382 protein-coding genes, 6 tRNA genes, 19 pseudogenes and 1 riboswitch (1 of these 408 running past the window's edge) are annotated in these 460076 nt (G+C 70.0%); of the genes and pseudogenes, 255 read left to right on the forward strand and 152 right to left on the reverse strand.

Annotated features, from left to right (window positions below):
* From ACZ4RZ_RS16135 to ACZ4RZ_RS16145, 3 genes and pseudogenes are all read left to right on the forward strand, one after another.
* Nucleotides 1-744: RNA-guided endonuclease InsQ/TnpB family protein (locus ACZ4RZ_RS16135; RefSeq protein ID WP_467745081.1), on the forward strand; the 744-nt coding region annotated here is incomplete at its 5' end.
* Nucleotides 745-908: 164 nt separating this feature from the next.
* Nucleotides 909-1337, forward strand: a complete 429-nt coding sequence (locus ACZ4RZ_RS16140; protein ID WP_467745083.1) for a hypothetical protein — start codon at nt 909-911, stop codon at nt 1335-1337.
* A 191-nt stretch (nt 1338-1528) separates the two neighbouring features.
* Nucleotides 1529-2504: pseudogene (locus tag ACZ4RZ_RS16145) on the forward strand (YihY/virulence factor BrkB family protein).
* Nucleotides 2505-2563: 59 nt separating this feature from the next.
* Here ACZ4RZ_RS16145 and ACZ4RZ_RS16150 read toward each other — a convergent pair.
* The 4 genes from ACZ4RZ_RS16150 to ACZ4RZ_RS16165 all read right to left on the reverse strand — a co-directional run bounded on the left by ACZ4RZ_RS16150 (nt 2564) and on the right by ACZ4RZ_RS16165 (nt 5205).
* On the reverse strand, nt 2564-3280 hold the full coding sequence (locus ACZ4RZ_RS16150) for an ANTAR domain-containing protein (protein WP_467745760.1): 717 nt from the start codon (nt 3278-3280) through the stop codon (nt 2564-2566).
* Nucleotides 3281-3359: 79 nt separating this feature from the next.
* Nucleotides 3360-4121: an ANTAR domain-containing protein gene (locus ACZ4RZ_RS16155; RefSeq protein ID WP_467745085.1), complete on the reverse strand. Its 762-nt coding sequence runs from the start codon at nt 4119-4121 to the stop codon at nt 3360-3362.
* Entirely contained in the window at nt 4118-4783 is a 666-nt protein-coding gene (locus ACZ4RZ_RS16160; protein WP_467745087.1) for a hypothetical protein, read from the reverse strand. Before ACZ4RZ_RS16160 ends, ACZ4RZ_RS16155 begins: the two co-directional genes overlap by 4 nt.
* Nucleotides 4780-5205, reverse strand: coding sequence for an STAS domain-containing protein (locus tag ACZ4RZ_RS16165; RefSeq protein WP_467745089.1), 426 nt, complete (start codon nt 5203-5205; stop codon nt 4780-4782). The genes ACZ4RZ_RS16160 and ACZ4RZ_RS16165 overlap by 4 nt, the downstream gene beginning before the upstream one ends.
* 755 nt (nt 5206-5960) lie before the next feature.
* Here ACZ4RZ_RS16165 and ACZ4RZ_RS16170 point away from each other — a divergent pair.
* Entirely contained in the window at nt 5961-6281 is a 321-nt protein-coding gene (locus ACZ4RZ_RS16170; protein WP_467745091.1) for a three-helix bundle dimerization domain-containing protein, read from the forward strand.
* 306 nt (nt 6282-6587) lie between these two features.
* Here ACZ4RZ_RS16170 and ACZ4RZ_RS16175 read toward each other — a convergent pair.
* Both ACZ4RZ_RS16175 and ACZ4RZ_RS16180 read right to left on the reverse strand, forming a co-directional pair.
* Nucleotides 6588-7328: pseudogene (locus tag ACZ4RZ_RS16175) on the reverse strand (transposase); the annotation flags it as partial.
* A 184-nt stretch (nt 7329-7512) separates the two neighbouring features.
* Nucleotides 7513-8493 (reverse strand): threonine ammonia-lyase, encoded by a 981-nt coding sequence (locus tag ACZ4RZ_RS16180; RefSeq protein WP_467745093.1) that lies wholly within the window; start codon nt 8491-8493, stop codon nt 7513-7515.
* Nucleotides 8494-9102: 609 nt separating this feature from the next.
* On the opposite strand from ACZ4RZ_RS16180, the gene ACZ4RZ_RS16185 reads away from it, so the two are divergent.
* Nucleotides 9103-9339, forward strand: a complete 237-nt coding sequence (locus tag ACZ4RZ_RS16185) for a helix-turn-helix domain-containing protein (RefSeq protein ID WP_467745094.1) — start codon at nt 9103-9105, stop codon at nt 9337-9339.
* A 51-nt stretch (nt 9340-9390) separates the two neighbouring features.
* Here ACZ4RZ_RS16185 and ACZ4RZ_RS16190 read toward each other — a convergent pair whose 3' ends face one another.
* Complete coding sequence (locus ACZ4RZ_RS16190; RefSeq protein WP_467745096.1) at nt 9391-9978, reverse strand: helix-turn-helix transcriptional regulator; 588 nt, start codon at nt 9976-9978, stop codon at nt 9391-9393.
* Nucleotides 9979-10527: 549 nt separating this feature from the next.
* Between ACZ4RZ_RS16190 and ACZ4RZ_RS16195 the strand changes: the two genes are divergently transcribed.
* From ACZ4RZ_RS16195 to ACZ4RZ_RS16210, 4 genes are all read left to right on the forward strand, one after another.
* Nucleotides 10528-12120 carry a diguanylate cyclase domain-containing protein gene (locus tag ACZ4RZ_RS16195; RefSeq protein WP_467745097.1) on the forward strand — a complete coding sequence of 531 codons (1593 nt, stop codon included), beginning with the start codon at nt 10528-10530 and terminating at the stop codon, nt 12118-12120.
* Between the two features lie 553 nt (nt 12121-12673).
* Nucleotides 12674-14161, forward strand: a complete 1488-nt coding sequence (locus ACZ4RZ_RS16200) for a cytochrome P450 (RefSeq protein ID WP_467745099.1) — start codon at nt 12674-12676, stop codon at nt 14159-14161.
* A gap of 37 nt (nt 14162-14198) precedes the next feature.
* The gene (locus ACZ4RZ_RS16205) at nt 14199-15149 is read left to right on the forward strand and encodes a (-)-alpha-amorphene synthase (RefSeq protein WP_467745101.1); all 951 of its coding nucleotides are present in this window, start codon (nt 14199-14201) and stop codon (nt 15147-15149) included.
* 191 nt (nt 15150-15340) lie between these two features.
* Nucleotides 15341-18250 (forward strand): ATP-binding protein, encoded by a 2910-nt coding sequence (locus ACZ4RZ_RS16210; RefSeq protein WP_467745762.1) that lies wholly within the window; start codon nt 15341-15343, stop codon nt 18248-18250.
* 41 nt (nt 18251-18291) lie between these two features.
* Here the strand turns inward: ACZ4RZ_RS16210 and ACZ4RZ_RS16215 are convergent.
* Nucleotides 18292-18426, reverse strand: a pseudogene (locus ACZ4RZ_RS16215) (ISAzo13-like element transposase-related protein); the annotation flags it as partial.
* A 232-nt stretch (nt 18427-18658) separates the two neighbouring features.
* Here ACZ4RZ_RS16215 and ACZ4RZ_RS16220 point away from each other — a divergent pair.
* The 7 genes and pseudogenes from ACZ4RZ_RS16220 to ACZ4RZ_RS16250 form a co-directional block, all read left to right on the forward strand.
* Nucleotides 18659-18952 carry a hypothetical protein gene (locus ACZ4RZ_RS16220; protein ID WP_467745102.1) on the forward strand — a complete coding sequence of 98 codons (294 nt, stop codon included), beginning with the start codon at nt 18659-18661 and terminating at the stop codon, nt 18950-18952.
* A gap of 256 nt (nt 18953-19208) precedes the next feature.
* On the forward strand, nt 19209-21668 hold the full coding sequence (locus tag ACZ4RZ_RS16225) for a tetratricopeptide repeat protein (protein WP_467745104.1): 2460 nt from the start codon (nt 19209-19211) through the stop codon (nt 21666-21668).
* The gene (locus ACZ4RZ_RS16230) at nt 21669-21803 is read left to right on the forward strand and encodes a hypothetical protein (RefSeq protein ID WP_467745106.1); all 135 of its coding nucleotides are present in this window, start codon (nt 21669-21671) and stop codon (nt 21801-21803) included. It begins immediately after the preceding gene.
* Nucleotides 21804-22762: 959 nt separating this feature from the next.
* The gene (locus tag ACZ4RZ_RS16235; protein WP_467745108.1) at nt 22763-25288 is read left to right on the forward strand and encodes an Ig-like domain repeat protein; all 2526 of its coding nucleotides are present in this window, start codon (nt 22763-22765) and stop codon (nt 25286-25288) included.
* A 920-nt stretch (nt 25289-26208) separates the two neighbouring features.
* Nucleotides 26209-26421, forward strand: a complete 213-nt coding sequence (locus ACZ4RZ_RS16240) for a hypothetical protein (RefSeq protein ID WP_467745109.1) — start codon at nt 26209-26211, stop codon at nt 26419-26421.
* Between the two features lie 828 nt (nt 26422-27249).
* Nucleotides 27250-27459, forward strand: a complete 210-nt coding sequence (locus ACZ4RZ_RS16245; RefSeq protein WP_467745110.1) for a hypothetical protein — start codon at nt 27250-27252, stop codon at nt 27457-27459.
* A 412-nt stretch (nt 27460-27871) separates the two neighbouring features.
* Nucleotides 27872-28003: pseudogene (locus tag ACZ4RZ_RS16250) on the forward strand (helix-turn-helix domain-containing protein); the annotation flags it as partial.
* A gap of 209 nt (nt 28004-28212) precedes the next feature.
* Here ACZ4RZ_RS16250 and ACZ4RZ_RS16255 read toward each other — a convergent pair.
* Nucleotides 28213-28632: pseudogene (locus ACZ4RZ_RS16255) on the reverse strand (transposase); the annotation flags it as partial.
* 367 nt (nt 28633-28999) lie between these two features.
* Between ACZ4RZ_RS16255 and ACZ4RZ_RS16260 the strand changes: the two are divergent.
* The 6 genes from ACZ4RZ_RS16260 to ACZ4RZ_RS16285 all read left to right on the forward strand — a co-directional run bounded on the left by ACZ4RZ_RS16260 (nt 29000) and on the right by ACZ4RZ_RS16285 (nt 35480).
* Nucleotides 29000-30718, forward strand: a complete 1719-nt coding sequence (locus tag ACZ4RZ_RS16260) for a sialidase family protein (RefSeq protein WP_467745112.1) — start codon at nt 29000-29002, stop codon at nt 30716-30718.
* A complete protein-coding gene (locus ACZ4RZ_RS16265) occupies nt 30719-31183 on the forward strand; it encodes a hypothetical protein (protein WP_467745114.1) in 465 nt (154 codons plus the stop codon).
* A 601-nt stretch (nt 31184-31784) separates the two neighbouring features.
* Complete coding sequence (locus ACZ4RZ_RS16270) at nt 31785-32753, forward strand: RNA polymerase sigma factor (protein WP_467745116.1); 969 nt, start codon at nt 31785-31787, stop codon at nt 32751-32753.
* An 87-nt stretch (nt 32754-32840) separates the two neighbouring features.
* Nucleotides 32841-33746 carry an alpha/beta fold hydrolase gene (locus ACZ4RZ_RS16275; RefSeq protein WP_467745118.1) on the forward strand — a complete coding sequence of 302 codons (906 nt, stop codon included), beginning with the start codon at nt 32841-32843 and terminating at the stop codon, nt 33744-33746.
* 115 nt (nt 33747-33861) lie between these two features.
* Complete coding sequence (locus ACZ4RZ_RS16280; RefSeq protein ID WP_467745120.1) at nt 33862-34551, forward strand: alpha/beta fold hydrolase; 690 nt, start codon at nt 33862-33864, stop codon at nt 34549-34551.
* Nucleotides 34552-34643: 92 nt separating this feature from the next.
* Nucleotides 34644-35480: an alpha/beta fold hydrolase gene (locus ACZ4RZ_RS16285; protein WP_467745121.1), complete on the forward strand. Its 837-nt coding sequence runs from the start codon at nt 34644-34646 to the stop codon at nt 35478-35480.
* 203 nt (nt 35481-35683) lie between these two features.
* Here the strand turns inward: ACZ4RZ_RS16285 and ACZ4RZ_RS16290 are convergent, their stop codons facing one another.
* Together ACZ4RZ_RS16290 and ACZ4RZ_RS16295 are read right to left on the reverse strand one after the other, a co-directional pair.
* Nucleotides 35684-38482 (reverse strand): ATP-binding protein, encoded by a 2799-nt coding sequence (locus ACZ4RZ_RS16290; RefSeq protein WP_467745122.1) that lies wholly within the window; start codon nt 38480-38482, stop codon nt 35684-35686.
* Between the two features lie 295 nt (nt 38483-38777).
* Nucleotides 38778-39686: pseudogene (locus ACZ4RZ_RS16295) on the reverse strand (amidohydrolase family protein); the annotation flags it as partial.
* Between the two features lie 386 nt (nt 39687-40072).
* Here ACZ4RZ_RS16295 and ACZ4RZ_RS16300 point away from each other — a divergent pair.
* The 3 genes from ACZ4RZ_RS16300 to ACZ4RZ_RS16310 all read left to right on the forward strand — a co-directional run bounded on the left by ACZ4RZ_RS16300 (nt 40073) and on the right by ACZ4RZ_RS16310 (nt 42129).
* Nucleotides 40073-40351: an Atu4866 domain-containing protein gene (locus tag ACZ4RZ_RS16300; RefSeq protein WP_467745124.1), complete on the forward strand. Its 279-nt coding sequence runs from the start codon at nt 40073-40075 to the stop codon at nt 40349-40351.
* Between the two features lie 115 nt (nt 40352-40466).
* On the forward strand, nt 40467-40640 hold the full coding sequence (locus ACZ4RZ_RS16305) for a hypothetical protein (protein ID WP_467745125.1): 174 nt from the start codon (nt 40467-40469) through the stop codon (nt 40638-40640).
* A 94-nt stretch (nt 40641-40734) separates the two neighbouring features.
* Nucleotides 40735-42129: an amidohydrolase family protein gene (locus ACZ4RZ_RS16310; protein WP_467745127.1), complete on the forward strand. Its 1395-nt coding sequence runs from the start codon at nt 40735-40737 to the stop codon at nt 42127-42129.
* Nucleotides 42130-42234: 105 nt separating this feature from the next.
* Here the strand turns inward: ACZ4RZ_RS16310 and ACZ4RZ_RS16315 are convergent, their stop codons facing one another.
* Together ACZ4RZ_RS16315 and ACZ4RZ_RS16320 are read right to left on the reverse strand one after the other, a co-directional pair.
* Nucleotides 42235-42990 (reverse strand): Atu4866 domain-containing protein, encoded by a 756-nt coding sequence (locus ACZ4RZ_RS16315; protein WP_467745128.1) that lies wholly within the window; start codon nt 42988-42990, stop codon nt 42235-42237.
* 192 nt (nt 42991-43182) lie between these two features.
* On the reverse strand, nt 43183-45045 hold the full coding sequence (locus ACZ4RZ_RS16320) for a glycoside hydrolase family 76 protein (protein WP_467745129.1): 1863 nt from the start codon (nt 45043-45045) through the stop codon (nt 43183-43185).
* A 357-nt stretch (nt 45046-45402) separates the two neighbouring features.
* Between ACZ4RZ_RS16320 and ACZ4RZ_RS16325 the strand changes: the two genes are divergently transcribed.
* Entirely contained in the window at nt 45403-48312 is a 2910-nt protein-coding gene (locus ACZ4RZ_RS16325) for an alpha-L-rhamnosidase-related protein (RefSeq protein WP_467745130.1), read from the forward strand.
* A 452-nt stretch (nt 48313-48764) separates the two neighbouring features.
* Here ACZ4RZ_RS16325 and ACZ4RZ_RS16330 read toward each other — a convergent pair whose 3' ends face one another.
* Nucleotides 48765-49097 carry an SDR family NAD(P)-dependent oxidoreductase gene (locus ACZ4RZ_RS16330; RefSeq protein ID WP_467745132.1) on the reverse strand — a complete coding sequence of 111 codons (333 nt, stop codon included), beginning with the start codon at nt 49095-49097 and terminating at the stop codon, nt 48765-48767.
* 433 nt (nt 49098-49530) lie between these two features.
* On the reverse strand, nt 49531-50406 hold the full coding sequence (locus tag ACZ4RZ_RS16335; protein WP_467745134.1) for a helix-turn-helix transcriptional regulator: 876 nt from the start codon (nt 50404-50406) through the stop codon (nt 49531-49533).
* A gap of 323 nt (nt 50407-50729) precedes the next feature.
* Between ACZ4RZ_RS16335 and ACZ4RZ_RS16340 the strand changes: the two genes are divergently transcribed.
* The 7 genes and pseudogenes from ACZ4RZ_RS16340 to ACZ4RZ_RS16370 all read left to right on the forward strand — a co-directional run bounded on the left by ACZ4RZ_RS16340 (nt 50730) and on the right by ACZ4RZ_RS16370 (nt 58207).
* Nucleotides 50730-51599, forward strand: a complete 870-nt coding sequence (locus tag ACZ4RZ_RS16340) for a helix-turn-helix transcriptional regulator (RefSeq protein ID WP_467745135.1) — start codon at nt 50730-50732, stop codon at nt 51597-51599.
* Between the two features lie 318 nt (nt 51600-51917).
* Nucleotides 51918-52130, forward strand: a pseudogene (locus ACZ4RZ_RS16345) (flavin reductase family protein); the annotation flags it as partial.
* Nucleotides 52131-52327: 197 nt separating this feature from the next.
* Nucleotides 52328-52744 carry a YciI family protein gene (locus ACZ4RZ_RS16350; protein ID WP_467745137.1) on the forward strand — a complete coding sequence of 139 codons (417 nt, stop codon included), beginning with the start codon at nt 52328-52330 and terminating at the stop codon, nt 52742-52744.
* Entirely contained in the window at nt 52744-53889 is a 1146-nt protein-coding gene (locus ACZ4RZ_RS16355) for an RNA polymerase sigma factor (RefSeq protein ID WP_467745139.1), read from the forward strand. The genes ACZ4RZ_RS16350 and ACZ4RZ_RS16355 overlap by 1 nt, the downstream gene beginning before the upstream one ends.
* A gap of 598 nt (nt 53890-54487) precedes the next feature.
* Nucleotides 54488-54772 (forward strand): hypothetical protein, encoded by a 285-nt coding sequence (locus tag ACZ4RZ_RS16360; RefSeq protein ID WP_467745141.1) that lies wholly within the window; start codon nt 54488-54490, stop codon nt 54770-54772.
* A 476-nt stretch (nt 54773-55248) separates the two neighbouring features.
* Nucleotides 55249-57300 (forward strand): phosphocholine-specific phospholipase C, encoded by a 2052-nt coding sequence (locus tag ACZ4RZ_RS16365; RefSeq protein ID WP_467745143.1) that lies wholly within the window; start codon nt 55249-55251, stop codon nt 57298-57300.
* 52 nt (nt 57301-57352) lie between these two features.
* Nucleotides 57353-58207, forward strand: coding sequence for an LURP-one-related family protein (locus ACZ4RZ_RS16370; RefSeq protein WP_467745145.1), 855 nt, complete (start codon nt 57353-57355; stop codon nt 58205-58207).
* Between the two features lie 92 nt (nt 58208-58299).
* Here the strand turns inward: ACZ4RZ_RS16370 and ACZ4RZ_RS16375 are convergent, their stop codons facing one another.
* Together ACZ4RZ_RS16375 and ACZ4RZ_RS16380 are read right to left on the reverse strand one after the other, a co-directional pair.
* Nucleotides 58300-59268 carry a DMT family protein gene (locus tag ACZ4RZ_RS16375; RefSeq protein WP_467745147.1) on the reverse strand — a complete coding sequence of 323 codons (969 nt, stop codon included), beginning with the start codon at nt 59266-59268 and terminating at the stop codon, nt 58300-58302.
* Nucleotides 59265-60149, reverse strand: coding sequence for a phosphatase PAP2 family protein (locus ACZ4RZ_RS16380; protein ID WP_467745149.1), 885 nt, complete (start codon nt 60147-60149; stop codon nt 59265-59267). Before ACZ4RZ_RS16380 ends, ACZ4RZ_RS16375 begins: the two co-directional genes overlap by 4 nt.
* Nucleotides 60150-60396: 247 nt before the next feature.
* On the opposite strand from ACZ4RZ_RS16380, the gene ACZ4RZ_RS16385 reads away from it, so the two are divergent.
* Nucleotides 60397-61011, forward strand: a complete 615-nt coding sequence (locus ACZ4RZ_RS16385; RefSeq protein WP_467745151.1) for a TetR/AcrR family transcriptional regulator — start codon at nt 60397-60399, stop codon at nt 61009-61011.
* Nucleotides 61012-61180: 169 nt separating this feature from the next.
* Here the strand turns inward: ACZ4RZ_RS16385 and ACZ4RZ_RS16390 are convergent, their stop codons facing one another.
* The 3 genes from ACZ4RZ_RS16390 to ACZ4RZ_RS16400 are packed head-to-tail and all read right to left on the reverse strand — an operon-like array spanning nt 61181 to nt 64686.
* Nucleotides 61181-62185 carry a DUF2510 domain-containing protein gene (locus ACZ4RZ_RS16390; protein ID WP_467745153.1) on the reverse strand — a complete coding sequence of 335 codons (1005 nt, stop codon included), beginning with the start codon at nt 62183-62185 and terminating at the stop codon, nt 61181-61183.
* A gap of 55 nt (nt 62186-62240) precedes the next feature.
* Nucleotides 62241-63395: an anhydro-N-acetylmuramic acid kinase gene (locus ACZ4RZ_RS16395; protein WP_467745763.1), complete on the reverse strand. Its 1155-nt coding sequence runs from the start codon at nt 63393-63395 to the stop codon at nt 62241-62243.
* A gap of 4 nt (nt 63396-63399) precedes the next feature.
* Complete coding sequence (locus ACZ4RZ_RS16400) at nt 63400-64686, reverse strand: MFS transporter (protein ID WP_467745154.1); 1287 nt, start codon at nt 64684-64686, stop codon at nt 63400-63402.
* Nucleotides 64687-64946: 260 nt separating this feature from the next.
* Between ACZ4RZ_RS16400 and ACZ4RZ_RS16405 the strand changes: the two genes are divergently transcribed.
* Nucleotides 64947-67616 (forward strand): ATP-binding protein, encoded by a 2670-nt coding sequence (locus ACZ4RZ_RS16405; RefSeq protein WP_467745156.1) that lies wholly within the window; start codon nt 64947-64949, stop codon nt 67614-67616.
* A gap of 34 nt (nt 67617-67650) precedes the next feature.
* Here the strand turns inward: ACZ4RZ_RS16405 and ACZ4RZ_RS16410 are convergent, their stop codons facing one another.
* The 8 genes from ACZ4RZ_RS16410 to ACZ4RZ_RS16445 all read right to left on the reverse strand — a co-directional run bounded on the left by ACZ4RZ_RS16410 (nt 67651) and on the right by ACZ4RZ_RS16445 (nt 74934).
* A complete protein-coding gene (locus tag ACZ4RZ_RS16410; RefSeq protein ID WP_467745157.1) occupies nt 67651-68445 on the reverse strand; it encodes an SDR family NAD(P)-dependent oxidoreductase in 795 nt (264 codons plus the stop codon).
* A gap of 64 nt (nt 68446-68509) precedes the next feature.
* Nucleotides 68510-69637: a bifunctional 3-oxoadipate enol-lactonase/4-carboxymuconolactone decarboxylase PcaDC gene (gene pcaDC / locus ACZ4RZ_RS16415; RefSeq protein ID WP_467745159.1), complete on the reverse strand. Its 1128-nt coding sequence runs from the start codon at nt 69635-69637 to the stop codon at nt 68510-68512.
* Entirely contained in the window at nt 69634-70965 is a 1332-nt protein-coding gene (pcaB, locus tag ACZ4RZ_RS16420) for a 3-carboxy-cis,cis-muconate cycloisomerase (protein ID WP_467745161.1), read from the reverse strand. The genes pcaDC and pcaB overlap by 4 nt, the downstream gene beginning before the upstream one ends.
* The gene (gene pcaG / locus ACZ4RZ_RS16425) at nt 70962-71525 is read right to left on the reverse strand and encodes a protocatechuate 3,4-dioxygenase subunit alpha (RefSeq protein ID WP_467745163.1); all 564 of its coding nucleotides are present in this window, start codon (nt 71523-71525) and stop codon (nt 70962-70964) included. Before pcaG ends, pcaB begins: the two co-directional genes overlap by 4 nt.
* Before the next feature lie 2 nt (nt 71526-71527).
* Nucleotides 71528-72298, reverse strand: a complete 771-nt coding sequence (pcaH, locus tag ACZ4RZ_RS16430) for a protocatechuate 3,4-dioxygenase subunit beta (RefSeq protein WP_467745165.1) — start codon at nt 72296-72298, stop codon at nt 71528-71530.
* 10 nt (nt 72299-72308) lie between these two features.
* On the reverse strand, nt 72309-73511 hold the full coding sequence (locus tag ACZ4RZ_RS16435) for a thiolase family protein (RefSeq protein WP_467745167.1): 1203 nt from the start codon (nt 73509-73511) through the stop codon (nt 72309-72311).
* Nucleotides 73508-74152: a CoA transferase subunit B gene (locus tag ACZ4RZ_RS16440; RefSeq protein WP_467745169.1), complete on the reverse strand. Its 645-nt coding sequence runs from the start codon at nt 74150-74152 to the stop codon at nt 73508-73510. The genes ACZ4RZ_RS16435 and ACZ4RZ_RS16440 overlap by 4 nt, the downstream gene beginning before the upstream one ends.
* Nucleotides 74152-74934: a CoA transferase subunit A gene (locus ACZ4RZ_RS16445; protein ID WP_467745171.1), complete on the reverse strand. Its 783-nt coding sequence runs from the start codon at nt 74932-74934 to the stop codon at nt 74152-74154. Before ACZ4RZ_RS16445 ends, ACZ4RZ_RS16440 begins: the two co-directional genes overlap by 1 nt.
* Before the next feature lie 215 nt (nt 74935-75149).
* Here ACZ4RZ_RS16445 and ACZ4RZ_RS16450 point away from each other — a divergent pair, with 215 nt between their 5' ends.
* Nucleotides 75150-75617, forward strand: coding sequence for a MarR family winged helix-turn-helix transcriptional regulator (locus ACZ4RZ_RS16450; protein ID WP_467745173.1), 468 nt, complete (start codon nt 75150-75152; stop codon nt 75615-75617).
* 45 nt (nt 75618-75662) lie between these two features.
* Here ACZ4RZ_RS16450 and ACZ4RZ_RS16455 read toward each other — a convergent pair whose 3' ends face one another.
* The 3 genes from ACZ4RZ_RS16455 to ACZ4RZ_RS16465 all read right to left on the reverse strand — a co-directional run bounded on the left by ACZ4RZ_RS16455 (nt 75663) and on the right by ACZ4RZ_RS16465 (nt 78461).
* Nucleotides 75663-76007, reverse strand: a complete 345-nt coding sequence (locus ACZ4RZ_RS16455) for a hypothetical protein (RefSeq protein ID WP_467745174.1) — start codon at nt 76005-76007, stop codon at nt 75663-75665.
* A gap of 237 nt (nt 76008-76244) precedes the next feature.
* Nucleotides 76245-77222 (reverse strand): DUF3048 domain-containing protein, encoded by a 978-nt coding sequence (locus ACZ4RZ_RS16460; protein WP_467745176.1) that lies wholly within the window; start codon nt 77220-77222, stop codon nt 76245-76247.
* A 168-nt stretch (nt 77223-77390) separates the two neighbouring features.
* Nucleotides 77391-78461, reverse strand: a complete 1071-nt coding sequence (locus ACZ4RZ_RS16465) for an ATP-dependent DNA ligase (protein WP_467745178.1) — start codon at nt 78459-78461, stop codon at nt 77391-77393.
* Between the two features lie 74 nt (nt 78462-78535).
* Between ACZ4RZ_RS16465 and ligD the strand changes: the two genes are divergently transcribed.
* Nucleotides 78536-79552: a non-homologous end-joining DNA ligase gene (gene ligD, locus ACZ4RZ_RS16470; RefSeq protein ID WP_467745179.1), complete on the forward strand. Its 1017-nt coding sequence runs from the start codon at nt 78536-78538 to the stop codon at nt 79550-79552.
* Nucleotides 79553-79910: 358 nt separating this feature from the next.
* Here the strand turns inward: ligD and ACZ4RZ_RS16475 are convergent, their stop codons facing one another.
* Both ACZ4RZ_RS16475 and ACZ4RZ_RS16480 read right to left on the reverse strand, forming a co-directional pair.
* Nucleotides 79911-82121 carry an OmpL47-type beta-barrel domain-containing protein gene (locus tag ACZ4RZ_RS16475; protein WP_467745181.1) on the reverse strand — a complete coding sequence of 737 codons (2211 nt, stop codon included), beginning with the start codon at nt 82119-82121 and terminating at the stop codon, nt 79911-79913.
* Complete coding sequence (locus tag ACZ4RZ_RS16480; RefSeq protein WP_467745183.1) at nt 82121-84640, reverse strand: ThuA domain-containing protein; 2520 nt, start codon at nt 84638-84640, stop codon at nt 82121-82123. The genes ACZ4RZ_RS16475 and ACZ4RZ_RS16480 overlap by 1 nt, the downstream gene beginning before the upstream one ends.
* Nucleotides 84641-84826: 186 nt before the next feature.
* On the opposite strand from ACZ4RZ_RS16480, the gene ACZ4RZ_RS16485 reads away from it, so the two are divergent.
* A complete protein-coding gene (locus tag ACZ4RZ_RS16485) occupies nt 84827-85780 on the forward strand; it encodes a multicopper oxidase domain-containing protein (RefSeq protein ID WP_467745184.1) in 954 nt (317 codons plus the stop codon).
* On the opposite strand, the gene ACZ4RZ_RS16490 is transcribed toward ACZ4RZ_RS16485, so the two are convergent.
* Nucleotides 85777-86664: a hypothetical protein gene (locus tag ACZ4RZ_RS16490; RefSeq protein ID WP_467745185.1), complete on the reverse strand. Its 888-nt coding sequence runs from the start codon at nt 86662-86664 to the stop codon at nt 85777-85779. The two genes, ACZ4RZ_RS16485 and ACZ4RZ_RS16490, sit on opposite strands and share 4 nt — an antisense overlap.
* Before the next feature lie 141 nt (nt 86665-86805).
* On the opposite strand from ACZ4RZ_RS16490, the gene ACZ4RZ_RS16495 reads away from it, so the two are divergent.
* On the forward strand, nt 86806-87852 hold the full coding sequence (locus ACZ4RZ_RS16495) for a LacI family DNA-binding transcriptional regulator (protein WP_467745186.1): 1047 nt from the start codon (nt 86806-86808) through the stop codon (nt 87850-87852).
* Between the two features lie 3 nt (nt 87853-87855).
* On the opposite strand, the gene ACZ4RZ_RS16500 is transcribed toward ACZ4RZ_RS16495, so the two are convergent.
* Complete coding sequence (locus ACZ4RZ_RS16500; RefSeq protein ID WP_467745188.1) at nt 87856-88521, reverse strand: TetR/AcrR family transcriptional regulator; 666 nt, start codon at nt 88519-88521, stop codon at nt 87856-87858.
* 103 nt (nt 88522-88624) lie between these two features.
* Between ACZ4RZ_RS16500 and ACZ4RZ_RS16505 the strand changes: the two genes are divergently transcribed.
* The gene (locus ACZ4RZ_RS16505; RefSeq protein WP_467745189.1) at nt 88625-89464 is read left to right on the forward strand and encodes a patatin-like phospholipase family protein; all 840 of its coding nucleotides are present in this window, start codon (nt 88625-88627) and stop codon (nt 89462-89464) included.
* Nucleotides 89465-89801: 337 nt separating this feature from the next.
* Here ACZ4RZ_RS16505 and ACZ4RZ_RS16510 read toward each other — a convergent pair whose 3' ends face one another.
* Complete coding sequence (locus tag ACZ4RZ_RS16510) at nt 89802-90593, reverse strand: VOC family protein (RefSeq protein WP_467745765.1); 792 nt, start codon at nt 90591-90593, stop codon at nt 89802-89804.
* Nucleotides 90594-90864: 271 nt separating this feature from the next.
* Between ACZ4RZ_RS16510 and ACZ4RZ_RS16515 the strand changes: the two genes are divergently transcribed.
* From ACZ4RZ_RS16515 to ACZ4RZ_RS16555, 9 genes are all read left to right on the forward strand, one after another.
* Nucleotides 90865-91113, forward strand: a complete 249-nt coding sequence (locus tag ACZ4RZ_RS16515; RefSeq protein ID WP_467745191.1) for a WhiB family transcriptional regulator — start codon at nt 90865-90867, stop codon at nt 91111-91113.
* Nucleotides 91114-91222: 109 nt separating this feature from the next.
* Nucleotides 91223-91762: a hypothetical protein gene (locus tag ACZ4RZ_RS16520; protein ID WP_467745192.1), complete on the forward strand. Its 540-nt coding sequence runs from the start codon at nt 91223-91225 to the stop codon at nt 91760-91762.
* 214 nt (nt 91763-91976) lie between these two features.
* A tRNA-Ala gene (locus tag ACZ4RZ_RS16525) sits at nt 91977-92048 on the forward strand.
* A 10-nt stretch (nt 92049-92058) separates the two neighbouring features.
* Nucleotides 92059-92130, forward strand: a tRNA-Glu gene (locus ACZ4RZ_RS16530).
* A gap of 28 nt (nt 92131-92158) precedes the next feature.
* The gene (locus ACZ4RZ_RS16535; RefSeq protein WP_467745194.1) at nt 92159-93502 is read left to right on the forward strand and encodes an SDR family NAD(P)-dependent oxidoreductase; all 1344 of its coding nucleotides are present in this window, start codon (nt 92159-92161) and stop codon (nt 93500-93502) included.
* Nucleotides 93503-93612: 110 nt separating this feature from the next.
* The gene (locus tag ACZ4RZ_RS16540; RefSeq protein ID WP_467745195.1) at nt 93613-94752 is read left to right on the forward strand and encodes a leucine-rich repeat domain-containing protein; all 1140 of its coding nucleotides are present in this window, start codon (nt 93613-93615) and stop codon (nt 94750-94752) included.
* 78 nt (nt 94753-94830) lie between these two features.
* Nucleotides 94831-94906 (forward strand) — tRNA-Trp (locus ACZ4RZ_RS16545).
* 455 nt (nt 94907-95361) lie between these two features.
* On the forward strand, nt 95362-95808 hold the full coding sequence (locus tag ACZ4RZ_RS16550) for a hypothetical protein (RefSeq protein WP_467745196.1): 447 nt from the start codon (nt 95362-95364) through the stop codon (nt 95806-95808).
* 72 nt (nt 95809-95880) lie between these two features.
* Nucleotides 95881-99279, forward strand: a complete 3399-nt coding sequence (locus tag ACZ4RZ_RS16555) for a hypothetical protein (RefSeq protein WP_467745197.1) — start codon at nt 95881-95883, stop codon at nt 99277-99279.
* A 98-nt stretch (nt 99280-99377) separates the two neighbouring features.
* Here the strand turns inward: ACZ4RZ_RS16555 and ACZ4RZ_RS16560 are convergent, their stop codons facing one another.
* The 3 genes from ACZ4RZ_RS16560 to ACZ4RZ_RS16570 all read right to left on the reverse strand — a co-directional run bounded on the left by ACZ4RZ_RS16560 (nt 99378) and on the right by ACZ4RZ_RS16570 (nt 103115).
* Nucleotides 99378-100355 (reverse strand): acyl-ACP desaturase, encoded by a 978-nt coding sequence (locus tag ACZ4RZ_RS16560; protein WP_467745199.1) that lies wholly within the window; start codon nt 100353-100355, stop codon nt 99378-99380.
* 220 nt (nt 100356-100575) lie between these two features.
* Nucleotides 100576-101352 carry a dimethylargininase gene (ddaH, locus tag ACZ4RZ_RS16565; RefSeq protein ID WP_467745201.1) on the reverse strand — a complete coding sequence of 259 codons (777 nt, stop codon included), beginning with the start codon at nt 101350-101352 and terminating at the stop codon, nt 100576-100578.
* 128 nt (nt 101353-101480) lie between these two features.
* The gene (locus ACZ4RZ_RS16570) at nt 101481-103115 is read right to left on the reverse strand and encodes an ABC-F family ATP-binding cassette domain-containing protein (RefSeq protein ID WP_467745203.1); all 1635 of its coding nucleotides are present in this window, start codon (nt 103113-103115) and stop codon (nt 101481-101483) included.
* A 314-nt stretch (nt 103116-103429) separates the two neighbouring features.
* On the opposite strand from ACZ4RZ_RS16570, the gene ACZ4RZ_RS16575 reads away from it, so the two are divergent.
* Nucleotides 103430-104110 (forward strand): GOLPH3/VPS74 family protein, encoded by a 681-nt coding sequence (locus ACZ4RZ_RS16575; RefSeq protein WP_467745205.1) that lies wholly within the window; start codon nt 103430-103432, stop codon nt 104108-104110.
* A 530-nt stretch (nt 104111-104640) separates the two neighbouring features.
* Nucleotides 104641-105504 (forward strand): isocitrate lyase/PEP mutase family protein, encoded by an 864-nt coding sequence (locus tag ACZ4RZ_RS16580; protein WP_467745206.1) that lies wholly within the window; start codon nt 104641-104643, stop codon nt 105502-105504.
* A gap of 83 nt (nt 105505-105587) precedes the next feature.
* On the opposite strand, the gene ssgD is transcribed toward ACZ4RZ_RS16580, so the two are convergent.
* The gene (ssgD, locus tag ACZ4RZ_RS16585; RefSeq protein ID WP_467745208.1) at nt 105588-106004 is read right to left on the reverse strand and encodes a spore wall synthesis regulator SsgD; all 417 of its coding nucleotides are present in this window, start codon (nt 106002-106004) and stop codon (nt 105588-105590) included.
* A gap of 288 nt (nt 106005-106292) precedes the next feature.
* Between ssgD and ACZ4RZ_RS16590 the strand changes: the two genes are divergently transcribed.
* Entirely contained in the window at nt 106293-107351 is a 1059-nt protein-coding gene (locus ACZ4RZ_RS16590) for a WD40/YVTN/BNR-like repeat-containing protein (protein WP_467745210.1), read from the forward strand.
* Between the two features lie 74 nt (nt 107352-107425).
* Nucleotides 107426-107752 (forward strand): plasmid stabilization protein, encoded by a 327-nt coding sequence (locus ACZ4RZ_RS16595; protein WP_467745211.1) that lies wholly within the window; start codon nt 107426-107428, stop codon nt 107750-107752.
* Nucleotides 107753-107768: 16 nt separating this feature from the next.
* Here the strand turns inward: ACZ4RZ_RS16595 and ACZ4RZ_RS16600 are convergent, their stop codons facing one another.
* Complete coding sequence (locus tag ACZ4RZ_RS16600; RefSeq protein WP_467745212.1) at nt 107769-108065, reverse strand: YciI family protein; 297 nt, start codon at nt 108063-108065, stop codon at nt 107769-107771.
* Between the two features lie 60 nt (nt 108066-108125).
* On the opposite strand from ACZ4RZ_RS16600, the gene ACZ4RZ_RS16605 reads away from it, so the two are divergent.
* Together ACZ4RZ_RS16605 and mmpA are read left to right on the forward strand one after the other, a co-directional pair.
* A complete protein-coding gene (locus ACZ4RZ_RS16605; RefSeq protein ID WP_467745214.1) occupies nt 108126-108827 on the forward strand; it encodes an endonuclease V in 702 nt (233 codons plus the stop codon).
* Between the two features lie 108 nt (nt 108828-108935).
* Entirely contained in the window at nt 108936-109082 is a 147-nt protein-coding gene (gene mmpA, locus ACZ4RZ_RS16610; RefSeq protein ID WP_467745216.1) for a morphogenic membrane protein MmpA, read from the forward strand.
* A 34-nt stretch (nt 109083-109116) separates the two neighbouring features.
* Here the strand turns inward: mmpA and ACZ4RZ_RS16615 are convergent, their stop codons facing one another.
* A complete protein-coding gene (locus tag ACZ4RZ_RS16615; RefSeq protein WP_467745218.1) occupies nt 109117-110289 on the reverse strand; it encodes a saccharopine dehydrogenase family protein in 1173 nt (390 codons plus the stop codon).
* A gap of 102 nt (nt 110290-110391) precedes the next feature.
* Between ACZ4RZ_RS16615 and ACZ4RZ_RS16620 the strand changes: the two genes are divergently transcribed.
* From ACZ4RZ_RS16620 to ACZ4RZ_RS16650, 7 genes are all read left to right on the forward strand, one after another.
* The gene (locus ACZ4RZ_RS16620) at nt 110392-110772 is read left to right on the forward strand and encodes an MmcQ/YjbR family DNA-binding protein (RefSeq protein WP_467745219.1); all 381 of its coding nucleotides are present in this window, start codon (nt 110392-110394) and stop codon (nt 110770-110772) included.
* A gap of 141 nt (nt 110773-110913) precedes the next feature.
* The gene (locus ACZ4RZ_RS16625) at nt 110914-112068 is read left to right on the forward strand and encodes a CaiB/BaiF CoA transferase family protein (protein ID WP_467745220.1); all 1155 of its coding nucleotides are present in this window, start codon (nt 110914-110916) and stop codon (nt 112066-112068) included.
* The gene (locus tag ACZ4RZ_RS16630) at nt 112068-113081 is read left to right on the forward strand and encodes an LLM class F420-dependent oxidoreductase (protein ID WP_467745222.1); all 1014 of its coding nucleotides are present in this window, start codon (nt 112068-112070) and stop codon (nt 113079-113081) included. The genes ACZ4RZ_RS16625 and ACZ4RZ_RS16630 overlap by 1 nt, the downstream gene beginning before the upstream one ends.
* Nucleotides 113082-113123: 42 nt before the next feature.
* Nucleotides 113124-114266 (forward strand): acyl-CoA dehydrogenase family protein, encoded by a 1143-nt coding sequence (locus tag ACZ4RZ_RS16635; protein ID WP_467745223.1) that lies wholly within the window; start codon nt 113124-113126, stop codon nt 114264-114266.
* 49 nt (nt 114267-114315) lie between these two features.
* Nucleotides 114316-115530 carry an acetyl-CoA C-acetyltransferase gene (locus ACZ4RZ_RS16640; protein ID WP_467745225.1) on the forward strand — a complete coding sequence of 405 codons (1215 nt, stop codon included), beginning with the start codon at nt 114316-114318 and terminating at the stop codon, nt 115528-115530.
* Nucleotides 115531-115568: 38 nt separating this feature from the next.
* Nucleotides 115569-117746 carry a 3-hydroxyacyl-CoA dehydrogenase NAD-binding domain-containing protein gene (locus ACZ4RZ_RS16645; RefSeq protein ID WP_467745226.1) on the forward strand — a complete coding sequence of 726 codons (2178 nt, stop codon included), beginning with the start codon at nt 115569-115571 and terminating at the stop codon, nt 117744-117746.
* 164 nt (nt 117747-117910) lie between these two features.
* Entirely contained in the window at nt 117911-118633 is a 723-nt protein-coding gene (locus ACZ4RZ_RS16650; protein WP_467745767.1) for a thiamine pyrophosphate-binding protein, read from the forward strand.
* A gap of 16 nt (nt 118634-118649) precedes the next feature.
* Here ACZ4RZ_RS16650 and ACZ4RZ_RS16655 read toward each other — a convergent pair whose 3' ends face one another.
* Nucleotides 118650-119348: a MerR family transcriptional regulator gene (locus tag ACZ4RZ_RS16655; protein WP_467745228.1), complete on the reverse strand. Its 699-nt coding sequence runs from the start codon at nt 119346-119348 to the stop codon at nt 118650-118652.
* A gap of 135 nt (nt 119349-119483) precedes the next feature.
* On the opposite strand from ACZ4RZ_RS16655, the gene ACZ4RZ_RS16660 reads away from it, so the two are divergent.
* The 4 genes from ACZ4RZ_RS16660 to ACZ4RZ_RS16675 all read left to right on the forward strand — a co-directional run bounded on the left by ACZ4RZ_RS16660 (nt 119484) and on the right by ACZ4RZ_RS16675 (nt 124598).
* Nucleotides 119484-121319, forward strand: a complete 1836-nt coding sequence (locus tag ACZ4RZ_RS16660) for an AMP-dependent synthetase/ligase (protein ID WP_467745230.1) — start codon at nt 119484-119486, stop codon at nt 121317-121319.
* Between the two features lie 209 nt (nt 121320-121528).
* The gene (locus ACZ4RZ_RS16665; protein WP_467745231.1) at nt 121529-122995 is read left to right on the forward strand and encodes an amino acid permease; all 1467 of its coding nucleotides are present in this window, start codon (nt 121529-121531) and stop codon (nt 122993-122995) included.
* A 43-nt stretch (nt 122996-123038) separates the two neighbouring features.
* Nucleotides 123039-123518: a macro domain-containing protein gene (locus ACZ4RZ_RS16670; RefSeq protein WP_467745232.1), complete on the forward strand. Its 480-nt coding sequence runs from the start codon at nt 123039-123041 to the stop codon at nt 123516-123518.
* 144 nt (nt 123519-123662) lie between these two features.
* Nucleotides 123663-124598: an adenosine kinase gene (locus tag ACZ4RZ_RS16675; RefSeq protein ID WP_467745233.1), complete on the forward strand. Its 936-nt coding sequence runs from the start codon at nt 123663-123665 to the stop codon at nt 124596-124598.
* A 44-nt stretch (nt 124599-124642) separates the two neighbouring features.
* On the opposite strand, the gene ACZ4RZ_RS16680 is transcribed toward ACZ4RZ_RS16675, so the two are convergent.
* On the reverse strand, nt 124643-126142 hold the full coding sequence (locus ACZ4RZ_RS16680) for a M1 family metallopeptidase (protein WP_467745235.1): 1500 nt from the start codon (nt 126140-126142) through the stop codon (nt 124643-124645).
* A gap of 227 nt (nt 126143-126369) precedes the next feature.
* Here ACZ4RZ_RS16680 and ACZ4RZ_RS16685 point away from each other — a divergent pair, with 227 nt between their 5' ends.
* On the forward strand, nt 126370-128331 hold the full coding sequence (locus ACZ4RZ_RS16685) for a Xaa-Pro dipeptidyl-peptidase (protein WP_467745237.1): 1962 nt from the start codon (nt 126370-126372) through the stop codon (nt 128329-128331).
* Nucleotides 128331-129611 (forward strand): M14 family metallopeptidase, encoded by a 1281-nt coding sequence (locus tag ACZ4RZ_RS16690; RefSeq protein WP_467745769.1) that lies wholly within the window; start codon nt 128331-128333, stop codon nt 129609-129611. The genes ACZ4RZ_RS16685 and ACZ4RZ_RS16690 overlap by 1 nt, the downstream gene beginning before the upstream one ends.
* A 57-nt stretch (nt 129612-129668) precedes the next feature.
* Here the strand turns inward: ACZ4RZ_RS16690 and ACZ4RZ_RS16695 are convergent, their stop codons facing one another.
* Nucleotides 129669-130673, reverse strand: coding sequence for an FAD-dependent oxidoreductase (locus ACZ4RZ_RS16695; protein WP_467745239.1), 1005 nt, complete (start codon nt 130671-130673; stop codon nt 129669-129671).
* 66 nt (nt 130674-130739) lie between these two features.
* On the opposite strand from ACZ4RZ_RS16695, the gene ACZ4RZ_RS16700 reads away from it, so the two are divergent.
* Together ACZ4RZ_RS16700 and ACZ4RZ_RS16705 are read left to right on the forward strand one after the other, a co-directional pair.
* Nucleotides 130740-131774, forward strand: coding sequence for an oxidoreductase (locus ACZ4RZ_RS16700; protein ID WP_467745241.1), 1035 nt, complete (start codon nt 130740-130742; stop codon nt 131772-131774).
* 180 nt (nt 131775-131954) lie between these two features.
* Complete coding sequence (locus tag ACZ4RZ_RS16705) at nt 131955-133595, forward strand: ABC-F family ATP-binding cassette domain-containing protein (RefSeq protein WP_467745243.1); 1641 nt, start codon at nt 131955-131957, stop codon at nt 133593-133595.
* Nucleotides 133596-133787: 192 nt separating this feature from the next.
* Here the strand turns inward: ACZ4RZ_RS16705 and ACZ4RZ_RS16710 are convergent, their stop codons facing one another.
* Both ACZ4RZ_RS16710 and ACZ4RZ_RS16715 read right to left on the reverse strand, forming a co-directional pair.
* Nucleotides 133788-136172: a Tex family protein gene (locus tag ACZ4RZ_RS16710; RefSeq protein ID WP_467745245.1), complete on the reverse strand. Its 2385-nt coding sequence runs from the start codon at nt 136170-136172 to the stop codon at nt 133788-133790.
* 88 nt (nt 136173-136260) lie between these two features.
* Nucleotides 136261-137127: an SCO6745 family protein gene (locus tag ACZ4RZ_RS16715; RefSeq protein ID WP_467745247.1), complete on the reverse strand. Its 867-nt coding sequence runs from the start codon at nt 137125-137127 to the stop codon at nt 136261-136263.
* Nucleotides 137128-137240: 113 nt separating this feature from the next.
* On the opposite strand from ACZ4RZ_RS16715, the gene ACZ4RZ_RS16720 reads away from it, so the two are divergent.
* A complete protein-coding gene (locus tag ACZ4RZ_RS16720) occupies nt 137241-138194 on the forward strand; it encodes a GlxA family transcriptional regulator (RefSeq protein ID WP_467745248.1) in 954 nt (317 codons plus the stop codon).
* A gap of 10 nt (nt 138195-138204) precedes the next feature.
* Entirely contained in the window at nt 138205-138840 is a 636-nt protein-coding gene (locus ACZ4RZ_RS16725) for a DJ-1/PfpI family protein (RefSeq protein ID WP_467745250.1), read from the forward strand.
* A gap of 13 nt (nt 138841-138853) precedes the next feature.
* Here the strand turns inward: ACZ4RZ_RS16725 and ACZ4RZ_RS16730 are convergent, their stop codons facing one another.
* Nucleotides 138854-139597: an enoyl-CoA hydratase/isomerase family protein gene (locus ACZ4RZ_RS16730; RefSeq protein WP_467745252.1), complete on the reverse strand. Its 744-nt coding sequence runs from the start codon at nt 139595-139597 to the stop codon at nt 138854-138856.
* 65 nt (nt 139598-139662) lie between these two features.
* Between ACZ4RZ_RS16730 and ACZ4RZ_RS16735 the strand changes: the two genes are divergently transcribed.
* Together ACZ4RZ_RS16735 and ACZ4RZ_RS16740 are read left to right on the forward strand one after the other, a co-directional pair.
* Nucleotides 139663-140271 (forward strand): HdeD family acid-resistance protein, encoded by a 609-nt coding sequence (locus tag ACZ4RZ_RS16735; protein WP_467745254.1) that lies wholly within the window; start codon nt 139663-139665, stop codon nt 140269-140271.
* A gap of 209 nt (nt 140272-140480) precedes the next feature.
* Nucleotides 140481-140987 (forward strand): ATP-binding protein, encoded by a 507-nt coding sequence (locus tag ACZ4RZ_RS16740; protein WP_467745771.1) that lies wholly within the window; start codon nt 140481-140483, stop codon nt 140985-140987.
* Between the two features lie 11 nt (nt 140988-140998).
* On the opposite strand, the gene idi is transcribed toward ACZ4RZ_RS16740, so the two are convergent.
* The 4 genes from idi to galE form a co-directional block, all read right to left on the reverse strand.
* Entirely contained in the window at nt 140999-141592 is a 594-nt protein-coding gene (idi, locus tag ACZ4RZ_RS16745) for an isopentenyl-diphosphate Delta-isomerase (protein ID WP_467745256.1), read from the reverse strand.
* Between the two features lie 123 nt (nt 141593-141715).
* Nucleotides 141716-142246 (reverse strand): GNAT family N-acetyltransferase, encoded by a 531-nt coding sequence (locus ACZ4RZ_RS16750; protein ID WP_467745258.1) that lies wholly within the window; start codon nt 142244-142246, stop codon nt 141716-141718.
* Nucleotides 142247-142459: 213 nt separating this feature from the next.
* The gene (locus ACZ4RZ_RS16755; RefSeq protein ID WP_467745259.1) at nt 142460-143398 is read right to left on the reverse strand and encodes a cation diffusion facilitator family transporter; all 939 of its coding nucleotides are present in this window, start codon (nt 143396-143398) and stop codon (nt 142460-142462) included.
* A 134-nt stretch (nt 143399-143532) separates the two neighbouring features.
* Nucleotides 143533-144513 (reverse strand): UDP-glucose 4-epimerase GalE, encoded by a 981-nt coding sequence (gene galE, locus ACZ4RZ_RS16760; RefSeq protein ID WP_467745261.1) that lies wholly within the window; start codon nt 144511-144513, stop codon nt 143533-143535.
* 350 nt (nt 144514-144863) lie between these two features.
* On the opposite strand from galE, the gene ACZ4RZ_RS16765 reads away from it, so the two are divergent.
* From ACZ4RZ_RS16765 to ACZ4RZ_RS16860, 20 genes are all read left to right on the forward strand, one after another.
* Nucleotides 144864-146660, forward strand: a complete 1797-nt coding sequence (locus ACZ4RZ_RS16765) for a DUF5941 domain-containing protein (protein ID WP_467745772.1) — start codon at nt 144864-144866, stop codon at nt 146658-146660.
* Entirely contained in the window at nt 146657-147409 is a 753-nt protein-coding gene (locus ACZ4RZ_RS16770; RefSeq protein ID WP_467745263.1) for a phosphocholine cytidylyltransferase family protein, read from the forward strand. The genes ACZ4RZ_RS16765 and ACZ4RZ_RS16770 overlap by 4 nt, the downstream gene beginning before the upstream one ends.
* Nucleotides 147397-148458, forward strand: a complete 1062-nt coding sequence (locus tag ACZ4RZ_RS16775) for an iron-containing alcohol dehydrogenase family protein (protein WP_467745265.1) — start codon at nt 147397-147399, stop codon at nt 148456-148458. Before ACZ4RZ_RS16770 ends, ACZ4RZ_RS16775 begins: the two co-directional genes overlap by 13 nt.
* A complete protein-coding gene (locus tag ACZ4RZ_RS16780) occupies nt 148436-149215 on the forward strand; it encodes a CDP-alcohol phosphatidyltransferase family protein (RefSeq protein WP_467745267.1) in 780 nt (259 codons plus the stop codon). The genes ACZ4RZ_RS16775 and ACZ4RZ_RS16780 overlap by 23 nt, the downstream gene beginning before the upstream one ends.
* An 8-nt stretch (nt 149216-149223) precedes the next feature.
* Nucleotides 149224-150096: a glycosyltransferase family 2 protein gene (locus ACZ4RZ_RS16785; RefSeq protein ID WP_467745774.1), complete on the forward strand. Its 873-nt coding sequence runs from the start codon at nt 149224-149226 to the stop codon at nt 150094-150096.
* 100 nt (nt 150097-150196) lie between these two features.
* Nucleotides 150197-151126 (forward strand): ABC transporter permease, encoded by a 930-nt coding sequence (locus tag ACZ4RZ_RS16790; protein ID WP_467745269.1) that lies wholly within the window; start codon nt 150197-150199, stop codon nt 151124-151126.
* A 4-nt stretch (nt 151127-151130) separates the two neighbouring features.
* A complete protein-coding gene (locus ACZ4RZ_RS16795; protein WP_467745776.1) occupies nt 151131-151892 on the forward strand; it encodes an ABC transporter ATP-binding protein in 762 nt (253 codons plus the stop codon).
* A 358-nt stretch (nt 151893-152250) separates the two neighbouring features.
* The gene (gene hpnC, locus ACZ4RZ_RS16800; RefSeq protein WP_467745270.1) at nt 152251-153153 is read left to right on the forward strand and encodes a squalene synthase HpnC; all 903 of its coding nucleotides are present in this window, start codon (nt 152251-152253) and stop codon (nt 153151-153153) included.
* Complete coding sequence (gene hpnD, locus ACZ4RZ_RS16805; RefSeq protein ID WP_467745272.1) at nt 153150-154100, forward strand: presqualene diphosphate synthase HpnD; 951 nt, start codon at nt 153150-153152, stop codon at nt 154098-154100. The genes hpnC and hpnD overlap by 4 nt, the downstream gene beginning before the upstream one ends.
* Nucleotides 154100-154240, forward strand: a complete 141-nt coding sequence (locus ACZ4RZ_RS16810; protein ID WP_467745274.1) for a DUF6380 family protein — start codon at nt 154100-154102, stop codon at nt 154238-154240. The genes hpnD and ACZ4RZ_RS16810 overlap by 1 nt, the downstream gene beginning before the upstream one ends.
* On the forward strand, nt 154237-155646 hold the full coding sequence (gene hpnE / locus ACZ4RZ_RS16815; protein ID WP_467745275.1) for a hydroxysqualene dehydroxylase HpnE: 1410 nt from the start codon (nt 154237-154239) through the stop codon (nt 155644-155646). Before ACZ4RZ_RS16810 ends, hpnE begins: the two co-directional genes overlap by 4 nt.
* Nucleotides 155643-156773 carry a polyprenyl synthetase family protein gene (locus tag ACZ4RZ_RS16820; protein WP_467745277.1) on the forward strand — a complete coding sequence of 377 codons (1131 nt, stop codon included), beginning with the start codon at nt 155643-155645 and terminating at the stop codon, nt 156771-156773. Before hpnE ends, ACZ4RZ_RS16820 begins: the two co-directional genes overlap by 4 nt.
* A 113-nt stretch (nt 156774-156886) precedes the next feature.
* Complete coding sequence (shc, locus tag ACZ4RZ_RS16825; protein ID WP_467745278.1) at nt 156887-158890, forward strand: squalene--hopene cyclase; 2004 nt, start codon at nt 156887-156889, stop codon at nt 158888-158890.
* Nucleotides 158890-159531, forward strand: a complete 642-nt coding sequence (locus ACZ4RZ_RS16830; RefSeq protein WP_467745279.1) for a phosphorylase family protein — start codon at nt 158890-158892, stop codon at nt 159529-159531. The genes shc and ACZ4RZ_RS16830 overlap by 1 nt, the downstream gene beginning before the upstream one ends.
* Nucleotides 159532-159536: 5 nt before the next feature.
* Complete coding sequence (hpnH, locus tag ACZ4RZ_RS16835) at nt 159537-160559, forward strand: adenosyl-hopene transferase HpnH (RefSeq protein ID WP_369250735.1); 1023 nt, start codon at nt 159537-159539, stop codon at nt 160557-160559.
* A 4-nt stretch (nt 160560-160563) separates the two neighbouring features.
* Complete coding sequence (ispG, locus tag ACZ4RZ_RS16840; protein WP_467745281.1) at nt 160564-161721, forward strand: flavodoxin-dependent (E)-4-hydroxy-3-methylbut-2-enyl-diphosphate synthase; 1158 nt, start codon at nt 160564-160566, stop codon at nt 161719-161721.
* A gap of 27 nt (nt 161722-161748) precedes the next feature.
* Nucleotides 161749-163683 (forward strand): 1-deoxy-D-xylulose-5-phosphate synthase, encoded by a 1935-nt coding sequence (gene dxs / locus ACZ4RZ_RS16845; RefSeq protein ID WP_467745282.1) that lies wholly within the window; start codon nt 161749-161751, stop codon nt 163681-163683.
* Nucleotides 163680-165080, forward strand: coding sequence for an aspartate aminotransferase family protein (locus tag ACZ4RZ_RS16850; protein ID WP_467745283.1), 1401 nt, complete (start codon nt 163680-163682; stop codon nt 165078-165080). The genes dxs and ACZ4RZ_RS16850 overlap by 4 nt, the downstream gene beginning before the upstream one ends.
* A 140-nt stretch (nt 165081-165220) precedes the next feature.
* Nucleotides 165221-165865, forward strand: a complete 645-nt coding sequence (locus tag ACZ4RZ_RS16855) for a helix-turn-helix domain-containing protein (RefSeq protein WP_467745284.1) — start codon at nt 165221-165223, stop codon at nt 165863-165865.
* Between the two features lie 32 nt (nt 165866-165897).
* Nucleotides 165898-166014, forward strand: a complete 117-nt coding sequence (locus ACZ4RZ_RS16860) for a DUF6126 family protein (RefSeq protein WP_388871561.1) — start codon at nt 165898-165900, stop codon at nt 166012-166014.
* Nucleotides 166015-166089: 75 nt separating this feature from the next.
* Here ACZ4RZ_RS16860 and ACZ4RZ_RS16865 read toward each other — a convergent pair whose 3' ends face one another.
* Nucleotides 166090-166887, reverse strand: a complete 798-nt coding sequence (locus ACZ4RZ_RS16865; RefSeq protein WP_467745285.1) for a tyrosine-protein phosphatase — start codon at nt 166885-166887, stop codon at nt 166090-166092.
* A gap of 196 nt (nt 166888-167083) precedes the next feature.
* On the opposite strand from ACZ4RZ_RS16865, the gene ACZ4RZ_RS16870 reads away from it, so the two are divergent.
* From ACZ4RZ_RS16870 to ACZ4RZ_RS16885, 4 genes are all read left to right on the forward strand, one after another.
* Entirely contained in the window at nt 167084-169153 is a 2070-nt protein-coding gene (locus ACZ4RZ_RS16870) for an alpha-galactosidase (protein WP_467745286.1), read from the forward strand.
* A 294-nt stretch (nt 169154-169447) separates the two neighbouring features.
* Nucleotides 169448-169614, forward strand: a riboswitch (cyclic di-AMP (ydaO/yuaA leader).
* 2 nt (nt 169615-169616) lie between these two features.
* The gene (locus tag ACZ4RZ_RS16875; protein WP_467745287.1) at nt 169617-170510 is read left to right on the forward strand and encodes a peptidoglycan DD-metalloendopeptidase family protein; all 894 of its coding nucleotides are present in this window, start codon (nt 169617-169619) and stop codon (nt 170508-170510) included.
* Nucleotides 170511-170879: 369 nt separating this feature from the next.
* Nucleotides 170880-171665: an SGNH/GDSL hydrolase family protein gene (locus ACZ4RZ_RS16880; protein WP_467745778.1), complete on the forward strand. Its 786-nt coding sequence runs from the start codon at nt 170880-170882 to the stop codon at nt 171663-171665.
* A 166-nt stretch (nt 171666-171831) separates the two neighbouring features.
* Nucleotides 171832-172578, forward strand: coding sequence for an SIMPL domain-containing protein (locus ACZ4RZ_RS16885; RefSeq protein ID WP_467745288.1), 747 nt, complete (start codon nt 171832-171834; stop codon nt 172576-172578).
* 163 nt (nt 172579-172741) lie between these two features.
* Here the strand turns inward: ACZ4RZ_RS16885 and ACZ4RZ_RS16890 are convergent, their stop codons facing one another.
* On the reverse strand, nt 172742-173362 hold the full coding sequence (locus ACZ4RZ_RS16890) for a TetR/AcrR family transcriptional regulator (RefSeq protein ID WP_467745290.1): 621 nt from the start codon (nt 173360-173362) through the stop codon (nt 172742-172744).
* A gap of 203 nt (nt 173363-173565) precedes the next feature.
* On the opposite strand from ACZ4RZ_RS16890, the gene ACZ4RZ_RS16895 reads away from it, so the two are divergent.
* Complete coding sequence (locus tag ACZ4RZ_RS16895) at nt 173566-175119, forward strand: APC family permease (protein WP_467745292.1); 1554 nt, start codon at nt 173566-173568, stop codon at nt 175117-175119.
* Nucleotides 175120-175136: 17 nt separating this feature from the next.
* On the opposite strand, the gene ACZ4RZ_RS16900 is transcribed toward ACZ4RZ_RS16895, so the two are convergent.
* From ACZ4RZ_RS16900 to ACZ4RZ_RS16920, 5 genes are all read right to left on the reverse strand, one after another.
* Nucleotides 175137-175556 carry a hypothetical protein gene (locus tag ACZ4RZ_RS16900; protein WP_467745294.1) on the reverse strand — a complete coding sequence of 140 codons (420 nt, stop codon included), beginning with the start codon at nt 175554-175556 and terminating at the stop codon, nt 175137-175139.
* Between the two features lie 140 nt (nt 175557-175696).
* Nucleotides 175697-177790, reverse strand: coding sequence for an acetate--CoA ligase family protein (locus ACZ4RZ_RS16905; protein ID WP_467745296.1), 2094 nt, complete (start codon nt 177788-177790; stop codon nt 175697-175699).
* Nucleotides 177787-178965: a glutamate dehydrogenase gene (locus tag ACZ4RZ_RS16910; RefSeq protein WP_467745298.1), complete on the reverse strand. Its 1179-nt coding sequence runs from the start codon at nt 178963-178965 to the stop codon at nt 177787-177789. Before ACZ4RZ_RS16910 ends, ACZ4RZ_RS16905 begins: the two co-directional genes overlap by 4 nt.
* Nucleotides 178962-180566 (reverse strand): 5-guanidino-2-oxopentanoate decarboxylase, encoded by a 1605-nt coding sequence (locus tag ACZ4RZ_RS16915; RefSeq protein WP_467745300.1) that lies wholly within the window; start codon nt 180564-180566, stop codon nt 178962-178964. The genes ACZ4RZ_RS16910 and ACZ4RZ_RS16915 overlap by 4 nt, the downstream gene beginning before the upstream one ends.
* Nucleotides 180566-181723, reverse strand: a complete 1158-nt coding sequence (locus ACZ4RZ_RS16920; RefSeq protein ID WP_467745301.1) for an acyl-CoA dehydrogenase family protein — start codon at nt 181721-181723, stop codon at nt 180566-180568. The genes ACZ4RZ_RS16915 and ACZ4RZ_RS16920 overlap by 1 nt, the downstream gene beginning before the upstream one ends.
* Before the next feature lie 417 nt (nt 181724-182140).
* Here ACZ4RZ_RS16920 and ACZ4RZ_RS16925 point away from each other — a divergent pair, with 417 nt between their 5' ends.
* From ACZ4RZ_RS16925 to ACZ4RZ_RS16990, 14 genes are all read left to right on the forward strand, one after another.
* A complete protein-coding gene (locus ACZ4RZ_RS16925; RefSeq protein WP_467745303.1) occupies nt 182141-183358 on the forward strand; it encodes an MBL fold metallo-hydrolase in 1218 nt (405 codons plus the stop codon).
* A 346-nt stretch (nt 183359-183704) separates the two neighbouring features.
* Nucleotides 183705-185888 carry a sensor histidine kinase gene (locus tag ACZ4RZ_RS16930; RefSeq protein WP_467745305.1) on the forward strand — a complete coding sequence of 728 codons (2184 nt, stop codon included), beginning with the start codon at nt 183705-183707 and terminating at the stop codon, nt 185886-185888.
* Nucleotides 185889-185962: 74 nt separating this feature from the next.
* Nucleotides 185963-186397 carry a roadblock/LC7 domain-containing protein gene (locus tag ACZ4RZ_RS16935; RefSeq protein WP_467745307.1) on the forward strand — a complete coding sequence of 145 codons (435 nt, stop codon included), beginning with the start codon at nt 185963-185965 and terminating at the stop codon, nt 186395-186397.
* A 2-nt stretch (nt 186398-186399) separates the two neighbouring features.
* Nucleotides 186400-186771 carry a DUF742 domain-containing protein gene (locus tag ACZ4RZ_RS16940; RefSeq protein ID WP_467745309.1) on the forward strand — a complete coding sequence of 124 codons (372 nt, stop codon included), beginning with the start codon at nt 186400-186402 and terminating at the stop codon, nt 186769-186771.
* The gene (locus tag ACZ4RZ_RS16945; RefSeq protein WP_467745311.1) at nt 186749-187348 is read left to right on the forward strand and encodes a GTP-binding protein; all 600 of its coding nucleotides are present in this window, start codon (nt 186749-186751) and stop codon (nt 187346-187348) included. The genes ACZ4RZ_RS16940 and ACZ4RZ_RS16945 overlap by 23 nt, the downstream gene beginning before the upstream one ends.
* The gene (locus ACZ4RZ_RS16950; RefSeq protein WP_467745313.1) at nt 187345-187938 is read left to right on the forward strand and encodes a GAF domain-containing protein; all 594 of its coding nucleotides are present in this window, start codon (nt 187345-187347) and stop codon (nt 187936-187938) included. Before ACZ4RZ_RS16945 ends, ACZ4RZ_RS16950 begins: the two co-directional genes overlap by 4 nt.
* Nucleotides 187939-188138: 200 nt before the next feature.
* Nucleotides 188139-189323 carry a Gfo/Idh/MocA family protein gene (locus ACZ4RZ_RS16955; RefSeq protein ID WP_467745315.1) on the forward strand — a complete coding sequence of 395 codons (1185 nt, stop codon included), beginning with the start codon at nt 188139-188141 and terminating at the stop codon, nt 189321-189323.
* A 171-nt stretch (nt 189324-189494) separates the two neighbouring features.
* Nucleotides 189495-190523, forward strand: a complete 1029-nt coding sequence (tdh, locus tag ACZ4RZ_RS16960; protein ID WP_467745317.1) for an L-threonine 3-dehydrogenase — start codon at nt 189495-189497, stop codon at nt 190521-190523.
* 110 nt (nt 190524-190633) lie between these two features.
* Nucleotides 190634-191827, forward strand: a complete 1194-nt coding sequence (locus ACZ4RZ_RS16965; protein ID WP_467745780.1) for a glycine C-acetyltransferase — start codon at nt 190634-190636, stop codon at nt 191825-191827.
* Nucleotides 191828-191910: 83 nt separating this feature from the next.
* Nucleotides 191911-192816, forward strand: a complete 906-nt coding sequence (locus tag ACZ4RZ_RS16970; protein WP_467745318.1) for a LysR family transcriptional regulator — start codon at nt 191911-191913, stop codon at nt 192814-192816.
* A gap of 38 nt (nt 192817-192854) precedes the next feature.
* A complete protein-coding gene (locus tag ACZ4RZ_RS16975) occupies nt 192855-193427 on the forward strand; it encodes a helix-turn-helix domain-containing protein (protein WP_467745320.1) in 573 nt (190 codons plus the stop codon).
* Entirely contained in the window at nt 193424-193966 is a 543-nt protein-coding gene (locus tag ACZ4RZ_RS16980; RefSeq protein ID WP_467745321.1) for a GNAT family N-acetyltransferase, read from the forward strand. Before ACZ4RZ_RS16975 ends, ACZ4RZ_RS16980 begins: the two co-directional genes overlap by 4 nt.
* 101 nt (nt 193967-194067) lie before the next feature.
* Nucleotides 194068-194427 (forward strand): MmcQ/YjbR family DNA-binding protein, encoded by a 360-nt coding sequence (locus tag ACZ4RZ_RS16985; RefSeq protein ID WP_467745323.1) that lies wholly within the window; start codon nt 194068-194070, stop codon nt 194425-194427.
* A 305-nt stretch (nt 194428-194732) separates the two neighbouring features.
* On the forward strand, nt 194733-196013 hold the full coding sequence (locus ACZ4RZ_RS16990; protein ID WP_467745781.1) for an MFS transporter: 1281 nt from the start codon (nt 194733-194735) through the stop codon (nt 196011-196013).
* Between the two features lie 37 nt (nt 196014-196050).
* On the opposite strand, the gene ACZ4RZ_RS16995 is transcribed toward ACZ4RZ_RS16990, so the two are convergent.
* Complete coding sequence (locus tag ACZ4RZ_RS16995) at nt 196051-196962, reverse strand: transketolase family protein (RefSeq protein ID WP_467745325.1); 912 nt, start codon at nt 196960-196962, stop codon at nt 196051-196053.
* Nucleotides 196963-197084: 122 nt separating this feature from the next.
* Complete coding sequence (locus ACZ4RZ_RS17000; RefSeq protein ID WP_467745326.1) at nt 197085-197786, reverse strand: transketolase; 702 nt, start codon at nt 197784-197786, stop codon at nt 197085-197087.
* Between the two features lie 153 nt (nt 197787-197939).
* Here ACZ4RZ_RS17000 and ACZ4RZ_RS17005 point away from each other — a divergent pair.
* A tRNA-Pro gene (locus tag ACZ4RZ_RS17005) sits at nt 197940-198013 on the forward strand.
* 297 nt (nt 198014-198310) lie between these two features.
* Complete coding sequence (locus ACZ4RZ_RS17010) at nt 198311-199510, forward strand: PP2C family protein-serine/threonine phosphatase (protein ID WP_467745328.1); 1200 nt, start codon at nt 198311-198313, stop codon at nt 199508-199510.
* A 162-nt stretch (nt 199511-199672) separates the two neighbouring features.
* On the opposite strand, the gene ACZ4RZ_RS17015 is transcribed toward ACZ4RZ_RS17010, so the two are convergent.
* Nucleotides 199673-200587, reverse strand: coding sequence for a DUF5996 family protein (locus tag ACZ4RZ_RS17015; protein ID WP_467745783.1), 915 nt, complete (start codon nt 200585-200587; stop codon nt 199673-199675).
* A 249-nt stretch (nt 200588-200836) separates the two neighbouring features.
* Between ACZ4RZ_RS17015 and ACZ4RZ_RS17020 the strand changes: the two genes are divergently transcribed.
* Entirely contained in the window at nt 200837-201691 is an 855-nt protein-coding gene (locus ACZ4RZ_RS17020) for an NmrA/HSCARG family protein (RefSeq protein ID WP_467745329.1), read from the forward strand.
* A 550-nt stretch (nt 201692-202241) separates the two neighbouring features.
* On the opposite strand, the gene ACZ4RZ_RS17025 is transcribed toward ACZ4RZ_RS17020, so the two are convergent.
* The gene (locus tag ACZ4RZ_RS17025) at nt 202242-202580 is read right to left on the reverse strand and encodes a hypothetical protein (protein ID WP_467745784.1); all 339 of its coding nucleotides are present in this window, start codon (nt 202578-202580) and stop codon (nt 202242-202244) included.
* A gap of 443 nt (nt 202581-203023) precedes the next feature.
* Complete coding sequence (locus ACZ4RZ_RS17030; protein WP_467745331.1) at nt 203024-203491, reverse strand: winged helix-turn-helix transcriptional regulator; 468 nt, start codon at nt 203489-203491, stop codon at nt 203024-203026.
* A 98-nt stretch (nt 203492-203589) separates the two neighbouring features.
* Here ACZ4RZ_RS17030 and ACZ4RZ_RS17035 point away from each other — a divergent pair, with 98 nt between their 5' ends.
* From ACZ4RZ_RS17035 to ACZ4RZ_RS17055, 5 genes are all read left to right on the forward strand, one after another.
* Nucleotides 203590-204135, forward strand: a complete 546-nt coding sequence (locus ACZ4RZ_RS17035; protein ID WP_467745332.1) for a PaaI family thioesterase — start codon at nt 203590-203592, stop codon at nt 204133-204135.
* Nucleotides 204125-204952, forward strand: a complete 828-nt coding sequence (locus tag ACZ4RZ_RS17040; RefSeq protein ID WP_467745333.1) for an enoyl-CoA hydratase-related protein — start codon at nt 204125-204127, stop codon at nt 204950-204952. Before ACZ4RZ_RS17035 ends, ACZ4RZ_RS17040 begins: the two co-directional genes overlap by 11 nt.
* 181 nt (nt 204953-205133) lie before the next feature.
* Nucleotides 205134-205919 (forward strand): cyclase family protein, encoded by a 786-nt coding sequence (locus ACZ4RZ_RS17045; protein ID WP_467745334.1) that lies wholly within the window; start codon nt 205134-205136, stop codon nt 205917-205919.
* The gene (locus ACZ4RZ_RS17050) at nt 205916-207562 is read left to right on the forward strand and encodes a thiamine pyrophosphate-binding protein (RefSeq protein ID WP_467745336.1); all 1647 of its coding nucleotides are present in this window, start codon (nt 205916-205918) and stop codon (nt 207560-207562) included. The genes ACZ4RZ_RS17045 and ACZ4RZ_RS17050 overlap by 4 nt, the downstream gene beginning before the upstream one ends.
* A 691-nt stretch (nt 207563-208253) precedes the next feature.
* On the forward strand, nt 208254-210068 hold the full coding sequence (locus ACZ4RZ_RS17055) for an ABC transporter ATP-binding protein (protein WP_467745338.1): 1815 nt from the start codon (nt 208254-208256) through the stop codon (nt 210066-210068).
* Nucleotides 210069-210290: 222 nt separating this feature from the next.
* Here the strand turns inward: ACZ4RZ_RS17055 and ACZ4RZ_RS17060 are convergent, their stop codons facing one another.
* A complete protein-coding gene (locus ACZ4RZ_RS17060; protein ID WP_467745339.1) occupies nt 210291-211193 on the reverse strand; it encodes a LysR family transcriptional regulator in 903 nt (300 codons plus the stop codon).
* 136 nt (nt 211194-211329) lie between these two features.
* Here ACZ4RZ_RS17060 and ACZ4RZ_RS17065 point away from each other — a divergent pair, with 136 nt between their 5' ends.
* Entirely contained in the window at nt 211330-212787 is a 1458-nt protein-coding gene (locus tag ACZ4RZ_RS17065) for an MFS transporter (RefSeq protein WP_467745340.1), read from the forward strand.
* Between the two features lie 73 nt (nt 212788-212860).
* Here the strand turns inward: ACZ4RZ_RS17065 and ACZ4RZ_RS17070 are convergent, their stop codons facing one another.
* Nucleotides 212861-213730, reverse strand: coding sequence for a LysR family transcriptional regulator (locus tag ACZ4RZ_RS17070; RefSeq protein WP_467745341.1), 870 nt, complete (start codon nt 213728-213730; stop codon nt 212861-212863).
* Between the two features lie 172 nt (nt 213731-213902).
* On the opposite strand from ACZ4RZ_RS17070, the gene ACZ4RZ_RS17075 reads away from it, so the two are divergent.
* Nucleotides 213903-215165, forward strand: a complete 1263-nt coding sequence (locus ACZ4RZ_RS17075; RefSeq protein ID WP_467745342.1) for an MFS transporter — start codon at nt 213903-213905, stop codon at nt 215163-215165.
* Between the two features lie 91 nt (nt 215166-215256).
* On the opposite strand, the gene ACZ4RZ_RS17080 is transcribed toward ACZ4RZ_RS17075, so the two are convergent.
* On the reverse strand, nt 215257-216534 hold the full coding sequence (locus ACZ4RZ_RS17080) for a hypothetical protein (RefSeq protein WP_467745344.1): 1278 nt from the start codon (nt 216532-216534) through the stop codon (nt 215257-215259).
* A gap of 185 nt (nt 216535-216719) precedes the next feature.
* Nucleotides 216720-217607, reverse strand: coding sequence for an ABC transporter substrate-binding protein (locus tag ACZ4RZ_RS17085; RefSeq protein ID WP_467745345.1), 888 nt, complete (start codon nt 217605-217607; stop codon nt 216720-216722).
* Nucleotides 217608-217983: 376 nt separating this feature from the next.
* Between ACZ4RZ_RS17085 and ACZ4RZ_RS17090 the strand changes: the two genes are divergently transcribed.
* The gene (locus ACZ4RZ_RS17090) at nt 217984-218889 is read left to right on the forward strand and encodes an NAD(P)-dependent oxidoreductase (protein WP_467745346.1); all 906 of its coding nucleotides are present in this window, start codon (nt 217984-217986) and stop codon (nt 218887-218889) included.
* Here the strand turns inward: ACZ4RZ_RS17090 and ACZ4RZ_RS17095 are convergent.
* Complete coding sequence (locus ACZ4RZ_RS17095; protein ID WP_467745348.1) at nt 218886-220226, reverse strand: S28 family serine protease; 1341 nt, start codon at nt 220224-220226, stop codon at nt 218886-218888. The genes ACZ4RZ_RS17090 and ACZ4RZ_RS17095 overlap by 4 nt on opposite strands.
* Nucleotides 220227-220537: 311 nt before the next feature.
* Nucleotides 220538-220897 carry a thioesterase family protein gene (locus ACZ4RZ_RS17100; protein WP_467745349.1) on the reverse strand — a complete coding sequence of 120 codons (360 nt, stop codon included), beginning with the start codon at nt 220895-220897 and terminating at the stop codon, nt 220538-220540.
* Nucleotides 220898-221121: 224 nt separating this feature from the next.
* On the opposite strand from ACZ4RZ_RS17100, the gene ACZ4RZ_RS17105 reads away from it, so the two are divergent.
* Nucleotides 221122-223485, forward strand: coding sequence for an FdhF/YdeP family oxidoreductase (locus ACZ4RZ_RS17105; RefSeq protein WP_467745351.1), 2364 nt, complete (start codon nt 221122-221124; stop codon nt 223483-223485).
* A gap of 77 nt (nt 223486-223562) precedes the next feature.
* On the opposite strand, the gene ACZ4RZ_RS17110 is transcribed toward ACZ4RZ_RS17105, so the two are convergent.
* Together ACZ4RZ_RS17110 and ACZ4RZ_RS17115 are read right to left on the reverse strand one after the other, a co-directional pair.
* A complete protein-coding gene (locus ACZ4RZ_RS17110) occupies nt 223563-224378 on the reverse strand; it encodes an SAM-dependent methyltransferase (RefSeq protein WP_467745353.1) in 816 nt (271 codons plus the stop codon).
* A gap of 30 nt (nt 224379-224408) precedes the next feature.
* Nucleotides 224409-224675: a WhiB family transcriptional regulator gene (locus tag ACZ4RZ_RS17115; RefSeq protein ID WP_467745355.1), complete on the reverse strand. Its 267-nt coding sequence runs from the start codon at nt 224673-224675 to the stop codon at nt 224409-224411.
* Nucleotides 224676-224920: 245 nt separating this feature from the next.
* On the opposite strand from ACZ4RZ_RS17115, the gene ACZ4RZ_RS17120 reads away from it, so the two are divergent.
* The 4 genes and pseudogenes from ACZ4RZ_RS17120 (at nt 224921) to ACZ4RZ_RS17135 (ending at nt 228802) form a co-directional block, all read left to right on the forward strand.
* The gene (locus ACZ4RZ_RS17120; RefSeq protein WP_467745356.1) at nt 224921-226108 is read left to right on the forward strand and encodes a thiolase family protein; all 1188 of its coding nucleotides are present in this window, start codon (nt 224921-224923) and stop codon (nt 226106-226108) included.
* A gap of 54 nt (nt 226109-226162) precedes the next feature.
* Nucleotides 226163-226333: an SDR family NAD(P)-dependent oxidoreductase gene (locus tag ACZ4RZ_RS17125; RefSeq protein ID WP_467745358.1), complete on the forward strand. Its 171-nt coding sequence runs from the start codon at nt 226163-226165 to the stop codon at nt 226331-226333.
* A gap of 91 nt (nt 226334-226424) precedes the next feature.
* Nucleotides 226425-227931: pseudogene (locus tag ACZ4RZ_RS17130) on the forward strand (long-chain-fatty-acid--CoA ligase).
* A gap of 97 nt (nt 227932-228028) precedes the next feature.
* Complete coding sequence (locus ACZ4RZ_RS17135; RefSeq protein ID WP_467745360.1) at nt 228029-228802, forward strand: sulfite exporter TauE/SafE family protein; 774 nt, start codon at nt 228029-228031, stop codon at nt 228800-228802.
* Between the two features lie 3 nt (nt 228803-228805).
* Here ACZ4RZ_RS17135 and ACZ4RZ_RS17140 read toward each other — a convergent pair whose 3' ends face one another.
* Nucleotides 228806-229630, reverse strand: coding sequence for an HAD-IIA family hydrolase (locus tag ACZ4RZ_RS17140; RefSeq protein ID WP_467745362.1), 825 nt, complete (start codon nt 229628-229630; stop codon nt 228806-228808).
* Nucleotides 229631-229874: 244 nt separating this feature from the next.
* Between ACZ4RZ_RS17140 and ACZ4RZ_RS17145 the strand changes: the two genes are divergently transcribed.
* Nucleotides 229875-230621 carry a cobalt-precorrin-6A reductase gene (locus tag ACZ4RZ_RS17145; RefSeq protein WP_467745364.1) on the forward strand — a complete coding sequence of 249 codons (747 nt, stop codon included), beginning with the start codon at nt 229875-229877 and terminating at the stop codon, nt 230619-230621.
* A 206-nt stretch (nt 230622-230827) separates the two neighbouring features.
* Here ACZ4RZ_RS17145 and cobF read toward each other — a convergent pair whose 3' ends face one another.
* Complete coding sequence (cobF, locus tag ACZ4RZ_RS17150) at nt 230828-231598, reverse strand: precorrin-6A synthase (deacetylating) (RefSeq protein WP_467745366.1); 771 nt, start codon at nt 231596-231598, stop codon at nt 230828-230830.
* A gap of 79 nt (nt 231599-231677) precedes the next feature.
* On the reverse strand, nt 231678-232202 hold the full coding sequence (locus ACZ4RZ_RS17155) for a DUF309 domain-containing protein (protein WP_467745368.1): 525 nt from the start codon (nt 232200-232202) through the stop codon (nt 231678-231680).
* A 101-nt stretch (nt 232203-232303) separates the two neighbouring features.
* On the opposite strand from ACZ4RZ_RS17155, the gene ACZ4RZ_RS17160 reads away from it, so the two are divergent.
* Nucleotides 232304-232377: transfer RNA gene (locus tag ACZ4RZ_RS17160), tRNA-Pro, on the forward strand.
* An 84-nt stretch (nt 232378-232461) separates the two neighbouring features.
* Here the strand turns inward: ACZ4RZ_RS17160 and ACZ4RZ_RS17165 are convergent.
* Both ACZ4RZ_RS17165 and ACZ4RZ_RS17170 read right to left on the reverse strand, forming a co-directional pair.
* Nucleotides 232462-233025 carry a tyrosine-type recombinase/integrase gene (locus ACZ4RZ_RS17165; protein WP_467745370.1) on the reverse strand — a complete coding sequence of 188 codons (564 nt, stop codon included), beginning with the start codon at nt 233023-233025 and terminating at the stop codon, nt 232462-232464.
* Between the two features lie 51 nt (nt 233026-233076).
* Nucleotides 233077-233610 (reverse strand): AAA family ATPase, encoded by a 534-nt coding sequence (locus ACZ4RZ_RS17170; protein WP_467745372.1) that lies wholly within the window; start codon nt 233608-233610, stop codon nt 233077-233079.
* Nucleotides 233611-233719: 109 nt separating this feature from the next.
* On the opposite strand from ACZ4RZ_RS17170, the gene ACZ4RZ_RS17175 reads away from it, so the two are divergent.
* The 10 genes from ACZ4RZ_RS17175 (at nt 233720) to ACZ4RZ_RS17220 (ending at nt 244920) form a co-directional block, all read left to right on the forward strand.
* The gene (locus ACZ4RZ_RS17175) at nt 233720-233866 is read left to right on the forward strand and encodes a hypothetical protein (RefSeq protein WP_467745374.1); all 147 of its coding nucleotides are present in this window, start codon (nt 233720-233722) and stop codon (nt 233864-233866) included.
* 532 nt (nt 233867-234398) lie between these two features.
* Entirely contained in the window at nt 234399-236939 is a 2541-nt protein-coding gene (locus tag ACZ4RZ_RS17180) for an ATP-grasp domain-containing protein (RefSeq protein ID WP_467745376.1), read from the forward strand.
* A gap of 167 nt (nt 236940-237106) precedes the next feature.
* Complete coding sequence (locus ACZ4RZ_RS17185; protein ID WP_467745377.1) at nt 237107-238348, forward strand: ATP-grasp domain-containing protein; 1242 nt, start codon at nt 237107-237109, stop codon at nt 238346-238348.
* Between the two features lie 60 nt (nt 238349-238408).
* Nucleotides 238409-239083: a 7-cyano-7-deazaguanine synthase gene (locus ACZ4RZ_RS17190; protein WP_467745379.1), complete on the forward strand. Its 675-nt coding sequence runs from the start codon at nt 238409-238411 to the stop codon at nt 239081-239083.
* A gap of 3 nt (nt 239084-239086) precedes the next feature.
* Nucleotides 239087-239479 carry a 6-pyruvoyl trahydropterin synthase family protein gene (locus ACZ4RZ_RS17195; RefSeq protein WP_467745380.1) on the forward strand — a complete coding sequence of 131 codons (393 nt, stop codon included), beginning with the start codon at nt 239087-239089 and terminating at the stop codon, nt 239477-239479.
* 3 nt (nt 239480-239482) lie between these two features.
* Nucleotides 239483-240193: a 7-carboxy-7-deazaguanine synthase QueE gene (locus ACZ4RZ_RS17200; RefSeq protein ID WP_467745382.1), complete on the forward strand. Its 711-nt coding sequence runs from the start codon at nt 239483-239485 to the stop codon at nt 240191-240193.
* Nucleotides 240159-240785 carry a GTP cyclohydrolase I gene (gene folE, locus ACZ4RZ_RS17205; RefSeq protein WP_467745384.1) on the forward strand — a complete coding sequence of 209 codons (627 nt, stop codon included), beginning with the start codon at nt 240159-240161 and terminating at the stop codon, nt 240783-240785. The genes ACZ4RZ_RS17200 and folE overlap by 35 nt, the downstream gene beginning before the upstream one ends.
* Nucleotides 240782-241795: a fatty acid desaturase family protein gene (locus ACZ4RZ_RS17210; RefSeq protein WP_467745386.1), complete on the forward strand. Its 1014-nt coding sequence runs from the start codon at nt 240782-240784 to the stop codon at nt 241793-241795. The genes folE and ACZ4RZ_RS17210 overlap by 4 nt, the downstream gene beginning before the upstream one ends.
* Nucleotides 241796-241797: 2 nt before the next feature.
* A complete protein-coding gene (locus ACZ4RZ_RS17215) occupies nt 241798-243000 on the forward strand; it encodes an MFS transporter (RefSeq protein WP_467745786.1) in 1203 nt (400 codons plus the stop codon).
* A 12-nt stretch (nt 243001-243012) separates the two neighbouring features.
* On the forward strand, nt 243013-244920 hold the full coding sequence (locus ACZ4RZ_RS17220; RefSeq protein ID WP_467745388.1) for a methylaspartate mutase subunit E: 1908 nt from the start codon (nt 243013-243015) through the stop codon (nt 244918-244920).
* Between the two features lie 315 nt (nt 244921-245235).
* On the opposite strand, the pseudogene ACZ4RZ_RS17225 reads toward ACZ4RZ_RS17220, so the two are convergent.
* Nucleotides 245236-246177 (reverse strand): annotated as a pseudogene (locus ACZ4RZ_RS17225) (helix-turn-helix transcriptional regulator).
* A gap of 173 nt (nt 246178-246350) precedes the next feature.
* Here ACZ4RZ_RS17225 and ACZ4RZ_RS17230 point away from each other — a divergent pair.
* On the forward strand, nt 246351-247271 hold the full coding sequence (locus ACZ4RZ_RS17230; protein WP_467745390.1) for an alpha/beta hydrolase: 921 nt from the start codon (nt 246351-246353) through the stop codon (nt 247269-247271).
* Between the two features lie 90 nt (nt 247272-247361).
* On the opposite strand, the gene ACZ4RZ_RS17235 is transcribed toward ACZ4RZ_RS17230, so the two are convergent.
* Together ACZ4RZ_RS17235 and ACZ4RZ_RS17240 are read right to left on the reverse strand one after the other, a co-directional pair.
* Nucleotides 247362-247559 carry a hypothetical protein gene (locus tag ACZ4RZ_RS17235; RefSeq protein ID WP_467745392.1) on the reverse strand — a complete coding sequence of 66 codons (198 nt, stop codon included), beginning with the start codon at nt 247557-247559 and terminating at the stop codon, nt 247362-247364.
* Between the two features lie 138 nt (nt 247560-247697).
* Nucleotides 247698-248615, reverse strand: a complete 918-nt coding sequence (locus ACZ4RZ_RS17240; protein WP_467745394.1) for an SDR family NAD(P)-dependent oxidoreductase — start codon at nt 248613-248615, stop codon at nt 247698-247700.
* Between the two features lie 136 nt (nt 248616-248751).
* On the opposite strand from ACZ4RZ_RS17240, the gene ACZ4RZ_RS17245 reads away from it, so the two are divergent.
* The 5 genes from ACZ4RZ_RS17245 (at nt 248752) to ACZ4RZ_RS17265 (ending at nt 252854) form a co-directional block, all read left to right on the forward strand.
* On the forward strand, nt 248752-249438 hold the full coding sequence (locus ACZ4RZ_RS17245) for a TetR/AcrR family transcriptional regulator (protein WP_467745396.1): 687 nt from the start codon (nt 248752-248754) through the stop codon (nt 249436-249438).
* A 371-nt stretch (nt 249439-249809) separates the two neighbouring features.
* Entirely contained in the window at nt 249810-250385 is a 576-nt protein-coding gene (locus tag ACZ4RZ_RS17250; protein ID WP_467745398.1) for an IS607 family transposase, read from the forward strand.
* Nucleotides 250382-251833 (forward strand): IS607 family element RNA-guided endonuclease TnpB, encoded by a 1452-nt coding sequence (gene tnpB / locus ACZ4RZ_RS17255; protein WP_467745400.1) that lies wholly within the window; start codon nt 250382-250384, stop codon nt 251831-251833. Before ACZ4RZ_RS17250 ends, tnpB begins: the two co-directional genes overlap by 4 nt.
* Before the next feature lie 212 nt (nt 251834-252045).
* Entirely contained in the window at nt 252046-252483 is a 438-nt protein-coding gene (locus ACZ4RZ_RS17260; protein ID WP_467745401.1) for a DUF6325 family protein, read from the forward strand.
* A gap of 83 nt (nt 252484-252566) precedes the next feature.
* Entirely contained in the window at nt 252567-252854 is a 288-nt protein-coding gene (locus ACZ4RZ_RS17265) for an SHOCT domain-containing protein (protein WP_467745787.1), read from the forward strand.
* A gap of 89 nt (nt 252855-252943) precedes the next feature.
* Here ACZ4RZ_RS17265 and ACZ4RZ_RS17270 read toward each other — a convergent pair whose 3' ends face one another.
* Nucleotides 252944-253471, reverse strand: coding sequence for an NUDIX hydrolase family protein (locus ACZ4RZ_RS17270; protein WP_467745789.1), 528 nt, complete (start codon nt 253469-253471; stop codon nt 252944-252946).
* A 24-nt stretch (nt 253472-253495) separates the two neighbouring features.
* Nucleotides 253496-254620, reverse strand: a complete 1125-nt coding sequence (locus tag ACZ4RZ_RS17275) for a DUF2235 domain-containing protein (protein WP_467745403.1) — start codon at nt 254618-254620, stop codon at nt 253496-253498.
* Nucleotides 254621-254747: 127 nt separating this feature from the next.
* On the opposite strand from ACZ4RZ_RS17275, the gene ACZ4RZ_RS17280 reads away from it, so the two are divergent.
* The 5 genes from ACZ4RZ_RS17280 to ACZ4RZ_RS17300 all read left to right on the forward strand — a co-directional run bounded on the left by ACZ4RZ_RS17280 (nt 254748) and on the right by ACZ4RZ_RS17300 (nt 260377).
* Nucleotides 254748-255920, forward strand: coding sequence for a caspase family protein (locus ACZ4RZ_RS17280; protein WP_467745405.1), 1173 nt, complete (start codon nt 254748-254750; stop codon nt 255918-255920).
* Complete coding sequence (locus tag ACZ4RZ_RS17285; RefSeq protein ID WP_467745407.1) at nt 255917-257218, forward strand: hypothetical protein; 1302 nt, start codon at nt 255917-255919, stop codon at nt 257216-257218. Before ACZ4RZ_RS17280 ends, ACZ4RZ_RS17285 begins: the two co-directional genes overlap by 4 nt.
* Before the next feature lie 109 nt (nt 257219-257327).
* A complete protein-coding gene (locus tag ACZ4RZ_RS17290) occupies nt 257328-258368 on the forward strand; it encodes a ComEC/Rec2 family competence protein (protein ID WP_467745408.1) in 1041 nt (346 codons plus the stop codon).
* 66 nt (nt 258369-258434) lie between these two features.
* Entirely contained in the window at nt 258435-259298 is an 864-nt protein-coding gene (locus tag ACZ4RZ_RS17295; RefSeq protein WP_467745410.1) for a dioxygenase family protein, read from the forward strand.
* Nucleotides 259295-260377, forward strand: coding sequence for a maleylacetate reductase (locus tag ACZ4RZ_RS17300; protein WP_467745412.1), 1083 nt, complete (start codon nt 259295-259297; stop codon nt 260375-260377). The genes ACZ4RZ_RS17295 and ACZ4RZ_RS17300 overlap by 4 nt, the downstream gene beginning before the upstream one ends.
* Before the next feature lie 178 nt (nt 260378-260555).
* Here ACZ4RZ_RS17300 and ACZ4RZ_RS17305 read toward each other — a convergent pair whose 3' ends face one another.
* Nucleotides 260556-261305: a hypothetical protein gene (locus ACZ4RZ_RS17305; RefSeq protein WP_467745414.1), complete on the reverse strand. Its 750-nt coding sequence runs from the start codon at nt 261303-261305 to the stop codon at nt 260556-260558.
* 264 nt (nt 261306-261569) lie between these two features.
* Here ACZ4RZ_RS17305 and ACZ4RZ_RS17310 point away from each other — a divergent pair, with 264 nt between their 5' ends.
* From ACZ4RZ_RS17310 to ACZ4RZ_RS17320, 3 genes are all read left to right on the forward strand, one after another.
* The gene (locus ACZ4RZ_RS17310) at nt 261570-263012 is read left to right on the forward strand and encodes a hypothetical protein (RefSeq protein ID WP_467745791.1); all 1443 of its coding nucleotides are present in this window, start codon (nt 261570-261572) and stop codon (nt 263010-263012) included.
* Between the two features lie 259 nt (nt 263013-263271).
* A complete protein-coding gene (locus ACZ4RZ_RS17315) occupies nt 263272-264039 on the forward strand; it encodes an NPP1 family protein (protein ID WP_467745415.1) in 768 nt (255 codons plus the stop codon).
* A gap of 216 nt (nt 264040-264255) precedes the next feature.
* Nucleotides 264256-264329: transfer RNA gene (locus ACZ4RZ_RS17320), tRNA-Pro, on the forward strand.
* 430 nt (nt 264330-264759) lie between these two features.
* On the opposite strand, the gene ACZ4RZ_RS17325 is transcribed toward ACZ4RZ_RS17320, so the two are convergent.
* From ACZ4RZ_RS17325 to ACZ4RZ_RS17350, 6 genes are all read right to left on the reverse strand, one after another.
* Nucleotides 264760-266607 (reverse strand): RICIN domain-containing protein, encoded by a 1848-nt coding sequence (locus ACZ4RZ_RS17325; RefSeq protein ID WP_467745417.1) that lies wholly within the window; start codon nt 266605-266607, stop codon nt 264760-264762.
* A gap of 70 nt (nt 266608-266677) precedes the next feature.
* The gene (locus tag ACZ4RZ_RS17330; protein ID WP_467745419.1) at nt 266678-268417 is read right to left on the reverse strand and encodes an amylo-alpha-1,6-glucosidase; all 1740 of its coding nucleotides are present in this window, start codon (nt 268415-268417) and stop codon (nt 266678-266680) included.
* A gap of 54 nt (nt 268418-268471) precedes the next feature.
* Nucleotides 268472-269293, reverse strand: coding sequence for a carbohydrate ABC transporter permease (locus tag ACZ4RZ_RS17335; RefSeq protein ID WP_467745420.1), 822 nt, complete (start codon nt 269291-269293; stop codon nt 268472-268474).
* Nucleotides 269290-270264 (reverse strand): carbohydrate ABC transporter permease, encoded by a 975-nt coding sequence (locus ACZ4RZ_RS17340; RefSeq protein ID WP_467745421.1) that lies wholly within the window; start codon nt 270262-270264, stop codon nt 269290-269292. The genes ACZ4RZ_RS17335 and ACZ4RZ_RS17340 overlap by 4 nt, the downstream gene beginning before the upstream one ends.
* A gap of 20 nt (nt 270265-270284) precedes the next feature.
* Nucleotides 270285-271532, reverse strand: a complete 1248-nt coding sequence (locus ACZ4RZ_RS17345; protein WP_467745423.1) for a sugar ABC transporter substrate-binding protein — start codon at nt 271530-271532, stop codon at nt 270285-270287.
* Between the two features lie 187 nt (nt 271533-271719).
* A complete protein-coding gene (locus tag ACZ4RZ_RS17350) occupies nt 271720-272757 on the reverse strand; it encodes a LacI family DNA-binding transcriptional regulator (protein ID WP_467745425.1) in 1038 nt (345 codons plus the stop codon).
* Nucleotides 272758-273574: 817 nt separating this feature from the next.
* On the opposite strand from ACZ4RZ_RS17350, the gene ACZ4RZ_RS17355 reads away from it, so the two are divergent.
* From ACZ4RZ_RS17355 to ACZ4RZ_RS17365, 3 genes are all read left to right on the forward strand, one after another.
* Nucleotides 273575-274408, forward strand: a complete 834-nt coding sequence (locus tag ACZ4RZ_RS17355) for an alpha/beta fold hydrolase (protein WP_467745426.1) — start codon at nt 273575-273577, stop codon at nt 274406-274408.
* Between the two features lie 200 nt (nt 274409-274608).
* Nucleotides 274609-275694: an S-(hydroxymethyl)mycothiol dehydrogenase gene (locus tag ACZ4RZ_RS17360; protein WP_467745428.1), complete on the forward strand. Its 1086-nt coding sequence runs from the start codon at nt 274609-274611 to the stop codon at nt 275692-275694.
* Nucleotides 275694-276326 carry an MBL fold metallo-hydrolase gene (locus ACZ4RZ_RS17365; protein WP_467745429.1) on the forward strand — a complete coding sequence of 211 codons (633 nt, stop codon included), beginning with the start codon at nt 275694-275696 and terminating at the stop codon, nt 276324-276326. Before ACZ4RZ_RS17360 ends, ACZ4RZ_RS17365 begins: the two co-directional genes overlap by 1 nt.
* 45 nt (nt 276327-276371) lie before the next feature.
* On the opposite strand, the gene ACZ4RZ_RS17370 is transcribed toward ACZ4RZ_RS17365, so the two are convergent.
* Nucleotides 276372-277748, reverse strand: coding sequence for an L-serine ammonia-lyase (locus ACZ4RZ_RS17370; protein WP_467745793.1), 1377 nt, complete (start codon nt 277746-277748; stop codon nt 276372-276374).
* A gap of 169 nt (nt 277749-277917) precedes the next feature.
* Between ACZ4RZ_RS17370 and ACZ4RZ_RS17375 the strand changes: the two genes are divergently transcribed.
* The 3 genes from ACZ4RZ_RS17375 to ACZ4RZ_RS17385 all read left to right on the forward strand — a co-directional run bounded on the left by ACZ4RZ_RS17375 (nt 277918) and on the right by ACZ4RZ_RS17385 (nt 280701).
* Nucleotides 277918-278280, forward strand: a complete 363-nt coding sequence (locus ACZ4RZ_RS17375) for a bifunctional 3-phenylpropionate/cinnamic acid dioxygenase ferredoxin subunit (protein WP_467745431.1) — start codon at nt 277918-277920, stop codon at nt 278278-278280.
* Nucleotides 278277-279440, forward strand: a complete 1164-nt coding sequence (locus tag ACZ4RZ_RS17380) for an NAD(P)/FAD-dependent oxidoreductase (RefSeq protein ID WP_467745433.1) — start codon at nt 278277-278279, stop codon at nt 279438-279440. The genes ACZ4RZ_RS17375 and ACZ4RZ_RS17380 overlap by 4 nt, the downstream gene beginning before the upstream one ends.
* Nucleotides 279441-279570: 130 nt before the next feature.
* The gene (locus ACZ4RZ_RS17385) at nt 279571-280701 is read left to right on the forward strand and encodes an aromatic ring-hydroxylating oxygenase subunit alpha (RefSeq protein ID WP_467745435.1); all 1131 of its coding nucleotides are present in this window, start codon (nt 279571-279573) and stop codon (nt 280699-280701) included.
* Between the two features lie 60 nt (nt 280702-280761).
* Here the strand turns inward: ACZ4RZ_RS17385 and ACZ4RZ_RS17390 are convergent, their stop codons facing one another.
* On the reverse strand, nt 280762-281508 hold the full coding sequence (locus tag ACZ4RZ_RS17390) for an IclR family transcriptional regulator (RefSeq protein WP_467745795.1): 747 nt from the start codon (nt 281506-281508) through the stop codon (nt 280762-280764).
* A 202-nt stretch (nt 281509-281710) separates the two neighbouring features.
* Here ACZ4RZ_RS17390 and betA point away from each other — a divergent pair, with 202 nt between their 5' ends.
* Both betA and ACZ4RZ_RS17400 read left to right on the forward strand, forming a co-directional pair.
* Entirely contained in the window at nt 281711-283378 is a 1668-nt protein-coding gene (gene betA, locus ACZ4RZ_RS17395) for a choline dehydrogenase (RefSeq protein ID WP_467745436.1), read from the forward strand.
* A 3-nt stretch (nt 283379-283381) separates the two neighbouring features.
* Nucleotides 283382-284218 carry a methylenetetrahydrofolate reductase gene (locus tag ACZ4RZ_RS17400; protein ID WP_467745437.1) on the forward strand — a complete coding sequence of 279 codons (837 nt, stop codon included), beginning with the start codon at nt 283382-283384 and terminating at the stop codon, nt 284216-284218.
* 181 nt (nt 284219-284399) lie between these two features.
* Here ACZ4RZ_RS17400 and purU read toward each other — a convergent pair whose 3' ends face one another.
* Nucleotides 284400-285272: a formyltetrahydrofolate deformylase gene (purU, locus tag ACZ4RZ_RS17405; protein WP_467745439.1), complete on the reverse strand. Its 873-nt coding sequence runs from the start codon at nt 285270-285272 to the stop codon at nt 284400-284402.
* 219 nt (nt 285273-285491) lie between these two features.
* On the opposite strand from purU, the gene ACZ4RZ_RS17410 reads away from it, so the two are divergent.
* From ACZ4RZ_RS17410 to ACZ4RZ_RS17465, 12 genes are all read left to right on the forward strand, one after another.
* Nucleotides 285492-286961 carry an aldehyde dehydrogenase family protein gene (locus tag ACZ4RZ_RS17410; protein WP_467745441.1) on the forward strand — a complete coding sequence of 490 codons (1470 nt, stop codon included), beginning with the start codon at nt 285492-285494 and terminating at the stop codon, nt 286959-286961.
* Nucleotides 286962-286981: 20 nt separating this feature from the next.
* Nucleotides 286982-288070 (forward strand): quaternary amine ABC transporter ATP-binding protein, encoded by a 1089-nt coding sequence (locus ACZ4RZ_RS17415; RefSeq protein ID WP_467745443.1) that lies wholly within the window; start codon nt 286982-286984, stop codon nt 288068-288070.
* Nucleotides 288070-290079, forward strand: coding sequence for an ABC transporter permease (locus ACZ4RZ_RS17420; RefSeq protein ID WP_467745445.1), 2010 nt, complete (start codon nt 288070-288072; stop codon nt 290077-290079). The genes ACZ4RZ_RS17415 and ACZ4RZ_RS17420 overlap by 1 nt, the downstream gene beginning before the upstream one ends.
* Before the next feature lie 12 nt (nt 290080-290091).
* The gene (locus ACZ4RZ_RS17425) at nt 290092-291060 is read left to right on the forward strand and encodes an ABC transporter substrate-binding protein (protein WP_467745446.1); all 969 of its coding nucleotides are present in this window, start codon (nt 290092-290094) and stop codon (nt 291058-291060) included.
* Nucleotides 291061-291310: 250 nt separating this feature from the next.
* Nucleotides 291311-293749, forward strand: coding sequence for a GcvT family protein (locus ACZ4RZ_RS17430; RefSeq protein ID WP_467745448.1), 2439 nt, complete (start codon nt 291311-291313; stop codon nt 293747-293749).
* A gap of 36 nt (nt 293750-293785) precedes the next feature.
* Nucleotides 293786-294646, forward strand: coding sequence for a bifunctional methylenetetrahydrofolate dehydrogenase/methenyltetrahydrofolate cyclohydrolase (locus ACZ4RZ_RS17435; protein ID WP_467745449.1), 861 nt, complete (start codon nt 293786-293788; stop codon nt 294644-294646).
* A complete protein-coding gene (gene glyA / locus ACZ4RZ_RS17440) occupies nt 294643-295947 on the forward strand; it encodes a serine hydroxymethyltransferase (protein WP_467745451.1) in 1305 nt (434 codons plus the stop codon). The genes ACZ4RZ_RS17435 and glyA overlap by 4 nt, the downstream gene beginning before the upstream one ends.
* Nucleotides 295944-297176: a sarcosine oxidase subunit beta family protein gene (locus ACZ4RZ_RS17445; RefSeq protein ID WP_467745453.1), complete on the forward strand. Its 1233-nt coding sequence runs from the start codon at nt 295944-295946 to the stop codon at nt 297174-297176. Before glyA ends, ACZ4RZ_RS17445 begins: the two co-directional genes overlap by 4 nt.
* A gap of 12 nt (nt 297177-297188) precedes the next feature.
* A complete protein-coding gene (locus ACZ4RZ_RS17450) occupies nt 297189-300440 on the forward strand; it encodes a sarcosine oxidase subunit alpha family protein (RefSeq protein WP_467745454.1) in 3252 nt (1083 codons plus the stop codon).
* Nucleotides 300433-301035, forward strand: a complete 603-nt coding sequence (locus tag ACZ4RZ_RS17455; protein ID WP_467745456.1) for a sarcosine oxidase subunit gamma — start codon at nt 300433-300435, stop codon at nt 301033-301035. Before ACZ4RZ_RS17450 ends, ACZ4RZ_RS17455 begins: the two co-directional genes overlap by 8 nt.
* A gap of 16 nt (nt 301036-301051) precedes the next feature.
* Nucleotides 301052-301480 carry a RidA family protein gene (locus ACZ4RZ_RS17460; protein WP_467745458.1) on the forward strand — a complete coding sequence of 143 codons (429 nt, stop codon included), beginning with the start codon at nt 301052-301054 and terminating at the stop codon, nt 301478-301480.
* Between the two features lie 54 nt (nt 301481-301534).
* The gene (locus tag ACZ4RZ_RS17465) at nt 301535-301750 is read left to right on the forward strand and encodes a hypothetical protein (RefSeq protein ID WP_467745460.1); all 216 of its coding nucleotides are present in this window, start codon (nt 301535-301537) and stop codon (nt 301748-301750) included.
* A 199-nt stretch (nt 301751-301949) separates the two neighbouring features.
* Here the strand turns inward: ACZ4RZ_RS17465 and ACZ4RZ_RS17470 are convergent, their stop codons facing one another.
* Entirely contained in the window at nt 301950-303692 is a 1743-nt protein-coding gene (locus ACZ4RZ_RS17470; protein WP_467745462.1) for an FAD-dependent oxidoreductase, read from the reverse strand.
* Between the two features lie 234 nt (nt 303693-303926).
* Here ACZ4RZ_RS17470 and ACZ4RZ_RS17475 point away from each other — a divergent pair, with 234 nt between their 5' ends.
* The 7 genes from ACZ4RZ_RS17475 (at nt 303927) to ACZ4RZ_RS17505 (ending at nt 309233) form a co-directional block, all read left to right on the forward strand.
* Nucleotides 303927-305051, forward strand: a complete 1125-nt coding sequence (locus ACZ4RZ_RS17475) for a SchA/CurD-like domain-containing protein (protein ID WP_467745464.1) — start codon at nt 303927-303929, stop codon at nt 305049-305051.
* Between the two features lie 71 nt (nt 305052-305122).
* Complete coding sequence (locus tag ACZ4RZ_RS17480; protein ID WP_467745466.1) at nt 305123-305605, forward strand: cupin domain-containing protein; 483 nt, start codon at nt 305123-305125, stop codon at nt 305603-305605.
* Entirely contained in the window at nt 305602-306870 is a 1269-nt protein-coding gene (locus ACZ4RZ_RS17485) for a beta-ketoacyl-[acyl-carrier-protein] synthase family protein (RefSeq protein WP_467745467.1), read from the forward strand. The genes ACZ4RZ_RS17480 and ACZ4RZ_RS17485 overlap by 4 nt, the downstream gene beginning before the upstream one ends.
* Nucleotides 306867-308114: a ketosynthase chain-length factor gene (locus ACZ4RZ_RS17490; RefSeq protein WP_467745469.1), complete on the forward strand. Its 1248-nt coding sequence runs from the start codon at nt 306867-306869 to the stop codon at nt 308112-308114. Before ACZ4RZ_RS17485 ends, ACZ4RZ_RS17490 begins: the two co-directional genes overlap by 4 nt.
* A gap of 23 nt (nt 308115-308137) precedes the next feature.
* Nucleotides 308138-308395 (forward strand): phosphopantetheine-binding protein, encoded by a 258-nt coding sequence (locus tag ACZ4RZ_RS17495; protein ID WP_467745471.1) that lies wholly within the window; start codon nt 308138-308140, stop codon nt 308393-308395.
* A 1-nt stretch (nt 308396) separates the two neighbouring features.
* Nucleotides 308397-308876, forward strand: coding sequence for an SRPBCC family protein (locus tag ACZ4RZ_RS17500; protein ID WP_467745472.1), 480 nt, complete (start codon nt 308397-308399; stop codon nt 308874-308876).
* 24 nt (nt 308877-308900) lie between these two features.
* Nucleotides 308901-309233 (forward strand): TcmI family type II polyketide cyclase, encoded by a 333-nt coding sequence (locus ACZ4RZ_RS17505; protein ID WP_369250880.1) that lies wholly within the window; start codon nt 308901-308903, stop codon nt 309231-309233.
* A 100-nt stretch (nt 309234-309333) separates the two neighbouring features.
* On the opposite strand, the gene ACZ4RZ_RS17510 is transcribed toward ACZ4RZ_RS17505, so the two are convergent.
* Complete coding sequence (locus ACZ4RZ_RS17510) at nt 309334-310362, reverse strand: methyltransferase (protein ID WP_467745474.1); 1029 nt, start codon at nt 310360-310362, stop codon at nt 309334-309336.
* Between the two features lie 52 nt (nt 310363-310414).
* Entirely contained in the window at nt 310415-311476 is a 1062-nt protein-coding gene (locus tag ACZ4RZ_RS17515) for a right-handed parallel beta-helix repeat-containing protein (protein WP_467745476.1), read from the reverse strand.
* Nucleotides 311477-311671: 195 nt separating this feature from the next.
* On the opposite strand from ACZ4RZ_RS17515, the gene ACZ4RZ_RS17520 reads away from it, so the two are divergent.
* Complete coding sequence (locus ACZ4RZ_RS17520; protein ID WP_399079458.1) at nt 311672-311875, forward strand: cold-shock protein; 204 nt, start codon at nt 311672-311674, stop codon at nt 311873-311875.
* Between the two features lie 234 nt (nt 311876-312109).
* On the opposite strand, the gene ACZ4RZ_RS17525 is transcribed toward ACZ4RZ_RS17520, so the two are convergent.
* Nucleotides 312110-314329 carry an NADP-dependent isocitrate dehydrogenase gene (locus ACZ4RZ_RS17525; protein WP_467745478.1) on the reverse strand — a complete coding sequence of 740 codons (2220 nt, stop codon included), beginning with the start codon at nt 314327-314329 and terminating at the stop codon, nt 312110-312112.
* Between the two features lie 279 nt (nt 314330-314608).
* Between ACZ4RZ_RS17525 and ACZ4RZ_RS17530 the strand changes: the two genes are divergently transcribed.
* Complete coding sequence (locus tag ACZ4RZ_RS17530; protein WP_467745480.1) at nt 314609-316159, forward strand: M1 family metallopeptidase; 1551 nt, start codon at nt 314609-314611, stop codon at nt 316157-316159.
* A 42-nt stretch (nt 316160-316201) separates the two neighbouring features.
* On the opposite strand, the gene ACZ4RZ_RS17535 is transcribed toward ACZ4RZ_RS17530, so the two are convergent.
* Nucleotides 316202-317287 (reverse strand): mechanosensitive ion channel family protein, encoded by a 1086-nt coding sequence (locus ACZ4RZ_RS17535; protein WP_467745481.1) that lies wholly within the window; start codon nt 317285-317287, stop codon nt 316202-316204.
* 239 nt (nt 317288-317526) lie between these two features.
* Between ACZ4RZ_RS17535 and ACZ4RZ_RS17540 the strand changes: the two are divergent.
* Nucleotides 317527-318090, forward strand: a pseudogene (locus ACZ4RZ_RS17540) (FGGY family carbohydrate kinase); the annotation flags it as partial.
* Between the two features lie 62 nt (nt 318091-318152).
* Nucleotides 318153-318332: a hypothetical protein gene (locus ACZ4RZ_RS17545; RefSeq protein ID WP_467745483.1), complete on the forward strand. Its 180-nt coding sequence runs from the start codon at nt 318153-318155 to the stop codon at nt 318330-318332.
* On the opposite strand, the gene ACZ4RZ_RS17550 is transcribed toward ACZ4RZ_RS17545, so the two are convergent.
* Both ACZ4RZ_RS17550 and ACZ4RZ_RS17555 read right to left on the reverse strand, forming a co-directional pair.
* Nucleotides 318319-319083 (reverse strand): crotonase/enoyl-CoA hydratase family protein, encoded by a 765-nt coding sequence (locus ACZ4RZ_RS17550; RefSeq protein WP_467745485.1) that lies wholly within the window; start codon nt 319081-319083, stop codon nt 318319-318321. The genes ACZ4RZ_RS17545 and ACZ4RZ_RS17550 overlap by 14 nt on opposite strands.
* Before the next feature lie 254 nt (nt 319084-319337).
* Entirely contained in the window at nt 319338-320312 is a 975-nt protein-coding gene (locus ACZ4RZ_RS17555; RefSeq protein WP_467745486.1) for a lysylphosphatidylglycerol synthase transmembrane domain-containing protein, read from the reverse strand.
* A 135-nt stretch (nt 320313-320447) separates the two neighbouring features.
* Between ACZ4RZ_RS17555 and ACZ4RZ_RS17560 the strand changes: the two genes are divergently transcribed.
* Nucleotides 320448-322376, forward strand: a complete 1929-nt coding sequence (locus tag ACZ4RZ_RS17560; protein WP_467745488.1) for an ABC transporter ATP-binding protein — start codon at nt 320448-320450, stop codon at nt 322374-322376.
* A gap of 689 nt (nt 322377-323065) precedes the next feature.
* Nucleotides 323066-323761 carry a type 1 glutamine amidotransferase domain-containing protein gene (locus ACZ4RZ_RS17565; protein ID WP_180292776.1) on the forward strand — a complete coding sequence of 232 codons (696 nt, stop codon included), beginning with the start codon at nt 323066-323068 and terminating at the stop codon, nt 323759-323761.
* A 325-nt stretch (nt 323762-324086) separates the two neighbouring features.
* Here the strand turns inward: ACZ4RZ_RS17565 and ACZ4RZ_RS17570 are convergent, their stop codons facing one another.
* Nucleotides 324087-324671 (reverse strand): VOC family protein, encoded by a 585-nt coding sequence (locus ACZ4RZ_RS17570; protein WP_467745797.1) that lies wholly within the window; start codon nt 324669-324671, stop codon nt 324087-324089.
* 59 nt (nt 324672-324730) lie between these two features.
* Between ACZ4RZ_RS17570 and ACZ4RZ_RS17575 the strand changes: the two are divergent.
* From ACZ4RZ_RS17575 to ACZ4RZ_RS17590, 4 genes and pseudogenes are all read left to right on the forward strand, one after another.
* Nucleotides 324731-325320 (forward strand): annotated as a pseudogene (locus ACZ4RZ_RS17575) (TetR/AcrR family transcriptional regulator).
* A gap of 525 nt (nt 325321-325845) precedes the next feature.
* Nucleotides 325846-326559 carry an SDR family NAD(P)-dependent oxidoreductase gene (locus ACZ4RZ_RS17580; RefSeq protein ID WP_467745490.1) on the forward strand — a complete coding sequence of 238 codons (714 nt, stop codon included), beginning with the start codon at nt 325846-325848 and terminating at the stop codon, nt 326557-326559.
* Nucleotides 326560-326631: 72 nt separating this feature from the next.
* Nucleotides 326632-326763 (forward strand): annotated as a pseudogene (locus ACZ4RZ_RS17585) (PAS domain S-box protein); the annotation flags it as partial.
* A gap of 170 nt (nt 326764-326933) precedes the next feature.
* A complete protein-coding gene (locus ACZ4RZ_RS17590; RefSeq protein ID WP_467745492.1) occupies nt 326934-327206 on the forward strand; it encodes a PAS domain-containing protein in 273 nt (90 codons plus the stop codon).
* An 87-nt stretch (nt 327207-327293) separates the two neighbouring features.
* Here ACZ4RZ_RS17590 and ACZ4RZ_RS17595 read toward each other — a convergent pair whose 3' ends face one another.
* The 4 genes from ACZ4RZ_RS17595 to ACZ4RZ_RS17610 form a co-directional block, all read right to left on the reverse strand.
* Complete coding sequence (locus tag ACZ4RZ_RS17595; RefSeq protein WP_467745494.1) at nt 327294-327743, reverse strand: DUF6884 domain-containing protein; 450 nt, start codon at nt 327741-327743, stop codon at nt 327294-327296.
* Between the two features lie 166 nt (nt 327744-327909).
* Complete coding sequence (locus ACZ4RZ_RS17600) at nt 327910-329481, reverse strand: MFS transporter (protein WP_467745496.1); 1572 nt, start codon at nt 329479-329481, stop codon at nt 327910-327912.
* Between the two features lie 246 nt (nt 329482-329727).
* Complete coding sequence (locus tag ACZ4RZ_RS17605) at nt 329728-330456, reverse strand: DNA-3-methyladenine glycosylase (protein WP_467745497.1); 729 nt, start codon at nt 330454-330456, stop codon at nt 329728-329730.
* A 533-nt stretch (nt 330457-330989) separates the two neighbouring features.
* A complete protein-coding gene (locus tag ACZ4RZ_RS17610) occupies nt 330990-332069 on the reverse strand; it encodes a TDT family transporter (RefSeq protein WP_467745499.1) in 1080 nt (359 codons plus the stop codon).
* Nucleotides 332070-332613: 544 nt separating this feature from the next.
* Between ACZ4RZ_RS17610 and ACZ4RZ_RS17615 the strand changes: the two genes are divergently transcribed.
* Nucleotides 332614-333618, forward strand: a complete 1005-nt coding sequence (locus tag ACZ4RZ_RS17615; protein WP_199843266.1) for a DJ-1/PfpI family protein — start codon at nt 332614-332616, stop codon at nt 333616-333618.
* A gap of 72 nt (nt 333619-333690) precedes the next feature.
* Here ACZ4RZ_RS17615 and ACZ4RZ_RS17620 read toward each other — a convergent pair whose 3' ends face one another.
* A complete protein-coding gene (locus ACZ4RZ_RS17620; RefSeq protein WP_467745501.1) occupies nt 333691-334095 on the reverse strand; it encodes a nuclear transport factor 2 family protein in 405 nt (134 codons plus the stop codon).
* Between the two features lie 416 nt (nt 334096-334511).
* On the reverse strand, nt 334512-337316 hold the full coding sequence (locus ACZ4RZ_RS17625) for a multifunctional oxoglutarate decarboxylase/oxoglutarate dehydrogenase thiamine pyrophosphate-binding subunit/dihydrolipoyllysine-residue succinyltransferase subunit (RefSeq protein WP_467745503.1): 2805 nt from the start codon (nt 337314-337316) through the stop codon (nt 334512-334514).
* A 381-nt stretch (nt 337317-337697) separates the two neighbouring features.
* Between ACZ4RZ_RS17625 and ACZ4RZ_RS17630 the strand changes: the two genes are divergently transcribed.
* A complete protein-coding gene (locus ACZ4RZ_RS17630; protein ID WP_467745504.1) occupies nt 337698-338066 on the forward strand; it encodes a MarR family transcriptional regulator in 369 nt (122 codons plus the stop codon).
* A 564-nt stretch (nt 338067-338630) separates the two neighbouring features.
* On the opposite strand, the gene ACZ4RZ_RS17635 is transcribed toward ACZ4RZ_RS17630, so the two are convergent.
* From ACZ4RZ_RS17635 to ACZ4RZ_RS17675, 9 genes and pseudogenes are all read right to left on the reverse strand, one after another.
* Nucleotides 338631-338807 carry a hypothetical protein gene (locus ACZ4RZ_RS17635; protein ID WP_467745817.1) on the reverse strand — a complete coding sequence of 59 codons (177 nt, stop codon included), beginning with the start codon at nt 338805-338807 and terminating at the stop codon, nt 338631-338633.
* A gap of 49 nt (nt 338808-338856) precedes the next feature.
* Nucleotides 338857-339144, reverse strand: a pseudogene (locus ACZ4RZ_RS17640) (SDR family NAD(P)-dependent oxidoreductase); the annotation flags it as partial.
* Nucleotides 339145-339176: 32 nt separating this feature from the next.
* Nucleotides 339177-340055, reverse strand: coding sequence for an ABC transporter substrate-binding protein (locus ACZ4RZ_RS17645; RefSeq protein ID WP_467745506.1), 879 nt, complete (start codon nt 340053-340055; stop codon nt 339177-339179).
* Between the two features lie 152 nt (nt 340056-340207).
* Nucleotides 340208-340963, reverse strand: coding sequence for an SDR family oxidoreductase (locus tag ACZ4RZ_RS17650; protein ID WP_100829528.1), 756 nt, complete (start codon nt 340961-340963; stop codon nt 340208-340210).
* Nucleotides 340960-341640: a TetR/AcrR family transcriptional regulator gene (locus ACZ4RZ_RS17655; protein ID WP_467745799.1), complete on the reverse strand. Its 681-nt coding sequence runs from the start codon at nt 341638-341640 to the stop codon at nt 340960-340962. Before ACZ4RZ_RS17655 ends, ACZ4RZ_RS17650 begins: the two co-directional genes overlap by 4 nt.
* Before the next feature lie 112 nt (nt 341641-341752).
* Nucleotides 341753-341971, reverse strand: a pseudogene (locus tag ACZ4RZ_RS17660) (3-oxoadipyl-CoA thiolase); the annotation flags it as partial.
* A gap of 104 nt (nt 341972-342075) precedes the next feature.
* The gene (locus ACZ4RZ_RS17665) at nt 342076-342981 is read right to left on the reverse strand and encodes an NAD(P)H-binding protein (RefSeq protein WP_467745508.1); all 906 of its coding nucleotides are present in this window, start codon (nt 342979-342981) and stop codon (nt 342076-342078) included.
* 232 nt (nt 342982-343213) lie between these two features.
* Nucleotides 343214-344722: a CoA-acylating methylmalonate-semialdehyde dehydrogenase gene (locus tag ACZ4RZ_RS17670; protein ID WP_467745509.1), complete on the reverse strand. Its 1509-nt coding sequence runs from the start codon at nt 344720-344722 to the stop codon at nt 343214-343216.
* A 270-nt stretch (nt 344723-344992) separates the two neighbouring features.
* On the reverse strand, nt 344993-346408 hold the full coding sequence (locus tag ACZ4RZ_RS17675) for a carboxypeptidase regulatory-like domain-containing protein (protein ID WP_467745511.1): 1416 nt from the start codon (nt 346406-346408) through the stop codon (nt 344993-344995).
* A 247-nt stretch (nt 346409-346655) separates the two neighbouring features.
* On the opposite strand from ACZ4RZ_RS17675, the gene ACZ4RZ_RS17680 reads away from it, so the two are divergent.
* The 4 genes from ACZ4RZ_RS17680 to ACZ4RZ_RS17695 all read left to right on the forward strand — a co-directional run bounded on the left by ACZ4RZ_RS17680 (nt 346656) and on the right by ACZ4RZ_RS17695 (nt 349287).
* Entirely contained in the window at nt 346656-347225 is a 570-nt protein-coding gene (locus ACZ4RZ_RS17680) for a TetR/AcrR family transcriptional regulator (RefSeq protein WP_467745512.1), read from the forward strand.
* 590 nt (nt 347226-347815) lie between these two features.
* Nucleotides 347816-348235, forward strand: a complete 420-nt coding sequence (gene panD / locus ACZ4RZ_RS17685) for an aspartate 1-decarboxylase (protein ID WP_467745514.1) — start codon at nt 347816-347818, stop codon at nt 348233-348235.
* Between the two features lie 33 nt (nt 348236-348268).
* Nucleotides 348269-348613, forward strand: coding sequence for a GNAT family N-acetyltransferase (locus ACZ4RZ_RS17690; protein ID WP_467745516.1), 345 nt, complete (start codon nt 348269-348271; stop codon nt 348611-348613).
* Nucleotides 348583-349287, forward strand: coding sequence for an arylsulfatase (locus ACZ4RZ_RS17695; RefSeq protein WP_467745518.1), 705 nt, complete (start codon nt 348583-348585; stop codon nt 349285-349287). Before ACZ4RZ_RS17690 ends, ACZ4RZ_RS17695 begins: the two co-directional genes overlap by 31 nt.
* Nucleotides 349288-349640: 353 nt before the next feature.
* Here the strand turns inward: ACZ4RZ_RS17695 and gndA are convergent, their stop codons facing one another.
* Entirely contained in the window at nt 349641-351080 is a 1440-nt protein-coding gene (gndA, locus tag ACZ4RZ_RS17700; RefSeq protein WP_467745520.1) for an NADP-dependent phosphogluconate dehydrogenase, read from the reverse strand.
* A 272-nt stretch (nt 351081-351352) separates the two neighbouring features.
* Here gndA and ACZ4RZ_RS17705 point away from each other — a divergent pair, with 272 nt between their 5' ends.
* Nucleotides 351353-352492, forward strand: a complete 1140-nt coding sequence (locus ACZ4RZ_RS17705) for a transglycosylase family protein (protein WP_467745522.1) — start codon at nt 351353-351355, stop codon at nt 352490-352492.
* On the opposite strand, the gene ACZ4RZ_RS17710 is transcribed toward ACZ4RZ_RS17705, so the two are convergent.
* Nucleotides 352482-353756: a DMT family transporter gene (locus ACZ4RZ_RS17710; protein WP_467745523.1), complete on the reverse strand. Its 1275-nt coding sequence runs from the start codon at nt 353754-353756 to the stop codon at nt 352482-352484. The two genes, ACZ4RZ_RS17705 and ACZ4RZ_RS17710, sit on opposite strands and share 11 nt — an antisense overlap.
* A gap of 210 nt (nt 353757-353966) precedes the next feature.
* On the opposite strand from ACZ4RZ_RS17710, the gene ACZ4RZ_RS17715 reads away from it, so the two are divergent.
* From ACZ4RZ_RS17715 to glgC, 3 genes are all read left to right on the forward strand, one after another.
* Nucleotides 353967-354716: a (2Fe-2S)-binding protein gene (locus tag ACZ4RZ_RS17715; protein WP_467745525.1), complete on the forward strand. Its 750-nt coding sequence runs from the start codon at nt 353967-353969 to the stop codon at nt 354714-354716.
* Nucleotides 354717-354801: 85 nt separating this feature from the next.
* Nucleotides 354802-355953, forward strand: coding sequence for a glycogen synthase (gene glgA / locus ACZ4RZ_RS17720; protein ID WP_467745801.1), 1152 nt, complete (start codon nt 354802-354804; stop codon nt 355951-355953).
* 80 nt (nt 355954-356033) lie between these two features.
* Nucleotides 356034-357254 (forward strand): glucose-1-phosphate adenylyltransferase, encoded by a 1221-nt coding sequence (gene glgC / locus ACZ4RZ_RS17725; RefSeq protein ID WP_467745527.1) that lies wholly within the window; start codon nt 356034-356036, stop codon nt 357252-357254.
* A gap of 263 nt (nt 357255-357517) precedes the next feature.
* Here the strand turns inward: glgC and ACZ4RZ_RS17730 are convergent, their stop codons facing one another.
* The 5 genes from ACZ4RZ_RS17730 to ACZ4RZ_RS17750 form a co-directional block, all read right to left on the reverse strand.
* A complete protein-coding gene (locus tag ACZ4RZ_RS17730) occupies nt 357518-358507 on the reverse strand; it encodes an ABC transporter permease (RefSeq protein WP_467745528.1) in 990 nt (329 codons plus the stop codon).
* Nucleotides 358508-358536: 29 nt separating this feature from the next.
* Entirely contained in the window at nt 358537-359499 is a 963-nt protein-coding gene (locus ACZ4RZ_RS17735; RefSeq protein ID WP_467745530.1) for an ABC transporter permease, read from the reverse strand.
* Nucleotides 359492-361024, reverse strand: coding sequence for a sugar ABC transporter ATP-binding protein (locus tag ACZ4RZ_RS17740; protein WP_467745531.1), 1533 nt, complete (start codon nt 361022-361024; stop codon nt 359492-359494). The genes ACZ4RZ_RS17735 and ACZ4RZ_RS17740 overlap by 8 nt, the downstream gene beginning before the upstream one ends.
* A 1-nt stretch (nt 361025) precedes the next feature.
* Complete coding sequence (locus tag ACZ4RZ_RS17745; protein WP_467745533.1) at nt 361026-362123, reverse strand: ABC transporter substrate-binding protein; 1098 nt, start codon at nt 362121-362123, stop codon at nt 361026-361028.
* A 142-nt stretch (nt 362124-362265) separates the two neighbouring features.
* Nucleotides 362266-363279, reverse strand: a complete 1014-nt coding sequence (locus ACZ4RZ_RS17750) for a LacI family DNA-binding transcriptional regulator (RefSeq protein ID WP_467745535.1) — start codon at nt 363277-363279, stop codon at nt 362266-362268.
* Between the two features lie 159 nt (nt 363280-363438).
* Between ACZ4RZ_RS17750 and ACZ4RZ_RS17755 the strand changes: the two genes are divergently transcribed.
* The 6 genes from ACZ4RZ_RS17755 (at nt 363439) to ACZ4RZ_RS17780 (ending at nt 374522) form a co-directional block, all read left to right on the forward strand.
* Nucleotides 363439-366042 (forward strand): PA14 domain-containing protein, encoded by a 2604-nt coding sequence (locus ACZ4RZ_RS17755; RefSeq protein WP_467745536.1) that lies wholly within the window; start codon nt 363439-363441, stop codon nt 366040-366042.
* A gap of 148 nt (nt 366043-366190) precedes the next feature.
* Nucleotides 366191-368569 carry a beta-L-arabinofuranosidase domain-containing protein gene (locus ACZ4RZ_RS17760; RefSeq protein WP_467745538.1) on the forward strand — a complete coding sequence of 793 codons (2379 nt, stop codon included), beginning with the start codon at nt 366191-366193 and terminating at the stop codon, nt 368567-368569.
* A 114-nt stretch (nt 368570-368683) separates the two neighbouring features.
* Nucleotides 368684-371023 carry a GH92 family glycosyl hydrolase gene (locus tag ACZ4RZ_RS17765; protein ID WP_467745539.1) on the forward strand — a complete coding sequence of 780 codons (2340 nt, stop codon included), beginning with the start codon at nt 368684-368686 and terminating at the stop codon, nt 371021-371023.
* 207 nt (nt 371024-371230) lie between these two features.
* Entirely contained in the window at nt 371231-372559 is a 1329-nt protein-coding gene (locus tag ACZ4RZ_RS17770; RefSeq protein ID WP_467745541.1) for a wax ester/triacylglycerol synthase family O-acyltransferase, read from the forward strand.
* A gap of 112 nt (nt 372560-372671) precedes the next feature.
* Nucleotides 372672-374213: an SDR family NAD(P)-dependent oxidoreductase gene (locus ACZ4RZ_RS17775; protein WP_467745543.1), complete on the forward strand. Its 1542-nt coding sequence runs from the start codon at nt 372672-372674 to the stop codon at nt 374211-374213.
* Between the two features lie 75 nt (nt 374214-374288).
* A complete protein-coding gene (locus ACZ4RZ_RS17780) occupies nt 374289-374522 on the forward strand; it encodes a hypothetical protein (RefSeq protein WP_467745545.1) in 234 nt (77 codons plus the stop codon).
* A 302-nt stretch (nt 374523-374824) separates the two neighbouring features.
* Here the strand turns inward: ACZ4RZ_RS17780 and ACZ4RZ_RS17785 are convergent, their stop codons facing one another.
* The 3 genes from ACZ4RZ_RS17785 to ACZ4RZ_RS17795 all read right to left on the reverse strand — a co-directional run bounded on the left by ACZ4RZ_RS17785 (nt 374825) and on the right by ACZ4RZ_RS17795 (nt 377558).
* A complete protein-coding gene (locus tag ACZ4RZ_RS17785; RefSeq protein WP_467745547.1) occupies nt 374825-375631 on the reverse strand; it encodes an SDR family oxidoreductase in 807 nt (268 codons plus the stop codon).
* A 118-nt stretch (nt 375632-375749) separates the two neighbouring features.
* Entirely contained in the window at nt 375750-376304 is a 555-nt protein-coding gene (locus ACZ4RZ_RS17790) for an inositol oxygenase family protein (RefSeq protein ID WP_467745549.1), read from the reverse strand.
* A gap of 96 nt (nt 376305-376400) precedes the next feature.
* On the reverse strand, nt 376401-377558 hold the full coding sequence (locus ACZ4RZ_RS17795) for a permease (protein WP_467745551.1): 1158 nt from the start codon (nt 377556-377558) through the stop codon (nt 376401-376403).
* A gap of 423 nt (nt 377559-377981) precedes the next feature.
* Between ACZ4RZ_RS17795 and ACZ4RZ_RS17800 the strand changes: the two genes are divergently transcribed.
* From ACZ4RZ_RS17800 to ACZ4RZ_RS17815, 4 genes and pseudogenes are all read left to right on the forward strand, one after another.
* Nucleotides 377982-378158 (forward strand): hypothetical protein, encoded by a 177-nt coding sequence (locus ACZ4RZ_RS17800; protein ID WP_189185670.1) that lies wholly within the window; start codon nt 377982-377984, stop codon nt 378156-378158.
* Between the two features lie 80 nt (nt 378159-378238).
* Entirely contained in the window at nt 378239-378721 is a 483-nt protein-coding gene (locus ACZ4RZ_RS17805; protein ID WP_467745553.1) for a GNAT family N-acetyltransferase, read from the forward strand.
* A 67-nt stretch (nt 378722-378788) separates the two neighbouring features.
* Nucleotides 378789-379049, forward strand: a pseudogene (locus ACZ4RZ_RS17810) (helix-turn-helix domain-containing protein); the annotation flags it as partial.
* A gap of 3 nt (nt 379050-379052) precedes the next feature.
* Nucleotides 379053-379226, forward strand: a complete 174-nt coding sequence (locus ACZ4RZ_RS17815; protein WP_467745555.1) for a hypothetical protein — start codon at nt 379053-379055, stop codon at nt 379224-379226.
* A 323-nt stretch (nt 379227-379549) separates the two neighbouring features.
* On the opposite strand, the gene ACZ4RZ_RS17820 is transcribed toward ACZ4RZ_RS17815, so the two are convergent.
* Nucleotides 379550-380890: an amidase gene (locus ACZ4RZ_RS17820; protein ID WP_467745557.1), complete on the reverse strand. Its 1341-nt coding sequence runs from the start codon at nt 380888-380890 to the stop codon at nt 379550-379552.
* 268 nt (nt 380891-381158) lie between these two features.
* On the opposite strand from ACZ4RZ_RS17820, the gene ACZ4RZ_RS17825 reads away from it, so the two are divergent.
* Both ACZ4RZ_RS17825 and ACZ4RZ_RS17830 read left to right on the forward strand, forming a co-directional pair.
* Nucleotides 381159-383540 carry an alpha-L-fucosidase gene (locus tag ACZ4RZ_RS17825; RefSeq protein WP_467745558.1) on the forward strand — a complete coding sequence of 794 codons (2382 nt, stop codon included), beginning with the start codon at nt 381159-381161 and terminating at the stop codon, nt 383538-383540.
* Nucleotides 383541-383641: 101 nt separating this feature from the next.
* Nucleotides 383642-383905 (forward strand): annotated as a pseudogene (locus ACZ4RZ_RS17830) (discoidin domain-containing protein); the annotation flags it as partial.
* A gap of 81 nt (nt 383906-383986) precedes the next feature.
* Here the strand turns inward: ACZ4RZ_RS17830 and ACZ4RZ_RS17835 are convergent.
* The gene (locus tag ACZ4RZ_RS17835; RefSeq protein WP_467745560.1) at nt 383987-385030 is read right to left on the reverse strand and encodes a LacI family DNA-binding transcriptional regulator; all 1044 of its coding nucleotides are present in this window, start codon (nt 385028-385030) and stop codon (nt 383987-383989) included.
* A 221-nt stretch (nt 385031-385251) separates the two neighbouring features.
* Here ACZ4RZ_RS17835 and ACZ4RZ_RS17840 point away from each other — a divergent pair, with 221 nt between their 5' ends.
* From ACZ4RZ_RS17840 to ACZ4RZ_RS17865, 6 genes are read left to right on the forward strand one after another with little or no spacing between them, the layout of a single operon-like run.
* The gene (locus tag ACZ4RZ_RS17840; RefSeq protein WP_467745562.1) at nt 385252-386541 is read left to right on the forward strand and encodes an ABC transporter substrate-binding protein; all 1290 of its coding nucleotides are present in this window, start codon (nt 385252-385254) and stop codon (nt 386539-386541) included.
* Nucleotides 386542-386547: 6 nt separating this feature from the next.
* Nucleotides 386548-387498, forward strand: coding sequence for a carbohydrate ABC transporter permease (locus ACZ4RZ_RS17845; RefSeq protein ID WP_467745563.1), 951 nt, complete (start codon nt 386548-386550; stop codon nt 387496-387498).
* The gene (locus ACZ4RZ_RS17850; protein WP_467745565.1) at nt 387495-388400 is read left to right on the forward strand and encodes a carbohydrate ABC transporter permease; all 906 of its coding nucleotides are present in this window, start codon (nt 387495-387497) and stop codon (nt 388398-388400) included. The genes ACZ4RZ_RS17845 and ACZ4RZ_RS17850 overlap by 4 nt, the downstream gene beginning before the upstream one ends.
* 34 nt (nt 388401-388434) lie before the next feature.
* Nucleotides 388435-389667, forward strand: coding sequence for a glycoside hydrolase 5 family protein (locus ACZ4RZ_RS17855; protein ID WP_467745567.1), 1233 nt, complete (start codon nt 388435-388437; stop codon nt 389665-389667).
* A gap of 55 nt (nt 389668-389722) precedes the next feature.
* Nucleotides 389723-391729: an endo-beta-N-acetylglucosaminidase gene (locus tag ACZ4RZ_RS17860; protein WP_467745569.1), complete on the forward strand. Its 2007-nt coding sequence runs from the start codon at nt 389723-389725 to the stop codon at nt 391727-391729.
* A 29-nt stretch (nt 391730-391758) separates the two neighbouring features.
* A complete protein-coding gene (locus ACZ4RZ_RS17865; protein WP_467745570.1) occupies nt 391759-394776 on the forward strand; it encodes an alpha-mannosidase in 3018 nt (1005 codons plus the stop codon).
* Nucleotides 394777-395065: 289 nt separating this feature from the next.
* Here the strand turns inward: ACZ4RZ_RS17865 and ACZ4RZ_RS17870 are convergent, their stop codons facing one another.
* The gene (locus tag ACZ4RZ_RS17870) at nt 395066-395767 is read right to left on the reverse strand and encodes a FadR/GntR family transcriptional regulator (protein ID WP_467745572.1); all 702 of its coding nucleotides are present in this window, start codon (nt 395765-395767) and stop codon (nt 395066-395068) included.
* A 194-nt stretch (nt 395768-395961) separates the two neighbouring features.
* On the opposite strand from ACZ4RZ_RS17870, the gene ACZ4RZ_RS17875 reads away from it, so the two are divergent.
* Genes ACZ4RZ_RS17875 through ACZ4RZ_RS17910 form a run of 8 tightly spaced genes read left to right on the forward strand, consistent with a single transcriptional unit; the run spans nt 395962 to nt 403870 of the window.
* Nucleotides 395962-397038, forward strand: a complete 1077-nt coding sequence (locus ACZ4RZ_RS17875; RefSeq protein WP_467745574.1) for a sugar ABC transporter substrate-binding protein — start codon at nt 395962-395964, stop codon at nt 397036-397038.
* The gene (locus ACZ4RZ_RS17880; protein ID WP_467745575.1) at nt 397035-398528 is read left to right on the forward strand and encodes a sugar ABC transporter ATP-binding protein; all 1494 of its coding nucleotides are present in this window, start codon (nt 397035-397037) and stop codon (nt 398526-398528) included. Before ACZ4RZ_RS17875 ends, ACZ4RZ_RS17880 begins: the two co-directional genes overlap by 4 nt.
* Entirely contained in the window at nt 398521-399555 is a 1035-nt protein-coding gene (locus ACZ4RZ_RS17885) for an ABC transporter permease (RefSeq protein ID WP_467745577.1), read from the forward strand. The genes ACZ4RZ_RS17880 and ACZ4RZ_RS17885 overlap by 8 nt, the downstream gene beginning before the upstream one ends.
* Nucleotides 399556-399614: 59 nt before the next feature.
* Nucleotides 399615-400970, forward strand: coding sequence for an L-fuconate dehydratase (locus ACZ4RZ_RS17890; protein WP_467745579.1), 1356 nt, complete (start codon nt 399615-399617; stop codon nt 400968-400970).
* Nucleotides 400967-401740: an SDR family NAD(P)-dependent oxidoreductase gene (locus ACZ4RZ_RS17895; RefSeq protein WP_467745581.1), complete on the forward strand. Its 774-nt coding sequence runs from the start codon at nt 400967-400969 to the stop codon at nt 401738-401740. The genes ACZ4RZ_RS17890 and ACZ4RZ_RS17895 overlap by 4 nt, the downstream gene beginning before the upstream one ends.
* Entirely contained in the window at nt 401737-402723 is a 987-nt protein-coding gene (locus tag ACZ4RZ_RS17900; protein ID WP_467745583.1) for an aldo/keto reductase, read from the forward strand. Before ACZ4RZ_RS17895 ends, ACZ4RZ_RS17900 begins: the two co-directional genes overlap by 4 nt.
* Complete coding sequence (locus ACZ4RZ_RS17905) at nt 402720-403034, forward strand: L-rhamnose mutarotase (protein ID WP_467745585.1); 315 nt, start codon at nt 402720-402722, stop codon at nt 403032-403034. The genes ACZ4RZ_RS17900 and ACZ4RZ_RS17905 overlap by 4 nt, the downstream gene beginning before the upstream one ends.
* Complete coding sequence (locus tag ACZ4RZ_RS17910) at nt 403031-403870, forward strand: amidohydrolase family protein (protein WP_467745586.1); 840 nt, start codon at nt 403031-403033, stop codon at nt 403868-403870. Before ACZ4RZ_RS17905 ends, ACZ4RZ_RS17910 begins: the two co-directional genes overlap by 4 nt.
* Before the next feature lie 115 nt (nt 403871-403985).
* Here the strand turns inward: ACZ4RZ_RS17910 and ACZ4RZ_RS17915 are convergent.
* Both ACZ4RZ_RS17915 and ACZ4RZ_RS17920 read right to left on the reverse strand, forming a co-directional pair.
* Nucleotides 403986-404372 (reverse strand): annotated as a pseudogene (locus tag ACZ4RZ_RS17915) (ankyrin repeat domain-containing protein).
* Nucleotides 404373-404399: 27 nt separating this feature from the next.
* Nucleotides 404400-405830 (reverse strand): lipase maturation factor family protein, encoded by a 1431-nt coding sequence (locus tag ACZ4RZ_RS17920; RefSeq protein WP_467745588.1) that lies wholly within the window; start codon nt 405828-405830, stop codon nt 404400-404402.
* A gap of 116 nt (nt 405831-405946) precedes the next feature.
* Here ACZ4RZ_RS17920 and ACZ4RZ_RS17925 point away from each other — a divergent pair, with 116 nt between their 5' ends.
* The 3 genes from ACZ4RZ_RS17925 to ACZ4RZ_RS17935 all read left to right on the forward strand — a co-directional run bounded on the left by ACZ4RZ_RS17925 (nt 405947) and on the right by ACZ4RZ_RS17935 (nt 410380).
* Complete coding sequence (locus ACZ4RZ_RS17925) at nt 405947-407299, forward strand: DUF6777 domain-containing protein (protein ID WP_467745590.1); 1353 nt, start codon at nt 405947-405949, stop codon at nt 407297-407299.
* Between the two features lie 76 nt (nt 407300-407375).
* Nucleotides 407376-409451, forward strand: a complete 2076-nt coding sequence (locus ACZ4RZ_RS17930) for a SpoIIE family protein phosphatase (protein WP_467745592.1) — start codon at nt 407376-407378, stop codon at nt 409449-409451.
* Nucleotides 409452-409519: 68 nt separating this feature from the next.
* Complete coding sequence (locus ACZ4RZ_RS17935; RefSeq protein WP_467745594.1) at nt 409520-410380, forward strand: Fpg/Nei family DNA glycosylase; 861 nt, start codon at nt 409520-409522, stop codon at nt 410378-410380.
* A 57-nt stretch (nt 410381-410437) separates the two neighbouring features.
* Here the strand turns inward: ACZ4RZ_RS17935 and ACZ4RZ_RS17940 are convergent, their stop codons facing one another.
* The 4 genes from ACZ4RZ_RS17940 to ACZ4RZ_RS17955 all read right to left on the reverse strand — a co-directional run bounded on the left by ACZ4RZ_RS17940 (nt 410438) and on the right by ACZ4RZ_RS17955 (nt 412641).
* Nucleotides 410438-410584 carry a hypothetical protein gene (locus tag ACZ4RZ_RS17940; RefSeq protein ID WP_467745596.1) on the reverse strand — a complete coding sequence of 49 codons (147 nt, stop codon included), beginning with the start codon at nt 410582-410584 and terminating at the stop codon, nt 410438-410440.
* A gap of 14 nt (nt 410585-410598) precedes the next feature.
* On the reverse strand, nt 410599-411249 hold the full coding sequence (locus ACZ4RZ_RS17945; RefSeq protein ID WP_467745802.1) for an anti-sigma factor family protein: 651 nt from the start codon (nt 411247-411249) through the stop codon (nt 410599-410601).
* Between the two features lie 189 nt (nt 411250-411438).
* On the reverse strand, nt 411439-411954 hold the full coding sequence (locus ACZ4RZ_RS17950) for a hypothetical protein (RefSeq protein WP_467745598.1): 516 nt from the start codon (nt 411952-411954) through the stop codon (nt 411439-411441).
* A 138-nt stretch (nt 411955-412092) separates the two neighbouring features.
* Nucleotides 412093-412641: a sigma-70 family RNA polymerase sigma factor gene (locus tag ACZ4RZ_RS17955; protein ID WP_369250947.1), complete on the reverse strand. Its 549-nt coding sequence runs from the start codon at nt 412639-412641 to the stop codon at nt 412093-412095.
* A 277-nt stretch (nt 412642-412918) separates the two neighbouring features.
* Between ACZ4RZ_RS17955 and ACZ4RZ_RS17960 the strand changes: the two genes are divergently transcribed.
* Nucleotides 412919-414088: a CapA family protein gene (locus tag ACZ4RZ_RS17960; protein ID WP_467745599.1), complete on the forward strand. Its 1170-nt coding sequence runs from the start codon at nt 412919-412921 to the stop codon at nt 414086-414088.
* On the opposite strand, the gene ACZ4RZ_RS17965 is transcribed toward ACZ4RZ_RS17960, so the two are convergent.
* Together ACZ4RZ_RS17965 and ACZ4RZ_RS17970 are read right to left on the reverse strand one after the other, a co-directional pair.
* On the reverse strand, nt 414075-415505 hold the full coding sequence (locus ACZ4RZ_RS17965) for an amino acid permease (RefSeq protein WP_467745601.1): 1431 nt from the start codon (nt 415503-415505) through the stop codon (nt 414075-414077). The genes ACZ4RZ_RS17960 and ACZ4RZ_RS17965 overlap by 14 nt on opposite strands.
* A gap of 106 nt (nt 415506-415611) precedes the next feature.
* Nucleotides 415612-416076 carry a universal stress protein gene (locus tag ACZ4RZ_RS17970; protein WP_467745602.1) on the reverse strand — a complete coding sequence of 155 codons (465 nt, stop codon included), beginning with the start codon at nt 416074-416076 and terminating at the stop codon, nt 415612-415614.
* A gap of 100 nt (nt 416077-416176) precedes the next feature.
* On the opposite strand from ACZ4RZ_RS17970, the gene lysX reads away from it, so the two are divergent.
* Entirely contained in the window at nt 416177-419455 is a 3279-nt protein-coding gene (gene lysX, locus ACZ4RZ_RS17975) for a bifunctional lysylphosphatidylglycerol synthetase/lysine--tRNA ligase LysX (protein WP_467745603.1), read from the forward strand.
* A gap of 81 nt (nt 419456-419536) precedes the next feature.
* Nucleotides 419537-420382 (forward strand): polysaccharide deacetylase family protein, encoded by an 846-nt coding sequence (locus ACZ4RZ_RS17980; RefSeq protein WP_467745605.1) that lies wholly within the window; start codon nt 419537-419539, stop codon nt 420380-420382.
* A gap of 62 nt (nt 420383-420444) precedes the next feature.
* Here ACZ4RZ_RS17980 and ACZ4RZ_RS17985 read toward each other — a convergent pair whose 3' ends face one another.
* Nucleotides 420445-421107 (reverse strand): class F sortase, encoded by a 663-nt coding sequence (locus tag ACZ4RZ_RS17985; protein ID WP_467745606.1) that lies wholly within the window; start codon nt 421105-421107, stop codon nt 420445-420447.
* A 666-nt stretch (nt 421108-421773) separates the two neighbouring features.
* Between ACZ4RZ_RS17985 and ACZ4RZ_RS17990 the strand changes: the two genes are divergently transcribed.
* Nucleotides 421774-422292, forward strand: a complete 519-nt coding sequence (locus tag ACZ4RZ_RS17990) for a hypothetical protein (RefSeq protein WP_467745804.1) — start codon at nt 421774-421776, stop codon at nt 422290-422292.
* 145 nt (nt 422293-422437) lie between these two features.
* On the opposite strand, the gene ACZ4RZ_RS17995 is transcribed toward ACZ4RZ_RS17990, so the two are convergent.
* From ACZ4RZ_RS17995 to ACZ4RZ_RS18005, 3 genes are all read right to left on the reverse strand, one after another.
* Nucleotides 422438-422977, reverse strand: coding sequence for a hypothetical protein (locus ACZ4RZ_RS17995; protein WP_467745608.1), 540 nt, complete (start codon nt 422975-422977; stop codon nt 422438-422440).
* Nucleotides 422978-423204: 227 nt separating this feature from the next.
* On the reverse strand, nt 423205-423969 hold the full coding sequence (locus ACZ4RZ_RS18000) for a bestrophin-like domain (RefSeq protein WP_467745610.1): 765 nt from the start codon (nt 423967-423969) through the stop codon (nt 423205-423207).
* A gap of 15 nt (nt 423970-423984) precedes the next feature.
* Nucleotides 423985-424566, reverse strand: coding sequence for a hypothetical protein (locus ACZ4RZ_RS18005; protein ID WP_467745611.1), 582 nt, complete (start codon nt 424564-424566; stop codon nt 423985-423987).
* 271 nt (nt 424567-424837) lie between these two features.
* Here ACZ4RZ_RS18005 and ACZ4RZ_RS18010 point away from each other — a divergent pair, with 271 nt between their 5' ends.
* The 3 genes from ACZ4RZ_RS18010 (at nt 424838) to ACZ4RZ_RS18020 (ending at nt 429228) form a co-directional block, all read left to right on the forward strand.
* Complete coding sequence (locus ACZ4RZ_RS18010; protein WP_467745613.1) at nt 424838-425782, forward strand: SCO0930 family lipoprotein; 945 nt, start codon at nt 424838-424840, stop codon at nt 425780-425782.
* A gap of 501 nt (nt 425783-426283) precedes the next feature.
* Nucleotides 426284-427096, forward strand: a complete 813-nt coding sequence (locus ACZ4RZ_RS18015) for an SAM-dependent methyltransferase (protein WP_467745614.1) — start codon at nt 426284-426286, stop codon at nt 427094-427096.
* Entirely contained in the window at nt 427093-429228 is a 2136-nt protein-coding gene (locus ACZ4RZ_RS18020; protein WP_467745616.1) for a putative bifunctional diguanylate cyclase/phosphodiesterase, read from the forward strand. The genes ACZ4RZ_RS18015 and ACZ4RZ_RS18020 overlap by 4 nt, the downstream gene beginning before the upstream one ends.
* Before the next feature lie 92 nt (nt 429229-429320).
* On the opposite strand, the gene ACZ4RZ_RS18025 is transcribed toward ACZ4RZ_RS18020, so the two are convergent.
* Nucleotides 429321-429455 (reverse strand): hypothetical protein, encoded by a 135-nt coding sequence (locus ACZ4RZ_RS18025; RefSeq protein ID WP_467745617.1) that lies wholly within the window; start codon nt 429453-429455, stop codon nt 429321-429323.
* A gap of 800 nt (nt 429456-430255) precedes the next feature.
* Between ACZ4RZ_RS18025 and ACZ4RZ_RS18030 the strand changes: the two genes are divergently transcribed.
* Together ACZ4RZ_RS18030 and ACZ4RZ_RS18035 are read left to right on the forward strand one after the other, a co-directional pair.
* A complete protein-coding gene (locus ACZ4RZ_RS18030; protein ID WP_467745618.1) occupies nt 430256-430471 on the forward strand; it encodes a hypothetical protein in 216 nt (71 codons plus the stop codon).
* Between the two features lie 60 nt (nt 430472-430531).
* Nucleotides 430532-431311 (forward strand): oxidoreductase, encoded by a 780-nt coding sequence (locus ACZ4RZ_RS18035; RefSeq protein WP_467745620.1) that lies wholly within the window; start codon nt 430532-430534, stop codon nt 431309-431311.
* A 20-nt stretch (nt 431312-431331) separates the two neighbouring features.
* Here ACZ4RZ_RS18035 and ACZ4RZ_RS18040 read toward each other — a convergent pair whose 3' ends face one another.
* Nucleotides 431332-432213: a LysR family transcriptional regulator gene (locus ACZ4RZ_RS18040; RefSeq protein ID WP_467745806.1), complete on the reverse strand. Its 882-nt coding sequence runs from the start codon at nt 432211-432213 to the stop codon at nt 431332-431334.
* 121 nt (nt 432214-432334) lie between these two features.
* On the opposite strand from ACZ4RZ_RS18040, the gene ACZ4RZ_RS18045 reads away from it, so the two are divergent.
* From ACZ4RZ_RS18045 to ACZ4RZ_RS18065, 5 genes are all read left to right on the forward strand, one after another.
* Nucleotides 432335-433006: a succinate dehydrogenase gene (locus ACZ4RZ_RS18045; RefSeq protein ID WP_467745622.1), complete on the forward strand. Its 672-nt coding sequence runs from the start codon at nt 432335-432337 to the stop codon at nt 433004-433006.
* A 1-nt stretch (nt 433007) separates the two neighbouring features.
* Nucleotides 433008-434957 (forward strand): fumarate reductase/succinate dehydrogenase flavoprotein subunit, encoded by a 1950-nt coding sequence (locus tag ACZ4RZ_RS18050; protein WP_467745623.1) that lies wholly within the window; start codon nt 433008-433010, stop codon nt 434955-434957.
* Nucleotides 434954-435703, forward strand: a complete 750-nt coding sequence (locus ACZ4RZ_RS18055; protein WP_467745625.1) for a succinate dehydrogenase/fumarate reductase iron-sulfur subunit — start codon at nt 434954-434956, stop codon at nt 435701-435703. Before ACZ4RZ_RS18050 ends, ACZ4RZ_RS18055 begins: the two co-directional genes overlap by 4 nt.
* Before the next feature lie 398 nt (nt 435704-436101).
* Nucleotides 436102-436872: a GNAT family N-acetyltransferase gene (locus ACZ4RZ_RS18060; RefSeq protein ID WP_467745626.1), complete on the forward strand. Its 771-nt coding sequence runs from the start codon at nt 436102-436104 to the stop codon at nt 436870-436872.
* Entirely contained in the window at nt 436872-437843 is a 972-nt protein-coding gene (locus ACZ4RZ_RS18065; RefSeq protein WP_467745627.1) for a lysophospholipid acyltransferase family protein, read from the forward strand. The genes ACZ4RZ_RS18060 and ACZ4RZ_RS18065 overlap by 1 nt, the downstream gene beginning before the upstream one ends.
* On the opposite strand, the gene ACZ4RZ_RS18070 is transcribed toward ACZ4RZ_RS18065, so the two are convergent.
* Nucleotides 437840-440185, reverse strand: a complete 2346-nt coding sequence (locus tag ACZ4RZ_RS18070) for an ATP-binding cassette domain-containing protein (protein WP_467745629.1) — start codon at nt 440183-440185, stop codon at nt 437840-437842. The genes ACZ4RZ_RS18065 and ACZ4RZ_RS18070 overlap by 4 nt on opposite strands.
* Before the next feature lie 66 nt (nt 440186-440251).
* On the reverse strand, nt 440252-441295 hold the full coding sequence (locus ACZ4RZ_RS18075) for an LLM class flavin-dependent oxidoreductase (RefSeq protein ID WP_467745630.1): 1044 nt from the start codon (nt 441293-441295) through the stop codon (nt 440252-440254).
* Nucleotides 441296-441667: 372 nt separating this feature from the next.
* Between ACZ4RZ_RS18075 and ACZ4RZ_RS18080 the strand changes: the two genes are divergently transcribed.
* From ACZ4RZ_RS18080 to ACZ4RZ_RS18095, 4 genes and pseudogenes are all read left to right on the forward strand, one after another.
* A complete protein-coding gene (locus tag ACZ4RZ_RS18080; RefSeq protein WP_467745632.1) occupies nt 441668-442441 on the forward strand; it encodes a nuclear transport factor 2 family protein in 774 nt (257 codons plus the stop codon).
* Between the two features lie 79 nt (nt 442442-442520).
* Nucleotides 442521-443489 (forward strand): aldo/keto reductase, encoded by a 969-nt coding sequence (locus ACZ4RZ_RS18085; protein ID WP_467745633.1) that lies wholly within the window; start codon nt 442521-442523, stop codon nt 443487-443489.
* A 158-nt stretch (nt 443490-443647) separates the two neighbouring features.
* Nucleotides 443648-444884, forward strand: a pseudogene (locus tag ACZ4RZ_RS18090) (L,D-transpeptidase).
* A 368-nt stretch (nt 444885-445252) separates the two neighbouring features.
* Nucleotides 445253-447226 (forward strand): RICIN domain-containing protein, encoded by a 1974-nt coding sequence (locus ACZ4RZ_RS18095; protein WP_467745635.1) that lies wholly within the window; start codon nt 445253-445255, stop codon nt 447224-447226.
* A gap of 4 nt (nt 447227-447230) precedes the next feature.
* Here the strand turns inward: ACZ4RZ_RS18095 and ACZ4RZ_RS18100 are convergent, their stop codons facing one another.
* The 3 genes from ACZ4RZ_RS18100 to ACZ4RZ_RS18110 form a co-directional block, all read right to left on the reverse strand.
* Entirely contained in the window at nt 447231-448478 is a 1248-nt protein-coding gene (locus ACZ4RZ_RS18100) for a polysaccharide deacetylase family protein (protein WP_467745636.1), read from the reverse strand.
* Nucleotides 448479-448741: 263 nt separating this feature from the next.
* A complete protein-coding gene (locus tag ACZ4RZ_RS18105; protein WP_467745638.1) occupies nt 448742-449488 on the reverse strand; it encodes a DUF4232 domain-containing protein in 747 nt (248 codons plus the stop codon).
* Nucleotides 449489-449611: 123 nt separating this feature from the next.
* Complete coding sequence (locus tag ACZ4RZ_RS18110) at nt 449612-450994, reverse strand: serine/threonine-protein kinase (RefSeq protein ID WP_467745639.1); 1383 nt, start codon at nt 450992-450994, stop codon at nt 449612-449614.
* A gap of 85 nt (nt 450995-451079) precedes the next feature.
* On the opposite strand from ACZ4RZ_RS18110, the pseudogene ACZ4RZ_RS18115 reads away from it, so the two are divergent.
* A pseudogene (locus ACZ4RZ_RS18115) lies at nt 451080-451304 on the forward strand (DUF2637 domain-containing protein); the annotation flags it as partial.
* A gap of 13 nt (nt 451305-451317) precedes the next feature.
* Here the strand turns inward: ACZ4RZ_RS18115 and ACZ4RZ_RS18120 are convergent.
* From ACZ4RZ_RS18120 to ACZ4RZ_RS18140, 5 genes are all read right to left on the reverse strand, one after another.
* A complete protein-coding gene (locus tag ACZ4RZ_RS18120) occupies nt 451318-451626 on the reverse strand; it encodes a hypothetical protein (protein ID WP_467745818.1) in 309 nt (102 codons plus the stop codon).
* A gap of 394 nt (nt 451627-452020) precedes the next feature.
* A complete protein-coding gene (locus ACZ4RZ_RS18125; RefSeq protein WP_467745808.1) occupies nt 452021-452104 on the reverse strand; it encodes a 50S ribosomal protein bL37 in 84 nt (27 codons plus the stop codon).
* Between the two features lie 203 nt (nt 452105-452307).
* On the reverse strand, nt 452308-453336 hold the full coding sequence (locus tag ACZ4RZ_RS18130; protein WP_467745641.1) for an alcohol dehydrogenase catalytic domain-containing protein: 1029 nt from the start codon (nt 453334-453336) through the stop codon (nt 452308-452310).
* 136 nt (nt 453337-453472) lie between these two features.
* On the reverse strand, nt 453473-454948 hold the full coding sequence (locus ACZ4RZ_RS18135) for a bifunctional aminoglycoside phosphotransferase/ATP-binding protein (protein WP_467745810.1): 1476 nt from the start codon (nt 454946-454948) through the stop codon (nt 453473-453475).
* 103 nt (nt 454949-455051) lie between these two features.
* Nucleotides 455052-455927, reverse strand: coding sequence for a universal stress protein (locus tag ACZ4RZ_RS18140; protein WP_467745643.1), 876 nt, complete (start codon nt 455925-455927; stop codon nt 455052-455054).
* Between the two features lie 191 nt (nt 455928-456118).
* On the opposite strand from ACZ4RZ_RS18140, the gene ACZ4RZ_RS18145 reads away from it, so the two are divergent.
* From ACZ4RZ_RS18145 to ACZ4RZ_RS18165, 5 genes are all read left to right on the forward strand, one after another.
* Nucleotides 456119-456940, forward strand: coding sequence for a universal stress protein (locus ACZ4RZ_RS18145; RefSeq protein ID WP_467745645.1), 822 nt, complete (start codon nt 456119-456121; stop codon nt 456938-456940).
* A gap of 136 nt (nt 456941-457076) precedes the next feature.
* Nucleotides 457077-457691: an Rv1733c family protein gene (locus tag ACZ4RZ_RS18150; RefSeq protein WP_467745647.1), complete on the forward strand. Its 615-nt coding sequence runs from the start codon at nt 457077-457079 to the stop codon at nt 457689-457691.
* 39 nt (nt 457692-457730) lie between these two features.
* Nucleotides 457731-459122, forward strand: a complete 1392-nt coding sequence (locus tag ACZ4RZ_RS18155; RefSeq protein WP_467745648.1) for a nicotinate phosphoribosyltransferase — start codon at nt 457731-457733, stop codon at nt 459120-459122.
* A gap of 11 nt (nt 459123-459133) precedes the next feature.
* Nucleotides 459134-459424, forward strand: coding sequence for a DUF1876 domain-containing protein (locus ACZ4RZ_RS18160; RefSeq protein ID WP_467745650.1), 291 nt, complete (start codon nt 459134-459136; stop codon nt 459422-459424).
* A 204-nt stretch (nt 459425-459628) separates the two neighbouring features.
* A protein-coding gene (locus ACZ4RZ_RS18165) for a pyridoxamine 5'-phosphate oxidase family protein (RefSeq protein WP_467745652.1) crosses the window boundary here: on the forward strand, nt 459629-460076 show its beginning. 476 nt of this gene lie beyond the right edge of the window; only the first 448 of its 924 coding nucleotides appear in the window; the start codon lies at nt 459629-459631; its stop codon lies beyond the right edge, outside the window.

Consider the following 460076-nt stretch of genomic DNA (forward strand, 5'->3'; position numbering starts at 1 on the left):
AAGAACGTACGCTTCGCCTGCTCCGCTGATGCGCTCAAGATGCTCCAGCAGTACCGCAAGGGCGAATCCGACCTGATCGAACGCGACGGCGTGTTCTACCTCGTCGCCGTGTGCGAGGTCCCCGAGGCCGAGCGTTACGAGCCCGACGGCTTCATCGGCGTGGATCTCGGGATCGCGAACATCGCCACCACGTCCACCGGCTACCAGGCCGCCGGGCGCGGCCTGAACCGGTACCGCAAGCGTCAGCTCGCCTTGCGGGCCAAGCTCCAAAAGAAGCGCACCAAGTCCGCCAAGCGACGTCTCAAAGAGCGCTCCCGCCGCGAAGCGCGGCACGTCAAGAACACGAACCACATCATCGCCAAGACGATCGTGACCGAGGCTGAACGCACCTCGGCCGGTATCTCCCTGGAAGAACTCAAGGGAATCCGGCAGAGGGTACGGCTCCGCAAGCCCCAACGGGTCGCGCTCCACTCCTGGGCCTTCGCTCAGCTCGGAGACTTCATCGTCTACAAGGCCCGCAGGGCCGGCGTGCCCGTGGTCTATGTCGATCCCGCCTACACCTCGCAGCAGTGCTGCGCGTGCGGCCACATCGACAAGAAGAACCGGGCAAGCCAGGCCCTCTTCACCTGCCGGATCTGCGGGGTCGTTGCCCATGCAGACCGGAACGCTTCTCACAACATCGCCCGCAAGGGCGAGGCTGTGTGGATCGCGGGGCGTGAGTCACGCGTCCCTGCCACCCCATAGGGGTGTCTGGACGGAGGAGCCCACCCAACAGCCAGCTGGGCGCTACCTCCAAGCCCGGCCGTTCACGGCCGGGTCAAGTTGACGGTAGACGCAACCCATGGCGATGGCGTGCCGGGCAGAACGGTTCTACCGTGAGGACAGGAAGCAGATCCCAGGAGCACTTCATGATCATCCTCGGACTCCTCATTCTCGTCGCCGCGGTAGTCATCGGCGTCGCCGGCGTTCTTTCCAACAGCGGCAGCGCCCACGAGCTCACTGGCGGATTCTCCGTCTTCGGAGTCGATGTCACCGGCTCCACCGGCACCCTCTTCCTGTACGGCATCGTCGTCGGGGCGGTGGCTCTGCTCGGGCTGAGCCTGCTCCTGACCGGTACACGCCGCACCGCTCGTCGCAGCCGCACCGCACGGCGCGAACTCAAGCAGTCTCGGCGCGAGACAGCCGCAGCCGAACAGGAACGGGGCGTTCTGATCAACGAACGCGACTCCGCCCGTGCGCAGACGGCGCAGACGGAGAGGGATGACGAAGACCCTGCCGGACCCGTCGGACGGCCCCGTCACAAGGACCACTGGTTCCGCCACCGGGCCGCTCACTGACGATCCCGGTCGGCCGCCTGGCGACCTGCCCGCGCCCCACAGACGGCCTTGCCGCACCGGACGGCCTCGCGCCGCAGCGGTCATCATCGACTTGCTCCGGCGCAGCCCTCGGCAAGCATCGGGCAGCGCGGCTCTCATACGCCGGAAGGCGGTGCGGGTTCCTCGCTGGAGGCAGGGAGCGGGTGTTGCTCATGGAATGGCCGGCAAGGCTGCCGGTGATCGGAAAGCTGATGCGTACGCACGCTTGGCGGGCGTTCGAGCGGCTGGATGCCGTCCACTGGGCCAGGCTCGCCGCGGCCATCACCTTCACCAGTTTCGTCGCGCTCTTTCCGCTGATCACCGTGGGCGCGGCGATCGGTGCCAAGCTGCTGAGCGAGGACCAGCTGGGGAAACTCCAGGACAAGATCGCCGCCCAGGCGCCGGGCCTCTCCGACCTGCTGGACCTGGACAGTCTCGTCGCGCATGCCGGGTCCGTCGGGCTGATCGTGGGCGCGCTGCTGCTCGTGATCGGCATCAACTGGGTCGGCGCCCTGCGCGAATGCCTGCGCGCGGTGTGGGAGAAGGAGCAGGGCCCGGGCAATCCGTTCCTGCTCACGCTCAAGGAATCCGTGGTGCTGGTCGGCCTCGGCGCGGTCGGGCTGGTCGCGATCGGCAGTTCGGTCTTCGCGAACATTGCCGTCGGCTGGGCCGCCGACAAGGCCGGTGTCGAGGGCGGGGCGCGCTCTGCTGTTCTTCGCCGGCCTGGCCATCGCCCTGGTTGTCGACTTCCTGCTGCTGGTCTACGTGCTCACCCGGCTGCCGCGGGTGCATCCCGGCCGACGTCCGGTCGTGGTCGCCGGGCTGATCGGTGCGGTGGGCTTCGAACTGCTCAAGTGGTTGCTGACCTACCTGCAGGGCGTTGCGGCGAAGAGCATGTACGGCGCCTTTGCCGTGCCGGTCGCCGTCGTGCTGTGGATCAACCTCATGGCCAGGCTGCTGCTGTACTGCGCCGCTTGGACAACAACAGCAACAGCAACAGCAACAGCAACAGCAGCGGGGACGGCGGTGCGGTCCGGCGAGACAGTCGAGGGCGAGGGCCCGGAGCCCGGGATCAGCCCCGCAGCCGGCGGAGCACCACAGCGGGCATCAGTCGGCAGCGCACCGCGCCTCCAGAAGCACGGCCCGTGATCCCAGCGTGGTTCTTCGTGCTCGGGCAGCTGCGTGCGATCACCGCCTCGGCGACAGTGTCAGGCCGCCAGCCCGGGAAGAGGTTCGGAGTCGTCGATGAAGGCGCGGGCCAGATCGGACAGGCGGCGGTTGTGCGCACGGGCGTAACTACGCAGGGTGGTGAAAGCCTGTTCCATGTCGATGTTCTGGCGTTCGGCGAGTTTGCCCTTGGCCTGTTCGATCAGTACGCGGCTGTTCAGCGCGGTCTGCAGCTGTTCGTTGAGGACGGTGCTGCGGTGTGCGGAGCGCTGTTGGAGCAGGCTGATGGTGGCGACGTCGGCCAGGGCCTGGGCGAGAAGTGTGCCGACCGGGTCGAAGGGGCCGGGGGCGGCGTGGAAGAGGTTCAGGGCGCCGACGGTCTCGTCCCGCAGGCGCATGGGCAGGGCCTGGACGGCCCCGAACCCGCTGCGGTGGGCCGCCGCGACGAAGCGCGGCCAGCGGTCGATCTCCCGGGTCAGGTCGGTGACTGCCATGGGTGTGCCGGTGCGGAAGCATTCGAGGCAGGGGCCTTCGTCGTTCTGGAGCTGGAAGAGTTCCAGCAGGCGTACCTGTTCGTCGGAGGCGGCCATGACGCGCAGTTCGCCGTTTCGGTCGGCGAGCAACACGCCTGCGGCGCTCGCGTCGAGCATGCCCACGCAGCGGTCGGTCAGCAGGCGCAGGAAGTCGATGAGGTCGAAGTCGGCGACCAGGTTGTCGGCCAGCTCGACGAAGGTCTTGGCCAGGAGCTGCTGATTCATCATGCACACCCTCGATTGAGACTAGTCCCGCCGGGAGGGGGCGGGAAGCACGGCACGTTCGTCGGATGGCACCGGTGCGTCAGGTTTCCTCGTCGGTCCGTTCGGGTTCCGTGTCCGGGGAGAAGCGGAGCCGGTGGTCCACCACGTCGGCGGCCACGTCGGCGAGCCGGCGTCCCTGCATATAGGCGTAGGCGCGCAGCCGGACGAAGGCTTCTTCGATACCGACGCCGAGCTGGACGGTGAGGATGCCGGTTGCCTGGTCGATCTCCGCCCGGTATCCGCCCAGGTCCTCGAAGCCTCGATCTTCCAGTGCTCCGTCGACCGGCGCACCCGTCTCCTCGATCCGCGCGTCGAGCAGGAGCAGCGTCGCGAGATCGGCGAACGCCAGTGCGTCGGCCAGCTCGTCCGCGTCCAGCACGGTCGGCACGTCGGCGTACAGGTCCAGAACTCCCGCGCTGATCGCCCCCATCTGCAGGGGGAGGGCGAAGACCGCGCGTGCCCCGGCCTCCAGGGCCGCATCCGCGAACACGGACCAGCGGTCCTGCAGCGCACCGGTCAGCAGATCGGGCGTCAGGACGGCGGAGCCGTGGGTGAAGGCGTCCACGCAGGGCCCCTCGCCCAGGGTGAGCTGGAGCTCCTCCAGTTGTTCGCTGATGTCGTCGGTGCTGCACAGCGGATGGCTCGCCGCAGTCCGGGACATCGCGGACAGCCCGGCCCCGCCGACCGGCAGCGCGGCCACGGCCGCGGTGCACACATCCACCACACCGACCCGGGCACCACGCAGGGCCGCCTGCTCGGCGACCAGCACCTGAATCCGCGCCGAGCGGCTGTCGGACCTCACCCGGGCCACCGGGTCCAGGCATCGTGAGCAAGACCCTCCAGCCGCGCCGCGGTTCGTTCCCCAACCGGAAGGACCAGCACCCGGAGCAGCGTGGCGCTGACCGGCCTCCAGATCTCTCCGACGTCCAGCCAGCCCCAGGACCGGAGCGCAGCGAGGGCGGGGCGATCGGCCCGATCCACCATGGTGGCGCCGAGCGACGCCTGGTGGTCGGTCAGCAGCCGTTCCTGCAACCGGCGGGCCACGTGCTCGTCCTGCGGGTGCGGGCGGACCAGGATGTCGGTGATCGCGAAGACGCCGTCCGACTCAGTGAGTTGCTCGATGCTGCGCGGCAGTGCCCCGTCGAACCCGAACCACCAGAAGCCGTCGCTGCGCACCGGGAAGCCGAAAGCGCATCCCACCAGGCCGTCCGTCTCCGCGATCACCATGGCGAAACCCGGCCGCCGGATATCGCCGGTGAGACGGTTCAGAAAGTCCTGGCGGCCGGGAGGGCGGTACGCCTCACGGGCAGACATGTCGCGGGCGTCCACGTACAGATCCGCGAGCTCCCCGCTCACGCCCTGCGCCTGCCAGCGGTTCACCCGACGTAACCGCACCGCGCCCGCGTCGGATGGCTCGCCGCCACGGGGCTTGTACGGCTGCCCCCGCTCCGACCGGGCCGTCACCGCACATCACCCGAGAGGACAGAGACAAGCGGAACGGGCCGGTGCGGCGGGGCTTGGGCGGCCGGGGCTGGGACATCCCCGAGAGGAGGTGCCAGACGCCCGAACGGAACGCCGAGGAGCAGGAACCCGGAACCGGTGAGGTCGAGTATCAGGCCCAGCATCGGTGGCGGGTGGTGCAGCCGCAAGGCTCCGCCGGCCTCCGTGATCTTCTTTGCGGCGTGCAGGAAGACGTTGAGGCCGCTGCAGTCGCAGAAGCTGACGGGGGTGAGGTCGACGTCGATGGTGCGCATGCCGTCGCGCAGACACCGCGCCAGTGCCGCGCGCACCAGCGGCGCCGATTCCAGGTCGATCTCACCGGCCAGGGTGATCAGTGCCCGGTGCCTTCGGTCATGACGGTAGACGGTGAGCTGCGGTAGGGGCATGACGCCTCGGTTCAGAAGACCATCCGGCAGCGCACGCGGTGACGCGGGGATTCCCGGCCCCCTTGGCGCGCTGCCGGCAGGGGCATACGTTCGAAGGAGGCGGAGCAACGGCCGGTCCGACAGCCTGTGCGACAGGACAGAGGACCCACCCAGTTCCTTCCAGGGATGCGCCGGGTGACGGACGAGAGATCCGCTCCCCGCAGCCATCTGTATCGAACAACGACAAGCCGCCGGGGTCTGGGACGTCCGTACAGCAGCATAGTCCCCAACCCGGAGCGGCAGACGGCCCGAAGCCGCCGATTCCCAGGATGTGGACAGTGCCAAAGGCCAGTGGCGCGCGCACTATCCAGTGCCCTGCACGGTACTTGGGCCAGCAGCACGAAGGCGGCGGCCGACAGCCGCTCAGGTATGGCAGTCCGTCGACTGCCCGAGGAGGTGGCTTCGCCGCTACCTGCTGGGTTCCCCGGACGGCGCCGATCAGTCGCGTAAATCCCGCGCCGGAGTCGGCGGCGACACCCCGTCGCGTGACCTGCTGACGCTGTGAACGAGGCAACCGGGACTGCTGCAATCGCGAACCCCCTCGACCGCCCAGCCCGCAGGTCGACCCATCCGACATGTCGAGCTCATGAACAGATCCGGTGGGCCGTTCCACGGACGCGGTCCGTGCAAGTATGGGAAGTGGACAGGCCGCCACCGAGCACCCGGATCCTGATCGGATGCCGCGGTCGGCCATCTGCGACAGTGAGGAGCGCCCCATGGGCGCGAACACGGCCGAAGCTGCGGTACCTGACACTATTCAGGAGCTGACGGACCGGCTGACGGCCTCCTACGCCAACCTGCTGACGGCTGCAATCGTGCGGGATGTGGTGCAGGACTGCTACCGGCCGCTCAGCAACGCTCGTATCCCTAACTATGTTCCGATCCTCGTCGAGCACAGCAGCCGCACCAGGCTACGACAACTCACCCGGCGCTCCGATCCCACGGTTCTTCTTCGCGAGCACTCCGACGGGATACGAGGCCACTCAATCGCGAGGGCCTATCGAAGGGTTCGAGTCGCCCTGACCCGCTCGGCATAGGCACGGCGCCCATGGAAGGCACACTTGGCACACGGGCCCGCTCGACCATCTGCTGGGCCAGTTCCCGGTCCAGGTCGGCCGCACCCGTTCCCACGTTGTTCGCGTCCCCGCCCGGCCATTGCTGTGATCCCCGGGAATCGATCTTCTAGTTGGGTGACTGGCTCAGGCGCCGGCGGGTGTGCCTTCGGCAGCGGCCACCTACGCGGCCGTGACCGTGGTCACCGCCGGTCCGCCTCTCGGCCGCCCGCGGGGATGGTCCCCAAGGCCGTCACGGTGACCGCGTCGTGCCCGGCTGCTCCCGGCGCTCACCATGCGCAGGACAGTGACGGCGGGCACTTCCCGCAGCCATGCCGGCGCCATCGGCGCGAAGACCGCTTCGAGCAGGCGGTATCCGTCCGTGGCGATCTGCCGGGCCAGCTGGCGCCGCTCCCGCTCGTCGGCCGGCAGCCGGTAGGCGTCGACCCGCGCCCCATGGCGTTCCTGCCACGCCGGGTCCATCAACGCGCGCATCCACTCCGGCGCGGCCGCGGCGAGCGCTTCCAGCGCCGCGCGTAGCGTCTCGCCGATGAACTCCAGGCGGTTGAGGCTGCGGACCGCGGCCGGGACGTGTGTCGAGTCCGTGCGCTGCCGCCCACCGGAGGCGACCAGTCCCATTCCAACCAGCCGCTCCAGGAGCAGGTCCAGGACCCTCTCCTCCAGACCATGCGCCAGCAGCCGATCCCGGAACCCGGTCAACACGGTGTGGTCGAAGCCGGGGTCGGTCAACTCCAGGCCCAATAGGTACTTCACGTCGATCCTGGCCCGAACCGCGTGCGCGGCCTGTCGATCGGTCAGGTTCTCGGCGAACTGCAGGACGTTGACCAGAGCCAGCCGACCACGTGAGATACCGGGGCGCCCGCGAACCCCGAAGGCCGCTTTGAACTCCTCGTCCAAGAACGGCGGACGGAGGCTGTCCCGAATCCTCATCGCCAGGCAGCCCTTGGGGAATGCCGCGCGAGCGACGTCCCGTGTCCTAGCGGGGACCTCCGCTCCCGAGTCCGGCCGCATGGACACCGCACCACCCCCAGTTCCGCGGCCGGACGCTCGGTTCGTGCGCTTGGACCGCCGCGCAACACACGCGCGGCTAGGGATGCCGCACGATCCGTGATCACGCTGGCTTCAGCCAATTGGGCAACAGGGTCTTTCCAGGTACTCGAAGAGTGCGGTGGACAGCGCCAGACGGGAGCAATTGTCAAGACCTGTGGATAGGAGCCGCGCCGACCCAGCGGTGATAGGCGTCTACGTCGACGTTGCTGCCGCACACGATGGTGACTACGTGTCGGCCGGCGAAGCGGTCACGGTCTTCGAGGATCGCCGCGATGCCGAGCGCGGCCGACGGTTCGACGACGAGGCCGGCGTGGTCGAGGAGCATCCGCATACCGGCGATGATCGACGCCTCCTGGACCAGGACGGCGTCGTCGGCGAGCAGGAGGAGGTCGTCCAGGACGGCCGGGATGGGACGCCGGCCGGCGACGCCGTCAGCGATGGTGTTGGTCGAGTCGGTGGTGACGACGCGCCGCGTGCGCCACGAGTGTGTCATCGCCGGTGCGCCCAGCGGCTGGACGCAGATCACCTCGACTTCGGGCGCCCGGGCCTTCACCACATGACCCACCCCGGTGGCCAGCGCCCCGCCGCCGAGAGCGATCAGGACGGTGTCGAACGACGGCGCGGTGTCCACCAGTTCCAGGCCGATGGTCGCCGCGCCCTCGCAGGTCTCGATGTCCAGGCTGTCTTCGACCAGCCGGATGCCGTCGTACCGCGCGACGGCCGCCGCACGCTCGCGAGCCATCTCGTGGTCGCCGTCCACCAGCTCCAGCCTGGCGTCCAACGCGCGGATGCGATCAAGCTTGGCCACAGTCGCAAAGCGGGATGCCACGACGGTGACGTCGAGCCCCCGGTCGCGACCGGACCAAGCGAGGGCTTGGCCAAGGTTGCCCGCGCTGGCGCACACCACGGCTCGCGAGCCATTGTCGGCGAGCAGGCTCGCGACTACCTCGGTGCCGCGGGCCTTGAAGCTGCGGACCGGGTTCGCTGTTTCGAGCTTGATGCTCACCGTGCACCCGAGGTCGGGCTCCAGCGCCTCGCAGCGGTACAGCGGAGTGTCGAGAAAAATCGGGTCGATTACCCGGCGAGCCGCCCGGATCCGAGCAGTGTCGAGGCGCGTCTCCGGCATGACACAGCAGCGTAGCGCCACCGGTGCTGTTCCATTTGGGTGAACGCCCGGCGACCGGTGCCTGTACTGGGAGGTGAGTCAGCACCGACGGAGAGGGAATGCCGTGCGATCTGTCCGACCTGTCACCGTGGTGACCGCAGCCTTACTGTGCCTTGGCCTGGCAGGCTGGAGGAATTGCCAAGACCTGTGCCGGGCGTGTCACGCGGCGTGGGTATCGCCTCCTGATTCGTCGGGCCGTTCGAGGAGTTTGCCGTTGACGAGCGTGCACCGGCAACGCCCCTGCCATCGGCAGGACGATGCAACCGGTGGAGCAACAGAGTCGTGTGGTCTTGCAAAGCACTGCCCGCAGCAGCATCTCGACGCCCAGGTTTCTGGTTGACCCCGGTGCCCCTGCTCCCGTAGCCGCCCTGCTGCGACTCCACGGTGTCCTCCGGCTGGGGCCGCCGCCGTGGGAACAAGGACCTCAAGGTGATCGGGCACTGTCCTCCTGCCCCGACCGGGCCTTGCTACGGCGGCGCCGAAAACGGGCACTGTCAGTGCCCGCCAGTAGGGTCCGGGCTGGGCCGCGCGTGACTTGTGCGCGGCTTGCGTACCGTGTTGGGAGAGCGTGTGGATCCGGTTTCACCGTCGGTGCTGGCCAAGTGGGCGGGGCCCATGGCCAGTCGGTTCGCCCTGAACGGCCTTAACAAACTCACCCGCTACCGGCGGGTGGCACGCGCTGCTGCCAAGAAGTCGGCGGCGGCCGGAGTGCCGGTCACCGCGAAGTCCCGGCTTCACGCCGCAGCAGCTGAACTGCACGTCTCCCAGTCCTCGTTGAGTCACGCCGTCGCAGAGCCGGAGCGCTGACCCGTGCCATGCCCCTATGCCGAGGTGATGCGGTCGCGGCGGTCGGCCAGTTCACGTCGGGAGTGGACGTCGATTTTCCGGAACACCTTCCGCAGGTGGTAGTCGACAGTGCACGCTGAGGCAGAGCTGGGCTGCGATCTCTCCGTTCGTGGCTCCTCCGGCGGCGAGGCGGGCGACGCGCGCCTCCTGGGGAGTTAGTTCGTCGCCACCGCTGGGTGCGTTTGCGGCGGTCGGGGGAGTGGCGCCGGCCGCGGAAAGCTCCTGTGCCGTCCTGGCGGCGTGCCCCTGAGCGCCCATCGCGTGGAAGAGTTCGTAGGCGATGCGCAGTTCGCGCCGTGCGTCCTTGGGCCTGCGTTCCCGGCGCAGCCATTCGCTGTAGAGCTGGTGGCTGCGCGCCAGGCGCAAAGGGCCCCGGGCGTCCTCGTGATGGCGGACGGCCAGCCGATGGAGAGTCTCCACCGATGACGGGTCGGGTGTGGTCAGTGCCCGGGCGCGGGCGAGGTCGCCGGGCAGGCCGGGTACGGGTGTCCGGTCCGTCAGCCGGGACAGGTCATCCAGCACGTCCAATGCCTCGTCCTGCCTGCCGGAGCGTGACGCTGCCTCGACCATGTCGACGAGAGCGACGAGGGGGTCTCCCATGCTCTGGTCGCCGCCGCCGACCGGGTCGTCCGTCCCCCTCGTTCTTTACCAGAGGCGAGGCGGCGGCGCACAACTAGCGTCGTTATTTCAGGTGATGCCCCAAGCCGCCGCGGGGGCTTGGGCGCTAGATGCTCCTAGCCTCTTATAGCACTCGAGCAGTTCCGGCAGCGTGCGTCTGCCTTTCTGGGCTCGATCACCGAATCGGGGAGCATGATGGTGGCGTTGGTCGGTCGAGACGGTTTGCTTCACGTCGCCCGCACCGGCTGGCTTTATGTGGCAGGCGTGGGCAAGGCCTTGTGCGTGGGCCTTGCGGCGGCCGCCGCCGTCGGCGGGGGTCTGACAGCGTCCGTGCTCCCGGCCGGCGTAGGAGTGCCGGCTGCGCACGGAGTAGCCGCTCTTTCCCTCCTTGCGCGTGCCCGGACAGCCGCCGAAAGGGTGCGTCTTCGCCTGAGGCTGTTCGCCGTTTCGGTCGCAGCGGGCGGCCTTCACCACTTCGCCGTAAGTCAGCGCCCTTCGGCCACAGGGCACTCTGCTGGTGTCCTCCGATTCATGGTTCAAGGCCTGGGGGTCGCCGGGATCGCCATGTGTCTGGGGCTGGGTGTCGCCGGACTGGTGATGGCAGCGGCGGACAGCGGCACGAACCTGATTTGGCTACGGCGGGTCCTGGACGGATGGATGATCGCAGGGTCGCTGCTCACTCTGTGCTGGGTGCTTCTGCTGCATCGCGCCGACCAAGGCAGTGACGTGTCGGCATCGGTGCTGGGTCTCGCACGCGTGGTGACGGACATCCTTGTCCTGGGTCTCGTCGTCGCCCTGTGCTCCTGGCTTGAACCCGGGAAGCGCACAGCGACCACTGTGGCGGCCGTGGCCCTTGTTGTCCTGGCCGTCAGCGACATGCTGCGCATCCTGTTGCCGGTGCCGGGCACCTGGCACGGGGTCCCTCTGGCAGCGACCTGTTCGATGACCGGGTTGCTCCTGGTCGCTGCCGTGCCGTGGATGCCGGGGGGTGCCAGCGTCGTGGGGGTCGGTGAGCGGGTGCTGCCTGTCGTCGGGGTGGTGGCCGGCTTTGTGCCTGTGGTCGTTTGCGTGCTCGCCATGGGGGCTCATGCGCTGGCCGGTGGCCGCAACGATGTGGTGATGGTGGCCCTGGTAGGTACGGTGCTTCTCGGGCTCGGCGCCCGGCAGGGCATCGCTCACGCCGACCACCTGCGTATCACGCGAGAGGTCGTCGCCCGTGAGGCCCATTACCGCACCCTGGTCGACGGTTCGTCCGACGTGATCACCATCGTCAGTCTGGACGGCCGTGTGCTCTACGTCAGTCCGGCCGCCCGCCACGTCTTCGGCTACCGGCCGGAGGATCTCGTAGGCGCTCCCCTGCCCCTGTACACCCACCCGGTCGACGTGACGCCGCTGATGCAAGCCGTTGAGAGGCTGCGGCAGGAAGCCGAATCGGGCGACCGCGGCCCGGGTCGCTCCGTGTCCTGCCGGGTCCTGGCCGCTGACGGGGGATGGCGCCATGTCGAGTCAACGATCAGCCACCACCCCGAGGGACTGATCTTCAGCAGCCGTGATGTAACCGAGCGGGTCGCACTGCAGGCACGACTCGAACACCTGGCCTTCCACGACGTGTTGACCGGCCTGCCCAACCGCGCGTTGTTCACCGACCGAGTCGCCCACGCACTACGGAAGCGGACCGCCGGCACGACCCCGCCTGCAGTGCTGTTCCTGGACCTGGACGACTTCAAGGACGTCAACGATTCGGCCGGACACGCCATGGGCGATGCCCTGCTCATCCAGGCTGCCCGTCGGCTCCAGGCATCGGTGCGGGCCGGCGATACCATCGCCCGCCTCGGCGGCGACGAGTTCGCCGCACTCCTGGAAGGAGAGGCAGGGGCATGCCCTCCGCGGGCCAGGGAAGTAGCTGAGCGGATCTTGTCCGCCCTGACCAAGCCCTACCGCATCGGCAGTACTGACGCGGTGGTCTCGGCTTCCATCGGCATCGCGGTCGCCATGCCAGGCATCACTCCCGACGACCTTCTGGATCACGCCGACCAGGCCATGTATGAGGCCAAATCCGCAGGCAAGGGCCGCATCCGTATGCACCCCCGCAGCCACCGGACGTCTGAACCACTGACGACGTGACTTCAAGGACTCGCAGACGCACAGCACGGTGCAGATCTCGGGGAAGTCCACAGCCGGGCTCGGTGGCTCCGCCTACACCATCACGTTGACCCACGAGCTCGCGCCACTCGATTACTGCATGCATCCGGCGGGAGGGTGAACTTCCGCGGCCCGGGAGTCCGCTTAAGCAGGAACCCGCCTGTTCCGCACATGGGGTGCCGCTGCACAGCCACGCCCAAGTGTCCTCACGTGCGAATACGTCCGCGGCCGCAAGTGTCTGGCGCGTGGAGGCCTTCCGGGGCCGAGAACCGCGCTTGGTGCACCGTCACCAAGCCTGCAGCGCGTCGCAGACGGAAGGAGCACGCAGAAGAACGCTTGAGTGGCAAAAGGCAATTGCAAGAGGTGCGTCGTGCCTCAACAGCGGTCCGCTCAATGCTTCTTCATGCACCTGTGCGCCCCCGCAGGAAGAGGACTTGGGGAGCCGATGGCGGTCTGATTGGGCAGGACATGAGTCACGTCCCAAGCCGGTGGACCATTCACCGATTCCAGCGCGTCAGATGAGCGAGGTGGTTCCATGAGCAGTGTCGTACCTCACCCGGAGCAGGCGTGGACCACAGGTACTGCACCCGGCATATTCCCATTCCTCGGGCACGCTATCACCCTGTTCCGTCAGCCGTTGGCATTTCTGACTTCTCTGCCCGCCCACGGGGATCTGGTGGAGGTACGCCTGGGTCCCCAACGCGCCTGGATGGCCTGCCGCCCGGAGCTGGTCCACGAGATACTCATGGACCCGCGCACCTACGACAAGGGCGGCCCGCTGTACGACAAACTTCGGCTGCTGATGGGTGACGGCCTTGTCACATGTGGCCAGGAGGCGCATCGACGGCAGCGCAGGTTGGTTCAGCCGAGCTTCCGTCCTTCCCGCATCGCCTATTACGCGGAGACGATGGGAGAGGAAGCCGAACTGGAATGCCGCCAGTGGCAGCCCGGGGAGTTCGACGTCAGCGGGGCGCTGATGGCACTGACGACGCAGGTGACCAGTCGCGTGCTGCTGTCCGACTCACTCGATGCCGCGACGGCCGCCGAGGTGCGGGACTGCCTCGCCGTCATCGTCCGCGGCCTGTTCGTCCGTATGGTCGCCCCGATCGACGCGCTGTTCCGCATCCCCACACCTGCGAACCGCCGCTATCGACGTGCGCTCAACCGACTTCACACGATCATCGACTCGGCCATCGAAGAACGTCGAGCGGGCGCTCCCCGCAACGATCTGCTGGGGACGCTTCTGGGTACGGGAGGCAGCAACGGAGGAGCGACAGCACTCACCGAACAGGAAGTCCACGACCAGCTCATCACGTTGCTGCTCACGGGAGTCGAGGCCCCGGCGCTGTGCCTGGCCTCCGCGTTCAGGCTGCTCGCCGCCCATCCGGAGGTGGAGCGCCGCGTGCACCGCGAAGTCGACGCTGTTCTTGCCGGTCGTCGGCGACCCCGCCCCGACGACTTACCACGTCTCGTCTACACCCGATGCGTCGTCGACGAGACGCTGCGCATGTATCCACCAGGCTGGCTCTTCACTCGCGTCACCACCACGGATACGAACCTTGCCGGGCGCCGTCTGCCCCGGGGCACCACCGTCCTGTACAGCCCGTACCTTCTGCACCACGATCCGGTGTCGTTCCCCGACCCCGACCGTTTCGTCCCCGAGCGTTGGTTGCCGGGGCAGGAGGCGACCGTGCCGAACGGCGCGATGTTGCCTTTTGCCGCAGGTAACCGCAAGTGCATGGGCGACACGTTCGCCATGGCGGAGGCCACGCTCGCCATCGCCGCCATCGCCAGTCGCTGGCGCCTGCGCTCGCTGCCCGGGTGCGCCGAGCAACCGGTCCCCGCAGTGACTCTGGGGCACAGGTCACTGGTGATGATCTGCGAACCGCGCTCGCGCACGCTGGTTGGGGAACCGTCCCGTGGATCGTCCCGTGAATGCTCTGTCGCACCACCGGTGCAGGACGCCCTGCAGGTCCCGCAGGACTCCCGAACGGCAGGTGACGAAGGTGTCTGCGACGCGTGAGGGCATCGCGGCAACATCGCAGAGTGGAGTTCCTCCGGTGGGCAGTCTGAAGGAACTGATCGAGGCCAACCTCTACATGCCCTTCCCATTTCTGAGTAACCCCCATGAATCCGCAGCTGCGGCAGGGGTCGAGAAATGGCTGTTCAGGGTTGGGCTGGCCGATGATCCAGCGGTGGTGGCGATGATTGCCCACACCCGCCCCGCTGCGCTCGCCGCCTACAGCAGCCCCACCATGAACGCCGACATCGTGCAGATCGTGGCCGACCAGATTGCCTACCAGTTTGTCTTCGACGACCGAGCCGAAGAGCTTGGTCGGTGGCGGCCGAGCCGACTGCTGCCCATGCTGTGCGAGAGCATCGGAATTTTGCGGGACGACCAATCGCCCAGTACTGCGCTCGGGGCGGCCCTGGCTGATCTCTACCGACAGGTTCAGGGACGGTGCACACCCGCACAAGCCGCACGATGGGCATGGAACAGCCGTGAGTACGTGCACGGCCTGTTGTATGAAGCGGTGGCCCAGACCGACTCTGCCCAGGCACGGATCGGGCCGTCCAGTTCGATCCGTTCACTTACCGCCGGTGTTCAGCCCTTCTACCCGCTGTGCGAGGCCGCGCAGCACCGCGAGATCGCCCCCGACGAGCTCCATCACCCTGTCATGCGGCGCCTGGAGCGCCTGTCGGCCGATGCTGCGGTGTGGATACCCGACCTCTTCTCCGCCATGAAGGAGCAACGGACAGGCGGAATGATCAATCTGGCCCTCGCCTACCAACACGAGTTCCGCTGCTCCCTGTCGGAGGCCGTCACGCTGGCCATACGGCAGATCAACAGCACGATCAGTGAGTTCGAGAAGCTCTACGCGGAGTTCAAGCCGGAGTTGAGCCCCGCCGGCGTCGGCTATGTGGAAGGCATGGTCGGCTGGATCCGCGGCTGCTACTACTGGTCTCGCACCGTGCCGCGCTACGCGGAGACAGCAGCGGCCACCGTCTAAGCAGTGAGCGTCTGGGGCCGTCGACCCGCACGGTGGGCTGAGGAGGTACCCGGAGGGCGGAGCTCAAAACCGCCTTGGCCGGTGCTTCACCCATTCTGTTTACGTTTTCGCAGCACAGCTACCGAGCGTCCACAGGAGCGTACGCTCAGCGCTGTCAATCGAGGTGTGATGACAGGAAAGTAGCAGGCAATATGGCGGATGGGCTGCTGCAATCGATCGGGAAGCACCGGACGTTGCTGGAGCGCGACCGAGAACTTCGCGCGCTCGACTCTGCGTTGTCGGACCTCTGTGATCCCGTCGACGGCGTGGTGCGAGCGCGGCGTGGCGGTCTGCTTGCCCTTGCCGGTTCGGCCGGACTCGGAAAGACCACGCTCATGGCGGAAGCGCGGGCCCGCGCGAAGGCGCTGGGATGCACGGTGCTTTCGGGCAAGGGTGGCGAGAAGGAACAAGAACTGGCGTTCCGGGTGGTTCGCCAACTCGTGCAGCCGACTCTGGCGACGATGGGTGAGACCGAACGCCGGGACCTGCTGGGCAGTTGGTACGACGTCGTCGCCACCGCTCTCGGTCTCGAAGCAGAGGACACCGGCCGTGTGCCGGACCCGATCGGGGTGCGTGACGGCCTTGATTGGGTCATGACCCGCTTGGCCGTGGCGGAGGCGCCTGTCGTCCTGCTCCTGGACGACATGCACTGGGCCGACGTCGAGTCCCTGAGTTGGCTTGCCTCCTTCGCTCCACGGGCCGAAGACCTTCCGCTGCTGATCGTTGTCGCCTACCGTCCCGACGAACTGCCGCCCGAGGCCGCCGCGTTCCACACGCTCGCCGAACGCCATGGGAGCCGTCCCTTCAATCTGGCGCCGCTCACCGCCGCCGGCGTGACGCGGATCGTACGGGACGAGCTGGGTGAGGGCGCCGAGGACCAGTTCTGTGATGAATGCTGGACGGTCACCGGCGGGAGCCCTTTCGAGGCCGTGGAACTCGCTGCCAGGCTCGGCGAACGGCACGTGAGGGGCGAGAAGGACGACTTGCCCGTGATGCGGGACCTTGCCTCGGCCGTCAAGGGCGCCGGGCTGATCGAGCGCCTGCATCGGCTTGGACCGGCCACCGTTCGCTTCGCCTGGGCCGCCGCCGTACTGGGCACGTCCATCTCCCCCGAACTCGCCGCCACCATCGCGGTGATCGGCACCGAGGAGGCCGCCGAGGCGATCGAGAGACTGCGCGCCGCCCGGTTCCTGGCCGACGGCTGCGGGCCCCAAGGCGGCCTGCAGTTCGTGCACCCGCTCATCGCCACCGCGGTCTACCGGTCCATCCCCTCAAGCCTGCGGGTCGGCATGCACAACGCGGCCGCGGAGGCCATCCGCGCGACCGGGCTCCAGCCCACGATCGCTGCCCGGCACCTGTTGGAAGTCCCCTGCGAAAACAACCACGAAGCGGTCGAATGCCTGCGGCAGGCCGCCCGTGAGTACCTTCGGGCCGGGGCGCCGGAAGCCGCCCGGCGTGTCCTGACCCGCGCGCTGCAGGAGCCGCCCCTTCCTCAAGAGCGGGCCGCGCTCTTGTATGAACTCGGGTGCTCGACCTTCCTGATTGAGCCCGCCGCCACGGTCAATCATCTGCGCTCGGCACTGGCGGAGCCCGGAGTCGACGCCGATCTGCGCGCCTCCATCGTCTACCGCCTGACCCAGGCCCTGGCTCACACCGACCGCATGGCAGAGGCCTCATCCGTGGCCGCGAACGAGGCACAGCAGGCGACCAACCCGCGCATCCGACTACGTATGCAAGCTGATCAATTTGTATGGAGCGCCTGCCGGGCCGACGAGCCCGACTCGCCCGCCCGCTCGCGCACACTGGCGCGGCTCGCCGAGCGCCTGACCGGACGCGGTCTCGAGGAGCGCTACATTCTGGGGCTGAGGGCCTGGGACGCCATGGTGCGCGGCGAATCGAAGAGGACCGCCCTCGGCTGTGCCGAGCAGGCTCTTCGCGGCGGACTCAGCTGGAGCGATGAAAACCGGGGCTTCGAGGTGCCGGTCTCGGTCGCCATGGTGTTCATGTACTGCGACCAGCCGCGGCTGGCCGAAGAACTGTTCACCAGGGGTGTCGCCGAGTGCGAGCAGAGAGGCTGGCGCGGCTCCCACCTGGCTCTGGGCCACACTCTCTTCGGCTACATCCGCTACCGCCGCGGCTGCCTGGCCGAGGCGGAGGAACTGGCCCAGGAAGGCCTGCGCATCGCCGACAAGGTGGAAGGGGCGGTGCCCGCCCAGTGGTTCGCCATCGGCATCCTCATCCAGACCCTTCTGGCCCGTGGACGGACAGACGATGCACGCCGCCTCGCCGACATCTATCACTACGGCGAGACGGTCCCGAACGCCGTCATCTACCCGGACCCCCGTACGGTGTACGCCGAACTGCTCCTGTCGGAGGGGCGACGCTCCGAGGCGGCGAGCCTGTTGTCCGGTGTCGGAGACTGGCTGGACTCACGCGCCTGGCGCAACCCCGCCTGGTGCCCGTGGCAGCTGAACCTGGCTTCCGCTGTCGCCCCCACCGAACCCGAACGAGCAGTTTCCCTCGCCCAGGACGCCGTCAAACGGGCACGAGACTTCGGCGCGGCATCCGCCATCGGCCAAGCACTCCACACCCAGGCCGAGGTGACCGGCGGACCCGAGGCGCTTGACCTGCACGCGGAGGCCGTCGGATACCTGGAATGCTCACCCGCTTCGTACGAACTGGCCCGTGCGCTGGTCAGCCACGGCGCTGCACTGTGCCGGAACGGCCAGCTGCAGGAGGCCGCCGACCAGCTGTACCGGGGCCTCGAAGGCGCCGTCCACTGCGGTGCCGAGGCCTTGGCCAACCGGGCCAGGGAAGAACTCACTGCAGCTGGCCTGCGGCCACTGCCACTGCGCTATGCACAGACAGACACGCTGACCGCTCATGAACGAAAAGCTGCCGAAATGGTGTCTCAGGGCCGCCCGATCGCGGTGGCCGCGAAAGAACTAAGCATCACCGAACAGGCCATGAAGCGGCTGCTCTCCTCCGCATACCGCAAGATCGGCACCGATGCCACAGGCCTTGCCAGAGCCCTGAAAACCTTTCCGCGCCCCTTGCCGTAACGCACGACGACGTCACCCAAGGCCGGGCGACCACGCAGGTCCTCCCTGCCGCGGCCCTTCCGCCAGCGGCGGATGGATTCGACGGCGAAGGCGGCGGTGTCGTGGTCGGTGCCGACACTGACCCAGCCGCTGTTCGCGGCCAGGTCGTAGATGCCGTAGGGCGCGGCCTTTCCGAGTCTGGCTGCCGAGGCGGGGCATCCCATCGGTGAGGCCGCGCAGCGGAAGGTCGAGGACACTATGCGCGCGGCTCTCGCGGATCCGGCCGCGGCCCGGAAATGGGCCTCTGGCCGGCTCGTCGAAGCCCTCGTCCCACCGGCCGGATTCGCCGAGGCGGCCCCTGCCGGCACACTCGCCCTCCCAGCCCCTGCACCACGCAGGGCACGCGGAAGCAAGACACCCTCGAGGCCGGTGCACCGCGACGTCACTGACGCCGAGCGGGCCGAAGCAGCACTGCACGAACTCGAGGAACGCTCAAGCGAACTGGCCCAGCAACTCCAGGCCACGACGGAACTGCGACGCCAAGTCCTCGAACGCGCGACCGAGCTGGCCCAGCAACTGCACGCCACAGCAGAACTGCGACGCCAGGTCCGAAACGACCTCGACAACGCACGCACCCGGGCCGCGGAAACAGACCTCGCCGCACAGCAGGCACGCCACGCCGCTCAGACGGCGCGAGTGCAGGCCGAACTTTTGAGGAAGTGAACCCCTCGCCTCTGGGGACGGAGGCCGCGGGCGGTGGCGTTCCCTCCCTCTCCCCCCGGCAGTGCGCGCAGCTCACCTTGCACAGCCCGAGCTCTGGACCCTCGCTGGCTATCCGGGCGGCCGGGGAGCTTGCCGCCGTTCCGCGCGGACGATTGACGGTGAACCGGGCTCAAGAGTCTTGTGGCCGCTGGACAATGCGGTCCGGGGGTGCGATATGTCGTTGACGGGCCGTACGTGGACGTTGCCGCGTCGGGTGGTGGCCGCAGTCGTGGCCGCGCTGGCGGTTGCGGTGCCTGCGGTGCTGGCCGCGGTCGGGGTCCGGCTGTGGTGGCTGCTGGGATTGCGCGTTGTCATGGCGGCGGTCGGTGGGGTGTTCGCGCCGGCGCTCGCGGACGGTTACCGGCGGGCGCAGGAACGGGGCGAGGAAAGCAGTCTCGCGCTGGCCAGACACTCCCTGATACGCAACGTCCGGGATGCCACGGACCCGTTGCGGCTGGGCGTGCACCCCGCACGGCACGCGGACCCCCGCGGCGCCGCTGTCGGCCATGCTGAGGGGACGGGCAGTGGTGACCGCGTTCCTCCGTACGTGCCGCGCGACCTCCATGAACGACTTGTCGAACTGCTGGCCGGCGGTGGGTTCGTGCTGTTGGTCGGCGAGTCGGCGGCCGGGAAGTCCCGTGCCGCGTACGAGGCGATGCGGGCCGCGCTCCCCGATCACACGCTGATCTTCCCGGACGGCAAGGCGGTTCTGCCCGACGCCGTCGAGCGGGCTGCGCTGCTGCCCCGGTGCGTGCTGTGGCTGGACAACGTCGAACGCTATCTCGGCTCCGACGGGCTGACTCGGACCGATGTCGCCCGGCTCGTCGATGGGGACGGCCATCACCGGGTCGTGCTCGCCACGCTCCGTTCGGCCGAGATGGCCCGCTACACCGACAGTGCGCACCCCGATGCCGCGGACGCGGCGGAGGCCCGGCACGTGCTGGAGCAGGCCATCCAGCTGCGGCTGCGGCGTCCGTTGAGCGCCGCGGAGCGCGAACGGGCCCTTACCCGCGCCTGGGACCAGCGCATCGCTGATGCGCTCGACCACAGCGGCCAATTCGGTCTGGCCGAGTACCTGGCTGCCGGCCCTGAACTCCTCAACGCCTGGGAGAACGCATGGGAAAACGCCCGGGAAGGAGGCAACCCGCGGGCTGCCGCCCTGATCGCGGCTGCGGTCGACTGCCGTCGCGCCGGACTGACCCGGCCGTTGCCGCGCACGCTGCTGGAGTTCCTGCACGAGCACTATCTGGCCGGCGCCGGCGGCGACCGGCTGAGCCCCGAATCCCTCGACGCGGCATGGGCCTGGGCCACCGAACCGCGCAACGCCACGGCGGCGCTTATCCAGCCGAGCGCCGACCGGGCCACGGTGGAGGTCTTCGACTACCTGGTCGATGCCACCCAGCAGGACACCGCACCAGACAATCAGGTCCCCGAGCAGACCCTCGCTGGTGCGCTCGCGGATAGTGACGCCGCTGAGGCAGGCGAGATCGGCGCCCTTGCCTATGGCTACGGGCGCTACGAGCTCGCCGCGCGGGCTTTCGGGCGCGCACAGGAGATGAACAGCGCCGACCTGGGCCCCGAACGCCCCTTCACGCTGACCAGCCGCAGCAACCGTGTGGTGATGCTCGGCGAACTCGGCCACTTCGAGGAGGCTGAGGAAGAGGCCCGTACCGTGCTAGAGATACGCACTCGGACCCTGGGGCGCGAGCACCCCGACACGCTGGCCAGCCGCATCATCCTCGCTAGCGCGCTGCGCAATCACGGTGACTACGCACAGGCCGAGGCCGAACTGCGAGCCGTGCTGGAGCAGTTAACCCGGGTCGTGGGCCCGGACCACGGCAACACCCTTTCGACCCGCAACAATCTGGCCGTCACCCTGCTGGTACAGGGCCAGTACGAGGAGGCCGAAGCCGAGGCCCGCGCCACACTTGAAGCCCGCACGCGGGTGCTGGGCCCGGACCACCCCGACACCCTCACCAGCCGCCACAATCTCGGGGCGAACCTCGAGCACATGGACCGGGATGAGGAGGCCGAGGCCGAACTACGCGTCGCACTGGAGGGCCGCGCCCGCGCCCTTGGCCCCGACCATCCCCGGACCACCGTCACGCGCAACCTGCTCGCCGATGTCCTTGTCGGCCTGGGGCGGCTCGATGAGGCGGAGCGCGAGGCGCGCGCAGTGCTTGAGGTACGGACCCGTGATCTGGGTCCCGAGCACCCTGACGTCCTTGAAAAGCGCAGCGACTTCGGCATTCTGCTGCGCAAGCTGGAGCGGTACGAGGAGGCGGAGGGCGAGCACGCCGCGGTGCTGCAAGCTCGCACGCAGTTGCTGGGCGCGGACCACCCCGACACCCTCACGAGCCGCAACAACCGGGCAGTTGCGCTGGACGGCATGGGCCGCGTCGAGGAGGCCGTCGTCGAACACCGCCACGTCCTGCAGGTTCGCACCCGGCTGCAGGGCCCTGACCATGTGGAGACGTTGCGCAGTCACGCCAACCTGGCCGCCTCCCTCGGAGAACTGGGCCGCTTTGAGGAGGCCGAGGCGGAGGCGCGCATCGCGTTGGAGGGCCGCAACCGCGTCCTGGGCCCGGACCACCCTGACACGGCCGCCAGCCGCGACACGCTGGCTGGTCTGCTCCGCGACCAGGGCCGCGAAGACCAGTCCGATCGCATGGACTGAATGCCCATGCGCCTGCGCCTGATCGGCCCGACTTCGGCACGGGAGGCCTGGCTGGGCTTGGAGATGGGCGGCGTCCCTGGGGTGACCGCGCTCGGCCGGCACACGGGGCTGGCCTGCGCGTTCGTGCGCAAGTAGGCCAAGGCGTATGGCAGTCGCCGTCTCGCCGAGGGCGCCGAGGTTGCGGGCCGCCGGGTGCTGGTCGTCGAGGACGTGGTCACCAGTGGTGGACAGCGCTGCCACAGCGCGGACGAGATCGGCGGCAGACTGGGCGATGGACTCGGGCCCAACGACCGCTACAGAGGCGCGACGCTTGCGGACTGTGACGTGCAACGTGCCGATGCGCTCGGCCATATTTATCTTGAGATGAGCAGGATCGGAGTAGGTCAAGAACCTCTTGGCCTGCATCAAGGAGATCGGCGTACGCCTTCGAGCGTGGCTCTTGCCGTTCGCGGAGGCTCTCAAAGCGGCGGAGACGAGCAGCCTCCGACTCCTGGGACCTGACCTGAAGGCGGGCCGTTCGAAGGCTGAACCAGCTCGTCCCGACCGCCGTCAGTCCCGCGAGGCCGCCACCGATAGCCGCACCAACGACGGCCGCAACTCCTGCATCCACAGGCGGATTCCCTACCAGGGAATCAAGAAGAGCGCCCCCTCCCGGCCGGACCGGGAGGGGGCGCTTCGCGTCCTGGGGGGTGAGGAACAACGGAACGAAGACCGGCGCCAGCGGCCTTGCCGCAGATAACGGGGGTGGGGCACTCGTATGCGACAACTGCTCCGGGCGGGTGGTTCGCACAGGCAGGCGAGTGGTTCGGCAGTGCCGCCGGCACCGACCGGACCGTGACCGTCGGCACCCTGACAGTCGACCCGCGTATCCGATCGCGTGTCCGATGAATCGCGTGTCCGATGAATCGCGTATCCGATGAGGAGACCCGCCTGTGCCACCCGGAAGAGCTGTGCCTGCGCTGCGGCCGGCGCCGACTGTGGCGAGACGAGCTCTCGCTGCCGCCATCTCGCTCTGTCTGACCTCAGTACCGCTGGCCCTGCTGCCTTCGCGGGCATGGGCGGACGGTGCCCCTACGACATCGGCGAGCCACTCTGTGCGGAACGCCCCGACGGACGTGCGGACTCCGGCCGGGGGACTGCCGCGGGCGACGGTGAGCGCCGCCCCGGTGACCGTCGTCGACGCGAGCGCGCTCTCCGGTTTTCCCAACGGCCGCGGCGAGCCTTCCATCGCGGTCAACCCGGCCGACACCGACGAGATCGTCATCACCCGCTTCGACAACATGAGGTGGAACAGCGGCAACGCCGACCTGCTCTACTCGACGGACGGCGGCACGACCTGGACCAACGAGACCAGCATCCCGGCACCGGGTCTCACCGGCCAGGCGAACGCTCCGGCCGACCAGACCGTCGACTACGGCCGCGACGGCACCCTCTACGGTGCCTTCCTGACGTGTGTCGGTAACCCCTGCACCCAGAACCGAGTGGTGGTCGGCTCGACCAGCGATCCCACCAGCGCGGCAGCGTGGACCTGGAACGGCACCCCCACCGCACCCGTCAGCGGCACCAGCACGACCGCCGATCAGCCCTGGCTGCTGGTGAACCGCGACCCGTCCAACGCGAGCCAGGACGACCTCTACGTCTCCTACGAGGACACCGCCGCCCCGCCGACGGCGCAGGTCGCGGTCTCGTCCCCCGCCAACCCCTTCAACTTCACCGCGCCCGCCTCGCCGGGCTCGGTCGTCACGAACGCCGCTACCAGCGGTGGTGTCCGCCTGGCGACCGACCCGCGGAACGGCTGGGTCTACACCCTCTTCCAGACCGGTGCCGGGACCGGCGACCCGCAGAACATCACCTTCCGGCTGAACCGGTGGAAGGGCGACGGGACGGGCTGGACACTGGGGAACAACCCGGGTGAGGGCCCGAACGGCATCGCCGTCGCCACGGCCAACACCCACCAGGGCAGAACGTACAAGTTCGGCGGGGTCAACGCGCTGCTCGGCGGCGTCGACCACGCCGCCGTCGACCCGTCCACCGGCGACGTGTACGTGGCCTACGGCGCGGACGTCTCGGGCAACAACCAGATCAGGATCCGGCGGCTCACCGACGACGGCGCGGGAAGTCTCACCGTCGGGGCGGAGCACAACGTCTCCGCCTCGACCAACGCGGCGCTCCCCTCGGTCGCGGTGCTCGCCGACGGGACCGTCGGCGTCCTCTACACCACCTTCGACGGCCCCAACACCGCGGGCTTCCCCATCTTCTCCGCGCACCTCGCCCGGAGCACCGACCACGGCGTCACGTTCACCGACACCGTCCTGCAGTCGTTCTCCTCACCGGAGAGGTCCGACACCATGAACAACCAGCGTGTCCTCGGCGACTTCCAGCAGATGAAGGCCGTCGGCAATGTCTTCTACGGCTCCTTCTCCGGCAACGCTGGCGGGCCGAACCCGGCCACCACACCGCCGGGGGTCGACGCGATTTTCTTCAAGACCGTCCCGCAGGACTCCCAGACCTCGCTGACGTCCTCCGCCAACCCGTCCGTATACGGCCAGCCGGTGAACGTCACCGCGACGGTCACCCCCGTACCCGACGGCGGCACGGTGAGCTTCAAGGTGGACGGGAACCCGCTCGGCGGCCCGGTGCCGGTGGACACCACGACCGGGCGGGCGACGTCGGGCAGCATCGCGACGCTGAGCCCGGGCCCCCACAACGTCGACGCCGTCTACAGCGGCAACGGCGACCTCGAGCCCAGCACCGCCACGACCCTGGTCCAGACGGTCGACAAGGCGCCCGTCACCACAACCCTGGCGTCCGCCGGCCCGGCGGCGTTCGGTCAGGCCGTCACCTTTGCCGACACGGTGTGCCCTGCCACCCCGAGCACCAACCCGCCCTCGCCGCCGAGCGGGACGGTGGTGTTCCGCGACGGCGGCACGCTCGTGGGCACCGGCACGCTGTCGCCGGGCGGCGGCACCAACTGCAGCCGGACGCAGGTCAGCACGTCGGACCTGCTGCCCGGAACACACACCATCACCGCCCAGTACAGCGGTGACGGCAACTACCTGGCGGGTGGCCTGGAGTCCACCACCCAGACGGTGACCTGCACCAGGACCATCACCGGATCGGTCCCGAACGCGGTGTTCGCGGGCAGCGGCAGCACCTGCATCGTCAACGCCACGGTCGGCGGCGCCGTGCACGGCGCTGCTGGTGGCGCCCTGTTCATCAGCAACTCCACGATCCGGGGCAGTGTCCTGTCCTCGGGCGGCACCCGTTTCGGCGTCTGCGGCAGCACGGTCACCGGATCGGTGAACGCCGCCAGGGCCGGCGGTTTCGTGGTGATCGGGGACCCGGGTGACGACGGCTGCGCCGGAAACAGGATCACCGGCCAGGTGACGCTGTCCGACAACCGCAGCGGTGCGGAGGTCATCGCGAACCACGTCGGAGGCTCGGTACAGGTGCAGGGCACGACCGGTACCGGCCCCTTCCCCGAGGACTCCCGGGCCGAGATCGAGGGCAACACCATCGGCGGCTCCCTGATCTGCTCCGGCAACGTCCCGCCACCCACCAATGACGGGCATCCCAACTCCGTGACCGGTGCACGGCTGGGCCAGTGCGAGACCCTGTGATCACGAACTGAAACGATCACGCCTTCTGACGGGGTGCCTCGGAAGAACCTGGGGCACCCCGCTGGTGTGTCAGGCGACCAGCTCGATCTCGGGAGACGGGTCGGTATCCCCCTCAAGCGTCCGCCCGCGCCAGCACGCCCCAGGTGGCCAGCGGGGCGAGCAGCAGGGTCAGGATGCCGGAGAGGACCAGGCTGGGGCATGACCCAGATACGCACACTCACGACGCAGAAGACGGGTCGGTCTTAAGGCTCAGGCCGATGAACTGGTCACGGCGGTGCTGGCGGTGCGCGTGGCAGGAAATGTCCACGACCACTTGTGGGGTGGGTGGAAGGCCAAGGCCATGGCCGGCCTGCGTGCGGCAGTTCAGGGTGGCGCGGCCTACGCCCGGTCCGGCCAGAGGGGAGTCCCAGCGTTCTTGGTCGGCTATGGCGACGCTGCCAGTGTCATCGGGCGCAGGGGTCAAGAGAGTGCGATGTCCGCCGCAGGTCTCACGGCACCCCTCGGTCGGCTCGGGGCGGCCGTTTCACCACTGCTCAGGTGCCCGGAGCCAGGACTTTCGACGGCGGTGGAAGCACTGTTCACCGCGGTGGTAGACCACTACGAAGACGCCGACCGGACCATCCGAGCCCTGGAGTCCTTTCAGCAGGCACTACAGGCCGTGCTGGAACCGCCGGCGCTTCCCCGCCGCAGCGGGATCTTGCGTCGACGCAACAACGGAGGCCCGCAGGCTGACTAGCCCTCATCTCCCGCCATTCTGCACCCTCCCGAGGCCTTTGTAGGCGCCCACAGCGACGGATAGCGCAAGCCCGCGAATCCGGCCGATCTGTACGCGCATTGTTGCCATCTACCTACGTCTGAGCTGCCCACCTCTGTCTGCGCTCGCTACATCTGTACGAGGTGCGTTCACAGGAGGGGGGCTTGTGGTGCTGACGATCAATGTGGCGGTGCTCCTGGCGGTCATCATCGTCTTCCGACTTGGCCGCCGGACCGAGGCACGAAGCCGGAACGATGAGAAGCTGACCGTGCTCATCGTCTTGGTGTTCGGCGTGCTCGTCGCTCCGACAGCGTTCGGGCAGGGAATTCTGGACGCGGTGGGGCAGCTGGCGTCTGGGATTTCCGAGTCGGGCCGCTGAGTTCTCGCAGTTCCGGCGCACCCTCCCGCTACAGGTGTCCCTAGCCCCGCCTTCCGCGCCAGGCGACGCGGCCTCCCGTGACCGACTGGAACTGAGACGCTGTGTCAGCCGGAGCGCGCTGCATTCCACTGCGCTGGTTACGGTGCTGGTTCCGCGCCCGGAGGGCTCGACGCGGCGAGGACACAGGTCGTCCACATCCGTACCGTGCCGACGTTGGCGTCCTTGCTGGCGGTGGCGGGGAGGGTGCTGTCGGGGGAGAACCCGATCGTGGAGACTCACCCGGACCGAGGCGGACGACGATGGCAAATCGACTATCGTCCACGCCACCGCCGCAGGCGGCTTCACTGAGCTCGTCGCACACCGCCCTGAGCTGAGTTCTACGCCATGTTACCGGGTGGCAACGGTCGGTGTCCGAAACGGGGCGACGTTCCAGCTTCGGCGAATCTGCACATCGAATGCGCAACCGCTCCACGGTGCGCAATGGATCTACGCAGGGGCCTGCCGGATAGTGCTCTGTTGGTGCGGTCTGTCCCGTTCGGGAATCCTGATGACCACGTCAGTCGCATCCCGGTGCTGCGCGGCATGTAGAGAAGACGCCCTCAAATCGTGTGCGCGCCTGCACGGATGCGTAGCCCGATCGTTCAACTTCCTGGATGCGTTTGCTGGTTGATTGGATGCCCGGCGTGCTCCGTGCTTTGATCCGTTGCGCCGCGGGGGCCACGCGAATGTCTCCGGAAACGGGTGTCGCGCACCTGCGGCTGAGCCCCGCTATCAGTCCCCAGCGGGGCCGCCCCCCTTGTGGATCACCATACGAAGGGAAGTTTCATCATGAACTCCGCTCCCCAGGTTGAGACCGTTGACATCTCCGACGCCGAGCTCGACCTCGTCTCCGGCGGCCTGAACCCGCACGCCAGCCTCGTCGTCGGCCCCACGGCGGTCAGCGACGCGGGTGCCCTGGCCCAGATCGACACCGTCAAGAACGAGGTCCTGGGCGCCGCCGGCCAGTACAACCACGCCGGCGTCAGCGCCTCCCTCTGATCCACAGCTCGAACGTCAGTCGGCGAGCCCTTTCCAACCCGACGGTGTGGTTGGGGCGTTGGCGGCTGCAGGCAGTCGGATCGGCGAAGCTCCTGGCATCAACGGGTTCTTGACCAAGGTCTCCCATTTCTGTCAGGGGCTTCGCCTGCTTATGCGGCCGACGGGATCGCACACCGTCCAGGAACGGCCACGCCTTCTGGGGCGCCCGCACCAGCGGCCAAGTCCCCACGGCACAGGTCACGGCTCCACCGGCCACCGGCGCCGCTGTTCTTGAGGCCTGCCGCGGGCCGGCAGGATGCGCAAGTCGAGAGGGCATGGTGGCCAGGCCGCAGCCGACCGCGACGAGGTGGAGTTGGCCTGCCAGTCGCGGGCGATGTGAGCGATCTCGGGCCTCTCGTCCAGGCCGGACCATATCCCCGTCAGCCGGTCCCTCCCCGAGGAGGGGCGGGCGCCCAGCGCTGTGGCCGAACAGGGAACCTTCACCGCGGCCGCGCCGTCGCCGGGCTACACCCAGTCGGCGGCCTCCCAGCAGGTCGCATCGATCCGGGAGTTCGACTGCGGCAGAGGTCACTGTCACCCGTGCCGCTGAACCAGGCCGACGAGGCGTACCAAAAGATGCTGTCCGGCGCCGCCCGCTTCCGGATGGTGCTCATCACCCGCTGACGTGCTCGCGCCCTATGGCCCTCCTCGCGGTACGGCGACGATCACTGGCGGCGAACGGGAAGGCACTGCGAAGAAATCGGGGCACGCGCCGCCGAGGAACCACTCCTGCGCCGGAACGAAGTCGCCGGAGGACAGACCACGTAGATAGAGCAGGTGCAGCACCTCGCTGATCTTTTGGGACTTGCGGCACCACGGCGGCAGGATTGCGGAGCAGAACCGCCTGCGCTCGCCCGGCTCCACATCGACGCGCTTGTCGTTCACGCGCGGGGACTTCACCTCGACCACCCCGGCCGCGGTGGTGACAATCCGGGGCTGGTGGTAGCCGTTGCGCACCACGGGCCGCCGAACGTTCTCGTTCCCGATGGTCGGCCAACTCGGCTATGCAGGCGTTGACTTCGGCCTCCAGAGCCGCTGTGACATCCGCCGGGCGCCCTCCCGGACGATCTCGTCGATCAGGGAGCCGTTCGACGTGGTGCCGTTGTCGTTGACTACTCCCTGAGTTCGACACAGGTCCTGGGCATGGCTCTCGTGCACGCCAAGCCGTGTCTGCGACCTTACAGTCGCTGTCGACAGCCAGTAGTGCGATCCAGCTGCAAGACGACCGTCTTGGCTCAGCCACGGCCGGCCGGCGGACGGGGCGCACTGTCGAGCCCGCTTCGAAAAGAGTTCGGTTTCTCGCGACGGACACCGTCTGCCTCCCCGTAGAGCAGACGAAGGCACCACCCGTACCGCCACGCACCACGACCCTTCGTCCGACTCGCGAACCCACGAGGTACCTGTGGCCCTCTTCTCCACACTCCGTCTTCCCCGCCACCCGCGGTCGCGGGGGCGTGTCGCCGTCGGGTTGCTGGCGCTCGTCGCCGGCACCCTGCCGAGTGTGTCGGCCGACGCCGCCACTCCGCCCTCCGGATCGGTCAGCGACACCGCGCCCACGACCACATGGAGCGCCGGTCCCTTCGCCGTCCCGAACGTCACCGGCACCACCGGGACGGTGAGCTGCGGAAGTCCGCAACTCTGCGACGACTACGCCCTGAAGGTGTCGGTGCCGATGGGCTACGACGCCGGTCACAGCCTGAGCATCGACGTCAAGTGGCCCGATACCGCAGCCGACTTCGACCTGTACGTCCTCGACGCGGACGGCCGCGAGGTGGCCGCCTCCGCCTCCACCAGCGACCCCGAGACCGTACTGCTCCCGGCGGTGACGGCGTCGTACACCGTGCGCGTGGTGCCCTACGCACCGCTCGGCGACAGCTTCACCGCAACCGCAAGCCTGGTCGCCAACCCGGTCAATCCGCCACCGAGCACGGCCCTCCCGCCGACGTACGCGAACTCCTCGGCACCCGACGGCATCGCGGACGCGCACAATGCCGGTGAACCCTCGATCGGCGTCGACCGCGCGAGTGGCGCCGCGATGTTCCAGGCGTACACATCGACGCTCAAGGTCACCTACGACAGCGCCGGCGCCGCCACCTGGCAGGACAAGAGCGCGAAGGCGGTCAACGGCTGTCCCCAGGGCAGCACCACCAGCCTCGACCCGATCCTGTTCACCGACCCGGCCACCCACCGCACCTTCGAGTCGCAGCTCGCCGGCAAGACCGCCCTGACCTGCTACACCGACGACGACGGCGAGACGTGGACGCCGACGGGCGGCTCAGGCATCAACTCCGGGGTGGACCACCAGACCATCGGCGGCGGCCCCTTCGCCCCGGGCGGGCCGGGCGCCCTCACGTCGTACCCCCACGCCGTCTACTACTGCTCCCAGGACATCGCCGACGCCTCCTGCGCGGTCAGCCGGGACGGCGGTCTGACGTACGGGCCCGCGGTTCCGATGTACTCGCTGCTGGACTGCGGCGGCCTGCACGGGCACGTGAAGGTCGCCCCGGACGGCACGGTGTACGTGCCCAACAAGGGCTGCGGCAGCCATCAGGCCGTGGCCGTCTCCGAGGACAACGGGCTGACCTGGACCGTCCGCCCCGACCCGTCCAGCACCCCCGGTGACTCCGACCCGAGCGTGGGGATCGGGGCCGGCGGGACCGTCTACATGGGCTACCAGAACAGCGACGACACCGCGCGTATCGCCGTCAGCCACGACAAGGGCAGGACGTGGCTGTACGACCAGAACGTCGGCGCGGCCCTTGGCATCAAGAACATCGTCTTCCCGGCCGTGACCGCGGGCGACGACAACCGCGCCGCCTTCGCCTTCCTCGGCACCACCACGGGCGGCAACTACCAGGACACGGCCAACTTCAAGGGCGTCTGGCACCTGTACGTGGCCACCACCTACGACGGCGGCCAGTCCTGGGTCACCGTCGACGCCACCCCCACCGACCCGGTCCAGAAGGGGTCGATCTGCACGGGCGGCACCACCTGCGGCAACGACCGCAATCTCCTGGACTTCAATGACGTCACCCTCGACGCCCAGGGCCGCGTGCTCGCCGCCTACGCCGACGGCTGCACCGGCGCCTGCGCCACCGGCGGCGCGCAGAACTACGACGCACTGGCCTCGATCGCCCGCCAGTCCTCCGGCAACACACTGTACGGCGCATACGACGCCGTGGTCGGCGGCAAGCACAAGAAGCCCAGAAGGGGCCAGTAGATGAAGCCTTTGCCCCCGGCTGCCGTACTGATCGGCGCCGCCCTCAGCCTGGCGGCCGTCACCGGATGCTCGGCGGAGCCCTCGGTGGCGCCGCCGTACGCGGCCGGGAAAACGGCCGGCACCGCGCCCGGCGGCTGTCCCACCGACGCCTCACTGCCGCTTCCCAAGGACTTCCCGGCAAACCTTCCCGTGCCCGACGGTGCGGTGGTGACCTCGGTGCAGCACCGCACCGGCGACCGGCTCGTCGTCACCACAGTCGTACGGGGCCGCTTCGACGCCGCCCTGGCGTTCCTGCAGAAGAAGCTCCCCAAGGCCGGCTACGCCCTGAGGGAGGGCGAGGTGGAGGAGGACGACGCCGAGTCGAACTTTTCGTCCGCGACCGTCGAAGGCCGCTGGACCCTGCGGAAGATGCCCGACTGCGAGGGAGGGATATACCTGACATACCTGACGTCTGCCGTCTCCTGAACTCGGCCCGGCGGAGGCCTCTTCCCGGCCAGTAGTGCTACGAGTGACCACCTGACGCGCCAATCCTGGTCGCTTGGCCGGTCCCTGGTAGTCCACCACCTCCACGGCGCCCAGCGCGTGGAGGTGCACGTGGTCGGTTGACCTTGACAGCGGAACGATCACCTTTGCTGATCAGGCACGCGAGGGGCGGGGCCGCGTCGACCCCAAAGACGCTGTTGCGGGCGGAGACCGCGTACAGGTTGCCGTTGATCACCATGGCCGGGCTCAGCGAGACCCATCGGCGTTCGAGGAAGGTACGCGGATGGGTCCGCCAGAGCTCCTCGCCTGTTCGAGTGTCCACGGCGAACAACTCCCCGTAGCGCGTGGGGTACACGGGACGCCGGCGGAGCGAACGTGGCCGCGGCCGATATCGGGTTGACGGCCGACGAGGTCGCCGCGCTCGACGGGCCGGCCGCGCAGGCGGTGGGCGGGCGTTACCGAGCGATGCGGGGGCCGTGGCGCTGCGGCGTGGCACGACGGTCCCCGCACCGGTCGGCCGAGAGAGACATGGCGATCACGTAGTACGGTCACGCACGACGGCGGACGCTGGAAGTGGGACCCCATGAACCGGAACTCGGACGAAGCCGCGCGCATCGAGGACGCGGCGCTCACCCGAGCCGCGCAGGCGGGTGAGGCCACTGCCCTGGGCCTGCTGCTGGAACGGCACCGGGCAGGTATGCGCGCGGTGGCGCTGAGCATTCTGGGGCCGGGGCCCGACGCCGACGACGTGGTCCAGGACGCGGCCGTCACCGCGCTCCGCCGCGTGGGCGACGTCCGCGACCCGGCGGCCGTGGGCGCATGGCTGCGGATGATCGTCCGCAACGCCAGCCGTTCCCTGTTGCGGGACTCTGTCCCCGTCCAGCCGATCGACGGTCTGCACCTGCCCGCCACGGACGCCGGTCCGGAGCGGTGGCTGGAGCAGCACGCGATGCGGGACTGGATCTGGGAGGCCGTCGAAGAGCTGTCCCCGGCATTGCGCCTGCCCCTGGTGCTGCGTCACTTCAGCACCGGCGTCACGTCCTACGAACGGATAGCCGACGCCTGCGGGGTCCCGGTCGGCACGGTCCGCAGCCGGCTCAACCAGGGACGCGCCAAGCTCGCGACAGCCCTCGCCGCCACGGCGGACGCCCCGCACGGCGACACCGCGCAGCGCCTCCGCGCCAGCCGTGTGGAGGCGCGCGAGACACTGGCCGCCGCCGAGAGCGGACGCTTCGGCGCGCTGATGACGGAGCGCTGGTCGCCCGAGATCGCCCTGCTCAGGGGGAACGAACCAGTGGGCGGCAGGAGCGTCCTCGTACGCGGCATGGACGGCGACCTCGAGGCCGGTGTACGGCAACGCCTGGTCCATGCCGTGGCCGGCCGGTCCCTTGTCGTCTGGGAGATGGACCTCCTCGGCCCCGCCGACAACCCCGACCACTGCCCGCCCTCGGTGGCCTGGCTGATGACCCTGGACGGCGCCGGTCGTCCGCATCGGCTGCGTCTCCTGCACCCCAGGCCGGTGCCGGCCATCCAGCAACTCACCCCGCTGTGACGGGCGTCACGTAGTCCGGGTCGAACTTCGTCCTCTCTCCGGCGTCCTGCCGGTGTCATCGACACCTGCCGGATACGGAGACCCCCCATGACCACCTCTGCGACCGATCCTCTGGCCGCCGGAACGCACACCGTCGAGATCGACGGAGTCGTGCAGCGCTATCACGTCCATGGCACGGGGCCGGTGTGCGTCGCGCATTCCGGCGGACCGGGCATCGTCTGGGAGTACCTGCGCATGCCCGCGCTGGAGCGGCACCTGACGATCGTGTACCCGGAGCCGATCGGCAGTGGCGCCTCCGGCCTGCTGCGTTCCCACCCCCACGGCTACACCCGGCCCCGCTACAGTCGGTTCCTCGGGGCGCTGATCGAGCACCTCGCCGTCCCCGAGGTGCACCTTCTGGGCCACTCGCACGGCGGCTTCGTCGCCCAGTACCACGCCCTGCATCACCCCGAGCGCGTCGCCGGGGTGATCCTCTACGAGAGCGCGCCGCTGACCGGTCCCGAACACGCCGCCGAGGCCATGCGCCTGGTGCAGTTGTTCGCGGAGCGGCACGCCGGCCATCCCGAACTCCCCGAGGTCCTGGCGGCTTTCCGGGCCCTCCCCGCCATCTCCGACGACGCACAGATGACAGCCGTCGCCAGGGGGCTGCTCCCCGCGTACTTCGCCGACTACTGGGGCAGGGAGGAGGAGTTCGCTCCCTTGCGTGCCTCCGTGCGAGCCACGCACATCTCCGGGCTGGACGAAAACCTTTCCCCGCACGTCATCGACGACCGTGCGGACCTCGGCTCACTCACCGTACCGACCCTCGTCGTTGTCGGCCGCCACGACGTCATCTGCGGGGTGCGGTGGGCCGAGGAACTGCACCGGCTGATCCCCGGATCGGAACTGCTGATCCTGGAGAACAGCGGGCACTTCGGTCACCTCGAGGAGCCGGAGGCCTTCTCGCGGGCGGTGACGCGTTTTGTGACGGCCGCGGCGCGAAGCACGGCATGACCTTCCCGTCGGCCTCGCTCGTCGCGCAACTAGGTCATTTGGTCGAAGCCGGAACGGACAGTCCGGCCTAGCTTGTAGCTGCCCGGAAGGTTTCCGGCAAACAAGGAGCAATCACATGAGTGCCGTGAAGAACATCGTTCTCGTGCATGGCGGATTCGTCGACGGTTCCGGCTGGCAGCCGGTCTACCGCCTCCTCACCCGCGACGGCTTCAACGTCAGCGTCGTGCAGAACCCGACCCACTCCCTCGAAGGTGACGTGGCGGTCACCCGGCAGGTCCTCGACGCCCAGGACGGGCCGGCCGTGCTCGTCGGCCACTCCTACGGCGGGGCTGTGATCACCGAGGCCGGCCGACACGAGGGTGTGGCCGCGCTCGTCTACATCGCGGCCTTCGCGCCGGACAAGGGCGAGTCGGTCGGCACCCTGATCGCCGACCCGGCTCCCGGTGCGCCCGTTCCGCCGATCCTGCCGCCCCAGGACGGCTTCCTGTTCCTGGACCGTGAGAAGTTCGCCGCGTCGTTCGCGGGCGATGTGGCGCCCGAGGAGGCGCGGTTCATGGCCGACTCGCAGGTTCCCTGGGGTGTGGCGGCGCTCAACGGGACGGTCGCGGAGGCCGCCTGGCGTGCCAAGCCGAGCTGGTATCTCGTCGCCACCGACGACCGCATGATCCCGCCGCCGGCACAGCGCACGATGGCCGAGCGAGCCGGAGCCACCGTGAGCGAGGCCGCCGGAAGCCACGCCATCTACGTCTCCCGGCCGGAAGCCGTGGCGGAGCTGATCAAGCAGGCCGCCGCCCACCAGGCGTGACCCGGCACGGGCCGGTCGGTGCCGACCCGGGAAGCCGCACGACTCGAATCACACCCCGCCCCGCCCACCAGGAAAAGAAGAAAGCGGAGACCATGCGCAAAAAGGTCGTACGTCACGGAATAGTCGCCGCAGCCGCCGCGGGCGCCGCAGCGGCTGCCCTTCTGGCGTCGACGGCGTCAGCGACGCCGACGTCCACCCAAACGGACGCTGCCAAGCCGACGGTGGTGCTCGTGCACGGTGGCTTCGCCGATGCGTCCGCGAGCTGGAACGGCGTGATCAAGCAGCTCCAGAGGGACGGCTATCCGGTCGTCGCGCCCGCCAACCCGCTGCGTGGACTGCCGACCGACGCGCCCTACCTGGCGAGCGTCCTCAAGTCCATCAAGGGTCCGATCATCCTGGCCGGGCACTCCTACGGCGGTGCGGTGATCACCAACGCCGCGGCCGACAACCCCAACGTCAAGGCCCTCGTCTACATTGCCGCGTTCGTGCCCGACAAGGGCGAGCAGCTCGGCGAGCTCATCAACAAGTACCCGGGCACCGAGATCCCCGACGCGGTCAACGCCGTGCCGTACCCGAATCCGGACGGCAGCACCGGTTCGGACCTCTACCTCAAGGCCGACAAGTTCCGCAGCGCCTTCGCCGCGGACCTCCCGGTGTCGGTCACCAACGTCATGCAGGCGGCTCAGAGGCCCTTCAGCGCATCTTCCTTCACGGACGTCACTCAGGCCGCCGCCTGGCACACCATTCCCTCCTGGGGCCTGGTCGCGACGGAGGACAAGGCCATTCCGCCGGCCCTGGAGCGCTTCGAGTACCAGCGTGCTCACGCTCGTGGCACGGTCGAGGTCTCGGGTGCCTCCCACTCCGTCATGATCAGCCACCCCGACGCGGTCACCAACCTCATCAAGAGAGCCGACCGCGGCACGCGCTGATCGCAGTCACTCCTCCGCGACAGCCCGCCTGTTCCCAGGCGGGCTGTCCGCTTCGATTTCTGTGCCGGCGGCCGGTTCGTGCACACCTCACGCGCCGAGGAGGCGCTGCTCCGCCAGGCCCGCCGAGCCGCCGCACACAACGCGCGCGGCAAGGCGGCCGTAGAGGATCGAGACGGGTGAGCCGAACGGCCGCCTCGACGGAATCACGCCGTCGTGCCGGTCAGCGCGTCGCGCAACCCGGCACGCGAGGTGACGTTCAACTTCCGGAACACCCCCCGCAGGTGGGCGGCCACGGTTCGGGGAGACAGGAAGAGCTGCGCGGCTATCTGCTTGTTGGTCAGCCCCGTGGCGGCGAGCTGCGCCACCTGCCGTTCCTGCGGAGTCAGCGGTGAGGGGAGGCCTTCGCCACGTACGACCGTCTTGAGGGGGATCCCGCTGGCCCGCAGCTCGTTCGCCGCTCGCGCACTCCACGGCGCGGCTCCCAGGCGGTCGAATGTGCTGAGCGCGGCGTCCAGGTGTACGCGGGCCTCCACGCCTGCTTTGGCTCTGCGCAGTCTTTCGCCATAGGCCAGGCAGATCCGGGCCCAGTCGAACGGCCATCGCTCGGCGTCGGGCGTGGCGATGGCCGCTTCGAACAGTTCATGGTCGATGAAGTCCTGGATGGCCATGGCCCCGGCGGCATCGGTCAGCATGGCCAGCCGCGGCGAGATCGACGGGATGTCGGTCTTTCTGACCGCCGCGACGTGCGCGGCTGCTTCGGAGTGGCGGCCGGAGCGAACGGCGGCTTCGGTGAAATCCAGAAAGAGCCACAGAGCGTGCGGCATGTGTGAGGGCAGTTGGCCGGGCGTGCCCAGTCCTTCGAGAAGGCGGTAGGCGGCGTCGAAGTCCGCGCTGCCGAGCGCCGACAGGGCCCGGATGTGGGAGGCGTAGACGCGGAGCGCACCCAGCCCTCGGGGGTTCCCCCAGGAGATGAGGCGGTCCGCGACTCTCCGCGCGGTGGTGTTGTCTCCCTGTGCGGCGGCCAGCAGCCCCTGAAGGAACTGGCCTGAGCATGCCAGCAGGCGGTAGTTGTATGTCGCGCACCACCCGAGACCCTCGTCCGTGGTCTCCCGGAGGTCGTCCCACTGTCCACTCGTGTAGGCGTCGTTCCCCAGGAGGAAGAGCGCCTCGATCGCCGAGGTGATGGCGCCGCCGTTTCGGCCGTCGTCGATGACGCGCAACAACGCGCTGCGGCAGCCCGGCAGGCGGTCGACATAGGCGGCGGAGAGGGCGGTCCGCATGATGCGTGTGGGGTCTGCCTCCTGGTGGAGACCGGAGATGAGCTCGTCAAGACCCACCAGCACGGACAGTGCCGCGTGGGCCGGATCGCCGAAGGCGCCCCGGATCACCGGCAGCAGGGGCTCCGAGGAGCGCAGGCGTCGCGTCATGGCACTGTCGAAGGAGTGCCACAGGTCCGGCCTTCCGCCGAAGAAACACACCAGGGCCAGGGTGTGCAGTGCTTCGCGGAGGATGTGGTCGTCCGCGCCGTCGGGCAGGTCGTGGTTGTCGATGGCACCGACGAGAAGCCGGTGAGCGGTGTCCACGTCGCCTTCGCCGTTGAGGAGATGGCTGGCCGCCGCGGCGGCGGCAGCCAGGGAATCGGTGCCGACCGGATCGGCGTGGCCGGCATGGTCCAGCAGAGCGCGCACGTTGCGGAGATCACCGGTGATGGTGGCGCCCAGACAGGCCGCCTCGGCCAGCCTTCGTCCCTTGGCCGTCCCCGTGCTGCTCAGCTCCGAGGCGCGCAGCAGGGTGGTGATGGCGCCTACGGCGTCACCGCGGCGCAGGGTGCTGTAGGCCACCTCGCGCAGGAGGGCGGCCACTTGGTCGTCGGGGCCCACGGCGGCGTCGGCGAGGTGCCGGGCCCGGTGTTCGGAGCCTTCCGGCAGTTCCCCGGCGAGTGCCAGATGACCCCACCGGCACTCGGCACTGGTCGACAGTTCCATGACCGCGGAACGGGTGAGAGGGTGCCGGAAGACCAGACGGCCTGTGAGGGTGTCGACTTGTACGAGTCCGACCCTCTCGGCAGGAGACAGCCCGGTCAGGCCGTCAGGGCCGCCCATGGCCTGCTGAAGGATGTGCAGATCGCCCGAGCCGTCCAGGACGGCGAGCAGGAGCAGTTTCCGTGTCGCGTCCGGGAGCGCGCCGATCCGAGCGGAGAAGATCCTTTTGAGACGCTCGGTCAACGGCAGCACGGTCGGCAGCGTTCCTCGCTCTGTCCGCTGTGCGTTATTGAGCGTGACGGGCAGCTCCAGCAGCGCGAGGGGGTTTCCCCGGGCTTCTGCGACAAGACGCCGGCGGACCCTGGCGGCCATGGCGGGGAATCGCTCGGTCACCAGCTCGTTCGCCGATTCGTCATCCAGAGGCTGAACCTCGTGCGTCGGTATCCCGGTGCTGCTCAGGAAGGACTCGTCACCGGTCCGGGACGCGGCCAGCAGGGCGATGGAACCGGCGCGTATGTAGCGGACGACGGTTCCCAGAACCGCGGCGCTTGGCCGGTCCAGCCACGCCACGTCATCGATGATCAGAGCGAGAGGACTGCTCTCGGTGGCGGCCCGGGTGAGCAGGATGTGCACAGCGTTCGCGATGACGAGCAGCTCGGTCGGCTCCCCTTCGGACAGCCCTCGGACCGCCTGGAGCGTTTCCGCCTGTCGTGCGGGCAAAGCGGGAATCTCTCCGGCCAGCGGGTGCAATATCTGGTTCAGCGCCGAGAAACTGACACTTTCCTCGAACTGCGAGCCGACGACACGCAGAACCTGGAAGCCGGTCTCGGACGCGCGCAGGGCCGCAGCGTCCAGCAGCGCGCTTTTGCCCACCCCGGCCTCTCCGGTCAGCATCAGCGCGGTACCCCGCGTGACGGCTGAGCCGAAGAGGGCGTCGATGATCGCCAGCTCCGCCGACCGTCCGATGAGGCCGGCGCGGTTCTGGTCGCCTGCCGGGGCCGACGATGCAAAAGATGCCATGAAGCCCTCCGTAGTAGTGGGGCGGGATCAGCGACATGACGGGAAGAGCCACGGAAAGTTCGACGCCGAAAGAGTGACCTGCATCACATTTCCTGCAAAGAGCGGACGCTCTCGTGAACGCGGGCCACAAGGTCGGCGTCGTGCAGAACCCGACCCGGACGGTGCCGTTCAGCGCTTCGACTCCCCACGGGACGGTCCGCCTGTTCATACGAGGTTCCGCCGCGTCAGTCGCAGCACGCTGGGCAGCGATGCCGTCGACACGGACCGTCTCACCGTTCACGACCACGGGCTCACCCGCGACCCAGACGTCTCTGACCCCGCGAGAGCCGGCCGCCCACACGAGATTGGCGAGCAGGCGAGCGTCCTCGACGTCCAGACCCTCGGCGAAATGCGGCCCGTCCACGGAGATATGAACCATGTCCGCCCAGTTTCCCGGGCGAAGGGCTCCGATATCCGTCCTGCCCAATGCCGCGGCTCCGGCCGAGGTCGCCATCAGAAAGGCATCCGCGGCGGTGAGGGCCAAGGGGTCGGCGGTGGAAAGACGGCAGAACGTCATCGCGAGACGCGCCTCCTCCCACAGGTCGAGATCGTCGTTGCTCGCGGGCCCTTCGGTACCGAGACCGACCTTGAGGGTCGCGGAGCGGAGTGCGTGGAGGGAAGCCGTTCCCGAGGCGAGTTTGGCGTTCGAGCCCGGGCAGTGCGCGACACCGGCTCCCGACTCCGCGAGCAGCCGGATGTCGCCGTCGGAGAGGTGCACGGCATGGGCCACGAGCAGCCGCCCGTTCAGGAGCCCGCTCTTCCGCAGCAGTTGGGGAACCGATCCGTGCCGCTCCCGCTGTGCGACGTCCTCGGCGAGAGTCTCCGCGACATGGATGTGCACCAGGGCCCCTCGTCGGGCGGACTCCTCCGCCGTCGCGTGCAGGGCTTCGGGAGGCAAGGTGTAGGCGGAGTGCGGCCCGTAGCAGAGTTCGATGCGCTCACCCGGCCCGAAGCGCAGACCGTCCGCGTCGATCCACTTGCCTATGGCCTTGAGATCACCGCGCCAGCCGTCTCCGGGCCGGTCGAAGTAGGCGGGTGCGATGAGGACACGGTTCCCGGCTCGCAGTGCCGCGTCGGCAGCCGTCGACGCCGGGACGACTGCCGTCACACATTCGCTCGGCAGGCGGTCCGGAGTCCGACGTGGAGACGACTCTCCCAAGGCCATGGCGATGCCGTCTTTCGCCCCGGCGCGCAGTCCTTTCGCGTAGACGCGATGTCCGGTCAGGGCCGCCGGGACGGCACCTCGTCCCGGCCGGCGGGGTGTTCACGGCCCGTACGCGGCGTCGGCGCCGGCGTTGGCCTCCCCTGACGCTGATCCCCTGCAAGGGCTCGGTCGTCTTGAGGGATCGGCCGCGTGCCGCTATGTCTATGTGGGCCTTCGCCCCCTTGCGGTCTGACGTCGACGCCCCCGCCGATCCCCTTCAGCCGCCCGCTGACACCCCTGCTCACGGGGGCGCGAACCCCAGAAGGTGGGTGCCGGACTCCCAGGAACGCCGCTCCTGAGAAAGTCGTGGCCTGGTTGGCCGTGCGTCGGGGCGTGACCGTAGAGCCATGAACGCGAACGCAACGCCTCATCCCTTCGTCGGCATGTGGGTGACGGCAGATGGCCACATCCGCCAGGAACTTCTCCCGAACGGCCGTTACGACGAAGCCCGGGGGAACCGGCAGAGCGCCTACACCGGCAGCTACACCGTCACCGGCAACCACATCGACTACGTCGACGACACCGGCTTCACCGCCACCGGTGACGTCCGGGACGGCGTGCTCTTCCACGAGCACCTTGTCCTGTATCGGGAGGACGCCGGCCGGCCGAACACCTCGCAGAAGTGAGCGCCGGGGCCCGTCAGGCCCGGGCGCGCCCCCGCCGGTGCGGAGGCCGTCGCCAAGGCCATACCCCGCCGCATTCTGACCGTGCTGCGCGCCGAAGGCCTGCGCGCCGGCGGCAGTGGCCGACTTCAACGGCGACGGGTGGAGCGATCGGGTCGTCGTGGCCACCGCGCAGTGGCAGGCGGACGGCCCGATCGAGCCGACCGTGGCCGAGCTGAGGCCGGGACCCTCTCGGCCTCCGGCCGGGGACAGCCCCTGCCACCGCGAGCTGTCCTGGGTGCGCCGCACCTAGGGAAACGGCGGCCTGGTTCCCGCGCGGGCACGGATCGAGTCTTGGACCAGAAGCCACTCGGCCCAGACCCACCTCCTCCCGAAAGGGGCCCACCATGAACAACAACGACACCACCAGCGCCGGCCTTCTCGACCAGCTGCGACGCCAGTCCACCGATCCGCGTCGGCGCGTTCTGTTCACCGGTGCCACCATCGTCACGATGGACCCGGAACTGGGCATCCTGCACAACAGCGACCTGCTCGTCGAGGGCGACGCCATCGCCGCGATCGGGCCGAACCTGACCGCGGACGGTGCGGTGGTCGTCGACGCCTCCGGCACGATCCTGGCCCCCGGCCTCGTCGATACCCACCGGCACGCCTGGGAAGCCCAGCTGCGCCGGATCATGCCCGACGTCGACGACCTCGGCGCCTACGTGATGTCCACGCTCGCCGGCTACGCCACCGTCTACCGGCCGGAGGACATGTACATCGGCACCAAACTGGCGGCGCTGACCGCGATCGACAGCGGCATCACCACCATGCTCGACTTCTCCCACAACTCCCGTACCCGCGAGCACTCCGACGCGGCGATCGAAGCCCTGCGGGACACCGGCATCCGAGGCGTCCACGCCTCCATGGGGCCGCACTTCGGAGAGTGGGACCGCCAGTGGCCGGCCGACCTGACCCGCCTCAAGGGCGAGTACTTCAGCAGTGACGACCAGCTGATCACGCTCCGCATGGCGACGCTGGCCACCGACGAGATCGCCGGCCCCGCCCTCGCCTATGGCCCCGAACTCGCCCGCACCGCAGCCGACTTGGGCATCGGCGTCAGCGTCGACGCGGTCTTCGGCGCCTCCTCGTCGGAGGCCGTGCTGTCCTGGGCCAAGCACGGCATCCTCGGCCCCGATGTCACCCTGATCCACGCCACCGGCCTGACCTCCGAAGCCTGGAAGGCCATGGGGGAGTTCGGTACGACGGTCGCCCTGGCGCCCACGTCCGACGCACAGATCGGCCTGGAGACGGCGATCCCCGCAGTGGACGAGGCGCTCGCCGTCGGCATCCGCCCCGGCCTGAGCATCGACGTCGAAGTCGCCCTCGCCAGCGACATGTTCACGCAGATGCGGGCCCTGCTCGTGATCCAGCGGATGCGTGCGGTCAACGCCGCCTACGGAACGGACGGCGATCTCTCCCGCATCACCACGCACGACGTCCTGGACTTCGCCACCCTCCAGGGCGCGCGGACCAACGGCCTGGGCGACGTCACCGGCTCCCTCACCCCCGGCAAGAAGGCCGACCTGCTGGTCGTCCAGGCCGAGGACCTCAACAACATGCCCCTCAACGACCCCATCGGCACCCTCGTGCTGGGCTCCGACGCCCGGAACATCACCGCCGTCCTCGTCAACGGCCGACCCCGCAAGTGGAACGGCCAGGTCCTCGACGTGAACCTGCCCGCACTGCGCAGCGAGGTCAACGGCTCGCGCACGTACGTGCTCAACACACCGGCCGGCTGACCGGAGTCGGGGGGAAGCGGACAGGCGAAGGCTCCAGCCCTCCACCTGATTGCGGGTGAGGGGCTGGAGCTCATTGCGTCCATCAAGGCCGGTACGGCCGCGGGGTCAGCCAAGCCGCATGGCGTAACCCGCGTGGTGCAGTTCCTCGCTCTGGAACTCCCCGAAGGCCCAGAATCCGAGGTCGTCCAGGTAGTCGATCCGGTTGCCGTCGATCCAGTAGCGGCCCTGGTAGGCGTGCGGGCGGCCGCCCCGGGTTTCGTCGTAGCGGCCGTCGGCGGTGAGCTCCTGGTTCAGGAAGTCGTTCTTGTCGATCCAGACGCCGACCCGCGGGCTGCCGGTCATGTCCTGAGCGGACGGGATTCCCGCCTGCGGCGCGGTGGGGCGGCCGGGGGCGTCGGTGCCGGCCCAGAGTACGGGTCTGCCTGCCGCGACCAGGGCGCGGACCTGCTCCGGGCGGGACAGGAGTGTGGCCTGTGCGCTCGCCACGTCGGCGGCGAGTTCGTCGGGCACGACGAGCAGGTCGCCGGAATTCCCCGGCGTCAGCGTCGCGACGTACTCCGAGCGGTGGCCACGTCCGCCGACCAGGGCGACCGTGTCCACGACGGCCGGCACGACGGTCATGCCCGTGCAGTCGACGACGATGGCGTTGTCGTCCTGTGCCGCGGTGACGATACCGGGGCCGACGCCCACGATCAGGGCGCCCACGAGCAGGACATCGGCGCCGGGCATGGTCCCGATCAGCGGGTCCATCGTCAGGACCCGGGCGTTGGTGAACAGGACGGGACGTCCCGCGTCGTTCGAGACGATCTCGTCGAAGGCCTTGCTGTTCCAGCTCACGGTGTCCGTGTGGGTGACGCTCATCGCCTGCTCCTCAGCTGAGTGGGTCCACCGGCCTGTGGAATGCGTCGAGCGCATTCGCGCCGGCCGAGGCGGGGTCGGCAGCTCTTTGCGGCTGCTCCAACGCCAGCCTGGTCGCGCACGGGGAACGGAACCAGGCCGCCGTATGCCCAGGAGTTCGGCACCCACCTTGCCGTGTCTCGGTCAGTGCGGTCGTCAGCCCGCGGCGCCGGTGAGCGCTCCGAGGGCACTGGCCTGGGTACGCCAGTCGGTCTGGTTGGGGCTGGTGCCGGCCCAGCGTTCACCGAGGGCGTTGAGGGAGCTGCGGTCCTGCGCCCACAGCGTGTCCGCCTGTTTCTGGACGTAACTCTGATAGATGCTGGAGCCGGTGGCCTTCGCGAGGTCGGCGAAGTTCCGCATGAAGATGCCCTTGAACTGCTTCTGGTTGTCGTCGCAGGACGCCGAGCCGATGTCGCAGGACTCGGTGAGCACTCCGTCCCGGGTCAGTGCCGGGCTGCTGATGGCGGCGTCGGCCAGGGTCCGCGCGGTGGCCAGCAGCGAACTGTCCCCGGTCGTCTTCCACAGTTCGGTGAAGCCACCGATGGCGAGTCCTTGGTTGTAACTCCACACGGTGCTGGCGTTGTTGGCGCAGGCCGAGGTCAGCCCGTCGTTCACCAGCCCCGAGGAGTTGATCATTCCGCTGGACCTGTACCAGGCGGCGGACGCCTCGGCCCGCTGGAGCCATACCGTGTCGCCCGGGATGCGCTGGTGCAGCGCGGTGGTCAGCCAGAGGTACTGTCCGTTCGTCACGGCGTTCTTGTAGGTGCGTTCCCGGTCCCACCACACGCCACCCCCGCAGGTGCCGCTGTCCCAGTACTGCTGGACGTAGTTGGCGATGGTGACGGCCTCGTCGAGGTAGCGGGAGTCGCCGGTGTAGTCGTACGCGTCGATCCAGGCGATGGCCCACCAGCCCGAGTCGTCGATGGAACGGCTGATGAAGTCGCCCTCAATCGCGTCCGAGCTGCGCACACCGGCGGCGAAGGCGCCCTTGTTCTGCTCGAAGGTGCGCGCGACGACCCAGTCGTAGTCGTGCGTGCCGGTGGTCCTGGCGAAGTCGACGAGGGAGGTGAGGGTGGCGGCGGAGTTCCACCAACTGCTGGGCCACCAGCCGTTGTACGGGTCGTACGAGGACATGAGCGCGTCTGCCGCGGCGCGCGCCCTGGTCGGCGCGGGCCTGACCCACGCGGTGCAGCTGCCCTCTTGGTGGTCGGCCTCCCGGCCGCAGGCGCGGACCGCGCCGCCGTAGAGGAGGCCGCGCGGATCGCGGGTGGCGTACATGGCGGTACGGGTGCCGGTGGCTCCGGACGGGATGCTGGTGCGGCCGAGGGAGGAGCCGTCCGGCCAGGTCGAGCCGCCGTCCCAGGAGCGGTCGAGCCAGATTTCGTCGCCGCCACCGCCGGTGTCGATGCTCGCCCAGGCCATGGAGTTCTTCTGGTCGACGTGCAATCGGATCGTGCGGCCGTAGAGGGTGGTGGACGGCACCGGCTGGTCGTCGCCGGCCGCCTGGCCGGCGTCGGTGCGGTCGCAGAGCGTGTCGCAGACGGTGGGGTAGGCCCAGTTCGTACAGCCGACGGCGGCGGCGTCGCCGCAGGCCCGGACCAGTCCGCGTCGGTGGTTGCGGGGATCGGTGATGTTGTACATCAGCGTCCTGGTGCCGGTCCAGGTTCCTGGGACGGCGGCCTTGCCGAGCAGTCCTTCCCAGGTGGCGCCGCCGTCCCAGGAGCGGTCCAGCCACACCGAGTCGCCGGTCACGCCGTCGTCGATGCTGGCCCACGCCATGTCGTCCGCGTCGGAAACGTGCAGTTCGAGGCGACGACCGTTGAGGTTCTTGGCCGGTACCGGAAAGCTCTCCTGCCGGGCCAGCGAGGGGTCCAGCGTGTCACAGGCCAGTACGCACACAGGGGTGGCGGCGGCCGCGGGCGTCGCGGCGGGGACCAGTGCCACACACGCGAGAACAGCCGTCAGCAGGAAGCTGAGGAGCCGCGATCTGACAACGATGTCGGCACCGTGCAAGGACACCGGAACTCGCCTCGATTTCACGATGGGGGATGCCGGTTGGCGTGCGTGGCCAGGGCCTATGGCTCTCACCGGGCCGTGCGGGAATCAAGCACTGGTCCATACCTGTTTCGGAGGCAGTGAACCGGCTTGGCGCGGCCCTGTCAATGCCCCCAACAGGGTTCCGTTCGAAGGCAGTTGGTGCTGGCCGCGACGGGTTGACACGCTGTTTTCGGGCGCACATCATCGGTGGAACTTCGATGAGGCTTCTCGTTCATCCAACTGCCCGATCAGTCACCGGGCCTCGCGGGCCGCAGTTTTGAATCGTTTCAGACGGTTGCATTCGTTTCCGTGTTCCCGAACGCGACACCGGAGGTTTCCATGCGTCGTCGTCCCCCGCTCAGCAGATCGCCAGGCCGGCACCACTTGCTCGCCCTCGCCCTCGCCATGGTCGTCGTCGCCGTGCTGGCCGCAGCCCCCGCGCCGTCCGCTGATGCCGCTCCTTCCCCATCCGCAGCGGCCTCGACGACCCCAACGGGTGTCAGCAAGGCGGCTCTTGACGACCTGAACTACTCGCCGACCTCCCGCACCCTCAAGCCGACCGGCGTGTACTCCACGTCCGGCAGCGTCGCGAACCCGCAGAACGTCCTCAGCGGACAGCCGACGCGGATCTCCGGCTCGCAGTCGGCCATCACCCTCGACTTCGGCAAGGAGATCGGCGGCCTGACAACGTTGTCCTTCGGTGCCGCCAGCAGCAGCGGCCAAAGGGTCGGCCTGGCTTTCAGCGAGTCGTCCCGGTACGCGGGCACCAACAGCGACCGGAGCAGCGGTCGCGACGGCGAGGACGGAGCGCTGTACGCCACGGCCTCCGCCAACGGCACCTACACGATGCCCACCGCGCGACTGCGCGGCGGCTTCCGCTACCTCACCGTCTTCCTCGACACCTCCGGCTGGGTGGACCTCAAGGGCGTCCGCCTCGACTTCACCGCGGCTCCGGGGAAGACCAACCCGGCCGACTACGCCAACTACTTCCACTCCAGCGACGACCTGCTCAACCGCATCTGGTACGCCGGGGCGTACACCGTGCAGCTCAACACGATCGCCTCCGACCAGGGCCGCGCCTGGCCCCCACCGGCCACGGAGTGGGACAACGGCGCCACCGTCGGTGTGGGCGACTCGGTCCTGGTCGACGGGGCCAAGCGCGACCGTACGGTGTGGCCCGGTGACCTGGGCATCGCCGTACCCACGCAGTACGCCTACTCGAGCGACCTCACCTCGACGCGCAACGCGCTCACCACGATGTACGACGCCCAGTCCGACGAGGGCGAAATCCCCTGGTCGGGACCGCCGTTCAACCTCACCGGCTCGGACACGTACCACATCTGGACACTTCTGGGCACAGCGACGTACTACACGTACTCGGCCGACCGGGCGTGGCTGGACTCCGAATGGGCGGACTACAAGCGGGGGATGGCCTTCATCACCGGCAAGATCGACGGAAACGACCTCCTCAATGTGACCCGCACTCAGGACTGGGCCCGAGTCGGCCAGGGCGGCGAGAACATCTCCGCCAACGCGCTGCTGTACGCCGCGCTCAAGAGCGGCGCCACCCTGGCCTCGGTCGAGGGCGACAGCGCGCTCGCCGCGAGCTGGGCCGGCAGGGCGGCCGCCGTCAAGACCGCGGCCAACTCCCGGCTGTGGGACGCGTCGAAGGGCATGTACAAGGACAACCCGACCAGCGGCCTGTACCCGCAGGACGGCAACTCGCTCGCGGTCTGGTACGGGCTCACCGACTCCGCCGCGAAGTCGCGGAGCATCGTCAGCCAACTCGCGACCCGATGGGGCGCCTACGGCCCCACCACGCCCGAATGGGGCGGCAACGTCTCGCCTTTCGCCGGCGGAATGGAGCTGAACGCCCACTTCACCGCCAACGACGACTACACCGCGCTGGCGCAGATCCGCCGAACCTGGGGCCACATGCTCAGCAGCGACATCGGCACCAGGAGCACTTTCTGGGAGGGCATCAAGGCCGACGGCGGCCTTGCCTACGGCGGTTCGTTCATGAGCCTGGCCCATGGCTGGTCCACCGCGCCCACCTCCACGCTCACCTTCGACGTGCTCGGTACCGCACCCGAGTCGGCGACCGGCGCGTACCGCTTCGTCCCGCACCCCGGCGACCTGACCAGCGCCGAGGGCCGCATCACCATGCCTCAAGGCGCCGTCAACGCCTCTTGGTCCCGCGTCCCCGCCGCCGGCACGTACGCGGCGCACCTCACCAGCCCGGCCGGCACCACCGGCCGCATCGGCGTCCCGAAGTTCGGCGGCGGCAACATCTCGGTTTCCGTGAACGGCAACGTCGTCTGGAGCAACGGAACCTTCACACCCACCCCAGGAATCACCGGCGCGAGCCAGGACGACACCTACGTCCACCTCACCGGCGTCGCTCCGGGCAGCTACACCGTGACCGCCACCGGACTGGGCAATCCGCCGGCACCCGCCGATCCCGCTACCGGCACGCTGCGGGCGGGCTTCGCCCGGTGCGCGGGAGAGGGCGGCACCTGCTCCTTCAGCGGCACCCGCGCGGTGGCCTACGGGGCAGGGACCTACACGTACAAAACAGTGACCGGCAGCACGGCCTGCGCCAGCACCGCGTTCGGAGGCGACCCCGCGCCAAATCTCCTCAAGTCGTGCTACGTCGCCGACGCGGGCGGCCCGCCCGGATACACCGCCTGCGCGGCCGAGGGTGGTAACTGCGCCGTGCCCGGCTACAACCGTGACGTCGTCTACGGCGCCAACGGCGATTTCTCGCACCAGGTCACCAACGGCTCCGTCGCCTGCACCAACGCTCACTTCGGCGATCCCATCGACGGAGTCGCCAAATCCTGCTACCTGGCGCCAGACGGAGGGCCGCCCGGTGGCTGGACCAAGTGTGCGGACCAGAACGGCACCTGCCCGGCCGTCGCGGGGCAGCCGGTGACGTACGGCGCCTTCGGCGCGTTCACTTCGATCTCGGCCGCCGGCGACACTCCGTGCACCGACGCAACGTTCGGCGACCCGATCCCCGGCGAGTCGAAGACCTGCTACACCGCCACCGGCGGCCCGGTCGGCTACACCGCGGCCTGCTCGGACGAAGCCGGGACGTGCACCTTCAGCGGACAGCGGACCGTCGCCTACGGCGCACGGGGCAGCTTCGTGTACAAGTCGTTCACCGGCGGCACCGGCTGCACGACAGCAGCATTCGGCACTGATCCGCTGCCAGGCGTACGGAAGGGCTGCTACCTCACTCCCTGAGGAGCGTCAGGACAGGACCGGGACGGCGAAGTCCACCGCCGGATTCCCCACCTGAACCGCCGGCAAGGGCCGGATCACTGAACCGGGGTACGGACTCCTCAAGGTCGGCCGGTCACGCATCGGGCCGGCCGACGCGAAGGGGCGCGACAGCCCCGGTCCCTGACCGCCACGCCCCGACAACACCCTTGCCGGCCGTTGCCGGACCATCACGCGAGGGCCTGGCAGGCAGCCGGGACAACAGCCATGCCGGACTGGTGTGGGCCTCGGAGAAGCTCCGGCAGCCGCCTCCAGTCGCACGTCTCCGCCGACGCGACATGGCGGGGGAGGGACAGCCGGGCGCTGTTCCTGGCCGAAGGCAACGGTCCAAACGTGGGCTCGGGCAAGCTCGTGCACATCGGTTCCTTCCTCACCGCCGAGCTGGGCGTGGTTCGCCCCGTCGATCCAGTCCAGCGTCACGTGGGCGGGGGTACGTTGAGGTCGAACAGCGACCGGGCCTCCGCGTCGGTGATCTCCTCCAACGCGCCGAGCAAGCCGCGGCCGGCGTTGTTGACCAGGACGTCGATGCCGCCGAACCGCTCCACGGCGCCCTCGACCGCCTGCGGGATGCTGCCGTTGTCCGTGACGTCCAGGGCGACCGCGAAGACCTGGTCGGAGTTCTTCAGATCGGCCGGCACACGCTCCGGATTTCGTACGGCGACCACGACATTGTTACCGCCTGCCAGGGCGGCGCGGGCGATTTCAGCACCGATTCCGCGGGAGGCGCCGGTGACAAACCACGTAGCCATGAGAAAAACCTCTTTCGTCGCTTCCCCTTTTCGGGGATTTCCTGTTGACGTATTTGAGTGTGCCCGTCGGCTACGGCGCTATGAAGGCTGTGCTTTTCCCGGGAGTCTCACACCTAGGAAGACGAGGCGTATGTCTGGGCGAAGTACCGAAGGTTGCGCAGCGAGCTCCGGTGGGCCCAGGACCAGCAGTTGCAGCAGGATTCGGGCCGTTCGGGGGAGCCGGATAGCGATCGATGCTGCCGCACCCAGACATGCGGCAGCTCGTTTTCCATCCGCTGACACCCGACGAGGCGCATCTTTTCGGTGAGTTTTTGGGTAGAATTCTGGGTGCCGGCGAGGGGAATACGCGATAACGGCTCGGGTTTTCCGCCCGTGAGTCCTACCGGGGCGCAGATGTGTCCGGACGGAGGCGGTTTTCCGGTGGCCGTCTGGCTCAGGCGTCGTGTGCAGGATTCTGCTGGTGAGGTACTTCAGGTGCGCTGATGGTGCCCAGCAGGGCCAGACCGTCCGCGGAGGGGGAGCCCGGTTCGGCCTGCAGGATGACCAGCTGCTGTCCCGGAGTGCTGCGGATGTTGAGGGCCTCATGCCGCAACTCCAGGTCTCCTACGCCGGAGTGGTACATCTGCTTGACGTCGTAGGGCGGGACCCGGGTGTACTCGCGTGCCCACAGGGAGCGGAACTCGCCGCTGCGCACCGACAGTTCGCCGACGAGTTCCAGGATGCGGGGATCCTCGGGGGCGTTCGCGGCCGTCTGCTGAAGGTCGGCGACCGCGCGATGCTTGGCCCGCTCCGCGTTCCTGTAGAAGGTCTTCGCCGCGGGGTCCAGGAAGAGCATGCGCAGCACGTTGTCGTGCTGTGCGAAGTCACGGTAGAGGGCGTCGGCCAATGTGTTGGTGGCCAGCAGGTCCTGGGCGTGCCCGATGATGAAGGCCGGCGTCCTGGTCCAGCTTTCGATCAGTTGCCGCAGGTGCGGGCGGACACGCTCGACCCGGAAGGGGGACTTCATGCGGCGGGTTGCCGGCTGGGCCAGCCGGAAGAGTTCCCGCTTGTCCTCTTCCTCAAGTTGCAGCACGCGGGCCATGGCCTCCAGCACCCGGAGTGAGGGGCTGAGTTCACGGCCCTGCTCGAGTCGGCTGTAGTAGCTCGGGCTGACACCTGCGAGCGCCGCGACCTCGTCGCGCCGCAAGCCGGGCACCCTTCGGCGTCCAGCGCTGGGCAGTCCTGCATCCCCGGGGCTGATGCGTTCCCTGTGGGAGCGGAGGAACTGACCCAGCCCTTCAACCGATTCAGGGCCCGCGTCGTTGTACATGCGGCCGAGGCTAGGCGGAAAACGCCCGGAAATGGTCTGCCGACGGTGGGTGCATTACACCCAGGATTGCGGGTCCACGGGTGGCGCAAGGACTTGACGGACGGGGAGAAGTCTCCCGGGTGTGCCTCGTGGTCGCGACGTGCGGGTCGCCCACGCTCCCAACCGCTCTCCTGGCAACAGCTCAGCCACCGCAGCGAGCCACGCAGGCCGGGGAAATCCCACTAATTGAGACAGTGAACTACTTTGTGTATAGGTCATGCGACCTGATGTCATATTGCGCGACCGACACTTCTCGCCGGCTGGAAACCATCTAGTCTTGCCGCATGAGCAATGGGACACCTTTGGGTGATTTCCTCAGAGCCCGCCGCGAGGCCCTCAAGCCCCAGGATGTCGGTCTGCCCGAATACGGGCGACGTCGGGTGCCGGGACTGCGCAGAGAGGAAGTCGCGCTGCTCGCCGGAGTCAGTTCCGACTACTACATCAGGCTGGAACAGGGGCGCGAAAACAGCCCGTCCCCGCAGGTACTCGAGGCTGTGGCGCAGGCGCTGAAACTGGATGCGGAGGCTGCTGACCATCTCAACCGCCTCTGCCTCACCGCCTCGCAGCGCCCGCGCGACTGGGGCGCGGCGGACGTCAGCCAGCAGTTGTTGCAGCTGATGGACGGATGGGAGCACACTCCGGCCTTCGTGGTCGGCCCGGCCCTCGACATCTTGGCGGCCAACTCCCTTGCCAGGGCCCTCCACAGTGGGTTCGACCAGTTCGACAATCTCGCCCGTATGGTGTTTGTCGACCCGGCAGGGCGCGAGTTCTACCAGGAATGGGAGCGAGCCGCGCACTCCTGTGTTGCCGAAATCAGGGCCGCCTACGGCCGCGATCCCGAATCGGCTCGCATCGCCGACGTTGTGGCGGAACTGTCCGCCCGGAGCGAGGAGTTCGCCGGGATGTGGCAGATGCACGAGGTCAAGAGCAAATCCCAGGAAGGGAAGCATCTCAAGCACCCTCAAGTCGGAGACTTGCACATCAAGTTCGCGGCTTTCACGGTCAATGGGGCTCCGCATCAGCAACTGGTGGTTTATCAGGCCGAACCGGCCAGTCCGACGGCGGCCGCCTTCGAGACGCTGAGGGCGATGGCCGCCGAACCGAAGCAGGCCCAGGCAGCTGTGCCCGTGGCCGACCTCGCCGTCAAGGAGTAGGAGCGGCGAGCATGTGAGACCGGGTGGAGGCTGGTCCTGCCCCACCCGGGAACGATGCGGCCTTCATAGCGGTGTGTCCGTCTGCCGACACTCGAGTCGACAGGCAGCGCGCCGGCTCGGACGCCGACGCGCGGATCGCACGGCGCCAGGAGCAGACATGATCACCGTGAAGGGCCTTCAGCCCCACCCCCTGGACCAGGTTCACCGTCTGATCGAACCTGGCCCCGTCATCCTGGTCACCACCCGACACCGCGGAATCCCGAACGTGATGACCAACGGGTTCAACATGATGGTGCGTCATGACCCGCCTCTGATTGCGTGCACCATCGGCCCTGGGACTACAGCTACCAGGCCCTGGTCGAAACCGGCGAGTGCGTCATCTCGATCCCGACGGGGGACATGGCAGCCACCGTGGTCGACATCGGCAACTGCCCGGGCGCAGATGTGGACAAGTTCGAGGAGTTCGACCTGACCGCCGTAGCCGGTGAGGAGGTCCAGGCACCGCTCGTGGCCGACTGCTTCGCCAACATCGAGTGCAGGGTGGCCGGCAGCAGACTCGTGGCCCCCTACAGCCTCTTCCGCGGGACGCCGACATCGCGAGACGGCTCACCCAGGCTCCTCTACGAGAGCCAAAAAATTCGGACGGCGATGTCGAGAACCCGTGACTGGCTCCGTCCCTGCAGTGAACGCGACCACAATGGGTCGCACCAGCACCGAGGAGAAACACGATGGCCAAGTACTTGCTGCTCAAGCACTACCGCGGCGCCCCGGCCTCGGTCAACGACGTGCCCATGGACCAGTGGACGCCGGAGGAGATCTCGGCCCACGTGCAGTACATGCGCGACTTCGCGGACCGGCTCGAGGGGACCGGCGAGTTCGTCGACGGTCAGGCGCTCGCCCCCGAGGGGACGTTCGTCCGGTACGACGGCGAGGGTCGCCCGCCCGTCACCGACGGCCCGTTCGCCGAGACCAAGGACCTCATCGCCGGCTGGATGGTGATCGACGTCGACAGCTACGAGCGCGCCGTCGAGCTGGCCGGGGAGCTGTCGGCCGCCCCCGGGGCGGGCGGCAAGCCGATCCACGAGTGGCTGGAGCTGCGCCCGTTCCTGACCGCGACGCCCACCATCACGGAGTGCCCTCATTGATGAACGAGGCCCTGCTGAGGAGCCTTTCGCCGAGCGTGCTCGCCATCCTCGTCCGCCGCGGAGCCGACTTCGCGGCGGCCGAGGACGCCGTTCAGGACGCGCTCATCGAAGCGGTGCGCGTCTGGCCGGCCGACCCGCCGCGGGATGCGAAGGGCTGGCTGGTTACCGTGGCCTGGCGCAAGTTCCTCGACGCGACCCGGGCGGATGCCGCCCGCCGTCGGCGTGAGGACCTCGTCGACGAGGAGCCGGCGCCCGGGATCGCGCCCGCGGTGGACGACACGCTCCAGCTCTACTTCCTGTGCGCTCACCCGTCGCTGACGCCGTCGTCCGCGGTCGCGCTCACGCTGCGCGCCGTCGGCGGGCTGACCACGCGCCAGATCGCCCAGGCCTACCTGGTGCCCGAGGCGACCATGGCGCAGCGCATCAGCCGCGCCAAGCGCACCGTCTCCGGCGTGCGGTTCGACCAGCCCGGCGACGTCGCCACCGTGCTGCGTGTCCTCTACTTGGTCTTCAACGAGGGCTACTCCGGCGACGTCGACCTCGCCGCCGAGGCCATCCGGCTCACCCGGCAGCTCGCGGCCGCGATCGACCACCCCGAGGTGGCGGGGCTGCTCGCCCTCATGCTGCTCCACCACGCCCGGCGGGCCGCCCGGACCGCGCCCGACGGCAGTCTGGTACCGCTCGCCGAACAGGACCGCGGCCAGTGGGACACCCCCTCGATCGCCGAGGGCGTCGAGATCCTGCAGGCGGCCCTCGCCCGCGACCGGCTGGGCGAGTTCCAGGCCCAGGCCGCCATCGCCGCCCTCCACGCCGACGCGCCCACCGCCGAGGAGACCGACTGGGTGCAGATCGTCGAGTGGTACGACGAGCTCGCGCGCCTGACCGACAGCCCGGTCGTCCGGCTCAACCGCGCGGTGGCCGTCGGCGAGGCCGACGGACCGCGCGCCGGCCTGGCGGCGCTCGTGGCGCTGGACGACTCACTGCCCCGCCACGCCGCGGTGGCGGCGTACCTCCACGAGCGCGACGGCGACCTGGCGACGGCGGCACGGCTGTACGTCGAGGCGGCCCAAAAGGCACCCAACCTCGCCGAGCGCGACCACCTGACGCGCCAGGCCGCCCGGCTCAACGCCCGTCGGAGTCGCTGACCGGTCGCGTTCGGATTTTCCCCCGGCACTTGGCGCGGCCCCGTGGCCAGAGTGGTCGCCTCACAGTGAGTAGGCGGGTCGAGACCTTCTGCTCGACGCGTTGCCGGCGGGGAAGCCCAGCGGCGACGACATACGCGCTGGAGGCGTGGTGTCTCCATGGACCCGCCCGCTGAAGTGTCCGGTAAAGGTGACCCATCTGCGACGGTTCGGCGGCCTGACAAGCGGCTCACCCAGGCGCATCTACGAAGAGCCGCTACGAGCGCAAGGCCGAACACCGCCTCCCGCCGCCGAACTACTGGCCCCTCTGCCGTGACCGTACGTCTGTCCGTCGGGCCGCTCCCGCCGAGCAACTGTCGTGGGCGCTCCACCGGCTGGATCGCAAGGAATACGGACTTGACCTGTCGAGCGACAGCTCTCTCTGCACACGCCCGCATCGCGCCTTGGGAGAGCTGTCCGGCCCGGGTCATCAGCACTGGCCGCCATTCAGAGCACCGGCTGAACCCTTCCGGTGATTTCCGGACGACTCGCGAGCCGAGCACCCGTCGCAGGGGTACGGCGTCTCCGCAGCAGATGCCCCGGACTCGTGAGGAGATCAGCCGTGTACGCAGCCGTCAGACGATATGAAGGGGTGGCCGATCCGGCCGAGGCAGGGCGTCGGGTGAACGAGGGATTCGTGCCGCTCATCCGTCAGATCCCCGGTCTCCTGGCCTACTACTGGGTCGACGCCGGGAACGGAGTCATGGTCTCGACCAGCGTCTTCGAAAGCGAGACGGGGGCCGAGGAATCGATCAAGAAGGCGGCGGTCTTCGTGCGGGACAACCTCGCTTCGCTGCTCCCCAACCCTCCCCAGGTCATGTCCGGCCAGGTCGTGGCTTCCGCATAGGGAAGCCGCTCAGGCCAGGCCGCTGCATTCGCCGCCTGCCACTGGTTCCTGGCAAAGGAGGTCATGTGGGGCATGGCGCTCCCGTCCTCGAAGGCGGGGCCTCGTCGCCCCGCTGGGCAACAGATTCGTGACGGCGGCCGGGGCCGGGCAAGGCGGCTTCCGTCAGACAGAAGCCCACGTCGCAGGAGGATCCGCGTTCCTTGCACCGGCCGTCGGCCGACGCTCCGTACCCTTCGAATCGGCCGTCGGCCGACGCTCCGAATCCCTCGAATCGGCCGTCGGCCGAGGTGCCGAACGCCTCGACACGGCCGTCGGCTGACGATCCGTCCGAAACCGTTCGCCTCGCGTACCGCCGACTTTCACATGGGGTCCACAGGACCCTTCCCTGACGTTTGGTGCTCTTGGAACACTCCAACCGCGCACGTTCCATCAGCATCCGGCCGACCGGGCCCGTCAGGACAAGAGGTCACTCACTCATGCCTCAAGTGAATCGGCGCCGTTTCCTTCAACTCGCCGGCGGTACCGCGGCGTTCACCGCGCTGTCCAGCAGCATTCAGCGGGCCGCGGCGCTGCCCGCGCACCATCGTTCCGGCACGATCGACGACGTCGAGCACATCGTCGTTCTCATGCAGGAAAACCGTTCTTTCGACCACTACTTCGGCTCGCTGAGAGGCGTCCGGGGCTTCGGTGACCCGCGTCCGGCCACGACGTCGGGCAGCAAGTCGGTCTGGTACCAGTCGGACGGCACCAAGGACGTGCTTCCGTTCCGGCCCGAGGCGGACAATCTGGGTCTGCAGTTCATCCAGGACCTCCCGCACGGCTGGAGCGACGGACACACCGCCTTCAACAAGGGCAAGTACGACAAGTGGGTGCCCGCCAAGTCGTCGACGACGATGGCGTACCTGACCCGCGAGGACATCCCGTTCCACTACGCGCTCGCCGACACGTTCACCATCTGCGACGCGTACCACTGCTCGTTCATCGGCTCCACCGACCCGAACCGCTACTACATGTGGACGGGGTATACGGGGAACGACGGCAAGGGCGGCGGGCCGGTCCTCGGCAACGACGAGGTGGGGTACGACTGGACGACGTACCCTGAGCGCCTCGAAGCGGCCGGGGTCTCCTGGAAGATCTACCAGGACGTCGGCGACGGCCTGGACGCGAACGGCTCCTGGGGCTGGATCTCCGACGCGTACCGCGGCAACTACGGCGACAACTCGCTGCTGTACTTCAACCAGTACCGCAACGCCAAGCCCGGCGACCCGCTCTACGACAAGGCCCGCACCGGCACCGACGCCCGCAAGGGCGAGGGCTTCTTCGACCAGCTGAAGGCCGACGTCCAGGGCAAGAAGCTGCCCAAGATCTCCTGGATCGTCGCACCCGAGGCGTTCACCGAGCACCCCAACTGGCCTGCCAACTACGGCGCTTGGTACATCTCCCAGGTCCTCGACGCGCTCACCTCCGACCCCGAGGTGTGGAGCAAGACGGCCCTGTTCATCACGTACGACGAGAACGACGGCTTCTTCGACCACCTCGTGCCGCCGTACCCGCCGCAGTCCGCCGCGCAGGGCAAGTCCACGGTCGATGTCGGCCCGGACCTCTACAAGGGTGACGCGAGCCGCACGGCCGGCCCCTACGGCCTCGGCCAGCGCGTGCCGATGCTCGTCGTCTCGCCGTGGAGCAAGGGCGGGTTCGTCTGCTCCGAGACGTTGGACCACACCTCGATCATCCGGTTCATGGAGCGCCGCTTCGGCGTCCACGAGCCGAACATCTCGCCCTGGCGGCGCGCGATCAGCGGTGACCTCACCGCCGCGTTCGACTTCGCGCGCAAGGACACGAAGCCGGCCGCGCTGCCGGACACCGACGGCTACCAGCCGCCGGACCACGACCGTCACCCCGACTTCGTGCCCACCCCGCCCGCGAACCCGGTCCTGCCCAAGCAGGAGCGCGGCTCGCGCCCGGCCCGCCCGCTGAAGTACGCGCCCCTCGTGGACGGTTCGGCCGACCCGGCGGCCGGCAAGTTCACGCTCACCTTCGGCTCGGGCGCCAAGGCCGGCGCCGCCTTCCTCGTCACCTCCCAGAACCGCACCGACGGCCCCTGGACGTACACCACCGAGGCGGGCAAGACGGTCTCGGACACCTGGAACTCGGTGTACTCGAACGGCTCGTACGACCTCACCGTGCACGGACCGAACGGCTTCCTGCGCACCTTCAAGGGCCCGGGCAAGGTCGCCGGACCCGAGGTCACCGCGCGGCATGTCGGGAGCGATGTGGAGCTGACCTTCACCAACAAGGGCTCCGGCACGGTCGTCCTCAAGCTCACCAACGGCTATGGCGGAAAGTCGCTGTCGTTCAAGGTGCGTGCGGGCGCGACCGTTCGGCACACGGTCGATCTGCGGGCGAGCAGGCGCTGGTACGACCTGACCGTCGTGTCCGACGCGGACGCCGGCTTCTTGCGCCGGTTCGCCGGACATGTCGAGAACGGTCGGCCCGGTGTGAGCGACCCGGCGATCGTCACCGCCTGATGATTACCCAAGTGCCGGTTGCTTTCCGGCCATCTCGCGGTAGTGTGCCCCGGTGACCACGCATTCGAACACTCCTGCAGGTTGGTACCCGGATCCGCACGGGGCGCCCCAGACGTTGCGTTACTGGGACGGCTCGCAATGGACCGAGCACACGAATGCGGACCAGCAGGCCCAGGCGGCACAGCAGGTACCGCAGCAGGCCCAGCAGCCCCAGCAGGCGTACGCCCAGCCCGCTCCGGGTCCCGACCCGCGCGTGCAGAAGCAGGTGCAGCAGCAGGCCGGGGTCGCGCCCAGCGGCGCCGGCGGCGGCAGCCTGTTCACCGAGCCGGTCCTGGTGGTGAACCAGAAGGCCAAGCTGATCGAGGTGACCAACGAGTACAAGGTCATGGATCAGAACGGCAACCAGATCGGCTCGGTCACCGAGGTCGGTCAGAACGCGTTCAAGAAGGTCCTGCGCTTCGTCTCCAGCCTCGACCAGTTCATGACCCACAAGTTGGAGATCCGTGACGCGTACGGCCAGCCGCAGTTGCTGCTGACGCGCCCGGCCAAGTTCCTCAAGTCGCGGGTGATCGTGTCGCGTCCGGACGGCTCGCCGGTCGGCGAGATCGTGCAGCAGAACATGATCGGCAAGATCAACTTCGCGATGAACGTCAACGGCCAGCAGGTCGGTGCGATCAAGGCGGAGAACTGGCGCGCCTGGAACTTCGCGATCGTCGACCACGCCGACAACGAGGTCGCCCGGATCACCAAGACCTGGGAAGGCCTCGCCAAGACGATGTTCACCACTGCGGACAACTACGTTCTGCAGATCCACTTCCAGCTCCCCGAGCCCCTGCTGAGCCTCGTCGTGGCGACGGCGCTGACCGTCGACACGGCGCTCAAGCAGGACTCCCGAGGACTGGGCTGACATCGCCTTCGCCATTCGGCACTCGGCATGAGGAAGGGCGGTTGCGGATCTCCGCAACCGCCCTTCTTGCCGTCGGCGTCAGAGAGCCGACGCTAGAGAGCCGTCAGGTGGCCCGAATTGGGCTGCTTGGGCACCAACGAGGGCTCGTACGCCGCCGATCCGGGCTCCAGGGCCAGCACCGCGGCGACGGGGTGATCGTCGTCCACCAAGCCGTCCACCGAGTCAGCCGTCAAGGGCACGGGCTCCGGGGCCGACCGTGACAGTGTCACCACACCCCACGCCGCTACTCCCGCTCCCGCGAGCGCCAGCAGTACGCCTGCCGCGCCGCCCTGAAGGCGTTCGCCGAGCAGGGACAGGCCGATCACCACGGCGGCCACCGGGTTGGCGAGTGTCACGACGGCGAGCGGTGCGCCGAGACCGCCCTGGTACGCGGTCTGCGACAGGAGGAGTCCGCCCGCCGCGAAGGCCGCCACGAGCAGCGCCACCACGACCACTTGGGCGCTCAGCAGCGAGTCCGAACGGTCCGTCGCGGCCACCGTCACGGTCTGTGTGAGCGCCGAGGCGACACCCGAGGCGAACCCGGACGCGGTCGCGTGCCGCAGCCCCGGCCGTGCTCCCGGTCGTGACAGACCGCCGATCAGCACGGCGGTCGTACCGGCGACAGCCAGCGCCTGCGGCACGCTCAGCACGTCGTCGGGCGCGGGCCCGGACGCCGTGACGAGCAGCGCGGCGAGGCCGAGCAGCGTAAGTGCCGTACCGCGCCACTCGACCGCGCTGACCCGTCGTCCGGCCACCCGAGCCCCCAGCGGCACCGCGGCCACCAGGGTGAGCGCTCCGAGCGGCTGCACCAGCGTGAGCGTGCCGTACTTGAGCGCGGCGACATGCAGCAGCGCGGCGGACGCGTTGAGCACGACCGACCACCACCAGGCTCCGCTGGCCAGCAGCCGCAGCGTGCCCGAGCCGGCGGACCGGGAGGCGAGCCGCTCCTGGGCGACGGCCGCGGCGGCGTACGCGACGGCCGAGAACAGGGACAGGACGACGGCGGCGAGAGTCGCGCTCATCGCCCCGCCCCCACGAGCTCCGGCACTTCCTGCACGGGAGCGTCGGCGCGCTCCTGGAGCCGTCCGGCGGTCGTCGCCGTCCGGTGCGGCAGGTGGATCACGGCGAGCGCGATGCCGAGCAGCGCGGCCGCGACGACGGCGTCGAACCAGTAGTGGTTCGCCGTGCCGACGATCACCAGCAGGGTGAGCAGCGGATGCAGCAGCCACAGCCAGCGCCACCGGGACCGAGTGGCCGCGATCAGGCCGATCGCCACCATCAGCGCCCAGCCGAAGTGCAGTGACGGCATCGCCGCGAACTGGTTCGCCATCGAATCGGTCGCCGGGTGCGCCCCGTACACCGTGGGCCCGTACACCTGCCCGGTGTCCACGAGCCCTGCCTCGCCGAGCAGCCGCGGCGGCGCGAGCGGGAAGGTGAGGTGCCCCACCAGGGCGGCAGCGGTGACCACGGCGAGCACTCGGCGGGCCCAGACGTAGTGGGCCGGGCGCCGCAGATACAGCCAGACCAGGAAGGCCGCGGTGGCCGGGAAGTGCACCGTCGCGTAGTAGGTGTTCGCGATGTGCACGAGGGTGTCGCTGTGCAGCAGTGCGGTCTGCACGGCGCCCTCGCCCGGCAGGTGCACGGCCCGCTCCAGGTCCCACACGCGGTGCGCGTTGCCGAACGCCTCGCCGGTGTGGCCGGTGGCCAGCTGCCGGCCGACCTTGTAGACGACGAAGAGCCCCACGACGAGCAGGAGCTCGCGAAGGAGCGGCGGGCGCGCCGAGGTGTCGTGCGCGTGCGATGCGGAGGCGTCGCCCGGGGGCGACGCCCGCCGTATGGCCGCGTCGGGCGGCTCCGGTTCTGAGGCGGACTCGGATTCTGCAGGCTCGGTTCGGGAATCCATCCCCCGGCCCCCTTGCTGACGGTCTTGCGTGGGGTGGTGCGCGGTGAGCCCAGGACAGGATCCACTCGACAGAAGAGTGGATCCTGTCCAAGGCTCATCGATACGGCAGTGTACCGATACGAGCGTGTACCGATACGCTAGTGTACCGATACGCAGCCGTACCGGTACACTGACGTATCGATTAGACTGTGTGAAGCAGAACACCGTGGATCACCGAAACGAGCCCGAGTCAGCGAGGAGAAGAGCCATGACGTCGCAGGCCGCGGACGGACCGGAGACGGTCGTCGCCTCGCGCCGCTCCAAGATCACGCCGGAGCGTGAGCAGGAGTTCTACGACGCCGTGCTCGACCAGATCCGCGCATGCGGCTATGAGGCGCTCACCATGGAGGGCGTGGCCGCGAGCACCCGCTGCAGCAAGTCCACGCTCTACCGCCAGTGGAAGACGAAGCCCCAGTTCGTGGCCGCCGCGCTGCGCGCCAACCGCTGTCCGCGGTTCACGGGGATCGACACCGGCTCGCTCGCCGAGGACCTGCGCGAGGCCGCGCGGGCCGCGGGCGACTGGTCGGGCCGCGACACCCAGCTGCTCCAGGCGCTCGGTCATGCCGTGATGCAGGACAGGGAGCTGCAGGAGGCGTTGCGCGACGCGCTCGTCGAGCCCGAGATCGCCGCGGTCAGGCAGATGATCGCCCGCGCGGTCGACCGGGGGGAGATCGCCGCCGACCACCCGGCGCTCGAGTTCATCCCGGCACAGCTGTTCGGCGTCGTGCGCGTACGCCCCGTTCTGGAGGGCAAGTACGCGGATTCCGACTATCTCTCACAATTCGTGGAGGCGGTCGTGCTGCCGGCCCTCGGCCTGACCTGAGACTCAGGTCGCCGTCCGCGGGATGACCGGACGTCGGCCTGTAACGCGCCGCACCGTGGGGACGGGGGCGGCGCGCACCCCCGGCCGGGTGGGGTTCCCCTTGAGCGGAGGGGCGCCCCACCCGGCCGAACTCTTTCCGTCCAAGCGACCCCGGCCTTGCCGGGGTCGCTCAGACGTTCTGCCCGTTGCCGCCGGCCCCGGGCGCCGCCTTGATCCCCTTGGTGATCGTGTCGATCACCGACTGCTTGGGCGCCTTGGAACTGACGTCGACACCGAAGCGGACGACGACGAGCGACTTGGAGTCGGCGGGGGAGGGGAAGACGAGCGACTGGACGTAGCCGTCGTCACCCTTGCTCGTCACGACCTTCCAGCGGACCAGATAGCCCTTCTCACCGGCCACCGTGACCGCCTTCGAGGCGAGCTCCGTGTGCGAGCTGATCGTGCCGTAGCCCTTGCCGTACGACTCCTTGGCGTTCTTGGCGATGTCCTCCTTGGCCGCCGCCTCCGCCGTGGTGGACTTGAGGCCCTGTGCCAGCGCGGGAGCCGAGTACGCTCCGCCCCGCTGGCACTTTTCCGAGGTGGCTCCCGGGCACGTGTACGTGTCCTTGGTGGAGATCGCGGCGCCGACCGTGACGGTCTGGCCGGTCCAGCCGTCGGGCACCGGGATGCTGATGCCGCTGACCGGGTCGGTGGCGTAGCCGTCCTCGGTCTGCGGCTGCCCTGACTGGCCGGGCGCCGGGGTCTGGCCGCCCGAACCGCCGGGAGCGCCGCCGGGTCCCCCCGACTCGCCGCCCTGTCCGCCCCAGGGTGCGCCCGAGCCACCCTGTCCGCCCCCGGGGCCGCCCTGCCCGCCGGGACGCTGGGAATTGGCGCTGTTGCCGCTGTTGCCGTCGTCCTTGGTCAGCGCGTACACACCGCCGCCGATGCCCGCGAGGACCGCGATCGCCGCGGCGACCGCTATGCCCATGCGCAGTCCGCGCCGCGGCGAACCCGGGGCGAGAGCCGGATACGGTCCAGCGGCCGGCGGGTGCGCCGGGGGACCCCATGCGGCGGCCGACCCGACGGGGCGGGTCTGGTCCGTCCATGCCTTACCGTCCCACCAGCGCTCGGTGGCGGGAGCGTCATCTGTCTGCCCGGGGTCGGGATACCAGCCGGGAGGAGTCACCTGCGTCATGGTGCCCACCGTATGAGCCTTGGGTGAAAGGCGGATGAGAGGGCCCCGCCAGGAGTCACTTCAGGTTCAGCCGTACGGGCGTCCGGTCTCCCCGCGGCGGCAGCCGCAGCCCGTCCCTGCCCGGGGTGATCGACCCGAGCACGCTGGGATGCCGGGCCCCGGTGCTCGCCGGATCGGTGCCCGCGAGCCCGTGCAGCGTCAGAAACCCCAGTACGGCGAAGGCGTACGCCTCCTTGGCGGCCGATGGCAGCCCCAACTCGTCGGAGGTGCGCAGCACCACCCCGGGGAGTTCCTCGCCCAGCATCGCCATGAGTACGGGATTGCGGGTGCCGCCGCCGGAGGCGATCACCTCTGTGGCCCGCACCGCGCGCACGGCGTCGGCGACCGTCCGTGCGGTGAGCCGGGTGAGGGTCGCGATGACGTCCTCGGCGGTGAGCGTCCCGGAACCCGCCAATGCGTCCCGCAGATAGCCGAGATGAAACAGCTCCTTGCCGGTCGTCTTGGGTGCGGGCAGGGCGTAGTACGGCTCGGCGAGCAGGCGCCGGAGCAGCGGCTCGTGTTCAGTGCCGCGGGCGGCGAGTGCGCCGTCCACGTCGTAGTCGAGGCGTCCTCCGCTCAGGCCCCGTGCCGCCGCGTCGACGAGCGCACACGCGGGCCCGGTGTCGAAGGCGGTGCCGTCCGGCGCGGTGAGGTTGGCGATGCCGCCGAGGTTCAGTGCCACCGGCGTCCCCGGCCGGCCGCGCAGCCACAGCAGGTCGACCAGGCTCACCAGCGGCGCGCCCTGGCCGCCCGCGGCGATGTCACGCGGGCGGAAGTCGGCGACCACGGGCAGCCCGGTCGCCTCGGCGATCCAGGCGGGCTGCCCGAGCTGGAGGGTGCCGTGCACCTGCCCGTCCGCCGCCCAGTGGTAGACGGTCTGGCCGTGCGAGGCGACCAACTCGCCCTCCCCGTCGCACAGTTCACGGTTTGCCCGGACAGCTGCCGCCGCGAAGGCCTGCCCGATGAGGGTGTCCAGGCGGCACACCTCGGCCAGGCTGGTGGGGGCCGGAGGCAGCGCCGCCGCGAGCGCGTCGCGCAGTCCGGCGTCGTACGCCTCGCTGACAAGCCCGAGCGGCCGCAGTACGAGGCTGTCCCCGTCGAGGGTCAGCTCGGCGGCCGCCGCGTCGATCGCGTCGTACGACGTGCCGGACATCAGGCCGATCACCTGCACCTGCTCAACTCCCTTCACCCTTACGGAGCGTGGCGAGCGCGAGCGCGCTCACCGCGCAGGTCGCCGCCGCGTAGTACGCGGGGATGTCCACGCTTCCCGTCCGTTTGATCGTCTCCGTGATGATGAGCCCCGCGCAGCCCGAGAACACCGCATTGGACAGGGCGTAGGCGAGTCCCAGACCGGTGTAGCGCACGCTCGTCGGGAACATCTCGGAGAGCATCGCGGGACCGGGCCCCGCCATCAGCCCGACGACGGCACCCGCCAGGAAGACGGCGACAGCCTTCACGCCGTTCGAAGTCCCGGTGTTCTGGAGGAGGTTGAGCAACGGGATCGCCAGCACGGTGACCAGGACGGCCCCTGTGAGCATGACCGGGCGCCGCCCGATCCGGTCGCTGAGCCATCCCGCCGGGACGATCGTGGCCGCGAAGCCGAGGTTGGCGAGCAACGTGGCGAGCAGCGCCTGCTGGAAGGTCGCGTTCAGGGTGCTCTGCAGGTACGAGGGGAGCACGACCAGGAAGGTGTAACCGGCCGCCGCCCAGCCCATGACGCGCCCGGCACCGAGCGCGATCGCCCTGGCCACCTCGCGGCCGGGCGGGCGTTCCCGTTGCCGCTCCCGCTCGAAGGACGGCGTCTCGTCCAGTCTCAGCCGCAGCCACAGCGCGCCGAGGCCGAGCGGCAGCGTCAGCAGGAACGGCAGCCGCCAGCCCCAGCCTTCGAGCTCGCCGGCGCTGAGCACCGTGGCCAGCAGCGCCGCGACGCCCGCACCGGCAAGGAGCCCGAGCGCGACAGTGAAGGATTGCCACGACCCGTACAGTCCGCGTCTGCCCGGCGGCGCGAACTCCGTCATCACCGAGACCGCGCCCCCGAACTCCCCGCCCGCGGACAGTCCTTGGAGCACCCGAAGGAAGGTGAGCAGCCACGGGGCGAGGGCGCCGACCGTGGCGTAGGTGGGCAGCATGCCGATCAGGGTCGTGGCGGCCGTCATCAGGGTGATCACCAGGATCAGCACCGGGCGTCGCCCGATCCGGTCGCCGAGCCGTCCGAACAGCGCGGCGCCGACGGGTCGGAAGAAGAACGCCAGTGCGAAGGATGCGTATGTCTTCACCAGGGCCTCGACCTCACTGCCGCCCTCCGGCGTGAAGAAGCGCGCCGCGATGATCGTCGCGAAATAGCCGTAGACCCCGAACTCGTACCACTCGATGAAGTTGCCCACGGAGCCCGCGAACAGGGCTCTGCGGGAGTGCTCGGACCGGGCGGCGCGCAGGTCCGAGTCGTGCGCGGGGGCGCTCATTGGGGGACCTCCCGGGGCGTGCCCGGGGCCGGGAGGAGCCGGCCCCGACGGAGACTGATGTTGGAAAATTAACTTCAGTTCGTGAGATGTTGACTGTCAATAACTTTCACACGGGCTGGTCGACGGCCCCTCGCGTCGCCTCCGGGACACTGCTGTCACTCGTCTCGGCAACACCTGCCCGGACCCGCCTCCACCGGGGCTTCCAGGCCGCTAGGCTCGTTACCAGTACGTCGTTTTGGCGACTCTGGGGAGGTAGCGGGATGACGGAGGCACGGCCCGGAGTGGTCGCCTCGGCTTCCCTGTGGGAGCGCGACGAGGAAGTCGCCACACTCGAAGAGGCGATCGCCGCGCTGCGCGCGGACTCCGCCTCCTCGGGAAGCCTGCTGGTGTTCAGCGGCGAGGCGGGCCTCGGCAAGACCGCGCTCCTGGCCGAGGCGCGCCGGATCGCGGAGAGCAGCGGCTGTGCGGTGTGGTCGGCACGCGGCGGCGAGACCGTCACGTCCGTCCCCTTCAATGTCGTACGGCAGTTGCTTCAGCCGGCCCTCGTCTCGCTGATGCCGGAGGAAGCGCGCGAATATCTGGGCGACTGGTACGACATCGCAGGACCTGCCCTCGGCATAGCGGATCCGGGCGAGCGTCAGCCCGATCCGCAAGGTGTGTGCGACGGCCTGGTCGCGGCGGTGCGGCGGCTCGCCAAGCGCGAGTGGCCGCTCGTGCTGCTCATCGACGACGCCCACTGGACCGACCAGGAGACGCTGCGCTGGCTGGCCGCGTTCGCCGAGCGGCTCGAGGACCTGTCCGTCCTCGTCGTAGTGGCCCGCCGCCCCGGCGAGGTCAGCGGGGAGAGCGCCCGGCTCCTCGACGTGGTCGCCGCCGCGGCCCGGCCGGTCGCCACCTTGAGCGCGCTGACCCCGGCCGCGGCTGAAGGGCTGACCCGCGCCACGCTCGGGGAGCACGCCGACGCGCCGTTCTGCCGCGAGGTGTGGGCGGTCACCGGCGGCAATCCGTACGAGACGGTCGAACTGCTCGCCAAGGTGCAGGACAGCGGGATGGAGCCGGCCGAGGGATCGGCCGCCGAGCTGCGCGACCTGAACCGCTCGGCCCGCGGGCGCGGACTCGTCGCCCGCCTCGAAGGACTCGGCATCGACGCCACGCGCTTCGCCTGGGCGGCCGCGATCCTCGGCACCGGGATCTCCGTCGACCTCGCCGCCCAACTCGCCGGAATGCAGAGCGACGAGGCCCTGCGCTGTGCCGAACTCCTCGGCGTCGCCCGCATCCTGACCGGGTCCGAGCCGACGAACGGTCAAGTGGCCGAGAACGAGCTGGAGTTCGTGCATCCGCTCATCGCGACCGCGGTCTACCGCTCGATCCCGGACGCCCTGCGCACCGCGATGCACGGCCAGGCCGCCTGGGCGGTCACCGAGTCCGGGCGCGGCGCGGCCGCGGCGTCCCGCCATCTTCTCGAAGTCCACCCGGACAACGACCCCGAACTCGTCGAGCAGATGCGCGAGGCCGCCCGGGAACATCTCGCCGTCGGCGCGCCCGACGCGGCCAGGCGCTGTCTGGAGCGCGCGCTGGCCGAGCCCCCGCTTCCCGACGTGCACGCCCGCGTGCTCTACGAACTGGGCTGCGCCACGCTCCTGACCGCGCCCTCCACGACCATCGGCCATCTGCGCGCCGCGCTGGAAAGGCCCGGCCTCGAGGACGCCATGCGCGTGGACGCCGTGTTCCGGCTCTCCCAGGCGCTGCTCCACAACGACCAGCTGGACGAGGCCGTCCGTACGGTCGACGAGGAGGCCGCCCGGCTCGAACCGGGCCCCGCCCGGATGCGGCTGCAGGCCGTGCACTACATGTGGGAGGGCATCCACGCGGGCGAGGAGCGCGCCTCGGGACACTCCCTCGGCCTCGCCGAACTCGTCAGGACCTGCACCGGGCGGGACAACTCCGAGCGCGCGCTGCTCATACTGCGCGGCTTCGACGCGATGACGCGCGGCGAGAACGCCGAAGAGGTCGTGGAACTGTGCGACCGCGCCCTCGTCAACGGCCGCCTCGCACCCGGACTCGGCTGGACCGACACCGAGTGGGGCGTCGAACTGCTCCTGATGCTCGGCAGCGCGTACGCCTACGCCGACCGGCTCGACCGGGCAGAAAGCCTGTTCAGCGAGGCTCTGCACGCCTATGTGAAGGCCGGCTGGAGCGGCGGCCACCTCTCCCTGGCCAACGCCTACCTCGGCCTCGCGCACCGCAGACGGGGCCGCCTCGCCGACGCGGAGCACTTCCAGCGCGAATCGCTCCGCCTTGCCGAACGGGTCGGCCGCGGGCTGCCCCTGTACTGGTCCGCGACCTGCGGCCTCATCGACACACTGCTCGCCCGCGGCCATGTCCAGGAGGCCGCGGAGATCGCCGAACGCTACGGCTTCGCACCTCCGTACCCGTCCACGATCGTGCTCCCGGACACCCGCTCCGTACGCGGCCGTCTGCTGCTCGCCGCCGGCCGCACCAAGGACGGCATCAACGAACTGGAGGCAGCCGAGAAGGCCGCCACCGCGCGCGGTCACCACAACACGGTGCTCGCTCCCTGGGCGGTCGACCTCGCCCGAGCCCTCGCCACCGAGGACCCGGCGCGTGCCGCCGCCCTGGCCGCCGACGCCCGCCGCCAGGCCGAGCGCTTCGGCACCGACACGGCCATCGGTGAGGCCCTCCGCTGCGCCGCGGCCCTCGAATCGGGCCAGCGCGCGGTACGGCTGGCCGCCCAGGCGGTCACCTACCTGGAAGCCTCGCCCTGCCAGTACGAACACGCGGCGGCTCGCGTCGAGTACGGCATCGCCACCCGCTCGGTGGTTGAGCTCAACAAGGGGCTGACGCTGGCGCGTTCGTGCGGGGCGGACGGGTTGGTGGCGAAGGCGGGGGAGGCGCTGGCGAGCCTTTAGTCCGGCAGCAGGGTTTCACCCCGGCAGCCGGGCCTCAGGTGCCGAGCAGCTGGTCCGTGGTCGCCTCCAGCCGCTTCCACACCTCTCGGTCGTACGCCTGCAGATGCGCCCGCGACGGGCTCGTGCCATCGAAGTACCCGCCGGTGCCCGACTCCCTTGTGGCCAGCGCGAGTACACCCGCCGCACCGTCGGCGACGGTGGACCAGGGGACCACTCCGGCCTCGCGGACCATCGCCGTGTCCATGTAGGTCGCGGGGTGCAGGACGTTCACCGAGACGCCGCTGCCGGTCACTTCCTCGCTCAGCGCGAACGTGTGCGCCGCCAGTGCGAACTTGCTGCGGCAGTACGCCGATACGCCGCTGTAGCCCCGGGTGAGTTCCGGGTCTTCGAAGTCCAGCGGCTCCTGGCCGACCGAGCCGACGTTGACGACGCGGGACGGGGCGCTCGCGCGGAGCGTGGCCAGCAGCGCGCGGGTGAGGGCGACCGGCGCGAGATAGTTCACCGCGAGTCGCAGCTCGTGACCGTCGGCGCTCACCTCACGGCCCGCACCGCGCGGGCCGGCGCCGACCCCCGCATTGTTGATCAGCACGTCGAGACGGGGGTGCGCGGCGGCGACCTGCTCGCCCAGCCGCCGCACCTGCGCGAGCGAGGCCAGATCGGCGACGTACCCATAGGCCTCGCCACCCTCGGCCCGCAGCTCCGTGACGAGCGCCTCGGTCCGCCCGCGGTCGCGCCCGTGCGCGAGGACGACGTATCCGGAGCGGACCAGCTCGAAGGCGACGTACCGGCCGAGACCGGAGGTGGCACCGGTGATCAGAACAGTGGACATGCCTCCACCCTAGGCACGGTGTGGAGGCATGCACGAGGTGCCGTTGAAGCTACGACCAGCAGGGTCACCCACCGCTCTTGTCTTCCTCCGCCAGCACCCGTTGCGCCACCGCGAACGCCGAGTTCGCCGCCGGAACACCGCAGTACACGGCCGTCTGGAGCAGCACCGCGCCGATCTCCTCGGGCGTGAGGCCGTTGCGCCGCGCCGCGCGGACGTGCATGGCCAGCTCGTCGTAGTGGCCGTGCGCCACCAGCGCCGTCAGCGTGATCATGCTGCGCTCACGGCGTGCCAGCGTCGGATCCGTCCAGATCTCGCCCCACGCATAGCGCGAGATGAAGTCCTGGAAACGGGCGGTGAAGGGCGTCTGTCGTGCCTGCGCGCGGTCCACGTGCTCATCCCCGAGGACCTGACGGCGCACCTCCATGCCCCGCAGCGCATACCCGTCGAAGTGCCCGCGCAGCGCGGCGAGCACAGCCTCCGGGCGCTCCGCGGGCGCCAGATGCGAGGCGCCCGCGATCTCGGTGAGCGAGGCGCCGGGCACCGCGTCCGCGATCTCCCGCAGATGCGCGGGCGGCGTCGCCGGATCCTCGCGGCCCGCGATGAGCAAGGTCGGCACGGTGATGGATGCCAGCCGCTCCCGGATGTCGAAGGCGGCAAGCGCGTCACAGCAGGCGGCGTACGCTCCGGGATCCGCTGTGCGGTGGTCCTCCACCAGTTCGGGCACGGTGAAGCCGGGCGTGAACCAGCGGGCGTTCGCGGTTTCGGCGAGCGCGGCGAGACCCGCGCGGCGCACGGTCTCCGCGCGCTCCTGCCACGGCTTGGAGCCGTTGAAATGGGCGGACGAGCAGATGACGGCGAGGCTCTCCAGACGCTCCGGGTGGTGCACGGCCAGCTGCAGACCGACCGCGCCACCGAGCGAGACACCCGCGTACGCGAACCGGTCGATGCCGAGCGAGTCGGCGAGGGCGAGCACCAGCCCGGCGAGGTCGGCGACGGTCGCGCCGGGCACGATCAGGTCCGCGGCCGAACCACCGTGACCCGGCAGATCCCAGCGGACCACGCGGTGGGTGACGGACAGCTCGGGCGCGACCTTGTCCCACAGGGCGTACGACGTGCCGAGCGAGGGCCCGAGGAGCAGTGGGGGAGCGGTGGTGGGACCCTCGGTGCGGTGGTTGAGCAGTGTGTCGGTCAACGTCGCTCCAGAGCGCGGTCGGTGAGGGCTCCCGCGGAGCCCGTGTAGCGGGCGGGGTCGGTGAGGTCGGCGAGGTCGAGCTCCTTGAGCTCCGGCTCCTCGCCGAGCACGTCCACGAGGGGCCGGTTCTCGGTGACGGCGCGCTGCGCGGCCCGCGTCAGCAGCTCCTTGGCGCGGGCCCGCCCGAGCACGGGAGCGAGCTCGGCGGCCAGCCGCTCGGAGACAATCAACCCGTGGGTGAGACCGAGGTGTTCACGCATGGCGTCCGCGTTCACCCGGAGCCCCTCCGCCAGGTCGGCGGCATCGCGCGCTGCCCCGCCGACCAGTCGGAGCAGATCCCGCAGTGGCTCCCACTCGGCGTGCCAGGCCCCGGCCGGACGCTCGTCCTCGGCCGCCATCGCCCCGTAGAGCGTCGCCGCGAGCTGTGGCGCCCGGCGGGCCGCGGCGGCGACGAGGGTGGCCCGCACGGGGTTGGCCTTGTGCGGCATCGCGGACGATCCGCCGCCGGAGCCCTCGGCGACCTCGGCGATCTCGGTACGGGACAGGGTGAGCACGTCGACGGCGGTCTTGCCCAGGGCTCCGGCGGTGAACGCCAGCGCTCCGGCCAGATCTGCGATCGGCGTGCGGAGGGTGTGCCAGGGCAGCACGGGCTCGGCGAGGCCCAGTTCACGGGCGTACGCCGCCACAAGGACCCGGGTGTCCTCGGCACCGAACGCCGTGAAGGCGGCCAACGTCCCGGCGGCGCCGCCCAGTTGGGCGGGAAGCCGGACGCCCGCGAGGCGGTCCCGTGCGTCCAGCACCAGCGATCGCCACCCTGCCGCCTTCAGCCCGAAGGTGGTCGGCACGGCGTGCTGGGTCAGGGTCCGGCCAGGCATCGCGGTGTCGCGGTGGGCGGCGGCCAGTCGGCCCAGCGCCCGCGCCGTACGCTCCAGGTCCTCAAGGACCGGGTCCAGCGTGCGGCGGGCGACCAGCATCGTCGCCGTATCCATGATGTCCTGGCTCGTCGCGCCCCGGTGGACGTACGGGCCGAACTCCGAGCCGACCGCCTTCGTCAGATCCGCGACCAGCGGGATGACCGGATTGCCGCCACTTCGCGCGCGCGACGCGATCCCCGCGACGTCGAAGCCCGAGACGTCGGCCGCCCCGTCCACCGCGGCTGCCGCCCCCGCCGGGGCCAGCCCCAGCGATGCCTGGGCGCGGGTCAGAGCGGCCTCCGCGTCGAGGAGTGCCCGCAGATAGGCGGTGTCGCTCGTCGCGGACGCGGCCGGGCAGCCCGCCCACCCGGGGGCGAGCAGGGCGTCGGAATCGACAGGGTCGACAGCTGTCACTGGAACTCCAGGAAGACCGTTTCGCCTTCGCCCTGAAGGCGGATGTCGAAACGGTACGTGCGGTTCGCCCCCTCGGCCGCGATCAGCGTGGCGCGCCGGTCGGCCGGGAGCGAGTCGAGCAGCGGGTCGGCGCCTTCGGCGAGGTACGCGCGGGTGAAGAGGTGGTGCGTCAGACCGCGCGCGAAGACACAGACGCTGATGTACGGCAGCCCGGCGTTCCCCGGCGGCAGCGTGCGCAGCGCGTAGTGGCCGTCGGCGTCCGTGGCGACCCGCCCGAAGCCCGTGAAGTCGATGCCGTTGCGGCCCAGGAATCCGCCCGTCGACGGGTCGCGGCGCATCGAGCCCGGAGCGCCCTTCAGAGAGCCGTCGGGTGCCGCCTGCCAGAAGTCCAGCAGGGCGTCGGGGATCGGCGTGCCCGCGCCGTCGAACACGTACCCGTGCAGGGTGATGGTGTCGGGGTGGCCCTGGGGCGCGACGTCGCCGCCGCCGGGAAAGGGGAGCGCGTGGCCGTAGAAGGGGCCGATGGTGTGGGACGGGGTGGGGAGCAACTGCTCGGTCATGTTCAGCGGCCTTCTTCGATCCAGGTGGCGGAGGGACCGTCGAGGACGATGTCCCACTCGTAGCCCATCGAGAACTCGGGCTGGGAGAGGTCGTGGTGGTAGGCGGCGATCAGCCGGTTGCGGGCCGCCTCGTCCGTCACGGACTGCAGGATCGGGTCGTAACGGAACAGCGGGTCGTTCGGGAAGTACATCTGCGTCACGAGCCGCTGGGTGAACGCCGTACCGAAGACCGAGAAATGGATGTGCGCGGGCCGCCACGCGTTGGTGTGGTTGCCCCACGGGTACGGGCCCGGCTTGATGGTGGTGAACGTGTACCTGCCCTGATCGTCCGTCAGGGTGCGCCCCACACCGGTGAAGTTGGGGTCGAGCGGCGCGGGGTGCTGCTCGCGCAGATGGGCGTAGCGGCCGGCGGCGTTGGCCTGCCAGATCTCGACGAGCTGGCCGCGTACGGGACGGCCGTCGCGGTCGAGCAGGCGGCCCGAGACGGTCATGCGCTCGCCGATCGGTTCGCCGCGGTGCCGGCGGGTCAGATCGTTGTCGATCTCGGTGATGTCGGTGACGCCGAAGACCGGACCCGACAGCTCGACCGTCTCCGGGTCGCCGCCGTTCACGGCGACCAGTGGCTGCTTGGGGTGGCGCAGGATGGAGCTGCGGTACGGGGCGTAGTCGCGCGAGGGGTGGTGCTGGACCGGGGCGCCGCCGGCGATCGCCTTGTCGTACGCGTCCTGGAGATCCTTGATCTCGGCGTCGATGTCCGACTGAGTGAGAGCCATGGTCGACTTCCTATCGTTCGAGGACGAGGGCGAGGCCCTGGCCCACGCCGATGCAGAGGGTGGCGACACCAACTCCGGTGCCTTTGCGGGCGAGTTGGTGGGCGACGGTTCCGGCGAGCCGGGCGCCGGACGCGCCGAGGGGGTGGCCCAGGGCGATGGCTCCGCCCTGCGGGTTGAGGATGTGCGGGTCGAACTCGGGCCATTCGGCGAGGCACCCGAGGACCTGCGCGGCGAAGGCCTCGTTCAGCTCCAGCGTCGACAGGTCGTCAAATGTCTTGCCCGCCTTGGCGAGCGCGCGATGGACGGCCTCGACGGGGGCGAGTCCGAAGTACTGCGGGTCGATCGCCGAGACGCCGCTCGCACTGACGCGCGCCAGGGGCTCACGCCCGGTGGCCCTCAGGCCCTCGGCGTCGACCAGCAGCAGGGCGGCCGCACCGTCGTTGAGCGGGGAGGCGTTGCCCGCCGTCACCGTGCCGTTCTCGGTGCGGAAGGAGGGCTTCAGCCGGGCCATCGCGGCCAGGGACGCCTCGGCGCGTACGCACTCGTCGGCGTCGAAGACGACCGCATCGCCCTTGCGCTGCGGAAGGGAGAGGGGGGCGATCTCGCCGTCGAACAGGCCGTCCGCCTGCGCGGCGGCCGCCTTGCGGTGGCTGGTCAGGGCGAACTCGTCCTGCTGCTCACGGGTGATCTTGTGCTTGTCGGCGATGAGTTCGGCCGACTCGCCCAGCGGGATGGTCCACTGCGGGTCCATCTTCGGGTTGACCATGCGCCAGCCCAGCGTCGTGGAGTACAGCTCGGCGTGTTGGGCGGGGAAGGGCCGCTGGCTCTTGGGCAGCACGTAGGGGGCGCGGGTCATCGACTCGACGCCGCCGGCCAGGGCGATGTGGGCGTCGCCGAGCGCGATGGCCCGTGCGGCCTGGATGACCGCCTCCAGACCGGAGGCGCACAGCCGGTTGACACTCACACCCGGCACCGAGGTGGGCAGTCCGGCGAGCAGCGCGGCCATCCGGGCGACATTGCGGTTCTCCTCGCCTGCGCCGTTGGCGTTACCGAAGTACACGTCCTCGATCTGGGACGGGTCCAGGTCCGGGGTACGGGCGAGGAGTTCACGGATGGCGTGCGCGGCGAGGTCGTCCGGACGCACCGACGCGAGCGAGCCGTTGTACTTGCCGATGGGGGTGCGGACCGCATCGACGATGTAGACGTCCTTCATGAGGTCTCCTCAAGAACGCGGATCGTCGCGGCGGTCTTCGCCGCGATCTCCTCGACGGTGACGCCCGGCGCGCTCTCCACGAGCACCAGCCCGTCTTCGGTGACGTCCAGGACACCCAGGTCGGTGATGATCCGGTTCACACACGCCCTGCCCGTGAGCGGCAGCGCGCATTCCTTGAGGATCTTCGGGGAGCCGTCCTTGGCGGTGTGCGTCATCACCACGATGACGGTGCGGGCGCCGTGCACCAGATCCATCGCCCCGCCGATCCCGGTGATCATCTTCCCGGGGATCGCCCAGTTCGCGAGGTCACCGCCCGCCGACACCTGCATCGCGCCGAGCACCGCGACGTCGATGTGCCCGCCGCGGATCATCCCGAAGGACAGCGACGAGTCGAAGTAGGAGGCGCCGGGCAGGACGGTGACGGTCTCCTTGCCGGCGTTGATGAGGTCCGCATCGACCTGGTCCTCGGTCGGGTAGGGGCCGGTGCCCAGGATGCCGTTCTCGGACTCCAGGACCACCTCGACGCCGTCGGGGAGGTAGTTGGGGATCAGCGTCGGCAGGCCGATGCCGAGATTCACATACTGGCCGTCCTTAAGCTCGCGCGCGGCGCGGGCGGCCATCTCCTGCCTGCTCCAGGCCATCAGCTGCTCACCGTTCCATTGGCAGCGGGCGCCGACACCGTCCGCTGCTCGATCATCTTGGCGCTCGCCTGCTCCGCCGTCAGCGCGACGACGCGCTGCACGAAGATGCCCGGCAGATGCACCGCGTCCGGATCGATGACGCCCGGCTCCACCAGCTCCTCCACCTCGGCGATGGTCACCCGGCCGGCCATCGCGGCCAGCGGATTGAAGTTGCGGGTGGACTTGTTGAAGACCAGGTTGCCGTGCCGGTCGCCCCGGGCGGCGCGCACGAGGGCGAAGTCGGTACGGATACCGTGCTCCAGCACATACTCCGTGCCGTCGAACTCGCGCACCTCCTTCGGCGGCGAGGCCAGCGCGACACCGCCCCGGCCGTCGTAGCGCCACGGCAGTCCGCCGTCCGCGACCTGCGTCCCCACCCCGGCAGGGGTGTAGAACGCGGGGATCCCGGAGCCACCCGCGCGCAGCCGCTCCGCCAGCGTGCCCTGCGGGATCATCTCCACCTCCAGCTCACCGGCCAGGTACTGCCGCGCGAACTCCTTGTTCGCCCCGATGTACGAGCCGGTGACACGGGCGATCCGCCCGGCCGCGAGCAGGACCGCCAGACCCGACTCCATGGCCCCGCAGTTGTTGGAGACCACACCGAGGCCGGAAACGCCACGCTCGTACAACGCCTCGATCAGCACATTCGGCACACCACTCAGACCGAATCCACCGACCGCCAGTGTCGCGCCGTCCGGCACATCGGCCACCGCCGCCAAGGCCGTGGCCACCACCTTGTCCATCCGTGAAGCCCCATCTCTCCCGAGCGTCCAACGCCTCAATTAATCAGGGCACTGATTATTTATTCGAGGTGTCAAACACGCTGCCATCCGATCCGTGCCCCGTCAAGACCCTCAATGAATACGCAGGTGAGAGTCTCGGCATACGGCGAGACAGGTCACGCAGCGCCCGGGTATTGTTCAGTACACCAACGAATAGTTGAGGTTGAGGAGCGCATATGGCCGCGGTGGATCTCTCCACCCACCCCGGGCACCTGGCCCGGCGACTGCAGCAGGCCCACTACCTGCTGTGGAACACCATGGTCTCCGAGGAGATCACCTCTCCGCAGTTCGCGGTGCTCAACGCGCTCGTCGCGGAGCCGGGCCTGGATCAGCGCACGGTGGGGGAGCGGGTGGGGCTCGACCGTTCCACCATCGCCGAGGTCATCAGCCGGCTTGGCCGTCGGGGTCTGCTCGACAAGGTGCGCGACCCGCAGGACGGCCGTCGCTTCCTGCTGCGCCTCACGGACGAGGGGGTGCGCACGCACCGCAAGCTGACCGTGCGCACCGCGCGGATGAACCAGGTCTTCCTGGCCCCGCTCTCCGCCGAGGAGCAGACCATGTTCTTCGATCTCATCCAGCGGGTCTCGGACGCCGCGGAGGGGCTCCGCAATCCGGTGGAGCCCGTGGCCTCCTCGAAGGCGTAGGGCCTCCCGCCGTCCGTCCGGCAGGCGGGAATGTGACGACGGGCCCTACGCCTCCAGGCGCTCGACCCTGTCTGTGAGGAAGGCGTACGCCAGGATTCCGGCCACCGAGAGGGCGGCGACGTAGACCAGCCCGCCCGCCATCGAGCCGGTACGGTCGGTGATCACGCCGATGACGATCGGGGCGAGCGCGCCGCCCAGATTGGCCGCGAAGCTGAACGTGACGCCCGCGAGGCCCATCAGGCGGACCGGCGCGATGTCGGACAGCGCCGCCCAGCCGAGCTGCATGAAGCCCTGTGCGAAGAACGCCGCCGACATGAAGAAGATGACCAGCGGTACGGAGTCGGTGAAATTGGCGGCGACGATGATCGGCGCCAGGCACAGCCCCGTCATCACGGGCAGCTTGCGCGCCCGCGGGTGCCCGGTGGGAGGACATGGCGGCCGCAGTCGGACTTGACTCGGCCGACGAGGCACGGCGCGCGCTCGCCGCCGCGCGCCAGGAGGCGGAAGCGGCGATCGAGCGGCGCTTGGGGCGCCACTCCTGGCCCCCGTCGGGTCGACTCTTCTGGAGGGCGGGCACGCCTTCGCGCTTCCGGGGAGGGGCACGCCCCTTCGTGCTTTCGGGGACGGTCAGGCCTTCGCGAAGACCACCCACACCTGGCCCTGCGCGAAGTTCATCGGCGCACCGCCCGTCGTCGTGAACGCCGTGCCGTCCGTCGCGCTCGGGCGCGCCCAGTTCGCGTCGAAGACGCGGCCGTCGCGCAGCACCTTCGCCTCTCCCGAGCCCACCGTCTCCGTGTACGGCGTGTTGTTGCCCAGGACGTCGTGGAACCGCGACGCGCGCACCTTCACGTACTGCACGACGACCGTGGCCGGAGCCACCGTCTTGCCGTCGGTCGTCACGGTGGGCGTCCCGTCCATGTCCACCAGCCAGCGCTGCCGGCTGTCGGACCAGGTGAAGGTGAAGCGGGCCGCCGGGAAGCGCACGGTGCGTGAGGTCTCCGGGCTGCCGCCCGCGGGCGCCTTGCCGAAGTGGAACCCGGTGGTGAGGGCGGCGCTGCCGGGCGCGGATCCCATCAACCGCTGCGGACGCAGATAGAGATTGTGCGGCGCGGGCTTGCCCGTACCCCGGTAGTAGGCGCCGGAGACATTTTCCGGCGGCTGCGCGTGCAGCGGGGCCTTGTCGATCAGCGGCAGCAACTTGTGCTGCGCGCCCGAGAAGGCGAGCGTCGGCTCGTCGAACTGGCGCAACAGCTCCAGGTCCGACTCGCGGGCACTGCGCACGGGCCCGATGACCTTCGGGAACCGGCTCGCGTAGACCGCCATCAGCCGGCTGAGACCGCCCTCGACCTGCTCCGCATACACGACGTCGGCCGCGTCCAGGCCCGTCTGCGGGCGGGCCGCGCGCACATTGTCGATCTTCACGGCGAGCACCGAACCGCTTTTCGCCGTGCCGTCGTTGCCTTCGGTGGGTTCTTGTGTCCCGCCGCGCCCGTCGTTGGTCGCGCCGCCGCCCACGGTGCAGCCCGTCAACAGGGAGCCTGTCACCGCGGCGGCCAGCAGAGCCGCCGTCATCGCGCCGCGCCGCATCCGCGCCAACTGTCGCATGCCCACCGTGCGCCCCGTCCTGTGCCATCGATTGTGCGCTTATAGGTTCATCGGTGGCCATACCCGTTCGATTCTGATTACGTGCACCGCCGAGCCGATCATCTGCCGGTCGCGCCTCCGCACGTGAGCCTCCGGGCGTGGGGTGAAGGGCGGGCCGACCGGCGGCGGTCAGTCCTGCGGTCCGAAGATCTCCGCGAGGTCGTACCCCACCGGTTCCTCCAACTGGCCGTACGTGCAGCTCTCGGCGGTGCGGTCGGGGCGCCAGCGGCGGAAGCGGGCCGTGTGGCGGAACCGCACGCCGTTCTCCATGTGGTCGTACGCCACCTCGGCCACCCGCTCGGGCCGCACCGGCACCCAGGAGAGGTCCTTCTTCGACGACCATCTGCTGGGCGCACCCGGCAACCGCGCCGTCTCGTGCGCCGCCTCGTCCGCCCAGGCCGCCCACGGGTGTTGCCCGACATCCTCCATCCGCAGCGGCTCCAACTCCTCCACCAGCTCCGCGCGCCGCTTCATCGGGAACGCGGCGCTCACGCCGACGTGCTGGAGGGTGCCCCGGTCGTCGTACAGACCCAGCAGCAACGAGCCGACGATCGGCCCGCTCTTGTGGAAGCGGTAACCGGCGACGACGACGTCCGCCGTCCGTTCATGCTTGATCTTGAACATGGCGCGCTCGTCCTGCAGATAGGGCAGCGCGAGCGGTTTGGCGATCACCCCGTCGAGACCCGCGCCCTCGTACTGCTCGAACCACTGTTGCGCCACCTCCCGGTCGGTGGTCGCCGGCGCAACATGGACCGGCGCCGTCACTCCGGACAGCGCCATCACCAGCAACGCGCGCCGGTCGCCCAGCGGGACGTCGAGCAGCGACTCGTCGGCGAGCGCCAGCAGATCGAAGGCCACGAAGGAGGCGGGAGTCTTCTCGGCCAGCATCCGCACCCGCGAGTCCGCCGGGTGGATCCGCTCCGTGAGCGCGTCGAAGTCGAGCCGTCCCTCCCGCGCGATCACGATCTCGCCGTCCATCACGCAACGCTCCGGCAGCCGCTCCCGCAGCGCGTCGACGAGCTCGGGAAAGTACCTGGTCAGCGGTTTCCCCGTGCGACTGCCGATCTCGACCTCGGCACCGTCGCGGAACACGATCGCCCGGAAACCGTCCCACTTCGCCTCGTAGTGCATGTCAGGCGGGATCCTGGCCACGGACTTGGCGAGCATCGGCTTCACGGGTGGCATCACCGGCAGGTCCATGCTCCGATTCTGCGCGGTGAAACGGCCGTCCGCCCGGTGTGCGAGGTGTGCGCGCTGCGCCTACCGTGGCTCGCATGGGCGATGCGGTGGAACTCGAGGCAGCCGGGAGGGCTGTACGTCTGTCCAGCCCGGACAAGATCTTCTTCCCGGAGCGCGGCTTCACGAAGCTGGACCTCGCCCAGTACTACCTCGCCGTCGGCGAGGGAATCCTGCGAGCCCTCCGCAACCGCCCCACCACCCTGGAGCGGTACCCGGACGGAGTGACGGGCGAGTCCTTCTTCCAGAAGCGGGCCCCCAAGAACATGCCCGACTGGATCCCGACCGCCCACATCACCTTCCCCAGCGGCCGCAGCGCGGACGAGATGTGCCCGACCGAGCCCGCCGCCGTCCTGTGGGCCGCCCAGTTCGGCACGCTCACCTTCCACCCGTGGCCGGTCCGCCGTGACGACGTCGACCACCCCGACGAACTCCGGATCGACCTCGACCCACAGCCCGGCACGGACTACGCCGACGCCGTGCGCGCCGCGCACGAACTGCGCGAGGTGCTGCACGAGTACGGCGATCTGCGTGGCTGGCCCAAGACCTCCGGCGGCCGGGGCCTGCATGTCTTCGTGCCGATCCAGCCGCGCTGGACCTTCACACAGGTACGCCGGGCCGCCATCGCCGTCGGACGCGAACTCGAGCGCCGTATGCCCGACCAGGTCACCACCGCCTGGTGGAAGGAGGAAAGAGGCGAAAAGATCTTCGTGGACTACAACCAGACCGCCCGCGACCGCACCATCGCCTCCGCCTACTCGGTACGCCCCCGCCCGCACGCCCCCGTCTCCGCGCCCCTGCGCTGGGACGAGGTGGACGACGCCCAGCCGGGCGACTTCGATCTGGCGACCATGCCGCGGCGCTTCGCCGAACTCGGCGATGTGCACGCGGACATGGACGACCACGCCTTCTCCCTGGAGGCTCTGCTGGAACTCGCCAGCCGCGACGAGCACGACCACGGCCTGGGCGATCTGCCGTACCCGCCCGAGTACCCGAAGATGCCGGGGGAGCCGAAGCGGGTGCAGCCGAGCCGCGCCAAGCACGAGGACGGCTGACCGCAGAGCGCGGCAGCTCCGCAGGACAGCCGCCCGTCTCGAGCCCGGCCCGGCCCGGAGGCGGCCGTCAGTCGCCGAGCGCGGCCACGATCGTCCGGCAGTCGCTCAGCGGCGCCTCGTCCGAGGCCACGTCGTAGCGCATGTTCCCTGTTGAGTTGTCGTTGTTGTGGCGGCGGACCGACGCCAACTCCTCGCGTATGAGGGGGAGGGCGGGGGCGGCTTCCCCGTGAACACACAGACCTCCCCGTCGTCAGTGGCGTACGGCGGCCACTGATCACAGCATGCCGCACGCCACTGACAACGGCTCGGACGGGACGGACGTCCCCCGACCCCCTACCACTCCTTTCCTTCCAGCTCCTTACAACTCCTTGATCCGGATGTCCCGGTACGAGATCACGTCCGTCGTGCTGTGCACCTGGAGCCCGACGTAACCGGAGGCGAACCGCCGTCCGTCCGTGCCCGGGTCGTCCGAGCGCGGCGGATAGAAGTCCTGGCCGCCGATGTTGTCGAACTCGTTGATCAGCACGCCGTTGCGGTACACCGAGTAGTGCTGGTCGACCACACGGATCTCGTAGTCGTTCCAGGTGCCCTTCTGCGTGACGCCGGCCCCGGCGAGCCCGACCCGGTCGAAACCGTAGATCGAGCCCGTCTTGTACATGTCGCCGTCGGGCCGGTCGAGCACCTGCACCTCGTGCCCGTACTTGATGGCGACCCACTCCGGCCGCGACTCCTCCGGGTGGTCGTGGACCCACGGGAACCGCACGAACACACCGGAGTTGGCGTTCCCGGTGCCGGGAGCGTCGTCACGCCACTGGAGCTTCAGTGAGAAGTCGCCGTACTTGCGCTCGGGGAACCACAGCATGCCGAGCCCGCCCTGCGTGGTGCCGGACGTGATCGACCCGTCGGTGTTCAGCCCGAACGAACCGCCACCCACGTGCTCCCACCGCGCGAAGGACGCCTGCGAGCCGTCGAAGATCTTGCGATAGCCGTCGGTCTGGCCCGGCTTGCCGATGCCGGACTGCTTGGCCGCCTTGGTGATCCTGTTGTACTCGCGCTGGTCGACGACACCTTCCTTGAGGAGTCTGTCCAGGACGGTCTTGACGTGCTTGAGGAACAGCGCCTGAGAGGTCCACTCCTTCTCGTCCTCGATCAACTCATTGATACGGCACCGGTTGTTGGTGACCCGGTTGGGTACGCCCGAGTCGACCGTTCCCACGATCACCGTCAAGCGTTCGTCGAACTCGGGGCAGTTGGGCGCGGGCACGCCGCCGCCCGATGCGACGGTGAAGCTCACGGTGCGCGGCTCCGACGTGTTGCCCGCCTTGTCGCTCGCCCGGTACGCCACCGTGTGTGCGCCGACCCGGTCGACCAACACCGGGGTGGAGTACGCCAGATAGGGTCCGCCGTCGAGGGAGTACTCGATCGCGGCGACCCCCGAACCACCCTCGTCCGTCGCGCTCACGGTCACCTTGGCACTGTTCACATACGCGCCGTCGGAGTTCTTCGTCCCGTCGACGCTCACCCCGGTCACCGGCGGCGTCGTGTCGGAGGCGGGCGGCGCGATCACCGTGAAGTCGACGCTCTTCTCGGCGGCCGTGTTGCCCGCCTTGTCCGTCGCGCGGTAGCGCACCTGGTGGGCGCCGAGCGCGTGCACCATCACGGGCGCTGTGTACGGCTGCCAGCCGCCGGAGTCGACCGCGTACTCGATCGTGTTGACTCCGGAACCGGTGTCGGAGGCGGAGACGGTGACGGTCGCCATGTCGATGTACGCGCCGTCGGGATTCCGCTCGCCGCTCACCGTCGCCGAGGTCTCGGGCGCGGTCGTGTCGTCCGTCGGCGGCGCGACCACCGTGAAGCCGACGCTCTTCTCGGCGGCGGTGTTGCCCGCCTTGTCGATCGCGCGATAGCGGACCTTGTGGGAGCCGACCTGGTCGATCACGACGGGCGTGGTGTACGGCTGCCAGGCACCCGTGTCCTCGAGGGCGTACTCGATCCGGTCGACGCCGGAACCCGCGTCGGTCGCGGCGACCGTGACCGTCGCCGAACCGACGTACGCGCCCTGCGAGTTCTGTGCGCCGCTCACAGAGGCCGATGTCTCCGGCGCCGTCGTGTCCGAGCCACCGCCCTCCGTCACCACGAGGATGCCCTGCATCCGCTCATGGCCCGGCATCGTGCAGTAGAAGCGGTAGCGGCCGGGGGTCAGCGTGACTTCGGCCGTGTGCCTGCCGCCCTGGTCGTCGTTCGGGTTGGCCAGGATGTTCAGCGGAACGTCGTTGTTGTACTCCGGGTCGGAGACGTCGAACGTCAACGTGTGCGGCATTCCGGTGGTGTTGCCGGTCGCCGCGCTGTTCTCGAAGACGATCGTCGTCGGGCCCGCGACCGCGGTCTGCGGCACGGAGGCGTACTGGGTGATGTCGTCCCCGGCGGTCCAGGTGAGCACCTGAGCGGCCGTGTCCTTCGAGGACCCGGCGTTCGGAGACTCGGTCCGCCCGAACGCGGAGGTCGACGTCAGCCCCAGCACCATCAGCAGGGACGCCAGCAAAGCCGTCCACCAACGTCTTTGGGACATCACTCCACCCTCCTGGCCAGTTGATCGGTGGCCGGCGTTGGACCGCCACCCGTGTAAGTGACCCTCCACAGCGCCGACTTGGAGTCCGAGGTGAAGAAACCGCGGCCGTAGTCGAGGACGTACAGCGCGCCGTCCGGTCCGAACTTCCAGTCCATGAGGTTCTTGATGCCGTCGTTGCCGATGGGCACGATCTTCTTCAGCGACTCGGAGTGGATCGGCAGGCCGCCGTCACCGGCCGTCTTCGGGTCGGTCAGGACGGCGTTGCGTGGCTGGTCGGAGTCGTAGAAGTCGCCGACGAACCACTTGCCGTCCCAATAGGAGGGCCACTTCGTGGCGTTGGGGATCGACGCGTCGTACCGGTAGACAGGCCCGTTCATCGCCGCCTGGCCGCCGCCCTTCAGCCACGGCAGCAGATAGGTGGCCTCCTCCTGCTTGTACGACGGGATGCCGTTCGCGTCGCGTGGATAGTCCGGGGCGCCGCCCTGGGGCGAGTACCAGATGTTGTTGCCGGTGACCGGCGGAAGGTTGACGAGACCGTCGTTGTTCGGGGACTCGTTCTTGGGGTGATCGCAGTCGTACCAGCCGAGCGGCTTGGTCGGGTCGGGCAGATTGCGGTCCCGGTAGGGCTGCTTGTTGCCCATGCAGTACGGCCAACCCCGGTTGCTCGCCTTGGTGATGACGGCGAAGGTGTCGTACTTGGCAGGGCCCCACGTGGTCGACGGCGCGCTCGCGTCCGGGCCGACCCACCCGGCATAGAGGGTGTCGGTCTTCTTGTCGACCGAGATCCGCGCCGGGTTTCTGACCCCCATCACATAGATCTCGCCGCGTGTCTTGCCGCCGCCCTCGGCGGTCTCCTTGCCGGTGAAGAGATTGCCTTCCGGCAGCGTGTACGTGCCGTCGGGCTCCGGGTGGATGCGCAGGATCTTGCCGTTGAGGTTGTTGGTGTTGCCCGCGGTGCGTCGCGCGTCCGCGAACGACACGCCCTTGTAGCTGGGTTCGGGGTTGTTGCCCGAGTAACCGTCGCTGAAGCGGCTGGAGTTGTTGTCACCGGTCGCGATGTAGAGATTGCCCTTGGAGTCCCAGGCCATCCCGCCGCCCGCGTGGCAGCAACTGTGGATCTGCACCGGCCACTTGAGGAGCACCTTCTCGCTGCTCAGGTCCAGCTTGTTGGTGGCGAGATCGAGTGTGAAGCGGGAGACGCGGCGCTCGGCCATCTGCGTGTCGCGGTTGATCTGCGAGTGTGGTGTGTAGTGCAGATACACCCAGCCGTTCTGCTCGAACTTCGGATCGATCTCGATGCCGAGCAGGCCCTCCTCGACCTTGATCAGCTCGTCGCCGCCGCCCTTGTTGCCGAACACGGTGAGCGCGCCGGCCTGGGTGACCTTGCCGGTCTTGGGGTCGTAGACGTGGATCTCGCCCTTGCCCTTGCCGACGTCCGGGTTGTTCCAGTCGGTGATCACGGGCTGGGAGGAGTCCGCGCCGCCGCGGCCGATGTAGAGCACCCGTCCGTCGGGTGCGGTCACCAGCCCGTGCGGCTCGCCGATCTGGTCGTTCTGGCCCGGCTGATTGGGCTGAGTCAGACGCTCCGCCTTGTAGTTGGCGTTGATCGTCGCCTTGCAGTCGGCCTGCACGAGCCGGGTCGTCCAGAGCAGGGCGCCGCGCAGATGCGTACGGAAGTCGGTCTCGTCGTACGACGACGCGGTGCCGCCCATTCCGGTGTAGAAGGAGCGGCCGCCGTCGTAGTCACGGCACCAACTCACCGGATGGTCCCAGCCGTTCTTGCTCGCACCCGGCTGATACGTCGACTCGCGCACCCGGGCCACGGTGTGCACCTCGCCCGACGGGTTCTTCACCCAGGTGAGCCACTGGTCGGGCCGCTTCCACTGGACCGGGAGGTCCTTGGTGGCGGGGTGCTGCCGGTCGCCGACCTCAACGGTCGCTCGCTGTACGTTCGTCGGGCTCGCGCTCGCCGGACGGGCGCCGATGAGTCCGGTGAACCAGTCCGAGTACGGCTCGGCGCGAGCCGCGTCATGGATGCCGACGAAACCGCCGCCCGCCTCCATGTACGCCTCCAGGCCGGCCTCCTGCTCCGGATCGAGCACGTCCCCGCCACCCGTGAGGAACACGATGGCGTTGAACCGGCCCAGCTTCGTCTCGTTGGTGAAGACCGAGGCGTCGTCCGTCGCCTCGACCTTGAAGCGGTGCGCGGCCGGACCGGACACTCCGATCCTCTCGATGGCCTCGATCCCGGCGTTCACGACCGGCGACTCGTCCCCGGCCGCCGCCGAGCCGTAGAAGATCAGCACCCGTACATTGGCGCCGCCCGGTGGCGACTTGACGGACATCGTTGTCAACGCCGGATCCGGAGCCGGGCGCGCACTCGCGGACGGTGCTGAGAGTGCCCCGGCGGTGACGGCTCCGGCGGCCAGGGCGGCGGCCCAGGCGCGGCGCCGGCTTCTGCGTCTTCTCGCGCTCAACCCTCGTAATTCTGACGGTGTTTGATGCGATGTGAACCGCATGTGGTCATCCACTCCTCGTCGGTCACAGCAACAGCGCCAAGGAAGCTAGACCTCTTTTCGCGGCTCGCCAATAGGTATGACCGCGATGGAACAAACTTTGTCCTGAGTGTGGATAAACGAGGACGGGGCCGCTACCGTCTCACGGGTTCATCTCCGTAAATTCCGTACCAGGGTGGGGAGTTCGGCATGGACAGACGCGGCTTCAATCGGCGGATGCTGCTGGGCGGGGCGGCGGTCGCGACGGGCGCGACATCGTTGTCGGCGGCTCCGCCGTCCCTGGGCGCCGACGACCCGGTACGGACCGCTCCCGCCGGCGGCGAGGTCCGGCACATCAAGCTCTACGCCGAGAAGCTCGCCGACGGGCAGATGGGCTACGGGTTGGAGAAGGGCAAGGTGTCGATTCCGGGTCCGCTGATCGAGCTCAACGAGGGCGACACGCTGCACATCGAGTTCGAGAACACGATGGACGTGGCGGCGAGCCTGCACGTCCACGGGCTCGACTACGAAATCTCCAGCGACGGAACGAAGTTGAACAAGAGCGACGTCGAGCCGGGCGGCACCCGCACCTACACCTGGCGCACCCACGCGCCCGGCCGCCGCAAGGACGGCACCTGGCGTGCGGGCAGTGCGGGCTACTGGCACTACCACGACCACGTCGTCGGCACCGAACACGGAACCGGCGGCATCCGCAAGGGCCTCTACGGCCCGGTGATCGTCCGCCGCAAAGGTGACATCCTCCCCGACCGAACCTTCACGATCGTCTTCAACGACATGACGATCAACAACAAGCCCGCGCACTCGGGCCCCGACTTCGAGGCCACGGTGGGCGATCGCGTCGAGATCGCGATGATCACGCACGGCGAGTACTACCACACCTTCCACCTGCACGGTCACCGCTGGGCCGACAACCGCACGGGGATGCTGACCGGCCCCGACGACCCGAGCCAGGTCATCGACAACAAGATCGTCGGCCCCGCGGACTCCTTCGGCTTCCAGGTGATCGCGGGGGAGGGCGTCGGGGCGGGGGCGTGGATGTACCACTGCCACGTGCAGAGCCATTCCGACATGGGGATGGTGGGGCTGTTCCTGGTGAAGAAGACGGACGGGACGATTCCGGGGTATGAGCCGCATGAGCACTAGCACGTGCGGATGTCGAACATGGTCCAGTGCGTGAAGGGCTTTTCCTGGATGTAGATGCGGGGGCCACGGCACACGAGACGGCGGCGGCCAAGGGCGGTGCCGTCGGGGCGGACGAGTCTCCGCTCGGCGACAGGGGTGACGCCCGCGTCCGTCAGCTCGCCGATGACGAGCCGGTCGTGTGCGTCCTCGTAGCCGCCGAAGAAGGCCACTCGGCCGTCGTGGACTGCCAGCCCCTTGGCACCCCGGACCTGGTTCGGGCGGGGATTCACACCCCAGTCCGGACCAATCTCCAGCAGGGCGAAGCTGGTGTAGGCGCAGGCCCACGCCGAGTGCTCGTTGACGTTGAGGGCGTAACAGTCGCTGATCGCGCCGCCGCCGTCCACTCGGTGGTACGTCCACAGCGGGTCGCCGGTGTGGCTCCAACGCCGCAGCCCGGGCCAGCTGAGCTCGTCGTCGCCGTACACGCCTTCGTCGAAGTAGCCCACCCACAGTGCACCGGCTTCATCGGCGAGGAGATGCGCGATTCCGTCTCCCACGCGAAACGTCCATGAGGAGCGGCCGAGGGCGTCGAAGACCTGTACGTGCTCCTCCTGCACACGGCTGCGGGCGTCCGCGACGACGAATCCGCCGTCCGGCAGGGCGTCGAAGAGAGGGAAGCGTGGTTGCACCGCGCCGAGATGCGTCTCGTACGGGTGGCCGTTCTCGACCGTGACGACCACGGCGTCGTATGGCTTGTCACCGTGTCGCTGGGGCGGACTCTCGGTCAGCAGCCAATGCGCGCGCCCGAAGGCGTCGACCGTGCTGTGCACGATGTGCAGCTGCCGATAGGTGCGCGGGAGGCGGGCGAACGCGGCCAGCCGCGTGGTGGGGCGGTCAGGCCGCATGGGCCTTTCTCATGGTCATGCGGTGATCATCACCCCTCCGGCATGCCCGCGCAAGGGGATTTCGCGGATCAGGGAGCGCTCTCACGGAGTGCGCGGCGGCGCGGCTATCCTGATCCGCAACCGCCGAGGAGGTGCCCAGAGGTGACCGGGACAGCGTCGCGCCCCACGTTGGAGGCCGTGGCCGCGCGGGCCGGGGTCTCCCGGGCCACCGTGTCGCGCGTGGTGAACGGCGGTGACGGGGTGCGCGAACCGCTTGTCGAGCGGGTGCGGCGGGCCGTCGACGAGCTCGGGTACGTGCCGAACCAGGCCGCGCGCAGCCTCGTCACCCGGCGCCACGACGCGGTGGCAGTCGTGATCGCCGAACCGGAGACCAGAGTCTTCGCGGACCCCTTCTTCGCTCTTCAACTCCGGGGCATCAGCAAGGAGTTGACGGCACACGACTCGCAGCTCGTGCTGCTGCTCACGGAGGGCCGGGACGACCACGTACGCGTCGGCCGCTATCTCGCCGGCGGCCATGTCGACGGCGCGCTCGTGTTCTCGCTGCACCTCGACGACCCGCTGCCCGGACTGATCCACGGCGCGGGCGTGCCGACCGTGTTCGGCGGCCGGCCGGGCTGGGGCGACGGGCCCCGCAACGCCGTCCCCACCGTGTACGTCGACTGCGACAACCGGGGTGGCGCCCGCGAGGCCGTACGTCACCTCGTCGGACTCGGCCGCACGCGCATCGCCCACATCACCGGTGCCCTCGACCAGACGTCCGCGGTCGACCGGCTCGACGGGTTCCGGGACGTCATGGTCGACGTCGACCCCGCGCTCATCGCCGAGGGGGACTTCACGCCCGCGGGCGGGGAGCGAGCGATGCGGGAGCTGCTGGAGCGCCGCCCCGGCGTGGACGCGGTGTTCGCCGCGAACGATCTGTCGGCCGCGGGAGCCCTGCGTGTTCTGCGTGAGCGGGGACGACGGGTGCCCGACGACGTCGCCGTGATCGGCTTCGACGACATGCTGCCGGTCGCCGAGCAGACGGACCCGCCATTGACAACGGTCCGTCAGGACATAGAGGAAATGGGCCGGTTGATGGCTCGACTGCTGCTGCGCCGCCTCGACCGCGCGGCCGACGAGGACAGCCCGGTGGGCGCGCCCTCCGGTGTGGTGTTGCCGACGACGCTCGTGCGCCGGGCTTCCGCGTAGCTCTCAGCGGTGTGGGCCCAAGTACCCCAGGACGTCACCGAGTTGGGCCGAGGTCAGCGACGGCTCGGGCAGCGGCGCGGCAGCCGGGGAGGCGCGCAGACCGTCGAGGAGGAGTGCCAGGGCGCGGCGCCAGGCGTCCGGGGCCGCAGTCGTCAGCGCCGGGACGGCACGGGAGAGCGCGGCGAGGGCGAACAGGAGGTCCTCGGTGGTGAGATCACCGCGCACCGTGCCCTGTTCGCGGCCGCGGCGCAGGAGTACATCCACCGTCTCCCGGTTGTGCGCGTGCACGGCCTCCAGCGTGGCGACGTTCTCCAGGCGTGTGGTCATCAGGTCGATCGCACCGCGGTCGGCGGCCAGCCCCGTGAAGACCGCGTCCATGTAGTCCAGCAGGCCCGTCCAGGCGTCCTTCGCGGTCCGGGCTCGCTCCCCGGCCGCCATCGTCCCCGTCAGGGTGTCCCGGAAGACCTCGTCGACGAGCGCGGCCCGGCTCGGGAAGTGCCGGTACAGCGTGGCGTTTCCCACCCCGGCCCGGCGGGCGATCACGTCGAGCGGCGCGTCGAGTCCCTGTTCGGCGAACACCTCGCGCGCCGCCTCGACCAGGAGCTCGCGGTTGCGCCGGGCGTCGCGCCGCCGGCGTACCGGATCCGGCCCGTCCACGCCGACCGTCATGCCCTCACCCTTCGGTAGTACCGGGGACCACTCCCCGGTACTGATGTTATCGTCGGATCAAGAAGCGGGGAGTGCTCCCCATTTGAGTGGGAGGGGTGGACCGATGGCGGACACGGCGCTGGTGCTGGGCGGCGGCGGGGCGGTCGGCGGGGCGTGGATGAGCGGGGTGCTCGCGGGACTCGCCGAGGCCGGCGTCGAGGTGTCCGGGGCCGATGTCGTCATCGGCACCTCCGCGGGCGCGATCTTCGGCTCCCGGCTCGCCTCCGGCGTCGGCACCGCCGAGTTGTACGAGGACCAGCTAGCCCGAGCGGACCCCGTCGACCTGACCGTCACCCTGGGGCAGACGGCGCGCTTCCTGTGGGCGGCGCTCGGCTCCCGGAACCCGAGACGTTCCGTCCAACGGCTCGGCCGAGCCGCACTCGCCGCCCGTACCGGCCCTCAGTCGGAAGTCCTCCACACGGTCGGCACCCTGTTGGGCGACGTACGGACCTGGCCCGAGCGGGAGTTGCGGATCACCGCGGTCGACGCGCGGACCGGGACCCTCGAAGCGTTCGACCGGACGTCCGGTGTCACCCTCCTCGAAGCGGTGGCGGCGAGCTGCGCGGTGCCCCTGGTCTGGCCTCCCGTCACCGCCGGGGGCCGCCGTTGGATGGATGGCGGCAGCCGCTCGACCAGCAACATTCAGCTCGCCCGCGGCCACCGCCGTATCGTCGCGATCTCACCGATTCCCCAAGCGGTCGGCCCGCACCCGAGTGCCCCGCGGCAGGCCGCCGAACTGGCGGCGGAAGGGGCCCGCATCAGCCTGCTGACCCCGGATCACGCCGCCCGCCGCGCGATGGGCCGCAACATGATCGACGACTCTCGCCGTCCGGCCGCCGCCCGGGCGGGCCACGCCCAGGCCGTTGCTCTCGCGGAGTCCGTGGCCGAGGTGTGGTACGGCTGATGCCCGCATGAGCCCGCGGGGCTTGCGTCCGTGTACGCGAAGAGGCCTACGGAATCGGGGAGTTGGCGCACGCGACGGGTCCTCTTGGCGGGGGCGGACGCGGGCCTCGTGACCTGGGCGTCCGCGCGGCCCGTGGCGGTGGCCTGCACGCGGCCCGTGGCGGTGGCGTACGCGTACCTCGTGGGGCCTATGCACGTCCTTGTGGTGGGGCGCGGCGCGCGGCCTCCGTGACGGGCGCCCCCGGAGGAGTCGGCCCACGCCGACACGTTGTCGTGCGCAGGAGCTGACAGCGCATCGGTGGGGCCCGGCCGCGTGCGGGACCCCACCGATCCGGGCCTCAGCTCTGCTGCGGGGCGCTCTTGATCACCGCGAAGCGTGCCCCGTACGGGTCGGCGAGCTTCGCCATGCGGCCCACGCCCTCCATGTCCGTCGCGGGCATGCGGACCTGGCCGCCCAACTCCTGGGCCTTGCTGACCACCGCGTCCGTGTCGGTGACCTCGAAGTACGGCAGCCAGTACGCGCCGGAGTCGGCCTCGGTCGGGTCGTCGGCCAGCGGGACGACGCCGCCGAACATGGCGTCCTCCTCGGTCCCCGCCGGGTTGATACAGGTGTAGGTGCCGCCCGGGAAGGGCATGGCCGAGGTCTCCCAGCCGAACACGGAGTTGTAGAAGGCGGCGGCCGCGGCAATGTCCTGGGTGTACAGCTCCACCCAGCACAGCGAGCCCGGGTCACCGGCCACGTCCAGGCCCTTGGTGCGGCCCGGCTGCCAGATGCCGAAGGGCACGCCCGCCTCGTCGGCGAGGATCGCCATGTGGCCCTCGCCCATCACGTCCATGGGCTGCATGAGCACAGCGCCCTTGGCCTGTTCGGCCGCCTTGGCGGTGGCCTCGGCGCCAGGGGTTTGGAAGTACACGGTCCAGGAGGGCGGGCCCTGTTCCGGGGTGGTCTGCATGCCGCCGGCCACGGTCTTTCCGTCGAGCTGGAAGAAGCCGTAGCCGCCGGCGTCGGGCCCCGCGGACTGGAACTGCCAGCCGAAGAGGCCTCCGTAGAAGGAGATGGCGCCGTCGATGTCGGATGTGCCGACATCCAGCCAGTTCGGGGCGCCGGTGACAAAGCGGGTGGTGAGCATCATTGCCCTCCTTTGAGGGGTCCCGTTGCCTGCACTGCCGAGTCTTGCACCGCCCACTGACAATCGCTGCCGGAGCGCGCGGGCCGGCCAGGGTGATGGCAGCGTTCACCCTGGGTCAACGGGTGAGTTTTCTTTGTTGTCGCGCTCCCCGCGCGCCGCCGTGTGCTTCCCCGTCCAGCGGGGCCATCATCAGACGCTGCCAGAGGCCTCGGAACGTGCCGTTGATCGCGCGTTGATCGAACGTTTTTCGCCGCGAGGCACGATCATGCCCATGCACTTGGAAACGATCACTGCGGCCGACATCGCCTGGCAGGGGCAGGCGTTGTGCGCGCAGACGGGGGCCGACTTCTTCTTTCCCGAGCCGGGCAGTTCGGTGCGGGAAGCGAAGCGCATCTGCGGTATGTGCGAGATGCGCTCCGCGTGCCTGGAGTACGCGCTGAACAACGACGAACGCTTCGGGGTCTGGGGTGGCCTCTCCGAGAAGGAGCGCCTCGGCCTTCGGCGCATGGAACAGAACTGACCGGGTAGCTCCTCCGGCACGGATCGCAGGTGGACAGACCCACTCCGTGACACCTGCATGGCACCTCCTCAAGCCGACCGGATTCGGCCACGGCGATGGAGGAGTACTGGTGGGCAGGGGTTCAGGCGGTGTGGTGTGCGCCGCGCTCGGAGCGAACGTAGCCCTCGCCGTGGCGCATCTGGTGGCACAGGTGCGTTTGTACAACGTGCTGGGACGCATGCGGTACGGCGAGCCCGTCCTGCGTGCCGAGATGTGGGTGGGCAACCTCTCGGGCATTCAGGCGGCCGCCTGCGCGGGGGCGGGGCTTCTCTTCGTGGGGTGGTTCGTCGAGGCGCGGAATCACATCGCTCTCGAATTGCGCGGGTCGGGCCGCCCGCAGGAGACCGCTCGCCAGCGCTCCCGACTGTGGGCCATCGCATGGGTTGTCTGCTTCGTGGCGTGGACAGTCGTCGGCCGCTGGGCCCAGAACCTCCACCGGCGGGCCAAGCAGGTGGAGGCCGCGACGCACGCACTCCGCGCAGGCATGTTCGCGGACGTTCTCGGCGTTCTCGCTGCCCTCGCCGCCATCGCCTTCGTCTGGCGGCTGTGCCGGTCGCAGTTCCCGAGGGGGCGCGCGGACTCTCCCGCCCGTCCCGTCCTGCCCGTCTGACGTCGGGGCGCGGACTCTCCCGCCGGTCCCGTCCTGCCCGTCTGACGTCGGGGCGCGGACTCTCCCGCCGGTCCCGTCCTGCCCGTCTGACGTCGGGGCTCGGACTCTCCCGCCGGTCCCGTCGTGCGCGTCTGACGTCGGGGCGGCCACCGGGCGGGGGTCGTAAATCGATGCGGACGCCTGGCGGTTGTGCCGTTAGGATCCGGGGGCGCATCCGGGCGTAGCGCAGAGGCAGGCGCACCTGCATGGCATGCAGGAGACGCCGGTTCGAATCCGGCCGCCCGGACCGGCGCATCGGTCCTGTAGAGCAGAGGCAGACTCGCCGCCCTCTCAAGGCGGATACGCCGGTTCGAATCCGGCCGGGACCACGGCAGCGCATACGTGGGGCGGGGACACATGGGTGACGGTGGGGGGATCACGGAGGACGAGCTGGCGGCTTTCCACCGTACGGTCGGAATGCTGCGGGCTCTGCCCGTCGACGACCCGGTGCGGCTGCGTGCCGAGCAGGTAGCCGCTTCCTTCGCACGCGACGGGCGGTTGCGCAGGCGGAAGGCGCGCGGAGCCGAGCTGTCCGCCGCCGACGCGGCCGCGATGGCGGCGACCGTGACCGGGGCGCTCGACCGGCGGGAGGACGCGCCGCTGGCCCACCCCGGTGCGGCCGGTGCGGGGGGCGCTTTCGTCAAGCCGCGCACCTGCTATGTCTGCAAGACGTCCTATCGACAGGTCGACTCCTTCTACCACCGGCTGTGCCCGGACTGCGCCGCCGACAACACCGCACGGCGCGGGCTCAGCACCGACCTGAGCGGCCGCCGCGCGCTGCTCACCGGGGGCAGGGTCAAGATCGGCTTCCAGCTGGCCCTGATGATGCTCCGCGACGGCGCCGAACTCCTGGTCACCAGCCGTTTTCCGCACGACACCGTGCGCCGCTTCCGCGCCGAACCGGGGAGCGAGAAGTGGCTGGACCGGCTGTCGGTGCTCGCCGTGGACCTGCGCGATCCACGGCAGGTCCTCGGGCTGTGCGAACAGTTGCGGCAGGACGGCGAGCCGCTCGACATCCTGGTGAACAACGCGGCGCAGACGGTGCGGAGGCCCCCGGAGTCGTACGCGGTGCTCGCCGCGGGGGAGTACGCCGAACTGCCCGAGGGAGCCCGGCAGGCGCCGGGGTTCACGCCGATGCGGGCACTGGAGGCGGGCCCCTCGGCGCTGCCCATGGTGCTGCGCGAGGCCGACGAGGCCGGGCTGCTGCCCGACCCCTCCCCGGACAACTCCTGGTCGGCACGGCTCGGCGAACTCGACCCGGCAGAGGTGCTGGAGACACAGTTGGTCAACGCTCTCGCTCCCGCGCTCCTCTGCGACCGGCTGCTGCCGCTGCTGCTCGCCTCACCGCAGCTGCGCCGCTATGTCGTCAACGTGACCGCGGTCGAGGGCCGCTTCGCGGTCCGCAACAAGATGGCCGGCCATCCGCATACGAACATGGCCAAGGCCGCCCTCAACATGCTCACACGCACCAGTGCCGCCGAACTGGCGGAGCGGGGCGTGCACATGTGCGCCGTCGACACGGGTTGGATCACCGACGAGAACCCCGCTCCGAAGAAGGAACGGATGGCGGGCGCCGGGTTCCGCACGCCGCTCGACATCGTGGACGGGGCGGCCCGGGTGTACGACCCGATCGTGCGGGGTGAGGCGGGCGAGCCCCTGTCCGGGGTGTTCCTCAAGGACTACCGGGAGGCGGAGTGGTGAGCGAGTCCGAGACTGAGCCCGAGTCCTGTTCCGATTCTGATTCTGCGTCCGAGTCCGAGTCCGAGTCCGCGCCGGAGTTCGCGGGCGTGCCATCCGTCGTGCCTCGTCCAGTGGCCGAACTGGCGCCGCTGCTCGACTGGCTGCGCGGTGGCCGTCCGGCAGGGGAGCGGCTGGACTTCACGGCGGGTACGGCGCTGCCCGACGGCCGGCTCGACCTGTGCAAGCAGGGGATCGGGGCGGAAGGTGCCGCGCTGGTCGCCGAGGCGCTGTCCGAAAGGTCCGAAGGGCTGTCTCCCGTACGTCACTTGCTGCTCGGCACCGACGGGCTCGGCGACGACGGCGCAGCCGCCGTGGCAGCGGGCGCGAACGTAGAGACGCTCTACCTCGGCTGCAACGGCATCACCGCGGGTGGCGCCTGCCGCATCGCCGACAACTTGCGCGCCTCGCCGCGCGTCGTCACCGGCGTATGGCTCAAGCGCAACCCGCTCGGCAGCGGGGGAGGGCAGGCCGCCGCCGAACTCATCGAGGCCGCACGGTCGCTGCGTACGCTCGACCTCGTGCAGACCGGGCTCGACGGGGCGGGCACGGCCGTCCTGGCCGACGCCCTCCTCGCCGCGGCGGACAACGGTCGCCGCATCGAGCGGCTGTTCATCGGCGGAAACCCCCTGGGCGCGGACGGCGCGGTGCCCCTGGCCGCCCTGATCGTCGCGGGCGCGATCGACGAACTCTACGTGTCGGCGGCGCAGTTGGGCGACGAGGGCGCGCTCCGTCTCGCCGGCGCCCTGGAACGGGCGTCGTACGGGCGGCTCGCCCGGCTCTCCGTCGCAAGCAACGGCATCGGGCCGACAGCCGCCGCCCGACTGGTGGCGGCCGCGACCTCGGCCGGAGTCACCCTCCTCGACCTGGGGAGGGTGCGCGCGGCCGCCGCCCTCGGCGCGGCCGACAACCGGGTCGACCTCACCGCCGCCCAGGCCATCGCGGACACCCTCGCCGGCGCCGAGCACCGCCTGACCCATCTCGTCCTCACCCACACCGGCATGCGCAGCCGCGAGGCCCACCGTCTCCTCGACACCGCGCCACGCGCCGTCACGGCCACCCGCCTCGTTCTCGGCCAGGGCATCGCGTCCAGCGTCAAGCGCCGCCTGGAAGCGCTGAGCGCGCACGTCCCCATGCCGTCGGTCCCGGCCGACGTCGCCGCCGTACGCAGCGTGCACCGCACGGCGCCCCCGGACGGCGACGACGACCGGTGATCAGCGCCGCATGCCCATTGCCTCTTTGGTACCAGGCCGCACTGACATCGGGCCAAGGCATTACGCTCGGCGCCAAGGGCGGGGCCGTAGCGCAGAGGCAGGCGCACCGGTCTCCAAAACCAGAACACGCTGGTTCGAATCCAGCCGCCCCGCCCCCCTTCCCCTTGCGGGAGGAGCCTCTCAGGCTTACGGGAGGAGCCTCTCAGGCGATCGCTCCCGCGGTGGTCACCAGCTCCGGAACGGTCCCGTGGTACGTTCCGATCAGCTGGGCGAGCACCGCCCAGGCGTCCTCGCGGTCGCCCAAGTGGTCCCGTACGAGAGGCCGCAGCGCGTCCTCGGCCTCCGGATACGAGTCGGGAACAGGGCCCGTCCCAGGCCAGCACCTGCAGCACTCTGCTCGCGGGGCTCCACGCCGTCGCGTACTGGGCGGGCCCCTCGATGACGCCCGCCTGCCGCACCCGATGGGCGAACTTCGCGTGCGAGCCGAACTGGGCGCGCAGCGATGGCGGGCAGTCGGGGCGCACGGACAGCGCCCAACGCACATGACCGGGCAGCGGACGCTCCCGGTCCGCATCGGCGACCGCCTGCCGGCCGGGACGACCGAGAACCATGGACGCCGCCATCCTGGCCGGCCCCATGCACGTGGACGCCCGCAGCGCGCCGATGAGTCCGTACCGGGTGAAGTGCTCGGGCACCGGGGACTCCTGGTCCCGGGCCAGCGGTTTCGCCACCCCTACGGCACGGGTGCGTCCGGGACCGTGCGGCACACCTCTCGCGATGGCGCGGCGCATCGCGTCGTCCGCCGACACGTTCCGCCACACGACGGCGTTCAGCTCCGGATCGTCCTCCTCCAGAACCCACAGCAGCACGGAGCACGGCACGGCCGTCTGCGTCCACCAGGAGAACAGCTTGCGCCGCGTGTCCAACGACTCGGCGTCCGGGGGCGTTTGCAGCCCGATCCGCTGCCGCACCCGCTCGGCGTCGTCGGCACCGATCAGGCCCAGCAGGAACTCGATCGCTTATCGCGACGTGCTGTTGTCATACATGGGCGCATGATGCCCCGGCAGGCCGGCGGCCCGCACCGGGAAATCGGTACGCCGCGCGGCTTCCAGCAGGCACAATCCCCGCATGACCCGCACCCCGCAGCAGGACGCCGACAGTCTGCTGAACGCCCTCGACCCGCTTCCGTACCCGCAGCGCATGCGCGGACTCGCCCTGCGGGTCCCGGAGCTGGTCCCGCTGCGTCCGGTGCTGGAGGAGCTCGAAGCCCGTGGCTCCTACGAAGGAGGGATCGCCGTCGTGGCCGCGTGCGTCGGCCGTGACGTCGAGTGGATAGCGGACCGCCTCGCCGATCCGGACGCCTTCGTGCGCGGACACGCCCTGCGCGTCGCCCAAAGTCTTCATGTACCCGACTCCGCCTACGAGTCGGCGCTCGACGACGCCCCGGAGGCGATCCGCAGGGAACTGCTGCGCGCGATCGTCGCCGGACGGCGCACCGCGCTCGCCGACCGGCTGGTGGACGGACTGCGGCGGGACTGGGGCGACGCGGAGGCGGCGCGGCTGCTGCCCGGGTGCACGGCGAAGACGGTGGACAGGCTGCTTCCCGAACTCTTCCACGCCGTCACCGGCTGGAAGGCCCTTGCCAAGAGGCACCCCCGCCCCCTTCTCGATGTCGCCGAACAAGAGTTGACGGCGCTGCCCGAGGCGTTGCGCGCCACCTGGTGGGCCCGGTACACGCCGGGCGTTGCCGCCACGGTCCCAGTGGAGCCACTGCGCGTGCTCGACCTGCTGGAGCGCTTCGGGCCCGCCACTCTTCCGTACCAACTGCACGATCGCCTCGGAGAGTTCGCGGCGGCCGACGCGAGCCGGCTGCTGCGGCTGCTGCTCACGCCCAACGGGTTCACCGCGCACCGCAGTCGGGCCCTGGGACCCGCCGTGCTGCGCAGGCTGGCCCGCTCCGGTGCGCCCGAACTCACGCAGTACGGCAGGGTCCTGGCCGACTGGGGCGATCTCGCGCCGCTCGTGAAGGCCATGCCGCCCGCGCGACGCCACGCCTTCTACCGGGCCGCGCAGGAAGGTCGCGGAGCCGGGCGCGTCACCATCGACGCGGTCATCCTCGAAGTGCTGCCCCGCAGTTGCGTCGCCGAGGAGGCCCGGCGGATGGCCGGCGTCGCGCGCGAACGCGGCGCCCTGCCGAGCTCCCTGCTGCTCGCCGACTCCTTCCTGCCCGTCGCCGAAGTACGTGAACGGCTCGTCGAGGCCACCCGCCGTCCGGCCGCCGAAGACCGGGCGGAGGCCTGGCGGCTGCTCATTCGTAACGCCGCCCGCTCCGGCGACTGCGCGGCCGTCACCTCCGTACTGGAGGAGTTGGGACGGCTGCGCAACGAACAGGATCCGGTGCGCTCGGCGGCGCTGCACGCCCTGTCCGGGCTTGGGCCCGCGCTGTTCACCGAGGACGCCGAGCCGCACCTCGACCGGATCGCCGTGGACGCCGTCGAGGCCCGCGACTCCTCGCCCGCCACCCGGCAGCACCTCAGCCGGCTCGCCGTCTCCGTGCTGCGCGAGCACGCGGCAGGCGGGGGACGGGAGTTGGTGAACTGGGCGCTGCGCACCCTGGTCCGGATCTCCGGCAACACCGGCGGCGCGGACCTCGGCCGGCTCGACGCGAGGCTGCGCCGCGGTCAGGAGCACCAGGTGTACGAGGCCCTGCGCCCGTGGATCGAGGCGGGCGCCGAGAAGGCCGACTACAGCCTCGCCTTCGCGCTCGCCCGCGCGGTGGGGCGCCGCGCGGCCGGGATGCCCGAGCTGCAGGAACTGCTGTGGCAGGCCATCCGTTACGGCAATGACGTGACCGTGCGCTCCGCCGTCGAGCTGTGGCTGGAGCCGCCCGCGACACGGGACGAGCGGGTGGCACGCATCCTCGCGCTGGAACCGTCCGCGGGCGCGCTGTGGCCCGTCTGCCAGGTTGTCACTCGGCGCCGCACCGATCTGCTCGACCTGCTGCTCGCCGAGGCCCCTCCGTACGGACGCTTTCTGACCAAGGGCACCCCTTGGACCGTGCCGGTGGACCGTGACGTACGGCGTTGGGTGCCACGTCAGCAGCTCGCGGTGGCACGACAGTTGGCGACGCAGGCCGAGGATGCCGGACTGCCGCTGTACCAGCGGGCCGCCGCCGTCGCACAGAGTGCGCGCGTCCCGGGCAGGGGCGCCGATCTCGTACGCCGCTGGACGGATTCCCCGGACGTGGTGCTCGCCGAGGCGGCCCTCGCCGCGCTCGCCCGCACCGACCGGCCGGCCGACGCGCTGCCCGAGCTGCTGGCGCACGCGGGCGGCGAGCGGGCGCGGGTCGCGGTGTACGCGGCCACGCAGGCCTCTCGGTACGCGGCGCCGTCACGTCTCGCCGAGCAGCTGCGCGCGGTGCTGTTCGCGCCGCGCGCCAAGGTGACCAGCCGCAAGGAGGCCGCACGGCTGGCCGCCGTACGGCTCCCGATGCCACAGGCGGCCGCGCTGCTGACCGAGGCGTACGCGGTGCCGGGTACCCACCTCGACGTCCGCGCCGCCTGTGTGGCCTTCGCGGGCAGTCTGCTCGCCCAGGAACCGGTCTGGGAGCTGCTGCGTGACGCCGCCGGTGGCGAGCCCGTGCTGCGCACCGCGGTCCTCAGGGTGTCCCCGCTGGACCTGCCCGAGCCCCACCGCGAGCGATACGCCCAGCTGATACGTGACGTGTCCGCCACCGATGACCCGGAGACCGCCGCGCTCGCCTTCGACGCCCTGGCCCGCTGGGCGCCCTGGTCACCGCAGGCCCCGACGGTCCTCGCCGAAGCCGTCACCGATCTGACGGTACGCACGAGCTGGCGCGCCGCCGCCAACGGTCTGGTGACCGCGGCGGCGGGCTCGCCACGCGGTGGTCGGGGGCTTGGGCAGGCGCTGAGGGCGTTGGCGGAGGCGGAAACCACCGCCGGGGCGGACGATGTCAGCCATGCCGATGCCGATGCCGATGCCGATGCCGATGCCAATGCCGACGAGCGGCGCGACCGGCCTGCCCGGCAGCGCGTCGACTACCTCGTCGCACGTCTCGCCCAGCAGGCCAGGACGGCCCCGGCACCCATCCGTCCCGCGGCCCTCGCCGCCGGCGAACTGCTCGCCGGGTACGACGCCTTCGTCCCGCAGGCGGCCGCCGTCACGGCGTTCCACCTGGACCTGGACGAGGAGCCGGTGCGGCTGGAGCCGTTGGCCGCCCTCACCGACGGCCGCCCGGCGCTCGCCGCCCGGACGGCCGGGGAACTCGGCGAGCGGCTGCGGCGACAGGCGCACGAGGGGGATCCCGAGGTACTGCTCGACGCGGTACGGCGCCTCACCGCGCACGGCGGGCACGGCGAGGGGCTGCTCGCGGCGGCAGTCACCGGGGCGATCGGCAGCCGTACGGGCTGGGCCGCGCCCTGGCGGGAGCGGCTGAGAGCACTGCGCCGCCACCCGGTGGCCGACGTGCGGGACGCGGCGCTGGACCAGGTGACGGCGTACGAATAGCGGGCCCCCTGCGAGGGCCCGGGTGGCGGCGTGCGGGCAGGGCCCTGCGAGGGCCCCGGTCAGCGGCGCAGCAGCGCCGTGACCTCGACCGGAGGTCGTCAGCCGGCGGCGCGTGCCGCCATGCGGGCCTTGCGGGCCGCGAGCTTCTCGTCGAACTTCGAGGCCTCCGCGTCCAGGCCGCGCATGAAGAGGCCGAGCTCCTCCTGCGCCTGCAGGCCCACGGGGCCGAGGCCGTCGATCTCCAGGACCTTGAGGTGGCGCAGCACCGGCTGGAGCACGTCGTCGTGGTGGATGCGCATGTTGTAGACCTCGCCGATGGCCATCTGCGCGGCGGCGCGCTCGAAGCCGGGCATGCCGTGACCGGGCATCCGGAAGTTGACGACGACGTCGCGCACGGCCTGCATGGTCAGGTCGGGGGCCAGCTCGAACGCGGCCTTCAGGAGGTTGCGGTAGAAGACCATGTGCAGGTTCTCGTCGGTCGCGATGCGCGCCAGCATGCGGTCGCAGACCGGGTCGCCCGACTGATGACCGGTGTTGCGGTGCGAGATGCGGGTCGCGAGCTCCTGGAAGGCGACGTACGCGACCGAGTGCAGCATCGAGTGACGGTTGTCCGACTCGAAGCCCTCGCTCATGTGCGCCATGCGGAACGCCTCGAGCTTGTCGGGGTCGACGGCGCGGGAGGCGAGCAGGTAGTCGCGCATCACGATGCCGTGCCGGCCCTCCTCCGCGGTCCAGCGGTGCACCCAGGTGCCCCAGGCGCCGTCACGGCCGAAGAGCGTGGCGATCTCGTGGTGGTAGCTCGGCAGGTTGTCCTCGGTGAGGAGGTTGACGACCAGTGCGATCCGGCCGATCTCGGTGACCTTGGACTGCTCCTTGTCCCAGGCCTCGCCGTCCTCGAAGATGCCGGGGAAGTTACGTGCGTCGCTGAACGGCACGTACTCGTGCGGCATCCAGTCCTTGGCCACCTTCAGGTGGCGGTTGAGCTCGGTCTCGACCACTTCTTCCAGCGCATACAGCAGGCGAGCGTCGGTCCAGGCGGCGGACGGGCTGCCGAGGTGGGGAGAAGTGATCGTCACGGGTGCTCCAGAGGGGGACGGGGACGTGTAAAACCAGCGGGGACGAAACTTACGGCATCGTAGGCTACGTATCCGTAGGTTACGACACCGTAGGTTAAGTTCGCTGTAAAGACTGCTGATCAGCGGGGGTCCACGGGGGAGATCGCACGCCCCCGGGTGCACGCCGGAAGCGCCCCGGATCCCCAGGTCCCAGAGCCGAACGAGCACCGCGATCACCCGATCAGACGTACAACTCCCGGAGTCGGACCGAGAGACATGTCACACAGCCCTCGAGTTTCTCGAACTCGCTGATGTCCACGAGGACCGGTTCGTGGCCGAGGTCCGCGAGCAACTCCGCCGTCTTCGGGGCGCTCGCGGCCATCAGCAGCTTTCCGCCGCCCAGAAGCACGACGTGCGCCCCGGACTCCTCCGGTACCGGCAGGAAGCGCGGGAACAGCGACGGCGTGTCCACCAGCGGCTCGTGCCCGATGACCGTGCCGTCGGGAAGCGCGGTCACCGCGGACTTCAGGTGCAGCACCTTGCTCACCGGTATGGCGACGACCCGCGCTCCGAGCGGCTCGAAGGCCGCACGCAGCTGCTGGACCCCGGCCGCGTTGGTGCGCCCGCCGCGGCCCACGTACACCGTGTCGCCGACCTTGAGGATGTCACCGCCGTCCAGGGTGCCCGGCTCCCAGATCCAGTTCACCGAGCAGCCCAGGCGGGCCACGGCCTCCTCGACCCCGGCGGTCTCTCCGCGCCGGGACTCCGCGCCGGGGCGGGAGATCAGCGCGACATTGCGGAAGACGACCACCGTGTCCTCGACGAACACCGAGTCCGGGCAGTCGTCGGCCGGGTCCACCTCGACGGTCTCCCAGCCGTGCGTGCGCAGTGCCTCCGCGTACGCCTCCCACTGCTCGACCGCCAACTCGACGTCCACCTTCGCGCGCTCGATGTGCGTCACCAGCCCCTCGGCGAGACGGGGGCTGGGCCGGCGGATGAGGGCTTTCTGGCTGGGCACGGGTGGATCTCCGAATCGGCAGAGGGTGTCGGCGCACATCATGCAGCGCAGGTCGCGCGCGCAAAAGCCCCCAGCCTGACGTCGGGTAACACCTGAGCCCTGACGCTAGGCGGCTCCCGGGCCCGGCACTAGGCGGAATACCCGACAGTTTCCGGAGCGATTTCTTTCAGTTCTCCTCCTTCCAGGATGAGCCAACGCGTGATTCCCAGGGACTCCAGGAACGGGATGTCGTGGCTGGCGACGATCAGCGCTCCCTCGTACGACTCCAGGGCCGTCGTGAGCTGCCGGACGCTCGCCATGTCGAGGTTGTTCGTCGGCTCGTCGAGCATCAGGAGCTGCGGCGCGGGCTCGGCCAGCATCAGCGCGGCGAGTGCCGCCCGGAAGCGTTCGCCGCCGGAGAGGGTCGCCGCGTGCTGGTCGGCCTTCGCGCCCTTGAACAGGAAGCGGGCCAGCCGCGCCCGGATCCGGTTGTTCGTGGCGGCCGGCGCGTACCGGGCCACGTTCTCGGCGACGGTCAGCTCGTCGTCGAGGACATCGAGCCGCTGCGGCAGGAAACGCAGCGGCACATGGGTCCGCGCGTCGCCGGACACCGCGTCCAGCTCCCCGGCGATCGTGCGCAGCAGCGTGGTCTTGCCCGCGCCATTGCGCCCGATCAGCGCGATCCGTTCGGGGCCGCGCAGGTCGAACACGCCGTCCACGCGGGCGCCGTAGCGCAGCTCCAGGTTGTCCAGGGTGAGGACGGTGCGGCCCGGCGGCACGGCCGTGTACGGCAGGTCGACGCGGATCTCGTCGTCGTCCCGCACGGCCTCCACCGCGCCGTCGAGACGCTCCTTCGCCTCGGCGAGCTTTTCCTCGTGCATGATGCGGTGCTTGCCCGCGGACTCCTGTGCCGAGCGCTTGCGCGCCCCCATGACGATCTTCGGTTCGCGCTTCTGCTCGAACATCTTCTGGCCGTACCGCTTGCGGCGGGCCAACTTGACCTGAGCGTCGACCAGTTCGCGCTTCTGCTTCTTCAGGTCGGCCTCGGCGACGCGCACCATGCGCTCCGCCGCCTCCTGCTCGCCGGCGAGCGCCTCCTCGTACGCGGAGAAGTTGCCGCCGTACCAGGTCACCTCTCCGGAACGCAGGTCCGCGATCTGGTCGACCAGGTCCAGGAGTTCGCGGTCGTGGCTGACCACGACCATGACACCGGACCAGGCCTCGACGGCCGCGTACAGGCGCCGCCGCGCGTACAGGTCGAGGTTGTTGGTGGGCTCGTCCAGCAGGAGTACGTCGGGTCGGCGCAGCAGGAGCGCGGCCAGGCGCAGCAGCACCGACTCACCGCCCGAGACCTCACCGATGGTGCGGTCCAACTCGATGTGTCCGAGCCCGAGTTCGCCGAGCGTCGCAAGTGCCCGCTCCTCGACATCCCAGTCGTCGCCCACGACGTCGAAGTGCTCCTCGGCCACGTCGCCCGCCTCGATGGCGTGCAGCGCGCGGCGGGTGGCGGCGATGCCGAGCGCCTCGTCGACCCGTAGACCGGTGTCGAGCGTGACGTTCTGCGGCAGATAGCCGACCTCGCCCGCGACCCGGACCGTGCCGTCGGCCGGCGTGAGCTCTTCGGCGATCAGCTTCAACAGGGTTGATTTCCCTGATCCGTTGACGCCGACGAGGCCTGTCCTGCCGGGGCCGAAGGCGACCTGGAGGTCGTCGAAGACGGCGGTGCCGTCGGGCCAGGCGAAGGAGAGGGCGGTACAGGTGATGGAGGTCGGGAAGGTAGACATGAGGGCCTCGCGGTTGCTGGATGCGGTCGGGGGTACGCGTTCGGGACACCGCGAGGCGACGACGATCAGTGCGGAGGGCAGCCGGCCGATAGGACAGCAAAAAGGCCCTGCACCGGAGGACGGCTCGTACGCCGAGGTCGCACGCTGCGCACACGGAGGCCAGGAAGACCTGGCTGTGTGTGACGCGGTGTCTCAGACCTCAGACGAGCAACGTCCTTCTCCAATCGACGGCAACAGGACCGCTATACACCGTAGGGGCGGCTCTGGAGGCTGTCAAAGGATTAACGTGGCCCCGACGACCCGAAGGAGATCCCGTGCCGAACGGCTCGCTCTCGCTGCCCGCCCGGCTCTACCTCCTGGCCTGGGACACCAGCAGGCTCAAGGTCACCGGCGCGACCCATCTCCACCACCTGGTCCGCGCCGGCGCCCTCACCGAGCTGGCCCAGCGCGGGCTGCTGATCGACGAGGGCGGCATCGTCACCCCTGTCGACGCCGACTCCCGCACCGGCGACGTCGTCCTCGACGGGCTCCTGGAACTCGTCGCGGAGTCCCGGCCGCGGAAGTGGAAGGCATGGGTGACGCTGCGGGCGCGCGTCACCCTGGAGGCCGTACGCGCGCAGCTGGCGGCCGAGGGATACCTCCGGGCGGAGAAGAAGCGCGTCCTTGGCCTCTTCCCCTCCGTGGAGTACGAGCTGGAGCGGGTGCCCGCAGTGGACGCACTGCATGCCGAGGCCCGGCAGGTACTCGAAGGCCCGCTCCCCGTCGCCGAGATCTCCGACCGCGACGCGGCCCTCGTCGCCCTCGCCGCCGCGGCCGAACTCCGCACCCTCGCACCCGCCAAGGACCGCAAGCTGCACAAGACCCGCCTCGAAGACCTGACCGACCGCAGCGGCGCGGCGGCTCCGGCCCTGAAGAAGGTCATCCAGGAGCTGCGCACGGCGGTGATCGTGGCGACGACGACTGCGTCGGCCACGGGGGCGGCCGCGGGGGGTTGAGGGGGCACGGCAAGCGGTCGCGTGCCGACGCCGTCGGGGCGACTGCGGCGTGTGTGCGCCCCGGCGCAGGTGTTGGCACGACAGCGGGCACTTGCGCTTCGGAGCCGGCCCGCCGCACGGCCAGGACCATTGTCGGCACTTGCGCTCCCGGGCCCGCCCTACGGGCCAGGGCCATCGCCGGCACTCGCGCTCCCGGGCCCGCCCTACGGGCCATGGCCACCGTGTGCGCTCGCGCCCGCAGCCCGGCGCGCGTGCTGACGTGACGCGACCGGGGGCGCCCTTGGTGCGCGAGTTTCCCGCCTCACGGACCACCGCCCACGCTTGCACGCTGAGCCCCCGGTCCGGCTCGCGTGGCAGTGCCGACGCAGGCGCTCGCACCACCACCGCGGGCGCTCGTGCCCGCACGACCTCCCGGCGCACCTCCCCGCACTCCAGTCTGGCCGGATCTCGCCCATCCCCCTGTCCGCCTACCCACGTACACGTCGTTTTCCTGCCAGCCCTCGGCCCCGCCCCATGCTTGGCTCGTCCCCATGAAGAACCCCAATTCCCGCCGCACGGACCCGAGTTCCCTGCGTGAAACCGCGCTCGCCTTCCGTGCCCTGCACGTGCCCGGTCGGCCTCTCGTCCTGCCGAACGTGTGGGACGCGGTGAGTGCCCGGATCGTCGAGGAGGCGGGAGCGGGGGCGGTGGCGACGACCAGCGCGGGGCTCGCGTGGGTGTTGGGTGCGGCGGACGGGGACCGGCTCGACAGGGACGGGGCCCTCGGCGTGGTCGGGCGGATCGCCGCGGTGGTCCGGGTGCCGGTCAGCGCGGACATCGAGAGTGGCTACGCGCAGGACGCCCCGGGTGTCGCGGACACGATCCGCGCGGTGCTCGCGGCGGGTGCCGTAGGCGTCAACATCGAGGACGCGCTCTATGACGACGCGGACGGCGGCGCGCCGCTACGCCCGATCGCCGAGCAGGCGGAGCGCATCGCGGCGGCCCGCGCGGCCGCCGACGCGGCTGGGGTACCGCTGTACGTCAACGCCCGCATCGACACCTATTTGCGGGGCGCCGGCAAGATCGAGGAAACCCTGGAGCGGGCCGCCGCCTTCCTCGCCGCCGGAGCCGACGGTGTCTTCGTGCCCGGAGCCATCGATCCCGTGACCGTCAAGACACTCGTCGGGGGCATCGAGGGTCCGCTGAACGTCATGGTGGGCCCCGGCGCCCCGTCCGTCGCCGAGCTGGCCGCCCTCGGGGTCGCCCGGATCAGCGCGGGTTCGGGCATCGCGCAGGCCGCGCACGCCGTGGTCCGCCGTGCCGCGCGGGAGCTGCTGGACGCGGGGACCTACGACTCGCTGACCGACGGACTCGACTACGCCGAGCTCAACGCCCTGATGGGCAGGAGCGGCTGAGGGCGGGAACCCCGCCCAACAGGTACCCGGTCTCAGCAGGCGCCCGGCCTCAACAGGTACCCGGCCTCAGCAGGCGCCCGGCCTCAACAGGTGCCCCGCATGAGCTCCGCCAGGTCGTGGTCCAGGTCCACCTGGAGGTGTTCGAGGCCCACGGGCACCAGCTCCACCGTGCGCTGCAGGAACCGCCGTATCTCGCCCGAGCGCACATGCACCACGGCGGTTCCCTCGGGGGCGTGGAACTCCAGAACGGTGCGGTCGTAGCCGTACGGCCGCACCCGTACGTCGCCCCAGCCCACCGAGCCCTCGAGTCCCGACGTGAGGAGCTCGCGCGCGAAGGCCCAGCAGACCTCCACGCCCTCCAGCGTGGCCGGCGCGGGGAAGGTCATACGGACCGCGAAGGGATCGCTCCGGTCGTAGTGGAGCGTTGCGGGAATGCTCGGCATCCGCGGCGCGGCGGCGACGAGGCGGGCCTCTACGGGCTGCTCGATGACGGTGGACAACGCCTTGCTCCCTTGTGACGGCTGAACGAACTCCGGGCGGATGAGGCCGGTCAATTGAAGAGACGAAGAAATGAGCCACTGCGTGCACCTGAAACCGGAGTGACCTCTGTCACCGAGTTCATGCACGGTGGTGATCCACGCGGCGCTCCCTTTCCCGTTCCGTCGTCTTCGGACATCCGAGAGGACACTCGGTCGGGGCCCCCGGGTTCCCGGGGAAGGCCATCTGGACGGCACCGGGGGAGTGGGCTAGCTTCGCCCGCGATGAGGGGCTTGGGGGAGACGAGACGTATGAGTCGGATGGTCACCGTGGGACTGTGCGCGGCCGCGCTCGCCGCCGCACTGACGGCACCCGCGCAGGCGCACGAGCCGGCCAAGACGCCGCACTGGGAGCTCAAGGACAGCGGCACGGACGTAAGGTTCCGCGGCCTGTCGGCCGTCAGCCGGGACACGGCCTGGGTGGCCGGCTCCAAGGGCACCGTGCTGCGCACCACCGACGGCGGCGCGAACTGGCGGAACGTATCCCCGCCCGGCGGCGCGGACCTGGAGTTCCGCGACATCGAGGCATTCGACGCTCGGCGCGCCGTGGTCCTGGCCATCGGGGAGGGCGAGGCCTCCCGTGTCTTCCGCACGGACGACGGCGGCGCGACCTGGACGGAGTCCTTCCGCAACACCGACGCGAAGGCCTTCTACGACTGCCTCACCTTCTTCGACCGGCGCCACGGCCTGGCGATGAGCGACCCGGTGGACGGCAGGTTCCGCATCCTGTCGACCAGTGACGGCGGCCGCTCCTGGAAGGTGCTGCCCAGCGACGGGATGCCCGCGGCGCAGGACGGCGAGGCGGGCTTCGCGGCGAGTGGGCAGTGTCTGGTGACCTCGGGGCCGCGTGATGTGTGGCTGGCCACCGGCGGGGGCGCACGCGCACGCGTGCTGCATTCCGCGGACCGGGGACTGACCTGGACCGCCAGCGACACGCCGATCCCGGCCGGCGACCCGGCGCGCGGCGTCTTCGCCCTCGCCTTCCGCGACCGCACCCACGGCCTCGCGGTCGGCGGCGACTACCGCGCCGACCAGGCCTCACCCCAGGCCGCCGCACTCACCCCGGACGGCGGCCGCACCTGGACGCCCGCCACCCAGCCCCCGCCCGCCTACCGCTCGGGCGTGACCTGGCTCCCGCACAGCCGCACCGCCGCGCTCGCGGTGGGCCCTACGGGCACCGACCTGACGTCGGACGGCGGCCGCACCTGGCGCACCGTGGACACCGGCTCGTACGACACCGTGAACTGCACCCCCGACCTGGGCTGCTGGGCCTCAGGCGAGAAGGGACGGGTGGCCCGCCTGGAGCGCTGACCCGTGTGGTGTACGCCCCGATGCGGGGTACTCGGGTCGCGCAAGGCAGTGACCGCGAAAGGAAGTGATCAACGGTGCCACGCGGTTCGAGCTCCAAACGGGAACGTCAGTACGAGCACATCCGGGAGAGCGCACTCGACCGTGGAGAGAGCGAGCGGCGAGCCGAGGAGATCGCCGCGCGGACGGTGAACAAGGAGCGCGCCCGGTCCGGTGAGTCGAAGACCGCCAGCCGTACGTCCCTCCAGGACATGTCGTCAGGCAAGCGCGGCGGTCAGCGCTCGCACCAGGGCGCCCGGGGGCCCACCTACGACCAGCTGTACGAGGAGGCCAAGCGGCGCAACATCCACGGCCGTTCGGACATGAACAAGAGCGAGCTGAAGCGCGCCCTCGGCGGAGAGTGAACCGCGCAGGTCCCGTTCAGTCGAGCGTCTCCCGGTACCGCTCCAGGGAGGGCGCTGTCTTGGTCGCCACGAACTCGGTGACCCGGTAGGCGCACACGCCCGCCGTGACGAACGGGTCGCCGGCGGTGATCTCCTCGATCCGCGCCCGGTCCTCCGCGACGGCGAGAATCACACCGCCGTCGCGGGGGTTCTTGCGCCCCGACGCCAGAAAGACCCCCGCGCCGTACTGCTCGTCGAGCCACGCGACATGCGCTTCCAGAACGGCGTCGACCGCGTCGAGCGGCGCGGTGTAGGTCAGTTCCAGTACGAACATGATCGCGAGCCTACCCCTGTCCGACCGGCCCGTTCCGTGGCGCCTAGGCTCGTCCCCACCATGACGACCGTAAGGATCCCCGCGGGCTGGCCCGCCACCGAAGAGCAAGCCCGTGCCGTGCAGGACGAGTTGCGGGAGCGGGTGGTGCTCGACGCGCCGGGGCCGCCGCCCGGCACCGGCCGGGTGACGGGGGTCGACGTCGCCTACGACGACGAGCGGGACGTCGTCGTCGCCGCGGCCGTCGTGCTCGACGCGGCCACCCTCGACGTCGTCGCCGAGGCCACCGCCGTCGGCCGGGTGTCCTTCCCGTACGTTCCCGGGCTGCTCGCCTTCCGTGAGATCCCGACCGTCCTGGCCGCGCTCGACGCGCTGCCCTGCGGGCCCGGCCTCGTCGTCTGCGACGGCTATGGCCTGGCCCACCCGCGCCGTTTCGGCCTCGCCAGCCACCTCGGTGTCCTCACCGGACTTCCCACGATCGGCGTCGCCAAGAACCCCTTCACCTTCGCGTACGAGGAGCCCGGCGCCCGGCGCGGCAGCGCGTCCCCGCTCCTCGCGGACGGACCCACGGGCACCGAGGAGGTCGGCCGCGCCTTGCGCACGCGGGACGGCATCAAGCCCGTCTTCGTGTCGGTCGGCCACCGGGTGAACCTCGACAACGCGTGCGCGCACACGCTCGCGCTCACCCCGAAGTACCGCCTCCCGGAGACCACCCGACGTGCGGACTCCCTCTGCAGGCGGGCCCTCCGGGAGGCAACACCCTGACGGGCCCCACCCGTCGACCGAGTGCGCCGTCTGAGTACCCGTTCTGAGTACGCCTTCTGAGTACTCGTACGGATGTGACGGCACCTCATGATCGGCAGGCTGTGCCGCATGACGACGCACCGTGCCCCGAAGACCGCCGCCAACCCCACCCAGCCCGTCGAACGCGCGGTGACGGCCGCGCTGGTCCTCGCCGTGATCGCCGGGCTCGCCTGGATAGCCGGGATGATCTACACGGTCTCGGGCTGGTCGTCCTGAAGCCCGGCCAGCCCGAGGACCCGGACCACTTCGACTACCGCGTGGCCGCGACGCGGAAGACGATCCCGGCCTTGCGCAGGCGTTCCATCAGCGCGTCCCCCATCGCCACCGCCGTCGTGACCTGGCCGGACGTCTTCGGCAGGTCGTCGAAGGCGAGGGACAGCGCCGACTCCGCGAACATCTTGGCGGTCTCGTCGTAGCCCGGGTCACCACCCGCGACCTCGGTGAAGACGCGCCGGCCGCCGCCCTCTCCGACGAACCGCACCGAGAACCAGCTCTTCGCACGCCGCGAGGCACTCGGCCCGTCCCCGGGCTTGAACCGGTCGGACAACCAGCGGCGCGCGGGTGGCAGTTGGGCCGCCGCGAAGACCGCGCCCACCGTCGCGACCCCGCCCACCGCGATCGGCAGCCGTTCGACGGCCGCGTAGTGGCGGTAGCGGAAGTCGGGCCCGTACCGCTCCAGCGCCCGCGCGGACCGCTGCACCACCTGAGCGTCGATCGTGGGCAGCGGCAGTGCCCACGCCCCGACCTCCTTGGCGAACCGTGGCGCGCTCAGCGGCGCCTCCGCCCGCCGCGCCATCAGCCGCGGCTCATGGCGCTTGCGGTCCCGCGCCGCGGCGAGCATGTGCCGCCCGCGCGCGAACTGGTTGAGCGCCGAGGCGAAGGTGCCGCCCGAGAACATCGCCTGGGTGCGGACGAATCCGTCGACCCTGAGCGGTACGCCCTCGGGCAGCTGCTGCACCGTGAAGTACGCGCCCAGGTCGTGCGGAATCGAGTCGAAACCGCAGGCGTGCACCAGCCGCGCCCCGGTCTCCCGCGCGCGGGCGTCGTGCCGGACATACATCAGGTCCACGAACTCGGGCTCGCCGGTGAGGTCCACGTAGTCGGTCCCGGCATCCGCGCAGGCGGCGACCAGCTCCTCGCCGTACGTCGTGTACGGCCCCACCGTCGTGGCCACCACGCGCGCGTGGCGGGCGAGTTCGCGCAGCGACTCCGGATCGGCCACGTCGGCCAGAAGCACACCCGGGGCGCCGGCCAGCCGCTCCCGCAGCCGCTCCAGCTTCTCCGCGCTGCGCCCCGCGATCGCCCAGCGCAGCCCCTCGGGCCCGTGCGCCGCGAGGTACTCCGCGGTGAGTTCCCCGACGAACCCCGTGGCTCCGAAGAGCACGATGTCGTACGCGCGATCCGTCCCGTTCAGCCTGCTCATGACACCCCTAAGCCGTGCGCGAAGCGCCGTTGTCGGTGGCTGAGGCTAGCGTGAGGTACGAGCAGCCGAACGACGAGGTCGGACGAAGAGGTCGGAGGAGCCGTGGCCGTGCCGAAGAACGCCCTGAAAAAGTGGGAGAAGGCGCGCGAGTTCGCCCTCGGCCTGCCCGGCGCCGCGGAGGAGTTCCCCTGGGGCGAGTCCGTCGCGAAGGTCAACAAGAAGGTGTTCGTCTTCCTCGGCGTCGACGACGGCAGCTATCCGCTGGGTGTCACCCTGAAGCTCAAGGACGAGGCCGCGCACGCCCATGCCCTCGCCTCACCCGGCGCCGAGCCCGCCGGATACGGCCTCGGCAGGTCCGGCTGGGTGCGCATACCCCTGGAGGAGCAGGACGCTCCGGCCGCGGAGCTGCTGTGCGACTGGATCGAGGAGAGCTACCGGACGATCGCGCCGAAGAAGCTGATCGCCGAGCTGGATGAGCGCTGACACGCGCCGTTTCCCCCTCTTCATCCCGATTCGCACCGGGGAATTTAACTAAGCGCTTGCTCGTCAAGGGCTTGCCCGATGTGGAACACGTTCTTAACATCGCTGATGTCACATCAGTAGTGTCACAGTGCTGGGGGCTTGATGGCAGTGGCAGGGACGCCAGGGCACGGCCCGCTCGTCGGGGTGCGCGTCGTCGAGCTGGCGGGCATCGGCCCCGGCCCGTTCGCCGCCATGCTCCTCGCCGACATGGGCGCGGACGTCGTCCGCGTGGACCGGCCCGGCGGCGCCGGGCTCGCGATCAACCCGGAGTACGACATCACCAACCGCAACAAGCGGTCCGTGATCATCGACCTCAAGACCCAGGACGGCCAGGACCGCGTCCTCGACCTGGTCGAACGCGCAGACATCCTCATCGAGGGCTACCGCCCCGGCGTCGCCGAGCGCCTCGGTGTGGGCCCGCAGACCTGCCACGCCCGCAATCCGAAACTCGTCTACGGGCGGATGACCGGCTGGGGCCAGGAGGGTCCGCTCGCCCAGCGCGCCGGGCACGACATCGCGTACATCGCCCTCACCGGCACCCTCGGCATGATCGGCAGGCCGGACGAGCCGCCCACGGTCCCCGCGAACCTCGTCGGCGACTACGCGGGCGGCTCGCTCTACCTCGTCGTCGGGATCCTCGCCGCGCTCCATCACGCGCGCGCGACCGGCGCGGGACAGGTCGTCGACGCGGCCATCGTCGACGGCGCCGCGCATCTCGCCGCGATGATCCACGGCATGCTCGCCGCCGGCGGCTGGCAGGACCGGCGCGGCGCCAACCTCCTGGACGGCGGCTGCCCGTACTACGGGACGTACGAGACGGCCGACGGCCAGTACATGGCGGTGGGCGCCCTGGAGCAGCAGTTCTACGACGAGTTCGTGGAACTGCTCGGCATCGAGGACATGGCCTCCGCCCGCAAGGACCTGGCCCGCTGGGGCGAACTGCGCGAGACGGTCGCCGCCCGCTTCAAGACCCGTACGAGAGACGAGTGGACCGCGGTCTTCGAGGGCTCCGACGCGTGCGTTGCACCGGTCCTGTCGCTGCGCGAGGCACCCGCCCACCCGCATCTCGCCGCCCGCGGCACTTTCGTCGACCACGGCGGCATCACCCAGCCGGCCCCCGCGCCCCGCTTCTCCCTCTCCCACACCGCCGTCCGCAGTGGTCCCGCCCAACCGGGCGCCGACACCGCGGACGTGGCCCGCGACTGGGGCGTACCCGACCTGATGAAAGACGGCGATCCGATGAAGGACGGCGATTGATGGAGCTCTCCCTCCCGCTCGACTACGCGGGCAACCCCCGGCAGGCCGCCGACGAGGTCGCCGCGCTGGAGACCGCGGGCCTGGACGCGGTCTGGGTCGCCGAGGCGTACGGCTTCGACTCGCCCACGATCATGGGCTATCTGGCCGCCCGCACCGAGCGCATGAAGATCGGCGCCGCGATCCTCAACGTCTACTCGCGCACCCCCGCGCTGATCGCCCAGACGGCCGCCGGGCTCGACGCGATCTCCGGAGGGCGCGCCATCATCGGGCTCGGCGCCTCCGGCCCGCAGGTCGTCGAGGGCTGGCACGGAAAGGCGTACGACAAGCCGCTCGGCCGCACCCGCGAAGCCATCGAGCTGACCCGCCGCATCCTGCGCCGCGAGGTCATCGACCACCACGGCATCACCGACATGCCCCGCCCCGGCGGCCTCGGCAAGCCCCTGAAGATCCTCACCAAGCCCGTACGCCCCGAAGTACCCCTGTACGTCGCCTCGCTGGGCCCCGCCAACGTCCGTATGACCGCTGAGGTCGCCGACGGCTGGCTGCCCACCCTGTTCCTCCCGGAGAAGGCCCACCAGGTGTGGGGCACCGCGCTGGCGGAGGGCGCCGCACACAGGGACCCCGCCCTTGGCCCACTGCGGACCGTCGCGGGCGGACTGCTCGCCATCGGCGAGGACGCGGCGGCCGTACGGGACCTCGCGCGGCCCAAGATCGCCCTCTACGTAGGGGGCATGGGCGCGCCCGGCAAGAACTTCTACAACGACCTCGCGGTGGCGTACGGCTACGAGAAGGAAGCCCGGCTCATCCAGGAGCTGTACCTCTCCGGGCGGAAGAAGGAGGCCGAGGCCGCCGTGCCGGACGAGTTCTGCGAGCTGATGTCGCTGTGTGGACCCGAGAGCTACGTCCGCGAGCGTGTCGAGGCCTTCCGGGAGGCCGGAGTGACGATGCTCAACGTCATCCCCGTCGGGCCGGAACCGGCCAGGCTCGTCGAAACCGTCAAGAGCTGGCTCTAGGAAGGCGTTTCCCAGCATGAACTCCAGGAGGGCGTTTCCCGCATGAAGCGGCAGATCTTCACCGCCGAGCACGACGCGTTCCGCGAGACCGTGCGCACCTTCCTCGCCAAGGAGGTGCTGCCCCACTACGAGCAGTGGGAGAAGGACGGCATCGTCTCGCGCGACGCCTGGCGGGCGGCAGGGAAGCAGGGGCTGCTCGGGCTCGCCGTTCCCGAGGAGTACGGAGGCGGCGGCAACCCCGACTTCCGTTACAGCGCCGTCCTCGCCGAGGAGTTCACGCGCGCGGGGGCCTCAGGGCTCGCCCTCGGACTGCACAACGACATCATCGGGCCGTATCTGACGGACCTGGCCACCGAGGAACAGAAGCGGCGCTGGCTGCCCGGCTTCTGCGACGGATCGCTGATCACGGCGATCGCCATGACCGAGCCCGGCGCCGGATCCGACCTCCAGGGCATCAAGACGCATGCCGAGGACAAGGGCGACCACTGGCTGCTCAACGGTTCCAAGACCTTCATCTCCAACGGCATCCTGGCCGACCTCGTGATCGTGGTCGCGAAGACGACGCCCGAAGGCGGCGCTCACGGGCTCTCGCTGCTCGTCGTCGAGCGTGGCACGGAGGGCTTCGAGCGCGGCCGCAACCTGGACAAGATCGGCCAGAAGTCCCAGGACACGGCCGAGCTGTTCTTCAACGACGTACGCGTCCCCAAGGAGAACCTGCTCGGGGAGCGGAACGGCGCCTTCGTCCATCTGATGACGAACCTCGCGCAGGAGCGCATGGGCATCGCCGTCGCCGGCATCGCGGCCGCCGAGTATCTGCTGGAGATCACCACCGCATACGTCAAGGAGCGCGAGGCCTTCGGGCGGCCGCTCTCCAGGCTCCAGCACATCCGCTTCGAGATAGCCGAGATGGCCACCGAGTGCGCCGTCACCCGGACATTCCTCGACCGCTGCATCGTCGATCACTCGAACGGGGAACTCGACGCGGTGCACGCCTCGATGGCCAAGTGGTGGGCCACCGAACTGCAGAAGCGGGTCGCGGACCGCTGCCTCCAACTGCACGGCGGCTACGGCTACATGACGGAGTACCGCGTCGCCAGGGCCTTCACCGACGGACGTATCCAGACCATTTACGGCGGGACCACCGAGATCATGAAGGAGATCATCGGCCGTTCCCTGCTCGGCTGACCCTCACAGCCCAGCTCAGCCCTCCCGGCTTCTCTTGAAAGGCTTACCAGTGAGCACCGAAGCGTACGTGTACGACGCGATCCGCACCCCGCGCGGCCGCGGCAAGGCGAACGGCGCCCTGCACGGCACCAAGCCCATCGACCTGGTCGTCGGGCTCATCCACGAGGTCCAGCGCCGCTTCCCGGGGCTCGACCCGGCCGCGATCGACGACATCGTCCTCGGCGTCGTGGGCCCGGTCGGCGACCAGGGCTCCGACATCGCCCGCATCGCCGCGGTCGCCGCCGGACTGCCCGATTCGGTCGCCGGTGTCCAGGAGAACCGCTTCTGTGCCTCCGGTCTGGAAGCGGTCAACATGGCGGCGATGAAGGTCCGTTCGGGCTGGGAGGACCTCGTCCTCGCGGGCGGCGTCGAGTCGATGTCGCGCGTGCCGATGGCCTCGGACGGCGGCGCCTGGTTCGCCGACCCGATGACCAACATGGCCACCAACTTCGTGCCGCAGGGCATCGGCGCCGACCTCATCGCCACCATCGAGGGCTTCTCGCGGCGGGATGTCGACGAGTACGCGGCCCTGTCCCAGGAGCGCGCCGCCGCCGCCTGGAAGGACGGGCGCTTCGAGAAGTCCGTCGTCCCCGTCAGGGACCGCAGCGGGCTCGTCGTCCTCGACCACGACGAGCACCTGCGCCCCGGCACCACCGCCGACTCGCTCGCCAAGCTGAAGCCGTCGTTCGCCGACATCGGCGAGCTGGGCGGATTCGACGCCGTGGCGCTGCAGAAGTACCACTGGGTCGAGGAGATCGACCACGTCCACCACGCGGGCAACTCCTCCGGCATCGTCGACGGTGCCTCCCTCGTCGCCATCGGCTCGAAGGAGGTCGGCGAGCGCCACGGACTCACCCCGCGCGCGCGGATCGTCTCCGCGGCCGTCTCCGGCTCCGAGCCCACCATCATGCTCACCGGGCCCGCGCCCGCGACCCGCAAGGCGCTCGCCAAGGCCGGACTGACCATCGACGACATCGACCTCGTCGAGATCAACGAGGCCTTCGCCGCGGTCGTCCTGCGGTTCGTGAAGGACATGGGCCTGTCCCTGGACAAGGTCAACGTCAACGGCGGGGCGATCGCGCTCGGCCACCCGCTCGGCGCGACCGGCGCGATGATCCTCGGCACCCTCGTCGACGAGCTGGAGCGCCAGGACAAGCGCTACGGCCTCGCCACGCTGTGCGTGGGCGGCGGCATGGGCATCGCCACGATCGTCGAGCGCGTCTGACCTTCCCAACGGATACACGGATCAACGGAGCACCCCTGATGAGCACTGAGTCCACCACCATCCGCTGGGAACAGGACGAGACAGGCGTCGTCACCCTCGTCCTCGACGACCCCAACCAGTCCGCGAACACCATGAACCAGGCCTTCAAGGACTCGATCGCGGCGATCGCCGAGCGCGCCGAGGCCGAGAAGGACTCCATCCGCGGCATCATCTACACCTCCGCGAAGAAGACCTTCTTCGCAGGCGGTGACCTCAAGGACATGATCCAGGCCGGGCCGGAGGACGCCCAGCAGGCCTTCGACACCGGCACGGCCATCAAGTCCTCTCTGCGCCGCATCGAGACCCTGGGCAAGCCGGTCGTCGCCGCCATCAACGGCGCGGCCCTCGGCGGTGGCTACGAGATCGCCCTCGCCTCCCACCACCGCATCGCCCTCGACGCGCCCGGCTCCAAGATCGGCCTGCCCGAGGTCACCCTCGGCCTGCTGCCCGCCGGCGGCGGCGTCACCCGCACCGTCCGTCTGATGGGCATCACGGACGCCCTCCTGAAGGTGCTGCTCCAGGGCACCCAGTACACCCCGAAGCGGGCTCTGGAGAGCGGCCTCGTGCACGACTTGGCGGCGACCCCCGAGGAGATGCTCGCCAAGGCGCGCGCCTTCATCGACGCCAACCCTGATTCTCAGCAGCCCTGGGACAAGCCGGGCTACAAGATCCCGGGCGGTACGCCGTCGAACCCGAAGTTCGCCGCCAACCTGCCCGCCTTCCCGGCCAACCTGAGGAAGCAGCTGAACGGCGCCCCCTACCCGGCCCCGCGCAACATCATGGCGGCCGCTGTCGAGGGCTCCCAGGTCGACTTCGAGACCGCGCTGACCATCGAGGCGCGCTACTTCACCGAGCTGGTCACCGGGCAGACCTCGAAGAACATGATCCAGGCGTTCTTCTTCGACCTCCAGGCGGTCAACTCCGGCGCCAATCGGCCCAAGGGCATCGAGCCGCGCCAGGTCCGCAAGGTCGCCGTCCTCGGCGCCGGGATGATGGGCGCGGGCATCGCCTACTCGTGCGCCCGCGCCGGCATCGACGTCGTCCTCAAGGACGTGTCGGCCGAAGCGGCGGCCAAGGGCAAGGCCTACTCCGAGAAGCTCTGCGCCAAGGCGGTCTCCAGGGGGCGTACCAGCCAGGACAAGGCCGACGCCCTCCTCGCCCGCATCACGCCCACCGCCGACCCGAACGACCTGGCCGGCTGCGACGCCGTGATCGAGGCCGTCTTCGAGGACACCGCACTCAAGCACAAGGTGTTCCAGGAGATCCAGAACATCGTCGAGCCGGACGCCCTGCTCTGCTCCAACACCTCGACCCTGCCGATCACCGCGCTCGCCGAGGGCGTGGACCGGCAGGACGACTTCATCGGGCTGCACTTCTTCTCGCCCGTCGACAAGATGCCGCTCGTCGAGATCATCAAGGGCGAGCGCACCGGCGACGAGGCACTGGCGCGCGCCTTCGACCTGGTACGGCAGATCAAGAAGACCCCGATCGTCGTCAACGACTCGCGCGGCTTCTTCACCTCCCGCGTCATCGGCCACTTCATCAACGAAGGCGTCGCGATGGTCGGCGAGGGCATCGAGCCCGCGTCCGTCGAGCAGGCCGCCGCCCAGGCCGGCTACCCGGCCAAGGTCCTCTCCCTCATGGACGAGCTCACGCTCACCCTGCCGCGCAAGATCCGCAAGGAGTCGAAGCAGGCCGTCGAGGAGGCGGGCGGCACCTGGCAGACGCACCCGGCCGAGGAGATCATCGACCGCATGGTCGACGAGTTCGGCCGCACCGGGCGCAGCGGCGGCGCGGGCTTCTACGAGTACGGGGAGGACGGCAAGCGCGGCAAGCTGTGGCCGGGGCTGCGCGAGCAGTTCACCAAGCCGGGCCACGAGATCCCGTTCGAGGACATGCAGGAGCGCATGCTCTTCTCCGAGTCGCTGGACACCGTCCGGCTCCTGGAGGAAGGCGTGCTGACCTCCGTCGCCGACGCCAACATCGGATCCATCTTCGGGATCGGGTTCCCCGGCTGGACCGGCGGAGTGCTCCAGTACATCAACGGGTACGAAGGCGGGCTGCCTGGTTTCGTGGCACGGGCGCGCGAACTCGCCGAGCGCTACGGGGAGCGGTTCACGCCGCCCGCGCTGCTCGTCGAGAAGGCGGAGAAGGGCGAGCGGTTCAGCGACAAGTAGCGACAGGACCGGCAGAACCTCGGCGGCGCGTGCCGTATCGCTGAGTGGTATGAGGGACTTGCTCCTCGGGGGCGGGGACCGGACGCTGACCCGCGAACCGGTACTCGCCCCCACCGAGGAGCTCCCATGGGCCGCCGCCCCGCCCCGCCCTCGCCCTGCTGGACATCCTGCGCGGCGAGGGCGTGGACCGCGTCTTCGGCAACCCCGGCACCACCGAACCGCCCTTCCTGGCCGCCCTCGCGGAAACCGAGGACGCGCCCGAGTACGTCCTCGGCATCCACGAGGGCGCCGTCGTCTCCATGGCCGACGGATACGCCCGCGCCACCGGGCGGCCCGCCTTCGTCAGCCTGCACATCGCGGCCGGGCTCGCGAACGGACTCATCGGCCTGCTCAACGCCCGCCGCTCACGCACCCCGCTGGTGGTGATGGCGGGCCAGCAGGACCGGCGCCACCTCCAGCAGGACCCCATGCTGTCTGGCGACCTCATTGGGCTGGCCCGCCCGGCGGTCAAGGCGGCCGTCGACGTTCAGCACGCTGCCCGTGACCTGCCGCTCGCCGTGCGCCGCGCCTTCGCCCTCGCGGTACGGCCGCCCGCGGGGCCGGTGTTCCTCGCCGTGCCCATGGACCTGCTCGCCGAAGACACCGAGGTCGAGGTCCCCGCCCGTACGCCAACCCCCCGTGCAGGTGCTGCCGTTGGCCTGGATCGCGCCGCCGTCCTGCTCGGCGGCGCCGCCCGCCCCGTGATCGTCGCCGGGGACGGAGTCGGCCGCGAGGACGCCGTCCCGGCGCTCGTGCGCGCGGCCGAGACGTACGGCGCCGAGCGGCTGCGGCAGCTCGCGGCCGGTGACACACCGACCGCCTCGGCGGCGGGGCTGAAGGTCTCGTAGAGCAGGGGGGAGTGGCTCAGGACTCCTTGAGCCACTCCCGCACTTCCTCCTTGAGGGAGCGCTGGAACGCGGTCAGCAGCGCCTGCACCACCAGCGGCTGCATGTGCGCCGACAGCGACTTCACCGCCGCCACGGACTCCCGCTCGCCCACCGCCTCCCGCAGCAGCGTGGACAGTTCGTGGGCCGCCGCGCGCGAGTGCTCCAGGAGGACCGTGCGCGCCGCGAGGATCGACTCCTGCGCGAGCGGTACGTCGAGCAGCTGTACGCCGAGCCGCAGCAGCCCGGGGTCCACACGGAAGGAGTCCGCGGTCCGCTCGATGACGCTCATCGCGGCGAGCCTGTCCAGGTCCCCGTCGTCCAGGGACCGCCCGGCCCGCCGCTCCAGTTCCTCGCGTGTCACGTCCTCCGCCGCGTCGGGCGCCCAGGAGGCCACCACGGCCCGGTGGATGGCGAGGTCATGAGCGCTCAGGCCGGGCGGCAGCTGCGTCAGATAGCGCTCGATCGCCGCGAGCGTCATGCCCTGGTGCTGCAACTCCTCGATGAGCGCGAGCCGGGCCACGTGCTCCTGGCTGTAGTGGCCCACGCGCCGGGGACCGATCACGGGCGGCGGCAACAGGCCCTTGGTGCTGTAGAAGCGGACCGTACGGACCGTCACGCCCGCCCGCGCGGCCAGCTCGTCGACCGTGAGCGTCGGCTCTTCGGTGTCCGTCGTCATGGCAGGTCCTGTCTCTCCGGGCTGCGCAGCGATCAGGTGCAGCGGTCGATCCGGTGCAACAGTATTGCTGTCTCACCAGTGTTGTGAAAGCGTCCGGAGCGCTGCGCACGGAGCCGACGGCGCCAGGAGGCGGTCATGACCACGATCCTGCGACTCCCCGGAGAACCCGCCGAACTCACGCTCCCCGCCCTGCTGCTGCGCAATGCCGAGGACCATGGAGATCTGCCGGCGCTGTCCTGGCGCACGGAGGACGGCTGGGCCACGCTCACCTGGAGCGAGGTGCGCCGTGAGGCCGCCGTCCTCGCCGCGGGATACGCGGCCCTCGGTGTCGAGCGCGGTGACCACGTCCTCATGATGATGAGCAACCGTCCCGAGCACTGGCTGAGCGACCTGGCGCTGACACATCTGGGTGCCGTCCCGGTGACCGTCTACGGCACCGCGGCCCCCGAACAGGTCGCGCACATCGCCCGGCACAGCCGCGCCCGCCTCGCGGTCATCGAGGGGACGCGTGAACTGGCGAGCTGGGAGCCGTTGTTGGAGGACGCCGGCACACCACTGGAGCGGCTGGTCGTCGCCGAGGCGGCGGAGGCGGGGCCCCATCGGACGTACGACTCACTCAGGGGTCGGGAGGGCGCCGACAATGGGCGGGAGGGCGCCGACAATGGGCGGGAGGGCGCCGACGAAGGGCGGGAGGGCGTCGACGAGGGCCAGGAGACCGAAGGCAAGGGCTGGTCGGAGACGCGCTCCACCGACCCCCTGACCGTCGTCTACACCTCGGGCACCACCGGCGACCCCAAGGGCGTACGCATCACCCATCGCAAGGTCGTCCTCAACGCGCTGGCGCTCGACCGCCTCGTCGAGCTCCCCGACCATGTCGAGCACCTCTGCTACCTCCCTTTCGCGCACATCGCCGAGCGCATGCTCGGGATCTATCTGCCGGTGTTCCGCGCCTCGCACGTGTACCTGTGCGCGGACCCCACTCAGGTGGCCGCCGTCGCGCGGGAGCTGCACCCCGCGCAGTTCTTCGGGGTCCCGCGCGTGTGGGAGAAGCTCGCCTCCGCCGTACGGGCCGCGCTGGCCGGGCTTCCGGAGGAGCGGCGCCGGGCCGTGGAGGCCGCTCGGGAGACGGCACGCGCGCGCGTGGCCCGTCTCGAACGGGGCGAGGAGCCGTCCGCCGAGCTGGAGCAGGCGTACCGCGCGGCGAAGGAACAGGTACTCGACCCGATCCTCGCCCTGGCCGGATTCGACCGACTGGAGTGGACGGCGAGCGCCTCGGCTCCGATGCCGCCGGACATCGTGGACTTCTGGGCGGGCTTCGGCTTCGCGATCATGGACGCCTGGGGGCTGACCGAGACGATCGGGGTCGCCACCACCAACAGTCCCGCCGCCTTCCGGCTCGGCTCGGTGGGCAAGCCCCTGGACGGCCTGGAACTCCGCGTCGCCGAGGACGGCGAGATCTTCGTACGGGGCGCGACCGTCTTCGACGGCTATCTGCGCGCGGACGGCTCGGTCGAGGACGCCCGGGACGCCGACGGCTGGTTCGCCACCGGCGACATCGGGCGGATCGACGAGGACGGCTTCCTCTGGCTCACCGACCGCAAGAAGGAAATGATCGTGACCTCGACGGGCAAGAACGTCTCGCCCGCGCTCGTCGAGAACGCGCTCAAGGAACATCCCTTCGTCGACCAGGCCTATGTGCACGGTGACGGGCGCTCGTACCTGGTGGCCCTGCTCGTCCCGGACCCGTCGGCGGGGACTGATCCGGCAGTGCTTCGGGACGGCATCGCCCACGCCGTGGAGCGGGCGAACGCGCGCCTCAGCCGCACCGAGCAGATCAAGCGCTACCGGGTGCTCGATCACGAGTGGAGCCCGGAGACGGGCGAGCTCACGCCCTCGCTCAAGCTGCGTCGCAGGGCGATCCGGGAGCGCTATGGGCACATGATCGAGGAGCTATACACCCCCTTGAATTGAGGAGCTGTACAGCTCCCGATCAGCCCGTGTACACCCCCTGGTCACCATGTGAGATGTGCCGCTATGTGACGCGCGCCACCGCATATGGGGTGATCTCTGGGGGAAGGTGGCGCCTTGGTCTGTGCCGCGTCAGGGGCGGCTCGGTCCGAGACACATCCGGAACACCCGCGTACGCAGTGCGTCGGGCGCACCAGAGAGTAGATCCACCCGTGAGCAAGGACGCCGTAGACACGGCCAAGGCCGCATCCCGCATCGATGCGACCCAGACGCCCGCGGACGCGGGCGACGCCGGTTACAGCAAGGACCTCAAGGCCCGCCACGTCAACATGATCGCGATCGGCGGCGCGATAGGCACCGGACTCTTCCTCGGAGCCGGCGGCCGCCTCCACAACGCGGGCCCCGCACTGGCGATCGCCTACCTCGTCTGCGGAATCTTCGCCTTCTTCGTCGTACGGGCCCTTGGCGAGCTGGTCCTCTACCGGCCCTCCTCCGGGTCCTTTGTGTCGTACGCGCGCGAGTTCCTCGGCGAGAAGGGCGCGTACGTCGCCGGGTGGATGTACTTCCTCAACTGGTCGACGACCGGAATCGCGGACATCACCGCGATCGCGCTCTACACGCACTACTGGAGCCTCTTCACCGACATCCCGCAGTGGACGCTGGCCCTGATCGCCCTCGCGGTGGTCCTGGCCGTGAACCTGATCTCGGTGAAGATCTTCGGCGAGATGGAGTTCTGGTTCGCGATCATCAAGGTCGCCACCCTGGTCGCCTTCATGCTGATCGGCATCTTCCTGCTGGCCACGCAGCACGAGGTCGGCGGGACCACGCCCGGCCTGAGCGTCATCACGGACAACGGCGGGATCTTCCCGCACGGCATGATGCCTGTCGTCCTGGTCATGCAGGGTGTGATCTTCGCGTACGCCGCCCTGGAGCTGGTCGGTGTCGCCGCGGGCGAGACCGCCGAGCCGGAGAAGGTCGTCCCGCGCGCGGTGAACTCGATCATGTGGCGCGTGGGTCTGTTCTACGTCGGTTCGGTCGTCCTGCTGGCCCTGCTGCTGCCCGGCTCGGTCTACTCAGCCGACCAGAGCCCCTTCGTCACCGTCCTCTCCAAGATCGGCGTCCCGGCGGCCGGTGACGTCATGAACCTGGTCGTGCTGACGGCCGCCATGTCGTCGCTGAACTCCGGCCTGTACTCCACCGGCCGCATCCTGCGCTCCATGGCCATGGCGGGCTCGGCCCCCAAGTTCACCGCGAGGATGAACCGCAGCCAGGTCCCGTACGGCGGCATCCTGCTCACCTGCGCGGTGTGCGTGCTCGGCGTCGGCCTCAACTACCTCATGCCGGGCCAGGCCTTCGAGATCGTCCTGAACGTGGCGTCCCTCGGCATCATCAGCACCTGGGTGATCATCATGATCTGCCACCTGGTGTTCGTCCGCCGCGCCAAGGAAGGGCTGGTGACGCGTCCGTCGTTCCGCCTCCCGGGCAGCCCGGTCACCGAGATCGTCACCATCGCCTTCCTGCTCGCCGTGCTCGGCCTGATGTGGAACGACCCCGAGGTCGGCCGGAAGACGCTGCTCCTCATCCCGGTGATCGCGGCCCTGCTGGTCGGCGGCTGGTTCGCGCTGCGCCGCCGGATCTCGAAGGCGGAGGACCAGGAGCTGGGAGAGCTCACGAAGTAGCGGGTCACGGGCCACTGTCAGTGGCAGCGCCTACGGTGGCGTCATGTCGGAGATCACGTATGTCCGGGGTGACGCCACCGTTCCGTCGGGCAAGGGCGTCAAAGTGATCGCTCATGTCTGCAACGACATCGGGGGATGGGGGAAGGGCTTCGTACTCGCCGTCTCGCGCCGCTGGCCGGAGCCCGAGAAGGCCTACCGCGCCTGGCACCGGGACCGCGCGCACAACGACTTCGGCCTGGGTGCGGCGCAGTTCGTCCAGGTCGAGCGGTACGTGTGGGTGGCGAACCTGGTGGGGCAGCGGGGCATACGGACGGGCAGCAAGGGCGTCCCCGTGCGCTACGACGCGATCGACACGGCCCTCGGCCGCCTGGCGGACAAGGCCGCCGAGCTCGGCGCATCCGTCCACATGCCGCGCATCGGCTGCGGCCTGGCGGGCGGCAGGTGGTCACGCGTCGAGCCGCTCATCACCGAGCAGTTGGTGAAACGGGGGACAGCCGTGACGGTCTACGACCACGGGGACTGACCCGAGGCTGAAGCATCCGCACCGCGTGCAACGTCCAGGCAGCAACGCGCAGGCACCTGAAAGAAGTTGCGGAAGGTCCTGCAAGTTCTTGCCGTGGTCGGCGGAGACTGCTTGACTCACTGCTCGCATCCGAGAGGAAGAGCCATGAGCCGCGACATCGATGTCCTCGTCCTCGGCGGCGCGGGCGTGGACACCATCGTGTACGTCCCCGAACTGCCGCTCCCGTTCGCCGACAGTTACATGATCCAGCCCGGGATCGAAACCCGCGCGGGCCAGAGCGGGGACTTCGTCGCGCTGGGCGTGCACTCGCTGGGCCTGCGCACACACCATTTCGACATGATCGGCGACGACCACGAGGGCGAGCTGATCCGCGCACTGCACCGCGACCGGGGCATTGCGTTCACCGACGCCCTTCAGACTGGCGGCACCAAGCGGGCGGTCAACCTCGTCGGCCCCGACGGACGTCGGTTGTCCCTGTACGACGTGAGCCGCTCGGCGGAATCGGACCGGCTGCCCGACGAGACACTGCGGGCGCTGGCCGGGGCGAGCCGCCACGTCCATGTCTCCATCACCCACCCGTGCGCCTTCGCGCTGCCGGTGCTGCGGGAGAGCGGGCCGACCCTCTCGACCGACCTGCACAACTGGGACGGCGTCAATCCGTACCATGAGCCGTTCGCCTACGCCGCCGACGTCGTGTTCGTGTCCACCACCTCTCTCGCCGACCCGGAGCGGACGATGCGTCGGATCGTCGAGCGGGGCCGGGCCGAGGTGGTCGTCGCCACGGCCGGCGCCGACGGCGCGTACATGCTGGCCGACGACGAGGTGACCCACATCCCGGCGGTCGCGCCGCTCGCGCCGGTGGTGGACTCCAACGGCGCGGGCGACGCCTTCGCCGCCGGCTTCCTCTTCGGTCGGCTCGCCGGGGAACCGGTGTGGCGGTGCGGCCTGTACGGAGCCGTGGCCGGCGCGCACGCCTGCACCGTGCCCTCGACGCGGGCCGATGCCATCAGCCGTGAGGAACTCCTCGCCCGTGTCGAGGAGTTGGAATCCGACGACGTGCCCGCGATCCGAGGGCGTTAGGGGCGGACGGGAAAAGCCCCGGCCTCCGGCCGGGGCTTCCCACCTCAGCGCCCGTGAACGGAATCGGTCGCAGCGATCTTCTTCCACGACTTCGGCTGAGCAACGGCCCCCTTCGTCGCCGCGCCCAGAGCGATCGACGCGCCCTGCGCCGCGGGCGCCCCCGGCTTGGACGGCTGGAACAGCCACGTGTCGAAGAGCGCCGCGAGCGGCTTGCCGTACACCTGCTCGGCGTACTTCTGGAAGTCGCCGACCGACGCGTTCCCGTACGCGTGATCCTTCGGCCAGCCCTTCAGGATGGCGAAGAACGCGTCGTCTCCGACCTCGTTGCGCAGCGCCTGGACCGCCAGCGCGCCCCGGTCGTAGACCGCGATGTCGAACTGGTTGTCGGGACCGGGGTCACCGGGCTCGACCGTCCAGAAGGCGTCGTCGGCCGGATGCGAGGCGTACACGTAGTCCGCGAGCTCCTGCGTCGTGCCCTCGCCCTCGTGCTCCGACCACAGCCACTGTGCGTAGCGGGCGAAGCCTTCGTTGATCCAGATGTCCTTCCAGCCCTTCAACGACACGTCGTCTCCGTACCACTGATGCGCCAACTCGTGGACGACGACAGAGGTGTTGGAGCCGTTCGCGAACTGCTTGGGGCTGTAGTACACGCGGGTCTGCGTCTCCAGCGCGTACCCGGTGGTGGTGTTCGGGACGTAGCCGCCGACCGAGTTGAAGGGGTACGGGCCGAAGTACCCGGTCAGCCAGTCGACGATCTCTCCGGTCCGCTCGACGCTCGCCCGCGCGGCGCCGTCGTTGTCGCCGAGGTCCTTGCTGTACGCGTTGATGATCGGGACGCCGTCGGAGGTCTTCCCGGTCGTGAGGTCGAACTTGCCGATCGCGAGCGTGGTGAGATAGGTGGCCTGCGGCTTGTTGGACCGCCAGTTGTAGCGGGTCCAGCCGAGTCGTGAACTCGTCGACTGGAGCGTGCCGTTGGAGATCGCCTGTGTCCCGTCGGGGACGGCCACCGACACGTCGTACGTGGCCTTGTCGAGCGGGTGGTCGTTGCTGGGGAACCACCACCACGCGGCCTCGGGCTCGTCCGCCGCGACCGCTCCGTCCGGAGTGCGGTGCCAGGTCGAGAAGCCGTACGCGCTCTTCGTGGACGGCACTCCGCTGTAGCGGACGACGACTGTGAGCGGTGTGCCCTTGGGCAGCGGGTTCGCCGGGGTGATCTCCAGCTCGTGCTGGCCCGAGGTCGCGAAGGACGCCTTCGCGCCGTTGACCCGTACCTCGCTCACATCGAGCAGGAAGTCCAGATCGAACCGTGACAGATCCTGCGTGGTGGTGGCCAGGAGGGTCGCCGTGCCCTCCAACTCGTCCGTCCGCGGCTGGTACTTGAGCCGCAGATCGTAGTGCGAGACGTCGTATCCGCCGTTGCCGTAGGCCGGGTAGTAGGGGTCGCCGATGCCCGGCGCCCCGGGGGAGTAACTGGCCGCCGATGCCGGGATCGCCAGCAGGAGGGAGGCCACGAGCGCGCCCGGGGCGATGAGTCTGCGGTGCACGTCAAGCTCCAAGTCGTAGGGGCATGAAGTCTGTTCGGAGCCTATTCAGTCCCTGTGGCCCCGGTCATGTCCATGGCCGCTCCTGTCACACGATCGCCATTCGGCCGACATGAGCGATCGCGCCCCACGGACCTTTCACATCCGACCGCGGCCCTTGCGCCCCGCGTGCCTTTCGGACCGTCACTGGCCCCCTTTTGCACAGGAGTTGGCCGAGGTACGTTCCGCGCATGCCGATACCAGCGCGCCGCATGCGCTTCACGACCTGGAGATCGCTCGCGACGGCGGCCACGGCCGCCCTGATGGCCGCCTTCCTCGCTCCCACCACTGCACACAGCGCCCCACGGGAGAGCACCCCGGTCTATTCGTACGAGAACGCGATCCGTGAATCCGTCTGGGTGGACACCGGCCTCGACGGCGACAGCGACGGAAAGACCGACCGCGTCGCCGTCGACATCGTCCGGCCCCGCGAACTCGCCCAGCAGGGCCGCAAGATACCCGTGATCATGGACGCCAGCCCGTACTACTCCTGCTGTGGACGCGGCAACGAGAGCCAGAAGAAGACGTACGACGCGAACGGCAACGTCGTCCAGATGCCGCTGTTCTACGACAACTACTTCGTGCCGCGCGGCTACGCCTTCGTCGGCGTCGACCTGGCCGGCACCAACCGCTCCGACGGCTGTGTGGACGTCGGCGGCCGCTCAGACATCCAGTCTGCGAAGGCCGTGATCGACTGGCTCAACGGACGCGCTCGCGGATACACCACCCGCACCGGCACCGCCACGGCCAAGGCCACCTGGACCAACGGCAGGACCGGCATGATCGGCAAGAGCTGGGACGGCACCATCGCCAACGGCGTGGCCGCCACCGGCGTCAAGGGCCTCAAGACCATCGTGCCCATCAGCGCCATCTCCTCCTGGTACGACTACTACTTCGCCAAGGGCGCGCCGCTCTACGACTCGGGCCCCGACTGGCTCTCCGACTACGTCGACAGCCCCGACGCCCGCACCAAGTGCGCCGCCGTCCAGCAGAAGCTCGTCGACGAGGCGCCGCGCACCGGAGACTGGACCGGCCTGTGGACCGAGCGTGACTACGTGAAGGACGCGAGCAAGGTCAAGGCGAGTGTCTTCCTGATCCACGGCATGCAGGACCTCAACGTCCGCACCAAGCACTTCGGCCAGTGGTGGAGCGCCCTCGCCAAGAACGGCGTCGAGCGCAAGATCTGGCTCTCCCAGACCGGCCACGTCGACCCCTTCGACTTCCGCCGCGCCGCCTGGGTCGACACCCTGCACCGCTGGTTCGACCACGAACTCCTCGGCTACGACAACGGCATCGACCGCGAACCCATGGCCGACATCGAGCGCCACCCCGACCAGTGGGTCACCTCCAGCGTCTGGCCGCCCCGCGCCACCGAGACGACGACCCTCCGGCCGGGCACGGGCAGCCAGGCGGGCGTCGGCACCCTCGGCCTGCGGACGAACTCCGGAACCGAGACCTTCACCGACAACCCGGCGCTGAGCGAGACCGACTGGGCCGCGCACATCGATCAGTCGACCCCCGACAAGGCGGGCTTCGTCAGCAAGCCGCTCACGCACGACCTCCGCCTGTCCGGCTCGTCCAAGGTGACCGTCAGCGCCACCCCGACGACCTCGACGGCCCATCTCTCCGCCGTACTCGTCGACCTCGGCCCGGACACCATCCGCGACTACAACGCGGCCGGCGAGGGCATCACCACGCTCACCGACCGCACCTGCTGGGGAGCGAGCACGACCGGCGACAGCCCCTGCTTCAAGGTGACGCAGGCGAACAAGGCCGACGTCGACTACACGGTCTTCAGCCGCGGCTGGGCCGACCTCGGCAACTACGCCTCTGACCTCAAGGGCGTCCCGCTCACCCCGGGCAAGGCGTACACCATCACGCTCGACCTGGCGGCCACCGACCATGTCGTTCCCAAGGGCCACCGGCTCGCCCTGATCGTCGCGGGCACCGACAAGGACCTCATCGACCCGCCGTCCAGCACGCCGACCCTGACGCTCGACCTGTCCCGTACGTCGGCCCGGGTCCCGCTGGTCGGCGGCGCCGACGCCTTCACCAGGGCGACGGCAGGTCCCGCCGCGACGCCGAGCGCGGCCGTCCTCGACGGCGTACAGGAGCCGCGCGCCGCCCACCGTGTCCCGGGGGAGACCCGTTGATCCGCTTACGTATCCGCGCCCTGGCCGTGGCGGTCACCGCCACGGCCCTGGCCGCGCCCCTGCTGACGGCACCCGCGTACGCGACGGAAACCCCGCCGCGTACCGGATTCGAGCAGACCGACGGCGCACGCTGGACCAGCCAACCGGAGGAGCAGGACTTCCTGGCCGCCGTCGACAAGGCGAGCGACCGGGTGTCCGTGTCCCGGATCGGCACCACGAAGCAGGGCCGCCCGCTCCAACTCGTCCGGATCGGCGCCCGTCGCACGGCCACCACCGTGCTCCTCGTGTGCAGCCAGCACGGCGACGAGCCGTCCGGGCGCGAGGCCTGCCTCACGACGATCCGCGACCTGGCGTACGCCAAGGACCGGAGCACCCGGCGATTCCTGCGGAGCACCAGCGTGCTCGTCGTCCTCACCGCCAACCCCGACGGCCGCGCCGCCGACACCCGCGAGAACAGCGACGGTGTCGACATCAACCGCGACCACCTCGCCCTCAAGACGGCCGAGGCCCGCGCGATGGCGGCCGTCCTGCGCGACCGCAGGCCCGATGTCGTCTACGACCTGCACGAGTACGGGGCCACGCCCAAGTACTACGACAAGGACCTCTTCGACCTCTGGCCGCGCAACCTCAACACGGACGCGGCCGTGCACGACGAGGCGGAGACCCTGTCGCGGGACTACGTACGACCCGCCGCCCGGGCGGGCGGGTACTCGACGGGCACGTACGGCATCTGGACCGACCCCGTGACCGGCGACCCGATCAAACAGACCGCCGGTGACGGGCAGGAGCGCATCCTGCGGAACATGTCGGGCGTGAAACACTCCGTCGGCCTGCTCATCGAGAGCCGAGTCGACCCCGTCACGGACGCTGAGCGGGCCGACGCCTCCCTGAACAACAGGCGTCGGGTCCACTCCCAACTGGCCGCGCTCGGCGGCCTGTTCGGCTTCGCAGGCGAGCGCGGGGCACGCGTCGCCGCGGCCACCGGCGCGGCCCGGCTCGCGGGTTACCGGGACACCGGCCCGGTCTACCTCGGCGGCGCCGACAACGACCCGGCCGAGCCCGCCGAGGTGATCCAGGACCCGCCCTGCGGCTACCGGATCACGGCGGACCAGTACGCGGACGTGCGCGACGAACTCGCCCTGCACGGCGTGCGCGTACGACCGGACGGGGACGGCGTCCTCGTACCGCTGCGGCAGTCCCTGCGCGCCCTCGTCCCGTTGCTCCTCGACGAGCGTGCGCCGTACCACCTCACGGCCGGAGAGCCGGAGACGGCCTGCTGAGAACGGTCCTCAGGTCCCCAGGTCCCCAGGTCCTCGGGTCCTCTAGTCCTCAGGTCCTCACGCGGAGGCGGTCGGGTGTGCGAGCCCGGCCGCCTCTCGCGCGCACCCCCACGCCACCGTGACGCCCGCACCGCCATGACCGTAGTTGTGCACCACCACGCGCCCGTCCGGCAGCACCTCGCGCTCCAACCGGACCGAGTCGCGCACCGGCCGCAGGCCCACCCGGTGGTCGAGCACCCGCGCCCCGGCGATCTCGGGACACAACGCGGCGCACCGCTCGACGATCTCCCGCGCCACCATCGGGTCGGGCGTCAGCGACCAGTCGTCCTCGTCGGTGGTGCCGCCCAGAACCAGCCGATCCCGCTGCGGGAAGACGTAGGTCGTCGTCCCGGCGTCCTGGTCCGTCGAGACGAGCCAGGTGCGGATACCGGGGTTCTCAACGATCACCAGCTGCCCGCGCACGGGCCGCACGGCCGGATCGGGTACGAGCTCGCGGGCGCCGAGGCCCGTGCAGTTGACGACGACCGGTGCCTCGGCCTCCGTGAGATCCGCCACCGTGCGTACCTCGATCGTCCCTCCCCCGGACTCCGTCCGGAGGGACCCCCATCTCGCCTTGCTCGCCCGCAGGAACCGCTCGCGCAGCCACCGCAGATGCGCCGGCATGTCGAGCAGCGGCAGCCGCGCCCACAGCGCCGTCCCCGCGTACTCCTCGGCCGTCGCCGCCCGCAGTCCCGGCACCCGGGCGGCGACCCACGAGGCCTGCTCGTCCAGCCTCGACTCGCCCAGTACGCCCTCGACCATGCGTACGCCCGTCTCCTCGGCCCGCGCAGCCAACTCCTCGTACACGGAGAGTGATTCGAGGGCCCACGCGCGGGCGAGCGTCTTCGGCTCGATGCGATACGGCCACCACAGCGCGCCCGCAACCGCCGAGGTGGTCCGCTCGGCGGGCTCCCGCGCCCACACTCGTACCCGCGCGCCGCCCTCGGCCAGGACAACGGCCGTCGTCAGGCCGATGACACCGCTGCCGATCACGATCACTTCACCGCTGCGAGTGTTCTTCACGCGGGGACGTTAACGGAATCTGTCATGCCGTGCTCACATCACTCTCAGTCTGGGGATACTCACAGCATGTCTGCCGAGTACGCGACCTTCGGCCTGGCACCGGCGATGCGTGCCGGTGGAGTCCTCGCCAACGGTGACTACCAAGTGCACCGGGATTTCGTGGACTTCATCGTCGACGGTCGCCCGCTGCTGTTCCAGCTCTCCGACCTCGACGCGGTGTCCCCGCTCGCCTCCGACGTGCCGCCCGCGATCTTCACCGCTCAGGTGCGGGGCCTCCTCCTGGAGGCCGAGGCCCCGCTCGACGGCGGCCGGTACGTCATCTACGGCTGCCCGGAGTGCGCGAGTCTCGAATGCGGTGCCGTCACCGCCGTCATCGAGAAGGCCGGCGACGACTACGTGTGGCGCGACTTCGCCTGGCAGACCGACGAACGGGCCGACCTGGAGCTCAACGGCTACCACGGGATAGGGCCCTTCCGCTTCCACGGCGCCGAGTACCGCAGCGCGCTGAACTCCCTGCTCGACGGCGAATCGGGACCACGCCGCCGCGTCCTCCTGATCGGCGCCCGCGTCGCGCTGCTCGCCAAGCTCGCCGCCGCCCTGCGCACCATCGGCATCGGCGCCGACATCACCCGCGACGCCGCGGACGTCCCGGCCGACGAACTCCGGGCGTACGGCGCGGTGGTCTTCGGCCGGGCTGTCGGCGAGGACGAACGTACCGCCGTGCGCCAGTCCTTCCAGCGGGCCGGCGTCGAGGTCGCGTACGTCGAGGGACTCGCCCCGATCATTCCGCTCCTGGTCGCGCAGATCGAGCACGCCCTGGACCGTAGCCCGCAGGAACTGCGCCGTCTCACCCGGCTCGTCGCCGCCGACGGCGAGGCGGGCATCGAGGTCACCTCCACATGTCGCGTCCAGTTGACCGCGTACCGCCTCGACCGCCTCTCCCGCACCCATGCGCACGAGGTCTTCGACGGGATCCTGGAGACGGGGCGGCACCGGGTCGCGCTGGACGCCAGGGCGGTGAAGGGGGAGTCGTTCATCGTGGCGCGGACGTCGGGCAGTGTGCTGGTGGAGGCGATGGCCCACGGGCAGGCGGGCCGCTGAGAGCGGACACGCGGGCCGCTGAGTACGGGCAGGCGGGCCGCTGAGTACGGACAGGCGGGCCGCTGAGTACGGACAGGCGGGCACCTGAGAACGGACAGGCGAGCCGTTGGGAGCGGACGGGGGAGCCGTGGAAAACCCTGGCGCGGGTCGCGAGGCCGGGCCGTTAGGATCGGCCTCCTGATGACTGCCACTCTCGTCGCCAAGAACCTCGCCGCCGGACACGGCGACCGCTCGCTCTTCTCCGGGCTCGACCTCGTCGTCGCGCCCGGCGATGTGATCGGGCTCGTCGGTGCCAATGGCGCGGGCAAGTCCACGCTGCTGCGGTTGCTCGCCGGTCTCCTCACGCCGGAGCAGGGGGAGCTGAGGCTGTCCCCGCCGTCCGCGACCGTCGGTCATCTGCCGCAGGAGCCGGAGCGGCGGGCGGGCGAGACCGTTCGGGAGTTCCTCGCACGTCGCACGGGCGTCGCCGAGGCCCAGCGGGTGATGGACGAGGCGACACAGGCACTGGTCGACGGAGCGCCCGGCGCGGACGACGCGTACGCCACCAGCCTGGAGCGGTGGCTCGACCTCGGTGGCGCCGACCTCGACGAGCGCGCCGAGGAGGTCGCCGACTCCCTGGGACTCCGCGTCGACCTGGACCAGCCGATGACGTCCCTGTCCGGCGGCCAGGCGGCTCGCGCGGGACTGGCTTCCCTCCTCCTCTCCCGCTACGACGTGTTCCTGCTCGACGAGCCGACGAACGACCTGGACCTGGACGGCCTGGAGCGCCTCGAGCGCTTCGTGAGCGGCCTGCGCGCCGGGACCGTCGTCGTCAGCCACGACCGCGAGTTCCTGACCCGCACGGTCACCAAGGTGCTCGAACTGGACCTCGCGCAGCAGCAGATCACGCTGTACGGCGGTGGATACGAGGCCTATCTGGAAGAGCGGGACGTGGCCCGCCGGCACGCCCGCGAGGACTACGAGGAGTACGCCGACAAGCGGTCCGCGCTCGAAGGCCGGGCCCAGATGCAGCGCTCCTGGATGGACAAGGGCGTCAAGAACGCCCGGCGCAAGGCGGGCAACGACAACGACAAGATCGGCCGCAAGTTCCGCAGCGAGGCCAGCGAGAAGCAGGCCTCGAAGGCCCGGCAGACCCAGCGCATGATCGAGCGCCTCGACGTCGTCGAAGAGCCGCGCAAGGAGTGGGAGCTGCGCATGGAGATCGCGGCGGCCCCGCGGTCCGGCGCGGTCGTCGCCACGCTGCGTGACGCGGAGGTGCGGCGCGGCGAGTACACCTTCGGCCCGGCGACCCTGCAGATCGACTGGGCGGACCGCGTGGCGGTCACCGGAGCGAACGGCGCGGGCAAGTCGACGCTGCTCGCCGCCCTGCTGGGCCGGGTCCCCCTGGACGCGGGCCACGCCACGCTCGGCTCCGGTGTGATCGTCGGCGAGGTCGACCAGGCCCGCAAGCTGTTCCTCGGCTCGGAGTCCCTGCTGGACGCGTTCTGCGCGGCGGTCCCGGACACGGAACCGGCCGAAGTCCGCACCCTGCTGGCCAAGTTCGGCCTGAAGGCGGACCACGTCCTGCGCCCCGCAGCGACCCTCTCCCCGGGCGAACGCACCCGCTCGGCACTGGCCCTGCTGCAAGGCCGAGGCGTCAACCTCCTCGTCCTCGACGAGCCGACCAACCACCTCGATCTCCCCGCCATCGAGCAACTGGAATCGGCCCTGGACTCCTACGAAGGAACCCTCCTCCTCGTCACCCACGACCGCCGCATGCTCGACGCGGTCCACACGACCCGCCGCCTGGAGGTGGCGGACGGCAAGGTGACGGAGCCCTAGTCACAACCGCGGGCAATCGTGCCGCTGGGGGGCTCGAGCCCACCCGTCCGAGCTGTGGGCAATCGTGCCGCTGGGGCGGCACCCGTCCCACAGAGAGCGGCACCCTGTCAGCGCCGGTGAGCACACCCGCCCCGAGCTCAGCCCGGTGCCGGGCGCCCTGTCACCAAGGCCCCGGCACCGAACGCCAAAGGGTCAGCCCCGACCCCGCTTGGGGTCCACCAACCCCGCCCGCCGCAACGCATCCGCCATCGCACTGTTGGCAGGCGGCGGCGCCTGCCGAGACCCACCGCCTCCGCCCCCGCCCCCGCGTCCCTGCCGCTGCTGCCCCCGCTGCTGCGGCGGCCGCCCCCCGCGCTGGGGCCGCCCGCCCCCCTCCTGGGCCGGAGCCGCCGCCTCGTCGTCCAACCGCAGCGTCAGCGAAATCCGCTTCCGCGGAATGTCGATGTCCAGCACCTTGACCTTGACGATGTCCCCGGGCTTCACGACGTCCCGCGGATCCTTGACGAAGGTCTTGGACATCGCGGAGACATGCACAAGCCCGTCCTGGTGGACGCCGACATCGACAAAGGCTCCGAAGGCGGCGACATTCGTGACGACCCCCTCCAGCACCATCCCGGAGGCCAGGTCGGAGATCTTCTCGACGCCCTCCTTGAAGGTGGCCGTCTTGAAGGCGGGCCGCGGGTCGCGACCGGGCTTCTCCAGCTCCTTCAGGATGTCCGTGACGGTCGGCAGACCGAATGTCTCGTCGACGAAGTCGTCCGGCCGCAGCGAGCGCAGCACACCCGTGTTGCCGATCAGCGACGCGACCTCATTCCCCGCCGTCTTCACCATCCGCCGCACCACGGGGTACGCCTCGGGGTGCACGCTGGACGCGTCCAGCGGATCATCGCCGCCCCGGATCCGCAGGAAGCCCGCGCATTGCTCGTACGCCTTCGGGCCGAGCCGGGCCACGCTCTTGAGTGCCGTACGCGAATGGAAGGGTCCGTTCGCATCCCGGTGCGCCACGATGTTCTCCGCGAGCCCGGAGGTGATCCCGGAGACCCGCGCCAGCAGCGGCGCCGACGCCGTGTTCACGTCCACGCCCACGCCGTTCACACAGTCCTCGACCACCGCGTCCAGCGACCGGGACAGTTTCACCTCGGACAGGTCGTGCTGGTACTGCCCGACGCCGATGGACTTCGGGTCGATCTTCACCAGCTCGGCGAGCGGGTCCTGGAGCCGGCGCGCGATGGACACGGCGCCGCGCAGCGACACGTCCATGTCGGGCAGCTCCTGCGAGGCGAACGCGGACGCGGAGTACACCGACGCCCCCGCCTCGGAGACCATCACCTTGGTGAGCTTCAGCTCGGGGTGCTTGGTGATGAGTTCACCCGCGAGCTTGTCCGTCTCGCGCGACGCCGTGCCGTTGCCGATCGCGATCAGCTCGACCGCGTGCTCCTTGGCGAGCCGCGCGAGCTTGGCGATCGCCTCGTCCCACTTGTTGGCCGGGACGTGCGGGTAGATCACGTCCGTCGCGACGACCTTGCCGGTCGCGTCGACCACGGCGACCTTCACACCGGTACGGAATCCGGGGTCCAGGCCCAGCGTCGCGCGCGTGCCCGCCGGAGCGGCCAGCAGCAGGTCGCGCAGGTTGGCCGCGAAGACGTTCACCGCCTCGTCCTCGGCCGCCGTCCGCAGGCGCAGCCGCAGGTCGATGCCGAGGTGCACGAGAATCCGGGTCCGCCAGGCCCAACGGACGGTGTCGGTGAGCCACTTGTCGCCGGGGCGGCCGCGGTCGGCGATGGCGAAGCGGTGGGCGACGATCCCCTCGTACGAGGACGGACCGGGCTGCTCGGAGGGCTCCTCGGGCTCCAGGACGAGGTCGAGGACCTCTTCCTTCTCGCCGCGCAGCATGGCGAGGATGCGGTGCGAGGGCAGCTCCTTGAAGGGCTCGGCGAAGTCGAAGTAGTCGGCGAACTTGGCGCCCGCTTCCTCCTTGCCGTCCCGCACCTTGGCTGCGAGCCGCCCCCGTACCCACATGCGCTCGCGCAGCTCGCCGATCAGGTCGGCGTCCTCCGAGAACCGCTCGGTGAGGATCGACCGGGCGCCGTCGAGGGCGGCCTGCGGATCGGCCACGCCCTTGTCGGCGTCGACGAAGGCCGCCGCCGCGGCGAGCGGGTCGACCGACGGGTCGCCGAGCAGGCCCTCGGCCAGCGGCTCCAGGCCCGCCTCGCGCGCGATCTGCGCCTTGGTGCGCCGCTTCGGCTTGAACGGCAGATAGATGTCCTCAAGACGCGCCTTCGTCTCGGCGCCCCTGATCTGCGCCTCGACCTCGGCGGTGAGCTTGCCCTGCTCGCGCACCGAGTCGAGGATCGCGGCGCGCCGCTCCTCCAGCTCCCGCAGATAGCGCAGCCGCTCCTCGATGGTGCGCAGCTGCGCATCGTCGAGCATCTCGGTCGCTTCCTTGCGGTAGCGGGCGATGAAGGGCACCGTCGAACCGCTGTCGAGCAAGTCGACGGCGGCCTTGACCTGCCGCTCCCGTACGCCGAGCTCCTCGGCGATCCTGCCTTCGATGGACCCTACGAGGGGTGTCGTCACGATCCCGTACCGCCTTCTCCACTGAGGTTGCGCGGCAATTGTGGCAGGTGACACCGACAATGGGGGATCAGGGCGCCGATCGGCGGTGTCAGCCCTTGCCGGTCATGCCTTCGGGGAACGCGCCGGCCGCGAGCGCGGTCATGAGGATGCCCTTGGCCAGCTCGGTGAGTCGTTCGACGCCGGCGGCGCCCAGATGCTCGTACGGGGCGCGGTCCAGCCGGTCCGTCCGCGCCTCGATCTCGCCGCGCAGGGCCACGCCCGCCTGCGTCAACTCGCCCTCGGTGTCGAGCAGTCCACGATCCCGCAGCCGCGCGGCCGCCGCCTCCCAGTCCGCCCGGGACCAGCCGCGCGTGCCCAGCGCCCACTTCGGGGCCATGCCCTTGCCGGTCGCGGTGTGGCTCACCAGGGCCTCCACCGGATCGAGTTCCGCGTCGAGCAGCACCGCGAGGTGGCCGTCGCCGCGGTGCTCGCGCAGCAGGGTGGCCGCGTGCCAGAGCGCGAGGTGCGGCGCGTCGGGCACTGGCAGGTCCGCGTGGGCGGCGTACAGCGGGCGCGCGGTCCTGGTGCAGGCCTCGGCCGCGCGCAGCGCGAGTTCCGCCGCCTCGGCCACCTCCTTGGAGGCGATGAGGTCCTCGCCGAGCAGCCGGCGCAGCGTCGCGTCGACGGCACGCGCGCGTGCCGCGAGCACGGTCTCCGGAGAGGCCGCCCGCCACACCTCGGGTACGTGCTTCGCCACCAGCTCGTGGCGGAAGTTGTAGAACGTCGCGGTCACCGTGCCCGGGCCCACCGCGCCCATGGCCGCGGCCCGGACGGCGAAGTACGCGGCCCTGCTGTCCTCGATCCCGACCGCGGCGAGCTCCCGCCCCAGATCGGGCGAGAAGTAGTGCGTCGAGTGCAGCGGGTTGAGGACGTTGTGGCAGCGCCGCCCGGCGCGCTCCGGCAGTGGAGTGGTCATGCCCGGCACATTACCGACTGGTCGGTACGCAGGGAACCGCGGAGTCGGGGATGGCAGGAAAGGAGGGGTGCTCGTCATTGCGGCCATGGCTCCGGCCGCCAAGAATCAGGGTCATGCGAACCGTCCTGGTCGTCCTCTTCGACGCTGTACAGAGCCTCGACGTCACGGGCCCCGTGGAGGTCTTCGCCGGCGCCGAGAACTACCGAGACGGCTCGTACCGCATCCGCACCGCCTCCCTGGACGGCACACCCGTGCGCACCTCCAGCGGCCTCACCCTCGTCCCGGACCACTCGCTCGCCGACGCGCCCGCCCCGCACACCCTGCTCGTCCCGGGCGGCGCCGGCACCCGCCGCCCCGACCCCCGCCTGACCGACTGGCTGCGCGAGCACGGCCCGCGCGCCGAACGCCTGGTCTCCGTCTGCACCGGTGCCCTCCTGCTCGCCGGAACCGGCCTCCTGGACGGCCGTCGCGTCACGACCCACTGGGCGTACTGCGACAAGCTCGCCCGCGACCACCCGGCGATCCAGGTCGACCCGGACCCCATCTACGTCCGCGACGGCCAGGTGTCCACCTCGGCCGGCGTCACCGCAGGAATCGACCTGGCCCTGGCGCTCGTCGAGGAGGACCTGGGGCGCGAGGCAGCCCTCGTCATCGCCCGTCACCTGGTCGTCTTCCTCCGGCGCCCGGGCAACCAGGCCCAGTTCAGCGCCCAGCTGGCCGCTCAGACCGCGCAGCGCGAACCGCTGCGCGAGGTCCAGCGATGGATCACCGAGCACCCCGACGACGACCTGGGCGTCGAGTCGCTCGCCGCCCGTGCCCGTCTCTCGCCCCGCCACTTCGCCCGCGCCTTCCGGACCGAGACCGGCATGACGCCCGGCCGGTACGTCGAGCGGGTCCGCCTCGAACACGCCCGGCGGCTCCTGGAGGACACCGCCGATGGCATCGAGGAGATCTCCCGCGCCTGCGGCTACGGCACGCCGGAGGCGATGCGCCGCGCCTTCGCGAAGACCCTCGGCTCGGCACCGGCCGAGTACCGCCGGCGTTTCCGTCCGGCGCCCACCCACTGAAGGGAACCCTATGCAGATCGCCATCGTCCTCTACGACCGCTTCACCGCCCTGGACGCGGTGGGCCCATACGAGACACTCGGCCGTGTGCCCGACGCGGAGACCGTCTTCGTCGCCGAGCGCTCCGGCCCCGTCCGTGCCGACACCGGCAACCTGGCACTGATGGCCGACAAGACCCTCGCCGAGGTGCCGCAGCCGGACGTCGTGGTGGTCCCGGGCGGCCCGGGACAGTTCGCGCTGATGGAGGACGAGGTCCTCCTCGACTGGCTGCGGGCCGCCGACGAGACCAGCACCTGGACGACCTCGGTGTGCACCGGCTCGCTGCTGCTCGCCGCCGCGGGGCTCCTCGACGGCCGCCGGGCCACCTCCCACTGGCTGGCCCTCGACTTCCTCAGGGAATACGGCGCCGAGCCGACGCGGGAGCGAGTCGTGTTCGACGGAAAGTACGTGACCGCGGCCGGCGTCTCGTCCGGAATCGACATGGGGCTCGCCCTGCTCGGGCGGATCGCGGGCGACGAACACGCCCAGGCCGTACAACTGCTGACCGAGTACGACCCGCAGCCGCCCTACGACGCCGGCTCACCGGAGAAGGCGCCCGCGCACCTCGTCGAGGAGTTCCGGACGAAGAGCCGTTTCATCCTGACGTAGTCCTGCGGCACGCTCATGGCATCCATGTGAAGCGCGGCTGCCGGCGCTCCAGGAAGGCGGCGACCCCCTCCGCGGTGTCGCCGCCGCCCCGCGCCTGCGCCGCCCAGTGCGCGTCCCGGTCCGTGCGTCCGTTCGCGAACTCCTTGGCCGCCGCCTGGGTCAGCAACGAGCGTGAGGTCAGTACGCGCGCGAACTCCGCGACGCGCTTGTCGAGCCCGCCCTCGGGCAGCACCTCGTCGACCAGACCCGTGCGCAGCGCCCGCTCCGCGTCGATCAACTCGCCCGAGAACAGCAGGTACTTGGCGGTGGCGGGGCCCACCAGCGACACCAACCGCCGTGTGGAGGAGGCCGCGTAGACGATCCCCAGCTTCGCCGGCGTCACCCCGAACAGCGCCCCCTGCTCCGCGAACCGCAGATCGCAGGCCGCCGCCAGCTGGGACCCGCCGCCCACGCAGTACCCGCGAATCGCTGCCAGAGTCGGCTTCGGGAACGCGGCGAGCGCTTCCTCGGCGAGCGTGGCGAGGCCCTGCGCCTCGTCCGGGGAGCCACGCAGCGACGAGATGTCGGCCCCGGCGCAGAATGTCTCACCCTCGCCGGTGAGCACCAGCGCGTGTACATCGGCGTCCGCGGTCAACTCGTCGAGCAGGGGCGGCAGCGCCCGCCACATGTCCGCCGTCATGGCGTTGCGCTTGGCCGGGTAGCGGATGACGAGGGTGGCGACCCCGTCGCCGACACGGTGCGACAGCTGCGGTTCCATAGGCCGGATGCTAGCGGCACCCGCCGAACGTACGATCAAGGAGGGGCAGGCGCGAGGAGGCGCTGATGGCCACGTCGCGGAAGGCCCGGTCCAGGGGCGAAACCGCCAAGCTCACCCGTAGTTTCGGCTGGCTCGCGGCGCTCGGCGTGATCCTCGTGCTCGCGGGGCTCGTCGGGCTCGTCTACACCGCGGCCGCCACCCTGACGTCGATGATCCTCTTCGGCTGGCTTCTGCTGATCGGCGGCGCGGTCGGCCTGGTGCACGCGATCCAGGCGCGCGGCACCACCTTCTTCTGGCTCGGCCTCGCGGTCGCCGCCCTGAACCTCGCGGCGGGCGTGGTCGTCATCCGCCTACCGGACGCGGCCGCCGAGGCACTGACCATGTTCGCCGCGCTGCTGTTCCTGACCGGCGGGGTGTTCCGCCTGGCCGGCAGCATCGTCGTGCGCGGCCCCCAGTTCGGCTGGACGCTCGTTCAGGGCGCCTTCGACCTGCTGCTCGGCATCCTGGTCCTCGCTTCCTGGCCGAGCAGCAGCAAGTACGTCATCGGCGCCTTCTTCTCGCTCGCGCTGCTCTTCGACGGCCTGGGCCTGATCGCCGCGGGATACGGCGGGCGGCGCGTCGTGGGCATGGTCTCGGAGCGCCTCTCCGACGGCGGAAGGACGGGGAACGAATAGGGCGAGCCCGGCCCCCAACCCGTACAACCCGAATAGTTCCGAAGTCCGCACAACAGGGGCAGGAGCAGTCCCACAACTGACCGTGTCATACGCCAACGATCAGAAGCTGTCGATAACCGCTGACTTCTGTTCAGTCATCCGGTACGGACCAGCGCATTACCAACACTCACTGTGTGGTGACAATCGAGCGCAAGGGTGGCGACCGGACGATGGCGAACCTCGGGCGGGGGTCCGACCCGAGCCCTGAAGTCGGCGGACAGGCGGCTCCCGACCGGAGACCGCCGGGCCCGCTGCCGTACGAGGGGGTGTGGCGGTTCACCGCTCCCGCCATCGACGCCTCGGTGCCGCAGGCGCGGCACGCGGTCCGTGATCTGCTGGTCCGCCAGGGGGTGCCCGTCTCGGACGACCTGGTCCAGGGACTTCTGCTGATCGTCTCCGAACTGGTCACGAACGCGGTCCGGCACGCGGCGCTGCTGTCCCCCATGCTCGCGGTGGAGGTCGCCGTCGGCGCCGAGTGGGTGCGCGTCTCCGTGGAGGACAACCACCCCTACCGGCCGACCGCCCTGGAGGCCGACCACGGACAGACCGGCGGACGTGGGCTGCTGCTCGTGCGGGAGGTCACCAGGGAGTCGGGCGGAGTGTGCGACGTCGAGCACACCGCGAGCGGCGGCAAGGTGATCTGGGCCGCCCTGCCACTCACTCCGAGTGTCGTGTAGCGGGACGGCCGTCACCAGCCCGCGGACGGGCCCGTCAGCTCCCTGATCGCCGGACGGGCCGCGTCCAGCACCGTCATGAACCACGACGAGAAGGTGTCCTTCGCGTGCCGCTCCGCCAGCTCGGCGGCGGTGACGAAGGCCGTCGAGCCGACCTCCTCGGAGTCGGGGCGCAGCGGCGACTGCACCATCCCGACGAAGAGGTGGTTGTACTCCTGCTCCACCAGGCCCGAGTCCGGGTCCGGGTGGTTGTAGCGGACCGTGCCCGCCTCGGCGAGCAGCGAGGGAGAGACCCCGAGCTCCTCGTAGGTCCGCCGGGCCGCCGCCGCGAAGGGCGCCTCGCCCGGGTAGGGGTGACCGCAGCAGGTGTTCGACCAGACGCCGGGGGAGTGGTACTTGCCGAGCGCGCGCTGCTGCAGCAGCAGCCGGCCGAGCTCGTCGAAGAGGAACACGGAGAACGCGCGGTGCAACTGCCCGGGCGCCTGATGGGCGGCGAGCTTCTCCGCCGTGCCGATCGTGTTGCCGTCCTCGTCGACCAGCTCCAGCAAGATCGCTTCAACGGTGCCGTTCGACGAACTGTGCGTCGCGGTGGCAGGTGTGATCGGCATACCCATCCTTCGCATCGGTCTTCGAGCCCCAAGTCTGCCGTACGAATCCGGCACTCCCGGCACTTCGCGGCTCCCGCATGTCCCGCCCCGAGAGCCCGGGGCGGGACATGCGGCCGACGTGCGTCAGACCCCGAAAGCGGCCGGATACCTGATCGTGCCCGGTGCCACCGACGAGGAATCGTCCAGGACAAGGGCCATCAGGTGTTCGGGCGGCACGTCGAATCCGGGCCGGATGCCGTACTCCGAAGCGGGCAGGAAACCGAACCTCGGGTAGTACCCGGGATGCCCGAGTACGAGGACGAGCCGCTCCCCACGCGCGCGTGCCGCCTCCAGCACCGCGCGTACGACGGCCGATCCGGCGCCCCGGCGCTGATGCTCCGGCCGTACGGCGACGGGGGCCAGCGCGGCGGCGCGGGCGCCGTCGACATGGCAGCGGGTGATCAGCGCGTACGCCGCGATCGTGCCGTCCGGCGCCTCGGCGACGTACGACAGGCCCGGCAGCCACGCGTCCGGGTCGGCGCGCAGCGCGTCCACCAGATCGGCCTCCTCGGCCCTCTGGAAGGCGGTGGCGTTCACGGTGTGCACCTCCGCGTGGTCGGCGGAGGTTTCCCGGCGGGTGTGCCAGGCAGCGGTGTGTTCAGCGTTGTCGGTCAACGTGGAAACCTTTGGGTGAAGGGCCCGGCCGACACGTCGGATCAGCCGCGGGCCCGGAGGACGGGGACGATCGTGTCGCTGCGCACAGCAGCGCCGAACGCGACAGTCATCAACCCACCTCCTCGAATCGCCGGCCACGCTAACAGGGGTGCGACGGTCTCGCCTTCGAATTCAATGGCAGAGCTCGCGTCTTTGACGGCAGAGCTTCGCCTCTCAATGGCAGAGCTTCGCCTCGTGCTCCGCGTGCCCGCTCGGCTCCAACTGGAAGGTGCAGTGCTCGACATCGAAGTGGACGCCGAGGCAGCCCTGGAGCTCGTGGAGCATCTTCTCGTGACCGATCGCGTTCAGGACGTCGGAGCTGACGACCACGTGGACGGAGAGCACCGGCATGCCGGAGGTGATCGTCCAGGCGTGCAGGTCGTGGATGTCCTCGACGCCCGGCAGCGCCAGGATGTGCGCCCGCACCTCGGCCATGTCCACGTTCTTGGGGGCGGCCTCCAGGAGCACGTTGAGCGTCTCCTGGAGCAACTTCCAGGTGCGCGGGACGATCATGAGGCTGATCAGGATCGAAGCGATCGGGTCGGCGGCCTGCCAGCCCGTGGTCATGATCACCGTCGCGGCGATGATGACCGCCACCGAACCCAGCGCGTCCGCCACCACCTCCAGGAAGGCGCCGCGCACGTTCAGGCTGTCCTTCTGGCCGCGCATGAGCAGTGTGAGCGAGATCGTGTTGGCGACCAGACCGATGAGGCCGAACACGATGGTCTGGCCGCCATGGGTGTCGACCGGGGTCACAAAGCGCTGGATCGCCTCGTAGAACACGTAGCCGCCGACGCCGAGCAGCAGCAGACAGTTGGCCAGCGCGGCGAGGATCTCGGCCCGCGCGTACCCGAAGGTGCGGGTCTCGCTCGGCGGGCGGGCCGCGAAGTGGATCGCGAGCAACGCCATGCCCAGGCCCAGCGCATCCGTCGCCATATGCGCCGCGTCCGCGATGAGCGCGAGCGAATCGGCGACGAGACCGCCGACGATCTCGACCACCATGACGGTGAGCGTGATCGACAGCGCGACGCGCAGCCTCCCGCGGTACGCCGCTGTCGCCGTACCGGTGGCCGGCGCGCCGTGCGCATGCCCGTGGTCGTGCCCAGCCCCCATGGAAGCCGCCTCCTGTGTTCTGCCCGGGACCACAGTGAACTACGGGCGTGGGGTATCCGGCAACGCGGCATTGAACACCGTTGTCATATGCTCTGACCTGCGGAAACGATGCGCAGGTCAGAGCGTCGACAAGATCATTCGGCGTGCGTCCCGGGATGGCGCAGCAGCCAGCCCTCCCACGCCGACTCGACCATCTCGCGCACGCCGCGCCGCGCACTCCAGCCCAGCTCCTTCGCGGCCAGCGCGGCCGAGGCGACCGCCCGCGGGGCGTCACCGGGGCGGCGCGGCTCGACGACCGGCTCCCGGGTGTCCCCGCTGACCTCGCCGATGAGCGTGAGGAGTTCGCGGACCGAAACGCCTTCGCCGCGGCCGATGTTCACGGTCAGATCGCCTGTCGCGCCGTCGGCCAGCCGCCGGGCCGCCGTGAGGTGCACCTCGGCGAGGTCGGCGACGTGGATGTAGTCACGCACGCAGGTGCCGTCCGGCGTCGGATAGTCGTCCCCGAAGATTCGCGGGGCCTCGTCGCGTGTCAGGCGGTCGAAGACCATCGGGATCACGTTGAACACCCCGGTGTCGGAGAGCTCCGGCGCGGCGGCGCCCGCCACGTTGAAGTAGCGCAGGCACACGGTCGCGATGCCGTGCGCCCGGCCGGCCGCCCGCACCAGCCACTCGCCGGCGAGCTTTGTCTCGCCGTACGGGTTCATCGGGGCGCAGGGGGTGTCCTCCGTGATGAGGTCCACATCGGGGTTGCCGTAGACAGCGGCCGACGAGGAGAAGAGGAACCGTTCGACGCCCGCCCCGGCGGCCGCCTCCAGGAGCGTCGCGAGACCGCCCACGTTCTCCCGGTAGTAGCGCGTCGGCTCGGCCACGGACTCGCCGACCTGCTTGCGCGCCGCGAGATGCACCACACCCGTCACCGCGTGCTCCGCGAAGACCCGCTTGAGCAGATCCCCGTCCAGCGACGAGCCCCGTACCAGCGGAATGCTCTCCGGAAGCCGGTTCGGCACCCCCGACGAGAGGTCGTCCAGGGCCACGACGCGTTCCCCGGCCTCCGCCATCGCCCGCGCCACGTGGGCCCCGATGTATCCGGCTCCGCCTGTGATCAGCCATGTCATGGACGCCCACCCTATGCCGGTCCTCTGCGGTGTCCGTCCTGCCCTGCTCCGGGCCGCCCTCCCGGTGCCCGCCGTGCCCCGCTCCGGGCAGGTGCGCCGGGTGCCGTGTGCCATGCCGAGAATGCGCCGGTCTGGGAGCGCGGTTTGTGGCGGGGGCCCCGGATCCCTGATGATGATCGCGGCGGAGGCCATGCAAAACCGGGTGGATCGGGCCATGAACAGGTGGTGAACGCCCGCTTCCATTCATCCGATAACCTCTGCCGACATGCCACCCGGCCGCCGTAGGCGCGGGGCCATCCCATCACGCACTTGACCGGCGCGGACGCGCCGGCACCCAGGGAGTGAGTTCGCTGTCGACCGCCATCCTCACCGGCCAGCCGGTCCCCGGATCGTCGCTTGAGGGCGATCTGCGGTCGCTCGGCTTCGACGTGCGGCTCGCCTCCGACGCGGGCGAGGCCGAGACCCTGCTGGCCGCCGTCCCGGCGGACCGGCGGGTCGCCGTCGTCGACGCCCGCTTCGTGGGCCACACACACGCGCTGCGCCTCGGCCTCACCGACCCCCGGTTCGCGGCCTCCGCCCTGCCCGGCGCCATATCCGTGCAGCCCGAGGCCCGCCGGGCGCTGACCCGGGCCGTGGCCCGCGAGAGCTCCGCCTCCGGGGGCCTCGCCGTCGCCACGGACAACCTCGCCGGGCGCCTCACGGCTGCCCTCGACGCGGACGGCGTCGCCGTGCACCACCCCGAGCTCGGCACACTCGTCGCCGCTGTCCCCAGCGACCCGCAGGAGCGCAACGAGGCCCGCCAGGCCGTCTCGGCCGTGGACGACGAGGCCGTACGCCTGCGCAGCGCCGTGAAGGCCCGCGACGGCTTCTTCACCACCTACTGCATCAGCCCGTACTCGCGCTACATCGCCCGCTGGTGCGCGCGCCGGGGTCTCACCCCGAACCAGGTGACGACCGCCTCACTCCTCACCGCGCTCATCGCCGCGGGCTGCGCCGCCACCGGCACCCGCGTCGGCTTCGTCGCGGCCGGCCTGCTGCTCCTGTTCTCCTTCGTCCTCGACTGCACGGACGGCCAGCTCGCCCGCTACTCCCTGCAGTACTCGACACTCGGCGCCTGGCTCGACGCGACCTTCGACCGCGCCAAGGAGTACGCCTACTACGCGGGCCTCGCCCTGGGGGCGGCCCGCGGCGGCGACGACGTCTGGGCGCTCGCCCTCGGCGCGATGATCCTGCAGACCTGCCGGCATGTCGTCGACTTCTCCTTCAACGAGGCGAACCACGACGCCACCGCCAACACCAGCCCCACCGCGGCCCTCTCGGACAAGCTCGACAGCGTCGGCTGGACGGTCTGGGTGCGCCGGATGATAGTGCTGCCCATCGGCGAGCGCTGGGCGATGATCGCCGTGCTCACGGCACTGACCACTCCCCGCGTCACCTTCTACGCGTTGCTCATCGGCTGCGCCTTCGCGGCGACGTACACGACGGCGGGCCGCGTACTGCGCTCGCTGACCCGCAAGGCCCGCCGTACCGACCGCGCCGCCACCGCCCTCGCCGATCTCACCGACTCCGGCCCGCTCGCCGAGCTCCTGACCCGCGTCACGCGCGGCTTCGTGAGCCGCGGCCCGGCGTACGTCGCCTTCGTCGCCGGAGCCCTCGTCGTGCTCGGCGCGGCGCTCGCCCCGTACGGCAGCTGGTGGCCCGTTCTGGGTGCCGTGATCTACGTACTCCTGTCGCCGGTGGCCCTCGCGCGGCCCCTCAAGGGCGCCCTCGACTGGCTCGTCCCGCCGTTCTTCCGCGCCGCCGAATACGGGACCGTTCTGGTACTGGCCGCCAAAGCCGACGTGAACGGAGCGCTTCCTGCGGCTTTCGGTCTGGTGGCCGCTGTCGCCTACCATCACTACGACACGGTGTACCGCATCCGCGGCAACGCCGGAGCCCCCCCGCACTGGCTGGTGCGGGCGATCGGCGGGCACGAAGGCAGGACGCTGCTGGTCACCGTCCTGGCCGCGCTGCTCACCGCCCCACAGTTCACGGTCGCGCTCACGGTGCTCGCCGTGGCCGTGGCCCTGTTGGTGCTCGTCGAGAGCATCCGCTTCTGGGTGTCCTCCGGGGCACCCGCCGTACACGATGAAGGAGAACCCGCATGATCGGCCTTGTGCTGGCGGCCGGCGCCGGACGGCGTCTGCGCCCCTACACCGACAGCCTCCCCAAGGCTCTCGTGCCGGTTGGTCCCGCGGGCATAGAGGACAGCATCACGGTCCTCGACCTCACCCTCGGCAACTTCGCCGAGATCGGCCTGACCGAGGTCGGCATCATCGTCGGCTACCGCAAGGAAGCCGTGTACGAGCGACAGACGGCCCTCGAGGAGAAGTACGGCCTCAAGCTCACCCTCATCGACAACGACAAGGCCGAGGAGTGGAACAACGCCTACTCCCTGTGGTGCGGTCGTGACGCCCTCAAGGACGGTGTGATCCTCGCCAACGGCGACACCGTGCACCCGGTCTCCGTCGAGAAGACGCTGCTCGCCGCCCGGGGTGACGGCAAGAGGATCATCCTCGCCCTCGACACGGTGAAGAAGCTCGCCGACGAGGAGATGAAGGTCGTCGTGGACCCCGACAAGGGCGTCCAGAAGATCACCAAGCTCATGGAGCCGTCCGAGGCCACCGGCGAGTACATCGGTGTCACCCTCATCGAGGGCGCGGCCGCCGCAGAGCTGGCCGACGCCCTGAAGACGGTGTGGGAGACGGACCCGCAGCAGTTCTACGAGCACGGCTACCAGGAGCTCGTCAACCGCGGCTTCAAGATCGATGTCGCGCCGATCGGTGACGTCAAGTGGGTCGAGATCGACAACCACGACGACCTTGCCAAGGGACGTGAGATCGCGTGCCAGTACTGACGAGGCTCATTCCCTCGCCGGTCGTCGTCGACATCCGTCCGGGTGCCCTGGACGACCTGGCGAGCGTGCTCTCCGACCAGCGGATCTCGCACTCGGGCAAGCTCGCAGTCGCGGTGAGCAACGGCTCCGGCGCCAAGCTGCGCGACCGGATCGCCCCGGCCCTGCCCGGCGCCACCTGGTACGAGGTCGGCGGCGGCACCCTCGACGACGCGATCCGGCTGGCCGGCGCCATCAAGGCAGGCCACTACGACGCGGTCGTGGGCCTGGGCGGCGGCAAGATCATCGACTGCGCGAAGTTCGCCGCGGCGCGCGTCGGCCTCCCGCTGGTCGCGGTGCCCACGAACCTCGCGCACGACGGCCTGTGCTCGCCCGTCGCGACCCTCGACAACGACGCGGGCCGTGGCTCGTACGGTGTGCCGAACCCGATCGCGGTCGTCATCGATCTCGATGTGATTCGCGAGGCCCCCGTACGTTTCGTGCGCTCCGGCATCGGTGACGCCGTCTCCAACATCTCCGCGATCGCGGACTGGGAGCTGGCCAACCGCGTCAACGGCGAGAAGATCGACGGACTCGCGGCCGCCATGGCGCGTCAGGCCGGTGAGGCCGTGCTGCGGCACCCGGGCGGTATCGGCGACAACGACTTCCTTCAGGTGCTCGCCGAGGCGCTGGTCCTCAGCGGTATCGCGATGTCGGTGTCGGGCGACTCGCGCCCCTCGTCGGGCGCCTGCCACGAGATCAACCACGCCTTCGACCTCCTCTTCCCCAAGCGCGCGGCGAGCCACGGCGAGCAGTGCGGGCTGGGCGCGGCCTTCGCGATGTATCTGCGGGGGGCGCACGAGGAGTCGGCGTACATGGCCGAGGTGCTGCACCGGCACGGGCTGCCGGTGCTGCCGGAGGAGATCGGCTTCACCGTGGACGAGTTCGTGCAGGTCGTGGAGTTCGCTCCGCAGACCCGGCCCGGCCGCTACACGATCCTCGAACACCTCGACCTGAACACCAACCAGATCAAGGACATCTACTCCGACTATGCCAAGGCCATCGGTAGCTGAACTCCGCCCCGTCGTTCACCCCGCAGGGGTGAAGGACCGGCGCAGCGGTGAGCACTGGGCGGGACGCCTGTACATGCGAGAGATCTCGCTGCGCTGCGACCGCTACCTGGTGAACACCAGGATCACGCCCAACCAGCTCACGTACCTGATGACCGTCTGCGGTGTGCTCGCGGCCCCGGCTCTGCTGGTGCCGGGGATCGCGGGCGCCGTACTCGGTGTGGTGATGGTCCAGCTCTATCTGCTGCTCGACTGCGTCGACGGCGAGATCGCGCGCTGGAAGCAGCAGTTCTCGCTCAGCGGGGTCTACCTGGACCGGGTCGGCGCCTATCTGACCGATGCCGCGGTGCTCGTCGGCTTCGGCCTGCGCGCCGCCGATCTGTGGGGCTCCGGGCGGATCGACTGGCTCTGGGCCTTCCTCGGCACCCTGGCCGCCCTCGGCGCGATCCTGATCAAGGCCGAGACCGATCTCGTCGGCGTCGCCCGCCACCAGGGCGGGCTGCCGCCGGTCAAGGAGGCGGCGTCCGAGCCGCGCTCGTCCGGTGTGGCGCTGGCCCGCAGGGCCGCCGCGGCGCTGAAGTTCCACCGGCTGGTGCTCGGCATCGAGGCATCCCTGCTGATCCTGGTCCTGGCGGTCCTGGACCAGGTGCGCGGCGACCTGTTCTTCTCCCGGCTCGGCGTCGCGGTGCTGGCCGGCATCGCGCTCCTGCAGACCGTGCTGCACCTCGTGTCCATCCTCGCCTCAAGCAGGCTCAAGTGAGTACGGCGATGAAGGTCGGCGCGGTCATCATCACCATGGGCAACCGCCCCGACGAGCTCCGAGCCCTGCTCGACTCCGTCGCCAAGCAGGACGGCGACCGGGTCGAGGTGGTCGTGGTCGGCAACGGCTCGCCCGTCCCGGACGTCCCCGAAGGCATACGCAGCGTCGAGCTGCCCGAGAACCTCGGCATACCCGGCGGCCGCAACGTCGGCATCGAGGCCTTCGGCCCCGGCGGCACGGACGTCGACATCCTCCTCTTCCTGGACGACGACGGGCTCCTCGCGGCCCATGACACCGCTGAGCTGTGCCGCGCGGCCTTCGCCGCCGACCCCGAGCTCGGCATCATCAGCTTCCGCATCGCCGACCCCGAGACCGGCGAGACCCAGCGTCGCCACGTCCCCCGGCTGCGCGCCTCCGACCCGATGCGCAACTCACGCGTCACCACCTTCCTCGGCGGCGCCAACGCGGTCCGTACGAAGGTCTTCGCCGAAGTCGGCGGGCTTCCGGACGAATTCTTCTACGCGCACGAGGAAACCGACCTGGCATGGCGGGCCCTCGACGCGGGCTGGATGATCGACTACCGGTCCGACATGGTGCTGTACCACCCGACGACCGCGCCCTCGCGGCACGCGGTCTACCACCGCATGGTGGCCCGCAACCGGGTCTGGCTCGCGCGTCGAAACCTGCCGGCGCCGCTCGTCCCGGTCTATCTCGGCGTCTGGATGCTCCTGACGCTGCTGCGCCGCCCCTCGGGACCGGCCCTCAAGGCGTGGTTCGGCGGCTTCAAGGAAGGCTGGACCAGTCCGTGCGGTCCCCGGCGCCCCATGAAGTGGCGTACGGTGTGGCGGCTGACTCGACTGGGCCGACCTCCTGTCATCTGACAAGCTCATTTCTGAGAGCATTCGTGGCCGTACCCCGGTCCCTGGCTCATGCCTACGCCCGACCAGGCTGTGCGCATCTTGAAGACGAAAGTTTCCACTTGTGAGTGAGACAACGCATGACGGCGGAGTCGTGGTGAGCGACCGACCGTCGCCCGATGACGGGCTCTCCGCGACCGACCTGGCCGCCAAGTACGGGCTCGCGGTCAGCGGTGCCCGGCCCGGACTCGTCGAGTACGTGCGTCAGCTCTGGGGGCGGCGCCACTTCATCCTCGCCTTCTCGCAGGCGAAGCTCACCGCCCAGTACAGCCAGGCCAAGCTGGGCCAGCTGTGGCAGGTGGCGACCCCGCTGCTGAACGCGGGCGTCTACTACCTGATCTTCGGCCTCATCCTGAAGGCCAACCGCGGTATGTCGCACGACGTGTACATCCCGTTCCTGGTGACGGGCGTCTTCGTCTTCACGTTCACGCAGAGCTCGATCATGGCCGGCGTCCGCGCGATCTCCGGCAACCTGGGACTGGTCCGCGCGCTGCACTTCCCGCGCGCCTCGCTGCCCATCTCCTTCGCGCTCCAGCAGCTCCAGCAGCTGCTCTTCTCGATGATCGTGCTGTTCATCGTGGCGATCGCCTTCGGCAGCTACCCCGGCCTGTCCTGGCTGCTGATCGTCCCGGTGCTCATCCTGCAGTTCCTCTTCAACACGGGCCTCGCGCTGATCGTGGCCCGGATGGGCGCCAAGACGCCGGACCTGGCCCAGCTGATGCCGTTCATCCTGCGGACGTGGATGTACGCGTCCGGTGTCATGTTCTCCATCAGCGCCATGCTGGCCGGTCGGCCGGAGTGGATCGCCCGCGCGCTGCAGGCGAACCCGGCCGCTGTCTACATGGACCTGATGCGCTACGCGCTCATCGACGGGTACGGCTCCTCCAACCTGCCGCCGCATGTCTGGGCCATCGCTGTCTTCTGGGCCGTGGTCGCCGCCGTCGGCGGGTTCGTGTACTTCTGGAAGGCTGAAGAGAGGTACGGCCGTGGCTGAGCAGATGTCCCACGTCCCCACCGTCATCGCGGACGAGCTGCACATCGTCTACCGCGTCAACGGCGCCAAGACCGGCAAGGGCAGCGCCACTGCCGCCCTCAGCCGCATCCTCAAGCGCGGCGAGGAGCGCGGGGTCCGCAAGGTGCACGCCGTCCGGGGCGTCTCCTTCACCGCCTACCGCGGCGAGGCCATCGGCCTGATCGGTTCGAACGGCTCCGGCAAGTCCACGCTCCTGCGTGCCATCGCCGGCCTGCTCCCCGCCGAGAAGGGCAAGGTCTACACGGACGGCCAGCCCTCGCTGCTCGGTGTGAACGCGGCCCTGATGAACGATCTGACGGGCGAGCGGAACGTCATATTGGGCGGGCTCGCGATGGGCATGTCCCGCGAGCAGATCAAGGAGCGCTACCAGGAGATCGTCGACTTCTCGGGCATCAACGAGAAGGGCGACTTCATCACCCTCCCGATGCGCACCTACTCGTCCGGCATGGCGGCCCGCCTCCGCTTCTCCATCGCGGCGGCCAAGGACCACGACGTCCTGATGATCGACGAGGCCCTCGCCACCGGCGACCGCAAGTTCCAGAAGCGCTCCGAGGAACGCATCCGCGAGCTGCGCAAGTCGGCCGGCACGGTGTTTCTGGTCAGCCACAACAACAAGTCGATCCGCGACACCTGCGACCGCGTGCTCTGGCTGGAGCGCGGTGAGCTGCGCATGGACGGCCCGACCGAAGAGGTCCTCAAGGAGTACGAGAAGTTCACGGGCAAGTAGCCCATTTCGCCCAGGGCCCCGCCGGAACTCTTCGGCGGGGCCCTGCGTCTGCAAAGGAAACGCCAACTCCTGCTGGCCTTAGGAATCTTGACGCCAATCGGTGTGTTGTTGTGATGTGCAGGACACCCCGACGGAGCGTACTGCGTTGTACAACGTAAGCTGTACCGGTGCTGATTCGCGGCAAGTAGGGCGATAATGCGCGACACCCGGCACCGGCGCGCTGCGCGGACCTCCGGGCGGCGTGTCCGAAATGGGCACTATTGGGTCGGCAGTGTAGAACGGGAGATGTGACGGCAATGGCTACGGAAACTCTCCAGCTCCGCGATGCGTGTGCCGTCCTCGCGCGGGGCGGCGAGCGGTGACCGAAGCCGGGACGGCGCGCACCGGCGATCCGGAGCGCGACACCCTCGACAAGGCTGCGGACGAGAACTTCCCCGTGGCGCCCTTCTTCCTGCCCAAGGCCTGGCGCGACGACCTGATGGCCGTCTATGGCTTCGCCCGTCTCGTCGACGACATCGGTGACGGCGACCTCGCCCCGGGCGGCGCGGACGCCCGCCTTCTCGGCGTGTCGCCCGAGGAGGCCGAGGATCGCCTCCTCCTGCTGGACGCCTTCGAAGCCGATCTTCACCGCGTGTTCGACTCGACGCCGCGCCACCCCTTGCTGCGCCGGCTTCAGCTGACCGTCCGTCGCGCGGGCCTCACCCCCGAGCCCTTCCTCGGCCTGATCGCGGCCAATCGCCAGGACCAACTCGTCAAGCGGTACGAGACCTACGACGACCTCGTCGCCTACTGCGAACTGTCCGCCAACCCCGTCGGCCGCCTGGTCCTCTCCGTCACCCGTACCTCCACGCCCGAGCGCGTCCGCCGCTCCGACGCGGTGTGCACGGCGCTGCAGATCGTCGAACACCTCCAGGACGTCGCCGAGGATCTCGGCCGCGACCGTATCTACTTGCCTGCCGAGGACATGAAGCGCTTCCACGTCCAGGAGGCGGACCTCGCCGCCGCCACGGCAGGCGCATCGCTGCGAGCACTGGTTGCATACGAAGCAGAACGCGCCTTGAACCTCCTGAATGAAGGCACCCCCCTCGTGGGTAGCGTCCACGGCAGGCTGAAGCTGCTGCTCGCGGGGTTCATTGCGGGGGGAAGGGCGGCAATCCGTGCGATTGCCGCCGCCGAATACGACGTACTTCCCGGCCCGCCCAAGCCCGGCAAGCTCCAGCTGCTGCGCGAGGTGGGAGTGACTCTGCGAGGAGAGGGGTGATCCGGATCGTGGAGTCGGAACAACACGTGTCCGCACCGGTACTCGCCGCTTACAGCTACTGCGAGGCAGTGACCGGTCAGCAGGCCCGTAATTTCGCGTACGGCATCAGACTTCTGCCGACGCCCAAGCGGCGTGCGATGTCGGCGCTCTACGCGTTCTCGCGGCGCGTCGACGACATCGGAGACGGCGCGCTCGCGCCGGACGTCAAGGCGGCCCGCCTCGAGGACACCCGGGTACTGCTCGCCCGGGTGCGCCACGGCTCCGTCGACGAGGACGACACCGACCCGGTCGCGGTCGCCCTCAGCCACACCGCCGAGCATTTCCCGGTGCCTCTCGACGGCCTCGACGAACTCATCGACGGCGTCCTCATGGACGTACGCGGTGAGACGTACGAGACCTGGGACGACCTGAAGGTCTACTGCCGCTGTGTGGCCGGCGCGATCGGGCGGCTCTCGCTCGGCGTGTTCGGTACGGAACCGGGGGCGCGCGGCGCCGAGCGCGCGCCGGAGTACGCCGACACGCTCGGGCTCGCGCTCCAACTCACCAACATCCTGCGGGACGTACGGGAGGACGCCGAAGGGGGGCGTACCTATCTGCCCGCCGACGACCTCGCCAAGTTCGGCTGCTCGGCCGGGTTCAACGGGCCGACTCCACCGGAGGGCTCCGACTTCGCGGGCCTCGTGCACTTCGAAGTGCGTCGGGCCCGCGCTCTTTTCGCCGAGGGGTACCGGCTGCTGCCCATGCTGGACCGGCGCAGCGGCGCCTGTGTCGCGGCGATGGCCGGCATCTACCGCCGCCTGCTCGACCGCATCGAGCGCGAGCCGGAGGCCGTGCTGCGCGGCCGGGTCTCGCTGCCCGGACGCGAGAAGGCGTATGTCGCCGTGCGCGGCCTCTCCGGCCTCGACGCCCGGCATGTGTCCCGCCGCACCGTCAGGAGGCGCACCTGATGGACAATTTGGGCCAAGGTGATTCCATTGACGAAAAGCGGCAGGCAACCCTCCGGGTCCGGGTGGCGTCCCTGACTGCAACGGCCTGCCGTGCACGGTTCAATCATCACGGCGGGTTCCTGGGGGAGGGTGCACGATGAGCGAGGTCACGCAGCCCGCGGGCGGCTCCGGCGGGGCGTCCGCGGTGGTCGTGGGCGGCGGGCTCGCCGGGATCACAGCCGCGCTCGCGCTGGCCGACGCCGGGGTGCGCGTGACGCTGCTCGAAGGACGTCCGCGGCTCGGCGGTCTCGCGTTCTCCTTCCAGCGCGGCGATCTCACCGTGGACAACGGACAGCACGTGTATCTGCGCTGCTGCACCGCCTACCGCTGGTTCCTCGACCGCGTCGACGGAGCCTCGCTGGCGCCGCTGCAGGATCGTCTCGACGTGCCCGTTCTCGACGCCGAGGGCAAACCCGGGCGACGGCTCGGCAGAATCGGCCGCACCGCGCTGCCCGTACCGCTGCATCTGGCGCGCAGCCTCGCGACGTATCAGCATCTGTCGCTCTCCGAGCGCGCCAAGGTCGGCCGTGCCGCGCTGGCGCTCAAGGGCCTGGATCTCGCCGATCCGGCGCTCGATGCGCAGAACTTCGGCAGCTGGCTCGCCGAGCACGGTCAGTCGCAGCGTGCCGTCGAAGCACTGTGGGACCTTGTGGGGGTCGCCACCCTCAACGCGGTGGCCTCGGATGCTTCGCTCGGGCTCGCCGCGATGGTGTTCAAGACCGGTCTGCTGTCCGACCCGGGCGCGGCCGACATCGGCTGGGCACGCGTCCCGCTGGGCGAACTGCACGACACCCTGGCCCGCAAGGCGCTCGACTCCGCGGGCGTCCGTACCGAGGTCCGTACACGCGTCACCTCCATCTCCCCCAACGAGAACGGGTGTTGGAGCGTTCAGGTTCCCGGCGAGAGCATCGAGACCGACGCGGTCGTCCTCGCCGTACCCCAGCGCGAGACCCACGATCTGCTGCCCCAGGGCGCGCTCGACGCCCCTGAGCGGCTCCTCGAGATCGGCACCGCGCCGATCCTCAACATCCATGTCGTCTACGACCGGAAGGTGCTCAGCCGGCCGTTCTTCGCGGCGCTGGGCTCCCCGGTGCAGTGGGTCTTCGACCGGACCGAGGCGTCCGGGCTGCGCGAGGGGCAGTACCTGGCCCTCTCGCAGTCGGCCGCGCAGGACGAGATCGACGAGCCCGTCTCCGTACTGCGCGAGCGCTATCTGCCGGAGCTGGAGCGGCTGCTGCCCGCCGCACGCGGCGCGGAAGTGAAGGACTTCTTCGTGACCCGGGAGCGCACGGCGACGTTCGCCCCCACCCCCGGCGTCGGGCGGCTGCGGCCCGGCGCCCGCACCAAGGCCCCCGGCCTGTACCTGGCCGGATCGTGGACCGCCACCGGGTGGCCCGCGACCATGGAGAGTGCGGTCCGCAGTGGCGTCAGTGCGGCGGGCGCCGCGCTGGGCGCCCTGGGCCGGCCCCGCGATCACCTCTTCGAGCTCTTCGAGGAGGCGGCATGACGCTCGATCAGAGCACGGCAGGCCCCCGCACCCCCGGTATCGCAACAAGAGGAGAGACTGTGCCCACTGTGCCCCCGGCCGAAACGGCTGCCGACGCGGTGGACGTGACCGCGCTCCTCGAGCGCGGCCGGACCCTGGCCACACCGGTGCTGAAGGCGGCCGTCGACCGCCTGGCGGCGCCCATGGACACCGTCGCCGCGTACCACTTCGGCTGGATCGACGCCGAGGGCAACCCCGCGGACGGCGACGGCGGCAAGGCCGTACGCCCCGCGCTCGCCGTCCTGTCCGCACAGGCCGCCGGTGCCGCCCCCGAGGTGGGCGTGCCGGGTGCGGTCGCCGTTGAACTGGTGCACAACTTCTCACTGCTGCACGACGACCTGATGGACGGTGACGAACAGCGCCGCCATCGCGACACCGTCTGGAAGGTGCACGGGCCGGCCCAGGCCATCCTCGTCGGCGACGCCCTGTTCGCGCTGGCCAACGAGATCCTCCTGGAGCTCGGCACCGCCGAGGCGGGCCGCGCCACGCGTCGTCTGACGACCGCCACCCGCGCCCTGATCGACGGTCAGGCCCAGGACATCTCCTACGAGCACCGCGACCGGGTCACCGTCGAGGAGTGCCTGGAGATGGAGGGCAACAAGACGGGCGCCCTGCTCGCCTGTGCCTGCTCCATCGGCGCGGTGCTCGGCGGCGCCGACGACTTCACCGCCGACACGCTGGAGAGGTACGGCTACCACCTCGGCCTGGCCTTCCAGGCCATCGACGACCTCCTCGGCATCTGGGGCGACCCGGAGGCCACCGGAAAGCAGACCTGGAGCGATCTGCGCCAGCGCAAGAAGTCCCTGCCGGTGGTGGCCGCGCTCGCCGCGGGCGGGCCCGCCTCCGAGCGCCTCGGTGAACTGCTCGCCGAGGACGCCAAGGCGAGCGACTTCGAGAACTTCTCCGAGGAGGAGTTCGCCGCGCGCGCCGCGCTCATCGAGGAGGCGGGCGGCCGCGAGTGGACCGCCCAGGAGGCTCGTCGCCAGCACACCATCGCCATCGAGGCACTGGACGCCGTCCGGATGCCCGACCAGGTGCGGGCGCAGTTCGTGGCGCTCGCCGACTTCGTCGTCGTACGGAAGAGATGATCACTATCGGTCGAATGAACCTCGCGTAGTCGCCGGCCGGTGCCGCGGGAGAGCGAAGCACCGGCCGACGGCGGACCCACAGCAGAGACGTACCACTGCACGAAGGGGAAGCCATGACAGCGACGACCGACGGAAGCACCGGGGCACTGCCGCCCCGCGCTGCCTCGGCCAGCGAAACACCACTTCAGACGACTCCCGCGGCGGCCGGGACAGTCGAGACCCGAGACACCGCCGCGCGCGCGATACAGCGCGCCACCGACTTCCTGCTCTCGCGGCAGGACGCCCAGGGCTGGTGGAAGGGCGACCTCGAGACAAACGTCACGATGGACGCCGAGGACCTGCTCCTCCGGCAGTTCCTGGGCATCCGTGACGAGTCGACCACCCGCGCCGCCGGGCTGTTCATTCGTGGGGAACAGCGCGACGACGGCACTTGGGCGACCTTCTACGGCGGCCCGGGCGAACTCTCCACCACCATCGAGGCGTACGTCGCCCTGCGGCTGGCCGGGGACGCCCCGGACGAGCCGCACATGGCGAAGGCGTCCGCCTGGATCCGCGAGCGGGGCGGCATCGCCTCGGCCCGTGTCTTCACCCGGATCTGGCTCGCCCTGTTCGGCTGGTGGAAGTGGGACGACCTTCCCGAACTCCCGCCGGAGCTCATCTACTTCCCGAAGTGGATGCCGCTCAACATCTACGACTTCGGATGCTGGGCGCGGCAGACGATCGTGCCGCTCACCATCGTCTCGGCGAAGCGTCCGGTGCGGCCCGCGCCGTTCCCGCTCGACGAGCTGCACACCGACGCCGGTAACCCCAATCCGGTCAAGCCCATTGCTCCCGTGGCGAGTTGGGACGGTGCCTTCCAGCGCCTCGACAAGGCGCTGCACCAGTACCGCAAGGTCGCGCCGCGCCGGCTGCGCAGGGCCGCGATGAACTCGGCGGCGCGCTGGATCATCGAGCGACAGGAGAACGACGGCTGCTGGGGAGGCATCCAGCCGCCCGCCGTGTACTCGGTCATCGCCCTCCATCTGCTCGGATACGACCTCGAACACCCGGTGATGCGCGAGGGGCTGGCCTCGCTGGACCGGTTCGCCGTTTGGCGCGAGGACGGCGCCCGGATGATCGAGGCCTGCCAGTCGCCGGTGTGGGACACATGTCTGGCGGCCATCGCGCTCGCCGACGCGGGCGTGCCCGCCGACCACCCGCAGCTCGTGAAGGCCGCGGACTGGATGCTCGGCGAGGAGATCGTCCGGCCCGGTGACTGGGCGGTCAAGCGGCCCGGACTGCCGCCGGGCGGCTGGGCCTTCGAGTTCCACAACGACAACTACCCCGACATCGACGACACAGCCGAGGTGGTCCTCGCGCTGCGCCGGGTCAAGCACCACGACCCGGAGCGCGTCGAGAAGGCCATCGGGCGTGGGGTGCGCTGGAACCTCGGGATGCAGTCGAAGAACGGCGCGTGGGGCGCCTTCGACGTCGACAACACCAGCGCCTTCCCCAACCGGCTGCCGTTCTGCGACTTCGGGGAGGTCATCGACCCGCCGTCCGCGGACGTCACCGCGCACGTGGTGGAGATGCTCGCCGTCGAGGGGCTCTCGCACGACCCCCGTACGCGGCGCGGGATCGAGTGGCTGCTGGCCGAACAGGAACCGAACGGCTCCTGGTTCGGGCGCTGGGGCGTCAACTACGTATACGGCACGGGGTCGGTGGTCCCGGCGCTCGTGGCAGCGGGACTGCCCGGCTCGCACCCGGCGATCCGCCGGGCGGTGGCCTGGCTGGAGGCCGTGCAGAACGACGACGGCGGCTGGGGCGAGGACCTGCGCTCCTACCATGACGTCGCCGAGTGGAGCGGACGGGGCGCCTCGACCGCCTCCCAGACCGGCTGGGCCCTGCTCGCCCTGCTGGCCGCGGGGGAGCGGGACTCCAAGGCCGTGGAGCGTGGGGTCGAGTGGCTCGCGGAGACGCAGTTGGCGGACGGATCCTGGGACGAGCCGTACTTCACGGGAACCGGCTTCCCGTGGGACTTCTCGATCAACTACCACCTCTACCGGCAGGTCTTCCCGCTCACCGCGCTCGGGCGATACGTCCACGGCGAGCCCTTCGCCGAGGCCAAGGGGGGTTGATGAGCACGAAGCCCGCCCCGGCCCCGTTGCTGATCGCCTGCGCGCTCGGCATCGAGCACCTCGCCCTGCGCAGCGGCGACCGCACCGGGGCCGACGGGCCCGTCACCGTGCTGCGTACGGGCATGGGACCCAAGGCGGCCGAACGCTCGGTCACCCGGGTGCTCGCCGACCCGGCGCTGCGCGAGGCCGCGGTCCTGGCCACGGGCTTCTGCGCGGGGCTCGCCCCGGGCATGCACCCCGGTGACCTGGTCGTCGCCGAGGAGACCCGGGACCCGCGCGGGACCACCCCCTGCGTAGGCATCGATCTGCTCGTCAAGGAACTCGTCCGCACCGTGCCCGGGCGCACGGTCCACACAGGACCCCTCACTGGCTCCGATCACGTCGTCCGCGGTCACGAACGGTCGGATCTGCTCGTGACCGGCGCCATCGCGGTCGACATGGAGTCCGCGGCGACGCTCCACAGCGCCGTGCGCACGGGCGCGCGCCCGGTTGCGGCCGTCCGGGTGGTCGTGGACGCTCCGGAACATGAACTCGTCCGTATCGGCACGGTGCGCGGTGGAATATCAGCTTTCCGTGTTCTTCGTGCCGTGCTTCCCGCTTTTTTTGAATGGCACCGTTCTTTGTTGCTCCCTCGGAGGTGAGCCAGATGGCCATGCCGCTTCGGCAGTCCATGAAGGTCGCTGCGTACCTGTTTGAACAGAAGCTCAAGAAGCGGGACAAGTTCGCGCTGCTGGTCGAGTTGGAGCCGCTCTTCGCGTGCAACCTCAAGTGCGAGGGCTGCGGCAAGATCCAGCACCCGGCGGGGGTGCTCAAGCAGCGCATGCCCGTGGCCCAGGCCGTGGGAGCCGTCTTGGAGTCCGGTGCCCCGATGGTGTCGATCGCCGGCGGCGAGCCGCTGATGCACCCGCAGATCGACGAGATCGTGCGGCAGCTGGTGGCCAAGAAGAAGTTCGTCTTCCTGTGCACCAACGCGCTGCTGATGCGCAAGAAGATGGACAAGTTCAAGCCCTCGCCGTACTTCGCGTGGGCCGTGCACATCGACGGGCTGCGTGAGCGGCACGACGAGTCCGTGGCCAAGGAGGGCACCTTCGACGAGGCGGTCGAGGCCATCAAGGAGGCCAAGCGGCGCGGCTTCCGCGTCACCACCAACTCGACCTTCTTCAACACCGACACCCCGCAGACCATCATCGAGGTCCTCAACTTCCTCAACGACGACCTGAAGGTGGACGAGATGATGCTCTCGCCTGCCTACGCCTACGAGAAGGCCCCCGATCAGGAGCACTTCCTCGGCGTACAGCAGACCCGGGAGCTGTTCAAGAAGGCCTTCGCGGGCGGCAACCGGCGCCGCTGGCGGCTCAATCAGAGCCCGCTCTTCCTGGACTTCCTGGAGGGCAAGGTCGACTTCCCGTGCACCGCGTGGGCGATTCCCAGCTACTCGCTCTTCGGCTGGCAGAAGCCCTGCTATCTGATGAGCGACGGATACGTGCAGACGTACAAGCAGCTCCTGGAAGAGACCGACTGGGACGCGTACGGCCGCGGCAAGGACGACCGGTGCGCCAACTGCATGGCCCACTGCGGTTACGAGCCGACCGCCGTCCTCGCCACCATGGGCTCCCTCAAGGAGTCGCTGCGCGCCGCCCGCGAGACCTTCACGGAAAGCCGCGGGTGACGTCATGACCGCCGTTTCCTTGGGCCTCCCCGAGGTGCCGGTCCGACCGATCGCGGAGCGCCGTGTCTCGCGGCAGATCCAGGTCGGACCGGTGGCGGTCGGGGGCGGAGCACCCGTGTCGGTGCAGTCGATGACGACGACGCGTACGTCGGACATCGGCGCCACCTTGCAGCAGATCGCGGAACTCACCGCGTCCGGCTGCCAGATCGTCCGGGTTGCCTGCCCCACGCAGGACGACGCGGACGCGCTCGCGACGATCGCCCGCAAGTCGCAGATCCCGGTGATCGCGGACATCCACTTCCAGCCGAAGTACGTGTTCGCCGCGATCGAGGCGGGCTGTGCGGCGGTGCGGGTGAACCCCGGCAACATCAAGCAGTTCGACGACAAGGTGAAGGAGATCGCGCGGGCCGCGAAGGATCACGGCACGCCGATCCGGATCGGCGTCAACGCGGGCTCCCTCGACCGGCGGCTGCTGCAGAAGTACGGCAAGGCGACGCCCGAGGCGCTGGTCGAGTCGGCGCTGTGGGAGGCGTCGCTCTTCGAGGAGCACGACTTCCGGGACATCAAGATCTCGGTGAAGCACAACGACCCGGTGGTGATGGTCAACGCCTACCGGCAGCTGGCGGCGCAGTGCGCCTACCCGCTGCACCTCGGCGTGACGGAAGCCGGTCCGGCGTTCCAGGGGACCATCAAGTCGGCCGTCGCCTTCGGGGCGTTGCTCAGCGAGGGGGTCGGGGACACCATCCGGGTGTCCTTGAGCGCGCCGCCGGCCGAGGAGGTCAAGGTCGGTATCCAGATCCTGGAGTCGCTCGGGCTGCGTCAGCGACGTCTGGAGATCGTCTCGTGCCCGTCCTGCGGGCGCGCCCAGGTCGATGTGTACAAGCTGGCCGACGAGGTCACGGCCGGTCTGGAGGGGATGGAGGTCCCGTTGCGCGTCGCGGTCATGGGCTGCGTCGTCAACGGCCCCGGAGAGGCGCGGGAGGCGGACCTGGGGGTCGCCTCCGGCAACGGCAAGGGGCAGATCTTCGTCAAGGGCGAGGTCATCAAGACCGTGCCCGAGTCGAAGATCGTCGAGACCCTCATCGACGAGGCGATGAAGATCGCCGAGCAGATGGAGAACGACGGCGTCGCGTCCGGAGAACCGGCCGTCACCGTGAGTTGATCAGCACGGACCGAGAGGGGGCCCGACGTGACGATTCTGGAGAACATCCGGGGACCACGTGACCTGAAGGCGCTGTCCGAGGCGGAACTGGGTGAACTGGCGGACGAGATACGGGAGTTCCTGGTGCATGCGGTCGCCAGGACCGGCGGTCACCTCGGGCCCAACCTGGGAGTGGTGGAACTCTCCATCGCGCTCCACCGGGTCTTCGAGTCACCCGTCGACCGCATCCTGTGGGACACCGGCCACCAGAGCTACGTACACAAGCTGCTGACGGGACGTCAGGACTTCTCCAAGCTGCGCAGCAAGGGCGGCCTGTCCGGCTACCCCTCGCGCGAGGAGTCCGAGCACGACATCATCGAGAACAGCCACGCCTCCACGGCGCTCGGCTGGGCGGACGGGCTCGCCAAGGCCCGCCAGGTACAGGGGGAGAAGGGGCATGTCGTCGCGGTCATCGGCGACGGCGCGCTCACCGGCGGCATGGCGTGGGAGGCACTGAACAACATCGCGGCCGCCAAGAACCGCCCGCTGATCATCGTCGTCAACGACAACGAACGCTCCTACGCGCCGACCATCGGCGGTCTCGCCAACCACCTCGCGACCCTGCGTACGACGGACAGTTACGAGAAGGTCCTCGCCTGGGGCAAGGACGTACTGCTGCGCACGCCCGTCGTCGGAAACACCATCTACGAGTCGCTGCACGGCGCGAAGAAGGGCTTCAAGGACGCGTTCGCCCCGCAGGGCATGTTCGAGGACCTCGGGCTGAAGTACGTCGGGCCGATCGACGGGCACGACGTGGGTGCCGTCGAGTCGGCGCTGCGGCGCGCCAAACGCTTCCACGGGCCCGTGCTCATTCACTGTCTGACGGAGAAGGGCCGGGGCTACGAGCCCGCTCTCGCGCACGAGGAGGACCACTTCCACACGGTCGGTGTGATGGACCCGCTCACCTGTGAGCCCCTCGCGCCCTCCAACGGACCTTCCTGGACCTCGGTGTTCGGGGACGAGATCGTGCGGATCGGCGAGGAGCGGGACGACGTGGTGGCGATCACGGCGGCCATGCTGCATCCGGTGGGCCTGGGGAAGTTCGCGGACAGGTTCCCCGACCGGGTGTGGGACGTCGGGATCGCCGAGCAGCACGCCACGGTGTCCGCGGCCGGGCTCGCCACGGGCGGGCTCCATCCCGTCGTCGCCGTCTACGCCACCTTCCTCAACCGTGCTTTCGACCAGCTCCTCATGGACGTCGCGCTGCACCGCTGCGGCGTCACCTTCGTCCTCGACCGGGCCGGGGTGACAGGAGTCGACGGGGCATCGCACAACGGCATGTGGGACATGTCGGTCCTCCAGGTCGTGCCGGGCCTCAGGATCGCCGCGCCGCGCGACGCCGACCAGCTGCGGGCCCAGCTGCGGGAGGCCGTCGCCGTGGACGACGCGCCGACGCTGATCCGCTTCCCGAAGGAGTCGGTGGGACCGGTGATTCCGGCGGTGGACCATGTGGGCGGGCTGGATGTCCTGCATCGCAGCTCGGAGATCCCGCAGGTCCTCCTGGTGGCCGTCGGCGTCATGGCACCGGTCTGTCTGCAGGCGGCCGAGCTGCTCGAAGCCCGCGGCATCGGCTGCACCGTGGTCGACCCGCGCTGGGTCAAGCCCGTCGACCCGTCGCTGCCCGGCCTCGCCGCCGAGCACCGGCTCGTCGCCGTCGTCGAGGACAACAGCCGGGCGGCGGGCGTCGGCGCGGCGGTCGCGCTTGCGCTCGGAGACGCCGAAGTCGACGTCCCCGTACGGAGGTTCGGCATCCCGGAGCAGTTCCTCGCACACGCCAAGCGCGGTGAGGTGCTGGCCGACATAGGTCTTACGCCCGTCGAGATAGCCGGGCGGATCAGTGCCGGCCTGGCCGTCAAGGATGAGCTGTCCAAGGTCGAGGACGAGCTGTCCACGGATGAGTTGTCCAAGGAGAAACAGGAATGAACGACCCTGCTCAGAAGCGGGAGTTCGACCTCGGCGCGCTGCTGGCCGAGCGCGGAGCCGAGCGCTACGAGCTGCACACCAAGTATCTGAACCACCAGCTCCCGCGCATGCTGCACACCATCGGCTTCGACAAGGTGTACGAGCGGGCCGAGGGCGCCCACTTCTGGGACGCGGACGGCAACGACTACCTGGACATGCTCGCCGGGTTCGGGGTGATGGGCCTGGGCCGCCATCATCCCGTCGTCCGCCAGGCGCTGCACGACGTCCTGGACGCCTCGCTCGCCGACCTCACCCGCTTCGACTGCCAGCCGCTGCCCGGACTCCTCGCGGAAAAGCTGCTCGCCCACAGCCCGCACCTGGACCGGGTCTTCTTCGGCAACAGCGGTACCGAGGCCGTCGAGACCGCGCTGAAGTTCGCCCGGTACGCCACCGGGAAGCCGCGGATCCTCTACTGCTCCCACGCCTTCCACGGCCTGACCACCGGCTCGCTGTCGGTCAACGGCGAGGACGGCTTCCGCGACGGCTTCGCCCCGCTGCTGCCCGACACCCCCGTCCCGCTCGGGGATCTCGACGTCCTGGCACGGGAGCTGAAGAAGGGCGACGTCGCCGCGCTCATCGTCGAACCCATTCAGGGCAAGGGCGTGCACGAGGCCCCGCCCGGATATCTGCGCGCCGCCCAGGAGCTGCTGCACAAGCACAAGGCGCTGCTCATCGCGGACGAGGTGCAGACCGGGCTGGGACGGACCGGGGACTTCTACGCCTACCAGCACGAGGAGGGCGTCGAGCCGGACCTGGTGTGCGTGGCGAAGGCGCTCTCCGGCGGATATGTGCCGGTCGGCGCGACCCTCGGCAAGGACTGGATCTTCAAGAAGGTCTATTCGTCGATGGACCGGGTCCTCGTGCACTCGGCGAGCTTCGGCTCGAACGCGCAGGCCATGGCGGCGGGGCTCGCCGTGCTCTCCGTGATGGAGAACGAGCAGATCGTGGCGGGCGTACGGGCCACGGGAGAGCGGCTGAAGTCCCGGCTCGCGGCGCTCGTGGACAAGTACGAGCTGCTGAGTGACGTACGCGGCCGGGGCCTGATGATCGGCATCGAGTTCGGGAGGCCCAAGTCGCTGAAGCTGCGCAGCCGATGGACGATGCTGCAGGCCGCGCGCAAGGGCCTGTTCGCGCAGATGGTGGTCGTCCCGCTGCTGCAACGGCACCGCATTCTCACCCAGGTCTCCGGTGACCATCTGGAGGTGATCAAACTGATCCCGCCGCTGATCATCGGAGAGCAGGACGTCGACCGCTTCGTCGAGGCCTTCACCGCTGTGATGGACGACGCGCACAGCGGGGGTGGGCTGATGTGGGACTTCGGAAAGACACTGGTGAAGCAGGCGGTGGCGAACCGCTAGCCGGGGTGGCGCCAGGGGCGGGCTCGCGCATCGGGCCCGCCCTCTTCTCTGCCGTGAGCGCTGTCGGAGCCCGACCCTCGTTCTTTTGCCTCAGAGGCAAGAAATTTGCCTACAAGGCAAGACTGCGGCTCAATGGAGGCATGAACCCTGCCGAGGGTACGAGCCCTTCCGAGCCGGGGGCGGTCGGCGACATTCCCGCCGTCGCACCCCAACTGCGTGAGCTGCGCCGCCGTGCCTCCCTGACCCTGGAGGCCGCGTCCCACGCCGCCGGGCTCTCGCCCGCCCACCTCTCGCGCCTGGAGACCGGGCAACGTCAGCCCTCGCTGCCGATGCTGCTCGCGCTCGCCCGTATCTACGGTACGACCGTCTCGGAACTGCTCGGCGAGACGGTCGCCGAACGTGACGCGATCGTGCGCGCCGCCGACATGGAGCCGACCGGGGCGGGCGGCTGGACGTACTGGCAGGCCGGTGCCCCCGGCCGGGGCATGCAGGCCCTGCGGGTGCACGTGCCGTACGGCTCGCAGGGCGACATCGTGCGTGTCCATCCGGGCGAGGAGTGGCTGCACGTCCTCCAGGGGCGGCTGCGGCTGCGCCTCGGGGACACCGCGCACCTGCTCGCGCCGGGCGACAGCGCGCACTTCGACTCGCTCACCCCGCACCGCATCGCCGCAGCAGATCGCGGCGGAGCCGAGCTCCTCTTCGTACACACCCTGCTGCAGAGCCCCACCGCCGCGCTGTGCCTCGGCCCGGCGTCGGGGCACCCGACCTCGGGAGAGACGTCATGACCGAACCCACGGAACCCGGCACGCGACGGTCCATGGAGGAGCGGTTCCCGCGCTCCCTGTGGATACGGCTGATCATCTACATCGCCGTCGGCCACGTCTTCGCGGCCTTCATCTACCTGCTGTTCACACTGGGCGCGCAGAGCCACTAGACGGGGCCTGTCCGGCGGATCAGGCCCGCGTCTCCGACATGATCCGCCGGTCAGGCCCCGGGCACCCTCCGGGGCTCAGTCCAGCAGGCGCTCGCGCAGTCGCTCCCGCAGTTCGGGGGTGATCCGCAGCGCCTGCTCCAGGTAGGGGTCGACGCCGCCCCAGGTCTCCTCGATCGTCTCGAAGGCCGTGGTCAGGTATTCGGCGCGCGCGTCGAACAGCGGGCTGAGCAGCTCCATGACCTCCGGGGAGTACGCGGCGGCGGAGCTGCTGCTGCGGTGCACCTTGTAGCGGCGGTGGGCGGCGTTCGACTCCAGGTAGTCGGCCACGATCGCGTCGCGCTCGACCCCGAGGGCGAGGAGCGTCACGGCTATCGACAGGCCCGCGCGGTCCTTGCCGGCCGCGCAGTGCATCAGCGCGGGCACGCTGTCCTCGGCCAGCGCGTGCAGCACCTGGGAGTGCTCGGCCGTGCGCTGCTTGATGATCGTGCGGTACGAGTTGATCATGCGGTTGGCGGCCTTGCCGTCCCCGAGGATCGAGCGGAGCTGGTCGATCTCGCCGTCGCGGACCATCTTCCAGAACTCGGCGCCGTCGGCCGGGTCGGTCAGCGGAAGATTCACGTTCCGCACACCCGGCAGCTCGACGTCCGGGCCCTCCAGCTTCTGGTCCGAGGCATTGCGGAAGTCGAAGATCGTGTGCAGGCCCAGGGAGGCGAGGAACGCGGCGTCCTCCTCGGTGGCGTGCGCCAGGTGGCCGCTGCGGAACAGCTGCCCCTGCTTCACGCGCCTGCCGTCCATCGTGGGCAGGCCGCCCACGTCCCGGAAATTGCGCACGCCTGCCAGCTCGGGCTCGGTCGACGGGACCTGCTGCGTCACTGGGGTTCCTCCCATTCGGCCGTCGGCGCTGCTCGGCTTCGCTCGGCGGCGCTTGGCGCTTGTGTGCGGGTTGCGCTCTCGACGATACGACATGGGTTCCTGGGGCAATGAGTTGTCCACAGGCGTTGCCTCCGAGACGCCGTGCCCATGATGATGTCGGCATCTGATCGCACCTGTTCGAATCTGTGGGGGACTGATGATCGAAGTCGGCGCGGACGCTCGTACCTGGCTTCTTTCGGGGCCGACGAGCAGCTACGCACTGCGGCTCACCGAACGCGACGAGCTGCTGCACCTGCACTGGGGCCCACGGATCGCGCTCGCCGACGCCGAGGCGCTCGCCACGCTGCCCGCGCCGCAGTACTGGCCCTTCGAGTCCCCGCTCGACGGGCGCGAGGAGTACCCCGTCGAGGGCGGCCCGCGCTTCGTACGGCCCGCCCTCTCCGTGCGCACGGACGAGCGCCGCGGTACCGAGTGGTGCTTCGAGACGTACGAGACGGAGGGCGACGAGCTGCGCCTGCGTTTCTCGGACTCCGGGCTCGGTATCACGCTGCACTACCGGATGCGCGGAGATGTCGTCGAGCGCTGGGTGACGCTCGCCAACGAGGGTCCCGCCCTGGAGCTGCTGCGCGCCGACTCCGCGACCTGGACGCTGCCCGAGCGCGACGGCTGGCGGCTGTCCCAGCTGCACGGGCGATGGGCGGCCGAGTCCCGGCTCGTGCGCACCCCCCTCACCTACGGTGAGAAGGTCATCGGCAGCCGGCGCGGACACACCGGGCACCAGCATCTGCCCTGGGTCGCGCTCGACGGCGAGGCGACCGAGGAGAGCGGCGAGGTGTACGGGTGCGCGCTCGGCTGGTCGGGCTCGTGGCGGATCTGCGTGGCCCAACTTCCCGATGCGCGCGTGCAGATCTCCGGCGGCGCGGGGTACGACGACTCCGGGCTGCTGCGCCTGGAGCCGGGGCAGTCGTTCACGACCCCCGTCTTCGCCGGACTGTGGAGCGACGGCGGCTTCGGCGGGGCGAGCCGGGCCTGGCACGCCTATCAGCGCGCGTACGTCATCCCGGACGCGGACCAGGACCGGCCGGTGCTCTTCAACTCCTGGGAGGCCACCACCTTCGACATCTCCGAGGAGCAGCAGGGGGTGCTCGCGCGCCGGGCCGCGGCGATGGGCGTCGAGCTGTTCGTGGTCGACGACGGCTGGTTCGGGGCGCGCACCAGCGACCGGGCCGGGCTCGGCGACTGGACCCCCAACCCGGACCGCTTCCCGGCAGGGCTCAAGCCGCTCGGTGACTACGTGCACGCGCTGGGCATGCGATTCGGGATCTGGGTCGAGCCGGAAATGGTCAATCCGGACAGTGAGCTCTATCGCGCGCACCCTGACTGGGTGCAGTTCCATCCAGGGCGAACCAGGACGGAATACCGCAATCAGCTCGTACTGAACCTCGCTCGCCCGGACGTTCAGGAGTACCTCTGGGAGCAGCTCGACGGCCTGCTCTCCAGTGCCCCTATCGACTACGTGAAGTGGGATTTCAACCGCTGCTTCACGGACGCGGGTTGGCCCGGCGAGCGCTATCCGCAGAAGCTGTGGGTCGAGCACGTGGAGGCCCTGTACGCCCTTCTCGACCGGCTGCGGGCCGCGCACCCCGGGGTCGCCTTCGAGTCCTGCTCGGGCGGTGGCGGCCGTATCGACCTCGGCATCATGGCGCGTACGGACCAGGTGTGGACCTCCGACAACACCGACCCGCTCGACCGGCTCGCCATCCAGCACGGCTTCAGTCAGGTCCACCCGGCCCGGATCATGGCCGCCTGGGTCACGGACAGCCCGAACACGCAGCTCAATGGCAGGATCAGCTCGCTGCGCTTCCGCTTCGTGAGCGCCATGGCCGGGGTGCTCGGCGTCGGCGGCGACCTGAGCGAGTGGGGCGAGCCGGAGCTCGCCGAGGCTCGGAGGTGGGTGGACCTCTACAAGGAGATCAGGCCCGTCGTGCAGCGCGGCGACCTCTACCGGCTGCGGCCCCCGGAGGGCGGGCTGAGCGCGGTGCAGTACGTCCATGGTGATGAGACCGTCGTCCTCGCCTGGCTCCAGGCCCAGCGTCACGGCGAGCCGCTCGCCCCGCTCAGGCTGCGCGGACTTGACCCGACAGAAGCGTATGAGTGCCGCGAAACGGGCGAAGTGCACCGAGGTGCGGTGCTGCTGCATCACGGACTGCGGACGGGGCTGCGGGGAGACCTTGACGCGACGGTTATCCGACTGCGTCGCATGTGACTGTTCTGTCCGAATTAGTGCCTTCATTCCAAGTAGCCCTGGAATAATGCATCGTGGGTCGAGGTGCGTGAGGAGCGTCATATTCGTGACGATGTGTTGCGGCCGCCTTTTCGCAATCCGCCCCAATTTCCGGGAGGGTTGAGGGCTCGGAAAGATCGCCGATTCACGGAGGGTGACCGGAATTTCGCGATGGATCAAGAAGGGCGTGCGCACATAAAAGCCACATGGTTGTGGATGCGCTCTCATCTCGCTTACGTTCAGCCTCAATCCGGACGGACGCCCAATCCTGCCGCCGCCCGGAATCCGCACACTCACCCGCATACGGCAGGAGCGGGGGACCCACAGGTTCCATGCCTGTTCCGGTCTCCGGAACGGCTAGGGGTATAGCCGTGCAATTGCACGGCCGGGCATCTCCAGCCCGCACCCGACAGCTCACCTCGCAGGCGCCGGAGAGGAATTCGTCATGCCCGCGAAGGGTAAGCACCGCCGTCCCAAGTCTCAGCGTTTCACCCGCTCGATCGCCGTGGCCGGAACCGGCGGCGCCGTGCTCGCGCTGCCTCTGATGGGAGCCACCGGCGCCCACGCCGCGACCCCGACGGTCTCCGTCGCGCAGAGCGTCGAGAAGCCCGCGAAGAAGACCGCCACCGCCGCTCCCACCGCGGCGAAGAAGGCGGCCAAAATCAAGACGTACGCGGTGAAGGCCGGCGACTACCTCGCCAAGATCGCCGACGAGCAGAACGTCAGCGGCGGCTGGAAGAAGCTCTACTCCGACAACCGCTCGGCCGTCGGCAGTGACCCGTCGCTGATCCACCCGGGGCTGAAGCTGACGATCGGCAAGAAGGCCGCCTCCGGCAGCGCCACCCGGTCGTCGGCCGGGACGGCGCCGTCGGCCGCGAAGAGCACCAAGGCCGACGCGACCACCAACGCCGCCTCCGCCAGCAGCAGTTCCGGCTACACCCTGCCCGTCGAGGGCGCCACCGTCGGCACCGCCTACAAGGTGGCGGGCAGCATGTGGTCCAGCGGCTACCACACCGGTGTGGACTTCGTGGTCCCGACCGGCACCACGATCAAGGCGATCGCCGCGGGCACCGTCGTCTCGGCCGGCTGGGGCGGCGCCTACGGCAACCAGGTCGTCATCCGGCACGCCGACGGCCAGTACTCCCAGTACGCCCACATGTCGTCGCTCTCCGTCTCGGCGGGCCAGACCGTGACCGAGGGCCAGCAGATCGGCCTCTCCGGCGCGACGGGCAACGTCACCGGACCGCACCTGCACTTCGAGATCCGCACCACGCCGAACTACGGCTCGGACGTGGACCCCGTCGCGTACCTGCGCTCGCACGGTGTCGCCGTCGGCTGACGCGTCTCCCTCGCCCCCAAGGGCCGGACCCCATGATCCCCGGGGTTCGGCCCTTGGTGTCTCATGAGCGGCGCGGCAACGGCTCGGCACGGAGTGCGCGCCGTCGTCAACGGGCGGCCGCAGAAGCCGGGTTCTGCGGCGCCGGCGCCCCGGCGCCGGCGACGTCCATGTGGGGCGGCTGCCTCAACGGCGTCCGTGCGGGGCGGCTCCCTCAACGCCCCTGATCAGGGGCTTATTCCGGAACTGGACAATACTTTAGGCGTGGCTTATCTCACCATCCGTCAACCCTTCCTTACGGTCGCGTAGCTCACATCCGAAGGTGAATCATGGGCCGACGTGGCAGACGATTCGAAGAGTGACAACAGATCAGTGATCGGGTCGTACGTGGCGGTGGGGGACAGCTTCACCGAGGGCGTCGGCGACCCCGGCCCTGACGGGGCCTTCGTCGGTTGGGCCGACCGGTTCGCGGTACTTCTCGCGGACCGCCGGCCAGAAGGCGACTTCAACTACACCAATCTCGCCGTACGCGGCAAACTGCTCGACCAGATCGTCGAGGACCAGCTCCAGGACGCGAAGCAACTCGCGCCGGACCTGGTCTCGTTCTCCGCGGGCGGCAACGACATCATCCGGCCCGGCACCGACCCCGACGAGGTCGCGGAGCGCTTCGAGCGCGCGATCGCCGAACTCACCTCCGCCGTCGGCACCGTCATGGTGACCACCGGCTTCGACACCCGTGGCGTGCCCGTGCTGAAGCATCTGCGCGGCAAGATCGCCACGTACAACGGACATGTGCGGGCCATCGCGGACCGCTACGGCTGTCCCGTACTCGACCTGTGGTCGCTCAAGACGATCCAGGACCGCCGCGCCTGGGACGGCGACCGGCTGCATCTGTCGCCCGAGGGGCACACCCGGGTCGCGCTCCGCGCCGGCCAGGTCCTCGGCCTCGAGGTACCCGCCGACCCGGACCAGCCCTGGCCGCCGCTGCCGCCGCGCGGCACGCTCGAAGTGCGGCGCGACGACATCCACTGGGCGCGTGAGTACCTGGTCCCGTGGATCGGGCGGCGGTTGCGTGGGGAGTCGTCGGGGGATCACGTGGCGGCCAAGGGTGCCCTTTCGCCCGACGACATCAAGATGCGGATCGAGTCGGTGGCTTGAGCCCGGCCTCCGTGCACGGCGGCACGGGCCCGAGCGGGTCCGGCGTCCGGCTCGACCGGTGAGGTGACAGCGCGGGAGTGGCGGGGGGCGGGGAGCGGTCGGCGGTGCTGGGATGACCGCGAACCGCCCCGACGTCCCGGAGGGCGGTGCCCGAAGGAGACTCCGCATGCCCGCCCTCCGCGCGTCCACCGCACTCGCCGTGACCCTCCTCGCCCTCACCCTTCCGCAGGCCACGACGGCACCGGCTTTCGCGCTGCCCGCACGCCCAGGCCTCAGCGCCGAGCCCAGCCCCTCGACCGTCACCGTCACCGGCGAGGGCAGCGCCACCGCCGCGCCGGATCTCGCGCTCATCAGCGCGGGCGTCGACGTCACCGCGAAGACCTCGAAGGAGGCGCTCGCCGCACAGAACACGGCGTCGAACGCCCTGTTGGACGCCGTACGCGCGCAGGGCGTCGAGGAACGTGACATCCGTACCGAGAGCCTTTCACTCTCCCCGGTCTACGAGGACCAGAAAGGGACCTCCATGCTGACGGGTTACGAGGCCGCGCAGTCGTTCTCGGTGAAGGTCCGCGACATCGGTACGACCGGTGCGGTGCTGCAGGCCATCACCGACGCGACCGGCAACGCGGGCCGTATCCACTCCGTCGCCTTCGACATCGCCGACCCCGCCCCGCTGCACGCCCGCGCCCGCGAGGCCGCGCACGACGACGCCCACACGAAGGCATCCCAGTACGCCCGCCTCAGCGGTCATCGCCTCGGTCGGCTCGTCTCGCTCACCGAGGTCGGCGGCGGCGACTCCCGCCCGGCGCGGGTGTCGGCGGCCGCCTTCGACCAGACCGGGACGGGCGTCCCGGTCGCCACCGGCGAGATCCGGGACACGATCACGGTCACGGCGGTGTATGAACTGAACTGAGCCGACTTCCCGGGCTGCCGGGCCGAACTCCCCTGGCAGCGGAGGCGAACCCCCAAGCGGTGGCAGTAGAGGCGAACCCCCAAGCGGTGCCAGCAGAGGCGAACCCCCAAGCGGTGCCAGCGGAGGCGGGCGCCTCGAGTTGGTGGCAGCGGAGGCGGGCGCCTCAGCGCACCGCCGCCACCAACGCCTCCCGCTCAAGTCCCAGTTCGCGTGCGAGCGCCTCGTCCACCCACTCGTGGGTCCGCGTCCGCGACACCGCTCCCGCATACGCCGTCAGCTGGACGGCCAGGCCGTCCAGCAGCGCCGTGAGCCGCAGGGCCGCCCCCGTGGGATCCGGACAGTGGAACTCGCCCGCGGCCACTCCCTCCGCGATCACCTCGGTGATCGCGGCCTTCCACTGCTTGTCGAGATCGCGTGTGACCTCGCGCAGCGCGGGCTCGCGCAGCGCGGCCGCCCAGCCCTCGATCCACAGCCGCCAGCCCTTGGCCTGCCCGGTCGGCGCGTACCACCGCACGGCGGCCCGCAGCCGGCGCAGCGCCGTTGTACGGCGGCCGAGCAGTTTGCGCAGATGGGCGAGGTCGTCCTCGGCCGCGTACGTGAACGCGGCGGCGACCAGCTTCTCCTTCGTCGAGAAGTGGTACAGCACCAGCGCGTTGCTCACCCCGAGCGCCGAAGCCACGTCGGCGATCCGCACCGCCGCCACACCCCGCGCCTCGATCTGCTCGACGGCAGACCGCAGCAACTCCTCACGCCGCTCCGCCACGCTCAACCGCACTCTCGCCACGCGGCAACCCTACACAGCGGCCCGACGCGGGCACGACAGGCGGTCGCGACCCCTTGACACTGCCGCGCGACGGAGACCAAAGTACGGCCACTACTGACTGCTCATTCAGTCAGTAGCCGTGAAGTTCAGGCGATGTCTGCCCCGTCCGTACGCCCGATGTGTGCCCCGTCCGTACGTCCCCGTACCGCCGCAGGAGTCCGCCCGTGACCCAAGCACCGAGCACCCCGAAGCCCCGGCCCGAGCCCGATGCCCCCGACCTCTCCGAGGGCTGGGGCGAGCAGCGTTCCCGGCTGCGCAGGGATCTGCGCCGGCTCGATGTGCTGTTCTTCCTGATCTGCACCCTCGTCGGCCTCGACACGATCGGCTCGGTCGCGGCCCAAGGTCCGCAGGGGCTGACCTGGATGGCGATCCTCGCCCTGGTCTTCTTCCTGCCGTACGGCCTGCTGGTCGCCGAACTCGGCTCCGCCTTCCCGGTCCAGGGCGGCCCGTACGTCTGGACGCGGCTGGCTTTCGGACGGCTGACGGCCGGTGTGAACCAGCTCCTGTACTGGATCTCCAACCCCGTCTGGGTCGGCGGCAGTCTGTGCATCATCGCGCTGACGACCTGGGAGGAGTTCTTCACCCCGCTGCCGGGGGCGTGGAAGTACGCGGCCGGGCTGGCGTTCATCTGGGGCGGGGCGCTCGCGGTAGTCCAGTCGGTGCGGATCGGCAAGTGGGTGCCGACCGCCGGAGCCGTGGCCAGGATCGTGCTGCTCGGCTTCTTCCTCGTCTCGGTCGTCGTGTACGCGGCCGGGCACGGCGTCCACGCGCTGCCCGCCGGCGACTTCGCGCCCACGTACGCGGGCTTCGTCGCGCTCGTCCCCGTCCTGATCTTCAACTACGTCGGCTTCGAACTGCCCAGCTCGGCGGCGGAGGAGATGAAGAACCCGCGGCGTGACATACCGCTGTCCATTCTGCGTTCGGGACTCGCCGCACTCGTGCTCTACGGCGGACCCATCCTTGGCATCCTCTTCGTGCTGCCGGGCGAGCGGATCGGCAGCCTCGGCGGATTCATCGACGCCTGCAAGGCCGTGTTCACCGTCTACGGGGGATCGATCGCCGCGGACGGCACCGTCACGCTCACCGGGGCCGGAGCCGTCTTCGGCGGCATCGCGGCGGCCGGGCTCATCATCGGTCTGCTCACCTCGGGCGTCACCTGGGCCATGGGTGCCCACCGCGCCCAGGCGGTGGCGTGCGCGGACGGGGCGGGACCGGCCTGGCTCGGGCACATCTCGGAGAAGCACGGCACCCCGGTCCGGGTGAACCTGCTCTCCGCCGTCCTCGCCTCCTTGCTCTTCGTGGTTGCCCTCAACCTCACCGGCGGCGACGGCGAGAAGTACTTCGCGGCGGGCCTCGGCCTGACCATCTGCACCACCTTCATCTCGTACGTCATCACCTTCCCGAGCCTCGCGGTGCTGCGCCGGAAGTACCCCTCCGTGCCCCGGCCCTACTCCGTGCCCGGCGGTCGCTTCGGAGTACGGCTCGTGAGCGGGCTGGCCACCGTGTTCGTCGCCTTCACCGTGGTGGTGCTGATCTGGCCCGGCTTCGGCGTCGGCTGGTTCGGCACGGCGGGCAGCGCCGCGGACTCGCTGCCGGAGTCCTTCGCGGGACAGCGGCTGCAGTACACGCTCAGCCAAGTACTCCCGCTGGCGCTGTTCGTGGGGATCGGGCTCGCCTTCTACGCGGCGGGTGGGCGAAGCCGCCGCGAGAAGGGCTGACCGGGACTGCGCGGGGGTCAGTCGACAAACTGGTAGTCGACCTTGATGCGACCGTCCTCGTCGAGGACGAGGAACTCCAGGCCGCCGCCCGTCACCTGTCCTTCCCCGGTGTGGAAGGACTCCCAGCGGAACGTGATCACGTCACGCAACTGACGGGCGGCCTCCTGGATCCTGAAGACATACGTCCCCGGGGCCACGAACTCGTCGTATGCGCGCGTCACGCGCGCGTGCAGCTCGTCGTGGCCGCGGGCTTCCAGGACTGCGGTGGGGAGACCGAGGCCCACCGCCCGCTCGTGCATCTCCTGGGGCGGTTGCAGTACGTGCAGACCGTCGTCCGCCCACAGGTCCTGGACGGTCTTGCGGCGGATCTCGGGATCGGGCTCGTTCCAGACGCCTATGTAGCGCTCGATCAGGTCCTGTGCGTCGATGGCGGGCATGGTGCTCCTCGTGCGGGTCGGTACGCGAGCGGTGACGTCGGCTCGGTATGAGTTTCTGACGTCACCGACTCTGCTTCCGCCCGGGCCGGGCCTCAATTCCCAGCAGGGAATGGCCGAGGAACGGCCGTGGAATGGCTGTCCTACGCCAGGACTCCGTGGGCATCCAGGGCCACCGCACCCCCAGGGTGCACAAGCAGCGGATTGATCTCCAGCTCGGCGAGTTCGGGGTGCTCGGCGGCGGCTCGGGCCACCGCGCACAGGGCGGCCGCCGCGGCCTCCAGATGGACCGGCGGCGCGCCGCGCCAGCCGGTCAGCAGCTGCGCGTGCCGCAGCTCCGTGAGCAGGGCACGCGCGCGTGCCGCGGTCAACGGCGCCAGGGCGAGCGCCGTGTCGGCCAGCAGCTCCGCGGTGACGCCGCCGAGCCCCACCATCGCGACGGGGCCGAAGGCGGGGTCCCGGCGTACGCCGACGATCAGCTCATGGGCGTACGGAGGCGTCGCCATGGCCTCCACGGCGAAGCGCTCCGCACCGGTGCCCGCCCGCATCCGCCGGAACGCGGCGCGCAGCGAGTCCGCGTCGGCGAGGCCGAGGGCCACCCCGCCCGCCTCGGTCTTGTGGGCCAGACCCATCGCCTTGAGGACCAGCGGGTATCCGACGAGGTGCGCGGCGTCCACGGCCTCGTCGGCCGTCGTGACGAACCGGGCGGCGGGGAAGGTGAGTCCGTAGGTGGAGAGGAGATCGCGGACGGTCTCGTACGAGCCGTCGGGTACGGAGGAAGAGGCTCTCCTCGTCGGCGCCGGGTCCGTCGAGGGGCGGGCGAGGCGCGCGATCCCGGACAGTGCCGTCGCCGCCTGCTCGATGCGCTCGTAGACGGGGATGCCGCGGCGGCGCAGTACGGCGAGAGCGGGTGTGTCGCGGGCCATGGTGTGCACGACGAGGGCGCGTCCCGACTCGGCCGCGGCGTCCGCGAGTTCGGCCGCGACCTGGCACTCACGCGCGGACTGGGCCGGGTTGGCGCTCGCGTAGTCCCCGAAGTACCCGGTCAGAACGACGGCGTCGGCGTCCCCTCCCACCAGCAGAGCGCGGGCCACGCGCGCGTAGCTGCCGAGATCGGCCTCGCCGGCGCCCGCGAGGTCCACCGGGTTGCGGCATCCGGCTCCGGGCGGCAGCATCGCCGCGACCTCCTGCGTCGTACGCGCGGACAGCTCCGGCACCTGGAGGCCCCGCACGGCGAACGCGTCGGCGGCGAGGGCCCCTTGGCCGCCGCTGTCGCCGACGACGGCGACGCGGAACGATTCCACGCCCCGGCGCGAGGCGGCACCCGACGGCCGATGTGAACCGGTAGCCGACACCGGATGTGAGGCGGCCGTGGACAACAGACACACCGCCGTGTCCACCAGCTGACCCGCCGACTCCAGCAACAACGCGCCCGCCTCCCGGCAGACGGCGGCGACCGTGGCGTACGGACTGACCAGGGCGCCGGTGTGGGAGGCGGCGGCACCGGTGGAGGCAGGGCTGCGGCCGACCGTCAGCAGCAGCACGGGCTTTCCGGCCGCGTGGGCCGCGGCGAGCGCGCGGGCGAGGCGGCGGCCGTCGCGGAAATCCTCGACGTACGCGGCGATGACACGCGTCGGCTCATGGGCGACCAGGGACTCCAGGGCGTCGGCCGCGTCGATGTCGCGCTGGTTCCCCAGGGAGACGAAGCGCGAAAATCCCTGTCCCGCGCGCGCGAGGAGTCGGCCGATCTCCAGGGCGAGGTTCCCGCTCTGCGAGACCAGACCGACGGCGCCCACCGGGAACTCGCCCCAGCTGAGCCGGAGCTGCGTGGTCGTGTCGACGAGCCCCATGCAGTTGGGGCCGAGCAGCCGTGCCCCGCCGCCGGTCACCAGCTCGGCGAGCGCGTGCTCGTCGGCCGCGCCGCTGCCCGAGGTGATCACCGTGAAACAGCGGGCGCCCGCCGCGAGCCCTTCGGCGACGACAGGGCGTACGAACGGGGCAGGCACCGCGACCACCACGTGCTCGGGTGCCTCGGGCAGGCCGCTCAGACCCGGCCGGAAGGACACGCCGTCGAGCGCCCCGGCGCGCCGGTTCACCAGATGCACCGCTCGGCGGTCGCGCCCGGAAAGAGCGCCCTTCGCCAGCCAGTAGCCCCACTTCGCGGGGTTGTCGGAGGCACCGACCACGGCCACCGCGCGTGGGTCGAAAAGGGCGTCCAGCGGCGATTCGTCCGTCATCTGTACCACCCGAACCGCTCCGCGATCACCGGCAGCCGGTCGTTGACGATGGCATGCGCTGCGGCCCGCGCGGTCGTCCCGTCGGCCTCCGCGCGAGCCAGCATCTGGTCGATCAGGGCGCGCATGGAGCGCCGCGTGTACGCGAACGCCTCCTCGGCGTCGGCGCCGATGTCGCCGAACAGCGTCCACCACCACCAGGCGTTCGTCCCGGAGTTGACCACCACGTCCGGCAGCACGGTGACCCCGCGCCCGGCGAGCAGCTCCTCCGCCTCCGCCAGGACGGGCATGTTGGCCGCCTCGACGATCCAGCGGGCGGTGATCCGCCGCTGGTTCACGGCGTCGATCGCGTACGAGACCGCCGCGGGCACCAGCACCTCCGCGTCGGCGGCCAGCCAGGCGTCGCCGGGGAGTTCACGGTCGTCGGGGCGCAGCGCCGAGCGGTCGACCGTCCCGTACGCGTCGCGGGCGGCTAGCAGCGCGTCGATGTCGAGGCCCTCCGGGTTCGCGATCGTGCCCTTGATGTCGGCGACGGCCACGACCTTGAGCCCCGCGCGCGCGAGGAATCGAGCCGTGGCCCCGCCCATGGTGCCGAGGCCCTGCACGGCAACGCGCGTCCCTGTGTACGCCACGCCGGCCCGGTCCAGGGCGGCGAGCACCGACTCGGCGACTCCGCAGCCGCCGACCAGTTCGTCGAGGCCGATGCCGTCGACCTCGACCGCGAAGGCGTCCGCGAGCCGCCGCCGTGCCGCCGCCTCGTCGTCGAGCAGCGGGTACACGGCCTGGATGGACGAGACGAGCCCGGCCTCCTCGGCGGCCCGGTCGACCAGGTCCTGGGTGAGTCCGAGGTCCTCACCCGTGGTCCAGAAGCTCTCGATGTACGGGCGCATGGCGCGCAGATAGCGGACCAGAAGGCCGTACGCCGCCGGGTCCTGGGGATCGCAGTCGATACCGCCCTTGGCGCCGCCCAGCGGGATGTAGCGGCCCTCGGGGTTGTAGTGGAGGGCCTCCTTCATGGTCATGCCGCGGGCGAGCCCCGCGACCTCCTCCAGCGTGCAGCCGGGCCGCATCCGCAGACCGCCGCTGGAGACGCCTCGCACGAGCCGGTCGACGACGAGGAAGCCCTGCCGGCCAGTGACATGGTCCGTCCAGGCGAGCGTCATCAGGGGGGCGGTCATGGGGTCTCCTCGGGGATGGCGATCAGAGTGGGGCCGGGCGTGTGCAGTGCCTCGGTGAGCGCGGCGGCCAGCTCGTCCGGTCCGCACGCGCGCGTGCCCTGCCCTCCGTAGGCGCGGGCCAGGGCGGGCAGATCGACGGGCGCGAGGTCGACCGCCGTGGGGCCCTCGCCCCGGGCGATCATCTCGTCGCGGATCTCGCCGTAGCCGCCGTTGTCGAACACCACGACGGGCAGCGGGAGTTGGAGCTGTGCCGCGGTCGCCAGCTCCTGAACCGTGAACTGGAGGCCACCGTCCCCGCCGAGCGCCACTACCTGACGATCCGGCTGCGCCACTTTGGCGCCGATCGCCGCGGGCAGCGCGTAGCCGAGCGTGCCGAAGCCGGTCGGGTGAAGATAGCGGCCCTCGGGGCCGAGTGGGAGATGCGGGAGCGCTCCGTAGTAGCAGCACTGGGAGCTGTCCGAGGTGATGACGGCGTCGTCGGCGAGAACGGAACGGATCGTCCGGAGGTAAGGGATCCAGCGGGCGTCGCGTTCGGCGGTCTCGGCGTCACGGGCGGCCCGCAGGGCGCTCACTTCTCCGGCGGCGTCCTCGCCGGCCTTCACGCGCGCGTGCCTGCGTACTCCGGAAAGGAGCGCCTTCGAGGAGACGCCCGCGTCGCCGACGACAGCGACGTCCGCGGGCAGGCCGGCGTACATCTGGTCCGGGTCCAGGTCGACGCGGATCAGGGTGCCGTTCAGGGCGGGGGGCGGGGACCACAGATCGGACTCCGCGAGTTCGGTGCCGACCGCGAGTACGGCGTCGCGCTCGCTCAGCCACCTCTGGACGGTCGGGCTGTGCAGCGAGACCCCGAGCGACAGCGGGTGCGTCTCGGGGACGATCCCCTTGCCGTTGGCCGTGGTGACGACGGGAGCGCCCAGTTCCTCCGCGAGAGCGAGGCACGAGGCGGCTGCCCCGCGCGCCCCGCCTCCGAGCACGAGCGCCGGACGGTGCGCGCGGCTGAGGACGTCGGACGCCTTCCGCACGGCTTCGGTGTCGGGTGCCAGGGGCGCGACGCGCGGGGTGACGCGAACGGGACCGGTCTCCTCCACGGCCGCCAGCAGGTCGAGCGGCACCTCGATGTGCGCCGGCCGTGGTCGCCGCGTACGGAACAGCGTGAAGGCCCGGGCGACCGCGGCATCGATCTCCGCGACCGAGGACACCCGGTGACTGAACGCGGCCACCCCGCGCAGCGCCTCGGTCTGGCTGCGCATCTCGTGCAGCAGACCGGTCGCGAGCCGCGGGTGGCGCAGCGGCATCCCCGGCGAGACGATCAGGAGCGGCACGCTGTCCGAGTACGCCTGCCCGATGGCGGCCGCCGCGTTGAGCAGCGCGGGCCCGGTCGTCGTGATCACGACCCCCGGGCGATGCGTCACGCGCGCGTAGCCGTCGGCGGCGTATCCCGCACCCTGCTCGTGGCGTGGCAGAACGTGCCGGATGCCGTACGCGGACAGGTGACGGTAGATCTCCAGGTTGTGGGTGCCGGGGATGCCGAAGACCTGGGTCACGGCGTGTCCGCACAAGGCGCGGACGAGGGCCTCACCACCGGTGACCGCGTCGCCCATCACAGGCTCCGCGAGATGACGAGCCGCATGATGTCCGAGGTGCCCTCTTCGATCTCCTCCAGCTTGGCGTCGCGCATCCACTGCTCGACCGGGAACTCCCGCGAGTAGCCCCAGCCACCGAGCGTCTGAACGGCCGCCCAGGTGCAGTACGCGGCGGTCTCGGACGCCGTCAGCTTGGCCATCGCCGCCTCGGCCGTCGCGTTCAGACCGGCATCCAGGCGCTTCGCGGCCCGCCAGGTCATCAGCCGGGCCTGCTCCACGCGCGTACGCATGTCGGCCAGGCGGAACGCAACCGCCTGGTGCTCGATGATCGGCTTGCCGAACTGCCGCCGCTCGCGGGCGTAGTCGCGCGCGTACTCGTACGCGGCCCGCGCCACGCCCGTCGCGGCGGCGCCCAGTACCGCGCGCGAGATGTCGAAGGTCCGCATCAGCCCGTGGAACCCCTCGCCCTCCGCTCCGAGCCGGTGTTCCTCGGGGACGAGTGCGTTGTCGAAGAAGATCTCCCGGCAGACGATCGCGCGCTGCCCCATCTTGCGCATCGGCTCTCCGAAGGAGACGCCTTCGGTGTCCTTGCGCAACAGGAACGCGCTGACCCCGCCGGAGCGCCGGGTGGGGTCGGTCTTGGCGAACACGACGTACTGTTCGGCCTCGCCCGCGTTCGAGATCCACGCCTTCTGCCCGTTCAGGCGATAGCCGCCAGGGGTGTGGTGCGCCGTGGTGACGATCGACGCGGCGTCCGAGCCCGCACCCGGCTCGGTGGTTGCCAGGGACGTCATCGGGGTGTCGGGGCCCGTGAGCGGGGTCAGCCACTCCCGCTTCTGCTCCTCGCTGCCGAGCTCCAGCACCGGATCGGCGAAGAAGCCGTTGGAGCAGAGCAGGTTGCCGATGCCGAGGTCACCCACGCACAGCTCCTCCTGCACCAGGACCTGGGTGAACACGTCGGTGAAGCCGCCCCCGCCGAACTCCTCGGGCAGCATGAAGCCCGTGATGCCCACCTTGGCCGCCTTGCGCCACAGGTCCCACGGCGTCTCGACATCCGCCTCGTCGACGGCACGCGCGCGTGGACGGATCTCCTCCCGCGCGAACGCACGCGTCAGCTCCACGATGTCCTGCTGTTCCGCGCTGAGCGGGACCAGCTCGGTGGGGAGGTCGGACATGGTGCCTCCAGATGCGGATGGAGCGGCGTGGCCGACTGGGCCACCGGGCAGTTACTGAATCATCAGTCAGTATCGGAAGCGACGCGGTTCTCTGTCAACGTACTGAACGGATCATCAGTAGCAAGTCCTCGGCGGCCCCGCCTGTCCGACCCGTCGGACGCACTCCGCTCGCGCTGGGGATGCGGTGGAGGACGCGGCCGCACCGTCGGCGAGCACCTCCACGCCCGGTCGTTCGTGCACCACTCCACGCCGGGTCGTTCGCGTATCACTCCGCGACGCGGAAGAAGAACGTGCGCCGCGGAGTTGGAGGAGTAAAGACCATGGAGTCGCGGACATTGGGCTGTGACAGAGCCGACCCGGCACTGTCAGAGACGGCGACCATAATGGAAAACCTGACCGACTCCACCTGGAGGTACCGTGACCGGATTCCGTACCCTGAGCTCCGGGCTCCGCTCGTTGCGGCCCGCCGCCTTCGGCGCGGATCCTGATGGTGAGCGCCTGGAGCGCATCCGCAGATCGCCGAACTTCGCGGACGGTGTCTTCAAGAATCCGGAGAGTGCCCGGATCCGCCCCGACGGCTCCATGGTCGAGTTCGCGAAGGTCTACTTCCGCAAGGAGGAGCGCGTCCACCGCGCCCCCGCCGGCACGGTGCCGGTGCACGCGACGACGCTCGCCGACCTGGCCAGGCCCGCGGCGAGCGGGCTGCGGCTCACCTGGATGGGACACTCCAGCGTCCTGGCGGAGATCGACGGGCACCGGGTGCTCTTCGACCCGGTCTGGGGCGAGCGCTGCTCCCCGTTCAACTTCGCCGGGCCCAAGCGGCTGCACCCGGTGCCCCTGCCGCTGGCCGAGCTCGGCCCGGTCGACGTCGTCGTCATCTCGCACGACCACTACGACCACCTCGACCTGCCCACCATCAAGGCCCTGGCCGACACGGACACGGTGTTCGCGGTGCCGCTCGGCGTCGGCGCCCACCTGGAGCACTGGGGTGTCTCGGCCGACCGGCTGCGCGAGCTGGACTGGAACGAGTCGACGAAGATCGGCGGGATCTCCCTGACCGCCACACCGGCGCGGCACTTCTGCGGCCGCGGTCTGCGCAACACGCAGCACACGCTCTGGGCCTCCTGGGCCGTCGCGGGTGACGAGCACCGGATCTACCACAGCGGTGACACCGGCTATTTCGAGGGGTTCAAGGACATCGGCGCCGAGCACGGCCCGTTCGACGCGACGATGATCCAGATCGGCGCGTACAGCGAGTTCTGGCCCGACATCCACATGACGCCCGAGGAGGGCATGCGCGCCCACCTGGACCTTCAGGGCGGGCAGCCCTCCGGGGTGATGCTCCCGATCCACTGGGCCACGTTCAACCTGGCGACCCACCCCTGGGCGGAGCCCGGCGAGGGGACGATGGCCGCCGGGCACGCGGCCGGTGCGCGCGTCGCGGTGCCCCGCCCCGGCGAGCCCTTCGAGCCCACGGCCGAGACCATCCCGTCCGAGCCCTGGTGGCGGGGCGTGGCCCTCCCGCCGGCGGGAGGCTGGCCCACCCTCGAGAAGACCGTCGCCGACACACCGGGTGACATAGCGGACGGCTCGACGGAGGACACCGGAGAGCCGGAGACCGTGCCCGCGGGCTGATTTTCCGATCGACGGCGAGGGCCGGGGAGCGCACCGCTCCCCGGCCCTCGCCGTTTGTTTGCGACCACTTCTGACCAGCTTCGATCGGGTCGATGTTCGGTTGGAACGCCTGCCCGATGGAGTTATCGGTCTGTCGTACGACGCCTCATACCAGAGCGGGACGCTGTCCGTGGGAGTTTGTCAACTGCCCACCGCACATGATGGGTTGGCGACTACTGTCAGTTGCCGTCGGGCGACGCAGGGCCGAATTTTCGGCTCTCTCGACCGGCACCGCGATGGCGCACGCCCGAGTCGCGCAGACCCGCGGGAGCCCCCGAGCTCCCGACGCCACAGTACGAGGACGCAGATGTCTCACCTTCGCGCACCGGCCGCACGCGCAGACCGCCGTGAGGGCGGGCGGCACGGGCGACCGGTCGCCCACACCGCCCCGTCGCTGCCGGAGAGCCACCTGCGGCCCCAGCTGCTGCGCCTGGCGGTCCTGCCGCCGATCGCGGTGGCCCTCAGCGGGTGCGCGGCCGTACTGTTCACCGTCCGCTCCACGGGTGCCCGCCCCGGCCCCATCCTGTGGGCCGTTCTCGCGGGAGCCGTGGGAGTGGCCCTGGTCGGAATCCTGATCGCCGCCGTGGCCGCCGACCGCGCCGCCAAGTCCGTACGGGAGCGCCTGGGCGCCCTGCGCCGCACCAGCGCGCGGACGGAGGCCGATCTGCGCGCCCTCGTCGCAGGGCTGCGCCGGGGCGAGAGTCCGCCCGGGCGCAAGGCACGTCGCCAACCCCCGGCGGACGCCGACGACTTCGAGCTGCTCGCCGCCGACCTCTCCCGCGCTCACGACGGCGCCGTCGCGGCCGTCGTGCAGGCCGCGCAGCTCTCCAGCCAGGCGGGCAGCGAACAGAAGGTCGAGGTCTTCGTCAACCTGGCCCGGCGGCTGCAGTCCCTCGTGCACCGCGAGATCTCGATCCTCGACGAGCTGGAGAACGAGATCGAGGACCCGGACCTGCTCAAGGGCCTCTTCCACGTCGACCACCTCGCCACCCGCATCCGCCGCCACGCCGAGAACCTCGCCGTCCTCGGCGGCGCCGTCTCGCGCCGCCAGTGGAGCAACCCCGTCTCCATGACAGAGGTGCTGCGGTCCGCGATCGCCGAGGTCGAGCAGTATTCGCGGGTCAAGCTGGTGCCCCCGATCGACGGCACCCTGCGCGGGCACGCGGTCGCCGACGTCATCCACCTGCTGGCCGAACTCGTCGAGAACGCCACGGTGTTCTCGGCCCCGCACACCCAAGTGCTGCTGCGCGCCAACCTCGTCACCTCCGGGCTCGCCGTCGAGGTGGAGGACCGGGGCCTCGGCATGCCCCTGGGCGAGCAGAACAAGATGAACGCCCTGCTCGCCGACCCCGACCAGGTGAACGTCGCCAGCCTCCTCCAGGACGGGCGCATCGGCCTGTTCGTGGTCTCGCAGCTCGCCCGGCGGCACGGCATCCACGTCCGGCTGCAGGCCAACATCTACGGCGGTGTCCAGGCCGTACTCGTCGTGCCGCAGGGGCTGTTGGGCACGACGCCGGGCGCTCTCGGGGACGTGGCCCAGGGCCGGCCTCAGGAGACGCCCGGGGGGCGCCGCCCGCCCGTGAGACCGCAGGCCACGCAGGCGGCTTCCGCGCCCGCGTCGCCCGGAAGCCGGGCGAGGCCCTCCGTGCCACGTCAGGCCCAGCGTGAGCAGGCACCCCAGCGTGCCGTGCCGGTCGCGGGCGGTGGCGGTCCCGCGCCACTCCCGGTGCGCGGTACCCACGCAGAGCGGCCCAACCCGGCGGAGGCGCTGCCCGGCATCCGCCCCGAAGACCGGCGCATCGCCGCGGAGAACGCGGCAGTGCCGCCCACGCCGCGAGGCGGCGCCGTCCGCGGCACCATGGGCAAGCCCCAACTGCCCAGGCGGCGCGCCCAGGAGCACATCGCGCCCCAATTGCGCGACGGGCCGGCACCTCGCCAGGACACGGAGTACGTCGTCGGCCACGACCCGGGTCTCATGGCGGCGTTCCAGCGCGGCATCGGCCTTGCGGAGGCGGCCCACGCGGAGACGGAGCGCACGCAGGCGTCGCCCATGCAGACGTCGTCTCCCAGGGACCGGGCGCACCTGGACCTGGTGCACACGGATGCACTGCCGCCCCTGGAAGTGGTCAGGGTGGATGGGCCGCCTGTGGGCGCCGCCCACGCCGACGGTGTGCACATGGACAACGCTCACATGGACAACGCGCACATGGAGCGACCGCACATGGAGCGGCACATGGAGCGACCGCACCTGGACGTAGTGCGCATGGACGGCGTGGCCCAGGCCGACGGGTCGTCGTCCGCCGGCTCCACCTCCCGTGGCGCGGACCCCATGGACGTACTGCCGACGGACGGAGCGACCACGGCGCACATAGCCGAAGCGCACACGGCGCACGCGCCGGCGCCCCACGAGGCGCAGGGGACGCGGGACACCGCGCCCGCACCCGGACACGACCTCACTGCCCGGCACGACGGGAGCACACCGGCCGGATGACCACCCCCCTCACCACCCCCACCCCCACCCCCTCCGCTCCCGCAGACCTTCGTACCTCAAGGAGTCGATCCATCATGGCGAGCGATGCGCCGACCGGCCATGTATCCGATCTCGACTGGCTGATGAGCGGCCTCGTACAGCGCGTGCCGCACACCACAAGCGCGGTACTTCTGTCCTGTGACGGGCTCGTGAAATCGGTTCACGGCCTCGACCCGGACAGCGCCGACCACATGGCGGCGCTGGCCTCCGGCCTCTACTCTCTCGGTCGCAGCGCGGGCGTCCGCTTCGGGGACGGCGGCGACGTACGGCAGGTCGTCGTCGAACTCGACTCGATGCTGTTGTTCGTGTCCACCGCGGGCTCCGGCACCTGTCTCGCCGTGCTCGCCGGACGCGAGGCCGACGCAGCGGTGCTCGGCTACGAGATGGCCATGCTGGTCAAGAGCGTCCGGCCGTACCTGATGACCGCGCCCCGGCAGTCCGCCGTCGAACCCTCGGCGATGAGGCCTTGAGCGTGGCCGCGGCCGGCGACGGGCCTTGGCTCGACGACGCTGCCGGGCGCCTGGTACGCCCCTACACGGTCAGCAACGGCCGGACCAGGCCCACGGCCGCGCTCGACCTCCTGTCGCAGGTCATGGCCACCGGAGCCACGCCCCTCGGCTATCTCGGCCCCGAGCACACCCAGGCACTCGAACGGTGCCGGGCGCCCGTCTCGGTCGCGGAGATCGCCGCCCATCTGAAGCTCCCCGCGGCGGTCACCAAGGTGCTGCTCTCCGATCTCGTCGACTGCGGGGTGCTCACCACCAAGCCACCGTCCTTCCACCACAACCCCACTGACCGGTCTCTTCTGGAGGCAGTGCTCGATGGACTACGACGACAGCTCTGACCCCTTCCCCACCGCGTTGAAGATCTTGGTGGCGGGAGGGTTCGGGGTCGGCAAGACAACCTTCGTCGGCGCGGTGAGCGAGATCGCGCCGCTCAGCACGGAGGAGCTGCTCACCACGGTCAGCGCCGCGACCGACAGTCTCGACGGCATCGAGAACAAGGTCGAAACCACGGTGGCCATGGACTTCGGCCGCATCACGCTCGATCCGGAACACGTGCTCTATCTGTTCGGTACGCCCGGGCAGGAGCGGTTCTGGTTCATGTGGGACGAGCTTTCCGAGGGTGCGTTGGGCGCGGTGATCCTCGCCGACACCCGCCGCCTGGAGGACTGCTTCGCGGCCGTCGACTTCTTCGAGCAGCGGGGCCTCGGATTCATCGTCGCGGTCAACGAGTTCGACGGCTCTTACCGCTACGACCCGAAGGAGGTGCGGGCGGCCATCGACCTCGACCCCGAGATCCCCGTCGTGCGCTGCGACGCCCGGATCTCCAGCTCGGGCGTGCAGACCCTGCTCACCCTGGTCCGCCATCTCATCGCCCATGCGCCCGCGCACAGCCCAAGTCACGGAGCCCGTACATGAGTTACGATCCGCCGCGTCCGGCCGGTCGTCTGCTGCTGACCCCGGAGGACAAGGACGCGCCGGCCCGGGTGCGGCGGTTGCGCCGACTGGGGCTGGGGGAGCGCGCGGAACCGGCCTTCGACGCCTTCGCGGACCGGCTCGCCGAGGTCGCCGCGGTGCCGTACTCGATGGTCAACTTCATCGACGAGAACCGGCAGTTCTTCGCGGGCCTGCACACCCCGGACGGAGGCGGCCCGGGCGTCCTGCCGCCCGAGGCTGACACCGGGGACAGCACCGTCCCCGAGGTGGGCCGCTACATGACGCGCGACTACGGCTTCTGCCCCTATGTGGTGGTCCGGCGCAGGGCGCTGGTCCTGGAGGACGTCTGCGACTACCCGCGCTTCGCGGGGAACCCGGTCGTCGACGAGATCGGCATCCGTTCCTACCTCGGCGCCCCGCTGATCGACCGTACGGGCATCGCCCTCGGCACGGTCTGCGTCGTGGACGTCGAGCCGCGCCCGTGGGGAAAGGCGGGCCTGGAGACCATCAAGTCGCTGGCGGCGGAGCTGGTCGAGCAGATCGAACTGCGGGAGGGAGTCCGGGGGTTCTGAGGACGTGCCGGGCAGTCGGCGTCCGGCCTTGGTGAGTGTGATGCGCCCACATGGGATGTAGGTAAAGCATGTCCCCGTAGTCGTACTCCGATGTCCACGAGAGGTTGACCCAGGCCCTGCGGAGGAACGCTGCGCCCGAACCTCCTCGACACTGCATGGAGACACCCACGGAGTGGAGACACCGCATGGAACGGCACGCCATGACCGACCTCCGTCTCGGCGCCCTCGGCTTCGGACTGCGCGGTTCCCTCGCGCGCGTCGCCCACCGTCCCGGTCGGGGCTCCCGCGTGACGGTCGTCGCCGAGCACGACCCGGTGCTGCGCGATCGCGCGGCCGATCGCATACCCGGGGTCCGGACCGTCGACGACCACCACAAGGTCATCGACGACCCGCACGTCGATGCCGTGCTGGTCCTCACCCCGGACCACACCCACGCCGACATCGCGTGCGAGGCGCTGCGCGCGGGCAAACCCGTCTTCGTCGAGAAGCCCCTCGACATCACCATCGAGCGCTGCGACCGGATCCTGCGCACCGCCTTCGAGACGGGCACCCGGCTGTATGTGGGCCACAACATGCGCCACATGCCGGTGATCCGGCTGATGCGCGACATCATCGAACGCGGCGACATAGGCACGGTCAAAACGGTGTGGGTGCGCCATTTCGTCGGCTACGGCGGGGACTGGTACTTCAAGGACTGGCATGCCGAACGCCGGTACACCACCGGCCTGTTGCTGCAGAAGGGCGCCCACGACATCGACGTAGTGCACTGGTTGGCCGGCGGCTACACCCAGCGGGTGCAGGCTCTCGGGGACCTCATGGTGTACGGGGACGTCCCGCACCGGAGGGCGCCGGGAGAGCCCAAGACGGACGACTGGTACACGGAGAACGGCCACTGGCCCCCGCACACCCAGCGGGCACTGAACCCGGTCATCGACGTCGAGGACGTGTCTCTGGTCAACATGCGCCTGGACAATGGGGTGTTGGCGTCGTACCAGCAGTGTCACTTCACCCCGGACTACTGGCGCAACTACACCGTCATCGGTGACGCCGGCCGCTTGGAGAACGTCGGGGACGGGCCCGGGGGAGTGGTGAAGATCTGGAACAGCCGCCGCTCGGGGCAGCGGGATCGGGCCGACGCCGAGCACCCGGTGCCGGACGTCGACGAGGACACCGAGCACGGGGGCGCCGACCCGCTGCTGATCGACGAGTTCCTGCGGTTCGTACGCGAGGGCGGGCGCACCGACACCTCCCCGGTCGCCGCGCGCATGGCGGTGGCCGCCGGATTCCGGGCCACCGAGTCGCTGCGGGACGGCGGCACTCCGCGCGACGTGCCGCCGCTCGCCCCGGAAGTGGTGGCCTACTTCGAGCGGGGTCAGACCCCCTGAGCGCGCGGACACCGGGGCAGGCGTGAAGGAAAGCTGCGGCCGCGCTTAAGAAAACCTCGATGGACCCGGAGCGCCGCCGTACGGCAGATTCCTATGGGAATTCACCCCTCTCCCCGGTACGGGCTCCTTCGGTATGCCCTGCCCCGGGACCTCACCCACAGGAGCCGTCGCGTGAAGGCGCTGGTCAAGGAGAAGGCGGAGCCCGGGCTCTGGCTCACGGACGTTCCGGAGCCGCAGGCCGGCCCCGGCGACGTACTGATCAAGGTCCTCAGGACCGGGATCTGCGGCACCGACCTGCACATCCGCAACTGGGACGGCTGGGCGCAGCAGGCCATCGACACGCCGCTCGTGCTCGGGCACGAGTTCGTCGGCGAGGTCGTCGAGACCGGCCGCGACGTCGCCGACATCACGGTCGGCGACCGCGTCAGCGGCGAGGGCCACCTGGTCTGCGGCAAGTGCCGCAACTGTCTGGCTGGGCGCCGCCATCTCTGCCGTGCCACGGTCGGGCTGGGCGTGGGCCGCGACGGCGCGTTCGCCGAGTACGTGGTCCTTCCCGCCGCCAACGTGTGGGTGCACCGGGTCCCCGTCGACCTCGATGTCGCCGCGATCTTCGACCCGTTCGGCAACGCCGTGCACACGGCGCTGTCCTTCCCGCTGGTCGGCGAGGACGTACTCATCACCGGGGCCGGACCGATCGGCCTGATGGCGGCGGCCGTGGCCCGTCACGCGGGCGCCCGCAACGTCGTCATCACGGATGTCAGCGAGGAGCGCCTGGAGCTGGCCCGCAAGATCGGCGTGAGCCTCGCCCTCAATGTCGCGGGCGCGACGATCGCCGACGGTCAGCGCGAGCTGGGTCTGCGCGAGGGCTTCGACATCGGCCTGGAGATGTCTGGCCGCCCGGAGGCGATGCGCGACATGATCGCCAACATGACGCACGGCGGCCGGATCGCGATGCTCGGCCTGCCGTCCCAGGAGTTCCCGGTCGACTGGTCCAGGATCGTCACCTCCATGATCACGATCAAGGGCATCTACGGCCGCGAGATGTTCGAGACTTGGTACGCCATGTCGGTTCTCCTCGAAGGCGGTCTCGACCTCGCCCCCGTCATCACCGGCCGGTACGGCTTCCGCGACTACGAGGCGGCCTTCGACGACGCGGCCGCCGGCCGGGGCGGCAAGGTCATCCTCGACTGGACCGCCTGAGACACCCCGGATCGCCTGAGACACCCCGGACCGTCCGGGACGTCCGGGACCATCCGGGCTCCTGGACTGCCTGAGCCCCCGGACTGCTTGAGAATTCTAAGGAACTGATGATGTTCGATTCCGTACGCGACGATCTGCGCACCACCCTCGACGAGATCCGCGCCGCCGGCCTGCACAAGCCCGAGCGCGTCATCGGCACCCCGCAGTCCGCGACCGTGAACGTCACCGCGGGCGGCCGCCCCGGCGAGGTCCTCAACTTCTGCGCGAACAACTACCTCGGCCTCGCCGACCACCCCGAGGTCGTCGCCGCCGCCCACGCGGCACTCGACCGCTGGGGCTACGGCATGGCTTCCGTGCGCTTCATCTGCGGTACGCAGGAGGTGCACAAGGAGCTGGAGGCGCGCCTGTCCGCGTTCCTCGGCCAGGAGGACACGATCCTCTACTCCTCCTGCTTCGACGCCAACGGCGGTGTCTTCGAGACCCTCCTCGGCGCCGAGGACGCCGTCATCTCCGACGCCCTCAACCACGCCTCGATCATCGACGGCATCCGGCTGTCCAAGGCCCGCCGCTTCCGGTACGCGAACCGCGACATGGCCGACCTGGAGGCCCAGCTCAAGGAGGCGTCCGGCGCCCGGCGCCGTCTGATCGTCACCGACGGCGTGTTCTCGATGGACGGCTATCTCGCACCCCTGAAGGAGATCTGCGACCTCGCCGACCGCTACGACGCGATGGTCATGGTCGACGACTCGCACGCCGTCGGTTTCGTCGGTCCCGGCGGCCGCGGTACCCCCGAGCTGCACGGCGTCATGGACCGCGTCGACATCATCACGGGCACGCTCGGCAAGGCGCTCGGCGGCGCGTCCGGCGGTTACGTCGCCGCCCGTGCCGAGATCGTCGCCCTGCTCCGTCAGCGGTCGCGCCCGTATCTCTTCTCGAACACGCTCGCCCCGGTGATCGCGGCGGCCTCCCTGAAGGTCCTCGACCTGCTGGAGTCGGCCGACGACCTGCGCGTCCGGCTCGCCGAGAACACCGCGCTCTTCCGCTCCCGGATGACCGCGGAGGGCTTCGACGTCCTTCCCGGCGACCACGCGATCGCTCCCGTCATGATCGGCGACGCGGCCGTCGCCGGGCGCATGGCGGAGCTGCTCCTGGAGCGCGGTGTGTACGTGATCGGCTTCTCGTACCCCGTTGTTCCGCAGGGGCAGGCCCGTATTCGGGTCCAGTTGTCGGCGGGGCACTCGACGCAGGACGTGAACCGGGCGGTGGACGCGTTCGTGGCCGCCCGCGCGGAACTCGAGGGCTGAAGGAGCGGGCGGAACGCCAGGGCTGATGGAGCGGTCGGAACACGAGGGCTTCAAGACGCGTGTGACCTGAGAGAATCGGTCGCATGATCGAAGCGCGGCGGCTCCACATCCTCCGTGCGGTGGCCGACCACCGCACGGTCACGGCGGCTGCCGCCGCGCTCTATCTCACGCCGTCGGCCGTCTCCCAGCAGCTCGCCGCCCTGGAGCAGGAGACGGGGCACCGGCTCGTCGAGCGCAGCGCCAAGGGCGTCCGGCTGACGCCCGCCGGCGAGATCCTGCTCGGCCACACGAACGCCGTTCTCGCCCAACTGGAGCGCGCCGAGGCCGAGTTGGCCGCGTACAGCTCGGGTTCCGCGGGCACGGTCACCGTCGCCTCGTTCGCGACCGGCATCGGCCTGGTGGTGGCCCCCGCGCTGGCCCGTCTCGCCTCCACGGCGCCCGGCATCCATATCCGCGTCCAGGACGCCGAGGGTGACGCCAGCCTGCCGATGGTGCTCGACCGACAGGTCGACATCGCGGTCGCGGTCGAATACCGGGGCGCCCCCGACGCGGACGACCCGCGCCTCACCCACGTGCCCTTGTACGCCGAGCCCTTCGACGCGGTCGTCCCGGTCACCCACCGTCTGGCCGACGCCGATGAAGTCCCGCTCGCCGAACTCGCCAAGGACCCGTGGATCGGCCCGTACCCGGGCAACCCCTGCCATGACGTGGTCGTCCTGGCCTGCGAGAACGCCGGATTCCAGCCCCGCCTCGAACACTCCTCGGACGACTTCCGCGCAGTCGTCGCCCTCGCCTCGGCCGACGCGGGCGTGGCGCTGGTGCCCCGCTCGGCGCTGCGCGGCATGGACCTCACCGGGGTTCTCGTTCGCCCGGTCGACGGCGTCGCGCCCACCCGCCGGGTCTTCGCGGCCGTACGCCGCGGCGCGGAGGGCCATCCGCTGATCCGGCCGGTGCTGGACGCGTTGGCGGAGGCCGCGACCGTCGATTGAGGAAGTCCTTGTCTCGCATCTGGGATAGCATCCCGAATATGGGAAACGAAGTCGAGGATGCCGTCGATGTCCGGCTCGGTGCCCGGCTGGCCGAGCTGCGGGCCGAACGCGGCTGGTCCCTGGGAGAGCTGGCGGAGCGCAGTGGGATCAGCCGCTCGACCCTGTCCCGCGCCGAGCGCGCGGAGATCAGCCCCACCGCCTCGCTCCTGAACCGCCTGTGCGGCGTGTACGGGCGGACCATGTCGCAACTGCTCAGCGAGGTCGAGGGAGAGCCCGCGCTGCTGGTGCGCGCGGCCGACCAGGCGATCTGGGAGGACAGGGCCTCCGGTTTCGTACGACGGTCGGTGTCGCCGCCGCACACGGGGATGCGCGGCGAGCTGGTCGAGGGGCGGCTCGCGGCCGGCGCCGACATCGCGTACGACCGCCCCCCGGTGCCCGGCCTGGAACAGCACATCTGGGTCCTCGACGGGACGCTCGCCGTCACGGCGCAGGACGTCGAGCACCGCCTCGAAGCCGGCGACTGCCTCCGGCTGCGGGTGTGGGGGCCGACGCGTTTCCGATGCCCCGGCCCCGAGGACGTGCGGTACGCGCTGGTGGTGGTGCGGCCGTGACAACCCTCTCCCGGCTGGACGAAGTCGAACTTCGCGCTTCGGTGGACGAGTTGGCGGATCTGCTGATCGACACCGTGCAGAGTGGTGCGTCGATCGGCTTCCTCGCACCGCTCGACCGTAGGGCGGCCATCGCCTGGTGGGAGGGGTGCGCGGCCGCGGTGTCGGCCGGCCGTCTCGCCGTGTGGGTGGCCCGGTGCGGGGGCCGGCTGCTCGGCACCGTCAGCCTCGCGTTCCCGGACAAGCCCAACAGTCGCCACCGCGCCGAACTCGTGAAGCTGATGGTGCACCGGGACGGCCGCGGACAAGGTCTCGGCCGTACGCTCCTGACGACCGCCGAGGCCGAGGCGGTCGCGGCGGGGGTGACCCTCCTGCACCTGGACACCGAGACCGACAGCCCCGCCGAGTCCCTCTACCGCTCCGCCGGGTGGACCCGGCTCGGGGCGATACCGGACTATGCCGCGAGCCCGTCTGGCGAATTGCGTCCGACAACGATCTTCTACAAACACGTGGGCGCGGAAGCGGTCGTTCTCGGTACGTGACGGGCGGCGTCCGTACGGACTCCCGGCCGGGCGCGATGGCCTGCGCCTTTGATCCGGTCCTGGACGAGTCGATGTCAGTGCCATTGGCTACGGTGCGTCTCATGCCGGATGCCGAAGACGTACGCCGTATCGCCCTCTCCCTGCCGGACACGACGGAGAAGATCGCCTGGAGCATGCCCACGTTCCGGGTCGCGGGAAAGATGTTCGCCACGCTGCCCGAGGAGGAGACCTCCATCGCCGTGCGCTGCCCGAAGGAGGAGCGCGACGAACTCGTCCTCGCCGAGCCGGGGAAGTTCTGGATCGCCGACCACGAGGCGAGCTTCGCCTGGGTCCGGGTGCGCCTCGTGGCCCTGGAGGACGACGACGAACTCCGCGACATCCTCGCCGACTCCTGGCGCCAGGCGGCCTCGCCCCGACTGCTCGACTCCTACCCGGAGTTGGGTCTCCCGTCCGCCGACTGAAATCCTTCAGGCGTTGTCAGTGCCCCGTGGCATGATCCGGCGACAGGAGTGGAGAGCGGGACGCTCGGCTCCGTGGGGGAGTTGTGGGGCATCGGCAGAGCGGGGCAGGGGAGGGGTGCGAGCGGATGGCCGGGACGTCATCGGGCGAGAAGCCGCCGTGTGCGTCGGAGACACCGCACGGAGCTTCGGGGACGCGGCGGGGGGCTTCTGAGCGGCGACTCGCAGCTTCCGAGGAGTTGCCCGAAGCCTTTGTGGCGTTGCCCGAAGCCTCTGAGGCGCCGCGTGAACGGGCCGGCCGTCGTGACATCGTTGCCGCGGACGGGCCCCGGCGGCCCGTCTGGTCACGGGACTTCGCGCTGTTCTTCGTGGCGCGGGCCCTCGCCCGGCTCGGCGACACCATCCTGCCGGTGGCGCTCGCCGCCGGACTGCTGCAGTACGGGTACGGGGTGGGCGCGGTCGGCCTGGCGATGGCCGCGTCGGCCGCCTCCTTCGCGGGGCTGGTGATCTTCGGCGGGGTCATCGCCGACCGGTTCAGCACGCGCAAGCTGATGATCGGCGCCGACCTGGTGCGGCTGGCCACCCAGTCCCTCTGCGCCGTGCTCTTCTTCACCGATCATGTGGTGCTCTGGCAGATCTGCGCCATCGGCGCCGTCAACGGCGTGGCGGGTGCGGTCTTCCAGCCCGGCGTGGCCAGCACGGTGCCCCGCTTGGCCGCCGACGTACAGGGAGCCAACGGAGCCATACGGATCGCCGAGTCCGCCGCCCAGCTCGCGGGCCCCGCGCTGGCAGGCCTGCTGGTCGCGTTCGCCTCGGCCGGAGGGGTCTTCGCGGCCCACGCGGCGACCTACGCGCTCAGCGCCCTGTGCCTGCTGCTGCTCCGGCTGCCGTCGGCCGCACCCGGAACCCACACGCATGGCGGCAGCTTCAAGGCCGATCTTGCCGAGGGCTGGCGGGAGTTCAGGTCTCGGACCTGGCTGTGGGGCGTCATCGTGATCTGGTGCGTGTACATGATCTCCATCTGGGGCCCGACCGTCCCCCTGGTGGCGACGGAGGTCATTCAGCAGCACGGTCCGCGCGCCTACGGCCTGGTCAACTCCGCTCTCGGCGCCGGCACCGTCATCGGCGGACTGATCGCGCTGCGGCTCCGCCCCCGCCGTATGCTGCGCGCCGGCTCGTTCGCCCTCTTCGCCTTCGCCTGCTTCCCGGCGTCCGTCGGCGCGGGGCTCGGCGTGGTGGCCATGTCGGCCGGAGCGGTGATAGCGGGCGCGGGCATGTCGCTCTGGGGCGTGATGTGGGCGACCAGCGTGCAGACGCAGGTCGCGCCCGACGTCCTCAACCGCATCCACGCGTACGACGTCGCCGGCTCCCTCGCGATGATGCCCGTCGGCCAGGCGCTGGCCGGCCCGGCCGCTTCGGCCCTCGGCGCGGACCATGTTCTCCTCATCGCGGGCGTCATGACCCTCGTCGTCTCGACGGCCCTGCTCCTGGTGCCCGCGATACGCAACCTGGTGCGCGTCGACGTCCCCGCGCCCCGGCCGCGTACGACCGGGGCGAGACCCGAACCGGCGCGGGGGGAGAACCGCTGAGACGGTTCCGGGGCCCCCGCTTCCAGAGCTCCGACGGTCACACCCGGACCCGCGCTCCCAGGAATCCGCCGATGCGCTCCCGCAGCGACCGCGCGTCGAGGCCGTGTGCGGCCACGTGCTCGTCGATGTTTCCGTAGCGGCGCAGCTCACGGCGGCCCACGCCGAGGCCGAGGACGCGGTGGGGCACGTCGGCGAGCGCGTCGTTCGCGGCGGCAGTGGAGGTGCCGGCCAGGTACGGCTCGACGAGGACGACGTCGGTGCCGGCGGTCTCCGTGGCCCGGCGCAGCGCCGCCGTGTCGAAGGGGCGCACCGTGGTCGCGTACAGCACGGTCACGTCGAGCCCCTCCGTGGCGGCCAGCACGGCGTCGAGCATCGGCCCGACGGCGACGACCACTCCGGCGCGCCCTTCGCGGACGGTGAGGAAGCGTGTTCCGTCGACCGTGAGCCCCTGCGCGTTGGACTGGACGGACAGCCGCACGTACACCTTGTCGTCACCGGCGGCGACGGCGTGCCGCAGCAGCGTCTCGGCCTCGTCCGGGTGGCCCGGGACGTGCGTGGTCCAGCCGTCCAGCGTGTCGAGCAGGGCCACATCGCCGGGAGCCATGTGCGTGAAGCCCCCCGCGGGCCAGTCGAAGGACGCGGCGGCGCTGACGAGCACCGCGCCCGCGTCCTGGTGCCCGAGGTCCAGCTTGACCTGCTCGAAGGGCCGCTCGAGGAGAAAGCTGGCGAAGGTGTGCACCACGGGTCGCAGCCCGGTCAGCGCGAGGCCCGCGCCGGCGCCGATCAGCAGTTGTTCGCGAATACCGACGTTGATCACGCGATCCGGATGCTTGCGCCGGGCGTCCGCGAAGCCGTCCTTGCCGATCTCGGCGAGCACGACCGCGACCCGCGGGTCCTCGTCGAGCAGTCGAGAGACAACTGGGGCGAATCGATCACGCATGGTGTCCATGGGGTGTCGTCCTTCCAGGGCGTACGTGCGAGGGCTGTCGCGTCCGACGAGTTGGGGTGATGCGCGGTGCCGCACGGATGACGCGCGGTACCGGGGAAGGGGAGGGCGGTGCCGGCGCGGGTTCAGGTGTACTTCGGCTCGACCTGGGCGACGACCACGCGCGGGCGGCCCGGGTGAGGGGCGGTGAAGGCGGCGTAGAGGGCCTCGTGGTCACGGCCGTCCACGGTCGCGGCGGACCAGCCGGCCGCCTCGAACCGGGCGGCGATCCCGCCGGGCCGGGCATGGCTGGCGGAGGAGTTGTCGATCACGACGGTGTGCAGCCGTTCCAGACCCGCAGGCCCTGCGTATGCGATCGCCTCGTGGTTGCTGCCTTCGTCCAGCTCGGCGTCGCCGATCAGCACCCAGACGCGAGGCTCGTCGAGCCCCTGCGCCCGCAGCCCGAGCGCGGTGCCGGCGGCGATCGGCAGTCCATGCCCGAGCGACCCGCTGCCGATCTCGGCGCCCGGCACCAGCACCCGGTCCGGATGGTGTCCCAGCGGCGAGTCGTACGACCCGAAGCCGGGCAGCCACTCGACAGGGATGAATCCCTTGGCCGCGAGCACGGCGTAGTACGCCATCGGCCCGTGCCCCTTCGACAGCAGGAACCGGTCCCGCTCCGGATCGCCCATCCGCTCAGGCCCGACCCGCAGCACCCGGTCGTACAGCACCCACAGCGCGTCCAGGGTGGACGTCGCCGCCGGCCCATGCTTCTCATCACCGGTCATCAGCCTCATCAGCCGGGGCAGGTCCGCAAACTCGTAGCTCTGCTTCGCCGTGATCGTCATGCCGACGATCGTGCAACCTCAACCAAACTTCAGGTCAACCCCGCTCCCGTGCCGCCCGTCGGCCCCGCATAAACGAGTGCGCGACCACCGGCACGAGTGCGGTATTGTTTCCGTGCACGTTCGGCCAGGGGAAAGCCCAGGTCAGGCGGGCACCGGGACGTGGCGCAGCTTGGTAGCGCACTTGACTGGGGGTCAAGGGGTCGCAGGTTCAAATCCTGTCGTCCCGACGGTGCGAAGGGTCTTCGCAGGCGAGAGCCTGCGGGGGCCCTTTGCGTGTGGGGCGTATTCGGGCTTCGAGATGGAGCAGGCCGCTGCTCGGCATCGCTGTGCCGGTCCATGCCTGCGGGCGTCCGCACTTCCTCGGAGTTGATCTCGTGGAGCGGTCGTGAAAAAACCTGAGCATTACCTGCGTCGATTGCGATGCTCTTAGGGTGGTGGGTGTGGCGCGATGGTTCGAGTCGTTTCAAAAACCTCCGACAGTTGAACCGACCGGGTCCGGCGGCGCACCCGCACAGGGTGTGGACGTGCCGTCCCCGCTGGGTGTGCTGCGCGCGGCGGCGGCCCGGATCGGTACCACGCTGGACGAGGACACCACCTGCGCGGAGCTGACGCGGGAGGCCGCCGGACAGGTGGGAGCTGCGGTGGCGGTGCTGCTCGGCCGCGGTGCGGCCGGCCCCGAGTATGAGGCCGTCACCGGGAACCCGGCGGTGCTGCCCGACGCCCGGTGGGCCGCGACGGTGGCGCGGGAGGCGGAGGACTGGGGGGAGAGCGAGGCCGTGCACGCGGCTTTCGACGGATCCCGGCCCGCGCTCTGCGTGCCGGTCGCCGTCAACGGACACCGCTACGGCGTGCTGGTGTGCGCCCGGGAGGGGGCACCGTTCACCGGCGCGGAGGCGGAGCTCGTGATGTTTCTCGCCGAACGGGCCGCCTCGAACATCCGGCACGCCCGGGAGTACGACGCGGTGAGCGGCATCGTCGGCAAGTTCCAGCGGGCGCTGCTCGCCGAACCCGGCCGGCCGCACCCCAATCTGGACGTCGCCAGCCGCTACCTGCCCGTCGGACAGCGCGCCCTGGTCGGCGGCGACTGGTGCGAGACCGTGCGGCTGCACTTCGGCCGTACGCTGCTCGTCGTCGGCGACGTCATGGGGCACGGCCTGGAAGCCGCCGTCGACATGTCGGTATACCGCTCGTCCCTGCGCTACATCGCCTCCGCAGACCTGCCCCCGCACCGCGTGCTGCGCCAGCTCGACGACACGGCATCCCGGGAGCCGGAACGCCGCCCGGCCACCTGCCTCATCGCACGGGTGGACCCCGTCCGCGGGATGGTGACCCTGGCCAGCGCCGGCCATCTCCCTCCGGCCCTGATCGACGGGCAGGGCCAGGTCTCACTGCTCCCGGTGCCGGTCGGCCCGCCTCTGGGCACTGGCCTCGGTGGCTACGAACCGGCAACCTACCGGCTGGACCCCTCTCAGACACTGGTGCTGTTCACCGACGGGCTCGTGGAGCGCCGGGGAGAGGACATCGACCAGTCCCTGGACCGGCTGGCCGCTCTCGGCTTCCCCGCCGCCGCTGGTGTCGAGGACGTCCTCGACACGGTGCTCGCCCGCCTCGACGCCCGCTGCGCCGAGGACGATGTCGCGGTACTGGCCGCCAGGCTGCAGCAGCGCTGCGCACAGCCATACGACAGTGAGCACCGAACCGCCGACTCCGGCGGCGGAATCTGACCTGCGGTTTCCTGCGCGCGCCGTACTGCCCGACGTAAAGGCGCCGGGTGTCGAGGAAGAGAACCACAAGCAGGCCCCGTGTCTGTAGCTTCTGACGTCGCGAGCGCCTGGCCCTGGCCCGTGGAACGTGGGCCGCACTCGGGGCGCCCTCACCGCGAGGGTCTACCTGTGCTCCTGCCACCGGTTCGGGTCCGCTTCCAGGGCGGCGCGGTCCCAGTCGCCGTGTTCCGCGGCAGCCTCGTAGGTCGTGTGCAGGAATTCAGCCACTGCCCTGTCCGGGTCGGCCGCAGTGCGCACCGCCTCGTAGGGCAGGAGGAACTGGCCGTGGTCGGGGCTGTAGAACGCGTCGGCCGGGAGGACCGGATGGTCGGCGAAGCCCTCCGGCTCGGGATAGGCGTAAGAGTAAAAGGCCCCTTCTTCACCGCCGCCGGGCCAGAAGCCGCAGCTGCTCAGCTCGCGGGAGTAGCCCTCCACCATCACCCAGTCACCGCAGTTCGGGGCGCCGCCGGGATGCGGCGGCGCCGCCCGTCCCGAGAACCTCGTGCAGGCCAGGTCCATGGCGCCCCAGAAGAAGTGCACTGGGCTGACCTTGCCCACGAAGTACGAGCGGAACTCCCCCAGCACCCGGTCGGCCTGCAGCAATTGCCGCCAGAACAGCTGCGCGGCGCTTGGGTCGTAGGAAGCGTGCTGGTGGTCTTCATCGAAGGGGATCGCTGGGTCCACCTCGTTCGGATGTGCCTGGATCTTTGTCTCAATTCCCAGCTCGCCCAGGGCGTGCATGGTCTCGCGGTAGAAGTCGGCCACCGGTCTGGGCTCCAGCGCCACGCTGCGGTTGGTGCCGTCGCTGCTGCGGATACGCAGCAGATGGTCGAGGAAGTCGAACTCGATGTCGAAGACCCCGGAGCGGTAGGGGATCGCCGACGTGGTCAGGCCGCGCGGGCTGACATATAAGGTGACCTGCCACCAGTGGTTGACCAGCGGCGCGTGGGCCAGCCGGATCTTGCCGACGATCTGGGTCCACATGTGCAGGGTTTCCCGGGTCTCGGTCCAATCGGCGACCCGCAGCTGCGGCCACATCGTCCGCGACACCTGGTTGGAAGCCCCGTCCACAGCGAGCTCCTTCCGGGACAATCTGACAGATACCGAGCACGCTGCCCTCGGCCAGAGAATCAGGCAACCCGGCGCGCCTCACCGGCCACCGGACGGGGGCGCTTGCATGCTCCAGGAGCAGTCGGTGCGCCGGCATCGCGAGAACACCGAGCCGGCGGCCCGGTCTCACTGGTGGCGGCGAGGTCCTGTGGAGTCGATTCGGAAGGACTTTTCATCATGAGCCTTGACCAGCCGACCCTGGTACTCGGGGCAGCCGGGCGGCAGGGCGGCGCCGTCGTAAGCGCGTTGCTGTCCCGCGGTGCCGCCGTCCGCGGCCTGGTCCGCAACCCTCAATCCCCTTCGGCCCGGCGCCTGGCCGCCCAAGACGTCGAGGTCGTGGGCGGAGATCTCGAGGACCGCGAGTCCCTGGCCTCGGCCATGCGGGGAGTAGCCGGTGTGTTTGCGATGACCACGCCCTTCGAAGCAGGACCAGCCGCCGAGATCGCACAGGGCCGAGCCATTCTCGCCGCTGCGCATCAGGCCGGTGTGCCACACCTGGTCTTCAGTTCCGTCGCCGGGGCCGATCAGAACACTGGCGTGCCGCACTTCGAGACCAAGGCGGTCATCGAGCGGGAACTGGCCGCAGGCGAGGTGCCCTATACGATCCTGGGACCCACCTACTTCTTCGACAACGCCCTCGGCGACGAGGAGCGGATCCGCCAGGGGGTACTCGATCTCCCGCTGCCACCGGACCGCCCTCTGCAGCAACTGGCACGCCCTGACCTGGGTGAGTTCGCCGCCGCTGTCCTCGCCGCACCTGACGCGTTCATCGGACAGCGCATCGAGCTCGCCGGTGACGCCCCCACGCCCGGTGACATGGCCGCCGCGTTGAGCACGGCACTCGGTGTGACTGTTCGGCCCAACGAAGTGCAGCTCAACGAGATCGGCAACGACGACATGCGAGCGATGTGGGCGTTCCTGCGTAGCGTCGGCTACAGCGTCGACCTGTCGGCGCTGCACGCCGCCCACCCCGAACTGCGCTGGACGTCGTTCGCGGGCTGGGCCCGAAGCGCCTTCTCAACGGCACCATGACAGGTTGCCTTGCCTGCGGGCCCCGGGATGCGTGAGCACGTGCGGGAGATTGCGCCCCGACAAGAACGGAGCGCGCCTCTGGCCTGGCGAAGCGGTCCTCCGTCTCCGGCACGCCGGAATCCCGTTCTGGCTGTATTCGGCCACGGTGAGGTTCTCACCCCTGTCCGCTGCAGCCGGCATCCGGTGGGCGTGCTCAAGTCGCAGAGCGCGCACGAACCGCGGCACCGTCGCACACGCCCCGGGGACCGCTCGCCGGAGCCCGGGGCGTTGTGCTGGTCCTCTCGGTGGTGGGACCGATCCCAAGGCGTCGACCGGGGCCGTTTCGGTCGTACGTCTGGCTCGCCCGACCGGACACCGAAATCCTTGTCGACAGCAAGGGCGATCGTGGTTCACCGGCGTGAGTCGTCCGGCCGATGGGAATCACGCGCTGCTCTCGCCGTGGAAGAAGCAGATCCCGGCCGCGGGCCTCGGGCAACGGTTATCCGAACCCGGACGAATCGGCGGTCCGGATACGGTCACTCGTCCGCCCAGGACTGAGATCCGAATGCGGTCATGCGCGACTGAGCCGCGCAGAGATCCCGTGACCGACCAGCAGATAAATCACAGCCGGCAGGCCGTAATTGAGGAGAACGCGAAGGCTTTCGGTGTCCATGGTGAAAACATCCTGTGACCACCAGGCCAGCCAGTCGGCCGTTCCGTGCACGAACTCGACGAAGACATTGCCTTCGTTGGCTCCGAGCAGGTAGAGCAGGATCCACAGCCCCAGGAAAACGGCGGCGATGTCAGCGATCGTGTGGACGGCCAGGGCCGTCCGCCGCGCAGCGGACGGGCTCCGTTCGTAGCGGCGTGGGCCACCCGGGGGCGGGTCGTAGGCATGGGATCCGGGCATCGGGTCGGTATTGCTCACTGGAATCCAATCTGACGCGTCACTTTGCGAGCCGAGGCAGAGACAAACACGCTCTGGGCTGTCTCTCAGGAGAATCTCCTGCCGCGTCACGCACACAGGTCGTCGCGCGGACCCGTGTAGGTCTGCGTCATGCAACCGCCGTCGCGTTACACGTCGATCGCGATATCCCAAATATGAGTACGTATTCTGCAACCTGCCCAAATGTGCGAGCGGGGTTTCTTTTACCGACGGATAACCGACCCCCTGTGTGCGTATTCCGTGTGCCACTGATGGCACCCCGAGGCAGAACACATCACGACCCGTTCACTTTCCGGTGGGCGGCCGTGACACAACTCCCCGGGCAGCGATGAGGCCGCGGATGCGACGACTGACGCCTGTTTCCAAGGCGTCGAGGCGTCGAGGCGCCCGCGGGTGCCGCCGTGGTGTCAGGACCGGGGTCGGGCCGCGGGCCCCGGCAGGACCGTGACCTCGGTGGGGGAGAGGGCGGCGTGTTCGTCGGAGCACTCGACCACGACCCGTACCGGGGCGCCGCAGTCGCTGTGCTGGATGGCCAGGACCGGGCCTTCGGGATCCCCGACGTATGTCTCGCCCCACTGCCGGAGCGCCACGAGGACAGGCCACAGATCCCGGCCCTTGCGGGTCAGGCGGTACTCGTGCCGGGTCCGGCTGCCCTGCTCCTGGTACGGCACGGTCGTCAGGATCCCGGCCTCGACCAGCTTGCGGAGCCGCCCGGCGAGGACCGCCTCCGAGAGCCCCACATGGCGGCGGAAGTCGTCGAAGCGGCGGACCCCGTTGAAGGCGTCGCGCAGGATCAGCAGCGTCCACTTCTCGCCGATCAGGTCGAGGGTGCGCTGGACCGTGCAGTTCTCTGTGCTGATCTCCAGCCACTTCATGCCGTCATCGTAGGCAGGCCGCCTGGCTTTGTCATTGACAGTCAGCATTCTCCATGGCTAGCTTCACTTATTAAAGTCAGAGGAGGTAGCACAACCGCATGGAACGGTCTCGTACATACGACTGGGAGGACCCCACGATCTCGGCGGCCGCCGTCGGGCAGGGCTCGGGGCTGGAGTTCCTCCGGGAGCTCCTCGCCGGACGTGTGCCCTCGCCGCCGATCGGCGCGACACTGGGCATCGCCCTGGAAGAGGTGGAGCACGGACGCGCGGTGTTCTCCCTGGTGCCCGGCGAGGAGCACTACAACCCCATCGGCAGCGTGCACGGCGGGGTCTACGCGACAATGCTCGACTCGGCGGCCGGCTGCGCGGTCCAGTCCACCCTGCCGCAGGGCATGGCCTACACGTCACTCGACCTCACGGTGAAGTTCCTCCGCCCGATCACGGTCGACACGGGCAAGGTCCGCGCCGTCGGCAGCGTCCTCAGCAGCGGCCGGCGTACCGCACTTGCCGAGGCCCAACTGCTGGACGGATCGGAACGCCTTCTCGCGCACGCCACCAGCACCTGCATGGTGTTCCCGCTGCCGACCGCCTGCCCCCCACTCCCCACGCGCACAGACCGAACACGGAGGCGACGTGACCCTTGACAGCACCGTTCGGCTCGAGAGGCCGTCCGCCTCCGACCCCGCCGGGAAGATCCGCGTAGACCGCGCGGGAGCGCTGGTCACCCTCACCATCAACAGGCCCGACAAGGGCAACGCCCTGACCCTGGCCATGTACCGGGCTCTGGCCGACGCCGTCGCGACGGCGGATGCCGACCCGGGCGTACGGGTCATCGCGCTCACCGGTGCCGGCCAGGACTTCTGCTCCGGGAACGACCTCGACGACTTCCTGGCTCACCCCGGAACGGCCCTGACCCTCAGCTCCCCTGTCCTCGAGTTCCAGAAGGCCGTACGGCGCGCCAACAGCATTTTGGTCGCGGCCGTGGACGGGCCCGCCGTCGGAAGCGGCGCCACCGCGCTGCTGCACTTCGACCTCGTCTATGCGACCCGCCGCAGCCATCTGCAGTACGCGTTCGTCGACCTGGGTGTCGTACCGGACGGCGCCGCCAGCCTCCTGCTCCCGCGGCGCCTCGGGCCGCAGCGTGCCGCCCAGCTCCTGCTGCTGGGCGAACGCCTCTCCGCCGCGCAGGCCGCACAGCTCGGCCTGGTCACCGAGGTGTTCGAGAGCCGGGAGCACCTCGATACCCGCGTGGCCGAGCAGGTCGCGGCCTTGCTGGCCGCGCCCGAGGCGGCGCTGAAGGCCACGCGCGCACTGTTGAGGCCGACCGGGGCCGATCCTGTGCTGCGTATGTCGGCCGAAGCGGCGACCTCCGCCCGACTGCTGGGTACGGCGGACACGGCCGCGCGCATCGCTTCCCGCGCGGGCGGCCTGCTGTCCGCTCCCGACGGGAGCGGGTCCTAAGTGTATTGACCCGCAGGTGGTCGAGCGGCGACGCTCGGCGAACGGATGGTGCGGCAGCCCTCAGTGGTGAGACCGTGGCGAACCTCGCGCGCCCTGGGCATCGGCTGACACTCTTGGGAGTCCAGCGGTCGTCGACGCGTCCTGCGTTGCCGCCGGTTCAGCCATGTCTCAGGAGGTCGTCATGCCCCAGCCCTCCATCCTCGCCGCCCTGGCAGCCGGACTGCGGAGTGGTGCGATCGAAGTCGTCGACCTCACTTCCCCGTTGTCGTCGTCCACTCCGGTGATCCAACTGCCGGCCGAGTTCGGTCAGACGGCGGTGTTCGAACTGGAGGAGATCAGCAGGTACGACGACCGGGGTCCGGCCTGGTACTGGAACAACTTCCGCAGCGGTGAGCACACCGGCACGCACTTCGACGCGCCGGTGCACTGGGTCACCGGGAAGGACCGTGCCGACGTGGCGTCAGTGCCGGCGCGTCGGCTGATCGCACCCGCGGCGGTGCTGGACTTCTCCGCCGCGGCTGCCAAGGACCCAGATTTCCTCGTCGAGGTGGACCACATCAAGGCCTGGGAGGCGGACAACGGACCATTGCCCGAGGGCGGTTGGCTGTTGCTCCGCACCGGTTGGGACGCCCGTTCGCACTCTCAGGAGGCGTTCGTCAACGCCGACGAGAACGGCCCGCACACCCCTGGTCTGTCGCCGGAGTGTGCCCGATGGGTGGCGGAGGAGTCGCCGGTGATCGGTCTCGGTGTCGAGACGGTGGGTACCGACGCCGGACGTGCGCACTCCTTCGACCCGGCCTTCCCCTGTCACTCGTATCTCATGGGCAGTGACAAGTACGGGCTGACCCAGCTGCAGAACCTGGCGGAGCTGCCCCCGACCGGCGCCGTCGTCATCGCGGGCCCCTTGCCCATCGTCAGCGGCTCCGGAGCTCCCGCACGGGTGCTCGCCCTGGTGGAGCGTTCATGAAGGTCGCGGAGGCCGTCGGCCGGGCGGTGGCCGCGGCCGGGGTCGACCATGTGTTCGGCGTGGTCGGTTCGGGCAACTTCCACCTGACCAATGCCATGGTCGCGGCGGGCGCGCGGTTCGTCGCCGCACGCCATGAGTGCGGTGCGGCGACCATGGCCGACGCCTACGCGCGGACGAGCGGCACGGTGGCCGCGCTGAGCGTGCACCAGGGCCCTGGCCTGACGAACGCCATGACCGGCATCGCCGAGGCGGCCAAGAGCCGCACACCGCTCCTGGTGCTGGCCGCCGAGGTGACCGAACCGAGGTCCAACTTCTACGTCGACCAAGCGGCGTTGGCGCAGGCGGTGGGCGCCGTCACGGCGCGCGTGACATCGGCGCAGGACGCGGTCGTGCAGGCCGGCGACGCGGTACGACGAGCCGTGCACGAGCGGCGCACCGTAGTGCTCAACCTTCCGTTGGCGGTGCAGGCCCTGGAAGTACCCGACGGCGCACCGGCCTTGATCGCCCCGCCCTCCGAACGGACCGCGGTCGAACCGACGGCGGCCGACGTGGCCGCGCTGGTGCAGGCGCTCGAACAGGCCCGGCAGCCCGTCTTCGTAGCCGGCCGGGGCTCCCGCACGCCCGGCTGCCGGGACGCCCTCGCGGCGCTCGCCGAGCGTTACGGCGCGCTGCTGGCGACCTCGGCCGTCGCCCGCGGACTGTTCCACGGCAACCCGTGGTCGCTCGACGTGTCCGGAGGCTTCTCGTCGCCTCTGGCGGCCGAGCTGATCGGCGCGGCGGACCTGATCGTGGGCTGGGGCTGTGCGCTGAACATGTGGACGATGCGGCACGGTCGGCTGATCGGCCCCGACGCCACCGTCGTGCAGGTCGACGACGACGCGGCCGCGCTCGGCGCGCACCGGAACGTGCAGCTCGGCATCGTCGGCGATGCCGAGCTCACGGCGCGGCACGCGCTCGGCCGCACGGCGGGCGGCGCGTCACGACAGGGCTACCGGACCGCCGGCATCGAGGCGGCCATCGCCGCACGGATCCGGTGGCGGGACGTGCCGTACGACGACGAAGGCGGCCGCGAGCGGATCGACCCACGGACCCTGAGCATCGCGCTCGACGACATCCTCCCCGCGGAGCGGGTGATCGGCGTGGACTCCGGCAACTTCATGGGCTACCCGAGCATGTACCTCTCGGTGCCCGACCACAACGGCCTGTGCTTCACCCAGGCGTTCCAGTCGATCGGTCTGGGTCTTGCGACCGCGATCGGAGCCGCCCTGGCACAGCCGGAACGGCTGCCCGTGGCCGCACTCGGCGACGGAGGTGCGCTGATGAGCGCCGTGGAACTCGACACCGTACGCCGGCTCGGGCTGCCCATGGTGGTCGTGGTGTACAACGACGACGCGTACGGAGCGGAGGTGCACCACTTCGGGCCGGACGGGCATCCGCTCGACACAGTCAGATTCCCGCCGACGGACATCGCCGCCGTGGCGCGAGGGTACGGCTTCGAGGCGGTGACCGTGCGCACACCCGCGGACCTGAAGGCCGTCGAGGACTGGGTCGGCGGCCCACGGTCCGCACCTCTGCTCATCGACGCCAAGGTGGTCAATGATCGCGGGGCCTGGTGGCTGGAGGAGGCGTTCCGTGGACACTGACCTCGGCCGGGGTGGTGGGGGGGGGGGGTAGGAGAGCCCACCACCCCGGTTGCGGTGGGGGAGTCCCTAAGGACGGGGGGAGAGGGAAGGTTAAAATTCTGGTTGAGCGGGACCGCATCCGGGGGGGGGGGGGTGGGTTGCGGGGGGACACCCCCCCCACCACCCCGGCCGAGGTCGGGCAGCCTCGACGGACGGCGCGAGAGGGATGGCCGGCGCGCTGTTGGCGCGGCGTCCGGCCGACCCCGTTACGCTCCCCGCGTCCCGCCCGGAGCAGGGGTGCGGGCGCTTTCCGCCACGGCCCCGTCCTCGTGCTCGCCGTCCAAGGCTCCGGCGTGCGTGCCGTCGCCGCCGGAGACGTGAAGGGCGGGGTCGAGGAGTATCCGGCGAAGTGGTGTTGACGGGCCGCACACGATTTTTGCGGCCGGGGGTGCACATGTGCACGGCACGCCGTTGGCCGAGAAAAACGCTTGGACTGCGCGGGCGCCGCCGCGGGAAACTGCGACTCCTGACCTGCCCGTACTCGCATGGTGGCGTCGCCGCGAGGCCCGCGGAGGCTCCGTCGTCGTGCCCCGCCTGTCGGAGGACGACCCGAGTAAGGGCACTCACTCCAAAGCTCCGCACGGACATTGAGGCCACGGCATCTCCCCACAGCAGCACGTGGCGGGCCGCCGCACGACAACTCGGGGTTGGGATGGAATCGCCTGAATCGCGCGAGGCTCGGCCGGGCAAGGGCTCGGTGCTCCTCGCACTTCGTTATTACGGACGGGAGTTAGCCCGCCTCCGGCGGCTGACGGTGCCCGCGATGCTGTTGCCGGCGCTGGGCAACATCTGCATCAACTACGTCGCGCCGCTGGTCGTCGCGAAGCTCATCGGCCGAATCGCCGGCGACGCCGACATCGCCATGGGCTCGACGCTGCCCTACGTCCTCGGCTTCGCCGGCGTCCTGCTGCTCGCGGAGACGCTGTGGCGGCTCGGCCTGCACTGCCTGAACCGCCTTGACGCCCTCGGCATCGAGCAGCTGTACGTGATCGGCATGGACGAGCTGTTCGCCAAGGACGCCGCGTTCTTCCACGACAACTTCGCCGGGTCGCTGACCAAGCGGGTCCTGAGCTTCGCCTCCCGCTTCGAGGAGTTCGTCGACACGCTGACGTTCTCGGTCGTGGCCAGCTTCGTGCCGCTGCTGTTCGGATCGGTGGTGCTGTGGCGCTACGAACCGCTGCTCGTGGTCGGGCTACTGGCGATGATCGCGCTGACAGCGCTGTGCGTGACGCCCCTCATCCGTCGCCGCCAGGCACTCGTCGACCGGCGCGAGGAGGCGATCGCCCGGGTGTCGGGCCACGTCGCCGACAGCCTGATGAACATGGACACGGTCCGTGCGTTCGCCGCCGAGGAACGCGAGGCCGCCGAGCACCGTTCCCGCGTCGCCGAGTCGCGGCGGCTCTCGCTGAGGTCGTGGGACTACGGCAACCTGCGCATCGACACGCTGGTCGCACCGATGTCCGTGCTGACCAACGCGCTGGGCCTGCTGCTTGCCGTCGCGCTCGGCGGGGGCACGCACGGCGTGGAGGCGGTCGTGGTCGCCTTCACGTACTACAGCAACGCGACGCGGATCATGTTCGAGTTCAACCAGATCTACCGCCGCTTGGAGAGCTCGATGACGGAGGCAGCGCAGTTCACCGAACTGCTGCTGAAGCCGCCGACCGTGCTCGACCCGGTGTCGCCGGAACCGCTGCTGTCCCGGGCCGCCGACGTCCGCTTCGATCGGGTGACGTTCGCCCACGCGGGAGCGGAGCCGCTCTTCGAGGGACTGGACCTGGCTGTGCCCAGCGGGACGAAGATCGGTCTCGTCGGCCGGTCCGGCGGCGGCAAGACCACGCTCTCCCGGCTGCTGCTGCGCATGACCGACATCGACGCCGGGCGGATCCTGATCGGGGGGCAGGACATCAGCAGGCTGCGCCAGGCCGACCTGCGCGGCCTGATCGCCTACGTGCCGCAGGACCCGGCGATGTTCCACCGCACGCTGCGGGACAACATCGCGTTCGCCCGGCCGGACGCCACCGACGCCGAGATCCGGCGCGCGGCCGAGGCGGCGCACGTCACGGAGTTCGCCGACGCGCTGCCGGACGGCTTCGACACCATGGTGGGCGAGCGTGGCGTCAAGCTGTCCGGCGGACAGCGCCAGCGGGTCGCCCTCGCCAGGGCGATCCTGCGCGACGCGCCGATCCTGCTGCTCGACGAGGCGACCAGCGCGCTGGACTCCGAGAGCGAGATCCTCGTCCAGGAGGCGCTGTGGCGGCTCATGGAGGGGCGGACGGCGCTCGTGGTGGCACACCGGTTGAGCACGGTCGCCACCATGGACCAACTCGTCGTCCTCGACCGTGGACGGATCATCGAGCAGGGCACGCACCAGGAGCTGCTCGCGTCGGACGGCGCCTACGCGAAGCTGTGGCAGCACCAGTCGGGCGGCTTCCTCGACGACAGCCCCGCCAGGGCCGACCTGCACTGAACACCGCGGCCCGGCGCCCCGGACAGTCGCCGTCCGGGGCGCCACCCCCCGTCCGTCCATGCGCCAAGGGTCCGCCGATGGATCTCGTCGTCCATCAAGGTCAGGTAGTGGCGGTGCCCGTCGTCGGGCCGCTGCCGGTGGAGCCGCTCGCCGGTGTCTTCGCGTACGACATCGACTCCACCGGACGCCTTCAGCTCTCGTGCAGGTGGCCTCGCCGAGCCGTCAATCCTGCCCGTCGACGTGACACACACCGTGTACGCAGTCGCGCAGCCAGCGGTGAGCCGGGTCCGCGTCGAGTCGGACGTGCCACAGCAGCGACACCGTCACCTCGGGAGCGAGGAAGGGCAGTTCGAAGGAGCACATCCCTCGCCGCAGGTCCGCGGTGTGCCGCTCCGGAACCGTGGCGACCAGGTCCGAAGCCTTGGCCAGGGCCAACGCGGCACTGAAGCCGTCGACGACCGTCACGACATTCCGTCGGCGGCCCGTAGGGGCGAGAGCCTCGTCCACCAGACCCTCCGTCAGACCGCGCCGCGAGACGTGCACGTGTCGCGAGGAGGCATACCGGGCCGTCGTCACGTTCGCGGTACTCAGCGGATGCTCGCTCCGCACCACCCCGACGAACCGGTCGGTGAACAGAGGCTTGCTCAACACGTCGGGGGGCAGCGGGTGTTCGACGACGCCCGTCTCCAGGTCGACCATGCCGTCGCGCAAGGGACCGATGTCCTTCTTGGTCTTCTGCAGGAACCGCATGCGCACGCCGGGTGCCTCGCTGCCGACCTTGGCGACCAACGCGGGTCCGAATCTCTCCACGAACCCATCGCTGCTGCGCAACGCGAACGCCCTCTCCAGCGTCGCCAGGTCCAGCTTCTCGGCCGGCCGCAGTACCTCTTCGGCCTCCCGGACCAAGCCACGCACACGGTCGCGCAGTTCCAAGGCGCGCGGCGTGGGCACCAACCCTCGCCCGGCCCGCACCAGCAGCGGATCACCCGTGGCCCGCCGAAGTCGCGCGAGCGCGCGACTCATCGCGGACGGGCTGAGGGCAAGCCGTTCTCCTGCCCGCGTGACGCTGCCCTCCTCGAGCAGGACGTCCAGCGTGACCAGCAAATTCAAATCGGGCCTGGACATGCGCACACGATCTCACGGATCGATCGGAGTATGGCGTCGCGTGCACAAATGGCTTTCCATCTTTGCGTCTTCCGCCAAGTCGAAGTGGGACCTACGTTCATTGCGATCCCGTCGACTCCAGAAAGAGGCCACCGTCGTGAGACCGGTAACCCCTCCGTGCACCGAGACCGAGCAGACGTCGCCCGGGCGCCGTCCACCACTGGCCTGGGCGCTCAGCGCACTGTCGCTGTCCATGCTGCTGCCCTCACTGAGCATCAGCATCGCCAACGTCGGCCTGCCGAACATGGCCGTTGCCTTCGGCGCGGGCTTCAACGAGGTCCAGTGGGTCGTGATCGCCTATCTCTTGGCGATCACGACACTGATCGTCGGAGCCGGCCGTCTCGGCGACCTCGTCGGCCGACGTCGCCTCCTGCAGAGCGGCATCGCCGTGTTCACCCTCGCGACGCTGCTGTGCGGTCTCGCCCCGAACCTTCCCCTCCTGGTCGCCGCCCGGGCACTCCAAGGGGCCGGCGCCGCGTGCATGATGGCGCTCACCATGGCTTTTGTCGGTGAGACGGTGCCCAAGGACCGCACCGGCAGCGTCATGGGACTGCTCGGCACCATGTCGGCCGTCGGTACGGCGCTGGGACCCACCCTCGGTGGAGCCCTGATCACGCTCTTCGGCTGGCGTGCGATCTTCCTCGCCGGTGTGCCGCTCGGTCTCGTCGCGCTCGCGCTCACCTTCCGGGTGCTGCCCGATGCCGTACCGGCAACGAGCTCTTCACGCCGTCGGTTCGACACCGTGGGCGCGGCCCTGCTGGCGATCACTCTCGGCGCCTATGCGCTGGCGATGACGATCGAAGGGAACTCGTTCGGCCCGCTCGCCATCGGACTGCTCGTCGTCTCGGGGGCAGGCCTCGCCCTGTTCGTCTTCACCGAGAGCCGGGTCTCGTCCCCGCTGCTCACCCTCTCAATGCTCCGCGATCCCGTCCTCGCCGCAGGTCTGACGACGAGCGCCCTGGTCTCGACCGTCATGATGACCACCCTCGTCGTGGGACCCTTCCACCTGGCCCGGGCACTCGACCTCGACCCGGCGCTCATCGGTCTGGTGATGTCGGCAGGCCCCGCCGTGTCCGCCCTCACCGGCGTACCGGCCGGCCGCGCCACCGATCGCTTCGGAGCCGGGGCCATGGTGGTCGTAGGACTCAGTGGCATCTTCGGCGGCGCCGTGACCCTCTCCCTGATGCCCCCGGCGGCCGGTGTCATCGGATATGTCCTGCCCCTGGTCGCCGTCACGGCGAGCTACGCGCTGTTTCAGGCAGCCAACAACACCGCGGTCATGAAGGATGTCTCCCCGAGTCGGCGTGGCCTGGTGTCGGGCATGCTGAACCTCGCCCGAAACCTGGGACTCATGACCGGCGCATCGGTCATGGGAACGGTCTTCGCCTTCGCCGCCGGCACGAGCGAGGTGACCACAGCCGCGCCCGCGGCGATAGTTCGCGGCACGCACTGGACGTTCGCCGTCGCCGCCCTCCTTGTGGCCTTCGGACTGGCCGTGGTCCTGGGACTTCGGCTCCGCTCCCGGCTCTCCCCCGGAGACCCCGTCGGCGCCTAGAGGCTCGGTCTCGGTCCTGGCCCGGTCCACGACCCCGAGGACGGCGCTGAGTTACGTGAGCAGTTCCGCGCGGTCACGTGATGTGCCGCAGCAGCGCGGCGACCGCCGGGGGCGCCTCGCCCCGGGGCCGCACGACCATGACATTCCAGTGCGGCGCATGGCGTTCGAGCCGGCGGACGGCCAGGTCGGGGAAGCGTGCGGCGATCGACTCGGGCATGATGCAGGCGCCCAGATCGTGGCGGACGAGTTCGGCCGCCGCGACGATGTCGTTGACCTCGAAGGTCGTGTCGCGCTCGACGAGAGCGGCACGGAAGGCACGGTCCACCGCGACCCGGATCGCCCAGCCGGGGGCGAAGTCCACCAGGGGAAGCCGGGCCACCTCGTCGAGCGCGACCTTTCCGTCGGCTCCCGTACCGGTGAGTTCCCGCTCGGGAGAAATCACCAGCACCATCTCCTCCCGGGCGAGCAGGCGGGTGACCAGCGCCCGCTGCTGCGGACGGTCGAGGGCGACCACAGCCAGGTCCACCGTCCCGTCGCGCAGCGCCTGACGGATGTCGACCACGGCTGCCTGCCGGAGCCGGACCACCACGCCGGGATGTTCGGCTCGCAATGCGGCCAGAGCGTGGTGGAGGCCGGCCCAGACACCCTGCATCGTGCCGACCGTCACCGTCCCCCGCAGCTGGCCCTGCACGGCGTCCACCGCCGACCGCGCCTGTTCAGCGGCGCTCAGGGCCGTGCGTGCGGCCGGTACGAACGCCTCGCCGGCCGGTGTCAGCGCCACCCGGTGAGTGGTGCGGTCGAACAACCGCGTACCCAGTTCTCGCTCCAACGCGCGCACCGTGCCCGACACGGCGGACTGGACGACGTGGAGCCGCTGCGCCGCCGCCGTGAAGCCGCCCTCTTCGGCGACGGCGATCACGACCTCCATCTGCCTCAGGTCCATGAACACCGCTCCCGACGGCTGGGGTCATCCCATGGAAATCTCCCCGTGGACATCTCTCATGGAGATAACAGTCTTCGTTCATTATCGCGCGAACTGCGGAAGGCGGGCTTCTCGGCACGCGTTGTCCCGGTCACGAAGCCGAATGCGGGATTCGCCGAAGGAGAGGTCGCTCATGACCGTGTTCACCAGCACGACAGACCGGGCGCCGGGCATGCGGGCCCGGACGACCGGGAGCCGCGGAGGCGTCCCACGTCGTCACTCGCCCGCCCGTCACCACGCGGGTTTCTGGCTGGTCGCCGCGACCTTCACCCTGACCATGGCCTTCTCCACCGTGCCCACCCCGCTCTACCCGCTGTACCAGCGTGCCGACGGGTTCGGACCCTTCGTCGTCACGATCGTCTTCGCGACCTATGCCGTCGGTGTGCTGGCGGCACTCTTCCTGGCCGGACATCTGTCGGACTGGTTCGGGCGCAGAACGGTGCTGCTCCCGGCGATCGCGCTCAGCATCGCCTCGGCCCTGGTCTTCGCGAGCTGGTCCTCCGTGCCTGTCCTGCTCGTGGCCCGTCTGCTGTCGGGACTGAGCGTGGGACTCCTGACGGCGACGGCCACCGCGTACCTGGACGACCTCCACCGGCAGGCCCGGCCAAGTGCCTCGCCCGTCCGCGCCAATGTGGTGGCCACGGGTGCCAACCTCGGCGGGCTGGGGCTCGGGCCACTGGTCTCCGGGCTCCTCGCCGAGCACACCTCGGCCCCCCTGAAAACCCCCTACCTGCTCTTCCTCGGCCTGTTCGTCGTCGGAGCGGTGGCCGTGGTCCTGACTCCGGAAACCGTGCAGGGGCCCGAGCCGCGGCCGCGTTACCGCCCGCAGCGCATCAGCGTTCCCGACCGGGCCCGTCCCGCCTTCTTCGCCGCGGCCGGCGCGGCTCTGATCGCCTTCGCGGTGTTCGGGCTGTTCACCTCGCTGACTCCGGTCGTCCTCAGGGACCTGCACGTCGCCTCCCCCACGGTCACCGGACTCGCGGCCTTCCTCGTCTTCGGCTCGGCCGCGCTGGCACAGATCCTGCTGGCTCGCCTGAGCACCCGTACCCAACTGCTCCTGGGGCTGGGGCTGCTCGCGGTCGGCATGGCCGCGCTGACCGCCGCCGTCTGGACGGCGGACCTCCCGCTGTTCCTCGTCGGAGGCGCGGTCTCCGGGGCGGCCGCCGGTACGGCCTTCAAGGGCAGTGTCAGTACGGTGTTGTCGCTGGCCGTGCCCGAGCGGCGCGGTGAGACGCTCACCGGACTGTTCCTCGCCGCCTATCTGGGGCTGTCGCTCCCGGTGCTGGGGCTGGGCCTGGCCGTCCAGACGGTGCCGGTGCGCGACGCCGTGCTGGTCTTCGCCTTCCTGGTCGCCGTCCCGGCGGCCCTCCTGGCGCGCCGGTTCGCCCGTCGATGAGCAGGTCAGGACTTCGCGCGAGAGGACGTCGAACCGTGAGTCGCGAAGCAGGCGGCGGAATGGTCCGCCGCCTGCCGGACCGGCTCGGTCGTCACCGCCGGGTCGCGCGGCGGCGTACCACCAGGACGGCGCCCGTGCCGGCGACGACGGCCGCGGCCGCCGCGCCCGCGATGGGCAGGGCGGAACCGGAACCGGTGTTCGCCAGGTCGCCACCGGTCGAGGCCGAGCCGGAGGAACCGGTCGCGCTCGAGGAGCCGCCCGTGGAACCGGAACCGCCGGTGGACCCGGTGCTGGAACCTCCGGTGGACGAGGTGCCGGAGCCCCCGGTGGAGGACGTCGAGCCGCCACCGGTCGAGCCGCTACCACCCGTCGACCCGCCACCGGTGACGTCGAGCAGGATGTCGGCCGTGTCGTTCGCCTTGTTCTTGTCGAACGGCCGGGGCTCTCCGGCGAGCGCCACCGAGCCCTTGGCCCCCGCCGCCACCTTGTCGATCTTCAGCGTGAAGGTGTAGGTCTCACCGCCCTGTTCGTCGACCCAGGACTGGCTGGTGCCGCAGTCGTAGCTGCCGGACCCCACGCTTTCGCAGAACCCGTGAGCCTTGGTGACCGTCGTACCGGCGGGCATCTTGACCAGAACCCGGGTCGCCGGGGTGCCCATGTCCCTGCGCACCCAGCCCGGCCCGGCGTTGGTGAACTTCACCGCCAGGGTGACCGTGTCCCCGACGCGTCCCTTGACCCGGGCTCCGGACACCTGGAAGTCGGCCGTGTTCGCCGTGGTCACCGCCACATCGGCCGCGTCCCAGTCGGGGTGCGCGGTGGAGCCGGTGCCGGTCGGGGTGGTGTCGGGCCGTGCGACCAGCTTCACCGCGGGTCCGGTCCCGCGCACGGGCTGCGAGGCGCCGTCCCCGGGGGCGGTGTCGGTGGTGGCGACCGTCACCCGGAGCCTGTCGTACAGCGCTCGGTCGAGAACGTTCAGCGTCAGCGACTTCTCGGGCGCGTAGACGACGCCGGGTTCCACCGTCTGATCGAATTCGCAGACGGCGTCGGAGAAACTCGGGGCCTCGTCGAAGGAAGAGACCTCGTAGCGAAGGCAGTTGGAGGGCAGTTCCGCCTGGCTCAGCCCGCGGGTGACGGAGTACGACAGCCAGATCTTGTCGACTGCCTTGGTGCCCTTGTTCGTGAAGGTGACCGGGACGTCGACGCTGCTGCCCGGCTTCAGGCCGTCGATCGGGGCGATCTCTCCCAGGGCCAGTCCGGGGCCGGGGTCGTCGGCGACGGCGGGCGCGGCACCCAGTGCGATCAGGGCGACGGCGCCGACCGCGCCGGCGGTCTTGCGGAGCACGGGGAAACCGGGAGCGGTCTGCAGCATGGAGGTCCCTCTGGGTGAAGCATCGGCGACGGATGGACGAACTGCGGGGGAACGTGAGTTCCCGTCCATCAGACGCACGCCGCGACTGAAGAGTTGTACCGCGGTGGATCACCGGATCCGATCCACCCGCCGAGGCCTCCGGCCTGGACCGGGCCGAATCCGGGCCGGAGACCTCTGGTCGTTCCTCAGAAGGCGCCCGGGGTGCGGCCGAGGGTGCCCGTGGGATCGGCGGGGTCGGCGCCCTTGACCTGGCCGACGTAGAGCTCGAGTTGGGAGCGGAAGCGCTCGACGGCGCTTCGGTTGGACATGAACTTCACGAACGCGTCGGGGTCGGTGTTCTTGTACGACGCCAGGGGCTTGAGGCCGGTCGGGGGAGCGACGTCCTCGCGGACGGACCAGGTCCAGGTGGCGATGGCGTTCTTCTGAGTGGCCTGGGAGTTGAGCCAGCTCATGAAGAGCTTGGCGCCCGCCTTGTGCGGGGCCCTCTTGAAGACGGCGCCGCGCTGGGCCCAGGAGTTGAAGCGCTCCGTGTTCGAGAAGACCTGGGTGCCATGGGGGCGGGAGTCGCCGCCGACGGCGATGGAGGCGAGGTAGTCGCCGCTCGCCACGCCGGCCGACGAGCCGGGGACGCCGCGGATCAGCTTCGGGTTCTGCTGGACGAGCTTGGCCAGGTAGTTCCAGCCGTACTTGTCGACGATCTGCTGGTAGCCGAAGAGCACGGCGTCGTCGTCGTTCGGGTAGGTCAGGATGAGCTTGTTCCTGTAGGCGGGCTCGAGCAGGTCGGTGCCCTTGAAGTCGCCCTGGTTCGCCGGGAGTTGCTCGGTGTTGACGAGGTAGGAGAAGGCGCCGTAGAAGACGCCGGTGTAATAGCCGTCCTTGTCCTTGGCGTTGGCGTACACGTTGTTCCAGCCGACCGGCTTGTACTTGAGCAGGTCGCCGTGCTTCTTCCAGCGGTCGAAGTCCTGGGCGGTCTGCAGGATCGCGGCGTCTGCGGTCAGGTGGCCGGTGGCGAGCTGGTTGTCGATACGGGCGTCGTGGTACTTGCTCAGGTCGGTGACCAGGTGGAGCTTCACGTCCGGGAACTGCTTCGTGAAGGCGTCGGCCAGCGAGTCCCACTGGCCGGGCGCGTCGCCGCCGATGTAGACGGTGACTTTGCCGCCCTCCGCCTTGGCCGCCTGGTAGAGCGCCTGCAGCTGGTCCTGCTCGCTCGCGGCGGCCGGCTGGGCGGCCTGTGCGAGGGCGGTCGCGGAGACCGCGGTGAGGGCCAGGCCGGTGGCGACGCCCGTTCTGGTCGGCCAAGCCCGACGAGGTGCTCGCGGGTCTGCGCGCGCGGACCCCGACGGGTCGACTCGCCACCATGCGCGACGTGGTGGACGCCGTGGACTTCCTGCTTCGCAACCGCTCGGTCAACGGGGTCGATCTCGCCGTCGACGGAGGATGGCTGCTCCGATGACGAAGACGATGCGGCTCGCGGTGATCGGGACCGGGCGCATGGGCGGTGCGATGGTGCGGCGGCTGCGGCGCGCGGGATTCGAGGTGACGGCCCACAACCGCTCGCGCGAGAAGGCCGAGGCGGTGGCCGCCGGTGCGGGAGCCAGCGTCGCGGCCACCGCCCGCGAGGCCGCCGCGTCCGCGGACGTCGTGCTGGTCTCGCTCGCCGACGACGCGGCCGTGAGCGCGGCGTACGGCGGAGGGGACGGCATCGCGGCCGGACTCCGCCCGGGCAGCGTGGTGCTGGAGACGAGCACCATCGCGCCGGAGACAGTCTCGGTCCTGCACAGCCTCGTCGACAAGCAGGGTGCGGCACTGCTCGACACGCCCGTGTCCGGGAGCGTGAGCTTCGCCGAACAAGGCAGGCTGACCGTGCTGGCGGGTGGCTCCGGCGAGACGCTGGAGCGAGTGCGCCCCGTACTCGACGCGCTGGCCGAGCGGGTCGTCCATGTGGGCGACAGCGGCAGGGGAGCGGCGATGAAGCTGGCGGTCAACTCCGTTGTCCACGGGCTCAATCAGGCGCTGTCCGAGGCGCTGGTGCTCGCCGAGCGGGCGGGGATTCCCAGGGAGTCCGCGTACGAGGTGTTCGCCGCGAGCGCCGTGGCCGCCCCCTTCGTGCGGTACAAGCGGGACGCGTATCTGCATCCGGACGAGGCGCCCGTGGCCTTCACCCTCGAACTCGTCGCCAAGGACCTGGACTTGGTCCTGGACCTCGCCGAGCGTGTCGGCGCATCGATGCAACAGGCGCGGCTCAACCGCCGGTTGGTCCGTACAGCCGCCGAAGGAGGCTTCGGCGGCCGGGACCTGAGCGCGATGGCGGAGTTCCTCAGGTCGGGCGGGCCCGAGGTTCCGGAGCCCTGCTAGGCACACCACCGGCCGTCGGCCCAGTGGGTGAGTGTGGCGACGGCTTCGGCGCGGTCGGTGGACGAGAGGGCGGCGATGGTGGCGTGGTGGTTCGTGCCGGGAGCCCACAGGACGCGGGAGTCCGGGGAGTCCGAGTGGAACGGTTCGGCAACTGCGGGGTCCTGGGCGCCGTTGACGAACAGCAGACGGCTGCCGCGACGGCGGACCCAGCGGTCGATGTCGGGCATGGCGGCGGAGTCGAAGCGCATCGGGATGTCGCGGGGGACGAAGGTACGGGGCTGGATGGCGTCCGGGTAGCGCAGGAGGCCGCCCAGGTGGGCGGTGGGGACATCGAAGTAGCCCAGCTGTGTGCCGAGTTGGTAGAAGTACGGGATGTAGTTCCGCGCGACGGAGTCGGCGTAGACGGGCAGCGCGGCGGTGTCGTCCAGCCATGCGTACAACGCGTCGGTGGTGGCATCCGGGCCAGGAATGGCGGCGCAGTCCGCGGCGGTGCCGTACTGCCAGAACATGAGCGGTGCGCGCAGCACGGCAATCTCGAGCGCCTTGTCGGCGCTGCCGATGATGCCGAAGGCGGTGCCGGTGGAGGCTGCCCAGGCTTCGTAGCGGCCGGCCATGTCGGCGCGGCGGAGCAGGATCTGCCGCTGCGCCGCTCTAAGGGCGTCGCGGCAGGCTGCGGTGCCCACGGTGTCCAGGAAGCGGAGGTAGGCGGAGTCCTCCCGGTCGTCGACGTTGTTCGGAGCGGAGTAGGCCACGGTGCCGTCCACGTCGTGCGGGTGGAAACGGCGGTGGTAGACGCTGGCCATGCCGCCCTTGCTGCCGCCGGTGGAGATCCACGCGCCGGGATACAGCCCGCGGAAGAGGCGTACGACGCGGTGGTGGTCGTCGGCGGCCTGGCGGATGGTGAGGTGTGTGTAGTCGAGCGTCGCTGGGCGCGAGGTGCCGAAGAAGCGGTGCTCGACCTGAATCTGGTTGCCGCCCAGCAGCACGGTGGGTTCGGCACGCCGGGGCGTGAGCGCCGCCTCGTAACCGGTCGTGAACAGGACGGTGGGACGGTCGGCAGAGGTGTGGAGCAGGGTCAGGCGCTGCTCGAAGGTGCCGGCCGCCCGGTTCCTGTGGTCGACCGGCTGGCGCAGCCCGAGCACGAAGAAGCGGTACCCCGGCTCGGCACCCGGCCGTTCCTCGACGATCCTCAGCCCCGGCAGACCACGCAGGCGCTCCAAGACATCGTCACGCCCGGGCCGGGCTGGGCCGGCCTTCGCGGGTGCGGCCGCCGTGGCGGCGAGGCCGGCCGTCGAGGCTGCCGAAAGCAACAGACGTCGTCTCGTCCAGGTACGCATGTGAATCCTCCCCTGTCACAGCCGCACCGGTGACGTCGTGCGCCGTCTCGGCGGTGCCTGCCGTGCATCGCTGACCGTTTCAGTACAGCTGCCGGGCGGCACGGGAAGATCCCGCGCGCGGGGGGACCGTCTCCCCCGACCGGGGGAGACACGAACAGGTCCGGGGGTCGTCCTCGACCTGTCCTTCGGCGCTCAGCGGGCACTGGACGAGGGGCAGTGGGAGGCAGACTTCTGACGCGACGAGTGGATCCAACCCCTGTCCGCCATCGCGAGCCGGCCTTCCCCACCGCACGTCGCGGAGCCGGCGAGGTTCAGCGGGCCGTATCGGGGCCCAGTGCCACCGCGAGGAACCGCTGCCGATCGACGATCGCCCGGTCGATCTCTCCCGCCGCGACAAGCTCTCCGGAGTCGTCGAGTGCTCGCACGAGGAAAGTGAGCCGCCGACCTGCCGCGGCGCCAGGCGGCTCGGCGATGACCTCCACCCGACCGCCCACGCGGATCGCCCGGAGATGCTCGATGCGCACCGCGGTCCCGACCGTGGTCTGGCCCGTTGCGGTGAACGGTGCGGCGGCGTGCACGGTTGCCGCCTCCATCCACGCGACAAGCCTCGCGGTGGACAGCACAGGTACATCACCGCTGCCCACTGCCTCGGCGGTATCGGCATCGGTCACCTCATGAAGCATGCCACCACGCTACTGAACCGGAACTCGAGCACTGGTCCCTGAGGGGCCGCATGGCGGCCGTGGGGTCCGGTTGAGCAAGCCACAGGATGGTCGTAGCGTTTCAGGCGTGATGTGGATCATCTGACCCGATCGCCGCGGCCCCCGAAGCCTTGTAGAGGCGCACAACGCAAGGTGAGGCACCCCTCGGCGGCAGATACGAAGGGTTGATCAGCATGGCTACCTCGGATGCCGACAAGGCTGTCGCGGGAAACGAACCTCTGCGCGACGCCGGGGCACCTGCTGGAGGCGAGGGTCCCACCGCGGAGAAGCGGCCGTCGCAACGGGCCTACCATCATCCGGCGGCCGGCTGGGGGGCCGCCAAGAGTGTCACGCGCGTCCTCCTGCGGGAGCGCGCGCTGATCGACGGGCCACGCGCCATCTTCAAGATGAACCACGAGAGCGGGGGCTTCGACTGCCCGGGCTGCGCCTGGCCCGACGACACCAAGGGCCTCAGGCTCGACATCTGTGAGAACGGCATCAAGCACGTCACCTGGGAGATGACGCCCAAACGGGCGGGACGTGAGCTGTTCGCCGCACACTCCGTCTCGGAGCTGGCGGCATGGACCGATTTCGAGCTGGAGGACCAGGGCAGGCTGACGGAGCCGATGGTCTACAACCAGGAGACGGACCACTACGAGCCCATCACCTGGAAGGCCGCGTTCGAACTCATCGGAAGCGAGCTGCGGGCCCTCGACGATCCGAACGAAGCCGCCTTCTACACCTCGGGACGCCTCGGCAACGAGGCGACGTTCCTGTACCAGTTGATGGCCCGCGAGTACGGCACCAACAATCTGCCCGACTGCTCCAACATGTGTCACGAGGCGTCCGGACGCGGCCTGCAGGCGTCGCTCGGCACCGGAAAGGGCACGGCCGACCTGGCGGACTGGGAGAGTGCCGACGCCCTGTTCATCATGGGCGTCAACGCGGCCTCCAACGCTCCGCGCATGCTGACCGCGCTCGCCGAGGCATACCGGCGGGGTGCGCAGATCGTGCACGTGAATCCGCTGGTCGAGGCGGCCGCCACCCGGACCATCGTCCCGCACGAGTTCGTCGACATGGCCCTGTTCAAGTCGACGCCCACGAGCACGCTCAACCTCCAGGTCCGTTCAGGCGGCGACATGGCGCTCCTGCGCGGTATCGCCAAGGCGGTGATCGAGGAGTCGGCCTCGAACCCGAAGGCACTCGACCGCGAGTTCATCGACCGCCACACGCAGGGGTTCGAGGAGTACCGTGCCCTGTGCGAGGCGACGCCGTGGGAAGAGCTGGAGCGTCAGTCCGGGCTGACGCGCGCGGACATCCTGAAGGCCGCCGAGGTGTATTCGCGGGCCGACCGGACCCTGATCAGCTGGTGTCTGGGCGTGTCCCAGCACGAACACGGTGTGGACACCGTTCGGGAGATCATCAATCTACTGCTGCTGCGCGGGAACCTGGGGCGCGAGGGCGCCGGGCCGTCGCCCGTCCGTGGGCACAGCAACGTGCAGGGGAACCGCACCTGCGGCATCGACCACCGGCCCACGCCCGAGTTCCTCGACCGGCTCGCCGACGTCTGCGGCATCGACCCTCCCCGTGAGCACGGCCTGGACACGGTCGGCGTGATCGAGGGGATGCATCGGGGCACGGTCAAGGTGTTCGTCGGGATGGGCGGCAACTTCGCCATGGCCGCACCCGACACCGCATACACCGCGCAAGGACTTCAGCGCTGCCAACTCACGGTGCACGTCAGCACGAAGCTCAACCGCAGCCATGTGATCCACGGGAGGAAGGCACTCATCCTGCCGTGCCTCGGACGGACGGAGAAGGACCACCAGCGCCGTGGCATGCAGGCCACCTCCGTCGAGGACTCCATGAGCATGGTGCACCTGTCGCTCGGCATGAAGCGTCCGGCGTCGCCGCATCTGCTGTCCGAACCCGCCATCATCGCCGGTATGGCGCGGGCGACTCTGCCCGACAGCGCCGTCCCGTGGGAGCACTACATCGAGGACTACGACCGCATCCGGGACACCATGGCCCAGGCCCTGGACGGCTTCGAGGACTTCAATCGCCGGGTCCGCCTGCCCCTTGGGTTCCGTATCCGGCAGCCGGCCCGCGAACTCGTCTTCCTCACCCCGTCCGGGCGTGCCGAGTTCTCCGCCGCCGTGCTGCCGGACGTCGTTCCCCACGACGACGTGCTGATTCTGCAGACGATGCGCTCCCATGACCAGTGGAACACGACCATCTACTCCGACGACGACCGCTACCGGGGCATCAAGAATCTGCGCGCACTCGTCCTCATGAACGCCGCCGACATGCGGTCACGCGGCATCGCTCCCGGCAGCCTGGTCGATGTCACGGCCACCTCCAAGGACGGCAGCAAGCGCTCCCTCACCGGGTACCGGGCATTGAGCTACAACATGCCCCGCGGCTGCGCGGCCGGGTACATGCCCGAAATGAACGCCCTCATCGGCGCGGCCGACTACAGCACGCAGAGCGATCAGCCCCTCATGAAGAACATCAGGGTCCGTGTCGCCCCCAGTGACGCCGGCGCCGACAGTGCCTGAGGAGCATCCTTGAGCAGCGCCGGCGGCCTCGGCGGCGATGAGGGCGGTCAGGCAGGATCGGCACAACCGACAAAGTTCTACCAGGCCTTGAAGCCGACCCCGCCGTACAGCGAGACCGGCCCGTCGCCGATCGGGGTCTCGCCCTCCGCGAGGTCCGGATGCCAGTCCTTCACGGAGACAATCCCCGGCTCGATCAGCTCAAGTCCCTTGAAGAAGCGGCTCACTTCGTCGTGCGAGCGGCCCACGAGGGTCACGCCGCCCTTCGCGTAGGTCTCGATGCCCCGCCGCACGTTCTCCGGCTCGAAGTCGGCGGTCATCGCGGACAGGACCAGGCAGCTGCCCGGCGCGAGCGCGTCGACCAGGGTGTCCACCAGCTCATAGGCGCCGGCCTCGTCGGCGATGAAGTGCATCAGGGCGATGAGCGACAGGGCTGTGGGCCGGTCGAAGTCGAGGACGCGCCCCGCCTCTTCGAGGATCTTCCGCGGCTCGCGGGCATCGGCCTGGATGTACTCCGTCACGCCTTCCGGGGTCCCGCGCAACAGGGCCTCGGCATGGGCGAGGACGATCGGGTCGTTGTCGACATAGACGACCCGCGCGTCCGGAGCGGTGATCTGCGCGATCTGGTGGAGGTTCGGTTCCGTGGGAATACCGGTGCCGATGTCGAGGTACTGGCGGATTCCCGCCGCACGCACGAGGTGCCGCGTGGCCCGCTGCATGAACCAGCGGTTGCTGCGCGCCGCCCGCCGGGCGCCGGGATCGATCGACATGATGTGCTGCCCGAGCTGCTCGTCGACCGGGTAGTTGTCCTTGCCACCCAGGTACCAGTCGTACACCCGCGCCGGATGCGGCTTGCTGGTGTCGATCCGGTCTCGGGCGGACTCGGTCCCGGTCATCCGACAACTCCTCTGCTCGACAAGGCCTGTTCACCCCGTCGGCCTGCTTTCGACGAGGTGTGCGAGCAGTCTGTCATCCCGGATCAGCGCGGCGCGTTCCTCCTCGCAGGTTCCGCCCCACACCCCCGACGTCTGCCCGCTGCTCAGCGCCCAGGCCAGGCACTCGCTGGTCACCGGGCAGCGGGAACAGATGCGCTTGGCGGCGGCGATGTCCTCGAGCGCCGGCCCTCTCGTGCCCACGGGGAAGAACAGATCCGGGTCCGCTTCCGCGCAGGCCGCACTCCACAACCACTCCATGCGGGCGCGGGTGCCCAGGACGGATGGGTGGAAACCGACCGTAGAGGATCTTCCCAAGGGGCCGGTGGGCGGTCTATAGTCCAAAACTAGCAGTGCTAATTAATTGTTCGGTGATCAACCCTTCGGTGATCAACCCTTCGGTGATCAACCCTTCGGTGATCAATCGTTCGGTTCCCGTGATCCGGTGACCCCGCGATCGCGTGACCCGGTGATCCTGTGATCCGGTGTCCCTCAGGAGTCCTGCCGTGCGTCCCGTCCACTTCGCGGCCGCCCGCCGCACCCCCATCGGCAAGCTGCGTGGAGCCCTGTCCTCCGTGCGGCCCGACGACCTCGCCGCGACCGTCGTCCGCGGTCTGGTCGCCGAGGTGCCCGAACTCGACCCGGCCCGTATCGACGACGTCTACTGGGGCGCCGCCAACCAGGCGGGCGAGGACAACCGCAATGTGGCCCGCATGGCCGCGCTGCTCGCCGGGCTGCCCGAGTCCGTACCCGGCGCCACGGTCAACCGGCTCTGCGCCTCCGGCCTCGAGGCGGTCACCACGGCGGCCCGCGCCATCGCCTCCGGCGAGGCCGACATCGTGCTCGCCGGCGGTTCCGAGTCGATGAGCCGCGCCCCCTTCGTCCTGCCCCGCCCCGACGAAGCCCTGCCGCACCGCATCGAGACCGTTGACACCCGGCTCGGCTGGCGTCTGGTCAACCCCGCGATGAAGGAGCTGCACGGGCTCCTGTCGATGGGGGAGACCGCCGAGGAGGTCGCCGAGCGGTACGGCGTCTCGCGCGAACGTCAGGACGCGTTCGCGCTGCGCAGCCACCAGCGCGCCGCGGACGCGCGCAAGAACGGGCACTTCGACGCCGAACTGCTTCCCGTGGAGCGCCCCGACGGTGTCGTCGTCGACAGTGACGAATGCGTACGGGAGGACACCTCGCTCGACAAGCTGTCCCGCCTCAAGCCGGCGTTCCGCGAGGGTGGCACGGTCACCGCCGGTAATGCCTCGCCGATGAACGACGGCGCGGCCGGAGTGCTGCTGGTCAGCGAGGAGGCCCTGAACGAACTGGGGCTGGAGTCCCTCGGGCGGTATGTCGCCGGCGCCTCGGCCGGCGTCCACCCGGACGTCATGGGCATCGGCCCCGTACCCGCCACGCAGAAGGCGCTTGGGCGCGTCGGCTGGAACATCGGTGACATCGAGGAGGCCGAGTTCAACGAGGCGTTCGCGGCGCAGGCCCTCGCCAGCGTGGACCGCCTGGGCATCGACCCGGACCTCGTCAACCCGACCGGCGGCGCCATCGCCCTCGGCCATCCGCTCGGCTGCTCGGGCGCCCGCATCCTCACCACCCTGCTGCACCGCATGCGCCGCACGGGCGCCGCGCGCGGCCTGGCCACGATGTGCGTCGGCGTCGGACAGGGGAGCGCCGTCCTGGTCGAGCGCGGCTGAAGTCCCGTACTCCGTCCAGTCGAAGACCGTAGTCCACCTCGTGAAAGGGAGAGGATGACCAGCAGGTTCACCGGCCGCGCGGCCGTCGTCACCGGAGCGGCGCAGGGCATCGGCGCCGCGACGGCCCGCCGCTTCGCCGAGGACGGCGCGGCCGTCGCCGTCGTCGACCTCACCGAGGAGCGCGCCGAGCGGACGGCCGAGGGGGCGCTCGTCAGGCGTCCGTGAGTACGTGACCGGGGCTGTCGCCATGTCGCCAAATCCCGCAGCCCCCCATCCGGTCCAGAGCCGCACCAGCAAGGAAACGGAGCATCTCTCCATGGCAACCCTGTCCCTCGCCGCGATCCTCGCCGAGAACGCCCGCCGCCGTCCGGACCGGACGGCGCTCGTCGAGGGCGAGCTGCGCCTCACCTTCGCCGAGGTGTGGCAGCGCGCCCGGGCCCAGGCCGGTGCCCTCGTCGGCTTGGGCGTGCGGCCGGGGGACAGGGTGGCGCTGATGGCGCCCAACACGGCGGAGTTCCCGCACGCCTACTACGCGATCGCGGCGGCGGGCGGCGTGGTCGTCCCCGTCCATCTGCTGCTGTCGCAGGCCGAGGTCGAACACGTACTGAAGGACAGCGGTGCGACCCTGCTGCTCTGCCACCCGGCGCAGGCCGATACCGGCGCCGCCGCCGCACGGGCTCTCGGCGTCCAGGTCGTCACGCTGGGCGCCGAATTCGACAAGCTCGCGGCCGACGCCGAACCGCTGCCGTCGTACGTCACCCGCGAGGCGGACGACCCGGCCGTCGTCTTCTACACCAGCGGGACGACCGGTGTCCCCAAGGGCGCCGTACTCAGCCACTTCAACCTTGATGAACGCGACCGTCAACGCCTTCGACGCCAATGACATCCGCCCCGACGACATCGCGCTGGGCGCGCTGCCGTTGTTCCATGCTTTCGGGCAGACGGTGTCCATGAACTCGACCTGGCGGGCGGGGGCGACGCTCGTGCTGCTGCCGCGCTTCGACGCGGCGCGGGCCATCGAGTTGATGGTCGAAGAGCGTGTGAACACCTTTCACGGGGTGCCGACGATGTTCGTGGGTCTCGCGGCCGCGGCCGGCGCGGCGAAGGTGCTGCCCGAGCTGCGTGTGTGCATCTCCGGCGGCGCCTCGCTGCCGGTCGCCGTGCTGGAACGCTTCGAGAAGGCGTTCGGGGCGAAGATCTACGAGGGGTACGGACTGTCGGAGACCTCGCCGACCGCGTCCGTCAACCAGCCCCTGTTCGGCACGAAGGCGGGCACCATCGGCCACCCGCTCTGGGGCGTGGACGTGGAGATCGCGGGGGCCGAGGTCGAGGGGCGCATCGAGCTGCTGCCGCCGGGGGAGCTGGGCGAGGTCGTCATCCGCGGCCACAACGTCTTCTCCGGCTATCTGGGCCGGCCCGAGGCGACCGCGGAGGCCCTGGTCGACGGCTGGTTCCGCACCGGCGACCTGGGCACCAAGGACGACGAGGGCTTCCTCAGGATCGTCGACCGCAAGAAGGACGTCATCATCCGCGGCGGCTACAACGTCTACCCGCGCGAGGTCGAGGAGGTGCTGATGCGCCACCCCGGCATCGCCCAGGTCGCGGTGATCGGCCTGCCGGACGAGCTGCACGGCGAGGAGGTCTGCGCGGTCGTCGTGCGCGCCCCGGGGACCGCGTCGGACGCGGCGGAGATCACCGACTGGTCCAAGGAACACCTGGGCCGCCACAAGTACCCGCGCCGTGTGGAGTTCACCGACGCGCTGCCGCTGGGCCCGAGCATGAAGGTCCTCAAGCGGGAGCTGCGGGCGCGCTACACGAGCTGACGCGGCGGGTCACTTCGCGCGAGGGCCCGGATGAAGTAGTCACCTGGCGAGACGGTCCTTACGCGAGGAGATACGTGGGCCTAGCATCGGTTTCCGCATGAACACGATGACGCTCTGGCACATATCCATCTGGGAGTTCGCCGCTCTCGCCGCCGCGGCTCTGCTCGTCGGCTTCTCGAAGACCGCCGTGAGCGGGGCCAACACGGTCAGTCTGGCGATCTTCGCCGCCGTGCTGCCCGCCCGCGCCTCGACCGGGGTCCTCCTGCCCATCCTGATCGTCGGGGACGTGCTCGCCGTGCTCACCTATCGGCGGCACGCCCACTGGCCCACGCTGTGGCGGCTGTTCCCGGCGGTTGCCGCGGGCGTCGTCTTCGGCACGCTGTTCCTGGTGTGGGCCGACGACGGGGTCGTACGGACCTCGATCGGCGCGATCCTGCTGCTGATGGCGGCGGTCACGGTGTGGCGCCGCCGGGCCGCCGCCCAGGACGACGAACCCGACTCGGTGGCGACGCAGACGGGCCGGATCAAGGCCCGTTCGTACGGTGTGCTCGGTGGCTTCACGACGATGGTCGCCAACGCGGGCGGCCCGGTGATGTCGATGTATCTCCTGTCGGCGGGCTTCAGGAAGCTGGGCTTCCTCGGCACGTCGGCCTTCTTCTTCCTGATCGTCAATGTGTCGAAGGTGCCGTTCAGCGTGGGACTCGGCCTGATCGACGGCCACTCGCTGCTGCTGGACGCGGCGTTGGCGGTCTTCGTCGTGCCGGGGGCGTTCCTCGGCAAATGGGCCGTGCATCGAATCAATCAGCTGCTCTTCGAGCGGCTGGTCATCGCGGCGACGGTGGTGGGCGGCGTGCAGCTGTTGGTGCGCTGACCGCTACCGAGGCGCGGCGGAGTGCAGCAGGGCGGGGAGATCCGCGAAGGAGTCCAGGACGTGGTCGGGCTCGCCGCTCGCCGCCCGATGGCTCTCGGGCAGGTATTTGCCGGTCCTGACGAGGACACCGGTGATTCCCGTGCGCTGCGCGGCGAGCACGTCCGACTCGATGTCGTCGCCGACCATCAGCGCCTCACCGGGACCGACCCCGAGACGCGCCAGTGCCGTCTCGAAGAACGCGGGCGCCGGCTTGCCGGTGATCTCCGCCTCGGTGCGGGCCGCCCGCTCCAGGCCGAGCAGAAACGCACCACTGTCGAGCTGCAGTCCTTGGTCGGTGCGCCAGTACAGGTTGCGGTGCATGGCGATCAGCCGGGCGCCGCGCTGCAGGTGACCGAAGGCCCGGTTGAGCGCGGCGTAGCCGAACTCGGGTCCGGCGCCACCCACCACGACGACATCCGGCACGGTGTCCGTGTGGCTGTCGCGGTCATCGTGGCTCTCGCTGTCGTCGAGCAGCGTGATTCCGGCGAGGTCCTCGGCGATGTCGCCGCTGTTCAGCAGGGAGCACCGGGCGCCCGGATGACGGTCGGCGAGATACGCGGCGGTGACGGCGGGTGCGGTGAGGATGTCCTCGGCGTCCACGGGGAAACCGGCTTCGCGCAGGGTCGCGGCGATCGACGCGCGCGTCCGGGACGTCGTGTTGGTGACCAGGGCGACCCCGAGCCCGGACGCACGGATCTGCCGCAGTGCCTCGACCGCGCCGGGCAGCGGTTGCCACGAGACCGTGAGCACACCGTCGATGTCGATCAGGACCGCGCGTACCGACTCCATGCCCGGACGATACCGAGCGGCGCCCGCGCCGCGCATGCGTGCAGGGCTGCTGCGCCGACGGCTCACCCTGCCGGACCCGGAGTACGCCCGACGCCTCCGTCCAGGGCGCCGACCAGGTCATATGACCTGGTCGCCGAGTGGCGAGACCCGCAGGATGCGCGTCCCGGCCGGCCTGCCGACCTGCTGCCCCCGGGTTGGGACCCGAAGCCCCACGCCCCCACCCCGCCCCCGTAGTCTCGACCTCATGTCCCCCCACGTCCTGGTCCTCGGCGGCACCACCGAGGCGCGCGAACTCGCCGCAGAGCTGGCGGCGCGTGACGGCGTGCGGGTGACGACGTCCCTTGCGGGGCGCGTGTCCCGGCCGGGGGCGCTCGCGGGAGACGTACGGATCGGGGGATTCGGCGGAGCGGAGGGGCTGGCGGAGTGGCTGCGCGAGCACGGCGTGGACGCCGTGGTGGACGCGACGCACCCCTTCGCCTCAGGCATCACGGAGAACGCCGCGCGGGCCGCGGCGGCGACCGGAGTCCGCGCCGTGGTGCTGCGCCGCCCGGGCTGGCGCCCCGGCCCCGGCGACCTGTGGCACTCGGCAGCCTCCCTCACCGAGTCCGCCGCGCTGCTCCCGGCGTTGGGCCGCCGCGTCTTCCTCACCACGGGGCGCCTGGGCCTCGCCGCCTTCGCGGACCTCGCCGAACTTCACTTCCTCGTACGTTCGGTGGAGGCGCCCGAGCCCCCGCTGCCCCCCGACACCGAAGTACTGCTGGCACGCGGCCCGTTCACGGTGGACGGCGAGAAAGCGCTCCTGCGCGAGCACCACATCGACGTCCTGGTGACCAAGGACAGCGGAGGAGACGCAACGGCGGCCAAACTCACGGCCGCCCGCGATCTGAGCCTTCCCGTCGTCGTCGTACGCCGCCCCCACCTCCCCGAAGGCGTGACCGCGGTACCGGACGTGACGACGGCCCTGACCCGGCTGGACCTCGGCCCGCATTAGGGCCTGTCTTTCGGATCACGCCTGAGCCGCGTTGTAAGGCGCCGTAGCCAGAAGTCGGCGTGATCCGAAGGACGGGCCTTGGCTGCTCATCGGGCTGGACGCCGGCTCCGCTCCCTCGACGGTGGTCACCTTCGCCCCCTCACACCGGCGGGCGCCCCATGCCTGCGGGGTCATCCGCGCGGCGTACCGTCGCAGGGGCGTGCGCGCTACCCCCGCGGATGCCTGCGCAGCAGATACGTGTCCATGATCCATCCCTTGCGCTCCCGGGCCTCGGCCCGCAGGCGCTCGATACGGGGAGCCGCCTCGGCGAGGGGACCGGAGGCGAGGATCTCGTCGGGCGTTCCTATGTAGGCGCCCCAGTAGATGTCGATGTCCTCGTCGGCGTACTGCCGGAACGTCTGGTGGGCGTCGAGCATGACCACCACGTCGTCGACACCCTCGGGGAAGCCCTCCGCGAGACGGCGGCCCGTAGTGATCTGTACGGGGCGGGCGACCCGGTTCAGCCCCGTGCGGTGCCGGGCGACGAGCGCGGAGACGCTGCTGATACCGGGCACGACGTCGTACGTGAACGCCACCGCGCCCCGCTGCAGGATCTCCTCCAGGATGCCGAGCGTGCTGTCGTACAGCGCGGGGTCGCCCCACACCAGGAACGCGCCGCTCTCGTCCTCGCCCAGCTCCTCGGCGATCAGCCGCTCGTAGATGTCCGCGCGGGCACTGCGCCAGTCCCCGACGGCCGGCGAGTACGCCGTGCCCCCCGCGGACCGGTCGCGGTCCGGGTCACGGGCCTCGACCAGCCGGTATGCCCCCTGCGGTAGGTGCGCGTCGAGGATGTCACGGCGCAGCTGGACGAGGTCCGACTTCACCTCGCCCTTGTCCAGGATGAAGAACACGTCGGTGCTCCTCAGCGCCTTGACCGCCTGCAACGTGAGCTGATCGGGGTCGCCCGCCCCGATCCCGACGACATGAATCTTTCGCACACCGAGAGTCTGCCGTACGCCACTGACAGTGGACGCACCGCACCCAGGTTCGGCCCTGGCCCGCCGCGGCGGTGCCCGGTCAGTCGACCCGCCCGCGCAGCCGGGGTGCGCACACCGCAGCGCTGATCGCCTTGCCCTCCCCCTCCACGGCCCCCGCCAATTCCCGTGCCCAGCCGCTCAGTTCCGCGAGGTCCATCCCGTACGGCCGCCCCCGGCCGGTCTCCGACGCCCACTCCTCGACCGCGCCGGCCCCGCGCCGCAGCAGCCGGGCGCCGCCCGTCGCGTTCCCGCGGGCCGCGTGGGTGAGTCCCACCGAGAGCTGGGCGAGACCCCGCCAGAGCGCGCGCTCGTTCTCGGGCCCGGATTTCCAGGCGTCCTCGAAGACCTCATGCGCGTGGAACGGCTTCCCCGCCTCCAGTAGCGCCTGCGCCTCGGCGACGGTCTCCTCGGGGCCGCGTACGACGCCTTCAGGCTGCCGTTCCACGCCGTCCGCGCCGTACGGCAGGGGTCGCCCCAGCCCGTCGCGCGGCCGCGCGTTCCGCGCCCGCCCCGCCGTGTCCCGATCACGCCCGCCGCCCCGCCGAGCCTCAGATGTCCCGCTCATACGCCGATTGTCGCGCGCTCCGCGCCCCCGTCGGAGCAGCCCACGACGTGGGGTAAAGTTCTGTTCGCACGATCACCGCGGGTCACCGCGGGTCGGAGCATCGGGACGTGGCGCAGCTTGGTAGCGCACTTGACTGGGGGTCAAGGGGTCGCAGGTTCAAATCCTGTCGTCCCGACGGTGTTCACCAGCGGGTTTGCCGACTATGGCAGACCCGCTGGATGCGTTTGTGTGACACGTGATGGCGGCCCCGCGGCCGGTGTCAGGCTGCTCGATCCCTGGAGGTCGGGGCGCCGTGGTTGTCGTGTTTGCCGTCGGCGCGCTTGAGGGCCTTGTCGATGGCGGTGACGGCGTCGCGGGCGGCGTGGGGCAGCAGGTGGCCGTAGAGGTTGACGGTGGTGGACAGCGCCGAGTGGCGCAGGGTCTTGGAGAGCACGGCCAGCGGGACCCGGGAACTGATCATGATGGTGGCCGCGGTGTGCCGCAGATCGTGGACCGCGATCCGGGGCAGATCGGCCTCTTCAGAGCGCCGGCGCAACTCGGTCAGGACACCTTGCGGGCGCCGCGGGCAGCCGCCCGGCCGGCAGAACACCAATCCTTCCAGACGTGTCGTGGGGGCTGGCCGGCGCGGGCGGAGGCGGCCTGGCGGTCCAGCGCGGCCGCGACGCGCGAGGAAAGTCTCCCAGTTCCGGCTCGCTCTGGTTTTGGGGCGGCAGAGGTAGAGCCGGCTGTTGTTGACGGCCGTCAGGTTCCAGCGCACCAGCAGCGTCTTCTCCGGCAGGCGGACGTCGGTCCAGTGCAGACCGAGGGCCGCGCCGCGGCGCAAACAGCTCGGCGCGCAGCCGGGTGCTGGTGGCGCGCCGGCCGGTGTCGTTGGTCATGACGACCAGAGAGCTCGCGTTCCGGAGCCGGGGGGAGGATCGAGGACAGGCAGCGCAGGGAGGGCGGGTCGACGTCGTGGAGGTTGTCGGTCCCGAGCACGAGCCGGTGTTGTTCGGCCAGGTCGACGAGGGCCAGGACGATCCCGCGAAGGGCGGTCACGATCTCGCCCGGGAGGTTCTCGGTGGCTGGGTCGGCGCTCTCCTTGTGGGCTGTCATCGCGGTGAACAGGCGTCCATTTCGTCGCGTACGGGCTGTGGAACCTGGGGGTCTGGACGAGCTGGGACAGCGCTCCGAAAGGGACCGCGCGCTCGGAAGCGGACGCGGTCGCGCTGAGCACGAGCGCCCGGGAGGGGGCGCCTGTTTCGAGGAAACCGTGCAGGAGCTTGCTCTTGCCACCGCCCCGTGGGGCGTGGACGAGGGCGATCCGGCCTCTGGCGGAGGCGGATTCCGCGAGCAGCCGGTCGAGGGCCGCCAGGGCCTCTTCGCGTTCCACCAGGTCGGGTAAGCGGTTCTCGGGTGCTGAGTTCACGGCGTTCCTCAGGCCCTGGAATCGATGGGCGCCACGGCCCCACGCACGGGAGGGGGCTGGGTTTCAGCGGCCGCTTCAGGCCGGCCGCGGTGATCCGGGATGGCACCGGATGGCCGAGCTCTCGACGGGCTTGAAGGGGTGGCGGTCCGTGCCGCCGCATACCGGCATGGAGCTCCTCGGCGGTGTGCACGGCCGCAGCGGCTGGCGCTTCGTCAACTCCCCCGAAGAAAGGTGTATCCGTGACGGGGAGCAGTGATATCGCGGAGACGATATATCCCGCTCCAGGTGAACATCCGGCGGCGCCGCATGCCCGAGAGAAAGCACTGTACCCACGGCCGGGCCGACCTCACTGACGGAGTCGAGTTATTTGAGCTTGACTTGAGGTTGGCGGAGCTTATCTCCAGTCAATATCGGGCGGCGACGCCGAAATTTGGAAATCTGGGACTCACCGAGGGACTGGCAAACACCCTTGCGCGACGCGGCCCTGACGCTTCTTCCCGACACATCGCCGCCGAACTGGACTGCATCAGGGTTCAGTTAATGGCCGTTGACCGCCTAACCGGTCGTGTGTACTGTGAAGTTGTCGGGGCGCTGCGGCACGTATCCGCATAGTGCTCTTACGGAACGGATGGATTGACCCCCATCGTTTCGATTGAGTTTTGCTAGTTTTTTAGATTTTTATGTAGCGCGCTTCACCTGCTGTTGATTCCTCCTCGCCGAGTGACCCGCAGGGGTCATCTCTTCGACGAGGGGTCTCGGTATGCGCTGCGACGGGGGAGAGGGAAGAGTTGACCGCTCGCGAATTCTTACGCGAACAACCGGTACAACGGCTGCTGCTGCTGGGTGGCCGCCGTCCGGAGCCCATAGAGGCCGCTCGGCAGGCTGGGATCGCAGTCACTTATGTCGGTCCGAAGGGATCGGCCGGCAGCCGCCACATCGAAGTGGCCGACTGGGTCGTGCTGTTCGAGGACGAACCGGAGGACCTGGTCGATTTAGCGGCCAAGCTGCACCAGGTGGCGCCCATCGGTGTAGCGGTCTCCATGACCGACCGCTACATGACGACGGCGGCCCGGATCAACGAGCGGCTGGGGCTGGTCTCGAACCGCCTGGAAGCGGTGTGCGCGACGCAGGACAAGGCCCGGATGCGGCAGCTCCTGGAACGTGCAGCTGTGCGCCAAGTGCGTTCCTCGCGGGTGCGTACAAGACAGGACATCGACGATTTCATCCGGAGCACTGGATTTCCGGTCATCGTCAAGCCCGTTGCCGGCACGGCCAGCCAGAACATCTGCCGAGTCGATGATCCCGGCGATGTCGCGAAAGTCGCCGCGCTCCTGGAGGCCGGCGAGGCGGACCACTGGCTCGCCGAGGAGTTCCTGGACGGCCAGGAATTCAGTGTTGAAACATTCAGCATGGCAGGTGAGCACCACGTACTGGCGGTCACCGAGAAGTTCAAGACTTCTCACTTTGTTGAGATCGGACACCTCGTCCCTGCCCGGGTATCACGCGAGGACTGGCAGGCGATCGCCGACGAGGCTTGCGCGGCCCTGAGCGGTCTGGGCATCACCGAAGGCCCCGCGCACACCGAGATCATCCTTACGGGCAACGGCCCGTGCGTTGTCGAGACCCATGCGCGGCCCGGCGGCGACGCCATCGTGGAACTGGTCCGGCTCGCCTGCGGCGTGGACATCCAGAAACTGACCTTCGACTGGCTGGCCGGTCTGCCGGTCCGTGCCCCGATCGGGGAACCGCCCTTCGGGGCCGCGGCGATCTGGTTCCTCACCTCGCCGCCGGGAACGGTGACTTCGGTCACCGGCCTCCAGGAGGCGCAGGCCTCCGAAGGCGTCTACGAAGCGGTCCTCATGGTCGAGGCCGGCGATGCCGTGACGCCGCTGAGGAGTTCCGCCGACCGCCAGGGCTTCGTCATCGCGACAGCCGTGGACGCCGAGAGCGCCCTTGCCAGGGCCCGTGGCGCCGTGGACTGCTTTGGCGTCGAGGTAGCCCCGCAGCAGACCCTCCCCCCACCGAACGACCGAACTCGGAGCTCGCTCATCAATACTTCACTGCAGGGGACCAAGGCAGTTCTACTGCTGGACCCGGTGCGGAACGGCGCCAACTACAAGCCGGAAGCGCGACGACGCGGCTTCGCCGTCGTCTCGGCGTACACGGTGGCCCGGGACCTGATCGAGGAGCGCTGGCCCGACCACGCGACGGGCGACGACGCGAGTATCTACGCGTCGGACAGCGACGCGATTCTCGAGGAGCTCAAGAAACTGGGGGCCGAAGTGGTGGCAGTCGTCGCCGCAATGGACTCGGCCGTCCACGTGGCCGACGTACTGGCTGACGAACTGAACCTGACCGGCAACGACGTGTCACTCGCGCCGGCGCGGCGCAATAAGGCGGCAATGCGCAGGGCCGCGTCCGAAGGCGGCCTGCAGATACCCGAGTTCGCTCTCGTCAAGGACGCTCGGGAGATCGCCGCTGCGGCAGCGCGGATCGGTTTTCCGGCCATCGTCAAGCACACCAACGGTGGCGGGTCGCACGGTACGAGGCTGCTCAATTCGGCGGAGGAAGCGGCGGAGCTCTCCAATCTGCAACTGCTCGACCACTTCGGGTGGCGGGTGGAAGAGTGGCTCGTCGAGCAGTACATCCGTGGCCGGGAGTTCGCCGTGAACTGCTTCAGCCACGACGGCCGGCACCAGGTCATCGACGTCTGGGAGTACCGGCAGCCCGATGACCGCGACTATGACTTCCCCTACTGGGAATCCGCGCAGTTGCCCAAGGACGACCCCGACTGGCAACGAGCCGTCGACTATGTGAGCGAGGCACTCACCGTACTCGGTGTGCGTTTGGGGCCCAGCCATACCGAGGTGAAGGTCGGTCCTGACGGGGTGTACCTCATTGAGGTGGGCGCACGTCTGCCCGGCGGTCCGATGACGGACCAGTGGCTGGCCAACAGCGACCTCGATCCGTTCGAGCAGGGCCTGGACTGCTATCTGGGCAACCGGCCCGCCTGCCTGGACACCCCTCCGCGCTTCGAGCGTTTCTGCGGCGCCAGCGCCATCAGGAACGAGGGACCGGCCGGTACTCTCACCGAGATTCGCGGACTGGACGAACTCCCACGCATTCCCGGAGTCGACAAGGTGCTCTCGACCTATGAGCCCGGCGACCATGTCCCGGTCACCGACAGCACCAAGAACATTCCTGTCGGGGTCTGGGTGTCGGCCCCCGACTACCCCGCACTCATCGCGCTGTTGGCCCGGGTCCGGGAGACGGTCGAGCTGGTCATCGAACCGGACGGCGAAAGCAACAGCTCATTCTCCGGTGTGTGAACGCCCCATGCCGGATAGACCGCGGGGCTTTACTCAGCTGCCGTAGAAATTCTTAACTCTCACCTCTCGCGTGCCGCAAGGGCGGTTCACGCTGCGCTGAGTGATGTTTCGGCACGCCCGAAAACGCCTTCGAGGCCACATCACCGTGCCGGATGAAGGGATCTTCCATGACGTCGCCCAACCGTGTAATACTCGTGGTGGGGAGTGGATCGCAGATTTTTCGCGAGTACATTCTCCGCTCGGTATCGGAGAAATATCAGCTGTGGCTGCTCTCTTCGCACGAAGCCTCCTGGGAAAAGCCGTATATTTCCGGAAGCAGCGTGGTGGACACGCTGGATGTCGATGCCACCGTGGCCTGCGCACGGTCGGTAGCCGACGCGGTCACCGTCAGCGGCGTCCTGTGCTACGACGAGCTGAGTCTCCTGGCGGCGGCGCGCGCCGCTGAGGCGCTGTCACTTCCGGCCAGTCCGGCCGAGGCCATCACCGCCTGCCGAGACAAGCACGTCGGACGCCGCCTGCTGGCGGAGGCCGGGATTCCGCAGCCTGTCTCCCTCGCTGTCTCCTCTCTCGCCGAAGCGGAAGAGGCCGCGTCCCGCATCGGCTACCCGGTTGTCATCAAGCCGCGTGCACTGGCCGGCAGCAACGGTGTCGTCCGGGTCGACAAGCCGGATGAACTGCACTCGCACTACGCCGTCACGGCCCAGGCCAATTTCGGCGAGACGACCCGCTATGCGGAGCGGGGAGTACTCATCGAGGAGTATCTGACAGGCCCCGAGATCAGTATCGACGCGGCATACCAGGACGGTGTCGTCACACCGCTGGCCGTAGCCCGGAAACAACTGGGTTTCCCGCCGAACTTCGAGGAGACCGGCCACACCGTCGACGCCGAGGACCCCCTGCTGAGGGATGCCACACTGCTCTCCCTGCTGTCGGAGGCACACCGCGCGCTCGGCTTGAACCACTTGGTCACGCATACCGAGATCCGCCTGACTCCCAACGGCCCGCGGATCGTTGAGATCAACGCGCGTCTCGGCGGTGACCTCATTCCTTATCTGGCGCGCCTCGCCTCCGGCGTCGACGCCGCGTCCGTGGCCGCCGACCTATGTACCGGTACGCCCGTGACACGGGGATCGGTAACGCCGGGTCACGCGGCCATCCGGATGCTCTATCCCGAGCAGGACATCGAGGTCGCCGATGTGACCTTCGACGAAGCCCGGTTGCCCGCGGAGATCCACACCGTGCGGAGCACGGTGAACCGTGGCGCCCGCTTGCAGTTGCCGCCGCGCGCGCACGCCTCACGCAGCAGGTACGGCTATGCCATCGCCGTCGGCACCGACGAAGGCGCGTGTCTGAAGGCCCTGGACGCCGCTGAACAAGCGGCCGACGTCACCGGCACCCCGCTGCGGTAACCACCGCCGGCGGAACCAGCCACACCAGACCAGACACAGCATGTCAAAGGAGGAACGACCGTGGCCCGTGTTGTTGCCGTCGTCTCGGGGGGCCTGGACTCCGTTGTCCTGGCCCACCATCTGCACCAGGAAGGTCATGAACTGCAGCTGCTGTCCATCGACTACGGCCAGCGCCATCGCAAGGAACACGACTACGCGGCCCTGGCCGCCCGCAAGATCGGTGCCACCCACGATGTGCTCGATCTGGGCAACGTGGCCAAGGCGTTGCCCGGATACTCGCTCACCGACCCGTCCGTGGACGTGCCCGACCAGCACTACACGGCACCGGGCAGCGTCAACGTGGTCCCCAACCGCAACGTGATCCTCTTTTCCGTGGCATTCGGTCGCGGTGCCGCCGTCAAGGCCGATCAGGTCGCCGTCGGCACGATCGCCGGAGACGACGCCACCGCGCCGGACTGCTCGGCGGAATTCATCGCGTCATTCAATGCGATGGAGAAGATCGCCACCGCCGGCTATGCGCCGGCCCACCTGCAGGTGGTGGCCCCCTTCATCGAAATGACCAAGGGTGAGGTAATCCTCCGGGGGCAGCAGCTGGGCGTTGATTTCACCGACACCTGGAGCTGTTTCAAGGGGCAGGACATCCATTGCGGTGTCTGTGCCGCCTGCGAAGACCGTCACCTCGCCTTCGCCGCCGCTGAAATAGTCGATCCCACCCCTTACCAGAAGGAGCAGTAGATCATGCTCAATATCTCCAAAGAATTCCACTTCTCGGCGAGCCATCGTCTGGCGCATCTGCCGCAGGACCATCAGTGCGCTCGTTTGCACGGCCATAACTACATCATCGTGATCGAGCTCTCCGCCAATCCCGACGAGTTGACCGAGGCCGGCTTCGTGCGCGACTACGGGGATCTGAGCGAATTCAAGAAGTGGATCGACGTCACCCTCGACCACCGTCATCTCAACGAGATCATGACCGACGCGAACCCATCGGCCGAGAACATGGCGATGTGGGTCTACGAAACCTGGTCGGACCGGATTCCCGAACTGACCGCGGTGCGTGTCTCCGAAACCCCCAAAACCTGGGCCGAGTACCGGCCGCGCCCGCGCCTGCAGGCCACGCAAGGGGCGTAGCAGATGCCGAAACTCGTCGTAAACGAGATCTTCGGCCCGACGGTCCAGGGTGAAGGCCCGTCATCCGGGCGCCGCTGCGGGTTCCTTCGCCTGGGTGGCTGCAACCTGTCCTGCCGCTGGTGCGACACGCCGTACACCTGGGACTGGAAGGGTGTCAGTGACGCCGGCAAGGCGTTCGACCCGCGCGTGGAACTGATTTCCAAGGACACCGATGAGGTGGCCGACGAACTGCTTGCCATGGGCGTCGATCTCTTCGTTGTCTCGGGCGGTGAACCGCTCAATCAGCAGACACGATTGCTTCCTGTGCTGGAGAAACTGCGCGACACGGGAATCTCGGTGGAGATCGAGACCAATGGGACCATCGTTCCCCACGATGATGTGATTTCCACGGGTGTGCGATTCAACGTTTCTCCGAAACTGGCGCACGCGGCCGACCCCCACAGTCGGCGCATCGTCCCAGAGGCCCTGCAGAAGCTGAACCAGACAGATGCTGTGGCATTCAAATTCGTCTGCCGTACGGCGGACGATTTGGACGAGGTGAACGGGCTGGCGGAATCGCTCGGTCTGCGATCCATCTGGATCATGCCGGAGGGGAAAACGGTCGCCGATATCAATCGACATCTGGCGGACCTTGCCGACGAAATAGTCCAGCGCGGGTGGAATATGTCCACACGTCTCCATGTGCTGGCTTGGGAAGATAAACGAGGGGTTTGACGCAGTGATTGAAGAGATCAACGAAAAGCCGGTCGAGACCGTCCTCCAGGACCCTCTCGAGAACGTCGCCAGGCAGCTTCTGATCGAGATCGGCGAGAATCCCGACCGTGAGGGTCTGATAGACACTCCCCGTCGCTACGCTCGCTGGTGGAGGGAGTTCACCGGTTACGATCCGGGAACCATCGACACCGTCTTCGAGAGCGTTTCGAGCAACCAGACCGTCATGGTGTCCGACATGAACGTCTGGAGCCTTTGCGAGCACCACCTGCTGCCGTTCAACTGCTCGGTGACCGTTGCCTACCGTGCCCGCAGTAGCATCCTCGGCCTCTCGAAGTTCGCCAGGATCGCGCACAAGCACGCGCACAAGCTCCAGCTCCAGGAGCGCCTGATCGCCGATATCGCGGACGAGGTCGAGAAGGTCACCGGTTCGCCCGACGTCGCGGTCACCGGGCGGGGAGAGCACCTGTGCATGACCATGCGCGGCATCCGGACAAGCTCGCTCATGACCTCGGCCGTCTTTCGCGGTGTGTTCGAGAAGGAAGGACCGGAGCGCGGTGAGCTGCTGTCTCTCCTTCAGGGAGCCCGGAAGTGACCGGTGCGGACGTCGCAGCGGCAGATCAATCGCCCGCCGGCCAGGCGGTCACCCAACGGGATGAGGGGGCCGGCGGGCCGTACAGAAAGGGCTACACGGCCCCCAAGCGGCTGCGTGACCAACTGGCCGCGGCGCACCGCACCAAACCCTGGCGCACGGTGTGGGCGGCTGCGGCCGACCACACCGTGGCTGGTGGCCTTTCACTGTTCATCGCCTGGCTCTGGGTACGTGTTTCGCCGCTTTCGGGGCTGGCCCTGGCGGTTCCGGTGTCCTTAGTGATCGCGAGGCACCTGCGTGGCCTGGAGAACCTGGTCCACGAGGGATCCCATTCCAACTGGATCCGCCGCAACCGGCGGGCCAACGACATCCTCGCCTACAGCATGGCGGCTTTCCCCACGGGACAGCGGTTGCGTTTCTACCGCGAGTCTCATCTCCTCCACCACGGCCGGTTCGGAACGGATATCGACCCCGACCTCAGGCGGTACCGGGAACTGGGCATCGAGGGGATCAGCAGGGAGTCGCTGCGCGGATTCACCAGGCAAGTGGCCGTCCGTCTGGTGCGTTACCAGGTCGGATGGCTGCGGGAACTGCGGACGGACATCGGTGCGATGCTGACGCCCGTCGTGTGGTCGATCGTCGCTGTAGGGGGACCCGCCGGCCTGTTCCTGGGATCCGCGGGGGGTGTCGTGGCCGCCGGAGCGTGGCTTGCCTGCATGCTGGTCGTGCTTCCGGTGATCCGGTTCATCGCCGAAGCGGACGAGCACAGTTACTCCGACTCCTCGACCGTCTTCGACGCGACGATCACCAATGCCGGGCGGGTCCAGCGCTTGCTCTTCCACCCGCACGCGGACGGCTATCACACGGTCCACCACATGTGGCCCGGCATACCGCACCATGCCCTGGCCGATGTTCATCACCTGCTCATGGCCGAGGACCCGCAGTTCGCCGCCCGCATACGTACCCGCTCACGTGTGCTCTCCAGCCCGACACCCGTGCAGAGGGCGTCGTGAGGATGTTCTCGGCCTATCAACGCCTGTTCACGCTGCCCGGCTTCGGCGGCTCACTGATCGCCGCGATCTCGGGGAAGCTTCAGCCCGGGATCTTCTCCCTCGCTCTCCTGCTGGCAGTCACGCACTACCGTTCCCTGCACGCCGCGGCCATCGTCGTCGCGCTCTCCTCCCTCGGCGGGATCACGACGCCGCTGCGTGGGCGGCTGCTGGACCGGTACGGCTACGCACGGGTGATGTGGCCGACCCTGGTCCTTCATCTCGCCATGCTGGGCACCCTGGTGGCGAACGAGCTTGCGGGGGGTACGTTGGCCGTGACGGGGGCATGCGCGCTGGGCGCTACCGTCACGGCCCCTCCCGTGGGCATCGTGACCCGGCTGATGTGGCGTTCCCTGGCGGGCGGGGATCTGCGCACCACCGTCCTGTCGCTGGACGCGGTCCTGACCGATGTCGGCTTCATCGCCGGACCTTCCCTGGCCGTCTTCCTGGTCCAGTGGGTGGCGCCGTGGGCCGGCCTGGCCGCCTCCGCGACGCTGACGACGAGCGCGACAGTACTGCTGCTGCTCTCCGGCCGACTGCCGGAACAGCAGCCTGCGCCCGCCGTACGTGACTGGCTGGGGCCGCTGAGGATCGGACAGCTGCGGAAGGTGCTGGCATCGGCCCTGCTGTTCTTCCTCGCCCTGCAGACGATCGAACTTGCCTTCCCTGCCTGGGCCGAGGAACGCCAGGTGCCCCTGATGAGCGGGATCCTGCTGAGCGCCATGGCGATAGGCAGCGTCACCGGCGGCCTGATCCTGGGCGCGTTGCCGCCCAAGTGGTCGAAGAGGACCGGGCTTCCGGTGACGCTGACTGCCCTGGCGGTGGGAACAGGCATCGTGGCCGCTGCCAGTGAGACGTACTTGGCGGCCCTTGTCGCGGCGGCGGCCCTGCTCGGACTGGCCATCGGCCCGACCTTTGTCGCCCTGTACGGCACCGTCGGCGACCTGGCCCCTGCCGACAGGGCAGCCGAAACCCAGTCATGGATCAGCTCCTTCATGTACGTGGGAGGGGCCGCCGGCTCCGCGCTGGGCGGCGTGGTGTCCCAGAGATTCGGCGCGGGGGCGGCGCTGGTCGCTGCCGCGATCTGCTTCGCCGCCGCCGCGGCCTTGGCACGTACCCCGAACACTCGACGATGTGCGTCCCACCTCAATCGCACAGCAATCGAATAGGTATTTCACGTGATGGACAGAAGTAAGAAACGCATTGCTTTGGGCGGTGTAGGCGGGGACTCTCATTCGGTCGGTCTCATTGTGCTGCGCAGAGCGCTGGAACGCGCGGGATTCACCGTTGTGTTCCTGTCCACGCAGAACTCCCCGGCCGAACTCTGCGAGCGGGTCCGCGGCGCCGACGCGGTTCTCGTCTCCAACATGGATGGCCACGCGGCGTACTACCTGCGCGATCTCCTCGCTCTCCGGGAGCTGCACGGCGTCGATGGCGGAGTGTGGTACATCGGCGGGAATCCCTCCCTCACCGGCGATGAACAGGCCGTCTCCGAGCTCCGCGGACTCGGGTTCGACCGCGTATTCCTTGGTTACATCGAACCCGGCCAGGTCATCTCCTGCCTGGATGAGGACCTGGGCGCGTCACAACAGGCCGATCGCCCCGCCGTTGTGGACACGGCCACCGAGAGCCGGCACCGCCCCGCCGTTCCACCGTCGGTGGTGCCGGAACGGTTCGAGGTCCAGCGTCAGCAGGTGCTCGCTCAGTGGTCGACGGGCCATCAGGCCCACCGGCTGGAGGAGAACGCCGAGGCCTGCGCGGCTCGTGCCTCGCTCTCCGCCGCGCAGGCACGAGCCGAGAGCGAGGGACGGATTCTCATCCACCCCCGCACCGGGGTCGCCGGAGTCGAGGACCAGGTGGCGCTGTTCAGCGCCCTGAGCGGGGCGGGCGCGGATGTGCTGTCGTTCCAGATCGACTCGCTCACCCGCAACAACTCCCACGAACAGGTGGAACTCCTGCTCAAGGAGTCGACAGCGCGACTGGACAGTTTTCACGGGCTCAACGGCTTCCCCTTGGTGAACCACGGCGTAGGTACGGGTCGGGCCATCACCGCCAATTTCGCAGAGACGCCTTTTCAGGTACGCCACTCGACGCGAGACCCCCGACTGCTGGCCGAAATTACCTACGCCGCCGGGATCACCGCCTTCGAAGGAGGTGCGCTCACCTACAACCTTCCCTATTACCGGGACTATTCACCGCGCGACTCGGTTCCCCGGTGGCAGTACGTCGACCGTCTCACAGGTATGTATCACGAGCGATTCGGTATCACGATCGACCGTGAGTTCTTCGGTGTCCTGACCGCGGCGATGGTGCCTGCTTGCATAGCGGTCACCGCCTGTGTACTCGAAGCGCTTCTGGCGGCCGAGTCCGGGGTGAGGTCAGTGTCCCTCGGCTATGCCGAGCAGGGAAACCGTGCCCAGGACATCGGCGCGATCCATGCGCTGCGCCGTGTGGGGCGCCGGTACCTGGACATGTTCGGCCACGATGACGTAGCTGTCTTCACCGTCTTCCATCAGTACATGGCGGCCTTTCCGAACGACACCGCCAAGGCGGAGTCGCTGTTGCGCGGTTCAGCCGTCACGGCACGCCTGAGCGGTGCCACGAGGCTGATGCTCAAGACCATGGTCGAGTCCGCACAGATCCCATCGGCGGTGAACAACGCGGACAGCCTCAGGCTCGTCCGGTCCGCGCTGGAGGAGACCGGCCTCCCGGCCGCCCCGGAACAGACGGAGGTGGAAGAGGAACTGATCGTCCGCGAGGCGACGGCGATTCTCGACGCCGTGCTCGCACTGGACGCGGGGAGCCTGGGCGAGCAGGTGGCGCTGGCCGTGGAACGCGGACTTTTCGACGTTCCCTTCTCGCCGAACCTGTGGAATGCGGGCAAGGCCATGTCCGTCCGTGACTCGTCGGGCGCCGTCCGCTTCGCCGAAGTCGGTGATATCCCTCTGCCCACGGATCTGCGCCGGTTCCACGATGGCGCTGTACAGAACCGTCTGCGGCGAGAGGGCGTCAGCCTGGACACCCTCATCGAGAGCGATGTCCTACGCATCGCACGCGGCGACTTCGATGAGTGGCCGCTGAACACGTGAGGCAGGCTCCCTGCCGCTGCCTTCTCGCTGTCAACGCCCTGGTGCCCGGGTTCACCGCGGTTGTCGTCGAGGCGCGATCCGTCGTCAACGGACCGAGTGACGAGGCCAGTTCCGCGTTGCTGGACGACGCGACCCGTCGGCCGGGAACCGTCGGCGGCGACGACCGCTCGTGCGGTGGCTGCGGCGTTGTTCGATGCGGCAGTGAGGGATGAGGAGCCGGTCGGCGCCGAGTAGGAAGCCCGGGGCGCACATCCGCTGCGGATCGTCCGCCACGCCACCACAGTCCACGCCGACGGGAGGCCGACGGGGCGTCGTCTAGGACAGGCTGTCGGGGTCTGCGACGCGGTCGTCCTCGTGGCCGGCGCCGGTCGCGGACCACTGCAGGAGGAAGCGCAACGCCTCCTCGGACGGCGAGCCGGATTCCGCGGTGTAGGCGACCAGATGCTGGTCCGGGTGGGTGTCGACGGAGAACTGCTGGACATCGAGGGTGAGGTCGCCGGCGACGGGGTGGTGGTAGGTCTTGGTGAGCTGCCTGGGCCCGCGTACCTGGTGGCTGGCCCACCAGATGCGGAAGTCCGGGTCGCGGACGCTGAGTTCGCCGACCAGCGCGCCCAGGACGGGGTCGTGGGGGGTGCGGCCCGCCTCCATGCGCAGGACGGCAACGCATTCGCGGGCGGCACGTGGCCAGTCCGCGTACAGGGCCCGGAAGGGCTCGTCGAGGAAGGTCAGCCGGATCAGGTTGCGCTCGGCCGGGGACAGGGCGCCGAAGTCGGTCAGCAGGGCGGCAGCCCCTCGGTTTCAGGCCAGCACGTCCATACGGCGGTTCAGGACCATCGCGGGGATGTCGGGCATCGTGTCCAGCAGCTGCCGCAGCCGCGGGGCCACCTCGGGCCGACCGGGCGGCCGCGCGGGAGCGGCGGGCGTGACGTCGGCCACGGTGAAGAGGTACTCCCGTTCGTCCGGGGCGAGTTGGAGCGCATCGGCGAGTGCGTCGAGGACCGGGCGCGAGACCCGACGCGTGCGCCCCTGCTCCAGGCGTACGACGTAGTCGACGCTGACGTGCGCGAGCTGGGCCAGCTCCTCCCGGCGCAGGCCCGGCACCCGGCGCAGCCGGCTGTCGTCGGGGAACCCGGCCTGGTGCGGGTCGATGGCGGCGCGGCGGGAGCGCAGGAACGCGCCCAGCTCGTTGCCGCCGGAGGCCGTTTTTCTGCCGCCGGTCTCGTTGCCGCCGGAGTCCGGGGCGCCACGGTGTTCCATGACTCCAGTGTCCGCGCGGTCGCGTTCGTGTGCCTGGTACTGGTCTGCATAGGCAGGGCCCTCCCTGGCAGCGGGTGTCGAGCGGCGCGACGGTGGGGACGTGGCCGGCGGACCCCGGCGGCCACCGGGCTCGCCCCGAGCCCGCCCCTCCGCGCAGTTGGAGTGCATTACCCATGAGGACGGACGTCACCTTTCTCAGCGCCGGCCTGAAGCTCGCCGGCCACCTCTACACCCCCGACGGCGAAGCGGCCGGTCCGCGCCCGGCGGTCGTCGTCGGACACCCCGGCAGCGGCGTGAAGGAGCAGGCTTCGGGCCTGTATGCGCGGCGCCTGGCCGAGCAGGGATTCATCACGCTGGCGTTCGACGCCGCTTACCAGGGGGAGAGCGAGGGTGAGCCGCGCGGCCTGGAGGATCCGGCACACCGGGTCGAGGATCTCAAGGCCGCGGTCTCCTTCCTCACCACGCACCCCGACGTCGACCCCGACCGCATCGGGACCCTGGGGATCTGCGCCTCCGGCGGGTACGCCCTGACCGCCGCCGGGACCGACCACCGCATCAAGGCCGTGGGCACCGTCAGCGCCGTCGACATCGCCCGCCAGTTCCGCCAGGGCGCCGACGGCACCCAGGACCCCTCCGTCATCCAGGGCATGCTGGCCGCGGCCGCGGCGGCGCGTACCGCCGAGGCCCGCGGTGAGGGCGTCCAGAGCTTCAAACTCTTCCCCGACACCGAGGAGGAGGCGCGCCGAGGCGGCCCGCACGTCTTCGAAGGCTGGGAGTACTACTGCACCCCTCGCGCCCGGCATCCACGGTCGGCCAAGTCGCTGACCTGGACCAGCGTCGACCACATCGTCACCTTCGACGCCTTCCGCTCCCTCGGCCTGCTCACCTCGCGCCCGCTGCTCCTGATCGTCGGACGCGAAGCGGTCACCTCGTGGATGAGCGTGGAGGCGTTCCAGAAGGCACCCGGCCCGAAGGAACTGCACTGGATCGACGGCGCGGTGCACAACGACCTGTATGACAAGGACGAGTACGTCACGCCCGCGGTCGCGAGGCTGACGGACTTCTTCGGCACCCACCTGGCCCCGACCAGGTAGCTGCCGATCGGGCAGGCTCGGCCCGCGAGCCACGAAGCCCCCGCCGAGGACGATCTCAGCCGGGGCGAAGCCCGGTGACCCGAGGCGAGGTCATCGGGCTGTTCCACGGTCCACGCCCGCGTGGGTGATGGTGGGGCCGAACTGGCGCACCTGGGGAATGGTCGTCACCATGTGTGCCGTCACCCGGTCGCTGAGGCAGATGTGGCTGTGGGGGACGTCGCCCGGGAAGCGCACACTGCTGCTGCCGGAGGCGGACAGCACGCTGCGGGCGCCGGCACCGCCGAGCACGGCGATCAGTACCAGCAGCCCCAGGTCCGCGGCGACGATGTTTCCCCGCCTGCCGGCGGTGCCGCCGTTGCCGTGCCCTGTCAGGCCAGGTGTCGGGGCACTCCGGGTTCTCTCGCCCGTCCGGGCGGCGTCAGGCGGTCAGACCGAGAACGACACTCCGGTCAGCTCCTCCGACACCGCCCACAGGCGGCGCTGGACGGCCGCGTCGTGGGACTGCTCGCTGGACGCCACCCGTACCGGGTGGCCCTTGGCCTCGCGGAACCCGTCCGGGCCGTAGTACTCGCCGCCCCGCACGCCCGGGTCGGTCGCCGCGCGCAGCGTGGGCAGCGCGCCGCGGTCCGCGCTCTGCGAGATCAGCGGATTGATCGCCGCGACGACGGTGCGCGCGACCACGGTTGAGTTGCGCATCAGATCGGTGGTCGCGATGCCCGGGTGGGCCGCGACGGCGACGGTCGAGCCCTGGTCGATCAGCCGTCGCTGGAGTTCGTAGGTGAACAGCAGGTTCGCCAGCTTCGACTGGCCGTAGGCGCCCACCCGGCTGTAGGTCCGCCGTTCCCACCGCAGGTCGTCCAGGTCGATCGTGGCCCGGATACGGTGGGCGATGCTGCTGACCGTCACCACCCGGGAGCCCGCGACCGGCAGCATCCGCTCCAGCAGCAGCCCGGTGAGCGCGAAGTGGCCGAGGTGGTTGGTGCCCAGTTGCAGCTCGAACCCGTCGCGGGTGGTGCTCTCGGGCGTGTACATCACCCCGGCGTTGTTGATCAGCAGGTCGATCCTGGGGTGCTTTGCCCGCAGCTCGTCCGCCGCGGCGCGGACGGAGTCGAGCGACGTCAGGTCGAGGTGCTGCACCGTGACATCCACGCCGGGCTCGGCGGCGGCGATCCGGGCGGCGGCCTGCTTGCCCTTGTCCGTGTCCCGTACCGCCAGCACCACCGTCGCACCGCGCTCGGCAAGGATCTTGGCGGTCTCGAATCCGATTCCGGTGTTGGCGCCGGTGACCACGGCGACGCGGCCGTGCTGGCGGGGCACGTCGGCGGCGGTCCACTTGTCGTTCACGATTCCTCCAGGGTGCGGGCCGGGCTGTGGCCGCGGGCGCCCGCCAAGGTGATTAAAGACCTGCGGTCTCTTGCCTCAGAACGTAAGGGACCGCTGGTCTGATGTCAAGAGACTGCCAGTCTGTAACATGTCGGACATGACGTTCCAGCGCGCGCGCAGTGCAGAGCAGCGGGAGATCCGGCGGCAGGCGATTCTCGACACCGCGGCCGCGATGCTCGTCGAGATGTCGGTCGCCGAGGTCAGCCTCAACGAGCTGAGCCGTCGCGTGGGGCTGGCCAAGTCCAACGTGTTGCGCTACTTCGAGTCCCGCGAGGCGATCCTGCTGGAGCTGCTGGACCGGGCCTTGAAGCAGTGGCTGGACGAACTGCCCGGCGAGCTGGACGCCGCCGTCCGGCCCGGCGCGTCCGCCCGGGAGCGCGGCGACCGGCTCGCCGCCGTCGTCGCCGGCTCCCTGGCACGGAACCACGTCCTGTGCGACCTGCTCAGCGCCCAGGTCAGCGTCCTGGAACACAACATCTCCGTGGCGGTCGCCGCCCGCTACAAGCGCGCGACGCTCGACAACATCACCGCCATGGCAGAACTGGTCCGCCGTCATCTGCCGGAAGTGGGCGACGAGGCGTTCATGTTGTGCGGCGGGATTTTCGTGCTGACCGGCGCGGTGTGGCCGCACAGCCGGCCGTCGCCCAGCATGCTCGCAGCCTTCGAGGCCGACCCCGCCCTGACCGTGCTCCGCATGGACTTCACCACGTCCCTGGAATACGCGCTGGCCACCTTCGTCACCGGAACCGTTGCCCGCGCGGCCTCCGGCGAGGAGGCCGGCTGAGCCGGGCCCGGCCCGGGGAGCGCCTTGGGGATGCGCTGGTAGTCCACCGACAGCGCAGACCAGGCCGGCCCGTCAGCCCACAGCGGCACCTGCGACGCCGGTTTCGCCGCATCCCGGGGCCCTGACTGCGCCTTTGCAACGCGGATCCGCGGCGACCTCCGGGTCGGCGGTGCCGCCGTTGTCCGGAGCGGGCACCGTGTCCACCCGCCTGCGGGCGATCGCCCACTCCTGCCATTCCAGCTCGGCCACGGCCAACTCGGCCGGGGATCATGCGCTCACGTTCGCGCCGACCCCCTCGGCCGGAGGGGGCTAATAGCTGCTGCGGGATTCATCAGTGAATCTCAGTCTTTCTCATCTGTTATCTTGATCGCGTGAAGCTTTCCGAGTGGGCTGCGCGCAATGGCGTGCACTACCAGACCGCGTGGGTGTGGGCGAAGGAGGGCCGTATGCCGGTCCCCGTGAGGCAGACCCCGTCCGGCACGTGGCTGGTTGAGGAGCCCACTGCGGAGACGTCCGGGCGGGTGGTGGCGTACTGCCGTGTCTCGTCGGCCGAACAGAAGCCGGATCTTGACCGGCAGGTCGCTCGTGTCGTGCAGGGCGCCAATGCGTTGGGCCTCGCGGTTGCCGAAGTCGTGACGGAAGTCGGTTCGGGGCTGAACGGGCGGCGCCGCAAGCTGCACCGGGTCCTGTCCGACTCCGGCGCGGGTGTGATCGTGGTCGAGCACCGCGACCGGCTGGCCCGCTTCGGCGTCGAACACCTCGAAGCCGCTCTCTCAGCGTCCGGGCGCCGCCTGGTCGTCCTCGATCCGCAGGAGAGCCCCGACGACCTGGTGCGGGACATCACCGAGGTACTGACCTCGATGTGCGCCCGCCTGTATGGGCGCCGGGGGGCGAAGATGCGCGCTGCCCGTGCCGTGGCAGTGGTGACCGGTGAGGGTGGCGAGTGAAGAAGTTCAAGCCGCAGGCTGGTTTCGTGGTGCAGGCGTACCGGTTCGCGCTGGACCCGAACGCCGCCCAGGAGCAGGCCTTGCGATCGCACTGCGGTGCGGCGCGGGCGGCGTACAACTGGGCGGTGGGCTGGGTGACCGCGTCCTGGTGGCAGCGGAAGGCTGAGGAGTCCTACGGGATTGACGAGCCGGAACTGACGCAGTGGCGGCCGTGGTCGCTGCCCGCGCTGCGTAAAGAGTTCAACCGGGCCAAGGTCACCGACCCCCGGTTTGCAGGTTGGTGGGAGGAGAACTCCAAGGAGGCGTACTCCACCGGCCTGGCGAACGCGGCGGCGGCGTTCGACAACTACAGCAAGTCGAAGCAGGGGCGCCGCAAGGGCAAGCGGGCCCAGATGCCCCGTTTCCAGTCGAAGCGCAAGGCGCGTTGGTCGTGCCGATTCACCACCGGGACGATCCGCCTCGAGCCGGATGCCCGTCATGTGGCGCTGCCCCGGCTGGGCACGATCCGGCTGCACGAGCGGGCCGAGGGCCTGCGCGACCGCTGTGAGGCCGGGAGGGCGCGGATCCTCTCGGCGACCGTCCGGTACGAGCGGGGACGCTGGTTCGTCTCCTTCCAGACCGAGGTCAAACGGGACCTGGTCCGTGTGGCCCGGCCCGGTGTGGCGGTCGGGATCGACCTTGGGGTCAAGCATCTGGCGGTCATGGCCGACAGCCACGGCGAAATCCGCTACGAGCGCAACCCCGCCCGCTACGACCAGGCGCTGAAGCTGCTGCGTCTGCTCTCCCGCCGCGTCTCGCGCCGCCGGGGCCCCGACCGCCGCACCGGACAGACATCATCGAGGCGGTGGGAGAAGGCCAACGCCGAACGCAACCGCGTGCACCACCGCGTCGCGAACCTCCGTACCGAGGCCCTGCACAAGCTCACCACCCGCGTGCGCACCGAGTACGGCACCGTGGTGATCGAGGACCTCAACGTCGCCGGGATGCTCCGCAACCGGCGCCTCGCCCGCAAGATCGCCGACGCCGGGTTCGGCGAAATCCGCCGCCAGCTAACCTATAAAGGCCAGCGCAACGCCTGCCCCACCCTCGTCGCGAACCGCTGGTACCCCTCTTCTAAGACCTGCTCGGACTGCGGCGCGGTGAAAGCCAAACTGCCGCTGCACGTCCGCGTCTTCGACTGCGACGAATGCCCGCTCGTCATCGACCGGGACGAGAACGCAGCACGCAATCTCGCCGCCCTCGCGGCAGCCGTGACAACTGGTACCGGAGTGGCCGGAGACCAGGACACCGTCAAGGTGTCGAAGCCTCGTGGAGCCGACCAGAAGACCCGCACCACCCGGCCCAGCCGCAAGGCCGGGCCGGGGCGGGCAGGTGGCGCAACCCTGCCGCAACCACGGCAGAAGGAAACGAGAGACCGTACTCAAGCCGAAGCCCTCACGCTTTGGTGATGTGGCGGACCATCCGGGCCGAAATGCCCGGATTGCTGAAAGCCGCTGAGGCTTTCGGTAACGGCCTGTCCGGACATGCGAAGCCTTCCGCAGGATGCTGCAATGGTGACAAGGACCGTTTCGTCGCCGTCTCTCGCGGCGAGCGCCGCCGAAGCATGGGCGGTGGGCGAGGCCCCGACTCCCCGAACCCGAGCCCCTCGTGAGGAGTGGCCATGAGCGACGACGTGGAACAGATGGGCCCCGTCGACTACTTGGTCGTCGAATTTCCCGGCAACCGCATGACGGGCGAGGCCTTCCCGCTGCTCGTCGATCTGGTCGACCGCGGCATCATCCGCATCCTCGACCTGGTCTTCATCCGGAAGGACAGCGACGGCTCGGTTGCCGCACTGGAGCTGACGGATCTCGGTGACGAGGTGGACTTGACCGTCTTCGAGGGCGCCTCGTCCGGGCTGCTGGACCAGGACGACATCGACGAGGCCGGGAACGCGCTGGAGCCGAACAGCTCCGCCGGAATCCTGGTGTACGAGAACGTGTGGGCGGCACCCTTCGCCCGGGCCATGCGGCGCAGCGGTGGGCAGTTGGTGGCGAGCGGGCGTATTCCTGTCCAGGCCCTGCTGGCCTCGTTGGACGCGGCCGAAGCGACCGCGTGACGGACCGGTCGCCGACTGAAGCGGCGGCTTCCGGACCCTGTCCGCGACGGTCCGCCCGCACGCATCGTGGGAGATGAGTGAACATGCCAGGACTTCTTCGTGGTGTTGCCCGAACTGCGGTCGTTGCCGGAACCGCCACTGCGGTATCCAACCGTGTGTCGCGTCGACAGGCAGGCCGATGGGCGGAGCAGGAGGCTCAGCAGGCCCCGCCCCCCGCACAGCAGGCCCCGCCCCCCGCACCGCCGCCGGTTCCCGGCGACGACATGACCGTCAAGATGGATCAGCTCAAGCAACTGGGCGATCTGAAGGCCCAAGGAGTACTGACCGAAGAGGAATTCGCGGCGCAGAAGCGCAAGATCCTCGCGGGTTGAACAGCTTTTGGGCAGGTCGGAGGCCGTTTTCTCGGCGATGGGAAGACGGCCTTCTTCGTGCCTCAGTTCAGGATTCTTCGTGCCTCAGTTCAGGACAGGCAGCCGACATGCGCCAGGGCCTGCTTGAGCAGAACCCCGTGTCCGCCCGGCATCTCGTCGAGGACCAGCGGTGACGAGGCCTCCTCCGGGCTGACCCACACTAGATCGAGCGCGTTCTGCTGCGGGCGGCAGTCGCCGGTCACCGGGACGATGTAGGCGAGGGACACGGCGTGCTGGCGGGGGTCGTGGAAGGGCGTGACCCCCAGCGTCGGGAAGTACTCGGCGACGGTGAAGGGCTGCAGGGACGCCGGGACCCGGGGGAGTGCCACCGGGCCGAGGTCCTTCTCCAGGTGGCGCAGGAGCGCGTCCCGGACCCGTTCGTGATGCAGCACCCGGCCGGAGACGAGAGTACGGTTGACCGTCCCGTCCGGACCGATGCGCAGCAGGAGTCCGATGTGGGTGACTTCGCCGTTGTCGTCGACGCGCACCGGTACGGCCTCGACGTACAGGATCGGCATCCGTGCGCGGGCCAGTTCCAACTCGTCGGGAGTCAGCCAGCCAGGCGTGGTTTCGGTCATGTCAGACATTGGTTGATCATACTTTCAGTGTCGGCTGTCGCGCGCGTGTCGCATCGGGTCGACCATGGTCGCCTGGTCCGTCGATGGCGGTACCTGCGGCCGTCGAGGGGTGAGCCATTCGGTGTCGGACCAGGCCACCTCGGGTGGGATCCGGTCCGCGTACTCCGGATCCTTCTCCAGCCGCGCCCGAACACTCGCGTGCACCTGCGCGCCCCGCGGAAGTCTCCGGCGCCGGTAGGTGAGCAGGGCCCATATCCAGCCCATCCGGTGCACCTTCCCCAAGGCGTCCTCGGGCACGAGGCTCACCTCGCGCGGGTACGCCCGGGGCTTCAGCAGGAGGCCTTCGTCGAGGGCGCCGTCCACGATCCACTTGAGGGCGATGGTGGGGAGCCGGGGATCGTCGTCGAAGGTCCCGCCGACGTCGGAGTGCACCCCGGCGAACCACACCTGCTCGACCGAGCCGGGGGCGGCATGCTGCTTGTCGGGCGTGACCAGGTACTCGCGATAGGGCCTGCGCTTCTCGTCGATGGACACGGCGTGGCGGACACGGCGGACGTTCGGGAGCTGCCGGGTGTACGGCCATCGCAGGTTCCAGCGCAGCACACCGGACGCCTTCACGGAGTCCCAGATGCCCAGGTAGGCGACGGAGATGCCGACGCGCCCCTCGACCGCGTTGCTGAAGGCGCCCGCGAAGTGGTGGAGTTGGTCCCAGTCCTGCCGGGTCCAGTCCTTGTTCTTGGCGTACACGGACACGGCGTACGGAACGAGGTTCTCCGTGCCGGGCCGCATCAGGCCGACCGCCTTCAGCATGCCCACGAGCGCGCGTGCCGTGTACGCGCCGCGGCTGAAGCCGAACAGGTAGATCCGGTCGCCCGGTTGGTAATGCTCCATCAGATACGTATACGCCTCGGCGAGGTTGGTCTTCATTCCGGAGCCGAAGGCGAGACCGAGGAGTTTCGACAGGCGCCGGGCGACGGGTGTCCAGGCGCCCGCGGCGGAGAAGGTACCGACGCCGGGGTCGTAGTAGGCGATCTGCCGGGCAGGATCGGAGAGGTCCAGCGTTTCGTAGAGCCGGACGACGTTGGTGTTCCCTTTCGCCTTCAACTGATTGCCCGTGCCATCCAGGCAGATAACCAGGTTCTTGGGCATGCCGGGCCTCGCGTTCGCTGACACACCATGACATATCGGGCTGGCAGAAATATAATAAAGGAAATGCTGCTCGCGGGTGGTCTCCGTTCGTGGGCAGTCTCCGGCGCAGTCGGGTTCCGGAGGATCCATGGCCGGTTCCGTCATTCACCGCGAAGAGGACACCGGCCTCCCGCGCACCCACGCGCTGGTCATCGGCGTCGGAAAGTACCCGCATCTCGCGGGCGGCGAGGCACCGGTGGCCGATTCCGACGGAATGCGGCAGCTCAGCTCACCCCCCGTCTCGGCCCGCGCCCTCGCGACCTGGCTCCTGTCCGAGTACAACGATCCGCAGCGACCACTCGGCAGTCTGGCCCTGCTGCTGAGCCAGGAGCAGCCGGCCCCGTTCGTGAACCCCCGCACCGGGACGGCCCACGACGTCGACGTCGCCACCATCGACAACATCCTCATCGCGATCACGCAGTGGTACGACCGCGGTGACAGCCACGTCGACAACCGGCTCGTGTTCTACTTCTGCGGACACGGCGTCTCGCAAGGTGACGACATGGCGCTCCTCGCCGCCGACATCTTCGCCGACGAGCACAACCCCCTCAACGGCGCGCTGGACTTCGCGGGGCTGATGAACGGGCTCAAGCGGTGCAAGGCCTCCCAGCAGGTGTTCTTCGTCGACGCCTGCCGGTCCAACTCCGATGTGCTGATCGAGAGTTCGGGTACCAGGTTCGCCGGGCGGACGCCGCTCGGGGCCGGGACGCGTCCGCTCGATCTGCCCCGACGCTTCCACATTCCGTACTACGCCACGCTGGCCGGGGACCGCTCGCACGCCCGGCCAGGGCAGGTGAGCCTGTTCACCGAGGCGCTGCTCAAGAGCCTCGCCGGTGCGGCGAGCGACGATCCCGAGGGCGACTGGCGGGTCAACACCTCCCATCTCCTCGAAGCGATCGACCACTTCATGCACCAGCGGCAGTTCGCCGGTGCGGTCGCGGGCGTCCAGGTCCCCTCGGTCGGTGAACTGCCCGTGTTCGTGCTGCACGAACTGGCCGATCCGCCCGTCGTCCCGGTCTACGTGGGCTGTGAGCACGCGGAGGACAACGCCGAAGCGGTATTCGTCTGCCGCGAGGACGGCCAGGAGCGGCTGCGGCGGGCGCCCGGCGACGTCGACGAGGAGGATCCGCAGAGTGAGTGGGCCATCGAACTCAGCTTCGGCAACTACGACTTCGAAGCGAGACTCGGGGACCACGACGTGCTGACCAAGTCCGTCACCGTACGTCCGGTCTTCCGTCGCGTGCAGCTGGTGAAGCCATGAGCGCCGTCCTGAGCGTGCGGGTCGCGCTGAGTCTCAACGAGACCGACGTCGCCGCCGGGGCGAAGGTCGTCGGCAGCATCTACCCGGCCGACGGCGGCGGTGGCGAGTCGCTCCGCAACGTCCTCTTCCCCTGCGGGGCCTCGGCTCCGCCGGCGCGCTTCGAGGTCGAAGCCGGCCGCTACATCGTGTCCGCCACACTGCCCTCCGGTGTCCTGCTCTCCAAGGACGCCGAGGCGCGGGAAGCCACCGACACGCCCGTGACGCTGTGCACGGCACCGTCGCCGTACGAGTCGCACTCCTGGCAGTACCTGATGGGCAACATCGAGTCCTACGGGGCCTATCACGACGGCGAGGAGACGCCGGTGCCCCGCTCCCGGGGATCGAGCTCCGGGGTCCGGGAGTGGTCCTCGGTCGTCGAACCCGGCCACGCCGCCTGGGTCGGCGACCCCAAGGCGGCGAGTCGGCAGTTCGCGTCCCTGCTCAAGCTCGCCGAGGAGCCCCCGCAGGGACCGGTCGTGCTGGAGATCGCCCACTCGGTGCCCCGCTCCGTCCCCAGTCTCCGTCTGGGCGACGCGGCGGCGCGGCTCTACCGCTTCGGCCCGCACGGCCCGGTCGACGAGCACGGCGAGCCCAGGCTCCGTGGGCCCGCACGCGGCGGACCCATGGGCCCACGGCAGTTCCTGGTCGTCGCGCTGGCAGGCAGCGAATACGTCGTCACTCTCCCGGCGCCCTGGGGTTCCGCGCAGATCGAGGTTCTCGTCAACGAGCGCCAGAGCCCGACCGGCAGCGCCGTCTCGGTGACCGTGCGCGACAGCCGGGTGGGACCAGCGCTCGGCTACATGGTCCGGGGCGCCTTCGACTCGGCCGCGGCCCTCGTCAAGGACGCGGAGAGCATGCTCTACGGCGAGATGACGAACCCGCTCGCGGCGGTGGCCGGTGCGTACGTCCTGGTCGGCAGCGAACTGGCCGAGCGGCCGCGCCGCTGGGACCCGTGGCTCTCCCGGCTGCGGCACGAGTTCGACTGGATGAGCGACGGATCCGTGCTGTGGGCCATGCGCCATCTGCGCCGGGCACACACCGAAGAGGAGCGGCAGGCGGCGCGCGACGCGCTGGTCGAGGCCTTCGACCGCGGAGTGCCGGTCTTCACCCTGGGCCTGAGCCGCCTCATCCACGGGCTCTCCGAGTTCCCCGACGACCCGGAGTGCGTGTCCCGGCTCGATCAGGCCCGCCGCCTGTCCTGGCGCGTCGACACGCGCGAGCCGTTCGTGATCGTCGCGCTGTACAGAACGTCGCCATGACGCGCGGCACCGAAGACCACCATGACCGCTGCGGACCGAAGGTCGCACAGGGTCGCCATGACAGCTCGGCACCGGAGAACGCCATGACCAGTCAGCCTGGGAGGCCGCAATGATCAGGTTCACCATGATGCCCGGCGAGGACGGCGACTGCCTGCTCCTGGAGTACGGCGACGACAGCTTCGTACGCCGGATCCTCGTCGACGGCGGTCGCTCGGGCACGTATCCGCTCATCAAGCCGACGCTGGCCGGGCTCGACGGCCAGGTCGACCTCCTTGTCGTCACCCATGTCGACCAGGACCACATCCTCGGCGTACTCGCCCTGATGGACGACCCCGACCGGTCGGTGGAGTTCGGGGACGTCTGGTTCAACGGCTTCGACCAGCTCCTCGACGCCGAGGGGTTCGGCGCGGTGGACGGCGAGAAGCTCACCAGTGCGCTGCTGGCGCAGAAGGTGCCGTGGAACGACGCGTTCGGCGGGCGCAGCGTCGAAGTCGGGCGGGATCTCGCCTGGTTCGACGACGGCTCCACGATGGACGTACTCTCGCCCGACCGCGGGCAACTGGAGCGGCTGGCACCGGTCTGGAGCGCGGAGTGTGCCAAGAACGGCCTGATCCCGGGCCGGGACCCCGACGAACTCCCTCCGGTGGCGGGCTTCGAGCACTTCGGTGCCCCGAACGTGGAACAGCTCGCCGCGTCGCCCTTCAAGCCGGACACCTCGAAGACGAACCTCACCAGCATCGGGCTGCTCTTCGAGTTCGAGGACAAGCGCGTGGTCCTCACCGGTGATGCCGACGACCGCAGGCTCGTGGCGTCGATACGGCCCCGCGCCGAGGAGGAAGGCGGCCGCTTCCACGTCGACGTCCTCAAGGTCGCCCACCACGGCAGCGATCACAACCTCTCGAACGAGCTGCTCGACCTGATCGACTGCGACCGCTATCTGATATCCACCAGCGGTGCCCGGCACGACCATCCCAACGAGATCGCCGTCGCCCGCATCCTCGAGCACGGGGGCGACGAGAAGGAGATCGTCTTCAACTACCGTGACCGCGCGGCGATGTGGGACGTCGCCGCCCTCAGGAACCGCTTCGGCTACACCGTCACGGCGCCGGAGCGGGACGCCGAGGACGGGTTCGTCAGCTTCGAACTGTGAGTTCCGACGGCCTCGTGGCTCGAGGCGCATGCCTGGCAGGATGACCAGCGTGACCAGGGGAGCGGCATGACCACGGAATTCACGACGGACATCACCGGCGCAGTCGTCGACAGCCTCAAGGACACGGCCGATCCGCGGCTGCGCGAGCTGCTGAGCTCGCTCACCCGTCACCTCCACGACTTCGTACGCGAGACGGAGCCGACGATGCAGGAGTGGGAGCGCGCCATCGGCTTCCTCACGGCGACCGGGCGGACGTGCACCGACTCCCGCCAGGAGTTCATCCTGCTGTCGGACGTGCTGGGCGTCTCGATGCTCGTGGAGACCCTGGGCGGCCACCGCGCTCCCGGCGCCACCGAGTCGACCGTGCTCGGCCCCTTCCACCTGACCGAGTCTCCGGTACGCGAACTCGGTGCTGACATCAACCTGGCGGGCAGCGGCCAGCCGTGCGTGGTCAGCGGCCGGGTGCTGTCCCACGACGGCACCCCGCTGCCCGGCGCGGTCCTCGATGTGTGGCAGGCCGACGCCGAGGGCTACTACGACGTCCAGCGGCCGGACGCCCAGCCACCCGGCAACGGACGCGGGCTCTTCACGGCGGACGCCGAGGGCCGTTTCTGGTTCCGCACCTGCGTGCCGAGCCCGTACCCGATCCCCACGGACGGACCGGTCGGTGACCTCCTCCGGGCCACCGGTCGCCACCCCTTTCGCCCCGCCCACATCCACTTCATCGCCTCGGCGCAGGGCCACACCCCCGTCACCACCCACATCTTCGTGGCCGGCAGCCCCTACCTCGACTCCGACGCGGTGTTCGCCGTGAAGGCGAGCCTGGTGCACGACTTCGCCGAGACCGACGACCCGTCCCTGGCACGGGAGTTCGGCATCCCCAACCCGTTCCGGCACGCACGCTTCGACCTCGTACTGGAGCCCCGATGAGCACCCCGCTCGACTTCTCGTACGAGACCCGGCCCGCCCGAGTCGTCTTCCGCCCCGGCGCCTCGGTGTCCGCGACTCCGGGCGAGGCCGCGCGACTCGGTCTGCGCAGGGTCCTGGTGGTCTGCGGCAGCCGGGGCGAGGCCACCGCGCGGACGGTCGCGGACGCGCTCGGGGACGCGTGCGCGGGGCTGCACGCCGAGGCCCGTATGCATGTGCCCGTGGAGGTCGCCGACCGGGCCGTCGAAGTGGCGCGCGAGGTGGGCGCCGACGGATGCGTCGCGGTCGGCGGCGGCTCCGCGATCGGCCTCGGCAAGGCGATCGCGCTGCGCACCGGCCTGCCGCTGATCGCCGTACCGTCCACCTACTCCGGCTCCGAGATGACCTCCGTCTGGGGCCTCACCGAGCAGGGCGCCAAGCGCACCGGGCGCGACCCCGCCGCCCAGCCCCGCAGCGTCGTCTACGACCCCGGGCTCACCCTCGCGCTCCCCGTCCCCCTCTCCGTCACCAGCGGCATCAACGCCCTCGCGCACGCCGCCGAGGCTCTCTACGCGCCCGATGCCTCGCCCCTCGTCTCCCTCATGGCCGAGGAAGGCGTCCGGGCGATGAGCGGGGCCCTGCCCCGGGTGGCTGCCGCCCCCGGCGACCTCGACGCCCGCAGCCGCGCCCTGTACGGCGCCTGGCTGTGCGGTGCCTGCCTGGGCGCCACCACCATGGGCCTGCACCACAAGCTCTGCCATGTGCTCGGCGGCACCTTCGGCCTGCCGCACGCGGAGACCCACACGGTGGTCCTCCCGTACGTCCTCGCCTACAACGCGTCCGCCGCACCCCAGGCGATCACCGCCCTGTCCCGGGCCCTGAACACCGACGACGTCCCCCGCGCCCTCCGTGAGCTGGCGGGAAGCCTCGGCGCTCCCCGCACGCTCGCCGAACTCGGTCTGAAGGAACCCGACTTGCCGGTCGCAGCCGCGCGGACCGCCGAGGAGTCGTACCCCAACCCCCGCGAGATCACGGCGAATGGCGTACTGGGCCTGCTGACCGCCGCGTACGAGGGCTGGGAGCCCCGGAGGGACGCGGCCTAGATCTCGGGTTTCCCGGATGGCGGCGGCCACAACGGGCCTCGGATCGTCGAGCTCCGGAGGCAGCCTGGCCAGGAGCCGGCGTCCGACCGTGCGCTCCGGATCGGCCACGCGCACATCGCTCACGGTGACGCGGCCGTGAAAGGCGCGGCAGCCCCAGGAGGGCGCCGTGCAGCGTGGGTTACAGCTCGGCTTGGTCCGGGAGGTTCAGGAGCTCTTCGGAGCGTTCCTTGGTTCGCCTGAGGGCGCCCATTTCGAGGGCCGCGGTCAGCCAGGCGATACCGAACGCCCACACGGCCAGCGTTTCGCAGACGTATACGGACGTGAACGTCCAGTGGGTGCCCAACTTGGTCAATTCCGCGATTCCGGCGACGGCCGTGAAGATGATGATGGATGCACCCGCGATCAGATAGAGGCGATTCACGTAGCGCTTGTCCGTCGGTGCCGGGTCCCAGAAGGACAGGACGCAGAACGTCGCCAGCATGAGGAGCAGCAGCGCCGCGCATGCCAGATGAATGATGCCGATCGTCTCTTGGCGTGGGGTCGGATGGTCCGGTGACGTCGGCAGGAACGCGACGGCCAGGGCGAAAACGCCGGCCGCCGAACTGAACCAGTCCTCGCGCTTGTTGTAGCGATAGCAGATGAGGAAGACGCCCAGCGCGCAGAGGCTGCCGACGAAGACATTCCGTGTGCCCGTGTAGTACGAGCCGCTGATGGAACCGGGCATGATCAGGGTCTTGGACCCCCACGCACGGAGGATCTCGTTTCCCAGCGGCACTGCCGGCGGCAGCATGATGCCGATGACGCCGACGCCGAGGCGCAGGCGGCCAATGGTTCTGTCGTCCTGGGTGCGCTCGGGATCACGCTGTTGCCGTGAGGAGTTCTCCGCGATCCAGTCGAGGACTCCGGGGCCCTTCCGGTCTTCGCTCATGAGGCCGAACCTCCGCCTGTCGCAGCCCGGGAGCCCGGGCTCGTTCGGTCTCCCGTGGCACTCCGATAGTCCATCAGTTGTGTTGTTTCCCGGGGGAGTTGGGCGAGAACCTCGAATCGCTCGCTGCTCGAGCGCGTGGCGCACATCACGCCCGGCGTGTGCGAAATGTGGAGCGGGACTTCACAGGTTCATGACAGGCTCACCCCTGGTTACCCGCTGGTAATCCCTTGCCACCCCCCACCCCCCTCAGGACTGACCTTGCGTATCCGCAAGCGGCCCTTGCGTGCCGTCATGCCCGCGCTCGCCGCATCCGCCCTCTTCCTCGCCGCCGGTTGCTCCGCAGAGCCCGGGGCGCACTCTTCCTCCTCCGCCGCACGGGCTCAGGAAGCCGAGGCCTCCTCGGGCAGCACCGCCGACGCCGGCCAACCGCTCGCCGTCGCCGCCGCCCCCGAGGCGGCAGCCACCTCGACCGCCGTCGCACGGCCGGGCGCGGCGGGCGGCAAGGCCCGGAAGACCGCGCTGAAGGTGAAGTCGTACGACAGCCACACCCGACGTGCCGTCATATCCCCTGCTGGTAAAGCGGCGTCCGGAGATCAGGGGACTACGTCACCGTCCCCGACCGCCGGGAACGCCGCGAAGCCGCACGGCACCGCCGTGGGTGACGTCATCGCCAGCGCCCCCGCGCCCGGCGCCCCGGACGGACTTCTCGCCAGGGTCACCAAGGTGATCGGCCAGAGGGGAGACGGCACCGAGGTCCAGACGGCGCCGACGACCCTGGACACGCTGCTCGGCGACGACGACGCGAAGGGCTCCGTCCCCGTCGATCCCGCCTCCTTCGACGTCGAGCGGCTGTTGCCCGACGTGAAGATCTCCTGGGCGAAGACGGGAGACATCCACTCCGGACCCGAGGGCACGAAGGTCCCGCTCGGCAGCCTGCGGCTCGATGTCGGGGCGAAGGTCGGCACTGCGGCGGGAGCACCGGCCTCCGCGACGGCGTCCGTCTCCGGTTTCGTCCAGGTCGCGCCCGAAGTCGACTTCTCCTACGGCGGCGACTCGGCCGGCTCCGGACCGGGGGCCGCGTACCTCGGTGTCTCCGGCGACTGGACCTCGCGGTGGGCGGTCAAGGGCCGCGCCGCGGCCTCGGCCCAGCCCGTGCGGGTGCCGTTCGCGAAGCTGCACGCCGACCCCGTGCTTCAGGTCGGCCCGATTCCCGTCGTGGTGAACCTCGATCTGACCTGCTACTTCCAGATCGGCGCGGACGGAAGCGTCACCGTCGACATCGAGCAGGACCTCAAGGGTGACTTCAAGGCCGGTGGCACCTTCGGACCGGCCAAGGGCTGGACACCGGTCAACGAGTCGCACATGACGAGCTCCCCGGTGCGCACCGCCGTCACCGCGGCCGGAAGCGTGAAGGCGTCCCTCGGCGCGGAGGCCACCGTCGGGCTGTACGGCACCGTCGGCGTCACCGCGGACCTGGCCCCGTATCTCCGCGGTGAGGCGGCGGGCTCGCTCGACGCCACGTCTGCGACGGGTGCCACGGCGAAGACCGGTGTCGGCGCGTCAGGTGCCTGGGCCGTCTATGGCGGCGTCGACCTGACCGGCACCCTGCGCATCCAGTTGTCCATCTTCGGTACACCCGTTCTCCAACACAGCATCCCGCTGGGCACGTTGCACCGCGAGTGGAAGCTCGCCGACGGCAAGGTGTAGCCGCCCGAGCTGCGGGCCCCGCCGGCCCTCACCCTTCCGGGCTCGGTGGCAACCAGCCCACCGTGCCCGGGAGTCGGGCGGCGAGCGGGTCCTTGACGCCCAACGGGCAACCCCGCTCCGCCAATTGGTTGATCCTTCATCGCTCTGACACCTCCAGACGCTGGCGTTCTCCACGACGGCCCGGAAAGCTGAGCTGGGCATGCCAACGCGACCGCCTGGCCTGCCCCGCCCCCACGCCGCGGTCGATCAGGAGGACGCAGTGAAGAAAAGCTCGCGGATCCGCAGGGTCTCGCTCATCCTCGGCAGCGCCGTCGCGCTGGTCGTCGCCTTCCCCGGCAGCGCGCTCGCCGACCCGCCGAAGGCCCTGCCCGCGAACGCGGACGGACTGGAGCAGACGTTCCAGCCCGCCTACGACTACGACACGGACGGCTGCTACCCGACTCCCGCCATCGGCCCCGACGGCACCATCAACGGCGGCCTCAAGCCGTCCGGTGCTCTCAACGGCCAGTGCCACGACTCCTGGGACCTGGACAACACCAACGGCTACTCCCGCGAGAAGTGCAACAACGGCTGGTGCGCCATCATGTACGGCCTCTACTTCGAGAAGGACCAGGCCGTCGCCGGCAGCGGCCTGGGCGGACACCGCAACGACTGGGAACACGTCGTGGTGTGGGTGCAGGACAACCAGGCCAAGTACGTGTCCACTTCGGCCCACGGCAACTTCAACATCTACGGCCGTGACCAGATCCGCTGGGACGGCACGCACCCCAAGGTCGTCTACCACAAGGACGGCATCAGCACGCACTGCTTCCGCCCGGCCAACTCCAACGACGAACCGCCGGAGAACCACTACCACACGTGGCAGTTCCCCAGCCTGGTCGGCTGGAACGGCTACCCGGCGGGTCTGCGCGACAAGCTGAGCGCGTACGACTTCGGCAGTGCCGTCTTCGGTCTCAAGGACGGCAATTTCAACTACCACCTGGAGAAGGCCAAGCCGGCCGGTATCTCCTTCGACCCCAACGCCTGATCGGCGGGCCGGGGTGGGTGGCCCGTGGGTCTCCACCCACCCACGGTCGGCCGGTGAGCGGCTGTACCGGGCCAGGAGCCCTTCGTGGTCGCGTGACGTCCCCGAGGAACGGAGTCGCTCGTACGCCGGGACGATGACTGCCTGTGCACGGCCATCCGTCCGCGTGGGGTAGGGTTTACCTGCACGATCACGCGGGGCACCGCGGGTCGGACACATCGGGACGTGGCGCAGCTTGGTAGCGCACTTGACTGGGGGTCAAGGGGTCGCAGGTTCAAATCCTGTCGTCCCGACGGTGCGAAGGGTCTTCGCAGGCGAGAGCCTGTGGGGGCCCTTTTCGCGTAGATCGTTTCCAACTTCGAGGTTGAGCACGCCGCTCATCGGCGCGTTTACTCGGAGGTCGGCGACCATGCCGCTCTTGGACCTGGACGCTACGACTATCTGCTGGCGGCCGCCCCAGCCGGGGCGGTATTTGGGGGAGTAACCGCCGGATCCGGAGGCGGATGACACCGCTGAGGTTCCGACAGGCGTCAGCCGGGCGCACATCGAGGCGTTCCAGGAGTGGATGATCGAGACATGCTCGGCGTCCACCGCGCTGAACCGGCACAGGCGGGTGCAGGAGTTCCCCGTTTTGGTTGAGTCGCTGGGCAAGGAATTCTGCATGGCGCGGGGTGCGGGGGCTCCCCGGTCGTGTTCGGAAGACCCCACACCATGCGTTGCCTGTCAGGCCTTGCCGAGCAGGCGCCAGATCTGGTTCTTCTTGGTGCCGAGCACGCTCGCCGCATCGCAGGTCCACTGGTGGATCTGCGCGCCGGCCGTGGTCGAGACGTTGCTGACGTCGACACACTTGCCGCTGTGGACCGCGACCAGCTGGTAGTCCTGGCTGTTGCCGAGCGCGGCGACCGGGTTGAGGGTGAACTGCTGGTTGGCGGCGCCGCTGCAGGTGTACTGGATGACGGCGGCGCCGTCGGCGGCGGAGGCACCGGACACGTCCAGGCACTTTCCACTCAGCTCGTTGACCACCGTATACGTGTTGGTCTTGCCGCTCACCGGCTTGAAGTCGAGCATCTGCTGGTAGCCGCCCTCGCAGTAGTACTGCTGGTACTGCGTGCCGTTGGCCGTGCTGACGTTGGTGTCGTCCAGGCACTGGCCGCTGTTCTGGCTCACGGCCACCGTGGAGACCGTGGTGTTGGACGGCGGCAGCAGGGTGACGGTGTAGCCGTCCTTCGCGCTCGTCCACGGGATGCTCACCGAGGCGGCGTTGCCGCTCACCGTCAACGTGGTGTCGGAGACGGTCTCCGGGCCGGTGACAGCGCCTCCGCTGTTGTAGGGGATGCGCTGGACGACGGCCCGGACCTGGCTGCTCTCCACCACCGACGTGGTGTTCAGGCCGGTGAGGTTGACGGTGACGGTCCCGGTGTTGCCGCTGCTGCCGAGCAGCACCTTGGCGTTCCCCGCGGTGTTGTCCTTGGTGGCCAGGCCGTCGGTGCCGGTGCCCGGGGTGAGCTTGACGATGTTGCCGGTCTGCGAGCCGTAGAAGCGGTACATGAACCACTCGCCGAGCGGCAGATACTGGCCGGCGCTGTTCTTGGTGAGCAGGTTGGCCTCGTCGTCGTGCAGGGCGGTGCCGGAGGCCCAGTTGCCGCGCAGGCCGTCGGCGCCTGCCCGTTCCAGGCGGCCGATGAACCAGGCGCCGCCGCCCGGGGACTGCATGGACAGCGTGGCGTACTCGTTGATCTGGTATGGGCGGCTGTTGGTCAGACCGTGGGAGGAGAGCAGCGAGTTGGCCCGGCCGGCGTCGGTCACCGGGTCACCGGGCTCGTCGTGCCAGCTCCAGATGTCGGGGGCGACGTTGTTGGCCTTGACGTACGTCAGGTAGTTGGCCCACCAGGTGTTCGACGAGGAGGGCTGGCCTGCGGTGCTCGGCCCCACGATGAGCTGGTCGGGGAAGGCCGCCCGGACGCGGGCGTAGAAGCGCGACCACATCTGCAGGTACTGCGTCTGCGAGGCGCCCCAGAAGCCGCTGCCGTCGGGCTCGTTCCACAGGTCCCACTGGACGGTCATGTTGTTGGCCTTGACGTCGCTGATGAGCTGGGTGACGAAGGCGTCGAACTGCGTCCAGTCACCGTTGTCGCCGGGCCAGCCCTGGCTGGTGGTGCCGTCCGCGCCCCACAGGTCGTGCGGCAGGAGGACGAAGGTGCCGCCGAGGGCCGCGGTGCGCTTGTACTGGCCCAGCGTGGAGGCCCATCGGGTCTGATAGTCGGCCAGGCTGGTGGCGTAGCCGCCGCTGTTGAGCTGGGCGCCTCCCGCCCGCATGAAGTGCCACTTGATGTCTTTGAAGAAGTGGTCCTGGGGCAGCGAGCCGTCCGGGGTCATCCCGTAGATCATGCCCGAGGCGTGGTAGGTCGGGGCGCCTCCGGCGGTGGAGAAGTCGACGGTGACACTGGTGTCGGCGGCCTGCGACGGGGTGGCGGGTAGGAGGGTCCCGGCCAGTGCGGCCAGCAGGGCGGCGACGACCGAGGCCGCTCGCCGTCCTGCGCGGGATCTGCGCTGTGTGCGGGGCGAGTGCATGGCGGCTCCTGGTTGGGAACGGGGTCGGACCCGGGTTCCGACGACCCCGGGCTGGGGGACACGCGGTCGGTCAGTCGTCGTCACCGCCGCGTACGTGCGCTTCGGCCAGCAGCAGGTAGCTGCTGGCGGTCCAGGTGTAGGCGCGGTCGCGCAGGCCCCTGCCGGTCAGGGCGTCGAAGTTCTCGGCGAAGCCGTGGGTCTCGCACAGGGCACGGAAGCGGGCACCGATCTCGTCCGCCAGCCGGTGGTGCCCTGAGCGGCGCAGGCCGTCTTCGATGAGGACGGTGGCGGGGGCCCAGATCGGGCCGCGCCAGTAGCCGTCGGCGAGGTAGTGCGGCGAGGTGGGCAGCTCGGTGGCGAGGCCGTACGGGGTCAGGTGGGCCTCGATGCGGTCGGCCAGCACGCTGCTGACGTCCTCCGGCAGGTGCTCGCCCAGCGCGATGGGCATCAGATCGAGCAGGCTGGAGCTGCTCCAGGTGTCCGCGCCGACGGCTGAACGGGTGACGAACCGGTCGCCGGTCCAGAGCCGGTCGAGCAGGGTGGCCTGGGTTGCGTCGGCCGTGTGTGTCCATCGGAGGGCGTCGTCCGTACGTCCCAACTCGGCTGCCAGGTCGGCGAGTTCCCGTAGCTGGAGGATGAGGAAGGAAGCCAGGTCGGCGGTGACGACCACTCGCTCGGGGTCGAAGGTCGTGGCGTTGTCCCAGCCGCTGTCGTTGCCGTGCTGGTAGTGGGGCAGGGCGGCACCGGGCGCGCGTCGCGCGGTGAGCCAGAAGTCCGTCCAGCGCTCCAACCTGTCGTACGCCACAGCCAGTTCTGCCTGACTGAGAGGCTCGGGCAGGTGCTGGCGCAGGCGGCGCAGGGCCCAGCCGTGGATGGGTGGTTTGACGAAGTTGTGCAGGACCTCGGAGTGGGTGACCGAGTCGGGCAGCGCCCCGCTCCCGTCCTGGTGGTCGAAGGGCAGCGCGAACTGGTCCCAGGCCAGCTCGGGGCAACCGGCCGCGAGAGCAAGGGCGTTGAAGCAGTGGTCCCAGCTCCAGACCTTGTCCATCCAGTGCTTGGACATCAGCACCGCGGGCCGGGTCACCAGGCCGGCCGGGCGTACGGTCGCGGACCACACCACATACGCGGCGAGTTCGGCGGCCGGAGTGGCGGACGAGCGCCAGGGCGCGACCGCGTCGACGAAGTCCGCGAAGGAGTTCCGCGCGGCCTCCGCGATCTTGCCGAACGCCGTGGACGAGACGTAGGGGCGGCGTCCGGTCTCGTACTCCTCGACGGCGATCTCCCAGACTCCGCCGTCTTCGGCGGTGACCGTGACACCGCGATCCCCGCTGCCCAGCGCTTGGGCACCGGACACGTCGGACACGGTCCCGGACAGCACGGTGATCCCGTAACGGCGCCCGGTCTCGTACGAGGTGAACACGTACCTGCCACTTACGGGCTCGCGGAAGAAATAGGTGCCGCTGAACGGTGTCAGAGCCTGTGCCGCGGCGGCCACGCGCAGGCCGGTCCCGGTACCGCGCAGGCGTACGGTGTCCGGCGACTCGTAGGCGAGGTCAATGCGTCCGCCCGGGTGGATCCAGCTGAGCAGGCCGGGGGTGGCCTCCACGCGGGCGGCGGCCCGGTCGCCCGTCGCGGCGTCCAGCGGGACCAGACGCAGCACGGCGTGCATGCCGTTCTGGTGGGAGACCAGATGGAGATCCTCCGCGTACGTCTGCTCCGCCACCACGGGGGAGATGCAGAACCAGGATCCGTGCGTGCTGAACGGGATGTCGTGGACGGAGAAGGCCGGGCCGGGTGAGGCGGCGGTCATGAAGTGTGACTCGTTTCTTCAACGGGGGGCGTACCGCAGGAGGGTGACGGAATGTCAGTCCTTCACGGCGCCGGCGGTCACGCCGGCGGCGACATAGCGCTGGGCGAGGACGAGGATGACCGCGGCCGGGAGGGAGGCCACGACGGCGGTGGCCATGATGGCGTTCCACTGCTGGTTGTTGTTGCCGATGTAGTGGTAGATGCCGAGGGTGATCGGCTCGTGTGCACCGCCGTTGACGAGGGTGCTCGCGAAGACGAAGTCGGACCAGGACCACAGGAACGCGAACAGGGACACGGTGACGACGGCGTTGCGGCTCATCGGCAGGACGATCGACCAGAAGGTGCGCAGCGCGCCGGCACCGTCCGTCTTCGCGGCCTGGAGCAGTTCGCCGGGGATGCCGGACATGAACGCGGTGAAGATGAGCACACCGAAGGGGACGGCGAGCGTGGAGTCGGCGACGATCAGGCCGGGCACGGACTGGAGCAGGCCGAGGCTCAGGTAGATGGCGTAGAAGCCCATCGCCATGATGATTCCGGGGATCATCTGGGCGGCCAGAAGGACGAAGTTCAGGATGCCCGCGCCGCGTGGGCGCAGCTTGGCCAGCGCGTATCCGGCCGGTGCGGACAGGGCCACGGTCAGGGCGACCGTGCCCAGGCCGATGACGAGGCTGGTGCCGAGATACGGCAACTGCTGGTCCACGACGGCCCGGTAGCCCTCCAGGGTGCCGTGGACCGGGAACAGGTCCGGGGGCGACTTGCGCAGATCCTGGTCGCGGGTGAAGGACGCGTTCAGCATCCAGTAGACCGGGAAGAGCATGATCGCGGTCAGCAGGACGCCGAGGGCCGTCTTCCATCCCGTGCGGCTGCGGCTGTTCATGAGGACGCCTGCTTTCTCTGGGTCCGCACATAGACCAGGCCGAACACCAGGGCGGCGACGACGAGCAGGTTTCCGACGGCCGCGCCGGGGCCGAAGGCGGGCAGCAGGTTGCCGAAGCCGAGTTGGTAGGACCAGGTGGCGAAGGTGGTGGACGAGTCCGCCGGGCCGCCCCTGGTCATGATCCAGATGATGTCGAAGACCTTGAGCGTGTAGACCAGCCCGAGGAGGAGGGTGATCGCGGAGACCGGGCGCAGCAGCGGGAAGGTGATGCGCCAGAAGCGCTGCCACGCGTTCGCGCCGTCCAGGGCCGCCGCCTCGTAGAGGCTGGTGGGGATCGACTGCAGACCGCTGTAGAGCACGACCAGGTTGAACGGGACGCCGATCCAGATGTTCGCGATGACCACCGAGGCCAGCGACCAGGACGGTGAGGTCAGCCAGTTCACCGGGCCGATGCCGACGGCGTGCAGGGCGGCGTTGATGACACCGGAGTCACTGTTGAGCATCCATGACCAGGTGGAGGCCGACACGATGAGCGGCAGCAGCCACGGCACCAGGAACAGGGCACGCAGGGTTGCCGACAGCCGGAAGTGCTGGTTGAAGAAGACCGCGAGGGCCAGGCCGATGGCGTACTGGAAGACCAGGCACACGGCGGTGAACACCACCGTGTGGAGCAGCGCCGGGGCGAACGTGGGGTCGTCGAAGACGGTCAGGTAGTTCTTGAGGCCCGTGAACGGTGCGTTGCCCTGGACGAAGGAGCGCACCGTGTAGTTCCGCAGGCTCAGATCGATGTTGCGGTAGAGCGGATAGGCGTAGAAGAGGGCGAGGTAGAGGGTCACCGGGGTGAGGAACGCCCAGGCGGCCCACTGCTGGGAGGTGGGGCGGCGCCGTTGCCGGGGCGGCGGTGCCGCGCCGGCCGCACCGCCGGACCGGGGCACGGTCCGGCGGATCGGCGTGGGCGTCGTGCGGTTCATCAACGAGCCTCGAATACCGGTCACTTGACTGCGGACTGGGCTGCGGAGAGCGCGTCCTTGGGCGACTTGGAGCCGCTGAGCGCGGACTGCATCGCCTTCCACAACTGCTCGGAGATCTTGGGGTACTTGGTGCCCAGGTCGTCACTGGTGCGCCCCTTGGCCGCCTTGACCGCGTCGACCCACGGCTTCAACTGGGCGTTCGCCGCCACCTGCTTGTCCTGGACCTCGCTGGTGGGCGCGACGTAGGAGAGGGTGGTGTCGGTGTCGTACAGGTTCTTGGTGCTGGTCAGGCAGGTCGCCAGCGTCTGCGAGGTGGCGTAACGGCCGGTGGAGCCCTGGACCGGGAGGGTGACGAACTCGCCGCCTGTCGGGGCCGCGGCGTTGCCTCCCGAGGCGCCGGGGACGGGGATGACGCCGTAGTCGAAGCCCGCCTTGGCGGCGTTCGCGAGCTGCCAGGTGCCGTTCTCGCTGAACGCGTAGTCGCCGGTCGTGAACTCCTGCCAGCTGGTCGTCTGGGTGTTGTTGAGCACGGAGTTCGGGGCGTAGCCCTTGGCCAGCCAGCCCTTCCACAGCGACAGTGCGGAGACGGCCTGGTCCGAGTCGAGAGCGGTGAGCTTCGCGCCCGAGCCCCAGAACCACGGCAGGAACTGGAAGCTGCCCTCCTCCGTTCCGATCGCGGAGAACGTGATGCCCTTCTTGCCGGCCTTCTTGACCTTCGCCAGCGCCGCGGTGAGTGACGTCCAGTCCTTGACCGAGGCGACGTCCACCCCGGCCGCCTTCAGCACCTTCTTGTTGTAGTAGAGGGCGAGCGTGTTGGCGCCGATCGGCGTGCCGTATGTCTTGCCGCCCGACTGGCCGGCCGCGAGCAGGTTGGGGTCCACGGCCGAGGTGTCCAGCTTGTTGTCGTCGGTCGTGGTGAGCACTCCGGCCTCGGCCAGGGTCGACACCACCGGGTTGTCGACGATGAGGAGGTCCGGGGAGTTGTCCTGTTGCGCCGCGAGCAGCGCCTTGTTCGGCAGGTCGCTGGTGTCGAAGGCGGTCCGCTTGATCTTCACGCCTGCCTGGGTGCCGCAGGTGTCCAGCAGCTTCGCCCAGGCCGAGCTCTTGTCGAACTGGGGGTACGGGTCCCAGATCGTGTAAGTGCCGCTGTTCGCAGATGAGTTGGAGGTGCTGCCCGAGCCGGAGGAGCAGGCGGTCGCGGTGGTGGCGACGGCGACGACGGCCACGGCCGCGGCGATGAGACGGCGTCGTCTTGAGGAGCTGTTCATGGCGGGTCCCTCTTGGTTCTGGGCACGGCTGTGCCGTAGGAGAGGCGATGGGGGTGATCCGGGCATGCCGAGGGCGCCGATGAGCGGTTCAGCGGCCGGTGTTGGGGAGGGGCGGGGACGGGGTGTCCGTCTTTCGTGGTCGGGCCGTCGTCTCGGGGAAGGGCAGGTGAGGGTCGGGGGAGGGGCGTCAGACGGTCGTGTCGGCGACCGGCGGCGCGACGCCGGCGGGCCCGGTGCTGGCCCGCAAAGAGATCGGTGGCGCGAGAAGGTGGTGCCGACCGGGCGCGTCAGGATGGTCGAGTCGCTCGACCAGCAGGTCGACGGCGCGGCGACCCATCTCCGCGGCCGGTACGTCCGCCGCCGTGAGCTGCGGGGTCACCGTCTCCGCCCACCGGCTGGCCACCACGCCGGTCACGGAGAAGTCGCGCGGCACATGGCGGCCGGCCTGGGCCAGTCCTCGGTAGAGGCCGCCGAGCGCGGCCTCGTTCAGTGTGACCAGGGCTGTGGTGGCCGGATCGTCGTACAGGATCCGCTCCACACAGGCTTGGCCCGAAGCGGCGTCGTCCCCGCAGCAGTACGTACGGACGGTCAGCCCGCGCTCGGCAGCGGCCTTGGTGAATCCGTCCAGACCCCGATGGGCCGACTCGTAGCCGGCACGCAGCAGTTGCTCGGGCCGGTTGACGAAGGCGACCCGGCGATGGCCCAGGTCCGCGAGGTGGTGGACGCATGCCTCCACCAGCGCGGTGTGGTCCAGGCCGACCCACCACCCGTCCTCCGGATGCGCGGTGCGGCCGATGGTGACGGAGGGGAAGCCCAGCGCGGTGAGGTGGTCCACCCGGTCGTCCTCCAGCCGGATCTCCATCAGGATCGCGCCGTCGACCCGGCGTTCTCCCAGCAGCCGCTGGAACGAGCGGTCGCTGTCCACGCCGCTGGGCGAGAGCAGCACGTCGTAGTCGTAGGCCGCGGCGGCCTCCACGACACTGCCGATGAAGTCGAGCTGCATGCCGGTGTAGTGGTTCCCGGCAGGCGGGAAGACGAGACCGATGGTGCTGGTTCGGCCGTTGGCCAGGGCACGCGCGCTGGCGTTTGGCCGGTAGCCCAGTTCGTCGATGACCTGCTGGATCTTCCGGCGGGTTTCTTCCGACACGGGGCGCTTGCCGCTCAGCGCATAGGACACGGTGCTCCGCGAGACACCGGCCCGCTGGGCGATCTCTCCGATGTTCACGGGGGCTCCTAGCTCGCACCGGTTCGATGAGCCCGGGGGAGGGCGTCATCACCGGTCGCAGGATACGGGGGACGGGGGTCGTGCAACGATGGCGACCGTTGTCGAACCGGTTCGCGTGAAGAGAAGGTAGGAGCAACTCGAATGGGGTGTCAACGCCTCGCGCAGTACTTTCCGCAATGGCCTGGAAACCTTGCAGGTAAGGCCGCTGTGCGGAGCCGGGAGACCCGCGTCGGAGGTATTGCTGGCCGGTTTCCTCGGTACTGGCCTCATCGAACCGATTCGATCGGTTCGATGAAGCGAGTGACGGTGCGTCACTGATCCATGCGTCAGTGTTCGCGCGGGTGGACGAGGCAATCCTCCACCCGCGGGTAAAGGGCGGTTTCGGAGGTGTCGTGCTCGGGGTCGGGGGACGTCTCGTCGGCGAACCGGATCCGAGGCCGCCCGGGAGCGCGCATGGGGGACAGGCGGCTGCGGGTGCCGCTCTGGCGTACCTACCCCCTGGAGGAGGCGGCGACCGCGCTGCAGGTGAGCCAGTCGGGGCACCTGGGCGGCAAACTTCGTACTGCTCCCGGCGTAGGGGCACGGCCTCCAGCGACGAACGGACGGCAGCGCCCGCCGGCCCGCGTGCCGGCCGCCGTCACGGCGAGGAGGGATCATCCCTGGGGAGGCAGACCGCTCGCGCCCGCCGTCGTGTGCCAGGACACCAGGAGCATTCAGTGGCCGGGCGCGGCGCTGCCGGCCTTTCGACTGTCGCCCGGACCGACCCTGGCTCGATCACCCCGTCGAGCCGGAAGCACGACCGAGAGGAACAACGCCCGTGAGTGAATGGCAGCTGACCCGGACATTCCGCAGTACCTCCGGCGACGTCCACTGGGACAGCCTCGGACACCCCCGTGAGGATCCGGTTGTCCTCCTCCACGGCACACCCTTCTCTTCCTACGTCTGGCGCGCCATCGCCCGCTCACTCGCCCGCCGTCACCAGGTGTTCGTGTGGGACATGCCCGGTTACGGAGCATCGGAGAAGTACGCCGGACAGGACGTCTCGCTGGCCGCCCAGGGCAAGGTCTTCACCGAACTCCTGGCCCACTGGGGCCTGGAAGAACCGCTGGTGGTCGCCCACGACTTCGGCGGTGCCGTCTCCTTGCGGGCGCATCTGCTGCACGGCGCTCACTACCGCGCACTCGCTCTGGTCGACCCCGTCGCGCTGGCGCCATGGGGGTCCGCGTTCTTCCGGCTCGTCGGCGAGCACTCCGAGGTGTTCGAGCAGTTGCCACCCGCGCTGCACCACGCCCTGGTACGCGAATACATCAGCTCGGCCAGCAGTCCGGGCCTGCACCCGGCAGTGCTCGAAAGGCTCGTCCGGCCCTGGCTCGGCGACCTCGGCCAGGCGGCCTTCTACCGGCAGATCGCTCAGGCCGACCAGCTCTACACGGATGAGGTTCAGGACCGGTACGGCGAGATCGGCATCCCCACGCTGGTGTGCTGGGGGCAGGACGACACCTGGATTCCCGTGGCGAAAGGACAGGAGCTCGCCGCCCGCATCCCGGGCGCGCGACTTGAGCCGATCACCGGCGCGGGCCACCTCGTCCAAGAAGACGCGCCCGCCGAACTCACCGCCGTTCTCATCGCCTTCCTCCAGCACTCCCTCTGAAGGGTTCTGTTGCGGCGCTTGGCCGTACGACGGCATAACCGCATGCCCGCGGTGAGGAGATCCGCTCTGTGCAGGCGGCGATCTGTGTGCCGAATCCTTGACCCCCGCTCGCCCCTCCACGATGCTGTGTTGCGGCACATGAGATGAGTGCCGTAATGAGCAACATTCGACCCAGGTCTCGTACCAGCCGAGGAGTGGCCATGACTCACCAGGTCCGTGCTGTCGTCGCGCGGGGGAAGGGCGCCCCCGTCAGCCTGGAAACGATCATCGTCCCCGACCCCGGCCCGGGCGAGGCGCTGGTGAAGATCGAGGCCTGCGGGGTCTGCCACACCGATCTGCACTATCGCGAGGGCGGCATCAACAACGACTTCCCGTTCCTGCTCGGGCACGAGGCCGCGGGTGTCGTGGAGTCGGTGGGGGAGGGCGTCACCGACGTCGCCCCCGGTGACTTCGTCATCCTGAACTGGCGCGCCGTCTGCGGGCAGTGCCGGGCCTGTCAGCGCGGGCGACCGCAGTACTGCTTCAACACCCACAACGCGAAGCAGAAGATGACCTTGACCGACGGCACCGAGCTGTCTCCGGCCCTGGGCATCGGTGCGTTCGCGGAGAAGACGCTGGTGGCGGCGGGGCAGTGCACCAAGGTCGACCGGGCGGCATCGGCGGCCGCCGCCGGGCTGCTGGGCTGCGGAGTGATGGCGGGCATCGGCGCGGCCATCAACACCGGCAACGTCGGACGCGGTGACAGCGTGGCGGTCATCGGCTGCGGCGGGGTGGGGAACGCGGCGATCGCCGGTGCCCGGCTCGCCGGGGCGGCCAAGATCATCGCTGTCGACATCGACGAGCGGAAGCTCGAAACCGCGAAGAGGATCGGCGCGACCCACACCGTCAACTCCAAGCAGGGCGATCCGGTCGAGGCCGTACGCGAGCTGACCGGCGGCTTCGGCGCCGATGTGGTGATCGAGGCGGTCGGCCGTCCGGAGACGTACCAGCAGGCCTTCTACGCGCGCGACCTTGCGGGCACGGTCGTCCTCGTCGGCGTACCGACCCCGGAGATGAAGCTCGAACTGCCGCTGCTGGACGTCTTCGGCCGGGGCGGCGCGCTGAAGTCCTCCTGGTACGGCGACTGCCTGCCCTCCCGTGACTTCCCGATGCTCATCGATCTCTACCTGCAAGGCCGACTGGATCTGGACGCCTTCGTCACGGAGACCATCGCACTGGACGAGGTCGAGAAGGCCTTCGAGCGGATGCACGGCGGCGATGTGCTGCGCTCGGTGGTGGTCTTCTGATGGCCGGTGCCCGCATCGAACAGCTCGTGACCTCGGGGACGTTCTCCCTGGACGGCGGAACCTGGGACGTCGACAACAACGTCTGGATCGTCGGTGACGACATCGAGGCCGTCGTCATCGATGCCGCCCATGACGCCGAGGCGATCGCCGAGGCCCTCGGCGGACGCACGCTGCGGGCCATCGTGTGCACCCACGCCCACAACGACCACATCGACGCGGCCCCCGAACTCGCCGACCGCACCGGTGCTCCGATCCTGCTCCACGGGGACGACCTGCCGCTGTGGAAGCAGACCCACCCCGAGCGGACACCCGACGGTGAACTCGCCGACGGACAGGTCGTCACGGTGGCCGGTGTCGAGCTGACCGTGCTGCACACCCCCGGTCACGCCCCCGGCGCGGTGTGCCTGTACGCGCCGGGCCTGAAGGCACTCTTCAGCGGTGACACGCTCTTCGCGGGTGGACCAGGTGCGACGGGACGGTCGTACAGCCACTTCGGCACCATCGTCGACTCGATCCGGGACCGGCTGCTGACCCTGCCGGGCGACACCGTCGTGTACACCGGCCACGGGGAGACGACCACCATCGCCGCCGAGGCCCCGCACCTTCAGGAGTGGATCGACCGCGGATTCTGACCACTTACGACCGCGCGGCGGCCGCGTCTCCACGTCGTTGACGTCTCAGCACTCGATGACGTTGACCGCGAGGCCGCCGCGCGAGGTCTCCTTGTACTTCACCTTCATGTCGGCACCGGTCTCGCGCATCGTCTTGATGACCTTGTCGAGCGAGACCACATGCGTGCCGTCGCCGCGCAGCGCCATCCGCGCCGCGTTGATCGCCTTGACGGAGGCCAGGGCGTTCCGCTCGATGCAGGGGATCTGGACCAGTCCTCCGACCGGGTCGCAGGTCAGCCCGAGATTGTGCTCCATGCCGATCTCCGCGGCGTTCTCGACCTGCTCCGGCGTGCCGCCGAGCGCCTCGGCGAGACCAGCGGCGGCCATGGAGCAGGCCGACCCGACCTCGCCCTGGCAGCCCACCTCGGCGCCGGAGATCGACGCGTTCTCCTTGAACAGCGCTCCCACCGCGCCGGCGGCGAGCAGAAAGCGGACGACTCCGTCCTCGTCGGCCCCGGGAACGAAGCGTGTGTAGTAGTGCAGCACCGCGGGCACGATCCCGGCCGCGCCGTTGGTGGGCGCGGTGACCACGCGACCGCCCGAGGCGTTCTCCTCGTTGACGGCCAGCGCGAAGAGGTTGACCCAGTCCATGATGTGCAGCGGATCCACATCCTGGGAGTCCTCGACGAGGCTGCGCAGCAGCTGCGGGGCACGGCGGGGCACCTGCAGCCGCCCGGGCAGGGTGGTCTCGGTCCGTGAACAGCCGCGCTCCACGCACTCCTGCATCACCCTCCAGATCCGCAGCAGGTCGGCGCGCACCTCACTCTCGCTCCGCCGGGACAGCTCGTTGGCGAGCATCACCCCGCTGACCGGCAGGCTGGTCTCGTAGGCGCGCAGCAGCAGTTCGGATGCCGAGCCGAAGGGGAGCGGTACCGGAGTGTCGTCGGGCTTGATGCGGTCGGCACCCGTCGCGCTCCCGTCCACGACGAAGCCCCCGCCCACCGAGTAGTACGTACGGGTCCTCAGCTCGCCGCCTTCGCGCTCTGTGGCGGTGAACTGCATCCCGTTGGGGTGGAACGGCAACGTGCGGCGACGGTGCAGCACCAGGTGGTCGCGCTCGCGGAACTCCACCTCCCGGCGGCCCAGCAGCCGCAACCGGCCGGCCTCGTGGATCCGATGCACCCTGTCGTCCACGGTGTCGGTGTCGACGGTTTCCGGATCCTCGCCTTCCAGGCCGAGGAGTACCGCCTTGCCGCTGCCGTGGCCGTGACCCGTGGCGCCGAGCGAACCGAAGAGTTCTGCCCGGACCGAGCCGGTGCGGGGGAGCAGGCCGTCTTCGTGCAGCCCCGTGACGAAGAGACGGGCGGCCTTCATGGGCCCGACGGTGTGGGAGCTCGATGGTCCGATACCGACCTTGAACAGGTCGAAGACGCTGATCGCCACCCCGGGCTCCTTCATGTGATGTGTTGTCTATAGCGCAAAGAGTTGCGCAAAATGCAACGCAGAACAAGGGGGCCGCCTGTCCTCTGGATGCCTTGACAAGGGTTTGGGGCCGCCCTCAAACTGGCGTTGCGCTTACCGCAATCCGTTTCGCTATACGCACCGAGGTGTCATGATGATTCCCGCGTGCCTTCTCGTGGATCTGCCGCGAGGCGAGGCCTACCGGCTCGACATCGATCCGCCGGTTTCGGTGTTCCATACCGACGACGGCGAGGTCTTCGCCATCGACGACACGTGCACCCACCAGGACGCCTCGCTCGCCGACGGCTGGCTGGAGGGCTGCGAGGTGGAATGCCCGCTGCATGCTTCGAAGTTCGACCTCCGGACCGGAGTCGTCGACGCTCCGCCGGCCAAGCGTCCGGTGCGCACTCATCAGGTCTTCATCGAGGACGGCATGATCTACGTCCAGCCGTCCACCGATGCCCCCAACCTGCCACCTTGTGTCGCGTCCCGGCTCGCCGGAGGCGCCGCGTGAGGACAGTGGCCGTGGTGGGTGCCTCGCTGGCCGGTCTGTCGGCGGCGCGCTCGCTGCGGAAACAGGGGTACGACGGTCGGCTGGTCGTCATCGGCGACGAACCGCACCGCCCGTACGACAGGCCGCCGCTGTCCAAGGAGTTCCTGGCCGGTGACATCGGCGAAGCCGATCTCGCGCTGGAGTCGGACGGCGAGGACCTGCAGGCCGAGTGGCTGCTCGGCGCCCGCGCCACCGGACTCGACAGCGCGGATCGAGCCGTGCGGCTCGCCGACGGCCGCGAGGTCCGAGCCGACGGATTCGTCATCGCGACCGGCGCGGCAGCGCGGACGCTGCCCGGCACCGACGGCCTGGCCGGGGTCCACACCCTGCGCACCCTGGACGACGCCCGCGCCCTGCGGGACGAACTGGCCCTGGGTGGGCGGCTGGTCGTGATCGGCGGCGGATTCATCGGCGCCGAGGTCGCCTCCACCGCATACGCTCTCGGACTCGACGTGACGGTGGTCGAGGCGGCGCCGACGCCGCTCGCCGGACCGCTCGGCGAGACCATGGGCGGCATCGTCTCCGCCCTCCATGCGGACCACGGCGTACGGCTGTTGTGCGGCGTGGGGGTCAAGGGGCTGAGCGGGGCGACCCGGGTCGACGCCGTCCTGCTCGAGGACGGCCGCAGTATCCCCGCCGACACCGTCGTCGTCGGTGTCGGCGCGCGTCCGTGCGTCGAGTGGCTGAAGGGATCCGGCGTCGCGCTCGACAACGGCGTCAAGTGCGGCGCGGACGGCCGCACCAGCCTCGCCGGTGTGGTCGCCGTCGGTGACTGCGCCTCCTGGTACGACCCCCACGCGGGGATCCACCGCCGCGTCGAGCACTGGACCGGTGCGCGCGAGCGGCCCGACGCGGCCGTGGCCACGCTGCTGTCGTGGGGTGCGGCGGAACCGGGTGCGCCCCGGCCGCCTTACTTCTGGTCGGACCAGTACGGCGTGAAGATCCAGTTCGCCGGTCATTCGGCCGGTGCCGACAGCGTGACGGTCGAGGAAGGCGTCCCGGGCGACCGCAGTTTCCTGGCCGTCTACCGGCGTGCCGGGCATCCGGTCGCCGTGCTCGCGATGAACCAGCCGCGGCTTTTCATGCGTTGGCGCAAACAGCTCGCCGCCGCGACATCTTGACATCACCGATGCGGCATTTCATGCTGCTGTTGCGTATAGCACGCAGCGTTGCTCCATACAAAACGCCGTCCGGAGTCGCCCTTCCCGGCGCGTGAATGACCGATCCACGACGTTCTCCGAGGAGTGCACTGTGACCTCGACCAGCCTGCCGGACAGCCTGATCGCCACCCTGCCCGGCTCCTCCTACACGGATCCGGGGATCTTCGCCCAGGAGCAGGAGCGCATCTTCGAAACGATGTGGTTCTGCGCCGTGCGCTCCTCCGATCTGGCCAAGCCCGGCGCCTTCCGGACCGTCGAGGTGGGCCGCGAGAGCATCCTGATCACGCGCGCACGGGACAACTCCATACGCGCCTTCTTCAACGTCTGCCGCCACCGTGGGGCCAAGCTCTGCACCGAGGAGACCGGCGAGGTCAAGCGCGCCTTCCAGTGCCCCTACCACGCCTGGACGTACGACCTGACGGGCAAACTCGTCGCCGCGCCCAACCTCACCAAGATGCCCGACGTCAGCCGCACGGAGTACGGCCTGGCGAGTGTGGCGACCCGTGAATGGCTCGGCTATGTGTGGGTGTGCCTCGCGGAGAACCCGCCTCCCTTCGCGGAGGTCGTGCAGGACGTCGTCGCACGCCTCGGCGACACCGAGTCGATCGAGCACTACGACATGGAGAACCTCGAGGTCGGCAAGCGGATCGTCTATGACGTCAAGGCGAACTGGAAGCTGATCGTCGAGAACTTCATGGAGTGCTACCACTGCGCCACGATCCACCCCGAACTCACCGAGGTACTCCCGGAGTTCGCCGACGGGTACGCCGCCCAGTACTACGTGGGTCACGGCGCGGAGTTCGGCGCCGATGTCAAGGGCTTCACCATTGACGGCTCCGAGGGACTGGACCGCATTCCGGGGGTCTCCGAGGAGCAGGACCGCCGCTACTACGCGATCACCGTCAGGCCGCAGGTGTTCATCAACCTCGTCCCCGACCATGTGATCTTCCACCGGATGTACCCGGTCGCCGCGGACCGCACGATCGTCGAGTGCGACTGGCTCTACCTCAAGCACGTCGTCGAAAGCGGCAAGGACGTCAGCCGGTCGGTGGAGCTCTTCGACCGCGTCAACCGGCAGGACTTCGACGCGTGCGAGCGCTGTCAGCCCGCGATGAGCTCCCGGCTGTACGCCAAGGGCGGCGTGCTGGTGCCCAGCGAGCACCATATCGGCGAGTTCCACGACTGGGTCCAGGAGCGTCTCGGGACAGGGCAGTCGCAGTAGCGGCGGTTCTTGGCAGGTCGGCGGCGGCTGAAGGTGCCGTCGGCGGCGGCACCTGGGCGTTCAGCCCAGGTAGCCCATCCGATGGCTGATCTCCTCCGCGCCCTTGACCAGCACCGGAGCGAGCTCGTGCATGCGCTCCTCGGTGAACCGGTACGAGGGTCCGGAGGCGCTGAGCGCCGCGATGACCTCTCCGTCCCGGTCGCGGACCGGCGCGGCCATGGCGTGGAGCCCGACCTCCAGCTCCTCCACGGTCCAGGCGTAGCCACGCTCCCGAGCGTCGGCGAGATTCTTCTCGAGCTTCGTCTTCGAGGTCAGGGTGTGCGGGGTCACCTTCTTCAGGCCGGCCTCGGACAGCAGCGCGGCGCGCTGCTTGGCGGGCATGTGGGCCAGCAGGATCTTGCCGCTGGACGTGGCGTGCAACGGGGTCAGCTGGCCGACCCAGTTGTGCGCGGTGACGGCCCCCGGGCCGCGCACCTGGTAGAGGTTGATCGCGTAGTGCTCCTGCATCACGGCGATGTTGACGGTCTCGCCGATCTCCTCGGCGAGGTGCTCGCAGACCGGGCGGCCCTGCTGGGTGATGTCGATGCGTCCCGTGACTCCGCCGGCCAGGCGTACGATGCCGAAGCCGAGGCGGTACTTGCCGCGCTCGCCCGCCTGCTCCACCAGACCGCGCGCCTCCAGGGCGCCGAGCAGCCGGAATGCGGTCGACTTGTGAACATCGATCTCGCCGGCCACCTCGCTGACGCCGGCCTCGCCGCGCTGGGCCAGGATCTCCAGCACGCTGATGGCGCGGTCGACGGACTGCACCCCGCCGGACTGCGAACCTGTCGTTTCAGTATCTGGACTGTAGTTGCTCACAGCGAAACTATACGCGCAGTAAACAACGCCAGCGCAAGTAACGGCGTGGAAACCTAGACCTTGCAAGTTGCGTTGCTCGCAACCTGGTGCGTATAGAGATACTCGTACTAGCATGCCTCGCGTATCTACGGCGCGAGCGAGACGAGGCACCATGGCTCCCCTGCAATACGACTTCGTCATCGTCGGCGGTGGATCGGCCGGCAGCGCACTGGCGAACCGGCTCTCCGCCGACCCGGGCAACCAGGTGCTGGTCCTGGAGGCCGGCCGGCCCGACTACCCGTGGGATGTCTTCATCCACATGCCCGCGGCGCTGACCTACCCGATCGGCAGCCGGTTCTACGACTGGAAGTACGAGTCCGAACCCGAGCCCCACATGGGCGACCGGCGCATCTACCACGCGCGCGGCAAGGTGCTGGGCGGTTCCAGCAGCATCAACGGCATGATCTTCCAGCGCGGCAACCCCATGGACTACGAGCGCTGGGCCACCGATGCCGGCATGCAGACCTGGGACTACGCGCACTGTCTGCCGTACTTCAAGCGCATGGAGAACTGTCTCGCGGCCGACCCCGACGACGAGTTCCGCGGCCACGACGGCCCCCTCGTCCTCGAACGCGGCCCCGCCTCCAACCCGCTGTTCACCGCCTTCCTCAAGGCCGTCCAGGAGGCGGGTTACCCCCGCACCGACGACGTCAACGGCTATCAGCAGGAGGGCTTCGCCCCCTTCGACCGCAACGTCCACCGGGGACGCCGTCTGTCGGCCTCGAAGGCGTACCTCAAGCCCGCGAAGAAGCGGCCCAACCTCACCATCACCACCCGAGCCCTGGTCACCCGTGTCCTCTTCGAGGGCAAGCGTGCCGTCGGAGTCGAGTACCGGCACCGCGGCAAGGTCCAGCAGGTGCGCGCCCGCGAGGTCATCCTCTGCGGCGGCGCGATCAACTCCCCGCAGCTGCTCCAGCTCTCCGGCGTCGGCAACGCCGAGGAACTGAGCGCGCTCGGCATCGACGTCGTCCACGACCTCCCGGGCGTCGGCGAGAACATGCAGGACCACTTGGAGGTGTACATCCAGTACGCCTGCAAGCAGCCTGTCTCCATGCAGCCGTACATGGCGAAGTGGCGCGCCCCCTTCATCGGCCTGCAGTGGCTGTTCCGCAAGGGCCCCGCCTCGACCAACCACTTCGAGGCCGGCGGCTTCGCCCGCAGCAACGAGGACGTGGACTACCCCAACCTGATGTTCCACTTCCTGCCGATCGCGGTCCGCTACGACGGCTCCTCGCCCGCCGGCGGGCACGGCTACCAGGTGCACGTCGGGCCCATGTACTCCGACGCCATCGGCTCGGTGAAGATCAAGAGCAAGGACCCGAACGAGCACCCGGCGCTGCGCTTCAACTATCTGTCCACCGAACAGGACCGCCGCGAGTGGGTCGAGTCGATACGGGTCGCCCGCAAGCTCCTCAATCAGCCCGCCCTGGCCCCGTACAACGACGGGGAGATCTCGCCCGGACCGTCCGTGGAGTCCGACGAGGAGATCCTCGCCTGGGTCGCCAAGGAGGGCGAAACCGCCCTGCACCCTTCCTGCACCTGCAAGATGGGCACCGACGAGATGTCCGTCGTCGACCCCACCAGCATGCGCGTGCACGGCGTGGAGGGACTGCGCGTCGTCGACGCGTCGGTCATGCCCTATGTCACCAACGGCAACATCTACGCGCCGGTGATGATGATCGCGGAGAAGGCGGCCGACCTCATCCTGGGCAAGGAGCCGTTGGCCCCTTCCAAGGCCGCGTACTACCGGTACCGCGACGCCCAGAAGCAGGCCGGGTAACCCTTGGACGGCGAACACTTCAGGGCGCTGCTGTCGAGCGTCCGCTACGAGGTGCTGCCCGCGAAGGCGACCGAGGGCAAGGTCCTCGCCCATGTCCCGCGCGACGTCGTCGTCAGCGTGACGGCGTCGCCGGTCAAGGGCCTGGAACCGACGCTCGACCTCGCCACCCGGCTCACGGCGCACGGCTATCACGTCGTCCCGCACGTGCCCGCGCGGCTGCTGCGGGACGACGCCCACCTGAAGGATGTCGTCGACCGGCTCCGGGAGGCGGGCGTCGACGACGTCTTCGTCCCGGCGGGCGACGCCGATCCGCCGGCCGGGGCCTACGACGGGGCACTACCGGTGCTGCGCAGGCTGAGCGAGCTGGGCAGCCCCTTCGCTCAGGTCGGCATCACCGGTTATCCCGAGAGCCACCCGCTCATCCCCGACGACCTCACCATCCAGGCGATGTGGGACAAGCGCGCGCACGCCACGTACATCGTGAGCAACCTCTGCTTCGACCCGGGCGTGCTGGGTGACTGGGTCGGCCGGATACGCCGCCGCGACATCACCCTGCCCGTCCACGTGGGCGTCGCGGGGCCGGTGCAGCGGGCGAAGCTGCTGTCCATGGCGGCGAAGATCGGGGTGGGGGAGTCGACGCGCTTTCTGACCAAGCACGCCTCGTGGTTCCTGCGCTTCGCGGCACCCGGCGGTTACTCGCCCGAGCGGCTGCTCGCCCGTTCCGCGGGCGCGCTCTCTTCCCCCTCGGCGGGGGTGGCCGGCCTGCACCTCTTCACCTTCAACCAGATCGCCGAGACCGAGCGGTGGCGCTGCGCTCTGCTTGACCGGTTGAGCAGCTGAGCGGAGCCTCCTCAGTAGTACCCGGGGCTGGAGCGGGCCTCTGGGGCTGTGCCCCCAGATCCCCCTGATCGGCCTGGATGGCCTTGTCATCAAACGTCGGACGGGCTGATTGCCCTTCCGGAGCCCGTATACAACGCGGGGCGGGGCTGGAATCCAGCCCCGCCCCGCGATCGAGCGTCGCTCAGCGGAAGACCACTGTGCGGTTGCCGTCCACCATGACGCGGCTCTCGCTGTGCCACTTCACCGCGTGCGCCAGCACCTGCGCCTCCACGTCCCGGCCGACCGTGACCAGCTCGTCCGGGTCGAGGGAGTGGTCCACGCGGACCACGTCCTGGTCGATGATCTGGCCCTCGTCCAGGTCCGGCGTCACATAGTGCGCCGTCGCGCCGACGAGCTTCACCCCGCGGTCGTACGCCTGCTGGTAGGGGCGGGCGCCCTTGAAGCTGGGGAGGAAGGAGTGGTGGATGTTGATGGCGTGACCCTCCAGTTGTTTGCACAGGTCGTCGGAGAGGATCTGCATGTAGCGGGCCAGCACCACCAGGTCGATGTCCAGCTCGTGCACGAGCTCCAGCAGGCGCGCCTCGGCATCGGCCTTGGTGTCCTTGGTCACCGGGATGTGGTGGAAGGGGACGCCGTAGGTCTCCGCCAGTCCCTCGAAGTCCCGGTGATTGGAGACGATCGCGGGGATCTCGATGTTGAGAGCCCCGGTGCGCCGGCGGAAGAGCAGATCGTTGAGGCAGTGGCCGAACTTGGACACCATGATCAGCGTCCTGGTCGGGGTCGAGGCGTCCCGGAGGGTCCAGGAGATCCGGTAGGCCTCGGCGACGGGACCGAATCGGTAACGCAGATTTTTCAAATCGGCGTTTGGATCGGAAACGTCGAAGTGGACCCTCATGAAGAAACGGCCCTTGAGTCGATCATCGAACTGCTGGCTCTCCAGGATGTTGCCGGAGTTCCTGACGAGAAAGCCGCTCACGGCGTGGACCAGTCCGGCGCTGTCCGGACACGAGAGAGTGAGGACGTACTCACGGCCAGGATGCGGTCGAGGGGACATGTGCAGCCTCCGTCGGTGCGTATTGCACAACATGGTGAGCGATACGCAACATGGTTGGGCTATGCGCGGCTTGTGGTCAAGAGCGGCCGCGCAACTGCCCGCATGGTGAAATCGTCATCTGCCAACCCCTTGACGTATGTCCGCACATTCGCCAGGGTGTTCCACCACAAGCAATACGGTGCACGATGCGCAACGGAATTCGCTCGAAGGGCTCCACACGTGGCAGACCTGTATGTGGACGGAGAATGGCGCGATGCGGTGGCCGGAGGTCACCGGGAAATCCGCTGTCCCGCTGACGGCACACTCGCCGCGACCGTGTCCGAGGGGACGCGTCCCGACACCGAGGCCGCGATCGCCGCGGCCCGCCGTGCCTTCGACGAAGGCCCCTGGCCACACACCCCCGAGCGGGAGCGCGGTGCGCTGCTGCTGCGCACCGCCGACCTCATCGAGCGCGACGCCAAGGAGTTCGCCCGCGCCGAATCACTGGACACCGGCAAGCGACTGGTGGAGAGCGAGTACGACATCGCGGATGTTGTCTCCTGCTTCCGCTACTACGGCGGGATCGGGGGCACCGATGCCGGCCGGGTGATCGACACCGGCCGCGACGATGCCGTCAGCCGAGTCGTCCACGAACCGGTCGGCGTGTGCGGGCTCATCACCCCCTGGAACTACCCGCTGCTCCAGGCGTCCTGGAAGGTCGCGCCCGCCCTGCTCGCGGGCAACACGATCGTCCTCAAACCCAGTGAGCTCACCCCCTCCACCTCGATCCTGCTGATGCGGGCACTCGAGGAGGCCGGGCTCCCGGCCGGCGCCGCGAATCTCGTCCTGGGCACCGGGCCCGAGGTGGGCGCACCGCTCTCCGAGGACCCGGCCGTCGACATGGTCTCCTTCACCGGGGGTCTGGAGACCGGCAAGCGCATCATGGCCACCGCCGCCTCGACAGTGAAGAAGGTGGCGCTGGAGCTCGGCGGCAAGAACCCCAACGTCGTCTTCGCCGACGCCGATTTCGAGACGGCCGTGGACTTCGCCCTCACGGCCGTCTTTCTGCACTCGGGACAGGTCTGCTCGGCCGGCGCCCGTCTGATCGTCGAGGACTCCCTCCATGACGCCTTCGTCGACGAGGTCGTCCGCCGCGCCCGGCAGATCCGCCTCGGCGGACCCTTCGACCCCGAGGCCGAGACCGGAGCGCTGATCTCCGCACAGCACCTGGAGAAGGTCGAGGCGTACGTCGCGGCGGGCCTCGCCGAAGGCGCCGTACTGCGCTGCGGCGGCGAACGCCCCGGTGACCCCGCACTGGCGAACGGCCACTACTACCCGCCCACCGTGCTCGACGAGTGTCGGCAGGACATGCGTGTGGTGCACGAGGAGTCCTTCGGACCCGTGCTCACCGTGGAGCGCTTCCGCGACGAGGACGACGCCGTACGCATCGCCAACGACACCGAGTACGGACTCGCCGGAGCCGTCTGGACGCAGGACGCCGGAAAGGCCCAGCGGGTCGCCCGGCGGCTGCGCCACGGCACGGTGTGGATCAACGACTACCACCCCTATGTGCCGCAGGCGGAATGGGGTGGCTTCGGGCACTCGGGCGTGGGCCGGGAGCTGGGACCGACCGGCCTGGACGAGTACCGAGAGCCCAAGCACATCTGGCAGAACATCCAACCCCGGCCGCAGCACTGGTTCCGCGGCTGAACGCCGAAAAGAGGTCGATCGTGACCCCAGCACAGACCGAGGTGCCGCAGCGGCGCGGCACGCCACAGGACTCGGCCCCCACCCCGGTCATATCCGTGCGCAAGCTGTGGAAGGTGTTCGGGCCGAAGGCAGACCAGGTACCGGACTCCGAGGAGCTGTGCGGGCTCACCCGCCGCGAGCTGATGGACCGCACCGGATGCACCGCCGCCGTGCGCGACGTGAACTTCGAGGTCTCGCCCGGCGAGGTCTTCGTCGTCATGGGCCTGTCCGGCTCCGGCAAGTCCACCCTGGTGCGATGTCTGACCCGACTGATCGAACCCACCGCCGGTGAGATCGTCTTCGAGGGCGAGGACATCCGCGACGCGGACGACAAGCGGCTGCGCGAACTGCGGCGCAGCAAGTTCTCCATGGTCTTCCAGCACTTCGGGCTGCTGCCCCACCGCCGGGTCGTCGACAACGTGTCCTTCGGCCTGGAGATCCGCGGCATGAGCAAGGCCGAGCGCACCAAGCGGGCCCTGGAGGTCGTCGAACTGGTCGGCCTCTCCGGCTACGAGAACTCCTACCCGGACCAGCTCTCCGGCGGCATGCAGCAGCGCGTCGGTCTGGCCCGTGCGCTGGCCGGCGATCCGGACGTGCTCCTCTTCGACGAACCGTTCTCGGCGCTCGACCCGCTGATCCGCCGTGACATGCAGAACGAGGTCATCCGTCTGCACCACGAGGTCGGCAAGACGATGGTGTTCATCACCCACGACCTCTCCGAGGCGCTCAAGCTGGGCGACCGCATCCTCATCATGCGCGACGGCAAGATGGTCCAGTGCGGCACCGGCGACGAACTGGTGGGTGCCCCCGCCGACGACTACGTACGCGACTTCGTCAAGGACGTGCCGCGCGGTGACGTACTCACGCTGCGGTGGATCATGCGTCCCGCGGAGCCGGACGACCCCCTGGACGGCCCCGAGCTGGGCCCGGACGTCGTGGTGCGGGAAGCCACCCGGGCGGTGCTGGCGGCCGAGAAGCCGGTCAAGGTCGTCGAGAACGGCAAGCTGCTCGGCATCGTCGGTGACGAGGAGATCCTCGCTGTCGTCGCCGGGCAGGAAGGCGACATGTGATGACCGTCGCCCTGGAGAAGCCGGAGAACGCCGACAAGGCGGAGCAAGCGGAGAAGACCGCGCCCGTCGCGGGCGTGCGCAGGATCAGCCGCCGCATGATGGTGGCCGCGATCCTGGTCGCCTGGCTGGTGCTCTTCGCCGTGCTGCGCGGAAAGCAGACCCTGACGCTGGCGGCGGCGGACCTCACCGATCTGCACCGCTGGTTCAACGACGTCAACGACACGATCGGCGCCGACCGCAACTCCAACCCGCTCTTCCTGTACTTCTTCAACGAGATCCGTCTGGTCATCGACAACCTGGTGACCTTCATCCAGTCGCTGATCTCCCAGCCCTCCGACGGTCGACCGCTGCCACAGATCGGCTGGCTCGGCGTCGTCGGCATCGCCGGCTATATCTCCTGGGCCGTGGGCAACTGGCGGGTCGCCCTCCTGGCCGTGGCCGGCTTCACCTTCTTCGGGCTGCAGGGCCTGTGGCTGGAGAGCATGGACACGCTGGCGCTGACCCTCTCCGCGGTCTTCGTGGCGCTGCTGTTCGGGATCCCGCTGGGTGTGTGGGCGGGGCTGTCCGACCGGTTCAACCGGATCATGACGCCCTTCCTGGACTTCATGCAGACGATGCCGACCTTCGTCTACCTGGCCCCCCTGACGCTGTTCTTCCTCATCGGTCCTGCCTCCGCCACGATCGCCACCCTGATCTACGCGGCGCCACCGGCGATCCGCATCACCGCACACGCCATCCGCTCCGTACCGGAGACCACGGTCGAAGCCGCCGACTCACTGGGATCGACGCGGCGGCAGACGCTGCTGAAGGTCCTGCTGCCGATGTCCAAGCGGACCGTGGTGATGGGCGTCAACCAGACCATCATGGCTGCCCTGGCCATGGTGACCATCGCGGCCCTGATCGACGCACCCGGCCTCGGAAAGACCGTCGTGCAGGCCCTGCAGTCGCTCGACGTCGGCACGGCCTTCAACGCGGGCCTGGCCATCGTCGTCATGGCGATCGTGCTTGACCGGGTCACGACGGCGGCGAGCGGAAGGGCGGAGGCGGCCCGGCGCTCGGGGAACCGCTTCCTCAGGTGGCGGCGACCGCTGCTGGTGGGCGGAGGAGTGGCGGCGGCGGTGCTGGTGTATCTGTCGCACACGTACGTATGGGCGGCCGAGTTCCCCGGAGAGGGCAGCACGGGCAGCAGCATCGCGAGCGCGGCGGACAACGTGACCACCTGGGCGCAGGACAACCTGTCGGGCGTCACGAACGCCTTCCGCGACGCCATCACCAACGGACTGCTCAATCCGTTCCAGACGCTGCTCACCGACTCCCCGTGGTGGCTCGTCGGCGCGGCCCTGGTCGGACTCGGCGCGGTGCTCGGCGGATGGCGCGCCGGGGTCACCACGGCCGTGTGCGTGGGACTGCTGGTCGGCACGGGGGTGTGGTCGGACAGCATGACGACGCTGGCGTCGACCGTGGTGGCGACGGTCCTGGTGATGGTGCTCGGTGTCAGCTTCGGGGTGTGGATGGGGCGCAGCCTGCTCGTGGACCGGCTGCTGCGGCCCACCCTGGACGCTGCGCAGGTCATGCCGCCGTTCGTCTATCTCGTGCCGTTCCTCGCGCTGTTCGGCGCGACACGCTTCACGGCGATCGTCGCTGCCGTCGTCTACGCGGTTCCGGTCGCCATAAAGATCATCGCGGACGGAGTGCGGGCCGTTCCCGAGACCACCGTCGAGGCGGCCACGGCTGCCGGGTGCAACACCTGGCAGATCATCACCAAGGTTCAACTGCCGATGTCACGCAGTGCCCTGACGCTCGCGACCAACCAGGGCCTGATCTACGTGCTGTCGATGGTTGTTGTGGGCGGCCTGGTAGGAGCGGGCGCCCTCGGCTACGACGTCGTAGCCGGATTCTCGCAGGGAGAGCTGTACGGCAAGGGGCTGGCGGCGGGGCTCGCCATCGTACTGCTCGGTGTCATGTTCGACCGGATCACTCAGGCAGCGGCGCGACGTACGAGCGCATAAGGAGCACTGACCATGGCAAGGCAAGCAAGACAGTGGAGAGTCGGCGCGGCCGGCATTGCGGTCCTCGGCCTCACCCTCACCGCCTGCGGCGGTGCGAAGGTCGGTGACAGCTCCGCCGGCTCGGACAGTTCGGGCAAGTGCGGCACCTTCAACCTCGCGGTCAACCCGTGGGTGGGCTACGAGGCCGATGCGGCGGTCGTCGCCTATGTCGCGGAGCACAAGCTCGGCTGCAAGGTCACCAAGAAGGACCTGAAGGAAGAGATCGCCTGGCAGGGCTTCGGAACGGGCGAGGTCGACGCGGTCCTGGAGAACTGGGGTCACGACGACCTGAAGAAGAAGTACATCACCGGGCAGAAGACCGCCGTCGAGGCAGGTCAGACCGGCAACAAAGGCATCATCGGCTGGTACGTGCCGCCGTGGCTGGCGAAGGCGCACCCGGACATCACCGACTGGAAGAACCTGGACAAGTACGCGTCCCAGTTCAAGACCTCGGAGTCGGGCGGCAAGGGCCAGCTGCTCGACGGTGACCCGTCGTACGTCACCAACGACGAGGCGCTGGTGAAGAACCTGAAGCTGGACTTCAAGGTGGTGTACGCGGGAAGCGAGACCGCGCTCATCCAGGCCTACCGAAAGGCCGAGAAGAACAAGGAATGGGTGATCGGCTACTTCTATGAGCCGCAGTGGTTCCTGTCCGAGGTGCCGCTGGTCAAGGTCAATCTGCCCACGTACAAGACGGGCTGTGACGCCGATGCGGCGAAGGTCGCCTGCGACTATCCCGTGTACAACCTCGACAAGATCGTCAGCGCCAAGTTCGCCAAGTCGGGCAGCCCGGCCTATGACCTGGTGAAGAAGTTCAACTGGACGAACGACGATCAGAACGCCGTGGCCAAGTACATCGCGGTGGACAAGATGTCGGCCGACGCGGCGGCGAAGAAGTGGGTCGAGGCCAACCCCGACAAGGTCGACGCCTGGATCAAGTAGGGCGCGACGCGGCTCCGTCTCCGGCACCGCTCCGGAGCTGGAGCGTTGAGGCACGAGCGACCCGGAAACCCCGCCGGACGGGCCCGGCAGGCTGCGCTGGCAGCCTGCCGGGCCTCGTCGCGTTTCGGGCTGTTTTCCGACGTCACGGACCCCTTGACACCCACTCCTCGCGACGGGCACATTGAGTTGCGCAACCTGAAGCATGTTGCGCAGACAGCAACTGGATTGCTTTCTAGCCGGAGGTGCGGCGATGGCGGGACCCCGAGTGGTCATCATCGGAGCGGGCGTCGTGGGAGCGGCGCTCGCCGACGAGATTTCCGCGCGAGGCTGGACCGAAGTGACCGTGGTCGACCAGGGCCCGCTCCCTGCCACCGGGGGATCGTCGTCGCACGCCCCGGGCCTGGTCTTCCAGACGAACTCCTCCAAGACCATGACCGAGTTGGCCCGCTACACGGTCGAGAAGTTCTGTTCCCTCGACGTCGACGGTCAGCCCTGCTTCCTGCAGGTCGGCGGCCTCGAAGTGGCGACCACCCCCGAGCGCGTCGCGGAACTGCACCGCCGCCACGGCTGGATCACCGCCTGGGGCATCGAGGCCCGGCTGCTGAGCGCCGAGGAGTGCGTCGAACAGCACCCGCTCGTCAACGCGGACAAGGTCCTCGGCGGCCTCCTGGTACCGACCGACGGCCTCGCGAAGGCCGTCCTCGCCGTCGAGGCGCAGATCCGCCGGGCCACCGAGCGTGGCGTGCGCTTCCTCGCCCGCCACGAAGTCCTCGACGTACAGCAGAGCGGGGGCCGGGTGACCGGCGTCCTCACCGACCAGGGCGAGGTGCCCGCCGACATCGTCGTGTGCTGCGCCGGCATCTGGGGCCCGAAGATCGCCCGCATGGCCGGCATGAACCTTCCGCTCACCCCGCTCGGCCACCAACTGGCCTGGACCGGCCCGGTACCGGCGCTGGCGGGCCAGACCGAGGAGGCGGTGCGCCCGATCCTGCGCCACCAGGATGCCGACCTCTACTACCGCGACCGCTTCGACACCCTGGGCATCGGCTACTACGGCCACCGCCCGATGCCGGTCTCCGCCGACGACATCCTGTCCGTGGACGAGGCCGACGCGATGCCGTCGGTGCTGAAGTTCACCGAGGACGACTTCGAGGACGCCTGGACCGAGACCCAGTCCCTGCTTCCGGCGACGAAGGAGGCCAAGGTCGAGGAGGGCATCAACGGCCTGTTCTCCTTCACCACCGACGGCCTGCCCCTCCTCGGCGAGTCCCCGGACGTCAAGGGCTTCTGGGTCGCCGAGGCCGTCTGGGTCACCCACTCCGCCGGCGTCGGCCGGGCAGTGGCCGAATGGCTGGTCGACGGCTACTGCTCGTCCTTCGACCTGCATGAGTGCGACGTCAACCGCTTCGAGCCGCACCAGCTCGCCCCCGAGTACGTCCTGGCCCGCGACTGCCAGAACTTCGTCGAGGTCTACGACATCCTGCACCCGCTCCAGCCGTCGGGGGACCCGCGCCCGATCCGCACGAGCCCCTTCCACGCCCGCCAGCAGGAGCTGGGCGCCTTCTTCCTGGAGGCGAACGGCTGGGAGCGTCCCCAGTGGTACGAGGCCAACGCAGGCCTGGTCGAAGGCCGTTCCATCCCGACCCCGAACGACTGGGCCGCGCGCTACTGGTCACCCATCGTCGGCGCCGAGGCGCAGGCCACCCGCGAGACCGTCGCGATGTACGACATGACGGCCCTCAAGCGCCTTGAGGTCGCCGGTCCCGGTGCCGCCGCCTTCCTGGAGCGGCTGTCCACCGGCAAGGTCGACAAGTCCGTCGGCTCCGTCACGTACACGCTTCTGCTGGACGAGGACGGCGGCATCCGCAGCGACATCACCGTCGCCCGGCTGGCCCGCGACCTCTTCCAGGTCGGCGCCAACGGCAACCTGGACCTCGACTGGTTCACCCGCCACCTCCCCGTCGACGGATCGGTCCACGTACGCGACATCACCCCTGGCACGTGCTGCATCGGCCTGTGGGGACCGCTCGCCCGCAAGGTCCTCGGGCCCCTCACAGACGCGGACTTCTCGAACGACGGCCTGAAGTACTTCCGCGCCAAGCGCGCCCACATCGGCTCCGTCCCCGTCACGGCCATGCGCCTCTCGTACGTCGGTGAGCTCGGCTGGGAGCTGTACACCACCGCCGACCTGGGCCAGAAGCTGTGGGACACCCTGTGGCAGGCGGCCAAGCCGCTGGGCGGCATCATCGCAGGGCGTGGCGCCTTCAACAGCCTCCGCCTGGAGAAGGGCTACCGCTCCTTCGGCACCGACATGACCTACGAGCACGACCCCTACGAGGCCGGAGTCGGGTTCGCCGTCAAGCTCGACAAGGATGACTTCATCGGCAAGGCCGCGCTGGAGCGGCGCAAGGCCGACGTACGGCGGCGGCTGACCTGCCTCACCATCGACGACCCGCAGTCCGTCGTCATGGGCAAGGAGCCGGTGTACGACGGTGATCGCCCCGTCGGCTATGTCACCAGCGCCGCCTACGGCTACACGATCGGCAAGGGCATCGCCTACGCCTGGCTCCCGGCGGAACTCGCCACCCCCGGCACCGCCGTGCACATCGGCTACTTCGACCAGCGCGTCGAGGCGGTCGTCGCCGAGGAGCCCCTGTTCGACCCGACCATGTCCCGCCTCCGTGGCTAGTACCCAGCGTCGACTTCGAGAGAAGGAGTACCGCCGGTGACCGCACAGCTGCTCGACGGCAAGGCGACCGCCGCTGCGATCCGCCGCGAACTCGCCGAGCGCGTGGCCAAGTTGACCGCCACGGGCGGCCGTCCGCCGGGGCTCGGCACGGTCCTGGTCGGCGACGACCCCGGCAGCCGCGCCTACGTCGGCGGCAAGCACCGGGACTGCGCGCAGATCGGCGTCGCCTCCATCCGCCGTGAACTGCCCGTCGACGCCACGCAGGCGCAGGTCGAGGGCGTGATCGACGAGCTCAACGCCGACCCGGCCTGCACCGGTTACATCGTCCAACTCCCGCTGCCGCGCCACCTGGACGCCAACGCCGTACTGGAACGCATGGACCCGGCCAAGGACGCGGACGGCCTGCATCCCGTCAGCCTCGGCCGGCTCGCCCTCGGCGTCGAGGCCCCGCTGCCGTGCACCCCGCGCGGCATCGTCGAGCTGCTCCGCCGGTACGACGTACCGATCGCCGGAGCACGGGTGTGCGTGATCGGACGGGGCATCACCGTCGGACGGCCCCTCGGGCTGCTGCTCACCCGCAGGTCCGAGAACGCCACCGTGACGCTGTGCCACACCGGCACCAAGGGCCTGGCCTGGCACGTACGCGAGGCGGACATCGTCATCGCGGCCGCCGGCTCGCCCGGGCTGATCACCAAGGACATGCTGCGCCCCGGCGCGGCGGTCCTGGACGTCGGCATCACCCGCACCGACCACGGGCTGGTCGGCGATGTGCACCCGGACGCCGCCCAGGTCGCCGGTTGGCTCGCGCCGATGCCCGGGGGCGTAGGACCCATGACGCGGGCGATGCTGCTCGCCAATGTCGTCGAGGCCGCCGAGAGGAACGCGAACGCCGTATGAACGCGCTGAACACCCCCCTGGCGGAATTGGACCCCGAGGTCCACGCCGCACTCCGCGCCGAGCTGCACCGCCAGCAGTCCACCCTCGAAATGATCGCCTCCGAGAACTTCGCGCCCTCCGCCGTGCTGGAGGCCCAGGGCTCGGTCCTCACCAACAAGTACGCCGAGGGCTACCCCGGCCGCCGCTACTACGGCGGCTGCGAACACGTCGACGTGACCGAGCGCCTCGCCATCGAGCGCGTCAAGTCCCTCTTCGGCGCCGGATTCGCCAACGTCCAGCCGCACTCGGGCGCCCAGGCGAACACCGCCGTGTTCTTCGCCCTGCTCCAGCCCGGCGACACCATTCTCGGCCTCGACCTCGCGCACGGCGGGCACCTCACCCACGGCATGCGGATCAACTACAGCGGCAAGATGCTCAACGTGGTGCCGTATCACGTGGCCGAGGCGGACAACCTCATCGACCTGGACGAGGTGGAACGGCTCGCCAAGGAACACCGCCCCAAGATGATCATCGCGGGCTGGTCGGCGTACCCGAGGCAGCTGGACTTCGCGGCCTTCCGCCGGATCGCCGACGAGGTGGGCGCCCTGCTGATGGTCGACATGGCGCACTTCGCGGGCCTGGTCGCCGCCGGGCTGCACCCCAATCCCGTACCGCACGCCCACGTCACCACCACCACGACGCACAAGACGCTCGGCGGTCCGCGCGGCGGAGTCATCCTCACCAATGAGGCCGACCTCGCCAAGAAGATCAACTCGGCGGTGTTCCCCGGCATGCAGGGCGGGCCCCTGGAGCACGTCATCGCCGCGAAGGCGGTGTCCTTCAAGGTCGCCGCGTCACCCGAGTTCGCCGAACGCCAGGCCCGCACGCTCGCCGGCTCCCGCATCCTCGCCGAACGCCTCACCCGCGCCGACGCGTCGGCCGCCGGGGTGAAGGTCCTCACCGGCGGCACGGACGTGCACCTCGTCCTGGTCGACCTGCGGGACTCCGAACTGGACGGCAGGCAGGCCGAAGACCTGCTCCACGAGATCGGTATCACCGTCAACCGCAACGCCGTGCCCTTCGACCCGCGCCCGCCCATGGTCACCTCGGGACTGCGGATCGGCACCCCGGCGCTGGCCACCCGCGGCTTCACCGAAGAGGACTTCGCCGAGGTGGCCGACGTGATCGCGCTGGCGCTTCAGCCCGAGCCCGACATCGCCGTCCTGCGGGCCCGCACGGAGGCGCTGGCGGCCAAGCATCCGCTCTACCCGCACCTGTCAGAAACAGAAGCAGCAGGAACAGAAGCCGGAGAAGTCCGATGAGCCCCCGCACCCCCGGCGCCGAACTCCCCGAGCACCCCGACTGGCTGTGGCGCACGCCCGAGCCCAAGCGGTCGTACGACGTGGTGATCGTGGGCGGCGGCGGCCACGGCCTCGCCACCGCCCACTACCTGGCGAAGAACCACGGCATCACCAACGTCGCCGTGCTGGAGAAGGGCTGGCTGGCGGGCGGCAACATGGCCCGCAACACCACCATCATCCGTTCCAACTACCTGTGGGACGAGAGTGCGGGCATCTACGAGCACGCGCTCAAGCTGTGGGAGGGACTGGAGGAGGAGCTCGACTACCCGATCCTCTTCTCCCAGCGCGGTGTGCTGAACCTCGCCCACAGCCTTCAGGACGTCCGCGACAGCGTGCGCCGCGTCGAGGCGAACCGGCTCAACGGCGTTGACGCCGAGTGGCTCGACGCCGAGCAGGTCAAAGAGGTCTGCCCGATCGTCAACATCTCGCCCGATGTGCGCTATCCGGTCATGGGCGGCACCTACCAGCCGCGCGCCGGCATCGCCAAACACGACCACGTCGCCTGGGGCCTGGCCCGCTCCGCAGACGCAGCCGGGATCGACATCATCCAGAACTGCGAGGTCACCGGCCTCGATATCGTCGGCGGCCAGGTAGTCGGCGTACAGACCTCCCTCGGTCCGATCGCCGCGGGCAAGGTCGCGCTCTGCTCGGCCGGCCACTCCTCGGTCCTCGCCGCCATGGCAGGCATCGAACTCCCGCTGCAGAGCCACCCGTTGCAAGCACTCGTCTCCGAGTTGCTGGAGCCCGTGCACCCGACGGTCGTCATGTCCAACGCGGTCCATGTGTACGTCAGCCAGGCGCACAAGGGTGAGCTGGTGATGGGCGCGGGCATCGACTCCTACAACTCCTACACCCAGCGCGGCGCCTTCCACATCATCGAAGAGCAGATGTCCGCGGCCCTGGAGCTCTTCCCGGTCTTCGCCCGCGCCCATGTGCTGCGCACCTGGGGTGGCATTGTCGACGTCAGCCCCGACGCCTCACCCATCGTCGGACTCACTCCGGTCGACAACCTCTATCTGAACTGCGGCTGGGGCACGGGCGGATTCAAGGCCACTCCCGGCGTCGGCTGGGTCTACGCCCACACCATCGCCCACGACACCCCTCACCACCTCAACGCCCCCTTCTCGCTCGACCGTTTCACCACCGGCGCGCTCGTCGACGAGCACGGCGCGGCCGCCGTGGCCCACTAGGGAGCCGAACCCATGCTGCTGATCCCCTGCCCCTGGTGCGGGCCCCGTGACGAAGCCGAGTTCCACTACGGCGGCCAGGCCCATGTGCCGTATCCGGAGAACTCCGCTGATCTGACCGACGAGGAGTGGGCGCGCTACCTCTTCTTCCGCGACAACCCCAAGGGGCCATTTGCCGAGCGCTGGAGCCATGCGGCGGGCTGTCGCCGTTGGTTCAACGCGGTGCGGGACACGGGGACGAACGAGATCCTGGCCGTGTACCGGTCGGGGGAGTCGCGCCCGACCACGGTTGATTCGGGTCCGGCCACTACTCAGGCGAGTCCGCCACCATCAGCCCGTCCGGCGCTTGAGGACGAGCCCGTTGAGGGCGACGGGGGTCTGGGGGCGCAGCCCCCAGCGGGGGCCCAGGGGCCGGACCCCCTGGTTACGGGAAGGGGCGGGGTGGGGGAGAGCCAACCGTTCCGGCTCCTTACCGGCGGCCGAGTCCACCGCGACGAACGGCTCCGCTTCGTCTTCGACGGCACGGAGTACGAAGGCGTCCGCGGCGACACCCTCGCCTCCGCCCTCCTGGCCAACGGCGTCATCCAGGCCGGTACGAGCATCAAGCTCGGCCGCCCGCGCGGCATCTTCTCGGCGGGCGTAGAGGAGCCCAACGCCGTCGTCCAGATCGAGGCACCCTTCCCCGAGCCGATGCTGCCCGCGACGACCGTGGAGCTGTACGACGGCCTTGTGGCGACCAGCCTGCCCGGCCAGGGACGCCTCGCGACCGAACCGGACCCCGCCCGCTACGACGCCGTGCACGCACACTGCGACCTGCTCGTCGTAGGCGCCGGCCCGGCCGGCCTCGCCGCCGCGGCAGCCGCAGCCCGCAGCGGAGCACGCGTCATCCTCGCCGACGACCAGCCCGAGCTGGGCGGCAGCCTGCTGAGCACGGCTCAACTGCTCGACTGGGTACGGGAGTTGGGCGAGCAGCTCGACACGGCACCCGAGGTGCGCGTACTCCGCCGTACCACGGTCTTCGGCCACTACGACGACAACCACCTCCTCGCCGTCGAGCACCGCACCAACCACCTCGGCTCCGAGGCCCCCGAGCACGTCTCCCGCGAGCGCGTCTGGCGCATCCGAGCCCGTCGCGTCGTCCTGGCGACCGGCGCCCACGAGCGCTCGCTGGCCTTCGCGGACAACGACCGCCCCGGTGTGATGCTCGCCGCCTCGGCCCGCGCGTACGTCAACCGCCACGGTGTCCTGCCCGGCCGCCACGCCGTCGTCTTCACCACCAACGACAGCGCCTACGCAGCCGCGCTGGATCTCGCGGCAGCGGGTGTGGAGGTCGCGGCGATCGTCGACACCCGGTCCGAGCCGGGGGAGTGGGCGCGCCGTGCGCGGGAGGCCGGGATCGAGGTGCTGACCGGACATGCCGTCACCGGCACAGAAGGCGGCGCGCGTCTCACCGCGGTGACGGTCGCCCCGTACGGGGAGTCCACAGGGCGCCGGGAGTTCGCCGTCGACCTCCTGCTGGTCTCCGGCGGCTGGAACCCCGTCGCCCACCTGTTCAGCCAGGCGGGCGGAAAGCTGCGCTACGACGACACCCTCGGCTCCTTCGTCCCCGACACCTGCCGGCAGGCGGTCGAGGTCGCGGGCAGCGCGAACGGCGTCCTCGACCTGGCCGCGGTCCTCGCGCAGGGCGCGGCTGCCGGTGCCCGAGCGATCGAGGCCGAGGGCTACACCTTCGAGGCGCCCCGCCTCCCAGAAGTGGCCGCCGAGCCGCAGTCTCCGGCCATGCAGGTCTTCCTCGTCCCCGGCGCCGCCGACGCACCCCGTTTCGTCGACCTCCAACGTGATGTCACCATCGACGACCTGACCCGCGCCACCGGCGCAGGTCTGCGCTCGGTCGAGCACACCAAGCGCTACACCACGGCCGGCACGGCCAACGACCAGGGCAAGACGTCCGGAGTGCTCGCCAGCGGCATCGTCGCCGAACTCCTCGGGGTGGACATCTCGGCCCTCGGCACGACGACGTTCCGGCCGCCCTACACCCCCGTCTCCTTCGCCACCCTGGCGGGCCGCGACCGTGGCGCGCTCCACGACCCGGTGCGCGTGACCGCCCTGCACGACTGGCACGTCATGCACGGCGCCCTGTTCGAGAACGTCGGCCAGTGGAAGAGGCCCTGGTACTACCCGCAGGACGGCGAAGACATGGACGCCGCCGTGCTGCGCGAGTGCGCCGCCGCCCGCGAGACCGTCGCCTTCATGGATGCCTCCACCCTCGGCAAGATCGACGTACAGGGCCCGGACGCCGCCGTCTTCCTCGACCGGCTCTACACCAACATGATGAGCAACCTGAAGGTCGGCATGATCCGCTACGGCGTCATGTGCCGCCTGGACGGCATGGTCTTCGACGACGGCACCGTCATCCGTCTCGCACCGGACCGCTTCCTGGTCACCACCACGACGGGCAACGCGGCCGCCGTCCTGGACTGGATGGAGGAATGGCTGCAGACCGAGTGGCCCGAACTGCTCGTCCACTGCACCTCCGTCACCGAGCAGTGGGCCACCGTCGCCCTTGTCGGCCCCCGCTCCCGCGACGTCCTGGGCGCGCTCGCGCCGGAGCTGGCGGTGGACAACGACAGCTTCCCGTTCATGGCATGGCGGGAGACGACCGTCGCGGGCATCGAGGCCAGGGTGTGCCGGATCAGCTTCTCCGGTGAACTCGCCTACGAGATCAACGTGTCACCGTGGGAAGCCCTCGCCCTCTGGGAGGCGCTGTACGAGGCCGGTGCCCCGTTCGGCATCACCCCGTACGGCACCGAGACCATGCACGTCCTGCGCGCGGAGAAGGGCTACCCGATCATCGGCCAGGACACCGACGGCACCGTCACCCCGCACGACCTCGGCATGAGCTGGGCGGTGTCGAAGAAGAAGCCCGACTTCATCGGCAAGCGCTCCTACGCCCGCGCCGACGCCGTCCGCCCCGACCGCAAGCACCTGGTCGGCCTGCTCCCCGAGGACCCCGGCACCTTCCTTCCCGAGGGCACGCAACTGGTCGCGGACAGCGTGCTGCCGGCCCCGCCCGTCCCGATGCTCGGCCATGTCACCTCCAGTTACCGCAGCGCGGCGCTCGGCCGGACCTTCGCCCTCGCCCTGATCAAGGGCGGCCGGGACCGCATCGGCGAGCGGCTCTACGCCCCCGTGGGCGACCGGCTGGTCCCGGTGACCGTCGCAAGCCCCGTCCTCTACGACCCCGAGGGAGCCCGCCGAGATGGCTGACACCGCCCTTTCCGTCCAGCGCCGCAGCCCCCTGACGGGTGCCGCCGACCGCCTGGCCGCCGCGACCCGCGCCTCCGGGGGCGCGGTCCGGCTGGCCGAACTCCCCTTCCTGGCCCAGGTCAACGTCCGGCTCGACGCCAAGGGAGCGGCAGCGGACGCCGTCGGGCTCGCGCTGGGTCTCGCACTGCCCCTCGAACCCAACACCGTCGTACGCGCCGGGGAGTTGACCGCTCTGTGGCTCGGCCCCGACGAGTGGCTGGTGGTCGGTCCGGCGGGCACTCAGCAGGACCTGGAGAGCCGGATCCGGGCGGCGACCGGCGACGAGTCCGTGTCCGTCACCGATGTCTCCGCCCAGCGCACCACCCTCCTCGTCGCGGGTCCCCACGCCCGCGACCTGCTGGCACACGGCTGCCCGCTGGATCTGCACCCGCGTGCCTTCGGCGTCGGACGCTGCGCCCAGACCACCCTGGCCCGCGCACAGATCGTGCTGGTTGCCCGGGACGAATCCAGGGCCGGATTCTGGGTGCTGGTCCGTTCGTCCTTCGCCGGCTACCTGACGGACTGGCTGCTGGACGCGGCTGCGGAATACGTCTGAACGAGCTCCACAGGGCGTGATCTCCACAGGAGTTGGGCGGCGGCTGCCTGGCCGCATCCTGGGGCCGGTTGGGTCGATCGCGACCGGGGCGAAGCTGGTCTTCATCGCCGGGCAGGTCGCCTGGGATGCCGAGGGGGTCACGGTCGGCGAAGGCGACCTCGCCGCTCAGGTCGAGCAGTGCTATCTCAACATCGGCACCGCCCTGGCCGAGGTGGGCGGTTCCTTCGACGACGTGGCGAAACTGACCGTCTACGTCGTCGACTGGACCCCCGACAAGATGTCCCTGCTCGTGGAGGGGATCACCCGGGCGGCCGCGAAGCTGGGGATCACCCCGGTACCGCCGGACACACTGCCGGGCGTTGTGGCACTGGACGTACCCGACCACCTGGTCGAGGTCGAAGCGACCGCGATCATCGACTGGACAACTGTCCTTCGACGTCAATAGGAACGTCGTGGCGGCATCGATGAGTCTTCCCTCGCCCTCGTCGTCCTATCTGCGATGAGCGGTGCGTTGCTGCGCCGCCGGATGGCGGAGGGCACCGTGACCCCGCAGGAGATCAGCTCGCTCGAAAAGCCGGTCTCCGAGGCCCGCGAGGAGGAACTGGGCGCGGGGTTCGGCCCGGCTCGTCCGGCCTCGGCGGTCGAGTCCGCTCGGTTCGGGCCGGCGACTCGGAGCGACACCGGATGCCGGTGCGAGCTTCCGTGCGCCGGGTGACCACGGCTTTCACGCTCTCACCGCACCAACAGACACTGTGGCCTGAAGGCATGGCAGGACAGCGGGCAGCCCTTTCGGGTCGTGCGCGCGTAGGGGAAATTCGCGGGCGCGGGTGAGCCTGGCCGGTGATCGGACCCGGCGCCCGCGTGATCGACACGGGGCGCCGGAAGTCCGTACCTTCATCGCCGGGCTCGTGTGGTCAGCCCCGGTCCAGGACCGCCATGAGGGCCTGTTCCAACGCTGTCTTCGGGTCCGCCGACGGGCCTTCCGACCGCCATGCGACGAACCCGTCGGGGCGGACCAGCACCGCACCGTCCGCGGTGACGCCGTGGACCTCCGCCCAGTCCATGTCGCTCGCGGGGGACAGTTCCGCGTCGGGCCCGCTGCCGATCCGGTACGAGTCGAGGGGCACGGACAGCTGATGCGCGACGCCCTTCGCCGCGGAGTGCCATCCGCCGGCGCCGTCCGCGGAACTCAGGAGCACCATGGACCGCTCGTACAGGTCGAGGGTGGAGACCCGGGTGCCGGAGCGGTTCAGCCACATGTGGGGCGCCCGGCTCCCGGGCTCGCCGGTCAGTCGCATGCCGTCCGGTACAACGGGCATCGCCTGGTCGGCACCCAGGACCGCGCCCCGCGGGTAGCGGTAGCACAGCGCCACGTTGAGGATTCCGCCGGGGCCAGGACCGCCCTTCCCGCCAGGACCGCCCTTCCCGCCAGGACCGCCAGGACCGCCGGGGCCCCCAGGACCTCCAGAGCCCACAGGACCGCCGGGCCCACCGACGCCGGGGCCGGGGGTGAATCCGGGGTGGCTGTGCTCGACCGAACGCGAGGAAGCGCGTGCGCTGGTCGCCGCCGCGACCGGCCGGCGCTCCGCGTCGTAGGACCGCAGCAGCCCGGGACCGGCCCAGCCGCCCAGCACGGCGGCCAGCTTCCAGGCGAGGTTGTGCGCGTCCTGGATACCGGTGTTGGAGCCGAACGCCCCGGTGGGGGACATCTCATGGGCCGAGTCCCCGGCGAGGAACACCCGGCCGTCCCCGTACCGTTCGGCCACCCGCTCGGCCGCGTGCCAGGCGGCTCTGCCGGTGATCTCCACATCGAGATCCGGCACTCCGACGGCCCGCCGGATGTGCTCCACGCACCGCTCGTCGGTGAACTCCTCCAGGGTCTCGCCGTGTTCGGGGTGCCAGGGGGCGTGGAACACCCAGTGCTCCTTGTTGTCGACCGGCAGAAGGGCACCGTCGGCCTCCGGATTGGTCAGGTAGCAGCAGATGAAGCGCCGGTCACCGACGACGTCCGCGAGGCCGCGGGAGGTGAACGTGAGGCTCACGTTGTGGAACAGGTCGCCCGGTCCGGTCTGCCCGATGCCGAGCCGCTCGCGGATGGGGCTGCGCGGACCGTCCGCGGCGACGAGGTAGTCCGCGCGGATGGTGCTGTGCTCGCCGGTGTCGCGGCTCTTGACCTGCGCGGTCACCCCGTCGGCGTCCTGGTCGAACGACATCAGCTCCGTGGAGAAGCGCAGATCGCCGCTCAGCTCCCGCGCGCACTCCAGCAGCACCGGCTCGAGGTCGTTCTGGCTGCACAGACACCACGCGCTCGGGCTGAAGCGCGCGAGCCCGCCGCCGGGGTCGATCTCCTTGAACAGCCACTCGCCGGCCTCGCCCACCAGGGTCGGCGTCTGCATGATGCCGTGGTTGTCCGCCAGGATCGAAGCGGCCTCCCGGATGCGCTGCTGAGCCCCGGCCACCCGGAACAACTCCATGGTGCGCACGTTGTTTCCACGTCCGCGCGGATGGATCGACGTGCCCGAGTGGCGCTCGACGAGCATGTGCGGCACGCCGAGGCGCCCCAGGAACAGAGAGGTGGACAGGCCCACCAGAGAGCCGCCGACGATGAGGACGGGCGTGTGGTGACCGACCTCGCCGGCCTCTTCCAATCGGTTCATTGAATGCCTCCAGCGTCACCTGCGAGGTGAGTCAGGGATGGGATGCAGTTTCCATGCCCTGTGCTGACGGGTTCGCTCGCTCGGGGCACCCGGATGGCACGCGGTTCACTCGTCCGCACCGTGGGGCTCGCGCACTTGGGAGGTCCCGTCAACGATCGGCTCATGGCGACCCCGGCCTTTCGGGACACGGCGGTCGTTCCTGACCTTCCGTAATGAAGAGGAGAGGTGTGCCGGATGACCACCACGGGACGTATATCGCAGTCGGCGTTCGACGGCTCCAGGCTGCGGGTGATCCTGCTGCTCGATCTGTACGAAGGAGCCCAGCAGCAGTTCCTCGACGCGTATGAGCACATGCGCAATCAGGTCGCGTCGGTTCCCGGTCACCTCAGTGACCAGCTCTGCCAGTCGATCGAAAACCCTTCGCAGTGGCTCATCACCAGCGAGTGGGAGAGCGCTCCGCCCTTCCTGGCCTGGGTGAACAGCGAGGAGCATGTCGAAACGGTCCGGCCGATGCACGACTGTGTCCGGGACACCCGGTCGATGCGCTACAGCATCCTGCGGGAGACCAGCCCGGCTCAGCCGCTCACGCCGGAGTCGGCCAAGGCGAGCAGGCAGGTGCAGGCCCGCGTGGGCGACGGTGTGGCACGCCACGCCCTCACCTTCACGGTCAAGCCGGGCTCCGAATCGAAGGTGGCCGAGATCCTGGCCGGGTACCAGTCACCCCAGGCCCAGGTCGACGACACCACGCGGCTGCGCCGTACCTCGCTGTTCATGCACGGCAACCGCGTTGTGCGGGCGGTGGAAGTGGAGGGCGACCTCCTCGTGGCCCTGCGCCACGTCGCGCGTCAGCCCGAGGTGCGGGCGGTCGAAGAGGCCATCAACCCGTACCTGGAGCAGGAGCGGGACCTGACCGACGACGGCTCCGCGCGGGTCTTCTTCACTCGGGCGGCGCTTCCGGCCGTGCACCACGTGGTGGCCGGTCGCACGGAACCCGCCGGCCTGCGGCGGCACGCGCTGTACTACCCGGCCAAGCGGGGCTGCGGGATGGAACTGGCCCGGTTGCTCGCCCACCAGGACGAGGCCGCGGCGGACGACCCGAAGAGCCCGGTGTACGGAAGCACCGTCTTCCAGCGCGACGACACCGTGGTGCGCCTCATCGACATGGTGGGCGACCTCGACAAGGACCCCGTCGCCTCACTGGGTCTCAAGGGTGCCAAGAAGGCGGCGGAGTTGGAGCGCCTCCTCGACGGTGCGGCGATCGGTGTCGAGGGCTCCCTGGAGACGGAACGCAACATCAACCGCCTCCTGTCGCACGCCGACATGATGCCCATCACCGACCGCAGCTCGGCGGGTTCCTGACGGAACGGCCGCGGGCTCCTGCCCGCGGCCGCTCCACCCGGACGTCACTGCCACACCCGGAGGTATCAACCATGATCAAGCAGCATCCACGCATCGTGGACCTGAGCGAGACGGAACCCAACCGCAGGCGCGGAGGTGACATCCGGGCCATGCTCACGCCCGCCACTGCGGGTTCCACCAGCGGTTTCATGGGCCTGGCCATCATCCAGCCCGGCGAGCGCATCGGCGAGCACTACCACCCGTACTCCGAGGAGTTCGTATACGTCGTCGCGGGCGCGCTCGAGGTGGACCTGGACGACGACACGCACGCGATCAAGCCCGATCAGGGCCTCTTGATCCCGATCAACATGCGGCACCGTTTCCGCAATGTCGGCGACACGGAAGCCCGCATGGTCTTCCACCTGGGCCCGCTCGCCCCTCGTCCGAGCCTCGGCCATGTGGACACGGAGGGGACCGACATCACCGCACCCAGCCGCGAGTTCGCCACCGCGGGGCCGGACCTGTCCGCGCCGGACCACGGACAGCCGTCCGAGCGAAGTGGGGCCATAAAGTGACCCGGCGGGTGGCCGTCACCGGTATCGGTGTGGTCGCTCCGGGCGGCACCGGGGCGACGGCGTTCTGGGACCTGCTCTCCAATGGCCGCACCGCGACCCGCGGCATCTCGCTGTTCGATCCGGCGGGCCTGCGCTCGCGGATAGCCGCCGAATGCGATTTCGACCCGCTCGCGCACGGTTTGGACCCGGAGCTGCGCGACCACGCCGACCGGTACATACAGTTCGCCGCGGTCGCCGCCGGGGAAGCCGTACGCGACTCCGGCCTCGATTCCAGCCGGGAAGACCCCTGGCGCGTCGGAGTCTCGCTGGGCAGCGCGGTCGGCGGCACCACCCGCCTGGAACACGATTACGTCCAGGTCAGTGAGCGTGGCCGACGGTGGGACGTGGACCACCGCGCGGCCGACCCGAAGCTGCACCTGGCGTTCTCGCCCAGCACGCTCGCCTCCGTGGTCGCCGAGCAGTTCGGCGCTCAAGGCCCGGTGCAGACCGTCTCCACCGGCTGCACCTCCGGACTCGACGCGGTCGGCTATGCCTTCCACACCATCGAAGAGGGCCGGGCCGATGTCTGCATAGCCGGGGCGTCGGACTCGCCGATATCGCCGATCACCATGGCCTGCTTCGACGCCATCAAGGCGACGTCGCCCAACAACGACGACCCCGAGCACGCCTCCCGGCCCTTCGACGCGCACCGCAACGGCTTCGTCATGGGCGAGGGCGCCGCGGTGCTGGTCCTGGAGGAGTACGAGCACGCCCGGGCCCGCGGCGCGCACGTGTACTGCGAGATAAGCGGCTACGCCACCTACGGCAACGCCTACCACATGACCGGTCTGACCGGTGAGGGGCTGGAGATGGCCCGGGCGATCGACACCACCCTCGACCAGGCCCGCCTCGACCCCACGCTGATCGACTACGTCAACGCGCACGGCTCGGGCACCCGGCAGAACGACCGGCACGAGACCGCCGCGGTCAAGCGGTCCCTGGGCGCACACGCCTACGACACGCCCATGAGTTCCATCAAATCCATGGTGGGGCACTCGCTGGGCGCGATCGGGGCGATCGAGGTCGTCGCCTGCGTCCTCGCCCTGAAGCACCAGGTGGTGCCGCCGACGGCGAACTACGAGACTCCCGACCCCGAGTGCGACCTGGACTACGTGCCGCGCACCGCACGCCCGCGGAAGCTGAAGAACGTGCTCTCCGTCGGCAGCGGATTCGGCGGCTTCCAGTCCGCGGTGCTCCTGACCGGGCCGGGTGGGAGGACACCATGAGCACTCAGCGCCCACGGGGCGCGGCCATCACCGGTATCGGTGTGATCGCGCCCAACGGCTTGCGCGTCGACGCGTACTGGAAGTCCGTCAAGGAAGGCCTCGGCGTTCTGGACCGGATCACCCGCGAGGGATGCGAGCACCTGCCGCTCCGCGTCGCGGGCGAGGTCCGGGCCTTCGACGCCGCGGCCCTCATCGAGGAGCGATTCCTCGTCCAGACCGACCGGTTCAGCCACTTCGCCATGGCCGCGGCCGCCCTCTCCCTCGACGACGCCGGGCTCGGCAGCGGTGACCCCGCGGAGCCCTACGAGATAGGCGTGGTCACCGCCGCCGGATCCGGCGGCGGCGAGTTCGGGCAGCGGGAACTGCAGAAGCTGTGGGGACAGGGATCCCGGTTCGTCGGCCCGTACCAGTCCATCGCCTGGTTCTACGCCGCCAGCACCGGCCAGATCTCCATCCGGGGCGGCTTCAAGGGGCCGTGCGGAGTGGTCGCGAGCGACGAGGCGGGTGGGCTGGACTCCATCGCGCACGCGGCCCGAGTGGTACGGCGCGGAACCGGCGCGGTGGTCGTCGGAGCCGCGGAGGCGCCGCTGGCGCCGTACTCGATGGTCTGTCAGCTCGGCTACCCCGAGCTCAGCACCGTCGAGGACCCCGAGCGCGCCTACCGGCCCTTCACCGCGGGAGCCTGTGGCTTCGCTCCGGCGGAGGGCGGCGCCATGCTCGTCGTGGAGGACGAGAGCCGGGCCCGCGACCGCGGTGCGGCCGTCCGGGCCACCGTGGCCGGCCATGCCGCCACGTTCACCGGCGCCTCCCAATGGGAGCGGTCCAGAGAGGGGCTCGCCCACGCGATCCGGGGCGCCCTCGACGAGGCCGACTGCGCCCCGGAGGAGATCGACGTCGTGTTCGCCGACGCCCTGGGCGTACCGGAGGCGGACCGCGCCGAAGCGCTGGCCATCGCCGACGCGCTGGGGGCGCACGGTACCCGCGTGCCCGTCACCGCACCCAAGACCGGCATGGGGCGGAGCTACTGCGCGGCACCCGTGCTGGACACCGCGGCCGCGGTGCTCGCCATGGAACACGGCCAAGTACCCCCCACTCCGAACGTGTTCGACATCTGCCACGACCTCGACCTGGTGATGTCTCGCGCTCGCCCCGCCGAACTGCACACGGCCCTGGTCCTCAGCAGGGGACTGATGGGCTCCAACGCGGCGCTGGTCGTGCGCCGTGGCGGCGACTCCGCCCGGTAGGACCGGGCGGGAAGGAGAACAGCATGATCATCGAAGTGACTGTCGACGAACTGGCCAAGCTGATGAAGAAGGCGGCCGGCGTCACCGTCGATCCCAAGGACCTCGCGCACTCGTCGGACTCGCCCTTCGGCACCCTCGGCCTCGACTCGCTCGGCCTGCTCGGCATCGTCGGCGAGCTGGAGAACCGGTACAGCAAGCCGCTGCCCCCCGACGCGGAGCGCTGCAAGACCCCCCGTGAATTCCTCGACCTCGTCAACACGACCCTCAAGGCTGGAGCCTGAAGTGGTAGGACACACCGAGAACAGCATCACCGTCGACGCCCCTCTCGACCTCGTCTGGGACATGACCAACGACATCGAGAACTGGCCCCAGCTCTTCAGCGAATACGCGTCCCTGGAGGTGCTCTCCCGCGACGGCGACACGACGACCTTCCGCCTGACCATGCACCCGGACGAGAACGGGAAGGTCTGGAGCTGGGTCTCGGAACGGACCATGGACCACGCCAAGCGCACCGTCCGGGCCCGCCGCGTCGAAACCGGCCCCTTCGCCCACATGAACATCCTGTGGGAGTACAAGGAGACCCCGCAGGGCACCCACATGCGCTGGGTGCAGGACTTCGCGATGAAGCCCGAGGCCCCGGTCGACGACGCCTGGATGACGGACAACATCAACCGCAACTCGCGCGTCCAGATGGCCCTCATCCGGGACCGGATCGAGCAGGCCGCCCGCGACCGTCAGGCCGCTCCGGTTCTTCCCAACTGATCCCCGGCCCAGAAAGGACACTCGATGCACCACGCCCTGATCGTCGCCCGGATGGCGCCGGATTCGGCGCCGGCGATCGCCGACGTCTTCGCCGCATCCGACCGCGGCGAACTCCCGCACCTGATCGGCGTCAACCGGCGCAGCCTCTTCCAGTTCGGCGATGTGTACATGCACCTGATCGAAGCCGACCAGGACCCCGCGCCCGCCATCGCGAAGGTGGCCGGACACCCCGAGTTCCGGAGCATCAGCGAGCAACTGTCGGCGTACGTCAGCGCGTACGACCCGCAGACGTGGCGCAGCCCCAAGGACGCCATGGCGCACTGCTTCTACCGCTGGGAGCGGGACGCCGCTTCCTGAGCGGACGTCCGAGAGAAGAACCCGAGGCCGCCGGCTCCGCGACAGACGCGGAACCGGCGGCCTCGGGTTTCCTGGGTTTTCGCCGGGGGGAGAGCGAAGCTCAGCTGGGGATGGTGCACTCGAAGGCGTGGAGGTACGCGTTGACCGGGCGGATCTCGCCGATGACCAGCCCGGCGTCCGTCAGCCGCTCGACCATGCTCTTCTGCGTGTGCTTCGCGCCGCCGACGTTGAGGAGCAGCAGCAGATCCATGGACGTCGTGAACTTCATCGACGGGGTGTCGTCCACGAGGTTCTCGATGACGATGACGCGGGCACCGGGCCGCGCCGCCTTCCGGACGTTCGCCAGCGCCCTGCGGGTGCTCTCGTCGTCCCACTCCAGGATGTTCTTGATGATGTACACATCCGCCTGGACCGGGATGTCCTCGCGGCAGTCCCCGGCCACGATGCGCACGCGATCGGCCAGCGAACCGCCGCTCCGCAGCCGCGGATCGGCGTTCTCCACCACACCCGGCAGGTCGAGCAACGTGCCGTGCATCGTGGGGTGCTTCTCCAGCAGACTGGCGACGACCTGCCCCTGACCGCCGCCGATGTCCGCGACCGAGGACACGTTGCGCAGGTCGAGCAGGTTGGCGACGTCCCGCGCCGACTGCTCGCTGGACGTCGTCATGGCCCGGTTGAAGACGTACGCCGACTCGGGTGCCTCTTCGTTGAGATACTCGAAGAACTCCCTGTCGTACACGTCCTCGAAGACGTTCCGGCCGGAGCGCACCGCCTCGTCGAGCTTGGGCCAGACGTTCCACGTCCACGGCTCGGTGCACCACAGCGCGATGTACCGCAGGCTGTGCGGATCGTCCTCGCGCAGCAGCCGGGACATCTCCGTGTGCGCGAAGGTGCCGTCGGGGTGCTCCATGAAGACGCCCTGGCAGGACAGCGCGCGCAGCAGCCGACGCAGTGTCCGCGGCTGGGCCTTCACCGCTGCCGCCAGGTCCTCCACGCTCATGGGCGTTTCTTCCAGGGCGTCGGCCACACCCAGGCGGGCGGCCGCGCGTACGGCGGCGGCGCACGCCGCCCCGAAAACGAGCTCGCGCAGCCGCATGGGCGGCGGGGGAGCCGGATCAACCGTCGTCATCTGTTGCCTCGCTTCTGCTGTCGTGCTGTAAGTGGGGTGGGAAGCGGACCGGTCAGCACATTCCGGCGGGCTCGGAGACCGCGCATGTGTTGCCGTGGAAGGTGTTGCCGTCGCCGGTGTCCCTGTTGGCCAGATCGGCCGTGCCGTTGCGCATCACCACGTTGTCGCGGATCTCGTTGCGCTGGTTGTGGGCGCCCACGAAGCTCTTGAACAGCACGATGCCGCCCGACAGCGGGGAGGTGCCCACGTTGTCCTCGACCCGGTTGTCCGTCACCCGCGTGTCCTCGGCGCCGGTAAGGACGATCCCCGAGCCCTGCAGGAAGGGCAGCCGGGCGGTCTTGGGACAGTTCTTGTTATTGGCGTGGATGTAGTTGTGGTGCACGTTCAGGGCCCCGACGGCCGGCTTGTTCTCGTCGCCCACGACGAACACCGCGGTGCAGTTGCCGGTCGCTTCGTTGTGATCGACGGTCAGGTTCCGCAGCCGCCGCACCGTGACGCCGATCCGGTTGCCGACCAGATGGTTGTGACTGACCACCGCTCCCTTGGTGTCGCGGGCGCCCTCCTCGGTGTTGACCGTGTTGGACAGGAACAGGCCCGCGTCGCCGTTGTTCTGGGCGGTGTTGTAGCGGAACACGCCGCGGACCGACTTCTCCTGGGCGATGCCCCACTGACCGTTCTTCTCGGAGGTCACGTTCCGCACGGTCAGCCGATCGGTCCCCGATGCCCACAGGCCCTGCTTGGCAAAGCCTCTGAGGGTCAGTGAGCGTACGGTGACGCCCGCGACGCGCTTGCTGTCGGTCCCGGTCACGCAGATGCCGTTGCCGGCCTTGGCACATGCGCTGTCGGCGGAGGCGGGGCCGGGCACGATGACGGTGGACTGGGCGTCGGAGCCCCGCAGCGTCAGGTTCGACACGGTGATGCTGACGCTCTCGTGGTAGGTGCCGGGGGACAGGACGATGGTGTCCCCCGGTCTGGCGGCGTTCACAGCCTTCTGGATCGATTCGCCGGCGCTGACCCGGTGCACCGTCAGGCTGTGGGCCGGCGGGGCGCAACCCAGTCCCGACGCCACGACAGCCGCGATGCAAGCGAGGTAGGCCATCTGTCGTTTGGTCATAGGCCGAAGCTATGAGCGGGAGTTCCGGCTCGCCACCGCTGATCACCCAGGTGGGCAGCCCCCGTCACAGAGCCAGAGCCAGGGCGGTGACGCGGTGAGAAAACGGGCCGCCGAGTGGTATGCATCGCGTGAGCACCCCCGGAGCGGCCACAGGCCGAGTCGTCGGCACCGCTTCGAGTGAAAAGAGAGACGATCATGGCTACAGGCACCGTGAAGTGGTTCAACGCCGAGAAGGGATTCGGATTCATCGCCCAGGACGAGGGCGGCCCTGACGTATTCGCCCACTACTCCAACATCAGCGCATCGGGCTTCAGGGAGCTTCAGGAGGGCCAGAAGGTCGAGTTCGACGTCGTCCAGGGCCAGAAGGGTCTGCAGGCAGAGAACATCCGCCCGATCTGACGGACCTCGTCCTCGGTCTGCAACCGACCGTGCAAGAAGGTCGGTTCGTACGAGCGCAGGGCTTGCGTCGGACTCCGGGCCCGCATGCCGGACGGGTGTGACTCCCGTGTCATGCGGCGCACACGGTTGGAGACATGAGGCCGACCGAGTACCCGTCATACGCAACCGCCCCGACCGGAGGATCCGGCCGGGGCGGCACCGTCACGGACCGGGGTCCGCGGGGTGGTGCGTATGTCAGGCGAGGGTCGCCAGCGCCTGGTTCCAGGTCGTCGACGGGCGCATGACCGCCGCGGCCTTGGCCGGGTCGGGCTGGTAGTAGCCGCCGATGTCGGCCGGGGAGCCCTGGACGGCGATGAGCTCGCCGACGATCGTCTGCTCCTGCGCGGCGAGCGTCTCGGCGAGCGGAGCGAACGTCTTGGCGAGGTCCGCGTCGTCGCTCTGCCCCGCCAGCTCCTGCGCCCAGTACAGGGACAGGTAGAAGTGGCTGCCGCGGTTGTCGATGCCGCCGACGCGGCGTGTCGGCGACTTGTCCTCGTTGAGGAAGGTCGCCGTCGCGCGGTCGAGGGTGTCGGCGAGGACCTGGGCGCGCGCGTTGCCCGTGGTCGTCGCGAGGTGCTCGAAGCTGGACGCCAGCGCGAGGAACTCGCCCAGGCTGTCCCAGCGCAGGTAGTTCTCCTTGACCAGCTGCTGCACGTGCTTCGGCGCGGAGCCGCCGGCGCCCGTCTCGAAGAGGCCGCCGCCCGCCATCAGCGGGACGACCGACAGCATCTTGGCGCTGGTCCCCAGCTCCAGGATCGGGAACAGGTCGGTCAGGTAGTCGCGCAGCACGTTGCCGGTGACGGAGATGGTGTTCTCGCCGCGGCGGATGCGCTCCACGGAGAGCTTGGTCGCCTCGACCGGGGACAGGATGCGGATGTCCAGGCCCTCGGTGTCGTGCTCCGGCAGGTACTGCTTGACCTTCTCGATGAGGACGGCGTCGTGCGCGCGGTCCTCGTCCAGCCAGAACACGGCCGGGTCGCCGGTCGCGCGGGCGCGGCTGACGGCCAGCTTCACCCAGTCCTTGATCGGGGCGTCCTTGGTCTGACAGGCGCGGAAGATGTCGCCGGCGGAGACGACCTGCTCCAGGACGACATTGCCGGCCTCGTCGACGAGGCGGACCGTACCGGTGGTCGGGATCTCGAAGGTCTTGTCGTGGCTGCCGTACTCCTCGGCCTTCTGCGCCATCAGACCGACGTTCGGGACCGAGCCCATCGTCGCCGGGTCGAAGGCGCCGTTGGCGCGGCAGTCGTCGATGGCGACCTGGTAGACACCGGAGTAGCTGCTGTCCGGCAGGACGGCGAGGGTGTCGGCCTCCTGGCCGTCCGGGCCCCACATGTGGCCGGAGGTGCGGATCATCGCCGGCATGGAGGCGTCGACGATGACGTCGGACGGGACGTGCAGGTTGGTGATGCCCTTGTCGGAGTCGACCATGGCCAGCTCCGGGCCCTCGGCCAGCTCGGCGTCGAAGGACGCCTTGATCTCGGCGCCCTCGGGCAGCGCCTCCAGGCCCTTGAAGATGCCGCCGAGACCGTCGTTCGGGGTCAGACCGGCACCGGCGAGCACCTCGCCGTACTTCGCGAACGTCTTCGGGAAGAAGGCGCGCACGACGTGGCCGAAGATGATCGGGTCGGAGACCTTCATCATCGTGGCCTTGAGGTGCACCGAGAACAGCACGCCCTCGGCCTTGGCGCGGGCGATCTGCGCCGTGAGGAACTCGCGCAGCGGCGCGACGTGCATGACGGACGCGTCCACGACCTCGCCCGCGAGGACGGGTACGGACTCGCGCAGCACGGTGGTGGAACCGTCGTCGCCGGTCAGCTCGATACGGAGCGAGCCCGCCTCGGCGATCACCGCGGACTTCTCGGTGGAGCGGAAGTCGTCGACGCCCATGGTGGCGACGTTCGTCTTCGACTCGGACGACCACTTGCCCATGCGGTGCGGGTGGGTCTTGGCGTAGTTCTTGACCGACGCGGGGGCGCGGCGGTCGGAGTTGCCCTCACGCAGCACCGGGTTCACGGCGGAGCCCTTGACCTTGTCGTACCGGGCGCGGATGTCGCGCTCCTCGTCCGACTTCGGCTCGTCCGGGTAGTCCGGAAGCGCGTAGCCCTGCCCCTGCAGCTCGGTGATCGCGGCCTTCAGCTGCGGGACCGAGGCCGAGACGTTCGGCAGCTTGATGATGTTCGCCTCGGGCGTCTTCGCCAGCTCTCCGAGCTCGTGAAGGGCGTCCGCGATGCGCTGGCCCTCCTGGAGGAACTCGGGGAAGAGGGCGATGATGCGCCCGGCCAGCGAGATGTCACGGGTCTCCACAGTGACACCCGCCTGCGAGGCGTACGCCTGGACCACCGGCAGGAACGAATAGGTCGCCAGGGCCGGGGCCTCGTCAGTGTGCGTGTAAATGATGGTCGAGTCAGTCACCGGGTGCTCCGCTCCACGTCTGCAACATTGCTCGACATCAAGATATCTCGTGAGCGACCCCGACTCGACAGGGGTCCGCGCCGGGTCGAGCGGGCGGCACCCTCAGGCCGCGGCCGATCAGGGCGGCCGAGGCGCCAGTGAAAAGCGGAAGCCCATGTGAAAGCGGGAAGTGGTGCGCCGCGGGCAACCGCACCGCTCGCTCTTGCGTACCTCAAGTAGATCACCCACCCGATCCGACGGCAGGGCCGCCGGCCCCGGCCGTCCGAACGAAAGCGAACCATGAGATATCGCACCAGAGTGACGGCCCCCGCGGCCGCCTTGATCGGCACGGCCGCCGCGCTCGCCGCGGCACCCGCGGCGTATGCGCAGACCCGGGCCTTACGAGGCGAGGGCGCCCCGGGCGCGGAGACCCTCGGAGACCCCGTCTTCCCCGCCCTCGGCAACGACGGCTACCGGGTGGCCGCCTACCACCTCGATTTCTCGTACGACGCGACGACCCGCCTGGTCGACGCCACCGCGACCCTGACGCTGTGCGCGACCCAGGACCTCTCCCGCTTCTCGCTCGACGCACTCGGCCTGGACATCCGAGCCGTGCGTGTCGGCGGACGCCCGGCCACCTTCGACCAGGTGGACGAAAAGCTGCGCGTCACGCCCGACCGCATCCTGCCCGACCGGGCCCGGGTCACGGTCTGCGTCGACTACGCCGCCGACCCGAGCAAGGCGCTCGCCCACACCGCATGGGTCCCCACCCCCGACGGATTCGCGGTGTGCCCGCAGCCGAACTCCGCACACACCGTCTTCCCGTGCAACGACCATCCCACGGACAAGGCGGCCTTCAGCTTCCGCATCACCGTCCCCAACGGCCTGCGCGGTGTCGCGAGCGGCACCCTGGTCCGCACGGAGAGCCGGGACGGCGACCGGACCGCGTACACCTACCGTTCCCGATTCCCGATAGCCACCGAGTTGGTGCAGATAACAGTCGGCGACTACACGGTCAAGGAACGTCAGGGGCCGAACGGACTGGGGCTGCGCGACGTCGTCCCCAGCGCGCGGGCCGGCGCCCTCGAACCCGCGCTCGCCCTGACCCCCGGGCTGCTGGAGTGGCTGGAGCAGCGGCTCGGCGCCTTCCCCTTCGAGACGTACGGCCTGCTGCCGTGCAACTCCGACGCCCCGAACGCCTTCGACTTCACGGGCCTGGAGACGCAGACCCTGACGCTCTACAAGCCGAACTTCCTGCTCCAGGAGGAGAAGAAGATCGGCTCGCACATGATGCACGAGCTGGTCCACTCCTGGTTCGGCAACAGCGTCAGCCCCGGCACCTGGGCCGACCTGTGGCTGAACGAGGGTCACGCGGACTTCTACGGACTGCTCTACCGCTACGAGCGGGGCTGGGCCGACTCGCTCGGCCTCACCAGCATGGAAGCCCGCATGAAGGACACCTACGCCAAGGGCGACCTGTGGCGGCAGTCCTCCGGCCCGGTCGCCGCGCCGAACGCCGCCAACCTCTTCGACAGCCAGAGGTACCTGGGCGGCGTCCTGGTCCTTTACGCGCTGCGCGAGGTGGTCGGCGAGGACGTCTTCAACCTCATCGAGCGCACCTTCCTGGAGCGCCACCGCAACTCCGCGGCGACCACCGAGGACTACATCGCGGTCGCCTCCGAGATCTCCGGCCAGGACCAGTCCGGCTTCCTGAAGGACTGGCTGTACGGCACGAAGACACCGCGCATGCCGAACCACCCCGACTGGACGGTCACCCCGGTGACCCCGGGCCTGGTAACGCCCCGCCACCGCGAGCCCGGCCACTACCCCGACTCGACCGCCACCCTCTGACGATATGGAGCAGGGAGCCGGGCGGACTCGCTTCGCCCGGCTCTACGCCCGTGTCGTGGCGTCGCGCTGTTGGGGGATGCCCGACTCCAGGAGCTCCGCTCCACCCGGCTGCAGGGCCACCGTCCGCGCAGGTGACGGAATCCGGATGCCCTCCTCCCGGTAGCGCTTGTGCAGGCGCTTGATGAACTCGTGCTTGATCCGGTACTGGTCGCTGAACTCGCCCACGCCGAGGATCACGGTGAAACCGATACGGGAGTCCCCGAAGGTGTGGAAGCGGATGGCGGGCTCGTGGTCCGGGAGGGCGCCGGTGATGTCGTGCATCACTTCCGCGATGACCTCGGTCGTCACCCGCTCGACGTGCTCCAGGTCGCTGTCGTAGGCGACGCCCACCTGGACCAGGATGGTCAGCTCCTGCTCCGGGCGGTTGTAGTTGGTCATGTTCGTCCCTGCCAGCTGGCCGTTGGGGATGATGACCAGGTTGTTGGAGAGCTGACGGACGGTCGTCTGGCGCCAGTTGATGTCGACGACGTAGCCCTCCTCGCCGCTGCTCAGCCGGATGTAGTCGCCGGGCTGGACGGTCTTCGAGGCGAGGATGTGGATGCCCGCGAAGAGGTTGGCGAGGGTGTCCTGGAGGGCGAGCGCGACGGCGAGACCGCCGACGCCCAGGGCGGTGAGCAGCGGGGCTATGGAGATGCCCAGCGTCTGCAGTACCACCAGGCCGCCGATCGCCAGGACCACGACCCGGGTGATGTTGACGAAGATCGTGGCAGAGCCGGCGACCCCGGAGCGGGACTGGGTGACCGTCCGCACCAGGCCGGCGACCAGCCGGGCCGCCGTCACCGTCACGACGAGGATGAGCAGTACGGTCAGGCTCTGGTTGACGTGGCGTTGGACCGTCTTTGTGAGGGGCAGCGCCGCTCCCGCGGTAGCCGCGCCGCCCACGATCGCCGCCCACGGCACCACGGTCCGTAGGGCGTCCACGATGACGTCGTCGCCGCTCCAACGGGTGCGGTCCGCGTGCTTGCCCAGCCAGCGCAGCAGTATGCGCAGCAGGAACGCCGCCAGAAGGCCGGCGGCGACGGCGATTCCGGCGACCATCAGGTCGTCCAGGGTGAGGGAGCGCTTCACTGGTGACCTCCCATCTGACCGGTGAGAAGGCCCGTGGGCCGAAAGTGCTGTGTCGTCACTTGCCACCTGCTCGAATCCGGGAATGCGCGATCACGCCCGGACGGGTGTTCGCAGTCCGGGGCGACCGCTCATCCTGCCGCATACGGCTGCCCGCCCGTCACCAGGCCTGCGGAGACCTGCCATTGACGGCCGGGCACGCCCTGAAGCAGGCTGGCACGCGGTGATCACAGGGGAGGGCCATGACGGGTTCGGTGCTGGCGATCGACCAGGGGACGTCCGGCACCAAGGCCCTGGTGATCTGTCCCGAGCGGGGCGTGATCGGTGCCGCCCACGCTCCCGTACGCCCCCGCCATCTGCCGGGCGGACTGGTCGAGGTCGATCCGGTCGAGTTGTACGAGTCCGTCGTCGCCGCCGGGCGCCGGGCGCTCGCGGAGGCGGCGGAGCCCGTCGCGGCCGTCGGGCTCGCCAACCAGGGTGAGACGGTTCTCGCCTGGGACCGGTCGACGGGCGAGCCGCTGACCGACGCGCTCGTGTGGCAGGACCGGCGGGCGGAGAGCGTGTGTGCCGAACTCGCCCCGCATGCCGAGGAGTTGCGGCATCTGACCGGCCTGCCCCTGGACCCCTACTTCGCCGCACCCAAGATGGCCTGGATACGCCGGCACCTCACCCGCGACGGAGTCGTCACCAACTCCGACGCCTGGCTCGTGCACCGGCTCACCGGCGCGTATGTCACCGACGCCGCCACGGCAGGGCGCACTCAACTCCTCGACCTGGAACTGGTGGAGTGGTCGCCCCGCGCGCTCCTCGGCCTTTGCGCCGGGTCGCCCCGAAGCGGCTCGCGCCCGCGATGACGTACGGCCCATTCGTGCTCCGCACAGCGGAGTTCCTCGCCCGGCCGGTGCTGACCGTCACGCAGGACGACCGGGTCCTGCACCGACAACGCCTCCTCACCACTGCCGTACCGAATCGACCCGTGTGCCTCGACGGACGCTGGGCCGGTTCCATCGATCCGGCCGCAGGTCCCGTCCGCGTCACAGCTCGCTGAACGAACCGTGCCGACCGGCACCCGACGCGAAGCGGGCGGCGCCTTCCAGGCTCTCGGCCAGCACGTCCATGCCGTACCGGAGTTCGGTGCGCATGGCCACCTTCTCGACCAGGCCCTCCTGGTCGAGGACGGAGGCACGGTCGCTGCGCAGACAGGACTGGGGGAACTCGGCGATCTCGGCGGCCAGGCGCTCCGCCTCCGCGCGGGCGCGGCCGACGGGGACGAGGCGGTTGGCGAGCCCCATCTCGTACGCCTCGGGAGCGGGGACCGGGCGGCCGGTGAGGATCATGTCCATCGCACGGCTGGTGCCGATGAGACGGGGGAGCCGGACCGTGCCGCCGTCGATGAGCGGCACACCCCAGCGGCGACAGAAGACCCCGAAGACGGCGTCCTCTTCGGCGACCCGCAGATCGCACCAGAGGGCCAGTTCCAGGCCGCCGGCCACGGCGTGCCCCGCGACCGCCGCGATGACCGGCTTGGTCAGGCGCAGCCGGGTGGGGCCCATCGGTCCGTCGCCGCCCTCGGTGACCTGGTTGCCGCGTTCGGTGCCGATCGCCTTGAGGTCCGCGCCCGCGCAGAACGTGCCGCCCTCGCCCCACAGCACCGCGACCCGCGCGGCATCGTCCGCCTCGAACTCCCTGAAGGCGTCGGCGAGTTCGGCGGCCGTCGGCCCGTCCACCGCGTTACGGGCCTCGGGGCGGGAGAGGACGACCGTGGTGACGTAACCCTGGCGTTCGATCCGGACCGGCATCGTGCTGTCCCTTCTCCGACGGTGTACGCCGAGGTTACCCCTCGGTATCGCAGCCGCCGGTGGCATGGACGGTCCACGCCGGGAACGGGTCGTCGGACACCGCCATCGAGGAGATGCCTCGTCGCTGAGCGTGCAGCAGATGCGGCCGTGCAGCCGTTGGTCGTCTCCACCAGGCGCTCCTCGGTACGGGAGAGGGCGCCCCGGGATGCGACAGCCGGGGTCGCCCGGGGTGGGCCGCGCATCCGGAGTCGGCCTCAGATGACCTTCCAGCGGACCAGCGCCCCGAGCGTCAGGGCCCCCGGCAGCAGCGGCACCCACACCGTGATGATCCGGTACGCCAGCACCACCCCCGTCGCCACGGCCACCGGACCGCCCGCCGCGACCAGTGCGACGACCAGCGCGGCCTCCACCGAACCGATCCCGCCCGGCGTCGGCACCAGCGCGACCGCGACCGTCGCTGCCAGGTACGCGACCATCATGTGGGCGGGCGACACCGGCAGCCCCAGCGCCTGCCCCACCGCGGCCAGTCCGGCCGCCTGGAGCAGAGGGAAGGCGAGCGATCCGCCCCACAGGGCGAGGGCCCGGGTCGGCCGGGTGTGCACCGAGCGCGCCTCGCCGAGCGCGGTGGAGAGGAAGGAGAAGACGGCCGCACGCAGCCGTCGTACAAGGAGAAGAACCGTCACCGCCGCGACCAGCGCCACGCCGAGGCCGAGCAGGAGAGGGCCGATCGCCCCGTCCGGCAGGAGCGTGCCGATCCGCAGTGCCCCCGGGAACGCGATCAGCAGGCCGAACAGCAGACCCACCCGCGTGATCGATTCCGCCAGCAGGTACAGCGCGAGCGCGGCCGACGAGCGGGAGAGCGGCACGCCGCACACGGTCATGAACCGCAGATTGACCGCGCCGGCGCCCAGTCCCGTGGGCAGCAGATGGTTGGCGGCGCCTGCCGCGAACTGGGTGGCGAGCAGCCGATGCGGGGGCAGCCGCTCCATGACCGCGCCCTGTCGGGTGAAGGCCGCCGCGACCCAGGTCAGACAGGTCGCGCCGGCCGCAACCAGCAGCCAGGGCCACTCCGCCGATCTCAGATGGCCGAAGCCCTCGATGAGCACGGACCGGTGGCGCACCGCGACCACGAGGACCAGAGCGAGCGGGAGCAGGCACAGGACCGGCCGGACGGCAGACCGGAGAGGCAGGCGTCGGGGGAGTCCCTGGGGGAGGCGTACCGCTGTCACATCGGGAGAGGCTTTCCACACCGCACCAACGTGGGGTTGCGGGCGTGGAGACGGCGGCTGACACGCCGGGTAAGGGGAGGGAGGTGTCGCCGGACGGTTGACCCCAACTTTGCTTGAGGTCCTAGTGTCTCCTTCATGAGCATGGAGACCACAGCCTGGACACAGCTGCACAGCGTCATGACCGCGCAGCAGGAGCGCCGACCCTTCGCCCGCGCGACCCTGCGCCGCATCGCCGCCTTCGCCCGCCCGCACCGCCGCCGCATCGGGCAGTTCGTGGTGCTCAGCGTGGTGACCGCGCTGCTGGCCGTCGCGACGCCGGTGCTCGCGGGGCGCGTCGTGGACGCGATCGTGTCCGGCGGCGACGAGAGCACCGTCATCCGCCTTGCCGTGCTCATCGCCGTCATCGCGCTCGCCGAGGCGGCGCTCGGGATACTCGGCCGCTGGCTTTCGTCGACGCTCGGCGAGGGACTCATCCTCGATCTGCGGACGGCTGTGTTCGATCATGTGCAGCGCATGCCGGTCGCGTTCTTCACACGTACACGTACGGGCGCGCTCGTCAGCCGACTCAACAACGACGTCATCGGCGCCCAACGCGCCTTCAGCAACACGCTGTCCGGAGTCGTCAGCAACGTGGTGACGCTGCTGCTCACCCTCGCCGTGATGCTCACCCTGTCCTGGCAGATCACGCTGCTCGCGCTGGTGCTGCTGCCGGTGTTCGTGATCCCCGCCCGGCGGATGGGCAGCCGGATGGCCAAGCTCCAGCGGGAGGCGGCCAACCTCAACGCCTCGATGGGCACCCGGATGACCGAGCGCTTCTCGGCACCCGGCGCCACCTTGGTGAAGCTCTTCGGGCGGCCCGAGGACGAGTCCGCCGAGTTCGCGGAGCGCGCTCGGCGGGTGCGGGACATCGGTGTCCGCACCGCGATGGCGCAGTCGGCGTTTATCACGGCCCTGACGCTGGTGTCGGCCCTGGCGCTCGCCCTCGTGTACGGGCTCGGTGGCTGGTTCGCGCTGCGCGGCACCCTGGAGCCGGGCGCCGTCGTCTCACTGGCCCTGCTGCTGACCCGCCTGTACGCGCCGCTCACGTCGCTCGCCGGGGCGCGAGTCGAGGTCATGAGCGCCCTCGTGAGCTTCGAGCGCGTCTTCGAGGTGCTGGACCTGAAGCCGCTCATCGAGGAGAAACCGGACGCGAGGAAGGTGCCGGAGGGACCGGCGGCCGTGGAGTTCGAGGATGTCCGCTTCGCCTACCCCTCCGCCGACAAGGTCTCCCTGGCCTCCCTGGAGGAGGTTGCCGCCCTGGACACCCGTGGTGGCTCGGAAGTCCTGCGCGGTGTCTCCTTCCGCGCCGAACCCGGCCAGACCGTCGCGCTCGTCGGCTCCTCCGGTGCCGGCAAGTCGACCATCGCGCAGCTGCTGCCGCGGCTGTACGACACCGACGAGGGCGCCGTACGCATCGGCGGTGTCGACGTCCGTGAACTGAGCGCCGATTCGATGCGCGAGACCCTCGGCATGGTCACCCAGGACGGGCACCTGTTCCACGACTCGGTACGGGCGAACCTGCTCCTTGCCCGTCCGTCCGCGACCGAGGACGAGCTGTGGGACGTACTGCGCCGCGCCCGCCTCGAAGACCTCGTACGCTCCCTGCCCGACGGCCTCGACACCGTGGTCGGCGAGCGCGGCTACCGGCTCTCCGGCGGTGAGCGCCAGCGCATGACCATCGCCCGGCTGCTGCTCGCCCGTCAGCGCGTCGTCATCCTCGACGAGGCCACCGCCCACCTCGACAACACCTCGGAGGCGGCCGTCCAGGAGGCGCTCACCGAAGCGCTGGAGGGCCGCACGGCCGTGGTGATCGCGCACCGCCTGTCGACCGTGCGGGCCGCCGACGTGATCCTCGTCGTCGAGGCGGGGCTGATCGTGGAGCGGGGTACGCACGAGGAACTGCTGGCGGCCGACGGGCGGTACGCGGAGCTCCACCGGACGCAGTTCAGCAAGCCCGGGACGGGCGACGCGGTACCCGCCGCCGAGGTGACGGACATCGCCACGGCGGGCGAGGCGGTGGCTTGACGGACATCGCCGCCGCGGGCGAGGACCTGGCTTGACCGAGGCCGCGGCTGCCGCAAGGGGCCTGCTGTGCCGCCCGGCGCCCGCTCGGAAGGCTTGGTGCATGGCTCGACAGCTCGCTCGTGGGATGGGGTCGTTCTTCAAGGAGTGCGGTTGCTCCAGGCCGACGCGTTGCCCGCACCCGTACACGAACGGGTGGGCGGCCGCGGCCGGCTCCCCAAGCATGCATCGCCTCTGGGGCGCGGCAGACGGCGCGTCGAGGCGGGCGGGATCCGGTCGTGCCTGGCTGCGCTCATCGTATTGAGGGCTGTCAGGATCCGTCTGGAAGGTGTGCGGGCCGGTCAGCCGGGCATCGGTGAAGTCCCGGTCTGGTCTGCCGCGGGCTCGGGTTCTGCTTCCCGATTCCCAAATGTGCCGAAGGGCATGGACTTTGGAGCGCTCGACTCCACGGCCGATTTCGGAGGTCATGGGTGTACTCGGGATGCCGGTTCTTCGAATTCGGGCCGAATAATCCAGAGTTGAGGCCAACCCGCCTGGTGGTTCTCGGAGACACGCTGCTCGGAGTTCGGGCTGGGGTGCTGGAGATGGGCCGTGGAGAAGCTGTTCGCATGCGTCTGGACATGTGCTCGCCTAGGCTGGGAAACAGTCGAATTCCGCAACGGGCCGGCCGGGGGGTGAGGAGGTGGAGTGTGATGGCGAAAGTCCTCTTCATAGTGAGTGGGGCGACGTACTGGGTTCTCAAGGACGGCACCAGATATGCGACCGGCTATTGGGCTGAGGAGTTCGCTGTGCCGTACAAGAAGATCACGGAAGCCGGTCATGAGGTCGTGGTGGCGACACCCGGCGGCGTGACCCCGACCGTCGACATGATGAGCTTGCGTCCGTCGATGGCGGGTGGTGAGGAGGGGGCCCTCGAACTGGAGGCCATCATCCGCTCTGCGGAGGTGATGCGGCGGCCCCTGAAGCTGTCGGACGTCCGTCTTGAGGACTACGACGCGGTGTACCTGCCTGGCGGCCACGGCCCGATGTCGGACTTGGCGTTCGACGCCGACGTCGGCCGGCTGCTGACGGCGCAACTCGCCTCGGGCAGGCCACTCGCGATCGTGTGCCATGCCCCCTCTGCGATCCTCGCCACCAGGATCCACGGTGAGTCGCCGTTCAAGGGGTACAGGGTCACGTGTTTCACCGATGAGGAGGAGGAAGGTGTCGGGCTCGCCTCCAGGGCACCGTGGCTGCTGGAGACGGAGTTGAAGGAAAAGGTCGGCGTCGACTTCAGCCGTGGTCCGATCTGGGAGCCGTACATGGTGGAGGACCGCAACCTCATCACCGGCCAGAACCCTCATTCGGCTGCGGTTCTGGCAGATCGGCTGCTTGAGCTCCTCAAGTGAGTGCGCCGTGCTCTCGCTGACTGGCGTGGCCTGCTCAGTGCCTCGGCTTGGCGGCCCACAACTCCCAGGCGATGCCGTCCGGGTCGGCCGCGGAGATACGGCGTCCCGTATAGGCGAATGTGGAACCCCGAGGTCGTCCAGGCGTCGAGCCCAGCTGTCCAGCGCGGGTCGGTCGGGAACGGCGAGGGAGAAATGGTCGAGCCCGATGCGGGACGGGTCGAACTGTCGCCGCTGCGTCGCACCGGCTCGTGGACGGCCAGGACGAGCCCGCTGTCGGCGTGACGCATGATCTGCCGGGGATGCCCCACGTCGACCGGCCCGGGACTCACCCCGCCGACGGCTCGAATCCGAGCGCGCGCCGGTACCAGTCGGTGCTGGCGGTCATGTCCCGTACCACGATGGCGATGTGGGTGATCCCGGTGAAGGTGCTCATGGTGCGTTTGCCGTCCTCTCTTGTCGTCGGCCACCGGTCATCGGGCGGTCGGAGCAGGTCGGTGGAGCAGCGCGGCTCGGACGAACCGGCGCGAGCGGGGCGAACGGGTGTGGGGCTCGCTCGTGCGAGCAGCGCCGTCAACTCGGCCACGGGGTGCGTGTCGAGTTCCTCGACGAGGCTGACGATGTCCTGTCGTAGTGCCTGGTCCGCGTAGGGCTCACTGAGCCAGTGGAACTTCTCGACCTCCCGCCGCCAGGACAGGGGCCGGGTGCGGGCGCCCTCGAAGTCGGACTGTTCGCGGGACAGTCGAGCACCACTGCGCAGATCGACGTGCACCCGCACCGGAGTGGTGTCGGGATAGCCGGCGGTCAGCACGTCATCGGCACGGACCTCGACCCGTGCCAGCAGGTCCTGCACGTCCTCGCTGCGGATGCGGTCCTCCCTCAGCTGCTGCGGTCCCACCTCGCCGTCGATCAGCGCGGCAGCGGTGAGGTACTTGAGGTTGTAGTCCGCCTGCTCCTGATGCGAGGGAGGAGATCCTCACCGCCGCGCAGTCGCTCATCGAGCTGCGTGGCTACTCGGCGCTGGGCGTCGCCGAGATCTGCAAGGCCGCCGGTGTGCCCAAGGGCAGCTTCTACTACTTCTTCGAGTTGAAGGAGGCCCTTGCCCTGGCCGTCCTCGACGAGCACTGGGAGGTCCAGTGGGTGACTGGGCCCGAGTTCTGCAGGATGGCGCGGAACCGTTGTCGCGGCTGCGCCGACTGTTCGAGGAGACCGAGGCCGGCCTGCGCGCGGGTCAGCAGAGCTGCGGGACGGTCTCCGGCTGCATGTTCGGCAACCTCACCCTGGAGCTGAGCAACCAGACCGAGCCCATCCGCGAAGGCCTGCAGCAGATCTTCGACGCTCAGGTGGAGATGGTCGAGAAGGTCATCATCGAAGCCCGAGAGGGCGGAGAGGTCACCGTCGGCGACACCCGACAGGCCGCCCGGTCGATCGTTGCCCAGCGCGAGGGTCAGGTGCTGTTCGCCAAGCTCTACAACGACACCCGGCACCTCAAGGCCCTGTGGGAGGACTGCCTCTCGCTGCTTTCCGCGCACCGAACGGACACGGCGGCCGTCAGCTCCTGACCGGTTCTGGCCCCGGGTCGGACATCTCTTCGGCGGTCGGGCGGGTGCCCAGCGCCCTGAGCGCCTTACTCAGGGCGCGCCCGGGAAATCCCTCGCGATGGCCCATCGAGGCCGATCTTCTCGACCACGGCCTTCTCGGCGGCCTCGGCGGCGCCGTGCAGGGGGTATCGTCCCGGATCCGGCCCACGGCGGACGCTCAGGGCCGAGCTGATCGCCGTTGTCCCGGCGCTGATGTCTGCAAGGGCCGGCTCACGGTGTTTCCCCGCACCGGCGGCCTCCCGGGGGCTGTCTGGCATGAGTCATACAGTGCGCCACGTGGAGCGAGATGCTCGTTCCAGGCGCCCTCTCGGCGATTCTCGGACACTATGTCCATGGTGGTGCGTTTTGGGTGCGCTTTCTCCTCAGGAAGGCATGCGCCGCAACGACGCCTCGGAGCTAGGTACCACCTTGGAATTTTCGACCGTTTGCCCGGCGGGTGATTGGTCGACGCCGACGTGGTGGCCGGTCCTGACCGAGAGGAAAGTCATGGGTATTTCCGGCCAGAAGGTCGCTGTTGTCACCGGTGCGTCGCAGGGCATCGGTGCGGGGCTGGTGGACGCCTACAGCAAGCTCGGTTACGCCGTTGTCGCGACCTCCCGTGGCATTGCGGCCTCGGAGGATCCGAACGTTCTCGCCGTTCGGGGTGACATCGCCGACCCTGCCACGGCCGAGCGTGTCATCGCGGCCGGGCTCGAGCGTTTCGGACGTGTCGACACGCTGGTCAACAACGCCGGTGTCTTCGTCGCCAAGCCGTTCACCGAGTACACGCAGGAGGACTACGACGCGGTCACGGGCGTCAATCTGAGCGGGTTCTTCCGTATCACGCAGCTCGCGGTCGAGCAGATGCTCCGCGTGGGTGGCGGGCATGTCGTCCAGATCACCACCAGTCTGGTGGACCACGCCAATTCCGCGGTTCCCTCGGTGCTGGCCTCCCTGACCAAGGGCGGCCTGCAGTCCGCCACCAAGGCCCTGGCCATCGAATACGCCAAACGAGGCGTCCGCAGCAACGCCGTCGCCCTCGGCATCGTCAAGACGCCGATGCACTCGGACGACTCCTACGAGGCGCTTGCCGACCTTCACCCCCTCGGCCGGATGGGCGAGGTCGGTGACATCGTGGATGCGGTCGTCTACCTGGAGAACGCGCCCTTCGTCACCGGAGAGATCCTCCATGTCGACGGCGGCCAGAGCGCCGGCCACTGAACAGGGCGACAGAGGCGCCGGTACTGCCAAAACCGACACTCTTGGGCAAGCTGGGTGGCGGAGGTGGTCGCCGTGGCAAGCGATGCTCCGCTGATGGTCATCGATGGCGGGGGTGTCGTGGTGGAGTGGAGCTGCCACGCGGAGGAACTGCTGGGGCATTCCGCGGGCGAAGTTGTGGGACGGCCCGCAACAAGCCTGGTCAGAGCCCCCCGGCGGCTTCTGGCCACGTTGTGGGACAGGGCCTGGCAGCGTTGTGTCACCGAAGTGGTCGCGCGGTCGCCGCCGATCTGCGGGTGCGGCCATTGCTCCGCAGGGACGGCTCTGTCGCATGGGCCGTGTTCCAGGCCGCGGCGGACGAGGACACGGTGCCCGGCATGGGCACCGCAGTGCTCGAAGCACTCTTCAGGCAGGCACCCATCGCCTTGTGCGTCCTGGATCCGGCGCTTCGGATCGTGGCATGCAACCCAGCCGCGCAAGCGATGTCCCACGAGGACGCGGAGCAGATCGTCGGGCGCCGCCTCAGTGATGTGTACGACTTCCCCGCATCGGACGACGTGCAGAGCGTCTTGAGTGGCGTACTGGAGAGCGGCACGCCGTCATCAGAGCGTGCCAGGAGTCCGTGCCGTGGCGCAGGGCGGCGAGGTTGATCCTCGTGCCGCCTTGGCCCATGTTGGTGCGGCCTGAAGGCCGCTGCCAGGCCGACCCGCCGTGCGGCCGCCGCACGTGGCGTTGTGTCAGATGTAGTCCCGTCCTTCGCGCAATGCTGCAAGCCGGGCCATTTGCTCACCCATGCCGCGTGCTCCGGCCAACGGCGTGTGGATGTGCGGCCAGACTGAGCGCACGAGGCTGATGTGTCGTGCGCCGCCGAGGGCCACCACGGGGTCGAGGCCCAGGATGTCCCCCACGGTTGCCTGCTCCAGAAGGACCTGGCTCGTTACTGCCTCGGCTGCGCCATGGGGCGTGTCGTACGGCTCGATGACGTCGTCGAGGTCGAGGAACCCGTGGCGTGCCGAGAGGATGAGCAGCCGGTCAGGTTGCAGTGCATCGGCCGCCTTGCGGCATGCTCGGTGGTAGGAGCCGACGTAGATGTCTGCCGAGCGTGCGGGCGAGCCCAGTTTGCGGCTGCCACACGGGATGACGACGAGTTGTGGTTTGAAGTAGTCGAGATGGTCGTTTGCGGTCATGCCTGTCGTCCTGCCTGTGCGTGTGATGTGAGCAGTACTGGTCGTGCGCGCCCGGTGCGTCCTGGTGGAGACCCGCCTGCCGGGCGGCCGGGCGGGGGATGGCGATGCGGAGCGGCAGTTCGAGAAGAGTGGGGCCATGAGTACCGCCGCCGCACGAACACGTGGTTCACACTCGGCCTCTTCGAGCGTGGCCCCACTGTGTCCCCTGACACGCGGCGGCAGCGCCATTCCGCCAGGCCCGTCGCGGCCCCGGACTCGCGCTTTGGCCGCTGGCGGCACAGACCACGCGCTGCCTGGCGTCGGTCCTCACCGTCGGAGTCTCGCTCGGCGTCGGGTGGATCCCGACGAAGCCGAGGAACGCGCCGAAGGCCGTAGTGCCGGCGGCGATGGTGAAGCTGAAGCCGTAACCGTGCGCGGCAGCGGTCACCGGGTCGGCGCCCGCACGCTGCAGTACGGCGGCGTGGCCGGTGCCCAGTGAGACCAGGGCAGCCAGACCGATGGCACTGCCGATCTGCATGGACGCATTGTTCATGCTGGTGGCGATGCCCGCGTCCTCACCGGTGGCGCCGTCCACTCCGGCGACAGTGGATCCGACGAGGACGAGGCCGCCTCCCAGCGGCACGAGGATCAGTCCGGGCAGCACGTCGGCCACATAGGTGCCGTGGCTGCTCAGCCCGGCAAGGAGAAGGTAGCCGACCGTGGTGACCGCAAGCCCACCTCCGTTCAGGGCCCGCAGACCGAACCGGGGAAGGATGCGCGGTGCCATCACGGTGGCGCTGAAAAGAATGACCAACCCGAACGGTACAAAGGCGAATCCGGTCGCGAGCGCGGAAAAGTGCAGTATGCGCTGGACATACAGGCTCAGCGAGAAGAAGAGGGTGGCGAAGCCGACGTAGTAGCAGATACGAACGAGGTTGGCGATGCTCCGGTTACGTGAGCGCAGGAATGCGAGGGGCATCAGGGGCTGGGCGACGTGGGCCTCCACCAGCACGAACCCGATCAAGCAGAGCACACCGATTCCGACGCAGCCCAGGACGGAGAACGAGAGCCATGCGTGGCTGTCCTTCTCCAGGAGGCCGAACACGACCAGGAGCAGACCGAGGGTGACCGTCATGGCGCCGAGCACGTCAGGCCGACCGCGCTTGGTGGCCCGGCTTTCGGAGACGAGCTTGAAGGTGGCGAAAAACGCGAAGGCGGCGATGGGCAGATTGACGAAGAATATCCAACGCCAGGAGGCGATGGTGGTCAGGACGCCCGAGAGCACGACTCCCAGGGCCACACCAGCTCCGGCCAGGCCGCTCCAGATGGCCATGGCCCGTGCCCTTTCCTGCCGCTGTGTGAACAGCAGCGTCACCAGGGACAGGGCCGCCGGGCTGACGAGTGCCGCACCGACGCCCTGTACGAAGCGGCTGGCGATCAGTACACCGGCTTGCTGGGCCACTCCGGCGCTCGCCGACGACAGCGCGAAGATCGCCAAGCCGGTCAGGAAGAGGCGTCTGCGGCCGAGCAGATCACCGAGGCGCCCGCCAAGCATCAGCAACCCACCGTAGGTGACGGTGTAGCCGTTGACGACCCATGCCAGGCCCGTGGTCGTGAAGCCGAGATCGCGCTGGATGGGGGGCAGCGCGACGTTGACCACGGTCACATCAAGGAGCAGCATCACCTGCACCAGGCAGATGATCCCGAGCGCGCGCCACCTGCGCGGATCCGGTTCGGGAGTGGGACTGATCGGAGTCATCACTGATCGCTTTCTGTTCGGTCGGGCCGCCGCCGTGTCGCCAGACGCCGTCTTGGGAGGCGCGGGGGCAAGCCGGCCCGGCCTACGGACTTTCCTGAGGTGTTCAACTCGCAGGGGCCGGGTGTGCGTGGCCGCAGATAAGGACAGCGAAGGCGCACGTTCGGTCTTCGCCTGAAACCCCTTCGGGTGCCGCCGCCTCCGAAGAGCGGCCCCGGCACCCGAGGGTGTTCCAGGAGGGCGGAGGGGTCAGCCCTCCGCCCTCATCCGTTGGCGGTGCCCCGGGTGCGCCCGATAGGGGCTGACGCTCAACTCGCCCAGCATCCAGAAGCGCCAGGGGTACGAAGCAGCAGGGCCGCCCACCCCGGTCCGCGGCCCTCGGCCGACCCCCGCGGACGAGACGCCCCCGACGGGCTCGGCGAGGAACAACTCCGCCGCCGCGTCGCATGCTGACTGCCCGTCATGACGCAGATCGGCGATGCCCAGCGCCCGGGCGAGGTTGGCCGGGCCACGCGCCAGGTCGCGCGCCCGCACCCCAGGCCCCCGTCGCTCTTGCGCCGCGTCTGCTCCCTCCACGACGGTGCCGGCCCGGAGCAGCACCGAAGCGGGACGCCGCCCTGGTCCGCAGACGGCGTTCAGGCACCGATGCACCGCGTGCGTCCGGTACACATAGAAGGTCCCCGGGGCCCCGAACTCCGCTCGATTGGTCCGGTTCGGGCCCCGGAACGCGTGCGAGGCCGGATCGTCCGGCCCCTCGTACGCCTCCACCTCGGTGATACGCACCGCCGTCACGCCGCGCTGCGAGCGCGAGACCACCAGAGCACCCAGGAGTTCGGGAGCCACCTCGAGGGCGGGCCGGTCGAAGAAGTGCTCGCGCAAGGCGGGCCGCCCTGCCGATGCCGTCTCCGGCTCATCGAACGCCCGCAACTGCTCGTGATCGGCCCCGGCCGAGCCCGGGACCGCCCAGTTCTCTGTCAAGTCGCTGCCTCCTGTCGAGGTTCCGGGACGCCGGATGCGGCGCCCCACCGTCCCAGCGCTCTCCTTGCGCCGCCCCATGGCCCGAGAAGCTGCCGTAGGGCGCTCGGATAAGGACCTCGGAGCCCGACACCGCTGGCGCAGTCAGATGAGGACGCCCTGTGCGATGAGATCCACCGGTTCGACGAGACCGGCCCGGCCTTACCGGACCTCCAGTCGGCGGGAGGCCGTCCCCGACTGCTCAAGCCCGACGATGTGGACCTCGTACCGGCCGTGAAGCCTTCCCGCGCCTGCTGTTGCGACGCGGCATCACGATCGTGGGCCGTCTGGCACTCTCTCGACCCCGAGGCAGCTCAAGTGGCGGCAGGTGTCACGCGCGGGTCCTGGTGGCGGGGTGTCAGTACCGGGCGCCTAGGGGGCCGGGATGGCGTCGAGGTCGGCCAGGTCGGCTGCGGGCAGCTGGATGTACGGCCTCGACGGCGCCCGGGGCGCTGCCGTAGGCACGGATGCCGGTGCTGAGCGGCGCAGGGGCCCTGTCATCGGCGGGCGCGCTCACGCTGTCGGACAGCATGGCGCAGGGAGTGCCACGCGACTACCGCCCAGGCGGCGACGAGCAGGGCGTACAGGACGACAGCGATCCAGACGAACAGCCGCGAGCCGGTACGTGCGGCGAGCGCGCTGGTGCCGGTGACGCAGGCGCCGAGGGGGAAGATGAAGGACCACCAGGTGGGTGCGAAGGGCAGGCCTCTGCGGATTTCCCGTACGGTCAGCGCCGTGGCCAGCACCAGCCACAGCAGGGCGAAGCCCCAGATCCCGAGCCCACCGAGGAGCGCTGCGACCGCACTCCCGCGCGCGTACGGGGCGGGTAGCGCGCTCGGCGCCGCCGTGGCCAGCGTCCCCAGCGCCGTCACCGCCTGATCCAGCGCCCCCACACCGATCCACACCGTGGGCACCACCGCACCGACGGGCGCGTCATGATGCACCAGGCGGCTGTAGACCATGGCCAGCACAAGCAGGACCGCGATCAGCCCGAGGCCGAGCATCGAGTAGCAGCCCAGGAGCAGAGCCAGCCGCATCTGCCCGGCCGGCGCCCGCGGGACGAGCAGCGCGCCCGTCGCGGCGGAGACCATCGGCGGCACCACCGGCAGCAGCCAGCCGCCGAACGCCGCGTCCGGCGTGAAACGGTGCCGCGTGACCATCAGATACGGAATCGTGCAGGTGGTGGCAAGACCCAGCACCGTACCGGCCGACCACAGCACCCAGTCCGCATCCACCGCCGCACGCTCCCCGATCAGCCGCCGGCCGAGCAGCAGCGTCCCGGCCCCGACGGTGAGCAGCGCCATCGGCGGCGCCCCGAAGAACTGGGCCACTACTGGATCACCGGCATGCGCCCGCAGCGTCCGCTGCCCGGCGTAGCTGCCGCCGAGCACGATCAGCAGCAGCGCGGTCCCCGCCCAGACCACGGTGGCGGCCTCGCCGAGCCCGGGCAAGCTGCGCGGCAGGGTGGCGGCCGCTGCGGCGACGATCCCGCTGCCCATGACGGCCGCGAACCAGCCGGGACCGAGCCGGCCCCGCTCCCTGCCGTTCGCCTCGTCCGGCTGGTCTCGGACATGCACGGACGGTCTCGGGGCCGGGCCGACCTGGGACGGGACCGCTCGGCTGGTACTGGGGTGGGGTGTCACGGCGCGGAGTGTCTTTTCTTCTCGTGTCGGATTCGTCACCGTCCGCGATCAGCGACGGTGACCGGCCGACCGGCCGGACCGCACCCAGCAGCTCACGGGACGCGCCCGAGACCGTAGGCCCGTTGGCGCCCTCGACGCTATGGCGAAGCACCGATCCCCCTGTAGACCAGCACGCGCCATGACGCCCTCAGACCAAGACATCGAGCACCGTCCAGGCCCGTTGCCAAGTGCCGGCCGGATGCCCCGATGTCCTTATCTGAGCGTGTTGTGGCCGCATATGCGGCCATGACGAGACGGCAGTCGACCGCTGAAAGCGGGTGAGGCACCGAAACCCGAGGCCTCGATCCACACAAGGGAACGCGGCATCATGCCTCAGGGACGCGGACGACACTCAGCACGGGCACAGGCGCGGCGGGGCGTCGCCGGGCGGATGATGGTGTCTTCCGCTATGGGGCCCAGTCCGTCCGGGAGGCGCACGATGAAGGACAGGCCGTCAGGCAGGAAGCCGCTCCTGGTGACCGTGCTGGTCTTCCCCGGCGTACGGCTGCTCGACGTGACCGGCCCGATCGAGGTGTTCACGACGGCCAACGAATTCGGCGGCCGTTACCGCGTACGCACGGTCTCGCCGGACGGCGCCGACGTGGTTACCGCAGCCGGCACCGGACTGCGCGTCGACCTGGCTGCCGCGCAGGTGCAGGAGGCCAGCGATGTGGTCGTCATTCCCGGCGGCCCGGAGTGGCCCTCCCTCATCAAGGACGACGCCCTGCTGGACGCCATAGGGGTGCTCGACGCGCGCAGCTGCCGCACAGCGTCCATCTGCACTGGAGCCTTCCTCCTCGCCGCGGCCGGACTGCTCGACGGACGCAAGGCGACGACGCACTGGCGCTTCGCCGACCAGCTCGCTCTGCGCTATCCGCAGGTGACCGTAGAGGCAGACGCCCTGTTCGTGCGCGACGGTCACATCATGACCTCCGCGGGCGTCAGCTCGGGCATCGATCTCTCGCTCGCCCTGGTCGAGGAGCACCTCGGCGCCGATGTCGCCCGCGCTGTGGCCAAGGACATGGTCGTGTTCATGCAGAGGCCGGGCGGCCAGTCGCAGTTCAGTGTCCGTACCCACACCCCGCGCGCGAGACAGGAGATGCTGCGCCGGGTCCTGGACGCGGTCGCCGAGGACCCGTCCGCCCCGCACACCCTTACCGCCATGGCGCGCCGGGCGGGTGTGAGTGCCCGCCACATGACACGCCTGTTCCACGACGAGATGACCACGACCCCGGCCCGCTACGTCGAGCAGGTCCGCATGGAAGCTGCCCAGGCGATGCTGGAAGACAGCGACGACCCCATGGCCACGGTGGCCCGGCGCACCGGCTTCGGGTCACCGGAGTCGCTGCGCCGGGCCTTCACGCGCAACCTCGGCATCACGCCGGGGGCCTACCGGGCTCGCTTCCGTACCACGCACACCGCAGGCGACGGCAAGCGCGCCTGATGCCCTTGAGGTATGCGGCGAGCTCAGGCAATCGACGAACTCCGACAGGCCGGCCGCGCCGGACGAGGCCAATCAGGCTTCCTCGATGGTCCGCCCCGGCATCGGCTCTGCGAGCGCGACCCGCCACGCGGGCGTGCCGAAGGGACCGGCGAAGTACTGTGTCTCGTGCACGACTTGCTGGTCGGCGAATTCCATGACGCTCACCGAGTACGAAGGCGCGCCGTCGTAGGTGATGACGCACTCGCTCACCCATACATTCGCGTGGCCTGTGATGCGCAGGATGGTGAAGTGTCGGTCGGCCGGGTGCCCGCCGCGTTGCGCCGCGATCGTCTCGCGCCCTTGGAAACGTTCGCCCGACTGCGGATAGTCCAGCATCGCGTCCGCAGCGTAGATCGCATGCTCGGCCTCGAAGTCTCCTCGTTCCGAAGCCCGCCAATGCTCCTCGATCGCAGCCCTGATCTGGGACTCCGCATCCATGGCACCGCCCCTTCCGTAGTAGTGACAGCCTAGATATCTCCGACCGCAGCCGCCCGGGCGCCTCCGCGGACCACCTACCGCTGCCGTTCACAGAACCGAGCGAGCCATCCCCCCGAATTGATCTTGATGACGACAACTGTGCCCAAGTGACACCTGTCGCCTCCAGGCACAGCTGGGGCGACCGGTGACTGCTCGCGGGGCAGGCCGAGGTGGAGGAACTCAATCAGCAGGTCGTGCGGCCGCAGTCCGCCCAGGGGTGGCCGCTGTGTTGGCCACGAAGGCCGTGGGGGCGTCGAAGAGGTCATCGGCGAGAGTTGATGTGTGCCAGCAGGCTCATGCCGCCGCTCCTCCTCGATGCTGCCGTGGTGTCGACCGATACGCGGTGGGCAGCCGATGCGCACCGCGCGAGCCGCTGGTCACTGGAAGGCCGACGCCACGAGGGCCTTCTGCTCCACACCGTGCCGGCGGGCCGAGCCGACCGCGGGCGCGGGCGCCTCGGGTCGGCTCACACACTCCACAGCGCGCCGCGCCAGCCGGTGCAGACGCGCCGCGACGAACGACCATGCACCCTGGTTCTCCGGCTCCTCCTGCACCCACCGCACGTCCGCGCCCGAAGGGAAGCGGGCGAGTTCCGCCGCCAGCTCCTCGTCGGGGAACGGGTAGAGACGCTCCACGCGCACGATCGCGGTGTCGGTCGAGCCCGTGGTGTGCCGGTGGGCGTCGAGGTCGTAGTAGACCTTGCCCGAGCACAGCAGCACGCGCGTGACCCGGGCCGGGTCCGCGGTGTCGTCCGGCAGGACCGGGCGGAAGCCGCCCTGGGTGAACTCGGCCGGGGCGGAGGTGGCCGCCTTCGACCGCAGCATCGACTTCGGGGTGAGGACCACCAGCGGCCTGCGGCCGTCCAGTGCCTGCTGCCGGAGCAGATGGAAGTAGTTGCCCGGCAGGGAGGGCATGGCCACGGTCATGTTGTCCTGCGCGCACAGCTGAAGGAAGCGCTCGATCCGGGCGGAGGAGTGGTCCGGGCCCTGGCCCTCCAGACCATGGGGCAGCAGCAGCGTCACTGCGGAGCGCTGGCCCCACTTCTGCTCGGACGAGGCAATGTACTCGTCGACGACCGTCTGCGCGCCGTTGGCGAAGTCCCCGAACTGGGCCTCCCACAGCACCAGGGCTTCGGGGCGGGCCAGCGCGTAGCCGTACTCGAAGGCCAGCGCCGCCAGTTCGGACAACATCGAGTCATACGGCGCGAAACCTGCGGCCCGCGGGCCGAGGGAGTGCAACGGCGTGTGCTCGGCACCCGTATGCCGGTCGGTCAGGACGGCGTGGCGCTGGCCGAAGGTGCCGCGCCGGGAGTCCTGCCCGGCCAGCCGCACCGGGACGCCCTCCAGCAGCAGCGAACCGATCGCCAGCATCTCCGCGGTGGCCCAGTCGACCGCGCCGGTGTCGAGTGTCCGCGTACGCCGGTGGAGCTGCGGCAGGACGCGTGGGTGCACGGCGAAGCCCTGCGGCAGGTCGGTCTGCGAGGCGATCACCTGTCGCATCGTCGCCTCGCCGATCGCGGTCACCGCCCGGCGCGGTGCGCGCGGCGCGGTGCCCTGTCCGGCACCGGTGCCGGAGCCGGGAACGTCCTGGGCGGGGTGGGCAGCGGGCAGCATACGAGTCTCGGCGAAGGCCCTCTCAAGGTGGTCCTGGTAGTCGCGGCGGGCACCCTCCACCTGCCGCTCGCTGATGTCGCCGCGTGCCACCAAGGCCTCGGCGTACAGAGTGCGCACCGACGCCCTGGCATCGATGCGGTCGTACATCACCGGCTGTGTGATGGACGGGTCGTCGACCTCGCTGTGACCGTGGCGCCGGTAGCAGACCAGATCGACCACGACGTCCTTGTGGAAGGTCTGGCGGTACTCGAAAGCCAGCCGCGCGACGCGGTCGACGGCCTCCGGGTCGTCGCCGTTGACGTGGAAGATCGGGGCCTCCACCATCCGTGCCACATCGGTGGCGTAATTGCTGGAGCGGCCGCTGGCAGGCGAAGTCGTGAAGCCCACCTGGTTGTTGACCACGACGTGAACCGTCCCGCCCGTGCGGTAGCCGGGCAGTTGCGACATGTTCAGCGTCTCGGCGACCACCCCCTGGCCGGCGAACGCCGCATCTCCATGGACGACGACCGGCAGGACGCGCGCGGCCCCGCTGTGTTCTGCCGCCAGATCCTGCTTGGCGCGCACCACTCCCTGCGTGACCGGCCCCACGATCTCCAAATGGGAGGGGTTCGCCACGACCGAGACGGCGATCGTTCCGCCCTGCAGAGCGCGGTAGGTGCCCTCCGCGCCAAGGTGGTACTTAACGTCCCCCGAACCCTGCACGGACTCGAGGTCCACCGCGTCCTCGAACTCGCCGAAGATCTGGGCGTAGGACTTGCCGATGATGTTGGCCAGGACGTTCAGCCGGCCGCGGTGCGCCATGCCGATGACGGCCTCTGCGACACCGTCCTCGATGGCACTGTGCAGCAGGGCGTCCAGCAGCACGACGGCCGACTCGCCCCCTTCCAGCGAGTACCGCTTGTGGCCCACGTACTTGGTCTGCAGGAACGTCTCGAAGGCCTCCGCTGCCCCCAGCCGGTAAAGGATCCGCAGCTGCCGGGCACGGTCCGGCCGCTGCTGCGGGCTCTCGACGCGCTGCTGGATCCAGCGGCGTTCGCGGGAGTCCTGGATGTGCATGTACTCGAACCCGACACTGCCGCAGTAGAACTCCCGCAGAGCGCCCAGCACTTCATCGAGCGTTGTCGCGGCACGCCCGGCGAACCCGTCCACGACGACGTCCTGTGCCGGGTCCACGCCGTGCAGTCCGAACGCGGCGGGGTCCAGTTCCGGATGGGCGGCGGGCTGCGCCGCGAGCGGGTCCGTGTCGGCTGTCAAATGTCCGCGCACGCGATAGGCGTGAATGAGCGCCGCGACCCGGACGGCCCTGAGCGCCGCCTCGTCGGTGTCCTCATGGTCCGGGGCGAAGACGGCGCCCACCGGCCGGGTCGGCGATGTGTCCTGCGCAGCCGCAATGGGCGAGGACACCGCGGCGGCCGGGACTCCCGGGGTCGCGAAGAAGTCCCTCCACGTCTCCTCGACCGAGCCCGGGTCGCGTAGGAAACGTTGCCGCTGCTCCTCCACGACCCATGCGTTGAGTCCGAAATCCAGTCCGTGAAGCACGGTTCGAGCGGTGTCTGATTGCGAGGCCATGGCGTAGAACGCCTTCTTCCCTGTGTGAAGCGCTACGATCGCGACGCAGCCCCGACATCCGTCTGCCCCGCGTGTTCCGTACCCCCGGATCCGGCATCCCGCTTCACAGACCAACCTCTGCGAGCACGTCGCATTGACGACGGTAGATCCCTGAGAGAACGGGGACGGACGGTCCTCCGGGCCACATCAGCCTCATATCGGGACATCGGCCAGACGGCCGGCCGCGGGTGCCGGCGCCGAATGGCGGAGCGGGCGCGGACGACGCGGTGTCCTGATCCGAGGGCTTCACGTCCCACCGGCCCGCAATCGGCCACGCGGGGAACCTGGTTGCGACCATGTGGCCGCGAGCCCGCGGCCGGTAAACTCACCCGGGGAACAAACATGATCGACTGCGATCCGGCGGACACCGCACGGCAGCCTCCACCGATCCTGTGGAGCCTTGGCCTCCTGCACGGCGAGCTGCGGGCACGGCACGGTCTGTCGCTCCACGACTACCTCGTTCTCGGTGCCCTCGCCGGAGCCGAGTGCCGGCCTGTGCCCGTGACCCACCTGACGGCCTTCCTCAAGGAATCAGCGACCCGGATGTCCTACCTCCTGAAGAACCTGCAGGCCGCCGGACTGATCGAACGCAACCGCCGATGCAGAGACCGCAGAACGGTCGAGGTCACACTGACCGAGGCAGGACGTGCCAGGTTCGCCGACGCCGAGAGGACCGCGCACATGCGGCTGCGCCGGCACGTCGTCCTGTGACTGATTCACCCTCGACGGTCGTCAGCCAGAAGCCGGTCGTCGTCGGTGTCCGAGGGCTCGGTGGTTCCACTCCTTCGCCGCACTCTGGCTCTTCCTGCTCGGACGCCGTCCCCCGGACACGAGTCTCCGCCGGTGATGCCATCGGCCCGCCACTGGTGACCCTGAGGGGCGGTGCGCCGCGTCGATCGGCAGCCCCGCCCCGGCGGATGGCCTGCCGTGCAGGCATGCTGCGTGCGAGCGCCGGGATGTACGGTCGGTATACGGCGTAGGTGCGGCTCTCGACCGGCGAACAAGCAGACCGCCCAGACGATCGTCACCGAAGGCATCTCGAAGCGGCACCGAGTCCTTCCGTGTCTCCGTCAGCTACGGCGTCGGCGCGGAGGCCGGGGTGAGCCGCGGGCATCGGAGCCAAGGTCACGGCCACCATGTCTGCGACGGGCCCCTGCCCTCCGTGCGGGCCACGGATGTCGCCGGCCCGCCGGCCTGCCCGACATAGGGCAGCGCTGACGGGCTCCACGGCGACGGCATGGGGCCCGTCGGGTGCGCAGCGGGCCCTGGGAGGATTCAGTACCGCATCAGCTCGTGCTGCCATGCGCTCGGGGGCTGGTTGTGCACGTCGAGGTATGCCTCGGCGAGCACTGCCGGGTCGAAGCGCGCTTCGCCGCCGCCGATGTCCCTCGTGATCGTGACGCTCGTCGCGTGCACACCCGTTCCCGTCAGCTGGTCGTGGAGTGCGTGCACATGCGCGCAGCGCGGCCTTGCCGACGGACAGGGAGGCGTGTTGCTTGGAGGGCGACAGCGCGTAGCCGCCGCCCGTGAACAGCAGGCTCCCGCGGTCGTCACGCAGCTCGGGCAGCACGGCGTCGGCCGCGACCCTGGCGCCCAGGACGTTGACGGCCGTGACATCGGCCCAGTCCTGGTCGTCACCGTCGACGGGCGCGTCCCTGCGCCGCACACCGGCGTTGTACACGAGCGCGTCGGGAGCGCCCAGCTCGGTGATCGCGCGGTGGATCGCGGCGCGCAGGTCGTTGGGCTCGCCGGCGTGCGCGGCGTAGCCGCGGACCTCCTGGCGGGCCACAGATCCATGGACGCCATGTCAGGAACCCACCTCTAGGACGTGGTGGTCGCCGTGCGGTAGAACTCGGCCGCGGTGACGGAGGCGGGGACGCCGAGTTCGGCGGCGACCGCGGTGATCGCCCTGTCGCCGACGTCCAGATCGGCCTGGCCGTCGATGGTGAAATGCGGTGCGATGAACGTCTTGTAGTGAGCTCGGGCCTCGTCCGCGGTGTGCCCGCCGAGGAACGTCCGGATGTGCCGCACCGTGGTGTCGGGGTCGTTGCGGATCACCTGCAGGGCGCGCCGGTGTGCTCGAAGGACGGCCTGGACCGCGGGGCCGCGCGGGTCGGTGTAGGTGGGGTCGACGGCCAGGCCCACGGTGGGGATCCGGAAGTGGTCTCCCACCCAGGCCAGTACCTCCCAGCCGTGCTCGGCGGCCACCGCCTCCGGCGCCATGGTGCTGCCGACCAGCGCGGCGTCGATCTCGCCCTCGCGCAGCTGGCGCAGGTCCATGCCGTAGTCGCCGGGCGGGCGGACGACGGTCTTGATGTCACGGTCCGGGTCGAGGCCTGCCCTGCGCAGCACGATCCTGGTGAAGCACCCCGGCGCGGTGTGCGGAGCATGCACCGCCAGCTGTCGGCCGGCCAGGTCGGACAGGGAGGTCAGGCCGGAGCGGGCGAGGAACCAGAACAGCGGCCGGTGGGTGTTGACGCTGAGCCCGACCCAGGGAGTGCCGTCGGTCAGCCGGGACAGCAGGGCCCGGCCGAGCCCGATGGTGGCGCAGCGGCGCAGCCGCTCCTCGTCCCACGTGCAGCCGTCGCGCAGTGCGACGTGGACGCCCTCGTCGGCGTAGAAGTCCTCCTGGTCGGCGATGTAGGCGGCCAGTTCCTCGTGCAGGCCCCGCCCGACGTAGGCAAGATCGATCGTGTGCATGAGTGCTTGTCCTTGATCGTGTCACCGTCGTGCGGCCGGGCCCGGTACGGGCGCCGCGGTAGCCGGGCTCGGGTGACGGTGTACCGGATGCGGTCCGGCCGTGGGCCGGACCGGGACCGAGCGGCCCCGTGTGCCGGGGCGTCGGCGACGCGTCAGTACATGGCCATTCCGCCGTTGACCGCGGCCGTGGTGCCCGTCATGAACGGGTTGTCCTCGCCGGCGTAGAAGGCGACCGCCTGGGCGACATCGGCCGGGTGTGCCAGGCGGCCCAGGGGAGTGGCCGCCACCTGCCGCTGCCTTGTCGCGTCGTCCAACAGGTCATCGGTGGTACGGGTCTCCACCGGCCCAGGTGCGACGACGTTGACCGTGATGCCCTGTGGGCCCAGTTCCTGGGCGAGATACCGCGCGAACTGCTCCAGGGCGGCCTTGGACGTGCCCAGGGCGATCATGCCCTCCCGGGGCCGGCGGCTGAGGCCGGTACCGATGTAGATGAGGCGTCCCCAGCCCTGTTCGGTCATGGCGGGCAGGACGGCTTTGGTGACCGCGAAGGCCGCGTGCATCTCGGCGTCGAGCTTGCCGCCCAGCTCCTCCCACGTCATGTCCTGGAACGACTTGACCGCGTACGGGATCAGCGCGTTGTGCACGAGCACGTCGATGCCGCCCCATGCCGCCCCGACCCGCTCCACCATGCTCTCGACCGCCGCCACCTCGCGTACGTCGGCCTGCACGGCCATGGCCTGGCCGCCGGCGGTCTCGATGTCGGCCACCACTTCCTCGGCCGCCTTGGCGCTGCTGCGGTAGTTGACCACCACGCGCATCCCACGCGCGGCCAGAAGACGTGCTGTGGCCGCACCGATTCCGCTGCTGGCCCCCGTCACGAGTGCCACCCTGCCGGTTGTCCCGGTCATGGGCTCACCTCCTTTTCGTCGTCACGGGCCGTCGGATTGACCGCCCCGAGTCGTTTGTCGTCGATCGCGGGGCCGGTGGAGCGGATCGCCCCGTACAGCACGGTGTCGACGGTCGCCCGCAGCAGATCCGCCGCGGTCCATTCCAGTGCGTACGGCAGCCGGGAGGTGAACAGCCGCTCCAGAGCGCCGCGGGTGATCTCACTGAGCAGCTCGGGCGGTGCCGACAGCAGTCCCCGCCGGTGACCGTCCCGGAACAACTCGTCGACACGCCGGTAGATCACCGCGTCCACACGTTGTTCCACATACTGGCGCAACACCGCGTCACCGCCGCGCCCCGTGGCGAGCTGCGCCGCGCCGATCCTCCCGAGCTCGGTGCCCGCCGCGACCAGGAACCGCTGCACCCGCACATCAAACGGCTGCCCCGCCGCATCCTCGGCGGCCACCAGCGTGCGCTCAACCGCCGCGAACTGCCGGTCCAGCACTGCGGTCAGCAGGCTGCGCCTGTCCGGGAAGTGCCGGTAGATCGTCTTCTTGCTCATCCCGAGCTCACGAGCGAGATCGTCCATGCTCACCCGCGAGGAACCCGGCGCGAGGAACAACCGGCCAGCTGCCTCCACGATCGCCTCGGCACGCTGCCTGTCGTCTGCGGAAACTTTCGAAACTGGATTAGTTTTCACCCTGGGCGCCGCCCTGCGTACTGTCAAGGCATGTCGTCCGAGCGGGGCTGTCGCAGCCGGAATCGGCGGCGATACGGGCGGCTCGTGGTCAGAGTTCGAGGACCAGGCCGTGTCAGCGTTCGAGGACCAGAGCGAGGCATTGGACGACGCCGACGCAGAGGGTTGCGACGCCGGTGCCGGAGCCGCGGCGGGCGAGTTGGTGAGCGACGGTGCCGGCGAGGCGGGCTCCGGAGGCCCCGAGGGGGTGTCCGAGGGCGATGGCGCCGCCCTGCGGATTGAGGATCGCCGGGTCGAACTCTGGCCATTCGGCCACACACCCCAGAACTTCTGCGGGGCCGCGGGAAGTTGCTGATCGAGCCGCTGGAGTCCTGGGCGGCGAACTGGAGAGCGCCCGACCCCGACCGATTCGCCGCCCGACAGCGATGGCGCTCAGCTTCAGCCCCGCCTGGGCGCGTCGGTGCCGCGCGCGGTGTTCGGTGCGGGCCACCAGGCTGCGTCCGAGATCGGGGTCGCCGGTGAGCCGGTGAGCCGCGGGACGATGTCGGTGACTGTGGAGACCTCGCCCTTCTCGATCGCCTGGTACCACGAGATCCAGGTTTCGATCTGGGTCCCGCTCATGCCCCGTCGCCATCGTCGTGCGAAGGCTTGCTCGGGGGTCTCGGGTTCGTAGCGGTAGGGCCGGCCGGTGGCTGCGGCGATCCGGGTGACCGCTTCGTCGAGGGTCAGGGCCTCGGGCCCGGTGATCTCAAGGGTCGCGCCGTCGTGCTCGGAGCGGGGACCCTCGTCGAGGGCGACGGCCGTGATCACGTCGGCGATGTCCTCGTGGGTGACGAAGGCGGCCCGGCCGGTCGGTGCGGGGCCGCTGACGACGAATTCCTCGTCGGCGAGGGCGGCCGGTGTCGACGTGTAGAAGCCGGCCCGGAGCACCGTGTGGCGGATCCCGGCCTCTGCCAGGAACTGTTCGGTCAGCCACTGGTCGCGGGCGTTGAGGTACGTGGCGGTGGGCGCCGCGCCGACGAGGGACACATACAGGACCCGGTCCACGCCGACCGCGATCGCGGCCTCGACCGCAGTGGCGTGCTCCTCCAGCCGGCGGCCCGTGCGGTGTGCTGAGACCAGGATGAGGGTCGACGCGCCCTCGAGCGCCTCGCGCATGGCGTAGGCGTCGGCGTAGGCGGCCGGACCGCGTCGCTGGGCGCCAGGCAGTTCGGGCATGCGGTCGGGGTTGCGCCCGACGAGGAGTTGCGGGACGCCGCGGTCGGCGAGGCGGGCCGCGATCCGGCTGCCCAGCGCCCCGGTCACCCCGGTGACCGCCACCGTGGCGTGGTTCTTCTCGGACATACGTCTGCCTCCATCCGGGCCCGCGTCGATCGCGTACCCCTTTCCCATTGCGTCTGGCGAAAGAGATCTTGCCTCCGGCTGCCTTCCCCGGTTGGGCGATGGCGTGGTGCCTCGCCGCCACGCGAGCGTCACTGTTCCCGGTAATCCGACCGCCCGGCCGCCGGGTCGCCCCGGGGCCAGGCTTGTGGCCGCACCGGCAACCTGGGGGGCCGAGCAACTGCTTGAGCGGGCGTCAGCGGGACGCGGGGAAGCCCAGGTCCGGACCGGAGGCCGTCTCGGCAGCATCAGGCCAGCGACTCGTGATGACCTTGCCGCGCGTGTAGAAGTGCACGGCTTCGCTGCCGTACATGCGGTGGTCGCCGAAGGCCGAATCCTTCCAGCCACCGAAGGAGTGGTAGCCCACCGGCACCGGCATCGGCACGTTCACGCCGACCATGCCGGCCTCGACCTCCAGCTGGAAACGGCGGGCCGCGCCGCCGTCACGGGTGAAGATCGAGCTGGCGTTGCCGTACGGGGAGCCGTTGATGATGGTCATGGCCTCCTCGTAGGTCTCCGCGCGGAGCACGCACAGGACCGGACCGAAGATCTCGTTCCGGTAGGCGTCCGAGTCCGTGCTGACCTTGTCGAGGAGCGAGACACCCATCCAGTGCCCGTTCTCCAGGCCCTCGACGGTGAAGCCTCTGCCGTCGAGCACCACGTCGGCTCCCTGGGCGGCCGCGCCCGCGACGTAGTCCGCGACCTGGTCGCGGTGCGCCTTGGTGATGAGCGGGCCCATCTCGGATGTCGGGTCGTCGCCGGGTCCGATCTTGACCTTCTTGGCCCGCTCGGCGATCCGGGACACCAGCGCGTCGCCCGCCGAGCCGACCGCGACCACCACGGAGACCGCCATGCAGCGCTGGCCCGCGGAGCCGTAGGCGGCGGTCACGGCGGCTTCGGCGGCCGCGTCGAGGTCGGCGTCGGGCAGCACCAGCATGTGGTTCTTCGCTTCGCCGAGGGCCTGGACACGCTTGCCGCCGGCGGACGCCCTGGTGTAGACGTGGCGGGCGACCGGCGTGGAGCCCACGAACGACACGGCCGCCACGTCCGGGTGGTCGAGCAGTGCGTTCACCGCGACCTCGTCGCCCTGCACGATGTTGAGCACGCCGTCAGGCACGCCGGCCTCGGCCGCGAGCTCCGCGAGGAGTATGGACGCGGACGGAGCCTTGCTGCTCGGCTTGTGCACGAAGGTGTTCCCGCAGGCGATCGCCATGGGGAACATCCACATGCTGATCATCGCGGGGAAGTTGAACGGTGAGATGCCGACGATGACACCGAGCGGCTGGCGGACCGACGCCATGTCGATCCGGCTCGACACTTCCGTGGACATGTCGCCCTTGAGTGCCATGCCGAGCCCGCAGGCCAGTTCGACGATCTCCAGGCCGCGGGCCACCTCGCCCAGCGCGTCCGTGTGGGTCTTGCCCTGCTCGGCGGTGATCAGCGTGGCGAGGTCGTCGCGGCGCGCGTTCAGCAGCTCGCGGTAGCGGAAGAGGATCGCGATCCGCTGCGCGAGCGAGGACGTACGCCAGCCGGCGTAGGCCTCCTTCGCCGCGGCGACCGCGGCGTCGACCTCGTCGGCGCCGGCCATGGCCACCCGCGTGGTGACCTCTCCGGTCGCGGGGTCGGTCACGGGGCCCCAGGTGGCTGAGGCACCCGAGACGTCTCCGTAGGGTTTGCCTGCGATCCAATGGGTGACGGTCTTCATCGGCGGAACTCCTTCGAGGATGACGGCGCCGGCCGCGAGGTTCCTGTCGCTGCACCTCAGGGGCCTTGGCTGTGTCCGGACCGGGCCGCGTTCTCGGTCAGTGGCACGTGCCACTGCGGCCACGCGGGCGGGACTGCTGCTGATATGGAATCTATTGCTCAGCGTGCCGTGTTGCGGTGGATCCGAGGGCCGGGGCGCGAAGTGCCTCCCTCGTGTCCCGCGCTGTGGTGGCCCGGGTCACCAGATGCCGAGCGGCAGTCGGTCAGCTCTTCAGGATCCGCGTCCCGTGGGTTCGAGATCGAGGGGTTGAGCCGCCGCGCGAGTCGTTCCGTCGCGCCGGTCGTGCAGGGTGAAGTCGGCCCGGACGGCCACACCGGACTGCAGGAGCTTCTGGTGCACCAGCGGGCTGCGGCCGGGGTACGAGACCACCACATTGATGTATCCCTCGGGCAGACCGGTCACGGCGTACTCGCCCCGCGCGTTCGTCGCGGTTCGCACGACCTGCCGGCCGCTGGTGTCCATGACGGTCACTGCGGCATGGCGGACGGGCTGCTGTTCGCCGTCGTGGACGGTGCCCTCCAGCATCGGCAGCAGCTCGCCGAAGTGATGGGGGCGGACCGGAAGCGCCGTGGGCACCGGCGCCTCCATGGAGGGGTCCTCCACCGGCGGTTCCGGAATGTCCTCCTGCTCGTCCTCGGCTCCCTGTCGTGCGGCCGTGCGGTGGTGCCGCCACGCGTCAAGAACCAGCAGGGTCATACCTGCCGTGATCCATGCGCACAGCACGAGGACCGGCTGGAGCACGCCCGCATCGTCGAAGTACAGGACCCCTCTCAGGCCGTCGACCGCGTTACCGAGGGGCATGACGGTGTGCAGGCCCTGGAAGAACCGCGGCAGCAGCTGGACGGGGACCAGGCCGCTGGAGGGAACGCTCAGCACGATGTACATGCCCAGGCCCGCGAGCGGGAAGAAGTGCTTGACGAAAGGCGCCATGCCGAGGGAGAACGTGCCCACCGCCATGGTGAGCAAGAAGGCGATCGCCAGGGCGGCGGGGGAGTCGGGCAGGTATCCCAGCCCCACGCCGACGAAGAAGCCCACGGCGCTGAAGACCGCGGCGAAGCACGCGACCGTCAGCAGTTTCTTGCGCCGGTTGAGGGTCACCGCCCGCAGCAGGGACGTCGCGAGGATGTAGCCGGGTATGTTCCAGGCGATCGCGAAGTACACCGGGGTCGTGCCGAGTCCGTCCTTGCTCACGGTGGGCGCCACGTCGGTGATCGTCAGCTTCTGGTGGTTGTGCGCCGCAAGCTGGGTGAAGCCCTTGGTCAGGGCCTGCTCGAGGCTCACCCCGTTGGCCCCGGCCACGTAGAGCACGGCGTGTTTGCCCTGCGCGGCGAAGCCGGCCACGGCGTCCCGGTCCAGTACCGCCCGGCGGGCTTCCCGGGCGTCTGTCACGGCGGTGACGTCGAACCCGCCGGGATGCTGCCGCTGCAGAGCGGTGTCGACCTTGCGCGTCACCGGGGCACCGGCGATCACGAGCTTCGCGTGGTCGGGCTGAGGCTGGTGGAAGGCCATGGGGAAGCAGAACAGCAGGCCGAGGAAGAGCAGGGCCGGGATCATCAGGGTCTCGGCCAGGACTTTGACCAAGGTGACACCGGGGGGACGCTCGCTCCGGTGCTTCACATGCTTCACAGAACCACCTCCCGGGCGCCCGGGCGAGCCATGTCGCTGAGCACCCGGCCGGCCGGATGCCCGGCGATCCGACGGCCGCTTCTTCGGTGCCGGTGGTCCTGTACCACCCGCGGTCCCACCAGTTTCACGGCGTTCCTCTCGGTCGCCCGCGCCCGACCATCGCCATGGCGCGCCCTTCGATAGATGTACCGATCGGCACATCTACATCGGTTGGACCATACGCGTACCGATCGGTACAGTCAAAGCCGTGCCTCGTCCCGTCAATGCCGAAAAGCGTGCCGAGCTGCTGAAACAGGTGGTGCACCACCTCCAGCACCACGGCGTCGCGCAGATGTCGCTGAGTCCGCTCGCCGAGTCGATCGGCACCACCAAGCGCATGCTTCTGTACTACTTCGGCAGCCGCGAGAACCTGCTGGCCCAGGCCCTGGCCGCCAGTCGCCCCGACGTCCACGCGATGTTCGACGACGTCAGCGACACCGCGGGACTGCGCAAGGCGGCCCATGCCCTGTGGGAAGCGATGACCGTCGGTGAGCAGTCCGGGCCGATCCGCATGCTGCTGCAGCTGCTCAGCCTGGCCGCCACCGATCCCGAGCAGTACGGCAGCATCGCGGCCGAGACCGTCGAGGTCATGGCCGGCCCCATCGCCGCGGCGTACGTCCGGCTGGGGCACTCGCCGCAGCAGGCGCGAACCGGGGCCACGCTCCTCGTCTCCGGCCTGCGCGGTTTGTGCCAGGACCGCCTGGTGACCCATGACGTCGCCCGTACCGACATGGCCGCTCGCCGCCTCATCAGGGACGCGGTCGCGGTGGCCGACTGAGCTTGTGCCCCCGTCCGGGCACTGATCGCGGAACTCACCCCGAAGGCGGTGTCCGGTCCGGGTTTCCGGCGCATCGCATCAAGGGCCGAGTGAGCATGCGGCCGTACTCGTCTTCGAGGGCGCCGACGTCGAGGCGACCGTCGACGGCCCTGAGTGCGACGGTCACCGCCGGCCCGGCTCCGGGGGTCCTGGTCGAGGTCGACGTACCGGCCGTACGCCCGTTGTCGGCTTCGCGGCCGGGAGGCACGGTGTCGTCCCGGATGATACGGACAAGGCGCGGCGTCCACGCTCGACTTAATGGGAAGCTGAGGGCGAAGACGCTGGCCAGGTGGCAGTGGGCCGAGGAGTCGTGAGTTCTGTCCCATCGCGACGTGACCAGGGTCTCGATGCGGCTTCTCGGCTCCGGTCCATACCCTGACTGCCGAAAGTCTGCGAAATCCTGACTGACGACCTGTCAGAAAACTCGGCAAGCGGTCAGTGCAAGTCCACCCTCGGCGGCGGCCGTCCGGTGGAGAACGGCCCGTTATAAGCTGAGTGAACAGCCCTTGACCTGTACAAAGCAGGCAGGGAGCGAATTCCGGGAGTTCTGAATGCTTCGTACTCTGTTCAAGTCCAAGATCCACCGTGCCACGGTCACCCAAGCCGACCTGCACTACGTCGGGTCCGTCACCATCGACGCCGACCTGCTCGACGCCGCCGATCTGCTGCCGGGCGAGCTCGTCCACATCGTCGACATCACCAACGGTGCCCGCCTGGAGACGTACGTCATCGAGGGCGAGCGCGGCTCCGGAGTCATCGGCATCAACGGAGCGGCGGCCCATCTCGTCCATCCCGGAGATCTGGTGATCATCATCAGTTACGCTCAGGTCTCCGACGCCGAGGCGCGGGCGCTGCGGCCGCGGGTCGTGCACGTGGACCGCGACAACCGGATCATGGCCCTCGGCGCCGATCCGTCCGAGCCGGTGCCGGGCTCGGACCAGGAGCGCAGCCCGCAGTCCGTCGCCGTCTGAAGTCCGGCGGACCCGAGGACCCGAGGAGTGCCCATGAGTGACATCGAGATCCGCGACGACCGGGCGGGCGGCCGCCTGGAGGCGTTCGCCGGGGATGAAGTGGTCGGCCACATCGAGTACTTCGTGCTCGAAGCGCCCGCGCGGGCGCTCGTCCCCGTGCACACCATCGTGGAACCCGAGCACGAGGGCAAGGGCATCGCCGGCTCCCTCGCCCGAGAGCTGTACTCCATCGCCGCGCGCGAGGGCGTTGTGGTCGCACCGCTGTGCCCGTACGTCGTGAAGTGGGCGGCGCGTCACCCCGAGGAGGCTCCGGCGGCCGATCCTCAGCTGCTGGAAGCGGCGGTGGAATGGCTCAAGGCGCACCCCGGGCGCTTCTGAGGACAGTGCCCCTGAGGCCCCGGTCCGGCCCGCTCGCCCTCCTGCACACCTCGCCCGTGCACGTCTTCGACGCGTCGCGCGACGAGGCCCACCAGGGGCTGGAACTGCGGCACTTGGCGGCCGAGGAGCTGCTCGCCCGCGCCCGGAACGAGGGCCCCGACGCGGTGGCCGACGAGGTGCGATCGCTGCTCGACCAGGCCGTCGCTCAGGGCGCGCGGGCGGTGCTCTGCACCTGCTCGCCCATCGAGGCCGTCGCCGAACGGGCCGGCGCCGGGGTGCCCGTGCTCCGCGTGGACCGCCCGATGGCCGCCGCCACGGTGGCCGCGGGCCCGCGTGTCGTCGTCCTCGCGGCGCCGGAGAGCACCCTGGAGCCGACACGCCCTCGCCGAGGAGGGGGCCGCGGCGCATGGCGCCCTGTCCACGTTCGCACGGTGCTCCGCTCCGGCGTCCAGCCCCGGACGGGGCTGGACAGCACCGGGGTCGAGGTCGCGGTCAGGTGCTGGGCCGGGGCCATGGACGGCGGCGTGGGGCGGCCGCCCGCCCGCGGCGGCGCACGCCGAGTAGGACCACCTGGTCGCCATCCCGCGCGCGACGGGGTGAGTGGGTGCGCGGGGGCCGGGTACGCGTGGGACAAGTCCAGGGCCGACGTACCGACTGGCTGGAGGACACCATGACGCATCCGTTCCCCGACCCGGTGAAGCCGGGCCCCACCCCGGGCCCGGGCCCCGACCGCCCGGAGCCCTTCCCTGAGCCGACCCCGGACCCGGGCCCCCACCCCTCCCCGGAGCCCGTCCCGTCTCCGTCCCCGATCCCGAAGCCACCGGGCCCCGACCCGGTACCGGAGCCGGAGCCCCAGCCGGGGCCGATCTCCTGAGCGGGCATCCGAACAGTCACCCAACGGCATGGCGGCCGCCGCGTACGAGGCGCCGGCCGCCCCCACCACCACGAAGAAGCCGCCACGCCCCCATCACGACGAAGCCGTCACGCCCCGGCTCCAGGGACGTGACGGCTTCGGCAGTGCAGGCGCCTACGCCTCGACCTCCGACCGGTCGCCGCCCCACAGCGTGTGGAACGACCCCTCCCGGTCCGTACGGCGATACGTGTGCGCCCCGAAGAAGTCCCGCTGCCCCTGTGTGAGGGCGGCGGGCAGACGCTCGGCGCGCAGGGCGTCGTAGTAGGCGAGGGCCGCGGAGAAGCCGGGCGTGGGCACGCCCTGGCGGGTGGCGGCGACGAGCACCTCGCGCCAGTCGTCCTGGGCCGCCGCGATCTCCTGCGCGAACGTCTCGTCCGAGAGCAGGCTCGGCAGGTCGGGCCGGGCGTCGTAGGCGGCGCGGATGCGGTCGAGGAAGGCGGCGCGAATGATGCACCCGCCGCGCCAGATGGAGGCGACGGCACCGGGGTCGATGTTCCAGTCGTACTCGTCGCTGCCCGCGGTGATCTCGTGGAAGCCCTGGGTGTACGAGACGATCTTCGACGCGTACAGCGCCTGCTCCACCCGGTCGGCGAAGGCCGCCGCCTCGGCCTCCCCGAGCTGCGTGGCCTTGGGTCCGGCGAGTCCGCGCGAGGCGGCCCGCAGATCGGCGTGCCCGGACAGTGAGCGCGCGAAGACCGCCTCGGCGATACCGGACACCGGAACACCGAGGTCGAGCGCGATCTGGACCGTCCAGCGGCCCGTGCCCTTCTGCTCGGCCCGGTCCTCGACGATGTCCACGAACGGCTTGCCCGTCGCCGCGTCCACGTGCGACAGCACCTCGGCGGTGATCTCGATCAGATACGAGTCGAGCCGGCCCGTGTTCCAGGTGCGGAAGATGTCCGCGATCTGCGCGGGGGAGTAGCCCGCCACATCGCGCAACAGCTGGTAAGCCTCGCCGATCAGCTGCATATCGGCATACTCGATGCCGTTGTGGACCATCTTCACGAAGTGGCCCGCGCCGTCGGGACCGACATGCGTCACGCACGGCGCGCCGTCGGCCGCCTTCGCGGAGATCTTCTCCAGCATCGGACCGAGGGACCCATACGACTCCTTCGAGCCGCCCGGCATGATGCTGGGCCCGTGCAGCGCGCCCTCCTCGCCGCCGGAGACGCCCGTGCCGACGAAGTGGATGCCCTGCTCGCGCAGTGCCCGCTCGCGGCGCCGGGTGTCCGCGAAGTGCGCGTTGCCACCGTCGATGATCATGTCGCCGGGCTCCAGGAGAGGAGCGAACTCCTGGATCACCGTGTCGGTCGGCTCACCCGCCTTCACCATGATCATCAGGCGCCGCGGCCGCTCCAGCGCCGCCACGAACTCCTTGGCCGTCTCGGCCGCGACGAACTCGCCTTCGTGACCGAACTCCTCCATCAGCGCGTTCGTCCGTGCCACGGTGCGGTTGTGCACGGCGACCGTATAGCCGTTGCGTGCGAAATTGCGGGCGAGATTGCGCCCCATGACCGCGAGACCCGTGACGCCGATCTGGGCTGAAGTGCTCATACGGTTGGCTCCCAAAGCTCCTGGAATCGGTAATGCCGGTCTGCCCGCCAGTATTGCGCCACCGCGACCCCGACTCACCGATTCGCCGTGCACGGATCCTGACGTGCCGACGTTGTGTACGCAGAAGGTGCCCCACCCGCCTCAGTGACCCGAGGAACGCGTGGTGATTCCCGGTCACTTGGGGTGCGTGGACGGCCGATTGCCCTCTTGTCATGGCCTGTTCGCAGCGCATACTTTTGCCGCTCCTGACGCATGTCGAGGGGGGCTCGCTCATGGCCGTACGCGGCCGGCACCGCCGGTACCAGCCCAACAGGATCAACCGCGCCTCACTCACTGTCACGGCCGGCGGCGCGGGTATCGCGCTCCCGCTCGTCGGAACCAGTGTTGCCCACGCGGCCGATGTGGGCACCTGGAACAAGGTCGCCGCCTGCGAGTCCAGCGGCAACTGGAGCATCAACACGGGCAACGGCTACTACGGCGGCCTGCAGTTCACCCAGTCCACCTGGGAGGCGTACGGCGGCAAGGTGTACGCGCAGCACGCGGATCAGGCCACCAAGGACCAGCAGATCGCCGTCGCCGAGAAGGTGCTGAGGGGCCAGGGGCCCGGCGCCTGGCCGGTGTGCTCGGTCCGTGCCGGGCTGACCAGAGGCGGCGACACCCCCGACATCAGCCCGTCCGGCACCACGCCCCAGCCGACGCAGCGCTCCGTACGTGACGTGCAGCCGCAGACCACGCCCCAGTCGCAGGCGGGCACCGCCGAGATGTACACCGTTGTGCACGGCGACACCCTCTCCGGCATCGCCGACTCCCGGCATGTCCAGGGCGGCTGGCAGCGGCTGTACGCCGCCAACCGCAAGACCGTGGGCTCCGACCCGGATCTGATCCTGCCGGGCCAGCGGCTGAACCTGCGCGGCAAGGCCCAGGCGCCCGCGCACACGGAGACCGCGCCGGCGCCGACGAAGAAGCCCTCGGCCGACAGGACCACCTCGGACACGGCCAAGAAGGCGCCCTCCTTCGTCGCCCCCGTGAACGCGGCGACCGGCACGCCCTACCATGCCGCCGGTTCCTCCTGGTCGAAGGGCTACCACACGGGCGTCGACTTCCCCGTGCCCACCGGGACCTCCGTGCAGGCGGTCGCGGCCGGTCAGGTCGTCAGCGCGGGCTGGGGCGGCTCCTTCGGCTACCAGGTGGTGATCCGGCACGCCGACGGCCGCTACACGCAGTACGCCCACCTGTCCGCGATCTCCGTGAAGGCGGGGCAGAGCGTGGTGAGCGGCCGGCGCATCGGCCGCTCGGGGTCCACGGGCAACAGCACGGGCCCGCATCTGCACTTCGAAGTGCGGACGGGGCCCGGCTTCGGATCCGACGTCGACCCGGTGGCCTACCTGAGGGCGGGCGGGGTCAGGATTTGACCCTCGTGCGGTGGTGGTTGACGAAGGGCATCGGCACGTACGGCCCGCCGCACAGGACGGCGTAGTACGGCAGTTCGTCCACCGGTGCGCTCTCCTGCGAGGTGTTCTCCGCGGCAGGCACCGGCATGGGCCCGGGTACGAAGGCCTGCCCGTCCGGCGCGAAGACGTCCCCGTCCGGCGCGATGACGTCCTCGCCCGGTACGAGGATGTCGTCGGCGGATCCGAAGAGCTCCCCGCGGACCCCGGCGACCGGCTGGTCGGGAAGGCCTACGAGCAGCCCCTCCACCTCCGATTCGGCGCTCGTGAGAGCGGCGAGGTCCGGCCCGGCCCCGACGGGGACCGGGACCGCCTCGATCTCGAACGGGACCGTGTCGGGCGTGCCGGCGGCGAACGCCGACTCGACCGCGGGCTCGGCCGGTTCGGTCGTCGGCCGCGTGCCGCCGATCCGCTCCGTCGTGAGCAGGATCAGACCGCCGGCGGCTACGACTCCGCAGCCCAGCGCGAGGGCGGTGCCCGTCGAGCCGTAACGGAAGGTCTCGCCGAACATCGTGATGCCCACGGCGGCCGCCACGACGGGGTTCACGACCGTCAGCGTGGCCAGCGGCGCCGCCAGGCCGCCGCCCCGGTAGGAGGCCTGCGACAGCAGCATGCCGGCCGTCGCGAAGACACCGATCACGGCGAGGCTGGACAGGTCGGAGAGTGAGACCTGCTGCGACCAGTCCACGGCGACCGTCTTGGTGAACACCGAGGACATGCTGAAGGCGATGCCCGCGGCGACCGCCAGCAGCACACTGCGCACCGCCGGGTGCCGGTGTGCGGCGCGGCCCGCCACCATGAGGGCCGCCACCGAGCCGCCCGCCACCACGGCCAGCGCCGCCCGCTGGGTGCCGCCGAGCGACTGCGCCTCGGAGGCGCCGACCAGCGACAGCAGGCCCGCGAGGCCCACCGTTGCCATGATCGCGCCGCGCCAGGCGGTCGCGCCGGCCTTGCGGCCGACGAAGAGAGCCGCCATGGGAAGGGCGAAGACTATGGTCAGCGCGCCGAGCGGCTGTACGAGGCTCAGCGGGCCGTAGGCGAGGGCCACCACGTGCAGCAGCCCGCCAAGGCCGTTCAACGCCACGGCGGCCCACCAGATCGGCCTGCGCAGCGGTGCGTAGGTCTGGCCGGGGGAGGTCAGGGCGACCTGCTCCTGGACGATCGCGCCGCCTGCGTACGCGACGGCGGAGACGAACGAGAGCAGCACGGACAAAGCGAGGGCGCTCATGAGTCCCTCCTCTGCGTACGGCGGGCGCGTTCTGCCCGGTGCGACGAACGGTCGGCTTGCATGAAAACAACGATGCCTCGCGAATTAGTTCACGTCGTCGTACTTGAGCAGGCATTGAGTCCTACTACCGATGGAGTACGAATCGCCCGCTGTCCTCCCCAGGGTGGGTTACACGGACGGCCGACCCGCTGGTGGAATCCCCTAGGGGGCTTGGTACTACTGCTCTTCGTGGACCTCGATCCGGAACTCGCGGCGCTCGGCCCGCTCGGCGGCTTCTTCGTACTACGCACCGGCGTACCGCCGCGCGGCCCGCTGCCGACCCTCGCGCAGGCCTACGCGGCGCCACGACTTGAGGGCCAGGACGATGTTTACGCGGATCCGATAACTTTTCGTGTCCGGAAAGTCACGCAGGGTCTTCACGCGCCGGAACCGCGGATCGCGGTCTCGATCGCCCACCAGGCCCTTGCCGCCCGGCTGTGGTCGATCGCGCTCGGCGCCGCCGCACTGTACGGGCAGGTGCCCGACCTCGATCCGGAGCTGCTGCGCTGGGATCCGGACGGCAGCGCTCCGGAAGACCTGTGGCTGTCCGAGGTGCGCGCCCTGCCCGCCACGGCCGTCGACGAGGTCGTACGAGCCGCCCACCTCGCCCCGCTGGCGGCCGTCCTGCACTTCCGGTACCGCGTCTCACCACGCCTGTTGTGGGGCAACGCGGGCTCCGCCCTGGCCGGCGCGGTACGCCAGCTCGACCGCTGGGCGCGTGCCAACGGTCGTACGGACGTGGCCGATCGGGCCCACGCACTCGCCTCCCGTCTCTTCGCGCACCCCGACCTCTCCGGCACCCTCGACCCCCGCACGCTCCGCCGCCGCAGCTGCTGCCTCTACTACCGCCTTCCCGGCGGTGGACTGTGCGGCGACTGCTGCTTCGACCACCCGCCGCGGCCGGAGGCCGGCCGTTCCTGACAGCCGTGGTGTTCGCGTGGTCTTCCCCAACTGCCCCATCTGAGTGACCATGAGGGGCACCAGCCGCGATGACGGGGGGTTCCGTGTGCGCGTGGGACTGCTGACCCGGGAGTACCCGCCGGACGTGTACGGCGGCGCGGGCGTCCATGTCGAGTTCCTCGCCCGGGAGTTGCGCGGCCTCACGGAGCTGGACGTGCACTGCTGGGGCGAGGGCGCCGCGGGCGGCGTCGTACGTCACCGGCCCTGGCCCTCGCTCGACGGCGCCAACGACGCGCTGCGCACCTTCTCCGTGGACCTCTCCATCGCCGCCGCCCTCGAAGGCCGCGAACTCGTCCACTCGCACACCTGGTATGCCAATCTCGCGGGCCACTTCGGCAAGCTGCTGTACGGCATCCCGCACGTCATGACCGCCCACTCGCTGGAACCGCTGCGCCCCTGGAAGGCAGAGCAGCTCGGCGGCGGCTATGCCCTCTCCAGCTGGGCGGAACGCACCGCCATCGAGGCCGCGGACGCGGTGATCGCGGTCTCCGGCGCGATGCGCGAGGACATCCTCGCCTGCTATCCGGCCCTGGACCCGGCCAAGGTGCGCGTCGTGCACAACGGCATCGACACCGCCCTCTACCGGCCCGACCACGGCACGGACGTCCTCGACCGCATCGGCCTGGACACCGGCCGCCCGTACGTCCTGTTCGTCGGCCGTATCACCCGCCAGAAGGGTGTGCCCCAACTCCTGCGCGCGGTACGAAACATCGATCCGGCGGTCCAGGTGGTGCTGTGCGCGGGCGCCCCCGACACCTCGGAGATCGACCGGGAGTTCCGCGACCTCTTCCAGGAGCTGAGCGGCGTACGCGGGGGAGTGCACTGGATCCCGCAGATGCTGCCGCGCCCGGACGTCATCCAACTCCTCACGCACGCCGCCGTGTTCGTCTGCCCCTCGGTGTACGAGCCGCTCGGCATCGTCAACCTGGAGGCGATGGCCTGCGGAACGGCCGTGGTGGCGTCCCGGGTCGGCGGGATTCCCGAGGTGGTCGAGGACGGGGTGACGGGTGTCCTCGTGCCGCTGCAGGAGAACTTCGAGGCGAGTCTGGCGATCGCCCTCGACTCCGTGCTCGCCGACCCCGGGACCGCCCGGCGGATGGGCGAGGCCGGACGGGAGCGCGCGGTGCGGGAGTTCGGGTGGGACGCCGTGGCCCGGCGGACTGTCCAGTTGTACGAGGAAGTGCTCAAAGCGGGGTAACCATCGGACAGGCGTAGTTCAGCAACGGGGCCGCCCCGGCACAGCGGGCGCGGCTCGACCGGGCGTAGAGGGGCGGCGGCATGCGGCGCGGTGGACCTTCGGTGCTGGGAATCGTACTTGCGGGTGGAGAGGGCAAGCGTCTGATGCCCCTCACCGCGGACCGCGCGAAACCCGCGGTCACCTTCGGCGGCACGTACCGCCTCGTCGACTTCGTACTCTCCAATCTCGTCAACGCCGACATCCTGCGCATCTGCGTCCTGACGCAGTACAAGTCGCACTCGTTGGACCGGCATGTGACCACGACCTGGCGGATGTCGAGCCTGCTCGGCAACTACGTCACTCCCGTCCCGGCCCAGCAGCGGCTCGGCCCGCGCTGGTACCTGGGCAGCGCCGACGCGATCCTGCAGTCGCTGAACCTCGTGTACGACGAACGGCCCGACTACATCGCGGTGTTCGGCGCCGACCACGTCTACCGGATGGACCCGCGGCAGATGCTCGCCCAGCACATCGAGGGCGGCGCGGGCGTGACGGTGGCCGGGATACGCGTGCCGCGCGCCGAGTCCTCCTCCTTCGGGGTCATCAGCCCCGGATCGGACGGCCAGACCGTGCAGGGCTTCCTGGAGAAGCCCGCCGATCCGCCCGGCCTGCCCGACGACCCCGAGTGTGTCTTCGCCTCCATGGGCAACTACATCTTCACCACCAAGGCCCTGGTGGAGGCGCTCCAGCGGGACGCCGAGGACGAGCGCTCCGTGCACGACATGGGCGGTTCGATCCTGCCCATGCTCACCGACCGGGGCGAGGCGCAGCTCTACGACTTCAGCGACAACCACGTACCCGGCGAGACCACCCGCGACCAGGGCTACTGGCGCGATGTCGGAACCCTCGACGCGTACTACGACGCCCACATGGATCTGATCGCCGAGCGCCCCGCCTTCAACCTCTACAACCGCAGCTGGCCCATCTACACCCACTCCGGGCAGTTGTCGCCGGCGAGATTCAACGCCGGTGGCATCGCGAGTGAGTCCATCATCAGCGCGGGCTCCCTGATTCGCGGGCAGGTCACGAGGTCCGTGCTCTCACCGGGCGTTGTCGTCGACCCGGGAGCCGTCGTCCAGGGCTCGGTCCTGCACGACAACGTCCACATAGGGCGGGGCGCGGTCGTGCGCGGCGCGGTCCTCGACAAGAACGTCGAGGTGCCGCCGGGCGCGACGATCGGCGTCAACCCCTCGCGGGACGCGGAGCTCTACACGGTCTCCAAGGGCGGGGTGATCGCATTGGGCAAGGGACAGCACGTCCCCTGATGGGCGGGCTGCGCGAGGTGGCGGCATCCTTCGTAGTACCCGGTCCGTCGGGGGTCGCCGTCCGGGATCGGCAGGGGGTGACGCATGTGGACGCGGCGGTGCAGGCCAAGGTGGGATCGTTTCTCGGGTCGCCGGCCGCTGGTGATCACGTGGTCCGGTCCCGGCAGGGGCCGGGTGACCAGCGTGCCCAACACCGTTCGGGACACGCGGCTCAGCAGGGTTCCGGCACGAGGACTCACTCCCAGCTCAGTCCAAAGGAACCGTCACAGCACCCGGCGCCTCCGTCCCAGCCATGTCTGCGCGATGACCACGACGGCCAGGAAGGCGCCGCTGACGACCTGCTGGTACGCCGAGTCCAGTGAACCGATCTGGTTGATGACGTTCTGGATGACCTTCAGCAGGAGCACTCCGACCAACGAGCCGCTCAGGAAGCCGAATCCGCCGGTGAGCAGCGTCCCGCCGATGACCGCGGCGGAGATGGCGTCCAGCTCCATGCCGGAGCCGAGGATCGTCACGCCCGACGCCAGCCAGGCCGCGTTGAGCGCCCCGGCGAGCCCGGCACACAGCCCGGACAGCGTGTACACGCACATCTTCGTACGGGCCACGGGGGCGCCCATCAGCGCCGCCGCGTCCTCGTTGCCTCCGACCGCGTACACGTACTGCCCGAACCGGGTGCGCCGCAGCACCAGTGCGCCCAGCACGAACAGTGCGACGGTGATCCAGACGGGCACACCGACACCCAGGAGTGTGCCCTGTCCGAGGGTGGCGAAGAAGGAGTCCTTGTCCACGAGATACGTGGTGGAACCCTCGTCCGTCAGGGAGAGCAGGATGCCCCGGGCGCCCAGCATCGAGGCGAGCGTGACGATGAACGGGGCCAGCCGCGAGCGGGCGATCAGGAGGCCGTTGACCAGACCGATCAGCCCGCACACGGCCAGCGGGAGCAGCAGGGCGACCACCGTGCCGTACCGCGATCCCCAGGCGGCCAGCACCCCGCCGAGGGCGAACAGGGATCCGACCGACAGGTCGATGCCGCCCGTGACGATCACGAAGGTCATGCCGAGCGCGATCACCGCGAGGAACGCCGAGGACAGCGCCATGTTCTCCAGGTTGTCGCCGGTCAGGAACGTGTCGAAACTCAGGGACGCCGCGACGACGGCGACCACGAGGGTGATCAGGGCGCCGTGCTGCTGGGCGAGAGCGCTGAGCCGCTCGGAGCGGCGGGCGCCCAGGGGTTCTTGCCCGGGTGTGCTCATCGCGTGTACCGGACTGTCCACACCTGCCGTCATCGCTTCCCCCGTTCCCGTGCCGCGTAGACGGCGAGGACGATCACCACGGCCTGGGCGATCTGGGTCCACGACGGCGGCAGATCGTGCTTGATGAGCGTGGTGGTGAGCAACTGGATCAGCACCGCGCCGGCGACCGTACCGCCGATGCGGACCCGGCCGCCGCTCAGCGGAGTGCCGCCGACCACGACGGCGGTGATCGCGGACAGTTCCATCAGGGTGCCCAGCGAGGTCGGGTCGCTCGCGGTCAGCCGCGCGGTGGCCAGGACGCCCGCGATCGCGGCGAGGACGCCGGAGCAGACGTACACCACGATCAGTACGCGACGCACGGGCAGCCCGGCGAGACGGGCGGCCGGCCGGCTGTCGCCCAGGGCCAGGAGCTGTCGGCCGAATGTCGTGCGGCGCACGACGAAGGCGATGAGCAGCGCGAGCGCGACGGCGATGAGCACCAGGTACGGCACGCCGAGCACATCGCCCGAGCCGAGTTCCGCCATGCCCGGGTTGTGCACGTCCTTGAGCTGGGGGAGCAGGACCAGGGCCAGTCCGCGTCCGGCGACCATCAGGGCGAGCGTCGCGACGATCGGCTGGACGCCGACGAAGGCGATCAGCGCACCGTTCGCGACGCCGACCACGATTCCGCCCGCCACCGCGGCCAGTACGGCGATCCACACTCCGTATCCGAGGTAGAGCGAGAGGAGCGAGGTCGACAGGGCCATCACCGAGCCCACCGACAGGTCCACGCCCTCGCTGCCGATCGCCAGCGCCATGCCGAGGGCCACGATCAGCACGGGCGAGACCTGGACCGCCTGGGTGCGGAAGTTCTCGGCGGACAGGAAGTGCGGGGTGAAGACGGTGTTCACCAGGAGCAGCACCACGACGCCCAGATAGACGCCGTATTCCTGGAGCAGGCGCAGCAGCCGGTCGCGGTCCGCGGTCACCCGGCCCAGCGTCAGATCAGTCATCGTGGTCTCCGGCGGCGGTGGATGCGGTGGGCGCGGTGGCGATGGCGCGCATCAGCCGGTCCTCCGTGACGGCGTCGCCGGTCAGCTCCGCCACGACGGCGCCGTCCTTGAGGACGACCACCCGGTCGCTGCCCTCGATCAGCTCCTCGGTGTCCGAGGAGATCAGCAGAACGCCCAGGCCGTCGTCCGCGAGTTCGTCGATGAGTTTCTGCACCTCCGCCTTGGCGCCGACGTCGATGCCCCGGGTCGGTTCGTCCAGCAGGAGGACCTTGGGGTGCATGGCCAGCCAGCGGGCCAGCAGGACCTTCTGCTGATTGCCGCCGGAGAGCTCGCCCACCTTCTGGTGGGGGTCCGCCGCCTTGATGCGCAGCCGTTTCATGAAGGTGTCGACGATCCGGTCGATGCGCGCCTCGTCGACCAGGCCGAACCGGGAGAGGCCGGGCAGCGCGGCGAGCGCGATGTTCTCCCGTACCGAGAGTCCGGGAAGCACGCCCTCCGCCTTGCGGTCCTCGGGCAGCAGGCTGATGCCCGCGCGGATCGCGGCCGGCGTCGAGCCGGTGCGCACCGCCGCGCCCGCCACCACGATCCGGCCGGAGTCGGTGCGCAGGGCGCCCGCGATGGCCTTCGCGGTCTCGGTGCGGCCCGAGCCGAGCAGCCCGCCCAGCCCCACCACTTCACCGGGGCGTACGGTCACGGACACGCCGTCGAGTAGATGACGGACCGTCAATTCCTCGGCTCGCAGGACCGGTTCGACCGCGGTGTCGTGGCTCCCCGTGAACTTGGTCAGCCCCTCGTCCTGTACGACGCCGATCTCCCGGCCCAGCATCAGCGACACGAGCCGCAGCCGGTCCAGGTCGGCGATCCGCCCGGCGTGCACCACCTTGCCGTCGCGCAGGACGGTGACCGTGTCGCAGATTTCGTACAGCTCGTCGAGGCGGTGGCTGACGTAGATCACCGCGATGCCGCGCTCACGCAGCGTGCGGATCACTTCGAACAGGGTCTGCACCTCGCGGGGTTCGAGCGAGGAGGTCGGTTCGTCCATGATGACGACCCGCGCGTCCACCGAAACGGCGCGGGCGAGCGCGACCATCTGCTGGGCGCCTACGCCCAGTTCGCGCAGCTGTCGGCGCACGTCGACGCGGATGCCGAGCCCGCGCAGCGCCTCGTCGGCCGCCCGGTGCATGCGCCGGAAGTCGATCAGGCCGAGCCGGTTGCGGGGCTCCCGGCCCAGCAGGAGGTTGCGCGCCACACTCATCAGCGGGACGAGGTTGACCTCCTGGTAGATGGTGGAGATGCCCGCGTGCTGGGCTTGCAGGGGAGTGGCGAAGCGGAGGGGGGAGCCGTCGTACGTCACCTCGCCCTCGTCGGGCTGGTACACGCCCGTGAGTACCTTGATGAGGGTGGACTTGCCCGCGCCGTTCTCGCCGATGAGCGCATGCACCTCCCCGGCGCGGGCCGTGAAGTCCACCGAGGACAGAGCCTTCACGCCGGGGAAGGTCTTGGACAGACCGGTCACTGACAGCACGTCAGTACGCCTTGGCGATGTCGGACTTGGCATTGTCCGTCGTGTACGCGCTGTCCTGGATAACGATGTCCTGGGCCACCTTGTCACCCTGGGTGAACGAGTCGAGGGTCTGGAAGGCGAGCGGTCCGAAGCGCGGGTTGGACTCGATCACGCCGTCGATCCAACCGTCAACGATCCCCTGCACGGCGTTGCGGGTGCCGTCGATCGTCACGATCTTCACGGCGCCCGGCTTCTTGCCTGCCCCCTTCAGGGCGTTGACCGCGCCGAGGCCCATCTCGTCGTTCTCGGCGTAGATCCCGGTGATGCCGGGCTTGGACTGGATGAGGTTCTCGGTGACGGACTGGCCCTTCTCGCGGGCGAACTCACCGGTCTGCTTGAAGACGATCTTGAGGCCGGGCGCCTTCTCCTTGACGCGGTCCTCGAAGCCCTTGGTGCGCTCGGTCGTCACGTTGTTGCCCGCGGCGCCCAGCAGGATGGCGATCTCACCCTTGCCGCCCGTCGCCTCGATCATCCGGTCGGCGGCCCGCTTGCCCTGCTCCACGAAGTCGGAGCCGATGAAGCTCACATAGTCCTTGCAGGCAGTCGCGTTGATCTTGCGGTCGACGGTGACGATCGGAATGTGCTTGGCCGACGCGGAGCGCAGCACCGGCTCCCAGCCGTCCGAGTTGAGCGGCGCGATCACCAGGAGGTCGGCACCCTTGGCGATGAGGTCCTGGACGTCGCTGATCTGCTTGGAGAACTGCGACTGGGCGTTGGCGGTCAGGAGCTTCACGCCCCGCTTCTGCGCTTCGGCCTTGATCGACGCGGTCTCCGCGATCCGGAAGGGGTTGGCCTCCTTCTCGGACTGGGAGAAGCCCACGGTCGCGGACTTGAGGTCGATCTTCTTGCCGCCGTAGGCGTCGATGGTGCAGGTGGGCCCGGAGCCCGTGCTCGGCGACGCGACGACCTGTCCCGAGTCGCCCTGACTGGTGGAGCTGTTGTCCTTGCCGGCGTCGTCCTCCGACTTGGCGCATCCGGAGACGAGCGCGAGGCTCGTGACGAGGCCGGTGGCGAGGAGGGTCCGGACAGAGGTTCGGCGAAGGATGGCGGTCGGCTTCATGGAGTCCCCAAACGGCACGCCCCGGCGCTGAGAGCGCTCCCGGGGAAGTTCGGCTCTTGCGGTCAACTCGCTGTGCACGTCGTTCAGGGGAGGGTTTTACATCGTTGGAAGGAGGCTGTAAACCCTTCCGTCCGAAATCTCGTCAGCGTCGGCCCAAGGTGCTCTCGCGCTCCACGAGCCGGAAATCCGCGGTCAGTTCACGCCCGCCGGGCTCCGCGCGACCCGACAGACTGCGCAGCAGCGAGGCCATCGCCATTCGCGCGATGACCTGCTTGTCCGGGGAGATCGTGGTCAGCGTGACAGCCCCGAACCTGCCCTCCTCGATGTCGTCGAACCCGACCACCGCGACGTCCCACGGCACGCGCAGTCCCCGCTCGTGCAGCACCCGCATCGCTCCGATCGCGACCAGGTCGTTGTAGGCGAAGACCGCGTCCGGGCGGACCCCCGAGTCCAGCAACCGGGCCATCGCCCGTGCGCCCTCGTCGCGGCTCCAGCCGCCGACCGGCACCACCAGGCTGTCGGGTGCGGGCACCCCCGCGGCCGTCAACTCCTCGCGCCAGCCCGCGAGTCGCAGATGGGCGGGTCGGTTGGCCGAGTCGGTGCGGGCCCCCAGGTAGGCGATCCGTGAGCGGCCGCGGCCCAGCAGGTGGCGTACCGCGGTCCGCGCGGCCGCCACGTTGTCGATCGCGATGTGGTCGTAGGGCGCGTCGTACTCGCGCTCGCCGAGGAGCACCAGGGGTACGTCGTCCGCGCGTCCCCGCAGGTCGTCGGCCTCCAGCTCCAGCGGGCTGAGGATCAGACCGTCGATCACATTGGCCCGGAAGCCCTGACTGACCAGAACCTCCTGCTCGCGATCGCCCCGCGTGTGGTCCAGCAGCACGGTGAACTCGTGCTCGGCGGCCGCGTCGATGACGGCACCGGCCAGTTCCGCGAAGTAGGGGTTGCCGAGCTCCGGCACGGCGAGGGCGATGATCCCGGTGCGTCCTTTTCGCAGATGACGTGCCGTGAGATTTGGTCGGTAGCCCAGTTCGTCGATGGCCTCCTGGACCTTGGCCCGCATGGCCGGCGTGACGTGCGGATAGTTGTTCACGACGTTCGAGACGGTCTTGATCGAGACGCCGGCGCGCTCTGCGACGTCCTTCAGGCTGACCCGCAAGGGATCTCCTCTTCATCGATGTGCGCCCCTTCCGCCAGGGCTTTTGTCATGACCCTGGACAGAGGCTGGGAGCCGTGCTGTTATGCCAACTGCCGTTCCTTCCAACGTTGTACAGACTGAAGCAGCGAGCCGCCACCCTTCCTCAGCCAAGGAGGATTCGTGCGCATCAGACGATTCAGAGAACGACTGGCCCTTCTCCTCGCCGTGGCACTCGGCATCGCGGGACTCACCGCAGGACCCGCCGCGAGCGCTGCCGACGACCCCGTCGAGGTCCACGGGCTGAAGGGCGACTACTACACCCAGTCCGCCCCCGGAGCCTTCGACTTCCACGAGCTCAAGGCCACCGGATTCGACCCCGGGCTCGACTTCGACAACCTGGAGCCGCGCCTGAACTTCGCCACCGGACAGTCCGACGACGTCAGCGTCCGCTGGACCGGCAGGATCGTGCCGGAGAAGACCGGCGCCCACACCTTTTCGATCACCGGCGACAACGGCTTCCGGCTGTGGGTCGACGGGCAACTCGTCATCGACCACTGGGTCGACGACTGGGACCGGGAACAGACGTCCGGCCCCGTCGACCTGACCGCGGGCCACGCCTACGACATCAAGGTCGAGTACTTCGAGCACTACGGCGGCTCCAACCTCCATCTGCGCTGGACACCGCCCGGCGGCAGCAAGACAGCCGTCCCGCAGTCGGCGCTCCGGCTGCCCGACGGATACGCCTACGACGGCGCCATCGCCACCACGGTCGCCCGCGACGGCCGCACGCTGCGGCTCGACTTCGCGCAGGCGCTGACCGCGCCCCCGGCCGGATTCACCGACCACGTCGAGGCCGTGATCGGCGGCGCCAAGTGGCCCCTGAACGGCGCCAAGCTGGACCCGTCCGACCCCAAGGCCCTGCTCGTCGGGCTCAAGGAACCCGTCGTCGGCAACAAGACCGGCACGGCCAAGGGCACCGCGGACCTGCGCTACGACGGCAAGGGCGGTCTCTCCGGCACGAACGGCAACGTTGTCAGCGCCTTCTGGAGCAGCGGACCCAACCACTCCACGTACGAACTGCGCACGAAGTGGGCGGACGACGTCGGACCGGCCAACGCCCACCCCGAGTACCCACGGCCCCAGCTGACCCGGGACAACTGGCGCAACCTCAACGGCTCGTGGCAGTTCGCTGCCGCCCGGGCCGGCGAGCAGCCCCCGGTCGGCAGGACCCTCGGCGAGAAGATCCTCGTCCCGTACCCCGTGGAGTCCCAGCTCTCCGGCATCGAACGGCACGAGGATCGCATGTGGTACCGCCGCACCTTCACCGTGCCGGCCGACTGGAAGGTCGGCTCCGGCAAGCGGCTGCGGCTCAACTTCGGCGCCGTCGACTGGCAGTCCGAGGTGTACGTCAACGGCACCGAGGTCGCCGAACACAAGGGCGGCTACGACAAGTTCAGTGCCGACATCACCGACGCGCTGAAGCCCGGCCGCACCCAGGAGCTGATCGTCGGCGTCTACGACCCGACCGACGCGCAGGGCGGCGAGAACCCGCCGCTCGGCAAGCAGCGCCTGGACCCCAGCGGCATCTGGTACACACCGTCCTCGGGCATCTGGCAGACGGTGTGGATGGAGCCGGTCGCGCCCGACCACGTCGACTCGCTCAAGCTCACACCCGACGTCAAGAGCGGCCAACTCATCATCGAGCCCAGGGGTGTTCGTGACGGCGTGGCCGTCTCGGCCACCGCGTACGCGGGGAAGCGCCCGGTCGGCACCGTGACCGGGCGCACCGGACAGCCGCTGGTCCTGAAGATCGACAACCCGCGGCTGTGGTCGCCCGACGACCCGTTCCTCTACGACCTCAAGGTGAGCGTCGGCGCCGACCGCGTCGGCAGTTACTTCGGCATGCGGTCCATCGCCGTGGAGCAGGTGAACGGAACCCCGCGCACCGTCCTCAACGGCAAGCCCGTCTTCATGATGGCCACCCTCGACCAGGGCTTCTGGCCCGATGGACTGCACACGGCGCCGACCGACGAGGCCCTCGCGTACGACCTGAAGCTGCACAAGCAGCTGGGCTTCAACGCGGTTCGCAAGCACATCAAGGTAGAGCCCGACCGCTGGTTCTACTGGGCGGACAGGCTGGGTCTGATGGTGTGGCAGGACATGCCCGCGATGACCGCCGGGGTCAATCCGGACGCCGCGTCCCGTGCCGAGTACGAGCACGAGATGCAGCAGATGATCGACCAGCACATCAGCAGCCCGTCGATCGTCATGTGGGTGACGTTCAACGAGGGCTGGGGCCAGTACGACGTGGGCCGCATCGCCGCCCAGGCCAAGGCCTGGGATCCGACGCGGCTGGTCAACAACATGTCGGGCCTGAACCTGGGAGCCGACGGAGGCACCGGCGACATCATGGACGAGCACGGCTATCCGAGCCCCGCGCTGCCCCCCGCCCCCGACGGGAAACGAGCCCTGGTCAGCGGCGAGTACGGCGGCCTCGGCCTCGCGGTGCCCGGCCACGCCTGGTCGGTTCAGCAGTCGTACGTGGACGTGGACCCCTCGACGTACACCGACGACTATCTCGCCCGGCTGGACGAGGTGCGCAAGCTCGTCTGCAAGGGGAGCAACGGCGCCGTCTACACCCAGATCTCGGATGTGGAGGGCGAGTTGAACGGGCTGGTGACCTACGACCGCAAGGTGGTCAAACCGGATGTCAAGCGCATGAAGGCGGCCCACGACGCGCTGATCCATGACGCGTCGCAGGCGGCCCCGGCGGGCTGCTCCTGACGGCGGGGCGCACCCGGACGACGCCTCCCCGCTGATGCCCGCGCGCCCCGTCCTGACCCGCTGACGGGTCGTCGTACGGCCCGCCCCCTCCCGCGGGAGCGGGCGGGCCGTACCGCCTCATCTCTCCCTAGGCCCCAGGAGCACCCGTATGCCCCTCGACCGACGACTCTTCCTGCAGACCGGCTCCCTGGCCCTGGGGGCCCTCACGCTCGGCACGGCCCAGCCGGCCGCCGCCGCGTCCGGCCCCCTCGCGGACGCCTTCACCCGCCTGCCGCCCGGCAGCATCACCCCGCGCGGCTGGCTCGACGGGCAACTGCGGCAGCAGCTCGCGGGCCTGTGCGGCCGCTACGCCGAGCGCTCCCACTTCCTCGACTTCGCCACCAGCGGTTGGGCCCACCCGGAGAACGGCGGCTGGGAGGAACTGCCCTACTGGCTGCGCGGATACATTCCCCTGTCCATCGCCACCCGCGACGCCACGGCGCTCGAACAGTCCCGCCGCTGGATCGACGCCATCCTCGCCACCCAGCAGAGCGACGGGTTCTTCGGCCCACGAGCCCTGCGCACCTCGCTCAACGGGGGTCCCGACTTCTGGCCCTTCCTGCCGCTGCTCCAGGCCCTGCGCAGCCACGAGGAGTACGCGCGCGACGAGCGCATCGTGCCCTTCCTGACCCGCTTCCTGCGCTTCATGAACGCCCAGGGCCGGGGAGCCTTCGACACCAGCTGGGTCTCGCTGCGCTGGGGCGACGGCATGGACGTGGCACTGTGGCTCCACCGCCGCACCGGCGACGGCTTCCTGCTCGACCTCGTCGACAAGATGCACACCTACGGCGCCGACTGGACGGGCGCCCTGCCGAGCGCGCACAACGTCAACATCGCGCAGGGGTTCCGCGAACCGGCCCAGTACGCACAGCGTTCGGGAGACGCCGACCTCAGACAGGCCACCTACCGTACCTACGAACAAGTACTGGGCGGATATGGCCAGTTCCCCGGTGGCGGCCTCGCGGGTGACGAGAACATCCGCCCCGGCTTCGGCGACCCCCGGCAGGGCTTCGAGACCTGTGGCGTCGTCGAGTTCATGGCCAGCCACGAACTGCTCACCCGCGTCACCGGCGACCCGGTGTGGGCGGACCGCTGCGAGGACCTCGCCTTCAACATGCTGCCCGCCGCGCTCGACCCCGAGGGCAAGGCAGTCCACTACATCACCAGCGCCAACAGCGTCGATCTGGACAACTCCCGCAAGACGCAGGGCCAGTTCCAGAACGGCTTCGCCATGCAGGCGTACCAGCCGGGTGTCGACCAGTACCGCTGCTGCCCGCACAACTACGGCATGGGCTGGCCCTACTTCAGCGAGGAGCTGTGGCTGGCCACGCCCGACCGCGGCCTGGCCGCCGCCCTGTACGCCCCGTGCCGCGTCACCGCACAGGTCGCGGGCGGTACGCCGGTGACCGTCACCGAGGACACCGACTACCCGTTCGGCGAGACGATCACGCTCACGGTGCGTGCCTCGCGCCCCGTCGCCTTCCCGCTGTACCTGCGGATACCGGGCTGGTGCACGGCGCCACAACTCCGCGTCAATGAAAGGACGGTGCCGGCCGCGAAGGGGCCTGCCTTCGTCCGCGTCGAGCGCACCTGGTCGAACGGCGACCGGGTGGTCCTGCGCCTGCCGCAGCACACCACCGTGCGCACCTGGCACGGCAACCACGACTCCGTGAGTGTCACCCGCGGCCCCCTCGCCTACGGGCTGAGGATCGGCGAGAAGTACGTCCGTTACGCGGGCACCGACACCTTTCCCGAGTACGAGGTGCATGCCACCACGGCATGGAACTACGCTCTCCTGTCCGGCACTTCGCCGGTCTTCCGGCGCGAGGACGGCCCGCTCGCCGACGATCCGTTCACCCAGGGCGGCAGTCCGGTGCGGATCATGGCCGAAGCGCGCCGCCTCCCCGAATGGATCGCCGACGACGAGCACGTCGTCGCACCCCTCCAGCAGAGCCCGGCGCACAGCGCGGAGCCCGTCGAGACCGTCACGCTGATCCCGCTGGGAGCGGCCCGCCTGCGGATCGCGTCGTTCCCGACCGTCGCACCGGACGGCACCCCGTGGACTCCGGAGCCCCCGTTCCGTCGCATCCTCAACAAGCACAGCGGCAAGGTCCTGGCCGTCGACAACATGTCCACCGCCAACAGCGCCCGGGTCGTGCAGTTCGAGAACTCCGGGACCGGCGACCACGCCTGGCAGCTGATCGACAAGTCGGACGGCTGGTTCCTCGTCCGCAACGGCCAGAGCGGCAAGGTGCTCGGCGTGGACGGCATGTCCACCGAGAACAGCGCCCACGTGGTGCAGTACGAGGACAACGGCACCGACGACCACCTGTGGACCTTCGTCGACCGGGGCGACGGCTGGTTCCTGGTCCGCAACCGGCACAGCGGCAAGGTGCTCGGTGTCGACGGGATGTCGACGTCGAACAGCGCACAGGTGGTGCAGTTCGACGACAACGGCACCGAGGATCACCTGTGGCGGTTCGCGTAACACGCCGAACTGCCCTACCGGCCACGACTCTTGACGAGTACACGCTCACGACGAAGAATGATCGCGCTGTGCGCCTGACAACGTTGTCCAAGGCCAGAGGAGGCGTTCCCGCCCATGAGATGGACCCAACGGCTACGCGGTGCGGGGACGGCGGTCGCAGCGGCCGTCCTTCTCGGCGCCACGCTCGGCGGCCCGGTGGCCCAGGCCGCCGAGCCGCGCGACGGCCAACTCACCGATCTGGTCAACCCGTTCATCGGAACGGAGAACGAAGGCAACACCTATCCCGGCGCCGCCGTGCCCTTCGGCATGGTGCAGTTCTCGCCGGACACCGGCCACAACACCGGCTACGACTACTCCCAGAACCACATCCGCGGCTTCTCCCTCGTGCATCTCTCGGGCGTCGGCTGCGGCCTCGGCGGCGACCTGCCCGTGCTGCCGACGACCGGTGACGTCACGCAGACGGACTACGCCCAGTACCAGGCCGAGTTCAGCCACGACAGCGAGAAGGCGAGCCCCGGCTACTACAAGGTCGGCCTCAAGACCGGCATCGACGCCGAGCTGACGGCCACCGCGCGCACCGGCGTGCAGCGCTACACCTTCCCGGCCACGGACAAGGCCAATGCGCTGCTCAACGCCGGGCAGTCGCTGCACGGCACGGTCTCCACCAAGGTCGAGATCCTCGACAGCCGGACCGTGCGCACGGCGATCACCGGCAGCGGTTTCTGCCAGGCCACGAAGCCGTACACGGTGTACACGATCACGCGCTTCGACCGTCCATTCACGACCTCGGGCACCTGGAACGGCGACAGCGTCACCGAGGGCTCCAAGGAGTCGGTGAGCACGGGGCGCAACGGCGCCTTCGTCCGCTTCGACACCACCAAGGACCGTACGGTCGAGGCGACCACCGCCCTGTCGTACGTGGATGCCGGCGGCGCGGCCGTCAACCTCCGTTCGGAGGGCGGCCGTTCGTTCGAGTCCGTCCGCGCCGCGGCCCGCCGCTCGTGGGAGGACCGGCTCGACGACGTACGCGCTCAAGGCGGCAGCGACACCCTGCGCCGCACGTTCTACTCGTCGCTCTACCGGTCCTTCCTCGCCCCCAACATCGGCAGTGACGCCGACGGCCGCTACACCGGCTGGGACCAGAAGATCCACCGTGCCCAGGGCTTCACGTACTACCAGAACTGGTCGCTGTGGGACACCTACCGCACCCAGTCCCAGCTCCTGGCCCTGCTCGCGCCGCGCGAGGCACGGGACATGGCGATCTCCGTCATCAAGATCGACGAGGAGAGCGGCTGGCTGCCCAAATGGGGCTACGGCACGGTCGAGACGAACATCATGACCGGCGACCCGGTCACCCCGTTCCTCACCAACGCCTACCAGCAGGGCCTGCTCAAGGGGTATGAGGAGCGGGCCTACCGCGCCCTGAAGAAGAACGCAGACGGGGTGCCGCCCGCCGACTCCCCGGCGGTGGGCCGCGAGGCCAACAAGGAGTACATCGCGGACGGCTTCGCGCCCTACGTCAAGGGCCGCCCGCACGCGAAGCCCGGCGACTCGGACTACGACCACGGAGCGTCCGCGACACTGGAGTACGCCCTGTCGGACGCGATGCTCGGCGCGATGGCGCGGGATCTGGGCCATGACGCGGACGCCGCGCGCTATGCCGCACGGGCCCAGAACTACCGCAAGATCTACGACAGTTCGACCGGGTTCTTCCGTGCGCGGGACGAGGCCGGCGCCTTCACGGGACCGGCGGACCCGGCCCGGAGCGAGGGCTTCCACGAGGGCACGTCCTGGCAGTACCAATGGCTCGTGCCGCAGGACCTGCCGGGCATGGTCGCCCTGATCGGCGGCAAGCAGACGGCCAACGACCGGCTCGACTCGTTCTTCGCGTACGAGCAGTTGCTCAAGGACCCTGCGAAGACCGCCCGTGAGGTGTGGGTCAACGGCCCGTACGACTACTACAACGCGGACAAGTACAACCCGCAGAACGAGCCCGACCTGATCGCCCCGTACACCTACCTCTCGACCGGTCAGCCGTGGAAGACGACCGATGTGGTGCATGCCGCGTTGACGCTGTTCACGGACGCGCCGACCGGAATGACCGGCAACGACGACCTGGGCACGATGTCCGCCTGGAACGTGCTCTCGTCCATCGGGATCTTCCCGGTGCAGCCCGGTTATGACACGTGGGGTCTGTCCACGCCGGTCTTCGAGCGGGTCGACCTGACGCTCGACCGGCGCTACTACCCGCGCGGCGCTCTGACGGTGACGGCGCCGGGCACTTCGGACGGCGACCGGTACATCCAGTCCGCCCGGGTGGATGGGACTTCGTACGGTCGTACGTATCTGACGACCGAAGCGCTGAGAGGTCTGCGCTCGCTCTCCTTCACCGTCGGCGCCGAGCCGTCCGAATGGGGGACTTCCGCCGAGGCCGCGCCGCCTGTCCTGAGCTGACCGCGGACGGCCCGGACATACTCGGACGCACCTCGGACGCACATCAGCCGCACCTCAGACACCCCTTGAGGCCCATGAGTCCCGCCCCTCACACGAGGGGCGGGACTTAATCTGCTGTTAACTGTGCGTAGCTTGATCGTACTTGACCGTAATCGCTTATCGGAGGTTGACTGCTTGCCCACCCACCGTCGACGCGAGAGCAAGCCTTTGACTTCTGATCTGCTCGCACCACTCGACCTGGCGTTCTGGAACATCGAGTCCCCCCAGCACCCCATGCACCTGGGCGCCCTCGGTGTCTTCGTGGCTCACTCGCCCACGGCGGGCGCGCACGCCGCCGATCTGCTCGCGGCCCGCGCGGCCGCGGTGCCGGGGCTGCGCATGCGGATCCGTGACGTGTGGGAGCCGCTGGCCCCCCTCGCCTTCGGGAGCGCGACCCGGGAGCCCGCGCCCGACTTCGAGCCGCTCGACCATGTCCGGCTGCACGCGCCGACCGCGGACTTCCACGCGGTGGCGGGCCGGCTGATGGAACGCCCGCTGGAGCGCGGCCGGCCGCCCTGGGAGGCGCATGTACTGCCCGGCGAGGACGGTGTGTCCTTCGCCGTGCTCTTCAAGTTCCACCACGCGCTGGCCGACGGACTGAGGGCGCTGATGCTCGCGGCCGCCATCATGGACCCGATGGACATGCCGGAGCCCCGACCGCGCCCGGCGGAGCCGCCCCGGGGGCTCTTCCCGGACGTGCGCAAGCTGCCGGGCCTGGTCCGCGGCACCCTTTCCGACGTGGGCCGCGCGCTCGACATCGGCACGTCCGTCGCCCGCGCGACCCTGGGCGTACGGTCCTCGCCCGCCCTCACCTCGCAGCCCACCGGCACCCGGCGCACCGCGGGCGTGATCCTGGACCTCGATGAGGTGCACCGCGTCCGCAAGTCCGTGGGCGGCACCGTCAACGACGTCCTGATCGCCGTCGTCGCGGGCGCTCTGCGCCGCTGGCTCGACGAACGCGGTGACGGCAGCCACGGGGTCGCGCCGCGCGCCCTGATCCCCGTCTCCAGGCGCCGCCCGCGCACCGCCCACCCGCAGGGCAACCGGCTCTCCGGGTACCTGATACGGCTTCCCGTCGACGACCCCGACCCCCTCGGACGGCTGCGTACGGTGCGTACGGCGATGGACCGCAACAAGGACGCGGGGCCCAACAGGGGAGCGGGCGCCGTGGCGCTGCTCGCCGACCATGTGCCGCCGCTCGGGCACCGGCTCGGCGGGCCCGTCGTCGGCCAGGCGGCCCGGCTGCTGTTCGACATCCTCGTCACCAGCGTGCCGCTGCCCAGCCTCGGCCTGAAACTCGGTGGCTGCCCGCTCGCCGAGGTGTATCCGTTCGCCCCGCTGGCCCGTGGGCAGGCGCTGGCGGTGGCCGTCTCGACGTACCGGGGGCGCGTCCACTACGGGCTCGTCGCCGACGCGGAGGCCGTGCCGGACCTCGATCTGCTGGCCCGTGCGCTGTCCGAGGAGGTGGAGACACTGACCGCCGCCTGCGGTTCCTGACGGCCGTTGATCATCTCGGGTTTGGTGCCGCGCACCATTGCTCCGTAAAATTCCGCCTTCGAAAGCGAGCGCGGTTCGAACGCGGCGCACAACCCGAGGAACGGCAACGGCGATGACGGTGACAGAGGACGGCCAGGCGGCTCTCGCCGTGGACACGGCAGAGGACGACCGGGCGGCTTTCGCCGTCGACACGGCAGAGGTCTCCTACGGGCCCGGCATCGACCCCGAGCGGCTGGCCGTCTGCCTCAGCGTGCTCGACGAGCTCGAGAAGATCGAGGTCGACCACCCCGACGCCATCGCGGTGCGCCGCGCCACCGCGAGCATCTACCGCACGGTCAAGCAGCGCCGCCGCCAGGAGCGCCGGGCCGCGAAGACCGCCCACGACAAGACGGTCACGGAGGCCACCGCGACCGGCTCCGCGCAGCGCATCGACGATGAGACGGAGGGCATCCTGCCCTCCTCCGTGACTGAGACGGGCGAGATCGCGGGGATACTCCAGCGCCCGCGCTCCTGCTACATCTGCAAGACGCGGTACGTCGAGGTCGACTACTTCTACCACCAGCTCTGCCAGAACTGCGCCGCCGAGAACCGCGCCCGCCGCGACGCCCGCGCCGACCTCACCGGCAAGCGCGCGCTGCTCACCGGCGGCCGCGCCAAGATCGGCATGTACATCGCGCTGCGGCTGCTGCGCGACGGCGCGCACACCACCATCACTACGCGCTTCCCCAAGGACGCCATCCGCCGCTTCAAGGCCATGGACGACTCGGCGGACTGGATCCACCGTCTCGAGGTCGTCGGCATCGACCTGCGCGACCCGGCCCAGGCCGTGGCTCTCGCCGACCAGGTCGCCGAGGCGGGACCGCTCGACATCCTCGTCAACAACGCGACGCAGACCGTACGCCGTCTGCCCTCCGCCTACGCCGCCCTGGTCGAGGGCGAAAGCGCCCCGCTGCCCGCCGGGGAGCTGCCCGCCCACCATGTCATCGGCGCCTTCAACTCCGGGGCGGTCGACGGCCTGGCCGCGCTGCCCGTCGGCATCAGCGGTCTCGATGCCCAGCAGGTCGCCGACCTTGCCTTGGTCGCGGGCAACGCCAGCGTCGCCCGGCACCTCGACGGCACCGCCATCGACGCGGGCGGCCTGGTCCCGGACGTCGTCGACACCAACACCTGGGTGCAGACCATCGAGCAGATCTCCCCGGTGGAGCTCCTCGAGACCCAGCTGTGCAACTACACGGCGCCGTTCATCCTGATCAGCAAATTGCGGCCGGCCATGGCCGAGGCCGCCAGGAAGGCGACGAGTGGACGCGCGTACGTCGTGAACGTCTCCGCGATGGAGGGCGTCTTCGGCCGCGGCTACAAGGGCGCGGGCCACCCGAACACCAACGCCGCCAAGGCCGCGATGAACATGGTCACCCGGACCAGCGGCCAGGAGATGTTCCAGACCGACGGCATCCTCATGACCTCGGTCGACACCGGCTGGATCACCGACGAGCGCCCCCACTACGACAAGCTGCGCCTGGCCGAGGAGGGCTTCCACGCACCACTTGACCTGGTCGACGGGGCCGCACGGGTTTACGATCCGATTGTGCGCGGAGAGCAGGGCGAGGACCTCTATGGCGTCTTCCTGAAGGACTACGCGCCCGGCAAGTGGTGATCCGCCGGCCGTGACGTGTGTCCCGGGCGCCCGTGGGGTGCCCGAACCCTGGTGAGTACCGCGCCGGGAGTTCCCATGGGCAGTCCACACGACATAGATCCGCGGGCCTTCGAAGATCCGCGCAACCACTACCCGACCGACGAAGAGTTCTACGCGAGCGGCCGCCCGGCCCATCCCACGTTGCCCGAGGACCGGCCCCGCGGAGGCGGGGGCACGGCTCCGATCAAGCACCGGGGGACATGGGCCACGGTCGCACTCGTCGTCGGCATCGTCCTGCTGGTCCTGGTAGGGATCGCTCTGTTCCCGTGAGGGGTACCGGGCCACCGTCATGAGTGAGGTGGTGCGTATGACCGCAGACGGTCGCGGACGGCGTACCCGCCCGAGTACGCCGTCCTGATGTGCGTGCCGCGGTTTCGGCTGCCCTCAGCGGTCGCTGTGGTGGTGTGCCCGCCGCCGGACACTCATGGTGACCATTCGAGCCCCCGAGGTAGCGGTTTTTGCCCCGCGGAGCCGGTGCTCCCGCTGGCGTCGTGCGGGGCCGGCGGTTCCCGCACGTGGTTCTCCGGGGCGGGCGGGCCCCCAAGCGGCGTCCAGCGGAGCCGGCGGGGCCTCTAGGCGTCCGGAGCCCGTGTCCGTAGACGCTCGTGCACGGCGTGGCCGCGAGTGGCGGTGTGCGCGGCCCTGACCCGGGTACCCCCGTCGACCAGCAGATCGGCGCCAGTGATCCACTCGGCCGCGTCCGAGGCCAGCCATGTCACGGCCCGGGCGATGTCCTCGGGCTGCCCGATGCGGCCCAGGGGCAGTCCGGCGCCCAGTTCGTCCTCGGAGTGCTCCCATACGAAGCGGGCCATCTCGGTGCGGACGAGGCCGGGGGAGACGGAGTTGACCCGCACCTTCGGGGCGAGCTCACCCGCGAGCTGCTGGGTCAGGTGCAGCAGGGCGGCCTTGCTGGTGCCGTACGCGCCCACCTGTGGCCCGACGTGTCCGGCGCCTTCCGTGCAGACGTTCACCACCGCGCCGCCGTGCCGGCTCATCCACGCCCGCCACGCGCACTGCACCAGCCGCAGCGGTGCCTCGACATTGACCGTGAACGCCTCGCGCCAGCGGTCCGGGTCGGCGTCCATCAGCGGGCCGTACGGCTGGTTGGTCGCCGCGTTGTTCACCACGACGTCGATGCGCCCGAACTCCCGCAGCGCCAGCTCGGTCAGCTCGCCCAGATGCGCGGGGTCGGCGACCGAACCCGCGAGCCCGACGCCGCCGAGCCGCTCGGCGGCCCGGGCCACCCCGTCGGGATCCCGAGCTGTCACGCACACGCGCGCTCCGGCCTCGGTGAGGGCGGCGGCGACGGCGAGGCCGATCCCGCGCGAGGCCCCGGTGACGATGGCGGCCCTGCCTTCGAGCCCGTACGGCGACGTCATCCGCGTACGGTCTCATGACGGACCGTCAGCCGACAGCCTTCGGCCGTGAAAGCCGACAGCCCCCGCTGTGAAAGCCGGCGTCCCCGGCGCCATGAAAGCCGTCGGTGAAAGCCGTCGGTCAAGCACCCAGTCGCGAGTGCTGCGCCGCCACCAGCTCCAGCACCGTGCGCCAGTCCTCCATGACCCCGGCGTCGAGACCGACGACCTTGCCCGCGTCGTCGGCCTGCCGCAGGGTCACCGCGTCCTCCGCGAGCGGATCGTGCTCGAACGCGGCCGCCTCCCGCGGTGTCATGGCGCCGCCCTGCACGGTCAGGGTCAGTGCGCTCTGCGGGGACAGCCCGCGGCCCGGCGACGTGGTCGCCAGATAGCGCTTCGCCGCCACGTGCAGCCGTACGAGGCGGGAGACCCGTTCGCCGAGCAGAGGACGTACCGCATCGGCCGCGTGGTCGGCGTGTCCCGCGTCGTCGCCCGGCCTGAGCAGATGTCCTATGTCGTGCACCAGGCCCGCCACCTGGAGTTCCTTGTCGCTGGGATGACCGCGGCGCAGTAGCGCGGCGGTCTGCAGTGCGTGATCGTGCAGATCGACCGGGTCGCCCGAGCGGTCCGGGGTGTCCCAGGCCCCCCGGCAAGCGTGCAGCAGATCCATCAGCTCCTCGACGCTGCGCAGCTCCATGCGTCAGTCCTCCCGCGAGAAAAGCCGTTGCCGGGCGTCAGCAGATCATGGCCGCCTTGCGAATCGGCCAACGGGACCTGAACTGCACACCCGGGTTCAGTGCCGGGGGTGCTGGTCCGCCGGTTCCGGTGCCCCGCCCATCATCCGCAGCATGGCCGGCCCTCCCGTACGCAGGAATCGCCACACCAGAGCGGCCGCCACCAGCAGGAAGGCGATGTTCAGCCAGGTCGTGTAGTTCCAGGAGACGCCTTCCATGGGGATCTTCGCGTCGGCCTGGTCGGGGACGAGCCCGAGGCCGCCGAAGACGACCTCCACGAGGTATCCGGCCAGCACGATGGCCGTGTAGAAGGTGACCAGCAGGAAGGCGGTCATGCGCGGTCCGTAGTACTTCCGGTAGATGTTCAGGATCGGCACGATCAGCAGGTCCGCGAAGATGAACGCGACCACGCCGCCGAAGCTGATGCCGCCCTTCCAGAGGACCACGGCCAGCGGCACGTTTCCGATGGAGCAGACGAACGAGGCGATCGCCACCAGCGGTCCGACGAGCGGGCCGATCAGCTTCGCGGCGAGCGGATGCCCGTCCAGGAACAGCGAGCTCCAGAACGCGTCGGGCACCCAGGCCGCGATCGCGCCCGCGATCAGCAGGCCGATCACCAGGTCCCGCAGGATCGCCGCCCACTCCATGACGAAGACGTGCGAGACCGAGGTGAAGCCGTCGCCGGACAGCAGCCGCCGCAGGAACGAACCTTTCTTCTGGATCGACATGTCCATGGCGGCATGCCCCTCCATGGACCCGGCGATCCCGCGCTCCGCCTGCTCCCGGGCCTGCCGCAGCAGCCGCTCGCGCAGAAAGAGCCGGAACAGCACGGCCAGCAGCACGATCATGACCGGTCCGCCGACGAACTCCGCGAGCGTGAACTGCCAGCCCATCAACAGGGCGAGGATCACGCCGAGTTCAACCACCAGGTTGGTCGAGGCGATCTCGAACGCCATCGCCGCCGTGAAGTCCGCGCCCTTGCGGAACAGCGAGCGCGCGAGCGCGACGGCCGCGTACGAGCAGGACGAGGACGCCGCTCCGAGCCCGGCGGCGAGCGCGAGCGTCCGGGGACGGTCGTCGCCGAGCAGCCGCACCACCGTCGCCCGCCTTACCACCGCCCGGACCACGGCGGACAGGCCGAAGCCGAGGATCAGCGCCCAGGTGATCTCCCAGGTCATCGATCCCGTGAGGGACAGCGCGTGCAGGATCGCGTTCATCGGTTCGACTCTCTCCCGGTCAGTGGGATCAGGCATGACCCGTGGGGAGCTCAGTGACCCTGCCCACAGTCGGTATTGAGCCGAATGGGTGGCATCGAAGGGGGCATCATGCTTCAAATCGCCGCAGATCGGGGTCTGATGGGTGCTGAGCGACTCGCGACAGTAACCTCTTGTTTTCAGCCCCATCGAGCGGGCACCCGCTCATTTGGTTACCCTGTATCCGACGGACAGCATTTCTGGGTTCCACCCACACCCACGGTCCGTCCCGGGACAAGCCGGTCACCACGGCCTGCTCTCATACGAGTTACCGGCGCCACCGCGTCCCTAACTGCCTTCGACTCAGACCCGAGCGGGGCGTCAGGCGACCGGAGCAGACTGGACCTGTACGCCCCCGAGGGTGACCCGACACATAAGGAGTGCGCGGTGACACCGGAGAAGACGAATCGCGATCAGCGCCCCAAGGAACGCACGGAGCGCGCGGGCCGTGGGCCCGAGAAGGAACTCGGCAGCCTGGACGTGTGGGCCAGGTCCGCCCCGATCCGTCTCGCGGGCTACGAGGACGACCTCGCCGAGCCCCACATCCTGCCCAGCGTCGACTGACCGAGCAGGAACCATCGCGATCGACCCCCGGTAGGACCCATCGCGATCGCTGACGGCATGGGCGTGTCAGACTCACGTCCATGCTGATCAGAGAAGCCGCGGCCGACGACTGGCCGCGGATCTGGCCTTTCTGGCACCGGATCGTCGCCTCCCGCGAGACCTACGCCTGGGACCCGGACACCTCCGAGGAGGCCGCCCGCGCCCTGTGGATGGGCCCGGGCAAGCGGGTGTATGCCGCCGAGGACGGCACCGGAGCGATCGTCGGCTCCGCCTACGTCACCCCGAACTACGGCGGTCCCGCCGCCCGGATTGCCAACGCCGGATTCATGGTCGACCCGGACCGGTCCGGACAGGGCATCGGCCGTGCGCTCGCCGAACACATCCTGGCCGTGGCGAAGGCCGACGGCTATCGGGGCATGGTGTTCAACGCCGTCGTGGAGACCAACCCGGCCGTGACGCTGTGGACTTCGCTCGGCTTCACGATCCTGGGCACCGTGCCAGAAGCGTACGAGCACCCGCGGCACGGGCTGGTCGGCCTGCACATCATGTACCGGGCGCTCTGACCGGGACGAGCAAGGCTCCCCGTCCGGCTCTCTCTTCGATGCGAGCCGAGCCAGCAGAGAACGGTCCCGCTGGATGCAGATCAGCGAGGACTACGTCCGCGACGTGATCCACGCCTTCAACGAGCGGGGGTTCGACGCACTGGATCCGAAATGGAGAGGGGGACGCCCGATGGCGATCAGGCGGGTGCGCGAGCACATCCGCCTGATCGCCCGGACGTCCCCGCCGACTGGGGCATCACCGGCTTGGCCACCTGGAGCCTGGCCAAGCTCGCCCCCTGCCAGGAGACCTTGCCCTCGCGCAGGATGCGCCGCAGCGTCTCACGGCTGATGCGTGGGACCACGTGCCGGTCGACCAGGTGGTCGCGACCACCGCACCCACGACGAGCAGGACGCTGCCATCGCCGCCTGCATCCGCCGGCGCAACGCCCGCGCCGAGCCGAAGACCCGCTTCGCGCCCGAGTCACCGATCCGGCGGCGGACCGATTACCCGGCCAAGGCCGCGTGACAGGCGGCTAGTTGGTGCAGCCGAGTGACGGACGGCTCCACCGGGTGAGGTGACGGCCGCGTTCACCGTGCGGTGAAGGATGAGCCCGCGTACCGACCCGGGATGAGAAGCTGTGCCCCGTCCGGCGTACACCGGGATGAGAAGCTGTGCCCCGACCGGCGTACAGGGGTGGCAACGGGCCCCCGAAGCCCCTGGCCCTCCATCCCGGACGTACACACACTCGGTCGACGTCCCACGACCACCTCCAAGATCAGGTCCTGGGAAAAGACTGCTGACTGCCATACGCCACGTCGATTACCCGGCCAACGATGCGAGCCGGGCCACTAGTCGAGCGGTGCCGTACGTCGCCAGGGGCGCAGTTCCTCCAGCTGACCCGCCACCTCCAGGAGGGTCGATTCGGACCCCGGGCGACCGACGAGCTGTACGGCGCACGGGGCGCCGCTCGGCAGCGTCCCGAACGGCACCGACATCGCGGGCCAACCGGTCAGGTTCCACGGCGGAGTCATCGGCGAGTAGTTCGTATTGGCCACCAGATTGCGCAGCCAGCCCCGCTCGTGCCAGGCCGCGGCGGCGGGTCCGCGCCGGGCGAGCGCCGGGGTGAGCAGCACGTCGTGCTCCTCGAAGAACGGCTCCAGACGCCCGCGCAGCTGCTCGCGGCGCCCGCCCTTGCGGACGCCGGCCAGGAAACGGCGACCGACGGCGGCGTGCACGCGGGTGCGCCGGGTGAGCCGGCGCGGGTCGAGGTCCGCGGCGTCCACCGCAGTGCCGGCCGTCCAGTGCGCGAGCGAGGTCGTGCTCAGCCAGAGCGGGTACGGCGGCTCGGCGGGCCGCACCCGATGGCCCGCCCCGGCCAGCAGCTCGGCCGCTGCCCGGGCGGCAGCCGTATACGGACGGCTGACGCTCACGCCGGCCAGCGGGCTGCGCACGGAGAGGGCGACCTTTCGGGTGACGGTCTCCGCGGGGCGTATCACCTCGGTGTCCGCGAGGATCGAGAACATCAGCCGGGCGTCCTCGACCGTGGTCGCCAGCGGACCGTTCTCCGACATGCCGAACCAGTCGCCGTGACCGATCCCGGCGGGCACCACGCCGTGGCCCGGCTTCAGGGTGACGAGACCGCAGTTCGCGGCCGGGATGCGCAGTGAGCCCATCCCGTCGTTGCCGAGCGCGACCGGCACCATTCCGGCGGCGACCGCGGCCGCGCTGCCGCCCGACGAACCGCCCGCGGTGCGGGTCAGGTCCCACGGGTTGCGGGCGGTGCCGTGCACGCCGTCCGTGGTGCCGAAGACACAGAGCTCGGGCACGTTGGTGAGGCCCACGACCACGGCGCCCGCCGCACGCAGCCTGGCCACGGTCACGTGGTCGTGGTCGGCGGGCGTGTCCGGGGTCGCGGCGGACCCGTTGCGGTTCGACTCGCCGCGCACCGGCAGGTTGTCCTTGACCGCCACGGGCACGCCCGCGAGGGGGAGTTCGCCGAGATCCTTCGTGGCGAGCTCGTCGGCCTCGGCGAGGGCCGCCTCCGTCCGCAGGGTGCGGAAGGCGCCGACGCGGCTGTCGAGCCGCTCGATCCGCGCGAGGTGTTCGGCCACCACTTCGCGGGGCGTGGCACGCTTCTCGCGTACGGCTGCGGCGATCTCGGCGGCGGTCCGGCCGACCCAGGTGGTCACGGGCGCTCCTTGTCGTACTCGGTTGTCCTCGCGGTCGTACTCGTGAGTAGTACGGGAAGCACTCTGCCCGGGGGTGGGGTGCCGCGTCGAGAGCTGTCCGCCTTGGACATTCGGTGCGGTCCTCCTGGACTTTCGTGCGGGGGCTGCCCGGTATCTCCCCAGAGCGGGAGATCATCCGATCACTTGCTCAACTTCCTTGGCTGCAGGCCCCATTGACAGCGTTTCGCGGCGGCTCAATCATCAGACCTCCGATGAATGGGAGCCGCTCATGAGTATGCATCCAAGACGTCAGGTACTGGGAGCCGCGGCCGGAGCCGCCGTCGCGGCCACTCTTCCCCTCGCCGCCCCGGCCGAAGCGCGGGCCGGAGAGCCAGCAGAAACCGCGGCTGGAGTGCGGGCCGGCGCGGCCGAAGAGCCGCAGGGTCCGTGGGTCCCCGTCCCTGACCCGATAGCCGTGCCGCTCGACGCTTACCTCGACAACGACGGCATCGACACCGCGGCGGCGCGCGGCGGGAACTTCGACGGCTCGGGCTACACGTTCCCGGGCGAGGAACTGCCCGCCGGACGAGTGGAGGTCGACGGGATCTCCTTCCTCTTCCCGTCGTCCGCCGCGGGCGCCAAGAACAATGTGGTGGCCATGGGGCAGCGCATCGACCTGCCCAAGGGCCGTTACCTGTCGGCCCTGTTCCTCACGGCGGGCAGCTACGGCAACGCCTCCGGCAAGGCCACCGTCCACTACGCCGACGGCTCGACGACCAGTGCCGGGCTGGGCGGCGCGGACTGGTACTCGGCGGGCGGCTCGCTCTCGGCCGCGTACCGCTACAAGCCGGACGGCACCAAGGACGAGCACAGTGTCGGCATCGGCACGGCGGAGGTCTGGATCGACCCGCAGCGTGACGCGGTCGCCCTGACCCTGCCGGTCACCAACCCGGCCGAGGAGAACAAGACGTCCCTGCACGTCTTCGCCCTGTCTCTCCAGCCGGCCGCCCAGGGGCGGGCGCTGGCCCTGCGGGACGCGCACTCGACCTTCTCGCTGCTGGAGTCGAGCGGCGCCCAGAGCGTCGAGGCCACCGTGGTCAACGCGGGCACGGTCGCCGTCCTCGCCGGTGACCGTGTCTCGATCGGCGTCGACGTGCCGGGCGCCCGCACCGTCGAGCCCGCGCCGGTGACCCGCCTCGACCCGGGCGAGCAGGCCCGTGTTCGTATCGGCATCCGCAACCGCGTCGGCACGGCACCCGGCACCACGCAGGACGGCAAGGTGGTCGTCAGCGGACACGGCGGGCAAGTCACCTCCAGCAGCCGTAAGTTGACCCTGGGGATCCCCGACTACCGGCCGACCGAGGCGTCCCTCTCCGGCCATCAGGCGCCCTACTGGTTCCACCGCGCCAAGTTCGGCATCTTCATCCACTGGGGCGTCTACTCCGTGCCCGCCTGGTCGCCGGTCGGCAAGCAGTACGCCGAGTGGTACTGGAACCACATGCAGAGCCCGGACAACGCGGTGTACGCGTACCACCGGGAGAAGTACGGGGAGAACTTCGCCTACGACGACTTCATCCCGATGTTCACGGCGAAGAAGTTCGACCCGCGGGCGTGGGTGGAGCTGTTCCGGGACGCGGGAGCCCAGTACCACGTCCTGACCTCGAAACACCACGAGGGTTTCGCCCTCTGGGACACCAAGGTCGCCGATCGCAACGCCGTGAAGATGGGCCCGAAACGGGACCTGATCCGTGAACTCTTCGACGCGTCGAAGCGGTTCACGCCCGAGCTGCACCGCGGGCTGTACTTCTCCATGCCCGAGTGGTTCAACCCCGACAACCCGTGGATGGGCCACGCACCGCGCAATCCGTACACCCTGGAGCCGGTTCCGTACACCGGATACACCGCGGGCAAGGACTACGTGAAGGACTACCAGGCTCCGCAGATGCTGGAGCTGATCCACGGCTACGACCCGTCCGTCCTGTGGTGTGACATCGGCGGGGCGAACGACAGCGTTCATGTGCTCGCCGAGTACTTCAACCACGGCAAGAACCGTCCGAAGCCGTACGAGGTGACCGTCAACAACCGCGCCGGTATCGGCTTCCACGACTTCACGACCCCCGAGTACACGACGTACGAGAACACCGTCGTCGCGAAGTGGGAGTCCAGCCGGGGCCTCGACCCGTTCAGCTACGGCTACAACCAGGCGACGCCGGACGCCGCGTACATGACCGCCGAGGAGGTGGTCCGCAGCCTGGTCGACATCGTGTCGAAGAACGGCAACTTCCTGCTGGACATCGGTCCGCGCGCGGACGGCACCATTCCGCAGATCATGCAGACCCGGCTGCGGGAGACCGGCCGGTGGCTGAAGACCAACGGCGAGGCGATCTACGACTCCACGTACTGGTCGCGTATGGCCCAGCTCGGCGAGGACCTGCGGTTCACGGTCCGGCAGAACAAGGCCTTCTACATCCACTCGCTGACCACGCCCGGCAGCAAGCTGACCGTCGAGGCACCGGTGCCGATCCGCGGCGGCGACAAGGTCACGATGCTGGGCCATGACCGCCCGCTGACCTGGACGGTGAGCAACGGCTCGTTGGTGATCGACGTACCGGAGGCGGCCCGCAAGTCCGGTCAGTACGTGTGGGTGTTCAAAGTGGAGTGGAACGCCTGATACGCGTGGCGGATGGTCCCGGCTCATCGGTGTCACTGCGGCTCTGCTGCTGTTCGCCGCGCCCCTCCCGGCAGCTGGTCAGGGCCTCCTCGTCCGTCTTCACCGTCGACCTCGGCACGGAACGGGAGGTGGACCGGATTCGGCTCGCGGAGGACATCCGGCACGGACAGCAGATCGAGGGCTTCGTCGTCGAGGCCTACAGCCGCGGCGCCTGGACACGGGTGTCCGAGGCCGGCACGGTCGGGGCGAGCCGAATCCTGCTGCTGCCGGCGCCCGTGCGGGCGAGGCGGTGGCGGCTTCGGGTGACGCAGACCCGAAGTGAGGCACGGATCGCGGAGTTCGGGCTCTACCGCTCGCGGGTCTGACGCCCAGGAGGAAATACCGGGACGGGCGGCGCCGGGGCGCCGTCGGGGTGGACGTCGGGCGCGACGTCCACCCCTCCCTCGTCAAGCCCCGCAGGGCCCCGTACTGTCCCGCTCGATCAACCGCGGCACCGGCACCTGCACCGTCCGCGCCGGGCCGCCGTCCAGTAGCGCGATCAGCTCCCGTGCCGCCGTGCGGCCGAACTCCACGGTGTCGCGGGAGAGTGCGGACAGCCAGGGCTTGACCATGCGGCACAGAGCGGAGTCCTCCCAGGCCACGACGGACACATCGCCCGGTACGGAGAAGCCCAGTTCCGTCGCGGCGGCGACCCCGGCGACGGCCATCACGTCGTTGTCGTAGACCAGCGCGGTGGGCGGTGTGTCGCTCTCCAGGACGCGGCGCGTGACGGCCGCGCCCTCCGCGTCCGAGTAATCGGTCGGCACCGAGCGCACCTCGGTCAGACCCCGCCGCTCGGCCTCCGCGCGCAGGGTGCGGATCCGGCGCTCGGTGTGGGCGAGGCCCGGCAGGCCCGCGATGTGCACGATCCGGCGGTGGCCGAGCGCGTGGAGCTCGTCCACGACCGCGGCCATCGCGCCCGCGTCGTCCGCCCAGACGACGGACAGTCCGGGATGCCGGGCGTCCGGCGCACCGCCGGTGACCACGGCGGGCAGGCCCAGCTCGTCGAGGAGATCCGGACGCGGATCGTCGACGCGCGGGTCCACGACCATCACGCCGTCCACGCGGTGCTCGGCCCACCAGCGCCGGTAGACCGCGCACTCCGCGTCCACGTCCTCGACCACCTGGAAGAGCAGGCCGAGGTGACGCTCCGCCAGCACCTCCTGAATGCCGGAGATCAGCTGGAGGAAGAACGAGTCCACGCCCAGCGTGTCGGCGGGGCGTGCGACGACCAGACCGACTGTGGCCGCACCCTCGCCGGACAGCTGGCGGGCCGCCGTACTGGGCCGCCAGCCCAGCTGCTCGGCGACCCGGCGGACCCGGTCGCGGGTGACCTCGGAGACTCCGGGCCGGTCGTTGAGCGCGAAGGAGACCGCGCTCTCGGAGACCCCGGCGCGCCGCGCGATGTCCTTCATCGTCGGCCGGCGTGCGGGAGACCGCTTGGCTGGCACGTTGGCTCCCCATTTCTCCGAGCTGAGCACTAATGCGCTTGAGTGATAGAACCCTAAAGCGCATTAGTCATGATCTGCAAGTTCCCTTGGATCTGGCCTTGACCTGCACTAATGCTGTGCGGATTCAATTAGCTGGAACGAATCCATTGACTTTCCGCGAGTGTGGCGGGCAAGGTCGCTGGCGCCATCACTCGCCGACACCGCAAGGGAGCCGTGTCACCGTGCCCATACCCCGCAGAGCACTTGTCGCCGCCGCCGTCGCCCTCGTCCTGCCGCTGAGCGCCTGCGGCTCGGGTGACGACAGCGGCGGCTCGACGGACGCCTCCGGCAAGGTCGAGGGCGACATCACCTTCCAGACCTGGAACCTGAGGGCCAACTTCAAGCCGTACTTCGAGGGCGTGATCGCCGACTTCGAGAAGAAGTACCCGGGCACCCATGTGAAGTGGATCGACCAGCCCGCCGAGGGCTACGCCGACAAGATCAGCGCGGACGCGGCGGGCGGCACCCTGCCGGATGTCGTCAACGTCTCCCCGGACCTGGTCGCGCCACTGGCCAAGGCGGGCCTCGCGCTCGACCTCGACAAGTCGGCCGCGCAGTACAAGAAGGAGTATCTGGACGGCGCCTGGGCCAGCCACCAGATCCCGGGCATGACGGGAACGTACGCCTTCCCCTGGTACCTCAACACCGGCCCGCTCTTCTACAACAAGTCGCTCTTCAAGGAAGCCGGGCTCGACGCCGCCAAGCCGCCGACGACGTACGACGAACTCTTCGCCGACGCCCTGCAGTTGGCGAAGAAGAGCGACGGCAAGGTCGCCACGCTCGCCAACGTGCCCACCATCGAGGACTTCGGCCGCTACGGCGTCGAGCTGATGAACAAGGAAGGCACCGGCTTCGCCTTCAACGACGCCAAGGGGGTCGAACTCCTCACCAAGTACAAGGAGTTGTACGACGCCAAGGCGCTCGACCCGCAGGCGCTGACCGCGACCCCGGAGTCGTCCGGCAAGAAGTTCCTCACCGAGGCCGTCGCCATGAACCCGGGCAGCGCCCTGGACCTCGGCAACTTCAAGAAGCAGGCGCCGAACCTGTACAAGAACATCGGCATCACGGACCAGATCACCAGCACCGGCAAGGTCAACATGTATGTGATGGGCGTGATGGTCAACTCGCGCACCAAGCACACGCCGGCCGCGGTCGCCTTCGCGCACTACGTCACCGACGCCCAGAACCAGATGTCGTTCGCCAAGAAGGTGGCGATCTTCCCGAGCACCGCCGGATCGCTCGACGACCCGTACTTCACCAAGGAGGACGGGACGGATGAGACGCGGGTGCGGATCGCGGCCGCCAAGTCCCTGAAGAACGCGGTCAATTACACGCCGGTCCTGTTCAGCGAGCAGATGAAGACGGCGCTGCGCAACGAGGTCGCCAAGGCGCTGCAGGGCAAGCAAAGCCCCAAGGCGGCTCTTGACAACGCTGTCAAGGCCTGCGACCGGCTCCTCCAGCAGCAGGGCTGATCCGACATGGCGAGTTCCTCCACCGCTGTCGGGGTGAAGCCTCCGTCGGGGGTGCGGCGTCCGTCACGGGCGCCGCAGGCCCTGCGGGTGCGGCGCCATCTGCCCACCAGCCCCTGGCTGTTCGCCGCTCCCGGGCTGGCGATCACCGGCGTCTTCATCCTGTACCCGTTCGTCTCCACGCTGGTCAACGCCTTCACCGACCGCCGGACGCTGATCCCGGGCAAGTTCGTGGGCCTCGCCAACTTCCGCGAGCTGCTGCACGACGACATGTTCTGGATCGGGCTGCGCAACAGCACGCTGTACGTCCTCGGGGTCGTCCCCGCGCTCGTGCTGCTGCCGCTGCTGCTCGCTCTGCTGGTCCAGAAGAACATCCCCGGCATCACCTTCTTCCGGTCGGCCTTCTACACCCCGGTCGTCGCGTCGATCGTCGTGGTCGGGCTCATCTGGGTGTGGCTGCTGGACGAGCGCGGCCTGGTGAACTCGCTGCTGGAGACGATCGGCGTCGGCAGGGTCGGCTTCCTCAGCGACCAGTGGCTGCTCCTGCTGAGCGCCATGGCCGTCACGGTGTGGCGGGGCCTCGGCTACTACATGATCATTTATCTGGCGGCGCTGGCGAACGTGCCGCGCGAGCTGCACGAGGCCGCGATGGTGGATGGCGCGGGCGCGGTGCGCCGCTTCTTCACGGTCACCGTGCCCGCCGTCCGCTCCACGATGGTCCTGGTCGGGGCGCTCTCCTCGGTCTCCGCCTTCAAGGTGTTCTCCGAGGTCTATCTGATGGCGGGCCCGGACGGCGGTCCGGCGGGAGAGGACACCACCCTCGTGATGCTCGTCCAGCGCACCGGCACCGGCCTGACCGGCCGTGTCGGCTACGCCTCCGCCATCTCGGTGGTGGTCTTCGTCGTCACCGTCGTCCTGATGCTGCTGGTGCTGCGCGCCGACCGGAAGGAGGAGGCGTGAGCGTCGCCGAGAAGACACGGCCGGTGGAGCGTCCGGTGGCCGCGCGGGAGCCCCGCATCGCCGACGAGCACGGCCGCCGCATCCGCGCCTGGGAACTCGCCCTGCGCTACCTGCTGTTGCTCGCCGTCCTCGCACTGACGGTCGGACCGTTCCTGTGGCAGCTGTCGACGTCCCTGAAGGGGCCGCACGAGGACATCTTCAGCTCCCCGCCCAAGTTCCTGCCGAGCGAGCCAACTCTGCACAATTACAAGCGAGTTGCGGACACCATTCCGGTGTGGGACTACGCCCTCAACTCGTTGAAGGTCGCCACCGCCAACGTCGTGACGAACTGTCTCGGTTCGGCGCTCGCGGGCTATGCCCTGGCCCGGCTGCGCTACCGCGGCCGACGCGTCGCGACACTCGTCTTCATCCTGGCGATGCTCGTGCCCGCCGAGAGCATCATCATCGCCCAGTTCACGACCATGCGGGAACTCGGTCTGAACAACACGCTGATCGGCGTCGTGCTGCCCGCCTGCATCAGCGCCATGAACGTGCTGCTGATGCGCAACGCCTTCCTCAACCTCCCGTACGAGATCGAAGAGGCCGCCTTCGTGGACGGGGCGAACGCCTGGCAGCGGTTCGTGCGGATCGCGCTGCCGTCGGTGAGGGGCACGCTCGCCGTGGTCGCGATCTTCGCCTTCATGGGCGCCTGGGACGACTTCCTGTGGCCCCTGATCGTGCTCAGCGACCCGTCGAAGTTCACTCTCACCATCGGACTCAACTATCTGCACGGCACCTTCGCCAACGACGAACGGCTCGTCGCCGCGGGCACGATCATCGCCGTGGCTCCGCTGATCGCCCTCTTCGCCTGCCTCCAGCGGTACTTCTTCCGCGGCGTGGGCGAGGGCGCCGTCAAGGGCTGACCCCTCCCGTACTTCTGATTCGCAAGGATCCCGCATGCCCCCTGCCGTGCGCTTCGGCGTCAACTACACCCCCAGCGAAGGGTGGTTCCATCACTGGCTCGACTTCGACCTCGACGCCGTGCGCGCCGATCTCGACTCGATCGCCGCGCTCGGCCTCGACCACGTCCGGGTCTTCCCGCTGTGGCCCTACTTCCAGCCCAACCGCACCCTGATCCGCCCGCGAGCCGTCGAGCAACTCGTCGCACTCGCCGACGCGGCCGCCGAACGCGGGCTCGACGTCAACGTGGACGGACTGCAAGGGCACTTGTCGAGCTTCGACTTCCTGCCCGCGTGGACGCAGACCTGGCACCGGCGGAACATCTTCACCGATCCGGAGGCGGTCGAGGGGGAGGCCGCGTACCTGCGCACCCTCGCCGCGGCGCTCGCCGACCGGCCGAACTTCATCGGCATGACCCTCGGGAACGAGGTCAATCAATTCGCCGCCGGGCCGCACCCCGACCCGGACCGCATCACTCCGGAGCAGGCGGGGGCGTGGCTTCGGCGTCTGCTCGCCGCCTGCGAGGAGGGCGCCCCCGGCAAGCTGCATCTGCATGCCTCGTACGACGCCGCCTGGTACCAGGACGACCAGCCGTTCACGCCCGAGCACTCGGCCCGGCTCGGCGCGGTCACCGCCGTGCACTCGTGGGTGTTCAACGGGACGGCGCAGCGGCACGGCCGTACGGGCGTCGCCACCGAGCACCACGCCGCGTATCTCATCGAGCTGTCCAAGGCCTGGGCGGACGACCCGCACCGTCCGGTCTGGCTCCAGGAGGTCGGCGCCCCCGCCCCCCTGATCCCGGCCGAGCACGCGGCCGCCTTCACGGAGGCGACCGTGGCGAGCGCCCTCGACTGCCCAAACGTGTGGGGCGTCACCTGGTGGTGCTCGCACGACGTCAGCCGGGACCTCGCGGACTTCCCCGAACTCGAGTACAGCCTCGGCCTGTTGACCAGCGACCGGCAGACCAAGCCCGCCGGGGAGGCGATCGCCCGGATCGTCAAGGAGAGCCGGCCCCACGCGCCCGCCGCGCGCACCACCGCGCTGGTCGTCGACACCGAGCCGGGCCGCTCCGTCTGTGCGCCCGGCGGTCCGGTCTTCGAGGCCTTCGCCCGGCTGACCGCCGACGGGGCCCGTCCCACCACCGTTCTCGCGAGCCGCGCCGACGACAAGGAGCACCTAGCGGCCCGGGGCATCACCGAGGTCGTCACCCCTGATCAGGTCACCCAGTGACCGCAGGCACCACCGAAAGCACCGTAGTCCGTCCCCCAACGATACGGAGCACACAGTGAACCTCAGCAGACGCACCGTCCTGCTCACCGGAGCCGGCGTCGCCGCGGGACTCGTCCCCGGCCTGTCGGGTACGGCGGCCGCGGCCACCCGCGACCTGCGGCCGTACGCCTCCTACTGGTACCCCGACTCGCTGCCCTCGGGCACCCCGGGCACCGGCATCACCTGGCGCAGCCTGAAGTCCTGGCGCGCCGAGAGCGACACGGACCTGGCGTTCAACGCGGCGTCCGTGCCGCTCGCCGCGCGCTTCACGCCGACCCCCGCGAACACTACGGCCCGCTCCGGGCAGGCCCGCATCCAGTCCCTGGTCTCCTTCGGCCCCACGTCGAGCAACCCCTCCCAGGGCGCGGCCACGGCCGACTACTACGCCCTCACCCACTGGGCGTACGTCGACGAACTCGTCTTCTGGGGCGGCTCGTCCGGCGAGGGCCTGATCCTCGCGCCGAACGCGCCGATCGTTGACGCGGCCCACCGGCACGGCGTACCCGTCCTCGGCAATGTCTTCCTGCCGCCCGTCGCCTACGGCGGTCAGCTCCAGTGGACCCGCGACCTGGTCCAGCAGGACTCCACCGGGCACTACCCGCTCGCCGCGCAGCTCGTCGCCGTCGCGGCCGCGTACGGCTTCGACGGCTGGTTCATCAACGCCGAGACCGGTGGCGGGAACACCGCGCTCGCCACCGACATGCTCGGCTTCCTCCGCGCATTGAAGTCACTGGGCGCGGCCAAAGGGCAGCGCGTCACCTGGTACGACTCGATGACCGTGAACGGATCGGTGAGCTGGCAGGGAGCGCTGAACAACCAGAACAAGACCTTCTTCCAGGCAGCCGACTCCATGTTCATCGACTTCCGCTGGTCCCAGAGCAGTCTGGCCTCCTCCGGGACGACGGCCCAGCAACTCGGGCGCAGCCGCTACGAGTTGTGGGCGGGCGTCGACGTGGAGGCCAATGGCACGAACGCGTCGGTCAATTGGGACGCCATCGTGCCGACCACCAGGGCCCACGTCACGTCCATCGGCTTCTACCGGCCCGAGTGGACCCGCAACCACCTCCCCTCGAACCGCACGCCCGGCGACTTCCATGCCGCCGACGACAAGTTCTGGACCGGCGCCTCACTCGACCCCGCCAAGCCGGACACATCGGCCAGTTGGCGCGCGCCCGCCGTCTCCGTCGCCGACCGTTCGACGGTCACCTCCGTGCCCTTCGCCAGCTCCTTCAACACGGGCCACGGACTGAAGTGGTACGACAACGGCAGGGTCACCTCTGACACCGCCTGGAACCACCTGGGCCTCCAGGACCGGCTGCCGTCCCGCCGCTGGGTCGTACGGACCACCGGCGGGCGCCCCTCTGTCGGCTTCGACTTCGCCGACGCCTGGCGCGGCGGCAGCAGCCTCCTGGTCGACGGCGCCCTCGACGCGCCGACCACGCTGGACCTGTACGCGACGCGGCTGCCGCTCGGCGCGGACACGGTGGTCGAGCTGACCCACCGTACCGATGCGGGCAAGGCGTTCCTGGAGCTGGCCGTCGCCACTGCCGAGCCGAGCACCGCGGGTGGCGCGCCGCCGTACACGTACTTCCCCGTGACCGCGACCTCCGGCAACGGCTGGCAGACGTCCACCGTCCGGCTCACGGGTCTGTCGGGGAGCGTGCGCGCGATCGGCGTCCGGCTGACCGGCACCACCGGGCCCGTGCGCTGGCGCCTCGGCGGGCTCGCCGTCCGGGACGCGGTGGTGAAGCCCGCCGCACCCACGGACCTGCGCATCACCGACGCCGACGGAGGCAACCTGCGCTTCGCGTGGCAGGGCGCCCCCGGCCCCGTACGCCACTACGAGCTGTACCGGACGCTCCCCGACGGCACCCGCCGCTTCCTCGGCGGCACCTGCCAGCGCGCGTTCTACGTCGGTGGTCTCGCCCCCGAGCAGGGTGAGCCGGTGGCGCGGTTCGAACTGCGCGCGGTGGGGGAGCTGTTCACCGTCTCGACTCCCGCCACGACCACCCACACCTGGTAGCCCGCACCCTCACCCCACGGAGCACTCTCATGCATGACGACCGCACATTGGTCGAAGCCCGCCTCAAGCGCGTCCTCGACGAGCGCATACGCCCCGCCGTGTACCCCGAGTCCGTACCGCTGGACGTGGCGGTGTGGCACGCGCCCGGCGAGCCCGTGCCGGTCGCCGAAGGGCTCGCGGCCGCACCGGAGCCGATCGAGGTGGGCGCGCGCTGGGGTGCTCCGTGGGGGACGAGCTGGTTCCGCGTGACGGGGACCGTGCCGGAGGCCTGGGCGGGCAGGACCGTCGAGGCGCTGCTGGACCTCGGCTTCGACGAGAACATGCCGGGGTTCCAGTGCGAGGGGCTGGTCTACCGGCCCGACGGCACTCCGGTGAAGGGCCTCAACCCGCGCAACCAGTGGGTGCGGATCGGCGCCCCGGTGGAGGGCGGCGAGGAGGTCAGGCTGCACATCGAGGCGGCCTCCAACCCGGTCATCCTGGACTACCACCCCTTCCTGCCCACGCAGTTGGGCGACAAGGAGACGGCGGGCAGTGAGCCGCAGTACCGGTTGGAGCGCATGGACCTCGCGGTCTTCGACGCGACCGTGTGGCAGCTCGTCATCGATCTGGAGGTCCTCGGCGAGCTGATGGCCGAGCTGCCGGTGGAGTCGGCACGGCGCTGGGACATCCTGCGGGCCGTGGAGCGGGCCCTGGACGCGGTGGACCTCCAGGACGTGGGCGGCACGGCGGCCGCGGCCCGCGCGCGGCTGACGGAGGTACTGTCCGTGCCCGCCGTCCCCTCCGCCCACCGCATCAGCGCCGTCGGACACTCGCACATCGACTCGGCGTGGCTGTGGCCGCTGCGCGAGACCGTGCGCAAGGTGGCGCGCACGACCTCCAACATGACCGCCCTGATCGAGGACGAGCCCGACTTCGTCTTCGCCATGTCCCAGGCCCAGCAGTGGGCCTGGGTGAAGGAGCACCGGCCCGAGGTGTGGGCACGGGTGAAGAAGGCGGTGGCCGACGGGCGGTTCGTGCCCGCCGGTGGCATGTGGGTCGAGTCGGACACGAACATGCCGGGCTCGGAAGCGATGGCCCGTCAGTTCGTGCACGGCAAGCGGTTCTTCCTCGACGAGTTCGGCATCGAGAACGACGAGGCCTGGCTGCCCGACACCTTCGGCTTCGCCGCCGGGCTGCCCCAGATCATCAAGGCGGCCGGCTCCAAGTGGCTGCTGACGCAGAAGATCTCGTGGTCGCAGACCAACAAGTTCCCGCACCACACCTTCCAGTGGGAGGGCATCGACGGCACCCGTATCTTCACGCACTTCCCGCCCGTCGACACCTACAACTGCTCCATGAAGGGCAGCGAAATCGCCCACGCGGCGAACAACTTCAAGGACAAGGGCGTCGCCCGGCACTCCCTCGCGCCGACCGGCTGGGGCGACGGAGGCGGCGGCACCACGCGCGAGATGGTCGCCAAGGCGGGCCGGCTCCGCGACCTCGAAGGCTCCGCGACCGTGGTGTGGGAGACCCCCGAGAGGTTCTTCGAGAAGGCGGAGGCCGAATACCCCAACGCGCCCGTGTGGGTCGGCGAGTTGTACCTGGAGCTGCACCGCGCCACGCTCACCAGCCAGGCCAAGACCAAGCAGGGCAACCGGCGCAGCGAACACCTCCTGCGCGAGGCCGAACTGTGGGCGGCGACCGCGACCGTACGGACCGGATTCGCCTATCCGTACGAGGAGTTGGACCGCATCTGGAAGACGGTGCTGCTCCACCAGTTCCACGACATCCTGCCCGGGTCGTCCATCGCCTGGGTGCACCGGGAGGCGCGCAGGACGTACGAGAAGGTCGCCGAGGAACTGGGCGGCATCATTGACGCGGCCCAGCGTGCGCTGGCCGGCGAGGGATCGGCGGCACTGCTGTTCAACTCCGCGCCGCACAGCCGGGAGGGCGTGCCCGCCGGCGGCGCCGGTACGCCCCTGGTCGAGGGCGAGGTCGCGCTCGACCCCCGCGCGAACGGCGGCTACGTCCTCGACAACGGTCTGCTGCGCGTCGAGATCGACACCCGGGGGCTGGTCGTCTCGGCGTACGACCTCGGCGCCGGCCGCGAGACCATCGCACCCGGACAGGCCGCCAACCTGCTGCAGATCCATCCCGACTTCCCGAACATGTGGGACGCCTGGGACGTCGACGAGTTCTACCGCAATACGGTCACCGACCTGGTCGGCGCGGATGAGGTCGTGCCTGGTGAGGACGGCGTGTCGGTCCGGATCGTACGGTCCTTCGGCGCGTCGCGGGTCACCCAGGTGCTGTCGCTCGCGCCGGGCGAGCGACGGCTCGACATCGACACCGAGGTGGACTGGCACGAGACCGAGAAGTTCCTGAAGCTCGCCTTCCCGCTCGACGTGCACGCCGACCGGTACGCGTCCGAGACCCAGTTCGGGCACTTCTACCGGCCGACGCACACCAACACGTCGTGGGAGTCGGCCAAGTTCGAGGCGTGCAACCATCGGTTCGTGCACATCGAGGAGCCCGGCTGGGGTGTCGCCCTGGTCAACGACTCGACGTACGGCCATGACGTCACCCGGAACGTACGCCCCGCTGACTCCGGTACGACCACCACCGTGCGTGTCTCGCTACTGCGCGCCCCGCGCTTTCCCGACCCCGAGACCGACCAGGGCGTCCACCGCTTCCGGCACGCCCTGGTGCCGGGTGCGGCGATCGGCGACGCGGTGCGCGAGGGGTGGCGGATCAATCTGCCGGAACGGCGGGTGACCGGCTCCCGGGAGGTCACCCCGCTGGTGACCGCCGACCAGGACGCGGTCGTCGTGACAGCGGTCAAACTCGCCGACGACGGCAGCGGTGACGTGGTCGTCCGCTTCCACGAGTCCCACGGCGGCCGTACGCGGGCCACGCTCACCGCGGGCTTCGAGATCGCGGCCGTCACGGTGACCGACCTGCTGGAGCGGCCGCTCGCCGGGGCGGCGGCGCCCGGGCGTGACGGCGACCGGGTCACGGTGCCGCTGCGCCCGTTCGAGCTGGTGACGCTCAGGCTGAAGCGCGCCTGAGACACGGCATGCCGCCGCGGGCCCGCGGCGGCATGCCCCCGCCGCGGGCCCGCGGCGGGGGCAACTGCGAGCCCCGAGCCGTCAGCGGTTGCGGGCCCCCTCCGGCGGGCGTAACCGCGAGCCCCGAGCCGTCAGCGGCTGTGATCCCACTACGGCCGGAGCGGCCGTGGGCCTCGGCTTGTGCGGCTGTGGACCCCAAGGCCGGATCGGCTGCGAGCCCAGCACGGCCGGAGCGGCTGCGGCCCCAAGGCCTGAGCGGCTGTGGGCCTGCCCGCCGTGGCGGGAGCACCTACGCCTTGAGCTGGGTCCGCAGCCACTCCTCCACCTCACCCACATGCGCGGCCGCCGCCGCGCGCGCCGCCTCCGGGTCGTGGGCGACCAGCGCCCGGTGGATCGCCGCGTGCTCGCGCCGTGTGCGCTCGAAGGCGCCCTCCTCCTGGTATCCGCGCCAGACGCGGGCCCGGAAGGTGCGTGAGGAGAGGCCCTCCAGGATGGCCGCCATCGTGTCGTTGCCCGCGGCGGCCGCGATCTCTCGGTGGAAGGCCAGGTCGTGCGCGAGGATCTGCTCCGGATCGTCCGTCGCGTTCATCGCCGTCAGATGCTTCTCCACCTCGGCGAGCTGGTCGGGCGTGATCCGCGCGGCGGCCAGCGCGGTCGCCGTCGACTCCAGGATCCGGCGCAGCTCCAGCAGCTCGACCAGGCGTTGGCCGCGCGAGAGATCGGCCACGACACCGAAGGTCTCGAGGAGGTCGCCGGCCTCCAGCTGCGTGACGTAGATGCCCGATCCGTGCCGCGCCTCCAGTACGCCGAGGACCGTGAGCGCACGGATCGCCTCGCGCATCGAACTGCGCGAGATGCCCAGCTGGGCGGCGAGATCACGTTCGGTCGGCAGCCGCTGCCCCGGCTCCAGTCGGCCCTCGCGGATCATCGCCTTGATCCGCTCGATGGCGCGCTGCGTCACGGTGCCCTTCTGCGGGGCCGGCTCGTCCACGCCATTTCCTCCTGTTGTCCGGTGCGCCGCAGTCTAACCACCGGAGTGGTCGGACCACTATGGCTTGGAAGTAGGAAAATTTGGCGTCGGAGGGTGTTGTGTGGGGGAAGTGGTCTGATAAATATTCGTCCCGGTCGGGAGAGAGACCTCCGGCCACGCGTCCTGCTCGATCACGCTCAATGAGGAGCCGTCAGATGGCCGGCAGAACAGTGCGGAACAGGCGAATCTCGTCGCGGGCGGTGCGTGCGGCGGCTGCGGCCGCCTGCGCGACCCTCGTGCTCACGGCATGCGGCAGCACCAAGGACACCGTCGCCTCGGGCGGCGGGGGAGGCGGCGGTACCGGCAAGGTCGGGGTGATCCTGCCCCTGTTGACCTCGCCGTTCTGGCAGTCGTACAACGACTACGTCCCGAAGATGGCGAAGTCCGAGGGTGTGGACGCGCTCAAGACCGTCAACTCCAACAGTGACCCGTCGCAGCAGATCACCGACATCAACAACCAGCTCAACCAGGGCGTGAAGGGCCTCGTCGTGGCCCCCCTGGACAGCGCCGCGATCGCGGCGGGCCTGGACCAGGCCGAGCGCAAGGGCGTGCCCGTGGTCGCCGTCGACGTGGCTCCCGACAAGGGCAAGGTCGCCATGGTCGTACGGGCCAACAACGTCGCGTACGGCGAGAAGGCCTGCGAGTACCTCGGCAAGCAGATCAGCTCCGGCAAGGTCGTGCAGATCATGGGCGACCTGGCGTCCGTCAACGGCCGTGAGCGCTCGGAGGCCTTCCGCTCCTGCGTGAAGAAGAACTACCCGAAGCTGAAGGTCCTGGAGATCCCCGCCAAGTGGGAGTCCGACACCGCGGCCTCCAAGCTGGACACCCTCCTGAACGCCAACCCCGACATCAAGGGCATCTACATGCAGGCGGGCGGCGTCTACCTCGCGCCCACCCTGCAGACCCTCAAGTCCAAGGGCATGCTGAAGAAGACCGGCCAGGCGGGCCACATCACGATCGTCTCGAACGACGGCATCCCGCAGGAGTTCGACGCCATCCGCAAGGGCGAGATCGACGCCACCGTCTCGCAGCCCGCCGACGCCTACGCCAAGTACGGCATGTACTACATCAAGGCCGCGATGCAGGGGAAGACGTTCAAGCCCGGCCCGACCGACCACGACTCCGAGATCGTCAAGCTGCCCAGCGGCATCCTGGAGGACCAGCTGCCCGCGCCGCTGGTGACCAAGGACAACGTGGACGACTCCAAGCTCTGGGGCAACACGGTCAAATGAGTACACCACTGGTGGAGGCGCGGGGGGTGGCCAAGCGATACGGCCCCACCGTCGCCCTCCAAGACGGCCGACTCACCGTCCTGCCGGGCGAGTCGCACGCCCTCGTCGGCCGCAACGGCGCGGGCAAGTCCACCCTCGTCACCATCCTCACCGGCCTCCAGGCCCCCGACGAGGGCACGGTCCGCTTCGACGGCGAGCCCGCGCCCGCGCTCACCGACCGCGACGCCTGGCGCCGCAAGGTGGCCTGCGTCTACCAGAAGCCCACCGTCGTGCCGGAGTTGACGGTCGCCGAAAACCTCTTCATCAACCGGCAGCCGGTGGGCCGGGGCGGCTTCATCAGCTGGCGCCGGCTGAAGTCCGGGGCGGCCGAGGTCCTGGAGACCTGGGACGTGCGGGTCGACCCGGACGCGCGGACCGCCGACCTCAAGGTCGAGGACCGTCAAATGGTCGAGATCGCCCGGGCGTTGAGTTTCGGCGCCCGGTTCATCGTCCTCGACGAGCCGACCGCGCAGCTCGACAACCGTGAGATCGAGCGGCTCTTCACCCGTATGCGCGCACTCCAGGAATCCGGCGTCACCTTCCTGTTCATCTCGCACCACCTCCAGGAGGTGTACGAGGTGTGCCAGACGGTGACAGTGCTGCGCGACGCCCGCTGGATCACCACCGCGCCGGTCGCCGATCTTCCGCGCCCGGCGCTGGTGGAGGCCATGGCGGGGGAGTCGATCGCCGAGCACACGGCCACGCGCGCGTCCGTGGCCGCGGACGCGCCGGTGCTGCTCGACGTCGACGGACTGACCTCGGACGCGTACGACGGCATCGACCTCACCGTCCGCCGCGGCGAGGTCGTCGGTCTCGCCGGCTCCAGCGGCAGCGGCAAGATCGAGCTGGCCGAGTCGTTCGCCGGACTGCACACGCCGACCGGCGGTACCGCCCGGCTCGACGGCGAGCGGCTCCCGTTCGGCGATGTGCAGGCCGCGCTCAAGGCGGGCGTCGGCTGTGTTCCGCGCGACCGGCACGACCAGGGTCTCGTCTCCGCGATGAGCATCGGCGACAACGCCACCATGAGCGTCCTGAACCGGCTCGGCAGCTACGGGTTCATCGGCACCGACCGCAAACGCGGCTTCGCCACCGACCTGATCGAGCGCCTCGACATCCACACCGAGGGCCCCGAGCAGCCGGTCTCCGACCTGTCCGGAGGCAATGCGCAGAAGGTCGTCATGGCGCGCGCCCTCGCCTCGGATCCCCGCCTTCTCGTCCTCATCAACCCCACCGCGGGCGTCGACGTGAAGTCCAAGGAATCCCTGCTCTCCCGCATGGACAGCGCCCGCGAGGACGGCACAGCCGTGCTGGTCGTCTCCGACGAACTCGACGACCTGCGCCGCTGCGACCGGGTCCTCGTCCTCTTCCACGGCCGCGTCGTCGCCGAGCACCCGGCGGGCTGGCACGACCACGAGCTGATCGCCTCCATCGAAGGAGTGGACCATGGCTGACACGAAGGCCCCGTCGGCCTCGACACCCACCTCCGTGCGCGCGCCCGACGCGCGTGCCGCCAAGACCGTGCTGCTCCGCCGGGCCCGCGAACTCGCCCTCGTACCAGCCCTGTTGGTGCTCCTGGTGCTGGGCGCGATCGTCAACGACTCGTTCCTCACCGAGCGGAACCTGATCTCCATCCTGGGCGCCTCGGCGGCACTTGCCATGGTGGTCCTCGCCGAGGCGCTGGTGCTGATCACCGGCAAGATCGATCTGTCGCTGGAGTCGGTGGTCGGCATTGCGCCCGCCGTCGGCGCGCTGCTGGTCCTGCCCGCCGCGCAGTCCGGCTGGGGCACGGAATGGCCGGCCGCGCTCGCTCTCCTCGCGATCCTCGTCGTGGGCGGTGTCATCGGTGCCTTCAACGGCATCCTCGTGGTGAAGTTCAAGCTCAACGCCTTCATCGTCACCCTCGCCATGCTGATCGTGCTGCGCGGGCTGCTGGTCGGCGCCACCAAGGGCAAGACTCTGTTCGGCATGCCCGACGCGTTCTTCTCGCTGGCCACCACCACCTTCCTGCGCGTCCCGCTGTCGGTGTGGCTGGCCGCGGTCGCCTTCGGTGTCGCCGGGCTGATCCTCAAGTACCACCGGATCGGCCGCGCCCTGTACGCGATCGGCGGCAACGCGGAGGCCGCCCGCGCGGCAGGTATCCGTGTCGACCGTGTGGTGCTCGGGGTGTCCGTCGTCGCGGGCGTCCTCGCCTCCGTCGGCGGGATCATGCAGACCGGCTACGTCGGCGCCATCAGCGCCAACCAGGGCAACAACATGATCTTCACGGTGATGGCGGCGGCGGTCATCGGCGGCATCAGCCTCGACGGCGGCAAGGGCACCATGTTCGGCGCCCTCACCGGTGTGCTGCTGCTCGGCGTCGTACAGAACCTGCTCACGCTGGCCCAGGTGCCGTCCTTCTGGATCCAGGCCATCTACGGCGGAATCATCCTGGTCGCCCTGATGATCGCCCGTGTGACCACCGGCCGCGCCCAGGACTGACCTTCCTTCGACCTCGTACGGACGCTTCCGTACCCCTGTCCCGGACCGAAAGGCCTCCCGTGTCCCCAACCGCCGCCCGCATCACCGCGGTCGACACCTACGACATCCGCTTCCCCACCTCGCGCGAGCTCGACGGCTCCGACGCGATGAACCCGGACCCCGACTACTCGGCGGCCTACGTCGTGCTGCGCACCGACGCCGCCGACTTCCCCGAGGGGCACGGCTTCACCTTCACCATCGGGCGGGGCAATGATGTCCAGGTGGCCGCGATCGACGCGCTGCGGGGGCACGTGCTCGGACGGTCCGTCGACGAGCTGTGCGCCGACCCGGGCTCCCTCGGCCGTGACCTGATCGGCGACAGCCAGCTGCGCTGGCTCGGACCCGAGAAGGGCGTGATGCACATGGCGATCGGCGCGGTCGTCAACGCCGTGTGGGATCTGGCCGCCAAACGCGCGCACAAGCCGCTGTGGCAGTTGCTCGCCGACGCCGAGCCGGAATGGCTGGTGCGCCAGGTCGACTTCCGCTACATCACGGACGCGCTCACGCCGGACGAGGCGCTGGACCTGCTGCGGCGGGGCAAGGAGGGGGCCACCGAACGCGCCGCGACCCTGAGGACCAAGGGCTTCCCGGCGTACACCACCTCGCCCGGCTGGCTCGGCTACAGCGACGAGAAACTCACCCGTCTCGCCGCCGAGGCCGTCGCCGACGGCTTCAGACAGATCAAGCTGAAGGTGGGCGCGGACCTGGCGGACGACGTACGCCGCTGCCGTGTCGCCCGCTCCGTGGTCGGCCCGGAGATCCGCATCGCCATCGACGCCAACCAGCGCTGGAACGTCGACGAAGCGATCACCTGGACGAAGGCGCTCGCCGAGTTCCGGCCCTACTGGATCGAGGAGCCGACGAGCCCGGACGACGTCCTCGGCCACGCCACCGTCCGCAAAGCCGTCGCCCCGGTCAAGGTCGCCACCGGCGAGCACGTGCAGAACCGCATCATCTTCAAGCAGCTGCTCCAGGCCGGCGCGATCGACGTCCTGCAGATCGACGCGGCCCGTGTCGGCGGCGTCAACGAGAACCTCGCCATCCTGCTGCTCGCGGCCAAGTTCGGCGTGCCCGTCTGCCCGCACGCCGGCGGCGTCGGGCTGTGCGAACTCGTCCAGCACCTCTCGATGTTCGACTTCGTGGCGCTGTCCGGCACCACCGAAGACCGGGTCATCGAATACGTCGATCATCTGCACGACCACTTCCGCGACCCGGTGGTGATCCGCGAGGGTCACTACATGGCACCCTCCACACCGGGCTTCTCGTCGACCATGCGGCCCGAGTCCATCGCGGAGTTCACCTACCCCGGCGGCACCTTCTGGGCCGCCGACCTCGCCCAGCAGGCACTCACCGACCAGAAGGGGGAAGCGGCATGACGGACGCTCAGGGCGCTCAGGACTTCGAGGGACTCAAGGCGCTGGTGACCGGCGGCGCCTCCGGTATCGGCCGGGCCACCGCCGACCTCCTCGCCGCGCGCGGCGCGCAGGTCGCCGTCCTCGACCTCGACCCTTCGTCGGTCGAGAAGCCGCTGCTCGGCTATCGCGCCGACGTCACCGACGACGCGTCCGTGCGCTCGGCGGTGGCCGCGGCGGTGGCTGACCTCGGCGGTCTCGACGTACTGATCAACAACGCGGGCATCGGCGCCCAGGGCACCGTGGAGGACAACGACGACGAGCAGTGGCACCGGGTCCTGGACGTCAATGTCCTCGGCATGGTCCGTACGGCTCGCGCGGCCCTGCCGCATCTGCGCGATTCCGCGCACGCGGCCATGGTGAACACCTGCTCCATCGCCGCCACGGCGGGCCTGCCCCAGCGTGCCCTGTACTCGGCTTCCAAGGGCGCCGTCCTCTCCCTGACCCTCGCCATGGCCGCCGACCACGTCCGCGAGGGCATCCGCGTGAACTGCGTCAACCCCGGCACGGTCGACACGCCCTGGGTCGGCCGCCTGCTCGACGCGGCCCCGGACCCGGCCGCCGAACGCGCCGCGCTGGAGGCCCGCCAGCCCACCGGCCGCCTGGTCTCGGCAGCCGAAGTCGCGGGCGCCATCGCCTACTTGGCGAGCCCGCTGTCCGGCGCGACCACGGGCACGGCGCTCGCCGTCGACGGCGGCATGCAGGGACTGCGACTGCGCCCGGTGGGCCAGTGAGCACGCTCGGCAGAAGTGGCGTCGAGGTCAGCGAGCTGTCCTTCGGCGGCGCGGGCATCGGAAACCTGTTCACCGCGATCACCGACGAGCAGGCGTACGAGGCGGTCGATGCGGCCTGGGCCGGCGGCATCCGCTACTTCGACACCGCGCCGCACTACGGCATCGGCCTCTCCGAGCGGCGCCTCGGCGAGGCCCTGCGTGCGCGGCCCCGCGCCGAGTACACCGTCTCCACCAAGGTGGGCCGCCTCCTGGAGCCCACGGACGCGGGCGGCGACGACCTGGCCGACGGCTTCGCGGTGCCCGCCACGCACCGCCGTGTCTGGGACTTCAGCGCGGACGGCGTACGACGAAGCCTGGACGCCAGCCTCGAACGGCTCGGCCTCGACCGGGTGGACGTCGTCTACCTGCACGACCCGGACGACCACGCCGAGCAGGCCTTCCGGGAGGGCTACCCCGCCCTGGAGAAGCTGCGCGCGGAAGGGGTGATCGGCGCGATCGGCGCGGGCATGAACCAGGCCGAGATGCTCACCCGCTTCGTCCGCGAGACGGACGTCGACGCGGTGCTGTGCGCGGGGCGCTACACACTGCTCGACCACCGGGCGCTGACCGAGCTGCTGCCCGACGCCCAGGAGCGCGGCACCTCCGTCGTGATCGGCGGCGCCTTCAACTCCGGGCTGCTGGCCGACCCAAGGCCCGGAGCGACGTACAACTACACCGCCGCGCCGACCGATTTGCTCGATCGGGCCCTGCGTCTGAAGACCGTCGCCGAGCGGCACGGCACCACGCTGCGCGCCGCCGCCCTGACCTTCCCGGCCGCCCATCCGGCCGTCGCGAGCGTGCTGGTCGGCGCCCGCTCGGCGGACGAAGTCCGCGACTGCGTACGGCAGTTCGCGACGCCGGTGCCCGTGGAGTTCTGGGTGGAACTGCTCGCGGAAGGACTGCTGCCCGCCACTGCCCCCGTACCCGTACAGGAGCCGTCATGAGAGTCGCGCTGCACACCAAGCTCCGCGCGGACCGCGTCGCCGAGTACGAGGCCGCGCACCGCGAGGTCCCGGCCGAGCTGACCGCCGCGATCCGCGCGGCCGGCGCCACCTCCTGGACGATCTGGCGCAGCGGGACCGATCTCTTCCACGTCCTGGAGTGCGAGGACTACGGGCGGATGCTCGCCGAACTGGAGAAACTGCCGGTCAACATCGCCTGGCAGGCCCGCATGGCCGAACTCCTCGACGTCGTCCACGACTACTCCGACGAGGGCGCGGACGCCGGTCTGCCGGTCGTGTGGGAGCTGCCGTGAGCGTGGACGCGCACCACCATGTGTGGGACCTCTCCGTCCGCGACCAGGACTGGATCACCGGGCCCGAACTCCGGCCCCTGCGGCGGAACTTCACCCTCGCGGATCTGGAACCGCGGGCCCGGGAAGCAGGGTTCGACCGCACGGTCCTGGTGCAGACGATCACCGTCCCGGAGGAGACCCCCGAGTTCCTCGCCCTCGCGGCGGAGAGCGAGCTGGTGGCGGCAGTGGTGGGGTGGACCGACCTGACCCGCCCGGACGTGGCCGACGAGCTGGCACGGCTGCGGGAGCTGCCGGGCGGCGCGTACCTCAAGGGCATCCGCCACCAGGTCCAGGGCGAGCCCGACCCCGAGTGGCTGCTGCGCCCGGACGTACGCCGGGGGCTTGCCGCCGTGGCCGAGGCAGGGCTCGTCTACGACTTGGTCGTCGTGCCGCGCCAGCTCCCGGCCTGCGCCAAGGCCGCCGCCGCCCTGCCCGAACTCACCTTCGTCCTCGACCACTTGGGCAAGCCGCCGATTGCCTCGGGCGAAATCGAACCGTGGGCGTCGGACGTCCGGGCGCTCGCCGCACTCCCCAACACCGTGTGCAAACTCTCGGGCCTGGTCACCGAGGCCGACCCCGTCGCCTGGACGACCGACACACTGCGCCCGTACGCCGACACGGCCCTGGAGGCCTTCGGCCCCGGCCGTCTGATGTTCGGCTCGGACTGGCCGGTGTGCACGCTGGCGGCGACGTACGGCCAAGTTGTCGGCACGGCCGAGGAGTTGACGGCCGGTCTCGGTGGCACCGAGAGGGATGCCGTTTTCTCCGGCACCGCCACCCGCGTCTACGGCCTCTGACACACTCGGCTCCCTGCTACGGCTTCTGTGCCTCGGGGACCCGACTGGAGCCTGTTGTGAAGGTGGCTCTTGAGGTCCATTGTGCCCATGGGTTCCGTGATGGCGAACGGTGGTGCTACGTGGTTTCCCCGCGGGGCGTCGCGCCCGCGCTGATGAGGAGATCGGCAGTTTCAGGATGAGGGCCGTTGAGTGCCCAGTCCAGTGGGGACCAGCCTGTGCCGTGATCCTCGCGGATTTTCGGTTCGGCGCCGTGCGCCAACAGTTCGCGCACTGTCTCGGTGTGCCCTCAGCATGCGGCTGCGCACAGGGGTGTGCCGTCCGTGCCGAGTCCGCTGCTCTCGGTGTCAGGGGAGGCTCCGGCCGCCAGGAGCAGGCGGGCGATCTCGGCTTCCCCGTTCACGGATGCCTCAAAGAGAGGGGTGGTGCGCTCGCTGTCGGCTCGTTCTGGGTCGGCCCCAGCCCTCAGAACCGCCTTGACGCGGGCGGTGTCACCCACCGGAATTGATTCGAAGAGATGATGGGAGAGCTTCTAGTACGGAATGCGACGCTCGTCGGCCGTCTCCAGTCGTGTCGGCGGCAGGAAGTCGCGTACGTACGTCCGGTGCCAGCACGCGCCCGTCTCCCGCAGTTCGCGCCAGGTCGTGTACCGGTAGTGGAAGAGACGCGCGCGGACGTAGTGCGGTGGGGTGTCGGCGGGGAACGGGGAGCGGCGCAGCAGTCGCAGCGTGTCGCGGTCGTTCTCCAGGAGCCGTTCCACCAGACCCGTGAACCACGAACCGGCGTAGGCCGGGGAGAGTGCCACGAACCACATCAGCCAGTCGAGTCGCAGGTGGTACGGCGCGAACTGGCGCGGCCAGTACCGTGGATCGCCCGGCTTGCCCTTGAACTCGTACTCCCGCCACTCCGATTCCTCGTACGGCATGGCGTCCGCCGTGCCCTCGAGGATCACCTCGTAGCGCACTCGGCTGACGCTGCCGAACGCCCCGTAGGTGTTCACCAGGTGGAGCGGGTCGAAGGAGCGGTTCATGACCTGGCGCCGGGAGAGCAGATTGCGCGCCGGGCGGTAGCTGAGGGCCAGCAGGCCCGTGGCCACGGCGAGGACCAGGACCGCGTACCAGAGCGGTGGGCCGGCCACGTGCGGGGGAGCGGTGGGGATCTCGACCGCCGACAGGGCCACCACGATGGTGATCCAGTTCAGCCAGGAGAAGTTGCCGGACAGGACCAGCCACAGCTGGGTGAGGATCATCAGCGAGGCGGCGGCCGTCGCGATCGGCTGCGGGGTGAACAGCATGATCGGCACAACGAGTTGGGTGACGTGGTTGGCGGCCACCTCCACCCGGTGGAACGGCTTGGGGAGACGGTGGAAGAACCAGCTCAGCGGGCCCGGCATCGGCTGTGTCTCGTGGTGGTAGTACAGGCAGGTCAGCTTCCGCCAGCACGCGTCGCCCCGCATCTTGATCATCCCGGCGCCGAACTCGACGCGGAACAGGACCCAGCGCAACAGGAAGAGGACGACGATCGGCGGGGCCACCTCGTCGTTGCCGAGGAAGACCGCGAGGAAGCCCACCTCCAGGAGCAGGGACTCCCAGCCGAACGAGTACCAGGTCTGGCCGACGTTGACGATCGACAGATACAGCGCCCACGGAACGAGCCACAGCAACATCCCGCCCCAGAGCGGCAGTTGCGAGTCCAGGCCCGCGATCAGCGCCACCGACACCGCACAGCCCGTCCATGCCCAGGCCGCGAAGAAGCGGTCCGAGTAGCGCAGATGGAACACGCTCGGCGCGTAACGGAACGGCACGCGCTCCACGAAGCGGGGGACCGGCAGCATCCCGCGCTCCCCCATCAACGCGCGGAACTGCAGCGCCGCGCCCAGGAACGCGACGAGGTACACGACGGCCAGCGCCCGTTGGAAGACCAACCGGCTCAGCCAGTACTCGGGGGCGGTGAACCACTCCACGGCAGTGCTCCTCTCCCTCCCATTGTGACGCAGGGTGACCACCTCCGCTTGCGTAAGCCAACTGGGCGACGCAGACAATAGTGGACGAATTACCCGGGATGAACGGGAGAACAGTGGTGCGCATACCCGCCAGAACAGTGGTGCACATACCCGCCAGAACCCTCGTCACGGCCTGCGTGCTCTCGGCGGCGCTCCTCGTCGCCGGGTGCGGCGGCGACAACAACAAGGGCCAGGTGGCGTCCGGCGGATCGGGCGGCGAGGTCTTCCTCCAGCCCGTCGCGGCGAAGGGGCCCGACCCCTTCACCGACTCCACGACGACCGCGCCGCCCGTCACCCGAATGCCGCAGCCGAAGTCCACAGGGAACGGCTCCGCCGCGCAGGGACTGCGCTCCATCTCGGGCTCCACGCCGGGCCTCTACGGCGGCACCCAGAACGTCGGCAGCTGCGACGTGGACAAGCAGATCCGGTTTCTCGCCGCGGACCGGGGCAAGGCCCGCGCCTTCGCCCAGGTCTCGGGCATCTCCCAGGCCTCCATCCCGGACTACCTGCACGGTCTGACCTCGGTCGTGCTGCGCGCCGACACGCGGGTCACGAACCACGGGTTCAGCAACGGACGGGCGACCAGCTATCAGTCCGTGCTCCAGGCGGGCACCGCGGTCCTCGTCGACAACCGGGGCCTGCCCCGCGTCCGCTGCGCCTGCGGCAACCCGCTGAACCGGCCCGCCGCGCTCCAGGGAAACCCGGGTACTCAGGGCCGGCCCTGGTCCGGATATCAGTCCACCCAGGTCGTCGTGGTGACCCCGGCGCCCACCGATATCACCAACATCACGATCATCAACATCGCCGACAACACCTGGATCGAGCGCAGGATCGGCGACGACGGCCACCACGACCACGCCGTACCGCCGTCCGACGACTGGACACGGCCCCAGAAGCCGGACGACCCGCGGCCCAGCGCCTCGCCGACCGGGAAGAGCCCCCGGCTCCACGAATCGGATCCTGACTGCGTCACGCCCACGGAGACGGTGACCCTCACGCCGGGAGCGACCGAGACCGCCCCGGGCGCGACCGACGACTCCGAGGCCCCGCTGTTCGACGCGGCGAGGCTCAGGCCGTCGGCCGACGCTTCGGGAGACCCGGCGGCACAGCACTCGGACTGCCCCACGGACACCGCCACGGCCCCGCCGACGACGGCGCCCGAGAGCACACCGGCCCCCTCGGGCCGGACTCCGTCGGGCGAGAGCACCGTTCCGGAGACGCGCACGGCCGCACCTGACCCGTCCGCGTCCGAGGAGCCCGCGTCGCCGTCCGCCCCGTCGAGCGAGTCGAGCGGCACGGGGAGCGAGGACATCGGCCCCGACACCGTCCCGGACAGCCCCGACGTACCCGATGGCGGCGGTCTGATCCCCGACGAGTCGTCGGCCCCGGACAGCATCTTCGACGCCCCGACCGACGTCTTCGACAGTTGAGCCCCGGAATGGCGGGGGGAGCCCGGATACGGGCTCCCCAGTCGAATAATCAGGCGATTCCTGGCAAGGTGGCCCCATGGTTGATCGGGGAGCGAGTGCCCTGTCACTCCCGGACGACTGGCCCGCCCACCCGGATCCGATCCTGGCGCTCAACCGCATGGGCAGCTTCGACTGGGACCTGGACACCGGTCTCTTCCACATGGATGCCCAGGCCCACGAGATCTTCGACCTGCGCCCCGAGGAGTACGACGGCTACCCCGAGAGCCTGACCGTACGGGTACCCCGGGTGGAGGGCTACCGGCTCGACGCCGTGGTCTCCCAGGCCATGAAGGACGGCAGCGAGAACTACGGCGCGTACTTCCGCGTCCGCCGCCGCGACGGCTCCATGCGCTGGACCCACACCCAGGGCTATATCCGGCGCGACGAGACCGGCAAGCCACGCCGGATCATCGGCATAGTCCGCGACGCCACGGACGAGTTGAGCGAGAGCGCGGCGCGCCGCGAGCAGGCCGCCCTGGACGAGGCCCGGCGCCAGCAGACGAACGTCGTCCAGATCACCACGGCGGCGCTCGCGCACGCCCGCACCGTCCAGGACGTCATCGACGTCCTGGAGGACACCCACGGCCTCACCCACCTCGGGGCGACGAGCCTGGTCATGGGCCTGGTGGAGGCCGGCCGCATCCGCCTGGTCGCCACCGGCCCCGCGGACAGCTACGTACCCGGCACGCGGGTCACCCGCCTCGACGCGAAGTACCCGATGAACGAGGTCGTACGGACCCTCGCGCCGCACTTCATCGAGTCGCCGGAGGAGTTCGCCGCGTCGTACCCCCTGCTGTGGCCGAACATCACCGACCTGAACATCACCTCGGCCGCGTATCTGCCGCTCATCGTGCAGGCCAGACCCATCGGCGCGATAGGCCTGCTCTACAACGACCGGCGGGGCTTCTCGGCGGAGGAGCGCAATGTCCTCGTGGCGCTCGGCAGCAGCATCGCGCAGAGCCTCCAGCGGGCCATGTTCTACGAGCAGGAGAAGGATCTCGCCCAGGGCCTCCAGCAGGCCATGCTGCCGCGCTCCATCCCCAGCGTCCCCGGCGCCGACATCGCCGTCCGCTATCGCTCCGCCTCCCTCGGCCGGGACATCGGCGGCGACTGGTACGACGTGATCCCGCTGCCCGGCGGCCGGGTCGGCGCCGTCATCGGTGACGTCCAGGGCCACGACACGCACGCTGCGGCCGTCATGGGCCAGCTGCGCATCGTGCTGCCCGCCTACGCCGCCGAGGGCCACACCCCGGCCACCGTGATGGCCCGCGCCTCGGTGTTCCTCGACGAACTCGACACCGACCGCTTCGCGACCTGCCTGTACGTGGAGGCCGACCTGTCCACCGGAGTGGTCCAGCTGGTCCGCGCCGGCCATATCGACCCGCTGATCCGGCAGACCGACGGAACCTCCCGTCGACTCGCCGTCGAGGGAGGTCTGCCGCTCGGGCTGTCCGCCGAGTTCGGCCGCCTCGAATACCCGGTCGACACCGTCGAGCTGGACCCGGGCCAGACCCTGCTGCTGTGCACCGACGGGCTCGTCGAACAGCCCGGCATCGACCTCGACGAGGGCATGCACACCCTCAAGGGGCTCATCAGCTCGGGGCCCGAGGACGTTCGCGATCTCGCCGACCGGCTCATCGACTTGGCCGAGGAGCGCGGTGGCGACGACGACGTGGCGCTGCTGCTCCTGCGCCGCGAGGGCCCCGCCACGCAGCAGGCCGGCGGACGACTCCAGCAGCACGTCGCCCCCGGCGACCCCGAGGCGCTCACCGAGGCCCGCCACATGATCCGCGCCGCGGTCCGTGCCTGGGGCGCCCGCGAGCGCGCCGACGAGATCGAGCTCGTCGCCGACGAACTGATCACCAATGCCCTGATGCACACCGAGGGCTCCGCCATCGTCACCCTGCGCGTCCTCGCCGGCTCCGATCGCAGGCTGCGCGCCGAGGTCGAGGACTCCTCCAGCGCCCTGCCGCGCCGCCGCGAGGCGGGCGAGTCCGGTGTGTCGGGCCGAGGCCTCCTCCTCGTCGACCGGCTGACCGACGTCTGGGGCGTGGAGGCCCGCGGCGGCGGCAAGTGCGTGTGGTGCGAGTTCATCGTCCCGGAACGGGACTGACCAGCGGTGCGTCGGAGACTGCCGGGGTTCCGGATGGTGTTGTCGGTGCCGGGTGGCACCCTGGACCCATGCCGGAACTGCCCGAGGTCGAAGCACTCAAGGACTTCCTGGCCGACCATCTCGTCGGACGCGAGGTCGTGCGCGTGCTGCCCGTCGCCATCAGTGTCCTGAAGACCTACGACCCGCCCGTCACCGCCTTCGAGGGGCGCGAGATCACGGCCGTGCACCGGCACGGCAAGTTCCTCGACATCGAGGCGGACGGCCTGCACTTCGTGACGCACCTGGCCCGCGCGGGCTGGCTGCACTGGAAGGACACCCTGCCCGACGGGCCGCCCCGCCCCGGCAAGGGCCCGCTCGCGCTGCGTGTCGCGCTGGAGACCGGGGAGGGCTTCGACCTCACCGAGGCGGGCACCCAGAAGCGGCTCGCCGTGTACGTGGTACGGGACCCGGCGGAGATCCCCGGCGTGGCCCGCCTCGGCCCCGACCCGCTCGCCGATGACTTCGACGAGGTGCGGTTCGCCAAGCTGCTGGCGGGCGAGCGGCGCCAACTGAAGGGCGCCCTGCGCGACCAGAGCTTGATCGCGGGCGTGGGGAACGCGTACAGCGACGAGATCCTGCACGCCGCCAAGATGTCCCCATTCAAGCTCGCCTCCTCGCTGACCCCCGAGGAGACACGACGTCTGTACGAGGCGCTGCGCGCCACGCTGACCGAGGCCGTCGAGCGCTCCCACGGGCTGGCCGCCGGACGCCTGAAGGCGGAGAAGAAGAGCGGCCTGCGGGTGCACGGCAGGACGGGCGAGCCCTGCCCGGTCTGCGGAGACACCATCCGCGAGGTCTCCTTCAGCGACTCCGCGCTGCAGTACTGCCCGACCTGCCAGACGGGCGGCAAGCCACTGGCGGACCGCCGGATGTCCCGGCTGCTCAAATAGGCTGCTGAAACAGACGGTGCTCACCGAGCCGTGCTCACGGAGCGAAAGAGCGGTTGATCAGCGGGACTTGAGCGCTCGGCGGGCGTTGACGGCGAGCGGGCCTTGACCGCTCGGGGGGACCACGGTGCTCAGCAGGACCATGGTGCTCACCGAGGCCTCCGTGCTCACCGAGACCACGGTGCTCACCGAGACCATGGTGCTCACTGAGACCATGGTGCTCACCGGGACTTGAGCGTCACCAGATGCTTGCCATCCATCGTGCGCACCTCGTATTGGCTGATCTCCTCGGGCTGGAGCGCGGCGCCGCCCTGCATGCTGGTGGTCTTGCCGTTGTGCGGCGGCACCATCCAGCTCGTCACGGTCTGCTCCGAGCCGTCCTTGCCGATGGCCACGAGCTGACAGGGCCGAGGGCCCCCGGCGTCCTTGACCTGGACCTCGACCTGACTGCCCCAGACCCGGTCCTCGGACGTGACCTGGGCCCACACCCCGGTCTCGGCGTCCGTCGCGGCGACCTGAGTCGACTGCGGATCGTGCGCGGTGACGATCGCGATCGCGGGCCCGCCCGCGGCGAACACCACGGAGGCCGCCACCGCGTACAGCCAGCGCCTGCGCCCGGCCCGGTGCTGCGAGGCCACCTCACTGAGCAGTCGGTCGAGGAACCGGGGCCCGGGGGCCGCGAACGGGTGTACGGAGCGCGGTGTGGCCCGTCGGTACAGCATCAACTGCCGCGCGGCGGGCCGGAACTCACTCACGTGCGCCGTGCAGCTGGGGCACTCCATGAGGTGATCCTCGAAGCGGAAGGCCTCCGCCTCGTCCAGCACGCCGAGCGCGTAGGCGCCGACGTCACGATGCCGTTCCAGGGACCTCATACCGAATACCGAATCCTCGTGGCGATGGTGCGGGGTGGGGGTGGTGTTGCTGTTGCCCACCGGTACGCACCAGACCGTCGAATCACTCAAGACTCATCCGGAATAACGGCCAAGACATTCGGAGCGCGAGGGCCCGCGGATTGGTGCGAGCGTAAAAAAGTTGCCCGCAAGCGTGGTCGGACCTGGCGGTCAGAACAGGTGGATCGCCAGATGCCCCAGTGGCAGCCCCAGCCGCCAGGCAGGCGTCCACACCTTCGGACCGTCGTCCTCGCCCGGAACCGGGCCACCACCGGGCACCGCGTCCAGGTCGGGTGCGAGCAGTTCGGTCTCCTCCAGCCAGCGCCAGGCCGCCGAGGCCAGCTCCAAGTCCGGAGCAGGGGCGCAGGATGCCGCCGCTTCGGCCGCGAGCCGCGCCATGTGCTCGCGCACCCAGTCCTGCCACGGCTGGTCGTACGCCGTCAGCGAGAGCCAGGTCTCCAGCTGAGTGACGACCCGGATCCCGGAGAGCTCACCACCGCTGTCGGAGAGGAAGATGGTCAGCGCCAGCGCGTCGCGCCCGGCGCGGAACTCGAAGGACGTGGGCGGCATCAGGTCGCCGGTCCGCAGCAGTTCGTCGGCGATGTATTCGGCGTACAACCACGCCATGGGGACGGTGAGTTCGCCACCGCCGGTGCCGTCCGTGCTCTCTTGACCTCTGTGCAGCATCCCTTCCTGCCTTCCTCCGGTTCGCGTGCGCGTCGCCCGACCCCGGGCCCCCAGTCCGGAACACGGATGAGGCAAGCTGATTGCTCAACCATGGTCCTCAGCAAGGCGCTTTACGGAGGTTTGACTCGGCCCTCGGTTTCACCGCAGGTCGGCCGCATATCCCGGAAGAACCCGGCGCAGGGCGCGCAGCGCGTAGTACGCGCGAGACTTCACCGTACCGGGCGGAATTCCGAGCGCTGCGGCGGCCTCCGCCACACTCGCCCCCTGGAAGTACACCTGCACCAGGACTTCACGGTGCTCGGGAGTGAGTGTCTTCACAGCCTCCCGCACATCGAGCATCGCCGCGGACCGTTCGGCGTGATCGGCACAGACACGGGCACTCTCCAGCACCGCGTCGCCGACCTCCGCCGGACGCGCCTGACGGGCCCGCCGTGCGTCGATCGCGAGCCGTCGTCCGACGGTGAGGAGCCAGGGGCGTACGGAGTCGAAGTCGTCGGCGCGCAGCGCCTCGGGGTGCTGCCAGGCGCGTACGAACGTCTCCTGCACCAGATCCTCGGCGCGCTGCCGATCGCCGTCGGACAGCCGCAGCAGCAGCGCGAAAAGTGGCCGGCCGTGCTCGCGCTGCAGCGCGGCCAGCTCGTGCTCGGCGGTCGTCCCGTGTGTGATGGTGGTGGTTCCGGCCGTCATGGCGTGTATGCCAGCGGGTGGCGCTCCGCGGGGACAGGGGCGGGGCGCGGGTCTGCGGTGGGCGGTCGAAGCCGTCGGTGAACGGTGCGATGAACGGTCCACCGGGGTGGGGTCCTGCGTCGCCTGGGGCTCCACCTCCAGACTCCCATTCGCCCCGACGGGCTCGTCCTCAAACGCCGGACGGGCTAAAGGTGTCGTTGCTCCTTGACTCTTGGCGCCCCTTGTATGTGGATTCCTACTCATTAATGGGAAAATCAGACCACATTGAGGCCCGCCGATGACCACACGCAGGCGACAGACCACCATGGCCCTCGCGGCCGTACTCATCGCGGCCGCAGGCTGCCAGGCCCAGGACCCGCCGACGGCGCGGCCCAGCGGAACCGGCGGACAGCCCGCCGCCCCCGCCCCTTCCTCCGCACCCGGCTTCACCCTCGTGGCCTCGGGCGCCGTGCTGCCGCACGGCGCGATCATCGAGCAGGCGAAGTCCTACGCGAGGGGCAGCGGGTACGACTTCCGGCCGATGCTCGCGGCGGTCGAACCCGTCGTGGCCGGCGCTGACCTGGCGATCTGTCACATGGAGACCGTGTACGGCGCGGACGGCGACTACACCGGATCCCCGGCCTTCAACTCGCCGCCCCAGGTGGCCGAGGGACTCGCGGCGACGGGCTACGACGCCTGCTCCACCGCCTCGAACCACACCCTGGACGACGGCGCCGATGGCATTCGGCGCACCCTGGACGCGCTCGACCGCGCGGGCGTACGGCACGCGGGATCGGCACGCACGGCGGATGAGGCGAACAGCGTCACCATCATGCGCGCGGGCGCCGCCAAGGTCGTGCATCTCGCGTACACCAACGGCACGGGCGGGTTTCCGCTGCCGCAGGGGCAGCCCTGGGCCGTCAATCCGATCGACCCCGACAGGATCGTCGCCGACTCCCGCGCTGCCCGGGCGGCGGGCGCCGACGTGGTCGTCGTATCCCTGCACTGGGGCACCGAATGGCAGGACGCGCCGGACGAGCAGCAGATGTGGCTGAGCAGGCAGCTGACCGCCTCCGCGACCAACGGGCGGCCCGACGTCGACCTCATCCTCGGCACCCACGCGCACGTCCCGCAGGCGTACGAGAAGGTCAACGGCACCTGGGTCGTCTACGGCCTGGGCGACCAGATCGCCGACGGAATGGTCGACCAGCGGGGCGTCCGGGACCCACGCGGCAACGAGAGCACCATCGGGCGGTTCGCCTTCGCCCCTCCCACTCAGCCGGGCGGGCGCTGGGAGGTGACGAAGGCCGAGTTCATCCCGCAGTCGTTCGACGTCGACTCAGGTCGTCTGGTCAACCTCGGCGCCGCCCCCGACCGGGGAGCCGCGGCCGGCGGCGTGCGCGACCGGATCCGGGGCGTCGTCCTGAGCCGGGGTGCGGCCCAGGACGGGCTCCTCATGGGGAAGTAGCCGTGGTGTCCCTGGCCAGCTCCGAGCGCTTGTACGAGTACCCGAAGTAGATGACGCAACCGATCACGAACCACACCGCGAACCGCACCCAGGTCTGCCACTGCAGGAACGTGATCAGCCAGATGGAGAAGATCACGCCCAGGGCGGGTACGAACGGCATCCACGGGGTGCGGAAGGTACGCGGCAGGTCCGGCTGCCGGTAGCGCAGCACGATCACCGCCACGCACACCACGGCGAACGCCAACAGGATCCCGATGTTGGTGAGTTCGGCCGCCTCGCCGATCGGCAGGAACCCGGCGACGGCGGCCGACGCGAACCCCACGATCCACGTCACGCGCGTCGGTACATGGCGGGTCGGGTGCGTCTTGGCGAACCACTTGGGGAGGAGCCCGTCCCGGCTCATGCTGAACCAGACACGGGTGACGCCCAGCATGAACGTGAACATGACCGTGAGGATGCCGATGATCGCTCCCACCGCGATGACATCCGCGAGACCGCTCAGACCCACCGACTTGAACGCCGTCGAGAAGCCGCTCTCCTTGTCGATGTCCTTGTAGTTCTGCATGCCCGTCAGGACCAGACAGGCGGCTACGTACAGCACCATCGAGATGGCCAGGGAGTAGAGGATCGCCTTCGGCATGTGGCGCTGGGCGTCCTTCGACTCCTCGGCCGCCGTCGACATGGCGTCGTAGCCGAAGACCGCGAAGAAGACGGTCGCCGCGCCCGTGAACGCCCCACTGATCCCGTAGGGGAAGAAGGGGGTGTAGTTACCGGTGTTGATGTGGAAGACACCGACACCGATGACGAGCAGTACGACCAGCACCTTCAGGACGACGACGACCGTTTCGAAGCGGGCCGCGTTCTTGATGCCCAGGTTCAGCAGCCAGGCGATGAGCAGGCACAGCACCGCGGCGAACAGGTCGACCCGGTGTCCGTCGCCGGTGCCCGGCGCGCCCAGCATCCAGTTCGGCAGGTCGGCGCCCATCTCGCCGATCAGGAAGCCGAAGTACCCGGAGATGCCGATCGCGACCACCGCCACGATCGCCGTGTATTCCAGGAGCAGGTCCCAGCCGATGAACCAGCCCGCGAACTCGCCGAGCACCGCGTAGCCGTACGTGTAGGCCGAGCCGGCCTTCGGGATGAGGCCCGCGAACTCCGCGTACGACAGCGCGGCCGCGGCGCTCGCGACGCCCGCGATGAGGAACGACACGACGACCGCGGGCCCGGCCGTGCCGTTCGCGACTGTGCCGGCGAGCGTGAAGATGCCCGCACCGATGATGCCGCCGACGCCGATGGCGGTCAGCTGCCACAGACCGAGGGTCCGGTCGAGTTTCGGGCCCACCCCGATTTCGGTGTCCTCGATGTGTTCGATGGGTTTGCGGCGGAGAATGCCTTCACCCATTCGGAGCCCGGCCATGAGCCTCACCTCTTCGCAGACGGCAATCGACTGACGGCGGATCATGATGGCCCACCGGCGGCTGCGGCGAAAGATGCCACGTGAGCCGCGGACTGCCCAAAGAGATCTACGGCACGACCGTGACCGGCCAGCGCCCGGCCTTCACCAGCCGGATCGCCACCGACCCGATGATCCGGTGTCCCGCCTGCTCGGAGGCGCCGACCACCACGGCGTCCGCCTTGAGTTCGTCCGCGGCCTTCACCAGGCCGTTGTAGGGGTCGCCGCGGAAGGTGTGGAACTCCCAGCGCACCTCGAATATCCCCTTGACCCGCTCGGCCGCGTCCCGGATCTGCGCGACGAGGTCCTCGGCGATCTCGTCGGTCGTCTCGGCGACCGGCACCCCGAGCGCCGCCCCCGCCGCCATCACCGGCTGGACGTACACGACGGCGAGCAGCGCGTGCTGCCGTCGGGCCAGACCGCCGGCATATGCCGCGGCGCGCAGCGAGGAGTCGGAGCCGTCCACTCCGACGACGATGACCTTGGGACCGTCCGTGCCCCGCTCGAACCGTTGCGAGTGCTGCTGTTCCGTCACGGCTGTCAGGCTATCGGAAACCGCAGGTCCCGCCCTCTTGGGGGAGACGGGGACCTCGCTCGACGGGCGGGCACGCGCCGCGCTTCCTACAGTCGAAGCCATGAGTGCCACCGTGGAGGCCCGCGCGCAGAAGGACGCCGCAGGCCCGATACGGCCGTCCCGGAGCGGCTTCCTCAGCAGGGTGCCCGAGGGCTTCGCGGCGTTCTTCGGCGCGCTCGGCGTGCTCTGCGTCCTGCTGGCCTTCATCGAGCCCCTGCGGCGGCTGCTGCTCCCCGTCGTGCGCTTCCTGGACCTGCTGACCGTCCCGGTCAGCGCCAACCTCGCGTACGCCGTGTTCCTCTTCCTGCTCGCCGGCGCGACCGCCGCCCGCAAGAAGGTCGCCTGGTGGCTGGTTGTCGTCTACCTCGGTCTCCTCGTCCTCGGTGACGTGCTGGGCGTCGCGCTGGGGCTGTACGCCGAGTCGATCCCCTCCCTCGTCGTCTGCGCGCTCGCGCTGGTGCTGTTGATCGTGGCCCGCAAGGAGTTCTACGCGGCCCACCGGCGCGGCGCCGTGTGGCGGGCCCTGGCCGTGCTCCTCGCCGGGCTGGGCGTGGCGATCCTGGTCGGCTGGGGGCTGGTCGCGCTGTTCCCCGGCACGCTCCCGGAGGGCCAGCGGCTGCTGTGGGCGGCCAACCGGGTCTGTGGTGGCCTGGTCTCCGGGCGTTCCTTCGGCGGGCGCCCGCCGCGCGCCCTGTCCTTCGTCCTTGGCCTGTTCGGTGCCCTCGCCCTGCTCAACGCGGCCGCCACGCTCTTCCGCTCCCAGCGCCTGGAGTCGGCCCTGCACGGCGACGAGGAGCCGCGCATCCGTGCCCTGCTCCAGGTGTACGGCGCCGAGGACTCCCTCGGCTACTTCGCCACCCGCCGCGACAAGGCCGTCGTTTTCTCGCCCAGCGGCAAGGCCGCCGTCACCTACCGTGTCGAGGCCGGTGTCTGCCTGGCCAGCGGCGACCCCGTCGGCGACCGCGAGGCCTGGCCGCACGCCATCGCCGCCTGGCTGGACGTGGCGCGCCACCACGCCTGGGCGCCCGCCGTGATGGGCGCCTCCGAGGACGGTGCGAAGGCGTTCGCGCGCGCCGGGCTCGGCGCGCTCCAGCTCGGTGACGAGGCGATCCTGTACGTCGCCGACTTCGACCTGGGCGGCCGCGACATGCGCGTCACACGCCAGGCCGTCAACCGCGTGAGACGCACCGGAGCCACCTGTCGCGTACGCCGCCACTCCACCCTCACCGACGAGGAGATGGAGGAGATCGTCGACCGGGCGGACGCCTGGCGCGACACCGAGACCGAGCGCGGCTTCTCGATGGCCCTCGACCGGCTCGGCGACCCGGAGGACGGCGACTGCCTCCTCGTCGAGGCGATGGGAAGCGACGGCAAGCTGCTCGCGCTGCTCTCCTTCGTGCCGTGGGGCCGCGACGGCATCTCGCTGGACCTGATGCGCCGCGACCGCAGCGCCCCCAACGGGGTCATGGAGTTCATGGTCGCGGAGCTGTGCGCGGTCGCCGGGAAGTTCGGCGTGCGGCGCATCTCGCTCAACTTCGCGGCGTTCCGCTCGGTCTTCGAGGAGGGCGCCCGCATCGGCGCCGGGCCGGTGCTCAGGCTCTGGCGCCGGCTGCTGCTGTTCTTCTCCCGGTGGTGGCAGCTGGAGGCGCTGTACCGGTCCAACGCCAAGTACCACCCCGAGTGGTACCCGCGCTTCATCTGCTACGGCGAGACCGGCTCCCTCGCCCGCATCGGCCTCGCGTCGGGGATCGCCGAGGGCTTCGTCTCCGTGCCCTCGCTGCGCAAGCTCTGGGGCAAGGGGCACGCGAAGAGCGGACCCAAGCCCGCCGGCACCGAGGGCCGGCCGTCGCTGTCGGCCCTCGGCCTCGACGGAGGGGCCGCGGCCGAGGCCGAGGATCCGACCGCCGGGCTGCCCGAACAGGTCCGCATCCGGCACCGCACACTCGACCGGCTCCGCGCCGAGGGCACCGACCCCTACCCGGTGGGCATCCCCCCGCGCACCCACGCCCTCGCCGAGGTCCGCGAGGGCGCTCATGTGACCGTCGCGGGGCGCGTCATCCTTATGCGCGACTTCGGCGGCATCCTCTTCGCCGTGCTGCGCGACTGGTCCGGCGACCTCCAACTCGCCCTCACCCGCGCGGAGTCCCGGGCCGCGCTCGACCGGTTCCGGCAGGACGTGGACATCGGCGACCACATCACCGCCGACGGTCTCGCAGGCGTCAGCGACAAGGGCGAGCGCACCGTCTTCGTCACCTCCTGGCAGCTCACCGGCAAGTGCCTGCGCCCGCTGCCCGACAAACGCCGGGGCCTCGCCGACCCCGAGGCGAAGGTGCGCCGCCGCTATCTCGACCTGGTGTCCAGCCCCGACGCCCGCCAGGTCGTACGCGCCCGCTCCACGGCCGTACAGGCGCTGCGCCAAGGCCTCCTGGACCGCGGCTATCTGGAGGTCGAGACCCCGATGCTCCAGCAGATCCACGGCGGCGCCAACGCCCGGCCCTTCACGACCCACATCAACGCCTACGACCTGAACCTCTATCTGCGCATCGCCCCCGAGCTCTACCTCAAGCGGCTGTGCGTCGGCGGCCTGGAGAAGGTCTTCGAGATGGGCCGCACCTTCCGCAACGAGGGCGTCTCCTACAAGCACAACCCCGAGTTCACGATGCTGGAGGCCTACCAGGCCTTCGCCGACTACGACGTGATGCTCGACCTCACCCGCGAACTGATCCAGGGCGCCGCGACCGCCGCCTTCGGAGCGGCGATCGCTCGCAAGGACGGCACCGACTACGACATCTCCGGGCCCTGGCCCGTCAGAACGGTGCACGAAGCGATCTCGGAGGCCCTGGGGGAGGAGGTCGACGCCGACACGCCGCTGGAGACGCTGCTGCGGCTGTGCGACCGCGCGGGTGTGCCGTACACGGCGGACGACGGTCGCGGCGATGTGGTACTGGAAATGTACGAACGACTGGTCGAGGAGAAGACACGGCTGCCCACGTTCTACAAGGACTTCCCGACGGACGTCTCCCCGCTGACCCGGCAGCACCGCACCGACCCGCGGCTGGCCGAGCGCTGGGACCTCGTCGCCTTCGGCATTGAACTGGGCACCGCCTACTCGGAGTTGACCGACCCGGTCGAGCAGCGCCGTCGGCTGACCGCGCAGTCGCTGCTCGCCGCCGGAGGAGACCCCGAGGCGATGGAACTCGACGAGGACTTCCTCGACGCCCTGGAGTACGCGATGCCGCCCACCGGAGGCCTCGGTATCGGCGTCGACCGGCTGGTCATGTTCCTCACCGGGCTGACGATCCGTGAGTCGCTGCCGTTCCCTCTGGTGCGCCGCCGCTGAAATGGTCCGAGCGGGTGCTCTCGTTGGTGCGCACCGGTGTTACTCAGTTGCGCCGCCGTTCCACCGGGTGACTGATAAGTCATGAAAAAGGATCAGCTGCTTACTCGGCGCCGGGCGTTGATCGCCGGCTCCGCCGTCCTCGGCGCGGCCGGGGCGGCGGGCATGGCCCGCCTCCTGACGGCGGAACCGGCCGCCAAGCCGGTGCGGAGTCTCCCTCCGGTCTCGGGCCCACAGGCGCGGCGCGCACTCAAGCCCTCCGCCTACCGGCTCCAGCCGATGGCCGGATACGGCGCCCCGCGCCACACGCCCGTACGGACCCTGGTCCGCCACGAGCCGTTTCTGCGCATCTCCGGGCGCGGCCGCAGCATGGTGCTGACCTTCGACGACGGCCCCGACCCGCACTACACCCCGGGCATCCTGCGCACCCTGCGCAAGTACGAAGTGCGGGCCATGTTCTTCGTGTGCGGGGAGATGGCCGTCGACAACAAGGGCCTGCTCGGCGAGATGGCCGACGACGGACACATCGTCGGCAACCACACCTGGACCCACCCACTGCTGACCCAGCTCTCGCGCTCCGCGATCCACTCCGAGATCGAGCGCACCTGCGAGGTCATCGACGACGCCTACGGCGAGCCGCCCGTCTGGTTCCGCGCGCCGTACGGGGCCTGGAACCGGGCTACCTTCCAGATCGGCGCCGAACTGGGCATGGAACCGCTGGCCTGGACGGTCGACTCGCTCGACTGGACGACCCCGGGCACCGGCACCATCGTCGACCGGGTCGAGAGCGGTGCCGCCCCGGGTGTCGTGATCCTCTCGCACGACGCGGGCGGCGACCGCTCGCAGAGCGTCCGGGCGCTGCGCGACTATCTGCCGCAACTGCTGGATTCCGGCTATCACATCACCGTGCCGCGCCGGAAATTCACATAGGTCCGTGGGCGGAACTTCGAAAGTTCCGCCCACGGGCTTTCGCCCGCCCGGTCGGGGAACGCTCAGCGAACCTCGGCCAGGCGGGCGAATACGACGACGTTTCCGTCGTAGCCGTGCTGCTTGGAGAAACCGCCCCCGCAGGTGAGGACCCGCAATTCGGGAGCGCCCTTGCTGCCGTACACGCGATCTCCGGGGAAGTTGTTCTTCGCGAACACCTCGATGCCGTAGACCTCGAACGACGCGGTCTTCCCGTCCTTGCGCAGGACGTCGATCCGGCTGCCCTTCTTGAGCGCTCCGAGTCCGTAGAAGACGGCCGGGCCCTGCAAGTTGTCCACATGGCCCACGATCACGGCCGTGCCCCTTTCGCCGGGCGAGACCGCGCCGGTGAACCAGCCCGCGAGATTCGGGTTGTCCGGGGGCGGCGCGGCGACCCAGCCGTCGTTGTCCAGGCCCACAGGCATGACCGGGGCATCGACCTGGATTCCCGGGATCCTGACCCGGTCCACCCCGGAGAACGGCAGCGCGACCGGCGCGTGCGAGAAGGTGCCGCCGGGGGTGCGGCTGTCCGCTGCCGCTGCCGAAGCTGGCTGCGGAGGGCCCACGTCGAACTCACCGGAACCATTCCGAATGAGTGCGAGGCCGGTCAGCAGAACAAGCGCTATCACGCCCCACGGGGCGCGCCTCCTCTGCCGCTCCTCCTCTTCGGCCAGCTCGGACGCAAACATTCGCATACCCCTCTCGACGCGGCCGTCGCCGCGTCACTCGCGCATATGAGAACGCTAAGTGCAGCATGCCCGAAGGGCGACGGGTGGCGGGCGAACGGGTGGCGGGGTACATCCGTCGTGAGCCATCCGAGTTGCCACAGGCCAGGAATTTTCTGACGGTCCGTGACCTGCGGCAATATCCGATTGTGTGGAATTCTCTCGGCGTGTCCTCTCACCAGGACGGACCATTCTCGAAATGCGGCCCTGTGCACGGCATCTGAGGGTCGGTCTGGGAGGCGCTTTCTCGCCGATCGACCGGGGACGGTTCCCGGGGCGTCTTCCGCGGAGGATCACATGCGAAACTCACGTGCCCTGGCGGCCGCGGCCACTGTGGTCGCCGTCCTCGGGCCCGCCGCCCCCGCGGCCGTCGCGGACGGTATGGGCGGCGGCGGTCAGAGCGACACCATTGTGGGTGGCAACAACGGGATCGGGTCCGGCAACATCGGGATCGGGGGGATCGGGGGGATCGGGGGGATCGGGGGCAACGTCGGGATCGGGGGCAACATCGGTATCGGTCCGGGCAACATCGGGATCGGGGGCAACAACGGGTTCGTGCCGGGCAACAACAACGGGTTCGTGCCGGGCAAGGGCAACGAGTTCGGTCCGGGCAACAACAACGGATTCGGTCTGGGCAACAACAACGGGTTCGGTCCGGGCAACAACAACGGGTTCGGTCCAGGCAACGACAACGGGTTCGGTCCCGGCAACGACAACGGGTTCAGGCCGGGCAACAACAACCGGGGTTCGAGGAACATCATCGCGACGCCCAACGTCATCGTTGCCGGAGGCCGGCTGACGGTGTCGGTCGACGGGTGCCGCAACGGCGGCACGATGACGTCGCCCGTGTTCCGGCGCGAGACCCTCTCGCGGATCTCGGGCACCAACGACACGGCGAGCGGAACGGCGATCGTCGACCGTGACGCGCGCCCCGGCTCGTACGACATCACGGTCAACTGCGTCGGGGTGGGCGCCCTGACCCGCCCCAATGCCTTCACTGTCATCGGCGGTGTCCGCGGTGGTCTCGGCGGCAGCAGTTCCACGGGCGCCACGCCCACCGACATGGCGATCGGCGGCGGTCTGGTGGCCGCGGGCATCATCGGCGGCGGTGTGTTCTGGATGCGCCGCAGGTCTGAGAAGAGGATCTGACCGCCCCCTTGGGAGACCGGCCCTCCCCTTCACGGACCGGAGCTTTCCCACGGAAACCGCACGGGACAACCCTTCGCCCCGGACCCTCCCGAAAGGCTCGGGGCGGAGGAGTGTGTCGCTCCGTCAGGAATCATCGGCCGTGCCGTCAGGAATCGTCGGCCGCGGCGCGGCGGCGCGACATGTACCACGCCGTACCGACGGAGCCTGCGATGAGCGCGGTTCCCAGGCCGATCTCCTTGAGGTCGAAGCCGCCGGCGCTGCCGCCGGCACCGGCCCGCACACCCCGTTCCGCGGGGACCGTGACAGGCGTCGGGTCGTCGCCTGGACGACCGGTGGCGATGGTGAGCTGCGTGTGACCGCTCACTCCGTCGCACCTGAAGGTCACCTCGTACACGGCACCCGGTTTCGCGTCCCGGTCGACAGTGGCCGTGGCCGAGGACTGACCAGGCTGAATGATGACGGTGTCGAAGACGCCGGAGGAGACCGTGGTGCTGCCCTTGCACCCCCCGTCCTTGTTCAGATGCAGCGCGACTGGGCCGCCCGCGGAGATGGTCGACGGCTGGACGCTGAAACCGAACGGGGTGATGTTGTGGTCGTCCCCGTCATCGGCGACGGCGGCGGGTGCGGAGAAGGTCAGGGCGGTCACGCTCAGCAGTGCGGCCGAAGCGACGCGTATCGCGTGCATGGTGAGCCTCCGGGTCCCCGAGGAGCCTTGCCGCGGACCTTTTCCGCTGTGCGTCGGGAATGCGCCTCGGTGATCGAAACGCTAGGAAAGGGCGCGCGCGGGCGCGATCGCAGTCGCGCGAATGGGGCAACCACGTAGGCCGTACAGGGGACGGTGTGCGTCCAGCCGGGGGACGGGCGCGGCGTGGCGCCCGTCCCCCGGCTGCCGGGCCGTCCGAGGAGGGTCCGTCACCCGGGGAGGTGCGGGAACAGCGCGGTGAACGGTTCCGCCGAGGCGGTGATCCCCCGGCTGTAGGGCGCGTCGAAGTCCCAGATCAGGAAGAGCAGGAAGGCGATCAGGGCGGAGAACAGCCCGGCGAGGATCAGCTCGCGGGTGGTGCGCCGGATCTGCAGCGCGAAGACCATCCCGACGGTGACCACGGCACCGGTGATCAGCCCGAACCACACCACGCCCGGCATGGTCGCCCCCGTCGAGTCGGCGCGGGCGCTGCGCGCGGTGTCCGCCGCCGTCACCTGGTCGAGAAGCGGCTGGTATGCCTGCGCCTCGAAGTCCGTCTTCGGCTGGTAGTCCGTGACGTCCTGGCGGACGCGGTCGAGGAGCCGACCGCCCTGGGCGGTCACATGGCCGTCCTCCGCCATGGCCTTCCATTCCTTCCTGACGACGTGGCCGACATACGCGTTGACGTCGCCGCGGATGCGGTCGCGTACATCGGGCGGGTAGACGCGGACCCGCTCGGAGATCTCGTGCAGGGCCTGGGCCTCCGCCTGCACATGGTCCTGGGCGCCGCCGCGGGCCTCCCAGACACCGGCGATGGCCAGGCCCAGAACGATGGCGTACACGACGCCGATCATCATGGTCATGTACTCGATCACGTCCGGGGTCTCGGACGGATCCTCGTCCTCTCGGGCCCTGCGATGGCGTACGAGGGCCACGATGAGGACGACGACACACGCCGCCGCCATCGCGAGGGCGAGAACAAGCCAATCCGACAAGGATGCCTCCATGGGTCAGCGCGGGCGCAGCGCCGCGACGGCAAGCACCGCGGGCGCGGTGATGAGCAGGGCGAACGAGACCAGCGACGGCCCGCCGCGGGGCGGGTGCTTGTGCGGCGGGGTTCGGTACGCCGGATAACTCACCGGGGTCGGCGACGGCATGGGGCGCTTCTTCGGGTGCTCGGGTTGCGCACTCGGTGTCGGCGTGGGGGTGAGCCGTGGCGCCACCGGCCGTGATGTCGGCGCCGGAGGGGGCGGGGGAGGCGGTGGTTCGGGCTTCGGCGCGTGCGTGGGCGTCGGGGTCGGCGTGGGCTTCGGCTTCGGGGTGGGTGTCGGCGTAGGGGGCGGTGTGGGCGTAGGCGTCGGACAGGTCGGTGGTGGTGTGGGGCACCAGGTGGTGTCACCGGCGACCGCCGCCGCGCCGCTTCCCGCGACGGCCACCGCCGTGATTCCGTCGCCGTCCGGGCCGGTGGAGGCGTATGCGCACGCGTCGGCCGCGGCCGTACCGCTCGGCGCGCCGACGAGAATCCAGGTGAGCGCGAGCAGCGCCAACAGCCGTATGACGAGGGCGGATCGGATCCGTTTTGGTCCATGCACGACGAAGATCATGGTTCGCGCGGCGCCTGCGTACGCCGGAGTGCCGGGGGATTGCCCCCGAAGGGGGGACGTGCACCTTCCGGCGGTTTGACGGACCGCGCGGGATGCGCTCGTGGGTGCGCACACATGCGCGAACCTCGAAGCTCGCGTCACAGGGTTCGGAAAGAAATTTGTGAGCCGATTGAACACTCCCGCCACTCCCGCCCGTACCTAGGGCCATGCGCGGCGCAGCAGGGCGCTGCAACACCAATGCGAACAGCGGGAGTTACCAATGAAGACCTCCTGGCGGAGCGCCTCACTCGTAGCGACAGCTGCGGCCGTGCTGGCGCTCACGACGGCGTGCGGTCAGGAACAGGGCGCCCAGTCGACAGGGAGCCAGAACGTGGGAGCCACCGCGGCCGCCGGTGATTACGGATCGAGCACCAGCCCCGGCAATGGCTACGGCGCCGATTCCGGGACCCAGCAGAGCGCCGCGGCCCAGGCGGAATCCGCGGGTCAGCTCGCTGTTACCGAAAGCACGAAGCTCGGCAAGACGCTGACCGACAGTGCCGGATTCACCCTCTACCGCTTCGACAAGGACACGGCCGAACCGCCCAAGTCGAGCTGTGACGGCGACTGTGCGAAGGCCTGGCCGCCCGTGCCCGCCGAAGGCGCCGAGGCCGCCACCGGCGTGGACAAGACGCTTCTTGGCGAGGTCACCAGGTCGGACGGCACGAAGCAGCTGACCATTGGCGGCTGGCCGATGTACCGGTACGCGAAGGACACGAAGGCCGGGGACACCAACGGCCAGGGTGTGGGCGGTACTTGGTTCGCCTCGGCCCCCAATGGCAAGAAGGCGACGCTGGCCGACCTGCCCGGCCTGTCGGTCCGCAAGGACCCGAAGCTCGGCGACATCGTCGTCGACAAGAACGGCATGACCGTCTACCGCTTCATGAAGGACCAGGCCTGGCCCGTCTCGAAGTCGGCCTGCACCGGCGCCTGCCTGGAGAAGTGGCCCGCGGTCGCGCCGGTATCCGCGGACGACACCAAGGGTGTCAAGAAGAAGGGCCTCATGGGCTTCACCCGCCCGGACGGCGTCAAGCAGATGACGGTCAACTGCTGGCCGATCTACACCTTCTCCGGTGACACGGCTCCCGGGGACACCAACGGTCAGGGCGTGGGCGGCACGTGGTACGCCGTTTCGCCCGACGGAAAGCCGGTCGGCGCGTCGGAGTAGAGGATCACCTCCCCAGGGTTGATTCGCCTCGTCGGACAGCAACGGAACGCGGAAGGGAGGGGACGCAGACAGGCAAGTGTGCCGGACGCACGGAACAACGCGCGCGACCTCGGGTCCGCCCCCTCCGCACCGCACGGAGGGGGCGGGCCGTTTGGCGTGCCCGGACGTGAAAGGCCTGGACTGCTACGACTGCCGGGCAGTGAAAGATCTTGGCGCGTTCCGCGACAGTTGAGCTGTGAATGACCTTGGCGACTCTGCGGATACCGTGGCCACTCTTCGTAACTCCCCGGAGCTTTTTGGAATGCTTCGGAGCGATTTCGCAGGGGCGGTGAACGGCGTGTTCGGGTGGCGTTCGCGGGGCGCCAATTCGGCACTTGCCGGAGGCAGTGACCGGGAACGGACGGTCAATTTCCGTTTTGGCTCGCTCCATTGCCGGGCGATCAGTAGCCTCAGCTCGAACACCGGATCGCCTACGCCGTCGACTACGCCTTGGAGAGATAGATGGAGCGTCCCGCCTGGGCCCCCCGGAGCATTGACATCTCGGTGCCGAGCGTGTCCCGCATGTATGACTACTACCTGGGCGGTTCGCACAACTTCGAGGTCGACCGGGAAGCGGCACGCAAGGCGATGGAGTTCATGCCGGGACTTCCCAAGATCATGCAGGCGAACCGGGCGTTCATGCGCCGCGCCGTGCGCTTCGCGGCCGACGAGGGCATCTCCCAGTTCCTGGACATCGGTTCAGGCATCCCGACCTTCGGAAACGTCCACGAGGCCGCCCAGACGGCCAGGCCCGGAGCGCACGTTGTGTACGTCGACCACGACCCGGTGGCCGTCGCGCACAGTCAGGCCGTCCTGCGGGACAACGAGGACGCGGATGTCGTGGCCGCCGATCTCCTCAAGCCCCAGGAGATCCTGGCGAGCCCTCAGGTTCAGCGCCTGATCGACCTGAACCGGCCGATTGCCCTCCTTCTCGTTGCCATACTTCACTTCGTGGAGGACGCGGACGACCCGTACGGAGCGGTGGCGGAACTGCGCGACGCGCTCGCGCCGGGCAGCCTGCTCATCGTCACGCATGCCTCGTACGAGGGAATCCCGCTCCCTCAGGAGCGGGTCGAGGGCACGGTCGACGTGTACAAGAACATCCGCAACCCGCTGATCATGCGCTCGCGCGAGGAGATCGCGCGGTTCTTCGAGGGGTACGACATGGTGGAACCCGGACTGGTGCCGATGCCGAACTGGCGGCCCGACACGGCACTCGAGGACGAGGATCCTTATTCCTTCTCCGGGTTCGCCGGCGTGGGGCGCACGGCGTGACCGCCGAGCCGGACGGGCCGGAGGACAGACTGCGCCGGTTCGCGACGATCTGGAGCCGGGCCGTCTTCCCGGTCACCTCGACGTCGTTGACCCGGCCCGAGTTCGAGCAACAACTGGTGCCGCTCGCCCGGCGGTTGAGCGACGCGCTGCGGTCCAGGACCTTCGACGCGTCCGAGGGCCAGGCGGTCGGCGCCGCGCTCATCGCCGCGCACTGCACCGACCCGGAGGCGCTCAGCCGCGCCCTCGACTGCGTGGACGCGTATCTGGTGCTCTACTGCGGCGAGGACGGGCCCCAGGAGGCGCTGCGGACCCGGTCGGCGCGGCTGCAGCACGCGATGGCCGCCGGATTCGCGCGGGCGCTGCGCGAGCGGACGCTCGCCGAGCAAGAGGCCATCTCCCAGGCGGCGTTGAACGCGCGCAGCGCGGTGGCCGAGGCGCTGCACGCCAGTGAGGCCCGCTTCCGCGCGGTGTTCGAGGGGGCGGCCATAGGGATCGGCATCGCCGACCTCGAAGGCAACATCCTGCAGGTCAACGGAGCGCTGCTGCGGATGTTCGGCGGCTCCGAGCAGTCGATGCGGGGCCGCAAGGTCCCCGAGTGGACGCACCCCGAGGACGCTCCTCAAGTGTGGCGTCTGTACGAGGAGTTGGTACGCGGCGAGCGTGAGCACTACCACGTCGAAAAAGCCTTCTACCGTCCCGACGGAACTGCCCTGTGGACCAATCTGACGGTCTCGCTGCTGCGTGACGCGGACGGTGAACCCCAGTACCAGCTCGCGCTGATGGAGGACACCACCGAGCGGCGGCTGCTCAATCTGCGGCTGCGCTACGAGGCCACGCACGACGCGCTCACCGGACTGCCCAACAGGACCCTGTTCTTCGAGCGCCTGGAGAAGGCGCTGTCCGCGGGTGAGGGCCAGCGCTTCGGCCTGTGCTACCTCGACCTCGACGGCTTCAAGACCATCAACGACAGCCTCGGGCACGCCGCCGGCGACCGACTGCTCGTCGAGGTCGCCGACCGGCTGCAGTCCTGCGCGACGGCCCCCGGCGAGATGGTCGCCCGGCTCGGCGGCGACGAGTTCGTGGCGCTCACGACGGGCCACGACACCGAGCGCGAGGTCGACGCGCTCGCCGACCGCATCATGAACGCCCTCATCACCCCCGTCCGTATCGACGGCCGCGAACTGACCGTGCGCGGCAGCATCGGCATCGTCGAGGGACCGGCCGGTGAGCGGGGCCCCGCCGAGGTACTGCGCAGCGCCGACATCACGATGTACCGGGCCAAGTCCGCGGGCGGCAACCGCTTCGAGCTCGCCGACCCCGAGGCCGACGCCCGCGCCATCACGAGGCACGGACTCACCACCGCGCTGCCCGCCGCCCTGGACCGGGGCGAGTTCTTCATCGAGTACCAGCCGCTCGTGCACCTCGGCGACGGCAGCGTGCGCGGCGCCGAGGCGCTGGTGCGCTGGCTGCACCCGCAGCACGGAGTCCTCGGCCCCGACCGCTTCATCCCGCTCGCCGAGCACACGGGACTGATCGTTCCGCTCGGCCGCTGGGTCCTGGAGCAGTCCGTGCGTCAGGCCCGGGCGTGGCAGGAACGACACGCCGACGCCGGCCCGCTGCGTATCAACGTCAACCTCTCGCCGTGCCAGCTCACCCATCCCGGCCTCGTCCAGGACACGGTCGACATCCTGGAGCGCGAGGGACTCGACGCCGACGCGCTGTGCCTGGAGGTCACCGAGTCCGCGCTGATCGGCGCCGACGACGACCTCCTCAAGCCGCTGCGGCGCCTCGCCGAAATGGGCGTCGACATCGCCCTCGACGACTTCGGCACGGGCTACTCCAACCTTGCCAACCTGCGGCGTCTGCCGGTCAGCATCCTCAAGCTGGATCGATCCTTCACCCAGGGCATGCAGCAGTTCCCCGCGGACCCGGTCGACCTGAAGATCGTCGAGGGCATCGTCTCCCTCGCCCACAGCCTCGACCTCGCGGTCACCGTCGAGGGCGTGGAAACGGGCGCCCAGGCCGAGCAGTTGCGGATACTGGGCTGCGACACGGCCCAGGGTTGGTACTACGCCCGCCCGGGCCCGCCGGAGCGGCTGCACGAGCTGGCGCTGGTGGACGCGGTCGGCTGACGACGCGCCCGACGCGCGGTACGCGGGCCCACGGCTGCTACGGGCCCGCGACACCTCGGCAGCAACCGCCGCGTGTGGCGCCGCCCGGCCGCCTAGGCGACGGCGGCCGCCGCGGCCGCCGTCGGGGTCGGGCTGACGGCCACGCCGGCCTCGGCCCACACCCCCGCATGGTCGGTGACCTGTTCGCAGGAGACCGTCGACCTGACGAACTGCACGGTCCAGGTCATCAACACGGTCGAGGTGACGGACGACGACAAGGACCTGCCCCCAAGCCCGGCATCTCTTCGCGGGCGTCTCTGCGCGACACGATGGCGGAGACCGGAAGCGTTGCCGACCGGGAGTGAGCCGAGCATGATGGCCGACGCGGCGTGGGTCGGTACCGAAACCAGAAGCGTGTGGCGCTCACTGTGGTCGCACGGCTGTGTCGTGTGGGCCGGTCACTGTGGTTGCACGGCTGTGTCGTGTGGGCCGGTCACTGTGGTTGCACGGCTGTGTCGTGTGGGCCGGTCACTGTGGTTGCACGGCTGTGTCGTGTGGGCCGGTCACTGTGGTCGCACGGCTGTGTCGTGTGGGCCGGACACCGTGGCAACACGCCTGAGCCGCGTGAGTCGGGCACCGCAGTCATGCGACTGATTCGGTACCCCTGACTCCCGTCGGAATCTGGATGCAGCGCGCCGCCACCGGCGGGCGGCCCTGAGCAGTCCAGGAGAAGGCCATGTCCGACCCGCGCACACCCCTCGCTCTCATCCACGGTCCATGGCTGCACGCCACCTCGTGGCAGCCCTGGACCGACCTGGCCGACGAGCACGGCTACACGCCGCTGGCCCGGCCGGCCCGGCGAGGCGGCCACCGTCACCGAGGCGCGACGTCGCGCCGAGGCCGTCGCCGGGCTCGGTATCGACGAGGTCACCGACCACTACGCCGGGAACATCCGCGCCCTCGACCGCCGGCCGGTGCTGATCGGGCACTCCTTCGGAGGCCTGATCGCGCAGAAGCTGCTGGGCGTGGGCAACGCGGACCGCTGCTGATGATCTCCGGCCAGGCCGATCACACCGTCCCCGACGTGGTGACCCGCTCGGCGTACAAGCTCTACGGCGATTCGACGGCGGTCACCGACCTCAAGCCGTTCCCCTACCGCGGCCACTTCCTGGTTGTCGGCCACGGCTGGCGGACCGTGGCCGAGTACGCCCTCCAGTGGCTGGCCGACCAGGACGTCCAAGGCCGTGACGCAACACGCGCCTGACGGGACATACATCCAATCGGCGCCCGGTGGCCGGGTGTCGCAACGAAGGAGTCGAGACGAATGAGCACGGAACTTCAGGGCAGGACCGCGGTCGTGACCGGCGCCAGCAAGGGCATCGGACTGGCCGTCGCCGCGGCACTGGCCGGGGCGGGGGCGACGGTGGTCGCCGGATCCCGCACCACCTCACCGGGCCTGGACGCGCTGATCAAGCAGGGCACCGTCACCTGGGTGCCCATCGACCTCACCGAACCCGACGCCGCTCAACAACTCGTGGCGGCGGCGGACGGCCGGATCGACGTCCTGGTGAACAATGTCGGCTCGGCCCCGGCCCGCACCGGCGGCTTCCTCTCGGTCACCGACGAGGACTGGGCCCGCACCGTCGACCTGAACCTGCTGACGGCCGTACGGGTCACCCGCGCCGCCCTGCCGCTGATGCTGGAGGCCGGCCGGGGCTCGGTGGTGACGATCGCCTCGGTCAACGCCACCCTGCCCGACCCCCTGGTGATCGACTACAGCGCGGGCAAGGCCGCCCTGGTCGCCTTCTCCAAGGCGCTGTCGAAGGAGGTCGGCCCCCAGGGCATCCGGGTCAACACCGTCAGTCCGGGCCCGGTCGAGACGGAGCTGTGGCTGGGCGGCGACGGCGTGGCCGCGACCGTCTCTGCCGCCGCCGGGATCACCCCCGACGAGGTGGTGGCACGGGCCGCCGGCGCCGCGGTCACCGGCCGCTTCTCCCAGCCGGAGGAGGTCGCCGAACTGGTCCTCTTCCTCGCCGGCGACCGCGCCCGCAACATCACCGGCAGCGACCTGGTCATTGACGGGGGCTTCATTCCGACCCGGTGACGACCCGGCCGGGCAGGCGGTCAGCGCTCCAGCAGCATTCGCTGCAGCTCCCGGGCAGCCCGCGGCGGAGCCACATCGCTGCGATGCGCCAGCGCGATCGTCCGGTGCAGCCCGGGCCGGGCCAGTGGTGTCACCCGCAGCCCCCGCCCGGACCGGGTCGCGACCATGCGGGGTACGACGGCCACGCCGAGCCCTGCCCGGACGAAGCCGAGCACGGCGTCCATCTCGCCGCCCTCGACGGCGAAGTCGGGTTCGAAGCCCTCGGCGCGGCACGCGGCGACGGTCAGTTCTCGCAGGTCGTAGCCGTGCCGGAACATGACAAGACGCTCGCCCTCCAGGTCGGCGATCCGTACCGTGCGGCCGCGGCCCGGCGCGGTCGCGTCCGGCGACGACACCACCACCAGGTCCTCGCGCAGCAGCTCCACCGTGGTCAGTGCGGGGGACGGTGTGGGCAGCGGCAGGACGACCAGGGCGAGATCGAGGGCGCCGCGCGCGAGTTCTCGTACGAGATCGTGCGAACCGCCCTCCTCGATCAGCAGCCGGATACCCGGATAGCGGTCGTGGAAGGCGCGCAGCACGTCGGGGAGCAGACCGGTGCACACGCTCGGGGTCGCGCCGAGGCGGACCCGGCCGCTGCGCAGCTGGGCCAGTTCCTGCACCTCGTGCCGGGCCGTGTCCGCGTCCGCCAGGATGCGCCGGGCCAGCGGCAGCAGCGCTTCGCCCGCGTCCGTGAGCGTGATGTTCCCGCGCGCCCGCAGGAACAGATCAGCCCCCAACTCCCGCTCCAGCGCCTTGATCTGCTGGGACAGGGACGGCTGGGCGACATGGACGAGATCGGCGGCCCGGGTGAAGTGCCGGGTCTCGGCGACCGCCACGAAGTACTGGAGCTGTTGGAACTGCACATCAGCCACGATAGTCGACACCTATGGAATCGAGCCGGAGCATGTCTTGGACCGATCGGCCCTTGGGGTCCTAGCGTTCCGTGACATGGCTCTGGCAACGCGGACGGACCGACGGCCGTCCATGGCACGCACCGTGTGGAACAGCTCCGTCGGCAAGAAGACCGTGATGGCCGTCAGCGGACTGATCATGGTGCTGTACCTGGTCGCCCACATGATCGGCAATCTGAAGATCTACTTCGGGGCGGGCGAGTTCAACCACTACGGGCACTGGCTTCGCACCGTCGGCGAACCCTTCATGCACTACGAGTGGACGCTGTGGCTCATCCGCGTGGTGCTGGTCGTCGCCGTCGTCGCGCACGCCGTCTCCGCGTACCAGCTGAGCCGCCGCGACTTCAAGGCGCGCCCCAGCAAGTACGTCCACACGAAGCCGCGGGCGAGCTACGCCACGCGGACCATGCGCTGGGGCGGCATCATCCTCGGCCTGTTCATCGTCTGGCACATCCTCGACCTGACGACCGGCACCGTGCACTCCGGCGGCTTCCAGGAGGGCCACCCGTACCAGAACGTCGTGGACACCTTCTCCACCTGGTACGGCAACGTCATCTACATCGTCGCGATGCTCGCGCTCGGCCTGCACATCCGGCACGGCTTCTGGAGCGCGGCACAGACCCTGGGCGCTGGCAGCCGCACCCGCGACCGCGCCCTCAAGACTGTCGCCAACGTCCTGGCGCTGGTGCTCACGGCGGGCTTCATCTCCGTACCCGTCGGTGTCACGACTGGAGTGGTGAGCTGACATGACCGCATACACCGAGTACGCGTCCGGGGACCCGGTCGTCGACGGCAAGGCCCCGGACGGCCCGGTCAACGAGCGCTGGGACACCCGCCGCTTCGAGGCCAAGCTGGTCAACCCCGCCAACCGGCGCAAGCACACGGTGATCGTCGTGGGCACCGGCCTCGCGGGTGGTTCGGCCGGTGCCACGCTCGCCGAACAGGGCTACCACGTCGTGCAGTTCTGCTACCAGGACTCGCCCCGCCGCGCCCACTCGATCGCCGCGCAGGGCGGCATCAACGCGGCGAAGAACTACCGCAACGACGGCGACTCCATCCACCGGCTCTTCTACGACACCGTCAAGGGCGGCGACTTCAGGGCGCGCGAGTCGAACGTCCACCGGCTGGCGCAGATCTCGGTGGAGATCATCGACCAGTGCGTCGCGCAGGGCGTGCCCTTCGCCCGTGAGTACGGCGGTCTCCTCGACACCCGCTCCTTCGGCGGCGTCCAGGTGTCCCGGACGTTCTACGCCCGGGGCCAGACGGGCCAGCAGCTCCTGCTCGGCGCCTACCAGGCGCTGTCCCGGCAGATCGCCGCGGGCAACATCGAGATGCATCCCCGGACCGAGATGCTCGACCTGATCGTGGTCGACGGGCGGGCGCGCGGGATCGTGGCCCGCGACCTGATCACCGGGAAGATCGACACGTACTACGCGGACGCGGTGGTCCTCGCCAGCGGCGGCTACGGCAACGTCTTCTACCTCTCGACGAACGCCATGAACTCCAACGCCACCGCGATCTGGCGGGCGCACCGGCGCGGCGCCTACTTCGCCAACCCCTGCTTCACCCAGATCCACCCCACCTGCATCCCGCGCACCGGCGACCACCAGTCCAAGCTCACCCTGATGAGCGAGTCGCTGCGCAACGACGGCCGTATCTGGGTCCCGAAGGCCAAGGGCGACACCCGCCCGCCGAACGAGATCCCCGAGGACGAGCGCGACTACTACCTGGAGCGCATCTACCCGTCCTTCGGCAACCTCGTGCCCCGCGACATCGCCTCCCGCGCCGCCAAGAACGTCTGTGACGAGGGCAGGGGAGTGGGCCCGGGCGGCCAGGGCGTCTACCTGGACTTCGCCGACGCCATCCGGCGGATGGGCAGGGCGAAGGTCGAGGAGAAGTACGGCAACCTCTTCGACATGTACGCGCGGATCACCGCCGAGGACCCGTACACGGTCCCGATGCGGATCTATCCCGCCGTGCACTACACGATGGGCGGACTGTGGGTCGACTACGACCTCCAGACCACCATCCCGGGCCTGTTCGCGATCGGCGAGGCCAACTTCTCGGACCACGGCGCGAACCGGCTCGGCGCTTCTGCCCTGATGCAGGGCCTGGCCGACGGCTATTTCGTACTCCCGTCGACGATCAACGACTACCTCGCCCGTAACCCGCACCACGAAAAGGTGACCGACGAACACCCCGCCGTCCAGGAGGTGCTGGCCGAGACCGAGGACCGGCTGCGGCTGCTCCTCGCCGTCGACGGCGACCGCACGCCCGACTCCTTCCACCGCGAAGTCGGCGAACTCATGTGGGAGTTCTGCGGAATGGCCCGCACCGAGAGCGGGCTGCGCAAGGCACTTGAGCGCATCCCGCAGATCCGCGAGGAGTTCTGGCGGCGCCTCAAAGTCCCGGGCACGGGTGAGGAGTTCAACCAGTCCCTGGAGAAGGCCAACCGCATCGTCGACTACCTGGAGCTCGCCGAGCTCATGTGCCTCGACGCGCTGCACCGGTCCGAGTCGTGCGGCGGGCACTTCCGTGAGGAGTCCCAGACGCCGGACGGCGAGGCCGCCCGCAAAGACGAGGAGTTCTCGTACGCGGCCGCCTGGGAGTTCACCGCCACCGGTGACGCGCCCGTCCTGCACAAGGAAGACCTGGTCTTCGAGTACGTTCACCCCACTCAGCGGAGCTACGCATGAAGCTCACCCTGCGCGTCTGGCGACAGAAGAACGCCGACGCCGACGGAGCGATGTCCACGTACGAGGTGGACGGCATCTCGGCCGACATGTCCTTCCTGGAGATGCTCGACACCCTCAACGAAGAGCTCATTCTCAAGGGCGAGGATCCGGTCGCGTTCGACCACGACTGCCGCGAGGGTATCTGCGGCGCGTGCTCGCTCGTCATCAACGGCGACGCGCACGGGCCCGAGCGCACCACCACCTGTCAGCTGCACATGCGGTCCTTCCAGGACGGCGACACGATCGACATCGAGCCGTGGCGGGCTTCGGCCTTCCCGGTCGTGAAGGACCTGGTGGTGGACAGGTCGGCCTTCGACCGGATCATCCAGGCCGGCGGCTACATCACCGCCCCGACCGGCGCGGCGCCCGAGGCCCACGCGACGCCTGTGCCGAAGCCCGACGCGGACTTCGCCTTCGAGCACGCCGAGTGCATCGGCTGCGGAGCCTGCGTGGCGGCCTGTCCGAACGGCGCGGCGATGCTGTTCACCTCGGCGAAGGTCAACCACTTGAACGTGCTGCCGCAGGGCGCGCCCGAGCGGGAGACCCGGGTGCTCGACATGGTGGCGCAGATGGACGAGGAGGGGTTCGGTGGGTGCACCCTCACCGGGGAGTGCGCGACCGCCTGCCCGAAGGGCATCCCGCTGTTCTCCATCACCAGCATGAACAAGGAGTGGCTGCGGGCTACGCGTAAGGCCGGGCGGCGTTAGCGCTCCGCCGGTCGGGCGGTTGTCCGGCCGCGGGCCGGATGTGGCTGGTCGCGAGTTCCCCCGCGCACCTTCTGGGCGCTCCTGCCAGCCGCGTCCTTTCAGGAAAGCGTTCGCCGAGAAGGTGCGGACGGGCGGGACCGGAAGTGGTGCTCACCCCGGTCCCGCCAGGCACCCCGCCCAATTGGCCGGAGGCGTGCTGTTCGCCCTGGGGCTGGTGCGCAGCCGTTGGCGTCGCCGTCCGACGGACGCCGATCCCCCGGCATTCAACATCCCCACATCCCACCTCCTGGCCACGGTCACGTGCAGGTCAACCGGCGTCGGAAGAACAGGAGCGCACAGACCGCACCGACACGGTCTGCCGCCGCACTGCCGAACCGGCCCGTGACCAGGAGAGTGCCATGACCGGCGTTTCCACCCTCGACAGCCCCCCACAGCCCGTGGCCCCCACCCGCTACACGGTCTCCCTCGCCCGTGACGAGGCCGACGTGCGGGCCGCCCAGCGGCTGCGGCACGACGTCTTCGCGGGGGAGATGGGAGCCCTCCTGTCCACCCCGCAGCCGGGCCTCGACATCGACCCGTTCGACGCGTACTGCGACCACCTGCTGGTCCGTGACACGGTGAGCGGCCAGGTCGTCGGCACCTACCGGCTGCTGCCGCCGGAGCGGGCCGCCATCGCCGGACGGCTGTACTCGGAGGGCGAGTTCGACCTCGGGCCGCTGGCCGGAATCCGCTCCGGGCTGGTCGAGGTGGGCCGTTCCTGCGTGCACCCCGACCACCGCGACGGCGCGGTCATCGGGCTCATCTGGGCCGGGATAGCGCGGTACATGGTCGACGGCGGCCACGAGTGGCTCGCGGGCTGCTGCTCGATTCCGCTGGCCGACGGCGGCGCGCTCGCGGCCGGGACCTGGGACCGCGTCCAGGCGAAGCACCTGGCGCCCGAGGAGTACCGCGTACGTCCGCTGCTGCCCTGGAACGCGGAGGGCGTCGCCCGGCCCGCGCGGACGGAGCTGCCCCCGCTGCTGCGCGGCTACCTCCGGCTCGGCGCCTGGGTGTGCGGCCAGCCGGCCCACGACTCCGACTTCGGTGTCGCCGACCTGTACGTGCTGCTGTCGATGCGCCGGGTCAACCCGCGCTATCTGCGGCACTTCCTCTCGCTCGTCCCGGCCTGATGAGCACCCCTCGCACCGGAGCGCCGCGGCTGTCCGTCATGCGCCGCCCCCGCTTCGGCGGGGCGGCGCTGCCCGGCCCGCGCGGGGCTGCGCTCGCGGACACCGCGACGGTGTCCGCGGCGCCGCGTCCCGTCGCGGCTCGCCCCGCCCCGCCGACCAGCGCGTGGCTGCCCACCGCGCCCTGCTCCCCGCACAGCTGCGTGGATTCCACGGCGTCCTGGGCCGCCGTGCCGCGCGCCGCGGCGCGGCTCGCCTCGGTCCTGGTGCTGGTCCTCGTCGGCGTCGCGCTGACCCCGCTCGTCGGACGGCTGCGCGCGACGGCGCGTGACCGGTGGATCCGTCGCTGGTGCCGGTCCGTGGTCCGCGCCACGGGCGTACGGGTGCGGTTCACCGGGGCCGCCGCACCCACCGGGGGACTGCTGATCGTCGCCAACCACATCTCGTGGCTGGACATCCCCCTGCTCGCCGCCGTCCGCCCGGCGCGCATGCTCGCCAAGACCGAGGTCCGCGGCTGGCCTGTGGCCGGCGTCCTGGCCGCCCGCGGCGGCACCCTGTTCATCGAACGCGACCGGCTCCGCGCCCTGCCCGGCACGGTGCAGCGGATCGCGGACGCCCTGCGCGGCGGAGCGGCCGTCGTCGCCTTCCCCGAGGGCAGCACCTGGTGCGGCCGGGCCCAGGGACACTTCCGGCGGGCCGTCTTCCAGGCGGCGCTCGACGCCGACGTGCCCGTCCAGCCCGTGCGCATCCACTACCGGCTCGCCGACGGCACGGCGAGCACCGCGCCCGCGTTCGTCGGGAGCGACTCGCTGCTCGCCTCCGTATGGCGGGTCGTCTCGGCCGGCGCGCTCGTCGCCGAGGTGCGGGTGCTGCCCGTACTCGCACCCGGCGATCACATCGACCGGCGCGGTCTGGCCCGTGCCGCACAGGGCGGGCGGCACACGCAGGACGACCCGCACGTCATGTCCGCCTAGAGGACGGGAGCGAGCGCGCGGGCGAGATACGGAGCCGTCGTGCTGCCCTGCGCCCGCGCCACCTCGCCCGGAGGCCCCGTCGCGACGATCCGCCCGCCCGCGTCGCCCCCGCCCGGGCCCAGGTCGATCACCCAGTCGGCGCCCGCGACGACCCTCATGTCGTGCTCGACGACCACGACGGTGTGGCCGGCGTCGACCAGACCGTGCAGCTGGCGCATCAGCACCTCGACGTCGGCCGGGTGCAGCCCCGTCGTCGGCTCGTCGAGCAGATAGAAGGTGTGCCCACGACGTACCCGCTGCAGCTCGCTGGCCAGCTTGATGCGTTGGGCCTCGCCACCGGACAACTCCGTGGCGGGCTGGCCGAGTCGCAGATAGCCGAGGCCCACGTCGAGGAGGGTGCTGAGGCTGCGCGCGACGGCCGGGGTGTCCGTCTCCGCGAAGAACCGCGCCGCCGCCTCCACCGTCAGGTCCAGAACCTGTGCGATGGTCCGTCCCCGGTACGTCACTTCGAGTGTCTCTGGGTTGTAGCGCGCCCCTCCGCAGTCGGGGCACGGCGCATAGGTGCTGGGCAGGAAGAGCAGCTCCACGCTGACGAATCCCTCGCCCTGACAGGTCTCGCAGCGACCGCCGGCGACATTGAAGGAGAACCGCCCGACGCCGTAGCCGCGCCGCCGCGCCTCGTCCGACGCGGCGAAGACCTTGCGCACGACGTCGAAGAGCCCGGTGTAGGTCGCCAGGTTCGAGCGCGGGGTGCGGCCGATGGGCTTCTGGTCGACGGAGACGAGACGTCCGACGCCCGCCAGGTCCTCCGTCACCTCGCCGATCAGTGTGGACTTGCCGGAGCCGGAGACCCCGGTCACCGCGGTGAACGCACCGAGCGGGAACTCGGCGGTGACCCCGCGCAGGTTGTGCCGGGTGACCGGACCGATCTTCAACTGTCCGCGCGGTGACCGGACTTCGCGCACCGGAGCGGGGGAGCGGTCGAAGAGGAAGCGAGCCGTGGCCGACTCCTCGACCGCGGCCAGCTCCGCCACCGGACCGCTGTGCAGCACCCGCCCGCCGTGCTCCCCGGCGCGCGGCCCGACGTCGACGAGCCAGTCGGCGCCGCGCACGACATCGAGATGGTGCTCCACGACGAACACCGAGTTCCCCGCCGACTTCAACCGCTCCAGGACCGTGAGCAGGGCCTCCGTGTCCGCCGGGTGCAGTCCGGCGGACGGCTCGTCCAGGACGTACACGACTCCGAAGAGTCCGGAGCGCAACTGCGTTGCCAGACGCAGCCGTTGGAGTTCGCCCGCGGAGAGGGTGGGAGTCGCCCGGTCCAGGCTGAGATAGCCGAGGCCGAGCTCGACGACGGGCGCGATACGGGATCTGAGATCCTCGGTGAGGATCCTGGCGGCCTCGGTGGTCCCGTGCAGCAGGCGGGCCAGCTCCGCCAGGGGCAGCGCGGCCAGCTCGGCGATGTTCCGTCCGGCGAACGTCACCGCCAGCGCCTCGGGACGCAGCCGGCTGCCGCCGCACACCGGACACGGAGCGCTGGTCAGGAACCGCTCGGCCTTGGCCCTGAGCGTCGGGCTCTTCGTGTCGGAGAAGGTCTTCATGACATAGCGCCGTGCGCTCATGTATGTGCCCTGGTAAGGGCGTTGGATCCGCTCGGCATCGCGCACCGGATGCACGGTGACCACCGGTTGCTCGTCCGTGAAGAGGATCCACTCCCGCTCCTCGGCGGGCAGCTCGCGCCAGGGCCGGTCCACGTCGTACCCGAGCGTGTCGAGGATGTCCCGCAGGTTCTTGCCCTGCCAGGCGCCCGGCCACGCGGCGATCGCCCCCTCACGGATCGACAGCAGCGGATCCGGGACCAGCAACTCCTCGGTCGTACGGTGCACTTGACCGAGACCATGGCACTCGGGGCAGGCGCCGGCCGCCGTATTGGGCGAGAACGCGTCGGAGTCCAGCAGCTCGGCGCCCTGCGGATAGTCGCCCGCCCGCGAGAACAGCATGCGCAGCGAGTTGGAGAGATTGGTGACCGTACCGACGGACGAGCGTGAGGTGGGTGCCGAGCGGCGCTGCTGAAGCGAGACCGCGGGCGGCAGCCCGGTGATCTCCCCGACCTTCGGCGCCCCTACCTGGTGGGTCAGCCGCCGCGCGTACGGGGCGACCGACTCGAAGTATCGCCGCTGCGCCTCGGCGTAGATCGTCCCGAAGGCCAGCGAGGACTTTCCGGAGCCGGAGACGCCGGTGAAGACCGCGAGAACGTCACGCGGGATGTCGACGTCCACGCCCTGGAGGTTGTGCTCACGGGCGCCCCGGACGCGGACGTACGAGTCGTGGGGGCTGGGCATTGGCGGGACTCCTGTGGGCGGCCGGAGGCCTGGACATCAGTGGGGCGCGGGGCAAACCCCACGATTCTAGGTCGTGGTCAGTCCCGCGACCCGGGCGAGTCTCCGGAAGGAGTCCAGGAGCGCGTCCCGGTCGTACGTACTGGTCGTGACCAGCACTTCCTGGGCGCCGGTCTCCTTGATCAGGGTCTCCAGCTCGTGGGCGACCTGATCCTCGGTACCCACGATGTGGCCGGTCAGGCCGGACTCGTAGAAGCCGCGCTCCTTGGCGGTCATGGTGAGGGCCTCGACGCGCTCGGCGGGCGGCAGCGGCGGGAACGTGCCGTGCGTGCGGGAGTACGCCATCGACCAGGCCTCCGGGAGCAGCAGACGGCGCGCCTCCTCCGGGCTTGCGGCGACCGCGACGGTGCCGGAGACCACGACGTACGGCTCCGGCGCCCAGACGGACGGGCGGAAGGTCGCGCGGTAGTGATCTATGCCGCGCCGCATCTTCTCCCGGTTCCTGAGGTCCCCGATGACCATCGGCAGTCCCGCCCGTGCCGCGATCGTGGCGCCCTCGCCCAGGGCGAGCACGAAGGGCGGCACGGTCAGACCTTCCGTGGGGCGCGCGTGCACGCTGGTCGGAGATGTGCCGCGGAACCAGCCGAGGAGTTCGTCGAGCTGGGCCGCGAAGTCCTCGGCGTCGTCCTTGTCCCGCCCGAGCGCACTGCGCACACCGTCCGTGAAACCGACGGAGCGGCCCAGGCCCATGTCGATCCGCCCCGGGAACAGGGACTCGAGCACACCGAACTGCTCGGCCACGACGAGGGGTTGGTGGTTCGGCAGCATGACACCGCCGGTGCCGACCCGGATCGTCCGCGTGGCGGCGGCGACCGCGGCGGCCAGCACCGTGGGCGCGGACCCGGCGACGCCGGGCACCCCGTGGTGCTCCGAGACCCAGATCCGGTGGTAGCCGAGCTTCTCCAGATCCTGGGCCTGCCGCACGGTGTCGCGCAGGGCCTCGGTCACCTGGTGCCCCTCGCGGGTGCGCGAGCGGTCGAGTACGGAGAACCGCGTCGCGTCCACACGGGAACCCTGCGCCTGGTGGGGTTCGCGACTCTGCTGGTTCGACATGGCTGCTCCGGAAGAACTGGTCTCTGACGTCTCAGGCGTCAACGTCTGGATGCCTCCGCGGCTTCCATTGCTGCGTCGCGGGCGGTGCGGCGCCGTCCGCGCTGGTGAGGCGCCGTCCGCGCGAGTTCCGCCCCCTACGATCCCGTCGCGCGTTCGTGGCCACGAGGAACCGGGCCCCCGAATTCGTGGTGCGGCCTGCCGCACCACGGGACCGCCCGTCCGGCGGTCGGCCCGTCCGACCGGCGCGGAAGTCTCCCGGGAGGCCCCGCACCCGGGCCTCGGATGCCGCGGGCCTACGCCGCTGAGGTCGCGCCCCGCCCCGTCCGGGCACACGATGCCAAGAGGACCGCCGCACACTTCTCTGGAGCCCCCATGGTCTGGATCCCGCAGATCGCCGACCTCGTCGACCGACTCGGCGCCGCCGACCTCGCCGCCGCCCTGCGCGACCCGATCGCGGCCACCGTCCCCGTCGCGCTCGACGACCCGGAAGCCGGCCGTATCAGTGGCGTGGTCGTCCTCGATGCCTGGCTCGCCGAACAGGAGAAATGGCGCGCGGAACACCGCGTGGACATTGAGCCGGTCGCCACCACGTTCACCGAGAAGCGGGCCGTGGGCGAATGGGTGGTGCACCTGAACGGTTCGGACGGCCAGCGCGTCGGGCTTCCCGTCGGCGTCGCCGTGGAACCGGCGTCCGCGCTGCCCGTACGGATCTACCACTCCCGGTGGCCGCTGCTCGGCCACCACGTCGTACGCTCCCCGCTGCTGCCGCCCGACCCGGACGCGCACGCCGCGGACGTGGTGGGCGCCTACAAGACGGCCCTCGGCGAGGGCGACGTGGCCGACGTCGTCGCCACCTTCGCGGCCGACGGCTATCTCCGCGAGCCGTCCGGCGACGCCCACCGACATGTCGGCACCTCGGTGCTGGCCGACTTCTACAAGGGCTTCTTCTCCGCGGGCGGCGGCATCCCGCTCAAGCTGTGCACCGTCACGGAGGACGGCACCCGCAGCGCGTTCGAGTACATCTGCGATCGCTGGGGCGACGCCGACCTGCCGCCGCAGGCGGGCCTGGCCGTCTACACGCGGGGCGGCGACGGCCTGATCACTGCCGCGCATGTGTACGACGACGTGGAAGGCCCCGTGGAGTAGGGCTTCGGGCCGCCCGTGGCGGGCAAGGATCAGGTCGTCGGAGTGCCCGACCCCACCGCCAGCGAGAGCAGGAGAGAGCATGCAGTACGTGAAGCTCGGTTCGACGGGCCTGGACGTCTCCCGGATCTGCCTGGGCTGCATGAGTTTCGGCCTTCCCGACCGAGGCGTCCACGAGTGGACCCTCGACGAAGAGGCGTCACGGCCGTTGATCCGGCAGGCGCTGGAGGCCGGGATCAACTTTTTCGACACGGCGAACGTGTACTCCGACGGCACCAGCGAGGAGATCGTCGGCCCGGTGCTCGCCGACCTCGCGCGCCGCGACGAGATCGTCATCGCCACCAAGGTGAACGGCGCGATGCACGACGGCCCCAACGGGCGTGGCCTGTCCCGCAAGGCGGTCATGACGGAGATCGACAACAGCCTGCGCCGACTGGGTACCGACTACGTCGACCTCTACCAGATCCACCGCTTCGACCCCGCCACTCCCGTCGAGGAGACGATGGAGGCCCTGCACGACGTGGTGAAGGCGGGCAAGGCCCGTTACATCGGGGCGAGTTCGATGTACGCCTGGCAGTTCTCCAAGGCCCAGTACACGGCCCGGCTGAATGGCTGGACACGGTTCGTCTCGATGCAGAACCACTACAACCTCCTCTACCGAGAGGAGGAGCGCGAGATGCTGCCGCTCTGCGCGGACCAGGGTGTCGGTGTACTGCCCTGGAGCCCGCTCGCCCGCGGCCGCCTCACCCGTGACTGGGACACGGTCACGACGCGCAGCCGGACCGACGAGTTCGGCAAGAACCTCTACCAGGAGGGCGACCGCGAGATCGTCGACGCCGTCGCCCGCATCGCCGCCGAGCACCAGGTGCCCCGCGCGCAGGTCGCCCTCGCGTGGCTGCTGCACCAGAGCACCGTGAGCGCGCCCATCGTCGGCGCCACCAAGCCGCACCACGTCGAGGACGCGATCGCATCCCTCGAACTGGAGCTGACGGACAAGGAGATCGAGGAGCTGGAGCAGCCGTACACGCCTCGGGCGATCAGCGGTCACTGATCCGCCGGCGGGGTGTTCGGACGCAGGACCACAGGCTGGAGTTTACTTGAACCTTAAAGAGAGTGCTTTAGTGTTCAAGCGACGGCTCCAGGGGCCTCGTGTCGGTGCGCGGGGCCTTCCCCGACTCGGCCTTCGGGGCGCTGACCAAGGATTTCCACGTGAATGACGACCACAGCCGCCGCACCTCCCCGACCGCGACAGCCCGGCGGCTGGGCAGACGGTCCCTGCTCGCCGTTATCTGCGCCTCGGTGGTCAGCGCCTGTACGTCCGGCACGTCCGGCACCAAGAAAGCCTCCGACTCGCCCTCGCCGTCGGCCATTTCGACGGCCCGAGTCACGGTCGCGCCCAAGACCGGCGCGGCGAACACGGCGGTCGAGGGCGCGCTCTCCGTCTCCGTGCGCGGCGGCACGCTCACGTCGGTGGCGGTCACCGCCGAGGACGGCACGCGCATGTCCGGCACCTTCTCCGCCGACCGCACCCGCTGGACGCCGGACGGCAGGCTCTCCCCGTCCACCCGCTACTCCGTGCGCGCCGTCGCCGCCGACACCCGCGGTCGCGAGGCGCTGGCCAACACCACCTTCACCACCATCGCGCCCGAGGCCACCCTCGTCGGCTACTTCTCCCCCGAGGACGGCTCCACCGTCGGTGTCGGCATGCCGGTCTCCCTCAACTTCAACCACGCCATCACCGACAAGGAAGCCGTCGAGAAGGCGGTGTCCGTGACCTCCACGGCCGGCGTCGAGATCGCCGCCCATTGGTTCGGCGACAGCCGCCTCGACCTCCGCCCCGAGGAGTACTGGCCGACCGGCACCAAGGACGCTGTCCCTCAGGCTGCGCGGCGTCGAAGGTGCGTCCGGCCGCTACGGCGTGCAGCACAAGGACATCACCTTCACTGTCGGCCGCAACCAGACCAGCCTGGTCGACGCCGAGAAGAAGACCATGGTCGTACGGCGGGAAGGCCGCGCGGTGCGGACCATTCCCATCACCTCAGGAGCGCCCGAACACACCACGTGGAACGGCAGGATGGTGATCTCCGAGAAGTATCCGCAGACGCGGATGGACGGTTCCACCGTGGGCTTCGGCGGCGAGTACGACATCCCCGATGTCCCGCACGCCATGCGTCTGACCACCTCCGGCACCTTCGTCCACGGCAACTGCTGGTCGCCCGTCTCCACCTTCGGCGCGCAGAACGTCAGCCACGGCTGTGTCGGCCTGCACGACACCCAGGGCGCGAAGGACACCGGCACGCCGGCCTACTGGTTCTACGAGAACTCCCTCGTCGGTGACGTGGTGGAGGTGGTCAACTCCCACGACGAAACCGTGTCGCCGGACAACGGCCTCAATGGCTGGAACATGAGCTGGGAGGAATGGCGGGCGGGCGGCGCGCTCGGCTGAACCGGGAGAGCGCTCCCAATGTGGGGAGTTCTGTGTCGGTTCGTGGCGGCGACGGGATTCCGAATTTCATTTGCGAGCCTTGCTGACGTTCAGTCAATATCCGGGCTCGCGAGGCAATAGGGAAAATGCCGAGATCGCTTGTTCCGGCTCGGTGCCCTGTGCAAAGGTGTGCCTTGTTGGCGTGCAGACAATATTCGCTTCCTTCTGCACGTCGCGGTGCGCCCGTTCACCCCTTGCTTCAAAAGAGCTGCCCGAGGCGGTCGTTCGCGGCGCAACCCCCCCATGGGTAGGCCCTCCGGTCCGTCGGGCGGTCTACATACCCATTGGTATGGACTAATTCCTGTGTTGCCTTTGGGAGGAAAGCGGACGTGAATGATGCACCCCTGTCTCATTCCCCAACCCCCGCTCGCTTGTTCGAGGTCTCGGATGAGCGGCTCGCGGCAGACCTGAAGAAGAGCCCGGGGAACACGCCCGCGCACTATCCCGTCGGAGAACTCCTGGACCGCCACTGGGAAGCGGTCTTCTCTTACGCAAGCCTGTGCACTCACGGTGTACGCCCCGCCGGAATGCTCACCACGGCCTCATTCACCCGACTGTTCGGGGAATCGCTGCGGCAGACCGGGCCCACGTCGGCATGGCGGCCGCACCTGCTGGTCACCGTCCGCCGCATAGCCGCCGAGTGGCTCATGGACCAGCGGCGCGAGCTGCTCCGTCCCGAGCTGCTCGCCGGTTCGGACCGCGAGGACCGGGCCGCGGCGCGACTCCTCCCGCCGGACGGCAGACGCCTGCTGTCCCGGGCGTTCCAGCGGCTCCCCGGGCCGGCCCGTTGTCTGCTGTGGCACGCGGAGGCCGAGGCCGAGCAACTCGAGGTGCCCGCCGCCTTGTTGGGCCTCGCCGTCGAGGACGCCCCGACAGAACTGAGACGGGCCCGCGAACGCCTGCGCGAGGGCTGCCTGGAGATCCATCGTGAACTGGCCCCCGAGCAGGAGTGCCGCCGCTACAACCGCATGCTGGACGTGTCCCTGCGGCGGGGCGGCGTCGACCTCGACCCCGATCTGCGGGGTCATATGGCCAGATGCGCACACTGCCGCCATGCCGCCGACCAGTTGAACCAGTTCAACGGCCAACTGGCCCTCCCGCTGGCCGAAGCTGTGCTCGGCTGGAATGCCCGCGCCTATCTCGAATCCCGCCCGGGACGCGCCACCGCGATCGTGGAGGTGACGGAATCGTCCGGGGCCACCGGGGCCACCGGGGCCACCGGGGGTTCGACGGCCGAGCCGGCCGACCCGTACGGAGCGTTCCCCCTTCCCGCGGATGCCCCTCGCCCTCCAAGCGCTCGCAGCGCGCCACGCCTTCAGCCGGCGGACTCCCGCCCGCCGACACACAGGGCGAAGACGCACAAGGCCCCCCGGCGCGCCCCGCGCCGCCGCAACGTCGCCCTCGGCGTGCTGACCGTGAGCACGCTCATCCTGGTCCCGCTGGTCCTGTGGGCGGCCGGTTCGAGCTCCGGTGACGAGGGCGGCACGGCCGACGGCACCGGCTCCTCGGAAGCGCCGAGTGCCGGCTCGGGCACGGTCCCCGGCGCGAACCCGTCCTGGATCGGGTCAGGCGACCCGTCGAACGGCACCATGCGGGGCAGGCTGCGCAATGCCGCGACCGGGCTGTGCATCGGCATCGTCGGCAAGAAGCCGGCCAAGGGCGCGGAGACCGAACTCACCTCGTGCACCTCGAAGTCGGCCCAGCAGTGGTCGTACGAGGCGGACGGGCTGCTGCGCGACGTGGCCGACCCCGACCTCTGCCTCGACTCCCACCTGGGCTACTCGGTCCAACTGGCCCCCTGCTCGGGCAAGTCGCAGCCGGGCACCAAGAACGTGCGCTACGACTTCACCCTCCAGGGCACGCTGGTGCCGCGCTGGAACCAGGACCTGGCTCTCGCACTCGCCGCCAAGGGCGAGGCGGCACTCGTCCTCAAACTCCGCAAGGACGAGGCGGTCCAGCACTGGATCCTCGACACCTCCGCGCCCTCGCTCCAGCTGGAGGTGGTCAATTGGGACTCCACTCATGCATCGACGGCGCCCTCGACCCCGGCCCCTGCCAAGCCCTCGACGACACCGCCGGCGACCGCCAGGCACAGGCCTTCGGCGACGCCGTCCACACCGCGCCCGACTCCGTCGTCCCCTGCTCCGACGTACGACTACTGCTACTACCCCTACTACTACTGCCCGGGAGACGGGCAGTACGGCTCCGGCTATGGCTATGGCGATGGGTATGGGTACGGCGATGGGTATGGGTACGGCGGTTACGGCCCCGGTTACGGGGGAGGCCAAGGAGGCCACCGGTGAGTCGTCACGACCCGGCGGTGCCCGACGGCGCGGCAGCCGTGCCCAGGAATTCCGCCCAGCCACCGAGGGGCGACTGACCGGCGGTGAGCGTGCGCAGCTTCCGCAGGACCGCCGGGTCCTGAGCCTCCAGCCATTCCACGAGCTGCCGGAAAGAGACCATGCGTACGTCGTCGTAGGCGGCGATCCGCTCGACGGCCTCCTCGACGGCGTCCATGTAAATACCGCCGTTCCACCGCTCGAAGTGGTTGCCGACGAAGAACGGCGCGCGATTGCTCTCATAGGCGCGGCGGAAACCGGCGAGGTAGGTGTCGCGGGCCTGGGCGCGCCAGGTGTCGTACTGGGCGCGGTCGCCGAGAGGGTTCGCGTTCGACTGGTTGGCCATCAGGTTGTAGTCCATCGACAGGACCTGGAAGGAGTGGCCGGAGAAGGGAATCGACTGGAGCGGGAAATCCCAGATCCTGCCGCCCTGCACCTTGCCGGGCCATATCTGGAGGCCGCCGGGAGAGCTGGCGTCGTACTTCCAGCCGAGCTCGGCGGCGGTGGGCAGCAAGGCGGTCTGGCCCTCCAGGCAGGGGGTGCGGCCGCCGATCAGCTCCTTGCGGTAGTCGAAGGGGAGCGGATCGAGGTCGGTGAAGCCGGTGTTGGTCTTCCACTCGGTGACGAAGCGCGTCGCCTGGTCGATCTCGCTGCGCCACTCGGCGGAGGACCAGCGGCGGACGCCGTTCGCGCCGCAGAAGTGACCGTTGAAGTGGGTGCCTATCTCGTGGCCCTCCAGCCAGGCCGCGCGCACCTGCTGAAGGGTGGCGTGGATGTGCCGGTCGGCGAGGTAGCCGATCGCGGACGCGCCGACGGGGTGCTGCGGCGGGCTGTAGAGGTGCTTCTTCGACTCGGGCAGGGTGTAGATGCCGCTGAGGAAGAACGTCATCGAGGCGTCGTGGTCGGCGGCCACCTTGCGGAAGCGGGAGAACAGCTCGTTGCTGAGCTCGCCCGCGCCGTCCCAGGAGAAGACCACGAACTGCGGCGGGCGCTCGCCCGGCTTCAGCCGCTCCGCCTTCGGCTGCCTGGGCTGGGCTCCGGTGTCGGCGGTGGACCCGTCGCCGATCAGCTTGGTCGGCCGGGCCTGTGCCGTGGGCTTGCCCTCCGCGCTGTCGCCCCCGACGGACCACCCCTCGGCGGAACAGGCGGAGAGCGCGCCGAGCGCGCCCGCCGATGCCGTCGCCGTCAGCAGCCGCCTGCGTGAGATGCCGCTCATGATCGATCCCCAGTTCCTCGGTTCCTCGGCACGGCCGCGGCCGGGTGGCCGGAGCTCGCGTCCCGTCGACGCGCCGACCCACGGGGGCACGTCGACCGGTTGGATGGGTGGGAGTTCCGGAAAAGATCGCGGGAATCGGGACGTGTTGCTGTTCCGTGACAAACCGCCGCCGACCTGCGCGGCCGTCGCTCCGCACGCACGAAAGAGCCCCGCCGACCTGCGGGACAGGCGGCGGGGCGGGGGAGTGCGGGGAGCGCGACGGGTCAGGTGCCGGTGCCCGCGCGGACGACCGTCAAGGACACCGACGAGGCGTTGCCGGACACCGGCACCTTGCCCTGGGTCCACTTCACCTTGAGCGAGTCCTTCTCGTTGGGCGGTGTCACGAGGAGGGAGGCGGGCGTCGCCGTACGGGCCCCGCTGATCTCCGGGTTGGAGAACGTGAGCCCTGCCCACGCGCTCTGCCCGGGCGCCAGCGTGATCGTGGTGGGCGTGCCCGAGGAGCGCTGCGGATCGGGGCCCAGCTGCTTGCCGGACGCGTCGATGAAGGCCGCTCCCGGGTAGCCGCGCAGGGTGCAGGTGCGTCCGGAGCTGTTGGTCAGGACGACGGGGAAGTTCTCCTGCCCGGCGCCCGGGTCGTTGTTGCCCACCGACGCGCGCAGCTCGGAGGTGTGGCAGCGGGTGCCGGTCGAGCCGCTCCCGGACGACGCGGAGGCCGATCCCGCCGTCGCAGCGGATCCGGTCGCAGCGGATCCCGTCGTGGCGGGACTTCCGGTCGTGTCGGCCGTGGGGCTCGCACCGGTGTCCGTGGTCCGGTCACCCGAGGCCGGCTCCGCGGTGCCGGGCAGCTTCTGCGGCGTACTGTGCGGCGTGTCGGTACCGCAGGCGGTGAGCAGGCCCAGCAGCGCGACGCCCGCGAGCAGCGCCGCCCGCCGGGCGGGAGTCGAAGTGCGGGGTGCGGGAACCGCGCCGAGCCGGTCCGTGTCCGCCGCGCCGCGCCGGAAGGTCGCCATGTCACCACTCCTTGAGAATCACCGCACGCGTCCTGACACGTGCGCACGGCGCGTTGTGCCCCGTCATCACACTCCGATGCACCGGGACGGAGAAAAGTTCACGGAATCGGCGGGCGAGTTCCGTCAGGCTCCCACGCGTACCGAACCGAGCAGGCGGTCGGTCGCGTCAGTGCCGCCGTCCTGGCGGATCTGTACGTACACCTGAGGCTGCTCGGCGCCGTCCGCCGGAGTGAGCCCCGTCTCCGTGACGGTGCCGTCGCTGCCGGGGCAGCCGTGCCAGGTCCGTATCAGACCGTGCCAGTGCGCGCCGTCGTAGGTGCGGCTGCCGTCGTAATGGCATCCGGTGTGCGCGATCGCGCGGACCTCGGCCGTCACGTCGCCGTGCTCGCTCAGGCCGATGAAGGCTCCGTTGGCGCGCGCGCCGAGGTCCTGCCACTTCGCGAGGTCGTCCGCGACCGCCAGACCGGGTTCCTTCGTGTCCTTCAGGCCCAGGGTGTGCGGATTCCACCCGGAGTCGCGCAGCTGGTGGCCCCACGCGGCGGGCACCTCGGCGGTGACCCGGCCGGTGCGGTCCTCGACCCGGACGGTCTTTGCGTCGGGCCCGCGCGTCACGATCGCGGCGGTGACGCCGACGGCGCCGGCCACGACAGCGGCGGCCAGCACCGTGATCAACACCGTCCGACGGCGCCGAGGGGGTCCGGGGGCCGCGCCGGGTTCGGCCAGTCGCTCCAGCTGCGCGGCGAAACCGGCCGCCGTGGGCCAGCGCCGCTCCCGGTCGGGTTCCATGGCGCGCAGCAACGCCCGCTGGACCTCGGGGGCCAGATCCGTACGGAGCCGGTCGGGCCGTACGACCTTGCCGGGCGGGCCGGGGACCGAGCCGGTGATCAGGTGGTAGCCGAGGGCACCCAGGCTGTAGACGTCGGCCCGCGCATCGATCCCGGAGCCGGGCTCGGCCTGCTCGGGCGGTGTGTAGCCCGCGGAACCCGCCGCCATGGTGAGCCCGGACGCCTGGGCCAGGCTCTTGGCCAGGCCGAGGTCCGCGAGGAGCACCCGGTCGCCTCCGCCGGGCGAGGTGCGCAGCAGCACGTTGGTCGGCTTGATGTCCCGGTGCACGATGCCGGCCTCGTGCAGTGCGGCCGCTCCCCGGGCCGCGAGGGCCGTCAGCCGCAGGGCCTCGGCCACGGGCAGCGGTCCGGACTCGACCCGGTCGGCGAGGGTGCCCCCGTCGGCGTACTCCATGACGAAGTACGGCCTGCCGTCCGGCAGTTCTCCGATGTCGTACACCTGGACGACCCGGTTGGAGTCGGCGCGGCGCAGCAGCCTGGCCTCGGAGAGGAAGCGCTCCCGGATGTCCAGGTGGTCGACCCAGTTCTCGGACAGCACCTTCACCGCGACGTCCGCCTCGAGCACGTCGTCGTGGGCGAGCCAGACCACGCCGAAGGCGCCCGCGCCCAGGCGCCGGTTCAGACGGTAGCGGCCGATCCGCTCCAGGGGCTCCCTCAGCATGGACAACCCGCCGAAGAGCCCGTGAGCTGGGGGGTTCGACTACGGTCGCGGTGGCTTGGCGTCGCCGCATCGCCGGTGATGCCCGATGAAGGCTCCTGAGAGGCCCGGCAGGAAGCGTCCTCGTGCGGCTGACGTAGGGACATGGGTGCGGAGTGGATGTGCCCTGTCGGTCGCGTCCGTGGCGGCGTACGCCTCCTGTATTCACCAGCGGGCATGTGCTCTCCAGGGCGGTGCGGATGCCACGAGCGCCACGCTGTGGCCGCTGTCCGTAGACGGGCTGCTTCTCCTGGCAACGGTCGGGTTGTTGAAGCCTACCCGCCACGTCAGCGGCCGAGCACGCTGGCCGGCGTGGATGGCGCTCTTCCTCTGTTCTCGGTTGAGCGGCGGGCACCCCATCGGGTGCCGCGGAAGTACGTGCAGGCGATGGCCAGCACCTGTCGGTGCCGATCCACGGCCGCCCAGCCGTGGCCGGAGGCGGCGAGACCCAGCGGGCCTCCCCAACTGGCATGGATCCAGGCCGCGTCGGGGCCCAGTGCGAGTAGCGCGTCCGTGTCGGCGGGTTCGAGGCGGCGCACGGCCACGCCGCGGGGGACGGTGCAGGGTTGCGGTTCGGCCTGCAGAGTCCACACCATCCGCTCCCACGGAGTGAGGCGGTCGAAAGCCGCGCCGGGGCCGGCAGGAAGCGGGCGGGGTTTCGACGTGGCTGTTCGCCAGGGGCGCCAGGGGCGCAAGGTCGTCGGGGTCGAGTGTGTCAGGGGCGCCGCGCAGCAGAACATGGCCGGCGCAGGAAACGGCGATGACGCGCGGCTGGTCCCCTCGGTCCGCCCACCAGCGGCCGACGCCAGTGGTGAGCACGTGCTCGCCGATGGTGGCCGGGCCTGGGGCGCCGGCGGGGAACCAGCGTGTGAGGGCGGGCAGTTGGCGGGGCGCGAGTTCGATCATCGACGCCTCCGTGAGTGAGTGACGGGGGGCGGGCGGGGCGACGAGGCTCGTAAGCTCCTCTCGTCTCGCCGCCCGCCGATGGGGTCAGCGCTGGCCGGCCTTGCGGCCGTGGTTGGCCTTCTTCTTGCGGCGGGCCTTCTTTTTGCGGGTGCGCTTCGACAGGGGCATCAACTCCGTGGTGTGGAAGGAAAGTTCAAGTGGTGCGGCCGACGAGGAGGTCGGCCAGCTTGTTGAGGCGCCTGACGGTGCGGTCCTCGGTCGCCCCGGCCCACTTCCATGGCACCCCTGCTCGCCCGGCGAGTCGCAGGGCCGAACGGTCCTGGCCGCGGGACCGACCAGCCCCGCTCACGGCTGCTCTCGGCCCGGGCGCTTCACTCGCGATGCACTACGACCTTGAGGGCGCCGGTGTCGCTGCCGTGGGCGAAGACCTCGTAGGCATCTCCCATCCGGTCGAGGCCGAAGGTGTGGGTGACGAGCTGAGAGACGGGCAGGCGTCCGGATGTCACCAGGTCGAGCAGCCAAGGCGTGGAGGAGGCGTCGACCTGACCGGTGCTGATGGTCACGTTCTTGCGCCAGAGAGCCTCAAGATGCAGCGTCGCCGGTCTGCCGTGCATGCCGATGTTGGCGATGTGTCCTCCTGAGCGCACCGCGCGTGTGCACAGGACGAAGCTGTCCGGATCGCCGGCGGCCTCGATGACCACGTCGGCTCCGGGGCCCTCGGACAAGTCGGCGATCAACCGTCCGGGCAGTTCGGCAGCATCGGCGCCCAGGCGGATGGCGGCTTCCAGCCGGGAAGGAGACAGATCCACCGCGATGATCCTGCGAGGCGAGTAGATCCGCGCGGTGACGACCGCGGCGAGCCCTACGGGACCCGCACCCACCACGACGACGGTGTCTCCTGGCCCCACGTGTCCGTTGCGCACCCCGACCTCGTAGGCGGTGGGGAGAACCTCCGCGAGCAGCACCGCGTCATCGAGGGCCAGGCCCGCGGGCCGCAGGTAGGTGGAGTGATCGGCGAAGGGCACACGTACGAACTCGGCTTGTGTGCCGTTGATCAGATTCCCGAGGATCCATCCACCACCCTCGCTGCACTGTCCGTGCCTACCGGCCCGGCAGAACTGACAGTGGCCGCAGGCCGAGACGGACGACACGATCACTTGGTCCCCGGGGCGCACGGTATGGACCTCGCGGCCGACTTCCATCACCTCGCCGACGGCCTCGTGGCCCAGGACCGTCCCGGGCTTCACCTCGGGGAGGTCTCCGCGCAGGATATGCAGATCACTGCCGCAGACGGTGGTTGCGTCGACACGCACGAGCGCGTCGGTCGCCTCCTCGATCGCAGGATCGCGGACCGTGTCCCAGGAGGTTTGTTGGGGGCCGTGGTAGACGAGTGCTCGCACGGTGCTCACTCCCTCGCTACCCCTCTCCACCGTCGCCCTCGAGCGAGTTGAGGGCAACCGGGACCGTGGCGCCGTCGACGGCATCGCCGTTCTTCCCCGTCCGGCTCCATGTATCTTCCCCGTCCGGCTCCATGTATCAGTCCGGCTCCATATAGGGGCGGCGGAAGACCGGGGCCTGGCCGGTGCCGTACGGGCGTACGGCCGCCAGGGCCTGGACGACCGCGGCCTCCAGGGGGCCGCTGGTATCGACGGTGACGGCCTCCGTCCACGGCGGCTCCGCGGCTGCCATGGCGGTGGCCACGTCGACGCCGGCGTCGGATGCCCCGGGACCACGGGTGTTCAGGCGGGCCACCGATACGTCGCCCGGCACCTGGCAGTGCAGGGCCACCAGGTCGGCGCTGGTGCGCTCGGCCGTGTGCTGGGCGGCTTCGCGCTGCCCCGCATGGGACCAGGTGGCGTCCAGGACGACGGACTCGCCGGCGGACAGCAGGGCGGATGCGCGATCGAGAAGGGCCGCGTAGGTCTTGGCGGTCCACTCCGGCGTGTACAGCCCTTCGCCGTAGTCGGCGGCTGCGGACTCCTCCGCCGGGATGCCCGCCAGCTCCTTGCGGAGGCGGTCGCTGCTGAGCAGCGTGACGCCCAAGCGATCGGCCAGCGCACCGGAGAGTGTGGACTTACCGCTGCCGGGCAGCCCGCCGACGAGCGTGAGGCCGACGGCGGAGGTGCGCAGGTGGCGCAGCGCGGTCATCACCAGCCTGCGTGCGGCCACCTGCGCGCCGGGCGCGCCCTGACGCGCCTGGATCAGGGAGACCTTGGCGCGGACGAAGGCACGGTAGGCGACATAGTGGTGCCACAAGGAAGGCGGTGCGGGGTCGCCGGAGTATTCGCTGTACTGGGCGAGGAAGAACGCCGCGGCCTCAGGCGCACCGAGCTGTTCCAGGTCCATGGCCAGGAATGCGGCGTCGTCGAGGCCGTCGACGTAGCGCAGGCGGTCGTCGAACTCCAGGCAGTCCAGGACGCGAGGGCCGTCGTCGAGGCAGAAGATGTCCTCGGTGAGCAGGTCGCCGTGGCCGTCCACCACCCGCCCTTGCTCGATGCGCGTGTCGAAGAGCTGTTCGCGCCCGGCGAGGTAGCGGCGTACCAGCGGCTCGACCTCCTCCACACCGGCGGGCACCGGGCTGTCGTCGGCCAGCGCGCGGACTTGTGTGAAGCTGGCTTCCCAGCGCGACGACAGGGCGTCGCGAGTGCCCTGTTCGGCCACCTCTGGGCTGCGCGGCGCGTCCGCATGACGCATGGCGAGCAGCCGGGCCACAGCGCGCAGGACGTCGTCGACGGTGCCCCCTCCTCGTACCAATTGGGAGAGGCGGCGCTCCGTCGGCATGCGCCGCATCACCACGACGGGCTCGGGCACGTCCGTGTCCGGGCTGCGGATTTCCCCCACGCCCAGATAGACATCGGGGGCGAAGCGACGGTTGAGTGCGACCTCCCGCTCGCACGCGGTCCGTCGAGCCGCAACGGTGGTGTAGTCCAGGAACCCCAGATCGAGCGGTTTCTTGACCTTGTAGGCGCGGTCGCCGGCGAAGAACACGACCGCGGTGTGGGTCTCGCGCACCTCCGCGCGGGGCAGCGGCGGCGAGTCGAGGCCGGCGCTTGCACGGAGCACGGAGGCGTCGGCCTGAGGCACCGCCTCCACCGGCTCCCTGCTGTGGTTCCGCTCAGTCATGAGGGACGACGGCGACCGGGCAGCGCGCGTGATGGACGGCGGCTTGGGCTACCGGGCCCAGGCGCGATGCCAAGGGCGGACGGTGCTTGCGTCGGCCGACCACCAGCAGCCCGGCGCTCCCGGCATCCCGCACGGCGGCCTTGGCGGGGCTTTCGAGCCGGACCACGTCGTCCACCTGCACATCGGGGAACTTCTCACGCCACGGGCGGAGCACCTGGTTCAGCTGCTTCTGAGCGTCCTGTGCGATCTCCTCGGTCACGTCGTGGTCGATGCCCCAGGGAACGTAGGCGTGGACCGGCAGGCTCCGGCCGTGGACGGCCCGAAGGGGCACGTTCCGCGCAGCGGCGGTGACGAAGCCGAATTCGAGCAGGTCCTCGCACGGGCCGTGCAGTTTCAGCGCCACGACTACGGCGCCCGCCGTGCGCGGAGTGGGCTGCGGCCCTGTTTCGTGCGCTTCGGCGCGTACCAGGACGACCGGGCGCTCGGCCCGTGCCACCACGGGCATGCTGATGTCGCCCAGGAAGTAGCTCTCGACGGGCCCCAGCCCTCGCGAACCGAGTACGACCATCTCGGACTCCGAGGCCGCTTGCAGCAGTGCGTCCTGGGCGTCGTCCGCGACCAGGTTGCCGACGATGGAAAGTCCCGGGTGGCGTGCCTGGAGCTCCGCCCGCGCATTGTGGACGATCCGCTTGGCCCAGTAGTTCTGATCCACTTCCGAGGGGACGCCGGTCGGTTCGGGCACCAGCATGGGCCACGCGTGCAGCAGGCGCAGCGTGAGCTTGCGCCGCTGGGCTTCGTCGGCGGCCCAATGGGCGGCGGCAAGGCTCTCGGGTGAGCCGTCGAGGCCCACGGTAATGGCTGGCTCCATGGCGACTGCCTCCGTCTCGTACGAAGCTGGAACGACGGTGAACGAGTCCTCTCGTCCAGACTGCGCCGGGATGCCGAGGACGGCCTCTTCTCATTCGAGGAGTACCCCAAAGTCCCCCGCGGCGCATGCGGGCCCCTGCGTGGCAGGGCTCGGCAACGTGTGGAGTCCGGCACGAGGAGGAGGCGAGAGCAGTGGCGATTCCCCTGGTGGTCGGTATCGACGGGTCCCAGGCGAGCCTGGAGGCGGTGGACTGGGCCGCCGACGAGGCGGTCCGACATGGCGTGCCGCTCCACCTCCTGCACGCGGCGGCGCCGGACCACGAGGCGTCCGACCTGATCGCCGCTGCCTCGGAGCGGGCCAGGAAGTGCGCTCCCACGGTGCGGTTGTCGAGTGAGGTGCTGCAGGGGGACGCGGCGTCCGAACTTGTCAGCAAGGGGCGCAACGCTTTCGCGCTGGTGCTCGGGTCCAGAGGGCTCGGGGATCTCGCCGGGCTGCTGCTGGGTTCGGTCGGTCTGGCCGTGGTGGCGCACGCCGATTGCCCGGTCGTCGTGGTGCGCGGTGGGGCGGACTACCGGAACGCCCGCTTCGGGAACGTCGTCGTCGGCGTCGAGGACGGGGAAGGAAGCGGCACGGCAGTGTGGTTCGCCTTTCGAGAGGCACATGTGCGGCGCTGTCGGCTGGTGGCGGTGCACGCCTGGAATGCCCCGTGCGGTGCTCCCTCCGAGCCTCCGCCCGCGTCCGGGTACGTCACGGAGGCCCTCCGGCGTCCGCCGACGCAGGTGTTGGACGACGCGCTGCGAGCCCCCAAGGGGAGGTACCCGAACGTTTCAGTGAGCCGCCAGGTGTTCGAGGGGCCGATTCGGGAGGCACTTCTGAAAGCCGCGTCAGGCGCCGACCTGCTCGTCGTCGGAGCCCGCAGGCGACGTGGGCACGTAGGTCTCCAGCTGGGCCTCGTCAACCACGCGGTACTGCATCACGCGCCGTGTCCGGCCGTGGTCGTTCCGCAGATATGACGGTCACCGATGGGGGAGAGCGGAGCCCATGGGGACCAGGTGGTCGCAGCAATAGGACGTTCGGCCCTTTGACCGGGATATGCCGGCTGCTTGATCGTGGTAGAGGAACTGACCAGCGCTAGCTGGAGGCCAGGCCATGAGCGCACAAGGCTCGGAGTACCCGTCCAGCGCCCGCCCGCCGCACCGGGAGCTCCCGTCCAAGGGCGCGAACCCGCTCAGGCGTACGTCCGACAGGATCGAGTCCTGGTTCTTCCGCCTCCTGATGCTGGTACTCGCCCTCGGACTGCCGGTGGCCTCGCTGAGTGCCGGGCTGACGGTGTACGAGTCCGTGAAGCGCACTGTGCAAGCGGAGTCGGCGGAGCGGCACGAGGTCACCGCCCGGCTGACTTCGGACGCCGAGGGAGCAGGAAAGGGTGCGGACGGCGCCATGCGATCGGCGCACGTTCGATGGACCGACAGGGACGGCAGGGAAAGGACCGGAACGGCACTCGTGAAGTCGGGCGCGACCAAGGGCGCGACCGCGCGGATCTGGGTGGACAGGCAGGGAACCGTCACCGATCCACCGATGAGCGCGAGCAACGCGACGGCTACCGGCTTGATGGTGGGCGGCATGACGTCGATCGCGGTGGCCGGAGGGGTCTTCGCGGCGAGGGCGGGCATGCGCCAGCTGCTGGACCGCAGAAGGTACGCGCAGTGGGCCGCCGAGTGGGACCTGGTGGAGCCCCGTTGGTCGGAGCGCTTCCGCCGGTGACAGGCCGCGGGCCGCTCCGGTGCCGAGGAGGTGAGGGTGATGTCCGATGCGACGACCACCGACCTGTACGAGGTGACGATGGCGATGTCGTATCTGCGGGAGGGGATGACCGGGCCGGCGACGTTCAGCCTCTTTGTCCGCAACCTGCCCTCCGACCGGGGATTTCTGGTCGCCGCAGGTTTGGAGTCGGCCCTGGATTACCTCTCCGGTCTTCGCGTCGGCTCCGAGGACATCGATGCCTTCGCCGCGGCGCTGCACCGGCCGTCCCGCGATCTGGACCCGCTGCTCGGCCTGGAGTTCACCGGCCAGGTGCGGGCGGTGCCGGAAGGGCGGATCGTGCTCGCGGGAGAGCCCTTGCTGGAGGTGACCGCTCCGCTTCCGCAGGCGCAGTTGGCCGAGACGTATGTGCTCAATCAGCTCAGCCATCAGACGGCGATCGCCTCCAAGGCCGCGCGATGCGTGCTCGCCGCCGCCGGACATCCGATCGTGGACTTCTCCCTGCGGCGCACCCACGGCCCACAGGCCGGCTACCAGGCCGCCCGGCTGAGCGCGATGGTGGGCTTCGCCGGGACAAGCAACGTGGCCGCGGCCACCGCCGAAGGCGTGCCCGCCGTCGGCACGATGGCCCACTCGTTCGTGGAGGCATTCGCGACGGAGGAGGAGGCCTTCCGCGCCTTCGCCCGGGCCCACCCCGGCCCGGTGACCCTGCTGGTGGACACCTACGACACCGAGACCGGCGTCCACGTCGCGGCGCGCGTACTGCGGGACCTCGACCGCGGGCCCGGCTCGGCGATCCGGCTGGACAGCGGCGACCTCGGGGCCCTGGCGGTACAGGCGCGAGCCGTCCTCGACGCCGCCGGCCTGCCGGACGTACGGATCGTCGCCAGCGGTGGTCTCGACGAGTACTCCGTGGACGAACTGATCCGGTCCGGCGCGCCGATCGACACCTACGCCGTCGGCACCCGCGTGGGTGTCTCGGCGGATGCCCCGTATCTGGATTCCGCCTATAAGTTGGTGGAGTACGACGGTCGCCCGGTGATGAAACTCTCCTCGGCGAAAGTGACGGCACCCGGGCGGAAACAGGTGTTCCGTCGTGCCGGATACGCCGACGTGATCGGCCTTGTCGACGAGCGACCGACCGACGGTGGCAGGCCGTTGCTGGAGACCGTGATGCGGGACGGACGGCGCACGGGCAAGCGCCCCACTCTGGACGAGAGCCGGGAGAGATACGCCGCTGATCTGGCGCAGCTGCCACCAGTGGCCCGGCGGATCCGAGCCCCCGTCGCGCCGCGAGCGACGGTCTCCGAGCGCCTGAGCATGCTCGCCGGCCAGGTCCGTCGCCGGATCGAGGAGGGGACACCGCCCCTACGAGCGGGGCCCCGGAGCCTGGAACGAAGCACATCCGGATCGCATCGTTCCGTACCGAGGTGAGGAGGAAAGCGATGCCGCACACCGTGGAGTGGAAGGTCCGTCTCCACCTTTTTGAGGACGAGGGAACGACGAAGGCACGAGTGGTACTGGACACCGGAGCCACGACGCTCACTGGACGCGGGGTGGCGCACTGCAACCCGGCGGACATGTACGTGCCGGAGCTCGGTGACGAACTGGCGGCCGGCCGGGCGATGCGCGACCTCGCCCAGCAGCTGGTGGATGCCGCCCAGCGCGACATCGAAGGCCTGGGCGCGCCCGGGACCGGGTCGCGCACCCGCCAGGTCGCCGGTTGGCCCATGTGAGCAGCAGCTCCGTCCCCGAGGGCGGGCGCGCTGCCGCCCCGGAGAGGGCGTCGGCATGGTCCGGCGGCACACCCGCCACATCGGGCGAGGCCTGTGCGGGGTACAGCGGGCCGGAGTTCACGTCTCGTCCGCCGCGTCGCATGCGGCGGCATCCCGTGCGTGGCACGTTGGGTACAGCAACATTTTGAGGAAGCGGTGGCGATCATGCGAGCTCACCTCGGCGATCACATCGTCATTGAAAGCCCGACGACCGGCGCCACCAGGCGCGACGGCGAGATCGTCGGACTTCACCATCCGGATGGAACACCTCCCTACGACGTGCGCTGGTCGGATACGGACGACGTGACGCTGGTGTTCCCCGGGCCCGACGCCCATGTCCGTCATGTTGAGCACGGGCCTGGGAGCAATGGGAACCACGCACCGCCCCGGCCGGGCCTGGGCGAGGCAGGTGCCGCGTCCGACAGGACTCCGCCGCCCGGGACACCCAACCCCGGCGACATCGGTCGGCGCGTGACCGCCGAGCGCGAGCGGCAGGGCTTGAGCCGGACAGAAACGGCCCGACGCGCCAGAATGGCGCCGGGCTACTTGGCGTACCTCGAAGAACAGCCGGCCGATCCGAGCCTGGCGACTCTCATCAGGTTGGCCGACGCGC

This window comes from Streptomyces sp. NPDC027189, from assembly GCF_055566975.1.

Coding starts and splice junctions, on each gene's coding strand:
- ACZ4RZ_RS16140 (WP_467745083.1), top strand. CDS start 909: ATGATCATCCTCGGACTCCTCATTCTCGTCGCCGCGGTAGTCATCGGC.
- ACZ4RZ_RS16150 (WP_467745760.1), bottom strand. CDS start 3,280: ATGAATCAGCAGCTCCTGGCCAAGACCTTCGTCGAGCTGGCCGACAAC.
- ACZ4RZ_RS16165 (WP_467745089.1), bottom strand. CDS start 5,205: ATGCCCCTACCGCAGCTCACCGTCTACCGTCATGACCGAAGGCACCGG.
- ACZ4RZ_RS16170 (WP_467745091.1), top strand. CDS start 5,961: ATGGGCGCGAACACGGCCGAAGCTGCGGTACCTGACACTATTCAGGAG.
- ACZ4RZ_RS16180 (WP_467745093.1), bottom strand. CDS start 8,493: ATGCCGGAGACGCGCCTCGACACTGCTCGGATCCGGGCGGCTCGCCGG.
- ACZ4RZ_RS16190 (WP_467745096.1), bottom strand. CDS start 9,978: ATGGGAGACCCCCTCGTCGCTCTCGTCGACATGGTCGAGGCAGCGTCA.
- ACZ4RZ_RS16195 (WP_467745097.1), top strand. CDS start 10,528: ATGGTTCAAGGCCTGGGGGTCGCCGGGATCGCCATGTGTCTGGGGCTG.
- ACZ4RZ_RS16200 (WP_467745099.1), top strand. CDS start 12,674: ATGAGCAGTGTCGTACCTCACCCGGAGCAGGCGTGGACCACAGGTACT.
- ACZ4RZ_RS16210 (WP_467745762.1), top strand. CDS start 15,341: ATGGCGGATGGGCTGCTGCAATCGATCGGGAAGCACCGGACGTTGCTG.
- ACZ4RZ_RS16230 (WP_467745106.1), top strand. CDS start 21,669: ATGCCCATGCGCCTGCGCCTGATCGGCCCGACTTCGGCACGGGAGGCC.
- ACZ4RZ_RS16245 (WP_467745110.1), top strand. CDS start 27,250: ATGAACTCCGCTCCCCAGGTTGAGACCGTTGACATCTCCGACGCCGAG.
- ACZ4RZ_RS16265 (WP_467745114.1), top strand. CDS start 30,719: ATGAAGCCTTTGCCCCCGGCTGCCGTACTGATCGGCGCCGCCCTCAGC.
- ACZ4RZ_RS16270 (WP_467745116.1), top strand. CDS start 31,785: ATGAACCGGAACTCGGACGAAGCCGCGCGCATCGAGGACGCGGCGCTC.
- ACZ4RZ_RS16275 (WP_467745118.1), top strand. CDS start 32,841: ATGACCACCTCTGCGACCGATCCTCTGGCCGCCGGAACGCACACCGTC.
- ACZ4RZ_RS16280 (WP_467745120.1), top strand. CDS start 33,862: ATGAGTGCCGTGAAGAACATCGTTCTCGTGCATGGCGGATTCGTCGAC.
- ACZ4RZ_RS16285 (WP_467745121.1), top strand. CDS start 34,644: ATGCGCAAAAAGGTCGTACGTCACGGAATAGTCGCCGCAGCCGCCGCG.
- ACZ4RZ_RS16290 (WP_467745122.1), bottom strand. CDS start 38,482: ATGGCATCTTTTGCATCGTCGGCCCCGGCAGGCGACCAGAACCGCGCC.
- ACZ4RZ_RS16300 (WP_467745124.1), top strand. CDS start 40,073: ATGAACGCGAACGCAACGCCTCATCCCTTCGTCGGCATGTGGGTGACG.
- ACZ4RZ_RS16310 (WP_467745127.1), top strand. CDS start 40,735: ATGAACAACAACGACACCACCAGCGCCGGCCTTCTCGACCAGCTGCGA.
- ACZ4RZ_RS16315 (WP_467745128.1), bottom strand. CDS start 42,990: ATGAGCGTCACCCACACGGACACCGTGAGCTGGAACAGCAAGGCCTTC.
- ACZ4RZ_RS16325 (WP_467745130.1), top strand. CDS start 45,403: ATGCGTCGTCGTCCCCCGCTCAGCAGATCGCCAGGCCGGCACCACTTG.
- ACZ4RZ_RS16330 (WP_467745132.1), bottom strand. CDS start 49,097: ATGGCTACGTGGTTTGTCACCGGCGCCTCCCGCGGAATCGGTGCTGAA.
- ACZ4RZ_RS16335 (WP_467745134.1), bottom strand. CDS start 50,406: ATGTACAACGACGCGGGCCCTGAATCGGTTGAAGGGCTGGGTCAGTTC.
- ACZ4RZ_RS16340 (WP_467745135.1), top strand. CDS start 50,730: ATGAGCAATGGGACACCTTTGGGTGATTTCCTCAGAGCCCGCCGCGAG.
- ACZ4RZ_RS16350 (WP_467745137.1), top strand. CDS start 52,328: ATGGCCAAGTACTTGCTGCTCAAGCACTACCGCGGCGCCCCGGCCTCG.
- ACZ4RZ_RS16355 (WP_467745139.1), top strand. CDS start 52,744: ATGAACGAGGCCCTGCTGAGGAGCCTTTCGCCGAGCGTGCTCGCCATC.
- ACZ4RZ_RS16365 (WP_467745143.1), top strand. CDS start 55,249: ATGCCTCAAGTGAATCGGCGCCGTTTCCTTCAACTCGCCGGCGGTACC.
- ACZ4RZ_RS16375 (WP_467745147.1), bottom strand. CDS start 59,268: ATGAGCGCGACTCTCGCCGCCGTCGTCCTGTCCCTGTTCTCGGCCGTC.
- ACZ4RZ_RS16380 (WP_467745149.1), bottom strand. CDS start 60,149: ATGGATTCCCGAACCGAGCCTGCAGAATCCGAGTCCGCCTCAGAACCG.
- ACZ4RZ_RS16385 (WP_467745151.1), top strand. CDS start 60,397: ATGACGTCGCAGGCCGCGGACGGACCGGAGACGGTCGTCGCCTCGCGC.
- ACZ4RZ_RS16390 (WP_467745153.1), bottom strand. CDS start 62,185: ATGACGCAGGTGACTCCTCCCGGCTGGTATCCCGACCCCGGGCAGACA.
- ACZ4RZ_RS16400 (WP_467745154.1), bottom strand. CDS start 64,686: ATGAGCGCCCCCGCGCACGACTCGGACCTGCGCGCCGCCCGGTCCGAG.
- ACZ4RZ_RS16405 (WP_467745156.1), top strand. CDS start 64,947: ATGACGGAGGCACGGCCCGGAGTGGTCGCCTCGGCTTCCCTGTGGGAG.
- ACZ4RZ_RS16410 (WP_467745157.1), bottom strand. CDS start 68,445: ATGTCCACTGTTCTGATCACCGGTGCCACCTCCGGTCTCGGCCGGTAC.
- pcaG (WP_467745163.1), bottom strand. CDS start 71,525: ATGACCGAGCAGTTGCTCCCCACCCCGTCCCACACCATCGGCCCCTTC.
- pcaH (WP_467745165.1), bottom strand. CDS start 72,298: ATGGCTCTCACTCAGTCGGACATCGACGCCGAGATCAAGGATCTCCAG.
- ACZ4RZ_RS16435 (WP_467745167.1), bottom strand. CDS start 73,511: ATGAAGGACGTCTACATCGTCGATGCGGTCCGCACCCCCATCGGCAAG.
- ACZ4RZ_RS16440 (WP_467745169.1), bottom strand. CDS start 74,152: ATGGCCTGGAGCAGGCAGGAGATGGCCGCCCGCGCCGCGCGCGAGCTT.
- ACZ4RZ_RS16445 (WP_467745171.1), bottom strand. CDS start 74,934: ATGGACAAGGTGGTGGCCACGGCCTTGGCGGCGGTGGCCGATGTGCCG.
- ACZ4RZ_RS16450 (WP_467745173.1), top strand. CDS start 75,150: ATGGCCGCGGTGGATCTCTCCACCCACCCCGGGCACCTGGCCCGGCGA.
- ACZ4RZ_RS16455 (WP_467745174.1), bottom strand. CDS start 76,007: ATGACGGGGCTGTGCCTGGCGCCGATCATCGTCGCCGCCAATTTCACC.
- ACZ4RZ_RS16460 (WP_467745176.1), bottom strand. CDS start 77,222: ATGCGACAGTTGGCGCGGATGCGGCGCGGCGCGATGACGGCGGCTCTG.
- ACZ4RZ_RS16465 (WP_467745178.1), bottom strand. CDS start 78,461: ATGGACCTGCCGGTGATGCCACCCGTGAAGCCGATGCTCGCCAAGTCC.
- ligD (WP_467745179.1), top strand. CDS start 78,536: ATGGGCGATGCGGTGGAACTCGAGGCAGCCGGGAGGGCTGTACGTCTG.
- ACZ4RZ_RS16475 (WP_467745181.1), bottom strand. CDS start 82,121: ATGTCCCAAAGACGTTGGTGGACGGCTTTGCTGGCGTCCCTGCTGATG.
- ACZ4RZ_RS16480 (WP_467745183.1), bottom strand. CDS start 84,640: ATGCGGTTCACATCGCATCAAACACCGTCAGAATTACGAGGGTTGAGC.
- ACZ4RZ_RS16485 (WP_467745184.1), top strand. CDS start 84,827: ATGGACAGACGCGGCTTCAATCGGCGGATGCTGCTGGGCGGGGCGGCG.
- ACZ4RZ_RS16490 (WP_467745185.1), bottom strand. CDS start 86,664: ATGCGGCCTGACCGCCCCACCACGCGGCTGGCCGCGTTCGCCCGCCTC.
- ACZ4RZ_RS16500 (WP_467745188.1), bottom strand. CDS start 88,521: ATGACGGTCGGCGTGGACGGGCCGGATCCGGTACGCCGGCGGCGCGAC.
- ACZ4RZ_RS16505 (WP_467745189.1), top strand. CDS start 88,625: ATGGCGGACACGGCGCTGGTGCTGGGCGGCGGCGGGGCGGTCGGCGGG.
- ACZ4RZ_RS16510 (WP_467745765.1), bottom strand. CDS start 90,593: ATGCTCACCACCCGCTTTGTCACCGGCGCCCCGAACTGGCTGGATGTC.
- ACZ4RZ_RS16515 (WP_467745191.1), top strand. CDS start 90,865: ATGCACTTGGAAACGATCACTGCGGCCGACATCGCCTGGCAGGGGCAG.
- ACZ4RZ_RS16535 (WP_467745194.1), top strand. CDS start 92,159: ATGGGTGACGGTGGGGGGATCACGGAGGACGAGCTGGCGGCTTTCCAC.
- ACZ4RZ_RS16550 (WP_467745196.1), top strand. CDS start 95,362: ATGGACGCCGCCATCCTGGCCGGCCCCATGCACGTGGACGCCCGCAGC.
- ACZ4RZ_RS16555 (WP_467745197.1), top strand. CDS start 95,881: ATGACCCGCACCCCGCAGCAGGACGCCGACAGTCTGCTGAACGCCCTC.
- ACZ4RZ_RS16570 (WP_467745203.1), bottom strand. CDS start 103,115: ATGTCTACCTTCCCGACCTCCATCACCTGTACCGCCCTCTCCTTCGCC.
- ACZ4RZ_RS16580 (WP_467745206.1), top strand. CDS start 104,641: ATGAAGAACCCCAATTCCCGCCGCACGGACCCGAGTTCCCTGCGTGAA.
- ACZ4RZ_RS16590 (WP_467745210.1), top strand. CDS start 106,293: ATGAGTCGGATGGTCACCGTGGGACTGTGCGCGGCCGCGCTCGCCGCC.
- ACZ4RZ_RS16600 (WP_467745212.1), bottom strand. CDS start 108,065: ATGTTCGTACTGGAACTGACCTACACCGCGCCGCTCGACGCGGTCGAC.
- ACZ4RZ_RS16605 (WP_467745214.1), top strand. CDS start 108,126: ATGACGACCGTAAGGATCCCCGCGGGCTGGCCCGCCACCGAAGAGCAA.
- mmpA (WP_467745216.1), top strand. CDS start 108,936: ATGACGACGCACCGTGCCCCGAAGACCGCCGCCAACCCCACCCAGCCC.
- ACZ4RZ_RS16615 (WP_467745218.1), bottom strand. CDS start 110,289: ATGAGCAGGCTGAACGGGACGGATCGCGCGTACGACATCGTGCTCTTC.
- ACZ4RZ_RS16625 (WP_467745220.1), top strand. CDS start 110,914: ATGGCAGTGGCAGGGACGCCAGGGCACGGCCCGCTCGTCGGGGTGCGC.
- ACZ4RZ_RS16630 (WP_467745222.1), top strand. CDS start 112,068: ATGGAGCTCTCCCTCCCGCTCGACTACGCGGGCAACCCCCGGCAGGCC.
- ACZ4RZ_RS16635 (WP_467745223.1), top strand. CDS start 113,124: ATGAAGCGGCAGATCTTCACCGCCGAGCACGACGCGTTCCGCGAGACC.
- ACZ4RZ_RS16645 (WP_467745226.1), top strand. CDS start 115,569: ATGAGCACTGAGTCCACCACCATCCGCTGGGAACAGGACGAGACAGGC.
- ACZ4RZ_RS16655 (WP_467745228.1), bottom strand. CDS start 119,348: ATGACGACGGACACCGAAGAGCCGACGCTCACGGTCGACGAGCTGGCC.
- ACZ4RZ_RS16660 (WP_467745230.1), top strand. CDS start 119,484: ATGACCACGATCCTGCGACTCCCCGGAGAACCCGCCGAACTCACGCTC.
- ACZ4RZ_RS16670 (WP_467745232.1), top strand. CDS start 123,039: ATGTCGGAGATCACGTATGTCCGGGGTGACGCCACCGTTCCGTCGGGC.
- ACZ4RZ_RS16675 (WP_467745233.1), top strand. CDS start 123,663: ATGAGCCGCGACATCGATGTCCTCGTCCTCGGCGGCGCGGGCGTGGAC.
- ACZ4RZ_RS16685 (WP_467745237.1), top strand. CDS start 126,370: ATGCCGATACCAGCGCGCCGCATGCGCTTCACGACCTGGAGATCGCTC.
- ACZ4RZ_RS16700 (WP_467745241.1), top strand. CDS start 130,740: ATGTCTGCCGAGTACGCGACCTTCGGCCTGGCACCGGCGATGCGTGCC.
- ACZ4RZ_RS16705 (WP_467745243.1), top strand. CDS start 131,955: ATGACTGCCACTCTCGTCGCCAAGAACCTCGCCGCCGGACACGGCGAC.
- ACZ4RZ_RS16715 (WP_467745247.1), bottom strand. CDS start 137,127: ATGACCACTCCACTGCCGGAGCGCGCCGGGCGGCGCTGCCACAACGTC.
- ACZ4RZ_RS16720 (WP_467745248.1), top strand. CDS start 137,241: ATGCGAACCGTCCTGGTCGTCCTCTTCGACGCTGTACAGAGCCTCGAC.
- ACZ4RZ_RS16725 (WP_467745250.1), top strand. CDS start 138,205: ATGCAGATCGCCATCGTCCTCTACGACCGCTTCACCGCCCTGGACGCG.
- ACZ4RZ_RS16730 (WP_467745252.1), bottom strand. CDS start 139,597: ATGGAACCGCAGCTGTCGCACCGTGTCGGCGACGGGGTCGCCACCCTC.
- ACZ4RZ_RS16735 (WP_467745254.1), top strand. CDS start 139,663: ATGGCCACGTCGCGGAAGGCCCGGTCCAGGGGCGAAACCGCCAAGCTC.
- ACZ4RZ_RS16740 (WP_467745771.1), top strand. CDS start 140,481: ATGGCGAACCTCGGGCGGGGGTCCGACCCGAGCCCTGAAGTCGGCGGA.
- idi (WP_467745256.1), bottom strand. CDS start 141,592: ATGCCGATCACACCTGCCACCGCGACGCACAGTTCGTCGAACGGCACC.
- ACZ4RZ_RS16755 (WP_467745259.1), bottom strand. CDS start 143,398: ATGGGGGCTGGGCACGACCACGGGCATGCGCACGGCGCGCCGGCCACC.
- galE (WP_467745261.1), bottom strand. CDS start 144,513: ATGACATGGCTGATCACAGGCGGAGCCGGATACATCGGGGCCCACGTG.
- ACZ4RZ_RS16770 (WP_467745263.1), top strand. CDS start 146,657: ATGATCGGCCTTGTGCTGGCGGCCGGCGCCGGACGGCGTCTGCGCCCC.
- ACZ4RZ_RS16780 (WP_467745267.1), top strand. CDS start 148,436: ATGCCAAGGCCATCGGTAGCTGAACTCCGCCCCGTCGTTCACCCCGCA.
- ACZ4RZ_RS16785 (WP_467745774.1), top strand. CDS start 149,224: ATGAAGGTCGGCGCGGTCATCATCACCATGGGCAACCGCCCCGACGAG.
- ACZ4RZ_RS16795 (WP_467745776.1), top strand. CDS start 151,131: ATGTCCCACGTCCCCACCGTCATCGCGGACGAGCTGCACATCGTCTAC.
- ACZ4RZ_RS16810 (WP_467745274.1), top strand. CDS start 154,100: ATGGACAATTTGGGCCAAGGTGATTCCATTGACGAAAAGCGGCAGGCA.
- hpnE (WP_467745275.1), top strand. CDS start 154,237: ATGAGCGAGGTCACGCAGCCCGCGGGCGGCTCCGGCGGGGCGTCCGCG.
- ACZ4RZ_RS16820 (WP_467745277.1), top strand. CDS start 155,643: ATGACGCTCGATCAGAGCACGGCAGGCCCCCGCACCCCCGGTATCGCA.
- shc (WP_467745278.1), top strand. CDS start 156,887: ATGACAGCGACGACCGACGGAAGCACCGGGGCACTGCCGCCCCGCGCT.
- ACZ4RZ_RS16830 (WP_467745279.1), top strand. CDS start 158,890: ATGAGCACGAAGCCCGCCCCGGCCCCGTTGCTGATCGCCTGCGCGCTC.
- hpnH (WP_369250735.1), top strand. CDS start 159,537: ATGGCCATGCCGCTTCGGCAGTCCATGAAGGTCGCTGCGTACCTGTTT.
- ispG (WP_467745281.1), top strand. CDS start 160,564: ATGACCGCCGTTTCCTTGGGCCTCCCCGAGGTGCCGGTCCGACCGATC.
- ACZ4RZ_RS16850 (WP_467745283.1), top strand. CDS start 163,680: ATGAACGACCCTGCTCAGAAGCGGGAGTTCGACCTCGGCGCGCTGCTG.
- ACZ4RZ_RS16855 (WP_467745284.1), top strand. CDS start 165,221: ATGAACCCTGCCGAGGGTACGAGCCCTTCCGAGCCGGGGGCGGTCGGC.
- ACZ4RZ_RS16860 (WP_388871561.1), top strand. CDS start 165,898: ATGGAGGAGCGGTTCCCGCGCTCCCTGTGGATACGGCTGATCATCTAC.
- ACZ4RZ_RS16870 (WP_467745286.1), top strand. CDS start 167,084: ATGATCGAAGTCGGCGCGGACGCTCGTACCTGGCTTCTTTCGGGGCCG.
- ACZ4RZ_RS16875 (WP_467745287.1), top strand. CDS start 169,617: ATGCCCGCGAAGGGTAAGCACCGCCGTCCCAAGTCTCAGCGTTTCACC.
- ACZ4RZ_RS16885 (WP_467745288.1), top strand. CDS start 171,832: ATGCCCGCCCTCCGCGCGTCCACCGCACTCGCCGTGACCCTCCTCGCC.
- ACZ4RZ_RS16900 (WP_467745294.1), bottom strand. CDS start 175,556: ATGCCCGCCATCGACGCACAGGACCTGATCGAGCGCTACATAGGCGTC.
- ACZ4RZ_RS16905 (WP_467745296.1), bottom strand. CDS start 177,790: ATGACGGACGAATCGCCGCTGGACGCCCTTTTCGACCCACGCGCGGTG.
- ACZ4RZ_RS16910 (WP_467745298.1), bottom strand. CDS start 178,965: ATGACCGCCCCCCTGATGACGCTCGCCTGGACGGACCATGTCACTGGC.
- ACZ4RZ_RS16915 (WP_467745300.1), bottom strand. CDS start 180,566: ATGGGCGACGCGGTCACCGGTGGTGAGGCCCTCGTCCGCGCCTTGTGC.
- ACZ4RZ_RS16920 (WP_467745301.1), bottom strand. CDS start 181,723: ATGTCCGACCTCCCCACCGAGCTGGTCCCGCTCAGCGCGGAACAGCAG.
- ACZ4RZ_RS16930 (WP_467745305.1), top strand. CDS start 183,705: ATGTCTCACCTTCGCGCACCGGCCGCACGCGCAGACCGCCGTGAGGGC.
- ACZ4RZ_RS16935 (WP_467745307.1), top strand. CDS start 185,963: ATGGCGAGCGATGCGCCGACCGGCCATGTATCCGATCTCGACTGGCTG.
- ACZ4RZ_RS16945 (WP_467745311.1), top strand. CDS start 186,749: ATGGACTACGACGACAGCTCTGACCCCTTCCCCACCGCGTTGAAGATC.
- ACZ4RZ_RS16950 (WP_467745313.1), top strand. CDS start 187,345: ATGAGTTACGATCCGCCGCGTCCGGCCGGTCGTCTGCTGCTGACCCCG.
- ACZ4RZ_RS16955 (WP_467745315.1), top strand. CDS start 188,139: ATGACCGACCTCCGTCTCGGCGCCCTCGGCTTCGGACTGCGCGGTTCC.
- ACZ4RZ_RS16965 (WP_467745780.1), top strand. CDS start 190,634: ATGTTCGATTCCGTACGCGACGATCTGCGCACCACCCTCGACGAGATC.
- ACZ4RZ_RS16970 (WP_467745318.1), top strand. CDS start 191,911: ATGATCGAAGCGCGGCGGCTCCACATCCTCCGTGCGGTGGCCGACCAC.
- ACZ4RZ_RS16975 (WP_467745320.1), top strand. CDS start 192,855: ATGGGAAACGAAGTCGAGGATGCCGTCGATGTCCGGCTCGGTGCCCGG.
- ACZ4RZ_RS16985 (WP_467745323.1), top strand. CDS start 194,068: ATGCCGGATGCCGAAGACGTACGCCGTATCGCCCTCTCCCTGCCGGAC.
- ACZ4RZ_RS16995 (WP_467745325.1), bottom strand. CDS start 196,962: ATGGACACCATGCGTGATCGATTCGCCCCAGTTGTCTCTCGACTGCTC.
- ACZ4RZ_RS17000 (WP_467745326.1), bottom strand. CDS start 197,786: ATGACGATCACGGCGAAGCAGAGCTACGAGTTTGCGGACCTGCCCCGG.
- ACZ4RZ_RS17015 (WP_467745783.1), bottom strand. CDS start 200,587: ATGTGGCCGCAGCTGCGGGTCGCCGATTGGACCGAGACCCGGGAAACC.
- ACZ4RZ_RS17020 (WP_467745329.1), top strand. CDS start 200,837: ATGAGCCTTGACCAGCCGACCCTGGTACTCGGGGCAGCCGGGCGGCAG.
- ACZ4RZ_RS17025 (WP_467745784.1), bottom strand. CDS start 202,580: ATGCCCGGATCCCATGCCTACGACCCGCCCCCGGGTGGCCCACGCCGC.
- ACZ4RZ_RS17030 (WP_467745331.1), bottom strand. CDS start 203,491: ATGAAGTGGCTGGAGATCAGCACAGAGAACTGCACGGTCCAGCGCACC.
- ACZ4RZ_RS17035 (WP_467745332.1), top strand. CDS start 203,590: ATGGAACGGTCTCGTACATACGACTGGGAGGACCCCACGATCTCGGCG.
- ACZ4RZ_RS17045 (WP_467745334.1), top strand. CDS start 205,134: ATGCCCCAGCCCTCCATCCTCGCCGCCCTGGCAGCCGGACTGCGGAGT.
- ACZ4RZ_RS17050 (WP_467745336.1), top strand. CDS start 205,916: ATGAAGGTCGCGGAGGCCGTCGGCCGGGCGGTGGCCGCGGCCGGGGTC.
- ACZ4RZ_RS17055 (WP_467745338.1), top strand. CDS start 208,254: ATGGAATCGCCTGAATCGCGCGAGGCTCGGCCGGGCAAGGGCTCGGTG.
- ACZ4RZ_RS17060 (WP_467745339.1), bottom strand. CDS start 211,193: ATGTCCAGGCCCGATTTGAATTTGCTGGTCACGCTGGACGTCCTGCTC.
- ACZ4RZ_RS17070 (WP_467745341.1), bottom strand. CDS start 213,730: ATGGACCTGAGGCAGATGGAGGTCGTGATCGCCGTCGCCGAAGAGGGC.
- ACZ4RZ_RS17075 (WP_467745342.1), top strand. CDS start 213,903: ATGACCGTGTTCACCAGCACGACAGACCGGGCGCCGGGCATGCGGGCC.
- ACZ4RZ_RS17080 (WP_467745344.1), bottom strand. CDS start 216,534: ATGCTGCAGACCGCTCCCGGTTTCCCCGTGCTCCGCAAGACCGCCGGC.
- ACZ4RZ_RS17090 (WP_467745346.1), top strand. CDS start 217,984: ATGACGAAGACGATGCGGCTCGCGGTGATCGGGACCGGGCGCATGGGC.
- ACZ4RZ_RS17095 (WP_467745348.1), bottom strand. CDS start 220,226: ATGCGTACCTGGACGAGACGACGTCTGTTGCTTTCGGCAGCCTCGACG.
- ACZ4RZ_RS17105 (WP_467745351.1), top strand. CDS start 221,122: ATGGCTACCTCGGATGCCGACAAGGCTGTCGCGGGAAACGAACCTCTG.
- ACZ4RZ_RS17110 (WP_467745353.1), bottom strand. CDS start 224,378: ATGACCGGGACCGAGTCCGCCCGAGACCGGATCGACACCAGCAAGCCG.
- ACZ4RZ_RS17115 (WP_467745355.1), bottom strand. CDS start 224,675: ATGGAGTGGTTGTGGAGTGCGGCCTGCGCGGAAGCGGACCCGGATCTG.
- ACZ4RZ_RS17125 (WP_467745358.1), top strand. CDS start 226,163: ATGACCAGCAGGTTCACCGGCCGCGCGGCCGTCGTCACCGGAGCGGCG.
- ACZ4RZ_RS17135 (WP_467745360.1), top strand. CDS start 228,029: ATGAACACGATGACGCTCTGGCACATATCCATCTGGGAGTTCGCCGCT.
- ACZ4RZ_RS17140 (WP_467745362.1), bottom strand. CDS start 229,630: ATGGAGTCGGTACGCGCGGTCCTGATCGACATCGACGGTGTGCTCACG.
- ACZ4RZ_RS17145 (WP_467745364.1), top strand. CDS start 229,875: ATGTCCCCCCACGTCCTGGTCCTCGGCGGCACCACCGAGGCGCGCGAA.
- ACZ4RZ_RS17155 (WP_467745368.1), bottom strand. CDS start 232,202: ATGAGCGGGACATCTGAGGCTCGGCGGGGCGGCGGGCGTGATCGGGAC.
- ACZ4RZ_RS17175 (WP_467745374.1), top strand. CDS start 233,720: ATGGCCGAGCTCTCGACGGGCTTGAAGGGGTGGCGGTCCGTGCCGCCG.
- ACZ4RZ_RS17185 (WP_467745377.1), top strand. CDS start 237,107: ATGACGTCGCCCAACCGTGTAATACTCGTGGTGGGGAGTGGATCGCAG.
- ACZ4RZ_RS17195 (WP_467745380.1), top strand. CDS start 239,087: ATGCTCAATATCTCCAAAGAATTCCACTTCTCGGCGAGCCATCGTCTG.
- ACZ4RZ_RS17200 (WP_467745382.1), top strand. CDS start 239,483: ATGCCGAAACTCGTCGTAAACGAGATCTTCGGCCCGACGGTCCAGGGT.
- folE (WP_467745384.1), top strand. CDS start 240,159: ATGTGCTGGCTTGGGAAGATAAACGAGGGGTTTGACGCAGTGATTGAA.
- ACZ4RZ_RS17215 (WP_467745786.1), top strand. CDS start 241,798: ATGTTCTCGGCCTATCAACGCCTGTTCACGCTGCCCGGCTTCGGCGGC.
- ACZ4RZ_RS17220 (WP_467745388.1), top strand. CDS start 243,013: ATGGACAGAAGTAAGAAACGCATTGCTTTGGGCGGTGTAGGCGGGGAC.
- ACZ4RZ_RS17230 (WP_467745390.1), top strand. CDS start 246,351: ATGAGGACGGACGTCACCTTTCTCAGCGCCGGCCTGAAGCTCGCCGGC.
- ACZ4RZ_RS17245 (WP_467745396.1), top strand. CDS start 248,752: ATGACGTTCCAGCGCGCGCGCAGTGCAGAGCAGCGGGAGATCCGGCGG.
- ACZ4RZ_RS17260 (WP_467745401.1), top strand. CDS start 252,046: ATGAGCGACGACGTGGAACAGATGGGCCCCGTCGACTACTTGGTCGTC.
- ACZ4RZ_RS17265 (WP_467745787.1), top strand. CDS start 252,567: ATGCCAGGACTTCTTCGTGGTGTTGCCCGAACTGCGGTCGTTGCCGGA.
- ACZ4RZ_RS17270 (WP_467745789.1), bottom strand. CDS start 253,471: ATGACCGAAACCACGCCTGGCTGGCTGACTCCCGACGAGTTGGAACTG.
- ACZ4RZ_RS17275 (WP_467745403.1), bottom strand. CDS start 254,620: ATGCCCAAGAACCTGGTTATCTGCCTGGATGGCACGGGCAATCAGTTG.
- ACZ4RZ_RS17280 (WP_467745405.1), top strand. CDS start 254,748: ATGGCCGGTTCCGTCATTCACCGCGAAGAGGACACCGGCCTCCCGCGC.
- ACZ4RZ_RS17285 (WP_467745407.1), top strand. CDS start 255,917: ATGAGCGCCGTCCTGAGCGTGCGGGTCGCGCTGAGTCTCAACGAGACC.
- ACZ4RZ_RS17290 (WP_467745408.1), top strand. CDS start 257,328: ATGATCAGGTTCACCATGATGCCCGGCGAGGACGGCGACTGCCTGCTC.
- ACZ4RZ_RS17295 (WP_467745410.1), top strand. CDS start 258,435: ATGACCACGGAATTCACGACGGACATCACCGGCGCAGTCGTCGACAGC.
- ACZ4RZ_RS17300 (WP_467745412.1), top strand. CDS start 259,295: ATGAGCACCCCGCTCGACTTCTCGTACGAGACCCGGCCCGCCCGAGTC.
- ACZ4RZ_RS17305 (WP_467745414.1), bottom strand. CDS start 261,305: ATGAGCGAAGACCGGAAGGGCCCCGGAGTCCTCGACTGGATCGCGGAG.
- ACZ4RZ_RS17325 (WP_467745417.1), bottom strand. CDS start 266,607: ATGCACTCGCCCCGCACACAGCGCAGATCCCGCGCAGGACGGCGAGCG.
- ACZ4RZ_RS17330 (WP_467745419.1), bottom strand. CDS start 268,417: ATGACCGCCGCCTCACCCGGCCCGGCCTTCTCCGTCCACGACATCCCG.
- ACZ4RZ_RS17335 (WP_467745420.1), bottom strand. CDS start 269,293: ATGAACAGCCGCAGCCGCACGGGATGGAAGACGGCCCTCGGCGTCCTG.
- ACZ4RZ_RS17340 (WP_467745421.1), bottom strand. CDS start 270,264: ATGAACCGCACGACGCCCACGCCGATCCGCCGGACCGTGCCCCGGTCC.
- ACZ4RZ_RS17345 (WP_467745423.1), bottom strand. CDS start 271,532: ATGAACAGCTCCTCAAGACGACGCCGTCTCATCGCCGCGGCCGTGGCC.
- ACZ4RZ_RS17360 (WP_467745428.1), top strand. CDS start 274,609: ATGACTCACCAGGTCCGTGCTGTCGTCGCGCGGGGGAAGGGCGCCCCC.
- ACZ4RZ_RS17365 (WP_467745429.1), top strand. CDS start 275,694: ATGGCCGGTGCCCGCATCGAACAGCTCGTGACCTCGGGGACGTTCTCC.
- ACZ4RZ_RS17375 (WP_467745431.1), top strand. CDS start 277,918: ATGATGATTCCCGCGTGCCTTCTCGTGGATCTGCCGCGAGGCGAGGCC.
- betA (WP_467745436.1), top strand. CDS start 281,711: ATGGCTCCCCTGCAATACGACTTCGTCATCGTCGGCGGTGGATCGGCC.
- purU (WP_467745439.1), bottom strand. CDS start 285,272: ATGTCCCCTCGACCGCATCCTGGCCGTGAGTACGTCCTCACTCTCTCG.
- ACZ4RZ_RS17420 (WP_467745445.1), top strand. CDS start 288,070: ATGACCGTCGCCCTGGAGAAGCCGGAGAACGCCGACAAGGCGGAGCAA.
- ACZ4RZ_RS17425 (WP_467745446.1), top strand. CDS start 290,092: ATGGCAAGGCAAGCAAGACAGTGGAGAGTCGGCGCGGCCGGCATTGCG.
- ACZ4RZ_RS17430 (WP_467745448.1), top strand. CDS start 291,311: ATGGCGGGACCCCGAGTGGTCATCATCGGAGCGGGCGTCGTGGGAGCG.
- glyA (WP_467745451.1), top strand. CDS start 294,643: ATGAACGCGCTGAACACCCCCCTGGCGGAATTGGACCCCGAGGTCCAC.
- ACZ4RZ_RS17445 (WP_467745453.1), top strand. CDS start 295,944: ATGAGCCCCCGCACCCCCGGCGCCGAACTCCCCGAGCACCCCGACTGG.
- ACZ4RZ_RS17450 (WP_467745454.1), top strand. CDS start 297,189: ATGCTGCTGATCCCCTGCCCCTGGTGCGGGCCCCGTGACGAAGCCGAG.
- ACZ4RZ_RS17455 (WP_467745456.1), top strand. CDS start 300,433: ATGGCTGACACCGCCCTTTCCGTCCAGCGCCGCAGCCCCCTGACGGGT.
- ACZ4RZ_RS17465 (WP_467745460.1), top strand. CDS start 301,535: ATGAGCGGTGCGTTGCTGCGCCGCCGGATGGCGGAGGGCACCGTGACC.
- ACZ4RZ_RS17470 (WP_467745462.1), bottom strand. CDS start 303,692: ATGAACCGATTGGAAGAGGCCGGCGAGGTCGGTCACCACACGCCCGTC.
- ACZ4RZ_RS17475 (WP_467745464.1), top strand. CDS start 303,927: ATGACCACCACGGGACGTATATCGCAGTCGGCGTTCGACGGCTCCAGG.
- ACZ4RZ_RS17480 (WP_467745466.1), top strand. CDS start 305,123: ATGATCAAGCAGCATCCACGCATCGTGGACCTGAGCGAGACGGAACCC.
- ACZ4RZ_RS17490 (WP_467745469.1), top strand. CDS start 306,867: ATGAGCACTCAGCGCCCACGGGGCGCGGCCATCACCGGTATCGGTGTG.
- ACZ4RZ_RS17495 (WP_467745471.1), top strand. CDS start 308,138: ATGATCATCGAAGTGACTGTCGACGAACTGGCCAAGCTGATGAAGAAG.
- ACZ4RZ_RS17505 (WP_369250880.1), top strand. CDS start 308,901: ATGCACCACGCCCTGATCGTCGCCCGGATGGCGCCGGATTCGGCGCCG.
- ACZ4RZ_RS17510 (WP_467745474.1), bottom strand. CDS start 310,362: ATGACGACGGTTGATCCGGCTCCCCCGCCGCCCATGCGGCTGCGCGAG.
- ACZ4RZ_RS17515 (WP_467745476.1), bottom strand. CDS start 311,476: ATGACCAAACGACAGATGGCCTACCTCGCTTGCATCGCGGCTGTCGTG.
- ACZ4RZ_RS17520 (WP_399079458.1), top strand. CDS start 311,672: ATGGCTACAGGCACCGTGAAGTGGTTCAACGCCGAGAAGGGATTCGGA.
- ACZ4RZ_RS17530 (WP_467745480.1), top strand. CDS start 314,609: ATGAGATATCGCACCAGAGTGACGGCCCCCGCGGCCGCCTTGATCGGC.
- ACZ4RZ_RS17550 (WP_467745485.1), bottom strand. CDS start 319,083: ATGCCGGTCCGGATCGAACGCCAGGGTTACGTCACCACGGTCGTCCTC.
- ACZ4RZ_RS17560 (WP_467745488.1), top strand. CDS start 320,448: ATGAGCATGGAGACCACAGCCTGGACACAGCTGCACAGCGTCATGACC.
- ACZ4RZ_RS17565 (WP_180292776.1), top strand. CDS start 323,066: ATGGCGAAAGTCCTCTTCATAGTGAGTGGGGCGACGTACTGGGTTCTC.
- ACZ4RZ_RS17580 (WP_467745490.1), top strand. CDS start 325,846: ATGGGTATTTCCGGCCAGAAGGTCGCTGTTGTCACCGGTGCGTCGCAG.
- ACZ4RZ_RS17590 (WP_467745492.1), top strand. CDS start 326,934: ATGGGCACCGCAGTGCTCGAAGCACTCTTCAGGCAGGCACCCATCGCC.
- ACZ4RZ_RS17595 (WP_467745494.1), bottom strand. CDS start 327,743: ATGACCGCAAACGACCATCTCGACTACTTCAAACCACAACTCGTCGTC.
- ACZ4RZ_RS17600 (WP_467745496.1), bottom strand. CDS start 329,481: ATGACTCCGATCAGTCCCACTCCCGAACCGGATCCGCGCAGGTGGCGC.
- ACZ4RZ_RS17615 (WP_199843266.1), top strand. CDS start 332,614: ATGAAGGACAGGCCGTCAGGCAGGAAGCCGCTCCTGGTGACCGTGCTG.
- ACZ4RZ_RS17620 (WP_467745501.1), bottom strand. CDS start 334,095: ATGGATGCGGAGTCCCAGATCAGGGCTGCGATCGAGGAGCATTGGCGG.
- ACZ4RZ_RS17625 (WP_467745503.1), bottom strand. CDS start 337,316: ATGGCCTCGCAATCAGACACCGCTCGAACCGTGCTTCACGGACTGGAT.
- ACZ4RZ_RS17630 (WP_467745504.1), top strand. CDS start 337,698: ATGATCGACTGCGATCCGGCGGACACCGCACGGCAGCCTCCACCGATC.
- ACZ4RZ_RS17645 (WP_467745506.1), bottom strand. CDS start 340,055: ATGCACACGATCGATCTTGCCTACGTCGGGCGGGGCCTGCACGAGGAA.
- ACZ4RZ_RS17650 (WP_100829528.1), bottom strand. CDS start 340,963: ATGACCGGGACAACCGGCAGGGTGGCACTCGTGACGGGGGCCAGCAGC.
- ACZ4RZ_RS17665 (WP_467745508.1), bottom strand. CDS start 342,981: ATGTCCGAGAAGAACCACGCCACGGTGGCGGTCACCGGGGTGACCGGG.
- ACZ4RZ_RS17670 (WP_467745509.1), bottom strand. CDS start 344,722: ATGAAGACCGTCACCCATTGGATCGCAGGCAAACCCTACGGAGACGTC.
- panD (WP_467745514.1), top strand. CDS start 347,816: ATGCTTCGTACTCTGTTCAAGTCCAAGATCCACCGTGCCACGGTCACC.
- ACZ4RZ_RS17690 (WP_467745516.1), top strand. CDS start 348,269: ATGAGTGACATCGAGATCCGCGACGACCGGGCGGGCGGCCGCCTGGAG.
- ACZ4RZ_RS17695 (WP_467745518.1), top strand. CDS start 348,583: ATGGCTCAAGGCGCACCCCGGGCGCTTCTGAGGACAGTGCCCCTGAGG.
- gndA (WP_467745520.1), bottom strand. CDS start 351,080: ATGAGCACTTCAGCCCAGATCGGCGTCACGGGTCTCGCGGTCATGGGG.
- ACZ4RZ_RS17705 (WP_467745522.1), top strand. CDS start 351,353: ATGGCCGTACGCGGCCGGCACCGCCGGTACCAGCCCAACAGGATCAAC.
- ACZ4RZ_RS17710 (WP_467745523.1), bottom strand. CDS start 353,756: ATGAGCGCCCTCGCTTTGTCCGTGCTGCTCTCGTTCGTCTCCGCCGTC.
- glgC (WP_467745527.1), top strand. CDS start 356,034: ATGCGGCGCGGTGGACCTTCGGTGCTGGGAATCGTACTTGCGGGTGGA.
- ACZ4RZ_RS17730 (WP_467745528.1), bottom strand. CDS start 358,507: ATGAGCACACCCGGGCAAGAACCCCTGGGCGCCCGCCGCTCCGAGCGG.
- ACZ4RZ_RS17735 (WP_467745530.1), bottom strand. CDS start 359,499: ATGACTGATCTGACGCTGGGCCGGGTGACCGCGGACCGCGACCGGCTG.
- ACZ4RZ_RS17745 (WP_467745533.1), bottom strand. CDS start 362,123: ATGAAGCCGACCGCCATCCTTCGCCGAACCTCTGTCCGGACCCTCCTC.
- ACZ4RZ_RS17760 (WP_467745538.1), top strand. CDS start 366,191: ATGCCCCTCGACCGACGACTCTTCCTGCAGACCGGCTCCCTGGCCCTG.
- ACZ4RZ_RS17765 (WP_467745539.1), top strand. CDS start 368,684: ATGAGATGGACCCAACGGCTACGCGGTGCGGGGACGGCGGTCGCAGCG.
- ACZ4RZ_RS17775 (WP_467745543.1), top strand. CDS start 372,672: ATGACGGTGACAGAGGACGGCCAGGCGGCTCTCGCCGTGGACACGGCA.
- ACZ4RZ_RS17780 (WP_467745545.1), top strand. CDS start 374,289: ATGGGCAGTCCACACGACATAGATCCGCGGGCCTTCGAAGATCCGCGC.
- ACZ4RZ_RS17785 (WP_467745547.1), bottom strand. CDS start 375,631: ATGACGTCGCCGTACGGGCTCGAAGGCAGGGCCGCCATCGTCACCGGG.
- ACZ4RZ_RS17790 (WP_467745549.1), bottom strand. CDS start 376,304: ATGGAGCTGCGCAGCGTCGAGGAGCTGATGGATCTGCTGCACGCTTGC.
- ACZ4RZ_RS17795 (WP_467745551.1), bottom strand. CDS start 377,558: ATGAACGCGATCCTGCACGCGCTGTCCCTCACGGGATCGATGACCTGG.
- ACZ4RZ_RS17805 (WP_467745553.1), top strand. CDS start 378,239: ATGCTGATCAGAGAAGCCGCGGCCGACGACTGGCCGCGGATCTGGCCT.
- ACZ4RZ_RS17825 (WP_467745558.1), top strand. CDS start 381,159: ATGAGTATGCATCCAAGACGTCAGGTACTGGGAGCCGCGGCCGGAGCC.
- ACZ4RZ_RS17845 (WP_467745563.1), top strand. CDS start 386,548: ATGGCGAGTTCCTCCACCGCTGTCGGGGTGAAGCCTCCGTCGGGGGTG.
- ACZ4RZ_RS17855 (WP_467745567.1), top strand. CDS start 388,435: ATGCCCCCTGCCGTGCGCTTCGGCGTCAACTACACCCCCAGCGAAGGG.
- ACZ4RZ_RS17865 (WP_467745570.1), top strand. CDS start 391,759: ATGCATGACGACCGCACATTGGTCGAAGCCCGCCTCAAGCGCGTCCTC.
- ACZ4RZ_RS17875 (WP_467745574.1), top strand. CDS start 395,962: ATGGCCGGCAGAACAGTGCGGAACAGGCGAATCTCGTCGCGGGCGGTG.
- ACZ4RZ_RS17880 (WP_467745575.1), top strand. CDS start 397,035: ATGAGTACACCACTGGTGGAGGCGCGGGGGGTGGCCAAGCGATACGGC.
- ACZ4RZ_RS17885 (WP_467745577.1), top strand. CDS start 398,521: ATGGCTGACACGAAGGCCCCGTCGGCCTCGACACCCACCTCCGTGCGC.
- ACZ4RZ_RS17895 (WP_467745581.1), top strand. CDS start 400,967: ATGACGGACGCTCAGGGCGCTCAGGACTTCGAGGGACTCAAGGCGCTG.
- ACZ4RZ_RS17905 (WP_467745585.1), top strand. CDS start 402,720: ATGAGAGTCGCGCTGCACACCAAGCTCCGCGCGGACCGCGTCGCCGAG.
- ACZ4RZ_RS17930 (WP_467745592.1), top strand. CDS start 407,376: ATGGTTGATCGGGGAGCGAGTGCCCTGTCACTCCCGGACGACTGGCCC.
- ACZ4RZ_RS17935 (WP_467745594.1), top strand. CDS start 409,520: ATGCCGGAACTGCCCGAGGTCGAAGCACTCAAGGACTTCCTGGCCGAC.
- ACZ4RZ_RS17945 (WP_467745802.1), bottom strand. CDS start 411,249: ATGAGGTCCCTGGAACGGCATCGTGACGTCGGCGCCTACGCGCTCGGC.
- ACZ4RZ_RS17950 (WP_467745598.1), bottom strand. CDS start 411,954: ATGCTGCACAGAGGTCAAGAGAGCACGGACGGCACCGGCGGTGGCGAA.
- ACZ4RZ_RS17955 (WP_369250947.1), bottom strand. CDS start 412,641: ATGACGGCCGGAACCACCACCATCACACACGGGACGACCGCCGAGCAC.
- ACZ4RZ_RS17960 (WP_467745599.1), top strand. CDS start 412,919: ATGACCACACGCAGGCGACAGACCACCATGGCCCTCGCGGCCGTACTC.
- ACZ4RZ_RS17965 (WP_467745601.1), bottom strand. CDS start 415,505: ATGGCCGGGCTCCGAATGGGTGAAGGCATTCTCCGCCGCAAACCCATC.
- lysX (WP_467745603.1), top strand. CDS start 416,177: ATGAGTGCCACCGTGGAGGCCCGCGCGCAGAAGGACGCCGCAGGCCCG.
- ACZ4RZ_RS17980 (WP_467745605.1), top strand. CDS start 419,537: ATGAAAAAGGATCAGCTGCTTACTCGGCGCCGGGCGTTGATCGCCGGC.
- ACZ4RZ_RS17985 (WP_467745606.1), bottom strand. CDS start 421,107: ATGTTTGCGTCCGAGCTGGCCGAAGAGGAGGAGCGGCAGAGGAGGCGC.
- ACZ4RZ_RS17995 (WP_467745608.1), bottom strand. CDS start 422,977: ATGCACGCGATACGCGTCGCTTCGGCCGCACTGCTGAGCGTGACCGCC.
- ACZ4RZ_RS18010 (WP_467745613.1), top strand. CDS start 424,838: ATGAAGACCTCCTGGCGGAGCGCCTCACTCGTAGCGACAGCTGCGGCC.
- ACZ4RZ_RS18015 (WP_467745614.1), top strand. CDS start 426,284: ATGGAGCGTCCCGCCTGGGCCCCCCGGAGCATTGACATCTCGGTGCCG.
- ACZ4RZ_RS18025 (WP_467745617.1), bottom strand. CDS start 429,455: ATGACCTGGACCGTGCAGTTCGTCAGGTCGACGGTCTCCTGCGAACAG.
- ACZ4RZ_RS18030 (WP_467745618.1), top strand. CDS start 430,256: ATGATCTCCGGCCAGGCCGATCACACCGTCCCCGACGTGGTGACCCGC.
- ACZ4RZ_RS18035 (WP_467745620.1), top strand. CDS start 430,532: ATGAGCACGGAACTTCAGGGCAGGACCGCGGTCGTGACCGGCGCCAGC.
- ACZ4RZ_RS18045 (WP_467745622.1), top strand. CDS start 432,335: ATGGCACGCACCGTGTGGAACAGCTCCGTCGGCAAGAAGACCGTGATG.
- ACZ4RZ_RS18050 (WP_467745623.1), top strand. CDS start 433,008: ATGACCGCATACACCGAGTACGCGTCCGGGGACCCGGTCGTCGACGGC.
- ACZ4RZ_RS18055 (WP_467745625.1), top strand. CDS start 434,954: ATGAAGCTCACCCTGCGCGTCTGGCGACAGAAGAACGCCGACGCCGAC.
- ACZ4RZ_RS18060 (WP_467745626.1), top strand. CDS start 436,102: ATGACCGGCGTTTCCACCCTCGACAGCCCCCCACAGCCCGTGGCCCCC.
- ACZ4RZ_RS18065 (WP_467745627.1), top strand. CDS start 436,872: ATGAGCACCCCTCGCACCGGAGCGCCGCGGCTGTCCGTCATGCGCCGC.
- ACZ4RZ_RS18070 (WP_467745629.1), bottom strand. CDS start 440,185: ATGCCCAGCCCCCACGACTCGTACGTCCGCGTCCGGGGCGCCCGTGAG.
- ACZ4RZ_RS18075 (WP_467745630.1), bottom strand. CDS start 441,295: ATGTCGAACCAGCAGAGTCGCGAACCCCACCAGGCGCAGGGTTCCCGT.
- ACZ4RZ_RS18080 (WP_467745632.1), top strand. CDS start 441,668: ATGGTCTGGATCCCGCAGATCGCCGACCTCGTCGACCGACTCGGCGCC.
- ACZ4RZ_RS18085 (WP_467745633.1), top strand. CDS start 442,521: ATGCAGTACGTGAAGCTCGGTTCGACGGGCCTGGACGTCTCCCGGATC.
- ACZ4RZ_RS18100 (WP_467745636.1), bottom strand. CDS start 448,478: ATGAGCGGCATCTCACGCAGGCGGCTGCTGACGGCGACGGCATCGGCG.
- ACZ4RZ_RS18105 (WP_467745638.1), bottom strand. CDS start 449,488: ATGGCGACCTTCCGGCGCGGCGCGGCGGACACGGACCGGCTCGGCGCG.
- ACZ4RZ_RS18110 (WP_467745639.1), bottom strand. CDS start 450,994: ATGCTGAGGGAGCCCCTGGAGCGGATCGGCCGCTACCGTCTGAACCGG.
- ACZ4RZ_RS18120 (WP_467745818.1), bottom strand. CDS start 451,626: ATGGTGTGGACTCTGCAGGCCGAACCGCAACCCTGCACCGTCCCCCGC.
- ACZ4RZ_RS18125 (WP_467745808.1), bottom strand. CDS start 452,104: ATGCCCCTGTCGAAGCGCACCCGCAAAAAGAAGGCCCGCCGCAAGAAG.
- ACZ4RZ_RS18140 (WP_467745643.1), bottom strand. CDS start 455,927: ATGGAGCCAGCCATTACCGTGGGCCTCGACGGCTCACCCGAGAGCCTT.
- ACZ4RZ_RS18150 (WP_467745647.1), top strand. CDS start 457,077: ATGAGCGCACAAGGCTCGGAGTACCCGTCCAGCGCCCGCCCGCCGCAC.
- ACZ4RZ_RS18155 (WP_467745648.1), top strand. CDS start 457,731: ATGTCCGATGCGACGACCACCGACCTGTACGAGGTGACGATGGCGATG.
- ACZ4RZ_RS18160 (WP_467745650.1), top strand. CDS start 459,134: ATGCCGCACACCGTGGAGTGGAAGGTCCGTCTCCACCTTTTTGAGGAC.